General features: G+C 68.4%; 432 protein-coding genes, 5 tRNA genes and 4 pseudogenes (2 of these 441 only partly in view). 171 read left to right on the top strand and 270 right to left on the bottom strand.

Annotated elements, in window-relative coordinates:
• Together PARN5_RS0110740 and PARN5_RS0110735 are read left to right on the top strand one after the other, a co-directional pair.
• Positions 1-584, top strand: partial view of a methylated-DNA--[protein]-cysteine S-methyltransferase gene (locus tag PARN5_RS0110740; protein ID WP_026155339.1) — the 3' portion only. It extends 10 nt beyond the left edge of the window; 584 of the gene's 594 nt are visible here — the last part of the coding sequence; its start codon lies beyond the left edge, outside the window; it ends in the stop codon at positions 582-584.
• A gap of 153 nt (positions 585-737) precedes the next feature.
• Positions 738-1,418, top strand: a complete 681-nt coding sequence (locus tag PARN5_RS0110735) for an OmpA family protein (RefSeq protein ID WP_017999775.1) — start codon at positions 738-740, stop codon at positions 1,416-1,418.
• A gap of 178 nt (positions 1,419-1,596) precedes the next feature.
• Here PARN5_RS0110735 and PARN5_RS0110730 read toward each other — a convergent pair whose 3' ends face one another.
• The 5 genes from PARN5_RS0110730 to PARN5_RS0110710 form a co-directional block, all read right to left on the bottom strand.
• A complete protein-coding gene (locus tag PARN5_RS0110730) occupies positions 1,597-2,151 on the bottom strand; it encodes a F0F1 ATP synthase subunit B (protein ID WP_017999774.1) in 555 nt (184 codons plus the stop codon).
• The gene (locus tag PARN5_RS0110725; protein ID WP_017999773.1) at positions 2,148-2,810 is read right to left on the bottom strand and encodes a F0F1 ATP synthase subunit B'; all 663 of its coding nucleotides are present in this window, start codon (positions 2,808-2,810) and stop codon (positions 2,148-2,150) included. Before PARN5_RS0110725 ends, PARN5_RS0110730 begins: the two co-directional genes overlap by 4 nt.
• A 76-nt stretch (positions 2,811-2,886) precedes the next feature.
• On the bottom strand, positions 2,887-3,120 hold the full coding sequence (locus PARN5_RS0110720; RefSeq protein WP_010394077.1) for a F0F1 ATP synthase subunit C: 234 nt from the start codon (positions 3,118-3,120) through the stop codon (positions 2,887-2,889).
• A 63-nt stretch (positions 3,121-3,183) separates the two neighbouring features.
• Positions 3,184-3,924, bottom strand: coding sequence for a F0F1 ATP synthase subunit A (locus tag PARN5_RS0110715; protein WP_017999771.1), 741 nt, complete (start codon positions 3,922-3,924; stop codon positions 3,184-3,186).
• A 3-nt stretch (positions 3,925-3,927) separates the two neighbouring features.
• The gene (locus PARN5_RS0110710) at positions 3,928-4,269 is read right to left on the bottom strand and encodes an AtpZ/AtpI family protein (protein WP_017999770.1); all 342 of its coding nucleotides are present in this window, start codon (positions 4,267-4,269) and stop codon (positions 3,928-3,930) included.
• 187 nt (positions 4,270-4,456) lie between these two features.
• On the opposite strand from PARN5_RS0110710, the gene PARN5_RS0110705 reads away from it, so the two are divergent.
• Together PARN5_RS0110705 and PARN5_RS0110700 are read left to right on the top strand one after the other, a co-directional pair.
• Positions 4,457-4,807, top strand: coding sequence for a metalloregulator ArsR/SmtB family transcription factor (locus PARN5_RS0110705; protein ID WP_017999769.1), 351 nt, complete (start codon positions 4,457-4,459; stop codon positions 4,805-4,807).
• Between the two features lie 132 nt (positions 4,808-4,939).
• A complete protein-coding gene (locus PARN5_RS0110700) occupies positions 4,940-6,106 on the top strand; it encodes a Hint domain-containing protein (protein ID WP_157403966.1) in 1,167 nt (388 codons plus the stop codon).
• A gap of 48 nt (positions 6,107-6,154) precedes the next feature.
• On the opposite strand, the gene PARN5_RS0110695 is transcribed toward PARN5_RS0110700, so the two are convergent.
• Positions 6,155-7,753: a bifunctional metallophosphatase/5'-nucleotidase gene (locus tag PARN5_RS0110695; RefSeq protein ID WP_026155338.1), complete on the bottom strand. Its 1,599-nt coding sequence runs from the start codon at positions 7,751-7,753 to the stop codon at positions 6,155-6,157.
• Between the two features lie 134 nt (positions 7,754-7,887).
• Here PARN5_RS0110695 and PARN5_RS0110690 point away from each other — a divergent pair, with 134 nt between their 5' ends.
• Together PARN5_RS0110690 and PARN5_RS0110685 are read left to right on the top strand one after the other, a co-directional pair.
• Complete coding sequence (locus PARN5_RS0110690; protein WP_017999766.1) at positions 7,888-8,220, top strand: DUF952 domain-containing protein; 333 nt, start codon at positions 7,888-7,890, stop codon at positions 8,218-8,220.
• Positions 8,217-9,275 carry a quinone-dependent dihydroorotate dehydrogenase gene (locus PARN5_RS0110685; protein ID WP_017999765.1) on the top strand — a complete coding sequence of 353 codons (1,059 nt, stop codon included), beginning with the start codon at positions 8,217-8,219 and terminating at the stop codon, positions 9,273-9,275. The genes PARN5_RS0110690 and PARN5_RS0110685 overlap by 4 nt, the downstream gene beginning before the upstream one ends.
• Here PARN5_RS0110685 and cysE read toward each other — a convergent pair.
• The 22 genes from cysE to fabF all read right to left on the bottom strand — a co-directional run bounded on the left by cysE (position 9,272) and on the right by fabF (position 28,070).
• Entirely contained in the window at positions 9,272-10,111 is an 840-nt protein-coding gene (cysE, locus tag PARN5_RS0110680; RefSeq protein WP_017999764.1) for a serine O-acetyltransferase, read from the bottom strand. The two genes, PARN5_RS0110685 and cysE, sit on opposite strands and share 4 nt — an antisense overlap.
• A gap of 63 nt (positions 10,112-10,174) precedes the next feature.
• Positions 10,175-10,897, bottom strand: a complete 723-nt coding sequence (locus PARN5_RS0110675) for a DUF2793 domain-containing protein (RefSeq protein WP_017999763.1) — start codon at positions 10,895-10,897, stop codon at positions 10,175-10,177.
• Entirely contained in the window at positions 10,890-14,780 is a 3,891-nt protein-coding gene (locus PARN5_RS0110670; protein WP_017999762.1) for a glycoside hydrolase/phage tail family protein, read from the bottom strand. Before PARN5_RS0110670 ends, PARN5_RS0110675 begins: the two co-directional genes overlap by 8 nt.
• 18 nt (positions 14,781-14,798) lie before the next feature.
• Complete coding sequence (locus tag PARN5_RS0110665; protein WP_017999761.1) at positions 14,799-15,221, bottom strand: NlpC/P60 family protein; 423 nt, start codon at positions 15,219-15,221, stop codon at positions 14,799-14,801.
• Positions 15,218-16,039 (bottom strand): DUF2163 domain-containing protein, encoded by an 822-nt coding sequence (locus tag PARN5_RS21930; RefSeq protein WP_017999760.1) that lies wholly within the window; start codon positions 16,037-16,039, stop codon positions 15,218-15,220. The genes PARN5_RS0110665 and PARN5_RS21930 overlap by 4 nt, the downstream gene beginning before the upstream one ends.
• Entirely contained in the window at positions 16,036-16,668 is a 633-nt protein-coding gene (locus tag PARN5_RS0110655) for a DUF2460 domain-containing protein (RefSeq protein ID WP_017999759.1), read from the bottom strand. The genes PARN5_RS21930 and PARN5_RS0110655 overlap by 4 nt, the downstream gene beginning before the upstream one ends.
• 3 nt (positions 16,669-16,671) lie before the next feature.
• Entirely contained in the window at positions 16,672-17,277 is a 606-nt protein-coding gene (locus PARN5_RS0110650) for a phage tail protein (RefSeq protein WP_081614995.1), read from the bottom strand.
• An 87-nt stretch (positions 17,278-17,364) separates the two neighbouring features.
• Positions 17,365-17,577, bottom strand: coding sequence for a phage tail assembly chaperone (locus tag PARN5_RS0110645; RefSeq protein WP_017999757.1), 213 nt, complete (start codon positions 17,575-17,577; stop codon positions 17,365-17,367).
• Positions 17,574-17,891 (bottom strand): gene transfer agent family protein, encoded by a 318-nt coding sequence (locus PARN5_RS0110640; protein WP_017999756.1) that lies wholly within the window; start codon positions 17,889-17,891, stop codon positions 17,574-17,576. The genes PARN5_RS0110645 and PARN5_RS0110640 overlap by 4 nt, the downstream gene beginning before the upstream one ends.
• 1 nt (position 17,892) lies before the next feature.
• Positions 17,893-18,306, bottom strand: coding sequence for a phage major tail protein, TP901-1 family (locus tag PARN5_RS0110635; protein ID WP_017999755.1), 414 nt, complete (start codon positions 18,304-18,306; stop codon positions 17,893-17,895).
• A 12-nt stretch (positions 18,307-18,318) separates the two neighbouring features.
• Complete coding sequence (locus PARN5_RS0110630) at positions 18,319-18,738, bottom strand: DUF3168 domain-containing protein (RefSeq protein ID WP_017999754.1); 420 nt, start codon at positions 18,736-18,738, stop codon at positions 18,319-18,321.
• Entirely contained in the window at positions 18,735-19,085 is a 351-nt protein-coding gene (locus PARN5_RS0110625) for a head-tail adaptor protein (RefSeq protein WP_017999753.1), read from the bottom strand. Before PARN5_RS0110625 ends, PARN5_RS0110630 begins: the two co-directional genes overlap by 4 nt.
• Positions 19,082-19,696 (bottom strand): hypothetical protein, encoded by a 615-nt coding sequence (locus tag PARN5_RS0110620; protein ID WP_026155335.1) that lies wholly within the window; start codon positions 19,694-19,696, stop codon positions 19,082-19,084. The genes PARN5_RS0110625 and PARN5_RS0110620 overlap by 4 nt, the downstream gene beginning before the upstream one ends.
• 139 nt (positions 19,697-19,835) lie before the next feature.
• Entirely contained in the window at positions 19,836-21,002 is a 1,167-nt protein-coding gene (locus PARN5_RS0110615) for a phage major capsid protein (RefSeq protein WP_017999751.1), read from the bottom strand.
• 22 nt (positions 21,003-21,024) lie between these two features.
• Complete coding sequence (locus PARN5_RS0110610; protein ID WP_026155334.1) at positions 21,025-21,561, bottom strand: HK97 family phage prohead protease; 537 nt, start codon at positions 21,559-21,561, stop codon at positions 21,025-21,027.
• 1 nt (position 21,562) lies between these two features.
• Positions 21,563-21,796 carry a hypothetical protein gene (locus PARN5_RS0110605; protein ID WP_017999749.1) on the bottom strand — a complete coding sequence of 78 codons (234 nt, stop codon included), beginning with the start codon at positions 21,794-21,796 and terminating at the stop codon, positions 21,563-21,565.
• 1 nt (position 21,797) lies between these two features.
• Entirely contained in the window at positions 21,798-22,994 is a 1,197-nt protein-coding gene (locus PARN5_RS0110600) for a phage portal protein (protein ID WP_017999748.1), read from the bottom strand.
• Between the two features lie 146 nt (positions 22,995-23,140).
• Positions 23,141-24,481, bottom strand: a complete 1,341-nt coding sequence (locus tag PARN5_RS0110595) for a terminase family protein (protein ID WP_017999747.1) — start codon at positions 24,479-24,481, stop codon at positions 23,141-23,143.
• Entirely contained in the window at positions 24,432-24,824 is a 393-nt protein-coding gene (locus PARN5_RS0110590) for a hypothetical protein (protein WP_017999746.1), read from the bottom strand. Before PARN5_RS0110590 ends, PARN5_RS0110595 begins: the two co-directional genes overlap by 50 nt.
• A 271-nt stretch (positions 24,825-25,095) precedes the next feature.
• A complete protein-coding gene (locus PARN5_RS0110585; protein ID WP_017999745.1) occupies positions 25,096-25,563 on the bottom strand; it encodes a hypothetical protein in 468 nt (155 codons plus the stop codon).
• 69 nt (positions 25,564-25,632) lie between these two features.
• Positions 25,633-26,811 carry an endolytic transglycosylase MltG gene (mltG, locus tag PARN5_RS0110580; protein ID WP_017999744.1) on the bottom strand — a complete coding sequence of 393 codons (1,179 nt, stop codon included), beginning with the start codon at positions 26,809-26,811 and terminating at the stop codon, positions 25,633-25,635.
• On the bottom strand, positions 26,808-28,070 hold the full coding sequence (gene fabF / locus PARN5_RS0110575) for a beta-ketoacyl-ACP synthase II (protein ID WP_026155332.1): 1,263 nt from the start codon (positions 28,068-28,070) through the stop codon (positions 26,808-26,810). The genes mltG and fabF overlap by 4 nt, the downstream gene beginning before the upstream one ends.
• A gap of 163 nt (positions 28,071-28,233) precedes the next feature.
• On the opposite strand from fabF, the gene PARN5_RS0110570 reads away from it, so the two are divergent.
• From PARN5_RS0110570 to PARN5_RS0110545, 6 genes are all read left to right on the top strand, one after another.
• The gene (locus PARN5_RS0110570; protein ID WP_017999742.1) at positions 28,234-29,406 is read left to right on the top strand and encodes a toxic anion resistance protein; all 1,173 of its coding nucleotides are present in this window, start codon (positions 28,234-28,236) and stop codon (positions 29,404-29,406) included.
• Positions 29,403-30,422 carry a DUF2927 domain-containing protein gene (locus PARN5_RS0110565; RefSeq protein ID WP_017999741.1) on the top strand — a complete coding sequence of 340 codons (1,020 nt, stop codon included), beginning with the start codon at positions 29,403-29,405 and terminating at the stop codon, positions 30,420-30,422. Before PARN5_RS0110570 ends, PARN5_RS0110565 begins: the two co-directional genes overlap by 4 nt.
• Positions 30,423-30,497: 75 nt before the next feature.
• Positions 30,498-31,082 carry a hypothetical protein gene (locus tag PARN5_RS0110560; protein WP_017999740.1) on the top strand — a complete coding sequence of 195 codons (585 nt, stop codon included), beginning with the start codon at positions 30,498-30,500 and terminating at the stop codon, positions 31,080-31,082.
• 24 nt (positions 31,083-31,106) lie between these two features.
• Positions 31,107-32,237 carry an SPFH domain-containing protein gene (locus tag PARN5_RS0110555; RefSeq protein ID WP_017999739.1) on the top strand — a complete coding sequence of 377 codons (1,131 nt, stop codon included), beginning with the start codon at positions 31,107-31,109 and terminating at the stop codon, positions 32,235-32,237.
• 3 nt (positions 32,238-32,240) lie between these two features.
• Complete coding sequence (locus PARN5_RS0110550) at positions 32,241-33,524, top strand: zinc ribbon domain-containing protein (RefSeq protein WP_017999738.1); 1,284 nt, start codon at positions 32,241-32,243, stop codon at positions 33,522-33,524.
• 14 nt (positions 33,525-33,538) lie between these two features.
• A complete protein-coding gene (locus PARN5_RS0110545) occupies positions 33,539-34,459 on the top strand; it encodes a carbohydrate kinase (protein WP_017999737.1) in 921 nt (306 codons plus the stop codon).
• Positions 34,460-34,608: 149 nt separating this feature from the next.
• On the opposite strand, the gene hflX is transcribed toward PARN5_RS0110545, so the two are convergent.
• The 9 genes from hflX to dusB all read right to left on the bottom strand — a co-directional run bounded on the left by hflX (position 34,609) and on the right by dusB (position 46,947).
• Positions 34,609-35,916: a GTPase HflX gene (hflX, locus tag PARN5_RS0110540; RefSeq protein WP_017999736.1), complete on the bottom strand. Its 1,308-nt coding sequence runs from the start codon at positions 35,914-35,916 to the stop codon at positions 34,609-34,611.
• Positions 35,917-36,150, bottom strand: coding sequence for an RNA chaperone Hfq (gene hfq / locus PARN5_RS0110535; RefSeq protein ID WP_017999735.1), 234 nt, complete (start codon positions 36,148-36,150; stop codon positions 35,917-35,919).
• 76 nt (positions 36,151-36,226) lie between these two features.
• Positions 36,227-37,849 (bottom strand): potassium transporter TrkG, encoded by a 1,623-nt coding sequence (locus tag PARN5_RS0110530; RefSeq protein WP_017999734.1) that lies wholly within the window; start codon positions 37,847-37,849, stop codon positions 36,227-36,229.
• A 7-nt stretch (positions 37,850-37,856) separates the two neighbouring features.
• Positions 37,857-39,233, bottom strand: coding sequence for a Trk system potassium transporter TrkA (trkA, locus tag PARN5_RS0110525; RefSeq protein ID WP_017999733.1), 1,377 nt, complete (start codon positions 39,231-39,233; stop codon positions 37,857-37,859).
• 335 nt (positions 39,234-39,568) lie between these two features.
• A complete protein-coding gene (locus tag PARN5_RS0110520; RefSeq protein WP_017999732.1) occupies positions 39,569-40,957 on the bottom strand; it encodes a sigma-54 dependent transcriptional regulator in 1,389 nt (462 codons plus the stop codon).
• Entirely contained in the window at positions 40,954-43,212 is a 2,259-nt protein-coding gene (locus PARN5_RS0110515; RefSeq protein WP_026155331.1) for a PAS domain-containing sensor histidine kinase, read from the bottom strand. Before PARN5_RS0110515 ends, PARN5_RS0110520 begins: the two co-directional genes overlap by 4 nt.
• A gap of 82 nt (positions 43,213-43,294) precedes the next feature.
• Positions 43,295-44,755 (bottom strand): response regulator, encoded by a 1,461-nt coding sequence (locus tag PARN5_RS0110510; RefSeq protein WP_017999730.1) that lies wholly within the window; start codon positions 44,753-44,755, stop codon positions 43,295-43,297.
• Between the two features lie 9 nt (positions 44,756-44,764).
• Positions 44,765-45,922 carry an ATP-binding protein gene (locus PARN5_RS0110505; RefSeq protein ID WP_026155330.1) on the bottom strand — a complete coding sequence of 386 codons (1,158 nt, stop codon included), beginning with the start codon at positions 45,920-45,922 and terminating at the stop codon, positions 44,765-44,767.
• Positions 45,919-46,947: a tRNA dihydrouridine synthase DusB gene (gene dusB / locus PARN5_RS0110500; protein WP_017999728.1), complete on the bottom strand. Its 1,029-nt coding sequence runs from the start codon at positions 46,945-46,947 to the stop codon at positions 45,919-45,921. Before dusB ends, PARN5_RS0110505 begins: the two co-directional genes overlap by 4 nt.
• Positions 46,948-47,179: 232 nt before the next feature.
• On the opposite strand from dusB, the gene PARN5_RS0110495 reads away from it, so the two are divergent.
• From PARN5_RS0110495 to PARN5_RS0110480, 4 genes are all read left to right on the top strand, one after another.
• Positions 47,180-48,562 (top strand): L-serine ammonia-lyase, encoded by a 1,383-nt coding sequence (locus PARN5_RS0110495; protein ID WP_017999727.1) that lies wholly within the window; start codon positions 47,180-47,182, stop codon positions 48,560-48,562.
• A gap of 126 nt (positions 48,563-48,688) precedes the next feature.
• Complete coding sequence (locus PARN5_RS0110490; RefSeq protein WP_026155329.1) at positions 48,689-49,594, top strand: hypothetical protein; 906 nt, start codon at positions 48,689-48,691, stop codon at positions 49,592-49,594.
• A 95-nt stretch (positions 49,595-49,689) separates the two neighbouring features.
• Positions 49,690-51,891 carry a YjbH domain-containing protein gene (locus PARN5_RS0110485; protein ID WP_017999726.1) on the top strand — a complete coding sequence of 734 codons (2,202 nt, stop codon included), beginning with the start codon at positions 49,690-49,692 and terminating at the stop codon, positions 51,889-51,891.
• A complete protein-coding gene (locus tag PARN5_RS0110480) occupies positions 51,888-52,556 on the top strand; it encodes a YjbF family lipoprotein (protein WP_017999725.1) in 669 nt (222 codons plus the stop codon). Before PARN5_RS0110485 ends, PARN5_RS0110480 begins: the two co-directional genes overlap by 4 nt.
• A gap of 210 nt (positions 52,557-52,766) precedes the next feature.
• Here the strand turns inward: PARN5_RS0110480 and PARN5_RS0110475 are convergent, their stop codons facing one another.
• The 4 genes from PARN5_RS0110475 to PARN5_RS0110460 all read right to left on the bottom strand — a co-directional run bounded on the left by PARN5_RS0110475 (position 52,767) and on the right by PARN5_RS0110460 (position 55,238).
• Positions 52,767-52,976, bottom strand: coding sequence for a hypothetical protein (locus PARN5_RS0110475; protein ID WP_017999724.1), 210 nt, complete (start codon positions 52,974-52,976; stop codon positions 52,767-52,769).
• Between the two features lie 208 nt (positions 52,977-53,184).
• Complete coding sequence (locus tag PARN5_RS0110470) at positions 53,185-53,967, bottom strand: metal ABC transporter permease (RefSeq protein WP_017999723.1); 783 nt, start codon at positions 53,965-53,967, stop codon at positions 53,185-53,187.
• A 6-nt stretch (positions 53,968-53,973) separates the two neighbouring features.
• Positions 53,974-54,753 (bottom strand): metal ABC transporter ATP-binding protein, encoded by a 780-nt coding sequence (locus PARN5_RS0110465; protein WP_017999722.1) that lies wholly within the window; start codon positions 54,751-54,753, stop codon positions 53,974-53,976.
• The gene (locus tag PARN5_RS0110460) at positions 54,750-55,238 is read right to left on the bottom strand and encodes a Fur family transcriptional regulator (protein WP_017999721.1); all 489 of its coding nucleotides are present in this window, start codon (positions 55,236-55,238) and stop codon (positions 54,750-54,752) included. The genes PARN5_RS0110465 and PARN5_RS0110460 overlap by 4 nt, the downstream gene beginning before the upstream one ends.
• 81 nt (positions 55,239-55,319) lie before the next feature.
• Between PARN5_RS0110460 and PARN5_RS0110455 the strand changes: the two genes are divergently transcribed.
• Positions 55,320-56,261, top strand: coding sequence for a zinc ABC transporter substrate-binding protein (locus PARN5_RS0110455; RefSeq protein ID WP_017999720.1), 942 nt, complete (start codon positions 55,320-55,322; stop codon positions 56,259-56,261).
• A gap of 168 nt (positions 56,262-56,429) precedes the next feature.
• Positions 56,430-56,606 carry a hemin uptake protein HemP gene (locus PARN5_RS21925; protein WP_081614994.1) on the top strand — a complete coding sequence of 59 codons (177 nt, stop codon included), beginning with the start codon at positions 56,430-56,432 and terminating at the stop codon, positions 56,604-56,606.
• Between the two features lie 129 nt (positions 56,607-56,735).
• On the opposite strand, the gene PARN5_RS0110445 is transcribed toward PARN5_RS21925, so the two are convergent.
• A complete protein-coding gene (locus tag PARN5_RS0110445) occupies positions 56,736-58,256 on the bottom strand; it encodes a pseudouridine synthase (protein ID WP_026155328.1) in 1,521 nt (506 codons plus the stop codon).
• A 233-nt stretch (positions 58,257-58,489) separates the two neighbouring features.
• Here PARN5_RS0110445 and PARN5_RS0110440 point away from each other — a divergent pair, with 233 nt between their 5' ends.
• From PARN5_RS0110440 to sulP, 7 genes are all read left to right on the top strand, one after another.
• Positions 58,490-58,960 carry a nucleoside deaminase gene (locus PARN5_RS0110440; RefSeq protein ID WP_017999718.1) on the top strand — a complete coding sequence of 157 codons (471 nt, stop codon included), beginning with the start codon at positions 58,490-58,492 and terminating at the stop codon, positions 58,958-58,960.
• A gap of 76 nt (positions 58,961-59,036) precedes the next feature.
• Positions 59,037-62,471 (top strand): pyruvate carboxylase, encoded by a 3,435-nt coding sequence (locus PARN5_RS0110435; protein WP_017999717.1) that lies wholly within the window; start codon positions 59,037-59,039, stop codon positions 62,469-62,471.
• 180 nt (positions 62,472-62,651) lie between these two features.
• Entirely contained in the window at positions 62,652-63,524 is an 873-nt protein-coding gene (locus PARN5_RS0110430) for an MBL fold metallo-hydrolase (RefSeq protein ID WP_017999716.1), read from the top strand.
• Positions 63,525-63,536: 12 nt separating this feature from the next.
• Positions 63,537-63,740, top strand: coding sequence for a DUF2892 domain-containing protein (locus tag PARN5_RS0110425; RefSeq protein ID WP_017999715.1), 204 nt, complete (start codon positions 63,537-63,539; stop codon positions 63,738-63,740).
• Positions 63,737-64,156: a YeeE/YedE thiosulfate transporter family protein gene (locus tag PARN5_RS0110420; protein WP_017999714.1), complete on the top strand. Its 420-nt coding sequence runs from the start codon at positions 63,737-63,739 to the stop codon at positions 64,154-64,156. Before PARN5_RS0110425 ends, PARN5_RS0110420 begins: the two co-directional genes overlap by 4 nt.
• A complete protein-coding gene (locus PARN5_RS0110415) occupies positions 64,157-64,564 on the top strand; it encodes a DUF6691 family protein (protein ID WP_017999713.1) in 408 nt (135 codons plus the stop codon). It begins immediately after the preceding gene.
• Positions 64,561-66,282 (top strand): sulfate permease, encoded by a 1,722-nt coding sequence (sulP, locus tag PARN5_RS0110410; protein WP_017999712.1) that lies wholly within the window; start codon positions 64,561-64,563, stop codon positions 66,280-66,282. Before PARN5_RS0110415 ends, sulP begins: the two co-directional genes overlap by 4 nt.
• On the opposite strand, the gene PARN5_RS0110405 is transcribed toward sulP, so the two are convergent.
• Positions 66,261-66,599, bottom strand: a complete 339-nt coding sequence (locus PARN5_RS0110405; RefSeq protein ID WP_017999711.1) for a metalloregulator ArsR/SmtB family transcription factor — start codon at positions 66,597-66,599, stop codon at positions 66,261-66,263. The two genes, sulP and PARN5_RS0110405, sit on opposite strands and share 22 nt — an antisense overlap.
• A 105-nt stretch (positions 66,600-66,704) precedes the next feature.
• Here PARN5_RS0110405 and PARN5_RS0110400 point away from each other — a divergent pair, with 105 nt between their 5' ends.
• The 8 genes from PARN5_RS0110400 (at position 66,705) to PARN5_RS0110365 (ending at position 73,469) form a co-directional block, all read left to right on the top strand.
• Complete coding sequence (locus PARN5_RS0110400) at positions 66,705-67,679, top strand: glutathione S-transferase family protein (RefSeq protein WP_017999710.1); 975 nt, start codon at positions 66,705-66,707, stop codon at positions 67,677-67,679.
• Positions 67,680-67,847: 168 nt separating this feature from the next.
• Positions 67,848-68,693 carry an iron uptake transporter permease EfeU gene (efeU, locus tag PARN5_RS0110395; RefSeq protein WP_026155326.1) on the top strand — a complete coding sequence of 282 codons (846 nt, stop codon included), beginning with the start codon at positions 67,848-67,850 and terminating at the stop codon, positions 68,691-68,693.
• A complete protein-coding gene (gene efeO, locus PARN5_RS0110390) occupies positions 68,690-69,847 on the top strand; it encodes an iron uptake system protein EfeO (RefSeq protein WP_017999708.1) in 1,158 nt (385 codons plus the stop codon). Before efeU ends, efeO (PARN5_RS0110390) begins: the two co-directional genes overlap by 4 nt.
• Before the next feature lies 1 nt (position 69,848).
• Entirely contained in the window at positions 69,849-71,138 is a 1,290-nt protein-coding gene (gene efeB, locus PARN5_RS0110385; protein ID WP_017999707.1) for an iron uptake transporter deferrochelatase/peroxidase subunit, read from the top strand.
• A 40-nt stretch (positions 71,139-71,178) separates the two neighbouring features.
• Positions 71,179-72,003, top strand: coding sequence for an iron uptake system protein EfeO (gene efeO / locus PARN5_RS0110380; protein ID WP_017999706.1), 825 nt, complete (start codon positions 71,179-71,181; stop codon positions 72,001-72,003).
• 193 nt (positions 72,004-72,196) lie between these two features.
• Positions 72,197-72,272 (top strand) — tRNA-Ala (locus tag PARN5_RS0110375).
• A gap of 161 nt (positions 72,273-72,433) precedes the next feature.
• Positions 72,434-72,628, top strand: coding sequence for a DUF6538 domain-containing protein (locus PARN5_RS0110370; RefSeq protein WP_017999705.1), 195 nt, complete (start codon positions 72,434-72,436; stop codon positions 72,626-72,628).
• Positions 72,629-72,746: 118 nt separating this feature from the next.
• A complete protein-coding gene (locus PARN5_RS0110365; protein ID WP_017999704.1) occupies positions 72,747-73,469 on the top strand; it encodes a DUF72 domain-containing protein in 723 nt (240 codons plus the stop codon).
• A gap of 21 nt (positions 73,470-73,490) precedes the next feature.
• Here the strand turns inward: PARN5_RS0110365 and PARN5_RS0110360 are convergent, their stop codons facing one another.
• Positions 73,491-74,480: a TIGR03885 family FMN-dependent LLM class oxidoreductase gene (locus PARN5_RS0110360; RefSeq protein WP_017999703.1), complete on the bottom strand. Its 990-nt coding sequence runs from the start codon at positions 74,478-74,480 to the stop codon at positions 73,491-73,493.
• A complete protein-coding gene (locus PARN5_RS0110355) occupies positions 74,477-74,860 on the bottom strand; it encodes a sensory rhodopsin transducer (RefSeq protein ID WP_017999702.1) in 384 nt (127 codons plus the stop codon). The genes PARN5_RS0110360 and PARN5_RS0110355 overlap by 4 nt, the downstream gene beginning before the upstream one ends.
• Before the next feature lie 84 nt (positions 74,861-74,944).
• On the opposite strand from PARN5_RS0110355, the gene PARN5_RS0110350 reads away from it, so the two are divergent.
• The gene (locus tag PARN5_RS0110350) at positions 74,945-76,585 is read left to right on the top strand and encodes an alpha-amylase family protein (RefSeq protein WP_017999701.1); all 1,641 of its coding nucleotides are present in this window, start codon (positions 74,945-74,947) and stop codon (positions 76,583-76,585) included.
• A gap of 70 nt (positions 76,586-76,655) precedes the next feature.
• On the opposite strand, the gene PARN5_RS0110345 is transcribed toward PARN5_RS0110350, so the two are convergent.
• Together PARN5_RS0110345 and PARN5_RS0110335 are read right to left on the bottom strand one after the other, a co-directional pair.
• Entirely contained in the window at positions 76,656-77,879 is a 1,224-nt protein-coding gene (locus PARN5_RS0110345) for a GTP-binding protein (RefSeq protein ID WP_017999700.1), read from the bottom strand.
• Positions 77,880-78,067: 188 nt separating this feature from the next.
• Positions 78,068-78,430, bottom strand: a pseudogene (locus PARN5_RS0110335) (AMP-dependent synthetase); the annotation flags it as partial.
• 95 nt (positions 78,431-78,525) lie between these two features.
• Here PARN5_RS0110335 and PARN5_RS0110330 point away from each other — a divergent pair.
• Positions 78,526-80,010: an inorganic phosphate transporter gene (locus PARN5_RS0110330; protein WP_017999697.1), complete on the top strand. Its 1,485-nt coding sequence runs from the start codon at positions 78,526-78,528 to the stop codon at positions 80,008-80,010.
• A 686-nt stretch (positions 80,011-80,696) separates the two neighbouring features.
• Positions 80,697-81,404: a hypothetical protein gene (locus PARN5_RS23440; protein WP_081614951.1), complete on the top strand. Its 708-nt coding sequence runs from the start codon at positions 80,697-80,699 to the stop codon at positions 81,402-81,404.
• 52 nt (positions 81,405-81,456) lie between these two features.
• Here the strand turns inward: PARN5_RS23440 and PARN5_RS0110325 are convergent.
• The 5 genes from PARN5_RS0110325 to PARN5_RS0110305 form a co-directional block, all read right to left on the bottom strand.
• Positions 81,457-81,533, bottom strand: a tRNA-Met gene (locus PARN5_RS0110325).
• Positions 81,534-81,766: 233 nt separating this feature from the next.
• Positions 81,767-82,609 carry an ATP-binding protein gene (locus PARN5_RS0110320; protein WP_017999696.1) on the bottom strand — a complete coding sequence of 281 codons (843 nt, stop codon included), beginning with the start codon at positions 82,607-82,609 and terminating at the stop codon, positions 81,767-81,769.
• Complete coding sequence (gene tatC / locus PARN5_RS0110315) at positions 82,602-83,471, bottom strand: twin-arginine translocase subunit TatC (RefSeq protein ID WP_017999695.1); 870 nt, start codon at positions 83,469-83,471, stop codon at positions 82,602-82,604. The genes PARN5_RS0110320 and tatC overlap by 8 nt, the downstream gene beginning before the upstream one ends.
• 18 nt (positions 83,472-83,489) lie before the next feature.
• Positions 83,490-83,960 (bottom strand): Sec-independent protein translocase protein TatB, encoded by a 471-nt coding sequence (gene tatB / locus PARN5_RS0110310; protein WP_017999694.1) that lies wholly within the window; start codon positions 83,958-83,960, stop codon positions 83,490-83,492.
• 13 nt (positions 83,961-83,973) lie between these two features.
• A complete protein-coding gene (locus tag PARN5_RS0110305; protein WP_026155325.1) occupies positions 83,974-84,297 on the bottom strand; it encodes a twin-arginine translocase TatA/TatE family subunit in 324 nt (107 codons plus the stop codon).
• 160 nt (positions 84,298-84,457) lie between these two features.
• Between PARN5_RS0110305 and PARN5_RS0110300 the strand changes: the two genes are divergently transcribed.
• Positions 84,458-85,069, top strand: a complete 612-nt coding sequence (locus PARN5_RS0110300) for a MarC family protein (protein ID WP_017999692.1) — start codon at positions 84,458-84,460, stop codon at positions 85,067-85,069.
• Positions 85,069-85,644, top strand: coding sequence for a TIGR02281 family clan AA aspartic protease (locus PARN5_RS0110295; protein WP_017999691.1), 576 nt, complete (start codon positions 85,069-85,071; stop codon positions 85,642-85,644). Before PARN5_RS0110300 ends, PARN5_RS0110295 begins: the two co-directional genes overlap by 1 nt.
• Positions 85,645-85,792: 148 nt before the next feature.
• Here the strand turns inward: PARN5_RS0110295 and PARN5_RS0110290 are convergent, their stop codons facing one another.
• Together PARN5_RS0110290 and PARN5_RS0110285 are read right to left on the bottom strand one after the other, a co-directional pair.
• The gene (locus tag PARN5_RS0110290; protein WP_017999690.1) at positions 85,793-86,242 is read right to left on the bottom strand and encodes a DNA polymerase III subunit chi; all 450 of its coding nucleotides are present in this window, start codon (positions 86,240-86,242) and stop codon (positions 85,793-85,795) included.
• Positions 86,242-87,855: a leucyl aminopeptidase gene (locus PARN5_RS0110285; RefSeq protein WP_017999689.1), complete on the bottom strand. Its 1,614-nt coding sequence runs from the start codon at positions 87,853-87,855 to the stop codon at positions 86,242-86,244. Before PARN5_RS0110285 ends, PARN5_RS0110290 begins: the two co-directional genes overlap by 1 nt.
• Positions 87,856-87,997: 142 nt before the next feature.
• Between PARN5_RS0110285 and lptF the strand changes: the two genes are divergently transcribed.
• The 6 genes from lptF to rsmA all read left to right on the top strand — a co-directional run bounded on the left by lptF (position 87,998) and on the right by rsmA (position 95,897).
• The gene (gene lptF / locus PARN5_RS0110280) at positions 87,998-89,131 is read left to right on the top strand and encodes an LPS export ABC transporter permease LptF (protein ID WP_017999688.1); all 1,134 of its coding nucleotides are present in this window, start codon (positions 87,998-88,000) and stop codon (positions 89,129-89,131) included.
• Positions 89,128-90,249 (top strand): LPS export ABC transporter permease LptG, encoded by a 1,122-nt coding sequence (gene lptG, locus PARN5_RS0110275; protein WP_017999687.1) that lies wholly within the window; start codon positions 89,128-89,130, stop codon positions 90,247-90,249. Before lptF ends, lptG begins: the two co-directional genes overlap by 4 nt.
• A 41-nt stretch (positions 90,250-90,290) precedes the next feature.
• A complete protein-coding gene (lptD, locus tag PARN5_RS0110270; protein WP_017999686.1) occupies positions 90,291-92,672 on the top strand; it encodes an LPS assembly protein LptD in 2,382 nt (793 codons plus the stop codon).
• Between the two features lie 32 nt (positions 92,673-92,704).
• Positions 92,705-93,976 carry a peptidylprolyl isomerase gene (locus PARN5_RS0110265; protein WP_017999685.1) on the top strand — a complete coding sequence of 424 codons (1,272 nt, stop codon included), beginning with the start codon at positions 92,705-92,707 and terminating at the stop codon, positions 93,974-93,976.
• A 92-nt stretch (positions 93,977-94,068) separates the two neighbouring features.
• Positions 94,069-95,052 carry a 4-hydroxythreonine-4-phosphate dehydrogenase PdxA gene (gene pdxA / locus PARN5_RS0110260; RefSeq protein ID WP_017999684.1) on the top strand — a complete coding sequence of 328 codons (984 nt, stop codon included), beginning with the start codon at positions 94,069-94,071 and terminating at the stop codon, positions 95,050-95,052.
• Positions 95,049-95,897, top strand: coding sequence for a 16S rRNA (adenine(1518)-N(6)/adenine(1519)-N(6))-dimethyltransferase RsmA (gene rsmA, locus PARN5_RS0110255; RefSeq protein ID WP_017999683.1), 849 nt, complete (start codon positions 95,049-95,051; stop codon positions 95,895-95,897). Before pdxA ends, rsmA begins: the two co-directional genes overlap by 4 nt.
• Positions 95,898-95,900: 3 nt before the next feature.
• Here rsmA and PARN5_RS0110250 read toward each other — a convergent pair whose 3' ends face one another.
• The 3 genes from PARN5_RS0110250 to prfA form a co-directional block, all read right to left on the bottom strand.
• Complete coding sequence (locus PARN5_RS0110250) at positions 95,901-96,737, bottom strand: DUF4167 domain-containing protein (RefSeq protein WP_017999682.1); 837 nt, start codon at positions 96,735-96,737, stop codon at positions 95,901-95,903.
• Positions 96,738-96,980: 243 nt separating this feature from the next.
• On the bottom strand, positions 96,981-97,808 hold the full coding sequence (gene prmC / locus PARN5_RS0110245) for a peptide chain release factor N(5)-glutamine methyltransferase (protein ID WP_017999681.1): 828 nt from the start codon (positions 97,806-97,808) through the stop codon (positions 96,981-96,983).
• Positions 97,805-98,863: a peptide chain release factor 1 gene (gene prfA, locus PARN5_RS0110240; RefSeq protein ID WP_017999680.1), complete on the bottom strand. Its 1,059-nt coding sequence runs from the start codon at positions 98,861-98,863 to the stop codon at positions 97,805-97,807. The genes prmC and prfA overlap by 4 nt, the downstream gene beginning before the upstream one ends.
• 131 nt (positions 98,864-98,994) lie before the next feature.
• On the opposite strand from prfA, the gene PARN5_RS0110235 reads away from it, so the two are divergent.
• Positions 98,995-100,074: a cytochrome-c peroxidase gene (locus PARN5_RS0110235; RefSeq protein ID WP_017999679.1), complete on the top strand. Its 1,080-nt coding sequence runs from the start codon at positions 98,995-98,997 to the stop codon at positions 100,072-100,074.
• 72 nt (positions 100,075-100,146) lie between these two features.
• On the opposite strand, the gene PARN5_RS0110230 is transcribed toward PARN5_RS0110235, so the two are convergent.
• Positions 100,147-100,728: a YceI family protein gene (locus PARN5_RS0110230; protein ID WP_017999678.1), complete on the bottom strand. Its 582-nt coding sequence runs from the start codon at positions 100,726-100,728 to the stop codon at positions 100,147-100,149.
• Between the two features lie 301 nt (positions 100,729-101,029).
• On the opposite strand from PARN5_RS0110230, the gene rpsF reads away from it, so the two are divergent.
• The 4 genes from rpsF to PARN5_RS0110210 all read left to right on the top strand — a co-directional run bounded on the left by rpsF (position 101,030) and on the right by PARN5_RS0110210 (position 103,284).
• Positions 101,030-101,473 carry a 30S ribosomal protein S6 gene (gene rpsF, locus PARN5_RS0110225; RefSeq protein WP_017999677.1) on the top strand — a complete coding sequence of 148 codons (444 nt, stop codon included), beginning with the start codon at positions 101,030-101,032 and terminating at the stop codon, positions 101,471-101,473.
• 17 nt (positions 101,474-101,490) lie between these two features.
• On the top strand, positions 101,491-101,718 hold the full coding sequence (gene rpsR / locus PARN5_RS0110220) for a 30S ribosomal protein S18 (protein ID WP_011747229.1): 228 nt from the start codon (positions 101,491-101,493) through the stop codon (positions 101,716-101,718).
• A gap of 12 nt (positions 101,719-101,730) precedes the next feature.
• On the top strand, positions 101,731-102,315 hold the full coding sequence (gene rplI, locus PARN5_RS0110215; RefSeq protein WP_017999676.1) for a 50S ribosomal protein L9: 585 nt from the start codon (positions 101,731-101,733) through the stop codon (positions 102,313-102,315).
• A gap of 153 nt (positions 102,316-102,468) precedes the next feature.
• Positions 102,469-103,284, top strand: coding sequence for a hypothetical protein (locus PARN5_RS0110210; protein WP_017999675.1), 816 nt, complete (start codon positions 102,469-102,471; stop codon positions 103,282-103,284).
• Between the two features lie 114 nt (positions 103,285-103,398).
• Here the strand turns inward: PARN5_RS0110210 and tig are convergent, their stop codons facing one another.
• The 3 genes from tig to gltX all read right to left on the bottom strand — a co-directional run bounded on the left by tig (position 103,399) and on the right by gltX (position 107,443).
• Positions 103,399-104,733 (bottom strand): trigger factor, encoded by a 1,335-nt coding sequence (gene tig / locus PARN5_RS0110205; RefSeq protein ID WP_017999674.1) that lies wholly within the window; start codon positions 104,731-104,733, stop codon positions 103,399-103,401.
• A 220-nt stretch (positions 104,734-104,953) separates the two neighbouring features.
• Positions 104,954-105,532 (bottom strand): porin family protein, encoded by a 579-nt coding sequence (locus tag PARN5_RS0110200; RefSeq protein WP_017999673.1) that lies wholly within the window; start codon positions 105,530-105,532, stop codon positions 104,954-104,956.
• Positions 105,533-106,117: 585 nt separating this feature from the next.
• Positions 106,118-107,443 carry a glutamate--tRNA ligase gene (gene gltX / locus PARN5_RS0110195; RefSeq protein ID WP_017999672.1) on the bottom strand — a complete coding sequence of 442 codons (1,326 nt, stop codon included), beginning with the start codon at positions 107,441-107,443 and terminating at the stop codon, positions 106,118-106,120.
• A gap of 77 nt (positions 107,444-107,520) precedes the next feature.
• On the opposite strand from gltX, the gene PARN5_RS0110190 reads away from it, so the two are divergent.
• The 3 genes from PARN5_RS0110190 to PARN5_RS0110180 are packed head-to-tail and all read left to right on the top strand — an operon-like array spanning position 107,521 to position 109,876.
• Positions 107,521-107,928 (top strand): metallopeptidase family protein, encoded by a 408-nt coding sequence (locus PARN5_RS0110190; RefSeq protein WP_017999671.1) that lies wholly within the window; start codon positions 107,521-107,523, stop codon positions 107,926-107,928.
• The gene (locus PARN5_RS0110185) at positions 107,928-108,887 is read left to right on the top strand and encodes a 1-phosphofructokinase family hexose kinase (RefSeq protein ID WP_017999670.1); all 960 of its coding nucleotides are present in this window, start codon (positions 107,928-107,930) and stop codon (positions 108,885-108,887) included. Before PARN5_RS0110190 ends, PARN5_RS0110185 begins: the two co-directional genes overlap by 1 nt.
• Before the next feature lie 2 nt (positions 108,888-108,889).
• Positions 108,890-109,876, top strand: coding sequence for a glycosyltransferase (locus PARN5_RS0110180; protein WP_017999669.1), 987 nt, complete (start codon positions 108,890-108,892; stop codon positions 109,874-109,876).
• A 132-nt stretch (positions 109,877-110,008) separates the two neighbouring features.
• On the opposite strand, the gene rfbA is transcribed toward PARN5_RS0110180, so the two are convergent.
• The 4 genes from rfbA to rfbC are packed head-to-tail and all read right to left on the bottom strand — an operon-like array spanning position 110,009 to position 113,365.
• Positions 110,009-110,905 (bottom strand): glucose-1-phosphate thymidylyltransferase RfbA, encoded by an 897-nt coding sequence (gene rfbA / locus PARN5_RS0110175; protein WP_017999668.1) that lies wholly within the window; start codon positions 110,903-110,905, stop codon positions 110,009-110,011.
• Complete coding sequence (gene rfbD, locus PARN5_RS0110170) at positions 110,902-111,750, bottom strand: dTDP-4-dehydrorhamnose reductase (protein WP_017999667.1); 849 nt, start codon at positions 111,748-111,750, stop codon at positions 110,902-110,904. The genes rfbA and rfbD overlap by 4 nt, the downstream gene beginning before the upstream one ends.
• On the bottom strand, positions 111,750-112,787 hold the full coding sequence (rfbB, locus tag PARN5_RS0110165; RefSeq protein WP_017999666.1) for a dTDP-glucose 4,6-dehydratase: 1,038 nt from the start codon (positions 112,785-112,787) through the stop codon (positions 111,750-111,752). The genes rfbD and rfbB overlap by 1 nt, the downstream gene beginning before the upstream one ends.
• Positions 112,784-113,365, bottom strand: coding sequence for a dTDP-4-dehydrorhamnose 3,5-epimerase (rfbC, locus tag PARN5_RS0110160; protein ID WP_017999665.1), 582 nt, complete (start codon positions 113,363-113,365; stop codon positions 112,784-112,786). Before rfbC ends, rfbB begins: the two co-directional genes overlap by 4 nt.
• 252 nt (positions 113,366-113,617) lie before the next feature.
• Here rfbC and PARN5_RS22850 point away from each other — a divergent pair, with 252 nt between their 5' ends.
• Positions 113,618-116,716 carry a calcium-binding protein gene (locus PARN5_RS22850; protein ID WP_232419330.1) on the top strand — a complete coding sequence of 1,033 codons (3,099 nt, stop codon included), beginning with the start codon at positions 113,618-113,620 and terminating at the stop codon, positions 116,714-116,716.
• Here PARN5_RS22850 and PARN5_RS0110150 read toward each other — a convergent pair.
• The gene (locus tag PARN5_RS0110150; RefSeq protein ID WP_017999663.1) at positions 116,713-117,465 is read right to left on the bottom strand and encodes an ABC transporter permease; all 753 of its coding nucleotides are present in this window, start codon (positions 117,463-117,465) and stop codon (positions 116,713-116,715) included. The genes PARN5_RS22850 and PARN5_RS0110150 overlap by 4 nt on opposite strands.
• A gap of 147 nt (positions 117,466-117,612) precedes the next feature.
• Here PARN5_RS0110150 and PARN5_RS0110145 point away from each other — a divergent pair, with 147 nt between their 5' ends.
• A complete protein-coding gene (locus tag PARN5_RS0110145; protein ID WP_017999662.1) occupies positions 117,613-119,061 on the top strand; it encodes a hypothetical protein in 1,449 nt (482 codons plus the stop codon).
• Positions 119,062-119,064: 3 nt separating this feature from the next.
• Complete coding sequence (locus tag PARN5_RS0110140) at positions 119,065-119,742, top strand: ABC transporter ATP-binding protein (RefSeq protein WP_017999661.1); 678 nt, start codon at positions 119,065-119,067, stop codon at positions 119,740-119,742.
• On the opposite strand, the gene PARN5_RS0110135 is transcribed toward PARN5_RS0110140, so the two are convergent.
• Positions 119,739-121,115, bottom strand: a complete 1,377-nt coding sequence (locus PARN5_RS0110135; protein WP_017999660.1) for a phosphomannomutase/phosphoglucomutase — start codon at positions 121,113-121,115, stop codon at positions 119,739-119,741. The genes PARN5_RS0110140 and PARN5_RS0110135 overlap by 4 nt on opposite strands.
• A gap of 153 nt (positions 121,116-121,268) precedes the next feature.
• Here PARN5_RS0110135 and PARN5_RS0110130 point away from each other — a divergent pair, with 153 nt between their 5' ends.
• From PARN5_RS0110130 to PARN5_RS0110120, 3 genes are read left to right on the top strand one after another with little or no spacing between them, the layout of a single operon-like run.
• Complete coding sequence (locus PARN5_RS0110130; RefSeq protein WP_017999659.1) at positions 121,269-121,673, top strand: ketosteroid isomerase-related protein; 405 nt, start codon at positions 121,269-121,271, stop codon at positions 121,671-121,673.
• A complete protein-coding gene (locus PARN5_RS0110125) occupies positions 121,670-122,251 on the top strand; it encodes a GNAT family N-acetyltransferase (RefSeq protein WP_017999658.1) in 582 nt (193 codons plus the stop codon). The genes PARN5_RS0110130 and PARN5_RS0110125 overlap by 4 nt, the downstream gene beginning before the upstream one ends.
• Positions 122,248-123,114: a carbon-nitrogen hydrolase family protein gene (locus PARN5_RS0110120; protein ID WP_017999657.1), complete on the top strand. Its 867-nt coding sequence runs from the start codon at positions 122,248-122,250 to the stop codon at positions 123,112-123,114. The genes PARN5_RS0110125 and PARN5_RS0110120 overlap by 4 nt, the downstream gene beginning before the upstream one ends.
• A 105-nt stretch (positions 123,115-123,219) precedes the next feature.
• Here the strand turns inward: PARN5_RS0110120 and PARN5_RS23435 are convergent.
• Positions 123,220-123,976, bottom strand: a protein-coding gene (locus tag PARN5_RS23435; protein ID WP_085999846.1) for an IS5 family transposase whose coding sequence is annotated in 2 segments (ribosomal slippage) — positions 123,220-123,652 and positions 123,651-123,976 — 759 coding nt in all. Because the reading frame shifts where the segments join, the coding sequence is not laid out codon by codon here.
• A 255-nt stretch (positions 123,977-124,231) separates the two neighbouring features.
• Here PARN5_RS23435 and PARN5_RS24155 point away from each other — a divergent pair.
• The 4 genes and pseudogenes from PARN5_RS24155 (at position 124,232) to PARN5_RS0110090 (ending at position 126,301) form a co-directional block, all read left to right on the top strand.
• Positions 124,232-124,744: a hypothetical protein gene (locus PARN5_RS24155; RefSeq protein ID WP_157403963.1), complete on the top strand. Its 513-nt coding sequence runs from the start codon at positions 124,232-124,234 to the stop codon at positions 124,742-124,744.
• Between the two features lie 119 nt (positions 124,745-124,863).
• Positions 124,864-125,151, top strand: a pseudogene (locus tag PARN5_RS24850) (transposase); the annotation flags it as partial.
• Positions 125,049-125,651 (top strand): IS5 family transposase, encoded by a 603-nt coding sequence (locus PARN5_RS23430; RefSeq protein ID WP_232419300.1) that lies wholly within the window; start codon positions 125,049-125,051, stop codon positions 125,649-125,651. The pseudogene PARN5_RS24850 and the gene PARN5_RS23430, both read left to right, overlap by 103 nt.
• A gap of 164 nt (positions 125,652-125,815) precedes the next feature.
• Positions 125,816-126,301 (top strand): hypothetical protein, encoded by a 486-nt coding sequence (locus PARN5_RS0110090; RefSeq protein ID WP_051070984.1) that lies wholly within the window; start codon positions 125,816-125,818, stop codon positions 126,299-126,301.
• Between the two features lie 160 nt (positions 126,302-126,461).
• Here PARN5_RS0110090 and PARN5_RS21915 read toward each other — a convergent pair whose 3' ends face one another.
• On the bottom strand, positions 126,462-127,910 hold the full coding sequence (locus tag PARN5_RS21915; RefSeq protein WP_017999653.1) for a 2-isopropylmalate synthase: 1,449 nt from the start codon (positions 127,908-127,910) through the stop codon (positions 126,462-126,464).
• Positions 127,911-128,036: 126 nt separating this feature from the next.
• Here PARN5_RS21915 and PARN5_RS0110080 point away from each other — a divergent pair, with 126 nt between their 5' ends.
• Both PARN5_RS0110080 and PARN5_RS22845 read left to right on the top strand, forming a co-directional pair.
• A complete protein-coding gene (locus PARN5_RS0110080; RefSeq protein WP_017999652.1) occupies positions 128,037-129,707 on the top strand; it encodes an NAD+ synthase in 1,671 nt (556 codons plus the stop codon).
• Between the two features lie 280 nt (positions 129,708-129,987).
• Positions 129,988-131,121: a Hint domain-containing protein gene (locus PARN5_RS22845; RefSeq protein WP_017999651.1), complete on the top strand. Its 1,134-nt coding sequence runs from the start codon at positions 129,988-129,990 to the stop codon at positions 131,119-131,121.
• Between the two features lie 57 nt (positions 131,122-131,178).
• Here PARN5_RS22845 and pncB read toward each other — a convergent pair whose 3' ends face one another.
• Together pncB and pncA are read right to left on the bottom strand one after the other, a co-directional pair.
• A complete protein-coding gene (gene pncB, locus PARN5_RS0110070) occupies positions 131,179-132,486 on the bottom strand; it encodes a nicotinate phosphoribosyltransferase (protein WP_036744845.1) in 1,308 nt (435 codons plus the stop codon).
• Positions 132,486-133,082: a bifunctional nicotinamidase/pyrazinamidase gene (pncA, locus tag PARN5_RS0110065; protein ID WP_017999649.1), complete on the bottom strand. Its 597-nt coding sequence runs from the start codon at positions 133,080-133,082 to the stop codon at positions 132,486-132,488. Before pncA ends, pncB begins: the two co-directional genes overlap by 1 nt.
• A 97-nt stretch (positions 133,083-133,179) precedes the next feature.
• Here pncA and PARN5_RS0110060 point away from each other — a divergent pair, with 97 nt between their 5' ends.
• The 3 genes from PARN5_RS0110060 (at position 133,180) to PARN5_RS21905 (ending at position 136,233) form a co-directional block, all read left to right on the top strand.
• Positions 133,180-134,070: a rhodanese-related sulfurtransferase gene (locus PARN5_RS0110060; protein WP_017999648.1), complete on the top strand. Its 891-nt coding sequence runs from the start codon at positions 133,180-133,182 to the stop codon at positions 134,068-134,070.
• A gap of 265 nt (positions 134,071-134,335) precedes the next feature.
• On the top strand, positions 134,336-134,938 hold the full coding sequence (locus PARN5_RS0110055; protein WP_017999647.1) for a porin family protein: 603 nt from the start codon (positions 134,336-134,338) through the stop codon (positions 134,936-134,938).
• A gap of 146 nt (positions 134,939-135,084) precedes the next feature.
• Entirely contained in the window at positions 135,085-136,233 is a 1,149-nt protein-coding gene (locus tag PARN5_RS21905; protein ID WP_017999646.1) for a calcium-binding protein, read from the top strand.
• Positions 136,234-136,254: 21 nt separating this feature from the next.
• Here the strand turns inward: PARN5_RS21905 and PARN5_RS0110045 are convergent, their stop codons facing one another.
• The 4 genes from PARN5_RS0110045 to PARN5_RS0110030 form a co-directional block, all read right to left on the bottom strand.
• The gene (locus tag PARN5_RS0110045) at positions 136,255-138,537 is read right to left on the bottom strand and encodes an NADP-dependent malic enzyme (RefSeq protein ID WP_017999645.1); all 2,283 of its coding nucleotides are present in this window, start codon (positions 138,535-138,537) and stop codon (positions 136,255-136,257) included.
• Between the two features lie 80 nt (positions 138,538-138,617).
• Positions 138,618-139,979: an oligosaccharide flippase family protein gene (locus tag PARN5_RS0110040; protein WP_017999644.1), complete on the bottom strand. Its 1,362-nt coding sequence runs from the start codon at positions 139,977-139,979 to the stop codon at positions 138,618-138,620.
• Positions 139,979-141,463, bottom strand: coding sequence for an LPS biosynthesis protein (locus PARN5_RS0110035; RefSeq protein ID WP_017999643.1), 1,485 nt, complete (start codon positions 141,461-141,463; stop codon positions 139,979-139,981). Before PARN5_RS0110035 ends, PARN5_RS0110040 begins: the two co-directional genes overlap by 1 nt.
• Before the next feature lie 49 nt (positions 141,464-141,512).
• On the bottom strand, positions 141,513-142,196 hold the full coding sequence (locus tag PARN5_RS0110030; RefSeq protein WP_017999642.1) for a chromosome partitioning protein: 684 nt from the start codon (positions 142,194-142,196) through the stop codon (positions 141,513-141,515).
• 321 nt (positions 142,197-142,517) lie between these two features.
• Here PARN5_RS0110030 and PARN5_RS0110025 point away from each other — a divergent pair, with 321 nt between their 5' ends.
• Positions 142,518-143,345 carry a glycosyltransferase gene (locus PARN5_RS0110025; RefSeq protein ID WP_017999641.1) on the top strand — a complete coding sequence of 276 codons (828 nt, stop codon included), beginning with the start codon at positions 142,518-142,520 and terminating at the stop codon, positions 143,343-143,345.
• Here PARN5_RS0110025 and PARN5_RS0110020 read toward each other — a convergent pair.
• Entirely contained in the window at positions 143,342-144,109 is a 768-nt protein-coding gene (locus PARN5_RS0110020) for a hypothetical protein (protein ID WP_017999640.1), read from the bottom strand. The genes PARN5_RS0110025 and PARN5_RS0110020 overlap by 4 nt on opposite strands.
• A 419-nt stretch (positions 144,110-144,528) precedes the next feature.
• Between PARN5_RS0110020 and PARN5_RS0110015 the strand changes: the two genes are divergently transcribed.
• Entirely contained in the window at positions 144,529-145,116 is a 588-nt protein-coding gene (locus PARN5_RS0110015) for a sugar transferase (RefSeq protein WP_017999639.1), read from the top strand.
• Positions 145,117-145,122: 6 nt separating this feature from the next.
• Here the strand turns inward: PARN5_RS0110015 and PARN5_RS0110010 are convergent, their stop codons facing one another.
• Complete coding sequence (locus PARN5_RS0110010) at positions 145,123-145,401, bottom strand: hypothetical protein (protein WP_232419328.1); 279 nt, start codon at positions 145,399-145,401, stop codon at positions 145,123-145,125.
• Positions 145,402-145,509: 108 nt separating this feature from the next.
• On the opposite strand from PARN5_RS0110010, the gene PARN5_RS0110005 reads away from it, so the two are divergent.
• Positions 145,510-146,706 carry a glycosyltransferase gene (locus tag PARN5_RS0110005; protein WP_017999637.1) on the top strand — a complete coding sequence of 399 codons (1,197 nt, stop codon included), beginning with the start codon at positions 145,510-145,512 and terminating at the stop codon, positions 146,704-146,706.
• Here the strand turns inward: PARN5_RS0110005 and PARN5_RS0110000 are convergent.
• From PARN5_RS0110000 to PARN5_RS0109980, 5 genes are all read right to left on the bottom strand, one after another.
• The gene (locus tag PARN5_RS0110000; protein WP_017999636.1) at positions 146,687-147,310 is read right to left on the bottom strand and encodes a 4'-phosphopantetheinyl transferase; all 624 of its coding nucleotides are present in this window, start codon (positions 147,308-147,310) and stop codon (positions 146,687-146,689) included. The two genes, PARN5_RS0110005 and PARN5_RS0110000, sit on opposite strands and share 20 nt — an antisense overlap.
• A complete protein-coding gene (locus PARN5_RS0109995) occupies positions 147,307-151,941 on the bottom strand; it encodes a MupA/Atu3671 family FMN-dependent luciferase-like monooxygenase (RefSeq protein ID WP_017999635.1) in 4,635 nt (1,544 codons plus the stop codon). Before PARN5_RS0109995 ends, PARN5_RS0110000 begins: the two co-directional genes overlap by 4 nt.
• On the bottom strand, positions 151,938-152,921 hold the full coding sequence (locus tag PARN5_RS0109990) for a glycosyltransferase family 2 protein (RefSeq protein WP_017999634.1): 984 nt from the start codon (positions 152,919-152,921) through the stop codon (positions 151,938-151,940). The genes PARN5_RS0109995 and PARN5_RS0109990 overlap by 4 nt, the downstream gene beginning before the upstream one ends.
• Positions 152,922-152,923: 2 nt before the next feature.
• Entirely contained in the window at positions 152,924-159,211 is a 6,288-nt protein-coding gene (locus PARN5_RS0109985) for a type I polyketide synthase (RefSeq protein WP_017999633.1), read from the bottom strand.
• A 100-nt stretch (positions 159,212-159,311) separates the two neighbouring features.
• Positions 159,312-160,736: a hypothetical protein gene (locus tag PARN5_RS0109980; protein ID WP_026155321.1), complete on the bottom strand. Its 1,425-nt coding sequence runs from the start codon at positions 160,734-160,736 to the stop codon at positions 159,312-159,314.
• A gap of 121 nt (positions 160,737-160,857) precedes the next feature.
• Between PARN5_RS0109980 and PARN5_RS0109975 the strand changes: the two genes are divergently transcribed.
• Entirely contained in the window at positions 160,858-161,622 is a 765-nt protein-coding gene (locus PARN5_RS0109975; protein ID WP_017999631.1) for a WecB/TagA/CpsF family glycosyltransferase, read from the top strand.
• Between the two features lie 32 nt (positions 161,623-161,654).
• Here the strand turns inward: PARN5_RS0109975 and PARN5_RS0109970 are convergent, their stop codons facing one another.
• From PARN5_RS0109970 to PARN5_RS0109940, 7 genes are all read right to left on the bottom strand, one after another.
• Positions 161,655-163,313, bottom strand: a complete 1,659-nt coding sequence (locus PARN5_RS0109970) for a calcium-binding protein (RefSeq protein ID WP_017999630.1) — start codon at positions 163,311-163,313, stop codon at positions 161,655-161,657.
• 178 nt (positions 163,314-163,491) lie between these two features.
• A complete protein-coding gene (locus PARN5_RS0109965; protein ID WP_017999629.1) occupies positions 163,492-165,483 on the bottom strand; it encodes a Hint domain-containing protein in 1,992 nt (663 codons plus the stop codon).
• 147 nt (positions 165,484-165,630) lie between these two features.
• Positions 165,631-166,665: an ATP-binding cassette domain-containing protein gene (locus tag PARN5_RS0109960; RefSeq protein ID WP_017999628.1), complete on the bottom strand. Its 1,035-nt coding sequence runs from the start codon at positions 166,663-166,665 to the stop codon at positions 165,631-165,633.
• Positions 166,662-167,444, bottom strand: coding sequence for an ABC transporter permease (locus PARN5_RS0109955; RefSeq protein WP_017999627.1), 783 nt, complete (start codon positions 167,442-167,444; stop codon positions 166,662-166,664). Before PARN5_RS0109955 ends, PARN5_RS0109960 begins: the two co-directional genes overlap by 4 nt.
• Positions 167,441-168,289, bottom strand: a complete 849-nt coding sequence (locus PARN5_RS0109950) for an ABC transporter permease subunit (RefSeq protein WP_017999626.1) — start codon at positions 168,287-168,289, stop codon at positions 167,441-167,443. The genes PARN5_RS0109955 and PARN5_RS0109950 overlap by 4 nt, the downstream gene beginning before the upstream one ends.
• A gap of 191 nt (positions 168,290-168,480) precedes the next feature.
• Positions 168,481-169,587, bottom strand: coding sequence for an ABC transporter substrate-binding protein (locus tag PARN5_RS0109945; RefSeq protein ID WP_017999625.1), 1,107 nt, complete (start codon positions 169,585-169,587; stop codon positions 168,481-168,483).
• A gap of 140 nt (positions 169,588-169,727) precedes the next feature.
• Positions 169,728-170,567: a fumarylacetoacetate hydrolase family protein gene (locus tag PARN5_RS0109940; protein ID WP_017999624.1), complete on the bottom strand. Its 840-nt coding sequence runs from the start codon at positions 170,565-170,567 to the stop codon at positions 169,728-169,730.
• A 156-nt stretch (positions 170,568-170,723) separates the two neighbouring features.
• Here PARN5_RS0109940 and mutS point away from each other — a divergent pair, with 156 nt between their 5' ends.
• Entirely contained in the window at positions 170,724-173,351 is a 2,628-nt protein-coding gene (gene mutS / locus PARN5_RS0109935) for a DNA mismatch repair protein MutS (RefSeq protein ID WP_017999623.1), read from the top strand.
• Here mutS and PARN5_RS0109930 read toward each other — a convergent pair.
• The 7 genes from PARN5_RS0109930 to PARN5_RS0109900 form a co-directional block, all read right to left on the bottom strand.
• On the bottom strand, positions 173,315-174,700 hold the full coding sequence (locus tag PARN5_RS0109930) for a glycosyltransferase family 61 protein (RefSeq protein WP_017999622.1): 1,386 nt from the start codon (positions 174,698-174,700) through the stop codon (positions 173,315-173,317). The genes mutS and PARN5_RS0109930 overlap by 37 nt on opposite strands.
• 39 nt (positions 174,701-174,739) lie before the next feature.
• Positions 174,740-175,465, bottom strand: coding sequence for a peptidase (locus PARN5_RS0109925; RefSeq protein ID WP_017999621.1), 726 nt, complete (start codon positions 175,463-175,465; stop codon positions 174,740-174,742).
• A 66-nt stretch (positions 175,466-175,531) separates the two neighbouring features.
• Positions 175,532-176,344: a transglutaminase family protein gene (locus PARN5_RS0109920; RefSeq protein ID WP_017999620.1), complete on the bottom strand. Its 813-nt coding sequence runs from the start codon at positions 176,342-176,344 to the stop codon at positions 175,532-175,534.
• 8 nt (positions 176,345-176,352) lie between these two features.
• A complete protein-coding gene (locus tag PARN5_RS0109915) occupies positions 176,353-177,312 on the bottom strand; it encodes an alpha-E domain-containing protein (RefSeq protein WP_017999619.1) in 960 nt (319 codons plus the stop codon).
• Positions 177,313-177,324: 12 nt separating this feature from the next.
• Complete coding sequence (locus tag PARN5_RS0109910; RefSeq protein ID WP_017999618.1) at positions 177,325-178,737, bottom strand: circularly permuted type 2 ATP-grasp protein; 1,413 nt, start codon at positions 178,735-178,737, stop codon at positions 177,325-177,327.
• A gap of 234 nt (positions 178,738-178,971) precedes the next feature.
• A complete protein-coding gene (locus tag PARN5_RS0109905) occupies positions 178,972-181,329 on the bottom strand; it encodes a M10 family metallopeptidase (protein WP_017999617.1) in 2,358 nt (785 codons plus the stop codon).
• Positions 181,330-181,347: 18 nt separating this feature from the next.
• On the bottom strand, positions 181,348-181,701 hold the full coding sequence (locus tag PARN5_RS0109900) for a hypothetical protein (protein ID WP_017999616.1): 354 nt from the start codon (positions 181,699-181,701) through the stop codon (positions 181,348-181,350).
• A gap of 236 nt (positions 181,702-181,937) precedes the next feature.
• Between PARN5_RS0109900 and PARN5_RS0109895 the strand changes: the two genes are divergently transcribed.
• Both PARN5_RS0109895 and PARN5_RS0109890 read left to right on the top strand, forming a co-directional pair.
• Positions 181,938-182,276 (top strand): STAS domain-containing protein, encoded by a 339-nt coding sequence (locus PARN5_RS0109895; RefSeq protein WP_017999615.1) that lies wholly within the window; start codon positions 181,938-181,940, stop codon positions 182,274-182,276.
• Positions 182,273-182,830 carry an ATP-binding protein gene (locus tag PARN5_RS0109890; protein WP_017999614.1) on the top strand — a complete coding sequence of 186 codons (558 nt, stop codon included), beginning with the start codon at positions 182,273-182,275 and terminating at the stop codon, positions 182,828-182,830. The genes PARN5_RS0109895 and PARN5_RS0109890 overlap by 4 nt, the downstream gene beginning before the upstream one ends.
• An 18-nt stretch (positions 182,831-182,848) precedes the next feature.
• Here PARN5_RS0109890 and hspQ read toward each other — a convergent pair whose 3' ends face one another.
• The 6 genes from hspQ to PARN5_RS0109860 form a co-directional block, all read right to left on the bottom strand.
• Positions 182,849-183,181, bottom strand: a complete 333-nt coding sequence (hspQ, locus tag PARN5_RS0109885) for a heat shock protein HspQ (RefSeq protein ID WP_017999613.1) — start codon at positions 183,179-183,181, stop codon at positions 182,849-182,851.
• Positions 183,182-183,307: 126 nt separating this feature from the next.
• On the bottom strand, positions 183,308-183,769 hold the full coding sequence (locus PARN5_RS0109880) for a CreA family protein (RefSeq protein ID WP_017999612.1): 462 nt from the start codon (positions 183,767-183,769) through the stop codon (positions 183,308-183,310).
• 1,163 nt (positions 183,770-184,932) lie between these two features.
• Entirely contained in the window at positions 184,933-186,561 is a 1,629-nt protein-coding gene (locus tag PARN5_RS0109875; protein WP_026155318.1) for a Na/Pi cotransporter family protein, read from the bottom strand.
• Between the two features lie 144 nt (positions 186,562-186,705).
• Positions 186,706-187,434 (bottom strand): metallophosphoesterase, encoded by a 729-nt coding sequence (locus tag PARN5_RS0109870; RefSeq protein WP_017999610.1) that lies wholly within the window; start codon positions 187,432-187,434, stop codon positions 186,706-186,708.
• A 54-nt stretch (positions 187,435-187,488) separates the two neighbouring features.
• Positions 187,489-189,078 carry a phosphoglycerate dehydrogenase gene (serA, locus tag PARN5_RS0109865; RefSeq protein WP_017999609.1) on the bottom strand — a complete coding sequence of 530 codons (1,590 nt, stop codon included), beginning with the start codon at positions 189,076-189,078 and terminating at the stop codon, positions 187,489-187,491.
• A 112-nt stretch (positions 189,079-189,190) separates the two neighbouring features.
• Positions 189,191-190,345: a phosphoserine transaminase gene (locus tag PARN5_RS0109860; RefSeq protein ID WP_017999608.1), complete on the bottom strand. Its 1,155-nt coding sequence runs from the start codon at positions 190,343-190,345 to the stop codon at positions 189,191-189,193.
• A gap of 208 nt (positions 190,346-190,553) precedes the next feature.
• Between PARN5_RS0109860 and serB the strand changes: the two genes are divergently transcribed.
• The 3 genes from serB to PARN5_RS0109845 all read left to right on the top strand — a co-directional run bounded on the left by serB (position 190,554) and on the right by PARN5_RS0109845 (position 193,744).
• Positions 190,554-191,429, top strand: coding sequence for a phosphoserine phosphatase SerB (serB, locus tag PARN5_RS0109855; protein ID WP_017999607.1), 876 nt, complete (start codon positions 190,554-190,556; stop codon positions 191,427-191,429).
• A gap of 96 nt (positions 191,430-191,525) precedes the next feature.
• The gene (locus tag PARN5_RS0109850) at positions 191,526-192,218 is read left to right on the top strand and encodes a CDP-alcohol phosphatidyltransferase family protein (protein WP_017999606.1); all 693 of its coding nucleotides are present in this window, start codon (positions 191,526-191,528) and stop codon (positions 192,216-192,218) included.
• Positions 192,219-192,274: 56 nt separating this feature from the next.
• Positions 192,275-193,744, top strand: a complete 1,470-nt coding sequence (locus tag PARN5_RS0109845) for an ABC transporter substrate-binding protein (RefSeq protein WP_026155317.1) — start codon at positions 192,275-192,277, stop codon at positions 193,742-193,744.
• Between the two features lie 55 nt (positions 193,745-193,799).
• Here the strand turns inward: PARN5_RS0109845 and PARN5_RS0109840 are convergent, their stop codons facing one another.
• The 3 genes from PARN5_RS0109840 to PARN5_RS21900 all read right to left on the bottom strand — a co-directional run bounded on the left by PARN5_RS0109840 (position 193,800) and on the right by PARN5_RS21900 (position 196,205).
• Positions 193,800-194,717, bottom strand: coding sequence for a lytic transglycosylase domain-containing protein (locus PARN5_RS0109840; RefSeq protein WP_017999604.1), 918 nt, complete (start codon positions 194,715-194,717; stop codon positions 193,800-193,802).
• Positions 194,718-194,790: 73 nt separating this feature from the next.
• On the bottom strand, positions 194,791-195,342 hold the full coding sequence (locus tag PARN5_RS0109835; RefSeq protein ID WP_036744590.1) for a hypothetical protein: 552 nt from the start codon (positions 195,340-195,342) through the stop codon (positions 194,791-194,793).
• Positions 195,343-195,464: 122 nt separating this feature from the next.
• Positions 195,465-196,205, bottom strand: coding sequence for a L,D-transpeptidase (locus PARN5_RS21900; protein WP_017999602.1), 741 nt, complete (start codon positions 196,203-196,205; stop codon positions 195,465-195,467).
• A gap of 330 nt (positions 196,206-196,535) precedes the next feature.
• Here PARN5_RS21900 and PARN5_RS0109825 point away from each other — a divergent pair, with 330 nt between their 5' ends.
• Complete coding sequence (locus PARN5_RS0109825; RefSeq protein ID WP_017999601.1) at positions 196,536-196,796, top strand: GlsB/YeaQ/YmgE family stress response membrane protein; 261 nt, start codon at positions 196,536-196,538, stop codon at positions 196,794-196,796.
• Between the two features lie 57 nt (positions 196,797-196,853).
• On the opposite strand, the gene PARN5_RS0109820 is transcribed toward PARN5_RS0109825, so the two are convergent.
• Positions 196,854-198,155 (bottom strand): D-amino acid dehydrogenase, encoded by a 1,302-nt coding sequence (locus tag PARN5_RS0109820; RefSeq protein ID WP_017999600.1) that lies wholly within the window; start codon positions 198,153-198,155, stop codon positions 196,854-196,856.
• Between the two features lie 247 nt (positions 198,156-198,402).
• On the opposite strand from PARN5_RS0109820, the gene PARN5_RS0109815 reads away from it, so the two are divergent.
• From PARN5_RS0109815 to PARN5_RS24150, 5 genes are read left to right on the top strand one after another with little or no spacing between them, the layout of a single operon-like run.
• Positions 198,403-200,037: an MFS transporter gene (locus PARN5_RS0109815; protein ID WP_017999599.1), complete on the top strand. Its 1,635-nt coding sequence runs from the start codon at positions 198,403-198,405 to the stop codon at positions 200,035-200,037.
• A gap of 49 nt (positions 200,038-200,086) precedes the next feature.
• The gene (locus PARN5_RS0109810; protein WP_017999598.1) at positions 200,087-201,025 is read left to right on the top strand and encodes an ABC transporter permease; all 939 of its coding nucleotides are present in this window, start codon (positions 200,087-200,089) and stop codon (positions 201,023-201,025) included.
• Entirely contained in the window at positions 201,022-201,837 is an 816-nt protein-coding gene (locus PARN5_RS0109805) for an ABC transporter permease (protein WP_017999597.1), read from the top strand. Before PARN5_RS0109810 ends, PARN5_RS0109805 begins: the two co-directional genes overlap by 4 nt.
• Complete coding sequence (locus PARN5_RS0109800; RefSeq protein ID WP_017999596.1) at positions 201,834-203,456, top strand: dipeptide ABC transporter ATP-binding protein; 1,623 nt, start codon at positions 201,834-201,836, stop codon at positions 203,454-203,456. The genes PARN5_RS0109805 and PARN5_RS0109800 overlap by 4 nt, the downstream gene beginning before the upstream one ends.
• Before the next feature lie 32 nt (positions 203,457-203,488).
• Positions 203,489-203,662 (top strand): hypothetical protein, encoded by a 174-nt coding sequence (locus PARN5_RS24150; RefSeq protein ID WP_017999595.1) that lies wholly within the window; start codon positions 203,489-203,491, stop codon positions 203,660-203,662.
• 191 nt (positions 203,663-203,853) lie between these two features.
• Here PARN5_RS24150 and PARN5_RS0109790 read toward each other — a convergent pair whose 3' ends face one another.
• The gene (locus PARN5_RS0109790; RefSeq protein ID WP_017999594.1) at positions 203,854-204,810 is read right to left on the bottom strand and encodes an L-malyl-CoA/beta-methylmalyl-CoA lyase; all 957 of its coding nucleotides are present in this window, start codon (positions 204,808-204,810) and stop codon (positions 203,854-203,856) included.
• 177 nt (positions 204,811-204,987) lie between these two features.
• Between PARN5_RS0109790 and PARN5_RS0109785 the strand changes: the two genes are divergently transcribed.
• Positions 204,988-205,848 (top strand): D-amino-acid transaminase, encoded by an 861-nt coding sequence (locus PARN5_RS0109785; RefSeq protein WP_026155316.1) that lies wholly within the window; start codon positions 204,988-204,990, stop codon positions 205,846-205,848.
• 106 nt (positions 205,849-205,954) lie between these two features.
• On the opposite strand, the gene PARN5_RS0109780 is transcribed toward PARN5_RS0109785, so the two are convergent.
• The 32 genes from PARN5_RS0109780 to rpmC form a co-directional block, all read right to left on the bottom strand.
• A complete protein-coding gene (locus PARN5_RS0109780) occupies positions 205,955-206,794 on the bottom strand; it encodes a hypothetical protein (protein ID WP_017999592.1) in 840 nt (279 codons plus the stop codon).
• A gap of 147 nt (positions 206,795-206,941) precedes the next feature.
• Positions 206,942-207,706, bottom strand: a complete 765-nt coding sequence (locus PARN5_RS0109775; RefSeq protein WP_026155315.1) for an amino acid ABC transporter ATP-binding protein — start codon at positions 207,704-207,706, stop codon at positions 206,942-206,944.
• 9 nt (positions 207,707-207,715) lie between these two features.
• Entirely contained in the window at positions 207,716-209,167 is a 1,452-nt protein-coding gene (locus PARN5_RS0109770) for an amino acid ABC transporter permease (RefSeq protein WP_017999590.1), read from the bottom strand.
• A 1-nt stretch (position 209,168) separates the two neighbouring features.
• Positions 209,169-210,422, bottom strand: coding sequence for an ABC transporter permease subunit (locus PARN5_RS0109765; protein WP_036744589.1), 1,254 nt, complete (start codon positions 210,420-210,422; stop codon positions 209,169-209,171).
• A gap of 114 nt (positions 210,423-210,536) precedes the next feature.
• Positions 210,537-211,562 (bottom strand): amino acid ABC transporter substrate-binding protein, encoded by a 1,026-nt coding sequence (locus tag PARN5_RS0109760; RefSeq protein WP_017999588.1) that lies wholly within the window; start codon positions 211,560-211,562, stop codon positions 210,537-210,539.
• A 151-nt stretch (positions 211,563-211,713) separates the two neighbouring features.
• Complete coding sequence (locus PARN5_RS0109755; protein WP_017999587.1) at positions 211,714-212,424, bottom strand: ATP12 family protein; 711 nt, start codon at positions 212,422-212,424, stop codon at positions 211,714-211,716.
• A complete protein-coding gene (locus PARN5_RS0109750; RefSeq protein WP_017999586.1) occupies positions 212,421-213,092 on the bottom strand; it encodes an HAD-IA family hydrolase in 672 nt (223 codons plus the stop codon). The genes PARN5_RS0109755 and PARN5_RS0109750 overlap by 4 nt, the downstream gene beginning before the upstream one ends.
• On the bottom strand, positions 213,092-214,135 hold the full coding sequence (locus PARN5_RS0109745) for an RluA family pseudouridine synthase (RefSeq protein WP_017999585.1): 1,044 nt from the start codon (positions 214,133-214,135) through the stop codon (positions 213,092-213,094). Before PARN5_RS0109745 ends, PARN5_RS0109750 begins: the two co-directional genes overlap by 1 nt.
• Positions 214,132-214,506 (bottom strand): fluoride efflux transporter CrcB, encoded by a 375-nt coding sequence (crcB, locus tag PARN5_RS0109740; protein ID WP_017999584.1) that lies wholly within the window; start codon positions 214,504-214,506, stop codon positions 214,132-214,134. Before crcB ends, PARN5_RS0109745 begins: the two co-directional genes overlap by 4 nt.
• Complete coding sequence (locus PARN5_RS0109735; RefSeq protein WP_017999583.1) at positions 214,503-215,831, bottom strand: replication-associated recombination protein A; 1,329 nt, start codon at positions 215,829-215,831, stop codon at positions 214,503-214,505. Before PARN5_RS0109735 ends, crcB begins: the two co-directional genes overlap by 4 nt.
• Before the next feature lie 61 nt (positions 215,832-215,892).
• Positions 215,893-216,483 (bottom strand): acyl-homoserine-lactone synthase, encoded by a 591-nt coding sequence (locus PARN5_RS0109730; RefSeq protein WP_017999582.1) that lies wholly within the window; start codon positions 216,481-216,483, stop codon positions 215,893-215,895.
• 67 nt (positions 216,484-216,550) lie between these two features.
• Positions 216,551-217,162: an autoinducer binding domain-containing protein gene (locus PARN5_RS0109725; protein ID WP_017999581.1), complete on the bottom strand. Its 612-nt coding sequence runs from the start codon at positions 217,160-217,162 to the stop codon at positions 216,551-216,553.
• A 349-nt stretch (positions 217,163-217,511) separates the two neighbouring features.
• On the bottom strand, positions 217,512-217,934 hold the full coding sequence (gene rplQ, locus PARN5_RS0109720) for a 50S ribosomal protein L17 (RefSeq protein ID WP_017999580.1): 423 nt from the start codon (positions 217,932-217,934) through the stop codon (positions 217,512-217,514).
• A gap of 148 nt (positions 217,935-218,082) precedes the next feature.
• Positions 218,083-219,099 carry a DNA-directed RNA polymerase subunit alpha gene (locus PARN5_RS0109715; RefSeq protein ID WP_017999579.1) on the bottom strand — a complete coding sequence of 339 codons (1,017 nt, stop codon included), beginning with the start codon at positions 219,097-219,099 and terminating at the stop codon, positions 218,083-218,085.
• 121 nt (positions 219,100-219,220) lie between these two features.
• Entirely contained in the window at positions 219,221-219,610 is a 390-nt protein-coding gene (gene rpsK, locus PARN5_RS0109710) for a 30S ribosomal protein S11 (protein WP_011747123.1), read from the bottom strand.
• Between the two features lie 12 nt (positions 219,611-219,622).
• A complete protein-coding gene (gene rpsM / locus PARN5_RS0109705; RefSeq protein WP_017999578.1) occupies positions 219,623-219,991 on the bottom strand; it encodes a 30S ribosomal protein S13 in 369 nt (122 codons plus the stop codon).
• A gap of 153 nt (positions 219,992-220,144) precedes the next feature.
• On the bottom strand, positions 220,145-220,741 hold the full coding sequence (locus tag PARN5_RS0109700; protein ID WP_017999577.1) for an adenylate kinase: 597 nt from the start codon (positions 220,739-220,741) through the stop codon (positions 220,145-220,147).
• Positions 220,742-220,781: 40 nt separating this feature from the next.
• Entirely contained in the window at positions 220,782-222,155 is a 1,374-nt protein-coding gene (secY, locus tag PARN5_RS0109695) for a preprotein translocase subunit SecY (RefSeq protein WP_026155312.1), read from the bottom strand.
• A 105-nt stretch (positions 222,156-222,260) separates the two neighbouring features.
• On the bottom strand, positions 222,261-222,746 hold the full coding sequence (gene rplO / locus PARN5_RS0109690) for a 50S ribosomal protein L15 (RefSeq protein ID WP_017999575.1): 486 nt from the start codon (positions 222,744-222,746) through the stop codon (positions 222,261-222,263).
• A 146-nt stretch (positions 222,747-222,892) separates the two neighbouring features.
• Complete coding sequence (locus tag PARN5_RS0109685) at positions 222,893-223,261, bottom strand: PH domain-containing protein (RefSeq protein WP_017999574.1); 369 nt, start codon at positions 223,259-223,261, stop codon at positions 222,893-222,895.
• A 49-nt stretch (positions 223,262-223,310) separates the two neighbouring features.
• Positions 223,311-224,036, bottom strand: coding sequence for a hypothetical protein (locus PARN5_RS0109680; protein ID WP_017999573.1), 726 nt, complete (start codon positions 224,034-224,036; stop codon positions 223,311-223,313).
• 130 nt (positions 224,037-224,166) lie between these two features.
• A complete protein-coding gene (gene rpmD, locus PARN5_RS0109675) occupies positions 224,167-224,355 on the bottom strand; it encodes a 50S ribosomal protein L30 (RefSeq protein WP_017999572.1) in 189 nt (62 codons plus the stop codon).
• A 12-nt stretch (positions 224,356-224,367) separates the two neighbouring features.
• Entirely contained in the window at positions 224,368-224,934 is a 567-nt protein-coding gene (rpsE, locus tag PARN5_RS0109670; RefSeq protein WP_017999571.1) for a 30S ribosomal protein S5, read from the bottom strand.
• A 110-nt stretch (positions 224,935-225,044) separates the two neighbouring features.
• Positions 225,045-225,404 carry a 50S ribosomal protein L18 gene (rplR, locus tag PARN5_RS0109665; protein ID WP_017999570.1) on the bottom strand — a complete coding sequence of 120 codons (360 nt, stop codon included), beginning with the start codon at positions 225,402-225,404 and terminating at the stop codon, positions 225,045-225,047.
• Positions 225,405-225,416: 12 nt separating this feature from the next.
• Positions 225,417-225,950: a 50S ribosomal protein L6 gene (rplF, locus tag PARN5_RS0109660; protein WP_017999569.1), complete on the bottom strand. Its 534-nt coding sequence runs from the start codon at positions 225,948-225,950 to the stop codon at positions 225,417-225,419.
• An 11-nt stretch (positions 225,951-225,961) separates the two neighbouring features.
• On the bottom strand, positions 225,962-226,360 hold the full coding sequence (rpsH, locus tag PARN5_RS0109655; protein WP_017999568.1) for a 30S ribosomal protein S8: 399 nt from the start codon (positions 226,358-226,360) through the stop codon (positions 225,962-225,964).
• Positions 226,361-226,369: 9 nt separating this feature from the next.
• Entirely contained in the window at positions 226,370-226,675 is a 306-nt protein-coding gene (gene rpsN, locus PARN5_RS0109650; RefSeq protein WP_019351974.1) for a 30S ribosomal protein S14, read from the bottom strand.
• An 18-nt stretch (positions 226,676-226,693) separates the two neighbouring features.
• Positions 226,694-227,254 carry a 50S ribosomal protein L5 gene (rplE, locus tag PARN5_RS0109645; protein WP_017999566.1) on the bottom strand — a complete coding sequence of 187 codons (561 nt, stop codon included), beginning with the start codon at positions 227,252-227,254 and terminating at the stop codon, positions 226,694-226,696.
• Positions 227,254-227,559 carry a 50S ribosomal protein L24 gene (gene rplX, locus PARN5_RS0109640; RefSeq protein ID WP_017999565.1) on the bottom strand — a complete coding sequence of 102 codons (306 nt, stop codon included), beginning with the start codon at positions 227,557-227,559 and terminating at the stop codon, positions 227,254-227,256. Before rplX ends, rplE begins: the two co-directional genes overlap by 1 nt.
• Positions 227,559-227,927, bottom strand: coding sequence for a 50S ribosomal protein L14 (rplN, locus tag PARN5_RS0109635; protein WP_010400243.1), 369 nt, complete (start codon positions 227,925-227,927; stop codon positions 227,559-227,561). Before rplN ends, rplX begins: the two co-directional genes overlap by 1 nt.
• Before the next feature lie 62 nt (positions 227,928-227,989).
• Positions 227,990-228,238 (bottom strand): 30S ribosomal protein S17, encoded by a 249-nt coding sequence (gene rpsQ / locus PARN5_RS0109630; protein ID WP_017999564.1) that lies wholly within the window; start codon positions 228,236-228,238, stop codon positions 227,990-227,992.
• A gap of 12 nt (positions 228,239-228,250) precedes the next feature.
• Complete coding sequence (gene rpmC / locus PARN5_RS0109625; protein ID WP_017999563.1) at positions 228,251-228,457, bottom strand: 50S ribosomal protein L29; 207 nt, start codon at positions 228,455-228,457, stop codon at positions 228,251-228,253.
• A 208-nt stretch (positions 228,458-228,665) separates the two neighbouring features.
• On the opposite strand from rpmC, the gene PARN5_RS0109620 reads away from it, so the two are divergent.
• On the top strand, positions 228,666-229,517 hold the full coding sequence (locus PARN5_RS0109620) for a hypothetical protein (protein ID WP_017999562.1): 852 nt from the start codon (positions 228,666-228,668) through the stop codon (positions 229,515-229,517).
• Between the two features lie 64 nt (positions 229,518-229,581).
• Here the strand turns inward: PARN5_RS0109620 and rplP are convergent, their stop codons facing one another.
• From rplP to tuf (PARN5_RS0109445), 35 genes are all read right to left on the bottom strand, one after another.
• Positions 229,582-229,995, bottom strand: a complete 414-nt coding sequence (gene rplP, locus PARN5_RS0109615; protein WP_017999561.1) for a 50S ribosomal protein L16 — start codon at positions 229,993-229,995, stop codon at positions 229,582-229,584.
• 12 nt (positions 229,996-230,007) lie between these two features.
• On the bottom strand, positions 230,008-230,730 hold the full coding sequence (gene rpsC, locus PARN5_RS0109610) for a 30S ribosomal protein S3 (protein WP_017999560.1): 723 nt from the start codon (positions 230,728-230,730) through the stop codon (positions 230,008-230,010).
• Positions 230,730-231,125: a 50S ribosomal protein L22 gene (gene rplV, locus PARN5_RS0109605; RefSeq protein WP_017999559.1), complete on the bottom strand. Its 396-nt coding sequence runs from the start codon at positions 231,123-231,125 to the stop codon at positions 230,730-230,732. The genes rpsC and rplV overlap by 1 nt, the downstream gene beginning before the upstream one ends.
• 5 nt (positions 231,126-231,130) lie before the next feature.
• On the bottom strand, positions 231,131-231,409 hold the full coding sequence (gene rpsS, locus PARN5_RS0109600) for a 30S ribosomal protein S19 (protein ID WP_017999558.1): 279 nt from the start codon (positions 231,407-231,409) through the stop codon (positions 231,131-231,133).
• Between the two features lie 3 nt (positions 231,410-231,412).
• A complete protein-coding gene (rplB, locus tag PARN5_RS0109595) occupies positions 231,413-232,249 on the bottom strand; it encodes a 50S ribosomal protein L2 (RefSeq protein WP_026155311.1) in 837 nt (278 codons plus the stop codon).
• A 94-nt stretch (positions 232,250-232,343) separates the two neighbouring features.
• Positions 232,344-232,640 carry a 50S ribosomal protein L23 gene (locus PARN5_RS0109590; RefSeq protein WP_017999556.1) on the bottom strand — a complete coding sequence of 99 codons (297 nt, stop codon included), beginning with the start codon at positions 232,638-232,640 and terminating at the stop codon, positions 232,344-232,346.
• The gene (rplD, locus tag PARN5_RS0109585) at positions 232,637-233,257 is read right to left on the bottom strand and encodes a 50S ribosomal protein L4 (RefSeq protein ID WP_017999555.1); all 621 of its coding nucleotides are present in this window, start codon (positions 233,255-233,257) and stop codon (positions 232,637-232,639) included. The genes PARN5_RS0109590 and rplD overlap by 4 nt, the downstream gene beginning before the upstream one ends.
• Positions 233,254-234,117, bottom strand: coding sequence for a 50S ribosomal protein L3 (gene rplC / locus PARN5_RS0109580; RefSeq protein ID WP_017999554.1), 864 nt, complete (start codon positions 234,115-234,117; stop codon positions 233,254-233,256). Before rplC ends, rplD begins: the two co-directional genes overlap by 4 nt.
• Positions 234,118-234,127: 10 nt before the next feature.
• Positions 234,128-234,436 (bottom strand): 30S ribosomal protein S10, encoded by a 309-nt coding sequence (gene rpsJ, locus PARN5_RS0109575; RefSeq protein WP_010400227.1) that lies wholly within the window; start codon positions 234,434-234,436, stop codon positions 234,128-234,130.
• Positions 234,437-234,970: 534 nt separating this feature from the next.
• Entirely contained in the window at positions 234,971-236,146 is a 1,176-nt protein-coding gene (gene tuf, locus PARN5_RS0109570; RefSeq protein ID WP_017999553.1) for an elongation factor Tu, read from the bottom strand.
• A gap of 65 nt (positions 236,147-236,211) precedes the next feature.
• Positions 236,212-238,335 (bottom strand): elongation factor G, encoded by a 2,124-nt coding sequence (gene fusA, locus PARN5_RS0109565; RefSeq protein ID WP_017999552.1) that lies wholly within the window; start codon positions 238,333-238,335, stop codon positions 236,212-236,214.
• A gap of 12 nt (positions 238,336-238,347) precedes the next feature.
• On the bottom strand, positions 238,348-238,818 hold the full coding sequence (rpsG, locus tag PARN5_RS0109560) for a 30S ribosomal protein S7 (RefSeq protein WP_017999551.1): 471 nt from the start codon (positions 238,816-238,818) through the stop codon (positions 238,348-238,350).
• A gap of 12 nt (positions 238,819-238,830) precedes the next feature.
• Entirely contained in the window at positions 238,831-239,202 is a 372-nt protein-coding gene (gene rpsL, locus PARN5_RS0109555; protein WP_010399029.1) for a 30S ribosomal protein S12, read from the bottom strand.
• 269 nt (positions 239,203-239,471) lie between these two features.
• On the bottom strand, positions 239,472-240,320 hold the full coding sequence (locus tag PARN5_RS21895) for a putative rhamnosyl transferase (protein WP_017999550.1): 849 nt from the start codon (positions 240,318-240,320) through the stop codon (positions 239,472-239,474).
• Complete coding sequence (locus PARN5_RS0109545; RefSeq protein WP_017999549.1) at positions 240,320-241,267, bottom strand: DMT family transporter; 948 nt, start codon at positions 241,265-241,267, stop codon at positions 240,320-240,322. Before PARN5_RS0109545 ends, PARN5_RS21895 begins: the two co-directional genes overlap by 1 nt.
• A 36-nt stretch (positions 241,268-241,303) precedes the next feature.
• On the bottom strand, positions 241,304-241,909 hold the full coding sequence (locus tag PARN5_RS0109540; RefSeq protein WP_017999548.1) for an isoprenylcysteine carboxylmethyltransferase family protein: 606 nt from the start codon (positions 241,907-241,909) through the stop codon (positions 241,304-241,306).
• 88 nt (positions 241,910-241,997) lie between these two features.
• Positions 241,998-242,267, bottom strand: coding sequence for a hypothetical protein (locus tag PARN5_RS0109535; RefSeq protein WP_198289579.1), 270 nt, complete (start codon positions 242,265-242,267; stop codon positions 241,998-242,000).
• Between the two features lie 201 nt (positions 242,268-242,468).
• Positions 242,469-246,674 carry a DNA-directed RNA polymerase subunit beta' gene (rpoC, locus tag PARN5_RS0109530; protein ID WP_017999546.1) on the bottom strand — a complete coding sequence of 1,402 codons (4,206 nt, stop codon included), beginning with the start codon at positions 246,672-246,674 and terminating at the stop codon, positions 242,469-242,471.
• Positions 246,675-246,754: 80 nt separating this feature from the next.
• Positions 246,755-250,903, bottom strand: a complete 4,149-nt coding sequence (gene rpoB / locus PARN5_RS0109525; protein WP_017999545.1) for a DNA-directed RNA polymerase subunit beta — start codon at positions 250,901-250,903, stop codon at positions 246,755-246,757.
• Positions 250,904-251,169: 266 nt separating this feature from the next.
• A complete protein-coding gene (gene rplL / locus PARN5_RS0109520; protein ID WP_017999544.1) occupies positions 251,170-251,544 on the bottom strand; it encodes a 50S ribosomal protein L7/L12 in 375 nt (124 codons plus the stop codon).
• 67 nt (positions 251,545-251,611) lie between these two features.
• On the bottom strand, positions 251,612-252,127 hold the full coding sequence (rplJ, locus tag PARN5_RS0109515) for a 50S ribosomal protein L10 (RefSeq protein ID WP_026155310.1): 516 nt from the start codon (positions 252,125-252,127) through the stop codon (positions 251,612-251,614).
• A 246-nt stretch (positions 252,128-252,373) separates the two neighbouring features.
• Complete coding sequence (gene rplA / locus PARN5_RS0109510; RefSeq protein ID WP_017999542.1) at positions 252,374-253,072, bottom strand: 50S ribosomal protein L1; 699 nt, start codon at positions 253,070-253,072, stop codon at positions 252,374-252,376.
• A 5-nt stretch (positions 253,073-253,077) separates the two neighbouring features.
• Positions 253,078-253,530, bottom strand: a complete 453-nt coding sequence (gene rplK / locus PARN5_RS0109505; protein ID WP_017999541.1) for a 50S ribosomal protein L11 — start codon at positions 253,528-253,530, stop codon at positions 253,078-253,080.
• Positions 253,531-253,617: 87 nt separating this feature from the next.
• Positions 253,618-254,157 (bottom strand): transcription termination/antitermination protein NusG, encoded by a 540-nt coding sequence (gene nusG, locus PARN5_RS0109500; RefSeq protein ID WP_017999540.1) that lies wholly within the window; start codon positions 254,155-254,157, stop codon positions 253,618-253,620.
• 193 nt (positions 254,158-254,350) lie between these two features.
• Positions 254,351-254,545, bottom strand: a complete 195-nt coding sequence (secE, locus tag PARN5_RS0109495) for a preprotein translocase subunit SecE (protein ID WP_026155309.1) — start codon at positions 254,543-254,545, stop codon at positions 254,351-254,353.
• A gap of 52 nt (positions 254,546-254,597) precedes the next feature.
• Positions 254,598-255,497 (bottom strand): hypothetical protein, encoded by a 900-nt coding sequence (locus PARN5_RS0109490; protein ID WP_026155308.1) that lies wholly within the window; start codon positions 255,495-255,497, stop codon positions 254,598-254,600.
• 41 nt (positions 255,498-255,538) lie between these two features.
• Positions 255,539-255,614, bottom strand: a tRNA-Trp gene (locus PARN5_RS0109485).
• A 48-nt stretch (positions 255,615-255,662) separates the two neighbouring features.
• Entirely contained in the window at positions 255,663-257,519 is a 1,857-nt protein-coding gene (locus PARN5_RS0109480) for an ABC transporter ATP-binding protein (protein WP_017999538.1), read from the bottom strand.
• Positions 257,520-257,592: 73 nt separating this feature from the next.
• Positions 257,593-258,006 carry a GFA family protein gene (locus PARN5_RS0109475; protein ID WP_017999537.1) on the bottom strand — a complete coding sequence of 138 codons (414 nt, stop codon included), beginning with the start codon at positions 258,004-258,006 and terminating at the stop codon, positions 257,593-257,595.
• Positions 258,003-258,395 carry a VOC family protein gene (locus tag PARN5_RS0109470; RefSeq protein WP_017999536.1) on the bottom strand — a complete coding sequence of 131 codons (393 nt, stop codon included), beginning with the start codon at positions 258,393-258,395 and terminating at the stop codon, positions 258,003-258,005. The genes PARN5_RS0109475 and PARN5_RS0109470 overlap by 4 nt, the downstream gene beginning before the upstream one ends.
• A gap of 126 nt (positions 258,396-258,521) precedes the next feature.
• A complete protein-coding gene (locus tag PARN5_RS0109465; protein WP_017999535.1) occupies positions 258,522-260,096 on the bottom strand; it encodes a GMC family oxidoreductase in 1,575 nt (524 codons plus the stop codon).
• 13 nt (positions 260,097-260,109) lie between these two features.
• The gene (locus PARN5_RS0109460; RefSeq protein WP_017999534.1) at positions 260,110-260,631 is read right to left on the bottom strand and encodes a hypothetical protein; all 522 of its coding nucleotides are present in this window, start codon (positions 260,629-260,631) and stop codon (positions 260,110-260,112) included.
• A 49-nt stretch (positions 260,632-260,680) separates the two neighbouring features.
• Entirely contained in the window at positions 260,681-261,076 is a 396-nt protein-coding gene (locus PARN5_RS0109455) for a VOC family protein (RefSeq protein WP_017999533.1), read from the bottom strand.
• Between the two features lie 98 nt (positions 261,077-261,174).
• Entirely contained in the window at positions 261,175-261,468 is a 294-nt protein-coding gene (locus PARN5_RS21890; protein WP_036744834.1) for a ribbon-helix-helix domain-containing protein, read from the bottom strand.
• 1,890 nt (positions 261,469-263,358) lie between these two features.
• Entirely contained in the window at positions 263,359-264,534 is a 1,176-nt protein-coding gene (gene tuf / locus PARN5_RS0109445; RefSeq protein ID WP_017999553.1) for an elongation factor Tu, read from the bottom strand.
• Positions 264,535-264,753: 219 nt separating this feature from the next.
• Here tuf (PARN5_RS0109445) and PARN5_RS0109440 point away from each other — a divergent pair, with 219 nt between their 5' ends.
• Positions 264,754-265,680, top strand: coding sequence for a DUF533 domain-containing protein (locus PARN5_RS0109440; protein ID WP_017999530.1), 927 nt, complete (start codon positions 264,754-264,756; stop codon positions 265,678-265,680).
• Between the two features lie 36 nt (positions 265,681-265,716).
• On the opposite strand, the gene PARN5_RS0109435 is transcribed toward PARN5_RS0109440, so the two are convergent.
• Genes PARN5_RS0109435 through ssuD form a run of 6 tightly spaced genes read right to left on the bottom strand, consistent with a single transcriptional unit; the run spans position 265,717 to position 271,527 of the window.
• Positions 265,717-266,496 carry an ABC transporter ATP-binding protein gene (locus tag PARN5_RS0109435; RefSeq protein WP_017999529.1) on the bottom strand — a complete coding sequence of 260 codons (780 nt, stop codon included), beginning with the start codon at positions 266,494-266,496 and terminating at the stop codon, positions 265,717-265,719.
• Positions 266,483-267,301, bottom strand: coding sequence for an ABC transporter permease subunit (locus tag PARN5_RS0109430; protein ID WP_017999528.1), 819 nt, complete (start codon positions 267,299-267,301; stop codon positions 266,483-266,485). The genes PARN5_RS0109435 and PARN5_RS0109430 overlap by 14 nt, the downstream gene beginning before the upstream one ends.
• 1 nt (position 267,302) lies before the next feature.
• On the bottom strand, positions 267,303-268,286 hold the full coding sequence (locus PARN5_RS0109425) for an aliphatic sulfonate ABC transporter substrate-binding protein (protein WP_017999527.1): 984 nt from the start codon (positions 268,284-268,286) through the stop codon (positions 267,303-267,305).
• Between the two features lie 10 nt (positions 268,287-268,296).
• A complete protein-coding gene (locus PARN5_RS0109420) occupies positions 268,297-268,881 on the bottom strand; it encodes an NAD(P)H-dependent oxidoreductase (RefSeq protein WP_017999526.1) in 585 nt (194 codons plus the stop codon).
• A 29-nt stretch (positions 268,882-268,910) separates the two neighbouring features.
• On the bottom strand, positions 268,911-270,359 hold the full coding sequence (locus PARN5_RS21885; protein ID WP_017999525.1) for an FAD-dependent oxidoreductase: 1,449 nt from the start codon (positions 270,357-270,359) through the stop codon (positions 268,911-268,913).
• A 4-nt stretch (positions 270,360-270,363) separates the two neighbouring features.
• Positions 270,364-271,527, bottom strand: a complete 1,164-nt coding sequence (ssuD, locus tag PARN5_RS0109410; protein WP_346420636.1) for an FMNH2-dependent alkanesulfonate monooxygenase — start codon at positions 271,525-271,527, stop codon at positions 270,364-270,366.
• Positions 271,528-271,882: 355 nt separating this feature from the next.
• On the opposite strand from ssuD, the gene PARN5_RS24545 reads away from it, so the two are divergent.
• On the top strand, positions 271,883-272,425 hold the full coding sequence (locus tag PARN5_RS24545; protein WP_017999523.1) for a hypothetical protein: 543 nt from the start codon (positions 271,883-271,885) through the stop codon (positions 272,423-272,425).
• Between the two features lie 210 nt (positions 272,426-272,635).
• Here PARN5_RS24545 and PARN5_RS21875 read toward each other — a convergent pair.
• Positions 272,636-273,047, bottom strand: a pseudogene (locus PARN5_RS21875) (Lrp/AsnC family transcriptional regulator); the annotation flags it as partial.
• A gap of 133 nt (positions 273,048-273,180) precedes the next feature.
• On the opposite strand from PARN5_RS21875, the gene dinB reads away from it, so the two are divergent.
• Positions 273,181-274,269 (top strand): DNA polymerase IV, encoded by a 1,089-nt coding sequence (gene dinB, locus PARN5_RS0109395; RefSeq protein ID WP_017999522.1) that lies wholly within the window; start codon positions 273,181-273,183, stop codon positions 274,267-274,269.
• Here the strand turns inward: dinB and PARN5_RS0109390 are convergent.
• Positions 274,266-274,982, bottom strand: coding sequence for a folate-binding protein YgfZ (locus PARN5_RS0109390; RefSeq protein WP_017999521.1), 717 nt, complete (start codon positions 274,980-274,982; stop codon positions 274,266-274,268). The two genes, dinB and PARN5_RS0109390, sit on opposite strands and share 4 nt — an antisense overlap.
• On the bottom strand, positions 274,982-276,721 hold the full coding sequence (locus tag PARN5_RS0109385) for an ABC transporter ATP-binding protein (RefSeq protein WP_017999520.1): 1,740 nt from the start codon (positions 276,719-276,721) through the stop codon (positions 274,982-274,984). The genes PARN5_RS0109390 and PARN5_RS0109385 overlap by 1 nt, the downstream gene beginning before the upstream one ends.
• Before the next feature lie 217 nt (positions 276,722-276,938).
• On the opposite strand from PARN5_RS0109385, the gene PARN5_RS0109380 reads away from it, so the two are divergent.
• From PARN5_RS0109380 to PARN5_RS0109360, 5 genes are all read left to right on the top strand, one after another.
• Positions 276,939-278,111 carry an aminotransferase class V-fold PLP-dependent enzyme gene (locus PARN5_RS0109380; RefSeq protein ID WP_017999519.1) on the top strand — a complete coding sequence of 391 codons (1,173 nt, stop codon included), beginning with the start codon at positions 276,939-276,941 and terminating at the stop codon, positions 278,109-278,111.
• 66 nt (positions 278,112-278,177) lie between these two features.
• Positions 278,178-279,221 carry a siderophore-interacting protein gene (locus tag PARN5_RS0109375; protein ID WP_017999518.1) on the top strand — a complete coding sequence of 348 codons (1,044 nt, stop codon included), beginning with the start codon at positions 278,178-278,180 and terminating at the stop codon, positions 279,219-279,221.
• 152 nt (positions 279,222-279,373) lie between these two features.
• Positions 279,374-280,555 carry a tonB-system energizer ExbB gene (gene exbB, locus PARN5_RS25105; RefSeq protein WP_017999517.1) on the top strand — a complete coding sequence of 394 codons (1,182 nt, stop codon included), beginning with the start codon at positions 279,374-279,376 and terminating at the stop codon, positions 280,553-280,555.
• A 3-nt stretch (positions 280,556-280,558) separates the two neighbouring features.
• Positions 280,559-281,074, top strand: a complete 516-nt coding sequence (gene exbD, locus PARN5_RS0109365) for a TonB system transport protein ExbD (RefSeq protein WP_017999516.1) — start codon at positions 280,559-280,561, stop codon at positions 281,072-281,074.
• Positions 281,071-281,874: a TonB family protein gene (locus PARN5_RS0109360; protein WP_017999515.1), complete on the top strand. Its 804-nt coding sequence runs from the start codon at positions 281,071-281,073 to the stop codon at positions 281,872-281,874. Before exbD ends, PARN5_RS0109360 begins: the two co-directional genes overlap by 4 nt.
• A gap of 56 nt (positions 281,875-281,930) precedes the next feature.
• Here the strand turns inward: PARN5_RS0109360 and PARN5_RS21870 are convergent, their stop codons facing one another.
• Both PARN5_RS21870 and PARN5_RS0109350 read right to left on the bottom strand, forming a co-directional pair.
• Positions 281,931-282,854, bottom strand: a complete 924-nt coding sequence (locus PARN5_RS21870) for a hydrogen peroxide-inducible genes activator (RefSeq protein WP_017999514.1) — start codon at positions 282,852-282,854, stop codon at positions 281,931-281,933.
• 41 nt (positions 282,855-282,895) lie between these two features.
• Complete coding sequence (locus PARN5_RS0109350) at positions 282,896-284,173, bottom strand: hemolysin family protein (protein WP_017999513.1); 1,278 nt, start codon at positions 284,171-284,173, stop codon at positions 282,896-282,898.
• Positions 284,174-284,480: 307 nt separating this feature from the next.
• Here PARN5_RS0109350 and PARN5_RS0109345 point away from each other — a divergent pair, with 307 nt between their 5' ends.
• Entirely contained in the window at positions 284,481-285,635 is a 1,155-nt protein-coding gene (locus tag PARN5_RS0109345) for a patatin-like phospholipase family protein (RefSeq protein WP_017999512.1), read from the top strand.
• A 29-nt stretch (positions 285,636-285,664) separates the two neighbouring features.
• Here the strand turns inward: PARN5_RS0109345 and PARN5_RS0109340 are convergent, their stop codons facing one another.
• The 11 genes from PARN5_RS0109340 to hutI all read right to left on the bottom strand — a co-directional run bounded on the left by PARN5_RS0109340 (position 285,665) and on the right by hutI (position 297,495).
• Positions 285,665-286,765 carry an NADH:flavin oxidoreductase/NADH oxidase gene (locus tag PARN5_RS0109340; protein WP_017999511.1) on the bottom strand — a complete coding sequence of 367 codons (1,101 nt, stop codon included), beginning with the start codon at positions 286,763-286,765 and terminating at the stop codon, positions 285,665-285,667.
• Between the two features lie 159 nt (positions 286,766-286,924).
• The gene (locus tag PARN5_RS0109335) at positions 286,925-287,695 is read right to left on the bottom strand and encodes an amino acid ABC transporter ATP-binding protein (RefSeq protein WP_017999510.1); all 771 of its coding nucleotides are present in this window, start codon (positions 287,693-287,695) and stop codon (positions 286,925-286,927) included.
• A gap of 3 nt (positions 287,696-287,698) precedes the next feature.
• Positions 287,699-288,355: an amino acid ABC transporter permease gene (locus PARN5_RS0109330; protein ID WP_017999509.1), complete on the bottom strand. Its 657-nt coding sequence runs from the start codon at positions 288,353-288,355 to the stop codon at positions 287,699-287,701.
• The gene (locus PARN5_RS0109325; protein ID WP_017999508.1) at positions 288,355-289,002 is read right to left on the bottom strand and encodes an amino acid ABC transporter permease; all 648 of its coding nucleotides are present in this window, start codon (positions 289,000-289,002) and stop codon (positions 288,355-288,357) included. Before PARN5_RS0109325 ends, PARN5_RS0109330 begins: the two co-directional genes overlap by 1 nt.
• Before the next feature lie 118 nt (positions 289,003-289,120).
• Entirely contained in the window at positions 289,121-289,918 is a 798-nt protein-coding gene (locus PARN5_RS0109320; RefSeq protein ID WP_017999507.1) for a transporter substrate-binding domain-containing protein, read from the bottom strand.
• Positions 289,919-289,997: 79 nt separating this feature from the next.
• Positions 289,998-291,662, bottom strand: coding sequence for a urocanate hydratase (hutU, locus tag PARN5_RS0109315; protein ID WP_017999506.1), 1,665 nt, complete (start codon positions 291,660-291,662; stop codon positions 289,998-290,000).
• A 12-nt stretch (positions 291,663-291,674) separates the two neighbouring features.
• Positions 291,675-292,829, bottom strand: a complete 1,155-nt coding sequence (locus PARN5_RS0109310) for an acyl-CoA dehydrogenase family protein (protein WP_017999505.1) — start codon at positions 292,827-292,829, stop codon at positions 291,675-291,677.
• A complete protein-coding gene (locus tag PARN5_RS0109305) occupies positions 292,826-293,974 on the bottom strand; it encodes a CoA transferase (protein ID WP_017999504.1) in 1,149 nt (382 codons plus the stop codon). Before PARN5_RS0109305 ends, PARN5_RS0109310 begins: the two co-directional genes overlap by 4 nt.
• Positions 293,971-294,762: an N-formylglutamate deformylase gene (hutG, locus tag PARN5_RS0109300; RefSeq protein WP_017999503.1), complete on the bottom strand. Its 792-nt coding sequence runs from the start codon at positions 294,760-294,762 to the stop codon at positions 293,971-293,973. Before hutG ends, PARN5_RS0109305 begins: the two co-directional genes overlap by 4 nt.
• Positions 294,759-296,300 carry a histidine ammonia-lyase gene (gene hutH, locus PARN5_RS0109295; RefSeq protein ID WP_017999502.1) on the bottom strand — a complete coding sequence of 514 codons (1,542 nt, stop codon included), beginning with the start codon at positions 296,298-296,300 and terminating at the stop codon, positions 294,759-294,761. Before hutH ends, hutG begins: the two co-directional genes overlap by 4 nt.
• Complete coding sequence (hutI, locus tag PARN5_RS0109290) at positions 296,293-297,495, bottom strand: imidazolonepropionase (protein WP_017999501.1); 1,203 nt, start codon at positions 297,493-297,495, stop codon at positions 296,293-296,295. Before hutI ends, hutH begins: the two co-directional genes overlap by 8 nt.
• Before the next feature lie 97 nt (positions 297,496-297,592).
• On the opposite strand from hutI, the gene PARN5_RS0109285 reads away from it, so the two are divergent.
• The 4 genes from PARN5_RS0109285 (at position 297,593) to PARN5_RS0109270 (ending at position 301,545) form a co-directional block, all read left to right on the top strand.
• Entirely contained in the window at positions 297,593-298,951 is a 1,359-nt protein-coding gene (locus PARN5_RS0109285) for a formimidoylglutamate deiminase (RefSeq protein ID WP_017999500.1), read from the top strand.
• Positions 298,948-299,649, top strand: a complete 702-nt coding sequence (locus tag PARN5_RS0109280) for a UTRA domain-containing protein (protein WP_017999499.1) — start codon at positions 298,948-298,950, stop codon at positions 299,647-299,649. The genes PARN5_RS0109285 and PARN5_RS0109280 overlap by 4 nt, the downstream gene beginning before the upstream one ends.
• Positions 299,650-299,725: 76 nt before the next feature.
• Entirely contained in the window at positions 299,726-300,511 is a 786-nt protein-coding gene (locus tag PARN5_RS0109275; RefSeq protein ID WP_017999498.1) for an inositol monophosphatase family protein, read from the top strand.
• Positions 300,512-300,573: 62 nt separating this feature from the next.
• Complete coding sequence (locus PARN5_RS0109270) at positions 300,574-301,545, top strand: DMT family transporter (RefSeq protein WP_017999497.1); 972 nt, start codon at positions 300,574-300,576, stop codon at positions 301,543-301,545.
• On the opposite strand, the gene PARN5_RS0109265 is transcribed toward PARN5_RS0109270, so the two are convergent.
• Positions 301,499-303,643 (bottom strand): lytic transglycosylase domain-containing protein, encoded by a 2,145-nt coding sequence (locus PARN5_RS0109265; RefSeq protein ID WP_017999496.1) that lies wholly within the window; start codon positions 303,641-303,643, stop codon positions 301,499-301,501. The genes PARN5_RS0109270 and PARN5_RS0109265 overlap by 47 nt on opposite strands.
• Positions 303,644-303,747: 104 nt before the next feature.
• Here PARN5_RS0109265 and dapA point away from each other — a divergent pair, with 104 nt between their 5' ends.
• Complete coding sequence (gene dapA, locus PARN5_RS0109260) at positions 303,748-304,623, top strand: 4-hydroxy-tetrahydrodipicolinate synthase (RefSeq protein ID WP_017999495.1); 876 nt, start codon at positions 303,748-303,750, stop codon at positions 304,621-304,623.
• A 44-nt stretch (positions 304,624-304,667) separates the two neighbouring features.
• Here the strand turns inward: dapA and PARN5_RS21865 are convergent, their stop codons facing one another.
• Genes PARN5_RS21865 through PARN5_RS21860 form a run of 6 tightly spaced genes read right to left on the bottom strand, consistent with a single transcriptional unit; the run spans position 304,668 to position 310,471 of the window.
• Positions 304,668-305,030: a Na+/H+ antiporter subunit G gene (locus PARN5_RS21865; RefSeq protein WP_017999494.1), complete on the bottom strand. Its 363-nt coding sequence runs from the start codon at positions 305,028-305,030 to the stop codon at positions 304,668-304,670.
• A 12-nt stretch (positions 305,031-305,042) separates the two neighbouring features.
• On the bottom strand, positions 305,043-305,312 hold the full coding sequence (locus PARN5_RS0109250) for a K+/H+ antiporter subunit F (protein WP_017999493.1): 270 nt from the start codon (positions 305,310-305,312) through the stop codon (positions 305,043-305,045).
• Positions 305,309-305,800, bottom strand: coding sequence for a Na+/H+ antiporter subunit E (locus PARN5_RS0109245; RefSeq protein WP_017999492.1), 492 nt, complete (start codon positions 305,798-305,800; stop codon positions 305,309-305,311). Before PARN5_RS0109245 ends, PARN5_RS0109250 begins: the two co-directional genes overlap by 4 nt.
• A complete protein-coding gene (locus PARN5_RS0109240) occupies positions 305,797-307,314 on the bottom strand; it encodes a monovalent cation/H+ antiporter subunit D (RefSeq protein ID WP_017999491.1) in 1,518 nt (505 codons plus the stop codon). Before PARN5_RS0109240 ends, PARN5_RS0109245 begins: the two co-directional genes overlap by 4 nt.
• Positions 307,311-307,676, bottom strand: coding sequence for a Na+/H+ antiporter subunit C (locus PARN5_RS0109235; protein WP_017999490.1), 366 nt, complete (start codon positions 307,674-307,676; stop codon positions 307,311-307,313). Before PARN5_RS0109235 ends, PARN5_RS0109240 begins: the two co-directional genes overlap by 4 nt.
• Complete coding sequence (locus PARN5_RS21860; RefSeq protein WP_017999489.1) at positions 307,676-310,471, bottom strand: monovalent cation/H+ antiporter subunit A; 2,796 nt, start codon at positions 310,469-310,471, stop codon at positions 307,676-307,678. Before PARN5_RS21860 ends, PARN5_RS0109235 begins: the two co-directional genes overlap by 1 nt.
• A gap of 120 nt (positions 310,472-310,591) precedes the next feature.
• Between PARN5_RS21860 and ruvC the strand changes: the two genes are divergently transcribed.
• From ruvC to PARN5_RS0109205, 5 genes are read left to right on the top strand one after another with little or no spacing between them, the layout of a single operon-like run.
• Positions 310,592-311,086: a crossover junction endodeoxyribonuclease RuvC gene (gene ruvC / locus PARN5_RS0109225; protein WP_017999488.1), complete on the top strand. Its 495-nt coding sequence runs from the start codon at positions 310,592-310,594 to the stop codon at positions 311,084-311,086.
• 10 nt (positions 311,087-311,096) lie between these two features.
• Positions 311,097-311,768: a Holliday junction branch migration protein RuvA gene (ruvA, locus tag PARN5_RS0109220; RefSeq protein ID WP_017999487.1), complete on the top strand. Its 672-nt coding sequence runs from the start codon at positions 311,097-311,099 to the stop codon at positions 311,766-311,768.
• 5 nt (positions 311,769-311,773) lie between these two features.
• Entirely contained in the window at positions 311,774-312,679 is a 906-nt protein-coding gene (htpX, locus tag PARN5_RS0109215; RefSeq protein WP_026155305.1) for a zinc metalloprotease HtpX, read from the top strand.
• Positions 312,676-313,701: a Holliday junction branch migration DNA helicase RuvB gene (gene ruvB, locus PARN5_RS0109210; RefSeq protein ID WP_017999485.1), complete on the top strand. Its 1,026-nt coding sequence runs from the start codon at positions 312,676-312,678 to the stop codon at positions 313,699-313,701. Before htpX ends, ruvB begins: the two co-directional genes overlap by 4 nt.
• Entirely contained in the window at positions 313,694-314,104 is a 411-nt protein-coding gene (locus PARN5_RS0109205) for a PaaI family thioesterase (RefSeq protein WP_017999484.1), read from the top strand. The genes ruvB and PARN5_RS0109205 overlap by 8 nt, the downstream gene beginning before the upstream one ends.
• A gap of 163 nt (positions 314,105-314,267) precedes the next feature.
• On the opposite strand, the gene PARN5_RS0109200 is transcribed toward PARN5_RS0109205, so the two are convergent.
• The 9 genes from PARN5_RS0109200 to tolQ form a co-directional block, all read right to left on the bottom strand.
• The gene (locus PARN5_RS0109200) at positions 314,268-314,585 is read right to left on the bottom strand and encodes a chorismate mutase (RefSeq protein WP_017999483.1); all 318 of its coding nucleotides are present in this window, start codon (positions 314,583-314,585) and stop codon (positions 314,268-314,270) included.
• Between the two features lie 326 nt (positions 314,586-314,911).
• Positions 314,912-316,810 (bottom strand): ATP-dependent zinc metalloprotease FtsH, encoded by a 1,899-nt coding sequence (ftsH, locus tag PARN5_RS0109190; RefSeq protein WP_017999482.1) that lies wholly within the window; start codon positions 316,808-316,810, stop codon positions 314,912-314,914.
• A gap of 60 nt (positions 316,811-316,870) precedes the next feature.
• Positions 316,871-318,106: a tRNA lysidine(34) synthetase TilS gene (tilS, locus tag PARN5_RS0109185; protein ID WP_017999481.1), complete on the bottom strand. Its 1,236-nt coding sequence runs from the start codon at positions 318,104-318,106 to the stop codon at positions 316,871-316,873.
• Positions 318,096-319,010: a tetratricopeptide repeat protein gene (locus tag PARN5_RS0109180; RefSeq protein WP_017999480.1), complete on the bottom strand. Its 915-nt coding sequence runs from the start codon at positions 319,008-319,010 to the stop codon at positions 318,096-318,098. The genes tilS and PARN5_RS0109180 overlap by 11 nt, the downstream gene beginning before the upstream one ends.
• Positions 319,010-319,519: a peptidoglycan-associated lipoprotein Pal gene (gene pal, locus PARN5_RS0109175; protein ID WP_232419325.1), complete on the bottom strand. Its 510-nt coding sequence runs from the start codon at positions 319,517-319,519 to the stop codon at positions 319,010-319,012. Before pal ends, PARN5_RS0109180 begins: the two co-directional genes overlap by 1 nt.
• A gap of 21 nt (positions 319,520-319,540) precedes the next feature.
• Complete coding sequence (gene tolB, locus PARN5_RS0109170) at positions 319,541-320,839, bottom strand: Tol-Pal system beta propeller repeat protein TolB (RefSeq protein WP_017999478.1); 1,299 nt, start codon at positions 320,837-320,839, stop codon at positions 319,541-319,543.
• 88 nt (positions 320,840-320,927) lie between these two features.
• On the bottom strand, positions 320,928-322,469 hold the full coding sequence (locus PARN5_RS0109165) for a protein TolA (RefSeq protein ID WP_232419323.1): 1,542 nt from the start codon (positions 322,467-322,469) through the stop codon (positions 320,928-320,930).
• A complete protein-coding gene (locus tag PARN5_RS0109160; RefSeq protein WP_017999476.1) occupies positions 322,462-322,926 on the bottom strand; it encodes an ExbD/TolR family protein in 465 nt (154 codons plus the stop codon). Before PARN5_RS0109160 ends, PARN5_RS0109165 begins: the two co-directional genes overlap by 8 nt.
• Positions 322,927-323,622 (bottom strand): protein TolQ, encoded by a 696-nt coding sequence (tolQ, locus tag PARN5_RS0109155; RefSeq protein ID WP_017999475.1) that lies wholly within the window; start codon positions 323,620-323,622, stop codon positions 322,927-322,929.
• 294 nt (positions 323,623-323,916) lie between these two features.
• Here tolQ and PARN5_RS0109150 point away from each other — a divergent pair, with 294 nt between their 5' ends.
• Positions 323,917-324,357, top strand: coding sequence for a YbgC/FadM family acyl-CoA thioesterase (locus PARN5_RS0109150; RefSeq protein WP_017999474.1), 441 nt, complete (start codon positions 323,917-323,919; stop codon positions 324,355-324,357).
• Here PARN5_RS0109150 and PARN5_RS0109145 read toward each other — a convergent pair.
• The 4 genes and pseudogenes from PARN5_RS0109145 to PARN5_RS0109135 form a co-directional block, all read right to left on the bottom strand.
• Positions 324,354-324,980 (bottom strand): YdeI/OmpD-associated family protein, encoded by a 627-nt coding sequence (locus tag PARN5_RS0109145; protein ID WP_017999473.1) that lies wholly within the window; start codon positions 324,978-324,980, stop codon positions 324,354-324,356. The genes PARN5_RS0109150 and PARN5_RS0109145 overlap by 4 nt on opposite strands.
• A 123-nt stretch (positions 324,981-325,103) precedes the next feature.
• Positions 325,104-326,534, bottom strand: a complete 1,431-nt coding sequence (locus tag PARN5_RS0109140) for a Glu/Leu/Phe/Val dehydrogenase (protein ID WP_017999472.1) — start codon at positions 326,532-326,534, stop codon at positions 325,104-325,106.
• 375 nt (positions 326,535-326,909) lie between these two features.
• Entirely contained in the window at positions 326,910-327,149 is a 240-nt protein-coding gene (locus tag PARN5_RS24140; RefSeq protein ID WP_157403959.1) for a hypothetical protein, read from the bottom strand.
• A gap of 210 nt (positions 327,150-327,359) precedes the next feature.
• A pseudogene (locus PARN5_RS0109135) lies at positions 327,360-328,504 on the bottom strand (IS3 family transposase).
• Between the two features lie 168 nt (positions 328,505-328,672).
• On the opposite strand from PARN5_RS0109135, the gene PARN5_RS23425 reads away from it, so the two are divergent.
• From PARN5_RS23425 to PARN5_RS0109085, 9 genes are all read left to right on the top strand, one after another.
• Positions 328,673-329,454 (top strand): IS5 family transposase gene (locus PARN5_RS23425; protein ID WP_085999836.1). Its coding sequence is split into 2 segments (ribosomal slippage): positions 328,673-329,015 and positions 329,015-329,454, totalling 783 coding nucleotides; the frame shifts between segments, so codons are not numbered across the junction.
• Between the two features lie 56 nt (positions 329,455-329,510).
• Entirely contained in the window at positions 329,511-330,065 is a 555-nt protein-coding gene (locus PARN5_RS0109120; protein ID WP_017999471.1) for a NifU family protein, read from the top strand.
• Complete coding sequence (gene tsaB, locus PARN5_RS0109115; RefSeq protein ID WP_017999470.1) at positions 330,058-330,651, top strand: tRNA (adenosine(37)-N6)-threonylcarbamoyltransferase complex dimerization subunit type 1 TsaB; 594 nt, start codon at positions 330,058-330,060, stop codon at positions 330,649-330,651. Before PARN5_RS0109120 ends, tsaB begins: the two co-directional genes overlap by 8 nt.
• 6 nt (positions 330,652-330,657) lie before the next feature.
• Positions 330,658-331,083 (top strand): GNAT family N-acetyltransferase, encoded by a 426-nt coding sequence (locus PARN5_RS0109110; protein WP_157404023.1) that lies wholly within the window; start codon positions 330,658-330,660, stop codon positions 331,081-331,083.
• 79 nt (positions 331,084-331,162) lie between these two features.
• Positions 331,163-332,149, top strand: coding sequence for a BMP family ABC transporter substrate-binding protein (locus PARN5_RS0109105; RefSeq protein ID WP_017999468.1), 987 nt, complete (start codon positions 331,163-331,165; stop codon positions 332,147-332,149).
• Positions 332,149-333,702, top strand: coding sequence for an ABC transporter ATP-binding protein (locus PARN5_RS0109100; RefSeq protein WP_017999467.1), 1,554 nt, complete (start codon positions 332,149-332,151; stop codon positions 333,700-333,702). Before PARN5_RS0109105 ends, PARN5_RS0109100 begins: the two co-directional genes overlap by 1 nt.
• 64 nt (positions 333,703-333,766) lie before the next feature.
• The gene (locus tag PARN5_RS0109095; protein WP_026155302.1) at positions 333,767-334,858 is read left to right on the top strand and encodes an ABC transporter permease; all 1,092 of its coding nucleotides are present in this window, start codon (positions 333,767-333,769) and stop codon (positions 334,856-334,858) included.
• Complete coding sequence (locus PARN5_RS0109090) at positions 334,858-335,823, top strand: ABC transporter permease (RefSeq protein WP_017999465.1); 966 nt, start codon at positions 334,858-334,860, stop codon at positions 335,821-335,823. The genes PARN5_RS0109095 and PARN5_RS0109090 overlap by 1 nt, the downstream gene beginning before the upstream one ends.
• Positions 335,807-336,604: a purine-nucleoside phosphorylase gene (locus tag PARN5_RS0109085; protein WP_017999464.1), complete on the top strand. Its 798-nt coding sequence runs from the start codon at positions 335,807-335,809 to the stop codon at positions 336,602-336,604. Before PARN5_RS0109090 ends, PARN5_RS0109085 begins: the two co-directional genes overlap by 17 nt.
• 61 nt (positions 336,605-336,665) lie before the next feature.
• Here the strand turns inward: PARN5_RS0109085 and mnmH are convergent, their stop codons facing one another.
• A complete protein-coding gene (gene mnmH / locus PARN5_RS0109080) occupies positions 336,666-337,715 on the bottom strand; it encodes a tRNA 2-selenouridine(34) synthase MnmH (RefSeq protein ID WP_017999463.1) in 1,050 nt (349 codons plus the stop codon).
• Complete coding sequence (locus tag PARN5_RS0109075; RefSeq protein ID WP_017999462.1) at positions 337,716-338,300, bottom strand: L,D-transpeptidase; 585 nt, start codon at positions 338,298-338,300, stop codon at positions 337,716-337,718.
• Between the two features lie 134 nt (positions 338,301-338,434).
• Here PARN5_RS0109075 and PARN5_RS24540 point away from each other — a divergent pair, with 134 nt between their 5' ends.
• Genes PARN5_RS24540 through PARN5_RS0109060 form a run of 3 tightly spaced genes read left to right on the top strand, consistent with a single transcriptional unit; the run spans position 338,435 to position 341,802 of the window.
• Positions 338,435-338,677 (top strand): hypothetical protein, encoded by a 243-nt coding sequence (locus PARN5_RS24540; RefSeq protein WP_198289578.1) that lies wholly within the window; start codon positions 338,435-338,437, stop codon positions 338,675-338,677.
• A gap of 36 nt (positions 338,678-338,713) precedes the next feature.
• A complete protein-coding gene (locus PARN5_RS0109065) occupies positions 338,714-341,149 on the top strand; it encodes a heavy metal translocating P-type ATPase (RefSeq protein ID WP_017999460.1) in 2,436 nt (811 codons plus the stop codon).
• Positions 341,146-341,802, top strand: coding sequence for an arylesterase (locus PARN5_RS0109060; protein WP_017999459.1), 657 nt, complete (start codon positions 341,146-341,148; stop codon positions 341,800-341,802). Before PARN5_RS0109065 ends, PARN5_RS0109060 begins: the two co-directional genes overlap by 4 nt.
• Before the next feature lie 95 nt (positions 341,803-341,897).
• On the opposite strand, the gene rpmB is transcribed toward PARN5_RS0109060, so the two are convergent.
• From rpmB to meaB, 3 genes are all read right to left on the bottom strand, one after another.
• Positions 341,898-342,176, bottom strand: coding sequence for a 50S ribosomal protein L28 (rpmB, locus tag PARN5_RS0109055; RefSeq protein ID WP_017999458.1), 279 nt, complete (start codon positions 342,174-342,176; stop codon positions 341,898-341,900).
• 108 nt (positions 342,177-342,284) lie between these two features.
• Positions 342,285-342,899, bottom strand: coding sequence for a methylated-DNA--[protein]-cysteine S-methyltransferase (locus PARN5_RS21855; protein WP_017999457.1), 615 nt, complete (start codon positions 342,897-342,899; stop codon positions 342,285-342,287).
• Positions 342,883-343,872 carry a methylmalonyl Co-A mutase-associated GTPase MeaB gene (gene meaB / locus PARN5_RS0109045; RefSeq protein WP_017999456.1) on the bottom strand — a complete coding sequence of 330 codons (990 nt, stop codon included), beginning with the start codon at positions 343,870-343,872 and terminating at the stop codon, positions 342,883-342,885. The genes PARN5_RS21855 and meaB overlap by 17 nt, the downstream gene beginning before the upstream one ends.
• Positions 343,873-343,992: 120 nt before the next feature.
• Here meaB and PARN5_RS0109040 point away from each other — a divergent pair, with 120 nt between their 5' ends.
• The 3 genes from PARN5_RS0109040 to PARN5_RS0109030 all read left to right on the top strand — a co-directional run bounded on the left by PARN5_RS0109040 (position 343,993) and on the right by PARN5_RS0109030 (position 346,570).
• Positions 343,993-344,355, top strand: a complete 363-nt coding sequence (locus PARN5_RS0109040; protein ID WP_017999455.1) for a hypothetical protein — start codon at positions 343,993-343,995, stop codon at positions 344,353-344,355.
• Positions 344,356-344,418: 63 nt separating this feature from the next.
• The gene (serS, locus tag PARN5_RS0109035; protein WP_017999454.1) at positions 344,419-345,711 is read left to right on the top strand and encodes a serine--tRNA ligase; all 1,293 of its coding nucleotides are present in this window, start codon (positions 344,419-344,421) and stop codon (positions 345,709-345,711) included.
• A 10-nt stretch (positions 345,712-345,721) separates the two neighbouring features.
• Entirely contained in the window at positions 345,722-346,570 is an 849-nt protein-coding gene (locus PARN5_RS0109030; RefSeq protein WP_232419322.1) for a hypothetical protein, read from the top strand.
• Positions 346,571-346,596: 26 nt separating this feature from the next.
• On the opposite strand, the gene PARN5_RS23420 is transcribed toward PARN5_RS0109030, so the two are convergent.
• From PARN5_RS23420 to PARN5_RS0108970, 12 genes are all read right to left on the bottom strand, one after another.
• Positions 346,597-347,378, bottom strand: a protein-coding gene (locus tag PARN5_RS23420; RefSeq protein ID WP_085999836.1) for an IS5 family transposase whose coding sequence is annotated in 2 segments (ribosomal slippage) — positions 346,597-347,036 and positions 347,036-347,378 — 783 coding nt in all. Because the reading frame shifts where the segments join, the coding sequence is not laid out codon by codon here.
• A gap of 66 nt (positions 347,379-347,444) precedes the next feature.
• On the bottom strand, positions 347,445-348,920 hold the full coding sequence (gene der, locus PARN5_RS0109020) for a ribosome biogenesis GTPase Der (protein ID WP_017999452.1): 1,476 nt from the start codon (positions 348,918-348,920) through the stop codon (positions 347,445-347,447).
• A complete protein-coding gene (locus PARN5_RS0109015; protein WP_017999451.1) occupies positions 348,917-350,239 on the bottom strand; it encodes a PQQ-binding-like beta-propeller repeat protein in 1,323 nt (440 codons plus the stop codon). Before PARN5_RS0109015 ends, der begins: the two co-directional genes overlap by 4 nt.
• An 86-nt stretch (positions 350,240-350,325) precedes the next feature.
• Entirely contained in the window at positions 350,326-351,021 is a 696-nt protein-coding gene (locus PARN5_RS0109010; RefSeq protein ID WP_017999450.1) for a tetratricopeptide repeat protein, read from the bottom strand.
• A 41-nt stretch (positions 351,022-351,062) separates the two neighbouring features.
• Positions 351,063-351,974 carry an EamA family transporter RarD gene (rarD, locus tag PARN5_RS0109005; protein ID WP_017999449.1) on the bottom strand — a complete coding sequence of 304 codons (912 nt, stop codon included), beginning with the start codon at positions 351,972-351,974 and terminating at the stop codon, positions 351,063-351,065.
• Between the two features lie 191 nt (positions 351,975-352,165).
• Positions 352,166-352,765, bottom strand: coding sequence for a superoxide dismutase (locus PARN5_RS0109000; protein ID WP_017999448.1), 600 nt, complete (start codon positions 352,763-352,765; stop codon positions 352,166-352,168).
• 108 nt (positions 352,766-352,873) lie between these two features.
• A complete protein-coding gene (locus PARN5_RS0108995; RefSeq protein ID WP_017999447.1) occupies positions 352,874-353,311 on the bottom strand; it encodes a hypothetical protein in 438 nt (145 codons plus the stop codon).
• A gap of 61 nt (positions 353,312-353,372) precedes the next feature.
• Positions 353,373-353,891, bottom strand: a complete 519-nt coding sequence (locus tag PARN5_RS0108990; protein WP_017999446.1) for a sarcosine oxidase subunit gamma family protein — start codon at positions 353,889-353,891, stop codon at positions 353,373-353,375.
• Complete coding sequence (locus tag PARN5_RS0108985; RefSeq protein WP_017999445.1) at positions 353,884-356,814, bottom strand: sarcosine oxidase subunit alpha family protein; 2,931 nt, start codon at positions 356,812-356,814, stop codon at positions 353,884-353,886. The genes PARN5_RS0108990 and PARN5_RS0108985 overlap by 8 nt, the downstream gene beginning before the upstream one ends.
• Positions 356,811-357,176: a sarcosine oxidase subunit delta gene (locus PARN5_RS0108980; protein WP_017999444.1), complete on the bottom strand. Its 366-nt coding sequence runs from the start codon at positions 357,174-357,176 to the stop codon at positions 356,811-356,813. The genes PARN5_RS0108985 and PARN5_RS0108980 overlap by 4 nt, the downstream gene beginning before the upstream one ends.
• Positions 357,177-357,464: 288 nt before the next feature.
• A complete protein-coding gene (locus tag PARN5_RS0108975) occupies positions 357,465-357,731 on the bottom strand; it encodes a hypothetical protein (protein WP_017999443.1) in 267 nt (88 codons plus the stop codon).
• 154 nt (positions 357,732-357,885) lie between these two features.
• Positions 357,886-359,157, bottom strand: a complete 1,272-nt coding sequence (locus PARN5_RS0108970; RefSeq protein ID WP_017999442.1) for a sarcosine oxidase subunit beta family protein — start codon at positions 359,155-359,157, stop codon at positions 357,886-357,888.
• Between the two features lie 213 nt (positions 359,158-359,370).
• On the opposite strand from PARN5_RS0108970, the gene ccmI reads away from it, so the two are divergent.
• Genes ccmI through PARN5_RS0108955 form a run of 3 tightly spaced genes read left to right on the top strand, consistent with a single transcriptional unit; the run spans position 359,371 to position 361,243 of the window.
• Entirely contained in the window at positions 359,371-360,588 is a 1,218-nt protein-coding gene (gene ccmI, locus PARN5_RS0108965) for a c-type cytochrome biogenesis protein CcmI (RefSeq protein WP_017999441.1), read from the top strand.
• Positions 360,585-361,052 carry a Holliday junction resolvase RuvX gene (gene ruvX / locus PARN5_RS0108960; protein WP_017999440.1) on the top strand — a complete coding sequence of 156 codons (468 nt, stop codon included), beginning with the start codon at positions 360,585-360,587 and terminating at the stop codon, positions 361,050-361,052. Before ccmI ends, ruvX begins: the two co-directional genes overlap by 4 nt.
• A complete protein-coding gene (locus tag PARN5_RS0108955) occupies positions 361,049-361,243 on the top strand; it encodes a DUF1289 domain-containing protein (RefSeq protein ID WP_017999439.1) in 195 nt (64 codons plus the stop codon). The genes ruvX and PARN5_RS0108955 overlap by 4 nt, the downstream gene beginning before the upstream one ends.
• A 153-nt stretch (positions 361,244-361,396) precedes the next feature.
• On the opposite strand, the gene PARN5_RS0108950 is transcribed toward PARN5_RS0108955, so the two are convergent.
• Genes PARN5_RS0108950 through PARN5_RS0108940 form a run of 3 tightly spaced genes read right to left on the bottom strand, consistent with a single transcriptional unit; the run spans position 361,397 to position 363,864 of the window.
• A complete protein-coding gene (locus PARN5_RS0108950) occupies positions 361,397-361,747 on the bottom strand; it encodes a hypothetical protein (protein ID WP_017999438.1) in 351 nt (116 codons plus the stop codon).
• The gene (locus tag PARN5_RS0108945) at positions 361,744-362,652 is read right to left on the bottom strand and encodes a DnaJ C-terminal domain-containing protein (protein WP_017999437.1); all 909 of its coding nucleotides are present in this window, start codon (positions 362,650-362,652) and stop codon (positions 361,744-361,746) included. The genes PARN5_RS0108950 and PARN5_RS0108945 overlap by 4 nt, the downstream gene beginning before the upstream one ends.
• A gap of 18 nt (positions 362,653-362,670) precedes the next feature.
• Entirely contained in the window at positions 362,671-363,864 is a 1,194-nt protein-coding gene (locus PARN5_RS0108940; protein ID WP_017999436.1) for an ROK family transcriptional regulator, read from the bottom strand.
• 119 nt (positions 363,865-363,983) lie between these two features.
• Between PARN5_RS0108940 and PARN5_RS0108935 the strand changes: the two genes are divergently transcribed.
• The 4 genes from PARN5_RS0108935 (at position 363,984) to PARN5_RS0108920 (ending at position 367,602) form a co-directional block, all read left to right on the top strand.
• Complete coding sequence (locus PARN5_RS0108935) at positions 363,984-365,003, top strand: sugar ABC transporter substrate-binding protein (protein WP_017999435.1); 1,020 nt, start codon at positions 363,984-363,986, stop codon at positions 365,001-365,003.
• A 95-nt stretch (positions 365,004-365,098) separates the two neighbouring features.
• Entirely contained in the window at positions 365,099-366,172 is a 1,074-nt protein-coding gene (locus tag PARN5_RS0108930) for an ABC transporter permease (RefSeq protein WP_017999434.1), read from the top strand.
• Positions 366,169-366,951: an ATP-binding cassette domain-containing protein gene (locus PARN5_RS0108925; RefSeq protein ID WP_017999433.1), complete on the top strand. Its 783-nt coding sequence runs from the start codon at positions 366,169-366,171 to the stop codon at positions 366,949-366,951. The genes PARN5_RS0108930 and PARN5_RS0108925 overlap by 4 nt, the downstream gene beginning before the upstream one ends.
• A 60-nt stretch (positions 366,952-367,011) precedes the next feature.
• A complete protein-coding gene (locus tag PARN5_RS0108920; RefSeq protein ID WP_026155300.1) occupies positions 367,012-367,602 on the top strand; it encodes an AAA family ATPase in 591 nt (196 codons plus the stop codon).
• Here PARN5_RS0108920 and mog read toward each other — a convergent pair.
• The 3 genes from mog to PARN5_RS0108905 all read right to left on the bottom strand — a co-directional run bounded on the left by mog (position 367,599) and on the right by PARN5_RS0108905 (position 369,982).
• The gene (gene mog, locus PARN5_RS0108915) at positions 367,599-368,138 is read right to left on the bottom strand and encodes a molybdopterin adenylyltransferase (RefSeq protein ID WP_017999431.1); all 540 of its coding nucleotides are present in this window, start codon (positions 368,136-368,138) and stop codon (positions 367,599-367,601) included. The two genes, PARN5_RS0108920 and mog, sit on opposite strands and share 4 nt — an antisense overlap.
• Positions 368,139-368,179: 41 nt before the next feature.
• Positions 368,180-368,659 (bottom strand): VOC family protein, encoded by a 480-nt coding sequence (locus tag PARN5_RS0108910; RefSeq protein WP_017999430.1) that lies wholly within the window; start codon positions 368,657-368,659, stop codon positions 368,180-368,182.
• Between the two features lie 96 nt (positions 368,660-368,755).
• On the bottom strand, positions 368,756-369,982 hold the full coding sequence (locus tag PARN5_RS0108905) for an argininosuccinate synthase (RefSeq protein ID WP_017999429.1): 1,227 nt from the start codon (positions 369,980-369,982) through the stop codon (positions 368,756-368,758).
• Between the two features lie 146 nt (positions 369,983-370,128).
• On the opposite strand from PARN5_RS0108905, the gene PARN5_RS0108900 reads away from it, so the two are divergent.
• Both PARN5_RS0108900 and ilvA read left to right on the top strand, forming a co-directional pair.
• On the top strand, positions 370,129-370,848 hold the full coding sequence (locus tag PARN5_RS0108900) for a hypothetical protein (RefSeq protein ID WP_017999428.1): 720 nt from the start codon (positions 370,129-370,131) through the stop codon (positions 370,846-370,848).
• Positions 370,849-370,898: 50 nt separating this feature from the next.
• On the top strand, positions 370,899-372,140 hold the full coding sequence (ilvA, locus tag PARN5_RS0108895; protein WP_026155298.1) for a threonine ammonia-lyase IlvA: 1,242 nt from the start codon (positions 370,899-370,901) through the stop codon (positions 372,138-372,140).
• 21 nt (positions 372,141-372,161) lie between these two features.
• On the opposite strand, the gene PARN5_RS0108890 is transcribed toward ilvA, so the two are convergent.
• On the bottom strand, positions 372,162-372,515 hold the full coding sequence (locus tag PARN5_RS0108890; protein WP_017999426.1) for a hypothetical protein: 354 nt from the start codon (positions 372,513-372,515) through the stop codon (positions 372,162-372,164).
• A 117-nt stretch (positions 372,516-372,632) separates the two neighbouring features.
• Here PARN5_RS0108890 and PARN5_RS0108885 point away from each other — a divergent pair, with 117 nt between their 5' ends.
• Positions 372,633-373,913: a fused response regulator/phosphatase gene (locus tag PARN5_RS0108885; RefSeq protein ID WP_017999425.1), complete on the top strand. Its 1,281-nt coding sequence runs from the start codon at positions 372,633-372,635 to the stop codon at positions 373,911-373,913.
• Here PARN5_RS0108885 and PARN5_RS0108880 read toward each other — a convergent pair.
• Together PARN5_RS0108880 and PARN5_RS0108875 are read right to left on the bottom strand one after the other, a co-directional pair.
• Complete coding sequence (locus PARN5_RS0108880) at positions 373,898-374,359, bottom strand: NUDIX hydrolase (protein WP_026155297.1); 462 nt, start codon at positions 374,357-374,359, stop codon at positions 373,898-373,900. The genes PARN5_RS0108885 and PARN5_RS0108880 overlap by 16 nt on opposite strands.
• 172 nt (positions 374,360-374,531) lie before the next feature.
• Positions 374,532-374,616, bottom strand: a tRNA-Leu gene (locus PARN5_RS0108875).
• Positions 374,617-374,863: 247 nt separating this feature from the next.
• On the opposite strand from PARN5_RS0108875, the gene PARN5_RS0108870 reads away from it, so the two are divergent.
• From PARN5_RS0108870 to gltB, 6 genes are all read left to right on the top strand, one after another.
• Positions 374,864-376,453 (top strand): GMC family oxidoreductase, encoded by a 1,590-nt coding sequence (locus PARN5_RS0108870; RefSeq protein ID WP_017999423.1) that lies wholly within the window; start codon positions 374,864-374,866, stop codon positions 376,451-376,453.
• Positions 376,454-376,490: 37 nt separating this feature from the next.
• A complete protein-coding gene (locus tag PARN5_RS0108865) occupies positions 376,491-377,483 on the top strand; it encodes a complex I NDUFA9 subunit family protein (protein ID WP_017999422.1) in 993 nt (330 codons plus the stop codon).
• Positions 377,480-378,286, top strand: a complete 807-nt coding sequence (locus PARN5_RS0108860) for an undecaprenyl-diphosphate phosphatase (protein ID WP_026155296.1) — start codon at positions 377,480-377,482, stop codon at positions 378,284-378,286. The genes PARN5_RS0108865 and PARN5_RS0108860 overlap by 4 nt, the downstream gene beginning before the upstream one ends.
• A 150-nt stretch (positions 378,287-378,436) precedes the next feature.
• Complete coding sequence (locus tag PARN5_RS0108855) at positions 378,437-379,921, top strand: NAD(P)-dependent oxidoreductase (RefSeq protein ID WP_017999420.1); 1,485 nt, start codon at positions 378,437-378,439, stop codon at positions 379,919-379,921.
• Positions 379,922-380,031: 110 nt separating this feature from the next.
• Complete coding sequence (locus tag PARN5_RS21850; RefSeq protein ID WP_017999419.1) at positions 380,032-380,730, top strand: hypothetical protein; 699 nt, start codon at positions 380,032-380,034, stop codon at positions 380,728-380,730.
• Between the two features lie 14 nt (positions 380,731-380,744).
• Positions 380,745-385,277: a glutamate synthase large subunit gene (gltB, locus tag PARN5_RS0108845; protein ID WP_017999418.1), complete on the top strand. Its 4,533-nt coding sequence runs from the start codon at positions 380,745-380,747 to the stop codon at positions 385,275-385,277.
• Positions 385,278-385,450: 173 nt separating this feature from the next.
• Here the strand turns inward: gltB and PARN5_RS0108835 are convergent, their stop codons facing one another.
• Complete coding sequence (locus PARN5_RS0108835; protein WP_017999417.1) at positions 385,451-385,681, bottom strand: hypothetical protein; 231 nt, start codon at positions 385,679-385,681, stop codon at positions 385,451-385,453.
• 3 nt (positions 385,682-385,684) lie between these two features.
• On the opposite strand from PARN5_RS0108835, the gene PARN5_RS0108830 reads away from it, so the two are divergent.
• On the top strand, positions 385,685-386,041 hold the full coding sequence (locus tag PARN5_RS0108830; RefSeq protein WP_017999416.1) for a hypothetical protein: 357 nt from the start codon (positions 385,685-385,687) through the stop codon (positions 386,039-386,041).
• A gap of 233 nt (positions 386,042-386,274) precedes the next feature.
• Positions 386,275-387,174 carry a cation diffusion facilitator family transporter gene (locus PARN5_RS0108825; RefSeq protein ID WP_017999415.1) on the top strand — a complete coding sequence of 300 codons (900 nt, stop codon included), beginning with the start codon at positions 386,275-386,277 and terminating at the stop codon, positions 387,172-387,174.
• Here PARN5_RS0108825 and ugpC read toward each other — a convergent pair.
• The 5 genes from ugpC to PARN5_RS0108800 form a co-directional block, all read right to left on the bottom strand.
• Positions 387,171-388,163, bottom strand: coding sequence for a sn-glycerol-3-phosphate ABC transporter ATP-binding protein UgpC (ugpC, locus tag PARN5_RS0108820; RefSeq protein WP_017999414.1), 993 nt, complete (start codon positions 388,161-388,163; stop codon positions 387,171-387,173). The two genes, PARN5_RS0108825 and ugpC, sit on opposite strands and share 4 nt — an antisense overlap.
• A gap of 25 nt (positions 388,164-388,188) precedes the next feature.
• Positions 388,189-389,028, bottom strand: coding sequence for a carbohydrate ABC transporter permease (locus PARN5_RS0108815; RefSeq protein ID WP_017999413.1), 840 nt, complete (start codon positions 389,026-389,028; stop codon positions 388,189-388,191).
• 10 nt (positions 389,029-389,038) lie between these two features.
• A complete protein-coding gene (locus tag PARN5_RS0108810; protein ID WP_017999412.1) occupies positions 389,039-389,956 on the bottom strand; it encodes a sugar ABC transporter permease in 918 nt (305 codons plus the stop codon).
• A 153-nt stretch (positions 389,957-390,109) separates the two neighbouring features.
• Entirely contained in the window at positions 390,110-391,384 is a 1,275-nt protein-coding gene (locus PARN5_RS0108805; protein ID WP_017999411.1) for an ABC transporter substrate-binding protein, read from the bottom strand.
• The gene (locus PARN5_RS0108800) at positions 391,381-392,313 is read right to left on the bottom strand and encodes an N-acetylmuramic acid 6-phosphate etherase (RefSeq protein ID WP_017999410.1); all 933 of its coding nucleotides are present in this window, start codon (positions 392,311-392,313) and stop codon (positions 391,381-391,383) included. The genes PARN5_RS0108805 and PARN5_RS0108800 overlap by 4 nt, the downstream gene beginning before the upstream one ends.
• Before the next feature lie 153 nt (positions 392,314-392,466).
• Here PARN5_RS0108800 and PARN5_RS0108795 point away from each other — a divergent pair, with 153 nt between their 5' ends.
• From PARN5_RS0108795 to nagA, 4 genes are read left to right on the top strand one after another with little or no spacing between them, the layout of a single operon-like run.
• On the top strand, positions 392,467-393,300 hold the full coding sequence (locus PARN5_RS0108795; RefSeq protein ID WP_017999409.1) for a BadF/BadG/BcrA/BcrD ATPase family protein: 834 nt from the start codon (positions 392,467-392,469) through the stop codon (positions 393,298-393,300).
• Positions 393,300-394,070 (top strand): GntR family transcriptional regulator, encoded by a 771-nt coding sequence (locus PARN5_RS0108790; protein WP_017999408.1) that lies wholly within the window; start codon positions 393,300-393,302, stop codon positions 394,068-394,070. The genes PARN5_RS0108795 and PARN5_RS0108790 overlap by 1 nt, the downstream gene beginning before the upstream one ends.
• Entirely contained in the window at positions 394,067-395,092 is a 1,026-nt protein-coding gene (locus PARN5_RS0108785) for an SIS domain-containing protein (protein WP_017999407.1), read from the top strand. The genes PARN5_RS0108790 and PARN5_RS0108785 overlap by 4 nt, the downstream gene beginning before the upstream one ends.
• Entirely contained in the window at positions 395,089-396,201 is a 1,113-nt protein-coding gene (gene nagA, locus PARN5_RS0108780; RefSeq protein WP_017999406.1) for an N-acetylglucosamine-6-phosphate deacetylase, read from the top strand. The genes PARN5_RS0108785 and nagA overlap by 4 nt, the downstream gene beginning before the upstream one ends.
• Here nagA and PARN5_RS0108775 read toward each other — a convergent pair.
• Positions 396,198-396,587, bottom strand: a complete 390-nt coding sequence (locus PARN5_RS0108775) for a VOC family protein (RefSeq protein ID WP_017999405.1) — start codon at positions 396,585-396,587, stop codon at positions 396,198-396,200. The two genes, nagA and PARN5_RS0108775, sit on opposite strands and share 4 nt — an antisense overlap.
• 148 nt (positions 396,588-396,735) lie before the next feature.
• Here PARN5_RS0108775 and katG point away from each other — a divergent pair, with 148 nt between their 5' ends.
• Complete coding sequence (gene katG / locus PARN5_RS0108770) at positions 396,736-398,913, top strand: catalase/peroxidase HPI (protein ID WP_017999404.1); 2,178 nt, start codon at positions 396,736-396,738, stop codon at positions 398,911-398,913.
• Positions 398,914-398,977: 64 nt separating this feature from the next.
• Here katG and PARN5_RS0108765 read toward each other — a convergent pair whose 3' ends face one another.
• Entirely contained in the window at positions 398,978-399,970 is a 993-nt protein-coding gene (locus tag PARN5_RS0108765) for a type I glyceraldehyde-3-phosphate dehydrogenase (RefSeq protein ID WP_017999403.1), read from the bottom strand.
• A gap of 112 nt (positions 399,971-400,082) precedes the next feature.
• Positions 400,083-400,158 (bottom strand) — tRNA-Ile (locus PARN5_RS0108760).
• A gap of 162 nt (positions 400,159-400,320) precedes the next feature.
• Here PARN5_RS0108760 and choX point away from each other — a divergent pair.
• The 6 genes from choX (at position 400,321) to PARN5_RS0108730 (ending at position 405,451) form a co-directional block, all read left to right on the top strand.
• Positions 400,321-401,262, top strand: a complete 942-nt coding sequence (choX, locus tag PARN5_RS0108755) for a choline ABC transporter substrate-binding protein (protein WP_017999402.1) — start codon at positions 400,321-400,323, stop codon at positions 401,260-401,262.
• 110 nt (positions 401,263-401,372) lie between these two features.
• Positions 401,373-401,930: a DUF1269 domain-containing protein gene (locus PARN5_RS0108750; RefSeq protein WP_017999401.1), complete on the top strand. Its 558-nt coding sequence runs from the start codon at positions 401,373-401,375 to the stop codon at positions 401,928-401,930.
• Positions 401,931-401,970: 40 nt separating this feature from the next.
• The gene (gene mtgA, locus PARN5_RS0108745; protein WP_017999400.1) at positions 401,971-402,717 is read left to right on the top strand and encodes a monofunctional biosynthetic peptidoglycan transglycosylase; all 747 of its coding nucleotides are present in this window, start codon (positions 401,971-401,973) and stop codon (positions 402,715-402,717) included.
• Between the two features lie 76 nt (positions 402,718-402,793).
• On the top strand, positions 402,794-403,483 hold the full coding sequence (locus PARN5_RS0108740; RefSeq protein ID WP_017999399.1) for a glutathione S-transferase family protein: 690 nt from the start codon (positions 402,794-402,796) through the stop codon (positions 403,481-403,483).
• A complete protein-coding gene (gene queG / locus PARN5_RS0108735; RefSeq protein ID WP_017999398.1) occupies positions 403,464-404,522 on the top strand; it encodes a tRNA epoxyqueuosine(34) reductase QueG in 1,059 nt (352 codons plus the stop codon). The genes PARN5_RS0108740 and queG overlap by 20 nt, the downstream gene beginning before the upstream one ends.
• On the top strand, positions 404,519-405,451 hold the full coding sequence (locus tag PARN5_RS0108730; protein WP_017999397.1) for a DMT family transporter: 933 nt from the start codon (positions 404,519-404,521) through the stop codon (positions 405,449-405,451). The genes queG and PARN5_RS0108730 overlap by 4 nt, the downstream gene beginning before the upstream one ends.
• Positions 405,452-405,463: 12 nt before the next feature.
• On the opposite strand, the gene PARN5_RS0108725 is transcribed toward PARN5_RS0108730, so the two are convergent.
• From PARN5_RS0108725 to cysQ, 8 genes are all read right to left on the bottom strand, one after another.
• On the bottom strand, positions 405,464-406,858 hold the full coding sequence (locus PARN5_RS0108725; RefSeq protein ID WP_017999396.1) for a hypothetical protein: 1,395 nt from the start codon (positions 406,856-406,858) through the stop codon (positions 405,464-405,466).
• Entirely contained in the window at positions 406,855-408,543 is a 1,689-nt protein-coding gene (locus tag PARN5_RS0108720; protein ID WP_017999395.1) for a beta-1,6-N-acetylglucosaminyltransferase, read from the bottom strand. Before PARN5_RS0108720 ends, PARN5_RS0108725 begins: the two co-directional genes overlap by 4 nt.
• Complete coding sequence (locus PARN5_RS0108715; protein ID WP_017999394.1) at positions 408,540-409,568, bottom strand: glycosyltransferase family 2 protein; 1,029 nt, start codon at positions 409,566-409,568, stop codon at positions 408,540-408,542. The genes PARN5_RS0108720 and PARN5_RS0108715 overlap by 4 nt, the downstream gene beginning before the upstream one ends.
• Before the next feature lie 86 nt (positions 409,569-409,654).
• The gene (locus PARN5_RS0108710) at positions 409,655-410,698 is read right to left on the bottom strand and encodes a glycosyltransferase family 2 protein (RefSeq protein ID WP_017999393.1); all 1,044 of its coding nucleotides are present in this window, start codon (positions 410,696-410,698) and stop codon (positions 409,655-409,657) included.
• Positions 410,695-411,693, bottom strand: a complete 999-nt coding sequence (gene galE, locus PARN5_RS0108705; protein WP_017999392.1) for a UDP-glucose 4-epimerase GalE — start codon at positions 411,691-411,693, stop codon at positions 410,695-410,697. Before galE ends, PARN5_RS0108710 begins: the two co-directional genes overlap by 4 nt.
• 2 nt (positions 411,694-411,695) lie before the next feature.
• Positions 411,696-412,586: a UTP--glucose-1-phosphate uridylyltransferase gene (locus tag PARN5_RS0108700; RefSeq protein WP_017999391.1), complete on the bottom strand. Its 891-nt coding sequence runs from the start codon at positions 412,584-412,586 to the stop codon at positions 411,696-411,698.
• Between the two features lie 280 nt (positions 412,587-412,866).
• Positions 412,867-413,667, bottom strand: coding sequence for a manno-octulosonate cytidylyltransferase (locus PARN5_RS0108695; RefSeq protein ID WP_017999390.1), 801 nt, complete (start codon positions 413,665-413,667; stop codon positions 412,867-412,869).
• A gap of 4 nt (positions 413,668-413,671) precedes the next feature.
• Positions 413,672-414,469 carry a 3'(2'),5'-bisphosphate nucleotidase CysQ gene (gene cysQ / locus PARN5_RS0108690; RefSeq protein ID WP_017999389.1) on the bottom strand — a complete coding sequence of 266 codons (798 nt, stop codon included), beginning with the start codon at positions 414,467-414,469 and terminating at the stop codon, positions 413,672-413,674.
• A gap of 102 nt (positions 414,470-414,571) precedes the next feature.
• On the opposite strand from cysQ, the gene PARN5_RS0108685 reads away from it, so the two are divergent.
• The 11 genes from PARN5_RS0108685 to uvrC all read left to right on the top strand — a co-directional run bounded on the left by PARN5_RS0108685 (position 414,572) and on the right by uvrC (position 428,125).
• The gene (locus tag PARN5_RS0108685; RefSeq protein WP_232419321.1) at positions 414,572-415,435 is read left to right on the top strand and encodes an ABC transporter permease; all 864 of its coding nucleotides are present in this window, start codon (positions 414,572-414,574) and stop codon (positions 415,433-415,435) included.
• Positions 415,436-415,644: 209 nt separating this feature from the next.
• A complete protein-coding gene (dnaK, locus tag PARN5_RS0108680; protein WP_017999387.1) occupies positions 415,645-417,564 on the top strand; it encodes a molecular chaperone DnaK in 1,920 nt (639 codons plus the stop codon).
• 81 nt (positions 417,565-417,645) lie between these two features.
• Positions 417,646-418,803, top strand: coding sequence for a molecular chaperone DnaJ (dnaJ, locus tag PARN5_RS0108675; protein ID WP_026155293.1), 1,158 nt, complete (start codon positions 417,646-417,648; stop codon positions 418,801-418,803).
• A 117-nt stretch (positions 418,804-418,920) separates the two neighbouring features.
• Positions 418,921-419,706 carry a DNA repair protein RadC gene (gene radC, locus PARN5_RS0108670; protein ID WP_017999385.1) on the top strand — a complete coding sequence of 262 codons (786 nt, stop codon included), beginning with the start codon at positions 418,921-418,923 and terminating at the stop codon, positions 419,704-419,706.
• A 196-nt stretch (positions 419,707-419,902) separates the two neighbouring features.
• Complete coding sequence (petA, locus tag PARN5_RS0108665; RefSeq protein WP_026155292.1) at positions 419,903-420,472, top strand: ubiquinol-cytochrome c reductase iron-sulfur subunit; 570 nt, start codon at positions 419,903-419,905, stop codon at positions 420,470-420,472.
• A 10-nt stretch (positions 420,473-420,482) separates the two neighbouring features.
• Positions 420,483-421,805 (top strand): cytochrome b, encoded by a 1,323-nt coding sequence (petB, locus tag PARN5_RS0108660; RefSeq protein ID WP_017999383.1) that lies wholly within the window; start codon positions 420,483-420,485, stop codon positions 421,803-421,805.
• Between the two features lie 13 nt (positions 421,806-421,818).
• Positions 421,819-423,213, top strand: a complete 1,395-nt coding sequence (locus PARN5_RS25100) for a cytochrome c1 (protein ID WP_026155291.1) — start codon at positions 421,819-421,821, stop codon at positions 423,211-423,213.
• A gap of 145 nt (positions 423,214-423,358) precedes the next feature.
• Positions 423,359-424,228 (top strand): ribokinase, encoded by an 870-nt coding sequence (locus PARN5_RS0108650; RefSeq protein ID WP_017999381.1) that lies wholly within the window; start codon positions 423,359-423,361, stop codon positions 424,226-424,228.
• Positions 424,229-424,267: 39 nt separating this feature from the next.
• Positions 424,268-425,080: a S49 family peptidase gene (locus tag PARN5_RS0108645; RefSeq protein ID WP_026155290.1), complete on the top strand. Its 813-nt coding sequence runs from the start codon at positions 424,268-424,270 to the stop codon at positions 425,078-425,080.
• Between the two features lie 103 nt (positions 425,081-425,183).
• On the top strand, positions 425,184-425,954 hold the full coding sequence (locus PARN5_RS0108635) for an SDR family oxidoreductase (protein WP_017999378.1): 771 nt from the start codon (positions 425,184-425,186) through the stop codon (positions 425,952-425,954).
• Between the two features lie 299 nt (positions 425,955-426,253).
• Positions 426,254-428,125, top strand: a complete 1,872-nt coding sequence (gene uvrC, locus PARN5_RS0108630; protein ID WP_017999377.1) for an excinuclease ABC subunit UvrC — start codon at positions 426,254-426,256, stop codon at positions 428,123-428,125.
• A 3-nt stretch (positions 428,126-428,128) separates the two neighbouring features.
• Here uvrC and PARN5_RS0108625 read toward each other — a convergent pair whose 3' ends face one another.
• On the bottom strand, positions 428,129-428,533 hold the full coding sequence (locus PARN5_RS0108625) for a group II truncated hemoglobin (RefSeq protein WP_017999376.1): 405 nt from the start codon (positions 428,531-428,533) through the stop codon (positions 428,129-428,131).
• Positions 428,534-428,698: 165 nt separating this feature from the next.
• Between PARN5_RS0108625 and pgsA the strand changes: the two genes are divergently transcribed.
• From pgsA to PARN5_RS0108605, 4 genes are all read left to right on the top strand, one after another.
• The gene (gene pgsA / locus PARN5_RS0108620; protein ID WP_026155289.1) at positions 428,699-429,328 is read left to right on the top strand and encodes a CDP-diacylglycerol--glycerol-3-phosphate 3-phosphatidyltransferase; all 630 of its coding nucleotides are present in this window, start codon (positions 428,699-428,701) and stop codon (positions 429,326-429,328) included.
• The gene (gene moaD, locus PARN5_RS0108615) at positions 429,324-429,569 is read left to right on the top strand and encodes a molybdopterin converting factor subunit 1 (protein WP_026155288.1); all 246 of its coding nucleotides are present in this window, start codon (positions 429,324-429,326) and stop codon (positions 429,567-429,569) included. The genes pgsA and moaD overlap by 5 nt, the downstream gene beginning before the upstream one ends.
• A gap of 1 nt (position 429,570) precedes the next feature.
• On the top strand, positions 429,571-430,005 hold the full coding sequence (locus PARN5_RS0108610) for a molybdenum cofactor biosynthesis protein MoaE (RefSeq protein ID WP_017999373.1): 435 nt from the start codon (positions 429,571-429,573) through the stop codon (positions 430,003-430,005).
• Positions 430,006-430,080: 75 nt separating this feature from the next.
• A complete protein-coding gene (locus PARN5_RS0108605) occupies positions 430,081-431,037 on the top strand; it encodes an acetyl-CoA carboxylase carboxyltransferase subunit alpha (RefSeq protein ID WP_017999372.1) in 957 nt (318 codons plus the stop codon).
• A gap of 255 nt (positions 431,038-431,292) precedes the next feature.
• Here the strand turns inward: PARN5_RS0108605 and PARN5_RS0108600 are convergent, their stop codons facing one another.
• A complete protein-coding gene (locus tag PARN5_RS0108600; RefSeq protein WP_017999371.1) occupies positions 431,293-432,561 on the bottom strand; it encodes a 4-aminobutyrate--2-oxoglutarate transaminase in 1,269 nt (422 codons plus the stop codon).
• Between the two features lie 101 nt (positions 432,562-432,662).
• On the opposite strand from PARN5_RS0108600, the gene PARN5_RS0108595 reads away from it, so the two are divergent.
• Positions 432,663-433,382 (top strand): rhomboid family intramembrane serine protease, encoded by a 720-nt coding sequence (locus tag PARN5_RS0108595; protein ID WP_026155287.1) that lies wholly within the window; start codon positions 432,663-432,665, stop codon positions 433,380-433,382.
• On the opposite strand, the gene mnmD is transcribed toward PARN5_RS0108595, so the two are convergent.
• A complete protein-coding gene (gene mnmD, locus PARN5_RS0108590) occupies positions 433,379-434,032 on the bottom strand; it encodes a tRNA (5-methylaminomethyl-2-thiouridine)(34)-methyltransferase MnmD (RefSeq protein ID WP_017999369.1) in 654 nt (217 codons plus the stop codon). The genes PARN5_RS0108595 and mnmD overlap by 4 nt on opposite strands.
• A 46-nt stretch (positions 434,033-434,078) precedes the next feature.
• Here mnmD and PARN5_RS0108585 point away from each other — a divergent pair, with 46 nt between their 5' ends.
• The gene (locus PARN5_RS0108585) at positions 434,079-435,080 is read left to right on the top strand and encodes an FAD-dependent oxidoreductase (protein ID WP_017999368.1); all 1,002 of its coding nucleotides are present in this window, start codon (positions 434,079-434,081) and stop codon (positions 435,078-435,080) included.
• Here PARN5_RS0108585 and PARN5_RS0108580 read toward each other — a convergent pair.
• On the bottom strand, positions 435,064-435,570 hold the full coding sequence (locus tag PARN5_RS0108580) for an NnrU family protein (protein ID WP_017999367.1): 507 nt from the start codon (positions 435,568-435,570) through the stop codon (positions 435,064-435,066). The genes PARN5_RS0108585 and PARN5_RS0108580 overlap by 17 nt on opposite strands.
• A gap of 90 nt (positions 435,571-435,660) precedes the next feature.
• Between PARN5_RS0108580 and PARN5_RS0108575 the strand changes: the two genes are divergently transcribed.
• Positions 435,661-436,221 (top strand): DUF4202 domain-containing protein, encoded by a 561-nt coding sequence (locus tag PARN5_RS0108575; protein WP_026155286.1) that lies wholly within the window; start codon positions 435,661-435,663, stop codon positions 436,219-436,221.
• A complete protein-coding gene (locus tag PARN5_RS0108570) occupies positions 436,214-436,894 on the top strand; it encodes a CbiX/SirB N-terminal domain-containing protein (protein WP_017999365.1) in 681 nt (226 codons plus the stop codon). Before PARN5_RS0108575 ends, PARN5_RS0108570 begins: the two co-directional genes overlap by 8 nt.
• Positions 436,895-437,011: 117 nt before the next feature.
• Here PARN5_RS0108570 and PARN5_RS0108565 read toward each other — a convergent pair whose 3' ends face one another.
• The 6 genes from PARN5_RS0108565 to PARN5_RS0108540 are packed head-to-tail and all read right to left on the bottom strand — an operon-like array spanning position 437,012 to position 443,238.
• Positions 437,012-440,101, bottom strand: coding sequence for a valine--tRNA ligase (locus PARN5_RS0108565; RefSeq protein WP_017999364.1), 3,090 nt, complete (start codon positions 440,099-440,101; stop codon positions 437,012-437,014).
• Between the two features lie 60 nt (positions 440,102-440,161).
• Entirely contained in the window at positions 440,162-440,821 is a 660-nt protein-coding gene (locus PARN5_RS0108560) for a glutathione S-transferase family protein (RefSeq protein WP_017999363.1), read from the bottom strand.
• Positions 440,821-441,450: a glutathione S-transferase family protein gene (locus PARN5_RS0108555; RefSeq protein WP_017999362.1), complete on the bottom strand. Its 630-nt coding sequence runs from the start codon at positions 441,448-441,450 to the stop codon at positions 440,821-440,823. The genes PARN5_RS0108560 and PARN5_RS0108555 overlap by 1 nt, the downstream gene beginning before the upstream one ends.
• A gap of 3 nt (positions 441,451-441,453) precedes the next feature.
• On the bottom strand, positions 441,454-442,086 hold the full coding sequence (locus PARN5_RS0108550; RefSeq protein ID WP_017999361.1) for a YceI family protein: 633 nt from the start codon (positions 442,084-442,086) through the stop codon (positions 441,454-441,456).
• Positions 442,083-442,871, bottom strand: a complete 789-nt coding sequence (locus PARN5_RS0108545; RefSeq protein WP_017999360.1) for a VOC family protein — start codon at positions 442,869-442,871, stop codon at positions 442,083-442,085. Before PARN5_RS0108545 ends, PARN5_RS0108550 begins: the two co-directional genes overlap by 4 nt.
• 10 nt (positions 442,872-442,881) lie before the next feature.
• Positions 442,882-443,238 (bottom strand): DUF1428 domain-containing protein, encoded by a 357-nt coding sequence (locus tag PARN5_RS0108540; protein WP_017999359.1) that lies wholly within the window; start codon positions 443,236-443,238, stop codon positions 442,882-442,884.
• An 88-nt stretch (positions 443,239-443,326) separates the two neighbouring features.
• On the opposite strand from PARN5_RS0108540, the gene PARN5_RS0108535 reads away from it, so the two are divergent.
• Positions 443,327-443,971, top strand: coding sequence for a helix-turn-helix domain-containing protein (locus tag PARN5_RS0108535; RefSeq protein WP_017999358.1), 645 nt, complete (start codon positions 443,327-443,329; stop codon positions 443,969-443,971).
• Here the strand turns inward: PARN5_RS0108535 and PARN5_RS0108530 are convergent.
• A complete protein-coding gene (locus PARN5_RS0108530) occupies positions 443,968-444,450 on the bottom strand; it encodes a peroxiredoxin (protein ID WP_026155284.1) in 483 nt (160 codons plus the stop codon). The genes PARN5_RS0108535 and PARN5_RS0108530 overlap by 4 nt on opposite strands.
• A gap of 81 nt (positions 444,451-444,531) precedes the next feature.
• On the opposite strand from PARN5_RS0108530, the gene PARN5_RS0108525 reads away from it, so the two are divergent.
• Both PARN5_RS0108525 and rsmD read left to right on the top strand, forming a co-directional pair.
• Positions 444,532-445,713 (top strand): FAD/NAD(P)-binding oxidoreductase, encoded by a 1,182-nt coding sequence (locus tag PARN5_RS0108525; protein ID WP_017999356.1) that lies wholly within the window; start codon positions 444,532-444,534, stop codon positions 445,711-445,713.
• A protein-coding gene (gene rsmD / locus PARN5_RS0108520) for a 16S rRNA (guanine(966)-N(2))-methyltransferase RsmD (protein ID WP_017999355.1) crosses the window boundary here: on the top strand, positions 445,710-446,061 show its 5' portion. 215 nt of this gene lie beyond the right edge of the window; the window shows 352 of its 567 coding nt (coding positions 1-352); its start codon is at positions 445,710-445,712; its stop codon lies beyond the right edge, outside the window. The genes PARN5_RS0108525 and rsmD overlap by 4 nt, the downstream gene beginning before the upstream one ends.

Here is a 446,061-nt window from a genome sequence, read left to right as displayed (position 1 = left end):
CGTTGTTTTCCCCCGCCGCCCCCGCCAGCGGGTTGCGTATCGCCCTTGCCACCCGGCCCGTCGGGAATGCAGAGGTGCTGTGCCTGGGCCGCTTCGAGACGCCGCTCGGCACCGTGGTGGCGCTGGGTACCGGCGGCGCGCTTCGGGGTCTGGGCTTTGCCGGCGAGATGGCGCCCGAGGCGGTGCTGGCCGACCTGATGGCGCGCTGGCCCGGCGCCCGCGCGGTCGAGGCGCCCGAGGCGCTGGCCCCTGCCATCACCGCCCTGCTCTCGGACAGCGGCGAGATCACCGTCGCGCTTTCCGGCACCGACTTCCAGCTGGCGGTCTGGCGCGCGCTGGCCGAAGTGCCGGCTGGCCAGGTCATCAGCTATGCCGTGCTGGCCGAGCGCATCGGCCGGCCGCGGGCGCTGCGGGCGGTCGGCACGGCGGTGGGGCAGAACCCGGTCAGCTGGGCCATCCCCTGCCACCGCGTCACCCGCACCGACGGCAGCATCGGCGGCTATCACTGGGGCGAGGCGGTCAAGCGCGCCCTGCTGGCCCGCGAAGGCGCGAGCATCGCGCCGCGCGCCATCGCCGCATTGTGACGCCGGGGCGCCGGATTTCTTCGCCTTTCTGTAGCCTTGGCCGGGAACTCATGCCATGGTCGCGGTGTTTGGGCTCCCAGAGCCGGAGGCCATGCTCCGGACCAGTCGCAAGGACAGGCGGCGGTGGATCGCCCCGAAAAGAAAGGTAAACGAATGAAGACCCGTATTCCGTTGCTTCTCGCCTCGGCCGGCGCGATCGCCCTGACGGCCTGCGCGCCGACCGACCAATATGGCAGCACCGGCAGCACCACCGGCCAGGGCATGAATCGTGCCCAACAAGGCGCCATCGCCGGCGCCGTGGTCGGCGGCATCCTGGGCGCGACCCGCGACAGTGACAAGAACGGCCAGGGCAAGGACGCCATCAAGGGCGCCATCGTCGGCGCGGCGGTCGGCGGCGTCGGCGGCGCGATCCTCGACCAGCAGCAGAAGGCGCTGCAGCAGTCGCTGAACAACCCGAACATCCGCGTGGTGAACAACGGCAACCACCTGTCGGTGATCATGCCGGAATCGACGCTGTTTGCGACCGATTCGGCGGCGGTGGGCGCGCAGGGGCAGAACGACCTCTACACCATCGCGCGCAACCTGAACCAGTATCCGAACAGCACGATCCAGGTCGTCGGCCATACCGACAGCACCGGCTCGGCCGCCTACAACCAGGACCTTTCCGAGCGCCGGGCACGGTCGGTCGCCGGCATCCTGACCGCCGGCGGCGTGGCCTCGAACCGCGTCTCGACCGCGGGCCGCGGTGCCAGCCAGCCCATCGCCTCGAACGACACCGCCGCGGGCCGGGCGCAGAACCGCCGCGTCGAGATCCTGATCTTCCCCTCGCGCTGATCCGCAAGACGGCAGCCGCAGGGCGCGGGCCGGCAGCCATGCTGCCGGCCCTTTGCCTTTGCGCCCTCGATGGGCGGAAAGGCAAAGACCCCGGCAAAGAAAAAACCCCGCGACGTTGCCGCCGCGGGGTTCAAGATCACTGTCCGGCGGGAACGCTTGGCCGCGTCCCTCGTTCGTTTCAGTTCAGCCGGCGCGCCACGTCGTCGATGGCCTTGTCGATGCCGGCGGCGCGCTGTTCGGCGGTGGCCTGCTTGCCCAGGATCTCGGTCGCGGCCGAGATCGCGGTCTGGATCGCCCGGTCGCGCACGGCACGGACCGCATCGCCCTCGGCGCTGGCGATCTGCTCTTCGGCGGCCTTCAGACGACGCTCGATCGACAGCTGCAGCGCCTTCTTGGCTTTCTCGGCCTCCAGCACGGCCTCGCGCTTGGCATTGGCGACGATCTCGTCGGCCTGGGTCTTGACCTCGCGCTGGCGCCGCTCGTAGCTCGCATAGATCTCCTGCGCTTCCTCGCGCAGGCGGCGGGCTTCGGCCAGGTCGTTGCGGATGCCTTCGGCACGCTTGTCCAGCAGGCCGCCGACGATCTGCGGCACCCGGAAATAGACCAGGATGCCGACGAACAGCAGGAAGGCCAGCGTGACGATGAAGTCGGTGTTGCGCAGCGAGAAGAACGGGCCGGTGGCCGCCAGGGCCGGGCTCGCCATCAGGGCAAAGAGAACGCTCAGACGTTTCATTGCAGCGTCCCCTTCAGCCGCTGATCGACCGCCTCGCCGACCAGGTTCTGGTCCGCGGCGCCGCCGAAATTCTCAACCAGAGCGGCCGTCACCTCGCGGGCGACCGAGCGCGCATCCTCGACGGCCGAGGCGCGGATCTCGCCGATGCGCTTCTCGGACTCGGCCGAGCGGGCACCGATTTCCGCATCCGCATGGGCGATGGCGGCATCGAGTTCCTTCTGCATCTCGGCCTTGTTGGCGGCGATGATCTTCTGCGCCTCGGAGCGGGCGTCGGCCAGCGCCTTGTCATAGGCGGCCTCGGCTTCCTTGGCCTTCTGCTTGAATTCCTCGGCCGCCATCAGGTCGCCGGTGATCGCGCCCTGCCGGTCCGAGATGACCCCGCCGATGCGCGGCAGCGCGATGCGCGACAGGACCCAATAGATCACGGCCAGCACGACCAGCAGCCAGAAGATCTGGTTGCCGAAGGTCGTGAAATCCAGTTGCGGCATGCCGGGGGCGCTGGCGGCGTGGCCGGCCGCACCATGGGCAGCATCCGCAGCACCGGCAACGGCATGGGCCGCATCGGCGCCATGGCCCGCCGCTTCGGCGGATTCGGTGATGACCACCGTTTCGGTTTCTTCGACCACGACGGGCGCGGTCTGTTGCAACAGGCTGAACATATCCTACCCCATGCCGGTCGTTTCACAATCGGGTGGGCGCGTCACGCCCCCACCCAACCGCAAGGATGGCAAAGGATCAGACTGCGAACAGCAGCAGCAGCGCGACCAGGAACGAGAAGATCCCCAGGGCTTCGGCGAAGGCCATGCCGATGAACAGCGTGGCGGTCTGCGAAGCGGCGGCCGACGGGTTGCGCAGGGCGCCCGCCAGGTAGTTGCCGGCGACATTGCCCACCCCCATGGCCGCACCGGCCATGCCGACGCAAGCCAGACCGGCGCCGAGGTACTGTCCCAGTTGACCCAGATTTTCCATGTTCATGCTCCTTGAGGCTTTGGAAAGGGTTTTTCGATGTGGTCCCGACTGCGGGTCCGGCGCTCAGTGCGCCGGATGCAGGGCGTCCTTCAGATAGACGCAGGTCAGGATGGCGAAGACATAGGCCTGGATCAGCGCGACGAGCACCTCGAGGCCATACATGGCGGTGATGGCGACGACCGAGATCGGCGCGATGGCGGCGATGGCGGCGAAGGCGGCAAAGACCTTGATCACCGCGTGGCCGGCCATGATGTTGCCCGCAAGTCGGATCGAGTGGCTGACCGGGCGCACGAAATACGAGATCAGCTCGATCACCGCCAGGATGGGCCGCAGCGCCAACGGCGCCGAGCTGACCCAGAACAGGCCCAGGAAATGCGCGCCGTTCTTGACGAAGCCCAGGATGGTGACGCCCAGGAAGACCATGACCGCCAGCACCGCCGTTACCGCGATATGCGAGGTCGGCGAGAAGGATTTCGGCAGCAGCGCCAGGAAGTTCGCGAACAGGATGAAGCAGAACAGCGTCATCACATAGGGGAAGTATTTCAGCCCGTCCTTGCCGGTCACGTCCTCGACCATCTTGCGGACCATGCCGTAAAGCAGTTCGGCGATGGATTGCAGGCGGTTCGGCACGATGGCGCGGCCGCGGGTGCCGAAGACCAGAAGCGCGGTGATCGCCAGGGCGGCCAGCGCCATCCACAGCGTCGCGTTGCTCGGCGTGTACCAGTTCAGCTCGCCGCCGAACAGCGGCTTGACGACGAATTGATCCATCGGATGGAAGGTCAGGCCACCGGTTTCTTCTGCCATTTGTCACTCACCCTTGTCGTCGCCGGGCTGACCCGGTGTCTTGCCTATCTCATTGGCGGTCCGCATCATGGTCTTGATGCCGGCCGCAAGGCCCAGCAACACGAAGACCACCATGAAGACCGGCCGCAAGCCGGTCACATAGTCCAGCCCGAACCCGATCAGGAAGCCGATCCCCAGACCGGCCACCAGTTCCGTCACCATGCGCCAGGCCATGTTGGCCTGGCTGAAATGCTCTTCCCCGCGCGAAGGCGGCTCTTCCTTCGCCTTCTCACCCAGCCGGGTCTCCAGCGCGCGCAGCCGCTCCGCGTCCCGGGCCCGCGCGGCGTCATGGTCGTCCTCGGCCACGGCTCACACCCCCGTTATCGGTTGCGGCGGTGATAGGGGCTGATGCCCCCCGAGTCAAGCAATGCGGGTCCCGCTGCAATGCGTTGAAATTACAAGATTATGAGAATCGCGTCGGCACGGGAAATCCCGGACTTGCGGCCGGTGGTGCTTCCGGACCATATTCAACCGGACAGTTAAGCAAAGCCCGATGTCCGCGCCGCAACCCAGCCTCGACGCCATCTTCTCGGCCCTCGCCGACCCGACGCGGCGGGCGATCCTTGCCATGCTGCTGGAGGACGACATGGCGGTGACCGATGTCGCGGCGCCCTTCCAGGTCAGCCTGGCGGCGATTTCCAAGCATCTCGCCGTGCTCGCGGCGGCGGGGCTGATCCGGCAGGAACGGCGCGGCCGCATCATCTGGTGCAAGCTGGAACCCGACGGGCTGCGCAACGCCTCGGTCTGGATGCAGGGTTTCGGTCAGTTCGAGCCGGTGGATCTCGACGATTTCGAGCGTTTCCTGCGCCACGCCCTGCCGCTGGGCGATGAGCCTGAGGCCTAGTCAACTCGCGCAAAAGTTGCAAGATCGCCACATGCCGGCCTTGCCGTGCGGCGACAAATTAACCTTTTATTGATATTTGGCGCGCCGGATTCGTATCAAGCCTGACAACCTGTGATTGTTTCCGAGGCTGCCATGGAATACCGTATCGCGATGGCGACGTTCCCGAGCCAGGTTTACAACGACCCCGGCGCGACGGGGTCGGACAAATATCTGCCCTTCCTCAACCGTCGCGAGATCAGCTTCGCCGAGGCGAGGATGGGCGAGATCCGCATCGAGGACGACGATCCGCGCTTCGGCTATCTGTCGCGTGGCGGTTCGGGCAGTTTCTACGACGACCCCGGCAGCGACGACGGCCAGGCGCTGCTGGAGCCCGCCAGCTTCGGCCCCGACGGCGCGGCCGAGACGCTGCCGGCGGGTCAGCGGATCTCGTTCCAGGATGCCGCGATCCTGCGGGACGCGGCGGGGAACGAATTCTATGTCTGCTTCCCGACCTATGTGGATTACGACGTCTCGGGTTATCCGCTCGAGCTTGGCGGCCGCCACAGCGCCCTGATCCTGCCGAAGATGCGGCTGGATTCGGGTGGTCAACCCACCTGGCCGCAGTTCGATCCCGCGGCGGACTTCACCTATGTCGGCAGCTACAAGATCGGTGTCGGCCAGACCTCGGTCGCCTATGACCCGACGGTGCCGGCGGCGCCCTGTTTCACCTCCGGCACCCTGATCGAGACCCCCACCGGCGCAAAACCCATCGAGGACTTGCAGTCCGGAGATGCGGTTCTGACCCGCGATCACGGCGTGCAAGCGTTGCGCTGGATCGGCGGGACGGCGCTGGACGGCCGGCAACTGGACCTGCAGCCGAACCTGTGTCCCATTCTGATCCCGCGCGACGCGCTGGGTCCGAACCTGCCGGCGCGCGATCTGCTGGTCTCGCCGCAGCATCGCGTCCTGCTGCGCTCGGCCATCGCCGCGCGGATGTTCGGCGCCGACCAGGTGCTGGTCGCAGCCAAGCATCTGACCGCCTTGCCCGGTATCCGCGCGCTGCGGCCGGCTGCGGGCGTGCGCTACCTGCATCTGCTCTTCGACCGGCACGAGCTGGTTCGCTCGAACGGCATCTGGACGGAATCGCTGCTGACCGGACCGCAGGCGCTGCTCGCGCTTTCGGCCGCCGCACGGCGCGAAATCCGCGCCCTGCTTCCGACGCTGCCGCAAGACCCGGCCCGGCGCCTGACCACCGGCCGCCAGGGCCGCAAGCTGGTCGAGCGCCACCTGCGCCACGACCGCGCCTTCCTGCCGGCCTGAACCGGGCGCCAGAACGCAAAAAGGGCCGGGCAAAAGCCCGGCCCTTTCTCATTTCACGGTGATGCGCCCGTCCAGCTTCGGCGTGAAGCCCGGCCCCTGCCGCGCCAGGTAGTCCGCCAGCACATCCGCCAGATCGGGCCCGAAGTCATAGGCGTTGATCGCCTTCTCGGCAAAAACCTTGTAGCCGTCCCCGCCGCCGCGCATGTAGTTCTGCGACACCACGCCATAAGTCGCGTTCGGGTCGATCGGCACCCAGTTCGTGCCATCTTGGACCTGCACCTCGCTGATCCGGTGACCGGCCTCAGCCGCAGGATCGACGGTGTATTTCAGCCCCGCGACCTGCGCGAAGCGACCGGCACCCTCTTCCATCTGGCTCGCGCCGTTCTCCAGCGCCGCGATCACGTCCGTGCCCTTCAGCTGGAAGGTCGAAAGCGTGTTCTGGAACGGCAGCACCGACAGCACGTCGCCCATGGCAACCGGCCCAGCCTGGATCGAGGCCCGCAGCCCGCCGCCGTTCTGGATCGCGATGGCGATGCCCTGGTCCTTGACCCGCGCCAGCATCGCCTCGGCCACCACATTGCCCATCTCGCATTCCCTGGCGCGACAGGTCTCGCGGCTGCCGTCGATGGGCGCGGCGATCTCGGCCACGCGCTTGGCCTTCAGCTCCTCGATAGGCGCTGCCATCTCCTTGACCCGCGCCGCCAGCTTGGGATCCGGTGTGACCGAGGCATCCAGCAGGATCGGCTCGCCCTCGACCTTGACCAGCTTGCCGGCGTCGTCCCAGGTCAGCACCAGATGGCCCAGGTATTTGCCATAGGCATAGGCCGTCGCGACCGGCACCTCGACGCCGCCCTCGCCCTTGACCATGGTGGGATAAGGGCCTTCGGCGCCCTCCATGTCACCCAGCAGCGTATGGCTGTGCCCGCCGATCAGCGCGTCGATGCCGGCGACCTCGGCCGCGAACTGCTGATCGCGCTTATAGCCGGAATGGGTCAGCGCGATGATCTTGTTCACCCCGGCGTCGGTCAGCTCCTGCACCTCGGCCTTCAGGCTGTCCATGTCGTCCTTGAAGATGACCTTGTCGCCCGGCGCCGCGGTCTCGGGCGTGTCCATCGCCAGTGCCGAGACGATGCCGACCTTTTCGCCGCCGACATCCAGCGTCAGCGCGGCCCCGACCTTGCCCTTCAGCTCGGGCGATTGCGACAGGTCCAGGTTGCCCGAGACGACCGGGAACTTCACCCCTTCGGCCAGGATCTGCAGCCCGCCCGGCCCGTCGTCGAATTCGTGGTTGCCGACCGCCATGGCGTCATAGCCGATGGCGTTCATGAACTCGACCGTATCCTTGCCCTTGTAGGTCGTATAGAACAGGCTGCCCTGATACTGGTCGCCGGCGTCCAGCACGACGACATTCTGCCCGTCAGCTTTTAGCTGGTCGCGCAGCTCGGTGATCTTGGCACCCAGCCGGGCGACGCCGCCGAAACATTCGTTCTTGGCCTCGGCCTCGGCATCGCAGGTGTTGTCGTATTTGGTGATCGGCTCGATCCGGCTGTGAAAATCGTTGGTATGCAGAACGTGCAGCGTGAAATCCGCCTGCGCCGCACCCGAGGACAGCATCACTGCCACTGACACCAGGAGCCAACGTTTCATCTTAACCCTCTCGTCGCGAAATGTCTGGACGTGGGGAAGATTGGTCGAAGCCCCGGCAGGCGTCAACCAACGAAGCCGTATGTCGCCAAAGGTTCATGCTTGACGACGCAGCACCCGCGACGCATGAACCGGCCATGCTGGCCTACAAGATTTTCCGCGACTCCGAATACCAGGCATTCCTGCGCGATGGCCGCAGCGCCGGCGCGCCGGTCGATCTGGCCGATGGCTACATCCACCTGTCGACCGCGGCACAGCTGCCCGGCACGCTCGCCAAGCATTTCGCCGGCGAACAGGACCTGCATTTGCTCGCCGTCGAGACCGAAAGGCTCGAGCCCCTGCGCTGGGAGCCGTCGCGCGGCGGCGACCTCTTTCCGCATCTCTACCGCGACTTGCGGGCCGAGGACGTGCTCTGGTCCCGCCCCCTGCCGCTCGGCCCCGGCGGCCACGACATCGGAGACCTGGCATGACCCCTATCGAGCGGCTGGGTCTAGCCGCGCTGCATCGCCTCGACCCCGAACGCGCGCATGATCTCTCGATCGTCGTGCTGCAACGCGGGCTGGTGCCTCTGCCCGGCGCGCCCGTCACCTCGCCGCGCCTGCGGCTTCAGCTGGCCGGGCTCGAGTTGCCGAACCCGGTCGGCTTGGCCGCCGGCTACGACAAGAACGCCCGCGCCCTGCCCGCGCTGATGCGCGCCGGCTTCGGCTTCGTCGAGATCGGCGCCGCCACCCCGCGCCCGCAGCCCGGCAACCCCAAGCCGCGCCTGTTCCGCCTGACCCAGGACCGCGCCATCATCAACCGCTTCGGCTTCAACAACGAAGGCGCGCAAGCCATCGCCCAACGCCTGGCCCGGCGCCCCGCCGGCATCCCCGTCGGGTTGAACATTGGCGCGAACAAGGACAGCGCCGACCGCAGCGCCGATTTCGCCGAAGTCGTGCGCATCGCCGGCGCCCATGCCGATTTCCTGACCGTCAACGTCTCGTCCCCGAACACCGAAAGACTGCGCGACCTGCAAGGCCCGCAGGCACTGGCCGCGCTTCTGCAAGGCGTGCTAGCCGCGCGCGATGGTCTGCCGAACCGCCCGCCTGTCTTCATCAAGATCGCCCCGGACCTCGACGACGCAGGGCTGGCCGACATCGCCGCCGTGGCGCTGGCCGCGCCGGTCGATGCGATCATCGCGACCAACACCACCTTGTCGCGCGATGGCCTGACCTCGCCCCACGCGGGCGAAGCCGGCGGCCTTTCCGGCGCGCCGCTCTTCGACCGCGCGACCCGCGTGCTCGCCCGCCTCCACCGCGAAACGCAGGGCCGCGTGCCGCTGATCGGCGTCGGCGGCATCGGCTCGTCCGAGCAGGCCTGGCAAAAGCTCCGTGCCGGTGCCTCGGCGCTGCAGGTCTATTCCGCGCTGATCTACAAGGGGTTTTCGCTGGCCGCAGAAATCGCGCGCGACATCGACGCCCGACTCGCACGCGAAAACCTCACGCTGGCCGAATTGACCGGCAGCGGCAACGCCGACTGGCTCTAGAACAAATCCTCGTGGCCCAGCAGCTGGTTCATGCTGCTGGACGGCTCGGAACAGCCCGCATCGCCCACGATCCGCGCCGGCACACCGGCCACGGTCTTGCAGGGCGGCACCTCGCTCAGCACCACCGAGCCGGCGGCGATGCGCGAATGGTGCCCGACACGGATATTGCCCAGCACCTTGGCGCCGGCGCCGATCATCACGCCATTGCCGATCTTGGGATGGCGGTCGCCGTCTTCCTTGCCGGTGCCGCCCAGCGTCACCGAATGCAGCATGGACACGTCGTTGCCGACCACCGCCGTCTCGCCGATGACGATGGAATGGGCGTGGTCGATCATCACCCCGGTGCCGATCCTGGCCGCCGGGTGGATGTCGACGCCAAAGACCTCGGAACAGCGCATCTGCACGAAATAGGCCATGTCGCGCCGGCCCTGCTCCCACAGCCAATGGCCGATGCGATAGGCTTGCAGCGCCTGATAGCCCTTGAAGAACAGGATCGGCTGCATCAGCCGATGCGTGGCCGGGTCGCGTTCATAGACCGCCAGCAGGTCGCCCTGCGCCGAGGCCGACAGTTCCGGCGACCGCGCGAAGGCGTCGTCCGCGATCTCGCGCAGGATCTGCTCGCTCATCTCGCGCGAGGCCAGCTTCAGCGAAAAGCGATAGGCCAGCGCCGCCTCGAAGGTCGCGTGATGCAGCAGCCCGGCATGGATCAGCGCGCCCAGCAGCGGCTCGTCGCGCACGGCGATGCGCGCCTCGCGCTGGATGCGTCCCCAGACCGAATCGCGCGGAGCGTCGCGCATGTCGGAAAGCGGCTCGATCATGTCTTTTTGCAGGTTCATTCGGGGCCCGCCCGTCAGTTTCATCCTTCATTCTTAACTGAAACCGACGGGCGCGGAAAGCCGTCAGTCGGGCAACCGCAACTCCCACCAATGCAGGACCAGCCGCACCCGGCCGCCGGCGAACTGGCCGCCGGTCGCGGTCAGGCGCAAGGCGGTCGGCTGCCAGAACACGACCGGAGGTGACAAAAGCCCGCGCGCCCAGGACCCCTGCGTCTTGCCCAGGCTCTGCCCGAACTGGCGCAGGCTGTCGGCGGTGCCCTCGGTTCCCAGCGTCCACGAGGTCGCGCTGCCGGTGATGGCCTGCTGCACCCGCCCGGTGACGCCTATGACCAGCGCCCCCGCCGGGATCATCATCGAGCTCTCGGACCAGGCCCCGGCGCCCAGCGTCACGTCCTCGGACATCTGCCGGGCGATCATGCCCGAGCCATGCTGGCCCAGCGTCACCGCCCCCGGCACCCAGACGGCGCCGTCATGGATCGCCGCCACCCCCTGATCGGCGATCACCGCGCGCCGGCCATAGGCGGGCTGGACGAAGATCCAGCCGCCATTGGCGCCGATGGCGACCTTGCCGCCCTGCCCCTCCCAGGCGTTGACGGCGCCCTGCGGCACGCCCCAGCACAGCCCGTCCACCACCGTTTCGGGCGGCGTGATCCGGGTCAGGCTTTGCAGCACCAGGTCCAGCTGCCCGTCCAGGCGCATCAGCGCGTCATTCACCGTGACATGCTTCTGCGCCTGGGCCGGCAGCAGCAGCGGCAGGCCGCAATTCGCGGTCGTGTTCTCAGGCATCGATCATCCTCCTAGCAAACGGCCCAGCCCCGAACGTGTCGGAAAGCTGCGCCACCTCGACGGCGAAACCGCCCCCGGCCATGACCTGCGACCAGGCATTTTCCGGCACCGCCCAGCGCGGTTCCGAAACCACCGCCTGCGCCAGCACCTGCCCGTCCCGGACCAGCCGGGCCGAGTAACGCTCCTGCGCCTCGCCCAGCGGCACGTCGGGCCCGTCCCAGCCGTCGCCCTGCACCCGGGTGCGCCGGATCCAGGTCACGACCCGGCCGGAAACCTCCAGATGACAGGGCGACAGCGGCCGCAGCCCCGCGCCGCGGAAGGCGGCGGCGATATGGCGATAGCTCGCGTCGTCCGGGCTGCGCGCCGCCGGCCCGATCCGCCAGTGCCGCAGTTGGTTGCGCGCCGAGGGCGGCAGGTCCACCTGCTGCGCCGTCCCGTCCAGCAGCACCACCGTGCTGCCGGCGGGCCAGACCTCGGGCATGAAGGCATCCGTGCCCGCCTGCCCGCGCAGCCGGGTCGCGATCTCCCACACCCCGGCCGAGACCAGGCGCGCCTCGGCGAACTGCAGCAGCTCCCAACCCTCGGCCGAGCCGTCGCCGATGGCCATCAGATTGGCCCCCGACATCAACGCCTCGACGGACGCCGATTCCAGATTGCCGCCCTTGACCCGGACCCGCAGCGCCGGCCCGCGGTCCCAGACCCCCGGCCGGGCCGCCGACAGCGGCCCCAGGGTCACGCCCATGACCGAAGGCGCCGCCACCGTCAGGTTCAACCAATAGCCGCCCACCTGCTGGGTCGAGACCCAGACCGCCGCCGCGCCCGGCCAGGGCGTCGCCGTCACCGCCAGATGCGGCGCATGCGGCGCCTCGTCGCCACGCAGCAGCGGCAGGTCCAGAAACAGCGGCCAGACCGGAATCGGCGGCACAAAGGCCCGCGCCACCGTCTCGCCCTCGACCACCCGGGCCGGGCGATAGACCCCCGGCTCGACCCGCACGGCATCGACGGTGATCGCGCCGGCGCGCTCGACCCGGTCGATGCGCCAGCGCCGCGCCTCGACCCGAGGCTCGGCCAGCCGCACCACGTCGCCCGGGCCAAGATGGCCCAGCGACGGCGGCAGCGCGAAACGCACCGCATCCCGCGCCACCGCCGATTCCGACAGCCAGCGCTCGGCCATGGCCTGCCCCTCGCCCCGCGTCAGCGCCATCGCCAGCTCGCTGTCCGAGACCGCCAGGAACTCGGCCCCCGGCATCAGCGTTTCGGCCGTGCGCGCGGCGTAATCCGCCCCCGCCTCGACATGGGTCAGCCGGATGCGCCCGACCATCTCGGCCTCCGCCGCGCGCGAGACCTCGACGGCCTCGACCTCCTCGGCCAGCGCCATGTCGTCCGGGCCAAGCTCGGCATCGACTCCCGCGCCGCGCATGGCAAAGACCAGCACGCCGTCCCGCTCGACCGCATCGAAACCATGCGCCAGCATCAAGGGCTGCAAGGCCGCGCGCCCGCTCTCGGCCCCGGTCAGGGCATAGCCGCGCACCAGCCCGCGCAGGCCCTCGGTGTCGAATGCCCGCACCCCCGCCTCGCGGCAGATTTCGGCCACGACATCGGCCAGAGGCACGGCACCCGCGCGACCGTTCAGCCAATGCCCCCGCTCCCACGCCGGGCCGTCAGACCACAGGTCGGTGCGCGCCGGGAATGCCGGATAGGGCCGCGCGTCCCAGCACCAGACATGCGCGCGGGCCATGTCGATCATCCGCCCCGCCCCGCTCCGGCCAAAGGCCGCCCGCGGCGGATTGTTCGACGGATCGCCCCAGAACTCGGTCATGGCGCGCACATAGGCCGCCTGCATCGGATCGTCGCGCCGCCCGTCCGAGAACCAGGGCAGCATCGATTCCGAGCTCATCGCATCCAGGAACTTGTTGGGCTGGTTGGTGCCCTTGTCCAGCGCCGCGCACCCCATCTCGGTGAACCAGATCGGTTTTGACCGCGGCTGCCACGCCGTCGCCTGCGCCTGCCTGACGCCGCCGATGCGGTTGCGATGCTCGCTCAGCCACCAGTTGCGAATGTCCTTGTAGCGCCAGACCCAATGCTCGCCATGCGCGCCATCGACGATCGGCGTGCGCAGCTGCATGGTCCGGTCGACGTCGCGGGCGTAATACCAGTCGTAGCCCTCGCCGCCCGCGACATTAGCGCGCAGATAGTCCGGGTTGTCGATCCGCTTCCAACCGGCGTCCAGATGGTCCTCGCCCTCGCGCCAGTCGGACAGAGGCATGTAATTGTCGATGCCGATGAAGTCGATGTTCTCATCGGCCCACAGCGGATCCAGATGGAAATGCACGTCGCCATTGCCGGGATGATGGCCGAAGTATTCCGACCAGTCGGCGGCATAGCCGATCTTGACCGCCTCGCCCAGAATGCCCCGCACATCCGCCGCCAGCCGCCGCAACTGCTGCACAGCCGGAAAGCTGTTCCCCGCCCCCATGATCGTCGTCAGCCCGATCATTTCCGAGCCGATCAGGAAGGCGTCGATGCCACCCGCCGCCGCGCAAAGATGCGCGTAATGCAGGATGAAGCGGCGATAGGACCACTCCTCCGGCCCGTCGTAGCGGATGATCTCGCCATCGCGCAAAAAATGCTCCGCTTCGGCCGCACCGAAGAAGCGCGCGACCTCGGCCGCAGCCGCCGCCGTGCCGGCCGGACTGCCCTCGCGCCCAGCCGCAATGCTGGTGGTGATGCGCCCGCGCCAGGGCATGACCGGCTGATCTCCCGCACCGCTCCAGGGATCGGGACGGCCGTTGCCCGCCAGTTGCTCCATCAGGATGAACGGATAGAACACGGCCTTGCGCCCGCTTTCGGCGATGGCCCGCAGCGCCTGGATGACCGAGCCGTCCGCCGGCGTCCCGCCATAGATCGGCCGGTCGTTCACCCGCGCGACCTCGGCCGCACCGCTGCGCCCGACCCCGCCCGCGCGCCAGGCCATCTCGCGCCCGTCGCGCGACAGGTCCTCGACCTTGGGCCGGACCGTGCAGTCGCCGACCCGCAGGTCGTCGCCGAACCAGGACACCACCAGCGAGACCGAGCCGACATTCGGCAACTCGCGCCCCAGCACCCGCATCGAGGCCTGGAAATCCGTCGGCGCCAGAGCGGTGTTGTGGTTGATGACCTGGGTCTCGCCCAGGCCCTTGTCATAGCTGACCGCCTGGGTCGCCAGCGAATATTCGCCGGTGCCCGGAATCATCGCCACGGCCCGCACCTCGCGCGACAGCCCGCGGCCCTGCTTCGCAGCGCGCGTCACCTCGAAGGACAGCTGCGGCACGCGATTGCCCCATTTCTCCAGCGCCAGGTCCTCGAAGACGACATAGGCGATGCCGCGATAGGCCGGCGCCGCGTCGCCTTCCTGCGCAGCGATCACCGGATCAGGCAATTGCGCCTCGTCGCCCGGATAGACGCGCATGTTCAGATCATCGGCCGCAACCTCCTCGCCATCGGCCCAGACCCGGCCGATGCCCAGGATCGGCCCCTCGCAGATCGCCAGCGCGAAGCTCAGCCGATAGCTGATCGAGGTCACGCTGGGGCCCGTGCCCTTGCCGCCGCCCTGCTTGCGCCGCACCTCGACCAGCGGCCCGGCCCAGATCGCATGGCCCGGCACCCTCATCTGCCCCCACAGCCGCGGGATCGGCGTGCCCTCGCCCGCGGTCTGGATCCGCATCCGGTCCACGCGCCCGGTCTCGACCGCCTTCGAGCCCGAGCCCAGCAGGCGCTGGTCGATGACCCGGCCCAAGGTGGCGCCCACGGCCCGGCCGATGACGGCACCCGAAAGCCCCAGAACCGTGCCGCCAAAGCCGGCCCCCAGCGATGCCCCGACCGCCGACAGCAGAATCGTCGCCATTGCGCCCTCACCTTTCTCTTACAGCGGCGGAAACCGGAAACGCCCGGCGATCCGCGCCCGCCACGGCGCCGACAGCGGGCTTTCGACCACGCCATGCCGGTCATAGGCATGGACGAAGCTCGGCGCCGCGCCGGTTTCCGCCAGAATTCCCATATGTTTGGCAACCGCGCCGACCCTCATGCGAAAGATCAGCACGTCGCCCGGCTGCTCATCCGGGGCCGGCCGCAGCAACCGACCGGCCCCGCCCAGCAGCAACTCGATGCCCCCCGCCTCGCCCCAGTCGGGGGTATAGGCCGGCATCTTCTCGGGCTCGGGGCCGCAAAGCTCGCGCCAGACACCCCGCACCAGCCCCAGGCAATCCGTCCCGACCCCCTTGGCCGAGCATTGATGCACATAGGGCGTCCCGATCCAGGCCCGGGCGGCCTCGACTACCGCGCTCATCGGTTCACCTTGGGCGCGATCAGCCAGTCCTCGGGCGGCAAATGCGGAAAGCCGCGAAAGTTCGGATAGTTCAGGAACTTCATCCGGCAGGTCTCGCCCCGCTTGTCGCAACCCGCGATCAGCTTCACGCGGTCACCGACGCCGGGATGGATGCCAAGCCCGGTCCAAAGCTCGACCTCACGCCGCCCGCCGGCGGCCGCCAGGTCAACCTTGACCATGCCCGACAGATCCTGCGCGGCACCCGACAGCACCACCAGCCGCCCATGCTCGAACCAGCGCGTGTCCAGGCCCGAGACCCCGGACAGCACGAAACGCTGCCCATCCTCGGCCACCTGCACCACGCCCTCGGCAGAATAGCCCGCCCGCGTCAGGTCGAACCGGCACATGCCATCCCCCAGCTCGGCCGAGCAGCGCGGGTGATAGACCCGGCCCTGCCCGCGGTTCAGCGGCTCGGACAACCCGCGCAACTCGGCTCGAAAGGCCGCGCCGCTGCGCACCACCTCGCCCAGATGGCCGCGAAAGATCAGCCGCCGGTTGGCGGTATCGGCCCAATCCACCTCCCACAGCCGAACGTCGGCCGCGTCCCAGCGCCCGGCCATCAGGTCGGCCTCGGTGATCGCCGTGTCGGATAGCGCCCCGACCGCCTCGCTGTTGTCCACCGACAGGCCCGAGCTCTGCACCACCGCCCGCGCCGTCAGCCCGCTGTCGGGCCGAAAGGCGATGCCGTCGAAGGCCAGCGCCCGGTCGTGGTCGGTAAAGCCCAGCACCAGCCCGTCGCTGCGGGAAACCGCCCATGCCCGCGCAATCGTCTCGCTCATATCCGCACCTCGACCACCGGCACCTGCGGCAGATCCCCCGCCTGAAAGGACGAAACCGAGACCGCGATCCGGTCCGTGTCGAAGCGCACCGGCACGTCGAACTCGAACCCGGCCGTGACCACCGCCCCCGCATCCGGCGGCACCGCAAAACTGATCTCACCGCTGGCCAGATCGACCGTGTAATCCACGCCCTCGCGCTTCTCGACGGCCCCGACCCCGGCCAGCACCGATCCCTCGACCGGCTTCGCCACCGGCCGCCAATAGCGCGCCGGGCCCGAGGCATAGGCCTTGCGCAGCGCAAACACCCGCCGCACCCCGTCGCCCACGCCTAGGTCCTGGTCCAGATGGCTCGGCGCCACGCTGGGCGCGCAGGATTTGAAATCCGACCAATCCTTCCAGCGGAAACCGTGCATCTGCCCGGCCCGCGCCTCGAAGAACGCGATCAGCGCCGCCACATCGTCCAGCGAGCGCAGCCCCAGCCCGGCGTCATAGCGCCGGCGCGAATGCGCCCAGGGCGTGCGGCGTTCCTCGTGGCCGTTGGTCAGCGTCACGATCTCGGTGCGCCGTTCCGGCCCGCCGACCGAGCCGAAGGACAGGTTCGCCGGGAACCTGATCTCGTGAAAAGCCATGGATCACCCGTTCCTTTCGCCGCGCGCCAATAGCCGCCCCAGTTGCGAGGCGATCTGGCTCTGGCTGCGCTGGAACCCCGTCACGTCGGGGGTCGAGACATTGAAGGTCACGTTCACCGCCCGGCCGCCGCCCCCGGCCGCCGCGACGCCCAGCCGCCCGTCCGCACCGCGGCGCAAGGGCATGATCGCCTCGGCCCCGGCCTCGCCCATCAGCCCGGTCGCGCCGCGCATCGGGAAATAGGTCGGCTGGCTGACCACGCCGCCCTTGGCGAAAGGCAGCACCCGCCCCTGCGAGAACGCGCCCCCGTTGGCAAAGGGCAGGGCGCCCGAGACCATGCCGTTGACGCCCTGCGCGATCGCGCCTGCCAAGGCCTGCTCGATCGGCTTCATCGCCACGGAAAAAGCCGTGTCCGCCATGCTGCGCGCGATGCCCTTCAAGGCGTCGCTCAGCTTCAGCCCATCGAAGACCAGGCCCGAGAACGCCCGGCGCAGCCCGCTGCCGATGCCCTGGGTCAGTGTGCCGACCTCGCGCCCGGTATAGACCATCGACTCGCGCAGCCGGGCCAGCTCGGCCTCGAACTCCGCGGTCATGCGGCCGCTCTGGTCCATGCTCTTGCCCAGGTTGACCGGGCCGTCCTCGTCCAGCCGGTCGAATCCGTCCTTGTTCGCCACGGCGGCGCCTCCTTTCCAGATGTTTCAGCCTGCCGGCCGGTCGGGATAGCGCGCGACCAGCTCGGCCAGGCGGTTGCGGGTCATCGCCCCGCCCTTGCCCGGCTCGACGCCCAGCATCAGCGCCAGCTCGGCCGGGGTCAGCGCCCAGAACGCGGCCGGCGTCAGCCCCAGCCCGCCCAGCCGCGCCGGCCCGAGGCCCATGCGCAGCAGCCCGGGCCAGTCCAGCCCGGCGCTCATGTGCCCTCGATGCGGAACGCCCGCGCCAGCAGCGCCGCCGCGGCATGGGCCGCGCCGACCGGCCCGCCCTTGAACTCGGCCGCCATCAGCGCGTCCATGTCGCCCGCCCAGCCGCCGCCGCGCAATCCCGCGACCAGCACGGCCAGCACGTCCCGGCTGGAAAAGCGGCCGCTCTCGAACCGCTCGACCAGCGCGATCATGCTCTCGGCGCCCAACTCGGCCTCAAGCCCCGCCAGGGCGCCCAAGGTCAATTTGGCGACATGCGGCCGGCCGTCCAGCACGACCTCGACCTCGCCCGCCAGCGGATTGACCATCTCAGAACGCGACGAAGCTGATGACGCCCGCGCTGGCCATGGAAATCTCATAACTCGCCTCGCCATTGTAACTGCCCGCATATTCCAGAGAGGTGATCTGGAACGGCCCCTCGACCGCGCCGAAATCCGGGATCACCACCTGAAAGCGCGGCACTTCCCCGTCAAAGAACACCTGCCGCGCGCGTTCGTCCGTGGTCCCGTCCCGAAACACCCCCGAGCCCGAGATGCTGGCCGAGCGTACGCCCGCACCGCCCAGAAGCTCGCGCCAGCGGCCCTCGCTTTCCAGGCTCGTCACATCCACCGTCTCGGCGTTGAACCCCAGCCGGGTCGCGCGCAGGCCCGCGATGGTCTCGAACTGGCCGTCGCCGGTCATGTCCATCTTGATCAGCAGGTCGCGTCCGTTCTGCACCGCCATGTCCGTCTCTCCTCAACCCAGGTCAATGCGCGCGCGAAAGGTCAGGTCAACCCGCCGCCCCGCGCCGTTCTCGGCCCGCCGCGCGCGGGCGCGCAGGAACCACAGCCCCACCAGATGCCCGCGGGTCAGCGCGATCTCGGCCGCCTCCAGCGCGTCCGAGACCGCCACCGCCGCCGCCTTGATCGCGGCAAAGCCGCTCGACTCGTCCGACCCCGACAGGACCGAGACCACGAAATCGTGGCTCGCCCCCGCCGCCGTCATGTCGCCGGCGTCGCGCACCTCCTCGGGGCCCAGCGCGACATAGGTGCCGCTGGGCGCCGCGACCGGCATCGCGTCATAGATCGCGTCGCCGACCAGGTCGTGCAGCGGCGCGCTGCCGCGCAACGCCTCATAGACCGCCGCCTGAAGCGCGGCCGTCGCTGCATAGCTCATGCCAGGGACTCCTCTTTCGCGACGCAGACCAGCCAGCGGCCGGTGGCATCCGCCTCGGCCACCGCCTCGATGCGAAAGCGCCGCGCCGTGGCGCCCTCGCCCATGCGCAACCTCTGTTCCGGGCGCGGGCGCCGCGCGTCGCCGGCAGGCGCCGCCCTGACGGTGATCCGCCAGCTGACGACGCTCTGCGCCCCCACCTCGGCGAAACGCTCGGCCCCCGCGCCCGACCGCATCTCGGCCCAAAGCTGCCCGACATCCTGCCAGACCAGCCGGAACCCACCCATCCCGTCCGGCGCGCGCACCGGCGTCTCGACCACCAAGGGCACCGTCAGCCGCGGCGCCTTCATGCCCGGCCGCGCGGACCGCCGCGCCCTCCCAGCACCCGGACCGAGCGCCAGCGCTCGATCAGCGCGCTGACCCCGAAGGGCATCGCGCCCTGGCTGCCCTCGAAGCTGCGGTCCTCGTGATAGCGCGCGGCCAGCATCAGCACCGCCTGCGCCAGGTCCGCCGGCACCGAGTCCCACCATGCACCGAACCCGGCCGAGAAGGTCACCGTCACGAAACCGCCGCTCGGAACACGTGGCAGCCATGCGCCCTCCGGCAGCAGCATCGGCCGCTGCGTGTCCTGGACCAGTCGCCAGCCGCCCTCGACCGGCACGACAACGCCGGCCGCATCGGTGATCTCGACCCGCTCGACGCTGCCGACCGGCGCCAGCGGCAAGGGCTGGCCCGCCGGGTCGCGCCACTCTTCCAGCCGCAGCCGGAACTGCCGCGTCAGCAGCACCTTGCCGGTCCGCGCCTCGATGGTGGCGATGGCCGCGCGCAGGAAGCCCCCCAGCGCGGCGGTCTCGGCCGCGTCCACGGCCATGTCAAAGCCGGTTCCCAACCGCAGATGGTCGCGCAACCCTGCGACGGGCAGCGCCTCGATGGCGGGCGCCGTCAATTCCACAAGCATCATCTTCATCTCTCCCGTTCGCACGGAACCTGCATCCCAAGGGCGGAAAATGGGGGCCGCGCATGCCCGCCGTCGCGCGTGCGGACAGTTGCTTGGCCGGTTCGTCGGGCATCGCCCGCGCGGCCCCCGCTTCGGCCGTGGATCAGCCGAAGACCATCAGCTTGATGGCGCGGGCGTCGGTGACGCCGCCGCCGACGCGCTTGGTGGCATAGAACAGCACATGCGGCTTGGCCGAGAAGGGATCGCGCAGCACGCGCAGGTCCGGCCGCTCGACGATGGTATAGGCCGACTTGAAGTCACCGAAGGCGATCGAGAACGAGCCGCGCGCGATGTCGGGCATGTCCTCGCACAGCAGCACCGGATAGCCCAGCAGCTGCGGCGGCTGGCCCATGGCCAGGCTGTCGGCCCACAGGAAGCGGCCGTCGGTGTCGCGCATCTTGCGCACGGCGGCGGCGGTCTTCGAGTTCATCACGAAGCTCGCATTGGCGCGGTATTGCGCGCCCAGCGCATAGACCAGGTCGATCAGCGCATTGGCCGGGTTGGTGGCCGCGAAATCGCCATCCCCGCCCGAGGCGATGGTGCCGATCTGCACATTGGTCGCGCTGGCGTTGGCCGCCTTGGCATGGGTCAGGAAACCCTTGGGCTTGTTGACGCCGTCGCCGCTGATGAAGGCCGTGGCCTCGGCGCGGGCGAATTTCTCGGCGATGCGGCCGGCCAGCCAGCTTTCCACGTCGAAGGCCGCGTCGTCCAGCAGGCGCTGGCTGGCCTTGGGCATGGCCGACAGTTCATGCACCGGGATCACCACCCGCTGCACGGTCGAGGTGCCGGTCTCAGCCTGGGTGCCGGCCTCGGTCGACCAGCCGCTGGCGATGTCGCCCATGTCGACCAGCATCTCGAAATTGGCCGATTCCACCGTGACGACATTCGCCACCCGCCGCAGCGAGGCGGTGACGTTCAGCGCATCCTGCACCTGCAGGGCCACCGTCGGCGCCGCCAGGAAGCCGCCGTCCGAGCTCGAGGTCATCGCCTTGCCTTCCAGCGGCAGACCGCGCAGCGCACCGTCGTCGCCATGGCGGATATAGGCGTCGAAGGCCTTCTGATGCGGCGCGCCGGCATCGGCTTCGGCCGACAGAGGGGCGCGGGCGCGGGAAAGGGTCTTGCGGTCCAGCATGGTCATGCGTTGTTCCTGTGCTTCCAGTCGTTTCTGAATGTCGGTGCGGAAAGCCTTGAGTTCATTGACGAACCCCAGCATCTCGGCCCCCAGGTCGCCGGGCATGTCCGCCCCGGCCGCGGCTTTCACCTCGGTCATCGTCCCCTCCGTTTGGTGAAACTCACTCGGCGCGCAGCGCCTTGGTCGCGGCCCGAAAGGCCGCCGCCAGTTCCAATGCACCGTCGGACTTGCGCCCGACCTTGGCCTCGGCCAGCATCGGGAAGGTGACCAGCGACACCTCCCACAGCTCGACCTCGGAAAGCATCCGCCGGCCCTTGCCGTCGCGCTCGGCCGCGATGGTGCGATAGCCGATCGACAGCCCGTCGATGGCGCCGGCCGCGATCAGCGCGGCCGCCTCGCGGGCCTGCGCCACCTCGGGCAGCAGGCGCCCCTTGACCCACAGGCCCTTGTCGTCCTCGCGGATCTCGTCCCAGACGCCGATGGGCCGGGCGGGATCGTGCTGCCACAGCATCCGCACCTTGTCGCCCCGCGCCGCCAGCCGCTTCAGGCTGGCGGTATAGGCGCCCTTGACGACGATGTCGCCGCCCTGGTCGGCCAGGCCGAACAGGCTGGCATAGCCTTCCAGCTGCGCGCCGTCCGACACCAGTGAGGCGCCGGCCGCATACTTCAACTCCAAGCCGTAATCCTTTGAATTCACGTCACCCTCCTTTCGGCGTATAAGCCAGGATCGACTGCACGGCTTGGGTCAGGATCACGGCGACGACGCCATAGACCGTCATCCACAGCCGCCGCTCCAGCCCCTCGATCAGCCCCTCGATCCGCTCCAGCCGCCGCTCGACCTGGCCGAATTGCAGCGCCATGATCCGCTCCTGAGTGTCGAAACGCTGGTCGTGCCAGTCGAAGGGCTCCTTGACGAAGCGCGAGCCCTCCATCTCAGCCCTCCGCCAAGGGCGGCAGACCCAGGGCGGCGCGCTTCTCGGCCTCGGTCAGGAAGCTCGCCGCGTCGATGCGGCGCCAATGGCTGTCGCGCTCCTCGGCCAGTGCCGGAACCTGGTCCGGATCGGCCCGCAGGTCGATCTCGGCGCCCAGATGCTCGGACAGCCACCAGGCCACCGCACTCGCCACCCGCGCCACCAGGGGCAGCACGGTCAGCCGGTAAAACGCCCGATGCGCCTCGGCGTAATTGGCATAGGTCGCCTCGCCCGGAATACCGATCAGCATCGGCGGCACCCCGAAGGCCTGCGCGATCTCCCGCGCCGCCGCCAGCTTCGTCTCATGAAACTCCATGTCGCTGGGCGAGAACCCCATCGGCTTCCAGTCCAGCCCGCCCTCCAGCAGCATCGGCCGCCCGGCGTTCCGCGCGCCCTGGTGATGCATCTCCATCTCGGTCACCAGCCGGTCATACTGGTCGGGCGACAGGCTGCCCTGCCCGTCCGCCCCCTTGTAGACGATGGCGCCGCTCGGCCGCGCCGCATTGTCCAGCAGCGCCTTCGACCAGCCGGATGCGCTGTTGTGCACATCCACCGCCACCGCCGCCGCCTGCATCGGCGACAAGCCGTAATGATCGTCCAGCGGATGGAAGCTGCGGATATGGCAGATCGGATCCGGACTGCCCGCCATGTCGAAACGGTACTTGCGCCCGCCCACCGCATATTCATAGGCCGAGGGCCAGCCATCCTCGCCCGGCACCACCGCCATCCGGTCCGAGCGCAGCACATGCAGTTCGGCCGGCAGCCCCTTGGCACCCTCGCCCACGGCCTCCAGATAGCCGTTGCCGCTCAGCAGCACCTGCCCGAACAGCGCCTCGAACAGCTCGGCCCGGCCCTGCCCCGGATTGGGCCGGCGCAGCAGGTCCAGAACCGGATGCACGTCATAGCGCCGCTCGCGATCCTGACAGACCAGCGGCACGGCCGCGGCGGCCTCGGCGATCAGCCGCACGGCGCGGAACCCGACCGGATTGCCGACAAAGCCGGCATGGGTCAGGCTGACCGTGTCGCGCGGCGACCAGACCACCCGCCCCGAGCCTGCCGCCAGCGCCACCACCTTGCCCGCGGCGCTGGCCTTTCTCTCGACCTCGACGCCGGGCGATCTTGCGGGCGCAGCCGCTCGCCCGAACCAGGGAAATGCCATCGGTCCCTCCTGAATTTCCAATGAAAAAGGGCCGCGACCGCGACCCTTCGCAGGCCCCGAAAGGCCCTTCTCCGTTTCCCAAATACCCCGGGGGAACGTTTCGATGGCCCCATCGAGGGGCCAGCGAAACGTGGGGGCAGAGCCCCCTAGAGCCCCCGCACCGCCGGGCGCCGCCAGGCCGCACCGGGCTCGATCACCAGCTCATGAATGGCCCAGACCAGCGCATCCAGCCGGTCGGGCGAGCCCTTGCCGTCATAGCCCGCGACCGTCATGCGGCACATCTGGTCCTCCAGCGCGCCCAGGCCGCGCAGGTGATGCACCCGCCCCTGCTCGTAAAGCGCCGCCACCGGCTCGGCCCGCAGCCCCTTGCCGCGCCCGGCCCGCAAGGCCCGGAACGGCACCAGCGGATCGACCTGGCGGATCACGCTCTCGACCAGATCGCCGCCCTGGTTGACCTCGGCCACCAGCCGCTCGGCGCCATGGCGCTGCATCGCCGCGATGGCGGCCCGCGCCCAGTCCACCGGCCCGCCGCGGACCGAGGCATCTTCCAGCACATAGACCCGCCAATCGGTGATCGGCCCCGCGCTGACCACGCCCGCCACGACGATGCCGCATTCGTCCGAAGCCGCGCCCGAGGTCACCGCCGGATCAACCGCCACCACGATGCGCGACAGCTGCGGCGCCGTCTCGACCCGACAGCGCTCGACCATGCCCGTCGTCCACAGCGCCCCCTCGACATCCTCCAGCAGCAAGCCTTCCAACTCCTGCCGGCCCAGCCGCGTCCCGGCATAGCGCGCCTCGACCTCGGCCAGGAAGCTCTCGGCCAGATAGGCGCGGTTCGCCTCGGTCGGCGCATGGGTCGTGACCGTCGAGGCATTGCCCAGGATCCGCTTCAGCACCGCGACATTCTTCGGCGTGGTGGTGACGACCTGTTGCGGATGCTGCCCCAGCCGCAGCGCGAATTGCAGCATGTCCCAGCTGTCCTCGGCCTTCTTCCACTTCGCCAGCTCATCGACCCAAGCGGCGTCGAACTGCGGACCCCGCAGCGCCTCGGGCTCATGCGCCGAATAGACCTGCGCGGTCGCGCCATTCGGCCAGAGCAGCCGCCGCCGCCCGGCCTCCCAGACCGGACGCCGGTCGGGCGGCGAGCAGGCCAGGATGCCCGACTCGCCAAAGACCATCACGTCCCGCGCCTGGTCGAAGGTCTCGCTGACCAGCGCCACGCGCTGCGCCCGCCCCGGCGCGTCCGGCGTCGGCCCCTCGACCTGCGCGCGCACCCATTCGGACCCGGCCCGGGTCTTGCCCGCGCCGCGCCCGCCCATGATCACCCAGGTCTTCCAGTCGCCCTCGGGCGGCAGCTGATGCGGCAGCGCCCAGAACTCGAACAGCCACGGCAACGCGGCCAGGGCATTGTCGCTGAGCCCCCCCAGGAATTCGTCAACTTCCTCCGGCTCGGCGGAGGCAAGCCAGGCGGCGCCCGATTTCATCTCGTGCCGCGACAAGGTCGAGTGCGCCTGCACCGACCTGTCCGGCAGCATCCTTGCGAAGCTTGTCAACCTTGTTCCTTTCCTCCAGCACCATCTGGGTCGCGTCCCGCAGGGCGCGCACCAGCTTGCCGGATTCCTTCAAATCACCGGTCTCGCCCGCCGTGATCTTGCGGCGAAGCCGGTCCAGATCCGCCGCATAGGACCAAAACAGCCCGTCCGCGATCTCGACCACGCTCATGTCGGGCGCCCCGCCGGCGCCCGGGCTCATGTCAGGCGCCATGCCGGCGCCGGGCACGAAAGGCCCTTCCGGAGCCTCCGGCCCCGGATCGAAATTCATCGTCATTCGTGTGTCGCCCTGCCCTCGTGTGCCTGTCCGCACGAGCGAGACATGAAAAAAGCGGCCTCAGGTCGCCCGACCCGGCCGCTTGCCCATTTCTCCCAGCATGGATAAGTTCTACTTTAGGGCGTTCGGTGAGTCAACGCAAAACCAGGGGTTGATCAACCACCCGTTAATCCCCGTTGAAAAACAATGAACTAACCCGCGCAACACCAGCGCACGACCCGCGCAACAGCGGCCGAAAACCGGGCGGAATCGCTCGGGAATCGCCCCCGCATCAGCCGGATTTCTTCAGCGCCTCGGCCTTGGCGCGCGCCTCGGCGGCGGCGGCGACGGCGGTGCTGGCCTCGTCCTGCATCTGCTGGGCATAGCTTACCATGGTCGCGGCATAGGCTTCGGACCAGTCGGCATAATCCTCGGCCTGCATGGATTCGGCCTTGGCGCGCAGCTCCTCGGCCTTGGCGCGGGTCTTGGCGACCTGCTCGTCCCAGCCTTCCTGCATCTGGCCCCATTGCGAGCGGACATTCTCGCTCGCATCGTCCAGATAGCCCTGGATCTGCTTGTTCAGATCCTCCTGCCGGGTCTTGGCATTCTCCTGCCGGGTCTTGGCATTCTCCTGCCAGCGCCGGGCACTGGCCATCAGGCCGTCGCCCTTGGCCTCCATCTCCTCCTGCCATTTCTTGACCCGCGTCTCGAAGCCGCGGGCATTCTCGGCCAGGCCGGACAAAAGATCGGACAGTTTCATCGCACCATCTCCGTCACAGGGAATGACGCAGATGGTGCCCCGCGGCCGCGCGCTTGTCAAAGGCCGGGGTCAGTCGCCCTGGACCGGAGACATCGCCTGGCCGCGCTGCCGCTCGATCTCGCGCCAGCGCTTCACGTTCTGGTTGTGCTCCTCCAGCGTGCGGGCAAAGGCGTGCCCGCCCGAGCCATCGGCCACGAAGAACAGGTAATCCGTCGCCTCGGGATTCAGTGCCGCCTCGATCGAGGCCTTGCCGGGGTTGGCGATGGGCGTCGGCGGCAGGCCCTCGATCTGATAGGTGTTGTAGGGCGTGCGCCGGCGCAGCTCGGACCCGCGGATGCCGCGGTCCAGCACGCCCTCGCCCTTGGTGATGCCATAGATCACCGTGGGGTCGGTCTCCAGCCGCATGCCCTGCCGCATCCGGTTGACGAAGACGCTGGCCACCACGCGGCGCTCATCCGGCACCGCCGTCTCCTTCTCGACGATCGAGGCCATGATCAGCGCCTCCTCGGGCGTCTGATAGGGCAGCCCCTCGGCCCGCTTCTCCCAGGCCGCGGCCAGGCTCGCCGCTTGGCGCTTCTCCATCTCGGCGATCAGCGCGGCGCGGTCGGCGCCCTTCTGCACGTCATAGGTATCGGGGGCGAGGCTGCCCTCGGCCGGCAGCTTCGCCACCGTGCCATCCATGAAGCCGGCCTGCTTCAGCCCTTCGACCACCTGCCAGCTGGTCACGCCCTCGGCGACGCTGATGCGCAGCCGCGAATCCGCGCGGGCCTCGGCATCGGCCAGCACCTGCGGCGCGGGCTCGGTCGCCGGGTTGTATTTCGCCTGCTCGGCCATCAGCCCGGTCTCGCTGTCGATGTCGCGCAGGATGACCGAATTCTCGCGCACGCCGATGCGATAGACCACCTCGGTGCCGCAGGTCGAAGGCCCGCCGGCGGTGATGACCGCCACCACCTGCTCCATGCTGCTTTTCGGCGGCACCAGATAGCTGCCGAACTTCAGATCGCGCGATTTCCCGGCGTAATCCGCGCCCGCCCGAAAGATATAGGCGTTCGAGACCACGCCCTGATCGGCCAGCTGCTCGCTGACCGCGCTCAGGCTGGCGCCCGGCGCCACCCGCACGCAGGCGGCGGTGGCGCTGGGGCCCGGGGCCACGTATTGATGCTTGGCCCAAGCGATCGCCGCCGCGACCGCGATCAGGATCACGATCAGCAGCGTCAGGAAATTCGACGCGATATGGCGCCAGATCATTCCCGGACCCGCCCCATCACCAGGCTGGCGTTGGTGCCGCCGAAGCCGAAGCTGTTCGACAGCACGTAATCCACCTTGCGGCGCACGGCGGCATTGGCGGCCAGATCGACCGGAGTCTCGCGCGCCGGATTGTCCAGGTTGATCGTCGGCGGGCAGATCTGGTCACGCAGCGCCAGGATGCAGAAGATCGCCTCGACCGCGCCGGCCGCGCCCAGGAGGTGCCCGATGCTCGACTTGGTCGAGGACATCACCACATTGCCCGCCGCCTCGCCCAAGAGCCGCTCGACCGCGCCCAGCTCGATCACGTCGGCCATGGTCGAGGTGCCATGCGCATTGATGTAGTCGATATCGGCCGGCGACAGGTTCGCGCGCGCCAAGGCATTGGTCATGCTGCGGAAACCGCCGTCGCCATCCTCGCTGGGGGCGGTGATGTGATAGGCGTCGCCCGACATGCCATAGCCCAGGATCTCGGCATAGATCTTGGCGCCGCGGGCCTTGGCGTGCTCGTATTCCTCCAGCACGACGACGCCGGCGCCCTCGCCCATGACGAAGCCGTCGCGGTCCTCGTCCCAGGGGCGGCTGGCGGCCTTGGGGTCGTCCTCGCGCTTGGTCGACAGCGCCTTGCAGGCGTTGAAGCCGGCGATGCCGATCTCGCAGATCGGGCTTTCGGTGCCGCCCGCGACCATCACGTCGGCATCGCCCAGCATGATCAGCCGCGCCGCGTCGCCGATGGCATGGGCGCCGGTCGAGCAGGCGGTGACCACCGCATGGTTCGGCCCCTTGAAGCCGAAGCGGATCGAGACCTGGCCCGAGACCAAGTTGATCAGCGCGCCCGGAATGAAGAAGGGCGAGACCCGTTTCGCACCGCGTTCCTTGATCAGCACGGCGGTATCGGCAATCGACGACAGCCCGCCGATGCCCGAGCCGATCAGCACGCCGGTGCGCTCGCAATCGGCCTCGCTCATCGGCTCCCAGCCGGAATCGCGCACCGCCTGCGTCGCGGCGGCCATGCCGTACAGGATGAAATCGTCGACCTTGCGCCGGTCCTTGGGCTCCATCCACTCGTCGGGGTTGAAGGTGCCGCCCGTGCCGTCGCCGAAGGGAATCTCGCAGGCGTATTTCGTCTGCACGCCCGAGGTGTCGAAGCGGGTGATCGGTCCGGCGCCGGATTCTCCGGCCAGCAGCCGGGTCCAGGTCTCTTCGACTCCGCAGGCCAGCGGCGTGACCATCCCCAGTCCGGTGACGACAACTCTGCGCATGCAAGGGGCTCCTTCCCAAGGCTCAATCGCGCAGGTTCTACACGCGGCCCGCCGGCCACGCAACGCCAAGCCGGCGGCCTGGGCGGCGCTCTGTCGTTGAACTTGCCGCAAATCCGCCTATTCTGCACCCGCAGCACGCCCGCACAGAAAAGGACGAAGCCGGATGACCTCGCAGACGCAGGCCAATGCCCAAGCCGCCCTGGACGAGATCCAGACCGTGACCTCGGTGATCCTGCCCGAGCCCCCGGCCGCCGTGCCGCCGCTGGAACAGGCCGACCCGGCCGTGGCCGCGCAGATCCGCCAGCGCATGGACGAGATCGACATCCGGGACTCGGGCTCGATCGTGCATTTCGGCGCCCGCGCCCAGAACGAGCTGCAGGAAATCAGCCAGGCCATGCTGGCCGACGTCAAGAACAAGGACGTGGGCCCGGCCGGCGAGTCGCTGCGCGAGATCGTGACCACCATCCGCGGCTTTTCCGTCACCGAACTCGACGTGCGCCGCCAGCGCAGCTGGTGGGAAAAGCTGATGGGCCGCGCTGCGCCCTTCGCGAAATTCGTCGCCAATTACGAACAGGTGCAATCGCAGATCGACCGCATCACCGTCGAGCTGGACCAGCATCAGCACCGGCTGCTGAAGGACATCAAGTCGCTGGACCTGCTCTATGACCGCACGCTGAACTTCTATGACGAGCTCGCGCTCTATATCGCTGCGGGCGAGCACAAGCTGGCGCAGATCGACCGCGAGGACATTCCCGCCAAACAGGCCGCCGTCGAGGCCGCGCCCGAGCCCGACAAGGTCATGGCCGCGCAAGAGCTGCGCGACCTGCGCGCGGCCCGCGACGACCTTGAACGCCGGGTGCATGACCTGAAGCTGACGCGGCAGGTGACGATGCAGTCGCTGCCCTCGATCCGGCTGGTGCAGGAAAACGACAAGTCCCTGGTGACAAAGATCAATTCCACGCTGGTGAACACGGTGCCGCTGTGGGAAACGCAGCTGGCGCAGGCCGTCACCATCCAGCGCGGCGCCGAGGCCGCCCGCGCGGTCAAGGAGGCAAACGACCTGACCAACGACCTGCTGACCGCCAACGCGAAGAACCTGCGCCAGGCCAATGCTCAGATCCGCACCCAGCTGGAGCGCGGCGTCTTCGACATCGAGGCGGTGCGCACCGCCAATGCCGAGCTGATCTCGACCATCGAGGACAGCCTGCGCATCGCCGACGAGGGCCGCGCTCGCCGCGCCGCCGCCGAAGAGGATCTGCGCACGATGGAGAGCGAATTGCGCCAGACCCTCGCCTCGGCCAGCCCCCGCACCCCCAGCCCGACGCAAGCGCCGTGACCGGGCCGGCCCGCTCCTGCCTGGCGCTCGCGCTGCTGCTGGCGCTGGCCGCCTGCTCGGACCAACCGCCCGAGCCCGAGACCCCGCCGCCCGCGGTCGAGGTGCCGCCGCCCGAGCGTCCCGAACCGCCCCGCGCCGACCAGGCCGCCCTGCGCCGCGAGCGTGCCGAAACCGCCCGCGCCGCCGCCGCCCGCGCCGATGTGGCCGCCAATACCCCCGCCAGCCGCAACATGCGCGACTATCTGGCCGGCATCGAACAGGCGCTGATCGCGCGCGGCCGGCTGCGCACCGACGACGGCAGCGACATCGCCCTGACGCCCGAGAAGCTGGCCGAGGATTTCGTCGAGGTCGCCCTGCATGACGAATACCTGCGCCAGGGCGGCAAGCTGATCTCGCGCCCGACGCCCGCGCCGCTGCGCCGCTGGCAGCAGCCGGTGGCGATCCGGCTGGAGTTCGGCGACTCGGTCGCGCCGGTGCAGCGCAACCGCGACCGCGCCGAGATCGCCGATTTCGCCGCCCGGCTGCAACGGGTCAGCGGCCATCCGGTCGGGCTGACCGGCGCCGCGGGCAATTTCCAGGTGCTGATCCTCAGCGAGGACGAGCGCCGCGCCATCGGCCCCCGGCTGGCCAGCCTGGTGCCCGGCATCCCCGAGGGCGACATCGCCGCCCTGCGCGACCTGGTGCCGCAGAACTATTGCACGGTTTTCGCCTATTCCAGCGGCAGCTCGCCGGTCTATTCGCAGGCCGTGGCGCTGGTCCGGGCCGAGCTGCCGCCGCGCCTGCGCCGCTCCTGCATGCATGAGGAACTGGCGCAGGGCATGGGCCTTGCCAATGACAGCCCGCGTGCGCGGCCCTCGGTCTTCAACGACGACGAGGAATTCGCCTATCTGACCCGGCATGACGAGCTGTTGCTGAAGATCCTCTACGACCCGCGCCTGCGCCCCGGCATGTCCGAGGCCGAGGCCCGCCCCATCGTCTTGCAGATCGCCCGCGAGCTGCTGGGGACCGAGATTTGACGCGAAGCGCCGCCCTGCCGGCCCTGCTGCTGACCGCCCTGCCTTCTCGGCACCGGCCCAGCGGCGGCGGATGCGTTGCCGGGCGCGGTGCAATGGCTGATCGACCGCTCGGGCGACCCCGACCGCATCGGCCGCGACATCGGCCCCTATCCGCTGGACGGCAGCGGCATCGTGGCGCTGGACCCGCTGACCGGCTTTGCCACCAAGCCCGCGCCGACCCCGCCGGCGCCGGACGCGCGTTTCTACACCGTGCTGGCAGGCAAAAACGGTCATGATGTCGCTGCCATCGCGCTGGTCATGGCCGACAATGCGCCAGTCTGCGGCGAATCTCTGGGCGCGATCGGCGTCGATACCGGGCTCGCGTCGATTGTGACGGCAACAGGCAACCGGGCGCTGAACGGCTTGTTCGAACAGCTGGAAGCCCGCGGCAGCGACCTTTACGACGCTCTCTCCAGCCAGCTGCCGCTACGAGGCTTGCCCACTATCGTGACCCTGCCCGACGGCACCCAGGTACCAACCTCCAGAAGCGGCCACGGGGATGGCGGCTACGAGTTCTTCCGTCTCGACGATGTGCAGGGCCAGACGGTAGCCTATTTTCTGGATTTCCTCGGCGACAGCAAAGGGGAATGGATCGACCCGCCGCCCTGCGCTAACGTCTGAGAGCATCCCAAGGACGAGGCTCCCATGTCGCTCTTCAACATCCTCGGCGGCGAGTTCATCGAGATCATCGAATGGACCGACGACAGCCGCGACACCATGGTCTATCGCTTCCCGACCGTCGGCAAGGCAATCAAATACGGCGCCAAGCTGACCGTGCGCGAGGGCCAGGCCGCCGTCTTCATCCACGAAGGGCAGCTTGCCGACGTGTTCCAGCCCGGCCTCTACATGCTGGAAACGAACAACCTGCCGATCCTGACCCGGCTGCAGCACTGGGACCACGGCTTCCGCAGCCCCTTCAAGTCGGAAATCTATTTCGTCAACACCACCCGCTTCAACGACCTGAAATGGGGCACCAAGAACCCGGTCATCGCCCGCGATCCCGAATTCGGCCCGGTGCGCATCCGCGCCTTCGGCACCTATTCCATGCGCGTGACCGACCCCGGGCGCTTCATGACCGAGATCGTCGGCACCGACGGCGAATTCACCAAGGACGAGATCACCTTCCAGCTGCGCAACATCATCGTACAGGAATTCTCGCGCATGATCGCGGGCTCGGGCATCCCGGTGCTCGACATGGCGGCGAACACGGCGCAATTCGGCCAGTTGGTCGCCAAGGCGATCAGCCCGACGGTCGCCGAATACGGCCTGACCATCCCGGAATTCTATGTCGAGAACATCAGCCTGCCCGACGAGGTGGAAAGGATGCTCGACAAGCGCACCTCGATGGGCATCGTCGGCGACCTGAACCGCTTCGGCCAATACGCCGCCTCCGAGGCGATGCTGAACGCCTCGCAACAGCCGGGCGGCGCGGGTGCAGGGATGGGCGCGGGCATCGGCGCCGGGCTGGGCGTGGGGCTGGGCGCCGCCATGGCGCAGCGCGGTCCCTGGGGCGCCGTGCCCCAGCAGCAGGCCCCGCAGAGCCCGCCGCCGCTGCATCCCGAAACCGTCTGGCACATCGCCGTCGACGGCGCCGCGCAAGGCCCCTATGGCCGCGCCCATCTGGGCCGGCTGGCGCAGCAGGGCGGCTTTTCGCGCGAAACCCTGGTCTGGACCCCGGGCCAGGACGGCTGGAAACCGGCCGAGGATGTGGCCGAACTGGCCCAGCTCTTTACCATCGCCCCGCCCCCGCCGCCGCCCCCGGTGCCCAAGGGCTGACGCATGCCGACACCACCATCGGAATACCGCTATCCGTGCGAGAATTGCGGCGCGAGCCTGGAATTCTCGCCCGGCCAGCAAAGCCTGGTCTGCCCCTATTGCGGGCACGAGCAGCATATCGGCCCCGGCCCCGCCCGCGCCCCCGCCCGGCAGGCGGCGCAGGGGCCCTGGGGCGACCGGGTCATCCTGAACGACCCCTCGACCGGCCGCGCGCTGCAATGGGACAGCGGCCACAAGTCCGACCTGCGCGAGATCCCGCTGGAACAGGGGCTGCGCCTCGACGCAGGGTCCGACCTGGCCGAAACCGTCCGCACCCTCTCCTGCCCGAATTGCGGCGCCAAGGTCGAGATCACCTCGGACCAGCACGCCTCGACCTGCCCGTTCTGCGCCACGCCGGTCGTCACCGACACCGGCGCCACGAGGCAGCTGAAGCCGCAGGGCGTGCTGCCCTTCGTCATCACCGAGGCGCAGGCGAAATCGGCGCTCGACGACTGGATGAAAGACCTGTGGTTCGCGCCCTCGGGCCTGACCGCCTATGCCCGGCGCGGCAAAAGGATGAACGGGGTCTATTCGCCCTTCTGGACCTTCGACGCCGACACGCGCTCGCAATACAGCGGCGCGCGCGGCGACTGGTATTACGAAACCGTCTATGTCACGCAGACGGTCAACGGCCGCCAGCAGCGCGTGGCGCAACAGGTGCGCCGCACGCGCTGGACGCCGGTCTCGGGCCAGGTGGCGCGGAATTTCGACGACGTGCTGGTGCTGGCGGCCAGCGCCCTGCCGCGCCGCATCACCGATGCCCTGGCACCCTGGGACCTGTCGCATCTGGTGCCCTACAGCCCGGAATACCTCGCGGGCTTCCTGGCCGAGGGCTACACCATCCCGCTGGCCGCCGGCCATGACATCGCGCGCCAGGAAATGGCCGGCGTGATCGCCATGGACGTGCGCCGCGCCATCGGCGGCAACGAACAGCAGATCGCCAGCATCCAGACCCGCTACGCGGACGAGAGCTTCAAGCATATCCTGCTGCCGGTCTGGACCGCCGCCTATCGCTACAACGGCCAGAGCTACCGCTTCGTGGTCAACGGCCAGTCCGGCCGCGTGCAGGGCGAGCGGCCTTGGTCGGTGTGGAAAATCACGCTGGCCGTGCTGCTGGCCCTGGCGGTCGTCGCCGCCCTGCTGTGGCTGAACGAACGCGGCGGCTATGTGCGGATCGGGGCCGGCGCGCTCACGCCGGATATTTCCATCAGCGGCAGTTACCGCTATCAGTCGGACAACGGACCTTGAGGGAGGGGGGCGTCATGATCCTGTGCGCCGGTGAATCGCTGATCGACATGGTGCCCGAGGGCGCCCATTACCGGCCGCTGCCCGGCGGCGCGGTCTACAACACCGCCATCGCCCTGGGCCGCATCGGCGCGCCGACCGGCTACCTGTGGCCGATCTCGCGCGACGGCTTCGGCGAGATGCTGCTGCGCCCGCTGGCCGAGGCGCATGTCGACACCGGCCTCTGCCCGCGCAGCGACCGGCTGACCACCCTGGCCTTCGTCACCCTGACCGGGGGCGAGGCGCGCTATGCCTTCTACGACGAAGGCTCGGCCGGCCGGATGCTGGCGCCCGAAGACCTGCCCGAGATCCCCGAATCGGTCTCGGCCCTGTTCGTGGGCGGCATCAGCCTGGTGCCCGACCCCTGCGGCGCGGCGATCGAGGCGCTGGTCGAACGGCTGCACCCCCGCGTCCCGGTCATGCTCGACCCGAACATCCGCCCCTTCTTCATCAGCGACGAGACCGGCTATCGCGCCCGGCTGGAGCGCCTGCTGGCGCGGGCCGACCTGGTCAAGCTCTCGGGCGACGACCTGGAATGGCTGATGCCGGGCGCGCGCTTCGAGGAAGCCGCCGCCGCCATCCTCGCCAAGGGGGCGAAGGTGGTGCTGCAGACCGGCGGCTCGGCCGGGGCGCGGGCGCATTGGCAGGGCGCGCCGCTCGACGCCCCCGCCACGCGGGTCGAGGTCGCCGACACCATCGGCGCCGGCGACACCTTCAACGCGGGCGTGCTGGCGGCGCTGCACCAGTCGGGCGCGCTCAGCCGCGCGGGCATCGCCGCCCTGACCCCGGAAACCCTGCTGCGGGCGCTGACGCTCGGCACCCGCGCGGCGGCGATCACCGTCTCACGCCCCGGCGCCAACCCGCCCTGGCGGCACGAGCTGGACGCCCTGCCCGCCTGATGCTGCAACGGCCGCCCCGGGAAAGCGGCCGTGTGGCTTTTCTTCGTTGTTCAAATACCCATAGGACAGCGCCGCTGGAGCCGCCGCATGGGTATTTAAGCAACAAAGAAGACACCTGCGTTACGCATGACGGGCACCGATCCCGCGAATTACAGCGCCGCGAATTCCGCCTTCTGTCGCGCGGTCCAGCGCACCAGCAGGTGCACGCCGGTCTCCGTCATTTCCTCTGAAACGACAATGCCCTGGCGATGCAGCCAGGCGCGGCGGCGGCCGTCCTCGGCGGGCAGGCGCAGCTCGGCCTCCTCGGACGGTTCGTCCAGCGCCTCGGCCAGGCGCGCATCGACGGCGGCCAGCAGGTCCGCGATGCCCTCGCCCGACAGCGCCGAGATCGCCTGCACGCCCTCGGTGCGGGCGTCGGTGCGGCGCAGGGCGGCGCGGGTTTCGGGCGACAGCGCGTCGATCTTGTTCCAGACCTCGATCAGCGGCACGTCCTCCTCGACGCCCAGCGATTCGAGGATCTCGCCCACGTCGCCGGCCTGTTCCTCGGTTTCGGGATGCGAGATGTCGCGGACGTGCAGGATCAGGTCGGCGGCCAGCACCTCTTCCAGCGTGGCGCGGAAGGCGGCGACCAGCTCATGCGGCAGGTCGCTGATGAAGCCCACGGTGTCGGACAGGATCACCCGGCGGCCGCCCGGCAGCACCATCTGCCGCATGGTCGGGTCCAGCGTGGCGAAAAGCTGGTCCTGCGCCAGCACCTCGGCCCCGGTCAGCCGGTTGAACAGCGTGGACTTGCCGGCATTGGTGTAACCCACCAGCGCCACGATGGGATAGGGCACCTTGGCGCGGGCCTTGCGGTGCAGTTCGCGGGTCTTGACCACCCGCTCCAGCTGCCGGCGCAGCCGCACCATCTGTTCGTCGATGGCGCGGCGGTCGGCCTCGATCTGGGTCTCGCCGGGGCCGCCGACGAAGCCCAATCCGCCGCGCTGGCGTTCCAGGTGGGTCCAGGCCCGCACCAGCCGGGTGCGCTGATAGGCCAGCGCCGCCAATTCCACCTGCAGCACCCCCTCGCGGGTCTGCGCCCGGTCGGCGAAGATCTCCAGGATCAGCCCGGTGCGGTCCAGGATCTTGACGCCCCATTCCTTTTCCAGGTTGCGCTGCTGGACCGGCGTCACCGGCCCGTCGATCAGCACCAGCTCGGCGCCCTCGCCCTCCGCCGCCGCCTTCAGATGTTCGCCGATCTCTTCGCGCTTGCCCTTGGAAAACAGCATGCCGGCATCGGGGTTGCGCAGCCGCGCCACCTCGGCGCCCGTCACCTCGATCGCCGGCAGCGCATGGGCCAGGGCCACGGCCTCTTCCAGCGCCAGCTCGGGCGAGCGGCGGGTGCGTGCATTGCCCAGATCCGGATGGATCACATAGGCGCGGGTCGGCCGCTCTTGCGTTTCCGACAGCTCGGCCAATCAATCCTCGCCGTCGTAAAGGCTGATCGGCTGGCCGGGCATGATGGTCGAGATCGCATGCTTGTAGACAAGCTGCGACTGGCCGTCCCGGCGCAGCAGCACGCAGAAATTGTCGAACCAGGTGATGACGCCCTGCAGTTTCACACCATTGATAAGAAAAATCGTCACCGGAACCTTGCCCTTGCGGACATGATTCAGGAAAGCGTCCTGGAGGTTCTGTTTGTCGCCGGCCATTCGATGCACCTTGTTCTTATCGCTGGTTTTCAAGACTTAGGCGAGGCGCGGGGCGCTTGCAAGCCGGTGATCGGCGCTAACGGCGCCAGTATTCGGGCGAGAACAGCGCCAGGATCGCCAGCGTCTCGAGCCGCCCGACGATCATCGCCGCCGCCAGCACCGCCTTGGTCAGCCCGGGCAGGCCGGCCCAACCTTCCCAGGGCGCGCCCGCCATGCCGGCCGAGCCCTGGAAGGTCGGCGTCAGCGGGATTGCGCCGGCCAGCGGGCCGGTATTCGTCAGCGCCGCGATCGACAGGATCGTCGCCGTGTCGAATTCGATCTGCTGCAGCGAGATCAGCATGACCGTCACCGCGATGGAGCTGGCGAAGAGCATGAAGAAGATGAAGGCGAGATAGGCCCCCTCGCGCCGCAGCCGCCGCGCCATCAGCCCGCCGCCGCCGACGGAGCTGGGATGGACGATCTTTTCCAGCTCGCGCTCGGAGTGCCGCGCCAGGGCATAGACCCGCAGGAGCTTCACCCCGCCGGCCGTGGTGGCGACGCCGCCGCCCATCATGGCCAGCCCCGCCAGCATCAGCCCGGGCGAGGAAAGCCCCGACCAGTTGCGCGCGCCCTGCCATTCGACCGAATTCCAGCCGGTCGTGGTCAGGTAGCTGAGCCCGTTGAAGATGCCGCCCCAGGCGGCGGACAGCGCGCTGTCCAGCGTTTCCAGCACGCCCTTGGCACCCTGGGGCGAGACGCCGATGGCGCCGGCGAAATGGCGCAGGAACAGCATGGCCGAGACCATCAGCACCACCCCCGCCGCCATCTGCAGCTCGGGGTCGCCGCGCCAGCTGTCGCTGACGGTCAGCTCGCCGCCGCCGGGCCAGAAGCGGCGCGACAGCGCCGGGATCAGGAACAGGAAGATCACCATTTCCCCGGCGATGCCGCTGCCCTGCCCGGCCGGGCCGTTCACCGGGCTGATGCCGCTGGTCGAGAGCGTGCCCAGCGCCCGGGTCAGGGCGATGAGCCCGGTCTCGCCCAGCATCAGCAGCACCGTCCACATCAGCAGCGTCAGCCCGGCGTAAAGCGGAAACACCGCCCGGGCGGCGCGGATCACCCGATGCACCGGGTCGACCAGCTCGGTCTGGAAGGCGGGGGCCGAGAGATGCGTCACCACCGGCCGCGATTCGGTCGAGCGCGGCAGCCGCTCGAAGCGCTCGCTGCGGCCATAGGGCGAGGACAGGATCTCGAACCCGCCGACCCGCAGGGGCGCCAGCAGCGCCACGGCGGCGATCAGCATGAACAGCCCGCCCAGCCAGCCGACCAGCGCCCGCCACAGGTGCAGGGGCGGCGCCAGCAGGTCGGCGGCGTAAAGCGAGGCGCCGGTGGTGGTCAGGCAGGAGATCATCTCCCACCAGGCGTTGAAGAAGCCGGTGTCGGGCAGCGCCAGCGCAAAGGGCACCGCCAGCGCCGCCGGCAGCACCGCCATGGTGCCGAGCATGGCCAGAAGCACGCTGCGCGCCTGCGGCCCGGCCGGCCTTTCGGCGGTGGCCAGCCCCAGGATCGCCGACAAGAGCACGACCAGCCCGGCGCAGCCCAGGAAGATCGAGCCGATCTTGTGCTGGTCGGTGGCATGGGCGTAAAGCCCGGGCAGCACCATCGCCGCTCCGCCGATCCCGGTCAGGACCACCATCAAGGGCAGGCGCGTCAGCCACCCCATCGCGGCCTCAGAAGAAGTCGATCGAGACCTGAAGCAGGCGCTCGACCTCGGGGACGTCGGATGTCAGGGCAAAGATCACCACGATGTCGCCCTCTTCGATGCGCAGGTCGCCGGTGGGCTTGACCACGCGCTCGCCCTTCTGGACGGCGCCCATCAGCGCGCCCTCGGGGAATTCGATGTCGCGCAGGGCGCGCCCGGCGATGGGCGAGGTCGAAAGCACCTGCGCCTCGATCACCTCGGCCTCGGCATCGCCGATGGAATAGATGTCGCGCACGCGGCCATGGCGGATATGGCGCAGGATGGTCGAGACCGTGCTGGCGCGCGGGTTGATGAAGGCGTCGATGTCCAGGGGCTCCATCAACGACATCAAGGTCGGGTCGTTCACCAGCGAGATGGCGAGCTTCGCCCCCGCCTGCTTGGCGCGCACGGCGGCCAGGATATTGGTCTTGTCGTCATCGGTGATCGCCAGCACCGCGTCGGCGCGCGGCACGGCGGCCTCTTCCAGCAGTTCGGCCGAAAGCCCGTCGCCGTTCAGCACGATGGTGCGGTTCAGCGCATCGGCGGCATCCTCGGCCCGACCGCGCGAGCGCTCGATCAGCTTGACGCGCACCCGCTCGGGCCGGGCCTCCAGCGCCTGGGCCACGGCAAGGCCGACATTGCCGGCGCCGATGATGACGACGCTTTCCTGTCGCGCGGCGGGCTTGCCGAAGATTTCCAGCGTGCGCGGCACGTCCTCGGTGCGGGTGAAGACATAGACCTGGTCGCCGTCGAACAGCTGGTCGCCCGGCTCGGGCGCGAACAGCCGCCCGCCGCGCCGGACGCCGCTGACGATGGCGCTGAGGCTGGTGAACATCTCGTTCAGCTGCCGCAGCGGCGTGTTCAGCACCGGGCTGTCGGGGTCGAGCACGATGCCCAGCAGGTGCAGCCGGCCGTCGAGGAAGGTCTCGGCATCGAAGGTCGAGGGCGCCGACAGCCGCTGGATCGCCGCCCGCGCCACCTCGCGCTCGGGGCTGATGACCACGTCGATGGACAGGTGGTCGGTGCGATAGAGATCCGACCAGATCGCATCGAGATAGGCCGGGCTGCGCAGCCGCGCGATCTTTCTCGGCACCTGGAAGACGGAATGCGCCACCTGGCAGGTGACCATGTTCACCTCGTCCGAATGGGTGGCGGCGATGATGAGGTCGGCGTCGCGGGCGCCGGCGCGGTCCAGCACGTCGGGATGGCTGGCGAAGCCGGTCACGCCCTGGACGTCCAGCGCGTCGGTGGCGCGCCGGATCAGCTCGGCGTTGGTGTCGATGATGGTGACATCGTTGCGCTCGCCGGCGAGATGGCGGGCGATGTGCCAGCCGACCTGCCCCGCTCCGCAGATGATGATCTTCATTCCGGCCCCGGTTCATGCCCTTCGTGAAGCGCGATCCTAGCGCGGCGTTCCCGCGACGGATACTGGGAAAAGTGCGGCGAGGAATAGCAGGCAGGCCGAAGCTTCGCTGTCGCATGGGTATTTGAAAAACGGTGAAAGCGATTAGCCGTTTCTTAACCTTTGCACGCTAAGCCAGTCATGCGGTACAGGCTGGGGAGCCGATGACCGCAAACGGTGAAGCGCCCCGGATCGCCCTGGAATCCAAGCCTTGGCCTCCCGGCGGTCTGGGGCGCAACCTTTCTCATTCACCGTTTTCCAAATACCCATGCGACCGCGCAACCGGCGCAGGGCTGGGGTCACTTCCCCATCATCTCCTCCTCGACGCGCACGCCGCCGACCACGCCGAGCGATTTCAGCTTGCGATGCAGCGCCGAGCGTTCCATGCCGACGAATTGCGCCGTGCGGCTGATGTTGCCGCCGAAGCGGTTGATCTGTGCCAGCAGGTATTCCCGCTCGAAGAGCTCGCGCGCCTCGCGCAGCGCCAGGCTGGTGATCTGCGGGCCCAGCGCCAGGGCCTCGCCGGTGCTGGCGCCGCCGTTCTGGGTTTCCAGTTCCGAGGGCAGGATCGGGCCCGGGCCGTCGCCCAGGATCAGCACCCGCTCGATCACGTTGCGCAGCTGGCGGATGTTGCCCGGCCAGTTCATCGCCTGCAGCGCGGCGCAGGTTTCCTCGGGCAGGGCGCGCTGCGGCAGGCCCTGGGTCGCGTGGAAGACCTCGATGAAATGCCCGGCCAGCGTCGGGATGTCGTCGCGGCGCTCGGCCAGCGAGGGCACCGCCACCGGCACCACGTTCAGCCGGTCGTAGAGTTCCTGGCGGAAGCGGCCGGCGGCGATTTCCACCGCCAGGTCGCGGTTGGTCGAGGAGATCACCCGCAGGTCGACCCGCACCTTGTCCGTGCCGCCGGCGCGCTGGAATTGCTGTTCGGTCAGCACGCGCAGGATCTTGGGCTGGGTGCCCAGCGGCATGTCCGCCACCTCGTCGAAATAGATCACCCCGCCATGCGCCTGTTCCAGGAGCCCGGGCTCGATGCCGCGTTCCGAGGTTTCGCGGCCGAAGAGCACCTCTTCCATGTGGTCGGGCTCGATGGTGGCGCAGGGCACGGTGACGAAGGGTTCGCGGGCGCGCGGGCTGTGGGCGTGGATGTAGCGCGCGGCGCTTTCCTTGCCCGCCCCCGGCTCGCCGGTCAGCATGATGCGGCCGTTCGACTTCGACACCTTGTCGAGCTGTTCGCGCAGCCGCCGGAACGGCGCGGAATTGCCCAGCATCTCGGCCGCCCGCGCCTCGACCCGCTTCAGCGTCGCATTCTCGTGGCGCAGCCGCGAGGCCTCCATCGCGCGGCGGATCACCACCAGCAGCTGGTCGATGTTGAAGGGCTTCTCGATGAAGTCATAGGCGCCCTGCTTGATCGCCGCGACCGCGATCTCGATATTGCCATGGCCCGAGATGATGACCACCGGCACGTCCGGGTTGTTGCGCTTGACCTGTTTCAGGATGTCGATCCCGTCCATCTTGCTGTCCTTCAGCCAGATGTCGAGGATCATCAGCGCCGGCTCCGAGAGGTTCAGCTCGGCCACCGCCTGGTCGGAATTGGCGGCGAGGCGGGTCGCATAGCCCTCGTCGCGCAAGATGTCGGAAATCAGTTCGCGGATGTCCCGCTCGTCATCGACAATCAGAATATCGCTCATTTTGTTGTTTCCTGCTCGTGTTTCTGGCGTCGTGTGGACAGGCGCACCGGCTGGCGCTCGCGCGGCAGGCGGATTTCGGCCATGGCGCCCTGTCCGTCGGGGGCGTCGGTCAGGGACAGGCTGCCGCCATGTTCCTCGACGATCTTCTTGACGATGGGCAGCCCGAGGCCGGTGCCGCCGGGCTTCATCGTCACATAGGGCTCGAAGAGCCGGGTGCGGTCCTCGGGCAGGCCCGGGCCGTTGTCGGTGATGCGGATGGTCACCGCATCGGGCGCGGCCAGCATCTGGACCGCGACCCTGGGCTGCCAGCCCTCGGGCGGGGCGGGGCGCAGCTCGTCCAGCGCCTCGCCGGCGTTCTTCAGGAGGTTGGTGAAGACCTGCCCCATCATGCCCGCATCGGCATCGACGATCACCGGCTGCTCGGGAATGTCGGCGACCAGCGCGCCTTGCAGCGCGTCGCGCTGCATCAGCGCGCTGTCGCGCAGAAGCTTCGCGAGGTCGGTTTCCTTGCGGTCCGGCTCGGGCATCCGGGCGAAACGGCTGAATTCGTCGACGATGCGGCGCAGGTCGCCCGTCTGGCGGATGATGACACCGGTCAGCTGCTCCAGCGCCTCGGCATCGTCGCCGGCGACCGGGGCGAACTTGCGCTTCAGCCGCTCGGCCGAAAGCTGGATCGGGGTCAGCGGGTTCTTGATCTCATGCGCCACCCGCCGCGCCACGTCGCCCCAGGCCGCCATGCGCTGCGCCGAGACGAGGTCGGTCACGTCGTCCAGCGCCACGACATAGCCCTCAAGGCCGCCGGCCGCGCCGCGCCGGATCGCCATGCGCACCAGCAGGCTTTCGACGCGGCCCTCGCGGGTCAGGCGGATCTCGTCCTGCACCGATTCGGCGACGGAATGCTCCAGCCGCTGGAACAGCGGGGCGAATTCCGGCACCGCATCGGACAGCAGCCGGTCATGCGCCGCCGCCGGATCCAGCCCCAGCAGCCGCGCGGCCGAGCGGTTCAGGAAGTCGATCTCGCCCGCCGCGTCCAGGCCGATCACCCCGGCGGTGACCGAGGACAGCACCGAATCGAACAGCCGGCGCTGGTCGTCGGCGGTGCGATAGCTTTCGACCAGCTCCAGCCGCTGCTGCTTCAGTTGCCGGGTCATGCGGTTGAAGGCCTGGCCCAGGGTCTGGATCTCGTCCCCGGTGTCGGGCTCGGGGATCTGTAGGTCCAGGTTGCCCTCGCCCACCTGCTCGGATGCCTCGGCCAGCCGGCCGATCGGGCGCGACAGCCGGTCGGCGAACCACAGCCCCAGCCACATCGCCGCCGCCACCAGCAAAAGCGCGAAGCCCAGGTAGACCAGCGAGAATTCCAGCAGGATGCGGCCGCGTTCCTTTTCCAGCCGCTGGTAGTCGCCGACGGTCTGCCGGGTGTCGTCGAGCAGGCCCAGCAGCTTGCCGTCCACGTCGCGGGTGACGTAGAGATAGCGGTCGGCCAGCGGCGTCAGCGGCACCAGCGCGCGGAATTCGTTGTTCTTCCAGTCCTCGATCAGCACCAGCCCCTGGCTCGCGGCCTCGTCGAACTCGGCGGGCGTCGGCTGTTCGTACCAGAACTGATAGCTGCGCTCGCCGCGGGCGCGGATGGTGCCGCTGCCGTCGATGACATAGGCCTCGCGCAGCCCGCGCTGGATCTTGCTCTGATACTCCGTCAGCAGCAGCCGCAGGTCGCCGTCGTCCAGCAGCGGCTTGCGCCGCACCTCCTGCATCAGCGCGCCGGCCAGCAGCTTGGCGTCATTGGTCAGGTCGCGGCGGTGCTCTTCCTGATAGGCCTCGGCGGCGGAAAGCGAACTGGCCACCACCGATTGCACCTGCCCCGAGAACCAGCCCTCGAGCCCGATGTTCAGCGTCAGCCCGGCAAACAGCGCCACCAGCACCGTGGGCACCAGCGCGATGGTGGCAAAGACGCCGACCAGCCGCGTATGCAGCCGCGAGCCGGCGGCGGATTTGCGTCGTGCGGCAAAGATGCGCGCCATGCGCGCCACCACCAGCCCGGTCAGCACGATCAGGTAAAGCAGGTCCGCCAGCAGCACCAGCCGCAGCGCCGAGCCGCCCGGCTCGGCGGTCGAGAACGGGCCCATGACCGCGAAGGTCAGCGCCGCCAGCACCGGACCCAGCAGCGCCAGCCCCAACGTCGCGGCATTGCGATATAGCCGCAGACGCCGCAGCCGCGCGACGCGTTCCCATGTGCCTCTGGACAATGTGCCTGCCACCGTGCCCGCCTTCGCCTTCGCCGCTGTGTCGCGGCCTTGCTGTGGCCGTTCAGCGACTAGCGTGCGGCCATCTGTGGCCGTTTTACATCAGCTTGCGGCGCCTTGTCACTTCGATATTCAGGTCGGTGAGCTTCTTGCGCAACGTATTGCGATTTATCCCCAGAAGATCGGCGCATCTCAGCTGATTGCCGCCGGTGGCATCCAGCGCGATCTCCAGCAGCGGCTTTTCGATCTCGCGCAGGATGCGGTCGTAAAGCCCGGGCGGCGGCAGGTCGTCGCCATGCAGGTCGAAATAGCGTTGCAGATGCATCTCGACCGATTGCGCCAGCCGCATGGTCGCCGGCTCGGCCAGCATCGCGGGCGCGCCCGGCGCGGCGGGACCGTGGCCGGGCTGGCTCGGCGGCGGCGACGGCAGGATGGGCGCGGCCTGCGCCAGCGGCGCCGATTCGCTCAGTGCGGCGCGGGCCTCGGCCTCGGAGATTTCGTTGCCGGCGGCGGTCAGCGCCATGCGGCGCATCATGTTCTCCAGCTCGCGCACATTGCCCGGGAAGGCATAGGCGCGGATCAGCGCGGTCGCGCCTTCGGACAGCGTGCGCTGCGGCAGGCCCTGCGCGGCGGCCCGGGCCAGCAGGTGACGCGCCAGCGGAGGGATGTCGTCCACCCGCGCCCGCAGCGGCGGCACGGTGATCGTCACCCCGGCCAGCCGGTAATACAGGTCGGCGCGCAACCGGCCGGCCGCGACATCGGCCTGCGGGTCGGGCCCGGTGGTCGAGACCAGGCGCGGCATCTGGTTGCGGCCGGGACCGACTTCCCAGGCCTCGATCATGCCGATCAGCCGGGCCTGCGCGGCGCTGTCGAAGCCGGCCGGATCCTCGATCAGCAGCGTGCCGCCCTGGGCGCGGTCGCCGGCGCGGTGGATCGCCTCTTCGGAAAGGTCGGCCGAGGTCAGCACGACAAAGCCCGCCTCGCGCCGGTCCGACAGGTCGTGGAACGAGCGCGCGACCACGGTCTTGCCCACCCCGGCCTCGCCCGCGATCATCACCGGCAGGTCGGCGTTCAGCACCCGCGCCACCATGCGGAACAGGTTCTGCATCGCCGGCGCATGGCCGATCAGCGGCAGGGTCGGGTCGGCCGCGCTTTCCGGCACGGCCGCCGCCGGCGCCGGGTCCGACCTGCGCACCCGCCGCGACAGCGCCTGTCCGGCCCGCGTCATCAGGTCCGGCAGGTCGAAGGGCTTCGGCAGATAGTCGAAGGCCGCGGCCTCGGTCGCGCGGATCGCGGTCACGATGGTGTTCTGGGCCGAGATCACGATCACCGGCAGGTCGGGCCGCGCCTTGCGGATCGCCGGGATCATGTCGATGCCGTTGCCGTCGGGCATCATCACGTCGGTGATCACCAGGTCGCCCCGGCCCTCCTCGACCCAGCGTTGCAGCTGCGCCAGCGAGCCGGTGGCGTGGACCCGGCAGCCGGCGCGGGTCAGGGCCTGGGTCAGCACCGTGCGGATGGTGCGGTCGTCGTCGGCGATCAGAACGGTGCCGTCCATGGGGAAACCTCAGGCTTTGGGCAGGGAAAGGCGAAACACGGTGCGACCGGGGCGGGTATCCAGCGCGATCCAGGCGCCATGGTCGGTGATGATCTTGGAAACCAGCGCCAGCCCCAGGCCGGTGCCGTTCTCGCGCCCCGAGACGAAAGGCTCGAAGACCTCGGCGACGATGCTCTCGGGGATGCCGGGGCCGTCGTCCTCGATCTCGATCTGCAGCGGCAGGCTGCGGCCCTGCGGCTCGGCCTCGGTCGGCGCCAGGCGCAGCGTGCCGTCATAGAAGCTGCGGATGCGGATGGAGCCGCCCTGGCCGGCGCGCTGGATCGCCTCGGCGGCATTCTTGACCAGGTTCAGGCAGACCTGCACCAGCTGGTCGGCATCGATCAGCGCCGGCGGCAGCGAGGGATCGTATTCCGGCACGATGCGCAGCCCGCGGCCGAAGCCGACCGAGGCCGAGCGGCGCACCCGTTCCAGCACGTCATGCACGTTCACCGCCGCCAGCCGCGGCGCCGAGGTGTCGCCGAAGCGTTCCACCTGGTCCAGCAATTCGACGATGCGGCGCGATTCCGCCACGATCAGGTCGGCCAGGTCGCGGTCCTCGGCCGAAAGGTTCATGCCGATCAGCTGCGCGGCGCCGCGGATGCCGGCCAGCGGGTTCTTGATCTCATGCGCCAGCATCTCGGCCATGCCGATGGCCGAGCGCGCGGCCGAGCGCGCCGCCTGCCCGTTGCCCAGCCGGCCGCCGCCGTCCTGCGGCGCGATCAGCACGGCGATGCCGCCCGCCGGGCTGGGCGCGGCGCCGGCGTGGATGGTGCCGAAGCGGTCGGTATGCCCGCCCGAGCGGTCGCCGATCTCGAAGCGCACGCCGGCGCGGTTCAGCGCGTCATGGCCTTCGCGCACGCGCTCGAGGATCGAGCCCAGCGTCGGCACGATGCGCAGCCGCTTCAGGATCTCGGGCCCCTCCAGCGCCAGCCCCAGCGACGAGCGGCAGGACAGGTTCAGAAAGGCCTCGGCCAGGTCGTTCATCGCCGCGATGCGGCCCTGGGCGTCCAGGATGATCGCGGGCAGGGGCAGCGCCGCCCAGTTGGGGCCGACCTCGGCCGGGGTGAAGCCGGCGCCGGTCTCGACCTCGGGGTCGCGAGCCATGTCGGACCTGGGCCGGGCTGTCACGAGGGCACCTCGGTCGCAGGGGAAAACACCGGCGCCGCATCGCCGAAGCCGGCGCGGATCGCGGCCAGCGCCGCCTCGGGGCTGGGCGCGCGCAGAAGCTCGGCGCGGTTCGGGGCGCCGTTCGCCTCGGCATACCAGCCCAGGTGCTTGCGCGCGACGCGCAGGCCCAGTTCGCGCCCGTAAAGCGACAGGATGTCGTGGTAATGCTCGGCCACGGCCTCGGCCAGCGCGGCGCCTTGCGGCACCCGCGGCGCGGGCGTGTTCCACAATTCATGCGCGATCTGCGCCAGCTTCCAGGGCGCACCCTGGGCGCCGCGCCCGACCATGACCGCATCGGCGCCCGACTGGCGCAGCGCGGCGCGGGCGCTGGCCGCGTCCACCACGTCGCCATTGGCGACCAGCGGCGGCCGGCCCGGCAGGTTCGCCACGGCACGGATCGCCGCCCAGTCGGCGCGGCCGGTATAGAACTGCGCCCGCGTGCGGCCGTGCACGGTCAGCATGCGCACCCCGGCTCCGGCGGCGCGCGCCGCCAGTTCCGGCGCGTTCAGGCAATCCGCGTCCCAGCCCAGCCGCATCTTCAGCGTCACCGGCAGGTCGGGCACGGCGGCGACCACCGCCTCGACCAGCCCGAGCGCGTGATCGAGGTCGCGCATCAAGGCCGCCCCCGACAGCCCGCCGGTGACCTTCTTGGCCGGGCAACCCATGTTGATGTCGACGATGCGCGCGCCCATGCCGGCGACGATGCGGGCGGTCTCGGCCATGGCGCCGGCCTCGCGCCCGGCGATCTGGACGCTGACCGGCGCCGCGCCCTCGGTCAGGGCCTTGGCGCGCACCGCGGCGCGGGTGGACGGGCGCGGCGTCACCATCTCGGTCGAGGCGACCATCTCGCTGACCATCAACCCGGCCCCGCCGTGGCGCTGGACGGCGCGGCGAAAGGCCAGGTCGGTGATGCCCGCCATCGGCGCCAGGAAGACCGGGGCGCCAAGGGCGATATCGCCAAGAAGGATCGGTTCGGGTCGCGTCATGAAAGAACTCGTAGGCCGGGCGGTGGGAATGCGAAAGAAAACGGCTGCTGCCCGATCCATGGGCGGTCGCATGCCGGGGGGATTTGCCGTGATTTTATGCTTGATGCCGAAATAACGTGCAGGCGGCGACTCGTCAAATGTCGCGACGGTTCCTAAGTGCCGTCGCAGCCGCGCTGGCCGCAAGGGCGCGGCCCGGCTAGACTGGGGCGCTACTGACAACGGGAGCCGGCGCATGTTTCTTTCGGTCTTCGACATCTTCAAGATCGGGGTCGGCCCCTCGTCCTCGCATACCATGGGGCCGATGGTCGCCTGCGGCCGCTTCCTGGATGCGCTGCGGGCGCAGCCGTTCAAGGCGCATGGGCTGCGCGCCAGCCTGCACGGCAGCCTGGCCTTTACCGGCAAGGGCCATGCCACCGACCGCGCCACCATCCTGGGCCTGGCCGGTTTCCTGCCCGAGACCATGGATGCCGAGGCCGCCGAGGCCGCGCTGGAGGCGAACCGCCAAAGCCAGGTGCTGACGCCGCGCGACCTGGGCGAGCTGCGTTTCGACCCGGGCCGCGACCTGATCTTCGACTATGACCGCGCCCTGCCCGGCCATGCCAACGGCATGGTGCTGATGGCGACCGACGCCCAGAGCGACGTGATCTTCAGCGAGACCTATTACTCGATCGGCGGCGGCTTCGTGCTGACCGAGGCGGAGCTGGCCGCGCGCGGCGACGACACCCGCACGGATGCCTCGCCCAAGGTGCCCTATCCCTTCGCCCAGGCCGCCGAGATGCTGGAGATGGCCGCGAAATCCGGCAAGTCCATCGCCCAGATGAAGCGCGACAACGAGCGCGTGTTCCGCAACGACGCCGAGATCTCGGCCGGCATCCACCGGATCTGGCAGGTGATGCGCGACTGCATGGACCGGGGCCTGGAGGCGCGCGGCATCCTGCCCGGCGGGCTGTCGATCCGCCGCCGCGCCGCCGGCATCCACGAGGCCCTGAAGGCCGAGGCCGGCATGAACCTGACCGCGCCGCATGTCATCAACGACTGGATGTCGATGTATGCCATGGCGGTGAACGAGGAAAACGCCGCCGGCGGCCAAGTCGTCACCGCGCCGACGAATGGCGCGGCGGGCGTGGTGCCGGCGGTGATCCGCTATTGGCTGGACCATGTGCCCGGCGCCTCGGAACGCCAGCTTGACGATTTCCTGCTGACCGCCTCGGCGGTGGGCGGGCTGATCAAGCACAATGCCTCGATCTCGGGCGCGGAATGCGGCTGCCAGGCCGAGGTCGGCAGCGCCTCCGCCATGGCGGCGGCGGGGCTTTGCGCCGTGCTGGGCGGCAGCGTCGAGCAGGTGGAAAACGCCGCCGAGATCGCGCTGGAGCATCACCTGGGCATGACCTGCGACCCGGTCGCCGGCCTGGTGCAGGTGCCCTGCATCGAACGGAACGGCCTGGGCGCGATCAAGGCCGTCAGCGCCGCCAGCCTGGCGCTGCGCGGCGACGGCAAGCATTTCGTGCCGCTGGACGCCGCCATCGAGACCATGCGCCAGACCGGCCGCGACATGATGGACAAGTACAAGGAAACCTCGCTGGGCGGGCTGGCGGTCAACGTGCCGAACTGCTGACGGGCGCGGATCTTTGCTGAAATCCCTGCGCCGGCTGGCCGCAAGCCCTGTCGGCGCTTGCCCAATCCCGGGCCTTCCTGTAGCCAATAAGGCATAAGGAAAACCCATGGAACCGGGACAGAGCAGATGAAATTCCGTTCGGCTTTCGCCGTTCTCTCGATGACTGTTGCCTTGGCCGCTTGCGGAAACCTGCCTTGGCAGCAGGAAGACCGCGCCGCCGACACCCCCGCCCATTCCGGCCCGCCCGGCGTCTCGCCGCTGGAACAGCCGATCGAGACCGGGGCCGAGCAGAAGCCGGTCGCCACGGCCGAGGCCAGCACCATGGGCACCGCGATCTTCCGTGCCGCAGGCGCCGGCTGGACCGCCACCGCCGGCGACAACACCGCCGTCTATGAACGCCCCGGCGCCAAGTCGGTGGGCGTGACCGTGCGCCGCATGACCTATGCCAGAGGCGTCGAGTTCATCGGCAACATGAACGGTTCGGTCTTTGCGCTGAACATCCGCGCCGAAAGCTGCGAGGTCGGCGGACAGAAGACGCCCTTCACCGCGAACCTGCGCGTCGGCAGCCAGCGCCTGACCGGCTGCGCCGCACCGACCGACAGCCTGCCCAAGGCGCAGGTCAAGGCCTCTTCCGCCGCGCCGAAGCCGAAGTCGACGCCGAAGCCCGCCGCCCCGGCCGCGAAGCCGGCCGAGCCGAAGCCCGCGCCGACCACCGAACCGGCGACGCCGGAAACCCCGGCGACCACAACTCCGGCCACGACCACGCCAGAGACGGCGCCGACGACGACCACGACGACGCCCGCCACGCCGGCCCCGGCGACCGGGACGCCGGCGACCTCGACGACCACGACCGAGACTCCGGCCGAGGCGCCGACCAGCACCCCGGCTCCGGCCGAGACCGAGACCGCGCCCGCGGCCACCGAGACGCCGGCGGCGCCCTCGACCGACAGCGGCACGACCGACAGCGCCACCACGCCGGCGCCGATCCTGCCGGTGCCCCAGGCCACGGACTCGACCACGACCACCGAGTAAGCCCGACGATCCCGGCGCCGCGCGGACAGATCCCGCGCGGCGCCGGCCCCTCCGCCAGCACCAGGCTGCGCGCCATGACCTGAAAGGATCCGCCGATGCGCGCCCATTCGCTTCTTACCCGCCGCCTGCTGGCCACGACCGTGCCGGCCCTGCTGCTCTTGGGTCTTGCCGCCGGTCCGGCCCGGACCGATCCGATGATCGGCGAGGTGATGAACAGCTACGGCCTGGCCGGCGGCGTCGAGACGCCGACCGCCGAGATGCTGCCCGACGCCACGCTGGGCGGAACCGTGTCCTACAACAAGGCGGCACGGCGCCATAACGTGATCTTCCAGCTGCATCCGCGCATCACCACCGCGCTGCGCTATTCCCGGGTCGAGGGCATCAACGACCACAACGAACTGGGCCATCTCTGGGACCGCTCGTTCGATATCCGCTTCCAGGTGCTGGACGAGGCCGGCTGGCGCCCGGCCGTGGCCATCGGCCTGCAGGACTTCCTGGGCACCGGCATCTATTCCGGCGAATATATCGTCGCGACCAAGACCATCACCCCCCGGCTGCGCGCCAGCGTCGGCATCGGCTGGGGCACGCTGGGCGGCGATCCGCGCCTGATCGAGATCGGCGACACCGGCGGCAAGCCGCAGGTCGACGAATGGTTCCGCGGCAAGGCCCGGCCCTTCGGCTCGATCACCTGGCAGGCCACCGACAAGCTGCGGCTGGTGGCGGAATATTCCAACGACAAGTACCTGGTGCGCAACATCTTCCCGAACGGCCATGTCGAGGAGATCCCGCAGGGCGACGGCGAGCCGGGCAGCAAGCTGAACCTGGGCGCCTATTACACCTTCAGCCCCAGCTATCAGGTCGGGCTCTATACCATCGGCGGCGATATGTTCGGCGCCCAGTTCAGCTTTGCGCTGAACCCGCGCAACGCGCCCTTCCCCTCGGGGCTGGAAAAGGCGCCGGCGCCGGTCAAGCCGCGCCCCGCGCCCTCGGCCGATCCCGAGGGCTGGTCGGGCGCCTGGTCGGCCGACCCGACCGCGCAGCCGGCGATCCAGACCGCGCTGGCCGGGGCGCTGAAGGACGAGGGCCAGATCCTCGAATCCATGTCCCTGTCCGGCAACCGCGCCGAGGTCCGCATCCGCAACACCCGCTATATCCAGCAGTCCGAGGCCGTGGGCCGCACCGCCCGGCTGATGACCCGCGCCCTGCCGCCCTCGGTCGAGACGCTGGTCATCACCTCGAACACCGACGGCATGGCGACCTCGTCCGTGGTGCTGAAACGCTCGGATGTCGAGCGGCTGGAGAATACCGAGGCCGGCCGCATCGCCGATGCCTCGCAACTGGTCGATGCCGATCCGCGGCCGGGCGATCTGGTCACGACGCCGGGCCTGTTCCCGCGCTTCCGCTGGAACCTGGCGCCCTATCTGGACATCGGGCTGTTCGACCCGCAGGACCCGCTGCGCTATGAAACCGGCGCGCAGCTGAAGGCGAGCTATGAGTTCATGCCGGGCCTGATCGTCTCGGGCACCATCCGCCAGCGCGCCTTCGGCAGCATGGAACAGCGCGGGCCGGGCATTCCCGGCCAGCGCGGCGAGCATTACACGCCCGAGGAATATGTCTCGAACCCCGCCTATGAATATTACAACGGCGTGCCGCGGGTCCGTTCGGACACCCGCATGTATACCGGCAACGACAGCCCGACGATCCCCGAGCTGACGCTGGCCTGGTATGCCCAGCCGACCGAGGCGATCTATTCCCGCGTCACCGTGGGCCTGCTGGAGCGCGCCTATGGCGGCGTCTCGACCGAGGTGCTGTGGAAGCCGGCGGATTCCCCCCTGGCCTTCGGCGCCGAGGTGAACCGGGTGAAGAAGCGCGATTTCGAGGATGTCTTCGGCTTCCGCGACTATGAGGTCACCACCGGCCATGTCTCGGCCTATTACGAATTCGCCAATGGCTTCACCGCGCAGCTGGACGTCGGCAAGTACCTGGCCGGCGACAAGGGCGCGACCTTCACCCTGACCCGCGAATTCGCCAATGGCTGGCGCATCGGCGCCTTCGCCACCAAGACCGACCTCAGCGACGAGGAATTCGGCGAAGGTTCCTTCGACAAGGGGCTGACGATCTCGATCCCGGTGGCCTGGGCCATCGGCACGCCGACCCGCGACCGCGCCGGCAGCACGCTGCGTTCGCTGTCGCGCGACGGCGGCGCGCGGCTGAACGTCGACGGCCGGCTCTACGACAAGGTCCGGGACGCGCAATCGGTCAAACTCTATCAAGGCTGGGGGAGGTTCTGGCGATGATTTCGGCCCGCATGACCAAGGCGGCGCTGTCCGCGGCTCTGATCGCCGGCCTGGCCGCCTGCGGCAACGACGACAGCGGCAACCAGACCAATCCGGTGCTGATCGCCGCCAAGGCGGCCGGCAGCACCGCGGCCCGGATCCGCGGCGGCAAGGCCGAGGCGCCGGCCGAAGCCCCGCGCACACCCGAGCAGATGGCCGCCGAGGCGCTGCGGGTGAATCCTGCGCCGCTGGTCATGGTCGGCTTCGAATCGCTGGCCCGCACCCAGGTCATGGCGATGACCGGGCAGAACGGCGGTCTGCGCACCTATATGGCGCCCTCGAAAGAGGCGCTGATCATCCGCGACGGCATGGTGGTCGGCACGCGCGGCTTCGGCCACGACCTGTCGGTCGCCGAGCCGCAGACCGAGGCCCTGATCCGCGCCGGCCGGGCCGGCAGCGCGCCGCGCGTCATGCGCTATTTCAGCGGCGACGGGCTGGAGCGGCCGCTGAACTTCGACTGCGCGGTGGCGCCCGGCCCCAAGGCCGGCGTGGTGGTGGAAAGCTGCGAGGGCCATGGCGCGCGATTCCAGAACAATTACGCGCCGCAGGGCGGGCATCTGCCGGTGTCGCGGCAATGGCTGGGGCCGCAACTGGGCTATGTCACCATCCAAACCCTGCGGCCCTGACAAGGGCCGGGCGGCAGCGCAAAACCGGCCTCTTGGGGCCGGTTTTTTCATGGGCGCGGCCGTTGCGACGGTGGCACGGCCGCTGGGGTATTTGGAAAACAAAGAAGGTACGAGGCTGGGCCTTGCGATGGCGGGCCCGCGCAAAAAAGCAAAGGGGCCGGCACGAGGCCAGCCCCTGTACGCTTACGGAACCGAGGCCCCGTTGAGCGATTAGCTGTCGTCGTCGTCCGAAGCGACGGCGGCGATGACGCCCAGCAGCAGCAGGGCCGGGACGACGAGGCCAGCGTTCGACGAAGCGGGCTTCTCGTCGACGACGACCGGCTCAACTTCCACGACGGGGGCAACGTAACCGCCGGCCAGAGCCGACGAAGCCGTCAGGCCGAGGGCCAGGGCGAAGGTAGCGAATTTGGTCATGATCATGCTCCGTTCAGTACTTTGAAGGCTGCCGTTTCCGGCAACATCATTGGGACAGTCGCATAAACCCAAGGACTTGGAAAGCGGTCTTGATGGGAAGCTTCTGCGCGCCACAGGCAACTGTTGCATATTAGCCAACACCTCGCGCTCTAGGCGAGATGCCGCCGTCCCGCCGGCCGAAACCTGCCGGTCGCCGGGACGGGTCAGCATGGGGTCATTTCCGGCAAAGCACCAGAGTAAAAGCATAAATCAGCGCGGAAATCGCCACGATGGACGGGCCGGCCGGCGTATCGAGCCACAGGCTGGCCCAAAGCCCGCCCAGAACCGCGACCGCACCGATGGCGGTGGCGGAACCGGCCATCTGTTCGGGCGTTGCAGAGAATCCCCGTGCCGCCGCGGCCGGCACGATCAGCATGGCCGAGACCAGCAGCGCCCCTACGATCCGAATCGCGATCGCCACCACCAGCGCCAGCGCCAAGGACAGGATCAGCCGTTCGCGCGCGGGGTCGATGCCGGCGGCCATGGCCAGTTCCTCGTTCACCGAGGCCGTCACCAGCCGCTGCCAGCGCCAGGCCAGCAGCGCGATCACCGCCGCCGCCCCGCCCCAGATCCAGGCCAGGTCCGCCTTGCCCACCGCCAGGATGTCGCCGAAGAGAAAGGCATCGAGCCCGGTGCGCAGCGCAGGCACGAAGCTGACCGCGACCAGCCCCAGCGCCAGCGCGCTATGCGCCAGCACCCCCAGCACCGTATCCATGGACTGGCCCCGCCCGGTCAGATGCGCCACCGCCAGCGCCATGGCCAGCGCCACGCCCAGCGTGCCGAGATAGACCGGCAGCGCAAAGGCAAAGCTCAGCGCCACCCCCAGAATCGCCGCATGCGCGGTCGAATCGCCGAAATAGGCCATGCGGCGCCAGACCACGAAGGAGCCCAGCGCGCCGGTCGCCAGCACAAGGCCAAGCCCGGCCAGCACGGCGCGGGTCAGGAAATCGTCAAGCATGGGGCCTCAATGCTCATGGGCGCAGGCGGGACCGTGGACATGCCCGTGGTCGGGGCCCTCTGCGACGTGGTCGTGATCGTGGTCGTGGTGATGCTGATAGAGCGCCAGCGTGCCCTGCGCCTCGGCGCCGAAAAGCGCGCGATAGGCGGGCGCGGCGCTGACCGCCTGCGGCGTGCCCTCGCAGCAGACATGGCCGTTCAGGCAGACCACCCGGTCCGAGGCGCGCATCACCACCAGAAGATCGTGGCTGACCATCAGCACGGCGGCGCCGGTCTGGGCGCGGACCTCTTCGATCAGCTTGTAGAAGGCGACGATGCCGGGCTGGTCCAGCCCCTGCGTCGGCTCGTCCAGCACCAGCAGCTGCGGGTCGTTCAGCAGCGCCCGGGCCAGCAGCACGCGCTGGAACTGCCCGCCCGAAAGCTGGGTGATCTGGCGCGATTGCAGGCCCGGCACGCCGGTGCGGTCCAAGACCGCCGCCGCCTCGGCATCACCGACGCGGGTCGGCAGCGACAGGAAGCGGCGCACGGTCATCGGCATGGCGCGCTCGATGTTCACGCGCTGCGGCACATAGCCGATGCGCAGGCCCGGCGCACGCTCGACCCGGCCCGAATCCAGCGCCAGATGGCCCAGCAGCGCCCGGATCAGCGTCGACTTGCCCGAGCCGTTCGGGCCGACCACGGTGACGATCTCGGCCGGGGCGATGCGGAAATCGACATGGCTCAGCACCGGCAGGTCGGCGCCGGCATGGCTGACCGACAAGTCGGCGGCGCGGATCAGCGCCGTCACAGCCCGGCCTCGCGGCAGCGGGCGCAGAGGCCCAGCAGTTCGACCGTGCTGCGCTCGATCCCAAAGCCGGCGCTGGCGGCGAGATCGGTGAGCGCGGCGCGAAGCTGGGCCGAATCGGCCTCGGCCACCTGCTCGCAGCCGCGGCAGATCAGGAAGGCGGGCGAATGGTCGCGCTCGGCCGAGAGGCAGGCGGCATAGGCGTTCAGCCGCTGCACGCGATGGGCAAGCCCCTGTTCGACCAGGAAATCCAGCGCGCGATAGGCAACGGGGGGCTGCTTGCCGAAACCCTCGGCCGAGAGGCGTTCCAGCACCTCATAGGCCCCCATGGCGCGGTGCGATTCCAGCAGGATCTCCAATGCGCGGCGGCGCACCGGGGTCAGGCGCACGCCTTCGGCCCTAGTCTGGCTCTCGGCGCGGGCCAGGACGGCGGCGGCGCAATGCGCGTGGTCATGGTCGTGGAACGGGTCGGCGGGGTCGTCTTGCATGATGTGATACTATTACAATTTCTCTTGACGAGTTACGATATAACATAAATAACTCTGGCGTTTCCGCAAGAGAGCCCAGACATGACCCGACACGCCCTGCTTCTTTCCGTCGCCCTGACCGCCCCCCTGCCCGCCCTGGCCGAAGTCCCGCGCGTGCTGGCCGACACGCCGGTCACCGCCTCGCTGGTCCAGCAGGTCATGGGCGAGTTGGGCCGGCCCGAGGCACTGCTGGCGGCAGGCAGCGATCCGCACCACTATCAGTTGCGCCCGAGCCAGGCGCGCAGTCTTCAGGACGCCGACCTGCTGGTCTGGGTCGGCCCGGCGCTGACGCCCTGGCTGGAGCGGCCGGCCGCCGACCTGGCCGCCAAGGGCGCCGCGCTGGCGCTGCTGGAGCAGCCAGGGACGCAGCTGCGGGACTTCGCCGGTGGGGATGAGCATGGGCATGAGGACCATGCCGAGGATCACGGCCATGACCATGACGAGGAGGGCCACCATCACAGCGGGCTCGACCCGCATGCCTGGCTCGACCCCGACAATGCCGCGACCTGGGTGCAGAGCATCGCCGCCGCCCTGTCCCGGCGCGACCCTGAGCATGCCGAGACCTATGCCGCCAATGCCAGCAAGGCGGCGGCCGAGATCGCCGCGCTGGACGGCGCGCTGAAGGTGCAGCTGGCGCCTGTGCAGGGTATGCGATTCGTGGTCTTCCATGACGCCTATGGCTATTTCACCGATCATTACGGGCTGGAACCGGCGCTTGCGGTCAGCCTGGGAGATGCCTCGACCCCATCGGCGGCGCGGCTGAAGGCGATTCGCGACCAGATCGCCGCCGAGGGCGCCATCTGCGCCTTTCCCGAGGCGAATCACGATTCGCGGCTGATCGCCGCCGTGACCGAGGGCAGCAGCACCCGGGCCGGCGCCGCGCTGGACCCCGAGGGCAGCACGGCCGAGCCGGGCGCCGCGCTCTATGCCACGCTGCTGCGCGGCATGGCCGGGGCGCTGGCGGACTGCCTGGGACAGGACTGAAGTCCATTCCCGCCAAGAAGGAACGGGCGCCGCATCGGCGTCCGATTTTATTGGTCGCAAACAGCCGGTTACGGAATCCGCAAATTCCCGACTATTTTCCTTTGACATCTCTTAGCGAATTTGTCAGGTTACGCTTACCGCGACAGAAACCAACACGAGGACATGGACATGACCGCGACCCGCCCCGCCGAATTCACGCGTCCCGGCGTCATCGCCCTGCAGCGCCTGCCCGAACATGATGCCGAAGCCCTGACCGCGGGCGGCAACCAGGCGCTGATCGTCCTGGGCGACCAGGTCTATAACCTGCGCATCACCCGCGCCGGCAAGCTGATCCTCACCAAGTAAGCATCCCCAAGGCTGCGCCAGCACCGCAGCCGCGCACGCGCCCTGAGCGCGCGGCCGATGCCCGCGCCGCAGGGCCGGTGGAATTCCGGGCGGCGCGGTTTTCCGGCGCCACCCGCCATGCCGATACGGTCAGCCGCGTCTCGGCCCCTTTCCCTCGGGCCGCGCTCCCTTGCCGGGGGCGCGGCCGCTTTTTGCCGGGCCGCCCGGACGTTGGCCGGTTTTGGGGCCGGGTTTGCCGCCGGGCTTGGGGCCGCGCATCGGCTTGCCCTCGCCCCGCGGTTTGAAACCGCCCTCCGGACGCTCGCCGCGCGGCTTGAAGCCGCCTTCGGCCTTGTCGGTGCGGGGCTTGAAGCCCCGGCCGCCCTCGGCCGAGCGCGGGCCGGATTTGAAACCGGGCTTGCCGGGACGCTCGGGGCGATCCGAATCGTCGCGGCGGGCGAAGGGCTTGCGGTCGGCATCGCCGCGCTTGGCGAAGGGCTTTCGGTCACCGTCCTCACGCCGCGCGAAGGGCTTGCGGTCGCCCTCCTCGCGACGGGCATAGGGCTTGCGATCCCCGTCCTCGCGTTTGGCGAAGGGTTTCCGATCACCCTCCTCGCGGCGCACATAGGGTTTGCGCTCGCCATCCTCGCGCTCGGCGAAGGGCTTGCGATCCCCGTCGCCGCGCTTGACGAAGGGTTTCCGGTCACCCTCCTCGCGCCGCGCGAAGGGTTTCCGGTCACCTTCCTCGCGCCGGGCAAAAGGCTTGCGCTCGCCATCCTCGCGCTTGGCGAAGGGCTTGCGATCCCCGTCGTCCCGTCGCGCGAAAGGCTTGCGCGGCCGCTCGTCGCCCTCGCCGCGCGCGGCGCCGCGGTCGCGGAAGCTGCGCGGCTTCTCCTCGGTCTCGCCGGTCAGCAGCCCGCCCAGCTGGTCGCGCAGCACCTTGCGCTTGACCTCGCGCACCTCGTTCTCCTCGAGCCCGGTCAGCTTGAAGGGACCGTAGCCGATGCGGATCAGCCGGTTCACGATCAGCCCGACATGGGACATGGCGCGGCGGATCTCGCGGTTCCTGCCCTCGCGGATGCCGACGGTCAGCCAGGCATTGGCGCCCTGCTGGCTGTCCAGGCTGATCTCCATCGGCGCGAATTCCTCGCCCTCGATGGTAACGCCCCGGCGCAAAGGCGCGAAGGTCAGGTCGTTCGGCGTGCCGTTCACCCGCACGCGATAGCGCCGCAGCCAGCCGGTGGTCGGCAGTTCCAGCCGCCGCTTCAGCTCGCCGTCATTGGTCAGCAGCAGCAGCCCCTCGGAGTTCAGGTCCAGCCGGCCGACGGTCATCACCCGCGGCAGGTCGCGCGGCAGGGCGTCGAACACGGTCTGGCGGCCCTTCTCGTCGCTTTCGGTCGTGACCAGGCCCAGGGGCTTGTAATAGAGCCACAGCCGGGTTTCCTGCGGCGCCTCCAGCGGCTTGCCGTCGACGCGGATCTTGTCGGCGGGCGTCACGTCCAAGGCCGGGCTGTCGATCCTCGTGCCGTTCACGGTCACGCGGCCCTCGACGATCATGCGCTCGGCCTCGCGGCGGCTGGCGACGCCGGCGCGGGCCATCACCTTGGCGATGCGGTCGGATTGCGGATTGGCGGACGGATTCTGGGCGGTTTCGGGGCTGTCTTCGGTCATGGCGATCTCCTGCGCATCTCTGCGGTGGCAAAGATGGCAATCTACGGGCGCGGCGCACAAAAGGAAAGCGGGGAGTGGGGCTTTGCCCCCCTCGTCGCTGCGCTCCTCACCCCCCAGGATATTTGGGCAAGAAAGAAGCCGGGGCCGTGCGTGCCTTCCATGCCCGGCCCCGGCTTCTTTCTTGTATAAATATCCATTCTTGCGGGACGTGGCGCGGCGGGCCAGAAGGGGGCATGACATTCGCCTCCTGCATGCCCGCAGCTCTGGACGAAGCCCGCGCCGCAGCCCGGCGCGGCGAGGTGCCGGTCGGCGCGGTGCTGGTCGGCGCCGATGGAAAGGTGCTGGCACGGGCCGGCAACCGCACGCGCGAGCTTTGCGATCCGACCGCCCATGCCGAGATCCTGGCCATCCGCGCGGCCTGCGCCGCGCTGCGGTCGCAACGCCTGCCGGGCGCGCGGCTGTGGGTCACGCTGGAGCCCTGCCCGATGTGCGCCGCGGCGATTTCCGCCGCCCGCATCGCGGTGCTCTATTACGGTGCCGAGGATCCGCGCATGGGCGGGGTGCGCCACGGCGCCCGGGTCTTCGACCATCCGCAATGCCACCACCGGCCAGAGATCATTGACGGCATTTCGGCAGAAGAATCGCGCATTCTGCTGAGAAACTTCTTTATTGCGCGGCGATCTGACGACATGACCGGCAGATGACACTGCCGAAACAGAGTGCTTGCGCTGCGGCGCAGCATCTCTAATGTGCCCGCTCGGGCGAACACAGGGGGGCGATATGTTCCGCAAGATCTTGGTAGCGAACCGTGGCGAGATAGCGATCCGCGTGATGCGGGCGGCGAACGAGCTGGGCAAGAAGACGGTGGCGGTCTATGCCGAGGAGGACAAGCTGGGCCTGCACCGCTTCAAGGCGGACGAGGCTTATCGCATCGGCGAGGGGCTGGGCCCGGTCGCGGCCTATCTCTCGATCCCCGAGATCATCCGCGTCGCGAAGGAATCCGGCGCCGACGCCATCCATCCGGGCTATGGCCTGCTCAGCGAGAACCCCGATTTCGTCGATGCCTGCCAGGCCGCCGGCATCGCCTTCATCGGTCCCTCGGCCGACACCATGCGCGCGCTTGGCGACAAGGCCAGCGCGCGGCGCGTTGCCATCGAAGCCGGCGTGCCGGTCATCCCGGCCACCGAGGTGCTGGGCGAGGACATGGAAGCCATCAAGCAGGAAGCCGCGCAGATCGGCTATCCGCTGATGCTGAAAGCCTCCTGGGGCGGCGGCGGGCGCGGCATGCGGCCGATCATGGGGCCCGAGGAGCTGCCCGAGAAGGTGCGCGAGGGAAGGCGCGAGGCCGAGGCCGCCTTCGGCAATGGCGAGGGTTATCTGGAAAAGATGATCCTGCGCGCGCGCCATGTCGAGGTGCAGCTTCTGGGCGACAGCCACGGCGGGCTTTACCATCTCTATGAACGCGACTGCACCGTGCAGCGCCGCAACCAGAAGGTCGTCGAACGCGCGCCCGCGCCCTATCTGACCCCCGAGCAACGCGCCGAGGTCTGCGCGCTGGCGCTGAAGATCGGCCGCGCCGTCGGCTACCAGAACGCCGGCACCGTCGAATTCCTGATGGATATGGACAGCCAGCAGTTCTACTTCATCGAGGTGAACCCGCGCGTCCAGGTCGAGCATACCGTGACCGAGGAGGTCACCGGCATCGACATCGTGCAGAGCCAGATCCTGATCGCCGAGGGCGCGACGCTGGCGCAGGCCACCGGCGCCGCCAGCCAGCAGGACGTGCATCTGAACGGCCACGCCCTGCAATGCCGGGTCACGACCGAAGACCCGCTGAACAACTTCATCCCGGACTACGGCCGCATCACCGCCTATCGCTCGGCCACCGGCAACGGCATCCGGCTGGACGGCGGTACCGCCTATTCCGGCGGCGTCATCACCCGCTTCTATGATTCGCTGCTGGTCAAGGTCACCGCCCATGCCCAGACGCCGGAAAAGGCCATCGCGCGGATGGACCGGGCGCTGCGCGAGTTCCGGGTGCGCGGCGTGGCGACGAATATCGAATTCGTCATCAACCTGCTGAAACACCCGACCTTCCTTGACGACAGCTATACGACCAAGTTCATCGACACCACGCCGGACCTGTTCGCGTTCCGCAAGCGCCGCGACCGGGCGACGAAGCTTCTGGTCTATATCGCCGACATCACCGTCAACGGCCATCCCGAGACCGCTGGCCGGCCGCTGCCGCCGGCCGAGGCCCGCGCCCTGGTGCCGCCCGCGCCCAAGGCCGAGCCGGCGCCGGGCACGCGGCAATTGCTGGAAAGCCAGGGCCCGAAGGCCGTCGCCGACTGGATGCTGGCGCAAAAGCGGCTGCTGATCACCGACACCTCGATGCGCGACGGCCACCAGAGCCTGCTGGCCACGCGGATGCGCTCGATCGACATGATCCGGGTCGCGCCCTCTTACGCCGCGAACCTGCCGGGGCTGTTCTCGGTCGAATGCTGGGGCGGCGCGACCTTCGACGTCGCCTATCGCTTCCTGCAGGAATGCCCCTGGCAGCGGCTGCGCGACCTGCGCGCGCGCATGCCGAACCTGATGACGCAGATGCTGCTGCGGGCCTCGAACGGCGTCGGCTACACCAATTACCCCGACAATGTGGTGCAGGAATTCGTCCGGCAGGCGGCCAAGACCGGCGTCGACGTGTTCCGGGTCTTCGACAGCCTGAACTGGACCCCGAACATGCGCGTCGCCATGGATGCGGTGATCGAGTCGGGCAAGCTTTGCGAGGGCACGATCTGCTATACCGGCGACCTTTTGGACCCGGCCCGGTCGAAATACGACCTGCAATACTACCTGAAGATGGCGCGCGAACTCAGCGATGCCGGCGCGCATGTGCTGGGGCTGAAGGACATGGCGGGGCTCTTGAAGCCGGCCTCGGCCAGCATCCTGGTCAAGGCGCTGAAGGACGAGATCGGCCTGCCGGTGCATTTCCACACCCATGACACCGGCGGCATCAGCGGGGCGACGATCCTGGCCGCCAGCGCCGCCGGGGTCGATGCGGTCGACTGCGCCATGGACGCCTTCTCGGGCAATACCTCGCAGCCCTGCCTGGGTTCCATCGTCGAGGCGCTGCGCCATACCGAGCGCGACACCGGGCTCGACATCCGCGCCATCCGCGAGATCTCGAACTACTGGGAGGCGGTGCGCGAGCAATATGCCGCCTTCGAGAGTGGCTTGCAGGCCCCGGCCTCCGAGGTCTGGCTGCACGAGATGCCCGGGGGCCAGTTCACCAACCTCAAGGCGCAGGCGCGTTCGCTGGGCCTCGAGGAACGCTGGCACGAGGTCGCCCAGGCCTATGCCGACGCAAACCAGATGTTCGGCGACATCGTCAAGGTCACGCCCAGTTCCAAGGTGGTGGGCGACATGGCGCTGATGATGGTGGCGCAGGGGCTTTCGCGCGCCCAGGTCGAGGATCCCGCGGTCGAGGTCGCCTTCCCCGATTCGGTCGTCGACATGATGAAGGGCAACCTGGGCCAGCCGCCCGGGGGCTGGCCCGCGGCCTTGCAGAAGAAGGTGCTGAAGGGCGAGCCGCCGCTGACCACCCGCCCCGGCGCCTCGATGCCGCCGGTGGACCTGGAGGCGACCCGGGCCGAGGTCGAGACCCTGCTGGAAGGCAAGGCGGTCGATGACGAGGATCTGAACGGCTATCTGATGTATCCCAAGGTCTTCCTGGACTACATGGGCCGGCACCGGATGTACGGCCCGGTGCGCACCCTGCCGACGCGGACCTTCTTCTACGGCATGGAGCCGGGCGAGGAGATCGCGGCCGAGATCGACCCCGGCAAGACGCTGGAGATCCGCCTGCAGGCCATCGGCGAGACCGACGAGACCGGCGAGGTCAAGGTGTTCTTCGAACTGAACGGCCAGCCGCGGGTGATCCGGGTGCCGAACCGCCTGGTCAAGGCGCAGACCGCCGCCCGTCCCAAGGCCGACCCCGCGAACGAGGGCCATGTCGGCGCGCCGATGCCCGGCGTGGTCGCTTCGGTCGCGGTCGCGGTCGGCCAGAAGGTCAACCCCGGCGACATGCTCCTGACCATCGAGGCGATGAAGATGGAAACCGGCCTGCACGCCGACCGCGCCGGCGTCATCAAGGCCCTTCACGTCACCCCGGGACATGCCGTCGACGCAAAGGATCTCATGGTCGAAATCGAATAGCCGCCATTTCGGCGTCAGCAGAACGGGCCGGATGCCGCGCGCATCCGGCCCTTTTTCATGCGCGAACCCCGGCGGTGCGACGAAGCCGCGCAGGTGTCGCCGTCTCTTGCATACATTCGCATAATCGAATATATCACGGATGAAATTCCGCATCCCGCCCGCCAAGCACGAGGTTTTCCCATGAATGCGCATCCGGAAGTGACAGGGTTCTACGAGGCACGGACCGGCTCGGTGCAATATGTGGTGGCCGACCCCGCGACCGGGGATTGCGCGATCATCGACCCGGTTCTGGACTATGACGAGAAATCCGGCGCCACCGCCACCATCGAGGCGGATCGCATCCTGAACTTCGTCGCCGACAGGGGCTATCGGGTGCAGTGGATCCTGGACACCCATCCCCATGCCGACCATTTCTCGGCCGCCGACTATCTGCGCCGCAAGACCGGGGCGCCGGCCGCCATCGGCGAAAAGGTGGTCGAGGTGCAGAAGCTGTGGAACGGTTTCTACAACCGCGAGATGCCCGCCGACGGCAGCCAGTGGGACCGGCTGTTCGCCGAGGGCGACAGCTTCAGCGTCGGGACCATCCCGGCCCGGGTCATGTTCTCGCCCGGCCATACGCTGGCTTCGGTCACCTATGTCATCGGCGACGCGGCCTTCGTGCATGACACGCTGTTCATGCCCGACAGCGGCACGGCGCGGGCCGATTTCCCCGGCGGCAACGCGGCGGTGCTGTGGCGCTCGATCCAGGCCATCCTGGCCCTGCCGGACGACACCCGCATCTTCACCGGCCACGACTATTGTCCGGACGGGCGGCCGCCGCGCTGGGAATCGACCGTGGCCGAGCAGAAGCGCGAGAACCCGCATGTCGCCGGCATGGACGAGGCCGGCTTCGTCGCCACGCGCGAGGCGCGCGACAAGACCCTGCCGATGCCCAAGCTGATCCTGCACGCCTTGCAGGTGAACACCAATGCCGGCCGGCTGCCCGAGCCGGAAGCGAACGGCCGGCGCTATCTGAAAATCCCGCTCGACCTGCTCGATGCGGCCTGGGACTGAGGAGAGACGAGGATGAAGACGAATGTCGGCGGCATCGACCGCGCATTGCGCATCGCGCTTGGCGGGGCGCTGATCCTGCTGGGCCTACTCGCGGGGCTGACGGGGCTGGCGAAATGGGCGGCGCTGGTCGTCGGCGCCGTGCTGGTGCTGACCGCGCTGGCGCGGATCTGCCCGGCCTATGCGCTGTTCGGCATCAGCACCTGCGGGCGGCGGTGACGGATTTCACGCCCCTGCAATCGGCACTGGGGGGTGCGCTGATCGGGCTTGCTGCCGTCCTGCTGATGGCGGCGCTGGGACGGGTCGCCGGCATGACCGGCATCCTGTCCGGCGCGATCTTCGAGCGTGGGCGCGGCTGGCGGCTGGCCTTTCTGCTGGGCGCCGTGGCGGCGCCGGCGCTGATGCGGGCGGCGGGCGTCGAGATCGCCTTCGACAGCCCGGTGCCGCGACCCTGGCTGGTGGTCGGCGGCGTGCTGGTCGGGATCGGCGTCATTTATGGCGGCGGCTGCACCTCGGGGCACGGCGTCTGCGGCAATGCCCGGCTGTCGCCGCGCTCGCTGGTGGCGACCGGCTGCTTCATGGCGGCGGCCTTTGCCACCGTCTTCGTCATCCGCCACCTGGTCGGAGGGTTCTAGATGCCGATCCTCGTTGCCCTCCTGTCGGGGCTGGTCTTTGGCGCCGGCATCGCGATTGCCGGCATGATAAACCCGGCCAAGGTGCTGAATTTCTTCGACCTCGCCGGGGCCTGGGATCCGTCGCTGGCCTTTGTCATGGCCGGCGCGCTGCTGGTCACGTTCCTCGGCTACCGGCTGGCGCTGCGCCGCCCGCGCCCGGCTCTCGCGCCGGCCTTCCAGCTGCCGGCGCGGCGCGATCTCGACCGCGGGCTGGTCGGCGGCTCGATCCTGTTCGGCATCGGCTGGGGCATCGCCGGCTTCTGCCCCGGAGGCGCGATTCCCGCGCTGGGGCTGGGTCAGCCCGACGCGGTGATCTTCGTCGCGGCGATGCTGGCGGGCATTGCGCTGGCGCGGGTCCTGCGCGGATGAAGCTGCCGGCGCTGGAATGGGCGCGGGGCTATGACGGGGCCACGCTGTCCTCGGACCTGCTGGCGGCGGTGATCGTGACGATCATGCTGATCCCGCAGAGCCTGGCCTATGCCATGCTGGCGAACCTGCCGCCCGAGGTCGGGCTTTACGCCTCGATCCTGCCGCTGGTCGCCTATGCCGGATTCGGCACCTCGCGGGTGCTGGCGGTCGGGCCGGTGGCGGTGGTGTCGCTGATGACCGCCTCGGCCATCGGGCCGGTGGTGGCGCAGGGGCTGGCCGGTCCGCTGGTCGCGGCGGCGGCGCTGGCGCTGATCTCGGGCGCGATGCTGCTGGCGGCGGGGCTGTTCCGGCTGGGGTTCCTGGCGAATTTCCTCAGCCATCCGGTGATTTCCGGCTTCATCACCGCCTCGGGCATCCTGATCGCCGCCGGGCAGGTGAAGCATCTGCTGGGCATCCAGGCCGGCGGCACCACGCTGGTCGAGATCCTGCCCGCGCTGCTGGCCCATGCCCGCCAGGCGAATGCCTGGACGCTGGCGATCGGGCTCGGCGCGCTGGCCTTCCTTTACGCGGCGCGGCGTTGGGCGCGGCCGGGCCTGGCCGCGCTTGGCCTGCCGGCGCGGCTGGCCGACATGCTGGCGCGGTCGGCGCCGATTCTTGCCATCGCGGTCGCGGTCCTGCTGGTCAAGGCCTTCGACCTGGGCGCGCGCGGCGTGGCGTTGGTCGGCGCCATCCCGCAGGGCTTGCCGGCGCCCGCCCTGCCCGCCCTTTCGGCGGAACTGCTGGCCGCGCTGGCGCCGGCAGCGGCGCTGATCTCGGTCGTGGGCTTTGTCGAGTCGGTCTCGGTCGGGCAGACGCTGGCGGCGCGCAAGCGCCAGCGCATCGCCCCGGACCAGGAGCTGATCGGCCTTGGCGCCGCCAATATCGCCGCCGGCCTCAGCGGCGGCTATCCGGTGACCGGGGGCTTTGCCCGCTCGGTGGTGAACGACGATGCCGGCGCCCGGACCCCGGCGGCGGGGGTCTTCACCGCCATCGGCATCGCCGGCGCGGCGCTGTTCCTGACGCCGCTTCTGGCCGACCTGCCGCAGGCGGTGCTGGCCGCGACCATCATCCTGGCGGTGCTGTCGCTGGTCGACCTGCGCGCCATCGCCCGCACCCATGCCTATTCCCGCCGCGATTTCGCCGCCATGGCCGCGACCATCCTGGTCACGCTGCTGGTGGGGGTCGAGCAGGGCATCAGCGCCGGCGTCATCCTGTCGCTGGTCATGCAGCTTTACCGCAGCGCGCGGCCGCATATGGCGGTGGTGGGACAGGTGCCGGGGACCGAGCATTTCCGCAACATCGACCGCCACCGGGTCGAGACCTGCCCCGGCATCCTGTCGCTGCGCGTGGACGAAAGCCTGTATTTCGCCAATTCGCGCTTTCTCGAGGACCGCATCGCCGCGCTGGTGGCGGGCGATCCGCGCATCCGCCATGTCGTGCTGATGTGCCCCTCGGTCAGCGACATCGACGCCAGCGCCCTGGAAAGCCTGCAGGAGATCAACCGCCGGCTGGCCGAGGCCGGGGTCAAGTTCCACCTGTCGGAGGTCAAGGGGCCGGTCATGGACCGGCTGGGCCGCAGCGATTTCCTGCACCACCTGTCGGGCCGGGTGTTCCTGTCGCAGCACGAGGCGACCTGCGCCCTGCGCGGCGACTGTGCTCAGGCGCAGAAGCTCTCGTAAAGCACGGCCATCACCCGCCGCGCCGGTTCGCTTTCGATGCGATACCAGATCACCTGCCCGGCGCGCCGCCCGGCGATGATGCGGTCGCGGCGCAGAAGCGCCAGATGCTGCGAGACGGTGGAATCGCGGATGCCCAGGAAGGCCGCGAGCTGGCCCACCGATTTCTCGCCCGAGCTCAGCGCGCAAAGGATCATCAGCCGGTGCGGATTGCCCAGCATCTTCAGGAACTCGCCGGCCTCGGCCGCCGCCTGGCGCATGGCCTCGGGGTCGATGCCTTCCGGCAGCGGCGGGGTCGGGGGCAGGGTCTGGGTGGTCATGGCTTCATACCTACAATATTTCGAAGATATGGTCAAGCCACGCCCCGGTTGCCGATGCGGCGCGGCGGGCTATGCTGGGGCGGCAGGCAGCAAGCGAGGCGCGGCATGGGACAATTGGTGGACGGCACCTGGCACGACGAATGGTATGACACCGAAAGCACCGGCGGGCGGTTCCAGCGCAGCGTGACGGCCTGGCGCAACTGGATAACCCCGGACGGCAGGCCCGGCCCGACCGGCGAGGGCGGCTTTGCCGCCGAAAGCGGGCGCTATCACCTCTATGTGTCCTATGCCTGCCCCTGGGCGCATCGCGCGCTGATCTTTCGCGCGCTGAAGGGGCTCGCGCCGCATATCGACATCTCGGTCGTGCATCCCGACATGCTGTCCGAGGGCTGGACCTTCTCGGCCGATTTCGCCGGGGCGACCGGGGACCGGCTGTTCGGCCTGCCCTTCCTGCGCGACATCTACCTGAAGGCCGATCCCAAGGCCTCGGGCCGGGTGACGGTGCCGGTGCTGTGGGACAAGGCGCGGGGCACCATCGTCAGCAACGAAAGCGCCGAGATCATCCGCATGCTGAACGGCGCCTTCGACGCCCTGACCGGCAACCGCGACGACTATTGCCCGGCCGATCTGCTGCCCCGCATCGACGAGATGAATGCCCGCATCTATGACCGGGTGAACAACGGCGTCTACAAGGCCGGCTTCGCCACCTCGCAAGCCGCCTATGACGAGGCGGTGTTCCCGCTGTTCGAGACGCTGGACTGGCTGGACAACCACCTGGCCGAAAACCGCTATCTGTGCGGCGGCCGGGTGACCGAGGCGGATTGGCGGCTGTTCACCACCATGGTCCGGTTCGACCCGGTCTATCACACGCATTTCAAGTGCAATCGCAAATGGTTGCGGGAATATCCCAACCTCTGGGCCTGGACGCGCGAGCTGTATCAATGGCCCGGCGTTTCCGAGACGGTGCATTTCGACCATATCGTGCGGCATTACCATTACAGCCACGCCACGATAAACCCGCATCGCATCATCCCGATCAACCCGCTGATCGACTGGCAGCAGCCGCACGGACGGGGCTGAGGCACGGCGTCGCGGAACTTTCCTAGCGTTTCGCTCTGGATTGACTTTGGCGATTTCCGTCTTAATGACTCGGGAAAACCGGGCCATGTCGGTCCGGTCCATTGCCGCCAAGCCCGCCCGACTGGCCCTGCCAGTGGACCCGCTGCGTGACAAAGCTGGGAAAGGCCGATGCTCGCACCATTCCTCATCATGCTGCGCGAGGGGCTCGAGGCCGCGCTGATCGTCGGCATCATCGCCAGCTATCTGCGCCAGACCGGCCGCCGGCAATGGCTGCCGGCGATCTGGGTCGGCGTGTTCCTGGCCGTGGCGTTGTCGCTGTTCGCCGGCGCCGCGATCCAGCTGCTGGCCAGCGGTTTCCCGCAAAAGATGCAGGAGCTGTTCGAGGCGGTGATCGGCCTCGTCGCCGTCTGCGTGCTGGTCGCCATGGTGTTCTGGATGCGCCGCGCCGCCCGCAGCATCCGCGACGAGTTGCATGCCGGCATCGACGAGGCGCTGGCGCATCAGGGCAGCGCCGGCACCTGGGCGCTGATCGGCATGGTGTTCCTGGCCGTCGCGCGCGAGGGGCTGGAATCGGTCTTTTTCCTGCTGGCGATCTTCCAGCAAAGCCGGGACAGCGCGGCACCGATCGGCGCGGCGCTTGGCGTGCTGGTCGCCGTGGGCGCCGGCTGGGGGCTGTATGCCGGCGCGCTGCGGCTGGACCTGCGCCGTTTCTTCCGCTGGACCGGCATCTTCATCCTGCTGGTCGCGGCGGGTCTGCTGTCCGGCTCGGTCAAGGCGCTGCACGAGGCGGGGCTGTGGAACGGCCTGCAGGACCGGGTCTATGACCTGGGCCGCGTGCTGCCCGAATCCAGCCCGCTGGGCACGGTGCTGTCGGGCCTTCTGGGCTATCGCGAGGCGCCCACGGTCGGCGAGGCGCTGGTCTGGGCGATCTTCCTGGCGGTGACGCTGTATCTTTTCCTCAGGCCGCTGAACGGCGCCATGCCGGCCCGGCCGCAGACTGCGGGACGTAAATGAGTTCTCCGTCGAAAGGCCTTTCCCTGGCCATCCTGGGCGCGGCGGTGCTGGCCGTGGCCGGGGGCGCCGCCTTCTGGTATGCGACGCAAAGGAATGCCGGCAGCCAGACCGCCGCCGATCAACTGGTCACCGTCGGCGCCACCACCTGTCAGCCGAACGCCATCACCGTCGCCGGCGGCCGGCGCAGCTTCGAGATCGTGAACGCCTCGGACCGCCCCATCGAATGGGAGATCCTGGACGGCGTCATGGTCGTGGCCGAGCGCGAGAACATCGCCCCGGGCTTCCGCGCCACGCTGGAGGTGCAGCTGCAACCCGGCGAATACGCCATCACCTGCGGGCTGCTGTCGAACCCGCGCGGCACGCTCAGCGTCACCGCCTCGGACGAGGCCAGCGCCGCCGCCTCCGAGGTGACGCTGCGTAAGTTCCTGGGGCCGCTGTCGGAATACCGGGTGTTCCTGGTCATGCAGGGCAATGCCGCCGTGAAGGCCGCCGAGACCCTGCGCGCGGCCATCGCGGCCGGCGATGTCAAGGCCGCGCAAGCCGCCTGGCGCGAGGCGCGCCTGCCCTATCGCCGCATCGAGCCCCTGGCCTATCGCTTCTCGGATCTCGAGGACAGGATCGACCCGCGCGCCGCCTATCTGGAAAAGCGCGAGGACGATCCGGGCTTCACCGGCTATCACCGCCTGGAATACGGGCTTTTCGCGCAGAACAGCACCGAGGGGCTGCTGCCCGCCGCCGATGCGCTGCTGGCCGACCTGAAGGAGCTGGCGCAGCGGCTGAAACAGGCGCCACTGGACCCGGGCCTGCTGATCGAGCTGCCGGGCGCCAGCGCCTTGCAGATGGCCCAGGCCCAGGTGCCGCAGGGCGAAAACCTCTATGCCGGCAACGACCTGCAGGATTTCGCGGCCGGGATCGAGGGCATCGGCAAGCTGGCCGGCCTGCTGCGCCAGGTCGTGGCCGGCGTCGATCCGGCGCTGGACACGGTCATCGGCCAGGACCTGGACGCGGTCGACGCCCGGCTGGCCACGCTGCGCGACAAGGGCTTTGCCAGCTATGGCGACGTGCCCAAGCCCGAGCGCGAGGCGCTTTCCGCCGATCTGACCCGGCTCTCGGAATCGCTGGACCGGCTGCAAGCCGCCATCGGGATGAACTGACATGGACGACCACCGCACCCTGCGCCGCCGCGCTTTGCTGAAGGCGCTGGCCCTTGGCGCGGCGGCGGGGGCGCTGCCCGCCCTGCCCGCCCGCGCGCAACAACCCGAACAGGCCCGCAACGTCGATGCCGCGCCGCAAGGCCATGCGGAATCGGCCAGGCAAAGCGTGCCCTTCCACGGTCCGCACCAGGCCGGCATCACCACGCCGCGCCCGGCGAACGGCATCGTCGCCGCCTTCGACCTGGTGCTGGGCTCGCTCGACGATTTCGAGCGCATGTTGCGGCTGCTGACCCAGCGCGCAGAATTCCTGACCGCCGGCGGCCCGGTGCCGCAGCGCGACCCCAAGCTGCCGCCGGCCGATTCCGGCCTGCTGGGCCCGGTGATCTCGCCCGACAACCTGACCATCACCGTGGCCTTGGGCGATTCCCTGTTCCAGAACCAGCCCTGGCTGGCCGGCCTGAAACCGGCGCGGCTGCAACGCATGGTGCAGTTCCGCAACGACGCATTGGACCCGAGCCTGTGCCACGGCGATATGTCGATCCAGTTCTGCGCCAACCTGCAGGACACCTGCCTTTATGCGCTGCGCGACATTCTGAAGAACCTGTCGGAATTCGTGGTGCTGCGCTGGATGGTCGAGGGCTCGGTCCCGCCCGAATTGCCGGGGCCGGACGGCACCACCCCCAGCGCGCGCAATTTCCTGGGCTTCCGCGACGGCTCGGCCAATCCCGACGCCACCGACAAGGCGGCGATGGACCGCATCGTCTGGACCGGCGGCAAGGACGAGCCGCAATGGGCGCATGGCGGCAGTTACCAGGCCGTGCGCATCATCCGCAACCTGGTCGAACGCTGGGACCGCACCCCCCTGCGCGAGCAGGAGCGGATCTTCGGCCGGATGAAGCACAACGGCGCGCCTCTGGACGCGCCCGAGTCGGGCGAGCGCCATGTGCCGGATTATGCCGCCGATCCCGACGGCACCACCACGCCGCACAGCGCCCATATCCGGCTGGCCAATCCGCGCACGCCGGACAGCCAGAAGCACCTGATGCTGCGCCGGCCCTTCAACTATTCGCGCGGCGCGTTGAAGAACGGCCAGTTGGACCAGGGCCTGCTGTTCATCGCCTGGCAGGCCGACCTGCAGGCCGGCTTCATCGCCGTGCAGGAAAAGCTGAACGGCGAGCCGCTGGAAGAATACATCAAGCCGATCGGGGGCGGCTATTTCTTCGCCCTGCCCGGCGTGCAGCCGGGCGACTATCTCGGCTCGGCCCTTGTCACCGCAGCCAGGCGGAGCTGATCCGCCCAGCCGTCACCTTGCATCAACGGGAGTTCTGAACATGCTTGCAAGACAACTGAGGAGCACGGCGCTGGCGCTGGCCCTGATCGGCTGGGGCGGCGCGGCCCTTGCCGCCGACCCTTCGCTCGACCTGGTCGCGCCGCTGGCCGACTACAAGATCTATGTCGCGGAAAACACCGCGAAACTGGTCGAGGACACCAAGGCCTTCACCGAGGCCGTCAAGGCCGGCGATGTGGAAAAGGCCAAGTCGCTGTTTGCGCCCACCCGCATGAGCTATGAGCGGATCGAGCCGATCGCCGAGCTGTTCTCGGATCTCGACGTGTCGATCGACGCCCGCGCCGACGATTTCGAGAAGGCCGAGGCCGACGACGCCTTCAGCGGCTTCCACCGCATCGAGCACGGGCTGTGGGAAAAGGGCTCGACCGAGGGCCTCGAGGGCTATGCCGACAAGCTTCTGGCCGACGTGACCGACCTTAACGCCCGCATCAACGGCCTGACCTTCCCGCCCGAGGTGGTGGTGGGCGGCGCGGCCGTGCTGATGGAGGAAGTCGCCGCGACCAAGATCTCGGGCGAGGAAGACCGCTATTCGCACACCGACCTGTGGGATTTCGACGCGAACTTCGAGGGCTCGCAAAAGATCTATGAGCTTCTGCGCCCGCTGATCGCCGAGAAGGAGGCCGATTTCGTCGCCAAGGTCGACGGCAATTTCAAGGCGGTGGACGAGGTTCTGGTGAAATACCAGAAAGACGGCGGCTATGTCTCCTATGAGGAGCTGACCGACGCCGACCGCAACCTGCTCTCGACCAAGGTGAACACGCTGGCCGAGGACCTGTCGACGCTGCGCGGCAAGCTGGGCCTGGGCTGATCGCCCGGCGGGAGGCGCGCCCGCCGCGCCTCCATCGCCTGTGGGGGCGCCTGGAAAAGCGTTTCTTTTCAGTTGGAAGCGGGGATGTTCGGATTTTTTCCGGCGCGGGGTGTTTTTCCGCTTGCACCCCTTCGGCGGCCCTTCTATACGACCCCTCACACGGGCGACGGAGACGCCGCCCGAGACCTCCGGTGGGGCCATAGCTCAGTTGGTAGAGCGCTTGAATGGCATTCAAGAGGTCAGGGGTTCGACTCCCCTTGGCTCCACCAAATTCTCCCAAAGCGTTGAAATATAAATAGTTTCCAGCAGTGCTTGGGTGAATTCCGGCATGTGTCGCGGAAAGGTGTTACAGTGGAAAGGCCGATAGCCGTGCCCCGACACACCCGCTTGGCCCGCCGTGGGGCGGTCTGTTACCACCGCGCCACCCCCCATGGACATCAGGGACAGCTACCCCAAGACTGCCGAGGTGTTCTCGCTCAAGACCAAGGATCATGCCGAGGCCCTGGTCCGTCTGGCGGCTGTCGAGGTGGATCAACGCTTTGAAGCCCACCGCCGCATGATCGCCTTGGAACGGGCCAGCCTCGTTGACGAACTGAGCGCTCTTCAACGCCGATTGGCACTGTGAGGCGGCGCGATGCCGGGCCATGCCGATCCGATGGCGCTCGAGGCCGATGCCATGCTAGCTTGACCATCGTCCGCCAACCGACAACCCGGCCGCCGTTCGCCCGCAGGAAAAGCCGCCCATGTCCATCTTCGTCGGAGTCGCCGGCTGGTCGATCCCCTCCGCTTTTGCCGGACGGTTTCCCTCGGCGGGAACGCATCTTGAACGCTATGGCGCATGCTTCTCGGCCGTCGAGATCAACAGCAGCTTCTATCGGCCGCACCGGCGCACGACATACGAACGCTGGGCGGCGAGCGTGCCCTCCGGGTTCCGTTTCTCGGTCAAGCTGCCGAAGGCGATCACGCATGAGCACCGCCTGAAGGACTGCGAGGCGCTGATCGACCGCTTCGCCGAGGAATCGAGCGGCCTGGGGGACAAGCGCGGCCCGATCCTGGTGCAGCTTCCCCCAAGCCTCGCCTATCCCGGCGAAACCGCGGAACGCTTCCTTGATGCCTTGCAGGCCGCGATCAAGGGCGCCGTCGTGCTGGAGCCGAGGCATGCCAGCTGGTTCCGGCCGGAGGTCGACCACATGCTGGAGCAGCGGCGGGTGTCGCGGGTCGCGGCGGACCCCGCCAAGCCGGCCCTGGCCGCGCAACCCGGCGGCTGGCGCGGTCTGGCCTATTTCCGCCTGCATGGCTCGCCGCGGATCTACGAGTCGCTCTATGGACGGGATGCCGTCCAGGACCATGCGAAACGTGTCGCTGCGCTGGCCACGCATGGGCGCGATACCTGGACGATCTACGACAATACCACCCATGGCGCCGCCACGCAGAACGCTTTCGAGCTGATGGACGCTGTTCGGTGAGTCCTGGCGTTGCCGGGGCGCTCATCCCACCAGGCCAGCTGCCCGAGGCGACTTCAGCAGCGGCAAGACACTTTCGCCGAAGGTGTCGATGAATTCCTGCTGATTGCGGCCCACATTGTGCAGCAGCAGGCGATCCACCCCCAGCGCCGCGATCTGGTGCAGCCATTCGGCATGCCGCGAAGGATCGGATGACATCAGCACGCTGGAGGACAGATCCTCGGCGCGTAGGTGGCGGGCCGCATCGTCGAACATGGCGGGCGAGGACAGTTCGGCCGCCACCGATGGCGGCAGCGCATTCGTGCGCCATTGCTCCAAAGCGTTCCGTTCGGCCTTGGCGTCGCTTGCGGCATGGGAAAGATGCACCTGGACATGCACGGGCCGGCCGGCGCCGGCACCGTCGCGAAAGGCGTCGATGACCGCGCGCAATTTGTCATGCGGCATGGCGATGGTGGCCAGCCCATCCGCCCAGTCGCCGGCGCGCCGGGCCGTCTCGGGCGTCAGCGCGGCGGCAAACAAGGCGGGTGGACGCGCGGGCAAGGTGTAAAGCCGGGCCTCCTCGAGCCGATGGAAACCGTCGGAGGTGACGCTTTCGCCGCGAAACAGCGCCCTGATGATCGCAACGGCTTCCGTCAGCCGCGCGCTGCGTTCCTGCTTTCCCGGCCAGCCCGCGCCGAAGGGACGTTCGTTCAGCGCCTCGCCGCTGCCCAGGATGACAGTCAGCCTGTCGGGAAACATCTCGGCCAGGGTGGCGGCGGCCTGGGCGATCAGCAACGGGTGATAGCGCAGGCCGATGGGCGTGGTGACCACGCCGAAAGGCAGGCGGGTCGCCTGCATGGCCGCGCCGAGCCAGGACCAGGCGAAACCCGATTGCCCCTGGCGGGCGCCCCAGGGCGCCAGATGGTCCGAGGACATCGCGGCATCGAAACCCGCCGACTGCGCCCGCTGCACCAGATCCAGCAGTTCGGACGGGGCAAACTGCTCATGCGAGGCGTGGTATCCGATGCTCGTCATCCCGCCTGACCTTCGCCATAGGCAATGGTGGTCATCAGCGCGTTTTCGGCCTGCCGGCTGTCAAGGCGCGTATGCTGCACGACGATCGGCCGATCCGCGCGGATGACGCAGGCATAGGGCGTGTCGCGGGGAATTTCCTGTGGCGTATCAAGATCGTTGAAGCGCAGATGCAGCGTGCGGCGGGCCGGCACCTCGACAAGATAGGGGCCGACCGGCTCGCGGTCGGTGAAGTAGATCATCAGCTCGACCTGCGCCGGCTCATCGCCGCAATTCAGCAGGCAGGCCGCCTCGTGGCTGGTCAACTCGGGCGCCGGGCCATGGCTGGCCGAGGGAATATAGCCCTCGGCAATGGCCCAGATCCGCTTTCCGATCGCCTGCATACGGTCCTCCCGGGTTGCTGCACAAGGAACCGCGCTTGCCGCGCTATTGTTCCGTGACAGTTGCAGCGGGCAGAGGGGCGGACCATGCAGGAGCAATGGTGGAAGCACGCCATCATCTATGGCGTCGACGTGGAACGCTTTTGCGATTCCGACAAGGACGGGATCGGCGATTTTCCCGGCCTTTGCGCCAAGCTGCCCTATCTGGCCAGCCTGGGTTTCGACTGCATATGGCTGTTGCCCTTTTATCCCTCGACCGATCGCGACAACGGCTATGACATCACCGACTATTACCGGGTCGCCCGGAAATACGGCCAGCTGTCCCAGTTCCAGGAATTCATCCGTCGGGCCGGCGAACAGGGCATCAGGGTCGTCCTGGATCTTGTCGCCCATCACACGTCGGACGAGCATCCCTGGTTCCAGGCCGCGCGCCAGGCCAAGGATTCACCCTATCGCGACTATTACGTCTGGAGCGACCAGCCGCCGAAACCCGCGCCGGGCAAGGGGCAGATCTTTCCGGGCCGGCAGGACTCTGTCTGGACCTTCGACGAGACCGCCCGGGCCTATTACTACCACCGCTTCTACGATTTCCAGCCGGCGCTCAACCATCGCAATCCGGCCGTCCTGGACGCATTGAAGCGCGTCGCGGATTTCTGGCTCAGCTTCGGGATCGCCGGCTTCCGCATCGATGCCGCCTCGCATCTGATCGAGGATCCGCTTGATCCCTCGGGCAAGGGCGATCCGGCGCATCAGGTGCTGCGCGATCTTTACAGCCATATCACGCGGCGCAAGCCCGATGCGATGGTGCTGGGCGAAGTCGACGAAGAAGAGGCCAAGCTGGCCAGCTTCTTCGATGGCGAGCAGTTGAACATGATGTTCAACTTCTTCCTCAACAATTATCTGATGCTCGCCCTGGCGACCGAGACGGCCGCTCCCATCGCCGAGGCGCTGGCCCGCCTGCCCCCCAAGCCCGCAAACGGCCAATGGGCGAATTTCCTGCGCAACCTGGACGAGGCGGATCTTGAAAGGCTCGACCCGGACCAGAAGCTGCAGGTGCTTGACCGCTTCGCGCCGCGTGACGACATGCGCATCTTCGGGCGCGGCATCCGGCGGCGCTTGGCGCCCATGCTGGGGAATGCCGCGAAGCTGAAGATGGCCTACAGCCTGCTGTTCGCCCTGCCCGGCGTGCCGGTGGTCTGCTATGGCGACGAGATCGGCATGGGCGAGGATCTGGCGGCCGAGGGCCGCAATGCCGTCCGCGCACCGATGCAATGGACCGGCGGCCGCAATGGCGGCTTTTCGGCCGCGCGCAAGACGCGGCTGGTGCAGGCCATGGTCGAGGATGGGCCCTTCCGCCTGGAAAAGGTCAATGTCGCGGCGCAGGACGGCCAGGAAGGCTCGATCCTCGAGCATCTGCGCAAGCTGACGGCGATCCGGCACGGCTGCCTGCATATCGGTCAGCGCGAATGCCGGATCATCGACACGGGCCAGGATGCGGTTCTGGCCCTGGGCTGGCGCACGCCCGAGGAAGATATCCTGACATTGCACAACCTGTCGTCGAATAAGGTCGAGGCGCGGTTTGCGCTGCGCGGCCTGGGAACCGATAAGGCGCCGCAGCCCCTGCTTGGCGCGGCCTGCGACGCGCCCGAAGAGGATCACGTCTCGGTCAGCTTGGCGCCCTATGATTTCCGCTGGCTGCGCTGGAGGCCAGTGATGGCGCCCCCGTAAGGGGGAGCTGCCGTCGCACCAGCGCCTGGAAGCGGAGCGGCAGCAAGGGGGCTGACCTGGACAAACACGCTCAGGCGAGGCGACGCTGCCCCCATTGCGGAAAGGGGTCGGGCAGGCTTGCCCAGTCCTGCGGCGTGAATCCGTCGGCCATGACCAGGGCATCGTCCAGGGCACGGCCTATCGCCTCGGGGTCTAGGCCCGCGCCGATGAAGACCAGTTCCTGCCGCCGGTCGCCCCAGGGCTCCACCCAGGTCTTGGCCATCTCGGCAAGGCTGTCGGGATGGGTCGGCCAGCGTTCGCGCGGCACCGAGGCCCACCAGCCGCCCAGCGGCGCGACCGAGGAGACGATGCCGGCCAAGCTGAACTCCACCGCGCAGTCCGGGCGGGTCGCGATCCAGAAATGCCCCTTGGCCCGGATCACGCCGGCCAGGTCGCCCTTGAAGAAGGCGTGGATCTTGCGCGGATGGAACGGCCGCCGCGCCCGATAGACGAAGGAGGAGATGCCGTATTCCTCGGTCTCGGGCACATGGTCCGCGAAGCCGTAAAGCTCTTTCGCCCACATCGGATGCAGATGCGCGCGGTCGAAATCGAACAGGCCGGTGTCAAGGATCGCATCGGCGGCCACACGGCCGAAATCCGTCTCGATCAGCTTTGCGTCCGGGTTCAGCGCGCGCACGATCTTGCGCGCCCGGTCCAGCCGCTCGGGGCCGGCATCGGTGGCCTTGTTCAGAACCACCACATCGGCGAACTCGATCTGCTCGGTCAGCAGGTTGACCAGGGTCCGTTCATCCGCCTCGCCCAGGCTTTCGCCGCGCTCGGCGATGAAATCGCCGCTGGTGAAATCCTGGGTGAGGTTGATCGCATCGACGACCGTGACCATCGTGTCCAGCCGCGCAACATCCGACAGGCTGTCGCCGTTTTCATCCCGGAAATCGAAGGTCGCGGCCACCGGCAGGGGCTCGGCGATGCCGGTGGCCTCGATCAGCAGATAGTCGAAGCGCCCCTCCCCGGCCAGCTTGCGCACGCCGTGCAGCAGGTCGTCGCGCAAGGTGCAGCAGATGCAGCCATTGGTCATCTCGACCAGCTTTTCCTCGGCCCGGTTCAGTCCCGCCCCGTCGCGGATCAGGTCGGCGTCGATGTTCACCTCGGACATATCGTTGACGATGACCGCGACGCGGCGTCCCTCGCGGTTGTTCAGGACGTGGTTCAGCAGCGTGGTCTTGCCGGCGCCGAGGAAGCCGGACAGGACAGTCACGGGCAGGCGTTTGTCGCGGGATTGCTGGCTGGTCGGCATGGCGTCCTCATGAATGTAATATTATTACATTACCCAAATAGCCAGGATCACCGAGACCTGCAATGCCGTTTGTCTGATCAGGCCCTGATCCGCTCGGCAGATGACGAACAGAACGCGGTCCGTCATCCTGAAGCGGGTAAGCCCTTAGCATGTCTCCTCCCTGGATTATGCTGGATGCGGGCGCATTTGCGGGCGTAGGCCGCGGCCTCGATCACGTCGGGATGCGTGTAAAGCGCCTCGTCGATCTCGCGCGGGGCGATGTTCTCGCCGCCCTTGATGATCAGCTCCGTCAGGCGGCCGGTGACGAAGACGTAACCCTCCGCGTCCATCCGGCGCAGGTCGCCGGTGCGCAGCCAGCCGTCGGCGGTCAGCGCGGCGGCACTCGCGGCCGGGTCGCCCAGATAGCCGCGCATGACATTGGGCCCGCGCACGGCGATCTCGTCCTCGGCTCCGGGCGGCAGCGGGCGCCGGTCGGGCGACAGGATCGCCACCTGGTTGCCCACCGCCCGGCCCGGCGAGCCAGCTTTCCCGGCATGAAGCGGACAGGTGATCGCGCATGATCGGCGCACTGTGCGCCTTGTCGTCAGATCCATCTTGCCAGACGGCCGATTCCTCCATAGCACCCGGCGGAACAGAAAGGCGGAACATGTCTGACAAGGATCTCGAGCCCCGACACCTCGAAACGCTGGACCGCGATCTCGGCCGCTTCGCCAATCTCGAAGCGGCTGCCGCCTATGTCTCGCGGCCGCTGGTGGCGCCCGGCATCGCGCTCGTCTTCATCATCCTGGCCGGGCTGGCTGCGGGGATGCTGCTGGGGCAGAGCGGCGAGATGCTGGTCGTCGTCACCGCGGCCGTGTTCGGCGCCTATATGGCGCTGAACATCGGCGCCAATGACGTGGCCAACAACATGGGCCCCGCGGTCGGGGCGAACGCGCTCAGCATGGGCGGGGCCATCGTCATCGCCGTGATCTTCGAAAGCGCGGGCGCGTTGATCGCCGGCGCCGACGTGGTCTCGACCGTCGCCAAGGGCATCGTCGCGCCCGAGGCGCTGGATACGCCGGCCACCTTCGTCTGGGCGATGATGGCGGCGCTGCTGGCCTCGGCCCTGTGGGTGAACCTCGCGACATGGATCGGCGCGCCGGTCTCGACCACGCATGCCGTGGTCGGCGGGGTCGTGGGCGCGGGCATCGCCGGGGCCGGACTCGGCGCGGTCAACTGGGAACAGATGCTGGCGATCGCGGCAAGCTGGGTCATCTCGCCGGTGATGGGCGGCTTCGTGGCGGCCGCGTTCCTGTGGCTGATCAAGAGCCGCATCGTCTATCGCGAGGACAAGATCGCGGCGGCGCGGGTCTGGGTGCCGATCCTGGTCGGCATCATGGCGGGGGCCTTCACGGCCTATCTGGCGATGAAGGGGCTGAAGCAGCTGGTCGAGATCTCGATGCGCTCGGCGCTGCTGCTGGGCCTGCTGGCGGGGTTCTGCTCCTGGCTGCTGATGATCCCGGTCACCCGCCGCCAGTCCGAGGGGCTGGAGAATCGCAACAAGTCGCTGAAGGTGCTGTTCGGCATTCCCCTGGTCGCCTCGGCGGCGCTGCTCAGCTTTGCCCATGGGGCGAATGACGTCGCCAATGCCGTCGGCCCGCTGGCGGCCATCGTGCAGACCGTGACGACCGGAAACTTCAACGGCGACGTGGCCATCCCGCTGTGGGTCATGCTGATCGGCGCCTTCGGGATCTCTTTCGGGCTGAGCCTGTTCGGTCCCAAGCTGATCCGCATGGTCGGAAACGAGATCACCAAGCTCAACCCGATGCGGGCCTATTGCGTCGCGCTGTCGGCGGCGGTGACGGTCATCATCGCCAGTGCGCTGGGGCTGCCGGTCAGCTCGACCCATATCGCGATCGGCGCGATCTTCGGCGTGGGCTTCTTCCGCGAATGGGACGCCGAGCGGCGCCTGAAGCAGGCCCGGATGGCCGTGCCAAGGCCGGAGTCGATCCCGGCGGACGAGCGCCGCCGCCGCAAGCTGGTGCGCAGGCTGCATGTGCTGACCATCGGGGCGGCATGGGTCGTCACCGTTCCCGCCGCGGCGCTCTTGTCGGCGCTTCTGTTCCTGCTCCTGCGGCAGATCCCGGTCTGACCGGCCGGACGGCCGGTGTCGGGGCTGCGGCGTCAAGGCTCTCGGCCGATCCGCGCGACAGAGGCTTTCGCCGGCCACGGACGTCACCGACGACAAGGGCAACGGCTTCCCTGCCCGGAGGCCGGACTTGACCCCCGCCCGGCCGAGGCGCGACCAGTTCGACCGGGGCAATGCGGGGACGCGGATTGGACAGGGCGTAGCATAAGATCAACGGGGAAGGGGGCCGGGCCGCTCGTTCAGTCCCTGACTTCTGCAACGATGCCGGCTCGCCTCATCATCGAAGAATCGGCGTCTATGGACCGGCGGCACGATGAAGCGCGGCCCCCTATGGCGCTTTTGGTCCATGTAGGCATTGACGGCAGCCGCACGCGGACCTTTCAAGTGTCGTCGCGCAAGGCGTGCTGCCGATCTCACGCAGGCAATCGACACAGCCGCCGAGGATACCCCGCCCGAAGGGCAAGGACATAGTTTCCGGCCGGGATTGCAAACCCCGGACCTTGATGCGCGGGGCCTGCTGGCGCCGCCGCTCTAGGCCTTCCCGTTCGCGGTTGGAGGACTGCCCGTGCTTTGAGATTGGTCGGGGCGTCGTGGTTGGCACTGCCTCACCCGATAGCGCCGCGTCGTTCCACCCATGATCGGGCACGCCGATTCCTGCCCGCCAGCCGCCCCGCTGGCGGGCTTTTTGTTTGTTCCGCTACGAAACACCTGAGAAGGTAACAAACCGCCGCAAACTTTTTGCGCTAGGGGAACGCGCGCTTGAGCAAGCGGGCTGGCGCATCGAGCGCATCCAAGGCATCCAGGGCATCGGCAAGTCCAGCGTTCGTAGGATCGTGAAAGGGGCCGAACAGCACACGGTTTCCATTCGCACGACGCAAGACACATGGATTGCCTTCCCACGGAACGACGACGATAGCGGATGGGTCACACTGGACGATGTGGATTACGTCGTAACCGTCACCGTTGATGATAAGGACTGCCCGAAGCGCGGCTTGGTCTACATGGTGAACGGCGATAAAATGCGAGAACGTTTCGACCGCGCTTATCGTGCAAGGCTGGACGCGGGGCATAGCATTCCCCTTGGGCGCGGCGTTTGGGTTTCGATGTTCGTTGCCGAAGCCCCCGACGCGCCGTCTTCGATTGGTGGCGGCATTGCGCTTGGCAAGCAGCCCCTTCTTGGCGTGAAGTTAGGTGACGTGGACGACGAAGCGACCGCCGAACCCCTGGTTCAAGCTTCTACGCCGCACCATGAAGCGCCATTGACCATCGCAGAGGCGAAGCGACGTTTGGCGCAAACGCTTGGTGTTGACCCCGAGAAGGTCAAGATTGTGATTGAAGCATGGAGCCGTAGCAATGGGCCGATAACGGCCCGTCGGTCTTTCGTTCGACACGGGTAATTTGCGGGCAGATTGCGGCTGCGCCTAATTTACCAAAAAAATCAAAGATTTATGGTAGCGGAGGAGGGATTTGAACCCCCGACACAAGGATTATGATTCCTCTGCTCTAACCAGCTGAGCTACTCCGCCACGGAGTGCGAGGGATTTACGGCGTGCCGCCGGGGCCGTCAAGGGCCTCTCCCCGCATTTCGGCAAAGTTTTTCGCCCCCGCCCCGCGCCCCTCCTTCACCGTTTCCCAAATACCCGGAAACCCCGGGCAAGCGATCCGGCCCGGGCTTCTTTGCTCTGAAAATACCCAAGGAAACCGGTCGCGGCCGCGCCACGCCGGCAGCCGGCCCCACCAGGGCCAGGCCGATGAAAACTCAGACGGAAATGCCCTTGCGCCCGGCCAGGTCGGTGAAGAACTGCCAGGCCACCCGGCCCGAGCGCGAGCCGCGCGTCGCCTGCCATTCGATGGCCTCGGCGCGCAGCTCCTCCTCGCCGATCGACAGGCCATAGGCGTCGCAATAGCCGCGCACCATGGCCAGGTATTCGTCCTGCGAACAGGGGTGGAAGCCCAGCCACAGCCCGAAGCGATCCGACAGCGAGACCTTCTCCTCGACCGCCTCGCCGGGATGGATCGCGGTCGAGCGCTCGTTGTCGATCATGTCGCGCGGCATCAGGTGGCGCCGGTTCGAGGTGGCGTAGAGGATCACGTTCTCGGGCCGGCCCGAGATGCCGCCGTCCAGCACCGCCTTCAGCGATTTATACTGCGTGTCGTCATGGCTGAACGACAGGTCGTCCGAGAAGAGCACGAAGCGCCGATCGCGCGCCCGGCCCAGGATCGCCAGCAGCCGGCCGACCGAGCCCAGGTCCTCGCGCGCGATCTCGACCAGCACCAGCGGCAGGCCCTGGCGCACCGCCTCGGCATGCACGGCCTTGACCAGCGAGGACTTGCCCATGCCGCGCGAGCCCCAGAGCAGCGCGTTGTTCGCCGCGTGTCCGCGGGCGAATTGCAGCGTATTGGCCAGGAGCGTGTCGCGGGCGCGGTCGATGCCGATCAGCTGCACCAACTCGACCCGGCTGACCTCGGGTACCGGCAGCAGCCGGTCGGGGTCGGGCTGCCAGACATAGGCCGTGGCTTCGGTGAAGCTCGGCGCCGGCGCGGGCGGCGGCGCCATGCGCTCCAAGGCCTCGGCGATGCGGGTCATCAGGGTCTCAGACATCGGCCTGCTCTTCCAGTTCGCGTTTGCGTTCGATGCGGCGGACCAGGAAGATCGACACCTCGTAAAGCCCATAGATCACCGAGAACAGCACGATCTGGCTGATGACGTCGGGCGGCGTCACCATGGCGGCCAGCACCAGGATGACGATGATGGCATAGCGCCGCACGCTGCCCAGCCCCTCGGAACTGACCAGCCCGGCCTTGCCCATCAGCGTCAGCGCCACCGGCAACTGGAACGACAGGCCGAAGGCCAGGATGAACTTGGTGGTCAGGGTCAGGTATTCCTCGACCGAGCCCTGGAAGACGATGCCGGCCCAGGGCTCCTTGGCGGCGGCGGTCGCGCCGGCCGCCGCGGTGGCCGTGGCCGCGCCCGCCGGGTCGTCCGGCAGCGCCAGCGGCCCCTGCTGGAAGCCCAGGAAGAAGTCGAAGGCCCAGGGCAGGATGATGTAATAGGCGAAGGCCGCCCCGATCAGGAACATCACCGGCGAAGCGACCAGGAAGGGCAGCAGCGCGTTCTTTTCGCTGCGATAAAGCCCCGGCGCCACAAAGCGCCACAGCTGGTAGCCCACGACCGGGAAGGCCAGCACGAAACCGCCGAAGAAGGCGATGCGCATGGCGACGAAGAAGCCCTCCTGCATCTTCAGCAGGATCAGCCCGCAGGTCTGGCCGCGCTTTTCCAGCGCCGTGCAGACCGGCTGGGTCAGGAAGTCGAAGATCGGGTTCCAGACGAAATAGCAGACGATCATCGCCACGACGAAGGCCAGCACCGACCAGATCAGCCGGGTGCGCAATTCCTTGAGATGCTCGATCAGCGGAGCCGAGCTGTCGTCGATATCGTCCGGCTTGGCGGATTTCGTTGCCACGGCGCGGGGCCCTTCCTGTCAGTCTTGCTGGTCGCGGTCCGAGCGCCGCACGGCATGAAGCTGCCGCCGCCCCTCGACCGGCGCCCCGGGCGGCTCGGCCGCCACCATCCTGTGCGGCTCGGCCTCGGCCAAGGCCGGCGCGGGGGTGGGCGCCCCGGGATCGGGGACCGGCCCGGCCTGGCGCGCCTCGTCCCTGGGATTCAGCGGATCCCATTTCTCGAACCGCTCGGTGGCGCGCTCCAGCGCGTCCAGGCCCAGCGCCCGTTTCGAACCCAGCGCGTTCACGTCCTTCAGCGACTTGGCGGCGTCGTCCAGCCCCGAGGCCTTGGCGGCATCCTCCATGGCGGAACTGAATTCGCGCGCCATCGAGCGGGCGCGCGCGGTGATGCGGCCCAGCGTGTGGAACAGCTTGGGCAGGTCTTCGGGGCCGATGACGATCAGCGCGACCACGCCGATCAGCAGCAGCTCGCTCCAGCCGATGTCCAACATGCGCTTGCTGGCGTCAGAGCTTGGTCTGATCGGTCGGCGTCACGTCGCGCAGCGTGCTGTCGGCGGCAAGGCGGGCGCGCTCGGCATCCAGCCGCGCCCGTTCGGCGGCCAGCTCGGCCCGGGCGCGTTCGATGTCCTCGCCGGTCTTCAGCTCGACCTCCTTGACCTCGCCCTTCGCGGCGGCGTCGATCTCTTCGGCGCCGTCCTTGACGCCTTTCTTGAAGGCGGTGATGCCCTTGCCGACCTCGCCCATCAGGGACGAGACCTTGCCCCGGCCGAACAGGACCAGGACGACGATCGCGATCAGGAGCAGCGCCATGGGAGAAGGTGCGTGCATGTCTTTAACCTCCGTGGCAGGACCAGGAAGCCCCGCGTGTTCGTACCCACCCGATATAGGGGCGGATCGGCCGCCACGAAACCCCCAATTCCGTGATCCGGGCGCGCCAGGCGCGGCCCGGCTTCCCCCGGCGCGCAAAGCGGGCGATACTGGCCCCGCCATGGAAACGACCCAGATCATCAGCGCCTTCGTCACCCTGTTCGTGGTCATCGACCCGGTCGGGCTGGCGCCGCTCTTCATCGCGCTGACCCGCGGCATGTCGCCGCAACACCGCCGCCGCGTCGGCTGGCGGGCGCTGGCCATCGCGGCGGGGCTGCTGACGCTCTTCGGCCTGGCGGGCGAATCGATCCTGCGCGGCATCGGCATCTCGCTGCCCGCCTTCCGCATCTCGGGCGGGATCCTGCTGTTCCTGACCGCGCTCGACATGCTGTTCGAGCGCCGGACCGAGCGGCGCGAGGGCCAGGCCAGGGACGAGGACGACGACCCGTCGGTCTTTCCGCTGGCGACGCCGCTGGTCGCGGGGCCGGGGGCGCTCGCCACCATGATCCTGCTGGTCGGGCAGAACGAAAGCCCGGCCCATACGCTGGTCATCCACCTGGTCATGCTGGCGGTGCTGGGGATCGCGGCGGGTTTCTTCGCCATGGCCGGGCCGATCGCGCGCCTGCTGGGCCGGACCGGGACCATGGTGGTGACGCGGCTCTTCGGCATGTTGCTGGCGGCGCTGTCGATCCAGTTCGTGATCGACGGGCTCAAGGGGACGGGGCTGTTCTGATGGGCGAGGAATTCGGCCGCGCGGCCTATCTGGTGCTTCTGCTGATCGCGGTCGGCGGCTTCCTGCTGGTCGAGTTGCGCGCCCGCCCCGGCAAGATCCTGCGCCAGGCGGCGGCCTGGGGGCTGATCTTTCTCGGCGCCATCGCGCTTGCCGGTCTCTGGGGCGACATCCGCCAGGCGGTCGCGCCGCAGGCCCGCATGCTGGAGGGCGGCCGGATCGAGGTGCCGCTTGGCAATGACGGCCATTTCCACCTGACGGCGCAGGTGAACGGCACCCCGGTCCGCTTCGTCATCGACACCGGCGCCAGCAGCATCGCGCTCGGCCCGCGCGACGCGGCCCGCGTCGGCATCGACCCCGAGGCGCTGGCCTATGTCGGCCAGGCCCGCACCGCCAACGGCATCATCGAAACCGCCCCCGTGACCCTCGACAGCCTCGCCCTGGGCGAGATCCGCGACAGCCGCGTCCCGGCCATGGTGCTGCGCAGCGACCTCGACCAGTCGCTGATGGGCATGTCCTATCTTGCGCGCTTCGCCCGCGTCAGCATCGAGGGCAACCGCCTGATCCTGGAGCGCTGACCGGTTTCTTTCTTGTCCAAATATCCTGCGGGGGTCCGGGGGCGCAAAGCCCCCGGCGCGGCGATGAACAAAAGGGGGGCGCTGCCCCCAGCGCGTTCCGCGCTTCCCCCGGGATATTTGGACAAGAAAGAACGATCCCGGCCCGGATCTATTGCTTGCGTTCCCAGCGGCCGCCGGCCTCGGACCAGTATTCCGCCTCGACGCCCGCGGCCTTGAGTTCGCGCCATTGCGCCCGGGCCCGCTCCAGCGCCTCGGGGTCGGTGCCGTCGAAGACGATGCAGACCCGCTCGAGCCCGGCGCATTCGCCGCCCGCGACCCCGGCGCCGTCCAGCGCGATCAGGCAGCGCGGCGCATTGCCGGCCGCCTGGCCCTCGACGGTCAAGAGCACCGGCTGGCGCGCGTCATGCGGCCCGCCGGCCAGCCCATGCGGCAGGAAACCCTCGCCCAGCCACAGGCTCTCGTCCAGGCCCGCCTGACGGGCACGGTCCCTGCCCCGGACCTCGACCCGCCAGCCGGCCTGCAGGCTCTTGCCGATCAGCATCGGCAAGAGCTGCCCGGGCCCCGAGCGGGTGAGGTGATAGAACAGGGCCGCGCCCATCACTTCGTCTCGAAACGGTCGCGCACCAGCCGGTCCAGCGTCATCACGCCCCAGCCGCTGGCCCCCTTCGGCGCCAGGTCGGTGGCCGAGGGCGGCAGCGCCACGCCGGCGATGTCGAGATGCACCCAGGGCGTGCCCTTGGCGACGAAGCGATGCAGGAACTGCGCCGCGGTGATCGAGCCGGCCGCCCGGCCGCCGGTGTTCTTGATATCCGCCAGCCGCGAATCGATCAGCTTGTCATAGGCCGCGCCCAGGGGCAGGCGCCAGGCGCCCTCGCCCTCGGACCGGGCGGCGGCCAGCACCGCCTCGGCGAAGCTGTCGTCGTTCGAGAAGACCCCGGCGTTCTCATGGCCCAGCGCGATGATGACGGCGCCGGTCAGGGTCGCCAGATCGACGATGGCGGCCGGCTTGAAGCGGTCCTGCGCATACCAGAGCACGTCGGCCAGCACCAAGCGCCCCTCGGCATCGGTGTTGATGACCTCGATCGTGTCGCCCTTCATCGAGGCGACGATGTCGCCGGGGCGCTGGGCCTTGCCGTCGGGCATGTTCTCGACCAGGCCGACCAGGCCCACGACATTGGCGCGGGCGCGGCGCAGCGCCAGGGCGCGCATGACGCCCGCGACGACGCCGGCGCCGCCCATGTCCATGGTCATCTCTTCCATGCCGGCGGCCGGCTTGATGGAAATGCCGCCGGTATCGAAGACCACGCCCTTGCCGACCAGCGCCAGCGGCGCGGCATCCTCGGCGCCGCCGTTCCAGCGCATCACCACCACCTTGGACGGGCTTTCCGAGCCCTGCCCCACCGCGAGCAGCGCCCGCATGCCGAGCCTGGCGAGCTCGTCCTCGTCCAGCACCTCGACCTCGAGGCCCAGTTCGCGCATGGCGAGCAGGCGGTCGGCGAAATCGCTGGTGGTCAGGACGTTCGCCGGCTCGTTCACCAGATCGCGGGTGAAGAACACGCCCTCGGCCAGCGCCGCGCCCTCGGCGGCCGAGCGGGCCAGCGCCTCGGGATCCTTGTGCATGAAGGTGACCTTGCCGCGCGGCTTTTCGCCGGGCGCGGACTCGGTCACGGGCTCCGTCGCCCCGGCCGCATCCGAAAGCCGCGCGTCGCTTGCCGCGCCGGTATGGCTGGTCGAGGCGGCGGGCTCGGCCGGCGTCTCGGCTTCGGGCGGCTCGGCGTCGGTATCGCCGTTCCCGGTCTTTCTGGTCTTGTAGGCCGAGAAGTCATAGGCCCGCAGCGCCAGGCCCAGCGCCACCTCGGCGGCGCGGGCATGGCTGCCGGCCAGCACCAGCGCGTCGGACTTGCCCAGCTTGGCGCCGATGGCGGCCCCGGCCTTGCGCGCAGTCAGGGCATCCGCGCCCGAGGGCAGCGACACGAGCTGCAACGCCTCGGCCTGCATGCCGGCGGGAAAGGCCAGTTCCAGCGCCTTGCCGGGCTTCACCGCCTTCCAGGCGTCGGACTGGAGCGCGCGGGCCGCCGCCTCGCGCGCCGCGCGCGGCAGGCCGCCCGGCAGCCGCCCGGTCTGCGGCACCAGGATGGCGATGCGTCCCGGATGCGCGGCCAGCCCGGCCACCTCCGTCGCCGTGAAGGAAATTTCGACCGGGTGCGTCATGATCCTGCCTTTCGCGTTGATCCGATGGGCGGAAACTAGTCACCCGGCGCGCGCTTGACCAGAGCCGGGGCTTTCCCAATGTTCGCGCAGCGGCTAATCAAACGGGGTCCGAGCCCCGAGACCGCAGCCCGTGAAAGCCGCCATGCCCCGCATCGACCGCTATATCCTGACACAGTTCCTGACCCTGTTCGGGTTCTTTGCGCTGGTGCTGGTCTCGGTCTATTGGATCAACCGGGCGGTGTCGCTGTTCGAGCAGCTGATCTCGGACGGGCAGACCGCGCTGGTGGTGCTGGAGTTCACCGCGCTGACGCTGCCGCTGGTGATTTCGGTCGTGCTGCCGATCGCGGCCTTCGCGGCCAGCGCCTATGGCACCAACCGGCTGTCCTCGGAATCCGAGCTGGTGGCGATGCAAAGCGCGGGCATGTCGCCCTGGCGGCTGGCGCGGCCGGTGCTGGTCTTTGGTGTCACCGTCGGACTGATGGTGGCGCTGCTGGTCCATGCCATCGTGCCCTTGGCCCGCGCCCGGCTGACCGACCGCCAGGCCGAGATCGCGCAGAACGTCACCGCGCAATTCCTGCGCGCCGGCAGCTTCCAGTATCCGGTGCGCGGCGTGACGCTGTATATCAGCGAGATCGCGGCGGATGGCCGGCTGGTCTATTTCTTCCTGGAGGACGCCCGCAACCCGCGCGAGCAGGTGACCTATACCGCCGCCGAGGCGCTGGTGGTGCGAACCGAGGCCGGACCGCGGCTGGTGATGATGCAGGGCATGGTGCAGAACCTGCGCCGCACCGGCGAGACGCAGAACCTGTCGGTCACGCGCTTTTCCGAGCTGACCTATGACCTCGGCACGCTGATCGACCCGAACACCGCCCGCAAGCGCGACCTGCGCGCCTATTCGACGCTGCGGCTGCTCGACCCCGACGATGCCCTGCTGGCCGAGACCGGCGCCACCGTCGACAAGGCCCGGGCCGAGGCGCATGAGCGGCTGGCCAAGCCCTTTCAGGCGCCGGTCGCGGCCATGCTGGGCTTTGCCATGCTGCTGCTGGGCGGCTTCAGCCGCTTCGGGGTCTGGAAGCAGGTGCTGTGGGCGGTCGTGGCGCTGATCGTGGTGCAATTCCTGAGCACGGCGGCCGAGAACCAGGTGGCGGGCGACGCCTCGCGCTGGCCGCTGATCTATGTCTCGCCGCTGGTCGGGGCGGCGATCTGCGTCGCGGCGCTGTGGCTGGCCGCGCGGCCGCGGGGTGCGCGCGGCGCCGGCAGGGGGGCGCCCGCATGATCCTGTCGGCCTATGTCGCGCGGCGCTTCCTGCGCATGTTCCTGATGATCGCGCTGATCTTCGGCGCCATCCTGTTCCTGATCGACATCGTCGAGCAGATCCGCCGCTTTTCCGACGAGGCCATCGGCCTGTCGGGCGCCGCCGTGCTGTCGCTGCTGAACATCACCGCGAGCTTCTATTCGATCATGCCGCTGATGACGGTGCTGGCCGGGATCGCGCTGTTCCTGGGCCTGTCGCGCACCTCCGAACTGGTGGCGATCCGCGCCTCGGGGCGGTCGGGGCTGCGGGTGCTGGCGGCGCCCGCCATCGCCGCCGCGCTGGTGGGCATGCTGGCGGTGGCGGTGCTGAACCCGATGGTGGCCGCGACCTCGAAACGCTATGACGACGCGGTGGCGCGGATGAAGAGCGGCGGCGGCCAGACCATCAGCGTCGGCGCCAATGCGGTCTGGCTGCGCCAGGCGCTGCCGATGCGCGCGCCGGACGGGACCGAGACCATGGGCCAGGTGGTGATCCAGGCCAGCCGTGCCAGCCCGGACGCGACCACGCTTTACGACGCCACCTTCACCGTCTTTGCCGAGGGCACCGGCCCCAGCCGCCGCATCGACGCGGCCGAGGCGCGGCTGGGCGACGGCGCCTGGCAGCTGAGCCAGGTCAAGGAATGGCCGCTGAGCCAGCCCAACCCCGAGGCCATGGCCCGCACCGCCGCAGCCATGGAGCTGCCGACCGACCTGACCGCCGCCCGCATCCGCGACAGTTTCGGCAATCCCGAGGCGATCCCGATCTGGCAGCTGCCGACCTTCATCAAGGGGCTGGAGCGCGCGGGCTTTTCCGCCCAGCGCCACAAGGTCTGGTTCCAGATGGAACTGGCGCGGCCCCTGCTGATGGCGGCGATGGTGGCCATTGCGGCCGTCTTCGCCATGCGCCATATGCGCGGGCGCAAGATGGGGCTTCTGGTGCTGGCGGGTTTTGGCTGCGGCATCGGGCTGTTCTTCCTGCGCAACCTGGCGCAGGTGCTGGGCGACAATGGCGGGCTGCCGCCGGTTCTGGCCGGCTGGGCACCGCCGGTGGTGGCGCTGCTCTTCGCGCTCGGGGCACTTCTGCGGCTGGAGGACGGATGATGGCGCGCAAGCGGCGGGCTTATCGGCAAGGCGGAACGGGCATGGCGCGCGCGGCGCTGCTGGCGGCGTTGCTGCCCGGGCTGTTTCCGGGCGGGGCACTGGGACAAAGCCTGACGCCCGACGGCCAGACCTTGCCGCTTTACGGCCAGGACGGCGATTTCGTCCAGGGCGCGGCCGGCCCGGCGCTGGCGCCGACCGCCGGGGCGGATGACAACGCCCGCTTCGCCGACGGGACCGAGGCCTCGCGCGCGCCCGCGGTCGCGCAAGCGCCGGGTTCGGTGCGGATCGCGGGCAGCGGCGCGGCGCCCGAGGGCAGCCCGGCCACGCTGCTGGCCGATCAGGTCAGCCTGGGCGCCGACAAGAAGCTGGTCGCCTCGGGCGGGGTGGTGATCTGGTATCGCGGCAGCCGGCTGGTCGCCTCGCGCGTGATCTATGACAGCGACACCGGCGCCGCCACGATCGAGGGCCCGATCCACCTGACCCAGCCCGCCCGCACCGGCACGCCCGAGGAGACCATCCTGATCGCCGACAGCGCCCAGCTGGAGCCGAACCTGCAGGACGGCATCCTGCGGGGCGCCCGGCTGGTGCTGGCGCGCGAGATGCAGCTGGCCGCCCGCGAGTTGCGCCGCAGCGAGAATGGCGCCGTCACCCGGCTGGACAATGTGGTGGCCTCGAGCTGCCAGATCTGCGCCGAGGATCCGGTGCCGCTGTGGGAGATCCGCGCCCGCAGGGTTACCCATGACGCGCGCACGCGCCAGCTGCGCTTTGACCAGCCGCAGCTGCGCGCCTTTGGCGTGCCGGTGGCGGTGCTGCCCTGGCTGACCGCGCCCGACCCCACGGTCGAGCGCATGACCGGCTTTTTGCGGCCGCAGTTCCGCACCACCTCGGGCCTGGGTTTCGGCATCAAGCTGCCCTATTTCGTCACGCTGGGCGATCATGCCGACGTGACGCTGACGCCCTATGTCGCCGCCTCGCGCACCCGCACGCTGGAGCTGCGCTATCGCCAGGCTTTCACCAATGGCGCGATGGAATGGAACGGCGCCGTCAGCCGCGACGACCTCGAAAAGGGCGAGACCCGCGGCTATCTGTTCGGCGCCGCCCGCTTCGAGCTGCCGCGCGGCTATATGCTGGGCATGCAGATCCAGATGGCCAGCAACCGCGCCTATCTGCTGGATTACGACATTTCCGACGCCGACCGGCTGTGGAGCGGGCTGACGCTGGACCGCGTGCGCCGCGACCGCATGGTCATGGCGCGGATCGGCAATTACGAATCGCTGCGCGACGACGAGCCGGACGAGTTCACCCCCTCGGTCGTCGCCGATGCGCTGTGGAAGCGGCGCTGGAGCCCGGCCCGGATCGGCGGCATCGCCAGCCTGGAATGGTCGCTGCATGCGCATCGCCGCTCGTCGGGGCTCGACGTGGTCGGACGCGACATGGCGCGCGGCTCGGTCAGCCTCGACTGGCAGCGGACCGAGATCCTGCCCGGCGGCTTCCTGGGCAAGGTCGAGGGCGAGGTCGCCGCCGACGTCTATCGCATCAACCAGGACAGCGATTACGAGGATTGGGTCGCCCGCGCCGACCCGATGCTGGCGGCCGAGCTGCGCTGGCCGCTTGCGCGCCATGCCGGCGGCGTCACCCATGTCATCGAGCCGGTGGCGCAGCTGGTCTGGTCGCCCGAACGCACGCGCGAGGACGACGTGCCGAACGAGGACAGCCGGCTGATCGAATTCGACGAGGGCAACCTGTTTTCGCTGAACCGCTTTCCGGGCTGGGATGCGCGCGAGTCGGGCTTCCGCGCCAACCTGGGCGTCAGCTGGACCCGGATCGACCCGGCCGGCTGGTCGATCGGCCTGACCGCCGGCCGCGTCTTCCGCACGGGGCCGGACCCGGCCTTTGCCTATCGGGACGAGGGCGGCAACCCGGTCTTTACCGGGCCGCAGGGCAAGAAGCGCTCGGACTGGCTGCTGTCGGCGACCTACCAGGGCGCGAACGGGCTGGCGCTGGTGAACCGGGCGCTGTTCGACGACAGCCTCTCGATCAGCCGCAACGAGCTGCGGCTGGGCTGGCTGAAGCCGGGGCTTCAGGTCTCGGCCGGCTACCTGTGGCTCGATTCGGACGAAAGCGAGAACCGGGTGGACGACGTGTCGGAGCTGACCATGGCCGGCGGCTGGCAGATCCGCGACGGCTGGTGGGCCACGACCGAGACGCGCTATGATTTCACCGCCGACCGGGCGCAGAAGGCGCAGCTGGGACTGGAATATCGCAACGAATGCGTGACGGTGGAAATGTCGGTGCAGCGCCGCTTCACCTCGTCTGACGAGCTGCGGCCCGACACCAGCTTCGACCTGGGCATCCGGCTGGGCGGTTTCGGACAGCAGAAGGCCGGTCCGGGAACGGTGGCGCGTCGCGCCTGCCTGCGCTAATGTCCCGGCAAAACCATGCGGCGAGGGAGCTGATGCGGCGAATTCTTCTGGGGGCGGCGATGGCCGCGATGCTGGCGGCGGGGGGGATGGCCCCGGTCTTCGCGCAGTCCAACCCGTTCCAGCCTCTGGTCTATGTCAACGATTCGGCCGTGACGCGCTATGAGCTGGCGCAGCGCATGCGCTTCATGGAGCTGCTGCGGGCGCCGGACGCCGATGCGGTCGCGTCGCAAAAGGCGCTGGTCGACGACCGGCTGCGGATGTTCGCGGCCAAGCAGCTGGGCATCACCGCCAGCGATGAGCAGATCGACGCGGGCCTGGCGGAATTCGCCGGCCGTGCCAATCTGGGGGTCGAGGAATTCACCGCCGAGCTGGCCCGGGCCGGGGTCGAGCGGCAGACCTTCCGCGACTTCGTCACCGCCGGCGTGGTCTGGCGCGAGGTGGTGCGCCAGCGCGTCGTGCCGCAGGTCCGCGTCACCGATGCCGAGGTGGACCAGGAATTGCAGAAGGTGATCGAGACGCCGCGCGTGACCCATGTCGCGCTGTCCGAGCTGATCATCCCCGCCCCGCCCGGGCAGGAGGAGGCCGCCATGGCCCAGGCCGGGCGCATCGTCGCCGGCACCCGCTCCGAGGGCGATTTCGCCGCCTTTGCCCGGCAATATTCCGCGACGCCCTCGGCCGAGAACGGCGGCCGGCTGCCCTGGACGCCGCTGGCGAACCTGCCGCCGTCCCTGCAGCCGATCATCCTGGGGATGAAGCCGGGCCAGGTCGGCCAACCGCTGCGGGTCGAGGGCGCGGTGGTGCTGTTCTATCTGCGCGACACCCGCGGCACGCTGCGGCCCGGCGCGACGGCGCAGGTGCTGGATTTCGTGCGCTTCCGGCTGTCGAGCGCCGAGGAGGCGCGGCGCATCGCCGCCGTCTCGGACACATGCGCCGATCTGTTCGTGCATGCCCGCGGCCTGCCGGCCGAGCAGATCAGCCGCCAGACCCTGCCGCAGGGCCAGATCCCGACCGGCGAGGCGATCCGGCTGGCGGTGCTCGACGACAATGAAAGCACCGTGGTCTCCTATGGCGGCGCGGTGGAGCTGCTGATGCTGTGCAAGCGGCAGTCGGCCGCCCTGGCCGAGGCGCCCGAGACAGCGCCCGTGCCGGTCACCGCCGAGGGCGAGGCCCAGCCCGCCCCCGATCCGGACGCGCTGCCGGGACGCGAGGAGGTGCGCAACATGATCTTCAACCGCAAGGTGGGCCAGGCGGCCGAGAGCTATCTCGCCGAGCTGCGCTCGAATGCGATCATTCGCCGACCGTGACGCGGGTGGCCGGGGGCTCTGCCCCCCGCGCCTGACGCACCCCTCGACGGGGTGCGTCAGGCGCTCCCCCCGGGATATTTGGACAAGACAGAATGACCCAGCCGCGACCCATCATCCTGACCTGCGGCGAGCCGGCCGGCATCGGACCGGAACTGGCGCCCAAGGCGCTGGCGGCCGGGGTGCCCTTTGTCTTCCTGGGCGATCCGCGGCACCTGCCCGAAGGCACCGCCTGGGCCGAGGTTTCGGTGCCGGGCGAGGCGGTCGCGCCGGGCGTTCTGCCGGTGCTGCGGCATGATTTCGCGGCGCCGGCCGTGCCCGGGCGTCCCGATCCGGCCAATGCCGCGGGCGTGATCGCAGTCATCGACCGCGCCGTCGCTTTGGCGCAGAGCGGCGCCGCCGGCGGCATCTGCACCCTGCCGATCAACAAGGAGGCGCTGAAGCGAGGGGCCGATTTCCCCTTTCCCGGCCATACCGAATACCTGGCGCATCTGGCCGGTGGCGTGCCGGTGGTGATGATGCTGGCCTCGACCGGCGTCGAGCCGCCTTGCCGGGTGGTGCCGGCGACCATCCACATCGCGCTGTCCGAGGTGCCGCATGCGCTGACGCCGGCATTGCTGGAGCAGGCGGTGCGGATCACCGATGCCGGCTTGCGCCGCGATTTCGGCATGGCCGCGCCGCGGCTGGCGCTGGCCGGGCTGAACCCGCATGCCGGCGAGAACGGCGTCATGGGCAGCGAGGAGATGCGCTGGATCGCGCCGCTGGCCGCGCGGCTGCGGGCCGAGGGGTTCGACATTGCCGGCCCCCTGCCCGCCGATACCATGTTCCATCCGGCGGCGCGCGCGCGTTATGACGCGGCGATCTGCGCCTATCACGACCAGGCGCTGATCCCGATCAAGACGCTGGATTTCGCCGGCGGGGTGAATGTCACGCTGGGCCTGCCCTTCGTGCGCACCTCGCCCGACCATGGCACCGCCTTCGACATTGCCGGCCGGGGCATCGCCGATGCCGAAAGCGTCATCGCCGCGCTGCGCATGGCTTGGGACATGGCGGAACGCCGGGCCGGGGCGCAGGCATGAGCGCCATCGACGGGTTGCCGCCGCTGCGCGATGTCATCGCCCGCCACGAGTTGCGGGCGAAGAAGCAACTGGGCCAGAACTTCCTGCTGGACCTGAACCTGACCGCCAAGATCGCCCGCGCCGCCGGCGACCTTACCGGCTGCGACGTGATCGAGGTCGGCCCCGGTCCTGGCGGGCTGACCCGCGGGCTGCTGGCCGAGGGCGCCCGCCATGTGCTGGCCATCGAGAAGGACGCGCGCGCCCTGCCCGCCCTGGCCGAGATCGCCGCGGCCTATCCCGGCCGGTTGCAGGTCATCCATGGCGATGCGCTGGAAGTGGATCCGCTGGCGCATCTGACGCCGCCGATCCGGGTCGTGGCCAACCTGCCCTATAATGTCGGCACCGAGCTGCTGATCCGCTGGCTGACGCCGCCAGAATGGCCGCCGTTCTGGGAATCGCTGACGCTGATGTTCCAGAAGGAGGTGGCCGAGCGCATCGTGGCGAGGCCCGGCGGCAAGGCCTATGGCCGGCTGGCGGTGCTGGCGCAATGGCGCTCGGACGCGCGGATCGTCATGACCCTGCCGCCGGAGGCCTTCGTGCCCGCGCCCAAGGTGCATTCCTCGGTGGTGCATCTGACCGCCCTGCCCGAGCCGCGTTTTCCCGCCGATGCGGCGGTGCTGAACCGGGTGGTGGCGGCGGGCTTCAACCAGCGGCGCAAGATGCTGCGCGCCTCGCTGAAGGGCTTGCATCCGGCCATCGAGGAGCTGCTGGTCGCGGCGGGCATCGCGCCCACCGCGCGCGCCGAAGAGATCGGGCTGGAGCAGTTCTGCGCGCTGGCGCGGGGCCTGGCCGCCGCGCCGCGCTAGGGCCTATTCGCCGGAAGCCTTGTCGGTCTTTGCCGCGGGTTTCTTCTCGGCGCCCTCGGCCGGCTTGCGGCGGGTGCGCGGGGTGCGCGGCGCCGGGGTCGCGGCAGAGGCAGCCGCGGCGGCGGCCGGCTGGCGCGTGCGGCGACGCGGCGCCGGGGCGGCGGGCTCCTCGAGCGCCAGTTCCGGCGCGGGCTCGGCCGCAGCGGGGGCCGGCGCCGGGGGCTCGGCCGGGGCTGCGACGGGGGCTTCGGGCGCGATGGCGGCTTCCGGGGTCTCGACCGGGCCGGCGGCGTCCTCGTCCGAGGCGATCACCGGCGGCAGGCCGGCGGGCGCCTGGGCTTCGGCACGCGCGGCTTGCCGGTCGTCGCGGCTGCGCTCTTCGCGCCGCTCGTCGCGGTTGCGATCCTCGCGCCGGTCGTCGCGATGGCGTTCCTCGCGCGGCTGGTCGCGGCGGTCGTCGCGCCGCTCGTTCCGGTCCTGGCGATCCTGGCGCTCGTGGCGGTTGCCGTTCTGGCCGTTCTCGGACTGGGCCGAATGGCCGTTGCCGTCCTGGAAATCGTCGTCGCGGGCTTGATGCTGCTGGCGCTCGGCCTGCTCGCGCTGCGCCTCGCCCAGCATGCGGGTGTAATGCTCGGCATGCTGCAGGAAGCTCTGCTCGGCCACGCGGTCATTGGAGAGCTGGGCGTCGCGGGCCAGCGCCAGGTATTTCTCGATGATCTGCTGGGGCGTGCCGCGCACCTTGCCCTCGGGGCCCGAGGAATCGAAGACGCGGTTGACGATATTGCCCAGCGAGCGCTGGCGGTTCGACTTGTTACGCGAACGGGATTTGGATGATCTCATCAGCTTGTTGTCGTTTCGTCCGGATTTGTCCGGCTGAGGTTGGGGTCATCTCGGAAGCGAGTGTCCAGAACGGGAGCGGTGGAATTCCGTTTCCCGCTTTGCCAGGATTGTGCTGGGTTATCTGAGTATGGCTGACCCATGCGTGGGCAGCGCCCCCGTCACATCTGCGAATAAACACGCCGCATCGCCGCTTACAAGCGGAATCTGCATCGAATGGCGCAAAACGCGCGGATCCTTGCCGGGTCAGCCGGGCTTGCGGGCCATGACAACCCGGTCGCGGCCGTCAAGATCGGGCAGGATGCGCGGCTGTTCCAGCCCGGCCGCCGCCATCAGCGCCGCGACCGCCGCGCCTTGCGTCGGGCCGATCTCGACCATGAGCCGGCCGCCCGGATTCAGATGCGCGGGCGCCCCCGCGGCAATGGCGCGATAGGCCGAAAGCCCGTCGCCCTCGTCGGTCAGGGCGCCGCGCGGCTCCCAGTCGCGGACCTCGGGGGCAAGGCCGGCCATCTCGGCCAGCGCGATATAGGGCGGGTTCGAGACGATCAGGTCGAACTGGCCCGAGACCGCCGAAAACCAGTCGGACCCTATGAAATCGGCGCGCACGCCAAGCCGCGCGGCATTGCCCTGCGCCACCGCCAGCGCCGGGGCCGAGATATCGGTGCCGATGCCGCGCGCAGCCGGCCGCTCGGCCAGAAGCGAGATCAGGATGGCGCCCGTCCCGGTCCCCAGGTCGAGCACCGAGGCGAAGGGCTGGGCCAGCGCCGCCTCGACCAGGGTTTCGGTTTCCGGGCGCGGGTCCAGCGTGTCGGCGGTGACGTGGAAGTCATGCTTCCAGAAGGCACGGCGGCCGAGGATCTGGCTGACCGGCTGGCGCGCGGCGCGGGCGGCGACGGCTGCGTCGAAACGTCGCAGCGCCTGAGGCGGCAGCGGCGCGGCCAGGGCGGCGGCCAGATGGTGGCGCGGCAGGTCGAGCGCATGGGCCAGAAGCAGGCGCGAGTCGCCCGCCGCATCCGCGACACCCGCCTGCGAAAGCCGCTCGGCCGCCTGCCGCAGCGCCTCGGCGCCGATCACGTGTCGCCCTGCGCCGCCAGCCGGGCGGCCTGGTCATGCGCGGCCAGCGCATCCACCGTCTCGGACAGGTCGCCCTGCATGATGCGGTCCAGCGCGTAAAGCGTCAGGCCGATGCGGTGATCGGTCATCCGGCCCTGCGGGAAGTTGTAGGTGCGGATGCGTTCCGAGCGGTCGCCCGAGCCGACCTGCGACTTGCGGTCCGCCGCGCGCTCGGCATCGGCGCGCGAGCGTTCCATGTCATAGAGCCGGGCGCGCAGCACGGCCATGGCGTTGGCGCGGTTCTGGTGCTGGGATTTTTCGGAACTGGTCACCACGATGCCGGTCGGCAGGTGGGTGATGCGCACCGCCGAATCGGTGGTGTTGACGTGCTGGCCGCCGGCGCCGCTGGCGCGCATGGTGTCGATGCGGATGTCGCCGGCGGGGATGTCGATGTCGACCTCCTCGGCCTCGGGCAGCACGGCGACGGTCGCGGCCGAGGTATGGATGCGGCCGCCCGATTCGGTTTCCGGCACCCGCTGGACGCGGTGCACGCCGGATTCGTATTTCAGCCGGGCAAAGACGCCCTCGCCCTCGATCCGGGCCACGGCCTCGCGCACGCCGCCCAGGTCGGATTCGGCCAGTTCCAGCAGCTGGAACTGCCAGCCCTGCGATTCGGCAAAGCGGCGATACATGGCCAAGAGGTCGCCCGCGAAAAGCGCCGCCTCTTCGCCGCCGGTGCCGGGGCGGATCTCCAGGATCGCCGGCCGGGCGTCGGCGGCGTCGCGGGGCAGAAGCGCGATGCGCAGCGCATGTTCCAGCCCGGGCAGCAGGTCGCGCAACCGGCCCAGCTCATCGGTGGCCAGCTCGCGCATCTCGGGATCGGCCAGCATGGCCTGGGCCTCGGTGATGCCGTCCTGCGCGGCGCGCCATTCGGCGATCTGCGCCACCACCGGCTTCAGCTCGGCATATTCGCGGCTGATGCCGGCGATTTCCTCCGGCGCCGGGCCGGCATTCAACCGCGCCTCGAGATATTCGAAACGCGCGACGATCTGGGAAAGGCGGTCCTGCGGCAGCATGCCACGGGATTATCCCGTGATCCGGTGGGCGGCAAGGCGGAAGCGGGCGCGGGCGTGACCCAGATCAAGGCGCCGCGCCCGTCCTTGCGCGATCATGATGCTGCGCGCGAGGACCACAGAAGGAGACAAAGGTGAAACTCGTTCCCCTGCTGACAGCAACGGCGCTGACCCTGGCGGCCCTGCCCGCCCTGGCCCAGACCGCAGCCATCGACAGCGGCGCCCTGCGCGAGGAAGCGAAGGGCGTGTTCGAGGCAATCCCCGCCGAGCTGACCGCGATCAAGCAGACCGAGGAGGCCCCCGAGGGCATCCCGCTGACCACGGAAAAGATCGAGCTTGGCAAGACCCTGTTCTTTGACCCGCGCATGTCGCGCTCGGGTCTGATCTCGTGCCAGACCTGCCACAACGTCGGCCTGGGCGGCGTGGACGGGCTGCCGACCTCGGTCGGGCACGGCTGGCAGAAGGGGCCGCGGAACGCGCCCACCATGCTGAACGCCATCTTCAACGCCGCGCAGTTCTGGGACGGCCGCGCCCCCGACCTGGCCGAGCAGGCCAAGGGTCCGGTGCAGGCCAGCGTCGAGATGAGCAATACCCCCGACGAGGTGGTGCGCACGCTGAACTCGATGCCCGATTACGTCGAGGCGTTCCGCGCCGCCTTCCCCGATGAGCGCGAGCCGGTCAGCTTCGACAATTTCGCCGCCGCCATCGAACAGTTCGAGGCGACGCTGATCACCCCGAACAGCGCCTTCGACCGCTTCCTGAACGGCGACGATTCGGCCATGACCGAGCAGGAAAAGCGCGGGCTGCAGGCCTTCATGGATACCGGCTGCACCGCCTGCCACTTTGGCCGCAACATCGGCGGACAGGACTATTATCCGTTCGGCCTGGTCGCCAAGCCCGGCGCTGAGGTGCTGCCGGTGGGCGATACCGGCCGGTTCGAGGTCACCAAGACCGTCGACGACGAATATGTCTTCCGCGCCGCGCCGCTGCGCAACGTCGCGCTGACCGCGCCCTATTTCCATTCGGGCGTGGTCTGGGACCTGAAGGAGGCGGTGCAGATCATGTCCTCGTCGCAGCTGGGCACGGAACTCGCGCCCGAGCAGGTGGACGACATCGTGGCCTTCCTGCATGCGGTCACGGGCGACCAGCCGCAGATCGCCCATCCGGTGCTGCCGGTGCGGACCGACGCGACGCCGCTGCCGGCGCCGATGTAGGGCGCGCCTTGCAGCGCCAAAAGGAAAAGGGGCCGCACGGGCCCCTTTTCGCTGTTTCGGAACGGACAGGCCTTAATCGGCCTTGACCGCCTCGACGGTGATGTTGATCTCGACCTCGTCCTCGACGGCCGGGGCGAACTGGCCCAGGTTGAACTCGCTGCGCTTGATCTCGGTCTCGGCGTCGAAACCGGCGGATTCCTTGCCGCTCATCGGATGGGCGCCGAGCTTGTTCAGATCCACGTCCAGCACGATCTGCTTGGTCACGCCGTTCAGGGTGAAGTCGCCGGTGACCTTGGCCTCCTTGTCGCCGTCCGGCTCGACCTTGGTCGACTTGAAGGTCGCGACCGCGCCGCTCTTGTCGGTGTTAAGGAAGTCCTTGCCGAAGATATGCTGATCCAGTTCCGGCGCGATCATGTGCAGGCCCGACAGCGGGATGGTCGCCTCGACGCTGGAATTGGCCGGGTTCTCGGCATCCAGCATCAGCTTGCCGGTCACGCCGTTGACGAGGCCGGTGCTGTTGGAAAAGCCCAGGTGGCTGTATTCGAAGACCACCTGGCTGTGCGCGGGGTCAAAGTCGTATTGCACCGGCGCGGCCATCGCGGCGCCCGCGCTGAATAGGGCCAGGGCGGCGGCAGGGACGAAAACGGATTTCATGGGGTCAAGCTCCGACTGAATTGCTCATGGATGGTTCCCACAGGGAAGGTGCCAATGACAACAAAGGTTTCCTTGCATTTGCCTGACAATTTCGTGTTGGCGCGCCGCGTAGAGACAGTATCGCCGCAGCGGCGACGATGCCGGCCCGGACCCGGCCCGATGCGCCTTTCGCCTTGCATTCGCCGCCCGCGCCTGTATAAGGCCGCATCCTTCCGCAGACACGAAACCGGCGCAGCCTCTCGTGACGGGGCGCGGAAGGTGTTGTCCCGTCGTTGAAATGCGCCCTGAAAAAGGAACAGACATGCCGCTTTACGAGCATGTGCTGATCGCCCGCCAGGACCTGTCGAACGCGCAGGCCGAAGGGCTGATCGAACATTTTTCGACCGTGCTGGCCGACAACGGCGGCAAGGTGGTCGAGAACGAATACTGGGGCGTGCGCACCCTGGCCTACAAGATCAACAAGAACCGCAAGGGCCACTATGCCTTCCTGCGTTCGGACGCGCCCTCGGCCGCCGTGCAGGAGATGGAGCGTCTGGCCCGCCTGCATGACGACGTCATGCGCGTGCTGACCGTCCGCGTGGACGAGCACAAGGAAGGCCCCTCGATCCAGATGCAGAAGCGCGACGAGCGCGAGCGCGGGGATCGTGGCGACCGCGGGGACCGTGGCGAGCGCCGCGACCGCGACGGCGACCGGGGTGATCGCGGCGAGCGCCGCGAGCGTCGCGACCGCGACGACCGGAACTGAGGGAAAGGACGCATATCATGGCCAACAAACCCTTCTTCCGCCGCCGGAAGGTCTGCCCCTTCTCGGGCGACAACGCTCCCGCGATCGACTACAAGGACACCCGCCTGCTGCAGCGCTACATCAGCGAACGCGGCAAGATCGTGCCCTCGCGCATCACCGCCGTCTCGGCCAAGAAGCAGCGTGAACTGGCCCGCGCCATCAAGCGCGCCCGCTTCCTCGCCCTGCTTCCCTATGCCGTGAAGTAAGGAGAGACGAACATGCAAGTCATCCTGCTGGAACGTGTGGCCAAGCTGGGCCAGATGGGCGAAGTCGTGAAGGTCAAAGAGGGCTTCGCGCGCAACTACCTGCTGCCGCAGGGCAAGGCGCTGCGCGCCTCGGAAGCCAATATCGCGGCCTTCGAGGAGCGCAAGGCCGACCTGGCCGCCAAGAACGACGAGACCCGCGCCGATGCGCTGAAACTGGCCGAGAAACTCGACGGCCAGAGCTTCGTCATCATCCGCTCGGCTTCGGACGCCGGCGCGCTCTACGGCTCGGTCACCCCGCGTGACGCCGCCGATGCCGCCAATGCCGAAGGCTTCGCGGTCGAGCGCCGTCAGGTCGTGCTGACCGCCCCGATCAAGGAGCTGGGCCTGCACGAGGTCCGCGTGCACCTGCACCCGGAAGTCGACGTGACCATCAAGCTGAACGTCGCCCGTTCGGCCGAGGAAGCCGAGCTGCAAGCCACCGGCAAGTCGATCCAGGAACTGGCCGCGGAAGCCGATGCCGCCGCCGATTTCGAGATCGCCGAACTCTTCGACGAGATCGGCTCGGCCGGCCGCGACGAGGACGATGCCGCGAACTGATCGCAGGTCATCGCCGAAAGACAGGAAACGCGCCGCAACCCGGCGCGTTTTTTCATGGCCGTTCCGCGCCCGCCGCCGCGCGCAGGCCGGGACGGAACATTCGCCGGGCTGGCGGGTTTGATCCGCAAAGCGCCACCCGCGAAAGGATTCCCGATGCATCACGAGCCCGACTCCCCCCGCCCGATCCGCCGGACCGAGGCCGATGCGCCCGGCGACACCCGCTTCGGGCCGCGCCCGGTGCCGCCGGGACATCGCGGCCCGCATCCCGAACCCGAATCGCGTCGCATCCCGCCGCATGGTGCGGTCTCGCCCGATGGCAGCCGGCCCTGGCCGCAGCCCTCGCGCAGCGCCAAATGGCTGGTCTGGGGCGGCACGGCGCTGACCGCCGCCGCCCTGACCGCCGGCACGGTGCTCGCCGCGCGCCAGGTCATGCACGCCCTCTCGGAGCCCAGGCCGCACCGCGACTTGCCGCCCATGGCGCCGCGCATGGCCGCGATGCCGGATGCCGAGCGCGAAGCCCTACGCCGCCGCGCCAAGGCCCGCGAACATGCCGAGGATGCCCGTGCCGAGCAGCTACGCGCCGCCGCAGCCCAGGCCCGCCCGCGTCGCAAGCCCGCGCCCCGTGCCGGGCTGATGCAGGAGATCGAGGCCAATACCGCCAGCCTGACCAAGGGCGTGGACAATGTCATGCAGGCGCTGACCGCCGGCATGACCGGCTTTCGCACCGTGGCCGCCCAAGCCAGCGACATCATGCGCGAATTCGGCGACGCCGCCGCGCTGGTGCAGGACATCCTGGGCCGCAACCGCCCCACCGGATCCGACCGGCCGCGCCGCGATCCGTCGCGCCCCGACGACCGCCACGGCGCCCATATGCCCGACCTGCGCGACGACCCGCTGACTCACGATCCGCTCGACGGCCCCGATGCCGACACGCCGCAGGACCACGACCCGCGCATGCACAGGCTCTAGCGCCTTCACTGTTTTCCAAATACCCCGGCGACCGCGCCGCCACTCCGAAGGCGCGAGAAAAGCAAAAAGGCCGCCCCGAGAGGCGGCCTTTCCCATGCGGGCATCGGCTGAGGATCAGACCTGATCCAGCGCCTCGATGGCCTTTTCCAGTTCTTCCTTGCTGACGTCCTTGTCCGAGACCTTGGCGCCCTCGACGATGTGGTCGACGACCTTGTCCTCGAAGATCGGCGCGCGCAGCTGCTGCTGGGCCTGCGGGTTCTGCTGGATGAACTCGAAGAAGGCGCGCTCCTGCCCCGGATATTGCCGGGCCTGGCGCAGCACCGCCTGGGTCATCTCCTGGTCCGTGACGGTGATCTCGGCCTTCTGGCCGATCTCGGCCAGCAGAAGGCCCAGGCGCACGCGGCGCTCGGCCAGCGCCTTGTGCTCGTCCGTCGGCTCGATCTCGCCATGGTTATGGCCGTGATCGTCCGGGTGCTCCTCGTGGTAAAGCTGATGCGCGATCTGATGCGCCTCGGCCTCGACCAGCGATTCGGGCAGGTCGAACTTGACCAGCGCGTCCAGCTTGTCCAGCAGCGCGCGCTTCAGCACCTGGCGCGAGGCGCCCTTGTATTCGGCCTCCAGCCGCTCGCGGATCTGGGCCTTCAGCGCGTCGAGGCTCTCGGCGCCGAATTTCTTCGCCAGCTCGTCGTCCAGCTCGGCGGCTTTCGGGGCCTTCACGGCCTTCACCGTGGTCTCGAAGACCGCGTCCTTGCCGGCCAGGTTCGGAGCGCCGTATTCCTCGGGGAACTTGACCTCGACCTTGACCTCGTCGCCGGCCTTGGCGCCGACCAGCTGCTCCTCGAAGCCGGGGATGAAGCTGCCGGAGCCCAGCACCAGCGGGTAATCCTCGGCCGCGCCGCCCTCGAAGGCCTCGCCGTCGACCATGCCCTTGAAGTCGATCACGACCTGATCGCCGTCCTTGGCCTTCGAGCCCTTCTTGCGGTCCTCGAAGGACTGGGCGTTCTTGGCCAGGTTCTCCAGCGCCTCGTTCACCTGCTCGTCGCTGGCCGACACCACCAGGCGCTCCAGCTCGATGCCGGACAGGTCGGCTTCCGGGATCGCCGGCAGGGCCTCATAGGCCACCGTCACGACCACGTCGTCGCCTTCCTTCCAGGTCTCGCCGCCCACCATCTCGATCTTGGGCTGCACGGCCGGGCGGTCGCCGGATTTTTCCAGATGCGCGCGCAGGGCGCCGTCGATGGCCTCCTGCATGGCGTCGCCCATGATGCGCTGGCCGAACTGCTTCTTCAGCATCGCCATCGGCACCTTGCCCTTGCGGAAGCCCTTCATCTCGACTTCGGGCTGGGCCTCTTTCAGCTTCGCGTCCACCTGCGCCGCCAGATCGGCCGCCGGCAGGGTGAACTCATAGCCGCGCTTCAGCCCTTCGTTCTGGGTTTCCTTGACCTGCATTTGTCTTCCTTCATCCAACCATGCCGCGGGAGGAGGCCCCGCCCCCGGGACGGCAGCAAAGCCTGCGCCCGCGCCCCCGCCTGTTTCAGCGCGCTAGCTATGGGATTTCGCCGTCCATAGCAAGGAGGAAGGCAGAATCGGCGCCCCGTCGACAGGCTGCGCCGCCACGAAAAAAGCCTGCCGCGACGCGGCAGGCTTCGGATTCCGGCAGGGCGGCCGATCAGAAGCGGAACGAGGCGCGCAGTTGCACCGCATCGGCATCCAGATCCAAGCCGTCCACATCCGCCACATCGCGGAAGCTGTTGCGGCTGTATTCCACGCCCATCGAGAAGCGCGGCGTGAACAGGTATTCTGCGCCGATGCCATAGGTGAAGCCGGTCTCGGACAGGTCTTCCTCGGAATAGCGCGCCACGCCGAGGGTCAGATAGGGCTGGAACTTGCCCAGGTCGGCCCCGACGCGGCCGCGCAGACGCCACAGGTCGGCATGGCCGTCGCCGTCACCGGTCAGCCGGTTATAGTCCAGCTCGCCGCCCAGGACATATTTGCCCATGTCGCGCAGATAGCCCGCGTGCAGGCCCCAGGCGTCGAAATCGCCGATGTCGGCCGAATAGCCGGCATAAGAGGCGTCGGCATTGCCCTGGCCGTATTGCAGACCGGCATAGAAGCCGGTCCAGTCGATCTCGGCGGCGGTCTCGACGACGACGGCCGGGGTGGTCTCGACCACGGGGGCCTGGTAGCCGCCGGCGAAGGCAGCGGTGCCCGCCAGAGCGGCCAGGGCGGAAAAGATCGCGAGTTTCAATGCATTACTCCTTACTGAACGAGATTTCCGGATAGGCCTGGGGCGCGACGCGGTCAGCCTGCCATTATTGTCAGGTTGACGCCCGCACGCAGGGAGATTTCCGGCAAGTTCTTGAAAATAAATGTACTTCATTCTCTAAAATTGCCCCTGTTTTCGCGGCCTCCGGGGCGGGCGTGGCTGCTTGCCCCCGGCGTCCGCTGCAAGGCAGCCATGCGCGCCGCTCAACCAAACTAACTTATGGACAGGTTTCCTTTCAACCATAGGCAGAGCATACGGACATAACGCAGTCAGTGGTTGTTTGTTACCCGGTGTCGTTAATTGGTTGCGTGTTACCCCTGTTGGGCTTGACCGGATGAAGGGCCAGAAGGCCGCCATCCGGTCACCCTGCCCTCGGGCGCCAAGCCTGCGGCCGGACTGGCCGCGCCGCTTGCGCTGGACGAAATGCACAAATTCTGGCGCGATGCCGCCCGCGCGGCAGCGGCTCTTGTGCCCCGCTCAGCCCCCGCCATCCGGTCATCCCGGTATCGCGAAAAGGCAAAAGGCCGCCCGACGGGACGGCCAGTTCGCGGTGGCGGCAAGCCGGGTTCAGCCGCGCGCCCGCACCACCTGCAACAGCGGCATCACATCCGACATATCCGGGCCATGCGCCTGGCCGGTCAGCGCCTTCCTCAGCGGCATGAACAGGCCCTTGCCCTTGCGCCCGGTGGCCTCTTTCACGGCAGCGGTGAATTCGCCCCAGCTCGCATCGGTATAGGGCGGCGGCGGCAGCAGCGTCATGGCCTGGGCGATGAAGTCGGCGTCCTCGGCGTCGATCTGCGGCTCGGCACCCTTCGAGAAGATCTCCCACCAGCCGGCCAGGTCGTCCAGCCTGGTGATGTTCTGCGAGGCGACGCGCCAGAACCGCTCGGCCAGTTCGGCCGGCACGCCCAGCGCGGCGATGCGGTCCTTGACCTCGGAGAACGGCCGCGCCTGGTTCGCCTCGCGCGTCAGCGGCCACAGATCCTCGGCATCGAACTTGGTGGGCGAAGCGCCGAACTGCGACAGCTCGAAGCCGGCAGCCAGTTCGTCCAGCGACATCTTCAGCTCGACCGGCTGCGAGGAGCCCAGCCGCGCCATCAGCGACAACAGCGCCTCGGGCGCCACCCCCGACTCGCGCAGATCCTTGATCGCCAGCACGCCCAGGCGCTTGGACAGTTCCTCGCCCTGCGCGCCGGTCAGCAGGCTGTGATGGGCGAAGGCCGGCGGCGTGGCCCCCAGCGCGCGGATGATCTGGATCTGCGTCGCGGTATTGGTCACATGGTCGGCGCCGCGCACGATATGGGTCACGCCCATGTCGGCGTCATCGACCGAGCTTGCGAAGGTATAGAGCACCTGCCCGTCGGCGCGGATCAGCACCGGGTCCGAGACCGAGGCAGCGTCGATGGAAATCTCGCCCAGGATCCCGTCCGGCCATTCGATCCGCTCCTGGTCCAGCAGGAAGCGCCAATAGCCGTCGCGGCCCTCGGCCCGCAGGCGGTCCTTGTCGGCGTCCGAAAGGTTCAGCCCGGCGCGGTCATAGACCGGCGGCTTGCCCATGTTGAGCTGCTTCTTGCGCTTCAGGTCCAGCTCGGTCGGGGTCTCGAACACCTCATAGAGCCGACCCTCGCCGCGCAGCCCCTTTGCCGCCTCGGCATAGCGGTCCAGCCGGTCCGACTGCCGCTCGATCCGGTCCCAGGTCAGACCCAGCCATTCCAGGTCGCGCTGGATGCCGTCGGCATATTCCTGCTTCGACCGCTCGCGGTCGGTGTCGTCCAGGCGCAGGATGAATGTGCCGCCCGCCTTGCGCGCGATCAGGTAGTTCATCAGCGCCGTGCGTAGGTTGCCGACATGGATGTGGCCGGTGGGCGAAGGGGCGAAACGGGTGGTGGTCATGGAAGGTCTCCTGTCGGCTTCGCTCTTTCACAAACGGCGGTTTTTGTCCATATCAGGGCCAAAGACGAGGTTAGCCAATGCTTGACTGGAAGAACGCCGAAGCCCCCGACGCCGGTGCGATCGAGGAACTGGCACGCGAGGCCATCGCCGCCCTGCCCCCGGAATTCGCCGGCCCCGCGCGCGAGGTGGTGCTGCGGGTCGAGGAATTCGCCGGCGAGGAATTCCTGGACGAGCTGCAGATCGACGACCCGCTGGAGCTGACCGGGCTTTACGACGGCGTGCCGATGACCGAGAAATCCGCCAGCGAGCCGCAGCATTTCCCCGACACCGTCTGGCTGTTCCGCCGCGCCATCCTGGACGAATGGGCCAGCCGCGCCGACGTGACCTTGGGCCAGCTGGTCGCCCATGTCGTGGTCCACGAATTCGCCCATCACTTCGGCTGGTCCGACGACGACATCGCCGCCATCGACCGCTGGTGGGAATGATGAGCCAGGCGCCGATCCTGACCATCACCCTGAACCCGGCGCTGGACCTGACCACCTCGGCTCCGCGCGTGGTGCCGGACGGCAAGCTGCGCTGCACCGCGCCGCGCTTCGATCCGGGCGGCGGCGGCATCAACGTCAGCCGGGCGATCCGCGCCATGGGCGGCGAGAGCACGGCGCTGGTGGCGCTTGGCGGCGCGACCGGCGAGCGGCTGGCGGCGCTGCTGACCGAGGCGGGCGTGCCCCTGGTGACGCTGCCCGCCCCGGGCGAGACCCGGCAATCCCTGACCGTGGACGACCAGAGCCTGGGCCAGCAATACCGCTTCGTCATGCCCGGGCCGGAATGGTGCCCCGAGGATGTCGAGGCCGCCTTGCAGGCCGCCGTCGCGGCCGCCGCCCGCGATGCGCTGGTGGTGCTTTCGGGCTCTAACCCGCCAGGGGTGCCGGCGGGCTTTGCCGCGCAACTGGCCGAGCGGCTGCAGGGCTCGGGCGCGCGGCTGGTGGTCGATACCTCGGGCGAGGCGCTGGCCATGGCCGCCGCCGTGGTCGACCGCCGGGTCGAGGTCCTGCGCATGGACGATGCCGAGGCCGAGGGGCTGGCCGGCCATGCCCTGCCCTATCGCCTGGACACGGCGCGCTTCGCGGCCGGGCTGGTCGCCTCGGGCGCGGCGCATGCGGTGATCGTGGCGCGCGGCCGCGACGGCAATATCATCGCCACTCGCGACGGCCTCTGGCATGCCGAGGCGGCGCGCGTGCCCATCGTCAGCAAGGTCGGCGCCGGCGACAGCTTCCTCGCCGGCTTCGTGCTGGGCTATGCCCGCGGCTGGCCGGTGCCCGATGCCCTGGGCCTGGCCGCCGCCGCCGCATCGGCGACGGTGCAGACGCCGGCCACCGAGCTTTGCCGGGGCGAGGATGTCGAGCGGTTGTTCGCGGCCCGCGTCGTGACCGAGATGCGGCTGTAACCTTGCACCCCACCGATTCCCCTGCCGCGGTGGTCGCGGCCGTCGTCGTCACCTTCAACCGGCGGGCGGCGTTGCAGAAGACGCTGGCGCGGCTTCTGGCCGAGCCGCTGGACCATGTGCTGGTGATCGAGAACGGCTCGACCGACGGCACGCGCGCCTGGCTCGCGACGCTGGACGATCCGCGGCTGGCGGTGATCGAGATGGACCGCAACGGCGGCGGCGCCCTGGGGTTCGAGACCGGCATGCGCGAAGCGCAGGCACGTTTCGACCCCGACTGGCTGGTGCTGATGGACGACGACGCCCGCCCGCAGCCCGGCGCCATTGCCACCTTCCGCACGGGACTCGCCCGCGGGCGCTGGCCCGGGGCCGAGGCGCTGGCGGCGGCGGTGCGTTTCCCGGACGGCGGCATCTGCGAGATGAACCGGCCCTGGGTCAATCCCTTCGCCAGCCTGGCGGTGTTCCTGCGCGTGCTGGCCGGCGGCGGCCGCGCCGCCTTTCATATTCCCGACAGCGCCTATGCGCCCGGCACCGACCGGGCGCTGGACGGCACCTCCTTCGTCGGCTTCTTCATCTCGCGCGCGGGCGTCGCGCGGGCCGGCTATCCCGACGGTCGGCTGTTCATCTATGGCGACGACGTGCTTTACACGCTGGGCCTGACCCAGGCCGGCGGGCGGTTGCTCTTTGCCCCCGACCTGGGGTTCGAGCATGAATGCGCCACGCAGATCGCCGGCGCCATCCCGCGACCGTTCTGGAAGATCTATTACAACACCCGCAACCGCTGGCTGATCTATCGCCGCGCCGCGGGGCCGGTGCTGTTCCCGTTGCTGATGGCGCTGATGCTGCCGAAATGGCTCGCGACCGGCAGCGCGCTGCCGCAGGGCGAACGGCGGATCTGCCGCAAGCTGATCCGGCTGGCAATCCGCGACGCCTGGCGCGGCGATTTCAGCCGCAGTCATGCCGAGGTCATGCGGATCGCCGAAGGCGGCTGAGCCCCGCGCCGATCGGCCCGTCGGCATTTGGGTATTTGGGGAGCAAAGAAGGATGGCGTTCCCGCGCCGCTTCCCCATATTCTTTCTTGTGAAAATATCCTCGGGGGTCCGGGGGCAGACAGCCCCCGGCGCTCAGCCCGCCTCTCCCAGCACCCGCAGCAGATATTTGCCGTAAGCGTTCTTCGAGAACAGCTTGGCCCGCGCGCGCAGGTCGTCGGCCGAGATCCAGCCGGCCTCGAAGGCAATCTCCTCGGGGCAGCCGGTCTGGAGGCCTTGGCGCTGTTCCAGCGTGCGCACGAAATTGCCGGCATCGAGCAGGCTGGCGTGGGTGCCGGTGTCGAGCCAGGCAAAGCCGCGGCCCATGCGCTCGACCGTCAGGCTGCCCTCGTGCAGATAGGTTTCCAGAAGCGTGGTGATCTCGAGCTCGCCCCGGGCCGAGGGCTTGACCTCGCGCGCCCGCGCCGGCGCGGTGCCGTCGAGGAAATAAAGCCCGGTGACGGCGTAATCCGACGGCGGCACCTCGGGCTTTTCGATGATGGCGCTGGCCTTGCCGTCGGGGTCGAAGGCGACGACGCCATAGCGCTCGGGGTCGGCGACGCGATAGCCGAAGACGGTGCCGCCGCTCGGGCGGCTGTCGGCGGCGGCCAGCAGCACCGGCAGGCCGTGGCCGAAGAAGATGTTGTCGCCCAGCACCATGGCCGAGGGCGCGCCCGCCAGGAACGCCTCGGCCAGCAGATAGGCCTGCGCCAGCCCGTCGGGCGAAGGCTGCACCAGGTATTCGAAACGCAAGCCCCATTGGCTGCCGTCGCCCAGCAGGCGCTGGAACTGGAGCTGGTCCTCGGGCGTGGTGATGATGGCGATCTCGCGGATGCCGGCCAGCATCAGCACGGTGATCGGATAGAACACCATCGGCTTGTCATAGATCGGCAGCAACTGCTTCGACACGCCCATGGTGATCGGATAGAGCCGGGTGCCCGAGCCCCCGGCCAGGATGATGCCCTTGCGCGCGGGCGGAACGGTCTGGGTCATGCGGTCAGCTCCTGCAATACCTTGGCGAGACCGGCCGGCCAGTCGGGGCGACTGATGCCGAAGTCCCGCAGAATGGCGGCGCAATCCAGGCGGGAATTCGCCGGGCGTCGCGCCGGTGTCGGATAGTCCGAGGTGGGAATGTCGATGATGCGGCAGCCGAGACCCGCCCCGGCCATGATGGCGCGGGCGAAATCGGCCCAGGTCGTGTCGGGGGTGCCGGCGAAATGGTAAAGCCCGCCCTTGGCCGGGTCGGCGCGCATCGCCTGCAACATGGTCAGGCAGGTGCGCGCGATGGACTCGGCCGGGGTCGGGCCGCCGTGCTGGTCGGCGACGACGCGCAATTCGTGCCGCTCGCGCCCCAGCCGCAGCATGGTCCTGACGAAATTCGCGCCATGGGCGGAAAAGACCCAGGAGGTGCGCAGCACCGCCCATTGCCCGCCGGCGCTTGCGATGCCGCGCTCGCCGGCCAGTTTCGAGCCGCCATAGACGCCCAGCGGCCCGGTCGGATCGGTCTCGACCCAGGGCCGCGCGCCCGAGCCGTCGAAGACGTAATCGGTCGAGATGCTGAGAAAGGGCAGCCCCAGATCGGCGCAGGCGCGGGCCATGGCGGCGGGCGCCTTGGCATTGATGCGATGCGCAAGCTCGGGTTCGGATTCGGCGCGATCGACGGCGGTATGGGCGGCGGCGTTCAGCACCGCCGCGCAGCCCGAGGCCCGGATGGCGGCCGCGCAGGCCTCGGGGTCGGAGAGATCGGCCTCGGCGCGGGCCAGGAACCGCGCCTGCGGCGCCAGCCGCGCCAGTTCCTGCGCGACCTGGCCGCTTTGGCCAAAGACCAGCAGATCCATCACGCCGCGCCGAGCCTTTGGCCGACGCCCTGCCGGGTCAGCAGCGGGCGCCACCAGTCCTCGTTCGCCAGATACCATTCGACGGTGCGCGCGAGCCCTTCCTCGACCGTGACCGAGGGGCGCCAGCCCAGCTCGGTGCGGATCCGGGTCGGGTCGATGGCATAGCGCCGGTCGTGGCCGGGCCGGTCGGTGACGAAGCTGATCAGCCGCTCATGCGGGGCGGCATCGGGGCGCAGCCGGTCCATCTCGGCGCAGATCATGCGCACCAGGTCGATGTTTCTGGCCTCGTTCTCGCCACCGATATTGTAGCTTTCGCCCAAGGCGCCCTTTTCCAGCACCAGGAGCAGCGCGTCGGCGTGATCCTCGACATAGAGCCAGTCGCGGACATTGCCGCCGTCGCCATAGACCGGGATCGGCTTGCCGTGCAGCGCGTTCAGGATCACCACCGGCACCAGCTTCTCGGGGAAGTGGAAGGGCCCGTAATTGTTCGAGCAATTGGTCAGCACCACCGGCAGGCCATAGGTCTCGTGCCAGGCCCGGACCAGGTGATCCGAGGCGGCTTTCGAGGCCGAATAGGGGCTGCGCGGATCGTAGGGCGTTTCCTCGGTGAACTGCCCGGTCTCGCCCAGCGAACCGAAGACCTCGTCGGTCGAGATATGGTGGAAGCGGAAGCCCTCGGGCCGGCCTTGCCCCACCCAATGGGCGCGCGCGGCTTCCAGCAGGTTGTAGGTGCCGGTGACATTGGTCTCGATGAAGGCGCCCGGCCCGTCGATCGAGCGGTCGACATGGCTTTCTGCGGCCAGGTGCATGATGGCGTCGGGCTTGTGCGCGGCCAGCACCCGGTCCAGGCCCGCGCGGTCGCGGATGTCGACCTGTTCGAAGGCGTAATGCGGGTCGTCCGCGACCGAAGCGACGTTTTCCAGATTGGCGGCATAGGTCAGTGCGTCGAGGTTCACCACCGCATGCCCGCGCGCGACGGCCAGCCGCACCACGGCCGAACCGATGAACCCCGCCCCGCCGGTAACCAGAATCTTCATAGTCTCGCCTCGTAATCAAATGGGCCCGCATAGGTGAAGGGGCTGTCGAAATCGCGCAATGCCGGGGCCTCGGCGTCCTTTCCGGACAGGATCGGACGACCGGACAGGCCCCAGTCGATGCCGATTGTGTCCCAGGCGACCGCCCCATCGCAATCCGGCGCGTAATGATCGCTACATTTGTAGATGATTTCCGTGTCCGGTTCGCGCGTGACGAAGCCGTGCAGAAAGCCCGGCGGGATCCACAGCTGCAAGCCGTTCTGGAATGACAGCTCGTATCCGGTCCAGCGGCCATAGGTCGGGCTGCCCTTGCGGATGTCGACGGCGACGTCGAACAGCCGCCCGCGCCCGCAGCGCACCAGCTTGCCTTGGGCATGCGGCGGCGCCTGGAAATGCATTCCGCGCAGCGTGCCGCAAGCCGATGATAACGAATGGTTATCCTGAACGAATTCGGGCAGGTCCAGCCCGGCCTCGTGCAGCGTCCGCCGGTTCCAGCTTTCCGAGAAAAACCCCCGTTCATCGCCGAAACGCCGGGGAGCAAGGACCAGGACGCCCGGAAGCGAGGTCTTTTCGATCTGCATCTGTCTCTACCAGATAAGTTCTGCGCGGAAGGCCGCGCAGAGAAACCCGAGGCGGCCCCGAGGCGCCGCGCCCGCGCCAACCTAGTCCCGCGGCTGTTAAAATGCACGGGGAATAATGCGTGACTTGAAGGCGCGAATTATCGCTTTGTTAGGCGACCGGGAACTGTCCCGCACCACCGCCACCTGCCACAAGCGAAACCCGCTATGCGCTATCGACTGATCGCCACCTATACGGGTGCTGATGCACCATTCGTGAGCAATATCACGGATTTGCGGACCCATTCCGGGCCCGAGGGCCATGCGCTCTACAGCGTCACCCATGTGGGCGGCGGCATCGCGGCCTATCGCGTCACCTCGGCCGAGCAGCCGATCCAGGCCATGGGCAGCCAGGCCTATCCGGCGGCCGCGGGCTATGCCGGCAACCCGGCGGCGGCCATCCTGCAACTTGGGGGTGATTCCGTGCTGTTCGGCACCGGCTTGCGCAATGGCACCGGCCCGGCGATCCGGCTGGGCAACCAAGGCGATTTCCTGGAAAGCGCCGCCGCCGCGCCGGGCGGCAGCCCGCTGCCGCAGGACATGATCCAGCTCGGCCAGTTCAGCACGCCCTTGGGCAATTTCCTCTACAGCGCCCGCGACGGCCAGACCGCCTTCGACATCTGGCGCGTGGCCGACAACGGCGGCATCAGCCATGTCACCCGCGCGCAGCTGCCGGTCGGCGCCGGCGTACAGGGGACCGAGATCGACGCCATGCATGTCGCCACCCTGGGCGACCGCAGCTTCATCCTGGCCGCCTCGGGCATGGGCAATTACGTCTCGGTGCAGATGGTCCATGCCGACGGCAGCCTGGGCAGCGCGCAGATGCTGTGGTCGTGGAACGGGCTGGGCATGGATCAGCCCAGCCACCTGGGCACGGTGACGGTCGGCGGCGTGACCTATGTCGCCATCGCCGCCTCGCAAAGCTCGTCGCTGACCATGATGCGGCTGACCTATGACGGCCAGCTTCTGCCGGTCGACCATATCGTCGACGAACGCACGACCCGCTTCTCCGGCGCCACGGCGATGGAGACGCTGAACATGGACGGCCGCGCCTTCATCTTCCTGGGCGGCGGCGATGACGGCATCAGCGTCTTCACCCTGCTGCCCGACGGCAAGCTCCTGCATATCGCGACCCTGGCAGACACCGACGACCGGGCGCTGGCCGATGTCTCGGCCATCTCGGCGATGGAGATCGACGGCAAGATCGCGGTCTTCGTCTCGTCCCGGACCGAGCGCGGCATCAGCCAGTTCGTCTTCGAGCCGGGCGACATCGGCCTGACCCGGGTGGTCGGCACCGGCGTGCAGAGCGGCACCGACGGCAGCGACCTGATGCAGGCCAGCGCCGGCACGACCGAGATGCGGGGCGGTGCCGGCGACGACATCCTGATGTCGGGCACGGCCCCCGTCAGCATGACCGGCGGCGACGGCGCCGACACCTTCGCGGTGACCGAGGTCAACGGCCGCATCACCGTCACCGACTTCGAACTGGGCGTGGACCGGCTGGACCTGTCGGCGCTTGGCATGATCCGCAGCACCGACCAGCTGGTGTTTCGCCCGCAAGCCTTCGGCATCAAGATCTTCTATGGCAACTCGGTCATTTTCGTCATGACAAAAGACAACACCACGCTGCAAGCCGGCGCCTTCGACAATTCCCTGTTCCCGGTGACGCATTACGCCGCACCCAATATGCGCACCGTGGTGCATGGCACGACCCGGAACGACTCGCTCAATGCCTCGCGCAACGGGTCGAGCATTTTCGGCTATGCCGGAAACGACCTGATCCTGGGCGGGCTTGGCGCCGATGAGTTGAACGGGGGGCCCGGCAATGACACGCTTCGGGGCGGCGACCGGAACGACACGCTCTTCGGCATGGATGGCAACGACCAAGTCTATGGCGGCAACGGCAATGACAGGGTCTATGGCTGGAAGGGCAATGATACGCTTTACGGCGGGGCCGGAGATGATACGCTGGGCGGAGACGCCGGGAACGACGTCCTGTTCGGCGATGCCGGCAACGACCGACTGGTGGACCTGGGCGGCAACAACACACTGTGGGGCGGCGTCGGCAACGACTACCTGCAGATCGGCAACGCCGCCGGCCGGCTGAACGGCGACGATGGCAATGACACGCTGATTTCGGGCACTGGCAACGACCATCTCTTCGGCGGCACCGGCAACGACAGCATGATGGCCGGGGCAGGCATGGATACGCTGATCGGTGGCATGGGCAATGATTACATGGCCGGCGGGGCGGACAACGACAGTCTGGATGCTGGCCGGGGCAACGACACGCTCTTCGGCGGGCTGGGTCACGACATCCTGCGGGGACGCGAAGACAATGACCTGGTCTATGGTGGCGAAGGCCACGACACGATCTGGGGCGATTCCGGCAATGACGCGCTTTATGGTGACGGCGGGCACGACGCCATCTATGGCGGCATCGGCAACGATACCCTGTTCGGCGGCGAGGGCAACGATACGCTGATGGGCCAGGACGGCAGCGACTCTCTGGCCGGGGGGCTGGGGAGCGACACGCTTTATGGCGGCAATGGCACCGATACGCTGATGGGCGGCGAGGGCCACGACTTGCTGGATGGCGGCGCCGACAATGACGTGCTTTACGGCGGCAACGGCCATGACATGCTTCAGGGCGGCGACGGCAACGATTCACTCTATGGCGAGGGCGGCAACAACACCCTGCGGGGCGGGGCCGGTGACGATCTGCTCTGGGGCCAGGCCGCAAGCGACTATCTGTCGGGCGACGACGGCAATGACACACTCTATGGCTTTCGCGGCGCCGACACGCTGTTCGGCGGCCTGGGCGACGACCTGGTGAACGGCGGCGAGGGCGATGACGAGGCCAGCGGCGGCGAAGGCAACGACACGCTGCTGGGCGAGACCGGCAACGACATCCTGCGCGGCGAAGGCGGCAACGATTCGCTGGCCGGCGGCGGCGGGCACGACCTGCTGGACGGCGGCGAGGGCGACGACCGGCTGGAAGGCGGCGCCGGCTATGACACCCTGACCGGCGGCGCCGGGGCCGATGTCTTCGTCTTCACCAGCGCCGAGAATTTCGGCAGCGGCAGCGACACCATCACCGACTTCCAGACCGGGTTGGACCGCATCGACCTATCGGGGCTGAACCTGACCTTCATCGGCAGCGACGCCTTCTCGGGCGCGGGCCAGGTCAGGGCCGACCTGTCGCAGCCCGGCGCGGCCCGGCTGCTGGTCGATCTGAACGGCGACGGTGCCGCCGATCTCACGGTCGATCTGGGTGCCCTATCGAGCCTCGGCGCCTCGGACCTGCTGCTCTAGCGCTCCAGCAGGTCGCGGTGCCGGCGTTCGAGCAGCATCAGCCCCAGCAGCAGCAGCGTGACCGAGATGCCGATGACATATTCCGGGCTGATGTAGCTGCCCTGATAGGTCGGATAGATCCCCTGCCGCATCAGCCCGACGCAATGGATCAACGGATTGTACCACAGCAGGTTCTGCGCCTGGGGCGGCATCAGGTCGAAGGTGAAGAAGATGCCCGACATCAGGAACAAGGGCCGGGTCAGGATCTGCCAGATCCGCTCCCAGATCGGGAAGGCGGTCATCAGATAGCAGTTCAGCGTGCCGACTCCGACCGCCAGCAGCGTGACCAGCAGAAGCGATTCCAGCACCGGCGCCAGGTTCACCACCACCGGCAGCTGAAAGATGACGTAAATGCCGATGAAGACGATGGCGATCACCACGGTATGGGTCAGCGCGTTCAGCAGCACCCGCGCGATCATCGCGTCGATGAAGGTCACGCTGGGATAGGCCAGGAACGGCCGCGAGAAGCGGATCGAGCTCGCCACCTTGTTGGTGATGTCGTTGAACATCGCGAAGGGCAGGAAGCCGGTGGCATAGAACAGCGGAAAGTTGGTGCCCAGCCCCGGCCGGTTCAGCGCCAGGCTGAAGATCAGCGACAAGAGCGCCACGCCCAGCACCGGCTCGAGCACCGCCCAGACATAGCCGCCGGCGGATTTGCCATAGGTCGTCGCCATCTCGCGCAGCATCAGCGCCACGATGATGCGCATCATGCGAAAGCGCGGCCCGTTCCGGGACGGGCGCTGCGGCGGTCGAATCTCGCGGGTGATGTCGGACATGTGAACGCAAAAGCTGGTCTTGACGAGCCGCAATATGTAACAACTGCGCCGAAAAGGTAAACCAGCGAAAGCGCAACTGCGGTGAGCACCCCTTCGAACCCGGCCAGCGGCCCCTCCGGCGCCCCGGCCCAGCCAGCGGCGGACCGGCAGGCCCCCGCGCGGCCCGCAGCCAATCCCGCCGCGTCAGCGCAGGCCAACCGGCCGTTCCAGGGCCAGGGCGCCCCCGCCCAGCCGCAAACGCAGCCGCAGCCGGCGCCCGCCAAGCCGCAGGGCAATGCCCAGCCGCCGGCGGTGCGCCCGCAGCAGCAGGCCAAGCCGATCCCGGTGAAGCCCATGGGCCAACCCGTGGCCCGCCCGGCGCAGGGGCAGCCTCCGGCCCGGCCGGCAACGCCGGTCCGCCCCGCGGTCGCCATGGCCCAGCCGAAGCGGCGGCACTGGCTGATGCTCGCCTCGTTCCTGGCGCTGGTGGTGCTGCCGACCCTGCTCTGGGCCTGGTATCTTTGGGCCAGGGCCAGCGATCAATATGTCTCGTCCGTGGGCTTTTCGGTGCGCAAGGAGCAGATGGCGCCGTCGATCGACCTTCTGGGCGGGCTGACCTCGTTCACCGGCGGCAGCGGCAGCGCCTCGGATACCGACATCCTGTACGAATACATCCGCAGCCAGGACATGGTCGAGCAGATCGACGCGCAGCTGGACCTGCGCGCGCGCTTCTCGCGCGACTGGCCGCATGACTTCGTCTTCGCCTTCAACCCCGAGGGCCATGTCGAGGACCTGACCGAATACTGGCAGCGCCAGGTCAAGGTGCTCTACGACAGCTCGACCTCGCTCATCACCCTGAACGTCAGCGCCTTCAGCGCCGAGGACGCCCAGGCCATCGCCGCGGCGGTGTTCAAGCAGAGCTCGGACAAGATCAACCAGCTTTCCGCCGTCGCCCAGCAGGATGCGACGCGGCTGGCCAAGGCGGAACTGGACAAGACGCGCGACGAGTTGACCGCCACCCGCCAAGCCATGACCGCGTTCCGCATGAAGTCGCAGATCGTCGATCCCCAGGCCGATCTTGCCGGGCAGATGGGCGTGCTGAGCGGGCTTCAGGGCCAGTTGGCCGAGGCGCTGGTCGCGCATGACATGCTGCTGGAGAATGCCCAGCCTACCGACCACCGCGTCACCCAGTCGCAGCAGAAGATCGATGCGCTGCGGCGGCTGATCGACCAGGAGCGCGGCAAGTTCGGCGCCGAGGGCCAGGGTCCGGCCGGCGAAAGCTATGCCCAGCTGATGGCCGAATATGAAAAGCTGGCCGTGGACCGCGAATTCGCCGAGGGCGCCTATCGCACCGCCCGCATCGCCTATGAGACGGCGATGGCCGAGGCGCAGCGCCAGTCGCGTTACCTCGCCGCCCATATCGAGCCCAAGATCCCGCAAAGCTCGACCGAGCCGCAGCGGCTGTGGCTGCTGTTCATGGTCGCGGGCATGCTGCTGGCCGCCTGGTCGGTCCTGGTCCTGATCTATTACAGCATCCGCGACCGCGCCTGAGCCATGATCCGGCTGGAAAACCTGACCAAGGCCTATCGTCTGAAGGGACGCCGGACCGTGGTGGCCGACAATATCAGCGCGGTCTTTCCGACCGGCGCCTCGGTGGCGCTGCTGGGCCGCAACGGCGCCGGCAAGTCGACGCTGCTGCGCATGATCGCGGGCACCGTCTCGCCGACCTCGGGGCGGGTGCTGTCGGATGGCACGATCTCCTGGCCGGTCGGCTTCATGGGCAGCTTTCACGGCGAACTCAGCGGGGCGCAGAACGTGCGCTTCGTGGCCCGCATCTATGGCGTCGACAGCGACGAGCTGGTCGATTACGTCGCGGATTTCGCCGAACTGGGCCAGCATTATCACCAACCCTTCGCCAGCTATTCCTCGGGCATGCGGTCGCGGCTGGCGATGGGCACCAGCATGGGCATCCATTTCGACACCTATCTGGTCGACGAGGTGACCAGCGTCGGCGACGCCGATTTCCGGGTGAAGTCGCAGCGGGTGTTCAACGACCGCATGGCCAATTCCGGCGCCATCGTGGTCAGCCATTCCATGCCGATGATCCGCAATATGTGCACCATGGGCGCCGTGCTGGAACGCGGCACGCTGGAGGTCTACGAGGATCTCGAGGAGGCCATCGCCCGGCATGAGGCGATCCTGCGCGTGCCGCCGGCGGTGGCGGGGGACTAGCCCGCCAGCAGCGCCTCGATCTCGGCCCGTTTCGCGGCGACCAGCGCCGCGTCGCCGCGCGATTCGACGTTCAGCCGCACCACCGGCTCGGTGTTCGAGCTGCGCAGGTTGAAGCGCCAGTCGGCGAATTCCAGGCTGACCCCGTCGGTATCGTCGCGCCGCAGCGCCATTGGCGCGAAATGCCCGACCACGCGGGCGATGGCAGCGCCGGGATCGGCCAGGCGGAAGTTGATCTCGCCCGAGGACGGAAAGGCCCGCATCCGCTCGGCCAGCAGATCGCCCAGGCTGGTGCCCTTGCGGCTGACCAGTTCGACCACCAGCAGCCAGGGGATCATGCCGCTGTCGGCAAAGTGGAAATCGCGGAAATAGTGATGCGCCGACATCTCGCCGCCATAGATCGCACCCGACTCGCGCATGGCGCGCTTGACGAAGGCATGGCCGGTGCGGGCCTGCACCGCCTGCCCGCCTGCCCCCGCGATCATGTCGCGGCTGTTCAGCACCACGCGCGGATCGTGGACGATCTTCTCGCCCGGGTGCTTTTCCAGGAAAGCGGTCGCCAGCAGCCCGACGATATATTCGCCGGGGATGAAATTCCCCTTTTCGTCGAAGAAGAAGCAGCGGTCGAAATCGCCGTCCCAGGCCACGCCCAGGTCGGCGCCATGTTCGCGCACCGCATCCGCCGTCATCGGCTGGTTTTCCGGCAGCAGCGGGTTCGGAATGCCGTTCGGGAATGTCGGATCGGCGTCATGGTTGACGCGGACGAAGCGCAGCGGCGCGCCGCGGCGCTCCAGTTCCGCCGCGATGGCGTCGAAGGTCGGCCCCGCCGTGCCATTGCCGGCGTTGACCAGCACGGTCAGCGGCTTCAGCGCGGCAATGTCGATGAAATCGGCCATGGCGCGGGCATAGCTGTCGCGCGCCTCGGCAAAGTCGCGGGCCACGCCCGGCGCGGCCGGTTCGGCGAAATCGCCCGATTGCGCCAGCGCGGCGATGGCGGCGAAGTCGCCCTCGGGGTCCAGCGGCGCCGCGCCGCGCCCGACCAGCTTCATGCCGTTATAGTCGATCGGGTTGTGCGAGGCCGTCACCTCGATCCCGCCATCGGCGCCGAAATGGGCGGTGGCGAAATACATCTCCTCGGTGCCGGCCAGGCCCAGGTCGCGCACATTCGCCCCGCCCTCGTTCAGCCCGCGGATCAGCGCCGCCGCCAGTTCCGGCGAGGTCTCGCGCGTGTCGCGCCCGACGATCACCTCGCGCGCGCCCAGCACCTGCGCGAAGGCGCGGCCGATGCGCCAGGCCACGTCCGCGTCCAGTTCGGTCCCCAGCCGGCCGCGCACGTCATAGGCCTTGAAACAGTCGATCCGTCGCGCCTCAGCCATCTGCCATCCCCTTTTTGCCGCCCCTTGGCTACACCAGCCGCCCGGCGATGGGAATAATGCGTCAGCCTTGCAGAAGGGTTAACGCATCCGCCAAAGGGTGGAGGTGACCTGCGCCCTCGCCCGCGCTAGACCGGGAGAAACAAGGAGATTGTCATGGATACCAAGGCCCTGATCGCCGCCTATTACGACGCCTTCAATGCCGGCCGCACCGACGAGATGCTGGCCTATCTGCATGACGAGGTCGAGCATCACGTGAACGAGGGCGGCATCCGTCGCGGCAAGGCGGCTTTCGCCGAGTTCAACGCCCACATGACCCGCAGCTACAAGGAGCGGCTGACCGACATCGTGATCTTCGCCAATGAGGCCGGCGACCGCGCGGCGGCGGAATTCGTGGTGAACGGCACCTATCTGGCCACCGACGAGGGCCTGCCCGAGGCGAAGGGCCAGACCTACGTCCTGCCCGCCGGCACCTTCTTCACCGTCAAGGACGGCAAGATCGCCCGGGTGACGACCTATTACAACCTCGCCGACTGGACCCGGCAGGTGGTCGGGGAATGATCCGGACGCGCAGCCTGACCGGGGATGCCGTGGCCGCCGCGCTGGACGACCTGGCGCGGCTGCGCATCGCCGTGTTCCGCGACTGGCCCTATCTCTACGACGGCGACCTGGATTACGAGCGCGACTACCTGCAGGCCTATCAGTCGCCCGGCGCGGTGGTGGTCGCGGCCTATGACGGCCCCCGCATGATCGGCGCCGCGACCGGCGCGCCGATGGAGGATCACGCCGGCGATTTCGCCGCCGCCTTCGCCGCGCGCCCCGAGCCGCTGGAGCAGATCTTCTATTGCGCGGAATCGGTGCTTTTGCCCGAATATCGCGGCCACGGCCTCGGCCATGCCTTCTTCGACGACCGCGAGGCGCAGGCCCGCGCCCTGGGCCGCCGCTACAGCGCCTTTTGCCGCGTGATGCGCCCCGAGGATCACCCGCTGCATCCGCAGGACTATCGCCCGCTGGACGGCTTCTGGCGCAGGCGCGGTTACGCGCCGCTGCCGGGCGTGGTGGCCGAATTCGAATGGAAGGACATCGGCGAGGAGGCCCCGACCCGCAAGCCGCTGCAATTCTGGATGAAGACGCTGTGACCCGGACCGTCCGCATCGCCGCCGCCGCCTATCCTTTCGACTGGCTGGCGGACTTCGACGCCTATCGCGCCAAGATCTCGGCCTGGGTGCTGGATGCCGCCGATTGCGACCTGCTGGTCTTTCCCGAATACGGCGCCATGGAACTGGCCTCGCTGGGCGGCCGCGCGGTGGCCGGCGATCTCGAGGCTTCGCTGCACGAGGTCGCCCGGCACGAGGCCGCCCGCGACGCGCTGCACGCGGAACTGGCGGCGCAACACGGGCTGCATATCCTGGCGGCCTCGGGCCCGGTGTTCGAGGGGCCGCGGCCGGTGAACCGCGCCGTGCTGTTCGGCCCCGCCGGCCGCATCGGCCACCAGGACAAGCAGGTGATGACCCGCTTCGAGCGCGAGGAATGGGACGTGACCGGCGCCCCTGGCCTGCGAGTCTTCGACACGGCGGTCGGGCGGCTCGGTGTGCTGATCTGCTACGACAGCGAATTCCCGCTGCTGGGCCGGGCGCTGGCCGAGGCCGGGGTCGAGGTGATCCTGGTGCCCTCCTGCACCGATACGGTGGCGGGCTACAACCGCGTCCGCATCGGCGCCATGGCCCGCGCGCTGGAGAGCCAATGCGTGGTGGTGCAGGCGCCGACGGTGGGGGACGTCGACTGGAGCCCGGCGGTGGACGAAAACCGTGGCGCGGCGGCGATCTATGCGCCGCCGGACGGGCTGTGGCCGGAAAGCGGCGTGGTGGCCGAGGGGGCGATGGACGCGCCCGGCTGGGTCAAGGCGTCGGTCGATCTGGATCGGGTGGCGGCAAGCCGGCGGGATGGGCGCGTGCTGCCCTTTGCGCATTGGGGCGAGACGGTGGGGGTGCGGGTAAAATAGCGGATGGCGTCCGGCCGAACTCTCACCTTTACGCAGCGCACTCCAGATGCAACTCTCGCAGAGCGGTGCAAGGCTCACCTGCCAAAGAACACCTAGAGTCAGGACTCACAACCAGTAGATAACGGTTGCAGCGAGGGCGCAGGCCGAGAGAAACAGGATCGGGCAGCGGTCGTAGCGGGTGGCAATGCGCCGCCAGTCCTTGAGGCGGGCGAACATGTTCTCGATCTTGTGGCGCAAGCGGTAAAGGTCCGCGTCGTGCGGTATCGGAATCTTGCGACCGATGCGGGAGGGGATACACGGCGAAATGCCCATCTCGATCAGAGCGTTGCGGAACCAGTCGGCATCGTAGCCCCGGTCCCCGAGCAGCGCTCCGGCCTGTGGGATAGAGGACAAGAGCGCCCGCGCCCCGATATAGTCCGAGGTCTGGCCCGCCGACAGGAACATCCGGATCGGACGACCCTTCGCGTCGGCCAGGACGTGGAGCTTGGAGTTCAGGCCGCCCTTCGTCCGCCCGATCAGCCGTCCGCGCCCCCCTTTGAACCGCAAGGCTCGACGCCGTCCGATGGGCTTTCGCATGGGTCGCGTCGATCATCACGATCCCGGTCTCCTGCGCCTGGGCGGCCAGCTCGGTCATGATCGTGGCGAACACGCCCATCCGGCTCCACCGCTTCCAACGGTTGTAAAGCGTCTTCGGCGGGCCATAGGTCGCAGGCGCATGTTTCCACATCAAGCCATTGCGCTGGATGAAGATTATCCCGCTCAGCACGCGCCGGTCATCGACCCTCGGCTTCCCGCGCGACTTCGGAAAGAAGGGCCGCAGCCGCTCCATCTGCGTTTCCGTCAACCAGAACAGTTCGATCATGATCCCTCCCATAGTTGGGAGTTTGAATCACGCGGCGAGATAGCCCTCAAGCAGATTTATGGGTCCTGACTCTAGCTCACAGAGCGCATTTTCGTCGCTCTCGCACTGCTGTATCGCAAATAAAATTACAGAAAAAGTTGCGCCATGGAACTGTCGAGGATCCGCTTGATTGGTGAAACAACCGATAGTAACCTGCTCATTCTCAGGTAAAATGAAGGGATGGGTATGGACGGTGCGGCGACCTCGATAGCTCCGATGGCGAAGATCAGGCTTAAAGTCGGCTCCATGGAGCTTGAGTATGAAGGTGACCCTTCCTTCCTGACAGGAGGCATAGAGGCGCTTCTGATGACGATGGGCAGTTTAGTCTGCAAGATGCCGAACGAGCCTCTGCCAACAGAACTCGCAGTGGAGGTGCCGCCCACAATAGGCAGTGGAAGTGGGGTTACACCCACTGACAACAGGCAGTTCACAATTTCCACGAACACAATTGCAGCCAATCTACTGGCAAAATCAGGGTCTGACTTAGTGATTTGTGCAATGGCGCACTTGGAACTCGTGCAGGGGAAAATGTCGTCGGGTCGCGCCGAGATATTGGCAGAGATGAAGAATGCGAAGCAATATTACAAACAGTCGATGAGTAAAAATCTCAGCAAGAGCTTTGCTACGCTACTGGGTGCTAAGCGTATCAACGAGGGCGCGAAGGATTCCTATGCCCTGACGGCTAGTGAGCGTAAGCAGATCGAGGCTAAGCTTGCTGCAATCGGATGATCTTAAGCAATGGCTGCATAAAGACCTGAGCAAGCTCGACAAGGTTCTGCTCGTGCTAGGGCGTGTTGACAAAAGGGATTCACCGGGCGCGGTGATCGTGATTCAAGCTGGTATCTGCAATGGAGACCAGCGTGGCACGAAACCTGATGTCGAACGACGAGTGGGCGTTCTTTGAACGCTTCATCCTGGCTGTCCGTTCTCCGAACGGCCGCAAGCCCACGAACCATCGGCTTGTTCTGGATGGGATTTTCTGGATCGCCCGAACGGGGTCGCCCTGGCGCGACCTGCCGGAAGAGTTCGGCAAATGGTCGTCTGTCTATCGGCAGTTCCGGCGCTGGACGTTGGCGGGGCTGTGGGAACAGATCCTGGAGGCGCTGAACGAGAGCCGGATCGTGCCGGATGCGCTGCAGATGATCGACAGCACCGTGGTTCGCGCTCATCATCAGGCAGCGGGCGCAAAAGGGGGACTCCGCGCCAAGGTTTCGGCCGCTCGCGAGGTGGCTTCACGACCAAGATCCATCTGCGGGTCAATGCGGCAGGCCTGCCCATGAGAACCGAGATCACGGCCGGGCAGACATCGGACTACCTCGGCTTCGATCTGGTCATGGCTGACAACCTGCCCGAGCCAAGCGTTCTGCTCGCAGACCGCGGCTACGACTCCGACAACATCCGCAAGACCATGGAGGTGCGCGACGTGGTGCCGGTCATCCCCATGCGCAAAACCCGGAAGCTACGGGTCGCCGTTGACCGCAGGCTCTACCGCCTGCGCAATCTCGTTGAGCGGTGCTTCAACAAGCTCAACAATGCCCGTCGCGTCGCCACCCGCTACGACAAGACCGCCGAAAGCTTCCTGGGCTTCATCGACATCACGTCGATCCGCCTCTGGCTCCGCCATTTGTCAACATGACCTAGCCACACAGGAAAAGCCCGTAGCAGTTTCGAAGATCAACGAACTGGCAGAAGCGGCGGGCTTCCGTGCAATGCGCAAATGGAATGTCTCGGCGACTCTGGGTTCATCCAGAGGTAAGGCCATCCGGACCTCGGGGTTGGGAGCTGACAGATGCTGGCAGGATGCATCTTCGTAGTCTTGGGGTGGCTTCGGCCAGCCCGGCGGTAATGCAAGTTGCGGTAGATCTTCGCAATCACCTGACCAAGATCGACAACCAGCAGACGCGCGAGTTCGTGGAAGAGGCCATCAAGTGCCAAGAGGCAGAGTTGTTTCGGTCTGCCATTGTTATGTCATGGTTGGGCGCGATTGACGTGTTGCAGAGTTATGTTCACCGGCATCACCTCGCCATCTTCAATGCTGAAGCTCTGCGGGTTAACAGCAGATGGAAGCCTGCTGTAACGCAGGACGACATTGGAAAGATGGGCGAGAGCGACTTTCTAGACCGCATCGAAGCACTGTCGATTATTGGCAAGAACGTAAAAGCACAGCTTAAGTCCTGCCTCGACTTGCGGAACGGATGCGGCCACCCAAATACCTTGAAGGTCTCGGTGAACAAGTCCGCCGCACACATCGAAACGCTGCTACAGAACGTATTTGAGAAGTTCTGAGCAGAGTTTTCAGTGCTATAGCTACCATCAGAACAAGGCTCTCCTTAGGACATAACTGTGCTTGGCATTCTTTCACAATTGCCGCTCTGACGGCAGATTTGCTGCTGTTCCCCTTATGCGGGATCCCATGTGCAAAGGGCGACCTTGCCCCGGCAGCCCCCTACTCCCCCTCCCCCGGCTCGTCCGGCACCGCCCCCTCCGGCGTCTCCCCCTGCGCCGCCCCCTCGGTCGGGACCGCCAGCCGGTTGTCCTCCCATTCGCCCGAGGCGACTTCGCCCGTCGCATAGCGCATCACCCCCGCGCCCTGGCGTTTGCCCATGACGAAATGGCCGGTGTAGACGTCGCCATTGGCATAAGTGGCCACGCCCTCGCCGTCGATCTCGCCCTGCTTCCACAGGCCCTCGTAGCGGAAGCCGTCGGGGGCGATCAGCCGACCCTTGCCTTGGCGCAACCCGTCCACGAAGGAGCCGTCATAGGTGGTGCCATCGGCATAGGTCGCCTGGCCCTGGCCGTGGCGCTGGCCGTCGCGCCAGGCGCCGTTGTAGACATAGCCGTCCGGGTAGGTCATGCGGCCCTGCCCCTCGTTCCGGCCGCGCTTGAAGCCGCCCTCGTAGACCAGGCCGTTGGCGTATTTCGCCACGCCCTGGCCCTCGATCACCCCGGCCAGCCAGTCGCCGTCATAGGTGGCGCCGTCGGGATAGGTGATGAGCCCCCGCCCGTCCGGCATGTCGGCCTTCAGCGCACCCTCGTAGACCGAACCGTCCGGATAGGTGATGCGGCCCAGCCCCTCCATCCGGCCCTCGACCCAGTCGCCGGAATAGACATAGCCGTCGGTGCCGGTGAAGGTGCCCACGCCCCAGCGCTTGTCGGCGCGGAAATCGCCCTCGTAGCGGTCGCCGTTGGCGAAGGTGGCGATGCCCTTGCCTTCGCGCTTGCCATTGGCGAAGCGGCCCTCGTAGCTGTCGCCCGAGGGCTGGACCAGCTTGCCCTGCCCCGCCATCTGCCCGGCCGACCAGCCGCCGACATAGGACAGCCCGTCCGGCATGGTCAGCTTGCCCTGGCCGGAACGCTGGTCGGCTTTCATCTCGCCCTCATAGGCGGCGCCGTCGGGATAGGTGATCTTGCCGAAGCCTTCCTTGACGCCGGCCTTCCAGTCGCCCTCGTAGCGATAGCCGTTGGGCTGGGTCAGCACGCCCTTGCCGTCATGCAGCGCGTTGACAAAGCCGCCCTTGTAGATCGAGCCATTGGCGTAATGCGCCTCGCCCTGGCCGGTGATCTGGCCGTCCAGCCAGTCGCCCTCATAGGTGCCGCCGTCGGCATAGGTGATCTTGCCCTTGCCGTTGGGCTTGCCCTTGGCGAAGGCGCCTTCGTAGACCGAGCCGTTGGGGAACTTCGCCACGCCCTGGCCCAGGATCTCGCCCTCGACCCAGTCGCCGGTGTATTCATAGCCCGAGGGCAGGCGATAGGTGCCGCGGCCGTGCTGCTTGCCGTTGCGGAAGGTACCCTCGTAGACGCCGCCGTCGTCATATTGCTTGGTGATGACGGATTGGGCGGCGGCCATGCCGCTGCCGGCCAGGATCATCGCGCATGCGAAAATGGCTGCCTTCATGGACCTGCCTCCGCCTCTTGTTCGTTCTTTCGGCAAGGGTTTACCGCATGGGCCGGCCGGCGCAAAGCCGACTTTTCCTTTGCCGCGCCCTCGCCTATCACAGGGATCAAAGCCGAAGGACGCGCCATGACCGATACGTTCCGCATCACGCTTGCACAGCTGAACCCCACCGTCGGCGATCTGCCGGGCAATGCCGCCAAGGCCCGCGACGCCTGGCAGCAGGCGCGCGCGGCCGGGACCGACATGCTGGTGCTGCCCGAGATGTTCATCACCGGCTATCAGACCCAGGACCTGGTGCTGAAAGCCGCCTTCACCCAGCACGCCATGGCCGAGATCGAGGCGCTGGCCCGCGACTGCGCCGAGGGCCCCACCATCGGCATCGGCGGCCCCTATGCCGAGGGAGACCGGCTCTATAACGCCTATTGGGTCTTGCAGGGCGGCCGGGTCGCCGCCCGCGTGCTGAAGCACGAACTGCCGCACAAGCAGCTGTTCGACGAATGGCGGCTGTTCAACGTCGGGCCGATCTCGGGCCCCTACAGCGTGGGCGGCGTCCGCATCGGCAGCCCGATCTGCGAGGACGCCTGGTGGCCCGAAGTGTCCGAGACCCTGGCCGAGACCGGGGCCGAGATCCTGATCGTGCCGAACGGCAGCCCCTATCACCGGGGCAAGCTGGACCTGCGCATGGGCCACATGGTCGCCCGCGTGGTCGAGACCGACCTGCCGCTGGTCTATCTGAACTCGGTCGGCGGCCAGGACGACCAGCTTTATGACGGCGCGAGCTTCGTGCTGAACCCGGGCAGGACCGGCGGCGCCGACAAGGTCGTGCAACTGGCGCCCTTCGACGAGCGGCTGGTGCATGTCGACTTCACCCGCACGCCCGATGGCTGGCGCGCGGTGCCGGGACCGATGGAGCACCAGCCCGACGAATGGGAACAGGATTACCGCGCCATGACCGAGGGGCTGCGCGACTACATGCGCAAGTCCGGTTTCCGCAAGGTGGTGCTGGGCATGTCGGGCGGCATCGACTCGGCGCTGGTCGCGACCATCGCCTGCGACGCCGTCGGGCCGCAGAACGTGCGCTGCGTGATGCTGCCCAGCGAATACACCTCGCAGGCCAGCCTTGACGATGCCGCCGATGCCGCGACCCGGCTGGGCGCGCGGCTGGATACGGTGCAGATCGAGGGCGCCCGCAACGCGGTCGGCGCGGCGCTGGCGCATCTGATGGAGGGGACGAAACCCGACACCACCGAGGAAAACATCCAGTCCCGGTTGCGCGGCGTGATGCTGATGGCGATCTCGAACAAGTTCGGCGAGCTGCTGCTGACCACCGGCAACAAGTCCGAGGTGGCGGTGGGCTATGCCACGATCTATGGCGACATGGCCGGCGGCTACAACCCGATCAAGGATCTCTACAAGACCCGTGTCTTCGAGACCTGCCGCTGGCGCAACCGCAACCACCGCGACTGGATGAAAGGTCCGGCGGGCGAGGTGATTCCGCCGCAGATCATCACGAAGCCGCCCTCGGCCGAGCTGCGCCCGGACCAGAAGGACCAGGACAGCCTGCCGCCCTATGAGGTGCTGGACGCGATCCTGGAGGGGCTGGTCGAGAAGGACCTGGCGCTGAAGGACCTGGTCGCGCAGGGCTTCGACCCCGAGACGGTGAAGAAGGTCGAGACCCTGCTTTATGGCAGCGAATGGAAGCGCTACCAAGCGGCGCCCGGCCCGCGAATCTCGACCAAGGCCTTCTGGCTGGACCGGCGCTATCCGCTGGTCAACCGCTGGCGCGACCGGCTGTAGGGTCTTGGGTGACGCCACGTCATGCCGGCGCCGGCATGACGTGATTTCCGGCACTGCCCTGATGTTGCGATAAAAAATCTTGCCGATAGCTAAAATCCTGTCGATTTCGACAGGTGTTTAAACTTGCACGCATTCCCTAGCTATCCAGCCGTGCCCCGCGTTGCCTATCCTTGGGGCAGGACGTGATGCAGGACCGGATGTTCCGGGACGCGCATGACCGAATGGTTCACTGGTATCGACCCTCCCCGTCGGAGGGTCTGTTGATGATGAGGGTCTGCTTATGCCGACGACGACGACGATTCGCGTCATTTCCCTGGGCACGCATCGCGATCTGGACAGCAACGAACGCTATCTGGGCGCGGAACGGGCCGGCGAGCTGGTCGGAACCACCTTCGGCAGCGTGGACGAGCCGCTGGCGCGCAGCATCACCGCGGTGACGCTGAACGACGGCAACGGCAACCATTCGATCGGCTTCGACGGCCCGCACGGCAGCCCGCGGAACGAATACGTGCTGCATGACGGCGTGCGCTACAATCTCGACTCGGGCATCATCTATTCCGGCACCGTCACCTATATGGACGGCACGACCGCCAGCAACGTGCCGCTGCGCGTCCTGCAGGCGACCGACGGCACGCTGGCGCTGGTGCCGCCGCCCACCAACGCCTCGCAGGCCGAAATCCAGGGCGTCACCAGCAAGGCGATCCAGTCGATCACCCTGACCCGGGTCATCAACAGCAATTTCAACGGGCTCGACACATCGCGCTATGGGCTGCCCGACCCGACATTCGTCTGCTTCCGCAACGGCACGCTGATCCTGACCGCGCGCGGCAATGTCGCGGTCGAGGATCTGCGCGTCAGCGACATGGTGATGACCCGCGACCACGGGCCGCAGCCGCTGCGCTGGATCGGCTCGAAACAGGTGACGCCGGAGTTGCTGCAGCTGTTCCCGAACATGCGCCCGGTGCGGATCCGCGCAGGCGCGTTGGGGGCCGACCTGCCGACACGCGACCTCTACGTCTCGCAGCAGCACCGCGTCCTGGTCACCTCAAAGATCGCCGAACGGGTGCTGGGCGAGGCCGAGGTTCTGGTCGCCGCCAAGCACCTGACCGAGATCGACGGCATCGAGATCGACGACAGCGCCGAGGCGCTAAGCTATTTCCACCTGCTGTTCGACCGGCACGAGATCGTCTGCTCGGAAGGCGCGCAGACCGAGTCGCTGTTCACCGGCCCCGAGGCGCTGAAGGCCGTGTCACCCGAGGCGCGGGCCGAAATTCTGGCGCTGTTCCCCGAACTGCTGGCCGAGGGCCGGGCGCATGAACCTGCGCGCCGTCTCGGCTCTGGCCGCGAGGGGCGGCAACTCGCGAAGCGCCATTCCGCAAACGGACGCGAGCTGCAAGCGGCGCTGTCGCGCTGAAACTCCAGGCCCCGGGCCACCACATGCCGGGGCCTTTCCCTTCCGCGCCCGCCGCGTTCAGACCAGCACGTCCTGGCGCTGCTGCTGGCCGACGCCGAACACGCGCTTGTAGCGGGCGATTTCCTCGGCCGGGCCGGTGGCCTTCTCGGGGTTGTCCGACAGTTTCACCGTCGGCCGGCCATCCGCCGCCACCGCCTTGCAGACCAGCGAAAACGGCGCCAGCCCGTCGCCCGGCACCAGGCCACGGAAATCGTTGGTCAGCAAGGTGCCCCAGCCGAAGCTGACCTTCACCCGACCGCGGAAGCGCCGGAACAATTCGCGGATCTTGTCCACGTCCAGCCCGTCCGAGAAGATGATCAGCTTGTCGCGCGGATCCTCGCCCCGGTCCTGCCACCAGCGGATCGCCGTCTCGGCCCCCTCGGCCGGGTCGCCGCTGTCGACGCGGATGCCGGTCCAGCCCGCCAGCCAGTCCGGCGCATGCTCCAGGAAACCCCTGGTGCCATAGGTATCGGGTAGGATGATGCGCAGCATGCCGTCATGTTCCTCCTGCCAATCGGCGAGGACGCGATAGGGGGCCTGGCGCAACGCCTCGTCGGTATCGGCCAGCGCGGCATAGACCATGGGCAGTTCGTGGGCATTGGTGCCGATGGCCTCGATGTCGCGGCGCATGGCGATCAGGCAGTTCGAGGTGCCGATGAAGCGTTCGTCGCCCAACCCCTCGACCATGGCCTGCACGCACCAGTCCTGCCACAGGAAGCTGTGCCGCCGCCGGGTGCCGAAATCGGCGATGCGCAGCTCGGGGCCAAGCTCGCGCAGCTGCTCGATCTTTTCCCACAGCCGCGCCATGGCGCGGGCATAGAGCACCTGCAATTCAAAGCGCCCCATGTCCTTCAGCACCGCGCGCGAACGCAGCTCCATGATGATGGCCAGCGCCGGGATCTCCCACAGCATGACCTCGGGCCAGCGGCCTTCGAAGGTCAGCTCATACTGGCCGTCGCGCTTTTCCAGCTGATAGGCGGGCAGGCGCAGGTTCTCGAGGAACTCCATGAAGTCCGGGCGGAACATCTGGCGCTTGCCATAGAAGGTATTGCCACGCAGCCAGGTGCTTTCGCCGCGCGTCAGCGACAGCCCGCGGACATGGTCCAGCTGCTCGCGCAGCTCGCCCTCGTCGATCAACTCGGCCAGGCGGATGGACCTGGTGCGGTTGATCAGGCTGAAGGCGACATGCGTGTCGGGCCGGTTTCGGAAAACCGACTGGCACATCAGCAGCTTGTAGAAGTCGGTGTCGATCAGCGAGCGCACGATCGGGTCGATCTTCCACTTGTGGTTATAGACGCGGGTCGCGATGTCGACCGTCGGTATCATCATGCCAAAGTCACTCCCGCCTGGCGCATCCTCTCGCGGGCTGCCTCGCGCGAGCCGTCCAGGTCGATGGCGCGGGTGGCGTCCTCGATCACCGTGGCGCGAAAACCCAGCCGCGCCGCGTCCATGGCCGACCAGGCGACGCAGAAATCATGCGCCAGGCCGACGAAGGCCAGTTCGGTCAGGTCGCGCTCGCGCAGATAGCCGGCCAGGCCGGTCGCGGTGCGGTGATCGTTCTCGTAAAAGGCGGAATAGCTGTCGATCTGCGGCCGGAAGCCCTTGCGGATCACCAGATCGGCGCAATCGACGGCCAACGCCGGATGGAACCCCGCCCCCGGGCTGCCGATGACGCAATGCGCCGGCCACAGCACCTGCGGGCCATAGGGCATCTCGACCACGGAAAAGGCCGCCGCGCCGGGGTGGTTGTCGGCAAAGCTGGCATGGTCATGCGGGTGCCAGTCCTGGGTCAGCACCACGGCATCGTAATCCGCCATCAGGTCGTTGATCCCTGCCACGATCTCGTCGCCGCCGGCGACGGCCAGCCGGCCCCCCGGGCAGAAATCCAGCTGCATGTCGATGACGATCAAGGCCTTGGCCATGGCTTTGCTCCTGCTTTGACAAAAGTCGTAGGCGGGTGGGCCGGGGGCGTCAATGCCGCAGCTTGATCCGGGCCCCACGCGGCGCTAAGGCCAGGCCATGCTGATCGTCGCCGCGCTTTACCATTTCACCCGCTTCCCCGATCCGGCCGCGCTGAAGGCGCCGCTGGCGAAATGCGCCTGCGCGCATGGCGTCAAGGGCACGCTGCTGCTGGCACCCGAGGGCATCAACGGCACCATCGCCGGCACGCGCGACGGGATCGACGCCGTGCTGGCCCATATCCGCGCCCTGCCCGGCTGCGCCGCCCTGGAATGGAAGGAAAGCCCGGCCGAGACCATGCCCTTTGGCCGCATGAAGGTGCGGCTGAAGCGCGAGATCGTCACCATGGGCCAGCCCGAGGTCGACCCGACCGCCGCCGTCGGGCGCTATGTCGCAGCGTCGGACTGGAACGCGCTGATCAGCGCCCCGGACGTGGCGGTGATCGACACCCGCAACGATTACGAGGTCGAAATCGGCAGCTTTGCCGGCGCCGTCGATCCCGGCACCCGCAGCTTTCGCGACTTCCCGGAATGGTGGCGCCAGAACCGCGACCGCTTTGCCGGCAAGCGCATCGCCATGTTCTGCACCGGCGGCATCCGCTGCGAGAAATCGACCAATTTCCTGCTGGGCGAAGGCGTGCCCGAGGTGTTCCACCTGAAGGGCGGCATCCTGAAATACCTCGAGGAGGTGCCCGAGGCCGAGAGCCTGTGGCAGGGCGAATGCTTCGTCTTCGACAAGCGCGTCAGCATCACCCACGGCTTGCGGCCGGGGCGCCATGGCCTGTGCCACGCCTGCCGCCGGCCCTTGGCGCCCGAGGACCGCACCCGCCCGGAATACGAGGAAGGCGTCAGCTGCCACCGCTGCGCCAGCGAATATTCCGAGGCCGACCGCGCCCGATTCCGTGAACGGCAGCGCCAGGCAGCCCGTGGCGAATGTTTCGGCGAGCCATAGGGCCAGGCGTTCAGCAACATTCGTTTACACCCAGCAACGTGTTGAAAACAATAAAGTTACCCGCTTCACGCCCGCTCAAATCTGCTTGAGCGGCTAAGCCGTTCTTCCTGCGGCATTTCCCGCCGCCGCCCAAGGGGCGCCGGTCACCGGCTGACACTTGTCCGTGCTGCGGCGCCGCAAAAGCTTCCATCCGGCGGGGGTGGTGCTAGGCATGGGGGCCGAGGGATCTGGGCCAGACCGGCCCGTAAGAAATGGAGAACTCACAATGAAAGCAATTGGTTACGCAACCCTTGTCTCGCTGATCGCTGGCGGGGCCTATGCCGGGGGCTATGTCGCCCCGGTGGTCGAGCAGCCCGTGGTTGCCCCGGTCGAGACGATCGCGCCGGCCCCGGTCGGCAACTGGGACGGCTTCTATGCCGGTCTGCAATACGGCAAGGGCTCGGGCGATCTGGGCGACCGCGGCGCGCTGCCGGATTTCGGCGATTTCGACGCCTATGGTCTGCATGCCGGCTACCAGAAGGGCTTCAACAAATTCGTCCTGGGCGGCGAGCTGGACTACAACAAGGTCTCACCCGGCGAGAACTACAGCGACGGCGACATGACCCGGCTGCGGCTGCGCGCCGGCTATGATGCCGGCAAGTTCCTGCCCTATGTCACGCTGGGCGCCGCCAAGCTCGACACCGACGAATTCTCGGACACCGGCATGACCTATGGCCTGGGCGTCGACTACAAGGTCGCCGAGCATTTCACCGTCGGCGCGGAATACACCCGCAACGCCTTCAAGGACGTGCTGCAGGACAGCGCCGGCGTCGACGGCAATGACCTGGACATGGACCTGGTGCAGGTCCGGGCGTCCTACAAGTTCTGACGCCAGGGGGCGGGCGTGCCTTGCGGTGGCGCCCGCCCTGCCCGCTGCTGCCGGCGCATGACCGACAGCCGGCGCAATCGCAGGCTCGTTTTTGCAAATTGCCTTCGCTAGTTTCGGGATGAGACATTCATTCCGACAGGCATTTCATGACGATCTTCATTAACGGCACCGCTGGTAACGACCGGCTGCGGGCCGACAGCCGTTTTCCCTATCGCGAGACCATCGTCATCGACGGCCTGGCCGGCAATGACATATTGACCGGCAGTTTCCTGAACCCGAATGCGCTTTACGGCGGTGCCGGTCGCGACACGCTGGAGGGCGGCGCCGCGACCAATATGCTGGACGGCGGCCTGGGCGACGACGTGCTGCGCGCCTGGCAGGGCACCGCGAACGTGCTGCGCGGCGGCGCCGGCAACGACCTGCTGACCGGCGGCGACCAGGGCAGTCGCCTGGATGGCGGCAGCGGCAGGGACACCATGGCGGGTGGCACGGGCGGTGATGTCTATGTGGTGGACTCCGCGCTGGACCAGATCCGCGAAAGCTATGTGCCCCGCTATCCCGGCGACCCCAATCCGCCCGACCAGGTGCAAAGCTGGATCAGCTGGACGCTGGGCGCCAGGCTGGAAAACCTGGTGCTGCTGGGCAATGGCGACACGAACGGCACCGGCAATGGCCTGGCCAATCTGATCGTCGGCAATGGCGGCAGCAATCTGCTGTTCGGCGCGGCGGGGGCGGATACGCTGGAGGGCGGCCAGGGCCGTGACACGCTGGACGGCGGCGCCGGAGTCGACACGCTGCGGTTTTCCGGCGCCGGGCCGGTGCGGGTGAACCTGGGGCTGAGCGGGCCGCAGGCGACGGGCTACGGCCTCGACAGCATCCGCAATATCGAGAACCTGCTGACCGGCGCCGGCAACGACATCCTGACCGGCAACGCGCTGACCAATACCCTGACCGCCAGTGCGGGAAACGACCGCATCGCCGGCATGGGCGGCCATGACCGCCTGTTCGGCCAGGCCGGCGCCGACCGGCTGCGCGGCGGTCTGGGCAATGACACGCTGCATGGCGGCCCGGGCGCCGACAGCTTCGTCTTCGCCGCCGGCGACGGCGCCGACCGCATCCTGGACTTCGTCGACGGCCAGGACCGCATCGTCATCGAATCCGGGGCCGAGCGCTTTGCCGAGCTGCGCATCACCGACCTGGGCGCGGATGCGCGGATCAGCTTCGGCAATGTGGTGATCGTGCTGGCGAACATCGACCACCACCTGCTGACGGCGCAGGATTTCCTGTTCCTGTGAAGCCGGCCGGCCCCGTCCTGGCTATTTCACCTGGCCCAGCCGGCCGGCCGCGATGGCCGCCATGTTCAGGATGTCGTTCACGGTCGAGCCGGTCGAGCAGATCTGGATCGGCTCGGGCACGCCGGTCAGGATCGGGCCGACCACCGTGGCGCCGGCCATTTCCTGCAAGAGCTTCACCGAGATCGAGGCCGAGTGCCGCGCCGGCACCACCAGCACGTTCGCCGGCCCGGTCAGGCGCGAGAACGGGTATTTCGCCGCCTGCGACGGGTTCAGCGCCACGTCCACGGTCATCTCGCCCTCATATTCGAAATCGACCTTGCGGGCGTCCAGCACCTCGGTGGCATGCGCCATCTTCACCGCGCGCTCGCTGACCGGATAGCCGAAGTTCGAGAAGGACAGGAACGCCACGCGCGGCTCGATCCCCAGGCCGCGCGCGACATGGGCGCCGCGGGTGGCGATATCGGCCAGGTCCTCGGCCTCGGGCCATTCGTGGACCAGCGTGTCGCCGATCAGGATCACGCGACCGTTGTGCAGGACCGTGGTGATGCCCACCGCGCCCGCCGCCGGGGTCACGTCGAAGACCATGCCGATCTGCGCCAGCACATGCGCGTTCTTGCGCGTCGCGCCGGTCACCAGCCCGTCGCCATGGCCATGCGCCAGCATCAGCGCGGCAAAGACATGCCGGTCGCGGTTCGCGAGCTTGGCCGCATCCTCGCGGTCATAGCCCTTGCGCTGCAGCCGGGCATAGAGCGTCTCGTGATACTGGTCGAGATGGCGCGAATTGCCGGCGTTGACCACGGTGATCTCGCGCGCGGCGTCGCCCAGGCCGGCGGCGTCCAGCTTTTCCTTCACATCGGCCTCGCGCCCGACGACGATGGACTGGCCCATGCCGCCGCGTTGCCAGGCGATGGCGGCGCGCAGCACGCGCGGGTCGTCGCCCTCGGCAAAGATCATCCGGGCCTGGGCCTGGCGGGCGCGAGCGTGGATGCCTTGCAGGATCGCCGCGGTCGGGTCCATGCGCGCCTTCAGCGACTGGACATAGCCCTCCATGTCGATGATCGGGCGGCGGGCGACGCCGGTGTCCATGCCCGCCTTGGCGACCGCCGGGGGAATGACGTGGATCAGCCGCGGGTCGAAGGGCGTCGGGATGATGTAGTCGCGGCCGAATTGCAGCTTGCGGCCATAGGCCACGGCGACCTCGTCCGGCACGTCCTCGCGCGCGAGCTTCGCCAGGGCTTCGGCGCAGGCGATCTTCATCTCGTCGTTGATGGCGCGGGCGTGGATGTCCAGCGCGCCGCGGAACAGATAGGGAAAGCCCAGGACGTTGTTGACCTGGTTCGGGTAATCCGAGCGGCCGGTGGCGACGATGGCATCGGGACGCACGGCATGCGCCTCTTCCGGGGTGATCTCGGGATCGGGGTTCGCCATGGCGAAGATGACCGGGTTCTCGGCCATCGAGGCCACCATGTCCTGCGTCACCGCCCCCTTGGCCGAAACGCCCAGGAACACGTCGGCGCCCTTCATCGCGTCTTCCAGCGTGCGGGCCTCGGTCACGACCGCATGGGCCGATTTCCACTGGTTCATGCCCTCGGTGCGGCCCTGCCAGATCACGCCCTTGGTGTCGCACATGATGCAGTTCTCATGCCGCGCACCCATGGATTTCAGCAGTTCCAGGCAGGCGATGCCCGCCGCGCCGGCGCCGTTCAGGACGATGCGCACATCCTCGATCTTCTTGCCCGACAGTTCCAGCGCATTCAGCAGGCCCGCGGCGCAGATCACCGCCGTGCCGTGCTGGTCGTCGTGGAACACCGGGATGTCCATCAGTTCCTTCAGGCGCTGCTCGATGATGAAGCATTCCGGCGCCTTGATGTCCTCGAGGTTGATGCCGCCGAAGGTCGGACCCATCAGCCGCACGGCGTTGATGATCTCGTCCGGGTCTTCGGTGTCCAGCTCGATGTCGATGGCATTCACGTCGGCGAAGCGCTTGAACAGCACCGCCTTGCCCTCCATCACCGGCTTCGAGGCCAGTGCGCCGAGGTTCCCCAGCCCCAGGATCGCGGTGCCGTTCGAGATCACCGCGACCATGTTGCCCTTGACGGTATAGTCATAGGCGGTCTCGGGGCGTTCGGCGATGGCCTCGACCGGGACGGCGACGCCGGGGGAATAGGCAAGCGACAGGTCGCGCTGGGTCGCCATCGGGGTCGAGGCCACGATGTCGTATTTGCCCGGCCGGGGCTCCAGGTGATAGGCCAGAGCCTCTTCCCGCGTGATGCGGGACTTGCGCGGGGTGTTGTCGTCGCTCATCCGGTCCTCCTCGTGGCGTGGCCTATGCCATAGCGCCCGGGCCACGGCGACCGGAAGGGGTAAAATGCTTGAAGCTGACCCTAGGGATGCATGGCAGCCGCGATGACCTGCTCGTGCCCGGTCAGCGCCGCCGCAATCGCCGTCAGCGCGATCAGCGCCGCGATGGCGTCATGGCGCGGATCCCAGCAGCCGTGCCGGCGCGCAAGCCAGACCGTGACCGGATAGCACAGGATCTGCGACAGCCCCTGCCCGATCAGCAGCCCCGGCAGGCCATAGAACCAGGCCCCGGTCGCGACCAGCGTGAAATAGATCGCCGCCCGCAGCGACTGCATCACGAAGAAGCCGCGCGAATCCCCGGCGGCCAGCGCCGAGAATTCATAGCTGATCGGGATCACCTGCAGCATCTGGATACAGGCGATGGCGACCAGGATGCCGCCCGCCGCCGCATAGCGCGGATCGTAAAGCAGCCCGACCAGCGGCGGTCCGGCCCAGGCCAGCACCACCGCCGCGACCAACAGCAGCGCGGACAGGCCGGCGCGGGTGCGGGCCAGGATGCGCGCGTTCTCGCGGCTCTCGGCCGGCGGATGCTGGCGATACATCGGGATGAACAGCCGGCTGGCGATGGAATTGCCCAGCATCATCGGCACCGTCGCCAGGAACAGGCCGATGTTGTAGATGCCGAGCTGGTGCAGCGTCAGCACCCGGCCCAGGATGATGCGGTCGCCCTGGAACAGCAGGAAGCCGCAGATGGTGCTGAAGAAGATCCACTTGCCGAAATGCATCACCTCGGCGCGGGCCTCGGGCTCCAGCCGGAAGCGGTTGCGGTGGCCGGGCAGGAACAGGCGGAACATCAGGAGCTGCGCGAAGGCGCCCAGCACATTGCCCCAGACCAGCGCCCAGACCGAATTCAGGATCAGCGCCGCCGCGATGGTGATCAGGATGCCGATCAGCTGGTTGCCAAGCTCGATCACCGTCAGCCGGCCCAGCTGCAGGTGGCGGGCGGCGCTGTCGATGCGGGTGGGCAGGAAGCCGCCCACGATCATCGAGGTGGCCGCGACCGGGAACACCCAGCCGAACAGCGGCGCGTCGTAGAACAGCGACAGCGGCCAGGCCATCGCCATCGCGGCCAGGAAGATCAGGAAGCCGCGCAGGATCTTCAGCGTCCAGATCGTGTCCAGGAAATCCGGGTCGTCGCCGCGCTTGCTTTGCATGATCGACGGGCCGAAGCCCATGTCGCTGAACATGCTGAGCCCGATCAGGAAGCTGGTGACCAGCGCCATCAACCCGAAATCGTCCGGGCTGAGGATGCGGGTCAGGATCAGGTTCGAGCCCAGCCGCATGATCTGGCCCAGGCCGAAATTGGCCATGGACCAGGCGCTGCTGCCCAGGGCGCGCGAGGCCAGCGTCTTGCGCGCCGGTTCGGAGGTGGCGGCGTCGCTCATCAGCCCATCCCGTCGGTCGGCGTCGGCACGACGCCCGGCGAGGGCAGGCCGGGGATCTTGCCCAGCAGCCACAGCGCCACCAGCGCGCCCACCACCAGCAGCACGACCAGATAGACCTGCCGCAGCCGGCGGGCGTGCAGGTCTTCGGGCGACAGCCGATAGGGCAGCGCGATCACCGGCCGGGTGCCGGTCGCGCGGGCGAATTGCGTGGTGCGGCGCAGCACCGGGTTCAGCAGTTCAAGCACGAAGGCCACCATCATCGCCAGCGCGAAGCTGCCGCCGACGCCCATCACCGCGCTTTTCTTGCGGTTCGACAGCGCCGGATATTCCGGCGGCAGGGCGCGCTCCAGCAGCACGAAACGCTCGGTCTGGTCGTTTTCCATCAGCTGCTGCTGGGTCTCGACCTGCGCCAGCTGGCGCGAGATCTCGTTATAGCGGTCCTGCAGGCGGCGCTGCTCGCGCTGCATCGCCTCGAGCTCGCGCGTGACCTGCGGCACGCGGGCGCGGGCGCGGTCGATCTCGATGCGGCGGGCCTCGAAACCGGCCTTCTGCTGGTTCAGCTGCTGCAATTGCGCGTCGATCAGCTCGGCCTGGCGGCGCACCACGTCCGAGCCGCCCGAGCCGCCGCCGCTGTTCAGCCGCTGCAGGTTGTCCTCGAGCCGCTTGATCTCGGGGTGATCGGCGGCCAGCGTGCGCCGGGCCTGCGCCAGCTCGATCTCGGCCGAGCGGATCTGCTGCACCAGCGAGGCCGAGGGCCGGGCATCGGCGCCGGCGCCCGCCTCGAGCGACAGCCGCTCGCGTTGCAGGTCCATGATACTGCTGTTCAGCGTGGTTTCCATCTCGCTCAACTGGGCGAGCTCGGTCTGCAGGAAGGTCTGCGAGCTGGGCAGCGCGTCCTCGTTGCGGGCGCTGTATTCGACGACCTTGCGTTCCTGCGCCGAAAGCTGCTCGTTCAGCCGCGCCTCTTCGCCGCGCAGGTAGTCCTGCGATTCCAGGATGCGGGCCTTGCGGTTCTCGCGGTCGCGGTTGACGACGCTGTCGGCGAAGTCATTGGCGATGGCGGCGGCCATGTTGGCCGTCTCGGCCTGCGAGGTGATGACGATGGCGGCCAGCGCCAGCCGCGAATCGACCGAGACGCCGGGCGCGGTGATGCTTTCGATCCGGGTCGAGTTGCGCAGCGCCACCAGCTTTTCCGTCTCGCTGAGGCCGGGCGTGTCGGCGAAAAGCCCCAGCCGCTGGATCACGTCGCGCAGGTTGGCGCGCGCCATCAACCGCTGCTCGATCAGCTGCACCCGGCGCGAGGCGGGCAGCGAACTGTCGGCGCCCTGGTCCATCACCGCCGGCATGTCGAGCTGGATCACCGCCGAAGCCTGGTAGACCCGCGGCGAGGAGACGATCAGATAGAACGACACCAGCACGCCCAGGACCATGATCGTCATGACCAGCGGCAGCCGCCGCCAGACCATCGAGATCAGATCCTGCAAGGATTGAATCGGTCCCAAAATCCTGAACCCTTAAAGCAAACTCATGAAATCAATCTTCGGATTTGTTCAGCACCACGCCCATCACGGGCGGCATGCCGACCAGCAGCCGCTCGGCCTCGGTCATATGGGCGGCGGTGCCCTTGCGGCCGTCGGCGACCAGCAGCAGTGCATCGGCCAGCGGCAGCGCGGCCAGGGCCGCGTCCTCGCCCAAGAGCGGCGCGGTGTCCAGGATCGCGATCTCGCTCGGATGGCGCTCGTGCAGGCGCTGCATGGCCTGGACCAGCGTCTCGTCCTGCAACAGCTCGGCGGCGCCGGGCTCGGCGCGTTCGGGGGCCAGCACGGCCAGGTTCGGCGCCTCGTCCACCCGCGACAGCAGCATGTCGAGTTCGCCGCTGTCGCGCAGCACCGGGGCCAGGGCGCCGCAGCCCGGCACGCCCAGTTCCCGCGCCACGCTGGGCGTGCCGAGATCCAGGTCGAGCAACGCCACCTTGGTGTGGGGCTGGCGCGCCAGGGCCAGCGCCAGATGCACCGCGACATAGGTGCCGCCGGCGCCCGGCGTCACCGGCACCACGGCGAGCTTGCTCCAGCCGCGGCTGCGCATCTCTTGCAGGATGCGGGTGCGCAGCAGCGAAAAGCGCTGCGCGATGATGCGGGCATGTTTCGCGTCCGAGGCCGCCAGCGCCGCCTCGCGCCGGACGAACCGGCTCGAGACCTTGCCGCGCGTGTCGGACAAAGCCTCGTCTTCCGGCGACCTGTCCGGGCTGTTTCCTGTCGCGGGCTTCAAACCTGTGGCCCCTCTGCCTCTGGTGGAACGCGGCCGCTCCTGGCTGCGCCGCCTGCCGTGACTTTCATGGCAGCAACATGGTAGCGTCCGCGCCATGAGGGCCACAACCGAAAACACGCCGGATCACGACAATGCACCGCATTTCGCGGCCAAGCCTGACCTTTTGGACAGCCCGTGCCGCAGCGCGGCATCACCCCCGCCGCGCCGCGCCCGGCGCCAAAGCCGCCCCTGCCCCCGAATCAAGACGGCAGCAACCCTGGCACGAGCCCGATGACGCCCTGCACCATCATCCTGCCCGCCCATGACGAGGCGGATTACATCGACGCCTGCCTTGACCACCTGCTGGCCCAGGACCATGCCGGCCCGGTGGCCGTCGTGGTCGTGGCCAATGGCTGCGGCGACGACACCGCCGCCCGCGCCCGCGCCCGGGCGCCGCAATTCGCCGCGCGCGGCTGGTCGCTGCGGGTCGAGGAACTGGCCCAGGGCGGCAAGATCGGCGCGCTGAACCATGGCGACGCCTGCGCCGGGCCGGGGGTGCGGCTCTATCTGGACGCCGACATCCACATGGGGCCGCGGCTGCTGTCGGGCATCATGCGCGTCCTGGACGTGGCCGAGCCGCGCTATGCCGGCGGCCGGCTGGTGGTGGCGCCGGCGCGCAGCCCTGTGTCGCGCGCCTATGCGCGGTTCTGGCAGAAGCTGCCCTTCGTCGCCCAGGGCGTCACCGGCGCCGGGCTTTTCGCGGTGAATGCGGCCGGCCGGGCACGCTGGGGGGACTTCCCGCAGATCATCTCGGACGACACCTTCGCCCGGCTGCAATTCGCGGAATCCGAGCGGTTCCTGGTTGACGAGCCCTATCAATGGCCGCTGGTCGAGGGCTTTTCGCCGCTGGTCCGGGTGCGGCGGCGCCAGGACATGGGCGTGGCCGAGATCGCCCGGCGCTTTCCCGACCTGCCCGCCCGCCAAGGCCACGTCCGGCCCGGCCGCGGCGCGCTTTTGCGGCTGGCGGCCGCCGATCCGCTGGGCTTCGCCGCCTATGCCGCCGTCGCCCTGGCCGTGCGGCTGGGCCGCAACCGGCAGGGCTGGGCGCGCGGCCGCTAGTCGCGAAACGCCTGCACCGTCTCCCAGGCCAAGCGCTGCAGGACTTCGGCCTGGGCCCGCGGCACCTCGGGGTAAGGCCCGCCGCCGCCCGGGATCTGGTTGGTCAGGCCGACCGGGCTTTTGCCGGTCAGCGCGGCATAGTGGATCATGGCGATGTAATAGAAGCCGCCCGCCTCGGTCGGGTGGATGTCGTCGCGAAAGAAATCGCGGATCGAGCGCGCGCCCGGCACCTGTCCGGCCGTGATGGCGTCATGCAGCCGCACCATGCCCAGCCCGGCCGGGATCAGCCGCATCGGCTGGGCGCCCGCCGGCCGGTCGCGATTGACCTCGGCCAGGATCTGCTGCCATTTCGGCAGGTCCGCCAGGATGCGGTCGCGCCAAGGCCGGGTCGAGCCGGGCTCGATATAGTCCCAGGTCTGGTAAAGCCAGGGCTGCACCTCGGGATTGCCCTGCCGCGCCAGTTCCAGCCAGCGGGCGGCATAGCCGGCGCTGTCGTGATATTCCATCGCCGGCCCCAGCGGCACCCGCTCGGTCAGGACCAGCGTGTCGACGGGATGATTCGGCAGCCAGGCGCGCGCGTCGACGCCCTGGGCATGGCGCGACTCGGTCCATTGCAGCTGCAACGGGGCGCCGTTCAGGATCTGCATCTCGACCGGCCGGCCCAGCAATTGCTGCATCATCCCCGGCACGGTCGGGCTGACCAGGCTGTGGCCGATGTAAAGCGCCGAAACGCCTTCGAGCAGAAATTGAAATAAGCCGGGCATTATTCAACCGAAGGTTGCCATATTGGACTGGCCGAATATGGCATGAAGGAATTGAACGCACCATCATATTCAACCCACAGTTGCCGATGAAACGGTTTATCCGCGTTCCTGTTGTGAGGCGCTTAAAACCTCATGAAACGCTAAGGAAAGTTGACCCGAGGGAAGGCGGACGGGATCGGCGGGAAATCCGCCACAAGCTATTGAAAACAAACAAACCTATACTTTTCGTCAGTCGGCCGTTTCGTTCTAGTTTTATTAAAATGCAAGGCTATACTGCCGCTTGTAGTGATTAGGACGGGTTTATCATGCGGCACAGTGCAGATTTCCATATCGAGTCGATTGATTCGGTGCTGCAAGCCTCCCCCAACAGCGCAGCCATTGCAGAGCCCACAGGGATCAGTTCATTTTATGCACGCTTTTTGAAGCGCCCGCTGGACATCGTCGCGGTGCTGCTGGCGGCGCCGATCGTATTGCCGCTGGTGCTTCTGCTGGCGGTCGTGATCCTGTGGAACGGCGACAGGCCCTTCTACACGCAGCTACGCGTCGGCCGCTCGGGCCGCAGCTTCCGGCTGTGGAAGCTGCGCACCATGGTCGAGGACGCCGACCTGCGCCTGGCGGAATATCTGGCCGCGAACCCCGAGGCCAAGGCCGAGTGGGATTCGACCCAGAAGCTGAAGCAGGATCCGCGCATCACCAGGACCGGGCATTTCCTGCGCAAGACCTCGCTGGACGAGCTGCCGCAGCTGTGGAACGTGTTCCGCGGCGACATGAGCGTGGTCGGCCCGCGGCCGATGATGCTGGAACAGGCGCAGCTTTACCCCGGCGCGGATTACTATCACCTGCGGCCGGGCGTGACCGGGCTGTGGCAGATCTCGGATCGCAACGACAGCACCTTCGCCGCCCGCGCCACCTTCGACGCGCGCTATGCGGCCGATCTCAGCCTGACGGGCGATCTCGGCATCATCGCCAAGACCGTGGGCGTGGTTCTGCGCTGCACCGGATACTGAGACGGCTCAGCCCCGCCCGGGCTGCATGCCGTGATGATCGAGACATCTGGCGCGCCGCCATGCGACGAACAGCGTGGCGGCGGTTCCGCTGACCGAATACAGCAACAGCCCGCCCCAAAAGGACAGGTCCAGAGCCCATACCCCGACCGCCGTGCTGAACAACGCCACCGCGATGCCTATGGTCAGAATCCCGATCAGGGGTTTTCTCCACAAAATTCCATGCTCTCCTGCCACAATAGTGCCAAATAAAACCCGAATCGCCAGATAAACTTTGGTCTGGCCCAAGCTGACTACTGCATATCCGCTCATTCTTTACTAAAAATCAGCATAATCCAGCCGAAATGCCGCAAGATCCTCGCGGCGATATGATTTTTTTCTTGAAGGGACGGGCACTTGCGAATCGGCTATCTGGTCAACACCTACCCCCGTCCCTCGCACAGCTTCATCCGGCGCGAGATTGCCGCGCTCGAGGCTCTGGGGTTTGAGATTCACCGCATGGCGATGCGCGGCGATGCGCAGGCGCTGAGCGATCCGGCGGACCTCGCCGAACATCAGCGGACCGAGCGGGTGCTGGATGCCGGCGGCAAGCGGCTGCTGCTGGGCCTGGCACGGCAGGCGCCGGGCCAGTTGCGCGCGGCGTTGCGCCTGGCACGGCAGCGCGCCAAGGCCGGCGAATCCAGCCTGGCCCGGCAGATGATCTACATGGCCGAGGGCGCTTATGTCGCCGCCCGCGCCCGGGCGCTGGAGCTGCGCCATATCCATGCGCATTTCGGCACCAATTCGGCCCGCGTCGCCGCCTATGCCCGGATCTTCGGCGGCCCGCCCTTCAGCTTCACCGTGCATGGCCCCGAGGAATTCGACAATGTCCAGCCGCTGGACCTGGGCGGCAAGCTGGCGCTGGCGGATTTCTGCGTCACCGTCAGCAGTTACGGCCGCTCGCAGATGTATCGCTGGGCGGCCCCGGGCGACTGGCCCAAGGTGCGGGTGGTGCATTGCGGGCTGGACCTGACCCGCTGGGCCGAGCCCGTCCCCCTGCCCCCGGGCCCGTTCCACATGGTCGCCGTCGGCCGCTTTGCCGAGCAGAAGGGGTTCGGCCTGCTGATCCGCGCCTTCGCCCTGGCCTGGCGGCAGGATCCGGTGCTGCGGCTGTCTTTGGTCGGCGACGGCGAATTGCGCCGCCAGATCGAAGAGCTGATCGCCGCCGAGGGCATGGGCCAGGCCGTTACCCTGCTGGGCTGGCAGGACGAAGCCGGCGTGCGCGCCGCGATGAATGCCGCCCATGCGCTGGTCACGCCCAGCTTTGCCGAGGGCCTGCCCGTGGTCATCATGGAGGCGATGGCCTGCGCCCGCCCCGTCATCGCCACCTCTATCGCCGGCATCCCCGAACTGGTCCGCCCGGGACATGAGGGCTGGCTGGTTCCCGCCGGCGATGCCGAATCCCTGGCCGCCACCATGCTGGACGCCGCCGCGACCCCGGCCGAGCGCCTTGCGGCCATGGGCGCCTCGGCCCGGGCCCGGGTCTGTGCCCGGCACGACATCGCGGAATCGGCGCGGCTTCTGGCCCAGTGCTTCAGCCGTTCCACAGGCTGATCGCCAGCCAGCAGCCGGCCGCCCGGCCCCAGCGCCCGCCGATCAGCCGGTCGCCCAGGCAGCCGCGAAACCGCGCGCCGCGCAACACCAGCGGCACGTCGCGGAAATCCAGCATGCGGCCGGTCAGCGGGTATTGCGCCTTGAACATCGCCTCCTTGGCGCAAAAGGCCAGCAGCGGCGGCAGGCCGTCCGGCGCGCGCCAGGGCATCACCATCTCGCCCAGCCCCTCGGGCGGCGCGCGGTCGCAAGGCTCCAGGTCGATCCCCGGCCCCGGCGCCCCGGCGGGGGCCGCGACCGCGATGCAGTAATCGCCGCTATGCGACAGGCTGGCGCGGATGCCCGGCGGCAGGTCGGGCTGGCGATCCGGCCGCATGGCGATGGGCCGCGCGGCGGGCAGGTCGTGCCCGGCCGCGCGGATCGCCGCACGCAAGGCCATGCGGCCCAGCGCGAACTCGCGCCGGCGTTTCGGCACCGCGCGCGCCACGGCCTCGGCCTCGGCCGGCAGCAACGGCGCCGGATCTGTCGCCAGCGGCAGCACCGCGCAAGCATAGCCCTCGGGCATGAGGCTCAGCGCCAGCGCGCGCAGCGCCTCGGCCCCGCTCAACGCCCGCCGCGCAATTGCGCCCGCAGCGCCCGGCGCCGCGCCATGGCATCGTCGCCAGCCGCGGCCGCCGGCTCGGGCACGGCAACCGGCGCGGCGGCGGCCGCAGAAACCGGCGCCGCCGCGGCCTGGTTCGCCGGCGCCAGGCCCGCGACATGCTTGACGAAATCCGCCAGCACCGGGAAGCGGAAGATGTCCGTCACCCCCAATCGCGGCAGCGCCAGCCGGTCGCGCATGGTGCGATGCAGCTGGATCGCCAGCAGCGAATGCCCGCCCAGCGCAAAGAAATTGTCGCGCGGCCCGATCTGCTCGACCCCCAGGGTCTCGGCCCACAGCGCCTGCACGGCGGCGGCCAGATCCTCGCTCGGCGCGGCCGGGGCGGCGGCAGCCGCCGCGGCGGGGGTGGCCTCGATGGCCGCCCCCGGCGCCACCATCGGCGCGACAATCGCCCCCGGCACCGGCAGCTGCTTGCGGTCGATCTTGCGGTTCGGCGTCAGCGGCATCTTCTCCAGCCGGACGATGCGGCCGGGCACCATATGGGCCGGCAGATGCGCCAGCAGCGCCTCGCGCAGCGCCTTTTCCGACAGGCTGGCATCGCCAGTGACATAGCCGACCAGCCGCTTGTCGCCGGGCACGTCCTCGCGCACCAGCGCCACCGCCTCGCGCACGCCGGGCTGGTCGGCCAGCTGCGCCTCTATCTCGCCCAGTTCGATGCGGAAGCCGCGCAGCTTGATCTGGTGGTCGGCCCGGCCGATGTAGTCCAGCCCGCCATCCTCGCGCCAGCGCACCAGGTCGCCGGTGCGATACATGCGCGCGCCCCAGGGCGCGGCGCGATCCGCCGGCACGAAGGGATCGGGCCGGAACGCGCCCGCAGTCAGGTCCTCGCGCTGCCAATAGCCGCGCGTGACGCCATGGCCGCCGATCCACAGCTCGCCCTGCGCGCCCGGAGGCACCGGCACCTGATCGCCGTCCAGCACGTAAAGCTGCGTATTGGCAATCGGCCGGCCCAGGGTCACCTCGGCCGCATCGGTCAGGTCGGCCACCGTGGACCAGATCGTGGTCTCGGTCGGGCCGTACATATTCAGCACCCGCGCCCGCGTCGCCGCCTTGATCTCGGCCAGCAGCGAGGGCGGCAGCGCCTCGCCGCCGACCATCACGCATTTCAGCCCCGCCATCGCCGCCGCCACCTGCGGGTCCGAGACCAGGATGCGCGCCATGCTGGGCGTGCATTGCAGATGCGTCACCTTCCAGCGCCGGATCTGCGCCGCGATCGAGAAATCGCGCGGGTCCAGCGCCACATCGGCCGGATTGACCGCCGCCCGCAGCCGGGCCAGCATCGGGAAACCGGCCATGACCTGGTCCGGCGCGATGCCATAGTCGATCAGGCAGGCCACCTCGCCCACGCCGATGGTCTTCAGCTGCTCGACCCGGGCGATGGCATCCTCCATCGAACCGAACAGGCCCGAATCCTCGAAATAGCGCAGGAAGGCGAATTCCAGGATGCCGTCCAGCTCGTCCTCGCTGAGCGTGCCCAGGTCGATGGCCATCGGGTTGGTCATGCCCGCGGGCTTGCGGAAGGCCGGGAAATCCCAGGCATATTGCTTGACCAGCGCCGCCGCGCTGCGCAGGTAGTTCTTCATCGGCTCGCGGGCGATCTCGCGCGTGGTCTCGCGATCCTCGGCCAGGCAGGTGTGCAGCATCAGCGTGACGGTGAAATGCGCCGGGTCATGGCCGGCCTCGCGCAGCGCCGCGTGATAATCCTTGATCCGGGCCGCGACCGTGTCGATGCTCTGGCCCAGGAGGTGGGTCAGCACGTTCATGCCCAGCCGCCCGGCCTCGATCCAGGTTTCCGGGTTGCCGGCCACGGTCAGCCACAGCGGCAGTTCCTTCTGCACCGGGCGCGGCTGCGTCACCACGCCGAACGTGCCGCCGCCGGCGCGCGGGAAATCGACCTTTTCCCCGCGCCACAGCCGGCGCAGCTGCTCGACGCCCTGGATCAGCGCCGCCTTGTTGTTCGGCGGCGCGTTTTCCGGGCGCAGCACGAAATCGTCCGGCTGCCAGCCCGAGGCGATGGCCAGCCCGGCCCGGCCCGAGGTCAGGTTGTCGATCACCGCCCATTCCTCGGCCACGCGGGCCGGGTGGTGCAGCGGCAGCACGCAGCTGCCGGCGCGGACCGAGATGTTCCTGGTCACCGCCGCCACCGCCGCGCCGGAAACCGCCGGGTTCGGATAGGGGCCGCCAAAGGCGTGGAAATGCCGCTCGGGCGTATAGACGGCGACGAAACCGTTCTGGTCGGCGAAACGCGCACCCTCCAGCAGCAGCCGGTATTTCTGCGGCCCGGGCCCGTCGTCATTGCCCCAGTAGAACAGGCTGAAATCCATGCCGCCCTGCACCTCGGCGCGCGGATGCGCCGGCGCGCTGGACACGGCGAGCCGCGACTCTTCGCCCGCGATCACCAGTTTCAGGCCACGCGCCAGCGACCAGAAGATCTCCAGCACCGAGATGTCGAAGGACAGGCTGGTCACCGCCAGCCAGGCATCGCCCTCGGCATGCGGGATCACCGCATCCATGCCGGCGAAGAAATTGGCGACATTGCGATGCTCGACCATCACCCCCTTGGGCCGGCCGGTCGAGCCGGAGGTATAGATCAGATAGGCCAGGTTTTCCGGCCCGGCATGGTTGACCGGCGCCGCGACCAGGCCATGCGGCAGGTCCGAGGGGATGGCCACCACCTGCGCGCCATGCGCCGGCAGCTTTTCGGCAAGGCCGTCCTGGACCAGCACCACCCGGGCGCCCGAATCCTGGATATAAAGCTCGATGCGATCGGCGGGGTAATCCGGGTCCAAGGGCACATAGGCGCCGCCGGCCTTCCAGATCGCCAGCGCGCCGATCACCAGCTCGGGCGAGCGTTTCGCGAACAGCCCGACCGGCTGGTCGGGACCGACACCCATCGCCACCAGCTTTTCGGCCAGCGCATTGGCGGCGCGGTCCAGCTGGCCGCGGGTCAGGCTGTGATCCTCGAAGGCCAGCGCCACCGCATCCGGGTTCTCGCCGGCCTTCTCGGCGATCAGCTGGTGGATGCAGGCCAGCCGCACCTCGGCCTGGGTGGCGTTGCGGGCGACCAGCAGCGCCTCGCGCTCGGCGGCATCCATCAGGGGAATGTCGCGCAGCGCCGTCGTTCCGGGCAGCGCCAGCCCGGCATCCAGAACCCGGGCCAGCCTTTGCGCCTGCGCGGCCGAGACGCGGGCCGGATCGTGGTCCAGCCAGGCGCCGGCTTCGGTCAGGGTCACGGTCAGCGCCGCGCCCGCGACCGGGCCGCGCGCATCGAGGCTGATCGCCAGATCCGGCACCGCCACCTCGCGCAATTCCGGCGCGCGATGCAGCAGGTCGGCCAGGAAGAAGCCCCGCTTCGCCTGATCGGCGATCTGGCCCGAGATCGCGGCCCCAAGCTCGGCCAAGGTCTGCGCACCACCAAGCGCCACCGAAAGCGGCTGCCAGTCGGCGACGATCCCCGCCGCCTCGGGCTGGCCCTCGGGCCGCAGCGCCAGGTCGCATTCCGCCTGCCCCGCCAGCCGCGCCAGCAGCGAGGCGGCCAGCGCGATCCGCTCGGGCCCGGCGCCGGGCAGCAGCGCCACCCGGGCGCGCGCCTCCGAGCCCTCGCCCGGCAGCACCGCGGGGTTCATCGCCGCCAGCCGCTTGCGCCACCAGCCGTCATGCCGCGCCGCCTGCGCGCCCAGATCGGTCAGCCGCGCGCGCTCATCGGCGGCCAGCGCCGGGATCACCGCACCGATCGGCGGCAATGCACCGCGGAAGATCAGCCGCACGGCCGCATCGCCGGCCGCGATGGTGGCAATATCGCCGTGATGCGCCAGCACCGTGCCCGGCGCGGCCGTCGCCGGCTCGGTCCCGGCCGAGGCCTCCACCGCCAGCACCCGGCCATCCTCCAGCCGAACCTTGGCCTCGGTCAGCGGGTTCCAGTAGCCGCCATGGTCAAGCCCGCGCACCAGCGCGCAGATGCGCCCGGCGGGCTGGGCAAAGTCGATCAATCCCGCAGCCTCGGGGCGCTTGTCGCGGCCGACATAGCTGCGCTGCGACAGGTCCTGTTTCACCCGCTGCGGCCCCGCCCCTTCCAGCTGGGCCAGCACATCGGCGAAACTCTCGGCGCCGCGGGCAAAGCAGCGGGCATTCAGCGTCAGGGCGGTGTCGTCAGGGCGCAGGTCGAACAGGGTCTGGGACAGGATGTCGCCCTCGTCCACGCCGCCCTCGATCATGTGCCAGGTGATGCCGTGCTGCGGCTCCTGCCCGATGATCGCCCAGACCGGCGCGTTCAGACCGGCCAGCCGGGGCAGCGGGCCGTCATGGAAATTGATCGCGCCCCGCGTCCCGCGCGCCAGCATCTCGGGGCGCAGGATCGACAGGTTGGCGACGCTGAACAGCCAGTCCGCCACCGGCGCACCCGGCGGCACCGGCGCGTCCTGGTCCTCGACCGTCAAACCGGCCCCCATCGCCCAGTCGCGCAGGTCGGGATTGCGCGTCACCACCGCGATAATGCGATGGCCGCGCGCCAGCAGCGTCTCGGCCGCGTGGCGCATCAGAGATTCGTTACCCACCAGAATCGCGGAAAACTGCGTCATGGCTTACCCTTTTCAACATGCACGGGCTTTGGCTGCAAACGAAGCGCGTGGCGCGTCAGATGCGACAGATGACCCTTGGGCCCATCCGGCCTGCGCCCCGACAACAGACAGCGCAGGCGAAACACGCCCGCGCCCCCCAGATGCGCGATCGTGGCCCAAAGCGCGCCCGACCGCCCATGGTGTTTCTCGAAATAGCGGCGCCGGGAATCGTACCAGTAATCCGGCGCGCGCTTCCATTCCTTCATGCCGGTGCTGACCGAACCGATATGCAGCACCAGGCTTTCGACCACGTAATGGGTCTGCCAGCCCGCCAGCGCCGCGCGGCGGCACAGGTCGGTTTCCTCGTAGTAAAGGAAGAACCCTTCGTCGAAGAGGCCGATTCGGTCCAGCACGTCCATGCGGATCATCATCGACGCCCCGGCCGACCAGTCCACGCGACCCGATGTCTCGGGCTGCGGCAGCGCCACGATCTTGCGCCGCAGCAGGCGCGAGATCGGGCCGGTGCGGCTTTCCGATTCGAACTCGGCCGCTGCCGAGGGAAAGCGAAAGGCGGTGCTGTGCGGCACGTCGTCGGTGCCGCGCAGGCGCGAGCAGGCGATGCCGGCCTCGGGATGCGCGCCCAGGTAATCGACCAGCGCCCGGATCGCGCCCGGCTGCGCGATGGCATCCGAGTTCAGCAGATAGACCAGGTCCGGCCGCCGCCCGTCCGGCAATCCCTGGCGGATGCCGTGGTTGTTGCCGGCGCCATAGCCGCCGTTCCAGCCCGATTGCACCACCGCGACCCGGTCGGCCGGCCAGCCGCGCGCGGCGACGCCGGCCTGCAATGCCTCGAAACTGCCATCGCCGGAATCATTGTCGACGATGGTCACGCCGCCCTCCAGCCCCTGCATTTCCCGCATGGCGGATTCGGCGGCCTGCAAGGACATCTCTGGCGTGCGCCAGTTGAGCACGACGACCTGGACGCTGGGATTGCCGTTCATGGTCACTCTGCCGCCTTGACGCTGGAGGGCGCGGCATCGGCCTCGCGCAGGATCTCGCGCAGGACCGAGGCCATGCGCCGCACATTCGGCTCAAGCACCATGGAATCATGGTCGCCTGGCACCTCGATCACCCGCAACTGCGGCATGTAGGGCGTCCAGCCGTTGTCCTCGACGACATAATCGCGGCCCGAGTTGATCCAGCGCCCGCCGGTCACCTTCCAGCGTTTGTCCAAGGGCGGGCGGAACATCGCCACCGGCCCGTCCCATTCCGTCACCTGCATCCCCGGCAGCGCGGCCAGGAAGGCCGCCTCGATGGCCAGGTCGTGGAAGGCGCCCGTCGCCTCGGCCGAAACCTCGGCCTCGACCGCCTTGGCCTTGCTGCGGCGCTGGAATTCATAGGCCACGCGGTCGCGCAGCCATTTCCAGACGAAGCCGGGACCGCCCTCGCGCAATTCGCCCAGGCGGATCGCCAGCCGGTCCTTGCGGCTGACCGGCTCACGCAGCGGCAGGGGCGTGTCGAGCATGACCAGCATCGCCACCTCCTCGCCCGCCGCGCGCAGCTGCCGCGCCATCTCATAGGCGGTCAGCCCGCCACCCGAGAAACCGCCCAGCAGATAGGGGCCGTTCGGCTGCACCTGGCGGATCTCCGCGATATAGTCGCGCGCCGCCTCGGCAAAGCTCTCATGCGGCTTGTCGTCGCCCAGAAGCCCGCGCGCCTGCAGGCCATAGAAGCGGCGGTCGGCGCCGGTGCGCTGCGCCAGTTGCCGCAGGTTCATGATATTGCCGAACATGCCGGCGACGATAAAGAAGGGCGTGCCGTCGCCGCGCCCGCCCATGTCCACGACAAAGCGGAAGCGCGGTTTCTGCGACACCGGCAGCTTGGCCACGTTGTCGGGCGAAACCAGCTCGCGCGGGCCGGTGCGTTCCTCGACCAGCGCGGCCAGGCCGGCGATGGTCGGCGCCTCGAACAGGGTTGAGATCGGCAGGTCGACGCCGAATTTCTTGCGCAGCTGCCCGAACATGCGCACCGCGATCAGCGAATGCCCGCCCAGGTCGAAGAAGCTGTCCGCGGCGCCGACTTGGGCGATGCCCAGCAGTTCGGACCAGATCGCCGCCAGTTCGGCCTGGGTGCCGGGTGCCGGCGCGACGAAATCGCTGTCGAGGTCGGGACGCTCGAAGCCGCCCTCGCTGGGCGCGGCATCCTCGACCACGCCGGCCTCGAGGATCAGCGCGTTCAGGTCCAAGGACGAGACATAGACCTGCGCCAGCCCGGTCGAGATCGCCCGGCTCAGCATCGAGGGGCCGATGGCGGCCGGGATGCCCTGGCTGATATTGTGCTGCAAGCGCCGCTCGGCCGGCGACAGGCTGCGCGGGGCGGCCGCCCGCTGCGGCTGGGCCGAGAGCGCCGCCGACAGCTTCCTCAGCGCGAAGCCCTTGATTTCCGCGACAATCGCGCCGTCCGGCCCGGCCAGGCTGATGTCGAACTGCGCCATGCCCTGGGCATCGCTGTTCTCGCCCGCGTTGCGGATGCGGCTGGTGACCTGCGCCGGCAAGGGCGCGTAAAGCCGGATCGAGCGATAGCCCATCGGCACCCACAGGTGATCGGGCGACCAGCCCTTGATGAGCGCCATGGCCCAGCCGGTGGCGATGTCCAGCAGCGCCGGATGCGCCAGCCACTCGCCCGCCTCGCCGGCGAATTCCGGCGCCAGCGACAGCTCGGCCAGGCCCTCGCCCTCGGCGATGCGGAAGCGGCGCAGCACCTTCCAGCGCGGACCGAAAGCCATCTGCCGTTCCTGCGCCGAAGGCAGCGCCGCGCCCTGCCCGTCCTGGTCCCAGCCGCCCGCAACCGCCAGCGCCTCGGGCGCGGGCGCGGCCAGGCCCGCGACCAGCGCGGTGACGTTCGGATCGCCCTGCGGGTCGTCCAGGATGTCGATGCGCATGGCATCGCCCTCGGGCGTCACCCGCGTCGTCACCATGGCCTTGTCCGTCACCAGCAGCGGCCGGCGGAATTCCAGGTCGCGGATCACGATCGGCAGCGACAGGCCGGATTCCAGCGCCGCCTCGCAGACCAGCTCGATCCAGCCGGTGCCGGGCATCAGCGCCTGGCCCGCGGCGGTCTTGTGGCCGCCGATGATCCAGTCCTCGATCCGCAGCGTGCTGCGGAACTCGCGCCCGCCCGGAACCGGCAGGCTGTCATCGAGCAGCGGCCGGCCCTGCGGCACCGCGACGACCGAGGCCGTGTCCAGCCCCATCGCCCGCGCCGCCATGCCGGCATCGGCCCAGACGCCCCAGTTCACCGCCACCACGCGCCCCAGCGCCGGCGGCGCCGCGCGCGCCACCGCGTTCAGATATTCGTTGGCGGCGACGTAATCCGCCTGCCCCGCCGGCGCGATCACCGAGGAGGTCGAGGCAAACAGCACCGTCAGCTTGGCCGGGTTGTCGGCCAGCGCCAGGGTCAGCGCCCGGGTGCCCAAGAGCTTCGGCGCCAGCACGTCCCAGGCATCGTCGTCGGTCTTGGCGGCAATCAGGCCGTCGCGGATCACCCCCGCCGCATGCAGCACCACGTCGAGGCTGCCGAAGCGCGCCTTGGTCTCGGCCACGGCCCGGGCCATGTCCTCGGGGCTGGTCACATCGGCGCGGATCGCCAGCACCTCGGCTCCCAAGCCCTCCAGTTGGCGGACCGAGGCCAGCACGGCCGGGCTGTCCACCCGCCCGCGCGTGGTCAGCGCCAGCTTCGCGCCGCCGCGCCCGGCCAGCTCGCGGGCAATGGCCTGGCCGATGCCGCCGAAACCGCCGGTGATCAGGCAGGTCGCCCCCGCCGGCACGCCGGCCATGCCGTCATCGGCCAGCGCAACCTTTTCAAGGCCTTGCTCGAAGCGGCGCCCGTCGCGCCAAGCCGCAATGGCCGCGCCCGAGGGCGCCAGCGCCTCTTCCAGCAGGTTCGCGGCCAGCGCGTCCAGCGCCTTCGGCACCCGCACATCGACCAGCCGGGCGCGGATGTTCGGCATCTCATGCGGCATGACCCGGATCGGTCCCGCCGCCGTCGCCTTCTCGGGGCTGGGCGCCGGCTCGTCCGCGACGCGCAGCGCGTCGTTGCATACCGCGATCAGCTCCAGCCTGGCCTCGGGCAGTTCCGTGCCGATGGCCTGCGCCAGGTGCAAGAGCCCGAAGAAGCCGCGCTCCAGCTGGCTGTTGAGCAGGCTCGAGCCGGGGCGGAACTTCGCGCCTTGCGTCACCGACCACAGGTGCAGGATGCGCTCGGGCACCATGTCCTGCGCCGCCAGCGCCGCCAGCAGCATCTCATAGCCCTCGCGGTCGGATTCGACCGGCAGCAGGAAGCGGCCCTCGCCCCCGGACACGGTCTTGTCGGCGAAACTGTCGCCGATACGCACCTCGGCCACGCGCTGGCCGCGGGCGCGCAAGGCCGCCGCCACCCGCTCGCCCAGGCCCAGCTCGTCGACGAAGACCAGCCAGTTCTGCGCGCCCGTCGCCACCGGACCCTGCGGCCCGATCTCGATATTCGGCGAGGCGAGCTTCCAGGCCGGGCGCCAGCCCCATTCGGCGGGTTCCTCGATCCGGGCCAGCTCGTCGGCCACGTCCGAGGCCACGCTGGCGGAACGCTCGATGAAATAGCGCTTGCGCTGGAAGGCATAGCCCGGCAGCGACAGCCGCCGGCGCGGGGCCTCGCCCCAGATCTGGCCCCAGTCGATGGCGCCGCCGCAGGCCCAGAACCGGGCCAGCGCGGCCATGAAGAAGCTGTCATCCTCGGTCGCGTGGTCGCGGTGGCGCAACGTGGACACCACCTGATGCGCCGCGACGCCCGGGTTGGCCTTGGCCATCGCCTGCATGGCGCGGCCCGGCCCGACCTCCAGGAAGACCCGCCCCGGCACCTGCGCCAGATGCGCGATGCCATCGGCAAAGCGCACGGTGCCGCGCAGATGCGCGACCCAATAGTCGGGACTGGTGGCCTCGGCATCGCTCAGGGGCAGGCCCGAGCGGTTCGAGATGATCGGAATGCGCGGCGGGTGCAGCGGGATCGAGGCCAGATAGGCGCGGAATTCCGCCATCACCCCGTCGAGCAGCCGCGAATGCGCGGCGATGGAAATGGCGATGCGCTGGCATTCCACCTCGCGCGCCGCCATCTTCGCGGCGAATTCGTCCAGCTTCGCGTCCGGCCCCGAGACCACCGCCATCGACGGCCCGTTGACCGCCGCCAGGTCCAGCCCCAGCTCGGCCAGCTCGGCGGCGAAATCCTCGGGCTCCAGCGGCACCGACAGCATGCCGCCCGCCGGCACCCGGTCCATCAGCAAGCCGCGCAGCCGCACCAGCCCGATGCAATCCTGAAAGCTCATCACCCCGGCGATGCAGGCGGCGGTGTTCTCGCCCATGGAATGCCCGATCAGCGCCGCGGGCTGCACGCCCCAGCTGATCCACAGCTGCGCCAGCGCATATTCGGTAATCATCAGCAGCGGCAATTGCAGCGAGGGTTGCAGCAGCCGCCGGTCCGCCTCGGCCTCGGCGCCCGGCTCGGGCAGCCACAGCGCCCGCAGGTCCACGCCATGCGCGGCCGCCATATGGTCCAGCCCGCGATCCATCCATTCGCGGAAGGTCGGCTCGGTCTCATAGAGCCCGCGCGCCATGCCGGCATATTGCGCGCCGCCGCCGGGCAGCATGAACACCGCCTCGGCCGGGTCGCCGACCGGCTGGTGGTCGAAGACCAGCCGCGGGTCGGGATCGGCCAGCAGCGCCGCCGCCTGCGCGGCGGTTTCGGCAACCAGCACCCGGCGCCGGTCGAACTGCCGCCGGCCCTGCGTCAGGGTGAAGGACAGGTCGGCCAGGTTCACCTCCGGGTTCGCCGCCAGCCAGCCGGCCAGCGCCGCCGCATTGGCATCCAGCGCCGCCTTGCTGCGGCCCGAGACGGCGATGATCTGGAACGGCCAGTCCGATTCGCCCGAAGGCTGCGCCAGCGGCGGCTCCTGCACGATCACATGCGCATTGGTGCCGCCGACGCCCAGCGAGTTCACCCCGGCCCGGCGCGGCCCCGGCAGCGGCCAGTCCGAAAGCCGGTCGTTGACGCGGAACGGCCCGCCCTCGAAGTCGATGGCCGGGTTCGGCGCCTCATAGCCCAGGCTGGCCGGGATCTGGCCGTGATGCACCGCCAGGGCCGACTTGATCAGCCCCGCGCTGCCCGCCGCCGTATCCAGATGGCCGATATTGGTCTTGACCGAGCCGATATGGCAAGGCCCCTGCCGCGTGCCGTCCGAGACCCGCGCGTAGGCCTGGTTCAGCGCCGCGACCTCGATCGGGTCGCCCAGCGCCGTGCCGGTGCCGTGGCATTCGACATAGCCGATGCTGTCGGAACTGACGCCGGCCATGACCAGCGCCTCGGAAATCGCCTGCGCCTGGCCCTCGACGCTGGGGGCGAGATAGCCCGCCTTGGCGGCGCCGTCGTTGTTGATGGCCGAGCCCTTGATGATCGCCCAGATATGGTCGCCATCGGCAATCGCGTCCGCCGCCCGCCGCAGCGCCAGCACCGCCGCGCCGCTGCCGAAGACCGTGCCCTGCGCCCGGTGGTCGAAGGCGTGGCAATGGCCGTCCGGCGACAGGATCTCGTTTTCCTTGTAGAGATAGCCCAGCCCGTGCGGCAGCTCGATGGTGACGCCGCCGGCCAGCGCCATGTCGCATTCGCCCGAATTCAGCGACTGGCAGGCCATGTGGATCGCCACCAGCGAGGTCGAACAGGCCGTCTGCACATTGACCGAAGGCCCCTTCAGGTCGAAGACATGGCTGACGCGGGTCGACAGGAAATCCTTGTCGTTGCCGGTATGGCGCAGCAGGAAATGGCCGACGCCATCGACCAGGTCGCGGTTCGAGCACACGTTCCAGTAGTAATAGCTGCCCGCGCCGCAACCGGCCCAGACGCCGATATTGCCGGCGAAACGCTCGGGCACATGGGCGGCATCCTCCAGCGCGTGCCAGCAGGTCTCCAGGAACTTGCGGTGCTGCGGGTCCATGATCGCGGCTTCCTTGGGCGAGAGGCCAAAGAATTCCGCGTCGAATTCGTCGAACTGCCCCAGGATCGCGGCCGAGGGCACGTAATTCGGATCGGCCATGCGCGCCCGCGATTCCCCGCGCGCGATCAGCTCGGCCTCGGGCAGGCGCCGGATCGACTCGACGCCCCGACAGAGGTTGTCCCAGTATTCGGCCACGCCCGCCGCGCCCGGCAGTTGCGCGGCCATGCCGACGATGGCGATGTCACTGTCCTCAACGACGCTCTTGTCGAAGGCCATGGGATGCCTCTTTTCAACTCGTGGAAACCCCCTGCGGGGCCTAATGGCTTAACAACTGGCAGGCGTATTCGGCATAGCCAATTCGGGGCCGCGCACCAACCTATAAAACCGTTTGAATGCCTGCCTTTTTAGGCAGAATCCGTTCGTTCAGCGGCAGGTCGGCATCATCCGCGACACCCTGCCGCAGCCTGTGTGCATTGCCCAGCAGAGCGCCCGCCGTCAGCCAGGTCAAGGGCGTGATCGTGGCGTTCGGGATCAGGTCCAGCAGATTCATCGCCAGCATCAGGGACAGCGTGCCCAGCACGACCAGCTCGCGCTCGCGCGGCGGGTGGCGGCCGCCGGGCATGGCGCGCAGCATGGCGAAGATCGGCGTCAGCAGCAGCAGGAACTGCGCCAGATAGCCGAAGATGCCGCGCGCGCCGATCCAGATCACCCATTGCCCGTCCGGGACCGAGGCCAGCTTGCCGTTGTAGAGGTCGTAAAACAGCGGCCGCCCCCAGCCGCCCCAGCCGAAGACCGGCCGCTCCATGGCGCGCTCCAGCAGCGCCTCCTCGTTCATCAGGCGGAACTCCAGCGACCGGCCGCGCTCGGGCGAGATCGACATGGCCAGGTCCACGATGCCCTGCAGCGGCATCCACGAGGTCGTGCGCAGCGTCGGATAGGAAAAGGCGATGCCCGCGACCAGGGCCGCCGCCAGCACCATCAGCCGCGGCCGGGCAAAGGCCACCAGCGGCGCCGCCATCATGGTCTGCAGCAGCGCCCCGGCCGATTTGCACAGAAAGACGATGCAGCCCAGATAGGCGGCGATCAGCAGGTTGCGCCGGGTGCGGTCGTTGCGCCAGATCGCGATCGCCGACAGGAAGGCGGTCATGGTCATCAGCGCCACCCACAGCGGATGCTCCAGGAAGACGATGGGCCGATAGCCGCCATAGCGGATGGTCTGGATGAAATCGTGCTGGAAATAGCCATAGACCCAGACGTTGATCTGCGGGCTCATGCGCAGCTCGATCAGCATCGGGATGGTGTAGCACAGCACGCCCAGCACCAGGGCGCGGATCCAGAGCTCGGCCCCGCGCGCGTTCCAGAGCAGCTTGTAGCCCATCAGGAACGGCAGCAGCAGGATGAATTGCAGGATCAGGTCGGCCACGCCCTGGCTGACCGACATGGCGGGCCGGTAGTTGATGCCGTCGATCAGCGGGTCGGGATTGGTCAGCGCCGTCAGCACCGGCGCGGCAAAGTTCATCGCCAGCAGCACCGCCACCCAGGCGCCCATGGGCGGCGGCGGCGGTTCGTCCCGGGCACGGTCCTTGGTGACGAACCAGACCATGACGGCGGCGGCCATGGCCGGGATCATGTGCTTGTTCAGGCCCGGAAAGGCCGGCAGGTCGATCTCGACCAGCTGCGGCAGGATCAGGTAGCCGGCGAAGATCGACCAGATCAGCGCCAGCGCCCGCTCCTTGCGCGAGAACAGGATGCCGACCACCACCGGCCAGCTCAGCAGCACCATCAAGGCCAATACGGGCATGGCCTGCCTCCACCAGTCACGCGGCGGGCGCCGCTCTTTGCCAGGGGCCGGGAAGGGCGTTGCAATCGCCGCGCCCAGGCCACATCCTGCCGCAAATTCCGGCCGGACCCCGAGGCGCATCATGCAGTTCAGCTTTCCCGACGGCAATGCCGTCCGGATCAATTGTCACGATTCAGCGGCGCTGCTGGCGGCGGTGCGGCAGAAGCTGCGGGACGGCCAAGGCTTCGCCATCGCCACGATCAACGTCGATCACCTGCAAAGGCTGGCCGAGGACGGGCGTTTCCGCAGCGCCTATGCCGCGCATGACCTGGTCTGCGCCGACGGCAATCCCATCGTCTGGCTGTCGCGCATCGCCGGGCGGCCGGTGGCGCTGGCGCCGGGCTCGGACCTGGTGCTGCCGCTCGCGGCCGAGGCGGCACGGGCCGGCCTGCCGGTGGCGCTGATCGGCAGCAGCGACGAATCGCTGGCGCTGGCGGCCGAGGCCATGGCGCGCGCCGTGCCCGGGCTGCGGGTGGCGCTGACCCATGCGCCGGGCTTCCCCTTCGACCCGACGGGCGAGGAAGCCGGCCAGATCATCGCGCGCATCCGCGCCTCGGGCGCGCGGCTCTGCTTCCTGGCGCTCGGCGCGCCGCGGCAGGAGCTGTTCGCGATCCGCGCCCGTGATGCCCTGGGCAATGTCGGCTTCGCCTCGATCGGCGCGGGGCTGGATTTCCTGTCGGGCCACCAGCGCCGGGCGCCGGCCCTGCTGCGCAAGGCCAAGCTGGAATGGGCCTGGCGCATGCTGTCGAACCCGCGCCGGCTGTTCCTGCGTTATGCCAAGGGCTTCGCCATCCTGCCCGGCCATGTCCGACAGGCCGCCGCGCTGCGCCGCGCGCGGCGGGACTGACGGCGCCCCGCAAGGGGACGCCGCCAAGGGGATCAGGCCCAGTCGAAAAGCTGCGCCAGCAGGTGCTGGACGCCGGCATGGTCGCTGCTGTCGGCATGGGCCAGGCCGCGGTAGCTCTCCACCAGCGCCGAAAGATCGGCCGCGGCCCCGGCCGCATGTTCCTCGACCGCCGTCGCGGCGGGCGCGAAACGCCAGGCGAAGTGATCCACCGCGAGGTGATCGCCCGCAGCCTCGGTCGCGGTCGCGGTCAGGCTGCTCGCGACCGTGGCCGTCTTGGCCTGGGCGCCGTCCTCGGCCGACAGCGTCGCCGCGCTGGCCGTCTCGCTCGCCTGCGCGGAGCCGGCGGCCGGAATACCCAGCTTGACCAGCATCGCCCGGGTCAGCGTGCCGGCATTGACGCCCTCCAGCACCAGCCGCTCGCCATTCGGAAAGCTCAGCACGGCGCTGCTGCCCTGGGAGGACACCCGGACGTCGCCGACATCGATGCGGTTGCCGGCCGCGTCATGCAGCGCGCTGACGTTCAGCACGTCGCCGTTCGCGCCGCCGACCTGGAAGGCGCGGATGGTGTCCGAGCCGAAGCCGTCCTGCAGCATCAGCACGTCGCGGGCCGAATCGCGCGGCACGCCGGCGCCGTTCGCGGCCGTGATATCCTCGTACATCGAGATGAAGTCGTTGCCGCGACCGCCGTTGATGGTATCGGCGCCGTCGCCGCCCTCGATGGTGTCATTGCCGGCGCTGCCGGTGATGCGGTCGTCGCCCCAGCGGGTGTTGATCATGATCCCCTGCCGATTCGCGCCGATGGTGGCATTGGCGGCGGTGACGGTGTCGCGGCCCTCATGGGTCCAGAACTGCTCGAACTCGCTGAAGACCACGGTGCCATTGGCCTGCGGATAGCTGGCGCGGCCGGTGCTGGCGCTGGTGAAGACCACGTTCACGCCGACGCTGTTCTCGCCATTGCCCTTGGCCCAGAGGTTCAGCAGGTCGTGGCCGGCGCCGCCGACCAGCGTGTCATGGCCGATATTGTAGATCGGCCCCATGCTGCCGTTGTTGCCCCAGCGCACATTGTCGTCGCCGGCGCCGGCATGGCCGTAGTCGTTGCCCTGCGAGGGCATCAAGAGGTCGTTGCCGCCGCCGCCGAACACCCGGTCGTTGCCGGTGCCGGGGTCGATCACGTCGCTGCCGTTGGTGCCGCGGATGGTGTCGTTGCCGGCGCCCGAGTTCACCGTCAGCCCGTGCACAGGCATGTAGCTTGCACCGCTGCCGCGCTCGGCGTTCAGCCCGGCCCTGCTGCCGTCGATGGAATCATTGCCGGCGCCGGTCTGCAGCCGCTCGATGCCCGAGAAGTTCAGCCGGTTGCCCCAGGCGTCCAGCGCGAAGCCGTTCTCGCTGCTGTTGAAGGTGACGCGGAAGCCGCCGGCCCCGTTCAGATGCAGCCGGTCGCCGCCCGCCAGGTCGCCATAGATGTTGGAATCGTAATTCTCGCCGGCGCTGCCGCCGATATAGGTGTCGACGCTGCCGCGCGACAGCGCATCCTGGTCCCAGATCAGCACATCCGCCCCGGGCCCGCCGTGCAGATGATCGCTGCCCCGCCCGCCGTTCAGCGTGTCGCGGCCTTCGAAGCCCTGGATGGTGTCGCGCCCCGTCGTTCCGTTCAGGCGGTTGGCGCCTGTCGTTCCGTTAATCACAGCCATCGCTGTCCCCAATCTCGCTCACGTTGGGGATAGGCCAGAGAGGTTAAAATATGATGAACCGCCCGAATCGCCTATCCGGGGCGGATTAGAAAGAAAGCACCAAAACGCCGTTACCTGTCCTTTCGGGCAGGGCGCAGGGCTATACCGCCCTGCAATTTCCACCTGTGGTTGCGCGTTCCTAGCCGATCAGCGCCTTTCCGTTCCGAGCGTGCCGCTCTGCCAATTGCCTGGCCTTGCCCCCCGGCACCAGCGGCCGCGCGGCCGTGACCGGGCCGTCGCGCAACTCGGGGAACAGGGTCAGGATCTCTTCACGCGCCGCCGCGCCGACCGACTTCAGCGCCTCGGCGCCGGTGTAAAGCGACTCGGTCTCGGCGCCGTTCGACAGCAGGATCTCGTGCCGCTCGAACAGCAGGTGGACATATTCGACCGCTTCGGCCTCGACCTGCTCGATCCCCTCGATCGCCAGCAATTGCTTGGCCGCGACCAGAACCTCGGGCGCGCCGAACATGCGCTGCGCGATGGCCGAGCGCACCAGGACGCGGTGCTGGGGCGAGACCATCAGGTCGGCGCGCGGCAACCCGCGGCCCAGCGCGCCGGCGCGGATGCGGATCGGCCGCAGCTTCGGCGCCGCCGCCAGGTCCACGGCGTCCAGCGCCCGGGTGCCGATCCAGCGAATCGGCTGCAACCCATGGTCGCGCGTGACGACCAGGTCGCCCACCGCCAGTTGTTCAACCGCGATTTCGCCGCGATCCGTGGCGATCAGCGTGCCGCGGCAGAAGCAGGGAATGCCCAGTTCGTGCAGCCGCGCGCGGGTCAGGTCGGCGGGATCGACCTCATAGAGCACCAGGCTTTCGCCATTCGGAAAGGTCAGCAGCGCATGGGTGCCGCGCGGATCGACATAAGAGCCGACGGTGACGTCGCTCAGGTCGATCGGATTGCCGTCCGCGTCATGCAGCCCGCTGACGTCCAGCCGGTCCTGCGGAAAGTGGTCGACCCCGCCCCAGTCGTTCGGCTGGCTGTAGTCGCGGATGGTAAAGGCGCGCACGGTGTCGTTGCCGAAACCGTCGCGTAGCACCAGCAGGTCCGCGCCGTCGTCGTCCCAGGCATGACCCGCGTTCAGGTCGCCCGCCATCGAGATGCGGTCGTTCCCGGCCCCGGCGTCGATGGTGTCCGCGCCCCAGCCGCCCTCGATCTCGTCATTGCCGGCGCTGCCCAGGATCGAATCGTCGCCCCAGGCGGTATAGGTGCGGAACCCGTCCACCCCGGCGGCCGAGCCATCCACCGTGTCATTGCCCCCGCCGGTGATGACATTGTTGAACTCGTAGAAATCCAGGTGCCCGGTCGCGGCGCCGGTCGCATCCACCGTGCCGCTGGTCGAGGTGTTCAGCACCAGCCGCACGCCATTGCCGTCGGTGTCGTGCTGCCAGGCATTCAGCGTATTGGTCGAGCCGGGGTCGATGGTGCCGGTGCCATATTCGCCGTAATAGACGTCGTTGCCGATAGGCCCGTTGTAATTGCCGTCGCCCCAGCGGAAACCGTCGGTGCCGCCATTGCCATAGATGGTGTCGTCGCCGGTGCCGGTCTCGACCAGGTCATAGCCCGAGCCGCCATGGACGATGTCATTGCCGTCGCCGGTGCTGATGAAGTTCGCGCCATCGCCGGCATGGACGGTGTCGTCGCCGCCGCCGGTCTGGATGCGGATGCCCTGGCCATCGACCGGCGCGGCGCCGGTGGCATCGATGAAATCGGCACCATTCCCGGTCGAGACGCGCTCGATGCCGTCGAAGGACAGGGTATTGCCATAGGCATCCTCGGCCGCGCCCGAATTCGGGGTCGAGAAGGTGACGTCGAAGCCGCCCGCCCCGGCGCCGGCCGTGACCATGCTCAGCGTGTCGCCGCCGGACAGGGAATAGACGTCGGAGTTGTAGCCGTCCTCGCCGTCGCCGCCGTGATAGTCGTCATGCGCGCCGCTGCTGCCGGAATCGGCCGACCAGATCAGCTGATCCGCGCCGCTGCCGCCATCGACCACATCGCTGCCGGTGGCGCCGTCCAGCGTGTCACTGCCGGCGCCCCCCTCCAGCGTATCGTCACCCGCGTCGCCCGTGATCCAATCGCTATCAGCCGTGCCGACAAGGCTGTCGTTGCCGGCGGTGCCCGGAATCGTCACCATCTCAAATCTCCAGAACTCGTAATGCGCAGGCGCGGTTTTCCGCAAAGGAATCTCACCGAATCGGCGAATTCATGCCGATTTAAACCATGCGCACGGGCGCCGGGTCAGCTGTCCTTTTGGGCAGGTGACAGGAAAAATCGATCGCAATCAGCCGCCCAGCACCAGCCAGCCGCCCGGCGAGGCGGTCAGGTGCAGGCGCTGGCCCGGGCGCGGCAATTCGGCGCCCGGGGCGTTGAACCGGTCCAGCACCACCTCGCGCCCGGCGACCCGCGCCCGCAGCCGCTGCACCGAGCCCAGGAACTCGGCCCCGGTGATCTCGGCCGGGATGCCCGCCGCGGCGATCTGCAGGCTCTCGGGCCGGGCGGCCAGCGCGATGCGGCCGGCAGGCAGGGGCCGGTCCAGCGCGATCTCGTGGCCCTCGACGCGGACCAGGCCGGTGCCTGGGTCCAGCACCTCGGCCTCGAAGCGATTCAGCGTGCCGACGAAGCCGGCGACGAAATCGGTGGCGGGCTGGTTGTAGATCTGCGCGGGCGTGCCGGTCTGGTCGGCGATGCCCTTGTGCATGACCACGATGCGGTCCGAGATCGACAGCGCCTCCTCCTGGTCATGGGTCACGAAGATCGTGGTGATGCCCAGCTGCTGCTGGATCGCGCGGATCTGGTTGCGCAGGCTGACGCGGATCTTGGCATCCAGCGCCGACAGGGGCTCGTCCAACAGCAGCACCCGCGGCCGCGGCGCCAGGGCGCGGGCCAGCGCCACGCGCTGCTGCTGGCCGCCCGACAGCTGCCAGGGATAGCGCCCGCCCAGGTCCGGCAGGCCGATCAGCTCCAGCATCTCGGCCACGCGGCCCGCGCGCTCGGCCCGGGGCAGGCCCGCGACCTTCAGGCCGAAGCCCACGTTCTCGGCCACGGTCAGGTTCGGAAACAGCGCATAGGCCTGGAACACCATGCCGATCTTGCGCTGGTTCGGCCGCAGCCGGGTCACGTCCTGGCCGTCGATGGTGATGCGGCCGGCGCTCGGGGTCTCGAACCCCGCGACCATGCGCAGCACCGTGGTCTTGCCGCAGCCCGAGGGGCCCAGGAAGGACACGAACTCGCCCTTTTCCACCGACAGGTCGAAGTCATGCACCACCCTGGTCGGGCCAAAGGACTTTTGCAGGTGATCGAGGGTCAGGAAGGTCATTTCGCTTGCATCCCTGTGCCGAACAGGCGGGAGATCAGCTGCATCAGCCCCATGCAGCCCCAGGTGACGGCAAAGGCGATCACCGCCAGCGCCGCCGGCTCATAGGCGCGATTCGCGCCCAGAAGCTGCATATAGGGCCCGAAGGCCGGGCGGTTCAGCAGCGCCGCCATGGTGAATTCGCCGATGACGATGGCGAAGGACAGAAAGGCCCCCGACATCACCGCGCCCAGCACATTGGGCAGGATCAGCCGGCCGATGATGCGGGTCCAGCCGGCGCCCAGCGACTGCGCGGCCTCGGTCAGGCTGCGCACGTCCATGGTCGAAAGCCCGGTATCGACGGCGCGATACATATAGGGCAGCGCCAGCGTGGCATAGCCGCAGAGCAGCAGCAGGTTGGTGCCGGATGCCGTGCCGGTCAGCGGCAGGACCGAGCTGGTATTGTAAAGCCGGATATAGCCGAAGACCACGACGATGGCCGGGATCACCAGCGGCAGCAGGGTGATGAACTCGATCACCGGGCGCAGCCGCGGCAGGCGCAGCCGCACCCAATAGGCGGTCGGCACCACGATCAGCACCCCCAGCAGGATGGTCAGAGCCGCCATCACCACGGAATAGCCGAAGGTCTGCCGGAAGGCCGGGTCCGACAGCACCGACCGATAGGCGTCCAGCGAATATTCCCCGCGCCGCATCCGCAGCGAGAATTCGATGGTGCCGATCAGCGGCAGCAGGAAATACAGCGCGCCAAGGCTCAGCGCCGCCCAGGACCAGAGCCGCTTCATCGCATCCACCGCTCGGCCCGGGCGCGCATGACGACATAGGCGAGGTTCGCCAGGCCGGTGACGACGATCATGCCGAAGGCCATGGCATAGCCCAGATGCGGGTCTTGCAGCACGTCGCCGCGGATCTGCGCGAACAGCATGATCGGAACGATGGACAGCGACGAACCGGTCAGCGCATAGGCCGTCGCCACCGCCCCGAAGCTGTTGGCGAAGAGCAGCGCGAAGGTGCCCAGCAGCGAGGGGAACAGGATCGGCAGCGCCACCATGCGCCAGTATTGGAAGGTCGAGGCGCCCAGCACCTCGGCCGCCTCGCGCCATTCGCGCTTCAGCCCCTCCAGCGCCGGGGTGATGATCAGGATCATCAGCGGGATCTGGAAGAACAGATAGGTCAGCGTCAGGCCCCAGAAGCTGAGCAGGTTGAAGCCCATGGCATAGATGTTGATGCCGAACCATTGCCGCAGCAGCATGGTGACCAGCCCGACCCGGCCCAGCGTCGAGATGAAGGCAAAGGCCAGCGGCACGCCGGCGAAATTCGAGGCGACGCCGGAAAAGGTCATCAGCGGCGCCTTGATCCAGCCCGGCAAGCCGCCCATGACCACCGCCGCCGCCATGGCGAAACCGATCAGGCAGCCCAGCACCGCCGAGGCCAGCGACACCTTGATCGAGATCGCGAAGCTGTCGACGATGCGCGGCGAGGCGAGCCCGGCGAGATTCGCCAGCGTGAACCCGCCCTCGGGGTTCCGGAAGGCGCCGATGACGATGTTCATCGTCGGCAGGATCAGGAACAGCGCCGCGAAGGCGAAGAAGGGCACCACGCCCAGCCAGTTCCAGTTCGGTCGCGTCATGCCTGCTTCCCGCCGGCGCCCCGCGCGCCGTGACTGTTTCCCCCGGCGCGGCCGGTTGCCCTTGCGCCCCGCGCCCCGAAGATGCGGGCGGGGCTGTTCCTGCTGCGGGCCGCCGTTCCGCACGACGCCCCGCGCACAGGCGGTGTACGCCCGGTGCACGCCCGGTGTACACGCTTTTCGTTACTTTTCGGTTACTCCTTGACCGCGGCGCCGACGACCTTGTCCCAGCCCTCGGTCACGGCCTTCTTGTTGGCCTCCTGCTGCTCCAGCGTCGGGAAGATCGCCTTCTCGTAGGCGGCGGCCGGCGGCAGCGCGTCCAGCATCTCCTGCGGGATCTTGCCGGCCTTGGCCAGGTCGTTGAAGCGGATCGGGTGGCAATAGCCCTTCAGCCAGCCCAGCTGCCCCTCGTCGGAATACAGGTATTCCATCCACAGCTTGGCGGCATTCGGATGCGGCGCATAGGCCGAGATCGCCTGGACATAGACGCCCGCGACCACGCCGTCCTCGGGGATCACCACCTCGACCGGCGGGTTGCCGTTCAGCCCGTCGCGCCAGGACAAAAGGTTGTAGTCCCAGGCGGTTACGATGGGCGTGGCCCCTTGCGCGATGGTCGCAGACTTGCCGATCACCGGGACGAAATTGCCGGCCTTGTTCACCTCGGCCATCAGCTCCATGCCCTTCTGACCCGAAGCCTCGCCGGCCTCGCCGCCATTGGCGATCCCGGCCGCCATGACCGAGATGATCGCCTGGGCCGAGGCGCGCGGATCGCCGGCCAGCGCGAAGGCGTTGGCATAGTCCGGCTTGGTCAGGTCCTTCCAGCTTTTCGGCACCGTGTCGATCAGGTCCGAGTTCACGCCGAAGGCCATGACGCCGTAATAGTCGCCATACCAATAGCCTTCGGCGTCCTTGGCGTCCTCGGGGATCGAGTCCCAGGTCGCGACCTTGTAGGGCTGGATCAGCCCCTCGGCCTTGGCCTGCGGGCCGAAGGACAGGCCGACGTCGATCACGTCGGGCGCCTGCGGGCCCTTGTTGTCCTTGTTGGCGCGGATCGCCTCCAGCTCGTCGGCCGAGCCCGCGTCGGGGTTCAGCTCGTTGACCTTGATCTCGGGGTATTTCGCCTTGAAGCCCTCGATCACGCCGCCGTAGTTGCACCAGTCATGCGGCAGCGCGATGGTGGTCAGCATGCCCTCGGCCTTGGCGGCCGCTTCCAGCGCCGCCAGATCCTGCGCCGAGGCCGCACCCGAGGCCGCCAGCGCGACCAGGGCGGCAAGCCCCGCCGCACGCGATTGAATGGTCATATGATCTACTCCGTTCCAGTACACGCCCCATCGGCGGCTGGCTGCCACCTAGCGGCCCCGGATGACAGTGTTGCGACACAGCCCCCGGCAAAGCAAAGGTTTTTTCCGCCCCCTGCCCAAAGCGGCAGGCTGACGCGGGGTCAGGGCACCAGCGTCGCGCCGACCTTCATCGCGCGCCCGCCGATGCGGTATTCGGCCTCGACCCGGTGGCCGACATAGGCCGGATACAGCTTGCCCAGCGTGCCGAGCGAGATCACCGAGCCCGGCTTCAGCTCATAGCCGCCCTGCCGGACCAGCCACAGCACCACGTCCAGCGGATGGCCCATCAGCACCTCGCCCGAGGCACTGTCGATGCGCTTGCCGTCCAGCTTCAGCGTCGCGGTCAGCGCGCCCAGGTCCGCGACCGGATCGGCCAGGTCGGCCACGGCAATGCCGCGCCCCAGCACCCCGCGCCAGGGCGTCAGCCCATAGGCGGCCAGCAGCGGCGCGGTCGCCGTGACGCCGTCGCGCAGCGCCACGTCCGGCACCTCGATGAAGGGGCGCACGTCGCGCAGCGCCGCCGCCACCTCCTCGCGCGTGGTGGCCTGCATGATCGCGGCGCTGCCGACGGTCACCACCAGGTCGGCCTCGAAAAACGGCGTGCGGCTGCCCTTCAGGCTGAGCCGGGCGCCGTCGGGCAGCAGCATCGGCGCGAACAGCGCCCCGGCCATCGGCTCGGAGACGCCGAAATGCCTTTGCGCCGGCTTCGAGACCAGCCCGACCTTGACGCCGACCGGCGGCCCCATCTCGGCCTCGAGGATGCCACGGAAGGCGGCATAGGCGCAGGCCCCGTCCTCGACGCTGCGCACCAGGGGATCGGGCAGGCGCTGGCCGGCCAGCCAGCCCCGCGCCGCGTTCTGCATCAGCGAGACATCCGGGCAGGCCGCCGCCGCCGCCTGCGCGACGGTCAGCAGCAATGCGCCCAGAATCAGCGATCTCATGTCAAAGGCCCCGCAAGCGTATTTGCCGCGACGATGCCGTAACGCGGGCGCGCTGTCACCGGAATTTTTCACGCCCTGCCCGTATCTTGCGCCGATGCTGTTTGCATCGCCCGGCGCATCCCCTAGAACGACGGCAGCGCAGGCGAAAGGCAGAACATGAGCGATCAACCGACCCCGATGATGGCCCAGTATCTGGCGATCCGCGAGGCGAACCCCGGCGCGCTGCTGTTCTATCGCATGGGCGATTTCTACGAGATGTTCTTTCAGGACGCGCTGGCCGCCTCGGCCGCGCTGGACATCGCGCTGACCAAGCGCGGCACGCATCTGGGCGAACCGATCCCGATGTGCGGCGTGCCGGTCCATGCCGCCGAAAGCTATCTGCTGACGCTGATCCGCAAGGGCTTCCGCGTCGCCATCGCCGAGCAGCTGGAGGATCCGGCCGAGGCGAAGAAACGCGGCGCCAAGTCGGTCGTGGCCCGCGACGTGGTGCGGCTGGTGACGCCCGGCACGCTGACCGAGGAATCGCTGCTGGAGGCGCGGCGGCACAATTTCCTGGCCAGCTTCGCCAGCGTGCGCGACGATTGCGCGCTGGCCTGGGTCGATATTTCCACCGGCGAATTCCGCGTCATGCCCTGCCCGCCCGCGCGGCTGGCGCCGGAACTGGCCCGCCATGCCCCGCGCGAACTGCTGGCCGCCGAGGGCGCGCGCCTCGACGAGATCGCCCGCGAGGCCGGCTGCGCCCTGACCGAGCGTCCCGCCGGCAGTTTCGACAGCGCCGCCGCCGCCCGCCGGCTTTGCGCCCTGTTCCAGGTCGAGACGCTGGACGGCTTCGGCAGCTTCAGCCGGGCCGAGCTTGCCGCGATGGGCGCCATCGCCGACTATCTGGAGCTGACGCAAAAGGGCCGGATGCCGCTGATCCGCCCGCCGGTGCGCGAGGCGGCGGGCGGCGCCATGCAGATCGACGCCGCGACCCGGCGCAACCTGGAGCTGACGCAGGCGCTGTCGGGCGGGCGCGAGGGCTCGCTGCTGGCCGCCATCGACCGCACAGCGACCGCGGGCGGCGCGCGGCTGCTGGAGCGCCGCATCAGCGCGCCCTCGCGCGATCTGGCCGAAATCCACGCGCGGCAGGCGGCGGTGGCGCATCTGGCCGCGGACCCGCGCCTGACCGCCGATCTGCGCGAGGCGCTGGCCCGCGCCCCGGACATGGACCGGGCGCTGTCGCGGCTGGCACTGGACCGCGGCGGACCGCGCGACCTCGGCGCGATCCGCGCGGCGCTGACGCAGGGGGCGGCCATCGCCGCGCTGCTGGGCTGCGACGACATCGCCATGCTGACGGATGCCGCCCGCGACCTGACCGGGCATGACGAATTGATCGACCTTTTGGACGACGCGCTGGTGGCCGAGCCGCCGCTTCTGACCCGCGACGGCGGCTTCACCGCGCCGGGCTTTGAGCCCGAGCTGGACGAGACCCGCGCCTTGCGCGACGAAGGCCGCGGCGTCATCGCACGCATGCAGGCCGATTATATCGCGGAGACCGGCGTCACCAGCCTGAAGATCAAGCATAACAACGTGCTGGGCTATTTCATCGAGACCACCTCGACCCATGCCGAGAAGATGCTGGCCCCGCCGCTGAACGTCCGCTTCATCCACCGTCAGACCACCGCCAACCAGATCCGCTTTACCACCGTCGAGCTGTCGGAACTGGAGACCCGCATCCTGAACGCCCGCGACCGCGCGCTGGAGATCGAGCGCGAGATCTTCGCCCGCCTGACCCGCGCCGTGCTGGACCGCGCCGGCCCGCTGGGACAGGCGGCCCGCGCCCTGGCCGAGATCGACCTGACCGCCGCCTTCGCCGACCTCGCCAATGGCGAGGGCTGGGTGCGCCCCGAGGTCGATGCCTCGCGCGCCTTCGTCATCGAGGGCGGTCGCCACCCGGTGGTGGAACGCGCGCTGCGGCGCAAGGGCGAGGCCTTCGTCGCCAACGACTGCGCCCTGACCGAAGGGCCCACGCCGGCGATCTGGCTGCTGACCGGGCCGAACATGGCCGGGAAATCGACCTTTCTGCGCCAGAACGCGCTGATCGCCATCCTGGCCCAGGCCGGCGCCTTCGTCCCCGCGACCCGCGCCCATATCGGCCTGGTCAGCCAACTTTTCAGCCGCGTCGGCGCGGCGGACGACCTGGCGCGGGGACGGTCCACCTTCATGGTCGAGATGGTCGAGACCGCCGCGATCCTGAACCAGGCCGACGACCACGCGCTGGTGATCCTGGACGAGATCGGCCGCGGCACCGCGACCTGGGACGGGCTCAGCATCGCCTGGGCGGTGATGGAGCACCTGCATGGCAAGAACCGCTGCCGGGCGCTTTTCGCCACGCATTACCACGAGATGACCAGCCTCTCGGCCCGCCTCCCGGGCGTCGAGAACGCCACCGTCGCGGTGCGCGAATGGGAGGGCGAGGTGATCTTCCTGCACGAGGTCCGCAAGGGCGCCGCCGACCGCAGCTATGGCGTGCAGGTGGCGCGGCTTGCCGGCCTGCCCGATGCGGTGGTCGAACGCGCCCGCGACATCCTGCACCAGCTGGAAAGCGGCGAACGCGAAGGCGCCAAGCCCGCCGCGCTGCTCGATGACCTGCCCTTGTTCCGCGCCGCGCCGCCGCCCGCGCCCAAACCCCGCGCCTCGGCGGTCGAGGCCCGGCTGCGCGAGCTCAACCCCGACACGATCAGCGCCCGCGAAGCGCTGGACCTGGTCTATGAATTGCGCGGGCTGCTGGACGCGCCGGGCTGAGGCGCATCCTGCGCCAGCGCCTCGTCCACCAGATCGAGGATGCGGCGGGTGGCGTTGCGGCCGACATGCACGCCCAGCAACCCTTCCGAGACCGGCGGCACCCGCGCCAGGTCGGACAGCCCCGCGACATCGGCAAAGACCGTGTCGTAATGGCAGCGCGACACATGCGCTGCGGGCAGGAAATCGCCCCAGCGGTGCAGCTGCGTCTGGCGGGTGCCGATCTCGATCACCAGCGCGCCGGACTTGGCATAGACCATGTTCGCAAGCCCGGCACCATGCGGCGCAATCAGGATGTCCGCCGCCTGCATCTGGGCGATCTGTTCCAGCGGGCCAAGGTGCTCGAAGGCGACCACCTCGAAACCGCGGGCGGAAAGCTCGGCCAGCAGCGGCTTGTGCCCGGTGATGCCGCGCGCGCGGGCTTCGCCGCTTTCGTCGCGGCCCATCCAGACCAGGCGCGGCCGCTCCTCGACCAGCTTGGCGGGCACCTGGCGCAGGGCGTGTTCGCGCAGCAACCGCAGGCTGCTGTCATAGGAGGCCATGGCGATGTTCTTGCGACTGAGCGATTCCGAGCGCAACTGCTGGGCCCAGCGGGGATCGACCCCCGGCTCGGCGATGGCGGCGCGGATGCGCTCGTCGCCGGACTGATACAGATAGTGCCGGTGACTGTAATGCGCGCGCACCCGGTCATAGGACCGCCCGCTCGAGACGAAGGCCACCCGATCCGCAATGCCGGGAAACACCGCGGCGATGAAATCCGGGATGAAGCCCCGCACATTGTCCTGCGGCAGGTGGAGGTTGATGGGCTGGCCGCTGTCGTCATTGGCAAAGGCGGCCAGGCAGCCCAGGGTCTCGACGGTGAAATGGTAGTAGTTGAAGCCGTTCTTCAGCTCGATGGCGACGGGCAGGTCATCGGCCGGTTCCTTCCAGACCGGCAGAGTCTGATCGGCCGCACCGCGCGCGCGCCGGAAGGCGTCATGAAGCCGGGACTGGCGCCACTCGGCCTGGTTCTGCTGGTCGAAGCGGGTGCGCAGCCGGCCGCCGGCGGCGCCGTTCAGCCAAGCCCGCTCGCCGATCATGGCGAAGCCGTGCCGAAAGGTCGCGTCCTCCAGCAGCACGGGGGTGCAGTTGATCTCCATCACGCTGGCCAGCATCCGCCGCTGCTGGCGGTCGATGGCATTCTGCTGCGCGCGGCGCAGCTTCGGATTGTCGCTTTCGGCGAAAAGCCGGACCCGCGCGCCCTCGGCCGGACGCAGGATCCAGCCCGGGCGCGGCGGCAGATAGGACAGACCGGGATGCAGCCCCGGCATGTGGAACGTGGACATCGGGGGGCGGGCAAGATCGACCTTCATCTGCCTCTCCTCGGTCTTGGGTCCGCGGGGCAGCTGCGGTCAGATCGTGACCTTCACGAAACTGTCGCGCAGCGCCGCGGACCAGGCGGCGGACATGGCCATGAAGGCCGGGTCGCCCTCCAGGATGCGGCGGGTAAAGGAAACCGCGCACGCATCCTTGCGGATGACGGCCATGTCCAGCGGCATACCCACCGACAGATTGGACCGCAACGTCGAATCCATCGACAAGAGCACCGCCTTCTGCGCATCGGCAAGATTCGTCTCAGGCCGCACCACGCGGTCGAGGATCGGCTTGCCGTATTTGTGCTCGCCGATCTGCAGGAAAGGGGTGTCCTCGGTCGCCTCGATGAAATTGCCCTGCGGATAGACCAGGAACAGCCGCATCTCGCCGCCCCTGCGCTGGCCGGCGACGATCATGCTGGCGCTGGCCTGCTGGTTCAGGTCGCGGGTGCGGTCGGTGATCTCGCGCAGGGTGGCGTTCAGCGTATTGCCGACGATGGTCGCCACCCGCAGCATGCTGGGTGCGCGCATGATCGAGCTGTCCTCGCCGGCCTCGGGATGGTCGATGGCCTCGCGCAGGCGGGCGATGGTGGTCTGGGTCGCCGACAGGCTGCCGGCGGTCAGGATCACGATCACCCGCTCGCCCGGCTCCTCGAAGAAGAACATCTTGCGATAGGTCGAGATATTGTCCAGCCCGGCGTTCGTCCGGGTGTCGGACAGAAGCACCAGCCCCGCATTCAACTTCAAACCGACGCAATAGGTCATGACCGTCCACCAGCCTTTGCAGATCAGCCGCACATAGGGCCGCGGCGCGCGCGGCGCAAGAATCGGCTATTGCTCCTGGCTCATTTCCTCGACCTGCACGCGCACGTCCAGGCTCTCGCGGCCCGAGCCGAAGGTGGTGCCGCGCACCGGCGCCGCGTCGTCCGCGTCATAGCCCGAGCCCAGCCGGACATAGCGGTCGTCCGGGCAACAGGCATTGGCGGCATCGAAGCCGACCCAGCCCAGCGGGCCGACATGGATCTCGGCCCAGGCATGGGCGGCGTCATGCGGCGTGCCGTCGATGGTCGAATGCAGGTAGCCCGAGACATAACGCGCCGGCAGGCCGCGATGCCGGGCGCAGGCGATCAGGGCGTGGGCATGGTCCTGGCAGACGCCATGCCCCAGCGCCAGGGCCTCGGCGGCCGAGGTCAGCGCCTCGGTCACGCCGGGCAGATAGGCGATGGCCCCGGTCACGGCGGCCGAAAGCCGGTGCGCCAGGTCCAGCGCATCCTCGCCCGCGACGTCCTGCGCCAGCGCGCACAGCGCCGCGTCGGCGGCGGTCAGCGCGGTCGGGCGCAGATAGACCAGCGGGTTGATCGTCTCGCGATGGCCGCGCAGCACGCCCGCGGTATCGCGGGTCTCGACCAGGCCCGAGATCGAGACGGTGATTTCCTCGACCGGGCCGCGCACGGTCCAGGCCTCGATCCAGTCGCCGGCGCCATCGCGGAAGGCGGCGCCGCGCTGGCCGCGGCTGACCGCGATCTGCCAGTCGGTGACGCGCTGTCCCTCGTGGACCGAGGGCGTCAGCCGCAGGCTCTGCACCAGCGCCTGCGCCGGATGGTCGTAGCGATAGCCGGTCTCATGGGTGATCTTCAGTCGCATGACGCCCCCTACATCCGCCCGCTGAGGTAATCTTCGTGCACGGCGGTCGAGACGCCGGCCACCTCGTTGATGAACCAGGACAGGAATTCGTGCAGCCCCTCGTCGAAAATCGCCTCGATGTCGCGGGCGACCAGCGAGTCGAGCGTCTGCCGCGCCTTGGCCGAGGCGGTGGCCTGCACCGTCTCGCCATAGCGCTTGACCAGCCCGTCGAGATGCCAGACCGCCTCGTAGAGCGAGGTCAAGAGCGAACGCGGGCTTTCGCCGTTCAGGATCAGGAAATCGGCGACCTTGGCCGCCGTCACGTCGCCGCCGTAGGCCCAATGGAACGCCCGATGCGCCGAAAGCGCGCGCAGGATCACCTGCCACTGGTAATTGTCGAGCCCCGAGCCCACGAATTCCACTCGCGGCAGCAGCACGAAATATTTCACGTCCAGCAGGCGCGCGGTGGCATCGGCGCGTTCCAGCGAATAGCCCAGGTTGATGAAATGCCAGCCGTCGTTGCGCAACTGCGTCGCATTGATCGCACCGCGCACGGTCGAGCCGTGGCGGGTGGTGAAATCGGTCAGCATCGGCGTGTCGAGCTGGGCGCGCGGCCGGCGCGTCAGCGCCCGCAGTTCCTGATAGGCGGTGTTCAGCGCATCCCAGACCTGGCTGGTCAGGGCGGTGCGCACGATGCGGCCGCCCTCGCGCGCGCGCTCGATGCAGGAGGTGACCGAGGACGGGTTGTCCTGGTCGAAGAACAGCCAGGAGACGATGTTTTCCTGGTTGATCTGCTCGCCATAGCGTTCGGCAAAGGCCGCCTGCGCGCCCGAGGCCCGCAGCAGCGATTCCCATTCGTTGCGATAGCCCTCGGGCGTGTTCGGCAACAGCGTGATGCGTTCGCCCACGTCCAGAAGCCGGGCGGCGGTTTCGGCGCGTTCCAGGTGGCGGCCCATCCAGAACAGGTTGGCGGCGGTGCGGCTGAGCATGGCTGACCTTTCCTATTCCGACAGAACCCAGGTGTCCTTGACACCCCCGCCCTGCGACGAGTTCACCACCAGCGAGCCCTCGCGCAGCGCCACGCGCGTCAGCCCGCCCGGCACCAGCTCGACCCGGTCGCCGCAAAGGCAGAACGGCCGCAGGTCGACATGGCGCGGCGCGATGCCCTCATCGACGAAGGTCGGGCTGGTCGACAGCGCCAGCGTCGGCTGGGCGATGTAATTGCCGGGGTTCTTCTCGATCAGGCTGCGGAAACGGGCGATCTCCTCGGGACTGGCGCGGGGGCCGATCAGCATGCCATAGCCGCCCGAGCCATGCACCTCCTTGACCACCAGTTCCTTGAGATTGGCCATGACGTAGCGGTAATCCTCGTCCTTCCACAGCGCCCAGGTCTGGACGTTCTGCAGCAAGGGCTCCTCGCCCAGATAGAATCGGATCATCTCGGGGACATAGGTATAGACCGCCTTGTCGTCGGCCACCCCTGCCCCCGGCGCCGAGGCGATGGACACCCCGCCCGAGCGATAGACATCCATCAGCCCTGGCACGCCCAGCATGGAATCGCGGCGAAAGCACAAGGGGTCCAGGAAGGGGTCGTCGATGCGGCGATAGATCACGTCAACCCGCTTCGGCCCCTGCGTGGTGCGCATATAGACGAAGCCGCCATCGACGAACAGATCGCTGCCCTCGACCAGCTCGACCCCCATCAGGTTGGCAAGGAAACTGTGCTCGTAATAGGCGCTGTTGTAATGCCCGGGGGTCAGGATGACGATGGTGGGCGCGCCGTCGCATTTCGCCGGCGCCACGCTGGCCAGGGTGCGGCGCAGCAGCTCGGAATACTGGTCCACCGGCTCGATGCGGTTGTGGCGGAACAGCGCCGGGAACATGCGCATCATGATCTCGCGGTTTTCCAGCATGTAGCTGACGCCCGAGGGGGTGCGGCAATTGTCCTCGAGAACGAAGAACTCGTCGCGACCGGTGCGCACGATGTCGATGCCGACGATATGGGAAAAGACGCCGCGCGGCGGCACGAAGCCGACCACGGCCTTTTCATAGGCGGCGTTCTGATAGACCAGCCGGGCCGGGACGCGGCCGGCGCGGATGATCTCGCCCCGGCCATAGACGTCGCGCAGAAAGGCGTTCAGCGCCCGGGCGCGCTGCTTGATGCCACGTTCCAGCTTGCGCCATTCGCCTTGCAGGAACACGCGCGGCATCATGTCGAAGGGGATCAGCCGGTCCGGGTCGCCGCCCTCGCCATAGACGGCGAAGGTGATGCCGATGCGGCGGAACAGCGCCTCGGCCTCGGCCTGCTTCATCTGGCGGATCTCGGCCGGCATGGTCTCGATCCAGTCGGAGAGCATGGCATAGGGCGCCCGCACCCGCCCGGCCTCGACCATTTCATTGTAATACATCGTCATCGCTGCGACCCCTACCTCTGCCCCCGATCTTCGCATCCGGACGCGCCCTGTCCACGCCCGCCGGGTCGCGCTGCGTCGGATTTTCCGCTTTGGCGCGGCAAGGCAGCCCTTTTGCACAAAAGCAAGGCAGATGGGCCGGCAAGGGTTCCGCGTCCGGGTCAAAAACCGGCGACAGGCCACGAAAAAGGGCGCCGCAGCCGCGACGCCCCATGCCGGTTTTCCGGGCAAGCCGGATCAGATGACGATCAGGTCGTCGCGCAGGGCGTCGATGCTGCCAAACCCGTTCAGCGTCAGCACATTGCCGCCGCCAAAATCGAAGACGGTATTGCCGCCCAGCACGCGGGCATAGGACAGCACCTGCGCCGCCGTGCGCGCCCCGCCGCCCCACAGCGCATCGTCGATGCGCAGCGTGTCCACATTGTCCTGAAAGTCCAGGATCACGTCGCGCCCGGCGTGAAAGGCGAAGTGATCCGCCCCCAGCCCGCCGTTCAGCTGGTCATTGCCCACGCCGCCCACCAGCAGGTCGTTGCCGATGCCGCCGAACAGCGAGTCATTGCCCGCCCCGCCCAGCAGCGTATCGTTGCCGCCGGCCCCGAACAGCGCGTCATTGCCCAGAAGCCCGCTCAGCTGGTTGGCAAAGGCATTGCCGGTGATCCGGTTCGCCAGCCCGTTGCCGGTGCCGTTCTGCGCCCCGCCCGAGATCAGCTCCAGATTCTCGAGATTGGCGCCCAACGCCATGGAGACCAGCGCCCGCACCGTGTCGGTGCCCTGGCCGGCGGTCTCGCGGATCTGGTCACTGCCGTCGGTGACATAGATGTCATTGCCGCCGCCGCCGATCAGCAGATCGCGCCCCGCCCCGCCGTTCAGCACATCGGCACCGATGCCGCCCTCCAGCGTGTCATTGCCGCCCTGGCCCAGCAGCGTATCCGCGCCGTCCAGGCCCTGCAGCCGGTTCGCCGCCGCATTGCCGGTCAGCTGGTTCGCCAGCGCGTTGCCGGTGCCGTTCTGCGCCCCGGTCGAGGTCAGCACCAGATTCTCCAGATTGGCCCCCAGCACCGTCGAGAAAGGCGCATAGACCGTGTCGATGCCGGCGCCCGCCGCCTCGACCACGCGGTCCTGCGCTCTGTCGATGTAATAGGCGTCGTTGCCGATGCCGCCCTCCAGCAGGTCGGCGCCGCCGCCGCCGAACAGCCGGTCGTTGCCGGCATTGCCGCGCAGGGTGTCATTGCCGGCATTGCCATGGATCTCGTTGTTCGCGGCATTGCCGTTCACCACGTCATAGCCGCTTCCGGCGCGATAATTCTCGATCACCGTGCCCTGCGCGATCGAGATATTGCCGGTCAATCCATAGGCGCTGGAGATGCTGCCCTGCGACAGGTTGATGCGCTGGCCGCTGTCGTCGCCCGACAGGTCCAGCGTGTCGATGCCGCCCTGGTCGAAAACGGTGAAGGCGATGTCATCGCGGCTGCCGGCATTGCGCAGCATGGTGGCGATGCGGGCATAGGCCGCGCCGGCATTGGTCTGCTCGCCATAGGTGTTGTTGCCGGTGCGGATCGAGGTCGCGCCATAAAGCGTCTGCATCGCCAGGATGTCCGCGATCATCGCCGAGGTGATATAGGCATAGCTCGCATTGACCGAAGTGTTGTCGATCTGCGAGAAATAGGACATCACCGACGCCTGCCAGCTGTCGTTCAGATAGTGGTTGTCGACGCCATAGGTGGCATTGCCGTTGTAGTTGCCGGCATGGCCCAGGCCCAGCGCATGGCCGATCTCGTGGATATAGGTCTGGTAGCTGTAGGTGTTGAAGCCGGTGCCATAGGATTGCAACCAGTCCGTGCTGACATTGACGTGCGAACTGATGATGGTGCCGCCGCTGGTGACCGAGCTCGACCAGGCACTGTTCGGATCGTTGTCGTCGAAGCTGATGTGGATGGTGGCGCTTGGCCCCGGGTTGCGGTTGAAGCGGATGCCGGTCACCGATTCCCAGGCCGCAAGCGCGGCATCGGCCAGCACGCGGCCCGCCGGGGTCAGGCCGGACAGGTCCACGTTCAGCACGCCCCCCGGCCCCACGTCGAAGGCGCGGCGCGCGCCGCCGCCATCCTGCCAATAGCCGTCGGTCAGCTGCCGGGCGATCTCGGGCATGGTGAAGTTGCGCAGCGGCGCCGTGCGGGTCAGCGACAGACTGTAGGCGCCGCTATAGGCATCGGCATAGCTGCCGGCCTCGAGGTAATAGGTGCCGGCCTGGGTGATGTTCAGCACCAGCCGCGAATTCAGCCCGGTGCTGCCGCCGTCGTCGTCATAGGCGATCACCGCGCCGGCGCCGTTCATCACCTGAAGGTAGGGGTCGTAGACCCCGCCGCTGCCGCGCGAATCCAGCGAGATGACATAGGTGCCGGGTTGCAGCTGCACCCGCACCCAGTCCGCGTCCCCCCCGCCGAGCGAGCCGTTGAACGTGTCGCCGACCGCGATGGAATAGCCGGTCGCGGTCGAGGCGGGCGCATCACCGCCCTCGACCCGGATGGCGCGGGCGGCGTCATCCGCGGCGCTTCGGGTCCAGTCGCGGGTGAAGAAGCTGAAATTCGCATCGGGCATGGGGAAAATCCTTTGAAACTATTCGTCAGGGGGAAGCGTCCGGTCCAGCAGCAGCCGGGCCAGCTGTCTCAGCTGCCTGTCGGGGATTTCGGCGCGATCCATCACCGTCAGTTCAAGCTCGGGTCCGTCGCGCCGACCCGCGCCCTCGCCGATGCTCAGCCGGGCGCGCAGCAGATCGGGGCGGGGGCTATGGGCCTGCAAGGTCAGCGGCGGCGCAGGCGTGCCGGACCGGTCCAGTTCCTGCCGCAGCGCCGCGCACAGCCGGGCGGTCAGCGCATCGCCGGGCTCGGGACAGCTCAGGCCGGCCTGCGCGGCAGCGGCGCTCATGGCGCAGGCCGCCAGCAGGGCCGCGGGAAGAAGGGCAAAACGCATGGGGTCATCTCGTGCCGGTCCATGTCCGACCCTATCCCGCTTCGCCGCCCGCCTTCAATCTGCGACCCGGCTGCCCTTTGAGACAGGTCAAGGGCGGCAGGGACAGTAAACTGGTTAGAATTGCGCAGAAATTCCTGCCGGTGCAGGGGCGGGAAACCGCTGCGCCGCTTACCGGCTGGTAATATTTTCGCGCTAGTGATGAACCGAGGCCACAGTGACGGAGCCAGAGGATGCACATGACATTGCTGCCCCAGCAGGACGGGCTGACGATCCGCGTCGACGAAAAGCGCCTGGACGCCATGGTCGCAACCGCCTTCAAGGACCGCGTGCGCAGCATGATCGGCGCTTCTGGCCCGCCGGTGACGCTCGACCTGGGTGCGGTGGAGTTCATGGACAGCTCGGGCCTGGGCGCGGTGATCGCCATCTACAAGGCCATGCCGCCCGACCGGCCGCTGGTGCTGGCGCGGCTGACGCCGAATGTGGCGCGGGTCTTCCGGCTCACCCGCATGGACACTGTGCTGAACATCCGTCAGGATCCGGATGACGGCAGCCAGACGGAAAGCCCCGCGCCATGAGCCTGTCCCCTCCGCCGGCGGAAAAGCGGCTGCGCCAACCGCCGCCCGGGCGGCATCCGATGTTCCACCGCATCTTTCGCGCCGATCCGGAAACCGTGCGCGCGGCGCTGCTCTTCATGCGCGAAAGGTTCGACGGCAGCGCCGAGGACGAGGTGATCGCTAAGCTCGAGCTGGCGCTGGCCGAGGTGCTGAACAACATCTGCGAACACGGCACCCGGACCGAGGCGATGCGCCTGGGCGGCCGCCCACATGCGCCGCTGATCCATCTCTGCGTCGCGCGCCATGTCGGCGGCATCGCCTGCGCGGTCACCGACGACGGCCGGCCGCTGCCGCTGTCCTGCCTCGATCCGCGCGACCTGCCCTTTGTCGACCTGGCCCCCGGCGACACCGCCTCGATCCTCTTGCTGCCCGAAGGCGGGTTCGGCTGGTACCTGATCCAGGAACTGACCGCCTCGCTCAGCTATTTCCGCGAGGGGCACCGCAATTTCCTGGCCTTCATCGTCCCGGTGACCGAGGCGCTGCTGCCCTGCGCGCCGCCGGCCGCCGCCTCGTGAGCCCCTACGCGGCGGCGCTCAGTTCAGGCCGGCCTGCAGCGGATAATGGCCGTCGCGGAATTCGCCGAACATCTCGGTGACCTCGGGATGTTCCAGCGGCTCGCCCGACTGGTCCGGCATCAGGTTCTGCTCCGAGACATAGGCGACGTAATAGGTCGCCTCGGTCTCGGCATAAAGATGATAGAAGGGCTGGTTGCGCGACGGGCGCGATTCCTCGGGAATGGATTCGTACCATTCCTCGGTATTGGCGAATTCCGGGTCCACGTCGAAGATCACCCCGCGAAAGGGATGTTCGCGGTGGCGCACCACCTGGCCCAGACTGTATTTCGCCGATTTGGCCGGAATCCGCATCACATCATTCCCGTTTGGCGGGGCTCATACAGCCAGCCGGCGCCCCTGTCCACCTGCCGGGCGCGGATTGCGGCGCATGCGGCAGTTTCGCATGACCCGGGATGACGACGCAAATCCGCAAAAGGTCTAGCGCGCCGGCAGCGCCTCGCCCGGCTCCAGCGCCACGGTGGAAAGCGACATCTTCGCCGAGCCCTGCTTCACCTGGTCGGCATGGGCCAGATAGACCAGCACCTGGTTCTTCTCGTCATAGATCCGCTTGACGCGCAGCGACTTGAAGATCAGCGAACGCGAGGCGCTGAACACATCCTCGCCCTTGGGCCCGCGGCGGATGTCGCCGATCTTGATCGGCCCGGTGCGCGCGCATTCGATGGCCGAGTTCGACGGATCCTCGAACCAGTTGCCCTGGCTGAGCCGGTCGATCACCGAGCGGTCGAAATAGGCCAGGTGGCAGGTCACGCCCTGCACATCGGGATCGGCGATGGCCTCGATGATGATGTCGTTGCCGACCCAGTCGACCCCGACCTGGCCGACCACGTCGGCCATGGCCGGCGTGACGGCCAGCGCCGCCGCGGCGATCCATTTCAGCATCCTGACCTCCGACTGCCGTTGCCGCTTGCACCATGGCAAGCCGGCGGCGGACGCGCAAGACCGTGCCCCCGGACCTGACGTTCAGACCCGTCCGTTCCCGCGCGGATTGCTTCACGCGCGGTCGAGAGACTCGCGAAGTCCAGAATGCACCTCCGCTTTCCCCGTGTCCCAGCACGGAAAACCGCCCCATCTGTGGAGAAGGCGCGAGCGGCGCCGGTCTGCCGGCTCGGGCTTGGTCGGCCCCTCAATGCGCCCTGCCCGGATTCAGGGCCCTCGGCGCGATCCCGGGCCTTTTGCCCGAAGGCAATGTGGCTCTGCGCCAGCGATGAATGTCGCCAACCGGATTAAGTTCTCCGGCAGCGGGGTTTCAGCCTGGGCGCCGGACTGCAAGGCAGGCCAGATCGGATGAAGCAATCCGTTGATCGCCACTGCGCGGAACGGGCCAGCCTGAGCGTCAGGTCCGACCCGGGTGGGCCGGTCCGAAGAAGGCTTCGACCATCGTATTGTCATCGGCTTTCTTGGCCCCTGACCGAGATCGTGGATGACGCGCTTGCGAAGCAGCGCCTGGTCCTCGACAGAGTAGGATGCGACCCGCGGGGGATGCGGGATTGCGCGCTGCGAGGGCACGCCGCAAGCCTGCCACCACGAGATCGCTCCTCGATCGGTTAGTAGGACCCCGGCCCGAGCCATGGCGCCGTCTGGCTCTGGTCCCGCAGCAAAGGCCGAGCGCCCGGAGCGACCGCGAGAGCAAAGATCCCGCTGCTGTCCGGATGTGGAAAATACCCGCACGCCCTCCCCTGCTCTGGTCCGGGCAGCGCCGGGACTGCACCTGCAAGCTGACCGACTTTCGGCGGGACCAGGCTCATGGACCACGGGCCGAGTATCGGGCATCTACTGCTGGCCGAAAGCTGACCGACCTGCGGCGGGTCCGTCGACCTGCTGCACCACGAGAAGGAGCCGGGCGGTCCGAGGCGAATCCGGCTTGTCCCGGCGCTCACCGCCGCAATCGCAACGAACAGCCAAGGATAGCGCAGGCATGCGAGGGCAAATGGTCTTCCTGCCGCCTGGAGTGCGAAGCGATTCCCCCTATGGCCGGGAGAGGCGGTTTGCGCCCGGACCCATCGCGGTTCCAGCCCGCCGCAGGACGATGGCAGGCCCCCGCCTCACACCGTCTTCAGCCGGCTTTCGATCAGCAGGTCGGCCTCGTCCAGGATCGGATGCGCGACCGAGACGATATGCGCGTTCACCCGCTTCAGGTCGCGCAGGATGTCGAGATGCAGCGACGAGGTCTGCTGGCTATCCTCGCGCCCCTCGCGCAGCCGCATCAGGTGGCGCTGCGCCGACAGGCGCTCCAGCCGGCGGATCTCGACCTTTTCCTCCATCAGCTGCCGGGCTAGGTCGCGGTCGCGGGTCATGAACACGGTCTGCGCCACGCGCAGGTTCTCGATCGTCATCAGGAACAGCCCGTCGAGCTCGCGATAGCCCTCCTCGGAAAAGCGTAGCGCCAGGCCCGCCTTCTTGCGGATCTCGGGCGCAAGGCCCTTGTCGATGATGTCGCCGACATGCTCGAGGTTGATGACGTAGTCGAGGATGGTGATGGCCTGGCGCCGCTCATCCTCGCCCGCCTCGCGGCCCAGGCGCGACAGGAAGCCCTTCACCTCCTGCTGCATGCGGTCGACCCGGTCCTCGAGCACGCGGACCTCGGCCAAGGGCGCGTCGTCGCCACGCGCGAATGCGGTGCGGGCCTGCTGCAGCATGCGCTCGACCACGTCGCCGATGGCAAGCGCGGCGCGGCTGGCGCGGGCCAGGGCCACGGCGGGCGCATCCAGCGCCGAGCCGTCCAGAAGCTGCGCCTCGATCGGCGGGGTTTGCTCGGGCTCGGGCATCAGGATGGCGGTCAGCCGGGTCAGCAGCCCGGCAAAGGGCCAGATCGCCGCCGCCAGTGCCAGGTTGAAGGCCAGATGCGCCTCGACCGCCAGCCCGGTTTCGGGCAGCGGCAGCGCGGTCAGCAGCGCCGCCGCCTGGCCGGCGAGCGGCAGCGCCAGCAGGCAGCCGATGCCGCGCACGATCAGGTTGCCCAGGGCCACCCGCCGCGCCGCCACCCCCTGCCCCGCGGTCGCGAGCAGCGGCGGAATCGCCCCGCCCAGGTTCGCGCCCAGCACCAGCACCACCGTCAGCGCCGGCGCCATGCCCAGGGACAGCACCAGCATCACCACCGCCAGCGAGGACGAACAGACCACCGCCAGCCCGGCCGCGAAGGCCAGCGCCACCGGCCAGGCATCGCCCAGCATGGCCAGGAACGCGGCCATGGCCGCCGAATCGCGCAAGGGTTCGGTCGCCCCGGTCAGCAGCGACAGCGACAGCAGCATCAGCGCGATGCCGATCAGCGCCAGCCCGGCCCCCGACCATGTCCGCTGGTCGCGCCGGCGCAGGACATGGCCCAGCAGCAGCAGCGCCGGCACCAGCGCCTCGATCCCCGAGGCGACGATCCAGGCGGTCAGCGCCGTGCCAAGGTTGGCGCCCAGCAGCACGACCTGGGCCATCTTGGCCCGGATCATGCCGCGATCCACGAAAGAGGCCGTCATCAGCGCCGTCGCGGTCGAGCTTTGCAGCCCCAGCGTGGCAAGCAGCCCCGAGACGAAGGCCCGCAGCCCGGTCCCGGTGCCCCGCCCCAATGCCACCTTCAGCTTCATCCCGAAGGCGCGCAGCATGCCGTCGCGCACCAGCCCAAGGCCGAACAGCAACAGCGCCACGGCACCCGCCAGCTGAAGGATCACGGATAGGGACTGCACGGCGCCTCGCCTCCTGGCGTCGGCGAAGGGGCCGGCGCCTGAATGTCATGATAACGTCATATTTGGCCCCTGCCCGGCCTGCGTCAATGGATGCCCTTGATTTTAGGGATTTCACGCCTGCGCGATGGCCGCAGCGCCACAGGATCAGGCAGCGGCCAGGGGCGCGCGCCCGGTATCGGTCAGCAGGTGCAGGCCGGTCTCGTCGAAGACCACCACGCTCAGCGGCCCGCCATGGCCGGCGCCGGTGTCGATGGCCAGGCGATTGCCGAAATGCGTGACCCGCTCGACCACGGTATGGCCATGCACGACCAGCGGGCCGTGGTCGCGGGCGTCGTCAAGAAAGCCCTTGCGGATCCAGACCAGATCCTGCTCGGTCTGCCGCGCCAGGTCGACGCCCGGGCGGATGCCGGCATGGACGAACAGCGCCTGCGGGGTCAGGTGCCACAGCGGCAGCGCCTCGAGCCAGCGCAGATGCGCCTGCGGCACCCGGTCCAGCACCGCGGCGTGGGTGCCGGCGCGGTCGCCGAGCGTGATCCCATAGGAGGCCAGCGTCTGCGCCGCGCCCAGCGTCTCATGATCCAGCCAGTGCCGCCCCGAGGCCAGCCCGGCGTCGATCCAGTCCGGCTCGGTGGCAAAGCGCGGCAGGAAGCGGTCGTGATTGCCCTTCAGCACGATCCAGGGCCGGCCCTCGGCCTGGCCCTGCATCAGGTAGTCGATGACGCCGCGGGAATCGGGGCCGCGATCCACCAGATCGCCGACATGGACCAGCTGCGAGACGCCGCCCCGCGCCGCGTCGTCGCGGGCGATGCGCGCATGCGCCTGTTGCAGCAGGCTCAGCTGGCCGTGGATGTCCCCGATGGCATAGGTCCGCATGGCGCCTCCTGAAAGCCGAACCCCCGGGAACCATGCCCCGGGGGTTCGCAAGGTTCAAACCTCGAATTGCAGCGGCCGCACCTGCAGGAACTTGCCGGTGGCGCGCAGCGCCTCGACCGCCTCGGGCGCCATCGCCTCGTCCAGGTAGAGAATGGCAATGGCGTCGTCGCCGGCATGGGTCCGGCCCAGGGTGAAGTTGGCGATGTTCACGCCCAGGTCGCCCAGGGTCATGCCCAGCGCGCCGATCACGCCAGGCACGTCCTTGTTGCGGGTATAGAGCATATGCGCGCCGATCTCGGCATCGACGTTGATGCCGCGGATCTGGATGAAGCGCGGCTTGCCGTCGCTGAACACCGTGCCGGCGATCGAGCGTTCGCGGCGGTCGGTCACCATGGTCACCTTGATATAGCCGTCGAAGACGCCCGTCTTGGCCTGGGTCGTGGTCTGCAGCTGCACGCCGCGCTCGGCCGCCATCACGGGCGCCGAGACCATGTTCACATCCGGGTTCGTCGCCTTCATCACCCCGGCGATCACCGCGGCATTCAGCGCCTTCAGGTTCATCTCGGCGACCGAGCCGTCGTAGAGCACGTTGATCGCCTTGATCGGCTCATCGGTCATCTGGCCGATGAAGGTGCCCAGATGCCCGGCCAGCTTCAGCCACGGCCCCATGGTCGCGGCCTCCTCGGCGGTGACCGAGGGCATGTTCAGCGCGTTCTGCACCGCGCCGGTCAGCAGGTAATCCGACATCTGCTCGGCGACCTGCAGGGCCACGTTCTCCTGCGCCTCGGTGGTCGAGGCGCCCAGATGCGGCGTCACCACCACATTGGGCAGGCCGAAGAGCGGGCTTTCGGTCGCGGGCTCGACGGCAAAGACGTCCAGCGCCGCCCCGGCGACATGGCCCGACTTCAGCAGTTCGGCCAGCGCCGCCTCGTCGATCAGCCCGCCCCGCGCGGCGTTGACGATGCGCACGCCCTTCTTGGTCTTGGCCAGGTTCTCGCGCGACAGGATGTTCCTGGTCTTCTCGGTCAGCGGCACATGCAGGGTGATGAAATCGGCCTTGGCCAGCAGCTCGTCCAGCTCGACCTTCTTCACGCCCAGCTCCTTGGCCCGCTCCTCGGACAGGAAGGGGTCATAGGCCAAGACCTTCATCTTCAGTCCCAGCGCCCGGTCGATGACGATCGAGCCGATATTGCCCGCGCCGATGATGCCGAGCGTCTTGTTGAAGACCTCGACGCCCATGAAGCGGTTCTTCTCCCACTTGCCCTCATGGGTCGAAACGCTGGCCTCGGGCAGCTGCCGCGCCACCGCGAACATCAGCGCGATGGCATGTTCGGCCGTGGTCACCGAGTTGCCGAAGGGCGTGTTCATCACGATGACGCCCTTCTTCGAGGCGGCCGGGATATCGACATTGTCGACGCCGATGCCGGCGCGGCCGATCACCTTCAGCCTGGTGGCATTCTCCAGCAGCTTCGCCGTCACCTTGGTGGCCGAGCGAATGGCCAGCCCGTCATACTGACCGATCACCTCGGCCAGCTTCTCCTTGTCCTTGCCGAGATCCGGCAGGTAATCCACCTCGACGCCGCGATCGCGAAAGATCTGCACGGCGGTTTCCGACAGCTTGTCCGAAACAAGAACCTTGGGCATCTTCTCTATCCTCTTGGATATGCGGGAACAGCCGGGGCCCCGCCGGCCCCGCGCGATGTTTCTTTCTTGTCCAAATATCCCGGGGTCCGGGGCAGAGCCCCGGTCCGGCAGGTCAGGCCAGGGCGGCCTGCGCCTCGATCTCGGCCTCGAAGGCATACTCGATCCAGGGCATCAGCGCCGCCACATCCGAGGCCTCGACGGTCGAGCCGCACCAGATGCGCAGCCCGGGGGGTGCATCGCGATACGCGCCGGCGTCCAGCGCCACGCCTTCCTTCTCCAGCCGCTTGGCGACGGCCTTGGCGAAAGCCGCGCCGTCCTTGATGCGCGGATCGGTGAATTTCAGGCAGACCGAGGTGGTCGAGGCGGTGGCCGGATCCTCGGCCAGGTCGGCGATCCAGTCGCGGGTGGCGATGAAGTCGCGCACGGCCCTGGCATTGGCCTCGGCCCGCGCGATCAGCGCCTTGCGGCCGCCCAGGGCTTGCGCCCATTTCAGCGCCACCAGGTAATCCTCGACACACAGCATCGAGGGCGTGTTGATGGTCTCGCCCTTGAAGATGCCCTCGATCAGCTTGCCGCCCTTGGTCATGCGGAAGATCTTCGGCAGCGGCCAGGCGGGGGTATGGCTCTCCAGCCGCTCGACGGCGCGCGGGCTCAGGATCAGGATGCCATGCGCACCCTCGCCGCCCAGCACCTTCTGCCAGCTGAAGGTCACCACGTCGAGCTTGTCGAAGGGCAGCTCCATCGCGAAGGCGGCCGAGGTCGCGTCGCAGATGGTCAGCCCGGCGCGGTCGGCCGGAATGGCGTCGCCGTTCGGCACCCGCACGCCCGAGGTGGTGCCGTTCCAGGTGAAGACCACGTCATTGTCGAAATCGACCTCGGCGAAATCCACGATCTTGCCGTAATCGGCCTTGCGGACCACCGCATCCAGCTTCAGCTGCTTGACCACGTCGGTGACCCAGCCCTCGCCGAAGCTTTCCCAGGCCAGCATCTCGACCTTGCGCGCGCCCAAGAGCGACCACAGCGCCATCTCGACCGCGCCGGTGTCCGAGGCCGGCACGATGCCGATGCGGTAATCGGCCGGCACGTCCAGGACCGCGCGGGTCAACTCGATGGCTTCGGCCAGCTTGGCCTTGCCCACGGCGGCACGATGCGAACGGCCCAGCGGCGCATCGGCAAGCATGTCCAGCGAAAATTGGGGGATCTTGGCGCAGGGGCCCGAGGAAAAGCGCGGATTGACCGGACGCGCGGCCGGAGCAGTCATGCTCATTCTGAATAGCCTTCCAGCTAGATAGCGCCGCGTTGGGGCGGCGTGTCCCACGGAGGGCTCTACAGCCCGGCACGGATTCCCGCAAGAAGAAATTGCAAGCCCTGGATGCGACAGATCCATGGCACGAATCCGACCGATTGATCCGCCGCCGCGCTTTGGCTAGTGCTGCCCGGAACGACCGCCGAAACGAACCGCCGAAGGGGCAGCCATGTTCACCGTCACCGTCCTTGCCGCCCCCGATCGCGCCGACCTGACCGCGGCCATGGTCGATGCCCTGCGCAGCCGCTGGGACGCCGGCCACACGATCTGGCTCGATGACCGCATCGCCGCCGAATTCCCGGTCGAGGCGCCGCCGGCCGATTTCTGGGACGCCTGGGAAAGCCTTCAGGTACAGGGCTTCGACCTGGCCGTCCAGCCGACGCGCGGCCGGCGCAAGGCGGTGCTGCTCGCCGACATGGATTCGACCATGATCCAGCAGGAATGCATCGACGAGCTCGCGGATTTCGCCGGCGTCGGCGAACGCGTCGCCGCCATCACCGCCGCCGCGATGAACGGAGAGCTGAACTTCCACGAATCGCTGATCGCCCGCGTCGGCCTGCTGGCCGGCCTGCCCGAATCGGTCATCGGCGAGGTGCTGGACAGCCGCATCACCCTGGCCCCCGGCGGGCGCACCCTGGTCGCGACCATGCGGGCGCAGGGGGCCCACAGCGCGCTGGTCTCGGGCGGCTTCACCGTCTTCACCGGCCCGGTCTCGACCGCGCTCGGCTTCGACGAGCATCGCGCCAACACGCTGCTCGCCGAGGAAGGCGTGCTGACCGGCCATGTCAGCCTGCCGGTGCTGGGCCGCGAGGCCAAGGTCGAGGCACTGGAACAGATCACCGCCGCCCGCGGCCTGACCCCGGCCGATGCGCTGGCGGTGGGCGACGGCGCCAACGACCTCGGCATGCTGCAACTGGCGGGCATGGGCGTCGCGCTGCATGCCAAGCCCGTGGTCGCGGCGCAGGTCGACCTGCGCATCAACCACGGCGACCTGACGGCGCTTCTGTATCTGCAGGGCTACGCGGCCGAAGAATTCGTCCGCTGACCGCGCGCCGCCGTCCTGCACCACGCCCCGGGCGAAATGCGGCTCTGCAACCATCACGAACTTGCGATCATGACCGTTCGGTGACAGAAGCATAGGATGAATTCCCGCCTCAAAGCCCTGTCCGTGCATCTCTTGACCGCCACCGGCGCGGTCCTGTCGATGCTTGCCTTGCTGGCCGCGGCCAATGCGGAATGGTCGAAGATGTTCTTCTGGCTGGTGATCGCGCTGATCGTCGACGGCGTCGACGGCCCGCTGGCGCGCCGCTACCACGTCAAGAAGAACTGGCCGACCTATGACGGGGTGTTGATGGACCTGATCATCGACTACCTGACCTATGTCTTCATCCCGGCTTACGCGCTCTTCATGTCGGGCCTGCTGCCCGGCTGGACCGGCTGGATCGCCATCATCGCCATCACCTATGGCAGCGTGATCTATTTCGTCGATACCCGCATGAAGACCAAGGACAATTCCTTCGCCGGCTTTCCGGCCTGCTGGAACATGGTGGTGCTGGTGCTCTTCGCGCTCAAGCCGAACTTCTGGGTCATCCTGCTGATCGTGGTGGCGCTGGCGGTGACCATGTTCACCAACGTCAAGTTCATCCACCCGGTGCGGACCGAGCGCTGGCGGCTGATCTCGCTGCCGGTCTGCGCGGCCTGGGTCGGCTTCGCGGTCTGGGCGGTGCTGGTCGATTTCCACCCGCAAAGCGTGGCGCGCTGGGGGCTTCTCTTGACCTCGCTCTGGCTGATGTTCGCGGGCCTCGCGCAGCAGCTGACCGAGAAGCGGGCTTGATCGCCGGGCGTTTTGCCCGGAATGTGCGCCCCGGAAAACCGGCCGGAGGGGGAACGATGTTCGCAAGATTGATGCAGGCGGCGGCCGCGGCCGCGCTTCTCGCCACGCCGGCCATGGCCGCGCAGGACGCGATCACGCTGGCCATGGTGCTGGAGCCGCCGAATCTCGACCCGACCGGAGGCGCCGCCGCCGCCATCGACGAGGTGGTCTATGCGAACCTCTTCGAGGGCCTGACCCGCATCGGCCCCGATGGCAGCGTCAAGCCCGGCCTCGCCGAACGCTGGGAAACGGCGGACGGCAAGACCTATACCTTCCACCTGCGCCCGGGCGTCAGCTTTCACGACGGCAGCGGTTTCGACGCGCAGGACGTGATCTTTTCGCTGGACCGCGCCCGCGCGCCCGACAGCACCAACGCCCAGAAGGCCCTGTTCGAGGGCATCGAGACAGTCGAGGCGCTGGACCCGCAGACCGTCCGCATCACGCTGAAGGCCCCGGACGGCGGCTTTCCCTTCAAGCTGGCCTGGGGCGACGCGGTCATGGTGGACGAGGCGAATATCAAGGACATCGCCACCCATCCCGTCGGCACCGGCCCGTTTCAATTCGGTGAATGGAAACAGGGCGACCATATCCGGCTCGACGCCTTCGACGGCTATTGGGGCGCGAAGCCGGCGCTGAAGACCGCAACCTTCCGCTTCATCGGCGACCCGACGGCGGCCTTCGCGGCGATGATGGCTGGCGACGTGGACGCCTTCCCGATCTATCCCGCGCCCGAAACGCTGGCGCAGCTGCAAGCCGATCCGCGCTTCAAGGTGCTGGTCGGCACCACCGAGGGCGAGACCATCCTCGCCATGAACCACAAGACCGCGGCCCTCTCCGACAAGCGCGTGCGCGAGGCCATCGCCCATGCCGTCAACCGCCAGGAGCTGATCGACGGCGCCATGTTCGGCTATGGCACCCCGATCGGCACGCATTTCGCGCCGCACAACCCCGATTACCTCGACCTGACGGCGCAATCGCAATACGACCCCGCGCTGTCGAAGAAGCTGCTGGCCGAGGCCGGGGCGGAAAACCTGACCCTGCGCCTTGCGCTGCCGCCCACGCCCTATGCCCGCCGCGGCGGCGAGATCCTGGCGGCCGAGCTGCGCGCCGTCGGCATCCAGACCACGACCACCAACATGGAATGGGCGCAGTGGCTGGAACAGGTGTTCAAGAATGCCGATTACGACCTGACGATCATCAGCCATGTCGAGCCGATGGACATCGGCATCTACGGCCGCGAAGGCTATTACTTCAACTATGCCAACCCCGATTTCAACGCGGTGATGGCACAGCTCGACGCCGCCACCGACCCGGCGGAACGCGCGACGCTGCTGAAGCAGGCGCAGAAGATCATCGCCGAGGACTACGCCAACGCCTACCTGTTCCAGCTGGCGAAAACCGGCGTCGCCAAGGCCGAGATCGAGGGCCTGTGGGAAAACGCCCCGATGCCCGCCAACGACCTCACCGCGGTGCATTGGCGGGACTGAGCCCTTCACTGTTTCACAAATACCCGACAGCAACGGCGCCACCGGCGCCCGCGCTTCAGTTCTTCAGCACCAGGCAGCGCCCGCCGACGCCGCGCAACCGGTTGCAGAAGGCATAGGCCTCGGTCTTCGAGGAATAGCCGATCTGCGCGGTATAGACCTTCCTCGGCCCGCCCGAGATCTTGCGGCGCACGTAGCTGACCCGCTTGCCGCCCAGGATCGGCCGCAACTGCCGGTTCAAGCGCGAGACCTGGGCCGAGACCCCCGACTGGCTGGGGTGGGTGGCCACGATCACGCCCCAGGGCCAGGGATGCTCGGGCGTGTTGAACTCGCGCAGCTTGCGCTTGCCGGCCAGGTCGATGCAGGCCTCGCGGAAGCTGCGCTGCTTGTCCAGCCGGATGTCCAGCACCTTGGGCGGGCTTTCGCGCCAGCTTGCGGCGGTCAGGCCGGTGATGGCCTGGACATAATCCTGCGTCTCCCAGGGCAGGCTGCCGCCCTGGGCCAAGTAGCGCGCGGCGCGGTTCTCGCCGCCGTTATAGGCCACGGCGGCCATGCCGACGCTGCCGAAACCGTCGGTCAGCTTGCGCAGGTAGCGGGCGCTGGCCTCGATGGCCTTGGCCGGGTTGAACGGGTCGTCAAGCCCGACCATCTCGGCCGTGCCGGGCATGAACTGGGCGATGCCCATGGCGCCGACCGGGCTGATCGCGCCCGGCTCGAACAGGCTTTCCTTCCACAAAAGCCGGGCAAAGAAATGCGGGTCGAGCCCGTGCCGCCCCGCCGCCCGCTCGATCGCCATGCAGACATCGGGGACATAGGTCGCGACCGAAATGCAGAACGTGCCGTCATCGGTGCAGCGCAGCCGGTCCGAGACGCGCGGCGCCTTCAGCCCGTGCACCGCATCCACCGCCTCATAGGCCAGGGCGGGGCTCAGGACGGACAGCAGGAGGGCGACAAGGACCGGAACCAGACGGCGCATCGGAAACTCGAAACGAGGAAGGCTGCGCCCCAGATAGCAGGCAAGGCGCGGCTTGGGAACCGCGCCCGCGCGCTCATTCGGCCTTCTTGCCCTTGGCCTTGCCGGGCTTGCCGGAACCCTTGGCCCCAGTCCCTGCCCCCGTCCCTGCCCCGGCTTTGCCCGCGGCCTTGGCCCCGGCAGGTTTCGCGGGCGTATCTCCGCCCTGCCCGGCCAGTTTCGCGGCCTTGCGCGCGGCCTGCTTCTCGGCCTTGCGGGCGGCTTGGCGTTCGGATTTCTCCGCCTCCCTGACGCGCTTCTTCTCGGCCTGCTCGGCCTCCTTCAGCCGCTTCTTCTCGGCCTTGTCCGCCTTGTCGGCGCGCGCGGCCGCAGGGGCCGGCGCGGCAGCGGCGCCGGCCTCGGGGCCCGCATCCGCGCGGCGGCGCTTCTCGGCGGCGATGCGCTGCACCGCCTTGGCCAGCGTCTTGCGCATCGGCTCGTCGGCGGCGGCCTCTTTCATGGCGCGCAGCTCGCGCTGCAACCCGGTCAGCGCCGCCGGCTCCAGCAGGCGCAGCGTGGCGGCCTGGGTCTGGGTCACGATGGCGTCGAGATCCCGCGATGCGGCCGGACTCTGATCGGAAACGGTCATGGCATCCTCCTGAAACACGCCTTGCGCGCGGAACCTGCCACGCGGCGCTGCGGCTTGCCAGCGCGAAACGCCCCGGCCTTGCGGACCGGGGCGTCGGGTGGGACATCGCCGGCGACGGGCGGTTACTGCGCGGCTTCGGCGGTCTCGACCGCGCCGCCGGCCGGGGCCAGATAGCCGTTCGGCTGCTCGACCAGCGGCCCCTCCAGCGCCAGGCTTTCGGCGCGGGTGCGGACCTTGACCGGGGTGCCACTGGGGATCTCGTTGAACAGGTCCATGATGTCCTGGTTGAACAGCCGGATGCAGCCGGCCGAGGTGGCCTTGCCGATCGAGGACGGGTCCATGGTGCCGTGGATGCGATACATGGTGTCGCGGCCGCCGCGATAAAGATAGAGCGCGCGCGAGCCCAGCGGGTTGTCGACCCCGCCCGACAGGCCGCCCTTCAGCGGGCCGTAAAGCTCGGGCTGGGTGCGGACCATGTTGGCGGTGGGCGTCCAGCTGGGCCAGGCCTGCTTGCGGCCGATGGTGGCATTGCCCTGGAAGTTCTTGCCGGCCTGGCCGACTGCGACGCCATAGCGCATGGCCTGACCATTGCCCTGCACGTGATAGAGGAAACGCGCATAGGGATCGACGACGATGGTGCCGGCGGCCTCGGGACCGTTATAGGCGACCTGCTGGCGGCGGTTGCGGTCGGTCAGATAGGCGGGGCGGACGGCGTGGATCTCGATCGGCTGGCCGCTCGGGCCCTCGTCGGTGCGGGCGCCATAGGGGCCCATGTCGACGGGCGCGGAGGCCGGGGTCTGCGGAGTGGGCGCGCAGGCGGCAAGGCCAAGGCCCAGGGCCAGCATCAGCGGTGCAAGGCGCATCGGTATTTCCCTTCGTAACGAGCCCCGTCCCGGCAAGGGACGCGGCCGTGGCAGCGTGACATTGCGTCGCGGTCGCACCGGCACCGAGCAGCAGGCCAGACACGATCTTGACACGATTCGGATCGAACCATCAGCCTTCGCGGGCCGTCCGTCGTCAAGTGGCCGGCCTTTTCGCGGACGCAATCGTTACCGGACTGTTGCCAAATCGCGCGCCATCAGCGGGTTGCAGGCGGGTGGCGGAACCTGCGCGGCGCGATCGGCGTTTTCCCGCCAGACCGGCTTTCCGCCGCTGCGGCGCGAAACCGCAAGCCATGCAAAGGAAGCGTTCCCATGACCTTGACCGCTCTGCTCATCACCCTCATCATCGGCGCGATCGCCGGCTGGCTGGCCGGGCTGATCGTCAAGGGCCACGGCCAGGGCCTGCTGATGAACATCGTCGTCGGCATCGTCGGCGCGGTGATCGCCGGCTGGCTGTTTCCGATGCTGGGCATCGGCATGGCCGCCTCGGCCCCGATCCTGGGCACGATCATCTTCGCCACCATCGGCGCGGTGATCCTGCTGGCCGTGATCTCGCTGATCCAGCGCGCCTGACCTGCGGCAGAACGGAAGCAAAGGGGCCCGCGCGGGCCCCTTCTTCATGCGGCGGGATCAGGCATTCGCCGGTTGCAGCGCGCCCGTCGCGGCGGGTTTGCGGCCCTTCAGATAGCGGGCATAGCCCAGATCCTCGGACTGGATGTCCGGCCGGCGCCCCGAGATCAGGTCGGCCAGCACCCGGCTCGAACCCGCGGACATGGTCCAGCCCAGCGTGCCGTGGCCCGTGTTCAGGAACAGGTTCGGGATCGGGGTCGCGCCGACGATGGGCGTGCCGTCGGGCGTCATCGGCCGCAGCCCGGTCCAGAACTGCGCCTTGTCGGGATCGCCCGCGCCGACGAACATCTCGCCGACCGATTTCGCCAGCGTGGCGCGGCGGCGCGGGTTCAGGCTCAGGTCGTAGCCGGCGATCTCGGCCAGGCCGCCGACGCGGATGCGGTCGCCCAGACGGGTGATCGCGACCTTGTAGGTCTCGTCCATCACGGTCGAGACCGGGGCGCGGCTTTCGTCCTGGATGTCGATGGTCAGCGAATAGCCCTTGAGCGGATAGATCGGCAGCTTGATGCCCAAGGGACGCACCAGCAGCGGCGAATGCGGGCCCAGCGCCAGCACATAGCGGTCGGCCACCATGCGGCCCCGATCGGTGCGCACGGCGCTGATGCGTCCGCCCTCGGCCTCCAGCGCCTCGATGCCGACGCCCCAGCGGAAGGTCACGCCGGCCGCCGCGGCCATCTCGGCCAGGCGGTTGGTGAACTTGAAGCAGTCGCCGGTCTCGTCGCCCGGCAGGCGCAGCCCGCCGACGATGCGGTCGGCGGCACCGGCCAGCCCCGGCTCGGCCGCGATGCAGCCGGCGCGGTCCAGCAGCTCGAAGGGCACGCCGTCGGCCCGCAGCACCTCGATGTCCTTGCCGGCGCCGTCCAGCTGTTCCTGCTTGCGAAACACCTGCAGCGTGCCCTGGGTGCGCTCGTCGTAATGGATGCCGGTCTCGGCCCGCAGCTCGCCCAGGCAGTCGCGGCTGTATTCGGCGACGCGGACCATGCGGCTTTTGTTGACCGCATAGGCGGCCGAGGTGCAGTTGCCCAGCATCCGCGTCATCCACGAGAGGCGCTGCCAGTCCAGCCGCGGCTGGATCACCAGCGGCGCGTGGCGCTGGAACATCCATTTCAGCGCCTTCATCGGAATGCCGGGCGCCGCCCAGGGCGAGGAATAGCCGGGCGAGATCTCGCCCGCGTTGGCAAAGCTCGTCTCCAGCGCCGGGCCGGCCTGGCGGTCGATGACCGTGACCTCATGCCCGGCCTTGGCCAGATACCAGGCCGAGGTGACACCCAGAACGCCGGCCCCCAGAACGATGACTTTCATGTTCGCGCACCCTGTCGAAGAAGATTTCCGCAAAGATAGCAGCAGCGCCGGAAATGAAATCCCGAAGTTGCGTCGAAATGGCGCGGTCTGCGCAATGATCCAAGCGTCTGTGGCGATATTTCCGTAACTTCTTCGACACATCCTGGAAATGGCACAAGATATGGCGGTCCTTCACAGAATCGGCGGCGGCGATTGCGGCCCGCGCGAGGGCTGCCTAAGGTTGGAGCCAAGCGAACAGGTTACCCCGATGCCAGCGACTGCCCGCAAGAACCCCTTTGCCCCGTTCCGGCACCATGACTTCCGCCTGCTGTGGTCGGCGACGCTGATCTCGAACTTCGGCGCGCTGGTGCAGGCGGTCGGTGCGGCCTGGATGATGACGCAGCTGACCGACTCGGCCACGCTGATCGCGCTGGTGCAGGCCTCGAACACGCTGCCGATCATGCTGTTCGCGCTGCTGTCGGGGGCGCTGGCCGACATCCTGGACCGGCGCACGCTGCTTCTGGGCGCGCAGCTTTTCATGGCGGCGGTCTCGGTCCTGCTGGCGGTGCTGACCTGGCAGGGCTGGATGACGCCGCTGCTGCTCTTGTCGCTGACCTTCCTGATCGGGGTCGGCCAGGCGATCTACAACCCGCCCTGGCAGGCCAGCATGCAGGACCTGGTCCCGCGCGAGGACCTGCCGGCGGCGGTGTCGCTGAACTCGGTCGGCTTCAACCTGATGCGCAGCGTCGGGCCGGCGGTGGGCGGCATCATCACCGCGGCCTTCGGCGCCGCCGCCGCCTTCGCGGTGAACGCGGTCAGCTATATCCCGCTGCTGGGCGCGCTGACGCGCTGGCATCCGGTGACGCCGCCGCGCACCACCACGCCCGAGCCCTTCGTCGCCGCCGTCGGCGCCGGGCTGCGCTATGTCGCGCTGTCGCCGAACCTGGTCCGGGTGATGTCGCGCGGCGCGCTTTTCGGCTTTTCCGCCATCGTCATCATGGCGCTGCTGCCGCTGGTCGCCAAGCAGAACCCCTCGGGCGGCTCGCTGCTGTTCGGCCTCTTGCTTGGCTGCTTCGGTCTGGGGGCGATCTGCGGCGCGCTGATCAACCCGATGGTGCGCGAGCGGCTGAACAACGAAAACGTCGTGCGCCTGGCCTTCGCGGCCTTTGCCGGCGCGGCGCTGCTGCTGGGGCTGACCGAACAGACCTGGGTCCACGCGCTTGCCATGCTGCCCGCCGGCGCCAGCTGGGTCTTGGCGCTGTCGCTCTTCAACGTCACCGTGCAGCTGTCGACGCCGCGCTGGGTGGTGGCGCGCGGGCTGGCGCTCTATCAGACGGCGGTCTTTGGCGGCATGGCCGCGGGCAGCTGGATCTGGGGCTCGGTCGCGAACAATTACAGCGTGAACACCGCGCTGGTCGCCGCCTCGGTGCCGCTGATGCTGGGCGCCATCGCCGGATACTGGCTGCGCATCCCGGAATTCGCCACGCTGGACCTGGACCCGGTGAACCGCTTTCGCGAGCCCGAGCTGGCGCTGGACCTGCGCGGCCGGTCCGGCCCGATCATGGTGATGATCGACTATGAGATCGACCAGCTCGACGTGCCCGAGTTCCTGCGCCTGATGGCCCTGCGCCGCAATATCCGCCGCCGCGACGGCGCGCGCGGCTGGGCGCTGCTGCGCGACCTGGAACACCCCGAGCGCTGGACCGAAAGCTATCACATCGCCACCTGGGACGAATATGTCCGCCACAACCTGCGCCGCACCAAGGCCGATTTCCCGATCTATGAGGACCTGCACCGCCTGCACCGCGGCGCCGAACCGCCGCAGGTGCATCGCATGATCGAGCGCCACAGCATCAGCCTGGACGACGACGTGCCGTTGATCGGCAAGATCGAGGTTCCTTGAACCTTATAGCCACCTTTACCGCCGCCCGGCCGCGGATTAGCGTTTTGCCATGCTGCGCTATGTGACCAGACGCCTGATCTCGCTTGGCCTGAGCCTGCTCGTGGCCTCGGCGCTGATCTTTGCGGTGGTGGAACTGGTGCCGGGCGACCCGGCCAGCTTCATGCTGGGCACCGGCGCGCAGCCCGAAACCGTCGCGGCGCTGCGCGAGCAGCTGGGCCTGGACCTGCCGCTGCCGCTGCGCTACCTGCACTGGCTCGGCGGCGTCGTGACCGGCGACCTGGGCCACAGCTTCACCTACAAGACGCCGGTGGCGGGGATGATCCTCGACCGGATGCAGGTCTCGCTGCCCCTGGCGGTTCTGGCGCTGGTGCTGGCGGTGGCGGTGGCGCTGCCCATCGGCATGTTCGCGGCCGGGCGCCGGGGCCGGCCGGCCGAGACGGCGGTGATGGGCGCGACCCAGATCGGCATCGCGCTGCCGAATTTCTGGTTCGCCATGCTCTTGGTGCTGGTCTTTGCGGTGAACCTGCGCCTGCTGCCCGCCGGCGGCTTTCCGGGCTGGAGCCATCCCGGCGCGGCGCTGAAATCGCTGATCCTGCCCGCCGTCGCGCTGGCGCTGCCGCAGGCGGCGATCCTGGCGCGGGTGCTGCGCTCGGCCCTGGTCGAGACCCTGGGCCAGGACTATATCCGCACCGCCCGCGCCAAGGGGCTGACCGCCGGGCAGGCGCTGTCGCGCCACGCGCTGCGCAATGCGCTGATCCCGGTGCTGACCATCCTCGGCATGCAGTTCTCGTTCCTGCTGGCGGGGGCGATCATCATCGAGAACGTGTTCTACCTGCCCGGCCTGGGCCGGCTGATCTTCCAGGCCATCACCCAGCGCGACCTGATCGTGGTGCAGGGCGCGGTGCTGGTGCTGGTCGCCGCCGTGATCCTGGTCACCTTCCTCGTCGACCTCAGCTATGCGCTGGTCGACCCGAGGCTGCGCCGATGAGGTGGTCGCTGGCCTTCGGCGGCGCCCTCGCCGGGCTGGCGCTGGTCGCGGCGCTGCTGTCCTTCGTCTGGACGCCGGGCGACGTGACGCAGATCGCCATCGCGCAGAAGCTGCAGCCGCCCTCGGCCGCGCATTGGCTGGGCACCGACCATTTCGGCCGCGACATGCTGGCGATGATCATGGTCGGCGCGCGGACCTCGATCGCGGTGGCGCTGGTCGCCGTGGGCATCGGGATGGGCTTCGGCGTGCCGCTGGGCCTGCTCGCCGCCGCGCGCGCGGGCGGCTGGATCGACGAGGTGGTGATGCGCGGCAACGACCTGGTCTTTGCCTTTCCCAGCCTGGTCATCGCCATCCTGATCACCGCGGCGCTGGGGCCTTCGGCGCTGAACGCGATCATCGCCATCGGCATCTTCAATATCCCGGTCTTTGCCCGCGTGACGCGCGGCGCGGCGCTGCCGATCTGGACGCTGGACTATATCCGCGCCGCGCAGGTGGCCGGCAAGGGCCGGGCCCGCATCAGCACCCAGCACATCCTGCCCAATATCGCCAACCTGCTGATCGTGCAGGCGACGATCCAGTTCAGCCTGGGCATCCTGGCCGAGGCCGGGCTCAGCTATGTCGGCCTGGGCGCACAGCCCCCGACCCCCAGCTGGGGCCGGATGCTGGCCGAGGCGCAGACCATGATCTCGCTGGCGCCGCATGTCGCCATCGTGCCGGGCCTGGCCATCGTGCTGACGGTGCTGGGGCTGAACCTCTTGGGCGATGGCCTGCGCGATGCGCTGGACCCCAGGCTGCGCAGGACCGCGCCATGATCGAGCTGAGCCGCCTGACCCTGCGCATCGGCCGGCACGAGGTCCTGCAAGGCATCGACCTGGCGCTGCCGCCCGGGCAGGTCACCGGGCTGGCGGGCGAATCCGGCTCGGGCAAGTCCATGGCGGCGCTGGCGATCATGGGGCTGCTGCCGCAGGGCGCGCAGGCTGGCGGTCGCGTCGATCTGGACGGGCGCAACCTGCTGGACCTGCCGGAAAGCGCCCTGTGCCGGATCCGCGGCAACCGCCTCGGCATGGTGTTCCAGGAGCCGATGACGGCGCTGAACCCGCTGATGACCATCGGCGACCAGGTGGCCGAGGCGCTGCGCATCCACCAGTCCCTGCCGCGCGACCAGGCGCTGGCCCGCGCCCGCGACCGGCTGGACCGCGTCGGGCTGGAAGCGCCGCGCTTTCCGCTGACGCTTTATCCCCATGAGCTGTCGGGCGGGCAGCGCCAGCGCGTCGCCATTGCGCTGGCCATCAGCCAGCGCCCCGACCTGCTGATCGCGGACGAGCCGACCACGGCGCTGGACGTGACGACGCAGGCCCGCATCCTCGACCTGCTCAAGGGGCTGGTGCGGGACGAGGGCATGGCGCTGCTGCTGATCACCCACGACCTCGCGGTGCTGGCCGGCATCGCCGACCGCGTGGCGGTGATGCAGCGCGGCCAGATCGTCGAGCAGGGCCCGACCGAGGCGCTGTTCCGCGCGCCGGGCCACCCCTATACGCAGGCGCTCATCGCCGCCTCGACCCAGCAGGCGCGGCTGGTGCTGCCGCCCGCCCGGCCGCACCGCCTGCTGCAGGTCGAAGACGCGGTGCGCGACTATCCCCTGCCCCGCGCCGGGCTGATGGCGCCGCCGGGGCGCCTGCGGGCGGTGGACGGGGTCAGCTTCGACATCGCCGCCGGGGAATCGGTCGGGCTGGTCGGCGAATCCGGCTGCGGCAAGTCCACCCTGACGCGGGCCATCCTGGGCCTCGATCCCTTGCAGGGCGGCCGCATCCTGCTGGACGGCCAGCCGGTCCAGGCCGGCCGCGCCATGGCGCCCGCGCTGCGGGCCCGGATGCAGGTGGTGTTCCAGGACCCCTTCGGCAGCTTCGATCCGCGCTGGCGGGTCGAGCGGCTGGTCTCCGAGCCGTTCCACCTGACCGGCCTGCCGCGCGACTGGCGCGAACAGGTCGCCGAGGCGCTCTATGAGGTCGGCATCCCCGGCGACGCCATGCGCCGCCATATCCACGAATTCAGCGGCGGCCAGCGCCAGCGCATCGCCATTGCCCGCGCCCTGATCATCAAGCCGCGGCTGATCGTGCTGGACGAGGCGGTCAGCGCCTTGGACGTGCAGGTCCGGGCGCAGGTGCTGGACCTGCTGGCGCGGCTGCGGGTCAGCCACGGGCTTGCCTATCTGTTCATCAGCCACGACCTCGCGGTGGTGCGCCAGATCACCGACCGGGTGCTGATCATGCAGCAGGGCCGCATCGTCGAATCCGGCCCGACGCATCAGGTGCTGGACGCGCCGCAGCACGCCTATACGCAAGGCCTGCTGGCGGCAAGCCCGCGCATCCCGGCGGCATGGCAGGCTCACATTCCCGCCAGCCTCCTTGCGCTGCCCCCGCCCGGCCCATAACTGCTGCGGGCTTGTTCGAAACGAGACGCAAGATGGAACCCAAGGCCCCGATCCCCGCGCCCGTTGGCGACCGGAACGCATTCCCCGGCATTCCCGACACCGGGCTGCCGGCGATGCCCGAATCACCGATTCCCGATCTGGCGCCGCGCAACCGCACCCCGGATCCGACCCAGCGTCACGCCAGGCCCGAGCCGGCCGAGGGCTGAAGCCCGCCGCAGCCGGCCCCGCACCCGCCGGCGCCGAGCGCATGAATGTATTGAATCTTTATGACAATTTCATGACCCGGCAAGGCCGGTGCCCCGAATGACAACAGGCCCTGCCTGCGGCAGAGCCTGTTGCTCCTCCCCTGTCATGGCGACCAGCCTCCCCGCGTGGCCGCCCAGGTATTCCGTCGTGGTCAGGCGCTGATCAACTCTGCCTGCCGCACGATCACTTGTGCCTGACGGATCGACGCGATGTCAACCAGTCTGCCCTTGTAGACGGTGGCGCCGGCGCCGGTTTTCGTCGCCTCCTCCATCGCGGCCAGGATCTCGCGCGCCTCGGTGACGGCCTTGTCGCTGGGCGAAAAGACCTCGTTCGCCAGCGCCACCTGCTTGGGGTGGATGGCCCATTTCCCGACCATGCCCAGCGTGGCCGAGCGCCGCGCCTGCGCCCGGAAGCCCTCGTCGTCGCTGAAATCCCCGAAGGGGCCGTCGACCGGCAGCACGCCATGGGTGCGGCAGGCGGCGACGATGGCGGCCTGCGCCCAGTGCCAGGGATCCGACCAGTATTTCGCGCCCTCATGCGCCATGTAGTAGTTTTCCTGGGTGCCGCCGATGCCGGTCGTGGCCATGCCCATGCTGGCGGCGAAATCCGCGGCGCCCAGGCTCATCGCCTGCAGGCGCGGGCTGCTGGCCGCGATCTCCTCGACATGGGCGATGCCGGCGGCGGATTCGATGATCACCTCCAGGCTGATGCGTTTCGAGCGGCCCTTGGCGGCCTCGATGGCGGTGACCAGCGCATCCACGGCATAGACATCGGCGGCATTGCCGACCTTGGGGATCATGATCTGGTCCAGCCGCTCGCCCGCCTGTTCCAGCAGGTCCACGACGTCGCGATACCAATAGGGCGTGTCGAGCCCGTTGATGCGCACCGACAGCGTCTTGGTGCCCCAGTCGATGTCGCCGATGGCCTGGATGATGTTGCGGCGGGCCTGCGCCTTGTCATCCGGCGCCACCGAATCCTCGAGATCCAAGTTGATCACGTCGGCGGCCGAGCTGGCCATCTTCTGGAACAGCGCCTCGCGCGAGCCGGGGCCGAACAGCTGGCAGCGGTTCAGGCGGGCGGGGGCGGCGGGTTGCAAACGAAACGACATGGCTTGCCTTTCGGGTAAGGATATTTCAAAGGTGTCCCGCAAACCGATAGATAATTGCTGCGGCTGCATCAAGCCTGTTTTGCACCCGCGAAAGGCCCAAGGCCGCGCCGCCGATCTTGACGCCCCGCCGCTTTGGGCGCAGGACCGCGCCAGCAGCCGTTGCGAATGGAGAGAATGATGACCCGCACCGTCTATCTGAATGGCGAATACCTGCCGGAAACCGAGGCCCATGTGTCGATCTTCGACCGCGGCTTCGTGATGGGCGACGGCGTCTATGAGGTGACGAGCGTGCTGGGCGGCAAGCTGCTGGACTTTCCCGGCCACATGGCCCGGCTGACGCGCTCGCTGGGCGAACTGGGGATGGGCAATCCGCTGCCGGACGACGAATGGCTGGCGATCCACCGCAAGCTGGTCGAACTGAACGCCATCGACGAGGGCATGGTCTATCTGCAAGTCACGCGCGGCAATCCGGGCGACCGCGACTTCGCCTATCCGCCCGAGGATACGCCACAGACCGTGGTGCTGTTCACGCAGTCGAAGCCGGGCCTGGCCGACAACCCGCAGGCCCGCCGGGGCATCCGGGTGATCTCGATCCCCGACCTGCGCTGGGCGCGCCGCGACATCAAGACGGTGCAGCTGCTTTACCCCTCGATGGCCAAGATGGAGGCCAAGAATCGCGGCGTCGACGACGCCTGGTTCACCGAGGACGGTTTCGTGACCGAGGGCACCTCGAACAACACCTATATCGTCAAGGGCGGCAAGATCATCACCCGGCCGTTGTCGCAGGACATCCTGCACGGCATCACCCGCGCCTCGCTCTTGCGCTATGCCGCCGAGGCGCAGATGCAGATCGAGGAACGCCCCTTCACCATCGAGGAAGCGCAGGCGGCGGACGAGGCCTTCTTCACCTCGGCCTCGGCCTTCGTCCTGCCGGTGATCGAGGTCGACGGCGTCACGCTGGGCTCGGGCCAGCCCGGGCCGGTGGCGACACGGCTGCGCGAGCTGTACCTGGAGGAATCGCTGAAGTCGGCGATCTGAGGCGGCGGCGCGCCGGGGGCTGTCTGCCCCCGGACCCCCGAGGGTATTTGGGAAACGGAGAAGACCTGAAGAGAGCGCGGTCGGGGAACGACCGCGCCCTTTGGGTTCAGGTAGCGGTGGCGCCGACCACGTCGATCGTGCCCACCGCATCGACCAGCGTGTCGCGCAGCACCGCGACGGCATTGCCATCCAGCAGCACCTGCACGTCGTCGCCGTCCTGCTCGAGCGTATATTCGCCCTCGCCGGTGTAATCCTCGGCCAGGGTGATGGTGATGGTGTCGTCGGCGCTGTAGGTGATGACCGCCGCGCCGCCAGCCTCGGAACTGAGCATATAGCTGTCGTCGCCGTCGCCGCCGTCCACCAAGTCGTTGGCGCCGGCATGGATGGTGTCGTTGCCGTCGCCGCCCAGCAGCGTGTCGGGCGCGTCGGCATCGGAAGCGTCGGGCGACAGGATCAGGTCGTCGTCCTCCTCGCCATCGATCTGGACGGTGCCGCCATTGTCGGTGATGGTGTCGTCGCCCTCGCCGCCGGTGATCGCGTGATTGCCCAGGTTGGTGGTGATGCTGTCGTCGCCGTAACCGCCGTCGATGGTGTCGTTGCCGTCAGCCGCGCCGTCGTCCTCGGCGCCATAGAGGTCATCGCCATATCCCAGGTAGATCTCGTCGTCGCCGGCATCGGCGCTGACGCTGTCGTCGCCATAGCCGGTCCAGACCAGATCGTCGCCCTCGCCGGCATCGACGGAATCGTCGCCGTCATAGGACTGGATCGCATCGTCGCCGGCGGTGCCGGTGACGGTCTCGGCCTCGTCCGTGCCCTCGATCAACTCGCGGTCGCCATAGGGATCGCCCGGATCCTCGGGGGCATGGTCGTCGTCGTTGCTCGCCACCAGCGAGCCGATACCGACAAGGCCCAAAAGGCCGAGCATCAGGAAAATGGTCTGGTTCATCGTCGTTCTCCGAAGCGCTTGCCGGCACGATAGACCGGCCGCACCCCGGCCCGCAACCGGCGCCACGTGGTGTTTCTCTGTTGCGGAAATACCCCGCAGGGGGAGTCCGCCGCGCCAGCGGCGGGCGGGGGACGCGAAGTCCCCCCTTCAGTGCCCCAGGATCTGCGACAGGAACAGCTTGGTGCGCTCGCTCTGCGGGTTGTTGAAGAACTCGCGCGGCGTGTTCTGCTCGACGATCTGGCCCTGGTCCATGAAGATCACCCGATGCGCCACCGCCTGGGCGAAGCCCATCTCGTGGGTGACGCAGAGCATGGTCATGCCGTCCTCGGCCAGCTCGATCATGGTGTCGAGCACCTCCTTGATCATCTCGGGGTCCAGCGCCGAGGTCGGCTCGTCGAACAGCATGATCCGCGGCCGCATGCACAGCGCGCGGGCGATGGCCACGCGCTGCTGCTGGCCGCCCGACAGCTGGCCCGGATATTTCAGCGCCTGATCGGGAATCTTGACCTTGGTCAGGAAATGCATGGCCGTTTCCTCGGCCTCGCGCCGGGGGATCTTGCGCACCCAGATCGGCGCCAGCGTGCAGTTTTCCAGGATGGTCAGGTGCGGAAACAGGTTGAAATGCTGGAACACCATCCCGACCTCCGAGCGCACCTTGTCGATGTTCTTCAGGTCGTGCGTCAGCTCGGTGCCGTCGACGACGATCCTGCCCGACTGGTGCTCTTCCAGCCGGTTGATGCAGCGGATCAGCGTCGACTTGCCCGAGCCCGAGGGGCCGGCGATGACGATGCGCTCGCCCCGGCTGACGGTCAGGTCGATGTCGCGCAACACGTGGAAGGTGCCGTACCACTTGTTCAGCTTGCTGATCTCGATGGCCGGGGTGTCGGTCTGGCTCTGCAATGGCGTCTGCATGGGAAGGCCTCAGCGATGGTCGCGCTTCAGGCGGCGTTCGAGATACATCGAGTAACGCGACATGCCGAAGCAGAGGATGAAGAAGATTGAGCCGACGAAGATATAGGGCTCCCAATAGGCGCCCTTCCATTCGAAGCTCGCGCGGATGGTGTCGGCCATGGCCTTCAGGGGGTCGAACAGCCCGACGAAGACCACCAGGGTGGTGTCCTTGAACATGCCGATGAAGGTCGAGACGATCCCGGGAATCGAGATCTTCAGCGCCTGCGGCAGCACGATCAGCCGCTGCGCCTTCCAATAGTCCAGCCCCAGCGCGTCGGCGGCCTCGTATTGGCCCTTGGGCAGTGCGGCCAGACCGCCGCGGATCACCTCGGCCATATAGGCGGCGGCGAAGAGCGTCACCATGATGATGACCCGCAGGATGATGTCGAAATTCGTGCCCGGCGGCAGGAAGTAGTTGAGCAGCAAGGAGGCCACGAACAAGAGCGTGATCAGCGGCACGCCGCGGATGAACTCGATGAACATCACCGCCAGCAGCTTGATCACCGGCAGGTCCGAGCGCCGCGCCAGCGCCAGCACGATGCCCAGGGGCAGCGACAGGGCGATGCCGGCGACGCCGATGGTGATCGACAGCACGAAGCCGCCGAACTGGTCGGAACTGACCGGCTGCAAGCGCAGCGGCAGGATGCCGGCCAGCGCATCGGCGACCGGTCCGGCCAGGAACAGCCACCACAGCACCGCAACCACGGCGGCCGCGGCGACGGCGAAAAGCCCGAAGCGCGCCCCCGCCCGCCAGACCCCGAAGCCGATGCCGAAACCCGCCAGCACGGCGATCTCGCTCCACAGCGAACCGCCCCAGAGCAGCCAGACCGCCAGCAGCGGATAGACCAGGCTGGCCAGCAGCGCCCAGGCGGGCCGGGCCTCGATCAGCGCCACCCAGGCCAGCATCAGCAGCGCCATGCCAGCGAGCGCCGCCACGGGCGCGCCAAGCACCAAGGCGATGGCAAAGCTCAGCACGGTCGCCAGCGCCAGCACGATGCCCCGCGCGCGCCGGCTTTCGGCAAACAGCACCGGCGCCAGCGCCAGGAACAGCAGGCCGAAGGCCAGCACCGGCCGCCAATACAGCGCCGCCGGGTAGAAGCCGAAGACGAACTGGTTCCAGCGATGCTTGATCAGGGCGAAGCAGGCGCCCGAGGCGCCCTCACCCCAGGTCTCGGCGATGATCTTGCGGCAATCTGCCATGCCATTGGCGTTCCAGACCGAATGCGTGAGCCAGGGCCCGATGGTGCTGACCAGAAGCCACAGGATGCCGAGCCCGATCAGGGTCAGCACAATGTTGAGCGGCCCCGAGAACAGGTTCTCGCGCAGCCATTTGATCGCGCCGCGCTCGGTCACCGGCGGCGGCGCCGGCGGCAGCATGGTGTCGCGGACATAGGCGACGGTCTGGGCGTGGGTCTCGCTCATCTCACCGCTCCCTCAGCTTCACGCGACTGTTGAAGACGTTCATCCCGCCCGAGATCAGCAGGCTGAGAACCAGGTAGATGCCCATCATCAGCACCATGCATTCCATCTCGCGCCCGGTCTGGTTCAGCGTGGTGCCGCCCAGCGTGCCGCGCAGGTCCATGTAGCCGACCGCGATGGCCAGCGAGCTGTTCTTGGTCAGGTTCAGGTATTGCGAAATCAAGGGCGGGATGATGACCCGCAGCGCCTGCGGCAGGATCACCAGCGACATGGTGCGGCGCGGGCGCAGGCCCAGGGCAAAGGCGGCCTCGGACTGGCCGCGGCTGACGGCCAGGATGCCGGCGCGGACGATCTCGGCAATGAAGGCGCCGGTATAGAGCGTCAGCGCCAGCCACAGCACCACCAGGGCGTTGTCCATGTTGATGCCCTCGGCGAAGTTGAAGCCGCGCAAGACCGGCGGGATCAGGTGCAGGCCGAACCACCAGGTCAGCAGCAGCAGCGGCACCGCGAACATCGCCAGCGTGATCCACCAGGTCGTCGGGCGCTTGCCGGTCGCGTCCTGGATGCGCTGCGCCCGGGCCCGCAGCAGCCGGTTGCCGATGAAGGCCAGCACGATCACCGCGACATAGGCGACGAAGGCCCAGCCGATCCCCTCGCGCCCCAGGGCGATGGTGCCCGGCGGGTTGGTCATGCCCAGCGAGGGGATGGCGGTATAGCGGTTCGTCGGCGCGATGGTGTCGAACAGGATCATGCTCGCGGCCGGATTTTCGCCGCGATAGGCGTTGGGCGGCGGCATGACCTCGGTGAAGATCGCCAGGATCACCAGGATCCACAAGAGCAGCGGGATATTGCGGAACACCTCGACATAGACCGTCATCAGCCGCGCGATCAGCCAGTTCGAGGACAGCCGCAAGACCCCCACCACCACACCCACGATGGTCGCCGCGATGCAGCCCAGAGCCGAGACCAGCAGCGTGTTCAGCAGCCCCACCACCATGGCGCGGAAATGCGTGTCGTCGGAATTATAGGGAATCAGCTGCTGCGGAATGTCATAGCCCGCGCGGCGGAACAGGAAGTCGAAGCTCAGCGTCTTGCCCATGGCGGACAGGTTGCGCAGCGTGTTGTCGATCAGCCAGCTGGCCAGCAGCATCACCAGAATGAAGACGATCGCCTGCAAGGTCAGCGAGCGATAGCGCCGATCATAGATCAGCATCGACCATCGGAATGGTGGATTGTCCACCCCCGGATAGGAAACCATGTTGTAACCCCCTGTGCCGGACGGGATGCGGGCCTTGTGGCCTCTGTGCGCCGGCGTCGTTCATGCGGCGGGCGGAGGTCTTGCGCCCCCGCGCCGCCCGGTCTTCAACCGCGATCAGCGGAAGGGCATGGCATACATCAGCCCGCCCTGGGTCCATTGCGCGTTCAGGCCGCGCGCCAGGCCGATGGGGGTCTGCTCGCCGATGGTGGCGGCGAAGATCTCGCCATAGTTGCCGCTGGCCTTGATGGCGCGCTTGGCCCATTCGGCGTCCAGGCCGATCATCTTGCCCAACTCGTCGGTGGTGCCCAGCAGGCGCTGCACCTCGGGGTTGGTCGAGGATTTCGCCAGTTCCTCGATATTGGCCGAGGTGACGCCGTATTCCTCGGCCGCGATCAGCGCGAACAGCGTCCAGCGCGCGATGTCGCCCCAGTTGTTGTCGCCGTGGCGCACCGCCGGCCCCAGCGGTTCCTTCGAGATGATCTCGGGCAGGATGATGTGGTTTTCCGGGTCGGCGAAGCTGGCGCGCGTCGCCGCCAGGCCCGAGGCGTCGGTCGTATAGGCGTCGCAGGCGCCGGCCATGTATTGCTGCTCGCCCTCGGCGTTGCTGTCGATGTTGACCGGCTGATAGGTCATGTTGTTGGCCTTGAAGTAATCGGCCAGGTTCAGCTCGGTCGTGGTGCCGGTCTGGATGCAGATCGTCGCGCCCTCGAGTTCCTTGGCCGAGCTGACGCCCAGGTCCTTGCGCACCATGAAGCCCTGGCCGTCATAGTAGTTCACGCCGATGAAATCCAGTTTCAGGTCGGTGTCGCGCTGGAAGGTCCAGGTCGAGTTGCGCGCCAGCAGGTCCACCTCGCCCGAACTCAGCGCCGTGAAGCGGGTCTGGCCGGTGGTCGGGACGTATTTCACCTTGGCCGGGTCGCCCAGCACCGCGGCGGCCACGGCCTTGCAGAAGGCCACGTCGAAGCCCGACCAGTTGCCATTCGCATCGGGGGCGGCGAAACCGATCAGGCCGGTGTTGACGCCGCAGTTCAGCACGCCGCGCGACTTCACCTCTTTCAGCGTGTCGCCTTCGGCGGCCATGGCACCCGAGGCCGCAAGGGCCAGCGCCGTAACCGAGCCGAAGAGTGCAGTATATTTCATGAATTTCCCCTCTGTTGTTCCCGGGTCGGGCCACGGGTCCATCCGCAGACTGCCCGTGGCGAGCCCGTGTTGAAGGGGGCCAGGACTGCCCCCCTTACAGGCATTGTGCCGATGCAGGGCGAAGCGTCAAGAAAGAAGAAAAACGATCTCCTCAGCGCTGGCTGAGCTGCCAGAAACGCTCAGAATCGCGCATGGCGGACAGGCGGGCGGCGGCGGCCGCGTCGGCCTCCTCGTCGCGGCCCCAGCGTTGCGCCTGAAATTCCTCGTCAATTCGCGACAGGGCATGGGCGGTTTCGGCATCGATGCGGCCGCGGATCACCGCCAGCCCCAGGACCAGCGAGCCGGGCAGCGTCACCAGATCGTGCAGCGCGGTCAGCCCAAAGGCATCCAGGGCCGCGACTTCGGCATGCAGTTTCAGCAGCGCCGCCGGATCCTGCGGCACCGGGATGACGCCATGGGTGATGCGCAGGGGCGCGCGCAGTTCGGTCGCGGCCCAGTCGATCAGCGGATCCCAGCCTTCGGCCTGGGCGCGGGCCAGTTCCTCGGGCGCGTCGGCGCGATAGGACAGAAGATCGGTGCCGCCATATTCGGCCAGCATGGACGCCACGTCATGGAACTGCGGCGCCACCTTCTCGATGGCGGAATTCGCCGCGCGGGACAGCGGCATCCGGTTCGGGTCGATCACCGCGGCCTGGGCGTCCCATTCCGCGGCGACGGCGCGGGCCAGCGCCTCGGTCGGCAGGACCAGGGGCTTCTTGCCCGGGGTGCGCAGCGGGCGGTCGTCCAGCACCACCTCCCAGCCCGCGCCGGCCGGCCGCACCGAGGCGGTTTTCCAGAATCGCCGTGCCTTCCATTCGCTCATGGCTGCCCTCCTTCGGCCCAGTCCAGCAGCGCCAGCGTCAGGTTGGCATAGTCCGGCGCGATCAGCACCGCCCCCGCCGCCCGCAGGTCGGACGCTGAATGAAACCCCCAGCCGACGCCATAGCCCGCCACCCCGGCCGACTGTGCCATCGCCATGTCAAAGGTGCTGTCACCCACCATCACCGCGCGGCCCGGCGGCACGCCGGTTTCGGCCAGCGCGCTTTGCAGCATCGCCGGATGCGGCTTGGAGGGATGGCCGTCCGCCGTCTGCCGGGTCGCGAAACGATCCGTCAGCCCGTGCGCCGCAAGGATCGCCACCAGCCCCCGCATCGGCTTGCCGGTGGCGATGCCCAGCGTGACCCCCCGCAGCCCCGCCAGCGTGTCGAGGCAGTCCAGCGCGCCGGGATAGAGCTGCGGCAGATGCCCGGCTTCGCGCGAGGCGATGAAATGGCGGCGATAGCCCTCGACCACGCGGTCGCGCAGTTCGGGGACGGCGGCGGGCAGCAGGTGCGCCACCGCGACCGGCAGCGACAGGCCGACGATGGACAGGATCGTCGCCCGCTCCATCTGCGGCAGGCCGGCGGCGCGCAGCCCGGCGTTCATCGACTGGACGATCTCGTCCTGGCTGTCGATCAGCGTGCCGTCCACGTCAAAGACGACCAGCCGCATCACGCCTCCTCGAACGGGTCTTCGGGCACGTCGTTTTCCGACCAGCCGAGCGTGTCCCAGGTGCGCCGCATGTGCTCGGGCAAGGGCGCGGTGACGGTGACCAGCTTCTTGGTGATCGGATGCTCGAAGCGGATCATGCGCGCATGCAGGTGCAGCTTGCGGCTGATCTCGCCGCCCAGCTGGGCGCCCCAGCCGTCGCCCAGGTTCTCCTGCCCCGAGCCGCCGTATTTGCCGTCGCCGACGATGGGATGGCCGATCTCGGCCATATGCGCGCGCAGCTGGTGGGTGCGGCCGGTGACCGGCACCATGGCGGTCCAGGCGACCCGGCCGCCAAGCGCCGACAGCACGGCGTAATCGGTATGGGCGCGCTTGGCGCCCTCGGTCGTCGCCACCTCCGAAGGGTGGACGGCGACCATCTTCTCGCCCTCGCCCATGCGGCCGCGGCCCGGCGCCTTGACGAGGCCGTATTTGATCGAGCCCATGCGCGGATGCGGCACGCCCGCCACGGCAGCCCAATAGATCTTGCGGGTCAGCCGGTGCCGGAACGCCTCGGACAGCGCGCGGGCGATGCGGTCGGTGCGCGCCAGCAGCAGGACGCCCGAGGTGTCCTTGTCCAGCCGATGCACCAGCTTCGGCCGGTCCTTGTAGCCGAACATCAAGGCCTCGGTCAGCCCGTCCACATGGCGGTCGCCCTGGCCGCTGCCGCCCTGCGAGGGCAGGCCCGGCGGCTTGTTCAGCGCAATGATATGCTCGTCGCGCCACAGCACGCAGGACTGGATCATCTCGGCATCGGACGGCTTGACGCGCGGCTTCGCCGCCGGCGGCGGGGCGCTGCCGTCCGGGATCGGCGGGATGCGGATCTCTTGCCCCACCTCGATGCGGGTATTGGCCTTGACCCGGCCACCATCGACGCGCAGCTGGCCGGTGCGGCACATCTTTTCCACCGCGCCCTGCGTCAGCTGCGGGAACCGCTTCTTCAGCCAGCGGTCGATGCGCTGCTCGCCCTCGTCGGCGCCGATGCGGATGGTCTGCACGCCGCTCATGCGAAGATCCCCCGGCCAAGCGCCAGTCCCGCCGTCACCGCCGCCAGCGACAGCAGGACCGAGGCCGCGACATAGCCCAGGGCCAGCCCCGCAGCGCCGCGTTGCCACAAGGTCAGCGTGTCCAGCGAAAAGGCGGAGAAAGTGGTGAAGCCGCCCAGCACGCCGGTCAGCAGCAAGGGCGCCAGATGCTGCCCGCCCCGCAGCGCCAGGACCGAGGCCAAGAGCCCCATGGCAAAGCAGCCGAGGATGTTCACCGTCAGCGTACCGACCGGAAAGCCGGTGGTCAGCCGCGCGCCCAGGATATTGACGCCGTAACGCGCCATCGAGCCCAGGGCGCCGCCAAGCGCGACCTGGAGGAATGTGTGTTTCATGCTTTGCCCTCTGTCTGCCGCTTCTGCCGCAGGCTGGCGAACCATTCAACGCGCTTTTTCAGGTCGCGCTCGAATCCACGCTCGACCGGCAGATACAGCACCGGCCGCTTCATCCCCTCCGGGAAATAGTTCTGGCCCGAGAAGGCGTCCTCGGCGTCATGGTCATAGGCATAGCCGGCGCCATAGCCCTGGTCCTTCATCAGCCCGGTCGGCGCGTTCAGGATATGCGCCGGCGGCATCTGGCTGCCCGACTGGCGCGCGAGCGCCCGCGCGCCCTTGTAGGCGACATAGCCGGCGTTGGATTTCGGCGCGAGCGCCAGATAGATCACCGCCTGCGCCAGCGCGAGCTCGCCCTCGGGGCTGCCCAGCCGCTCGTAAAGCGCCCAGGCGTCCAGGCAATGACGCTGCGCGGCCGGGTCGGCCAGGCCGATGTCCTCGACCGCCATGCGGGTGATGCGGCGCGCGAGGTAACGCGGATCCTCGCCGCCCTCGAGCATGCGCGCGAACCAGTAGAGCGCGGCGTCGGGGTCGCTGCCGCGCACGGATTTGTGCAGGGCCGAGATCAGGTTGTAATGCTCGTCGCCCGACTTGTCGTATTTCGCCGCCCGCCGCATCAGCCGCTGCGACAGCTGGCCCGGGTCGAGCTTGCCGGTGATCTTCCAGGCCATGACCTGCTCGATCAGGTTCAGGGCGGCGCGGCCGTCGCCGTCCGCCATTTCCAGCAGCCGGTCGCGCGCCTCGGCGGTCAGCGGCAGGGGGCGGCCCAGTTCCTGCTCGGCGCGCTGCGCGAGACGTTCCAGATCGGCCAGGCTCAGCCGCTCCAGCACGATCACCTGGGCGCGCGACAGCAGCGCGGCGTTCAACTCGAAACTGGGGTTCTCGGTGGTGGCACCGACCAGGGTGATGGTGCCGTCCTCCATATGCGGCAGGAAACTGTCCTGCTGCGCCTTGTTGAAGCGGTGGATCTCGTCCACGAACAGCAGCGTGCCGCGGCCCTGGCTGCGGCGCAGCCGGGCGGCGTCGAAGACCTTGCGCAGTTCCGGCACGCCGGAAAAGATCGCCGAGATCTGCACGAAGGCCAGGTCGGTCTGCTGCGCCAGAAGCCGCGCGATGGTGGTCTTGCCGACCCCCGGCGGCCCCCAGAGGATCAGCGACGACAGGCTGCCGGCCGCCAACATGGCGCCCAGCGGTCCCTCGGGGCCAAGCACCTTGTCCTGGCCGATGACGTCGGAAAGCCGTGCCGGACGGATCCGGTCGGCCAAGGGGCGCGTCGCGTTGCGCGCAGGTTCGCCCTCGGCGGGCGCGGTGTCGAACAGGTCTGCCATGCGGGCGGTATGTTACGCCGCCCGCATCACCTGCGAAAGGCCCTCCTCCTGGCGGCGGGCATCAATGCATCTTGGTCGCCAGGTTGATCGAGACGCATTGGAAATAGCCGTCGTCGATCCAGATCACCGGGCCCATGGCCTGCGCGTCAAGGCCGCAGGGCTTGAGCCAGCGCGGCCAGGTCGAGGCGACCAGGCAGACGAGCCGCGTCGCCCCCAGCGCACGGGCCGAGTTGGTCATTTCCTGCACCAGGGCCAGTTGTACCCGACGACGGTCGCGCTGCGGGATGGTGTGGTCGACGAACAGCCGGCTGGCCTCCCAGGTGCCCGGCTCGACCGGCGCGGGGCCGTCGAGCAGGTTCTGCGGGATCGAGCCGCCCAAGAGGTCGAGCTGCGCGTCGCGGATCATGTAGGAATACATGCCGCAGCTGGCCGTGGTGGGGGTCAGCCGCACGCCGGCCATGACCCGGCCATGCTCGTGGATCGCGACCCAGCGGCTCATGGGCGTGTCGTACTGGTCGAACTCCATGTCGTCCGTCTGGGGCAGGTTCCAGCGCTTCTGGACGATGAAGCTCTGCTTGCGGGCGCGGAAGATGTTCGCGAAGAGTTCGCCGTGGTTGTGCAGGTTGGCGAAGGAAAGTGTGGTGGTCTGCATTGGTCTTCTCCTGGGGTTTGTGGTGGTGGTGGCCCCCAGGTGTAAACCGCAACGGTGGACGGACCGTTTATAGCAAGCGGTAGTCCTTGGCCCGTTGCAGCGCCTCGGCAGTCGTGCGCGCCATCAGTCTTTCACGCGCCGAAATGAGACGAGCCTTGAATGCGCTTTCCGTAATACCAAGTTTGGCAGCCGCCGCTGCATGACGATCCCCCTCTGCGATACACCGAAGGGCCTCTTGCTGAGCCTTCGTCAGGCTCTCCGGCGGCTCCGTGATCTCGTGAAGCCGGCGTAGCGTGGTCGAGATCGCTTCGATCTCGTCATCCGTGAATTCCCGTTTGTCATGGGCGAAGTCGGCGATGGTGCGCGACTTGATCGGGCCATGGGCGACCGCCAGCCCGTAGCGCAGCCCGTGATCCGCCGCATCCTGCAGGATGGAAAACGGGTCGGGAATCGGCAGCACGCTCCACCGGCAGGTGCCGGTGGTCGAGAAGCCCCAGGCGATGGTGGGGTCGCGGAGCGCATAGGCCCGCTCGGAATAGCGCTGCGCCCATTCCTTGTTATAGGTCTGGAACTGCATCAGCGGTGCAGCGAAACGAATGTGAAGCCCGATGAAATACCCCGCGGGAGCGAGCTTTTTCAGCTTGGCGAGTGCTGCATTGATTTCCGCGCGAGATGACATGACTTTTTGGACAGATTGCGTTTTCTCAGGGTTACCACGAAAAATGGCACGGTTCGCAATGTATTCAAGCAATACCGTGCTTGTACGCGACGTTTTTCGGGACGCCGCAGGGTCACCCTGTCGGCGCAACCATCCTTACCTGCACGGTGCGGCAAAAGGCAAGCGCCCGGCCGGAAGCGCAATTCCCGTTTGTTTTCTGCACCCGCATGATCAGCCAAAGGCTGACAGCCGTCCGCACCCATCCCGCCCCGGGTCGGAAAGTTTCGCTTTCCTGTGGCAAAAATGCCCGCAGCCATCGACTGGCTGCGGGCATGAACCTTCGGTTAACCCTAAGTAAGAGTTAATTTTCTTACGATTCGTCGGCGGCCGATTCGGCTTCCAGGCGGGCGTGGTCGGCGGCACCCTTGGCCGAGGGATCGCGATCGACCAGCTCGATGATCGCCATCGGGGCCATGTCGCCATAGCGGAAACCGGCCTTCAGGATGCGGACATAGCCGCCCTGGCGGTCCTTGTAGCGGGCGCCGAGAACCTCGAAAAGTTTCGCGACATGCTGGTCCTGCTTCAATTGCGCATCGGCCTGACGGCGGGCGTGCAGGTCGCCGCGTTTCGCCAGCGTGATCAGTTTTTCAACGATCGGGCGCAATTCCTTGGCTTTCGGCAGCGTGGTCTTGATCTGCTCGTGCTCGATCAGCGAGCCGGCCATATTGGCGAACAGCGCCTTGCGGTGTTCGTGGGTGCGGTTCAGGCGGCGGTAGCCACGGGCGTGACGCATGATGATCTCCTATGACGTCTTTTGCTTTGTCCGGCAGCCCATGCGTGCGGGCCGCTCTCCTTGGGGCGGGATTGCCCAGATTTCCGGGGGCGTGCATGGCGTACACCGCGCGTACACAGGCCGTATGACGCCCCCGGGGTCTTCCTTCTTAGAACTGGTCGTCGAAACGCTTGGCCAGGTCCTCGATGTTCTCCGGCGGCCAGTCCACGACATCCATGCCGAGGTGCAGGCCCATGCCCGAGAGCACTTCCTTGATCTCGTTCAGCGACTTGCGGCCGAAGTTCGGGGTGCGCAGCATCTCGGCTTCGGTCTTCTGGATCAGGTCGCCGATATAGACGATGTTGTCGTTCTTGAGGCAGTTCGCCGAACGCACCGACAGCTCCAGCTCGTCAACCTTCTTCAGCAGGCGCGGGTCGAATTCCAGCCCGTCCTCGGCATCCGAGCGGGTGGCGGTTTCCGGCTCGTCGAAGTTCACGAACACCGACAGCTGGTCCTGGATGATGCGCGCGGCATAGGCCACGGCGTCTTCCGGGGTCAGCGAACCGTCGGTCTCGACCTTCATCGTCAGCTTGTCATAGTCCAGCACCTGGCCCTCGCGGGTCGGCGTGACTTCGTAGCTGACGCGCTTGACCGGCGAGAAGATGGCGTCGATCGGGATCAGGCCGATGGGCGCGTCCTCGGGACGGTTCTTGTCGGCGGCGACATAGCCCTTGCCGTTCGCCACGGTCAGTTCCATGTGCAGCTCGGCGCCGTCGTCCAGGTGGCAGACGACGTGGTCGCGGTTCAGGATGGTGATGCCGGCGGTTTCCTGGATGTCGCCGGCCTTGACCTCGCCCGGGCCCTTGGCCGAGAGCGTCAGGCGCTTGGGCGCGTCCACGTCCATCTTCAGCGTCACGCCCTTGAGGTTCAGGACGATGTCGGTCACGTCCTCGCGCACGCCGGGGACGGACGAGAATTCATGCAGCACGTTGTCGATCTGCACCGAGGTGATGGCCGCGCCCTGCAGCGAGGACAGCAGCACGCGGCGCAGGGCGTTGCCCAGCGTCAGGCCGAAGCCGCGCTCGAGCGGTTCCGCCACCACGGTGGCGACGCGGGACGAATCGGCGCCCGGCTTGACTTCAAGCTGGGTGGGCTTGATGAGTTCGGCCCAGTTCTTGTGGATCATGCGTTTGCCTCCATACCAGTTCCCGACCCATGACCATTGGCCGGAAACGCCCGAGGTGAAATGCGAAAAGCGCGCCCCGCACGGGATAGCCCCGCGCGGAACGCGTCAAAATCCCGAAGGTTCAGACCCGGCGGCGTTTCGGCGGACGGCAGCCGTTATGCGCGATCGGGGTGACGTCGCGGATCGCGGTGATGTTGAAGCCGACGGCGGCCAGCGCGCGCAGCGCCGATTCGCGGCCCGAGCCGGGACCCTGGACTTCGACTTCCAGCGTGCGGACGCCGTGTTCCTGCGCCTTCTTGCCGGCGTCTTCGGCGGCCATCTGGGCGGCGTAGGGGGTCGATTTCCGCGAACCCTTGAAGCCCATGGTGCCGGCCGACGACCACGAGATCGCGTTGCCCTGCACGTCCGAGATCAGGATCTTGGTGTTGTTGAAGGACGAGTTCACATGCGCCACGCCGGTGGCGATGTTCTTGCGTTCCTTGCGCTTGATGCGGGTTTTATCGCGTGCCATGTCCGTTCCCCCTTATTTCTTCTTGCCGGCGATGGGCTTCGCCGGGCCCTTGCGGGTGCGGGCATTGGTGTGGGTGCGCTGGCCGCGAACCGGCAGGCCGCGACGGTGGCGCAGGCCACGATAGGAGCCCAGGTCCATCAGGCGCTTGATGTTCATCTGGGTTTCGCGGCGCAGGTCGCCTTCGACGGTATAGTTGGCGTCGATGTATTCGCGGATCTTCAGAACTTCGGCATCCGAGAGTTCGTTCACGCGGCGGGCCGGCTCGATGCCGACGGCGGTGACGATCTCATCGGCGAATTTCGGGCCGATCCCGTGGATATAGGTCAGTGCGATCGGGACGCGTTTCCCGGTCGGAATGTTGACGCCAGCAATACGAGCCACGCGTTTTCCTTTTCCTTGTTGCGGTTCCGTAGCACCGGAACCTTTTTTCACAACCAAAGACCCGAAAGCATCGCCTTCGGGCCTTCAACGGCCACCCCTCGCGAGGTGATTCTCATGCGAGATGCTGCGAATTAAGGGATTCGCGCGGGGGCGTCAACCCCGGCCCGCCTCCTTGTCGAGAATGGCGCCGATCTGGGCCGCCACTTCGTCCATGGCAGCCATGCCGTCGACATGGCGCAACTGGCCCTTGGCGTAGTAATAGCCCAGGAGCGGCGCGGTCTTCTTGTAATATTCGCGCAAGCGGTCGGCAAAGACCTCGGGCGTGTCGTCCGGCCGCACCGGCTGGCCGGCGGCGCGCATCTCGTCGGCGCGCTTGACGATGCGCGAGACCAAGGCCGCGTCATCCACGCGCAGCTCGATGGCGGCATCGATGCGCTGGTCCATCTCGGCCATCAGCGCCTGCAGCGAATCGGCCTGGGCCAGGGTGCGCGGGAAGCCGTCGAAGATGAAGCCCTTGCCGCCCTGCCCCAGCTTCTCGCGGATCAGGCCCACGACGATCTCATCCGTGACCAGCTCGCCCCGGTCCATGACCTCGGCCACGCGCTTGCCCATCTCGGTGCCCGAGCTGCGGGCCTCGCGCAGCATGTCGCCGGTGGACAGCTGCACCAGCCCGCGTTCCTGGATCAGACGCTGGGCCTGGGTGCCCTTGCCGGCGCCGGGCGGGCCCAGCAGAATGATGTTGATCGCCATGTAATCGTCCCTCTCCTACCCTTTTGGTGGGCTTAACCCCTCAGCGACGTGCCGGCGCCTTGCGCGGCTTGGCCGCGCCGGGCTTGCCGCGCTTGCCGCGCAGCTGCGATTTTTCGATCAAACCTTCGTATTGATGGGCGAGCAAGTGGCTTTGCACCTGGTTGATCGTATCCATCACGACACTGACCACGATCAGAACGGAAGTCCCACCAAAGTAGAAGGGGATCGCCAGCTGGTGCCGGATCACCTCGGGCAGCAGGCAGACCGCGGCCAGATAGGCCGAGCCGATGACCAGCACCCGGTTGACGACATAGGTCAGGTAATCCTCGGTCCGCTTGCCGGGGCGGATGCCCGGGATGAAGCCGCCCTGGTTCTTCAGGTTCTCGGCCACGTCATCGGGTTTGAAGCTGACGTTGAAGGTGTAGAAATAGGCGAAGAACACGATCATCGCGCAGAAGAACACCAGATACAGCGGCTGGCCGGGGCCGAAATAGGCCAGGATCGTCGACATCACCGGGCCGGTCTGGTTGCCCGAGAAGGTCGAGATGGTGATCGGCAGCAGCAAGAGCGAGCTGGCGAAGATCGCCGGGATCACACCGGCCGGGTTGACCTTGATCGGCAGGTGCGAGGACTGGCCGTCATAGATCTTCATCCCGACCTGGCGGCGCGGATACTGGATATGGATCTTGCGCAGGGCGCGTTCCATGAACACCACGAAGGCGATCACGGCCACCACCATCACGATCACCCCCAGGATCACCGGGGTCGAGACGGCGCCGGTGCGGCCCTGGGCCAGGAACTGCGCCAGATGGCCCGGGATCTCGGCCACGATGCCGACGAAGATGATCAGCGAGATGCCATTGCCGATGCCGCGGGCGGTGATCTGCTCGCCCAGCCACATCAGGAACATGGTGCCGCCGACCAGGGTGATGACCACCGAGGCGCGGAAGAACAGCCCCGGCTCATGCGCGAGGTTGCCGTGCTCCAGGCTGACCGCGAGGCCCCAGGCCTGGAACAGCGCCAGCGCCACGGTGCCGTAGCGGGTATACTGGTTGATCTTCTTGCGCCCGGTCTCGCCCTCTTTCTTCAGCTGCTCCAGCGCGGGCACCATCGAGGCCATCAGCTGCACGATGATCGAGGCCGAGATATAGGGCATGATCCCCAGCGCGAAGACGCCCATCCGCCCCAGCGCGCCGCCGGTGAACATCGAGAGGATGCCGCCGATGCCGGCCTGGGCCTGGTCCATGAAGTTGCGCAGGCTCGCGCCGTCGATGCCGGGCACCGGGATATAGGTGCCGAGGCGGTAGATGATGAGAAGACCAAGCGTGAACCAGATCCGCTGGCGCAGCTCGGTCGCCTTGCCGAGCGCGCCCCAGGACAGGTTCGCGGCCATCTGTTCTGCGGCTGACGCCATTGATGTGCCCCTTCATGGCAGCGCCGCCGGATCGTTTTCCGATCCCGCGGCGCTAAGGAAAACTTGGATAGCTATCTATTGGGCGCGGGCGGCCCCTTCAACAGCTTATTCGGCCGCGGCTTCTTCTTTCGCCGCGCGGGTGACGGTGATCTTGCCGCCGACCTTCTCGATCGCCTCGGCGGCGGCTTTCGACGCGCCGGCGACGGTCAGGGTCAGGGCGGATTTCAGCTCACCCTTGGCCAGCACGCGCACGCCGTCCAGCTTGCGGCGGATGACGCCGGCCGCGACCAGCGCGTCCTCGGTCACCTCGGCTTTCGCATCCAGCTTGCCGGCATCGACGAAGGCCTGCAGCTGGCCCAGGTTCACCACGGCGAAGTCCAGGCGATTCGGCTTGCTGAAGCCACGCTTCGGCAGGCGGCGATAGAGCGGCATCTGGCCGCCTTCATAGCCGTTCAGCGCCACGCCCGAACGCGAGGTCTGGCCCTTGATGCCGCGGCCGGCGGTCTTGCCCTTGCCCGAACCGGGGCCGCGCGCAACGCGTTTCTTCTTGCGGTTGGCGCCTTCGTTGTCGCGGATTTCATGCAGTTTCATATCGCTTCTCCTTGGCCGGAAGCGCCCCATGAAGCGTAAGGGGGCGGACACGGCGTTTCTTGCTTGTTGAGTCGTGGCCTCGATGGCCACCGGCGGCTTCTAGCGTTTACCCCCTCCGGGGTCAAGCGAAGCCGCTGGCTGGCCGGTCAAAGCGCATGCTCGGCGATGCAACGTGCGATCTTGCGCATGTCGACCCGACCCGAGAACTCGAACCGCACCTTTCCGACGCCTGAGAAGAATAGGTCGAGTTCGGCATCCAAGTCGAAAGTCCCAACCGTTTCGATCGAGAAGGCCTGGATCGCCCGATAGGGCATCGAGGTGAAGTCCTTCTTCTTTCCAGTGAGCCCCTGCACGTTGACCGCAATCACCCGGCGGCTGGTGAAGATCACGCCGTCGCGCATGGACTTGAAGCTGGCAAGCACGGTCTCGTCCGGCAGCAGGATATCCGCTGCGATAACGGCATAATCCGCGTTCTCGGACAACTTGAAAAAGGCTTTGTTGTTGAAGTCGATCATCTTACGTCTCCGTTTCGTTGCATTGTCCCTGCCGCAGCCGAAGCGGCTTCTAAAACTCCACCCACGTCCCCAGCTTCACCGCCCGCTCCCCTTCCCCGGTCAGCGGCTCGATCAGCCCCAGTTCCAGCTTGGCCGGCCCCCAGAGGTCGCGCACCACCGAGACCGCCAGCTTGCCGGAAAAGCCGGTGTCGTCGCGCTGCTCGAAGCGGAACTGGTTGATCAGCATCAGGTTTTCGCGCGCGTGCCAGCCCAGGGTCAGGTCCAGCTTATGCGTGGTCTCGGGGGTCAGATAGGTCGGATCCTCCCAGATCACATTGGGCTCCTCGGGGTAGTCGCGGGTGATCGCGGCGAGTTTCGAGCGGGTCTCGACCGCGAGCCAGCCGCCGCCGGGGATGCGGCGCAAGAGCGGGATGCTGTCGAAGCCCCTGCCCCAGGCCGTCACCACCTGGCCCATCGGGTGATGGCGGCCGTCGCGCTGGATCGCGCCAAGGCCCAGCGACACCGCCCAGCGGTTCGGCCCCTCGGCCCGGCCGAGCGCGCGCTGCCACCAGAGCAGCAGCGTGGTCTCGTCCCGGGTCCGGCCCAGTTCCAGCCCCAGCGTGTTGCGCGGGCTGAGCCCGTATTCGGCGTAAAGCCCGGTATGGCGGTTGTCGTCGCGGTCCTGCTCGGTCGAAAGCGCGGCGAAGAACCCGCCGGGATCGCGCGCCCAGGGGCCGGCCAGGGCGGCCGGGGCCAGCAGCCAGAGCGCCGCCAGACAGCAGATGATGCCGCGCATGTCTTGCCCTTTCGCCGGACTAGGAACGACGCCAGACTAGGCGCGGCGTGGTTAGCAAAAGGTTAACGCGGCAAAGAAAAACGCGCCCCGGATTGCTCCGGGGCGCGCTTCCAGGAAACAGGGGCTGAGATCAGCCGCGTTCCTCGATGATGACGGCCAGATGCGGGATCTTGGCGACCATGCCGCGCACGGCCGGGGTATCTTCCAGCTCGCGGGTGCGGTTCATCTTGTTCAGGCCCAGGCCCTTCAGCGTCTCGCGCTGGACGGCGGGGCGGCGGATCGGCGAGCCGATCTGCTTGACGACGATGGTTTTGGCCATTCTTGCCTCTCCTTACGCTTCGACAGCGGCGTCAGCCGGCTTGTCGTTCGAGGGCAGGATCTCGGCCACTTTCTTGCCACGACGCTGGGCGACGTTGCGGGGCGAGGCCTCTTTCTTGAGACCGTCGAGCGTGGCGCGGATCATATTGTAGGGGTTCTGCGAGCCCTGCGATTTCGCAACGACGTCCTGAACGCCCAGCATCTCGAACACGGCGCGCATCGGGCCGCCGGCGATGATGCCGGTCCCCGGAACGGCGGTGCGCATGATCACCTTGCCGGCGCCGTGACGGCCCTCGATGTCGTGGTGCAGGGTGCGGCCGTCGCGCAGCGGCACGCGAACCAGCGAGCGTTTCGCCTGTTCGGTGGCCTTGCGGATCGCCTCGGGCACCTCTTTGGCCTTGCCCTTGCCGAAGCCGACGCGGCCACGCTGGTCGCCGACGACCACCAGAGCGGCGAAGCCGAAGCGCTTGCCACCCTTGACGGTTTTCGACACACGGTTGATCGCGACCAGACGGTCGGCGAATTCCGGGGTTTCTTCGCGCTCTTCGCGGCGACCCCGACGGTTTTCACGTTCTGCCATGAGGCATTCCTTCACAGGTTGGCGACAAGCGCCGGTTCATGCAATCCAGGTGGGCGCCCACGCAGGAGCGCCCCCGGATCATCGGGGCGACGAGACCGCCGCCCACAGGATCAGAACTTCAGACCGCCTTCGCGGGCTGCGTCTGCCAAGGCCTTGATCTTGCCGTGGAACAGGAAACCGCCGCGGTCGAAGATGACTTCCTCGACACCGGCTTTCCTGGCCCGTTCGGCAATCGCGGCGCCGATTTTCGCGGCGGCCTCGACGTTGTTCTTGCCGACGACGCCCAGGTCCTTCTCGAGCGACGAGGCAGCGGCCAGGGTGACCCCCTTCGCGTCGTCGATCAGCTGGACGCTGATGTTCTTGGAAGAACGGTGGACGGAAAGCCGCGGACGCCCGTCCGAGATCTTCCGCAGTTTGTTCCGCACGCGCAGGCGGCGCTTCAGGAACAGCTCTCGTTTGTTCAGTGCCATTTCTCGCGCCCCTTACTTCTTCTTGCCTTCCTTGCGGAAGACGACCTCGCCCTTGTAGCGGATGCCCTTGCCCTTGTAGGGCTCGGGGCGGCGCCACTCGCGGATGTTCGCAGCGACCTGGCCGACCAGCTGCTGGTCGATGCCTTCCACCACGATCTCGGTCTGCTTCGGCGAGGTGATCGTCACACCGTCCGGCGTTTCGAAGTTCACGTCATGCGAATAGCCCAGAGCCAGTTTCAGGGTCTTGCCCTGCATGGTGGCGCGGTAGCCCACGCCCTGGATCTCGAGCTCTTTCTTGAAGCCTTCCGACACGCCGACGGTCAGGTTCTCGACCATCGAGCGGGTCATGCCCCACTGCTGGCGGGCGCGCTTCGAGGTGCCGCGCGGCGTCACCTTGACCGAACCCTCTTCCAGCGACAGGGTCACGTCATCGGTCGCGGTGAACGTGCGGGTGCCTTTCGGCCCCTTCACCTCGATCGTCTGGCCCTTGATCTCAGCGGTCACGCCTTTCGGGAGGGCGACCGGTTTCTTACCAATCCGAGACATCTCTGCCCTCCTTAGAACACGGTGCAGAGCACTTCGCCGCCGACGTTGGCGTTGCGCGCTGCTGCATCAGACATGACACCTTTCGGCGTCGAGACGATGGAAACGCCCAGGCCGTTGCGGACCTGCGGGATTTCCTTGGCGCCGGCATAGACGCGGCGACCGGGTTTCGACACGCGGGCCAGTTCGCGGATGACCGGAGTGCCTTCGTAATACTTCAGGCTGATTTCCAGTTCCTTGTGACCGGCTTCGGTCGTGGTTTCTTCATAGCCGCGGATGTAACCTTCGGCTTTCAGCACGTCCAGAACCCAAGCGCGCAGCTTGGAAGCCGGAGTGCGAACGGTCGATTTGCCGCGCATCTGAGCATTGCGGATGCGGGTCAGCATATCGCCGAGAGGATCGTTCATCGACATATTGCCCCCTTACCAGCTCGATTTGACCATGCCGGGGATCTGGCCGAACGAGCCGAGCTCGCGCAGCATGATCCGCGACAGTTTCAGTTTACGGTAATACGCATGCGGGCGGCCGGTCAGCTGGCAGCGGTTGTGCAGGCGCGTCGCCGAGGAGTTGCGCGGCAGTTCGGCCAGTTTCAGGCTGGCCTTGAAGCGCTCTTCCATCGGCAGGGACTGATCGTGGACGATCTCGTTCAGGGCGGCGCGCTTGGCGGCGTATTTCTGAACCAGACGCTCGCGCTTCTTCTCGCGCTCGACCATGGATTTCTTAGCCATATCTTCTTCCCTCCGCGATCAGCTGTTGAACGGCATGTTGAAATGCTTCAACAGCGACTTCGCTTCCGCGTCGGTCGGCGCGGTGGTGCAGATGATGATGTCCATCCCCAGAACTTCGTCGACCTTGTCGAAGTTGATCTCCGGGAAAACGATGTGCTCCTTGAGGCCCATGGCATAGTTGCCGCGGCCGTCGAAGGAGCTGCCCTTCACGCCGCGGAAGTCGCGGACGCGCGGCAGCGCGATGTTGATCAGGCGGTCCAGGAATTCATACATCCGGTCGCCGCGCAGGGTCACTTTCGCGCCCAGCGGCATTTCCTCGCGAACGCGGAAGCCGGCGATGGATTTCTTGGCATGGGTCACCACGGCCTTCTGGCCGGCGATGAGCGACAGCTCCTCGGCGCCCTGCTTGACCTTCTTGGTGTCCTTGACGGCCTCGCCGATGCCCATGTTCAGGACGATCTTGTCCAGGCGCGGGATCTGCATGTCGTTCTTGTAGCCGAACTCTTCCTTCAGGGCAGCGCGGATGCTGTCCTTGAAAAGCGACTTCAGACGCGGGGTATAGGTGGCTTGGTCCAGCATCAGATCACGTCTCCGGTGGTCTTGGCGAAACGGACCTTCTGGTCGCCTTCCACGCGGAAGCCGACGCGGGTCGCTTTGCCGTTCTTGTCCAGCAGCGCGAGGTTCGACAGGTCGATCGGCATGGCTTTCGCCACGCGGCCGCCCTGCGCGGTCTGCGTCTGACGCTGGTGACGGATGGCGATGTTGACGCCGTCGACCACGGCCTTGTTCTCTTTCGGGAACACCGCGGTGATCTCGCCCTGCTTGCCCTTGTCCTTGCCGGCCAGCACGACGACCTTGTCGCCCTTTTTCAGCTTGGCAGCCATCACAGCACCTCCGGCGCAAGCGAGATGATCTTCATGAAGTTCTTGGCGCGCAGCTCGCGCACGACCGGCCCGAAGATACGGGTGCCGACCGGTTCGCCCTGGTTGTTCAGGATGACGGCGGCGTTGCGGTCGAAACGGATCGAGGTGCCGTCCTCGCGCTTCACTTCTTTGGCGGTGCGCACGACGACGGCCTTGCGGACGTCACCTTTCTTCACGCGGCCGCGCGGGATGGCCTCCTTGACGGAGACGACGATGATGTCGCCCACCGACGCATAGCGACGGTGCGAACCACCCAGGACCTTGATGCACTGCACCCGGCGCGCGCCGGAGTTGTCAGCGACATCCAGATTGGTCTGCATCTGGATCATAGGGTTACTCCCGACCTTTGGGGACCGGCCTGACCGGCCCCAGGGTATCGATTAAACTGGTGTCAGGCTTGGGCTTCGGCAGCGTCAAGCAGGACGGTCCAGCGCTTGGTCTTCGAGATCGGCGCGCATTCGACGATGCGAACGGTGTCACCGACCTTGAACTGGTTTTCCGCGTCATGGGCGCGGTATTTCTTGGACGACCGCACGGTCTTGTGCAGCAGCGGGTGCTTGAAGCGGCGCTCGACCAGGACGGTGACGGTCTGTTCGTTCTTGTCGCTGACCACACGGCCTTGCAGGATGCGTTTGGGCATGGACCGGACTCCTCAGTTCGCCGCCGCGGCTTCCGCCGCTTTCTGGTTCAGAATGGTTTTCACACGGGCGAGGTCGCGACGGACGGCGCGCATGCGGGCGGTCGATTCGAGCTGGCCGGTGGCCTGCTGGAAGCGCAGGTTGAACGCTTCCTTCTTCAGCGACAGAAGCTGCTCGCGCAGCTGTTCCGGCGTCTTTTCTTTCAGTTCCTGCGCTTTCATGCGCCTGTTCCTTTCAACATCACCGGAGAGCCCCTGCATCCGCAGGGCCACCCTGATTCCGGTGGAGTTTCGTGATGAAGCCGTGCCTATAGGCGCGTTTCCCCGCAAAGACAAGGGAAAACTTGGGGTGTGAGGCGGCCGGGCGCCCCTTGCGGCGGCTCACGCGGCTGTTACCATCCGCAGGCATGTTGCACGAAAGGATATTGCGATGGAACCAGCCGGCCTGTTGATCGGCGGCATTCTGGCACTGGCGCTGGGGTTTGCCATTTTCGATGACGATGATGAGGACAGCCCCGCGCAGCCCACCCCCGAGCCTGAGCCCGAACCCGAGCCCGTGATGGACGACGAGGGCCGTGTCACCGGCACCGATGGCGATGACGAGATCGCCTATGACTACGGGGACGACCCCTACCCCAGCGGGATCGACGCCGGCGCGGGGGACGACAGCATCACCCTGACGGATGGCGTGGACACCAATGGCGAGGCCGGCGACGATGTCATCCTGATCGACACCGCCTATTCCTCGACGGTGGATGGCGGCCTCGGCGATGACCGGATCAGCATCGACCGGGCGATCAAGACGAATGTCCTTGGCGGCGACGGCAATGACACGATCAGCATCGGCGACCGCGCGGTCGAAGAGCCCAACGTGATCGACGCCGGCGCCGGCGATGATGTGGTGCAGATCGCCAAGAGCCCGTCGCTGAGCAGTGACTGGAACCACACCACCGACATTACCCTGGGCGAAGGCGCCGACAGCCTGCAGATCGACTTCACGACCGGCACCATGGACCCCGGCCAGGCCGGTGATGGCACCAGCGCCGAGGTCGCGGACTTCAACCCGGCCGAGGACGTCCTGACCATCACCATTCCCGAGGGCGAGGAGAATTTCCTTGGCTATGAGGTGATCGCGCGCAATGGCAATTCCGAGGTTTTGCTGACCTATCGCGGCATCGGTTCCGACTTGGAAGAGATGGAATATACCGCCGTGGTCCGGCTGCTGGGCGTGACCGAACTGCCGGCCTCGAGCCTGCAGGTCATCACGGGTCAGGCGGCCTGACGGAACGGAAAAGCCCCGCCATTCGCATGGCGGGGCTCTTTTTCTGCCTTGCGAGAACCGGGACTTACCAGTCTTCGCGGGCGACGATGCGGGTCAGCACCGGCAGCTTCTGCGCGCCCAGGCGCAGGGCTTCGCGGGCGATGACGTCGTTCACGCCGTCGATCTCGAACATGATCCGGCCGGGGTGGACGCGGGCCGCCCAGTAATCGACCGAGCCCTTGCCCTTACCCATCCGCACTTCGGTCGGCTTCGACGAAACCGGCACGTCCGGGAAGATCCGGATCCAGACCCGGCCCTGACGCTTCATGTGGCGGGTGATCGCGCGGCGGGCCGCCTCGATCTGGCGCGCGGTCACACGCTCGGGCTCGATGGCCTTCAGCGCGTAGGAGCCGAAGTTCAGGTTGAAGCCGCCCTTGGCCTCACCGTGGATGCGGCCCTTGAACTGTTTGCGGAACTTGGTCCGTTTCGGTTGCAGCATCTTCTTCTCTCCTTAGCGCGCGTCGCGGTCGCGATCACGGCGCGGACCACGCGGAGCCGGGCCGTCCTGCGCCTCGGTGGCGCGGCGGTCGCGGGCCTGCGGGTCGTGTTCCATGATCTCGCCCTTGAAGATCCAGACCTTCACGCCGATGATCCCGTAGGGGGTCGTGGCTTCCGACAGCGCATAGTCGATGTCGGCGCGCAGCGTGTGCAGCGGCACGCGGCCTTCGCGATACCATTCGGTGCGGGCGATTTCGGCGCCGCCGAGACGGCCCGCGACGTTCACCCGGATGCCCAGGGCACCCATGCGCATGGCGTTCTGCACGGCGCGCTTCATGGCACGGCGGAACGACACCCGGCGCTCGAGCTGCTGGGCGATCGACTCGGCCACCAACTGGGCGTCCAGCTCGGGCTTGCGGACCTCGACGATGTTGAGGTGCAGTTCCGAGGCGGTGAAATTCGCCAGCTTCTTGCGCAGGGTCTCGATATCGGCGCCTTTCTTGCCGATGATCACGCCCGGGCGCGCGGCATAGATCGTCACGCGGCATTTCTTGTGCGGACGCTCGATGATCACGCGGCTGACGCCGGCCTGCTTGGCTTCATCATGGATGAAGTCGCGGATCTTCAGGTCTTCCAGCAGCAGATTGCCGTAGTCCTTGTCGTCCGCATACCAGCGGCTGTCCCAGGTGCGGTTGACCTGAAGACGCATCCCGATGGGGTTGACTTTCTGACCCATTACGCGCGCTCCCCTGCTTCGACGGCCTCGACCTGACGAACCTTGATGGTGATTTCCGAGAACGGCTTCATGATCTTGCCGTAACGGCCACGGGCGCGCGGACGGCCGCGTTTCATGACCAGGTTCTTGCCGACCCAGGCCTCGGCGACGATCAGGTTGTCGACGTCCAGGTTGTGGTTGTTCTCGGCGTTGGCGATGGCCGATTGCAGGCACTTCTTCACGTCGCCGGCGATGCGCTTGTGCGAGAAGGTCAGGTCGGCCAGGGCCTTGTCCACCTTCTTGCCACGGATCAGCGCCGCGACGAGGTTCAGCTTCTGCGGCGAGGTGCGAAGCATCTTGGTCTTCGCAAACGCCTCGTTCTCCGCCACGCGGCGCGGATTCTGTTCCTTACCCATGGGGATTACTTCCTTTTCGCTTTCTTGTCGGCGGCGTGACCGTAATAGGTCCGGGTCGGCGAATATTCACCGAACTTCTGGCCGATCATCTCCTCGGTCACGGCGACCGGGATGTGCTTGTGACCGTTGTAGACGCCGAAGGTCAGGCCGACGAATTGCGGCAGGATGGTCGAACGACGCGACCAGATCTTGATGACGTCGGACTTGCCGGCTTCGCGGGCTTTCTCGGCCTTGCGAAGCACATAAGCGTCGACAAAGGGGCCCTTCCAGATAGAACGTGCCATGGATTAACGCCCCTTCTTCGCGTGACGCGACCGCAGGATATACTTGTCGGTCGATTTGTTCGAGCGGGTCTTGGTGCCCTTGGTGCCTTTGCCCCACGGGGTCACCGGGTGACGGCCACCCGAGGTCCGGCCTTCACCACCACCATGCGGGTGGTCGATCGGGTTCATGGCGACACCGCGCACGCTCGGGCGGATGCCCTTGTGACGGTTGCGGCCAGCCTTGCCGAGATTCTGGTTCGAGTGATCGGCGTTCGAAACCGCGCCGATGGTGGCCATGCATTCCTGGCGGACCAGGCGCAGCTCGCCCGAGGACAGGCGGATCTGGGCATAGCCGCCGTCGCGGCCGACGAACTGGGCATAGGTGCCAGCCGAGCGGGCGATCTGGCCGCCCTTGCCGGGCTTCAGCTCGACGTTGTGGACGATGGTGCCGATCGGCATGCCGCTGAAGGGCATGGCGTTGCCCGGCTTCACATCGACCTTGGCGCCGGCGATGACCTTGTCACCCACGGCCAGGCGCTGCGGGGCCAGGATATAGGCCTGCTCGCCGTCTTCGTATTTGATCAGCGCGATGAAGGCGGTGCGGTTGGGATCGTATTCGATCCGCTCGACCGTGGCCGAAACATCGAACTTGGTGCGTTTGAAATCGACGATGCGATAGAGACGCTTCGCGCCGCCGCCCTTGCGGCGCATCGTGATCCGTCCGGTGTTGTTCCGGCCGCCGTTCTTGGTCAAACCCTCAGTGAGGGATTTGACCGGGCGCCCTTTCCAAAGCTCCGAACGGTCGATCAGAACCAGCCCACGCTGGCCAGGCGTCGTCGGCTTATACGACTTGAGTGCCATGCTCTCTGTCTTCCGTTGCTTTGGACCGTAGCTGGTCCGTTTCAGTCAAAAATGGACGGCCCCGCTGCCGGGGCCGTCGATTCGCGGCTTCTTATCAAAGACCGGTCGAGACGTCGATGCTGTTGCCAGCTTCCAGCGTCACATAGGCCTTCTTCACGTCCGAGCGCACGCCGGGGCGGCCGCGGAAGCGCTTGACCTTGCCCTTGGTGATGGTCGTGTTCACGGCCTTCACCTTGACGTTGAACAGGGCCTCGACCGCCTGCTTGATCGCCGGCTTGTTCGAATCCTTGGCCACCTGGAAGACATAGGCGTTGGCGTCAGCCACCAGCGTCGCCTTCTCGGTGATCAGCGGCTTCACGATCACGTCGTAATGTTCGGGTTTCACGCTCATTTCAGGCGAGCCTCCAGAGCTTCGACACCGGCGCGCGTCAGCACGAGCGTGTCGCGACGCAGGATGTCATAGACGTTGGCACCGATCGAGGGCAGCACATCGACGCCTTCGAGGTTGCGGGCGGCGCGGGCGAAGTTCTCGTTCACTTCGGCACCGTCGATCACCAGCACGCGCTTCCAGCCGTTTTCCTTGACGGCCTTGGCGACGGCCGAGGTCTTGGCCTCAGTGATGTTCAGGCTGTCCACGATGACCAGCTCACCCGCCGCGACTTTCGCCGACAGCGCGTGCTTCAGGCCAAGCGCGCGGACCTTCTTCGGCAGATCGAAAGCGTGCGAGCGCGGGGTCGGGCCCTTGTAGACGCCACCGTGACGGAAGATCGGCGCCTTGCGGGAACCGTGGCGGGCGCCGCCGGTGCCTTTCTGGCGATAGATCTTCTTGGTCGAATAGCTGACATCCGACTTGCCCAGCACCGAATGGGTGCCGGCTTGGGCTTTCGCACGCTGCCAGCGCACCACGCGGTGCAGCAGGTCGGCGCGGGGCTCCAGGCCAAAGATGTCGTCGCTCAGATCGATGTCGCCGGCCTTGCCGGAATCGAGCGAGATCACATCGAGTTTCATTTGCTCTCTCCTTCGGGCGCGGCATCGTCAGCGGACTTCTCCGCCTCGATCGAGGCCTGGGCTTCGGCCAGAGCAGCCTCTTGCGCGGCGGCTTCGGCTTCAGCGGCGGCCTTGCGGGCGGCTTCTTCCTCGGCGGCAGCGGCGGCGGCGGCTTCTTCGGCCAGACGCGCAGCTTCCTTGGCCTTCGAGCGGGTCGCGGCGGGGAAGATCGTGGTTTCGGCCAGCGGCTTCTTCACGGCGTCCTTGATGGTGACCCAGCCACCTTTCGAGCCCGGAACCGAGCCCTTGACCATGATCAGGCCACGGTCGGCATCGGTGCGCACGACTTGCAGGTTCTGCGTGGTGACGCGAACGGCACCCAAGTGACCCGCCATCTTCTTGCCCTTGAACACCTTGCCGGGGTCCTGGCACTGGCCGGTCGAACCGTGCGAGCGGTGGCTGATCGACACGCCGTGCGAGGCGCGCAGACCGCCGAAATTGTGGCGCTTCATCGCACCGGCAAAGCCTTTACCGATCGAGGTGCCGGCGATGTCGACATATTGCCCGGCGAAGTAGTGGTCGGCGATGATCTCCTCGCCCACTTCCACCAGGTTTTCCTCGGCAACGCGGAATTCCGCGATCTTGCGTTTGGGCGCGACATTCGCCTTGGCGAAGTGACCGCGCAGCGCGGCGGTGGTGCGCTTGGCTTTCGCCTCGCCCGCGCCGAGCTGCAGCGCCACATAGCCGTCTTTCTCGGCGGTGCGCTGAGCGATGACCTGCACGTTATCGACGTGCAGAACGGTGACGGGAACCTGACGCCCGTCTTCCAGGAACAGCCGGGTCATGCCCAGCTTCTTGGCGATAACACCAGTCCGAAGCATGATGACCCCCTTAGACCTTGATCTCGACATCCACGCCGGCGGCGAGGTCGAGCTTCATCAGGGCGTCAACGGTCTGCGGGGTCGGGTCGACGATGTCGAGCAGACGCTTGTGGGTGCGGATTTCCCACTGGTCGCGCGATTTCTTGTCGATATGCGGGCCGCGCAGAACGGTGAATTTCTCGATCTTGTTCGGCAGCGGGATCGGACCACGGACCTGGGCGCCGGTGCGCTTGGCGGTGTTCACGATTTCCTGCGTGCTGGCATCCAGGACGCGATAGTCGAACGCCTTCAGCCGGATGCGGATATTCTGGCTTTGCATAGACTTCCCTCTTGCGGGGAGTTCCAGTCGAGAGGCTGACAGCGCACCATGCCCCGCCAGCGTCGGACCGTATAAAACAACAGCAGGCCGCCTTGGTGGCGGCCCTGCCTGACGGCCGCCGATTCTCGAGAAACCGGCAGCGATGCGGTCCTATGCAGGAAAACGCGGGGGGCGTCAAGCGGGCGGTTGGCCGGCCATGGCATTTCCCGGCGCCCTCCGTCCGCCGGAAACCGGCCCATTCGTCGACTGTGCCAAGTTGCCCTGCCTCAGGCTTCCGAAGGTCTCGTTACCGTTGGCCGCGGTGTCCTCTCCCCTTTCAGAGGCGCTTGCTCCCTCTTCGCCCCCCCCCTTCTTCTTTCTTGCTGAAATATCCCGGGGTCCGGGGCAGCGCCCCGGCAGCGGCGGCGCCAAAAGCAAAAGGCCCGCCCCGTCTCCAGGGCAGGCCCGTCTCGCCGCGATATCCCGCCGATCGCTCGGACCGGGATCACCGGGCGATGTCTCGACCGGGCGGGACCGGGGCCCCGCCCCGCAGCATCACTTGATGATCTTCGACACCACGCCGGCGCCGACCGTGCGGCCGCCTTCGCGGATGGCGAAGCGCAGCTTCTCTTCCATCGCGATCGGCGCGATCAGCTCGACCTCGAACTTCAGGTTGTCGCCCGGCATCACCATCTCGGTGCCCTCCGGCAGCTTCACCGTCCCGGTCACGTCCGTGGTCCGGAAGTAGAACTGCGGCCGGTAGTTCGCGAAGAACGGCGTGTGGCGGCCGCCCTCTTCCTTGGTCAGGATATAGGCCTCGGCCTCGAAGGTCGTGTGCGGCTTCACCGAGCCGGGCTTGCACAGCACCTGGCCGCGCTCGACGCCGTCACGGTCGACACCGCGCAGAAGCGCGCCGATGTTGTCGCCGGCTTCCCCGCGGTCCAGCAGCTTGCGGAACATCTCGACGCCGGTGCAGGTGGTCTTCTTGGTGTCGCGGATGCCGACGATCTCCAGTTCGTCGCCCACGTTCACCGCACCGCGCTCGACGCGGCCGGTCACCACGGTGCCGCGGCCCGAGATCGAGAACACGTCCTCGATCGGCATCAGGAACGGCTGGTCCACGGCGCGCTCGGGCGTCGGGATGTAGCTGTCCACCGCCGCGATCAGCTCGCGGATCGAGTTCTCGCCGATCTCCGGGTCACGGCCTTCCAGCGCCGCCAGCGCCGAGCCCTTGATGATCGGAATGTCGTCGCCGGGGTAGTCGTAGGACGACAGCAGCTCGCGCACTTCCATCTCGACCAGTTCCAGCAGTTCCGGGTCGTCGACCTGGTCGACCTTGTTCAGGTACACGACCATGTAGGGGATGCCGACCTGGCGGCCCAGCAGGATGTGCTCGCGCGTCTGCGGCATCGGGCCGTCGGCGGCGTTCACCACCAGGATGGCGCCGTCCATCTGCGCCGCGCCGGTGATCATGTTCTTCACGTAGTCGGCGTGGCCGGGGCAGTCCACATGCGCATAGTGGCGCGCGTCCGATTCGTATTCCACATGCGCGGTCGAGATCGTGATGCCGCGGGCACGCTCTTCCGGCGCACCGTCGATCTGGTCGTAGGCCTTGAATTCGCCGAAGTATTTCGTGATCGCAGCCGTCAGCGTCGTCTTGCCGTGGTCAACGTGGCCGATCGTCCCGATGTTGACGTGCGGTTTCGTCCGTTCAAACTTTGCCTTTGCCATGAGCAGGGCTCCCTAGTCTTTGTGTTTCACGAGGAAAGGCGGGGCGCGAAGCCCCGCCATCCCGATCAGGCGTATTTCTTCTGGATCTCGTCCGAGATGTTCTGCGGCACGGCCTCGTAATGGTCGAACAGCATGGTGAACACCGCGCGGCCCGAGGACATCGAGCGCAGGTTGTTGATGTAGCCGAACATATTGGCCAGCGGCACGAAGGCGTCGATGACGTTCGCGTTGCCGCGCGAGTCCTGGCCGCGGACCATGCCGCGACGGCTGGTCAGGTCGCCGATGATCGAACCGGTATATTCCTCCGGCGTCACGACTTCGACCTTCATGATCGGTTCCAGGAGCTTGGCGCCGGCTTTCTTCAGACCTTCACGCATGGCGGCACGCGCGGCGATCTCGAAGGCCAGGACCGAGGAGTCGACGTCGTGGAAGGCACCGTCGATCAGCGCCACCTTGAAGTCGATCACCGGGAAGCCGGCCAGCGGGCCCGAGTCCATGACGGACTTGATGCCTTTCTCGACGCCGGGGATGTATTCCTTCGGCACCGCACCACCGACGATCTTCGATTCGAACGAGTAGCCCTCGCCCGGCTCGGTCGGGGTGATGACCAGCTTGACGCGCGCGAACTGGCCGGTCCCGCCGGTCTGCTTCTTGTGCGTGTAGTCGATCTCGGCTTCGCGCGAGATGGTCTCGCGATAGGCCACCTGCGGCGCACCGATGTTCGCCTCGACCTTGAACTCGCGCTTCATGCGGTCCACCAGGATGTCGAGGTGAAGTTCGCCCATGCCCTTCATGATGGTCTGGCCCGACTCGATGTCGGTCTCGACGCGGAAGGACGGGTCTTCGGCGGCCAGGCGCGCCAGGGCCAGGCCCATCTTCTCCTGGTCGGCCTTCGACTTCGGCTCGACGGCGATCTCGATCACCGGCTCGGGGAAGGTCATGGTTTCCAGAACCACCGGCTTCGCCGGGTCGCACAGCGTGTCGCCCGTGGTGGTCTCCTTCAGACCGGCCAGCGCGATGATGTCGCCGGCAAAGGCTTCGTCAATTTCCTCGCGGTTGATGGCGTGCATCACCATCATCCGGCCGACGCGCTCGCGCTTGCCCTTGGTCGCGTTCAGCATCTGGTCGCCCTTCTTCAGCGCGCCCGAATAGATGCGCGTGAAGGTCAGCGAGCCGACGAAGGGGTCGTTCATGATCTTGAACGCCAGCGCCGAGAAGGGCTGCTCGTCCGAGGCGGAACGCTCGATGTTGCGGGTCTCGGTCTCGTCGCCCGGGGCGAAGCCCAGGTAGGCGGGAACGTCGGTCGGCGCCGGCAGGAAGTCGACCACGGCGTTCAGCAGCGGCTGCACGCCCTTGTTCTTGAAGGCCGAGCCGGCCATCATCGGGAAGAACGACAGCGACAGCGTGCCCTTGCGGATCAGGCTGCGCAGGGTCGCCTCGTCCGGCTCGTTGCCGTCCAGATAGGCTTCCATGGCCGCGTCATCCATCTCGACGGCGAGCTCGATCATCTTGCCGCGCCATTCCTCGGCCAGATCCTGAAGCTCGGCCCGGATCGGCTGACGGACCCAGCTCGCGCCGAGATCCTCACCCTTCCAGACCCATTCTTCCATCTTGATCAGGTCGATGATGCCTTCCAGCGTGTCCTCGGCGCCGATCGGCAGGGCGATCGGGCAGGGAGTGCCGCCGGTGCGGTCCTTGACCATGCGCACGCAGTTGAAATAGTCCGCGCCGATCTTGTCCATCTTGTTGACGAAGACGATGCGCGGAACCTTGTAGCGGTCAGCCTGACGCCACACGGTTTCGGTCTGCGGCTCGACGCCGGCGTTGCCGTCCAGCAGGCAGATCGCGCCGTCCAGAACCGCCAGCGAACGCTCGACCTCGATGGTGAAGTCGACGTGGCCGGGGGTGTCGATGATGTTGAAGCGGTTGCGCTGCGACTGGTCCTCGGTGAAGTCGGTGTCTTCGTGGCGCTGCCAGAAGGTCGTCGTCGCCGCCGAGGTGATGGTGATGCCGCGCTCGGCTTCCTGCTCCATCCAGTCCATCGTCGAGGCGCCGTCATGGGTCTCGCCGATCTTGTGGTTCTTGCCGGTGTAGAACAGGATGCGTTCGGTCATCGTGGTCTTGCCCGCATCGATGTGGGCCATGATCCCGAAGTTCCGATACCGCTCCAGCGGGTATTCGCGTGCCATGATAGCCTTCCCTTACCAGCGGTAGTGGCTGAACGCCTTGTTGGCGTCGGCCATTTTATGCGTGTCCTCACGCTTCTTCACGGCCGTGCCGCGGCCGTTGACCGCATCGGCCAGCTCGCCGGCCAGACGCTCTTCCATGGTGTGTTCGTTGCGGTTCTTCGCGGCGGTGATCAGCCAGCGGATGGCCAGAGCCTCGCGGCGGGTCGGACGCACTTCGACCGGAACCTGGTAGGTGGCACCGCCGACGCGGCGCGAGCGCACTTCGACCGAAGGCTTCACGTTGTCGAGGGCTTCGTGGAACACCTCGATGGGCTCGCGCTTCAGCTTGCCCTGGACACGGTCCAGCGCCGAATAGACGATGCGCTCGGCGACCGACTTCTTGCCGTCGATCATCAGGTTGTTCATGAATTTGGTCAGCACGCGATCGCCATATTTGGCGTCGGGCAGGACTTCGCGCTTCTCAGCGGCGTGACGACGAGACATATGCGGATCTCCTTACTTCGGACGCTTCGCGCCGTATTTCGAACGGCGTTGACGACGGTCTTTGACGCCCTGGGTATCCAGAACACCGCGCAGGATGTGGTAACGGACACCCGGAAGGTCTTTTACCCGGCCGCCGCGGATCAGCACGACGCTGTGTTCCTGCAGGTTGTGCTTTTCGCCCGGAATATAGGAGATGACCTCGAAACCATTGGTCAGGCGCACCTTGGCGACTTTCCGCATGGCCGAGTTCGGTTTCTTCGGCGTCGTGGTATAGACGCGCGTGCATACGCCCCGCTTCTGCGGGCAGGATTGCAGGTGCTGCGACTTCGAGCGCTGCACCTTGGGCTGCCGCGGTTTGCGGATCAGCTGTTGGATCGTCGGCATTCGGTTCCCCGTCTTGCTTTCGTCAATACTCGCAGCCTGCGGCTGCGCCACTTCTCGACAGCGAATCACGCGAATCGTGAAACGCCACGACCCATCCTGTCCCCGGACTGGGGGCGGGACGGGTAATTTCCAGAGGATCGGGGCAGTTCCGGCCCGGATCGTGACCGATGAAGGTTCTGGCCACCCGGACGGTCTTTTGCCGGGTGTGCGGCGTATATGGGGAATTCCGGGACGAGTCAACAGCGGCCCGGCCCTGGACCCCTGCCCGGTCAGACGCCCCAGCGCGGCCGGTCGGCGCCGGGCAGGCCGAAATCGCGCGCGGCGCGGTCCAGCACGCCCAGGTCGATGCGGAAGCGGTCGGCCAGCAGCCCGGCCCAGTCCCCGGTTTCGGCCTCCCAGGGATAGCCGGCGCCGATCGCGCCCGAGTCGTTGTCATGGTTCAGGAAGCGCACGAACATCGGCTTTCCGGGCAGCATCACCCCGGGCATCGACAGGCCGATCTTCCAATGCGGGAAATGCATCACGCTGCGCTGCGCATCGGGCGGCAGATAGACGGTCAGCGCCGCCACGGCGTTGTAGATCATCCGCGGCTCGACCGAGATGCCATCCTGCGTCGCCTTCAGCACCAGCCCGCGCGAGTAGTCGCAGGACAGCCGCCGCCGGCGTTCCCACAGCGGGCGCAGCGCGGTGAAATCCCGGCGCGCGTCGCGGATGTAGTCGACGGCCACGGCATCGTCGTCATCCTGGCGGAAATGCCCGACCACATCGGCGCCCGGCTCGATATGCGGGGCGACGGCGGCCAGGCAGGCCTCCAGGTGCTTCTCCATCGGCGGGATCAGCGCCAGCCGGGCCTGCGGCATGATCTCGACCAGCTCGCGCAGCCGCGACAGCCAGGGCTCGGGCAGGTCCGGACCGGTCATCAGCACCAGGGTGAAATCCGGGTCGGTCTGGGCCAGCAGCCCGGGCAGCACCAGGTTCTCGAACCAGAACCAGCGCCGCGCCAGCCGTTCGGGGTCGTAGAGGAAGGCGCGCCGCTGCTCCAGCGTCTCATGCGCCACCTGGAATCCCCGGCCGCCGAGATAGGAAAACCGGCACAGGCCCAGCATCTGCACACGCATCACGACATTCCCTTCACTTTCCGCTCGCGCAGGATGGTATAGATCCCCGCCCCGACCACCAACGCCGAGCCGGCCCAGGTCCACAGGTCCGGCCAGTCGCCGAACACCACGAGTCCCAGCATGATGGCCCAGACCAGCGAGGTATAGCGGAACGGCGCGACGACCGAAATCTCACCCACCCGCATGGTCGCGACGGCGGTGATATAGCCCACGGTCAGAAACAGGGCCGAGAGCAGCAGCAGGCCCAGTTCGGCCGCCGAAGGCTGGCGCCAGATCTCGGAGCCGGCCATGGCAAAGCCCGACAGCATCACCGTCGCCGCGGCATAGAAGGCCACGGTCGACGAGCCCACCCCGGCCGAGAAGGTGCGCGTGGCGAGGTCGCGCAGCACGATCAGCAGCATCGCCAGCAAGGCCAGCACCGACCAGATGTCGAAGGCGCCGGTGCCCGGCCGCAGGATCAGCACCACGCCGACAAAACCCACGCCGATGGCCAGCAGCCGCCGCCAGCCCAGCCGCTCGCCGAAACAGAGCGCGGCGGCCAGCGTCACCGCCAGCGGCAGCACCTGCATGATCGCCGACAGGTCGCCCAGGGCCATCTGCTGCAGCGCCATCAGGTAAAGCAGGGTCGAGACGATGTCCGCCGCCGAGCGCAGCACCAAGGGTCCCAGGTCGGCACGCGGCACCCGCAGCCGCAGCCCGCCCTGCATCCGCGCCACCACCAGCATCATCGCCAGCACCATGGCGCCCCGGATCGCCACGGATTCATAAAGCGGCAGGCTGCGGGTCACCGCCTTCATCACCGCATCGTTGCAGGTGAATGCCGCCATGCTGAGCATCATCAGCCCGATGGCACGCAGGTTGTCCGCCGGTCCATGCCGCGGGTCGGGGACAGGCGGGCGCAGGCCGGTGTCCGGCGCGCTGGCAGAGGGCAGGTCGGGGGTCAGCATGGCTCGGGCTGCGCGGCTTGGCGGATGAAGGTCGGGCTACCAGAGCGCCAGCAGCGACCAGCCGAGGCTCAGCTTCAACTGGTCCACCAACTCGACGATCGGAATGAAGCTCAGGAAGACCAGCGCGTCGAACAGGTTGCGGCGCAGCGTGGCCGTGTCGAACCGCGCCGTCCGCCCGGTGCGGAACAGCCGCGGGTCGGGCAGGAAGAACGGCGTGCGCGCGGCATAGGCGTCGTATTCCGCGCCGAAATGCTGCGACAGGAACCCGGCCTCGCGCCGCGCGGTGATCCACAGGATCAGCCCGACCGTGCCGCCGACCAGCAGCGCCAGGCTGACCGCGCCGAACATCAGCCCGATCCCCGTCGCCGCTACGGTCGAGAAGAAATACAGCGGATTGCGGGTCATCGAATAGGGCCCGTCCCGCATCACCCGCCGGTTCTTGGCGCCGCCGACATAGAGGATCGACCAGAACCGGCCGAGCACGCCCACCAGCAGCAGCAGGATGCCCAGGGATTCGATGGCCTCATGTCCGAACCCGTCGAGGCCCAGAACCGGGTTGATCACCAGGATGGCCGGCAGCAAGGCCAGGCCCGACAGCCGCAGGATGTTGATGCGGATCTTCTGATTGACTGCCGCGCGCATCAAGCCACCCTCGCAGAACGCCCGATTACCCTGGCCCCATCGTTATCCCCTCGCCGCGCTTTGCGCAATCGCGACTTGCCGCCCAGGATCAGGCCACCGCGCGCTGAAGCTGAAGGCCCAGGCGCTGCTGGATATAGTCCACGTCGCCGGTGCCGCCGGTCACTTCGAACCCCTCGTTCAGGAGCCGCTTCAGATACATCTTGTTATAGAGGAACATGAAGATCAGGCCCGAGAGGCCGAAGGTGATGAAGGCAATGACCAGCTGGATGACGGCGCCGACCCAGTCGCTGCGCAGCAGCGCCGGGATGAAGCCAAAGAACAGCGTGGTCCAGGAAATCCCGACCGGCGCCTCTCGCATCTGGCCGGTCCGGGGGTTTTTCAGATACAATTTCGCATAGGCCACGATAAACCACCAAATAAGACATAACTCGCCTTCCAATGGCGTCCGGTCCGGATGCTGTCAAGGTGGTTTTCGGTAATATTTTCATTGATTCCGGTTGGTTAACAAAAAGACCCGGCGTTGCTGCCGGGCCTTCTCGATTTCATTGCAAGGGCACGATCACTCGCCAGCCTGCTCCGCCGGGCTGTCCTCCGGCGCGATCAGCGCGGCGGTGGCTTCGGCCTCGGCGCGGCGGGCCTCGATCACCTCGTTGTCGCGCTCGGTCGCGATGCGCTTCACGCGGGCGGTGGCGCCGCCGGTGCCGGCCGGGATCAGCCGGCCGACGATGACGTTCTCCTTGAGGCCCACCAGCTTGTCGCGCTTGCCCTGCACGGCGGCTTCGGTCAGCACCCGCGTGGTTTCCTGGAACGAGGCGGCCGAGATGAAGCTGCGGGTCTGCAGCGACGCCTTGGTGATGCCCAGGAGCACCGGCTCGCCCACGGCCGGACGGCCGCCCTTGGCTTCGATCTTGGCGTTCTCTTCCTCGAATTCCTCGCGGTCGATGTGCTCGCCCTTCAGCAGCGTGGTGTCGCCCGAATCCAGGATCTCGATCTTCTGCAGCATCTGGCGAACGATCACCTCGATGTGCTTGTCGTTGATCTTCACGCCCTGCAGTCGATAAACGTCCTGCACCTCGTCGATGAGATAGTCGGCCAGGGCCTCGATCCCCATGATGCGCAGGATGTCATGCGGCGCCGGGTTGCCGTCCATGATGTAGTCGCCCTTCTGCACGAAGTCGCCTTCCTGCACCGGGATGTGCTTGCCTTTCGGCACCATGTATTCGACCGGAGCCAGCGTGTCGTCGGCAGGCTCGATGGCGATGCGGCGCTTGTTCTTGTAGTCCTTGCCGAAGCGCACATAGCCATCCAGCTCGGCGATGATCGCGTGATCCTTGGGACGACGGGCCTCGAACAGTTCCGCCACGCGGGGCAGACCCCCGGTGATGTCCTTGGTCTTGGCGCCCTCGCGCGGGATCCGCGCCACCACGTCGCCGGCCTTGATCTCCTGCCCGTCCTCGACCGACAGAATCGCGTCGACCGACATCGGATAGGTGACCGGGTTGCCGTTCTCGTTCCGCACCGGCTCGCCATCGGCATCGACGATGATGATCTCGGGCTTCAGCTCGTTGCCTTTCGGGGCCGAGCGCCAGTCCGTCACGATCTTCTGCGTCATGCCGGTCGCGTCGTCGGTCTCGTCGCGGACCGAGATCCCCGACAGCAGGTCGACATATTTCGCGACGCCGGCCTTCTCGGCGATGATCGGCAGGGTATAGGGGTCCCATTCGAACATCTTCTGGCCGCGGGCCACGGCATCGCCGTCGCGCACGAACAGTTTCGAGCCGTAGAACAGCTTGTGGCTGGCCAGGGTCTCGCCGGTGGCCGACCTGATGTGCAGCTGCATGTTGCGGCTCATCACGATCAGCTCGCCATTGGCGTTTTCCAGCGTGCTTTCGTTCTCGAACGCGATCGTGCCTTCCTGCGCCGCGGCGATGAAGGACTGCTGGCCACCCTGGGCGATGCCGCCGATGTGGAAGGTCCGCATCGTCAGCTGCGTGCCCGGCTCGCCGATCGACTGCGCCGCGATGATGCCCACGGCCTCGCCGATGTTCACCAGCGTGCCGCGCGCCAGGTCGCGACCATAGCAGAGCGCGCAGATGCCGTCTTCCGACTCGCAGGTCAGGGCCGAGCGGATGCGGACCGACTGCACGCCGGCCTGCTCGATCTCGTCCGCCTTGCGCTCGTCGATCAGCTCGTTCTTGCGAACGATCACGACATCCTCGCCCGGCACCAGCACGTCATCGGCCGCGACACGGCCCAGGACGCGCTCGCTCAGCGGGCTGACCACCTCGCCGTCGTTGACCGCCGCCGAGGCGGTGATCGCACGGTCGGTGCCGCAGTCATGCTCGCGGATGATGCAGTCCTGCGCCACGTCCACCAGACGGCGGGTCAGATAACCCGAGTTCGCCGTCTTCAACGCGGTGTCCGACAGGCCCTTCCGGGCACCGTGGGTCGAGTTGAAGTATTCAAGAACGGTCAGGCCTTCCTTGAAGTTCGAGATGATCGGCGTCTCGATGATCTCGCCGTTCGGCTTGGCCATCAGGCCGCGCATGCCGCCCAGCTGCTTCATCTGGCTGACCGAGCCCCGGGCGCCCGAGTGCGCCATCATGTAGACCGAGTTCGGCTCAAGCTCCGCGCCCTTCTCGTCCTTCTTGGTGGCCGAGATGGTCTTCATCATCGCGTCGGTGACCTTGTCGTTGCACTTCGACCAGGCGTCCACGACCTTGTTGTACTTCTCGCCCTGGGTGATCAGACCGTCGAGATATTGCTGCTCGAAGGACTTCACCTGGTCCTGGGTTTCCTCGACCAGTTCCCATTTCGTCGGCGGCACCACCATGTCGTCCTTGCCGAACGAGATGCCGGCGCGGAAGGCCTCGCGGAAGCCCAGGCCCATGATCTGGTCGCAGAAGATCACCGACTCTTTCTGACCGCAGTAGCGATAGACGGTGTCGATGACGTTCTGGATGTCCTTCTTGCGCAGCAGGCGGTTCACCAGCTCGAAGGGCGCCTTGGCGTTCTTCGGCAAGAGCGCGCCCAGGCGCAGACGGCCCGGCGTGGTCTCGAAACGCTTGATGACCTCGTTGCCGTTCTCGTCGATCTGCGGCAGGCGGGCGGTGATCTTGGCGTGCAGATGCACGGAACCCGAGGCCAGGGCGTGCTCGACCTCCTCCAGGTTCGCGAAGGCCATGCCTTCGCCCTTCATGCCCTCGCGCTCCATGGTCGTGTAGTAGAGACCCAGAACCATGTCCTGCGACGGCACGATGATCGGCGCGCCGTTGGCGGGCGACAGCACGTTGTTCGTGGACATCATCAGCACGCGCGCTTCCAGCTGCGCCTCAAGCGACAGCGGGACGTGAACGGCCATCTGGTCGCCGTCGAAGTCGGCGTTGAAGGCCGAGCAGACCAGCGGGTGCAGCTGGATCGCCTTGCCCTCGATCAGGATCGGCTCGAAGGCCTGAATGCCCAGGCGGTGCAGCGTCGGCGCGCGGTTCAGCAGCACCGGATGCTCGCGGATCACCTCGTCCAGGATGTCCCAGACTTCGGGACGTTCCTTCTCGACCAGCTTCTTGGCCTGCTTGACGGTGGAGGACAGCCCCTTCGCCTCGAGCCGCGAATAGATGAACGGCTTGAACAGCTCGAGCGCCATCTTCTTCGGCAAGCCGCATTGATGCAGCTTCAGCTCCGGCCCGGTCACGATCACCGAACGGCCCGAGAAGTCGACCCGTTTCCCCAGAAGGTTCTGGCGGAAGCGGCCCTGCTTGCCCTTCAGCATGTCCGAGAGCGATTTCAGCGGACGCTTGTTGTTGCCGGTGATGACGCGGCCGCGGCGGCCGTTGTCGAACAGCGCATCGACCGACTCTTGCAGCATCCGCTTTTCGTTGCGCACGATGATGTCGGGCGCGCGCAGCTCGATCAGCCGCTTCAGGCGGTTGTTGCGGTTGATGACCCGGCGATACAGGTCGTTCAGGTCCGAGGTCGCAAAGCGACCGCCGTCCAGCGGCACCAGCGGGCGCAGTTCCGGCGGGATGACCGGAATCACCGTCAGCACCATCCACTCGGGCCGGTTGCCCGACTCGAGGAACGATTCGACGATCTTCAGACGCTTGATGATCTTCTTCGGCTTCAGCTCGCCGGTCGCCTCCTTCAGCTCCTCGCGCAGCTGCTCGGCGGTGGCGGCCAGGTCGATGTTCGCCAGCATCTCGCGGATCGCCTCGGCGCCGATATTGGCGGTGAAGGCGTCGGCGCCATACTGGTCCTGCGCGTCGAGGAATTCCTCTTCGGTCAGCAGCTGGCCATAGCTCAGGTCGGTCAGACCCGGCTCGATGACGACATAGTTCTCGAAATAGAGGATGCGCTCAAGGTCGCGCAGCGTCATGTCCAGCATCAGGCCGATGCGCGAGGGCAGCGACTTGAGGAACCAGATATGTGCGACCGGGGCGGCCAGCTCGATATGGCCCATGCGCTCGCGCCGGACCTTTTGCAGCGTCACCTCGACGCCGCATTTCTCGCAGACCAGGCCGCGATATTTCATGCGCTTGTATTTGCCGCAGAGGCATTCGTAATCCTTGATCGGGCCAAAGATACGCGCGCAGAACAGACCGTCACGCTCGGGCTTGAACGTGCGGTAGTTGATGGTCTCGGGCTTCTTTACCTCGCCATAGGACCAGGCGAGAATTTCCTCGGGCGAGGCCAGCGAGATCTTGATTTCGTCGAACTGCCGCGGCGCAGCCAGCGGGTTCAGCGGATTGGTGGCAAGTTCCTGGTTCATTTTCAAATCCTAATGAGGGGCGCGGGGGAACGAGCGGCACGGCCGCAGGGTGCGCTGAAGCGCACCCCGGGGACCGATGCTCACTCGTCCTTCTCCGCATCCAGGAGTTCCATGTTGAGGCCCAGACCCCGGACCTCCTTGACCAGGACGTTGAACGATTCCGGCACGCCGGCCTCGAAATTGTCCTCGCCCTTGACGATGCTCTCATAGACCTTGGTCCGGCCGGCTACGTCGTCCGACTTGACCGTCAGCATCTCTTGCAGGGTATAGGCGGCGCCATAGGCTTCCAGCGCCCAGACCTCCATCTCACCCAGACGCTGACCGCCGAACTGCGCCTTGCCGCCCAGCGGCTGCTGAGTCACCAGCGAGTACGGGCCGGTCGAACGGGCGTGCATCTTGTCGTCGACAAGGTGGTGCAGCTTCAGGACGTATTTCATCCCGACGGTGACCTTGCGGGCGAACTGCTCGCCGGTGCGGCCGTCGAACACCACGGACTGACCCGAGGTGTCGAAACCGGCCCGCCGCAGCGCGTCGTTCACATCCGCTTCCTTGGCGCCGTCAAAGACCGGCGTCGCGATCGGAACGCCGCCGCGCACGGCGTTGGCATGCTCGACCAGCGTCTCGTCGTCCAGGCCCTCGAAGGTCTCGGCATAGAATTCGTCGCCATAGCCGATCTTCATCGCCTCGCGCACCGGGGCCAGATCGCCGTTGCGGCGATAGTCCTGCAGCGCCTCGTCGATCTTGATGCCCAGGCCGCGCGATGCCCAGCCCATGTGCGTCTCGAGGATCTGGCCGACGTTCATCCGCGACGGCACGCCCAGCGGGTTCAGCACCAGGTCGACCGGGGTGCCGTCGGCCAGGAAGGGCATGTCCTCGATGGGAACCACTTTGGACACCACGCCCTTGTTGCCGTGACGACCGGCCATCTTGTCGCCCGCCTGCAGCTTGCGCTTCACGGCGACGAAGACCTTGACCATCTTCATCACGCCCGGAGGCAGGTCGTCGCCCTGGCGCACCTTTTCGACCTTGTCGTCGAAACGGTTGTCCAGCGCGCGCTTCAGGCTGTCGAACTGCTGGTTCAGCGCCTCGACTTCCTTGGCCGTCTCCTCGTCGGCGACGGCAAGCTGCCACCACTGGCCACGGCTCAGCTGGCCCAGCACGTCCTCATCGACCAGGACGCCGGCGCGGACGCCTTTCGGCCCCTTGACGACTTCCTTGCCCATGATCAGCGATTTCAGGCGCGCATAGATATTGCGCTCCAGAATCGCCAGCTCGTCGTCGCGGTCGCGCGACAGGCGCTCGACTTCCTCGCGCTCGATCTGCAAGGCACGCTCGTCCTTGTCGACGCCGTGACGGTTGAACACCCGGACCTCGACGATGGTGCCATAGGCGCCCGGCGGCAGGCGCAGCGAGGTGTCGCGCACGTCGCTGGCCTTTTCGCCGAAGATGGCGCGCAGCAGCTTTTCTTCCGGCGTCATCGGCGATTCACCCTTCGGGGTGATCTTGCCGACCAGGATATCGCCCGGACCGACCTCGGCGCCGATATAGACGATGCCAGCCTCGTCGAGGTTGCGCAGCGCCTCTTCCCCGACGTTCGGGATGTCGCGGGTGATCTCCTCCGGGCCCAGCTTGGTGTCGCGGGCCGCCACCTCGTATTCGTCGATATGGATCGAGGTGAACACGTCGTCGCGGTGGATCCGCTCCGAGATCAGGATCGAGTCCTCGTAGTTGTAGCCGTTCCAGGGCATGAAGGCCACGACCACGTTGCGGCCGATCGCCAGTTCGCCCTGGTCGGTCGAGGGACCGTCGGCCACGACCTGGCCCTTGACCACGCGGTCGCCCACCTTGACCAGCGGACGCTGGTTGATGGTCGAGGACTGGTTCGAACGCTTGAACTTGCGCAGACGATAGATGTCCACGCCGGCGTCGCCCGCGCCCAGGTCCTCGGTCGCGCGGATAACGATCCGCTGCGCATCGACCTGGTCGATGATGCCGCCGCGGCGGGCCATGATGGCCGCCCCGGAATCGCGCGCCACGGTCGCTTCCATGCCGGTGCCGACGAAGGGCGCCTCGGCCCGCAGCAGCGGAACCGCCTGACGCTGCATGTTCGAGCCCATCAGCGCGCGGTTGGCGTCGTCGTTTTCCAGGAAGGGGATCAGCGCCGCCGCGACCGAAACCAGCTGTTTCGGCGACACGTCGATCAGGTCCACCGCCTCGACCGGGTTCAGCATGAAGTCGCCGGCCTGGCGGGTCGAGACCAGCTCGTCCACGAACTTGCCGCCCTCGTCCAGCGTGGCGTTGGCCTGGGCGATGGTGTGGCGCATCTCCTCGGTCGCGGACATATAGACCACGTCATCGGTGACCTTGCCCTCGATCACGCGGCGATACGGCGTCTCGATGAAACCGTATTTGTTCACGCGGGCAAAGGTGGCGAGGCTGTTGATCAGGCCGATGTTCTGGCCTTCCGGCGTCTCGATCGGGCACATCCGGCCGTAATGGGTCGGGTGCACGTCGCGCACCTCGAAGCCGGCACGCTCGCGGGTCAGACCGCCCGGGCCAAGCGCCGAAAGACGACGCTTGTGCGTCACCTCGGACAGCGGGTTGGTCTGGTCCATGAACTGCGACAGCTGCGAGCTGCCGAAGAACTCGCGCACCGCGGCCGCCGCGGGCTTGGCATTGATCAGGTCCTGCGGCATCACGGTGTCGATCTCGACGCCCGACATGCGCTCGCGGATCGCGCGCTCCATGCGCAAGAGGCCGATGCGATACTGGTTCTCCATCAGCTCGCCGACCGAGCGCACCCGGCGGTTGCCGAGGTGGTCGATGTCGTCGATCTCGCCCTTGCCGTCGCGCAGCTCCACCAGCCCGCGAATGCAGGCGATGATGTCTTCGTGGCGCAGGGTGCGCTGGGTGTCCGGCGCATCCAGGTCCAGGCGCATGTTCATCTTGACCCGGCCCACGGCCGAGAGGTCGTAGCGCTCGCTGTCGAAGAACAGGCTGTTGAACAGGGTCGAGGCGGCCTCAACGGTCGGCGGCTCGCCCGGGCGCATGACGCGATAGATGTCCATCAGCGCGCCTTCGCGGCCCAGGTTCTTGTCGGCCGCCATGGTGTTACGGATATAGGGGCCGACGTTGACGTGGTCGATGTCCAGGACCGGGATATCCTCGATACCGTTGTCCAGCAGCACCTTCAGCAAGCCGCCCGAGATCTCGCCGTCGCGGTCGTATTCGACGGTGATCTCGTCGCCGGCCTCGGCATAGATCAGGCCGGTCTGCTCGTTGATGATGTCTTTCGCCACGAAGCGGCCGATGATCTTGTCGAAGGGCAGCAGCAGGTTGATGTCGCCCTTTTCCGCCAGCTGCTTGACCAGGCGCGGCGTCACCTTGTCGCCGGCCTTGGTGATGACTTCGCCGGTCTCGGCGTTCACCAGGTCATAGGACGGACGGGTGCCGCGCACGCGCTCGGGGAAGAAGCGGGTGATCCAGCCCGATTCCTGGCCCTTGACGGCGCGCTGCAGCTTGTAATCCACGGTGTCGTAGAAGGCATCCATGATGCCTTCCTGATCCATGCCGAGCGCATAGAGCAGCGTCGTCACCGGCAGTTTCCGGCGACGGTCGATGCGCGCGAACACCAGGTCCTTGGCGTCGAATTCGAAGTCGAGCCAGGAACCGCGATAGGGGATGATGCGGCAGGCGAACAGCAGCTTGCCCGAGCTGTGGGTCTTGCCGCGGTCATGGTCGAAGAACACGCCGGGCGAGCGGTGCATCTGCGACACGACGACGCGCTCGGTGCCGTTCACGATGAAGGTGCCGTTCTGCGTCATCAGGGGCATGTCGCCCATGTAGACGTCCTGCTCCTTGATGTCCTTGACCGACTTGGCGCCGGTGGCCTCGTCGACATCGAACACGATCAGGCGCAGCGTCACCTTCAGCGGCGCGGCATAGGTCATGTCGCGGCTCTGGCACTCGTCCACGTCGTATTTCGGCTTCTCGAGCTCGTATTTCACGAACTCCAGCGTCGCGGTCTCGTTGAAGTCCTTGATCGGGAACACCGACTGGAACACGCCCTGGATGCCCTCGCCGTCCTGGTGGCCCTCGGCCTCGCCCGACCGCAGGAACAGGTCATAGGAGGATTTCTGAACCTCGATCAGGTTCGGCATCTCCAGAACTTCGCGGATATTGCCATAGTAACGCCGGATGCGTTTCTGGCCGACATAAGCTTGCGCCATAGAGGGTCTTACCTTTCGTCTTTCGCTTGCGGCGGTCGTCGGGGCCCGACCGGCGCGAGGCGGCGAATGAGGGGCGGGGTCCAATTCGTGCCGCGCGTCCCACCGCGCCGCTCCCGAACCCCGAACATGCCCTGAAGGAAGGTCTGGTCATGGCCTGCGGCCGAAAACCGTCCTTCAAGACAGGTTCGGCAGGGACCGGGGGAACCCCCGGACCCTGCCCTTTTCTTCCGAAATCAATCGGCGCGCACCATCCGGTGCAGGCCCGATTACTTCAGCTCGACCTTGGCGCCAGCCGCTTCGAGCTTTTTCTTCATTTCTTCGGCGTCGGCTTTCGAAGCGCCTTCTTTCACCTTGCCGCCGGCTTCGACCAGGTCCTTGGCTTCTTTCAGGCCCAGACCGGTGATGCCGCGCACTTCCTTGATCACGTTGATCTTGTTCGCGCCGGCGTCGACCAGGACGACGTCGAATTCGGTTTTCTCTTCGGCGGCTTCAGCCGGGCCAGCGGCCGGGCCGGCAACCATGACGGCGCCACCGGCGGCCGGCTCGATGCCGTATTCGTCTTTCAGGATGGTCTTCAGTTCCTGGGCTTCCAGCAGGGTCAGGCCCACGATTTCTTCGGCGAGTTTTTTCAGGTCAGCCATTTTTCCGTTCTTTCCATTAAGTGTTCCAACGTCGGGGTTTCAACCCCACGACGGGACGGGGATTGCCTCAGGCGGCCTCGCGCTCTTCCAGAGTCGAGAGGATGCCCGCGATGTTGGAAGCAGGTGCGCCGATCGCGCCCGCGATGTTCGCAGCAGGGGCACCGATGCAGGACACGATCGAAGCGATAAGCTCCTCGCGCGACGGCATCTGGGCCACGGCTTTCACACCGGCCGGGTCAAGCGCCGTGTCGCCCATCGCACCGCCCAGGATCACGAACTTGTCGTTCCCCTTGGCGTATTTGTCCGCGACCTTGGCAGCAGCCACGGGGTCGTCGGAAAAGGCGAGCACGGTCATGCCCGTCAGATAGTCGGCGATGCTGGCGCAAGGCTTTCCATCTAGGGCGATCTTGGCGAGCCTGTTCTTGGCAACGCGGACGGACCCGCCAGCTTCGCGCATCTGCGCGCGCAGGTCCTGCATTTCGGCAACCGTCATCCCCTCGTAGCGGGCAACCACCACGACGCCAGAGGCTTCAAAGATCTGGCCGAGTTCCTCGACCACCGCTTCTTTTTGCGCTCTATCCACGGTTTCACTCCAAGTTGGGGGTTTCCCCCCGGCTCTCACTTTCCAGCCGCCCGAACAGCGACCGGATGGGTCCGTGACGGTCCCAAGATCCCCCGAAGAAACCTTCGGAAAATGGTCTTGATCCCATCTCAGGAAGGATGATTAAGCGGGGCAAGCCCCGCACCCTCCGTCTCGGACAGGACGGGGCATCGCTGCCCCGCCATCCGCCGGCCCCCGTTGAAAGGACGCCGGCGGAATTCTTGCCGCTTACTGCGAAGCGGTCGAAGCCAGGTCCAGCGACACGCCCGGACCCATGGTCGAGCTGATCGAGACCTTCTTCACATAGGTGCCTTTCGCGCCCGAGGGCTTCGCGCGGTTCACCGCATCGACGAAGGCGCGGATGTTCTCGGCCAGCTTGGCGGCGTCGAACGAGGCCTTGCCGACGCCGGCGTGGACCACGCCCGCCTTCTCGGCCTTGAACTGGACCTCACCGCCCTTGGCCGCTTCCACGGCCGCTTTCACGTCCATGGTCACGGTGCCGACCTTGGGGTTCGGCATCAGGTTGCGCGGGCCCAGGATCTTGCCCAGACGGCCGACCAGCGGCATCATGTCCGGGGTGGCGATGCAGCGATCGAATTCGATCTTGCCCGACTGGATGGTCTCCAGCAGGTCTTCCGCACCGACGATCTCGGCGCCGGCGGCCTTGGCTTCGTCGGCCTTGGGGCCACGGGCGAAGACGGCGACGCGGACATGCTTGCCGGTGCCGTTGGGCAGGGTCACGACGCCGCGGACCATCTGGTCGGCGTGGCGCGGATCGACGCCCAGGTTCATCGCGATCTCGACGGTCTCGTCGAATTTCGCCTTGGTGTTGGCTTTCACCAGCGCAACGGCGTCTTCCACCGTCAGGTTGGCTTTGCCTTCGAAGGCGGCGCGGGCGGCGGCTTTGTTCTTGGAAATCTTAGCCATGATCTTCAGCCTTTCACCTCGATGCCGATGGAACGCGCCGAGCCGAGGATGATCTGCATCGCGGCTTCGACGTCGTTCGCGGACAGGTCCTTCATCTTGGCTTCGGCGATCTCGCGCACCTGCTTGGCGGTCACGGTGCCGGCGGTCGCACGACCGGGCTTTTCCGAACCCTTGGCGCGGTTGCGCTTGCCGACCGGCTTCAGGCCGGCGGCCTTTTTCAGCAGGAAGGACGCGGGCGGCGTCTTGGTCTCGAAGGTGAACGACTTGTCGGCGTAATAGGTGATCACGACCGGAACGGGCGAGCCCTGTTCCATTTCCTGCGTGCGGGCATTGAACGCCTTGCAGAATTCCATGATGTTGATGCCGCGCTGACCCAGGGCCGGGCCGACGGGCGGGGACGGGTTGGCCTGACCGGCCTTGATTTGCAGCTTCAGGCTGCCGACGACTTTCTTGGCCATCTGGCCCTCTCCTTATCATCACGCCCCGAACGGGGCCGACTTAGCGGTGCGGCCTTGCCCCAAGGGGCCCGGGCCTCCCGCGAACGATCACGCGGTCTTGGCGACCTGCGTGAATTCCAGCTCGACCGGCGTCGGCCGGCCGAAGATCGAGACGGTGACCTTGATGCGGCTCGAGACCTCATCCACCTCCTCGACCATGCCCGAGAAGCCCTCGAAGGGCCCGTCGGTCACATTCACCTTCTCGCCCACGTCGAAGCGGATCAGATTGCGCGGCGCCACCTCGGCCCCGCCCTCGCCGGTGCGATGCAGGATCGCGTTCACCTCGTCGTCGCGCATCGGCATCGGCTTGCCCTGGGCACCCAGGAAGCCGGTGACGCGGTTGATCGAGTTCACCAGGTGATAGGTCTTGTCCGACAGTTCCATGCGCACCAGCACATAGCCGGGCATGAAGCGGCGCTCGGACGTGACCTTCTTGCCACGGCGGATCTCGATCACTTCCTCGGTCGGGACCAGAACCTCGTCGATCTCGTCCTCGAGACCCTTCTCGGCGACGGCCTGGCGAATCGCCTCGGCGACCTTCTTTTCAAAGTTCGACAGGACGCTGACCGAATACCAACGCTTTGCCATGTCTCGATCGACCCCTGTTTCTTCCAAGCTGGCACGCCAACCCATTGAATTCCTTAACCAGCCCAGCCAAATCGCGCATCCGTGATGCTGGCTTCCGGCCAAATTGAAATCGGCGCGCACGACCGAATCGATGCACGCCGCGTCATGGGCAGGTCGGGCGGACATACCGCCCCCTGCCCGGCAATGCAAGCCCTCAGCTGCCGACGAAGTGGATCAGCCCCGACAGGCCGGTCTTGATCGCGAGGTCGACGAGGAAGAAGAAGACCGAGGCCAAGGTCGCCATGATGAAGACCATCACCGTGGTGGTGATGACTTCGCGCCGCGTGGGCCAGGTGATCTTGCCGACTTCGGCGCGGACCTGGCTGATGAACTGGACGGGGTTGGCCATGGGAATCCCTTCGGTCTTGCAGCGCGTCAGATAGACCGGGCGCGGCATGATTTCAAGCCGGGATCTGGACCGCGGCCGGCGGCTGCAGGAACTCGACCTTGCGCAACCGGCGCAGCGCCGCCACCTGGGCGGCATAGTTCTCGGCCGAGCGGGCGTAATCCTCGGCCGGCAGCGGCCGCAGCGGGCCGTGGCCGTCGGCGCGGCGAAAGCGGCGGCGGGCGCGGGCGGCCAGCTGGCGCAGGTCGGCTTCGGTTTCGACCATGGCCCGGCGCAGGAACCAGTCATAGCCGGCCTGGGTCAGCCCTTCGTTCGCGGGCGGCGGCTCGGGCACCGCCGGCGCCAGCCCCTCGGGCAGCAGCCGGCGCAGCAGTTCGGGGCGCAGCGCCGCGTAATCCTCATAGCGCCAGACCACCAGCCGGGCGACCTCGGGCATCGCCGCCAAGCGCCGGACCAGCCCCAGCCAGTCGACCTGGGCCGGATCGCGGCCGCGCAGCCAGGGCGCAAGCTCGATCTCGTTGCCCAGCAGCACCTGCAACGAAAAGGCCGAGACGTTGAAACCCGCCGGGTCGCGGATCGCCAGATACAGCTCGGCCTGGCTCTCTCCTGCCAGCGCCAGCACCTGCCGCAGCCGGCGCACCGCAAAGGGATAGAGCAGCCCGCGACGCGAGAACATGCGGCTGCGATGCGTGCCGCCCAGGATGTTCTCCTCGGAGATCAGCAGCGCGGCGCAGCCCTGGCGGCGCTCCTGCAGGGCGGCGCGGAAGGCGGGCTCCTCGGGGCAGCCGGCGCCGGCGGACAGGATCTGCGACAGATCCAGCGGCGCCGTGCGCAGCAGGGCCGGATCGGCATAGCACAGCCCGGCCGCGGCCAGCCGGTCGCCGGCCAGGCGCAGCGAATATTGCAGATGGGTCGAGGCGGTCTTGTGCGCCCCCAGATGAATGCTCAGGGCCATGAATTCGTCGGTGTGGCGCTCGGCATGTCGGGGATTGCGGCTGGCAGGGGTTGGGGGACTCGAACCCACGACCCTCGGTTTTGGAGACCGATGCTCTACCAACTGAGCTAAACCCCTAAGCCGCGCGTCTGATTACGGCAGGCGCGCGGCCGGTTCAAGAGGAAATCACTCGGCCTTCAGGAAACCGCCCGACTGCCGCGCCCAGAGCCCGGCATAGATGCCGCCCTGCGCCAGCAGCTGATCATGCGTGCCCTGCTCGACGATGCGGCCCTGCTCCATCACCACCAGCCGGTCCATGCGGGCGATGGTGGACAGCCGGTGCGCGATGGCGATCACCGTCTTGCCCTGCATCAGCATGTCGAGCTGGCCCTGGATCGCCGCCTCGACCTCGCTGTCCAGCGCGCTGGTCGCCTCGTCCAGCACCAGGATCGGCGCGTCCTTCAGCAGCACGCGGGCGATGGCGATGCGCTGGCGCTGGCCGCCCGAAAGCTTCACCCCACGCTCGCCGACATGGGCGTCGAGCCCCTGCCGGCCCTGCGAATCGGTCAGCGTGTCGATGAAGCCGGCCTCGGCCAGTGCGGCGGCGCGCCGGATCTCGGCCTCCGGGGCATCGGGGCGGCCATAAGCGATATTGTCGCGGATCGAGCGGTGCAGCAGCGAAGTGTCCTGCGTCACCACCCCGATGGCCGCGCGCAGGCTCTCCTGCGTGACCTGGGCAATGTCCTGCCCGTCGATCAGGATGCGCCCGGCCTCCAGATCGTGGAAGCGCAGCAGCAGGTTCACCAGCGTCGACTTGCCGGCGCCCGAGCGCCCGACCAGGCCGATGCGCTCGCCCGGGGCGATGTCCAGCGTCAGGTCGTCCAGCACCGCGCCGCGCAGCCCGTCGCGCGGCTCGGCCCGGTCGCCGGCGCCATAGCGGAAGGTGACATGGTCGAACTGCACCCGCCCCTCGGGCACCGCCAGCGGCCGGGCGCCGCGCATGTCCGTCACCATGCGCGGCAAGGACAGCGAGCCGATGCCGTCGCGCACCGTGCCGATATTCTCGAACAGCCCGGCGAATTCCCACATGATCCAATGCGACATATTGCCCAGCCGCAGCGCCAGCGGAATGGCCACCGCGACCGCGCCGACCTCGATCTTGCCGCCGACCCACAGCCACAGCCCCAGCGCCGTGACTGCGAAGGTCAGCCCCGAGTTCAGCGACGAAAGCAGGATGTTCTGGATCGAGGCCAGCCGCATCTGGCCATGCACGGTCTTCAGGAACCCGTCCATGCTGTCGCGCACATAGGCCTCTTCGCGCGAGCTGTGCGAGAACAGCTTCACGGTCGAGATATTGGTATAGCTGTCGACGACGCGGCCGGTCATCACCGCGCGGGCATCGGCCTGCGCCTCGGAAATCCGGCCGATGCGCGGGATCAGCCACCACAAGAGCAGCCCGTAAAGCAGGCCCCAGCCGGCAAAGGGCAGCGCCAGCCAGCCGTCGGTCGAGGCGGCCAGGATCAGCGCGCCGATGAAATAGACCCCGACATAGACCAGCACGTCCATGAACTTCATCGCCACCTCGCGCACCGCAAGCGCGGTCTGCATCAGCTTGGTGGCGATGCGGCCGGCGAATTCGTCCTGGAAATAGCTCATCGACTGCCGCAGCAGATAGCGATGCGCCTGCCAGCGGATGCGCTGCGGGAAATTCCCCATCAGCGTCTGGTGCATCAGCAGCGAGAACAGCACCTGCAGGACCGGCAGCGCCACGACCAGGATGGCGCCCATCAGGATCAGCCGCCCGCCCTCGGCCGCCCAGAAGCCGGCGCGGTCGGCGCCGGACAGCCGGTTCACCAGCTCGCCCAGATAGCCGAACAGCACCACCTCGGCGACCGCGATCAGCGCCGAGCAGCCGGCCATGCCCAGCATATAGCCCTCGGCCCCGCGCGAGAAATGCAGGATGAAGCGCCACAGCCCGCTGGGCGGCATGCGCGGCGGGTCGGCCGGATAGGGATCGAGCCGGCTTTCGAACCAGCTGAACATGGCGCACCTCGGGTGGTATGGCAGGGCCGACCAGAACTGATGGCAGACGGGCCGGCTGTCAAGCCATGGCGGGCTAAAGGTGCCGGGTCTCGGGCGCCGGGTTCCACCAATTGTCATGCGCGCCGTCCGCGTAATGGATCGGGGCGGCGATCAGCTCGGCCTCGGGCACATCCTCCAGCGCGCTGACGCAGACGGCGATGAAATGGCCGCCCATCTCGGGGATATTGCCCTCGGTCCACAGCCGCGTGCCGCAGCGCGAACAGAAGGTGTGGTGCATGTCCACGCCGTCCTCGTCATGGCGCGGGGTCTCGGCCAGCAGTTCGGCGCCGTGGGTGATGCGAAAGCCGGCCGGGTCGGGCAGCCGCATCTCCCAATAGCGCATCTTGCGGCAGAAGCGGCAGTTGCAGCGCATGGTGCCCTGCGCCAGGTCGCCCTCGGCCTCGAAGCGGACCGAGCCGCAGAAGCAGGCGCCGTGATAGGTGGTCATGGCGCGTCTCCGTGATGCACGGCCTCGATATTGTTGCCGTCGGGGTCCAGGACGAAAGCGCCGTAATAGCCGGGGTGGTATTCGGGCCGCGGCCCCGGGGCCCCGTTGTCGCGCCCGCCCGCCGCCATGGCGGCATGATAGAAGGCATCCACCGCCGCACGGTCCGGGGCGGCAAAGGCGACATGCGTGCCGCCATGGGCAGGCTTGCCCGAGCCGATCCAGAAATCCGGCTTGCCGCCCCGGCCATAGCCCAGATGCGCGCCATGGCCGCCGGTCATCGCCTCGGTCACCTCCATCTCGACGCCGATCCCCAGCACCGCCAGCGCCGCATCATAGAAGGCACGCGCGCGCGTCATGTCCGACACCGCAATTCCGATATGGTCGATCATGTCCAGTCTCCTTTCCCGAGGCAGGATGAAGGACAACTGCTGACAGGTCACGGCAGTTTCCGAGCGGCCTCACCTTTCCCGAAGGCCGCGAGGGGGCCGCCCCAAAGGCGCGGCCCCGGCAAGGCGTCAGATATTGCCGGCCGACATTTCCCGCGCCAGGTGGTCCGCCTGCCGGATCGCCAGCGCCACGATGGTCAGCGTCGGGTTTTCCGCCGCGCCGGTGGTGAACTGGCTGCCGTCCGAGACATAGAGATTGGCGATGTCGTGGCTTTGCCCGAACTTGTTCACCACGCCGTCCTCGGGCTTTTCCGACATGCGGTTGGTGCCCAGGTTGTGGGTCGAGGGATAGGGCGGCGTCGGCAGCGTGCGGGTCGCGCCGACATTCCTGTAGATCGCCTCGCCGACCTTGTAGGCGTGGTTGCGCATGGCGACGTCGTTCGGGTGGTCGCTGAAATTGACGTTCGCCACGGCCAGGCCGAACTTGTCCCTGGTCTCGGACAGGGTGACGCGGTTGTCGGCCTGCGGCATGTCCTCGCCCACGATCCACATGCCGGCCATGTTCTCATAGCTGTCCAGCGCCGTGGTGAATTCGCGCCCCCAGGCGCCGGGGTCCAGGAAGGCCGCCATGAAGGGCAGGCCCAGGCTCAGCGTCTCGAGCTCATAGCCGCCGACGAAGCCGCGCGAGGGGTCGTGGCGCGCCTCGTCGCGCACGATCCCGGCCATGGTGGTGCCGCGCCACATCCTGACCGGCTTTTCGAAGATGCCATAGACCGAGCCGGTGGTGTGGCGCATGTAGTTCCGCCCCACCTGCCCCGAGCTGTTGGCAAGCCCGTCCGGGAACATGCTGCTGGCCGAATTGAGCAGCAACCGCGGGCTTTCGAAGCTGTTGCCGGCGACGCAGACCAGCCGCGCCTTCTGCATCTGCAGATTGCCGTCCTTGTCGAAATATTCGACCCCGGTCACCCGGCCCTTGTCATTGTGCAGGATGCGGGCGACATGGGCGTGGTCGCGCACCTCGAGATTGCCGGTCGCCTCGCCGCGCGGAATGTCGGTATAGGCGGCGGACCACTTGGCGCCCCATTTGCAACCCTGGAAGCAGAAGCCGGTCTGCTGGCAGGACATGCGGTCGTCATAATCGACGCTGTTGATCGCCATGTTGCCGGTATGGACTTCCTTGTAGCCCAGCGCCTTGGCGCCCTTTTCCAGCACATGATAGTTGTTGTTCCCCGGCAGCCGCGGCCGCCCGCCGACGCCGGCAACGCCCAGCTTGGCCTCGGCCTTGTCATACCAGGGCGCCATCTCGGCCGCGTCGATCGGCCAGTCCAGCAGGTTCGCGCCCTCGACCTTGCCATAGGTCGACAGCGCCTTCCACTCGTGCTCCTGAAAGCGCAGGCTGGCGCCCGCCCAATGGATCGAGGTGCCGCCCACCGCCTTGACGATCCAGGCCGGCAGGCCGGAAAAGTCCTTGGCCACGCGCCAGTCGCCGCTGGTGGTGCGCGGGTCGGTCCAGGCCAGCTGGCCGAAGCTGTCCCATTCGTCGTTGATGTAATCCTCGGGCAGATAGCGCCCGCCCGCTTCCAGGGCCACGACCTTGACGCCCTTCTGCGCCAGTTCGTTGGCCAGCACCCCGCCGCCCGCTCCGGTGCCGACGATGACCACGACGCTGTCGTCGTTCAGATCGAATTTGCCTGCCTGTGCCATGATCGTTCCTCCCTCACAGCCAGTCGATGTCGTCGAAGCCGCGGTCGATGTAACCGCCGTGCGAGAAGGACTCGCCCTCATAGCCGAAGAGCGGCCAGATCTCCTTCTGGTTATAGAGCCCCGTCACCAGCCCGCCGCGCACCGTCTGGAAGAAGGGCGTGTCCGCGATGCTGCGCAGGATGGCGACGCGATCCGCCTCCCATCCGGCATCGAGATAGCTGGCGAAGCCCGCCTGCTTCGCCGCCTCGTTCAGCGCCGCGATGCCCTCGGCCACCATGGCCTTCTTGTCCTCGGCGTCATAGGACTTGACCGCGACGGCATAGAAACGGTCGCCCAGCCGGTCATGCGGATAGATGTCGCGCGCCATCTGCAACAGCGTTGCCATCTCGGTTTCGCCGATCGCGGTGACCTCGACCGCCCAGGCCGCATCCGGCGCAGCGATGAAGCCGGCGCCCACCACCGACAGCGCCCCGGCGGCCAGGGCCCGACCCAGAAGCTGGCGGCGGCTCAGGCCTTGCTTGCTCAGTTTCGTCATTCTCTCCTCCCGTTTGTTCCATCCGCACCCCTCCCAAGATGCGGTCGCGTCAGAGGTAGCGGCCTCCGCGCTGAAGCACTTCGATCTGGTATCCGTCCGGATCCGCGATGAAGAAGAAGCGGGCGATGACCGCGCCGCCCGGGGCGAAATCGACCAGCTTGCGCGGCGCAAAGCCCTCGGCCGTCAGCCGGGCATGCGTCGCGTCCAGATCGTCGACGGAAAAGGCGATATGGCCATAGCCGTCGCCCAGGTCATAGGGCGTGGTCCGGTCCTTGTTGATGGTCAGCTCCAGCTCGGTCTCGCTTTCGCCATTCGCCAGGTAGACCAGGGTGAAATCGGGAAAATCCAGCCGCTGCGCGACCTTCAGCCCGAAGACCCGGTCATAGAAATCGACCGAGCGCGCCTCGTCCAGGACACGGATCATGGAATGGATGTATTTCGCCACGCCTTCCCTCCTTCGTGGTTGCCTTGGCACCAGACTAGGGGCGGCGAAAGCGGGCCGGGTAGTAGCGGATTACTACAGCATGCGATTGCGGCGGAAAATCATTCCGCGGCGATGCGATGGGGGGACAGCGTCTGCTCCTCGCCCAGGTGGATGGTGCAGGCGCAGCGCAGCAGCGAGGTGAAGTTCCGGGCCTCGCCATGGCGTTCCAGCACCTCGGCATGCAGCTTGGAGATGAAGGCCGGGGTCGAGACGCCTTCGCGCGCGGCGATGTCGTCGAGGATGCGCCAGAAGGCCCGCTCGAGCCGGATCGAGGTCGATTGCCCGTTCAGCCGCAGCCGCCGCGTCACGGATTCATAGCGTTCCGGGTCTTGCCCGGCAAAGATCTGGCACATGGGCTTGATCGCATCGTCGTGGCTTTTGCGGAGTTTGGGCCAGAAGCCGGCGCCGGTCAACGGCGCAAGCCCCGGCAGTCGCCGGACCTGCCACATTGGACAGGGCTGGTGCAGGCCGGGGGGACCAAGTACTCGACGCCTGACAGACTGCTGAAAAGGTCTGTACGACAGGACAACGTGGGCGAGAAACCGGGAAATCCGCCTCGAATTGGCCGAAAATTCCTCATTTCCAGGCCGATTTTGCGAGAACGATTTCCGCCGCGCCGCCTTCAGAATCCTTTTTCAGCAGCCTGCTCTCACGCTCGCAGCCAACCCCTTGTTTCACGAAAGATATTCCGGCTTGGCCGGCTGCGCCGTGAGATGCGCGTGGCAGGAGGCGGAACCGGGACGACGGTCGAGCAAGCTCTCATGCGTGGGTCGATTACCGCATGACCGTGGTTTCGTCCTGCAGCTGCCCCGGTCCAAGGATCGGGCATCGACAGTGTCGGCCCCTGACAGCGCACGAGGTTCCCCCGCCGCGTTTCGTCTCCAACCCTACACATCGAAAAGGTCGAGGCGCTCTTTTCAGACGGCCTCGACGAGCGGCAACAGAGGCGGCATTATCACCGCTCTGGCGATCGCCCAGGCAAAACCCGACATCGCGCGCAATCGCCGTCACGACAACGACCTTCGGCTTTCCTGCTACAACCGGACGGCGGTATCGCTGGCACATCCTGAACTGCCCCAGGCGATGTCGCACCACCCAAGGCAGCGCCTCGAGCCGGGCCGGAAGCCTCACGCTGACCCGTGCCGGCATCCGACAACTCCAGGCGCCCTCGACAGGCGCGCGTCAGGCGAGACCGCGCCCGCCGCCCCGGCGCATACTGGCCCTGCTGGAAGGCCCCACCGTTGTCAGCCCAAGACCGGCCAACAGGCTGGCGCGGACTGTCGGAGCGGTGAAAGTCCCCGACCTCCGCCACGACCGTCACCGCGACGATGAACCCGACGCCGCGCATCGCCTGAACCGCCGCAACCACTGGACACGGAGCCCCGGTGCCAAACCTCACCGCCGCGCTCGCCACGCGCAAGGATGACAGAGATCGACGCCTGATGAACGCCCAGCCTGATGAACCTGCTCCTCTCCATGGGGTCTCTCCCCCATTCTCGAGGCTCGGCACTAGCCAATCTGGTGCAACCCTCGAACGGAGAACGCCGCGGGAGAGGCCGCCGACCCAGTCAGATCAGCCAGCGATCATGGGAGCTGAGGTGCTTCGCCGTTCTTCTCTTCCTGCCGCTCATGGCCGCCATCTGGCACCGACCCGCGCCACAGACGCCGGCCATTGTGGTCCAGCCGCCATTGCGTCGCGCCGGGATGTTCTGGAAATTCGCAGGAAAACCGGCGGAGAACCCCGGCTACCGCCGCCTGGCCTCCGGTCGCGCCGTCGAAATTTGCAATTCCTCCGCGCCTCTCTCCCGACTTGACGGACGCGCGCCTCTTACCAGACCCGCCACCGGCCGCGCCACGCGGCAACCGCCGCCTCATCTTCTCTGTTCCTGCCGTGGCACCAGCCAAGCGCTTTCCTTCGGCTCCCCATCTCGGGCCTTCATGTTCCGCTCCCGGGCTTCGCGGCGCCCGGAGAAAGCCCCGGGGAACCCTTTGCAGCCGAGAAGGGGCCGGCAGAGCCGCAGGGGGCGCCGGCTGCGCTGTCCGGCGCCCCCCGCCCCCTTCTTCTTTCTTGCTGAAATATCCCGGGGTCCGGGGCAGCGCCCCGGCAGCGGCGGCGCCAAAAGCAAAAGGCCCGCCCCGTCTCCAGGGCAGGCCCGTCTCGCCGCGATATCCCGCCGATCGCTCGGACCGGGATCACCGGGCGATGTCTCGACCGGGCGGGACCGGGGCCCCGCCCCGCAGCATCACTTGATGATCTTCGACACCACGCCGGCGCCGACCGTGCGGCCGCCTTCGCGGATGGCGAAGCGCAGCTTCTCTTCCATCGCGATCGGCGCGATCAGCTCGACCTCGAACTTCAGGTTGTCGCCCGGCATCACCATCTCGGTGCCCTCCGGCAGCTTCACCGTCCCGGTCACGTCCGTGGTCCGGAAGTAGAACTGCGGCCGGTAGTTCGCGAAGAACGGCGTGTGGCGGCCGCCCTCTTCCTTGGTCAGGATATAGGCCTCGGCCTCGAAGGTCGTGTGCGGCTTCACCGAGCCGGGCTTGCACAGCACCTGGCCGCGCTCGACGCCGTCACGGTCGACACCGCGCAGAAGCGCGCCGATGTTGTCGCCGGCTTCCCCGCGGTCCAGCAGCTTGCGGAACATCTCGACGCCGGTGCAGGTGGTCTTCTTGGTGTCGCGGATGCCGACGATCTCCAGTTCGTCGCCCACGTTCACCGCACCGCGCTCGACGCGGCCGGTCACCACGGTGCCGCGGCCCGAGATCGAGAACACGTCCTCGATCGGCATCAGGAACGGCTGGTCCACGGCGCGCTCGGGCGTCGGGATGTAGCTGTCCACCGCCGCGATCAGCTCGCGGATCGAGTTCTCGCCGATCTCCGGGTCACGGCCTTCCAGCGCCGCCAGCGCCGAGCCCTTGATGATCGGAATGTCGTCGCCGGGGTAGTCGTAGGACGACAGCAGCTCGCGCACTTCCATCTCGACCAGTTCCAGCAGTTCCGGGTCGTCGACCTGGTCGACCTTGTTCAGGTACACGACCATGTAGGGGATGCCGACCTGGCGGCCCAGCAGGATGTGCTCGCGCGTCTGCGGCATCGGGCCGTCGGCGGCGTTCACCACCAGGATGGCGCCGTCCATCTGCGCCGCGCCGGTGATCATGTTCTTCACGTAGTCGGCGTGGCCGGGGCAGTCCACATGCGCATAGTGGCGCGCGTCCGATTCGTATTCCACATGCGCGGTCGAGATCGTGATGCCGCGGGCACGCTCTTCCGGCGCACCGTCGATCTGGTCGTAGGCCTTGAATTCGCCGAAGTATTTCGTGATCGCAGCCGTCAGCGTCGTCTTGCCGTGGTCAACGTGGCCGATCGTCCCGATGTTGACGTGCGGTTTCGTCCGTTCAAACTTTGCCTTTGCCATCATGGCCTCCTATCGGGGGGCCACCCGCGCGACAGCCCCGTCGTGAAACATCCGCCGCGACTTATAATCGTGCCGGGGAAAAATCAAGGGCAGCCGGGCCTTTCGGGGCGCCCATCTTGCGGCGTGGCCTGGCGGAACCGAAACCGGGTGGCCGCGTTGCAGTTGCGGACAGAAGGGTGCCCGGTCCCGGGGCCCCAACCACGCTCCCGGAGGATAACGATGAGCCTGATGAAATCCCTCGCCCGCGTCGCGGCCGGCGTCATGCTGGCCAAGGGCATCGGCACCATGATGAAGAACGCCCAGAACCGGTCGCAGCAAGGCGGCAGGCAAGGCTCGGGCGGGTTGCTCGACGACCTGCTGGGCAGCAATACCGGACAGGGCGGCAGCCGCGGGGCGGGCTCGGGGGGCCTGGGCGGCATGCTGGGCCAGGTGCTGGGCGGGCGCGGCGGCGCCGGCTCGGGCAGCGTCTATGACGGGCCGAATTCGCCGCGGCAGGCCGGCACCTCGGGCGGCCTCGGCGGCATTCTCGACCAGCTGACCGGCGGGCGCGGCGCCGCGGGCAGCAGCTCGGGCGGGGGCCTGGGCGGCGTCCTGGGCGGTGCGGCGGCCGGTGGCCTTGGCGGCATCCTGGGCGACCTCTTGGGTCAGCGCGGCGCCGCGCAGGCGGGCACGCCCGCCAGCAGCGGGCTGGCGCAGAAGGATTCGCAGCCCCAGAACGATTCCAGCTTCGGCGATCTCTTCAACGAGGCGCTGGCGACCGGGGACGAGCCCGCGACCGCGCCGACGCCGGAACAGAACGCCTTGGCCGGGCTGATGCTGAAGGCGATGATCCAGGCCGCGAAATCGGATGGCGAGATCGACGAGGCCGAGAAGGCCAAGCTGATGGCCGAGTTCGGCGAGTTGGACGAGGAAGAGCGCGCCTTCATCCGCGAGCAGATGGCCGCGCCGGTCGATGCCGCCGCGCTGGCGCGCGAGGTGCCCGAGGGCGCCGGGCCGCAGGTCTATCTGATGTCGCTGATGGCGATCGAATTCGACAACCGCAAGGAGGCCGAATACCTGCACCAGCTGGCCGAGGGCCTGGGGCTCGACAAGCAGACCGTGAACGGCATCCACGAAAAGGTCGGTGTCATCAACCTCTACGCCTGAGCAGGAACGGGCCGCGCCTTGCAGCGCGGCCCGCAATCATGCGGCAAAGATCGCCTCCAGGATCTCGGCCTCGACGGCGGCCAGTTCGGCGCTGCCGCGCCTGGCGGGACCGACGCGCAGGATGCGGGTCTCGCTGAGAATGCCGCCCTGCCCCAGCACGATCACCCGGTCGGACAGCGCCACCGCCTCGGCCACGTCATGCGTCACCAGGATCGCGGTGAAGCCCGCGCGGTCGTGCATGTCGCGGATCAGGTTCTGCATGGTCAGCCGGGTCAGCGCATCGAGCGCGCCCAGCGGCTCGTCAAGCAGCAGAAGGCCCGGATGGCTGACCAGCGCCCGCGCCAGCGCCACGCGCTGACGCTGCCCGCCCGACAGCTGCGCCGGCCAGAACCCGGCCTTGTCGGCCAGCTGCACCGAATCCAGCGCCTCGGCCACGGCGCGGTCGTCGCGCCCGCGCCGCAGCCCCAGGGCGACGTTCTCGGCCACCGAGGCCCAGGGCAGCAGGCGCGGCTCCTGGAACATGATCCGCGCCCGCTCGCCGCCAGTCTCGGCCGGCAGCCCGTCCACGGCGACGCTGCCCGAGCTGGGCTGGTCCAGCCCGGCGACCAGCCGCAGCAGCGTGGACTTGCCGCAGCCGCTTTTGCCGACGATGGACAGGAACTCGCCCGGCCGCACCGTCAGGTCCAGGTTCGCCAGCACGCGCTGGCCGCCGAAGCTGCGGCCCAGGCCACGCAGCTGCACCTCGGCACCGGCCGTCCGGTCGCGCAGCATGGGCGGGATCGGGATGTCGCGGGGCAGGATGCTAGCGGCTTGCATAGGCGGGGCTCCATTTCAGGGCGCGGCGCTCCAGCGCGCGGGTCAGCGTGTCGGCCAGCTTGCCGAGTGCCGCGTAAAGCAGGATCGACAGCACGACGACGTCCAGCACCATGAATTCGCGCGCCTGCATCGCCATGTAGCCCAGGCCCGACGAGGCCGAGAGCGTTTCCGCCACGATCAGTGTCAGCCACATGATGCCGAGGCCATAGCGCAGCCCGACGAAGATCGAGGGCAGCGCGCCGGGCAGCACCACGCGGCGGAACAGGGTGCGACCGTTCATGCCATAGGCCCGGCCCATCTCGATCAACTGCGGATCGACGTTGCGGATGCCGTGCAGCGTGTTCAGGTAGATCGGGAAGAACACGCCGAGCGCCACCAGGAACAGCTTGGCCCCTTCGCCGATGCCGAACCACAGGATCACCAGCGGGATCAGCGCCAGGTGCGGAATGTTGCGGATCATCTGCAGCGTGGTGTCGGTCAGCGTCTCGGACAGGCGCGAGACGCCGTTCGCGACCCCCAGCGCAAAGCCGATGCCGCCGCCGATGACCAGCCCCGCCAGCGCCCGCGCCGCCGAGACGCCGAGATGGGTGAAAAGCTCGCCCGAGGCGGTCATGCGCGCGCCCGTGGCCAGGATGGTCGAGGGGCGCGGCAGCACCGTATCCGCGACCAGCCCGGTGGCGCCGGCAACCTCCCACAGCGCAAGGATCGCCGCCGGCACCGCATAGGGCAGCAGCGCCGCCGAGGAGAGCAGGCCCGGCCGCCAGCTGGCCAGGCGCTGCACGTTCAGGGTTTCGGCCAGGCTCATGTCACGCCCCCTGTCCCGCGGCCGGCGTCCAGACCACCGAGGCGATGTCCAGCTTCCGCGGGATGATGCCCAGCTTCAAAAACTCGTCGGCCAGGGCCTGTTCATAGGCGACATGCTTGGACTCGACGAATCCGACCAGCCCGAGGTCGCTGCCCTTGCGGGTCAGGAAGCGCTCGATGACCGGGGCCGGCAGGCCGGTTTCCTTCGAGAAGGTGGTGATGGTCGCCGGCAGGTCGGCCTGGCCCTTCTGGCCCACCGCCTGCACGGTCTTGACCAGCCGGCCGATCAGCTCGGGGTTCTCGCGGGCGTAATCGGCATTGGCGGAATAGAAGTTGTAGTCCGGCTCCAGCCCCTCGGTCGTGATCAGCACGCGGGTGTTGGGCCGCGCCTCGGCCGAGGCGAAATAGGGATCCCAGATCGTCCAGGCCCCGATGGCGCCGGCGTCGAAGGCGGCGATGGCATCGGGCGGCGCCAGGTCCTGCGGCTCGATGTCGTCCAGCGTCAAGCCGGCGGCGCGCAGCAGCTTGATGGTGGCGTAATGCGCCGAGCTGCCGCGTTTGAAGGCCACGGTCTGGCCTTTCAGATCCTCGACCTTCCGGATCGGCGAATCCCCGGGCACCAGGATGGCATGCCCCTCGCGCGAGCCCTGGCCCGCGCCGACGAAGACCAGGTTGCCACGCGCGGCATGGGCAAAGATCGGCGGCACGTTGCCGGTATAGCCGAAGTCCAGCGCATTGGCCGACAAGGCCTCGAGCAGCGGCGGGCCCGAGGTGAACTCGGACCAGCTGACGCTGATGCCCTGGTCGGCCAGCGCCTGCTCGAAGGCGCCCGAGCCCTTGACGAGACCCAGGAGCCCGCCCTTCTGCCAGCCGACGCGCAGGGTCCTGGCCGGGGCGGCGCGCAGCACGCCCGGGGCGGCCAGGGGCGCCAGCGCCGCGGCCAGGCCCAGTCCGATTGCGCCGCGGCGCGAGATGGTGATGGTCATGGTGATCCTCTCAGAATGCTTGCAGAAGGGGCGCGGCGTCGGCCGCCGGCTGGGGCAGGGAATAGGGGGCGAGGAAAGGCGCGAACTGGTTCACCGCCCGGCTGAGCCGCGCATGGGCGGCATCGTCGGCCAGCTTGCCGCCGACGAATTCGCGATCCGCGACATAGACGCCGGTGGCCAGCGGCTGCGCCTCGAAGAAACCGAAAAGCGGGCGCAGCTGGTGCTCGATCACCAGCGCGTGGCGGTCGCCGCCGCCGGTCGCGGCCAGCAGGACCGGCTTGCCGGCCAGCATGTCGGGGTCGAGCAGGTCGAAGACATGCTTGAACAGCCCCGCATAGCTGCCCTTGTGGACCGGGCTCGCGATGACCAGCGCATCGGCGCGGATCAGCTCGGTCACATGGGCCAACGCCTCGGGCTCCAGATCAGCCAGCCGGCGGGCATGGCCCAGCGACGGGCCCAGGTCGGCCAGGTCGAAGACATGGCCGATGGCACCGAAGCGGTCGGCCGTCAGGTCGACGGCGGCCTGCACCAGGGCGCGGCTGCGCGAGGGCGCGGAAAAGCTGCCGGCAAAGCCGGCGATGGTCAGGGTGGACATGAGGATCTCCTGTCGGTTGGTCCCTGGGATCAGGATGGATGGGCAGCCGGGGCCGGTTGGCCGGGGCTGCGCAGGATGGGGGTCAGCAGCGCGTGCCGGGCGATGCGGCGGGCAACCGCGCGGGCGTGGGCGGCGCATTCCGGGGCGCCGACCAGTTCGCCGACATGGCCGCGCGCCAGCGGACCTGCGACCAGAACCTGCTCGGCGGGGCGGCCCTGGGCCGACAGCGCCACGCAGGCATCGGTCACGGCCAGGCCCAGCCCCAGCGGGCAGGGCGCGATCAGCCCCAGCCGCTCGAGTGCGCCAAGCGCCGGGTTGGCGCCGATACATCGGTCCTGCGCCGGGCCGGTGGTGACGATGACGCGGTCGAAGCTCTGGCTCAGCGCCGAGGCGCCGCCGCGCGGACGCCAGTCGATGCGCAGCTCGCCCGCGGCGGCCTCTTCGGCGGCCAGAAGATGTCCGGCCAGGTAGCGCAGCCGGCCCGAGGCCGTCAGGCGCTCGACCACCGCCTCGGTCTGCGGCGGCAGGCGATAGCGGTGCACGTCCCACCAGGCCCGCAGGTGGCGCAGCAGCCGGCGGCGGCCGTCGTCGCCCAAGGCCTGCCAGATCGCCGGCCCCTGCTCGCGCAGGCGATAGAAGGTCGCATGCCAGCCCTGCCCGCGCGCCTGGTCGTCGACGATGGCGTGGCGCACCCGGCGCAGCAGCTCGGAGGCGCTGCGGATCGGCGGGTCGGTGAAATCGGCATCGCTGTCCTGGCCGACCGGCCCGTGCCCGCGCGAGCGCAGCCCATGCCGCGACAGGCAGGTGATCGGGCCGCGATGGCCCTGGCGTTCCAGCGTCGTCACCACATCGGCGGCGCTAAGCGCGGCGCCCAGGATCAGCACCCGCGCCTCGGCCGGGACTTGCGCCAGCCGCGCGGCATCGTTCGGATCGGCGATCAGCCCCGGCGCATCGGCGATGGCCGACAGCACGCGCGGCAGGGCCGGCGCCGGATGGCCGGTGGCCAGCACCAGCAGGTCGGCGTGGATGCGGCTGTCGTCCGACAGCATCAGCAGCAGCGAATCCTCGCCGTCGCGCTGGATGTCGCTGACCCGGGCCCGGACATGGCGCAGCGCGCCCGAGCGCAGATGCGGCGCCAGCCGCTCGGCCACGTAGCGGCCGAAAAGCGCGCGCTGCGGGAAGATGTCGCCATTCCCCGCCCGTGCCCGCGCATCCAGCACGTCGGGATTCTCGGCCAGCCATTCGGCGAAATCCGTCCGGTTCTCGGGGTCGAGCGACATGCGATGCGCCGGCACGTTGATGCGATGCGCCGGGTCGGTGGCGGAATAGGCCAGCCCTCGCCCCAGCTCGGCGCGCGGCTCGACCACGGTCAGGCGCAGCGGCAGGCGCATCCGCGCCAGTTGCCAGGCCAGCGCCGCGCCGGTGAAGCCGCCGCCGACGATGACCACGCGCAGGGCCGGGGAATGGGGCGCGTTCATCGCCTCAGCCTCCGGCAAGGGCCAGCTGCGGCCGCTGCGCCGCCGGGCGGTGGTCGTTGCCCACCGTCTCGCCGAAGGGCCCCAGATGCGCCGAGACCGGCTGCTGCGGCAGCGGATGGTCCAGGGGCAGGAGCGGCAGCACCCGCTCGCCGAAGCTGTAGGCCTCTTCCAGGTGCGGATAGCCCGACAGGATGAAGGTATCGATGCCGATGCGGCGGTATTCGTCGATGCGCTCGGCCACGGTCTCGGCATCGCCGACCAGCGCCGTGCCGGCCCCGCCGCGCACCAGACCGACCCCGGCCCAGAGGTTCGGGCTGATTTCCAGCTTGTCGCGCCGCCCGCCGTGCAGCGCCGCCATGCGCGCCTGGCCGACCGAATCCATGCGGGCGAAATTCGCCTGGGCGGTGGCGATGGTGGCGTCGTCCAGCCTGCTGATCAGCTGCTCGGCGGCCTGCCAGGCCTCGGCATTGGTGTCGCGCACGATGACATGCAGGCGGATGCCGAAGCTGACCTCGCGGCCCTCGGCCTCGGCCAGGCGGCGCACGCTTTCGATCTTGGCACGGACCTGCGCCGGAGGCTCGCCCCAGGTCAGGTATTTGTCGATCTGCCGCGCGGCGACCGCATTGGCGGCATCCGACGAGCCGCCGAAGAACAGCGGCGGGCCGTTTTCCTGCAGCGGGTGGAACAGCAGCTTGCCATCCTCGATCTGCAGGTGTTTTCCTTGGTGGTTCACCGTCTCGCCGGCCAGCAGGGCCTTGTAGACGGTCAGGAATTCCTCGGTCACCTCATAGCGTTCGGCATGGCTCAGGTGGATGCCGTCGCCGGCATTCTCGGCCGGGTCGCCGCCGGTCACGACATTGATCAGCAGCCGGCCGTTCGACAGCCGGTCCAGCGTCGCCGTCATCCGCGCCGCCAGCGTCGGCGACTGCAGCCCCGGCCGCACCGCGACCAGGAAGCGAAGCTTTTCGGTCTGCGAGGCCAGCGCGGCGGCGGTGACCCAGCTGTCCTCGCAGCTGCGGCCGGTGGGCAGCAGCACGCCGTAATAGCCAAGCGCATCAGCGGCCTGCGCGATCTGGCGCAGATAGGGCAGGTTCACCGCGCGGCCGCCCTCGGCCGTGCCCAGATAGCGGCTGTCGCCATGGGTGGGCAGAAACCACAGAACCCGGATCGTGTCGGGCGTTTCGATGCTCATGTGCCGGTCCTTTCGCAAATGGGGCCGCGCCGACGGGGCGGCGGCCTGTTTACGAGAATCAGAATACACATAAACACGATTGGGTATATAGTGATTAAATGCTCCCGCCGAGATTAGGGCGGGTTTCCGCGCCGCGCTGCCCGATCCGAAACCATTTCCCGCCCGGCGCGGCAGCAGCGGGCCGATGGCCCGCAAGGACGGCGGCGCGGCGGGTTTCTGTTCCGCCGCGCCGCTATCATGCCACCGGAGCCGCGCAAAACCACGTCTTGGTTTGTCTTGTATAGGCGAGGATCATCGTCGCCGGAGCCGACCAGTCCCGGAGGGTCAGCCGATGTCACGCCATGCCCGTTTCCGAATCAGCGGCTCGCCCCTGTGCCCGGCCGCGCAACGCGCCGGGCTGGCGCTGGCCCTGCGCGGCCGGGATTTCAGGCCCCTGCGCAGCCCCGGCAAGATCCGCCTGCTGATCGGGCAGGGATCCGGGCTGGTGCTGGCCATCGAAAGCCCGGTCGCCATGCTGGAGCTGATCGAGGATCTGCATTCCGGCCAGCCCCTGCACCCGGCCGAACCGGCGCTGCGTGCCCGCCACCGCCAGCTGATCGCGGCTACGGATGCGGCGCAGCAGGCGCTGGCGGCGGTGCTGGCGGCCCGCAACCTGCGCGATCTCGACCTCGCGGTCTTCCCGCTGCGCCAGCGCCTGCTGGGGATCGAGGCCGAATTGCAGGCGCTGCCTGAAGGCGGCGGCTCGAACCTCGACATCGCGCTGGCGCCGCTCGTATGGCGGCTGGCGGTGCTGGACCGCCGGCGCGGGCTGCACCTGGGCGACGGCTTGCCCGGCGCGGCGCGGCGGCTGGCGCTGCCGCTGGCCTGGCCCTAGACGCGCCGCGTCCTGAGCCTTGCCACCGGCCGGGCCTTCCTGGACGAACTGGCGGCGCAGGGCGCGGTCGTCGCCCTGGCCGTCGAGGATTGGGACCGATGTTTCGACGGCGCCCCGGGGCGCAAGGTGCTGCCGCTGCCTCCGAACCCGTCCCTGTCCGAGCCCGGACTGCAGCCCGGCCCGCCCTTCGTCCCGATTGGTAAAGATGAACGAGGTGACGTTCTTGATCGGCACCGCATCCGTCAGCCGCTTGTAGAAGCGGTCGAAGTCCGGCATGTCCGCCACCGCGACCCGCAGCATGTAGTCCATGCGCCCGGCCATGCGCCAGGTCTCCATGATCTCGGGCAGGGTGGTGACGACCCGGGTGAAGGCCGCGCGCCATTCCGGGGAATGGTCCGGCGCCTCGATCTCTCGACAAAGACCGTGATGCCCAGGCCCAGCTTGCCGGGATCGGCCAGCGCGACCCGGCGTGTCAACACGCCCCGCGCCTCGAGCTTCTGGATGCGCTTCCAGCACGGCGTCTGCGACAGACCGACCTTTCGGCGATCTGGGCAATGGGCAGGGTGGCGTCCTGCATCAGCTCCGCCACGATCTTGCGGTCTATCAGGTCCAGATCCAGCATGGTTTCGCTCGGTTTCCGGCAAGACTCGGGGTTTGTCGATCCGTTATTCCTCATATGGAAAGTTGGCGCCGGCGCCGGAATCGTTTACGCTTTGTTCCGAACCGCCTGCCATAGGAGCCCTTGCCGCGGCACGATGGATGAGATTTCGGCAATCCCGGCAGATCGCAAGGTGATCCATGTCGACATGGACGCCTTTTATGCCTCGGTCGAGCAGCGCGACGACCCGGCGCTCCGCGGCCGGCCGGTGGCGGTGGGCGGCTCGTCCCTGCGCGGCGTGGTGGCGGCGGCCAGCTATGAGGCGCGGGTCTTCGGCGTGCGCTCGGCCATGCCCTCGGTCACCGCGGCGCGGCTTTGCCCGGCGCTGGTCTTCGTCAAGCCGCGCTTCGAGGTCTATCGCGCCGTCAGCGCCCAGATCCGCGCCATCATGCTGGACTACACCCCGCTGGTCGAGCCGCTGTCGCTGGACGAGGCCTATCTGGACGTGACCGCGCAGCTGCGGCCCGGCCAGACCGCGACCCAGATCGCGCGCGAGATCCGCGCCCGCATCCGCGCGGCGACCGGCCTGACCGCCAGCGCCGGGGTCAGCTACAACAAGTTCCTGGCGAAACTCGCCTCGGACCAGAACAAGCCGGACGGGCTGTGCGTCATCACCCCGCGGCGCGGCCCGGAGTTCGTGCTGACCCTGCCGGTCGGCAAGTTCCACGGCGTGGGCCCGGCCACCGCGGCCAAGATGGAGGCGCTGGGCATCCGCACCGGCGCCGACCTGCGCGCGCAGGAGCTGGAATTCCTGACCCGGCGCTTCGGCAAGTCGGGGCAGTATTACTGGAACATCGCGCGCGGCATCGACCACCGGCAGGTCCGGCCCGACCGCATCCGCAAGTCGGTGGGCGCCGAGAACACCTTCTTTACCGACCTGATGACACTGGAGGAGGCCGCCGAGGCGCTGGCACCGCTGGCCGAGAAGGTCTGGCGCCATGTCGCGCGCCACGAACTGCACGGCCGCACCGTGACGCTGAAGGTCAAGTTCGCGGATTTCCAGATCAACACCCGCGCCCGCACCCTGCCCCGCCCGGTCGGCGGCGAGGCCGAGATGCTCTCCATCGCCTGCGAATTGGCGACGCTGGTCCTGCCCGACCGGCGCGGCGTGCGCCTGCTGGGCATCACGCTTTCGGGCTTCGACCATGCCGAACCCGAGGAACCCGAGCAGCTGCGGCTGTTCTAGGGCGTGATGCGCGCCGCGCCCGCGACCAGCCCCTCACTCATGCGGTCGAAGCGCATATGGGCGATGGCCCGGCCGCCGGACTGGGTGAACAGCGTGCCGGCCTCGCGCCCGTCCGGCATCAGGATCGGCGTGCCGACCGGGGCCGCGCCCGCGATGCCGACGGTCACGAGGCCCTTGCGCAGCTCGGTCTTGTGCTTCATCCGCGCCGTGACCTCCTGCCCGACATAGCAGCCCTTGCGGAAATCGACGCCATGCAGCCGCTCGAACCCGGCTTCCAGGATGAAGGTCTCGTTCGGGATCAGCTCGATCAGGCTTTCGGGGATGCAATGCGCGACCCGGATGGCGTCCCAGTCGCTGCCGTCGTCACCCTCGGCGCCATAAAGCCGCCAGCCCAGCGCCTCGTGGCGCGGGTCGGCCATGGCGCCCTCGGGCGGCGCGCCGGTGCCGCGCGCCACGGCCAGATCGGTCGGCTCGATCATCACCTGCGAGCGCAGCCGATACATCGCCAGCCGCTTCAGCAGGTCACCCGCCAACCGCTCGTCCACGTCGATCAGCAGCCGTTCGCCCTGCGGCACCACCAGGAAATCCGCCAGATACTTGCCCTGCGGCGTCAGCAGCGCCGCCCAGGCGGGCGCAGCGCCGACCTTGTTCGTCACCAGCCCTTGCAGGAAATCCACCCGATCCGGGCCCGAGACCGCCAGAATCCGCCGCATCACTTGTCTCCGAATTGCAGTTTGACCAGCGCGGCATAGGCACCGCCCTGGGCCATAAGCTGGTCATGGCTGCCCTGTTCCACAACCCGGCCGTGATCCACGACCACGATCTTGTCGGCCTGGCGCACGGTCGAAAGCCGGTGCGCGATGACCAGCGTGGTGCGCCCGGCCGACAGCTCGTCCAGCGCCTGCTGCACCAGCCGCTCGCTTTGCGCGTCCAAGGCGCTGGTCGCCTCGTCCAAGAGCAGGATCGGCGCATCGCGCAGCACGGCGCGGGCAATGGCGACGCGCTGGCGCTGGCCGCCCGACAGGGCCGAGCCCCGCGGCCCGGCCGGCGTGTCGAGGCCCATCGGCAAGGCATCGGTGAAATCCGCGACATGGGCGGCGACGATGGCGCGGCGCAGCGCCTCGTCATCGCGGGCATGGCCCAGCAGGATATTCTCGCGCAGCGTCTCGTCGAACAGCGCCGCCTCCTGCGCGACGGTGGAAAACTGGTCGCGCAGCACGCCCAGGTCGAACTCGCGCAGCGGCACGCCGCCCAGCGTGATCTCGCCCGAGGCCGGGTCGACCATCCGCGTCAGCAGGTTGAAGACCGTGGACTTGCCGGCCCCCGACGGCCCGACCAGCGCCGTGGTGCGGCCGGCCTCGGCGGTGAAGCTCAGCCCGTTCAGCACCGGATGGCCGTCATAGGCCATGTGCACGTCCCGAAGCCGGATCGTGGTGTCCGGCGGCGGCGCGCGCCGCGGTCCCGAAATGATCGAGGGCCGCATGTCCAGCACCTCATAGATCCGCTCCAGCGAGGCGGCGGCGGCCTGCCAGGTCCCGGTCAGCCCGCTGAGCCGGCGCAGCGGCTGGAAGGCCAGCGCCAGCGCGGTGAAGAAGGACATGAAGTCGCCGACCGTGCGTTCGCCCCGCGTGACCTCGGCCCCGCCAAGCGCCAGCACGCCGACGAAGCCGATGCCGGTCACCACATCGACCAGCGCCGGCACGGTGGCGCCGATGCCCGACATCTTGATCTCGGCCCGGCGGATGCGGCTGACGATCTGGTCGAAGCGGCCGGTCTGATAGGCCTCCATCCGGTTCAGCTTGACGGCGTTGATGCCGTGCAGCACCTCGTCCAGCCGGGTGGCGCGCTGGCTGGCGTTGACGCGGTTCTGCCGCACCTTGCGGCGGATATAGCGCTGCACCAGCACCGTGGGCACGATCAGCAGCGGCGCGCCGACCAGCGCCGTCGCCGTCCACCACGGGTCCACCGCCACCGCCACGCCGAACAGCGACACCAGCGACACCGCGTCCCGCCCGGCGCCGGAAATGAACGTGGTCCAGACGCCTTGCACCGCCTGGGTGTCGCCCTGCACCCGCTCGATCAGCGCGCCGGGCGGGTTCTTCTGGAAGAACCCACCGTCCAGCGTCATGATATGCGACAGCAGGTCGGTCTGCATCCGGGTCGAGACCGACAGCGAGACCGAGGTCATCAGGCTGCGGTTGATGACGAAGGTCGCGGCCCGCACCAGGAACAGCGCGAAGATCGAGCCGCCGACCCACCAGATCGCATCCGTATCGCCGCCGACGAAGACGCGGTCGAACAGCGGCTTCAGCATCCAGCTGAGCAGCCCCAGGGTCGAGCCCTCAAGGATCAGGAAGAACAGCGCCAGCAGGATGCGCAGCCAATAGCGGCTCAGGTAGTCGCGCCACATGCGGGCGAACAGGTTGGCCGTTTTCTGAAACTTGTCCGCCATCGCGTCCCCGGTCCTCGGTCGCGCCAAGGGATAAGGCGCAAGCCGCGCCGGGGCAAGCCGCCGCCGGTCCGCCCGGGCGCTGCCTTGCGCGTTTCACCGTTTCCCAAATACCCCGCCCACCGCGCAACCCGCGCCCGGCCGGCCGGTCCGCCGCCGCGCCGTTGACCTTGCGCAAGGCCCGCCCTACCGATGGCGCATCATCAGAAAGGCTTCCCGCATGAGCTTTGCCCAGGGCCGCGCCGTCCTTGCCATTCCCGGCCCCTCGCCGGTGCCGGACCGGGTGCTGCGCGCCATGCACCGCCCTTCGCCCGACATCTATGGCGAGGATCTGGCGGCCGAGAACCGCGCCATGGTCGCCGCGCTGAAGCGGCTGGCGGGCACCGAAGCGCATCTCGCGCCTTATATCGGCAATGGCCATGCCGGCTGGGAGGCGGCGAACGTCAACCTGTTTCACCGCGGCGACCGGGCGCTGGTGCTGACCTCGGGCCATTTCGGCCGCGCCTGGGCCGAGAATGCCGCCGCCGTCGGCATCGCGGTCGAGACGCTGGACTTCGGCCTGACCCCGCCCGACCCGCAGCGCCTGGCCGACCGGCTGGCGCAGGACCGCGCGCATGACATCAAGGCCGTGCTGGTCTGCCAGGTCGATACCGCCAGCTCCGCCCGCGCCGACATCCCCGCGCTGCGCGCCGCCATGGGCGGCCACCCGGCCTTCTTCGCCGTCGACGCCATCGCCTCGCTGGGCTGCGAGCCGATGCGGATGGACGAATGGGGCATCGACCTGCTGGTCTCGGCCAGCCAGAAGGGGCTGATGCTGCCGCCGGGCCTGGCCTTCGTCTGGTTCTCCGACCGGCTGGCCGCGCGCGGCCGCAGCGATCTAGCCACGCCCTATTGGGACTGGACCCCGCGCACGCAGGCCGAGCAGCTGTGGCAGTTCTGGGGCGGCACCCCGCCGGTCCAGCACATCTTCGGCGTGAACGAGGCGATGCGGATGCTCTTGGACGAAGAGACCCTGCCCGCCGCCTTGGCCCGGCACGAGGGGCTGGCCCGCGCCACGTGGACCGCGCTCGAGCGCTGGAACGCCGGCGGCCACGGCATCGGCCCGCTGATTGCCGACCCGGACGGCCGGGCGCGCTCGGTCACCGCGGCCATGCTGCCGCGCGCCGAGGCATTGCGGGCCTGGACCGCCGCCAAGGCCGGGGTGACGCTGGGCATCGGCCTCGGCGCCCCCGACCCCGAGAATGCGCTGCGCATCGCCCATATAGGCCATGCCAATGCGCATCAGCTGCTGGGCGTGCTGGCGGTGATCGAGGCCGGGCTGGGCGCGCTTGGCATCCCGCACGGTCCGGGCGCGGTCGAGGCCGCCGCCGCGGAACTCGCCCGATTGGCCTGAAACCGGGGGCTTGCGCGGCGCCCGCGCAGGCCCGACCCTGACGGCGAACCGCGAACGGACCCCGCCATGCGCACCACGCCCCTGCCCGAATTCCAGTCCGAGGCCCTGCTGCCCGGCCAGGATTTCGCCCCCATCGAGCAGCTGATCCGGGCCGAGGCCACCGAACATGGCCTGGACCTGCACACCGGCCACGGCCGCTCGATCTGGTGCCAGGTCGAGCAGGGCGAGTTCGGCGCCAGGAAGCGCGGCGACGGCGTGCTGGTCTTTGCCCGCGCCCATCGCGCCGACGCTCTGGCCGCGATGCAGCAGGCCATCGGCGAGCACCTGGCGCATCACCTGCCCGCGGCCGCGGCGGCGCTGCGCTGGCCCTCGGGCGCCGATGCCGGCCGGCCGCCGGCGAATTTCAGCTTAGCGCGGCTGGTGTCCTCGCACCGGATCAGCACGGATTTCTGGCGCGTGCGGCTGGAGGCGCCGGGGTTGCACCGCTTTGCCGGGGGCGATTCGCTGCATTTCCGCCTGGTGCTGCCGCAGCCCGGCGACGCGGCCCCGGAATGGCCGGTGCTGGGCGGCAATGGCCAGGTGGTCTGGCCGCGCGGCGCCAGGGCGCTGCACCGCCCGGTCTATACCACCCGCGCCATCGACCCCGACCGGGGCTGGCTGGATCTGGACATCTTCGACCATGCCGGCGGCCGCGCCTTCGCCTGGGCCCGCACCGCAACGGCCGGCGCGCGGGCCGGGCTGCTCGGCCCCAGCGGCGGCGGCATCCCGCAGGCGCCGCGCCTGCTGCTCGGCGGCGACGAGACCGCCTATCCGGCGCTGGCCCGCATCCTGGAAGCCCGCGCCGGCAGCGCCGAGGGCGACCTCTTCCTGCTCGGCGCCCGGGCGGACTATCCTTTCCCGCCCGCGCCCGGCATCCGGCGACACCACCTGCCGCAGGGCGCGGCGGCGCTGTGCGGGCGGCTGCGCGCCAGCCCGCCCGACCCGGGCTGCTTCCTGTGGATCGCCACGGCCCGCTCGGGAATCGATTCGCTGAAGGCGGTGATCTTGGGCGAATTGCACCACCATAGCGGGCAAACCCACCTCTCCGCCTATTGGAACGACAAAGATTAACGCTTTGTCGGGCGCAATAGTTGACAATTTTACCTTGCTGTTCGATACGAACGCCAAGCCGCGGCCAAAGGCGTCAAGGCGGCGCGTTTTCGCATGTGCCGAGCCCAAGCAAGAAGCGGACGGATCGAATGCCGGAAAGACTAAGGATCACCATGACCAACCTGACGCTGCCGCGCCATCGCGCGGGGACCGCCCTGGCCTTTGCCTGCCTGATGCTGGCCACGCCCATCGCCGCCCAGGACAGCACGGCGACCCAGCCGGCCCCGGCCGCGCCCGAGGTCCAGACCCAGCCCGCCCCGGCGACCGCGCCGTCGACGACCGCCCCGGAAGCCGGAACCCCGGCCGCCGAGATGCCGGCCACCCCGGCCCCGGCCACCACCCCCGCCGCAGAGCCGACCACGCCGGCCCCCGCGCCGGCGACGACGGAGCCGGCCGCGACCACCGCCACCCCCGCCCCTGCGGCCAGCACCCCCGCCCCGTCTGCCCCCGAGACCCCCGCAGCCGCCCCGGCCGAAACGCCGGCCGCCCAAGCCGCGGCGCCCCAGGCGCAGCCCGAACCGGCCGGCTCCAGCATCCTGCCGCAGGCGCTGCAAGACGCGCTCGAGCCGATGCTGAACCCAGCCCCGCGCGACCCGACCCTGCCGCATGACCTGTCGCCCTGGGGCATGTTCCTGGCCGCCGACTGGGTGGTGAAGGGCGTGATGATCGGCCTGGCATTCGCCTCGGTCATCACCTGGACCGTGCTGGTCGCCAAGATGCTGGAACTGGCCGGCGCCATGAAGCGCGCGCAATCCGGCATCCGCCGGATCGAGACCGCGACCAGCCTGCCCTCGGCCCTCAGCGCCGCCGGCCGCCGCCGCGACCCGGTCTCGCGCATGATCCGCGCCGCCGCGACCGAATACGACCGCTCGGCCCCGGCGCTGGACCAGGCCGGCGACAGCGGCGTCAAGGAGCGCGTCGAGTCGCATCTGGACCGCATCGAGGCCGTCGCCGGCCGCCGCATGAGCCGGGGCACCGGCGTCCTGGCGACGATCGGCTCGACCGCGCCCTTCGTCGGGCTGTTCGGCACCGTCTGGGGCATCATGAACAGCTTCATCGGCATCTCGCAGGCGCAGACCACCAACCTGGCCGTGGTGGCGCCGGGCATCGCCGAGGCGCTGCTGGCCACCGCCATCGGCCTGGTCGCGGCCATCCCGGCCGTGGTGATCTACAACGTCTTCGCCCGCGCCATCACCGGCTACCGGCTGCGGCTTGCCAATGCCTCGGCCGGGGTGCGCCGGCTGGTCAGCCGCGACCTCGATTTCCGTGGCGCCGTCGCGCGCTCGGAGGTCTGAGCCATGGCCGGCGGCATTCGCGAAACCCAGGGCGACGATCTGGTCGAGAACCACGAGATCAACGTCACCCCCTTCATCGACGTGATGCTGGTGCTGCTCATCATCTTCATGGTGGCGGCGCCGCTGGCGACGGTCGATGTGAACGTGGACCTGCCGGTGTCGAACGCGACTCCGGCGCAGCGTCCCGACCAGCCGGTCTATGTCACCGTCAAGCCCGACCTGACGCTGGCGATCGGCAATGAGGACGTGCCCGCCGGCGGGATGGCCGCCGCCCTAGGCGCGGCGACCGAGAACAACAAGGAAACCCGTATCTTCCTGCGTGCCGACAAGGAAGTGCAATATGGCGACCTGATGGGCGTCATGAACACGCTGCGCGAAACCGGCTATCTGAAGATCGCGCTGGTCGGGCTGGAAGCCGCGCCCGCGGCGCCCGGCACCGCGCCTGATGCGGCGGCGGCCCCTGCCCCGGCCGCGCCCGCCGCTGCCGCGCCCGCAACCGGAGGAGCACCCCGGCCATGACCACCAGATCCGCCATGGCGCTGCGCGACGGCGCGCTTTGGGGCGGGGCGGCCGTCCTGGTCCTGGCGGCGCATCTGGGCGGGGCGCTGTGGCTTTTGCACAGCGCCGAGGCGGCCGCGCCGCCGGGCCTGCCCGAGCCGGTCTTCGTCGAACTGGCCCCGCTGCCCGAGGCCGCCGCGCCGCCGGAAGAGGAAGAGATGCCCGAGCTGGCCGAGGCCGAACCGGAGCCCGAGCCCGAGATCGACCTGCCGCTGCCGGAGCTCGAGCAGATCCCGGACATGAACACGCTGTTCCCGCCGCCGCCCGACGCGGTGGTGCTGCAAAAGTCCGAGCGGCCCCGCGAGCGCCCCGAGAAGCCGGAGCCCGAGCCCGAGCCGAAGATCGTCGAAAAGAAGCCGGTGGAGAAAAAGCGCGAGGTCAAGGAGCGCGCGCCCGAAAAGCAGGAGGCCCGCAAGGCCACCACACAGGTGCGCGCGCCGAAATCCGACCGCACCGCCGCGCCCACCGCCGACGCCGGCGTCGCCAGTCCGCGCCAGATCGCCAGCTGGCAGTCCAAGGTGAACTCGGCCGTGTCGCGCCACATGAGACGCACCCGGATCAAGGGACAGGGCGCGATCGTGGTGAACCTGAACTTCACCGTGGATCCCAGCGGCCGGGTGGCGGGCGCCAGGCTGGCCAGCTCGACCGGGAATGCGGCGAATGACGCGGCGCTGAGCCGCCAGGTCGCGCGGATGCCGCGCCTGCCCGCGCATCCCTCGGGCAGGAGCATGACCCTGACCCTGCCGGTCAGGATCGACTAGCCGCGAACCGCCGGCCGCCTTGGCCGGCGGTTTCCATTGCAGCCGACCCCGCCGCGTCAGGTTGGGATCGCCGCCACGCCCAGCACCGGCGCAAGGCCGCGCACCACCTCGGCCAGGGCGCGGGCATCGGCCCCGGCCTCGGCATTGCGGCGCCAGACCACCGCCAGGTCGCGCGAGGGCGCCGGATCGGCAAAGGGCACGATCCGCAGCCGCCCGTCGCGGTTCTCATCCGCCAGCGCCAGTTGCGGGATCAGTGTCATGCCCATGCCGCTGGCCACCATCCGCATCAGCGTCGCCATCGAGGCCGCCTCGAGGTTCAGCTTGCGGCGCGGGTTGCGCAGCCCGCAGACCTCCAGCGCCTGGTCGCGCAGGCAATGCCCGTCGGCCAGCAAGAGCAGCCGCTCGGCCTGGATGCTTTCGGGCCGCGCCGGGCCGGACAGATAGGTGGTGTCATCCTCGGACAGGGCGATCAGGAAGCTGTCGCGCAGCACCGGCACGGCCTCGAGCCCGGCCTCGCCCACCGGCAGCGCCATGATGCCGGCGTCGAAACGGTGGCTGGCAATGCCGGCGGTCAGATCGTCGGTGACGACCTCGTGCAGCTCCAGTTCCAGCGCCGGATGCGCGGCCCGCAGCGCCGGCACCAGATGCGGGATCAGATAGGGCGCGACGGTCGGGATGATCGCCAGCCGCAGCCGCCCCGACAGCGCCGAGCGCCCGGCCCGCGCAGCCGCATCCAGCCGCTTGGCGGTATCGATCAGCTCCTGCGCCAGCGGCAGCAGCCGCTCGCCCAGCGCGGTCAGCCGCACCGGGCCGGCGCCGGCGCCACGCTCGAACAGCGCGCCGCCCAACCGGCCCTCGAGCTGGGCGATCTGGCTCGACAGGCCCGGCTGCGAGACATGCACCGTCTCGGCCGCGCGGCCGAAATTGCCCATCCGGGCCACGGCAAGGAAATAGGTGATCTGGCGCAGGGTGAAGTTCATAACCCCAGCCTATCACCAGCTGCCGCCATGACAATCCCGGCTTAGAGGGGCAGCCGGTCCACCAGCAGCTTGTCGATGCGGCGGCCGTCCAGGTCCACGACCTCGATGCGCCAGCCCTGCCAGTCCACGCGGTCGCCGGCCTGCGGCAATTGCCCGGCCAGCTCCAGCACCAGACCGGCGGCGGTGGAATAATCGTGGTCCTCGGGCAAGGGCACGCCCAGCCGGTCGGCGAATTCGTCGGCCGGCATCCAGCCGGCGACCAGCAGGCTGCCGTCGTCGCGCTCGACGATCTTGGGCTCGTCATCGTCCAGGCCGGCATATTCGCCGGTGATCGCCTCCAGCACGTCCATCGGCGTCACCACGCCCTCGAAATGGCCGTATTCGTCATAGACCAGCAGCATCTGCCCCGGTGCTGCGCGCAGCCGGGCGATGACCTCGGGCGCATCCATGGTCTCGGGGATGATCGGGGCGGGCTGCATGACCTCGCGCAGGTCGATGGCCTGGGCGCGGCTTTGCCACATCAGGTCGACGCTGGCCACGACGCCGATCAGGTTGTTCGGGTCGTCGTCGCCCACCGGCAGGCGGGTGCGGCGGCTGTCGTGGAACTTGCGCGCCATCTCCTGCCAGCTGTCGGCGACGTCGATCACCGGGATGTCGCGGCGCGGCGTCATCAGCCCGCGGGCCGAGCGGTCGGCAATGCGCATGACGCCGGCGATCATCTCGGTCTCGGCGCGGTGGATGACGCCCGCCGACTCGGCCTCGGAAATCATCAGCCGGATCTCCTCGTCGCTGATGCCCTGGCGGTCGTTGCCGGACTGGCCCAGCAAGGCCAGCACCAGCTTGCCGGAACGGTCCAAGAGCCAGACCAGCGGCGCCGCCACCCTGGAAATGGCGCGCATCAGCGGCGCGACGCGGGCCGCCATCTGTTCGGGCGCGCGCAGCGCGATCTGCTTCGGCACCAGTTCGCCCAGGATCAGCGACAGATAGGTGATAGCCACCACCACGCCGCCCATGCCCAAGGGCTGCGCGACCGAGGCCGGCACGCCCCAGCCCGGCAGCGCCGCCGCCAGCCGCGCGCCCAGCGTGGCGCCGGAAAAGGCGCCCGACAGCACGCCGACCAGGGTGATGCCGATCTGCACCGAGCTCAGGAACCGTCCCGGATCCTCGGCCAGGACAAGCGCGGTCTCCGCGCCCCGGTCGCCGCGCTCGGCCATCACCTTCAGCCGCGCCGGGCGGGCCGAGACGATGGCCAGCTCGGACATGGCCAGCAGGCCGTTCAGCAACGTCAGGACAAGGACAATCGCAATCTCAATCCACATGGGAGGGACTCGGGTGCTTTCGGGAATGGGCCGGGCCGAGAGCGCGGCAGAAGGCCGCCCGTCTCTCACAAGGATCGTCGATCATGCGCGTATCGGCGTCTGGCTCCGCTTGGGTCATGCGCCAATATAGACCGCCCGCGCCGCAGGGCAACGCTTGTCGCGGCTTTTTTGCCCGAAAGCCCCGGCCGGGCGCGGGTTTGCGCAAGTTGACGTTACGGCAAGATTTCCCCCCGGATTGCAGAGGCTTATGGAAATCCGCCTGCCGGCGTCCTAGCCTGCCAGCCCGAGATGCGTGTTGAATGGTGTCATGATGGTCGCAAGCCAAAGCCGAGAACCCGAGAAAATCGTCTTCGTCCTGCAGGGCGGCGGGGCGCTTGGCGCCTATCAGGCCGGCGCCTATGAGGCGCTGTGCAAGGCCGGGCAGGAGCCGGAATGGCTGGCCGGGATCTCGATCGGCTCGATCAACGCGGCGCTGATCGCCGGCAACCCGCCGAGCCGGCGGCTTCCGGCGCTGCGCCGCTTCTGGGAGGGCGTGACCAGCGCGCCCTGGCTGATGGGCACGCCGCTGGAGGGCGCGCTGCTGCCCGACCAGATGCGCGCCTTCTGCAACGAAAGCCGGGCGACGATGACCACCATGCTGGGCGCGCCGGGCTTCTTTCGCCCGCGCATGCCGGACCTGTTCTCGTTCCTGCCCGGGCTGATGCGCCAGACCAGCTGGTACGACACCGCGCCCCTGCGCGAGACGCTGCTGGAACTGGTGGACTTCGACCTGCTGAACGCTGCCGGCCCCCGGCTGACGGTCTGCGCCGTCGACGTGCAGACCGGCAATTTCACCAGCTTCGACAGCAGCGAGACCCGGATCACCGTCGATCACATCATGGCCTCGGGCGCGCTGCCGCCGGGCTTTCCCGCGGTCGAGATCGACGGCCGGCACTATTGGGATGGCGGGCTGGTGTCGAATTCGCCGCTGCAGGTGGTGCTGGAAAAGCCGCACCAGCGCCCGCTCTGCATCTATCAGGTCGACCTCTATCCCGCGCGCGACGGCTTGCCCCATACCATGGCCCATGTCGAGCAGCGCGAGCGCGAGATCCGCTTCTCCAGCCGCACCCGGCTCAACACCGACGAATTCCGCGCCCGCCATGCGCTGGCCCGCGCCGCGCGGCGGCTGCAAGCCCGGCTGCCGGCCGAGTTCCGCGACGATCCCGACCTGCAGCGGCTGATCGAGGCCGGACCTTCGCAGCCGGTCAGCCTGATGCACCTGATCCATCGGCACGCCGATTACGAAGGCACCTCCAAGGATTACGAATTCTCGCGCCTGTCCATGCTGGATCATTGGCGCGACGGGCTGGACGACGCGGAGCGCTCGCTGCGCCATCCGGCCTGGACCGGCCGCAAGCTGCCCGAGGACGGCATGCTGGTCTTCGACATGCACGACCCGCATCACGGCGACCTGGCGGGCTGAGCCCCCGGGCCGCCGCGCGCGGGATCGGGTCAGCCGCGCTGGAACAGCCCGCGCGCATGGCGCGGCGCGGCGGTCAGGTATTGCGGCGACACCGGCAGGCTGTCGCCCAGCTTCGCCGCCGCATGCCAAGGCCAGCGCGGATCGTAAAGCGCGACCCGGCCGATGGCGATCAGGTCGGCATCGCCGGTGCCCAGGATCGCCTCGGCCTGCTCGGGCTCGGTGATCAGACCCACGGCGATGACGGGCATCGAGACGGCCGCCTTGACCGCCCGCGCCAGCGGCACCTGGTAGTTCGGCCCGACCGGGATCGCCTGGCGCGGGTCGAGCCCGGCCGAGGAGACATGGATCGCGTCGCAGCCCCGCGCCTCGAGCGCCCTGGCAAGGGCGACGGTGCTCTCGACGTCCCAGCCGCCCTCGACCCAGTCGGTGCCCGAGACCCGGACCGTGACCGGAAAGCCCTCGGGCACGGCGGCGCGCACGGCCTCGAAGACCTCCAGCGGAAAGCGCATGCGGTTCTCCAGGCTGCCGCCGTATTCGTCGTCGCGCCGGTTCGACAGCGGCGACAGGAATTCGTGCAGCAGGTAGCCATGCGCGCAATGGATCTGGATCGCGTCGATGCCCAGCCGCAGGGCGCGGCGCGCGGCTTCGGCAAAGGCCTCGCGGATGCGGTCAAGCCCCGCCGCATCCAGCGCCTCGGGCGGATTGTCACCGGCGGCATAGGCCAGGCCCGAGGGCGCCAGTGTCTGCCAGCCGTCCACCGCATCCGGCGCGATCTGCGCCCCGCCGTCCCAGGGCCGCGCGGTCGAGGCCTTGCGCCCGGCATGGGCCAGCTGGATCGCGACCGGCATGTCCGACCAATCGCGGATGGCCCGCATGACCCGGCCCATCGCGGCCTCGGTCGCCGCATCGTAAAGCCCGACATCGGCATGGGAGATGCGCCCCTCGGGCGTGACGGCGGTCGCCTCGATGGTCAGGATGCCGGCGCCGGACTGCGCCAGGCTACCCAGGTGCTGCATATGCCAGTCGGTCATGCAGCCGTCCTTGGCGGAATACTGGCACATGGGCGCGATGACGATGCGGTTGCGAAGGCTGTGCCGACCCAAGGTGATCGGCTCGAATAGCTTGGACATGAGGCGCTCCTGCAAGTTGCCCCTGTCAGTTATGCCGCCCAGGCCCCAGCGCAAGCCCCACGGCCCCGGCTTTCTTTCTTGTGGAAATATCCCGGGGGACGCCTGGCCGGCCCCGTCGAGGGGCCGGCCAGGCGGGGGGCAGAGCCCCCGCGCGCCCCGTCAGAAGCTGTTGCGCTCGTGATAGGTGCGCAGGAAGTTCTGGATGCGCTGGTCCTTCGGCACCTGGAAGATGCCCTGCGGGCTGTCCACCGCCACCAGCTCGCCCTTTTCCATGAAGGCGACCTGGTCGGCGACATGGGCGGCGAAGCCCATCTCATGCGTGACCACGACCATGGTCATGCCCTCGGCGGCCAGCGCCTTCATCACGTTCAGCACCTCGCCCACCAGTTCGGGGTCCAAGGCCGAGGTCGGCTCGTCGAAGAGCATCAGCCGCGGCTCCATGGCGATGGCGCGGGCGATGGCGACGCGCTGCTGCTGGCCGCCCGACAGCCGCGCCGGGTGGTTGCCCATCTTGTCGGCCAGCCCGACCTTGGCCAGCGCCTCGGCGGCGCGCCGCTCGGCCTCGGGCCGCGCCAGGCCGCGCACGCGGATCAGCCCCTCGGCCACGTTCTGCTGCGCGGTCATATGCGGCCACAGGTTGAACTGCTGGAACACCATGCCGATGCCGCGCCGCATCTCGCGCAAGCGGCGGCCCGACATCTTGCGGCCCGGGCTCTCATAGCCGATCAGCTGGCCGTCGATGCGGATCTCGCCCGAGTCGTATTCCTCGAGGAAGTTGATGCAGCGCAGAAGCGTCGACTTGCCCGAGCCCGAGGGCCCGATCAGGCAGGTCACCTTGCCGGGCGGGATGGACAGGTCCACGTCCTTCAGCGCGTGGAAGGGGCCGTAGAACTTGTTGACCTTGCGGATCTCGACGGAGGATGCCTGCATCGTTCAGGTCCTTTCGATCAGATGTTGGGTGATGCGGCGCTCGAACCGGCGGCCGAGCCGGCTGATCGTCTCGACCAGCAACCAGAAGAACAGCGCCAGCACCAGGTTCGCCTCGACATAGCGGAAGGTCTCGGTCGACATGCGGCTGACCTGATACATCAGCTCGGGCACGGTGATGATGGACAGGATCACCGTCTCCTTGGTCAGGATGATCGAGAAATTGACCAGCGCCGGCAGCGAGGACACCAGGCCCAGCGGCAGCAGGATGCGGCGGATGATGGCGGGCTCGGCCATGCCGATGGCGCGGGCGGCCTCGATCTGGCCATGCGGCACGGCGCGGAAGCCCGAGCGGAAGATCTCGGCGAAATAGGGGCTGCCATAGATGGTCAGGCCCAGAAGGCCCGCCGGCAGCGCGTCCAGCCGCAGCCCGACCAGCGGGCCGCCGTAATAAAGCACGAAAAGCTGGACCAGGAACGGCGTGCCGCGGATCACCTCGATATAGACCTGGATCAGCCAGCGCACCGGGCGCGGCGCGTAACGCTGGACCAGCGCGATCACCAGCCCCAGCGCCATGCCGAAGATCGTGCCGAGAATCCAGCACAGCACGGTGATGCCGAAGCCGCGCAGCAGCATCGGTCCGTATTGTTCGATCAGGTCCATCACACGGCCGTCCTGTGTTCGAGGTAACGTCCCAGCGCCGCAAGGCACAGGTTGATCGCCAGATAGATGCAGGCCGCCGCGATATAGACTTCCAGCGGGCGGAAGGTGGTCGCGGCCTGGGCCTGGCTGGCGCGGGTGATCTCCAGGATGCCCACCACCGAGACCAGCGAGCTGGCCTTGACCAGCAGGATCAGCTCATTGACCAGCGCCGGCAGCGACAGGGTGAAGGCCTGCGGCAGGATCACCCGGATCCAGGTGTCGCGCGGGGTCATGCCGATGGCGGTCGCCGCCTCGGTCTGGCCGCGCGGCAGGGCGGCGATGGCGCCGCGCCAGATCTCGCTGATATAGGCGCTGGCGCAGACGCCGACGCAGATCACCGCGGCGGCGGTGGCCGGGATGTCGACCCCGATCACCGGCAGCGAGTAATAGAACACCAGAAGCTGCACCAGCAGCGGCACGCCGCGCAGGAAGCTGACCCAGAGCCCGCCGAAGGCGCGCAGCGCCGGATAGGGCGACAGCCGCGCTGCGCAGACCAGCGTGCCGATCACCAGCCCCAGGCCGATGCCCAGGACCGAGATCAGCAGCGTATAGCGCGCGGCCCAGAACAGCGGCTGGAAGCTTTCAAGAAAGACAGGGATCGAAAACATGCGCGCCTTCCTGACGATGGCGGGCGGGGACCATCCCCGTTGCCCGCGTCTTGCGTCCGGCGCGCGGCAGGGCGCCGGAAGGTCCGGGCGGGGCGCGCTGGCCCCGCGCCGGCGTGGCTCAGTTCGCCGGGACTTCGCGCGGCAGTTCGGTATAGCTGCCCAGCCATTTCTCCTGGATCGCCTTGACGCGGCCGTCGTCGGTCATCTTCAGCAGCGCGTCGTTGATCGCCTTGGCGAAGCTGTCGCTGTCGGCATCCTTGCGCAGCACCCAGGCGAAATAGGTCGGCTGGCCGAATTGCGCCGGCTCGAACAGCGCGAAGCTCTCGGGGCGGTTCTTGACCAGATAGGTCAGGTTCGGCAGCGAGCCCGCCACCGCGTCCAGCCGGCCGGCGACCAGGTCGGCATAGGCCTCGTCGGTGGTGCCGTATTCCTTGACGTCCACGCCGCCCAGGCTTTCGCCATAGGCTTGCAGCTGCTTGAACTGCGCGGTGCCCTGCTGGACGCCGACGGTCTTGCCCTTGATGTCCTCGGGCTTCTTCAGGTCGCTGTTCGCGGCCTTGACCAGCGAGACGGTGGCATCGGCAATCGGCAGGGTGAAGGTGTAACGCTCCAGCCGCTCGGGCGTGATGGTGACGGGCGCGATGACGATGTCGAATTTCTTGACTTCGAGGCCCGGCAGCTCGGCGGTCCAGGGGATGTCCTGATAGACCGGCTCGACGCCGATTTCCTTGCTGACCTCGTCGAACAGGTCCTTGGTCATGCCCTCATAGGTGCCGTTCGACAGCATGTCGAAGGGGGCATAATGCATGTCGGTCGCGGTGACGATCTTGCCCGCCGCCTTGATGTCGGCCAGCTGGTCGGCCTGCGCGGCGGTGCCCAGCGCGATCAGGCTGATGGCGGCGGCTTTCAGGCTCATGCGAAAACTCATGTCTTTCTCCGTTGTTGGACAGGTGACGGGCGCGGGGGCGGTGCGTTGCGCACCCGCGCCCCTTGGATCAGAGAATCCCGGGCAGATTCAACCCGTGCTCCCGCGCGCAGTCCAGCGCGATCTGATAGCCCGCGTCAGCATGGCGCATGACGCCGGTGGCCGGGTCGTTCCACAGCACGCGCGCCAGCCGCGCATCGGCATCCTCGCTGCCGTCGCAGCAGATCACCATGCCGGAATGCTGCGAGAATCCCATGCCGACGCCGCCGCCATGGTGCAGCGACACCCAGGTCGCGCCCGAGGCGGTATTCAAGAGCGCATTCAGCAGCGGCCAGTCGCTGACCGCGTCCGAGCCGTCCTGCATCGCCTCGGTCTCGCGGTTGGGCGAGGCGACCGAGCCCGAGTCGAGATGGTCGCGGCCGATGACGATGGGCGCCTTCAGCTCGCCGTTCCGCACCATCTCGTTGAAGGCGAGGCCCAGCTTGTGGCGGATGCCAAGGCCGACCCAGCAGATCCGCGCCGGCAGGCCCTGGAAGCTGATGCGCTCGCGCGCCATGTCCAGCCAGTTGTGCAGATGCGGGTCGTCGACCAGTTCCTTGACCTTCTGATCGGTCTTGTAGATGTCCTCGGGATCGCCCGACAGCGCCGCCCAGCGGAACGGGCCGATGCCCTTGCAGAACAGCGGCCGGATATAGGCCGGCACGAAGCCCGGAAAGGCGAAGGCGCGCTCGAAGCCCTCTTCCAGCGCCATCTGACGGATGTTGTTGCCGTAATCGACGGTCGGGATGCCCTGGTCGTGGAAGGCCACCATCGCCTCGACCTGCTTGCGCATGGAGGCGCGGGCGGCGCGTTCGACGGCCTTGGGGTCGGTCTCCTGCCGCGCACGCCATTCGGCCACGGTCCAGCCCAGCGGCAGATAGCCATGCACCGGATCATGGGCCGAGGTCTGGTCGGTCACGATGTCGGGACGCACGCCGCGGCGGACGAGTTCCGGGAACACGTCGGCGGCATTGCCGATCAGCGCCACGGATTTCGCCTCGCCGGCCTTGGTCCAGCGGTCGATCATCTCCAGCGCCTCGTCGAGGCTGTGAGTCTTTTCATCGACATAGCGGGTGCGCAGGCGGAAATCGGCGCGGGTCTCGTCGCATTCCACCGCCAGGCAGCAGGCGCCGGCCATGACCGCGGCCAGAGGCTGGGCGCCGCCCATGCCGCCAAGCCCGCCGGTCAGGATCCACTTGCCCTTCAGGTTGCCGCCGTAATGCTGGCGCCCGGCCTCGACGAAGGTCTCGTAGGTGCCCTGAACGATGCCCTGCGACCCGATATAGATCCACGAGCCGGCGGTCATCTGGCCGTACATGGCCAGACCCTTCTTATCCAGCTCGTTGAAATGGTCCCAGTTCGCCCAATGCGGCACCAGGTTCGAGTTGGCGATCAGCACCCGCGGCGCGTCCTTGTGGGTCTTGAACACGCCGACCGGCTTGCCGGATTGCACCAGCAGGGTCTCGTCGGTCTCCAGCTTCTTGAGGCTGTCCACGATCAGGTCGAAATCCTTCCAGGTGCGGGCGGCGCGGCCGATGCCGCCATAGACCACCAGCTCATGCGGGTTCTCGGCCACGTCGGGATGCAGGTTGTTCATCAGCATCCGCATGGGCGCCTCGGTCAGCCAGCTTTTCGCGGTGATCTCGGTGCCGGTGGGCGGGAAGATGTCGCGGGTATTGTGACGGGGATTGTCCATGTCTCTCTCCGTTCAGGCCAGCATGTTGCCGGAAATGATGATGCGTTGGATTTCCGAGGAGCCCTCGTAGATGCGCATGATGCGCAGGTCGCGGGCGATCCTCTCGATGGGGAAGTCGCGGGTGTAACCATAGCCGCCATGCAGTTGCAGCGCGGTATCGGCGATCCGGCCCGCCGCCTCGCTGGCGGCAAGCTTGGCCATGCTGGAGGCGAGCGAGAAGCGCCCGCCGTGGTCATGGGCGTGCTGGCGCTGGCGCGCGGCGTCCTGCGACAGCAGCAGCGCCTGCCGATAGGCGACGCCCATGTCGGCGATCATCCAGCGGATGCCCTGCCGGTCGGTCAGCCGCTCGCCGCCGATCACGCGGTCCTTGGCATAGGCGATGGCGGCATCCATGGCCGCTTTCGCCAGCCCCAGGCATTGCGCCGCGACCTCGATGCGGCCGTTGTCGAGCACCTGCATGGCGGTGCGGAAGCCCCTGCCCGCCTCGCCCAGCAGCGCCTCCTCGGGCAGCTGGCAGTCGAGGTTCAGGGTGAAGACATGCCCGCCCTTCAGCCCCATGGTCCTTTCCGGCGCGCCCGGCTCCAGCCCCGGCGTGCCCTTGGGCAGGATGAAGGCCGAGATGCCGCGATGGCCCTTGTCGGGGTCGGTCACCGCATAGACGGTGATGAAATCCGCCACGCCGCCGTTCGAGATGAAGCATTTCGTGCCCTTCAGGTGCCAGCCGGTTTCCGTGCGGCGGGCACGGGTCTTCATGTCGGCGGGGTCCGAGCCGGCGGTCGGCTCGGTCAGGGCGAAGGCCCCCAGCGCCTCGCCGGCGGCGGCTTTCGGCAGCCATTGCTGCTTTTGCGATTCAGACCCGCCGATCAGGATCGAGTCGGTCGCCAGGTAATGCGCCGTCAGCGCCGAGGCCGTGGAGCCGCAGGCCCCCGCCACGATGGCGACCGCCCGCAAAAGCGCCGGGGCCGAGATGCCCGAGCCGCCGCATGCCTCGGGCAGGTTCGCGCCCATCATGCCGGCCTCGCCCAGCAGGGCAAGCTGGTCATGGACGAAAGCCGAGGTCTCGTCCGTCTCGGCGGCCTTGGGCGCGATCCGCTCGGCGCAGATCCGCTCCAGCACGTCGCAGAACAGCCGTTCCTCTTCGGCCAGCATGGGCCAGTCGTCGCTCATGCGGTCTCCTCCAATCCGAATGCGCGCAGGATGGCGGCGCGGTCGCCGCCAAGCCGCGGGGCCGAGGTCTCGGCCACGGGTTTCTCTCCGTCGAAGCGCACCGGCTGGCCGATGGTCGGCGCCAGTCCCAGCACCGGATGCGGCAGGCGGCTGACCAGCCCGCGCGTCTGCGCATGCTCGTTGCCCGCCGCCTGGGCAATGTCCCAGATCGGCGCGGCGGGCAGGCCCGCGCCGGCCAGGGCGGCGACGGCTTCCTCGGTGGTCAGGTCGCGCGACCAGCTCTCGATCAGGCGCTTGAGGTCCGGCTCATGCGCGGTGCGGCTTTCGTCGCTGGCAAAGCGCGGGTCGTCCGCAGCCTCGGGCGCGCCGATCAGCGTGGCGAGCGCTGTGAACTGGCGAGGGTTCAGCACCGCGATCACCACCTGCCCGTCGCTGGTGGCAAAGCAGCCGAAGGGGGTGGAGAGCGGATGGCGGTTGCCCACCCGCTGCGGCAGCACCCCGGCATAGAGATGCAGCGCATGGCTGGTGGTCAGCATGGAAAACAGCGCGTCATACATGGCCACGTCCAGCGTGGCGCCCTGCCCGGTGGCGTTGCGATTGACCAGCGCTGCCATGATCGCCCAGCTGCCGAACAGGCCGGCGATCAGGTCGGCCATGCTTTCGCCGGTCTTCAGCGGCGCGCCGCCCTCCTCGCCCGTGCCGGCCATCAGCCCCGACATGGCCTGCACCACCAGGTCATAGGCCGGCAGGTCGCGGAACGGCCCGTCCTGGCCGAAGCCCGAGATCGAGCAATAGACCAGCCGCGGATTCGCCGCGCGCAGTTCCTCGGCACCCAGCCCCAGCCGGGCCGCAACGCCGGGGCGGAAGTTTTCCACCACCACGTCCACCTTTGCCGCGATGGCACGCGCCAGTGCCAGGTCGGCGGGGTTCTTCAGGTCCAGCACCAGGCTTTGCTTGCCGCGGTTGTTCAGCGTGAACAGCGCGCTTTCGCCGTCCTTGAACGGGCCGATATGGCGGTAGTCGTCGCCCGAGGGCGGCTCCAGCTTGATGATCTCGGCCCCCAGATCGGCCAGAAGCGCGGTGCAATAGGGCCCCGCCAGCACGCGGGACAGGTCCAGCACCTTGATGCCCGTAAGCGGCTTCATGCCCGCAGCTCCGGCGCCAGCGCGGCAAGGCGGGTCAGGATCTCCTTCAGCGGCACCCGCAGCGCCTCGGCCTTGGCCTCGTCATAGGCAAAGGGCGGGGCCTCGGTCGCCAGATGCGTCGCCTGCGCCAGTTCCATCTGGATCGCGTGGACGCCCTGCCCCGGCTGGCCGTAATGCCGCGTCGTCCAGCCGCCCTTGAAGCGGCCGTTCAGAACATGGGTCCGGCCCGTCGCGGCTGCGACCTCCTGCGTGGCGGCCTCGATGGCCGGCGCGCAGGACGCCCCGCTGTTGGTGCCGATGTTGAAATCCGGCAGCACGCCGTCGAACAGGAACGGGATCACCGAGCGGATCGAGTGGCAGTCATAAAGGATCGCCACCCCGTGCTTCGCCTTCACCCGCGCAATCTCGGCGGCCAGCGCGGCGTGATAGGGGGCGTGGAACTGCGCCTTGCGGGCGGCGATGTCCTCGGCGGTCGGCTCCACCTCCCAGATCGGCGCGCCGTCGAAATCGGTCAGCGGCACCAGGCCGGTGGTGTTCTGGCCGGGATAGAGGCTCGCGTCGTCGGGGCCGCGATTGGCGTCGATGACATAGCGGTGGAAGGTCGCCCGCACCGTGGTCGCGCCGGGCAGCAGCCCGTCATAGAGCCGGTGGATATGCCAGTCGGTATCGGCCAGCACCTGCCCGCGCGGGTTCAGCGCCGTGCGGATCTCGTCGGGCAGCCAGGTCCCGGTATGCGGCAGGCCCAAGATGACCGGGCCCGCGCCTTGGACGACCTCGACCGGGATCATGCCGTCACCTCGGCCAGCAGACCTGCGGGCACCGCCGCGACCAGGGTGCCGTCGTGGATCAGCCGCGCCGCCTCGGCCAGGTCGGGGGCCATGTAGCGGTCCTGGTCCAGCGCCGGGATCACCGCCCGCAGCGTGGCGATGACCTTTTGCAGCACGACCGAGGTCTTCAGCGGCGCGCGGAACTCGACGCCGGCGCTGGCGCAAAGCGCCTCGATGCCCAGGATCTGCGCCAGGTTCGCGTTCATGCGGCGAAGCCGGCGCGCGCCATGCGCGGCCATGGAGACGTGATCCTCCTGGTTCGCCGAAGTCGGCGTCGAGTCGGTCGAGCACGGCGTCGCCAGATGCTTGTTCTCGCTCATCAGCGCGGCCGAGGTCACTTCCGCGATCATCAGCCCCGAATTCAGCCCCGGATCGGGGGTCAGGAAGGGCGGCAGGTCATGGCTCAGCGCCGGATCGACCATCAGCGCGATGCGGCGCTGGGAAATCGCGCCGATCTCGGCAATGGCCAGCGCGATCTGGTCGGCGGCGAAGGCCACCGGCTCGGCATGGAAGTTCCCGCCCGAGACGATGCGGTCGGCGCCGACCAGCACCAGCGGGTTGTCGGTCGCGGCATTGGCCTCGATCTCCAGCGTGCGCGCGGCCTGGGTCAGCAGGTCGATGCAGGCGCCCGTCACCTGCGGCTGGCAGCGGATGCAATAGGGATCCTGGACGCGGGTATCGCCCTCGCGATGGCTCTCGCGGATCTCGGATCCCTCCATCAGCGCCCGGATGGTCCGCGCCGCGAGGATCTGGCCGCGATGGCCGCGCAGCGTGTGGATTTCGTCCAGGAAGGGCGCGGTCGAGCCCATGATCGCATCGGTCGACAGCGACGAGGTGACCAGCGCCGCCCGGGCCGAGGCGAAGGCGTCGAACAGCCCCGCCAGCGCGAAGGCGGTCGAGACCTGGGTGCCGTTGATCAGCGCCAGCCCCTCTTTCGCGGCCAGCACCACGGGCGCAAGGCCGGCGCTCGCCAGCGCCTCGGCCGAGGGCATCTCGCGGCCCTGATAGACCGCGCGGCCCTCACCCAGCATGGCGGCGGCCATATGCGCCAGCGGCGCCAGGTCGCCCGAGGCCCCGACCGAGCCCTGCGACGGGATCACCGGCAGCACGCCGCGCGCCAGCATCGCCTCGATCAGCGCGATGACCTCGGGACGCACGCCCGAGGCGCCGCGGCCCAGCGACAGAAGCTTCAGCACCAGGATCAGGCGCACGGTTTCCGGCTCGACCGGCTCGCCCACGCCGCAGCAATGCGACAGGATCAGGTTCCTTTGCAGCGTCGCGGTGTCCTTGGACGCGATCTTGATCGAGGCGAGCTTGCCGAAGCCGGTGTTCACACCATAGACCGGCACGTCGCCATTGGCCGCGGCCTCGATGCGGGCGGCGGATTCGGCGATGCCGGGACGGGCGCTGTCGGCCAGCCGCACGGCCAGCCCCTCGCGCCAGACGCGCTCGAGCTGCGCCAGGGTGGTTTCGCCGGGGATCAAGATCAGTTCAGACAAAGTCGCCTCCGAAGATGCGGGAGTGAAGCGGGTTGAAGCCGATGCGATAGGTCAGCTCCGCCGGATGGGTGACGTCCCAGATCGCCAGGTCGGCGCGCAGATCGGCGGCGATCACGCCCCGGTCGGTCAGGCCCAGGGCGCGGGCGGCGTTGCGGGTGACGCCGGCCAAGCATTCGCTGGGCGTCATGCGAAACAGCGTCGCGCCCATGTTCATCGTCAGCAGCAGCGAGGTCAGCGGCGAGGTGCCGGGATTGCAATCGGTCGCCAGCGCCATCGCCACCCCGGCATCGCGCAGCGCCTGGACGGGGGGCAGCCTGGTCTCGCGCAGCGTATAGAAGGCGCCGGGCAGCAGCACGGCAACGGTGCCCGAAGCCGCCATGGCATCGACCCCGTCCTGGCCCAGCCATTCCAGGTGGTCGGCCGAGATCGCGCCATGCTCGGCCGCCATGGCCGCGCCATGCAGGTCGGAAAGCTGCTCGGCATGCAGCTTCACCGGCAGGCCGAGGGTCTTGGCATGATCGAAGATCGCCGCCATTTCCTCGCGGGAAAAGGCGATGCCCTCGCAGAAACCGTCCACGGCGTCGGCCAGATCCTCGGCATGGGCGGCATCCATCCCGGCCAGCACCACGTCGCGGATATAGCCCTGGCGGTCGTCCTTGTATTCCGGCGGCAGGGCATGGGCAGCCAGCCAGGTGGTGCGGACCTGAACCGGGCGGCGCGCCTCGATCAGCCGGGCGACGCGCAGCATCTTCAACTCGTCGGCGACGGTCAGGCCATAGCCCGACTTGATCTCGATCGTGGTCACGCCCTCGGCGATCAGGTGGTCGACGCGGGTCAGCGCCGCTTTCACCAGCGCGGCCTCGTCCGCCGCGCGGGTGGCGCGGACGCTGGACAGGATGCCGCCGCCGGCGCGGGCGATCTCTTCATAGCTGGCGCCCTCCAGCCGCATCTCGAATTCGCGGGCGCGGTCGCCGCCAAAGACGATATGGGTGTGGCAGTCGATCAGCCCCGGCGTGACCAGCCGCCCCCCCAGATCCTGTCGCGTCGCGCCAGCATAGCGCGCCGGCAGATCGGATTCGGCGCCGACCCAGCTGATTCGCGCATCCTCGACGACAAGGGCGCCGCGGTCGATCAGCCCGTAACCCCCTGACGGATCAGCCATGGTCGCGATCTGGGCATTGCTGAAAACCTGCATCGGCCATTCGTCCCGGATTGATTTCTCGTTGCTTCTATGTCTAAACTTAATTCCGGTCTATGTCTAAACTTATTTTCGCACAGAAAAGGGCGGCGCAATGGAAAAGATCTGGGCAGAACGGGCCTTGCTGCCCGATGGCTGGGCGGAAAATGTCTGCGTGACGGTGGATCGGGGCCGAATCGCCGGCGTCGAGGCCGGCGTCACCGGCGGCGCGACCGTGCCGCTGCTGCTGCCGGCGCTGGCGAACCTGCACAGCCACGCCTTCCAGCGCGCCATGGCCGGGCTCAGCGAGGCCAAGGGGCCGGAGCCGCGCGACACCTTCTGGACCTGGCGCCAGATCATGTACCGCTTCCTTGACCACCTGACGCCCGAGGATGTCGAATCCATCGCGGCGCTGGTGCAGATGGAGATGCTGGAGGCCGGCTATGCCACCAATGTCGAGTTCCACTATCTGCACCACCGGCCCGGCGGCGGTCATTACGACAATCTCGCCGAGATGGCCGAACGCATCGCCGCCGCCGCCGCGCGCTCGGGCATCGGCCTGACGCTTCTGCCGGTGCATTACCAGTTCGGCGGCACCGACCGCCGGGCCTTGGCGCCGGGCCAGAACCGTTTCGGCACCACGCCCGAGGAATTCCTGCGGCTGGTCGAGGGCGCCGAGACCGCGCTGCGCGCCCTGCCCGCCGACGCCGGCGTCGGCATTGCGCCGCATAGCCTGCGCGCCGTCTCGCCCGAGGGGCTGGCGGAATGCGTGGGCCTGCGCCCCGACCGCCCCCTGCACATGCACCTGGCCGAGCAGGTGCCCGAGATCGAGGAGATCAGCGCCGCCTATGGCCGCCGCCCGGTCGAATGGCTGCTGGAGAACCACAGCCCCGACCGGCGCTGGACCCTGATCCACCTGACCCACATGACCGAGGACGAGACCCGCCGCCTGGCCGCCACCGGCGCCGTGGCGGGCCTGTGCCCGATCACCGAATCCAGCCTGGGCGACGGCATCTTCAACGGCACGATCTGGGCCGAGGCCGGCGGACGCTACGGCTTCGGCTCGGACAGCAACATCCGCATCTCGCTGGTCGAGGAGTTGCGCACGCTGGAATACAGCCAGCGCCTGCGCGACCGCGGTCGGGCGGTCCTGGCCACGCCGGAACGCTCGACCGGCCGGGTGCTGTATCAGGCGGGGCTTGACGGCGGCGCGACGGCGGCGGGGCGCGAGACCGGGGCGATTGCACCCGGCCTTTGGGCCGATCTGGTGGCCATCGACCGGGCCAATCCGGTGATGGCGGGCCGCAAGGGCGACGAGATGCTCGACAGCCTGGTCTTTGCCGGCCATGACGGGCTGGTCCGCGATGTCTGGGCCGCCGGCCGCCATGTCGTGCAAGGCGGCAGACATATGGACCATGACCGCATCATCGCCGATTATCTGGCAACCATCGCCCGGCTTCAGGACCGCATGTGACCGAGAAATCCGCCAGCAAGGCGCAAGCCATCACCAGCGAGGTGCGCCGCCGCATCGTCGACCGCGAATGGCGGCAGGGCGACCGCATCCCGGACGAGGCCGAACTGGCGGTCGAATTCGGCGTCGCCCGCGCCACGGTGAACAAGGCCCTGCAACTGCTGGCCGAAGAGGGGCTTCTGGACCGCAAGCGCCGGGCCGGCACCCATGTCACGGTGAACCCGGCCCGCAAGGCCACGCTGACCATCCCCATCGTGCGCGAGCAGATCGAGGGCGCGGGCATGGAATACAGCCACCGCGTCGTGGCGCAGAAGCTTTCGCCCCTGCCGGCCGAGGCCGCCGCCCGCATGGCCCTGCCCGAGGGCCGGGTGCTGATCCACCTGCGCACCGTGCATTACGGCGACGGCCGGCCCTTCCAGGTCGAGGATCGCTGGATCAACCCGGTCGCGGCGCCGGGCGCCGAGGCCATCGACTTCCAGCGCATCAACGCCAACGAGTGGCTGGTGCGCAATTTCCCCTGGTCGCGGGCCGACATGGCCTTTTCGGCCGAGAACGCCGATGCCCGCAACGCAAGGCTGCTGGAGACCCGGCAGGGCACCGCGCTTCTGATCCTGCAGCGCACCACCTTCAACGACCTGGGCGCGATCACCTCGGCCCGGCTGGCCTTTCACCCCGGCTATATGCTGATCGCCACGCCCTGACCTTCACGTCCGCCCGACCTTCACTTCCGCCTGGCCTTGCCCTAATAGAGGCGCCAATCCCGAAAAAGGAATCCCCATGGCCAGCGCCAATCTCAACATCATGATCAAGGCCGCGCGCAAGGCGGGCCGCAGCCTCGTCAAGGACTTCCGCGAGGTGGAAAACCTGCAGGTCTCGGTCAAGGGCGCCGGCGATTTCGTCAGCCGCGCCGACCGCGAGGCCGAACGCATCATCAAGGAAGAGCTGCGCAACGCCCGCCCGAACTATGGCTGGCTGGGCGAGGAGACCGGCGAGGAAGCCGGCGAGGACCCGACCCGGCGCTGGATCGTCGACCCGCTGGACGGCACCACCAACTTCCTGCACGGCCTGCCGCATTGGGCGGTCAGCATCGCGCTGGAGCACAAGGGCGAGATCGTCGCCTCGGTCGTCTTCGACGCCGCCAAGGACGAACTGTTCACCGCCGAGCGCGGCGACGGCGCCTTCCTGAACGACCGCCGCATCCGCGTCTCCGGCCGCCGGCAGATGATCGAGGCGATCTTTGCCACCGGCGTGCCCTTCGCCGGCCGGCCGATGCTGCCGGCGACGCTGCGCGACCTCGGCCGGCTGATGCCGCTGACCGCCGGCGTGCGGCGCTGGGGCGCGGCCTCGCTGGACCTGGCCTATGTCGCGGCCGGCCGCTTCGACGGCTATTGGGAACGCGGCAACCAGCCCTGGGACATCGCCGCCGGCATTCTGCTGGTGAAAGAGGCCGGCGGCCGGCTGGAGCCGATCCGGGGCGAGAACCCGCTCGAGACCGGCTCGGTCGTGACCGCGAACCCGCAGCTTTTCGGCGAATTCGCCGAGATCATCCGCCGCCCGGACTAAGCCGCCGGTTGACCTTTCCCCCGCCGGGGCGCATGGCGGGGGTCCAGCCTTGGAATCGCGCCATGCCAGACAATCCCCAGACCGGGCCCCGGACCGGCCCGCTGATGTCGCCGGCCTCGCAGCCCCCGGCCGTCCCGCCGCCGCTGGCCCGTCCCCGGGCCGACCGGCAGGGCACGGCGATCCTGATGATCTGCGGCTCGACCTTCATCTTCGCGGCGCAGGACGGCGTCTCGCGCCACCTCGCCGCGGTCTATTCGCCGATCTTCATCGTGATGCTGCGCTACTGGTTCTTCGCGCTCTTCGTGATCCTGCTCTGCGCGCGCAGCCAGGGCGGGCTGTCGCGGGTGATCCATTCGCGCCGGCCGCTGGCGCAGATCGCGCGCGGCGTGCTGCTGGTGGTCGAGGTCGTGGTGGTGATCGAGGCCTTCGTCCGGCTGGGCCTGATCAACACCCATGCGATCTTTGCCTGCTATCCGCTGCTGATCTCGGCGCTGTCGGGGCCGATCCTGGGCGAAAAGGTCGGCTGGCGCCGCTGGGCCGCCGTCGCGGTCGGCTTCATCGGCATCATGATCGTGCTGAACCCCGGCAGCGGCGCGCTGAGCCACGACGCCATCCTGCCCTTCGTGGGCGCGCTGATGTATGCCGTCTATGGGCTGCTGACGCGGCTGGTGGCGCGCGACGACAGCGCCATGGTCAGCTTCTTCTGGACCGGCATCGCCGGGGCCTTTGCCAGCACCCTGGTCGGGGTCTGGTATTGGCAGCCGATCGCCGGCCCCGACATTCCCTGGCTGCTGACGCTTTGCGTGACCAGCGTCATGGGGCATTTCCTGCTGATCAAGGCCTATGAACTGGCCGAGGCCTCGGCCTTGCAGCCGTTCTCCTATACGCAGCTCGTCTGGATCAGCATCTTCGGCGTGACCATCTTCGGCGAGACGCTGGCCCCGAACGTGGCCATCGGCGGCGGCATCGTGGTCTTTGCCGGCATGTTCACCTGGTGGCGTTCCCGCCAGCGCGAGCGGGCCGGGTCCCGCTGACCGCCGCCTCGACCAGCGGCGCCGGGCCCAGCACCTCGGCCAGCACCCCGCCCGAGCCATAGCCCACCAGCGTCCGCGCCGGCATCACCGGCCGGGCCGAGCCTGCCAGCCGGATCGGCGGCGGCGCCGGCGCCGGCATCGCGCCGCCCCCGGTCAGGTCCCAGCTCGGCACCAGCGGCACCGCCGCGCCCTTGATGCGGGCGCGATAGATGGGCAGCGCCTCGGCCACCCGCATGACATAGTTGCGGGTTTCGTCGAAGGGGATCATCTCGACCCAATCCACCGGATCGACCGCGCCGCGCAGGTCGCCGAAATCCCGAAGCCAGCGCGCCGAGCGCCCCGGCCCGGCATTGTAGCCCGCCGCGACCAGCGCCACCGAAGGCCCGAAGCGGTCGCGCAGGCCCGCCAGATAGGCCGCGCCCAGCCGGGCGTTATAGGCCGCGTCGCGGGTCAGCCGCGCCTGGTCGAAGGGCTCGCCCAGCTTCCTCGCCATGGACCGCGCCGTGTCGGGCATGACCTGCATCAGCCCCAGCGCGCCGGCATGCGAGGACACCGTGTGGTTGAACTCGCTTTCCCGCCGGGCGATGGCCATGACCAGTTCCGGCGGCAGGCCCAGGGCGGTATGTTCAAGCCCGGTCAGCGGGAAATAGGCCGCCGGATAGACCGTGCCCTTGGCGGCGGCGGCCTTGGCCAGGCGCAGCGCGTGCCAGGGCATGCGCAGCTCCAGCATCATCCGGGCCATGCGGCCGATATCCTCGGGCGCGGCGGTCTCGGCCAGGTGCAGGAAGAAGCGCTGGCCCTGGTCAGGCGCGCCGGCCGCGACCAACCAGACCCCGGCCTGCCAGACGCCATTGCCGCGCAGGGCCGAGCCGCGCCAGTCGGGCAGCGTCGTCTCGGACCGGCCGGGGATCGCCAGCGCCTCCTGCATGGGCAGGCCCAGCTTTTCGGCGGCAAGCTGGCCATACCAGGCCGATTGCCAGCCGGCGGCGGCGGCATAGGCGGCCTCGGCCCCGGCGCGGTCGCCCTTGGCCTCCAGCGCCCGGCCCTGCCAGTAATGCGCCCGCGACAGCGAGATCGGGCTGGCGACGGCCTGTTCCAGCGCACGGAAATGCGCCTGCGCCCGGTCATGCGCCCCGGCCCGCAGCGCGGCATAGCCGGCGAGCCATTCCAGGTCGGAAAATGCGTCGCTGCCCGGCGGCATGAAATGCCCGGCAGCCAGTTTCTCGGCCAGCGCCCAATCGCCCTGCCGCAGCGCCAGCCTGGCGTAATCGGCGCGCTTGCCGGCCCAGGCGGCGGGGTCGCGCAGCGCCTCGGCGCTGGTCGAGCGTTCCAGCATCAGGTCGCGCGCCAGTTCCGGCATCTTGGCCCAAACCCGCCAGCGGAAGCGGTCCAGCGCCAGGCCGGCATCGCCCCGCTGCGCCTCGGGCAGCGCCAGGATCAGGGCATCGACCCCCGCCTGACCCGATTGCAGCGCCAGCCGCGCCTTTCCCAGCGCCTGCGCGGGCGCCGAGGCCAGGGGCAGCGTCACCTGCGCCGCCTGCCATTCGCCCAGGTCCAGCAGCCGCATCAGCCGCGCATCATGCAGCCCGGCGACCGCGGCGCCATGGGCGGCAAGGAAAACCTCGGTCTCGGGCTTGGCCAGCGCCTGTTCGGTCCAGAAGCGCTGCGCCTCGGCCTTGGCGGCGGCCGGATCGGTCGCCTGCAGGGCCGCGATCAGCGCCATGGCGCCGTTCAGCGTGTCAGGCCGGCGCGGGCCGAACCAGGAGATCACCTCGGCCGGCGGCAGGTCGGCGCGCAAAAGCGCATCGCCGCGCTTGTAAAGCAGCGCCATGCCCGGCCAATCGGCGTGGCGGGCGGCGAAATCGCGATAGTCGGGCCAGCTACCCTGCCCGGCGCGCAGCCGCTGCCAGTCGACCAGATCGCGGGCGATGGGGCCGGATTGCGCGGCCTCGATCCCGGCGGCGGTCCAGTCGCGGGCGCCGGCGGCGGCCAGCGCGCGCGCCAGGTGGCCGGCATCCTCGGCCCCGGCCGGCATCGCAAAGCCCAGACCCAGCGCCAGCAGCGGTCCCAGAATCCTGTCGCGGAAAGGATACATCATGGCCTCATTTCTGCGGGACTCGGACGGGCCCTGCAACTCACATCCTTGGCAAGCCGCGCGCCGGGATGTAAGCCCCTGTGCATCACAAAGCTCAGGATACCCATATGTTCAAAGGCTCCCTGCCCGCGCTGGTCACGCCCTTCACCCCCGACGGGGAGCTGGATCTCCCGGCGCTGGAGAAGCTGGTGGACTGGCATATCGCGCAAGGCACCCATGGGCTGGTCCCGGTCGGCACCACCGGGGAAAGCCCGACGCTCAGCCACGAAGAGCACCGCCAGGTCATCGAGGAGGTCATCCGCATGGCGGCCGGCCGCCTGCCGGTGATCGCCGGCGCCGGCTCGAACTCGACCCGCGAAGGCATCGGGCTGGTGCAGCACGCGCAGGCGGCCGGCGCCGCCGCGGCGCTGGTGGTGACGCCCTATTACAACAAGCCGACGCAGGACGGGCTGATCGCGCATTTCACCGCGCTGCATGATGCCAGCGACATTCCGATCATCATCTACAACATCCCCGGCCGCTCGGTCATCGACATGACGCCCGAGACCATGGGCGAACTGGCGAAGCTGCCACGCATCATCGGCGTCAAGGACGCCACCGGCAAGCTGGAACGGGTGTCGATGCAGCGCGCCACCTGCGGCGCCGATTTCGTGCAGCTGTCGGGCGAGGACGCGACCGCGCTTGGCTTCAACGCCCATGGCGGCGTCGGCTGCATCTCGGTCACCGCGAACGTGGCGCCGAAGCTCTGCGCCGCGTTCCAGGAGGCGACGCTGGCCGGCGACTATGCCAAGGCGCTGGAATACCAGGACAGGCTGATGCCGCTGCATGTGGCGATCTTCCTGGAGCCGGGCGTCGCGGGGGCGAAATACGCCATGTCGCGGCTGGGCCTGTGCAGCGAGCAGGTGCGCCTGCCGCTGGTCGGGCTGACCGACGCGACCAAGGCCCGGATCGACGCGGCCATGGCGCATGCCGGGCTGATCTGAACCGGCTCGGAAGAGCGCAGGGGGCGGCTGCGGGCCGCCCTTTTTCATGCGCGGGGCTCGTCGTCCTCGGCATAGGTCGCCCAGACCTGCCCCGGCGCCGGCGGCGGCACATCCTCGGGGCGCCAGCCCAGGTGCATGTTCGCCTTGGCGATCATGTAGCCGGTGATCGGCGCGGTCAGGAACAGGAACAGCGCGATCAGAAGCTCGTGCCAGGTGAACTGCCCGGTCCGCGCCGGAAACCAGACCATCGAGGCGATCAGCACCGCCCCCACGCCCAGCGTCGCGGATTTCGTCGGCGCATGCAGCCGCGTCATCGGGTCGGGCAACCGCACCAGCCCCCAGGAGCCGACCAGCCCGAAGAAGCCGCCCACCACCAGCAGCACCGAAACGACGATCTCAGCCACCATGCCCGCCCCTTCCTATTCGATGATGTCGCCGCGCAGGACGAATTTCGCATAGGCCACGGTCGAGATGAAGCCGACCATGGCGAAAAGCAGCGCCGCCTCGAAATAGATGCCGGTGCCGCGGTCGATGCCGAAGATCGCCAGAAGCGCGATCATGTTCAGCGCCATCGTGTCCAGCGCCAGCACCCGGTCGGCCAGCCCGGGGGCGAAGACCACGCGATAAAGGCAGCAGACCAGCGCCAGCCCGAAGCAGCCATAGGCGAACCAGATCGCATAGAGGATCATTCGAAGATCTCCTTCAGCCGGGGCTCGTAGCGGGTCTTGATCTCGTCCCGCACGGCATCGGGGTCGGGGGCGTGCAGGCAATGCACCAAGAGCGCGCGGCCGTCCTGCGACAGGTCGCAGCTGACCGTGCCGGGGGTCAGGGTGATGGTGCCGGCCAGGGTGGCGATGGCCTCGGGGCGGCGCAGCGCCAGCGGCACGGCGATCCAGGCCGGGCGCAGCGCGCGGCGCGGCTTGAACAGCACGATCAGCGCCACGGTGACATTGGCCTTGACGATGTCCAGAAGCACCAGCGCCAGATAGGCCGGGATGCGCCACGGCCGGCGAAAGCCCTGGGTGCCCGGCCAATAGGGCGCGGTCAGCAGCGGCACGGCGATCCCGACCAGCACGGCGAAGACCAGCGAGCCCCAGGCCCAGCGGTTGACCAGCCCCAGCCAGACCAGCGCCAGCACCAAGGACAGCACGGGATGCGGGAACAGCCGGCGCCTCATTTCGTGCCCTCCTGCCCCGAGAGCACGGCCTCCAGATAGGCCGACTGGTCGTGCAGTTGCAGCGCCGTGTCATGGGCCAGGCGCATGGCCGGGCCGGCAAGGACGGTCAGCGCGACGATACCCGCCAGCAGCGCGGCGATGGCGGCGACCGCCAGCCCCTGCCCCGCCGGGGCGCGGGGTGCGGCGACAGGTCTGGCCTCATAGCCCTTCCAGAACAGCAGCGAGCCGGCGCAGGTCATGCCATAGATCGCGACCAGCGAGCCGAGCAGGATCACCGCCCAGACCCAGACCACCGCCGGCGTCTCGGCCGTGGCCTGCATCACCAAGAGCTTGCCGATGAAGCCCGACAGCGGCGGCATCCCGGTGACCGCGATGGCGGTGGCGAAGAACAGCACCGCGACCAGCCCGCTGCCGGGCATGGCCGGGCGCGGACGCAGCCACAGATCGCCCCGGCGCGCGCCGATCAGGTCCACGACCAGGAACAGCGCGCCCGCCGCCAGCGTCGAATGCACCAGGTAATAGACCGCCGCCGCCGTGGACTGCGGGTTCTGCTGCGCCACCGCGATCATCAGCGTCCCGACCGAGCCGATGGCCGCGAAGGCCGCCAGCCGCCCCAGGTGCCGGCTGCCCAGCACACCGATCTGCCCCAGCGCCAGGGTGAAGAGCGCAGCGGGCAGCAGCAGGTCCATGACCACGCTTTCGACCACCGTGTCCTGCGGAAAGACCAGCGTCATGAAACGCATGATGCCATAGGCGCCGACCTTGGTCATCACGGCGAACAGCGCCGCCACCGGCCCCGGCGCATTGGCATAGGTCGCGGGCAGCCAGAAATGCAGCGGAACCAGCGCGGCCTTGATGGCAAAGACCAGCACCAAAAGCACGGCACCCGTGCGCAGCAGCGCGGAATCGCCCGGCGGGATCGCCGCCACCCGCGCCGCCATGTCGGCCATGTTCAGCGTGCCGGTCACCGCGTAAAGCACCCCCAGCGCGGCCAGGAACAGCACCGAGCCCGCCAGGTTATAGGCGATATACTGCACGCCCGCGCGCAGCCGCATCTCGCCCCCGCCATGGACCATCAGCCCATAGCTGGCGATCAGCAGCACCTCGAAGAAGACGAACAGGTTGAAGGCGTCTCCGGTCAGGAAGGCGCCGCAGATCCCCATCAGCTGGAACTGCCACAGCGCGTGGAAATGCCAGCCGCGCCGGTCCCAGCCCGAGCCCACGGCGTAAAGCTGCACCGCCAGCGCCAGCACCGCGGTCAGCAGCAGAAGCAGCGCCGCCAGCCGGTCCAGCACCAGGACGATGCCGAAGGGCGCGGCCCAGTTGCCCAGGCGATAGACCCGGATCGTGTCGTCCGCGGCCAGCAGGTTCAGCCACAGCGCCAGCCCGACCAGCGCCGCGGTGCCCAGGACCGACAGGCCGCGCTGCCAGCGCAGGTGGCCGCGCAGGCCCAGGATGATGACGGCGCCCAGCACGGCGGGCAGCAGCACGGGGGCGATCAGCAGATGGCTCATGCGTCGCCCCTCTCGTCGCTTTCGGGCGGGCGGCGGTCGGCGCGGGGCATGTCGACGCGGTCGTCGCCTCCGGCCAGATAGGCGCCCAGCGCCATCATCACCGTCACCGCGGTCATCCCGAACGAGATCACGATGGCGGTCAGCACCAGCGCCTGCGGCAGCGGGTCGGTATAGGCGCCCGCGCCCTCGCGCAGCACCGGCGGGGCATCGACCACCAGCCGGCCGGTCGAGAACAGGAACAGGTTGATCGCATAGCTCAGCATGGTCGTGCCCAGCACCACGGCAAAGCTGCGCTTGCGCAGGATCAGATAGATCCCGGCGGCGGTCATCACGCCGATGGCGCTGGCAAGCAGGAATTCCATCAGCGCCCCCTGATCCCGGCCGCGCGCGCCACCCGCGACAGCGCCTCGAGCGCCAGCATCACCGCGCCCAGCACGCACAGGAACACCCCCAGATCGAAGCCCATGGCCGAGGCCAGTTCGAAGGGCTCGAGCCCCGGCAGCGCGACATAGCCATAGGTCGAGGTCAGGAAGGGCAGCCCCCAGGCCCAGGCGCCGATGCCGGTCAGCCCGGCCGCGATCACCCCGGCGCCGATCAGCGCGTGATAGGGGATGCGCTGGCGATGCTGCGCCCAGGCCAGGCCCGATGCCATGTATTGCGCGACCAGCGCGATGGCGACCACCAGCCCGGCGATGAAGCCTCCGCCCGGCGCATTATGGCCGCGCAGGAAGATATAGAGCCCCGCCACCAGCAGCAGCGGCAGGACCAGCCGCGTCGCCACCACCATCAGCAGCGGATGCGGATCGCCGGCGCGGCGCGCGGCGCGCCAGCCGTCCAGGTGCCAGCCGCCGGCGCCCTTCAGCAGGCTTTCGGTCAGCGCGAAGATGGTCAGCGCGGCGATGCCCAGCACGGTGATCTCGCCAAAGGTGTCATAGCCGCGGAAATCGACCAGGATCACGTTCACCACATTGTCGCCGCCGCCCAGCTTGTGGCTGTTCTCGACCATGTAGCCCGAGATCGGCGGCAGCGCGAAATCGCTGCGCATGATGGCATAGGCCAGCCCGCCGAAGCCCAGGCCCCCCAGCGTGGCGATGAAGGCGTCGATGCCGCGCTTGCGGTCGCGGCTGTCGATGGGCGTGCGCTTGGGCAGGAAGTTCAGCGCCAGCAGCAGCAGGATCACCGTGACCACCTCGACCGAGATCTGGGTCAGCGCCAGATCCGGGGCCGAAAGATAGACAAAGCTGGCCGAGACCATCAGCCCGACGATGCCCACCAGCACCAGCGCCAGCAGCCTCTGGCGGTGGAAGGCCACCATGCAGCCTGTCGCGACCAGCAGCGCCAGCCAGCCGAGCAGCGGCACCGCCTGCACCTCGAGCATGGGCCGGGTCGCGCCGCGCCAGTTTCCGGTCGAAAACGCCCAGAGCCCGCAGGCCAGCACCGTCAGGGTCAGCGCCGCGAAGGCCCGCGACATCGAGCCGTTGGTCAGCCGGTCGGTGACAAAGCCCGAAGCCGCCGCCGCCGCCCGCGTCACCGCGTCGAAACCGGCCTTGCCGTCCGGCCGCGCCACGCCGTCGCGGATCCCGATCAGGCGCCGGTTCAGCGCCAGCAGCAGGACGCCCGCCGCCACCGCCGTGCAGGACATCAGCAGCGCCGGGGTGACGCCATGCCACAGTGCGAAATGCGGATGCGCCTCGGCCCCGGTCGTCGCCTGGGCCGAGGCCTCGACCAGCCAGCCCGCCACGAGGTTGGGCATCAGCCCGATCAGCACCACCAGCACCGCCAGCAGCGCCGGCGGCAGCCACAGCCCCGGCCCCGGATCATGCGGGCGATGCGGGTAATCCTGCCGCTGAGGCCCCATGAATACCTGCCAGACCAGCCGCAGCGAATAGCAGACCGACAGCGCCGCCCCCAGCGTCGCCAAGGCCCCGATCAGCCAGGGATTGCCCTGCCAAGTGGCATGGCCGGCATTTTCCAGCATCAGTTCCTTGGACAGGAAGCCGTTCAGCGGCGGGATGCCGGCCATGGACAGCGCCGCGACGGTGGTGATGGCGAAGGTCAGCGGCATCAGCCGCCGCAAGCCGCCCAGCCGCGCGACCGAGCGGGTGCCGGTCTCGTGATCCACGATGCCGGCGGCCATGAACAGCGCCGCCTTGAAGGTGGCGTGGTTCACGATATGGAACACCGCCGCCAGCGCCGCCGCTTTGGTGCCGAAGCCCAGCAGCATGGTGATGAGGCCCAGGTGCGACACGGTGGAATAGGCCAGGAGCGATTTCAGGTCGTCGCGGAACATGGCGATCCAGGCGCCCAGCACCATGGTGACAAGGCCGGTGCCGGCGACCAGGTGGAACCACTCGGGCGTCCCCGACAGCACCGGCCAGAGCCGCGCCAGCAGGAAGATCCCGGCCTTCACCATGGTCGCCGAATGCAGATAGGCCGAGACCGGCGTCGGCGCCGCCATGGCATGCGGCAGCCAGAACTGGAACGGGAATTGCGCCGATTTGGTGAAGGCACCGAGCAGGATCAGCAGCAGCGCCGGCAGATACAGCGGGCTTTGCTGGATCGCCTCGCGCGCCAGCAGGATCTGCGAGATGTCGTAGCTGCCGGCGATCCGGCCCAGGATCAGCATCCCGGCGATCATGGCAAGCCCGCCCATGCCGGTCACGGTCAGCGCCATGCGCGCGCCCTGCCGCCCCTCGGGCAGGTGCTTCCAATAGCCGATCAGCAGGAATGACGACAGCGAGGTCAGTTCCCAGAACACCAGCAGCAGCAGGATGTTGTCCGACAGCACGATCCCCGTCATCGCGCCCTGGAACAGCATCAGGCAGCTGAAGAACACCGGCGCCGAATCGCGCGCCGCAAGGTAGAAGCGCGCATAGGCGATGATCAGCAGCCCGATGCCCAGGATCAGGATGCCGAACAGCAGCCCCAGCCCGTCCAGCCGGAAATTCGCATCGAGCCCAAGGCCGGGCAGCCAGGCGATGCGCGTTGCCACCGCCTCGCCGGCCAGAATCGCGGGGATATGCAGGCACAGGCCGATCAGCGCCGCCAGCGTGACCGCGCCGCAGGCCAGCGCGATGATCCCGCGCCCCTGGCGCGCAAGCAGCCCCGGCAGCAGGGCGCCCAGAAAGGGCAGGACGGCGATCAGTGCTGGCGACATGGTCCCTCGTTTCGCTTCCGGTCTATCTCTGGACCGGGGCGCGGATTGTCAACCGGGATGACAAAGCCGCTAGGCGATGTTCGCCTTTCGTGCTAGCCATGGCGAAAAAGGGAATGAGGCATGAAGATCATCGGCATAGACCCGGGCCTGCGCAACATGGGCTGGGGCGTGATCGCGGTGGACGGCCCGCGCCTGCGCCACCTGGGCAATGGCATCGTGCATTCCGAGGCGGGCGAGCTGGGTCCGCGGCTGGCGACGCTCTATCGCGGGCTCTGCGCGGTCATTGCCGAGCACCGCCCCGATGCCGCGGCGGTCGAGCAGACCTTCGTCAACAAGGATGCCACCGGCACGCTGAAACTGGGGCAGGCGCGCGGCATCGCCCTGCTGGCGCCGGCCGAAGCCGGGCTCGAGATCGGCGAATATGCCCCGAACGCGGTCAAGAAGACCGTGGTCGGTGTCGGCCATGCCGCCAAGGAGCAGATCCAGCACATGGTCCGCTTCATGCTGCCCGGCGTCGAATTCGCCGGGCCCGACGCGGCGGATGCGCTGGCCGTGGCGATCTGCCATGCCCACCACAGCCAGGGCCGGGCGCTGCGCATCAAGGTGCCCGCATGAGGAGGTTCGCATGATCGGGCGGATCGCCGGCATCATCCTGCACCGGGCCCAGGATCATGTCCTGATCGACGTGCGCGGCGTGGGCTATATCGTCCATGTCAGCGAACGCACCGCAGCCAGCCTGCCTCCGGCCGGGCAGGCGACCGCGCTTTATACCGAGCTGCTGGTGCGCGAGGATCTGCTGCAGCTCTTCGGCTTTCCGACGCTCCTGGAAAAGGAATGGCACCGCCTGCTGACCTCGGTGCAGGGGGTGGGCGCCAAGGTCGGCCTCGCGATCCTCGGCACGCTGGGCCCCGAGGGGCTGGCGCGGGCGCTGGCGCTTGGCGACTGGTCGGCGCTGCGCAAGGCGCCGGGCGTCGGTCCGAAACTGGCGCAGCGCGTGACCATGGAGCTGAAGGACAAGGCCCCCGCCGTCATGGCGATGGGCGGCAATCTGACCGTCGATCCCGGCCCCCTGCCCGAGCCCTCGGCCGAGGTGGTCGAGGCGCCCGCCGCCAAGGCCGCGCCCAAAGCGCCGTCCTCGGCCCAGGCGACGGCGGATGCGCTCTCGGCCTTGGGCAATCTGGGCTATGCTCCGTCCGAGGCCGCCTCGGCGGTGGCCGAGGCCGCGGCGCGGGAACCCCAGGCGGCCACGGCGGCTTTGATCCGCGCGGCCCTGCGGCTGCTGGCCCCCAAGGAGTGACGATCATGACCGGAAACCTGCGCACCTTCGTCCTGATGGCCGCCCTGACCGCGCTGGTCATGGGCATGGGCTATCTGCTGGGCGGCCAGGGCGGCGCGGTGATCGCGCTGGTGCTGGCCGGCGCCGGCAACCTGTTCGCCTGGTGGAACAGCGACAAGATGGTGCTGCGCCAGCAGGGCGCGCATCCGGTCACCCGCCAGCAGGCGCCGGAACTGGTCGATATGGTCGCGACGCTGGCGCAGCGCGCCGGCCTGCCGACGCCGGCGGTCTATGTGCTGGAGACCGAGCAGCCCAATGCCTTCGCCACCGGCCGCAATCCGCAGAATGCCGCCGTGGCGGTGACGCAGGGCATCATGCGCGTGCTGAGCCGCGACGAACTGGCGGGCGTGATCGCGCATGAGCTGGCGCATATCCGGCATCGCGACACGCTGACCATGACGGTGACCGCGACCATGGCGGGCGCCATCGCCATGCTGGGCAACATGCTGATGTTTTCCAGCATGTTCGGCGGGCGTGACGACAATCGCGGCGGCGGGTTGGCGGCAATCCTGGCGATGATCTTTGCCCCGATGGCGGCGGGGCTGGTGCAGATGGCGATCTCGCGCACCCGCGAATACGAGGCCGACCGTTCCGGCGCGCAGATCTGCGGCCAGCCGATGGCGCTGGCGGGCGCGCTGGCCAAGATCTCGCGCGCGGCAAGCCAGGTGGTGAACGTCCCGGCCGAGCGGAACCCGGCCTCGGCGGCGCTGTTCATCGTCAACCCGCTGCACGCGCTGCGCATGGACCGGCTGTTCGCCACCCACCCCCCGGTCGAGGAGCGCATCGCCCGGCTGCAGGCCATGGCCGGCGGCTTTGCCGCCTCGCGCGTGCCGGGCGTCTCGGGCGGCGCTGGCCCCTGGGGCGACCGATGAGCCAGCCCGACCCGATGCTGCGCCCCGACCCGATCGCGGGCGAGACCGAGGACCGCGCCCTGCGCCCGCAGATGCTGGCGGATTTCGTCGGCCAGGCCGAAGCGCGGGCCAATCTGCGCGTCTTCATCGAAAGCGCCCGCATGCGCGGCAAGGCGATGGACCACACGCTGTTCCACGGCCCCCCCGGCCTCGGCAAGACCACGCTGGCGCAGATCATGGCGCGCGAGCTGGGGGTGAACTTCAAGATGACCTCGGGCCCGGTGCTGGCGCGGGCGGGCGATCTCGCCGCGATCCTGACCAACCTGGAAGCGCGCGACGTGCTCTTCATCGACGAGATCCACCGCATGAACCCGGCGGTCGAGGAGATCCTCTATCCGGCGATGGAGGATTTCGAACTGGACCTGGTGATCGGCGAAGGCCCGGCGGCGCGCACGGTGCGGATCGAGCTGCAACCCTTTACCCTGGTCGGCGCCACCACCCGGCTGGGTCTTTTGACCACGCCGCTGCGCGACCGCTTCGGCATCCCGACCCGGTTGCAATTCTATACCATAGACGAGCTGGACCTGATCGTGACCCGGGGTGCGCGGCTGCTGGACATCCCCTCCGAGCCGGCCGGCACGCGCGAGATCGCCCGCCGCGCCCGCGGCACCCCGCGCATCGCCGGGCGCCTGCTGCGCCGGGTGATCGACTTTGCCTTGGTCGAGGGCGACGGCAGGCTGACGCGCGAGATCGCCGATTCGGCCCTGACCCGGCTGGGGGTGGACCATATCGGCCTCGACGCCGCCGACCGGCGCTATCTGACCCTGATGGCCGAGCATTACGGCGGCGGCCCGGTCGGGGTCGAGACGCTCTCGGCCGCGCTGTCGGAAAGCCGCGATGCCATCGAGGAGGTGATCGAGCCCTATCTGATGCAGCAGGGCCTGGTCGCCCGCACGCCGCGCGGCCGCATGCTGGCCCGGCTGGGCTGGCGCCACCTCGGCCTCGACGCGCCGCGCACGCAGGAAAGCCTGTTCGATGATTGATCCGACCGACCGCATCCGCGACAGTTTCGCCCGCCAGACCATGATGCAGACGCTGGGCGCCACCCTGCTGGAGGTGGCGCCAGGCAAGGTCAGCATCGCCGCGCCGATCCTGCCGACCGCGCTGCAACAGCATGGCGCCGGCCATGCCGGGCTGGCCTTCAGCATCGGCGATTCCGCCGCGGGCTATGCGGCACTGTCGCTGATGCCCGAGGGGTCCGAGGTGATGACGGTCGAGATGAAGATCAACCTGATGTCGCCCGCGCTCGGCGACCGGCTGCTGGCCGAGGGCCGGGTCATCCGTCCCGGCCGCCGCATCATGGTGGTCGCCGCCGATGTCTGGGCCGAAACCGCCGGCGGGCGCAAGCATGTCGCCATGCTGCAAGGCACGATGATCCCGGTCTAGGTCGCGGTGCTGGAACTGCCGCCGCCGGGGGCTTTGCGCCCCCGGACCCCCGCAGGATATTTACGCAAGAAAGAAATAATCCGCCCGCGAGACGGTTGGCTTCTTTCTTGCATAAATATCCTGGGGGAGCGCGGCACGCGCGGGGGCAAAGCCCCCATGGCGATCAGTTTTGCGGGCCGGCCGAGAGCACCCGGTCCTCCTGGGCGATGAAGTGCTCCATCATCAACCGCCACAGGGTTTCGGCAAGCTCGGGGTCCAGACCTGCGGGGCCGGCCAGCCGGCGGGCATTGGCGGCGACTTCCTCGACGCGGCTGTCGATGCGGGCCGGCAGCCCTTCGCGGGCCTTGATCCGCGCCGCCTCGTCGATCAGCGCCGAGCGCTCGGCCAGCAGCGCGATCAGCCGGGCGTCCAGAGCGTCGATGCGGGCGCGCAGATCATGCATCGCGGAGTCGGGCGGCAGGTGCGGGTCGAAGGTGCTCATGCCTTCCCATGCCCCGATGCGCGCGCCGTGACAAGCCGGGGCATCGGCGGAATGTGGCGCGGATGTCGCATATCATGGGCGAAATTTCGCCGATGGCGGAACATTCTGGCGTGAATGCGCATTTCGTTCTTAGCTGGGAGCGAGGTCATGCTCTCCGCATTACAGGGAAAGGATCTGAGGAATGACGGCCGCCAGCTTCGTGATCAATATCGGTTTCGGCCTGGGTCTGGCGCTGGGCGCGGTGGCGCTGCTGCTGCTCTAGCCCTCTCCTGACCGATCCCGCGGCAAGAAAGAACCCCCGGACCTGGTCCGGGGGTTTTCCTGTTTCAGCCCTGCGGTTGCGGCGCGGCCTCCGGCGCCGGTCCGGCGCTGCCGGCGCGCGGGATCGAGCTGACCGAGGGGATCGAGGAGCTGGGCGTATTGTCGTCGCCGCCCAGGGCCTCGCCGCGGATGACGCGGCCGATGTCCTCGCCGGTCAGGGTCTCGTATTCCAAGAGGCCCTTGGCGAGACGCTCGAATTCCTCCTGCTTCTCGTTCAGGATGCGCCAGGCCTCGCGATAGCCTTCCTCGATCAGGCCGTGGACCTCCTGCTCGATCAGCTCCTTGGTCGCGGCGGAGACCGAGAAGCCGCCGGTATTGCCCTGGTAGCCCTCATGCGCCTCGGCATAGTCGATATTGCCGACCTTGTCGGACATGCCCCAGCGCATCACCATGGCACGCGCCAGGGCCGAGGCCTGCTGGATGTCGCCCGCCGGGCCGTTCGAGACGCCTTCCTCGCCGTATTTCAGAATCTCGGCAGCCTTGCCGGCCATGGTCATGGCGAGTTTCTGCTTGGCCTCGTCCTTGTGGTAGTTCAGCCGGTCCATCTCGGGCAGCGAAACCACCATGCCGAGCGCGCCGCCGCGCGGGATGATCGTCGCCTTGTAGACCGGGTCGCATTTCGGCAGCGACAGGCCGACGATGGCGTGGCCGGCCTCGTGATAGGCGGTCTTTTCCTTCTGCTCGGGGGTCAGGACCATGCTGCGGCGCTCGACGCCCAGCATGACCTTGTCCTTGGCATTCTCGAAATCCTCCATGGCGACGAAGCGACGGCCGATGCGGGCGGCGGTCAGCGCGGCCTCGTTCACCAAGTTCATCAGGTCGGCGCCGGAAAAGCCCGGCGTGCCGCGCGCGATGATGCGCAGGTCGACGTCGGGGCCGACCGGCACCTTGCGGGCATGGACCGAGAGGATCTTTTCGCGGCCCTTGATGTCGGGATTCGGGACATAGATCTGGCGGTCGAAGCGGCCGGGACGCAGCAGCGCCGGGTCCAGCACGTCCTTGCGGTTGGTGGCGGCGATGATGATGACGCCTTCATTGGCGTCGAAGCCGTCCATCTCGACCAGCAGCTGGTTCAGGGTCTGCTCGCGTTCGTCATTGCCGCCGCCGATGCCGACGCCACGGGCGCGGCCGACCGCGTCGATCTCGTCGATGAAGACGATGCAGGGGGCGGATTTCTTGGCCTGCTCGAACATATCGCGCACCCGGCTGGCGCCGACGCCGACGAACATCTCGACGAAATCCGAGCCGGAGATGGTGAAGAAGGGCACGCCCGCCTCACCCGCGATGGCGCGGGCGAGCAGGGTCTTGCCGGTGCCGGGCGGGCCGACCAGCAGCGCGCCCTTGGGGATCTTGCCGCCCAGGCGGCTGAATTTCTGCGGGTTGCGCAGGAACTCGACAATCTCTTCCAGCTCTTCCTTGGCCTCGTCGATGCCGGCGACGTCGTCGAAGGTCACCCGGCCGTGCTTTTCCGTCAGCAACTTGGCGCGCGACTTGCCGAAGCCCATGGCCCCGCCTTTGCCGCCGCCCTGCATGCGATTCATGAAGAAGATCCACACGCCGATCAGCAGGATGAAGGGCAGCCAGACGCCCAGCAGCGACATGAAGCCCGATTGCTGCTGGCGCTCGACCTTGACCTCGACGCCCTTGTCGATCAGCCGGTCGGCGATTTCCTCGCCCTGCGGCCGGACGGTGGCATATTGCTTGCCGTCCTTGCCGAGAATGCCGATCGTCTCGCCGTCGATGGTGACGGAGGAAACCTCGTCCTTGTCCACCCGCTCGATGAACTCGGAATAGCTGATCTGGCGGCTGTTCATCTGGGAAGATCCGTCGCTGAACAGGTTGAACAGCGCCAGGATCATCAGAAACAGCACGACCCAGAAGGCGATATTGCGCGCGTTGCCCAAAGGCAGGTCCTCCGCGGGTAAACAGGCTTTCGAGTGAAAATAGGGATTCCCGCGTCAGGTTCAATGCACATAGAGCATGGCGCGGAATTCCGGCAGGCCGCGCAGGGGTGTCGCGGCAATGCCGGGGGCGGGTTGCAGCAGCGGCGCGGCCAGCAGGGCCTGATCCTGCCAGATGCCGGGGGTCGCGGCGGCTTCGTCGCGCGTCAGGCCCGAATCGCGCCAGCCGAGGCCGGAAAGCGGCGCATGGCCCAGCGCGCGGACCTGCTGGCCGGGTTGCAGGCCGGTGACGCGCCAGCGCCCGTCCCACAGCGCCGGATCGCCCTGCGCCGGGGCGGCGCGCAGGCTGGCGGCGGGCTCGCGGATCAGGTGCAGCCAGCCGGCGCGGGTCCGGGCGATGACGCCCTCCAGCGTGACCTGCCGGCCCTGCGCCAGCTCCGCCAGCGCGTGCTGCACCGGCGCGCGGCGCGGCGGATAGCCGGCGCCGCTGACAAAGCGCAACCCTGCGACAAGAAGTCGCCGGCGGATCTCGGCCGGGGCGGCCAGGAAGGCGGGCAGCGGCAGGTCCAGCCCGCCGGCGCGGGACCGCGCGCCCTGCGCCGCCTCGGCCGCGTAATGCGCCAGCGCGTCGCGGGCCATGCCGAGATTCTCCAGCGATTGCGCCAGTTGCGGCAGCGGCAGGTCCAGCCCGGCCATGGCCTTGCGCAGGCGGACGCGGTGGAAATCGTCGCGCTCGTTCGAGGGGTCGTCGATCCAGCCGATGCCGCGCGCCGCCAGCCAGTCGCGCAGTTCCGCGCGCGAGATCGCCAGCAGCGGCCGCAGCCACAGCGCGCCTTCGGCTTCGCGCCGGTCGGCCATCCCGCAAAGCCCGTCCAGCCCGGCGCCGCGCGCCAGCCGCATCAGCAACGTCTCGGCCTGGTCGTCCGGCGTATGGCCCAGAAGCACGGCGGAAAGCCCGTGCCGCCGCGCCCAATCGGCCAGCAGGCGCAGCCGGGCATCGCGCGCGGCGCCCATCAGGTTGCCGCCGCCCTCGCGGTGCCAAAGCAAGGTCTCATGCGGGATGCCAAGCGCCGCAGCGGCCTGACCGGCGCGGCGCGCCTCATCGGCGGAACCGGGGCGCAGGCCGTGATCGACCGTCGCCGCCATCAGCCGCGCCCGGCCCCAGCCCTGCGCCAGATGCATCAGCGCGGTGGAATCGCCGCCGCCCGACAGGGCGATGCCCAAGGTTGGCAAGGCGCCGGCCAGCCGGTCCAGCGCGGCATGGGCGCGGTGCTCGACCGTGCCCGGCTCAGCCGCCATCCGCCAGGTCCGCGGCCGCCTCGGGGTCCATGCCCTCGACCGCTTCGTCGGCGGCGCCCTCGATCAGCGCCTCGCAACCGGATTCGGCCATGCGCTTCCCGGCCTCGGCCGCCTGCGGCGCCGAGGGAAAGCGGCTGGTGATTTCCTGAAGATAATAGCAGCCTTCGGCCGGCCCGCCCTTGGCGGACATGGCCCGCGACAGGCCCAGAAGCGCATCCGCCGCCTGCGGCCCGTCCGGGTTGGCGGCGAAACTTTCCAGCCAAGCGATGCCGGCGCCGTCCAGGTCGCCGGCGGAATCCAGCGCCGCCCCGCGCAGGAACAGCGTCTCGGCGGTCAGCGGACCGCCGGCATGGGTCTTGGCGACGGCCGCGAAGAGGTCCGCAGCACGGCGAAAGTCACCTTGACCGAGCACCTCCCGGGCCCGGTCGAAATCGGCCTTTTCCGCCGCGGTGGCGGCCCCGGCCGAGGGGGTCCTGGCGGGCGCGAGCGCCCCCTGCTGGTCCGAGGACGGCAGCGGCGACGATCCGCCCTGCTCGCCCAGCGTCGGCGTGGTCAGGCTGCCCAAGTCGCAACCCTCCTCCATCTCGCACAGGCGGAACTCGATGTCGCCGATGCGGGTGGTGCCGTCCTTGACCACGCGGTCGATGCGGTTCTGCAACTGCTCGGTCTGGCCGGTCAGCTGTGCCAGCCGCGCCTCCATCGCATTCATGCGGTCGATGGCGCTGTCGCCGCCCGCCGCGGCAAAGCCCGCCGGTCCCGAGGCGACCAGTTGCCCCCGCAGCGATTGCAGGTCGGCCGAAAGCTGGTTCAGCTCGGCCCGGATGTCGGCCAGCGTCTGCGCGTCCTGCGCCGCCACCGGCAGCGCCGCCAGCGCGAAACCGGCCGCGAGAAGCAAGCGGCGCATCACATGCCCACCCCGGGGCTGACCACCGTCACGGCGCGGCGGTTCTTGGTGAAGCATTCCTCGGTCGAGCAGATCGCCAGCGGCCGTTCCTTGCCATAGCTGACGGTGCGGATGCGGCCCGGCTGCACGCCTTGCGAGATCAGATATTCCTGCACCGAATTCGCCCGCCGCGCGCCCAGCGCGAGGTTGTATTCGCGGGTGCCCTGTTCGTCCGCATGGCCCTCGATCAAGGCCGAGAAGCCGGCGTTCTGGTTCAGCCAGCCGGCCTGGTTGGCCAGCGTGGTGCGGGCCTCGGGCGTCAGCGTCGACTGGTCCAGCGGGAACAGCACCGTGTCGCCCACCGTCGCCTTGAAATGCTCTGCCGTGCCGGGCAGCGCCGCGGCGCCGACCCCGCCCGGGCCGCCGGCGCCGGCATAGGGGTCCTGCACCTGCATGTCCTGCGCCGGCCGGGCACAGGCCGCCAGCGCGAGAACGGCACCGAGTGCAGCAATCTTGATGAAAGTTTTCATTATCCTGTCCATCTTACGCGCTTAGGGCAGCAGCGGACCCCAATCGGGATCCGATGCCGCGCCACTGATCTCGACCGGGCGCATGTTGCGCCCCGTGATGTCCACCGAATGCAGCCGGGGCTGGCCATTGCCGCCCGGCGTCACGCGGGTGAACATCACCACGCGCCCATTGGGGGCCCAAGTCGGGCCCTCGTCAAGGAACGATTCTGTCAGCATTTTCTCTTCCGAGCCATCGGTGCGCATGACGCCGATGTGGAACTTGCCGCCGACCTGGCGGGTAAAGGCGATCATGTCGCCGCGCGGCGACCAGACCGGCGTGCCGTAGCGGCCGTCGCCGAAGCTGATCCGGCGCGGCTCGCCGCCGTTCGCGCCCATGACGTAAAGCTGCGGCGTGCCCGAGCGGTCGCTTTCGAAGACGATCTGCTTGCCGTCCGGGCTGTAGCTGGGCGAGGTCTCGATCGAGGGCGCGTTGGTCAGCGCCCGCTGCGCGCCCGAGGCCGCGTCCATCTGGTAGATGTCGGTATTGCCGCCCTGCTCCAGCGAATAGACGATCCAGCGCCCGTCGGGCGAGAAGCGGGGCGAGAAGCTCATCGAGCCATTGCCGCCGGCGGAAAGCTGGCGGGTGCCGAGGCTGTTCACGTCCATCAGCATGGCCTGCGGGAAGCCGGTGGCATAGCTGGTATAGAGCAGCCGCGAGCCGTCGGGCGAGAAGCGCGGCTTCAGCACCAGCGCGGAATCGTCGGTCAGCCATTTCACGTTGGCGCCGTCGTAATCCATGATGCCGATGCGCTTCCTGCGGGCGTCCTTGGGCCCGCTTTCCTGCACGAAGGCGACACGGCTGTCGAAATAGGGCCCCTCGCCGGTCAGGCGGGAATAGACCTGGTCGGCGGCCTTGTGCGCCGCGCGGCGCCAGTTGCCGGTCGCGGCGTCGAACTGCATGCCGTCGCCCAGCGGCTGGCCGGCAAAGACGTCGAACAGGCGGAACTTGACGATGACCTTGCCGCCCTCGACCCGGACGGCGCCGGTGATGAGCGCCTGGGCGTTGATCGCCTTCCAGTCCTCGTAGCTGACCGGCGCGTCGAAGCTTTCGGGCCGCGCGATATGGGCCGAGGCCGGGATCTCGCGGAAAAGACCCGTGCCAGTCAGGTCGGCGGCGATCAGGTTCTGCACCTGCTGGAGGTATTCTCCGGCGCCGCCCTCGTCATGGAATTGCGCGATGGCGAAGGGCATCGGCTCGATCACGCCGTCGGTGATCTCGATCCGCAGCGGCCCGTCCTGCGCCAGCACCGGCGCGGCAAGGCCAAGACCCGCAAGGGCCATCACGGAAGTCAGAAGAAATTTTCGCAACATGAATCGCCCTCGTAAGGTCTTGGTTGCAGGATAGAGTGTCGCGCCGGGGGATGCCATGTCACTTCACCCGCGCGCCGCCGCTGGCGTTGAAGTCGATGATGACATCCTTCCAGCGGTTGTATTTTTCCGGCGGCAGTTTGTAGCCGCCCTTTTCGCACATCAGGATCGCCCGGCGCGCGGCCTCATAGGCCTGTTTCGCCGCCGCGTCCGAGCCGCCGTCATGGCCGATCATCCGCAGCGAGCCCTTCTCGACCGTGCCGTCCGGCGCCATCGAGAATTGCACCGACACCGTGGTCCGGCTGGCCTCGGTCGAAAGCGAGCCGCGGTTCCAGCACTGCTCGACCGCGACGCGGAAGCCGTCCTTTTCGCCCTGGCTCAGCGGCGGGCCGCTGGCGGCGGCGCCACCGCCGCCCGAACCGGCCGAGCCCTCGTCCTTCTTCTGCGCCTCGGCCAGGGCCTTCTTGGCGGCCTCCGCGGCCTTGCGCTCGGCCTCGGCCTTTTCCTTGGCCTTCGCCGCGGCGGCGGCTTCGGCGGCGGCCTTGGCCGCGGCGGCTTTCTCGGCGGCGGCCTTTTCCTCGGCCGCCTTCCGGGCCTTGGCCTCGGCGGCCTTCTTCTCGGCAGCGGCTTTCTCGGCCTTCTCGGCAGCCTCCTGCTCGGCCGCCTTTTCGGCGGCGGCGCGGCGGGCGGCCTCAGCCTTGCGTTCCGCGGCCTTCTGCTCGGCGGCCTTTTCGGCAGCGGCGACCTTCTGCTCGGCGGCTTCTGCCTCGGCTTTCGCCTCGGCCTCGCGGCGGGCGCGTTCCCTGGCCTGGCTGGCCTTGCGGGCAGCATCGGCTTCGGCCTCGCGCGCCTCGGCTTCGCGGCGCTCATTCCTAGCGCGTTCCTCGGCGGCACGGCGGGCGGCGTCCTGCTGCGCCCTCTTGGCGGCAGCCTGTTCGGCGGCGGCTTCCTCGGCCTCGCGGGCCAGCAGCGCCTCGCGCTGGCGGGCGGCCTCGGCGCTTGCGCGGCGGGCCTGCACGGCCTCGGCCAGGCCCTCGGGACGGCCGCGCGGGCGCGACGATTCGACCGGCGCCTGGGCCGAGCGCTGCGGGATCGGCGCCGGCGATTGCGCGGGATTGCGCACCGGATCGGGGCGGTCGGCGGGCTGCGGCAGGGCGGCCAGCTCGACGGCATTGTCGGGCTGGGCCGGCTGCGGCGCGTCGGTCGCGGCGGCGACCGGCCGGGCCGTCACGCCTTGGAAATCCGACAGGTCCGGCCGCGCCTCGGGCCGGTCCGAGGGCGTTGCCAGATCGGCCGCCTGCCCGTCCGGGCTGGGCGGGCTCACGGCCTCGACTGCGCCGGGGCGGTTTTCGTCGGCGGGCGCGCGCGGCTGGGCCGGGGTGGTCGAGGCGGTGTCGCTGACCGGGCCATGGCCTGCGGCAGCGGCGGCCAGCGACTGGAATTCGGCATCGGTCATGGTCGCGACCTCGGCCATGCGCACGGCCTCCAGCGGCTGCGGCCGAAACAGCGCGCCGCCGACCAGCGCCGCGCCCAAGAGCGAGGCATGTGCCACGCCCGAGACCCAGTAGCCGATGCGATCCGCGCGCTCCATGGGTTCAGCCATTCCCGCCCGCATCCATGCGCGGCCCGCCGGCATCGGTGACCAGCACGATATTGTTGAAGCCGGCAGCGTTCAGCGCGCCCATGACCTGCATCACGCGGGCATAGGGAATGGCGCCGTCGGCGCGCAGATAGATCTTGTCGCTCTGCCGCTCCTCGGCCACGGCGCGCAGGCGCGTCACCAGCTCGTCCTCGGGCACCTCCGAGGTCATGACCAGGATCGGCCCCTCGGGCGTGATCGAGACCGCGAGCGGCTCCTCGGGCTCGGCCGGCACCGCCTGGGCGGCGGTCTTGGGCAGCTCCAGCGGCACGCCCACGGTCAGCAGCGGCGCCGCGACCATGAAGATGATGAGCAGCACCAGCATCACGTCCACGAAGGGCGTGACGTTGATTTCCGCCATCGGCTGGCTGCGGGCGCGGCCCCGGCCCTTGCGTCCGCGCTTGACGACCCCGGCGCCCATCTATTCGTCGTCCAGCTGGCGCGACAGGATGGTCGAGAACTCGTCCGCGAAGGATTCGTAATTCCCGGTGATGCGGTCGCTGTCGGCGCTGAGCTTGTTATAGAAGATCACCGCCGGAATCGCCGCGAGCAGACCCAGCGCGGTCGCCACCAGCGCCTCGGCGATCCCGGGCGCCACCACGGCCAGCGAGGTGTTCTGCGAGATGGCGATTTCCTCGAAGGCGGTCTTGATGCCCCAGACGGTGCCGAACAGCCCGATGAAGGGCGCGGTCGAGCCGACGGTGGCGAGGAAAGGCAGCCCGCCGGTCAGGCGGTCGTTCTCGCGGTTGATCGCCACGTTCATGGCGCGGTCGATGCGCGCGGTGGCGCCGGCGATCAGGTTGCCGTCGTCGCGGTGGCTGCGGCGCCATTCGGTCATGCCGGCGGAAAAGATCCGCTCGGCCGCGCCCGAGGGCGTGTCGCCGATGCGGTCATAAAGATCGTCCAGCGGCTGGCCGGACCAGAAGGCGCGGTCGAAACGGTCGGCGTCGCGCCGGGCGGCGGCATAGGTGATGAATTTCTGGATGATGATCGACCAGGCCCAGAACGAGGCCAGGATCAGGATCACCATGACGATCTGCACGGTCAGCGAGGCGCGTGCGAACAGCGCGATCAGCGAGAAATCGACCGGCTGCCCGGCTCCGGCGAGTTGTTCCATGGAATGTGGCCTGTCCTTTGGGCCGCTGCGGCGCGGCTTCTGCCTTGGGCAAGTAGCAGAAGCCCGCCTGCGGCAAAACCCTGCCGGTGTCAAATCTGCGTCAAGTGCCGCAGGGCCCGGACGCGCGGCCCCCGGCCGCATTGACCCGCGCGCGCGATCTGGCTAGCACGGCTTCCGGCGGCATCTTGCCAGCCCGCACGGATATTAGCGCAGAATTTACAGTTTCGCGGCATGAACCGGCATGGGGCCGCGACCGGCCCGCGCCACCATCGCCAACCGGAACGGAGGCCCGGCATGCAACCGACATCATCCCGTCCATCGGGCGGGGCGTTTTCGCAGACCTACCGCATCTATTACGCCGACACCGATGCCGGCGGCATCGTCTATCATTCCCGCTACCTGGAATTCGCCGAGCGCAGCCGGGCCGAGATGCTGCGCCAGATCGGGCACCCGCTGGTCGGCCCGGCGGGCGAGCAATTCGTGGCCCGGGCGGCGGCGCTGTCCTGGCAGAAGCCGGCGCGGCTCGACGACCTGATCACCTGCGAAACCTCGGTGATGCAGGCGCGCGGCGCCAGCATCCGCATCCGCCACGCCTTCTTCCGTGGGGACGAGGCGCTGGTCGAGATCCAGATCGACCTTGTCCACGTCAACAGCGCGATGCGGCCGACGCGGGTGCCCGACGCGCTGCGCGCGCGGCTGGCGCCGTTCCTGGAAAGCCCCGAACCCGGCGCCTAACGCTCGGTCGCGCCCTTGCCGGCGATGATGCGGTCGCGGAACTTCTCGATCCGCGCCACCCGGGTCGCGGATTGCCGGGCCTGGTTCAGGTTGAAGAAATAGCTTCTCTGCCGTCCCGGGGTCAGGGCGTGGAAGGCCTCGGCCAGTTCCGCGTCGGCATCCAGCGCCTCGGCCAGCTCGTCCGGCATCTCGATCCGGCTTTCCGGCTTCGGCGGCTTCGTCCCGGCCTCGGCGTGGTCCATCAATTGCCGCAGATAGGCCCGGATCACCGGCGCCAGCGCCGCGACCTGCGCCGGATCGGTGAAGCGGATCGTGCCCGGCGTGGCGCTGTTCGGCCCCTGCGGCTCGAGCACGCCCGCGGTGTCGCGAAGCAGGCCCGGATTCATGAAGCTCAGCCGGAAATCGCCCCGCAGCGCACCCAGGATCGCGATATTGCGCCCGGCATGCATATAGACCGGATGCGCCCATTTCACCGTCTCGGCCAGGCCCATCTCCTGGCAGAGCCGGCGCAATGCGACCAGCCCCTCGTTCCAGACCAGGGCCGAGCAATCCGGGGTCGCAAAGCGGGCACAGCGGCCGCAGCCCTTGGTGAAGAAATCCCCGACCTCGGTGATCATCGCCATGCGCCGTTCCTCCCTGCCCTGTCGTCCGCCGTGGATCCGCGCCAGGATCCGGGCGCCGTCACCCCATGGATCATTTCCACGCAGGGCGCGCCGCGTCCCGCACGGCGCGCGCAAGCCCGAACCCTACAGCCCCTTCGAGCGATAGGTGCTGGCCACGCGCTCGATGGCGACGATATAGGCAGCGACGCGCAGGTCGGTCACGTCGTTGCGGCTGTGCCACAGCTCGCGCATCGACTGATAGGCTGTCCGCATCGTGTCATCGAGCCCCGAGCGCACCAGCGCCAGTTCGTCCGAGCCGGTCAGGAACTTCTCCTTGAAGTTCGGCTTCAGCTCCCAGCCCAGGCCCCGGTCGGCCGAGAGCCGTTCCAGTTCCGCCACCAGCAGGCGCGAGCGCGCCTCTTCGGCCCGGCGCTGCATGCGGCCGAAGCGGATATGCGACAGGTTCTTGACCCATTCGAAATAGCTGACCGTCACGCCGCCCGCGTTGGCATACATATCGGGGATGATCAGCACGCCCTTGTTGCGCAGGATCTCGTCCGCGCCGAAGGTGACCGGGCCGTTCGCGGCCTCGATGATCAGCCGGGCCTTGATGCGGTCGGCATTGCCGAGGTGGATCACCCCCTCCATCGCCGCCGGGATCAGGATGTCGCAGGGATGCTCCAGCACCGAGGCGCCATCCTCGACATAGGCGGCATCAGGGAAGTTGCGCACGCCGCCGGTCTCGGCGATCCAGGTCTTCAGCGCCTCGATGTCGAGGCCGCGCTCGTCGATGACGGCGCCGTCGCGCTCGATCACCCCGACGACCTTGACGCCGTCCTCCTCGGACAGGAACTTGGCGGCGTGATAGCCGACGTTGCCGAGGCCCTGGACCACGGCGGTCTTGCCCGCGAGCGTGCCCTCCAGATTGGCCAGCGTCACGTCCTGCTTGTGGCGGAAGAACTCGTGCAGCGCGTATTGCACGCCGCGGCCCGTCGCCTCGACCCGGCCGCGGATGCCGCCCGAGTTCAGCGGCTTGCCGGTGACGCAGGCCTTGGCGTTGATGTCGGTGGTGTTCATGCGCGCATATTGGTCGACGATCCAGGCCATCTCGCGCTCGCCGGTGCCCATATCGGGGGCGGGCACGTTCTGGGCCGGGTTGATCAGGTCGCGCTTGATCAGCTCATAGGCGAAGCGGCGGGTGATCTGTTCCAGCTCATGCACCTCCCATTGCCGCGGATCGATGCAGAGCCCGCCCTTGGAGCCGCCAAAGGGGGTCTCCACCAGCGCGCATTTGTAGGTCATCAGCGCGGCCAGCGCCTCGACCTCGTCCTGGTGGACGGAAAGCGCATAGCGGATGCCGCCCTTGACCGGCTCCATATGTTCGGAATGGACCGAACGGTAGCCGGTGAAGGTCTCGATCTTGCCGCGCAGCCGGACGCCGAAGCGCACGGTATAGGTCGAGTTGCAGACCCGGATCTTTTCGGCAAGGCCCGGCGACAGATCCATGTGCCGCACGGCACGCTGGAACATCAGGTCGACGGATTCGCGGAAGCTGGGCTCGCGGTCTAGGGGCATATCGGGGGTTCTCCTGCGGCTGACGCCTGGGCGGTCCGTCCAGCATAGCGCCGGATCGGTGTTTGTGGTCAAGGATCTAGAGGCGGCGCTCCGGAAAGGCCAATGCCGATCGAGGCTTGGTCATTCCGTTTGCGCATAGATCAGGGCGATGACGTTCCGGCCGCGGGACCGAAGGTCCTCGTAGCAAGGTCGAGCGGGCCGGAAATCCCGTCCACAGCAAGGGTGCTTTCAGGATCCGTTCGGGGCGCGCGTATCGCCTGAATGAAGCGCTCCTGAAACGCCCATCCCTAGTCCGGCACTGGTCCGGCACCGGTCTCGCGCCAAGCTGGCCCCTATCAGCAAGTCGCTGCAACAGTCGCGCTGCGGGGACGGTTTTCAGATCCTCGAGCGGTTGTCAGCATCGCGTCCGCCGGCAGACGCTTCAGCTTGCCGCTCTCGTCCTCCAGCGCTCTCAAGCTCGACGAGCTCCTCGATGCATGGCAGCTTGGTTGGCAGGCTGCCGGTGGCGCGCTTCGGCGCGGTTTCATCACCCACTCTGTTGGCGCGTCTGCCCATGTCTGCCTCGATCTCGGCGGGCGCGATGGGCCGGTCATACAGGTTTTCGGCTAGCAGCATCGCAAGCGTGATAGCCGGGCCAGGCCGAACCGCAATCGCCGGCAGTTGCGCAAGGATAGACGGGTTCGGGCTTGGTCAGCGCATGAAAGGGCGCAAGACGGGTCATGCAATAGGACAATTCGGCGGCGCGATAGCGACTGTTGTTTCAGTCGGAGGCTATTCTTGTCAGCGTGAGCTACTCCCCATCTCTTGGACAGTTTCCGGGATGATTTAAGCTACTCTCTGCCCCTGCTGATCGGTTTCGATCTGGTTGAAGTAGACCACGGCGGGCGGCTGTCCGCCATGGGCGGCGTGGGGCCGCTGGTGGTTGTAGAAGGTGATCCATCGGCCAACGCCCGCCTTCGCCTGCGAGCCGGTCTCCCAGGCGTGCAGATAGACGCACTCATACTTCAGGGACCGCCAAAGGCGCTCGATGAAGATGTTGTCGAGACACCGGCCCTTGCCGTCCATCGAGATCCGGGTGCCGATCCGTTTCAGCCGGTCGGTCCAGGCGAAGGACGTGAACTGCGAGCCCTGATCGGTGTTCATGATCTCGGGCGGGCCGAAGCGGTGGACCGCCTCGTTCAGCGCCTCGACGCAGAAGTCGGCTTCGAGCGTGTTCGAGATGCGCCAGGCCAGCACCTTGCGGGTGAACCAGTCCATGATGGCGACCAGGTAGAGGAAGCCTCGTCGCATCGGCAGATAGGTGATGTCGGCACACCAGGCATGGTTGTGCCGATCGACCCGCAGGCCACCCAGCAGATAGGGGTAGGTCTTGTGCCCCTTCGCAGGCTTGCTGGTGTTGGGCTTCTGGTAGATCGGCATCAGACGCATGAGCCGCATCAGCCGCCGGATGCGCTTCATGTTCACTGGGTGCCCTTCGTTCTGCAGGTGCCAGGTCATCTGCTGGACGCCGTAGAAGGGGGTTTCCAGGAACTGACGGTCGATCAGCCGCATGAGCGCCAGGTTCATCTCGGTCTCGCCCTGCGGTGCGTAGTAGAACGACGACCGCGAGATCGACAGCAGACGGCATTGCGCCCCGACCGACAGCGTGGGGTGAGAGCGTTCGATCATCCCGCGCCTCACCTGCCGGTCCAGGGCTTGAGCTTTCGTGACAAAAAATCGTTGGCGACGGCCAGCTCTCCGATCTTGGCGTGCAGCGATCGCACCGTCTCCTCGTCGACCTCGGCCTTCTTCTTCCTGCCGCGTTCGAAGATGTCCGATGCCCCCTCGAGCAGCGCCTTCTTCCACTGGTGGATCATCGTCGGATGCACGCCGTATTCCGCGGCCAGCTCCGACACGGTGCGCTCGCCCTTCACGGCTTCCAGCGCCACGCGAGCCTTGAAGCCCGCGTCATGGTTCCTGCGTTTCGACATCGTCTGTTCTCCTCGTTCTTGGAGACCAGCAGACGGAAGATCAGAGCTTACGTCACTGTCCGATTTTCGGGGAGGTGCTCACTTTGCCATCGACGAACCTAGGTCGTGTTGACAAAAGGGATTCCTCTGGCAGTCGTCCTATGATTCAAGCTCATCTCTACGTGGGAGATGAACTTGGCACGCAACCTGATATCCGACGATGAGTGGACCTTCTTCGAGGGCTTCATTCGTGCCGTCCGGCACCCTAACGGGCGGAAACCTGCGGACCATCGTCTTGTTCTGAATGGTATATTCTGGATCGCAAGGACTGGTGCGCCATGGCGCGATCTGCCCGAAGAGTTTGGCAAGTGGTCCTCGGTCTACCGTCAGTTCCGCCGCTGGACTTTGGCGGGACTGTGGGAGGATATCCTGGATGCGCTGAACCACGCTGGGATCGCGCCAGACAAGCTCCAGATGGTTGATAGCACTGTGATCCGCGCCCATCATCATGCGGCGGGCGCAAAAGGGGGACTCCGAAAGAGGCTCTTGGCCGTTCGAGAGGCGGCTTCTCGACCAAGATCCATCTCCGCGTCAACGGCGCAGGCCTCCCGATGAGGACCGAGATCACGCCGGGGCAGGATTCCGACTACACCGGCTATGATATGGTGATGGCCGACAACCTGCCGCAACCAGCAGTTCTGGTCGCCGACAGGGGCTATGACTCTGATAAAATTCGGGAAGACATCGAGAGCCGCAACGCCCTGCCCATGATACCGATGCGAAGGAACCGAAGGGTGCGCAAGGCTGTCGACATGACCATCTACACCCTGCGCAACATGGTCGAGCGCTGCTTCAACAAGCTGAAAAATAGCCGCCGCCTTGCAACCCGCTACGACAAAACCGCCGAAAGCTTCCTTGGCTTCGTCGACGTCGCCTGCATCAGGCTCTGGCTCCGCCATTTGTCAACATGACCTAGCTTGACTCGAGGCCCCTTCGATCCCCATATCCCCGGCAAAGGAGCCCCGCCATGTTCATCCAGACTGAGACCACCCCGAATCCCGCCACGCTGAAGTTCCTGCCCGGCGAGACCGTGCTGGGCGATGGCACCGCCGATTTCCCCGAGGCCGGGGCCGCCGCCACCAGTCCGCTGGCCCGCCGCATCTTCGCGGTTCCGGGGGTGGCGGGCGTGTTCCTGGGCTCGGATTTCGTCACCGTGACCAAGTCGGACGAGGCGGTCTGGGACCATCTGAAACCCTCGGTCCTGGGCGCGATCATGGAGCATTACCAGTCCGGCGCTCCGGCGATCGAAGGCGCGGCCGCCAGCGCCCATAACGACCAGGATGGCCCCGACGCCGAGATCGTCAACCAGATCAAGGAATTGCTCGACACCCGCGTCCGCCCGGCGGTGGCGCAGGACGGCGGCGACATCACCTTCCACGGCTTCGACCGCGGCGTGGTCTATCTGCACATGCAGGGCGCCTGCGCCGGCTGCCCCTCGTCCACGCTGACGTTGAAGATGGGCATCGAGAACCTGCTGCGCCACTATATCCCCGAAGTGACCGAGGTCCGCCCCGTTGGCTGAGCCGCTGTCGCTGGGCTTCGACACATCGGCCGCGCATTGCGCGGCCGCTTTGCTGCAAGGCGACCGGCTGCTGGCCGAGACCCGCGAAGAGATGGCGCGCGGCCAGGCCGAACGGCTGATGCCGCTGCTGCAAGAGCTGCTGGCCGGGGCCGGCGCGACCTGGCGCGACCTGGCGGTGATCGGCTGCGGCACCGGGCCGGGGAATTTCACCGGCATCCGCATCGCGGTCGCGGCGGCGCGGGGGCTGGCGCTGTCGCTGGACATCCCTGCCGTGGGCGTGGGCCTGGCCGAGGCTGCGGCGCACGGCCTGCCCCGGCCCTGCCGCATCCTGCTGCCCGGGCGCGGCGACGAGGTGATCTGGCAGGATTTCGGTCCGGGCGAGGACAGCCGGCCCCGGCAATCCGCGCCCGACGACCTGCCGCCCGGCCCGCCGGTCCACACGCCGCTGATGCCGCTGGCCGAGGCCATCGCCCGCATTGCGCTTGCGCGCCGCGACACGCCCGGCCTGCCCCGCCCGGCACCGATCTATCTGCGCCCCGCCGAGGCCGCGCCCGCGCGCGACCGCGGCCCGGTCATGCTGGCCTGACCCATGATGGGCGCGGTGATCGACTCGGACGCTCTGGCGGCGCTGCATCTGCGCTGCTTCTTTGCCCATCCCCGGCCCTGGTCGGCGCCCGAGTTCGAGGACCTGCTGAGCAGCCCGCTGAATTTCCTGCTGACCCGGCCGCAGGGCTTCCTGCTGGGCCGCGCCGTCGCCGGCGAGGCCGAGCTGCTGACCCTGGCCGTCGCCCCCGAGGCGCGGCGGCAGGGGGTGGGCTCGGCCCTGCTGCGCGACTTTGCCGTTGCGTCACAAGCGCGCGGCGCGGCCGAGGCCTTTCTCGAGGTGGCCGAGGGCAATGCCGGCGCCATCGCGCTTTACGCCGGGCGCGGCTGGGAAAGCACCGGCCGGCGGCCGAATTACTATGCCCCCGGCATCGACGCGATCCTGATGCGCCGCCGCTTCGACCCCTGCGACTAACTGTTGACGGATTCCGGCCCTTGCGCCCTAATCCGGCTATCCCGGGCTGAATCGCCCGCAACAGCTTGAGGTTCGAACGATGTCCCTGATGAAAACCCTGCTGGCCGGCGCCAGCCTTGGCCTGCTGCCGCTGGCCGCGCTGGCCGATCCGGCGCTGATCTTCGACTTGGGCGGAAAGTTCGACAAATCCTTCAACGAGGCCGCCTATCAGGGTGCCGAGCGCTGGAAGTCCGAAACCGGCGGCAGCTACAAGGAACTCGAGATGCAGTCCGAGGCGATGCGCGAACAGGCGCTGCGCCGGCTGGCGCAATCGGGCGCCAATCCCATCGTCATGACCGGCTTCGCCTTCGGCGAGGTGCTGAACAAGGTCGCGCCCGACTATCCCGACACCAAATTCGCCATCATCGACATGGTGGTCGAGCAGCCGAACGTGCAATCCGTGGTCTTCACCGAGGAGCAGGGCTCGTATCTGGCGGGGGTGATGGCGGCGCAGGCCTCGAAATCGGGCACGGTGGGCTTCATCGGCGGCATGGACATCCCGCTGATCCACAAGTTCGAATGCGGCTATGCCCAGGGCTTCAAGGCGGCGAAGCCGGACGGCAAGATCATCATCAACTATACCGGCACCACGCCCGCGGCCTGGAACGACCCGGTCAAGGGCGGCGAACTGGTCAAGGCCCAGGTCAGCCAGGGCGCCGACGTGATCTATGCCGCGGCGGGCGGCACCGGCATCGGCGTCCTGCAGGCGGCGGCGGACGCCGGGATCCTGTCGATCGGCGTCGACAGCAACCAGAACCACCTGCACCCGGGCAAGGTGCTGACCTCGATGGTCAAGGGCGTGGACAATTCGGTCTACGAGGCCTTCAAGGCCGGGGCCGACCTGGAACCGGGCGTCAAGGTCATGGACCTGAAGTCGGGCGGGGTTTCGGTGGCCATCGACGACGACAACAAGCCGCTGGTCACCCCCGAGATGGCCGCCGCCGTCGAGGCCGCGAGCAAGGGCATCGAGGACGGCTCGGTCAAGGTGCATGACTACATGACCGACAACACCTGCCCGGTGAAGTGATGGCATCGGCCGGCGCCCCCGCGATCGAATTGCGGGGGATCTGCAAGGCCTTCGGGCCGGTGCAGGCCAACAAGGACATCGACCTGGTGGTGCCGCGCGGCACCATCCACGGCATCATCGGCGAGAACGGCGCCGGGAAATCGACGCTGATGTCGATCCTCTACGGCTTCTATCGCCCCGATGCCGGCGAGATCCTGGTCGGCGGCCGGCCCATCGCCATCGCCGACAGCCAGGCGGCGATCCGCGCCGGCATCGGCATGGTGTTCCAGCATTTCAAGCTGGTGCGGAACTTTACCGTGCTGGAAAACGTCATCCTCGGGGCCGAGGACGGCCGGCTCTTGCGCCCCTCGCTGGCGCGGGCGCGCGGCGAATTGCAGCGGCTGGCGCGGGAATACGAATTGCAGGTCGATCCCGACGCGCTGGTCGAGGATCTGTCCGTGGGCCACCAGCAGCGGGTCGAGATCCTGAAGGCGCTCTATCGCCAGGCCGACATCCTGATCCTGGACGAGCCCACGGGCGTCCTGACCCCGGCCGAGGCGGACCATCTGTTTCGCATCCTGCGGAGCTTGCGCGACGAGGGCAAGACCATCATCCTGATCACCCACAAGCTGCGCGAGATCATGGAGATCACCGACACTGTCTCGGCGATGCGGCGGGGCGAGATGGTGGCCTCGGTCAGGACCGCCGAGACCAGCCCGGCCGCGCTGGCCGAGCTGATGGTCGGCCGCAAGGTGCTGCTGCGTGTCGAAAAGGGCCCGGCGCAGCCCGGCGCGCCGGTGCTGGAGCTGCGCGGTCTGCGCATGGTCGATGCCCAGGGCGTCGAGCGGCTGCGCGGCATCGACCTGGAAATCCGCGCCGGCGAGATCCTGGGCATCGCCGGCGTCGCCGGCAACGGCCAGACGCAGCTGCTGGAGATCCTGGGCGGTTTCCCCGAGCCCGGCAGCCAGCTTTCCGGCGAGATCCGGCTGAACGGCAAGGTGCTGCCGCTGTCGGGTTCGAACGGCCGCGCCCGCCGCCGCGCCGGCATCGGCCATGTCCCCGAGGACCGCCAGGCCGAGGGGCTGATCATGGACTTCACCGCCTGGGAGAACGCGGCCTTCGGCTATCACGACGCGCCCGAATTCAACCGCGGCTGTCTGATGGACCAGGCCGCGATGCGGGCCGATGCGCAGGGCAAGATTCAGCGTTTCGACGTGCGCCCGCCCAATCCCGACCTGGCGGCCAAGAGCTTCTCGGGCGGGAACCAGCAGAAGATCGTCGTCGCGCGCGAGGTCGAGCGCAATCCCGACCTGCTGCTGATCGGCCAGCCGACGCGCGGCGTCGACATCGGCGCCATCGAGTTCATCCACAAGCGCATCGTGGCACTGCGCGACGCCGGCCGCGCGGTGCTGCTGGTCTCGGTCGAGCTGGACGAGATCATGGCGCTGTCGGACCGCATCGCGGTGATGTTCGACGGCCGGGTGATGGGCGAGCGGTGGCCCGGCGAGGCGACGACCGGCGATCTGGGCTGCCTAATGGCCGGGGTCGAGCCCAGCCCCGCGGGGGCCCGGTGATGCGCGGCGGCTGGCCTCCGGCGGGGGTATTTGCACAACAGAGAAAGCCGGGGGAGGCGGGCTGATGCAGCGAATGCCGAAATGGGCGGATGTGGTCCTGACGCCGCTGATCTCGCTGGCGCTGGCCTTTTCCATCTCGGCGCTGGTGATCCTGGCGATCGGCGAAAGCCCGGCCGAGGCGCTGAAGGTCATGGTCGAGGGCGCGCTGGGGTCCAGCTATGGCTGGGGCTTCACGCTGTATTATGCCACGAATTTCATCTTCACCGGCCTGGCGGTCATGGTCGCCTATCACGCCGGGCTGTTCAACATCGGCGGCGAGGGCCAGGCCGCGCTGGGAGGCTTGGGCGTCGCGCTGGTGCTGCTGTCGGTGCCCTGGCCGCATTGGGCGCTGGCGCTGCCGGCGGCGATGATCGGGGCGGCGGGTTTCGGCGCGCTCTGGGCGCTGGTGCCGGCCTGGTTGCAGGCGCGGCGCGGCAGCCATGTCGTCATCACCACCATCATGTTCAACTTCATCGCCGCGGCGCTGCTGAATTATGTGCTGGTCAACGTGCTGCGCCCGGCCGGCAGCATGGACCCGGCCTCGGCCAATTTCGCGCCGGCGACACATCTGCCGAAACTGTCGGACATGGCGGCGGCGCTGGGGCTGGGCTGGGGCGAGAACACCCCGGCCAATGTCAGTTTCTTCATCGCCATCGCCGCCTGCCTGCTGGTCTGGCTGCTGATCTGGCGCACGCGGCTGGGCTACGAGATCCGCGCCTTCGGCAAGTCCGAGCCGGCGGCGCTTTACGCCGGAATCTCGCCCGTGCGGATCACCCTGCTGGCCATGCTGATCTCCGGGGCGCTGGCGGGGCTGATGGCGGTCAACAACGTCATGGGCGAGGCCGAGCGGCTGGTCCTGAACGCCGTCGAGGGCGCCGGCTTCATCGGCATCGCCGTGGCGCTGATGGGGCGCAACCATCCCTTCGGCATCCTGCTGGCCGCGCTGCTGTTTGGGTTCCTCTACCAAGGCGGGGGCGAGCTGGCGCTGTGGACCACGATCCCGCGCGAACTGATCGTGGTGATCCAGGCGCTGGTGATCCTGTTCACCGGCGCGCTGGACAACATGGTGCGCCTGCCGCTCGAGCGGCTGTTCGCGCGCAGCCGCGGGGGGACGTGATGGATTTCGCGACGCTGATCCAGATCCTCGATTCCGCCGTGCGGCTGATGGTGCCGCTGCTGCTGGCCTGCCTGGCCGGGCTTTATTCGGAGCGCGCCGGGGTCTTCGACATCGGGCTCGAGGGCAAGATGCTGATAGCGGCCTTTTGCGCCGGCGCGGTGGCCTATGCGACCGGCAGCGCATGGCTGGGGCTGCTGGCCGGGATCGGCGGCGCGCTGGCGCTGGCGGCACTGCATGGGCTGGCCTCGATCACCTTCCGCGGCAACCAGCTGATCTCGGGCGTGGCGATCAACTTCCTCGCCTCGGGGCTGACGGTGCTCCTGGGGCAGAAGATCTTTGCGCTCGGCGGCCGCACGCCGTCACTGCAGGGCGCCGCGCGCTTCACCGAGATCACCCTGCCCCTTGCCGACGCCCTGCGGCCGCTGCCGGTGATCGGGCGCCTCTATGCCGAGCTGATCTCGGGCCATTCGGTGCTGGTCTACCTGGCCTTCGCCATGGTGCCGCTGACCTGGTGGATGCTCTATCGCACCCGCTTCGGGCTGCGGCTGCGCGCGGTGGGCGAGAACCCGGCCTCGGTCGATACCGCCGGCGTCTCGGTCACGCGGCTGCGCTACGGCGCCGTGCTGATCTGCGGCGTGCTGTGCGGCATCGCCGGGGCCTATCTCGCCACGGCGATCTCGGCCGGCTTCGTCAAGGAAATGACCGCCGGGCGCGGCTTCATCGCGCTGGCGGCGCTGATCTTCGCCAAATGGCGGCCCTGGCCGGCGCTCGGCGCCTGCTTCCTCTTCGGCCTGATGGAGGCGGTGGCGAACCGCTATCCGAACCTCGACCTGGGGCTGGTCACGGTGCCGTCGATGTTCATGAACGCCCTGCCCTATATCCTGACCGTCATCATCCTGGCCGGTTTCGTCGGCCGCGCCATCCCGCCGCGCGCGGGCGGAGAACCCTATGTCAAAGAGCGCTGAGCTTGCCCGACTGATCCGCGCCCGCGCCGGCGAGGAAGCGCCGGAATACGGGCTGGTGCTGGGCTCGGGCCTGGGCCATCTGGCGGCGGCGGTTCAGGGCACGGCCATCCCCTATTCCGACCTGCCGGGCTTTCCGCATGCCGGGGTCTCGGGCCATGTGCCGCAGCTGATGATCGGCCGGCTGGAGGGGCGGCGCGTCGCGGTCTTCGGCGGCCGGGCGCATTACTACGAATCCGGGCGCGCCGACGCCATGCGGCTGCCGCTCGAGGTGCTGCGGGCGCTCGGCTGCCGGCGCCTGATCCTGACCAATGCCGCGGGCTCGCTGCGCCCCGACCTGCCGCCCGGCGCGCTGATGCTGCTCTCGGACCATATCAACTTCGCCGGCACCAACCCGCTGATCGGCGAGCCGAGCGACGCCCGCTTCGTCCCCATGACCGCCGCCCACGACCCCGGCCTGCGCGCCGCCCTGCAAGCCGCCGCGGCCGCCGAGGGGATCCCCCTGCCCGAAGGCGTCTATTGCTGGTTCTCGGGGCCCAGCTTCGAAACCCCGGCCGAGATCCGCGCCGCCCGAACCCTGGGCGCCGATGCCGTCGGCATGTCCACCGTGCCGGAAATCATCCTGGCGCGCTTCCTCGGCCTCGACTGCGCCGCCATCTCGGTCATCACCAACATGGGCGCCGGGCTCTCGGACGAAGCGATCAGCCACGACCACACCAAGGCCATGGCACCCCTGGGCGCCGCCAAGCTGGAACGCATCCTGCGCCGCTTTCTCGGAACCTGAGCTTCTTTCTTGTGCAAATATCCCCGCCGGAGGCCGCTGACCGCGCCGGCAGGCGATCCCCTCACCGATCGAGCCCCGCCAGCGCCGCCTCGACCCGGGCCGTCGCCGCGTCCAGGTCGTCCAGCCGCTCCAACGCCACCACCCGGCCGCGACCATCGTCATGCCGGGCGCGGTGCTTGTCATAGCGCGGATCGTAATGCTCGCGCATCAGCCCCAGCGACAGGCCGGTCCAGTCCCGCGCCTCGACCAGGCGCAGCCAATCCGCGATGCGCTCGGCCGGATGCAGCGGGCGCAGGCTTTCGACGATGCGCGCCACCCGGGCGGGATCGGCGCAGGCATCGCCGTAGCTTCGGGCGGTATAGGCGGCGCGGGCCTCGACCGGCACCGCCAGCCGCAGGCGCGGCGCGGCGATGATCGCCTGCCAGATGCCGCGCGGCAGATTCACCGCGCCGATGCGCGAGCTTTCCGCCTCGACCAGCAGCGGGCGCGCCGGGTCCAGCGTCTCCAGCGCCATGGCGAGGCGGCTTTCGAACAGCTTCTGCGACGGCTGCCCGCCCGGCAGGGCGCCGAACAGGCTGCCGCGATGGTTGGCGAGCCCCTCCAGGTCCAGCACCTGGTGCCCGCGCGCCGCGAGGCGATGCAGGATCTCGGTCTTGGCGCTGCCGGTATTGCCGTCCAGCACCACGACCGGCGCCGCCACGGGCGCGGTCACCCGCGCCACCACCAGCGACCGCCAGGCCTTGTAGCCGCCCTCGATGCGGCCGACGCGCCAGCCGATCTGGCCCAGGATGGTGGCAAAGGCGCCCGAACGCTGCCCGCCGCGCCAGCAATAGACCAGGGGCCGCCAGCCGCCGCCGAAGCCGGAAAGCGGCCCGGCGATATGGCGCGCGGCATTGGCGGCGACCAGGGCACCGCCCAGCTTGCGGGCGTCGAACGGGGAAACCTGCTTGTAGATCGTGCCGACCTGCGCGCGCTCCTCGTCCGAGAGCACCGGCAGGTTGATCGCGCCCGGCAGGTGGTCCTCGGCGAATTCGAGGGGCGAGCGCGTGTCGATCACGGTGTCGAACCCGGCCAGCGCCGGATCCGACAGCGATGTCAGCCGAATGTCCAATCAGTAGACATAGACCGGGGTGCCGACCGGGACCTGCTCGTAAAGGTCCATCACCGCCTCGTTGCGCATGCGGATGCAGCCGTTCGAGACGGCGCGGCCGATCGAGTTCGGCTCGGTCGTGCCGTGGATGCGGATCGAGGTGTCGTTGCCCTTGGCGTCATACATATAAAGCGCCCGGGCCCCCAGCGGGTTGGTCGGGCCGCCCGGCATGCCGTCGGCCCATTTGCCGTATTGCGCGGGCTTGCGTTTGATCATCGCCGGCGTCGGGCGCCAGCTCGGCCATTCGGTCTTGCGGCCGACGGTGGCGCGGCCCTTCCAGACCAGCTCGTCCTTGCCGACGGCGACGCCGTAGCGGATCGCCCGGCCCGGTGCCACGACGTGATACAGGAAGAAGTCCTTCGAGACCACGACGATGCTGCCGACCTCGAAATCGTTGCGGATCGCCACTTCGGTCGGGGCATAGGGGTCGCGCTTCGGTTCGGCCTGGGCCTTGGCGGCGGCGGGCTGCGCCTTCTCCTGCGCGAAAAGCAGCGTGGGCGCGGCCACCAGCGGCAGCGCGGCCATCAGCATCTGTCTGCGGTTCATCTGTGCGTCCTGAATCCTTGGAATCCTTGCCCATCCGCGTAACCGCTCACGCGCGCGGGATCAACTCAAAGCGCCGTGACGCGGTTGAATCGCGCGGCAAACGTGCCTAGCTTGCATCGGGAAGGAGCCTGCCGATGTGCTGCGCCACGCGCCCCCAGCCCCGCAAAGCCACGCCTCGCCCCGCGCATCTATGCCGGGGCCGGGGCGGGCGCGGTTGCCGCTGCCATGCCGGCGTGCGCCGGCGGCTGGCCCGCCCGGTGCTGGCCGGCAACGGCCACCCGCTGCGCTGGCGTCCCGCACCCGAGGATCCGCCGCCGGGCATGGCGGCGCTGCATGACCCGCCGCAACGCCCGCAGGCCCCGCCCTGTCCCGTCTGAATCGCGACCAACCGCCATTCTGACAGGACAGGACCCATGACCAAACATCCGACCGATGCCGAGTTGACCGTCACCGGCATGAGCTGCGCCTCTTGCGTAGGGCGCGTCGAAAAGGCGCTGCGCGCCGTGCCCGGCCTTTCCGACCCGCAGGTGAACCTGGCCACCGGCCGGGCGCATTTCCGCACCGCGACGCCCGAGGCCCTGCCCGGTGCCGTCGAGGCGCTAGCCAGGGCCGGCTATCCGGCCGAACCGCTCCAGACCCGCCTGAACGTCCAGGGCATGACCTGCGCCTCGTGCTCGGGCCGGGTGGAAAAGGCGCTCTCGGCCCTGCCGGGCGTGAGTTCGGCGCAGGTGAACCTGGCGACCGGCAGCGCCACGGTGCTGCATTCCCCCGCCGTCACGCCGCAGGCATTGGCCGAGGCCGTGACCGCCAAGGGCTACCCGGCCGAGGTGCAGGCCGAGGCCGGCCATCACATGCACGACCATGGCGGCGACGCCGCGACGCTGAAGCGCAATTTCCTGATCGCGCTGGCGCTGACCCTGCCGGTCTTCGTGGCCGAGATGGGCGGCCATGCCTTCCCCGCCTTCCACCACTGGCTGCATATGGCGATCGGCCAGCAGACCCTGTGGGTGCTGGAATTCCTGCTGACCACGGCGGTGCTGGCCGGGCCGGGGCGGATGTTCTTCCGCATCGGCTTTCCCGCCCTGGCCCGCCGCGCGCCCGAGATGAACAGCCTGGTCGCGCTGGGGGCCTCGGCGGCATGGCTTTACTCGACCGTGGCGACCTTTGCCCCCGCGCTGCTGCCCGAGGATTCGCGGCATGTCTATTTCGAGGCCGCCGCGGTCATCGTCACCCTGATCCTGCTGGGCCGCTGGCTGGAGGCGCGGGCCAAGGGCCAGGCCGGCGACGCCATCCGCCGGCTGGTCGAGCTGGCCCCCGACACGGCGCTGGTCGAGCGTGACGGAGGGGCGCGCGAATTGCCGGTGGCCGCGCTGCGCCCCGGCGACATCGTCCAGCTGCGCCCCGGCGAGCGCGTCGCGGTGGACGGCGTGCTGACCGAGGGCAGCGGCCATATCGACGAATCCATGCTGACCGGCGAGCCGTTGCCGGTGCTCAAGACCCCGGGCGACCGGGTGACGGGGGGCACGGTCAACACCGGCGCGGCGCTCAGCTTCCGCGTCACCGCCACCGGCGCCGACACGGTGCTGTCGCGCATCATCCGCATGGTCGAGGACGCGCAGGCCGCCAAGCTGCCGGTGCAGGCGCTGGTCGACCGCATCACCGCGGTCTTCGTCCCGGTGGTCATGGGCCTTGCCGCGCTGACCTTCGTGCTGTGGATGGTCTTCGCGGGCACGCTGGGGCCGGCGCTGGTGGCGGCGATCTCGGTCCTGATCATCGCCTGCCCCTGCGCCATGGGGCTGGCAGTGCCGGTCTCGATCATGGTCGGCACCGGGCGCGGGGCCGAGCTGGGCGTGCTGTTCCGGCGCGGCGACGCGCTGCAACGGCTGGCCGAGGCCCGCGTGGTCGCCTTCGACAAGACCGGCACGCTGACGCAGGGCGCCCCCGCCCTGACCGAGATGGCGGTGGAGGGCATCGACCGCGCCGAGGCCCTGCGGCTGGCCGCCAGCGCCGAGGCGCGCTCGGAGCATCCGCTGGCCACCGCGATCCTGGCCGCCGCACGGCGCGAGGGCGTGACCCTGGCCCCGGCCAGCGCCGTGACCGCCAGCGTCGGGCGCGGGTTGTCGGCCGAGGTCGAGGGCCATGCCCTGCTGATCGGCAATGCCGCCGCGCTGACCGAGGCCGGCATTGCCGCCGCGCCCGCGCTGCTGGACCGCGCCGAGGGTTGGGCCGCGGATGGCGCGACGCCGGTGCATCTGGCGCTGGACGGGCGCCATGTCGCCGCCATGGCCATGGCCGATCCCGTCCGCCCCGAGGCGGCCGAGGCCATTGCCGAACTGCACGAGATGGGGCTGCGCACGGCGATGATCTCGGGCGACGTGCCGGCCACGGCCCAGGCGGTCGGCGGCCGGCTGGGCATCGACGACGTGACCGCCGGCGTCCTGCCCGAGGGCAAGCTGGCCGCGATCCGCGACATGGGGCATGACGGCGGCCGCGGCACGGTCTTTGTCGGCGACGGCATCAACGACGCCCCGGCGCTGGCGGCGGCCGAGACCGGCATCGCCATCGGCACCGGCACCGATGTCGCCATCGAATCGGCCGAGGTGGTGCTGGTCGGCGGCGATCCCCTGGGCGTACCCCGCTCCATCCGGCTGTCACGCGACGTCATGCGCAATATCCGGCAGAACCTTTTCTGGGCCTTCGGCTATAATGTGGCGCTGATTCCGGTGGCCATGGGGGCGCTGGTGCCCTTTGGCGGGCCGCAGATGTCGCCCATGCTGGGGGCGGGCGCCATGGCGCTGTCCTCGGTCTTCGTGGTCAGCAATGCGTTGCGATTGAGGAGAGCGGGATGAAACGGATAGCCCTGCTGTTCACCCTGGTTCTGGCCCTGGCAGCCGGGCCGCTGGCCGCGGCGCCGCTGCGCATCCTCGCCTTCGGCGACAGCCTGACCGAGGGGCTGGGCCTGCCGCGCGGCGAGGGGCTGGTGCCGCAGCTGCAAGCCTGGCTCAAGGCGCGCGGCCATGACGTGGTGCTGCTGAACGGCGGGCTTTCGGGCGATACCACCGCCGGCGGGCGGGTGCGGATCGGCTATTCTCTGGCCCGCCACAAGCCCGATGCGGTCATCGTCGAACTGGGCGGCAACGACCTCTTGATGGGCTTCACCCCCGGCATGGCCGAGAAGAACCTCGATTCGATCCTGCACCAGGCCGGGGCGGGCGACAAGCCGCTCTTGCTGGTCGGCATCGCCCTGCCGCAGCAGGACGAGCCGCTGCGCGACGACTGGGCCGCGATCTGGCCGCGCCTGGGCGCACGCCACGACGCGCTGGTGTTTCCGAACCTGTATCAGCCGCTCTACGACCAGCCGGGCGAGGCCTATATGTCGCTGCTGCAACAGGACGGCATGCATGCCTCGGCCAAGGGCGTGGCGCTGATCGTGCAATCGCTGGGGCCGAAGGTCGAGGAGCTGATCGCCCGCACCGAGGCCGAGCAGCAGGCCCGGAACTGAAGCCAGGGGCCAGGCATGCAAAAGCCCCGCCATGGGCGGGGCGCATCGCATCCGCGACCGGGCCTCGAATCGACAGGCCCGGCGGGATTCCGGGCTCAGGCTTCTTTCGCCAGTTCGCGCTTGATCTTCAGCGCGCGGTCCGACAGCTCGGCGTCCTTGGCTTTCGCCAGGAAGGCGTCCAGGCCGCCGCGGTGATCGACCGAGCGCAGCGCCGCGGCCGAGATGCGCAGCTGGTAGCTGCGGCCCAGCTTTTCGGACAGCAGCGAAACCTCGTTCAGGTTCGGCAGGAAGCGGCGACGGGTCTTGTTGTTGGCGTGGGAGACGTTGTTGCCGCTCATCGGGCCCTTGCCGGTCAGTTCGCAAACGCGCGACATGATCTGTTCCTTCGATTCGTTTGAGCGGTTGCCCGCAATATGAAAGGGCGCCGCGAGGCAGCGCCCGGAATTTCGTCTGCGCGGGAATAAGGCCAGTCAGGCCGCGCGTCAAGCCTTTTCGGCCGGGAAATCCCCGGCGAAAGCCGGCTGCGGCAGCAGCGGACCGCCGCTTTCATGCCGCAACAGCGCCTGCTTGCGCCACAGCCCGCCGCCATAGCCGGTCAAGGCCCCGTCGGCGCCCAGGATGCGATGGCAGGGAATCACCAGCGCCAGCCGGTTGGCGCCATTGGCCCGCGCCACCGCCCGCACCGCCCGGGGCTGGCCGATGCGCCGGGCCAGCGCGCCATAGCTGAGGGTGGTGCCGGCGGGAATGCGGCAAAGCTCCTGCCAGACCCGGCGCTGGAAGGGTGTGCCCCAGGCGGCCAGGGGCAGGTCGAAATCCCTGCGGGCGCCGTGGAACCAGGCGGCGAGCCGGGCTGTCGTCAGCTCGGTGACCGGGGTGCAGCCGGGGGCGATGCCGCCCGACTCGGCGGCAAGGCGCCGCAGCTCGGCGCCAAGTTCCGGGCGGTCGGCGAATTCCAGCAGGTGCAATGCGCCGCCGTCGGCGACCGCGACCATCGCGCCCAGCGGCGTGGCGAACCAATGCGCCGCAAGCCGGACGGTCCCGGGCGGCGGGCCGATGAGCCGGGCCAGCTCTGCCGCCGGATCAGCCGGGATGGCCAAGCGAATCGCCCGCGGTCGCCAGCCAGTCGAGCATCTGCGCCGCCGCCCGGTCGGGATCGTTGTCGCCCCGCGCCACGGCATCGCCGATGCGGCGCAGCCGGCCGCGCACCTCGGGACGGTCAAGCCGCGCCAGGAGGCCGGCGCGTAGCTCGGACAGGAACCAGTGCCGCGCCTGCTCGGCGCGGCGGGCGGCGAAATGGCCGTGCTCCCGGCGCCAGTCGGCAAGCTCGGTCATGTCGGCCCAGGCGCGCTCCAGCCCCTCGCCGGAATAGGCCGAGACCGGCAGCGCGCGCGGGAAGCCCGGCGGGTCGTAGGGGCGCTTGCGCAAGAGCCGCAGGGCGCCGGCGTAATCGGCGACGGTGCGCATCGCGGTATCGCGCAGCTCGCCATCGGCCTTGTTGACCAGGATGATGTCGGCGATCTCCATGATGCCGCGCTTGACGCCCTGGAGTTCGTCGCCGCCGGCCGGGGCAAGCAGCAGGATGAACAGGTCGGACATTTCCGCGACCAGGGTCTCGGATTGCCCGACGCCCACCGTCTCGATCAGCACCACGTCGAAGCCCGCGCCTTCGCACAGCCGCACCGTCTCGCGCGTGCGGCGGGCGACGCCGCCGAGTTCCGCGCGGGACGGCGAGGGGCGGATGAAGGCCAGCGGATCGCGGCTCAGCGTCTCCATCCGGGTCTTGTCGCCCAGGATCGAGCCGCCCGAGCGGGCCGAGCTGGGATCGACCGCCAGCACCGCGACCTTGAGCCCCTGCGCGGTCAGCAGCTTGCCGAAAGCCTCGATGAAGGTGGACTTGCCGACGCCCGGCGTGCCCGAAAGCCCGATGCGCAGCGCCTGGCGCGGCGGCAGTTCCGAAAGCAGCTGCACGGCGCGGGCGCGGTGTTCCGGGCGGGTGCTTTCGATCAGCGTGATCGCGCGCGACAGCGCCCGGCGATTGCCCTGCACCAGCGGTTCCGTCAACTCGTCCATGCCTGTCCCCTCCCCGGCTGTCGCTGGCGGGGCTGACTGCCCCGCACCCCGTGGATATTTGCACAAGAAAGAACTGTAAACGTGCTTGTCCCGCCGGAGGGGCGCGCCTAGCTTGCCGCCATGAGGCTGACGCGACGGATCATGCTGGCCGGGATGGCGGTTTTCGCGGCGGGGCCGGCCCTGGCCGCGCCGCCCTTGCGGCTCTTGATGGTGCGGCGCAGGGGCTGCGTCTATTGCGCGCAGTGGGACCGCGAGATCGCGCCGGTCTATGCCGAGCGCCCCGAGGGCAAGGCCGCGCCGCTGCTGGTGGTCGATCGCGACGGGCCTTATCCCGACGGGCTGGCGCTGGCCCGGCGGCCCTGGCTGACGCCGACCTTCATCCTGCTGAGTGGCGGTGCCGAGGTGGCACGCTTCGAGGGCTATCCCGGCGCCGAGAAGTTCTTTCCGGTGTTGCGGGACATGCTGGCGCAGGCGCGCGGCTGACGTCTTTCCCGAGGCGGCGCTTTGCGCTATCGCATGCGGCACAAGCCTGTCAGAGGGACGATCATGCACGACATCCGCGCCATCCGCGAAAACCCCGCCGCTTTCGACGCCGCCCTGGGCTTGCGCAACCTGGCCCCGGTGTCGCCGCAGATCCTGGCGCTGGATGCCGAGCGTCGCGCCCGCATCGCGGCCGCCGAGACCGCGCAGGCCGAGCAGAACAAGGCCAGCAAGGAGGCAGGCGCCGCCAAGGGCCGCGGCGACGAGGCCGAGTTCGAGCGGCTGCGCGCCCTGGTCGGCGCCAAGAAGGACGAGATCGCCGCCATGCAGGCCGAGGCCTCGGCGCTGGACGGGCAGCTGCGCGAGTTGCTGCTGACGATCCCGAACCTGCCCTTGGCCAGCGTGCCGCCGGGCAAGGACGAGGATGACAATGTCGAGATCCGCCGCTGGGGTGCGCCCCGCGCCTTCGACTTCGCCCCGCGCGAGCATTTCGAGATCGCGGGCGTCAAGCCCGGCATGGATTTCGAGACCGCCGCCAAGCTCTCCGGCTCGCGCTTCGTGGTGCTGAAGGGCGGCGTCGCCCGCATCCACCGCGCGCTGGCCCAGTTCATGCTGGACCTGCACAGCGGCGAGCATGGGCTGGAAGAGACCTGGGCGCCGGTGCTGGTGCTGTCCGAGATGATGGAGGGCACCGGGCAATTGCCGAAATTCGGCGAGGACAGCTATCAGACCCGCGAGGGCTGGTGGCTGATCCCGACATCGGAGGTGACGCTGACCAATACCGTGAACGGCGAGATCGTCGAGGCCGCCAGCCTGCCGCGGCGCATGGTGGCGCATAGCCAGTGCTTCCGCTCGGAAGCCGGCAGCGCCGGGCGCGACACATCGGGCATGCTGCGCCAGCATCAGTTCGAGAAGGTCGAGATGGTCTCGATCACCGATGCCGCCTCGGGCGTCGCGGAACATGCCCGCATGACCCGCTGCGCCGAGACGGTGCTGGAGCGGCTGGGCCTGCCCTATCGCACCATCGTGCTGTGTGGCGGCGACATGGGCTTCGGCGCCCGCATCACCCATGACCTGGAGGTCTGGCTGCCCGGCCAGGACCGTTATCGCGAGATTTCCAGCGTCAGCTATTGCGGCGATTTCCAGGCCCGGCGCATGAACGCCCGCTATCGCCCCGAAGGCGGCGGCAAGCCCGAGTTCGTGCATACGCTGAACGGCTCGGGCCTGGCCGTCGGGCGCACGCTGATCGCGGTGCTGGAGAACGGCCAAGAGGCCGACGGCTCGGTCCTGCTGCCCGAGGCGCTGCATCCCTATCTGGGCGGCAAGACCCGGCTGGGCGCGGACGGCGTGCTGGCCTGAAGCGCGGCGCGTGAATTCCCGTGCTGCGAAACCCGGTCCCGCCGGGCTGCGTTTCCTGCGCATGTCTCGCGCGGGCACCCAGTTCTTGACCGTGGCGGTGCTGGCCTTCGTCGCCAGCACCATGGCCTATGCGCTGATGCCGGGCAGGCCGGCAGCGGGCCCGCCCCCGGAAGCGCCGGGCGCGGACCTGGCCTGGCTGTTCCTGCATCCGCGCGACCCGGGCATGCTGGCGCTGCTGGCCACGGTCTGGGCGGCGCTGGGTTACCACCTGCTGCGGCTGTGGCTGGAGATCCGCCGCATCGCCCGCGCCGGTCGGCCGCCGGCGCCGGACCAAGCCGGGCCGCCGATGCCGCAGGAGGTGCTGCGCCAGCACGACCGCGACATGAGCCTGCCCGAACATGCGCCGCTGATCCTGGCCCTGCTGGTCGGCGCGGTCTGGCCCTGGTTGCTGGCGCTGGCCCCGGTCGCGGCCTTCCTGCTGTCGGCGGTGACGCTGGCCGGCAGCTTGGCCGCCGCGCTGCGCGGCATCCGGCAAGGCGCCGTGGTCAAGCGCAGCTCGACGCTGGGCTTCATCGCCGGCTGGGCGCTGCTGGTGTGCCTGACGGTCTTTGCCGGGCTCTTGGAGCAGCGGCTGGGCGTGCCGCAAAAGCTGGCGGTCGGCCTGGCGATGCTGATCGGTGCCGTGGCGGCGGTCAGCGTGCAACTGCGCATGCCGCGCCGCACCGGCTTCAGCGTAGCGCTGATCTGGGGGCTGATCGGCATCGCCGCCAGCACGGTCAGCACCGACGCCACCATCGCCACCGCCACCGTGGTCGCCATCGCCATCATCGCCGTGGCGCTGGTGCGGGCAACGACCTAGCGCGCCCCCTCGGGCGACGACCTAGGTCATGTTGACAAATGGCGGAGCCAGAGCCTGATGCAGGCGACGTCGACGAAGCCAAGGAAGCTTTCGGCGGTTTTGTCGTAGCGGGTTGCAAGGCGGCGGCTATTTTTCAGCTTGTTGAAGCAGCGCTCGACCATGTTGCGCAGGGTGTAGATGGTCATGTCGACAGCCTTGCGCACCCTTCGGTTCCTTCGCATCGGTATCATGGGCAGGGCGTTGCGGCTCTCGATGTCTTCCCGAATTTTATCAGAGTCATAGCCCCTGTCGGCGACCAGAACTGCTGGTTGCGGCAGGTTGTCGGCCATCACCATATCATAGCCGGTGTAGTCGGAATCCTGCCCCGGCGTGATCTCGGTCCTCATCGGGAGGCCTGCGCCGTTGACGCGGAGATGGATCTTGGTCGAGAAGCCGCCTCTCGAACGGCCAAGAGCCTCTTTCGGAGTCCCCCTTTTGCGCCCGCCGCATGATGATGGGCGCGGATCACAGTGCTATCAACCATCTGGAGCTTGTCTGGCGCGATCCCAGCGTGGTTCAGCGCATCCAGGATATCCTCCCACAGTCCCGCCAAAGTCCAGCGGCGGAACTGACGGTAGACCGAGGACCACTTGCCAAACTCTTCGGGCAGATCGCGCCATGGCGCACCAGTCCTTGCGATCCAGAATATACCATTCAGAACAAGACGATGGTCCGCAGGTTTCCGCCCGTTAGGGTGCCGGACGGCACGAATGAAGCCCTCGAAGAAGGTCCACTCATCGTCGGATATCAGGTTGCGTGCCAAGTTCATCTCCCACGTAGAGATGAGCTTGAATCATAGGACGACTGCCAGAGGAATCCCTTTTGTCAACACGACCTAGGCGCTTTTGGGTTTCTGCCGGGTCTTGTGCTTGGACAGCGCGCCCGACTGATTGATCTTGTTCGCCTTGTCCCTGTAGGGGTTCTTCGTCCCCTGGTCGCGGAAGGTCAGCCGGATCGGCGTGCCGGGCATGTCGAAATCCGCGCGCAAGCCATTGACCAGATAGCGCTGATAGCTGTCGGGCAGCTTGTCGACATGCGTCGCCATGACCACGAAGGCCGGCGGCCGGGTCTTGACCTGGGTCATGTAGCGCAGCCGGATGCGGCGGCCACCCGGCGCCGGCGGCGGATGCGCCTCGGTCATCGCGCCGAGCCACTGATTCAGCCGCGCGGTCGGAATGCGGCGGTTCCAGACCTCATGCGCCTTCAGGATCGCATTGTGCAGCCGGTCCAGCCCCTTGCCGGTGCGGGCCGAAACCGTCACCAAGGGCGCCCCCTTCAGCTGCGGCAAGAGCCGCTCGAAGGCCTCGCGCAGTTCGTTCAGCTTCTGCGGCTTGTCGTCCTCCAGATCCCACTTGTTCGCGGCGATGACCACGGCGCGACCCTCGGTCTCGGCGAAATCGGCGATGCGCAGGTCCTGCTGCTCGAAGGGGATGCCGACGTCCAGAAGCACCACCACCACCTCGGCAAAGCGCACGGCGCGCAAGCCGTCGGCGACGGAGAGCTTTTCCACCTTGTCGGTGACGCGCGCCTTCTTGCGCATCCCGGCGGTGTCGAAGATGCGGACCGGCGTGCCCATGAAATCGGCGCTGACGCTGATCGAATCGCGGGTGATGCCGGCCTCGGGGCCGGTCAGCAGCCGGTCCTCGCCCAGGATCTTGTTGATCAGCGTCGATTTGCCGGCATTCGGCCGGCCGATGACCGCGATCTGCAGGGGCTTCGCGGCCGAGGGACGCCAGCTTTCGTCGTCCTCCTCGTCGCCGTCCTCAGGCAGGTCGATGTCGGTTTCGGGCGCCTGCTGGACATTGGCGGCCTCGAATTGCTCGGCCAGCGGCAGGAGCGCCCGGTAGAGGTCGTCCATGCCCTCGCCATGCTCGGCCGAAAGCCGCAGCGGCTCGCCCAGGCCCAGGGCATAGGCCTCCAGCGCACCGGATTCGCCGGCCCGGCCCTCGGCCTTGTTGGCGGCCAGGATGACGTGCTTCGCCCGCTTGCGCAGGATGTCGGCGAAATATTCGTCGGCCGCCGTCACGCCGGCGCGGGCGTCGATGACGAACAGGCAGACGTCGGCCTCATCGACCGCGCGCTCGGTCAGGCGGCGCATGCGGCCTTGCAGGCTGTCGTCCTCGGCCATTTCCAGGCCGGCCGAATCGACCACGATGAAGCGCAGGTCGCCCAGGCGCCCCTGCCCCTCGCGCAGGTCGCGGGTCACGCCCGGCTGGTCGTCGACCAGGGCCAGGCGCTTGCCGACCAGGCGGTTGAACAGGGTGGACTTGCCGACATTCGGCCGCCCGACGATGGCGAGGGTGAAGCTCATCTATACGCGATCAACTGGCCGTCATGGGTGACGACGTAAAGGGTCTGGCCCGCCACGGCCGGCGCCGCCGCGGCACCGCCCGGGATCTGGGCATTGCCGATCAGCGCGCCCGAGGCGGGATCGAAGACGCGCAGATAGCCGTCCGAGCCGGCAAGGTAAAGCTTGTTCCCCGCCAGCACCGGCCCGTAGTGGTTCCAGACCTTCTGCTGCTTGCGGATCACGGCTTCGGTGAAATAGGGCAGCTTCTGCGCCCAGACCCGGCCGCCGTTCGCGGCATCCAGCCGGATCAGCTGCGCCTGGTCGTTGACCAGGAAGACCGAATTGTCGACCGCCAGCACCGGGCTCGAGGCACCCTCGCGCGCCTCCCATTTCATCGCGCCGCTGGCCAGGTCGAAGGCACCGACCCGGCCCGAGCTGGTGCCGGCATAGACCGTGCTGCCCGCGATCACCGGATCGCCGGTGACGTCGCGGAAATAGCCCACCGCGCGGCCCAGCCGCTGGCCGGCGACATTGGCGGTCCAGAGCTGGTTGCCGTTCCGGGCATCGACGCCCATGATCTCGCCGGTGGCATAGGGGAAGACCACGGTCGAGCCGGACACCGCAGGCGCCGAGACGCCCATGACCCCGGCCATGCCGTCATTGCCGAAGGCGCGCCACAGCACCTTGCCGTCATTGGCGCGCACCGCCCAGCTGGTGGCGTCGCGGCCACCGACATAGACCACGCCGTTCTGCACTGTGGGCGAGCCGCCGATCGGCGCCTCGACCCGCTGGCGCCAGGCGATGCCGCCGGTGCGGGCGTCCAGCGCCACCAACTCGCCATAGCCGGTGGTGGCAAAGACCCGGTTGCCCTCGAAGGCCAGGCCGCCGCCCGAGACGCTGCGGTCGCCTTCGCCGGCCGGGCGCAGGTCGACGCTCCAGACCCGGCCGCCGCCCGTGGTGGTGGCGGTGACGGTGGACTGGCTGTCGAGCGTGAAGACCAGGCCCGCCGCCACCACCGGATCGGCGGTGATGCGGTGGCGCTTGTCCGAGGCCTGGCCGATATTCACCGCGAAGACGCGGCTGGTGCCGGCGCCGATCGCCATATTGCCCGAGGCGTGGCTGGCGCTGCCGGCGCGCTGCGGCCAGTCGGCATTGCCGCGCACCGGCGGCAGCGACAGGGCGGCGGTGGTCGGCGCCGGCGCCCCCTCGGCCACCGGCCCGTCGGGCGACAGCACCGTGCGCGGGTCCAGCCGTTCGCCGGGCAGGATGGGGTCGCGCTGCTGGCAGGCCGAAAGGGCGGTCAGCCCGGCCAAAGCGGCGATCAGGGGCAGCCTCGTCATCGCTCTCTCCTCTTTCCGGGCCGGGCGCGGGATAGGGCGCGGGCCACGGGATCGGTTCTTGTCGTGCCGGCGCGGGCGGCGCCGGATCAGTTCGCGGCCGGGGCCGGCATGGGTTGCGGGCCGGGGCCCTCGGGGCGTTCGGGCTCGGCGCCCAGGGTGATCTTCATCTCGGACAGGCGGCGGCGCAAGGGCTCGGAAAGCCCGTCCTTCTGCTGGATCTGGGTGATCAGCGTCACCGCGTCCTCGGTCCGGCCGGCGCCGATCAGCGCCACGGCCTTCTGCTCCAGCGCCAGAAGCTCGAAGGGCGCGCCGGGTTTCGACAGATCGGCCAGGATGCGGTCGCGCTCTGCCGCGTCCATGGACGGGCCCGCCGCCATCACCGCCTTGAGCAGCGCCAGGTCGTGAAGCACCGGGTCGTCCTTGACCGCCGCGGCCGCGGCCTTGAGCCGCTCGGCGGCCTTCTGGTCCAGGCCGGCCTCGGCCTCGGCGCCGGCGGCCAGCATCTCGGCCAGCGCCTTGCGGCCCTGCCCGCCCTGCGGATCGACAGCGGCCAGCGCCGCGACCGGGTCGGACGCCTGTTGCGCGGCCAGCACGGCATCGCCCCAGGCCTCGGCCCGGGTCTCGTTCTGGCTGCGGGCATATTCGCGCCAGGCGGCGCCCGCGACGATGCCCAGGATGGCCAGCAGCGCGATCCAGCCGAAGCGACGGAACAGCATGAACAGCCGGTCGCGGCGCAGATCCTCGGTGACCTCGTCGATGAAGCTGTCGTTCTGATTGGCCATGTCGCCCCCGGTGGTTCTGTCGCGCTGTTCTATACGCGGTTTCACCCGTTTGCCAATGCCGCCGCGCGCCGCGCCTGCCGCCAGGCCGCGCCGGAATAGATCGCCAGCGCCGTCCAGATCATCGCGAAGGCGATCATGTGCCAGCGGGTGAAGCGCTCGCCGAAGAGCAGGACCGCGCAGAGGAATTGCAGCGTCGGGTTCAGATAGAACATCAGCCCGACCGTGATCAGCGCCACCCGCCGCGCGGCATAGGCAAAGAGCACCAGCGGCACCGCGGTGATGAGGCCCGACAGGACCAGCAGCGCCGTCACCCCGGCCGAGCCGCCGAAGGCCAGCGGATGCCGCCAGGCGGCGGGCAGCCAGCCCATCTGCTGCAGGGCGAGCCAGGCCAGCGCCAGGGGCGTCAGCAGCGCGACCTCGACCGCGACCGACATGACCGGGCCCAGCGGCAGGGATTTCTTGACCACGCCGTAAAGCCCCATGCTCAGCGCCAGTCCCAGGCTGATCCAGGGCGTGACGCCCAGGCCCAGGGTCAGGATCACCACAGCCGAAAGCGCGATGGCGACGGCCAGCCATTGCGCGGGGCCGAGGCGCTCGCCGAAGAACAGCAGGCCCAGGGCGACAGTGACCAGCGGGAAGATGTAATAGCCGAGCGAGCTTTGCACGACATGGCCGGCCTGGATCGCCCAGATGAACAGGCCCCAGTTCGACGAGACCAGCAGCGCCGCCGCCGCGGCGCGCGCGGCATGGGGGCCGGTCATGGCTTGCCACAGTTCCCGCAACCGGCCCTGCCCGGCCAGCAGCAGCAGGAAGAAGGCAAGCGACCAGATCGTGCGATGCGCCAGCACCTCGACCACCGGCACGTCTGACAGCTGGCGATAGAAGATCGGCGACAGCCCCCAGGTGACGCAGACCAGGATGATCGCCCAGAAGCCTTTCGTGCCTTCGCTCATGCTCTCGCTCCTTCGCCGCCGACCAGATGCGCCGGAATCGCGGCGGTGGCAAGCGGGGCCGGGGGCTCTGCCCCCACGCCCTTGGACCTCCTCGATGGAGGTCCAAGGGCGTTCCCCCGGGATATTTCGGCAAGAAAGAAACAAGGCCCGCCGGGTGAGGGCGGGCCTTGCGGTTCGTTCTGGCGAGCGGGTCAGAGGCGCGAGGCCACGTTTTCCCAGTTCACTAGGTTGTTCAGGAAGTTTTCCAGGTATTTCGGCCGCGCATTGCGGAAGTCGATATAATAGCTGTGCTCCCACACGTCGCAGCCCAGAAGCGCGGTCTGACCGAAGCAGAGCGGGTTCACGCCGTTCTCGGTCTTGGTGATCTTCAGCGAGCCGTCCTTGTCCTTGACGAGCCAGGCCCAGCCCGAGCCGAACTGGCCGACGCCGGCTTCCGAGAACTTCTTCTTGAAGTCGTCGACCGAGCCGAAGGATTCGGCGATGGCCTTTTCCAGCTCGCCCGGGATGGCGCCGGCATTCGGAGCCATCATTTCCCAGAACTGGCTGTGGTTCCAGTGCTGGCTGGCGTTGTTGAAGATGCCGTTCTGGGCTACGGCGCCCGACTGGTAGGTGCCGGTGACGATGTCCTCGAGGCTCTTGCCTTCCCATTCGGTGCCGGCCACCAGCTCGTTCAGCTTGTCGACATAGGCCTTGTGGTGCTTGTCGTGGTGATATTCCAGCGTCTCTTTCGACATGCCGCCGGCGGCAAGCGCGTCATGGGCATAGGGAAGGTCGGGAAGGGTGAAGGCCATTTTCGATTTCCTTTTCCAAGGGTTCCGGAGGATGTTCTGGCATGTCTGCCAGACGGGGAAAAGCCCTGTCGGCCGCTAAACGCCGATCATGCGCCGCGGGTTCCGGGATTACCGGCCGGGCGGCGAGCCGCAGACGCCGCGCCCGGTCATGACATTGTCGTAGCCCAGCGCCGTGACCGTGACCTCGGCCGCGCCGTCGCGTTTCGACACCGTCAGGCGGAAATCCAGCCGCTCGGTGCGCTGGCCGGACTGGTTCCTGACGCCGGCCAGCGCCCAGCCATAGCTGCGCGCCCGGGCGTCCTCGGCGACGATCCGGGCCTGGATCGGCCGGCCGACCTGGGCTTTCAGGATCGGGTCGAAGACCTCGATCCGGCCCTGCTGCGGGCCGGAGACCTGCCGGGTCAGCATGATGAAGTCGGGCACCCAGCCGGTGCCGCTTGCATCGGCGATCTGGCACATCATCACCCGCGGCGGCTCTTGCGCCAGCAGCGGCGCGGGCAGCAGGGTGGACAGGCAAAGCGCCGTCGGGCGCAGGATGGGACGCATGGAATCAACCCCTTGAGCGTGACCCCCATGCATACGCCCCGCCGGCGCCCTGGCAAGGGAATTAGCGCGGCTCCAGATAAGTGCCAGGCGCCGCGGCGCCGGTCAGGATGCCGCGCAGGTAATCCGCAACCGAGCGGAAGCCGACCAGGACATAGCCGGCCTGGTCGCGCCAGATGCCGCAGGCGACCTGGGCGGCGCGGGTGCGGCGCAGCCCGTCCTGGGGCATCGCCGCCAGATCGGTCGGGCAGAGCTTCATCAGCACCTGCGCGGCCTTCGGCCCGTCGATGCGGAACATTGCCCGCATGTCGCTGACGTCCAGCACCAGCGCGTGCTCGCCGGCCAGCGCCTCGGTCAGCGCCGCCAGCGCCTCGGCCGTCTCGGCGCGCGGCAGGACCAGCAGCAGCTCGTCGGGCGACATCCAGCCCATGAGGCGGCTGCCGTCGGTGGTGGTGCGGCCCTGGCCCGGCAGCGCCAGCCCCGCCGCGCCGGCGATGGCATCGCCCGCGCGGTCCAGGTCGGCGCGGATCTGGATCATGCCGCGATCCTGCACCTGAGAGATCTTTGCCAGTGCCTCAGCCATTCGCCCGGCTCCCTTCCTTGTCATAGAACACCGGATCGACGATCCGCGCCTTGTAGGTTTCCTGCCCCGCGACCGGGAATTCCAGCACCTCGCCCATGCGGTCGGGGCCGTTCAGCACGATGCCCATGGCGATCGGCTTCGACAGCGTCGGCGACATATAGGTCGAGGTCACCCGGCCCTGGGTCTTGCGCTGGCCGTTGGGATTGACGCCCTCGGCCACCGCCAGCGCGCCGTCGGGCAGCACCCGGCCGTCAAGACTTTCGAGGCCCACCAGCTTCCAGCGGCGCGGGTCGGTCATATGGCTGCGTTCCTGGGCGCGCTTGCCGATGTAGTCGGTCTTTTTCTTGCTGATCGCCCAGCCCAGGCCCAGGTCCTGCGGGATCACCGTGCCGTCGGTCTCGTCGCCGATCATGATGAAGCCCTTTTCGGCGCGCATGACATGCATCGCCTCGGTGCCATAGGGGGTGACGTCCAGGTCGCGCCCGGCCTCATGCAGCTTTTCCCACAGCTCGAGGCCGCGGTTCGCCGGCACCGCCACCTCGAAGGACAGTTCGCCCGAGAAGCTGATGCGGAAGACGCGCGCCGGGATGCCGGCGATCTCGCCCTCGGCCCATTGCATGAAGGGCAGCGCCTCGGCCGACAGGTCCATGCCGCCCAGGCGTTCCAGCAGCACGCGGGCCTTGGGGCCGACCACGGCGACCTGCGCCCATTGCTCGGTCACGTTGGCGGTATAGACCTTCCAGTCCCACCATTCGCATTGCAACCAGTCTTCCATATGCGCGTGCATGCGGTCGGCGCCGCCGGTGGTGGTGTGGACCAGCCAGGTGTCTTCGGACAGGCGCGCGGCGACGCCATCGTCCACGAGGAAGCCGTTCTCGTTGCAGATGAGGCCATAGCGGCACTTGCCGACCGGCAGGCTGGACATCATGCCGGTATACATCATGTCGAGGAATTTCCCGGCATCCGGGCCCTTGACGATGATCTTGCCCAGCGTCGAGGCATCGAGCGTGCCGACCGAGGCCCGCACCGCGCGGATCTCGCGCGCCACCGCGTCGCCGTGGCTTTCGCCGGCCTTCGGGTAGCAATAGGCGCGGCGCCAGTGGCCGACCGGCTCGAAGAAGGCGTTGTTGCGTTCGTGCCAGGCGTGCATCGGGGTCTTGCGCAGCGGCTGGAACACCTCGCCCCGCGCCTCGGCAGCGATGGTGCCAAGGGTCAGCGGCGTATAGGGCGGGCGGAAGGTCGTGGTGCCGGTCTGCGGGATCGGCTGCTTGAGCGCATTTGACAGCACCGCGAGGCCGTTGATGTTGCTGACCTTGCCCTGGTCGGTCGCCATGCCCAGCGTGGTATAGCGCTTGGTGTGCTCGACCGACTGGTAGCCCTCTTGCGCGGCCAGTTCCACGTCCGACACCTTCACGTCGTTCTGGAAGTCGAGCCACATCTTGAACTTCATCTTGCGGGTGGCGTTGGCTGGCATGACCCAGACTGGCAGGATGGCCTGCTCCGCGCCCGCGCCGGTCGCGTCGGCGACCAGCAGGTCGCCTGCGGCCGCGCCCACGGCCGAAGCCATCGCGCGGCCGTCGGCGCCGGTCGGCGGCCGGTTCGGATCGGGGGCGAACATCGCCTGCGCATCCGACCAGTTCAGCTTGCCGCCGCAATGGCTCCACAGGTGCACGACCGGGGACCAGCCGCCGGACATGGCGACGCAATCGGCGTCGATCACCTCGGTCACATCGCCCGAGCCGGCATGGGCGCACAGCTTGACGCCCTCGACCGCCTTGCCGCCCTTGATGCCGGCGACGGCGCTGCCGGTCAGCACGCGCACGCCGCGCGCCCGCACCGCCTCGGGCAGCGCGCCCGTGGCCGAGGTGCGCGCGTCGATCACCGCCGCGACCTGGAGGCCGGCGTCCAGCGCCACCAGCGCCGTGCGATAGGCGTCGTCGTTGTTCGTCACCACCACGATCTTGCGGCCCGGGGCCACGCCGTAGAGGTCGATGAAGTCGCGCACCGCCGAGGCCAGGATCACGCCCGGCACATCGTTGCCGGCAAAGCTCAGCGGCCGTTCCAGCGCGCCCGAGGCAACCACGACATGACCGGCGCGAATGCGCCACAGCCGCTGGCGCGGCAGGCCGGCGTTCGGGTCGTGGTCGGCAATCGCCTCGCGCGCCAGCAGATAGCCGTGGTCGTAAAGCCCGGTCGCCATGGTCGAGCGGCGCAGCGTGACATTCGGCAGCGCCCGCAACTCGGCCAGCAGCGCGTCGATGCGCGTCTGCCCATCCGCGTGGTCGGTGGGGGTGCGGCCGCCGAATTGCGGCGTCTGCTCGATCACCCAGACCGACTTGCCCTGCTTCGCGGCATCGCGCGCCGCCGTCAGGCCGGCGATGCCGCCGCCCACCACGACCACGTCGACATGGGCATAGGCCTGTTCATAGCGGTCCGGATCGGCCTCGGTCGGGGCCTTGCCGAGGCCGGCCGAGCGGCGGATGATCGGCTCGAACACGTGCTTCCAGAACGGGCGCGGGTGGATGAAGGTCTTGTAGTAGAAGCCGGCCGGCAGGAAGCGATACATCCAGTTGTTGATCGCGCCGACGTCAGCGTTCAGGCTGGGCCAGCAGTTCTGCGGCGTGGTGACCATGCCGCCGACCAGGGCCGTGGTGGTGGCGCGCTGGTTCGGCTCGAACCGGCCGCCCTCGCCCAGACCCAAGAGCGCGTTGGGCTCCTCGGCGCCCGAGGCGACGGGGCCGCGCGGGCGGTGATACTTGAAGCTGCGGCCCATCATGATCTGGCCGTTCGCCAGGATCGCCGAGGCCAGCGTGTCCCCGACAAGGCCGCGCATCTGGCGGCCGTCGAAGCGGAAGGGCAGTTGATAGGCGCGGTCGATCAGGCGTCCGCCGCGCGGCAGGCGGAAGGGTCCGGTCTGGGTCATGCTTTCGGGCTTTCGGCGGAGGTGTCAGCGGGGGTTTCGGTCCAGTCCGGCTGCCAGCCCGGACGGGCGGCCTGCACGGCGGCGACGATCTCGGGCGTCGGATGCGGGGTCTGGGCCTTGTAGGTGCCAAAGACCTGCAAGGTGTTGGTGTCGCGCGCGGCCAGGAACCACTTGCCGCAGCCATAGGCATGGCGCCAGCGTTCGAAATGCACGCCCTTGGGGTTCTTGCGGGCGAACAGGTAGGATTCGAATTCCGCATCGGACGAGCCGGGGCCGAAACGCTTCAGATGCGCCTCGCCACCCGGAGCGAGTTCGGTCTCCTCGGCGGCGATGCCGCAATAGGGGCAGGTCAGGGTCAGCATCGTTCACTCCTTGGACGGCAGGGCGCGCGCGGTCGCAAGCGCCCGGCCGGTCGGCCGGGAGCGCGGGGCAGCGTCGGTAAGCGGGAATAGGTCGGGGTGGCGCCGGGCGCGATAACGCCGGCAAGCAGCAAGGCCAAGCCGCCGGGCAAGGGCTGCCCAACGGCGTCAAATGCCCGTTCAAGGCCGGGGCAGCGCCGGGGCACCACCCGCAAAACAATGCAAGCCGAGGGGCGATGCGCCCCCCGGACCCGTGCAGTCGCGGCGCCCGAGGGCGCCGGAAAAGGCGCCTCAGTTCGCCGGCGTAGCAGGGGCCGCAGGCTCGGCCGGGGCCGGAGTAGCAGGCTCGGGCGTGGCCGGGGTGGCAGGCGTGCTGGGTTCGACCGAGACGGCACCGTCATCGGCCGGCGCAGGCTCGGTGCTGACGGCTGGCGGCGTCGCCGGTTCGGTGGTCGCTGCGGGCTCGGTGCCCGAGGACATGAACCAGTAGATGACGACCAGCACGACGACGATGACGCCGGCGATGATCCAGGTGTTGCTCTTGTTCTGTTCGGCCATGAAGAAAACTCCTTGGTCATGGTGACGTGCAAGCACAATTCGCCAAAGCCGCGATAGTTTCCCATGGGTTGCGCGATTTCTTCCGCCCCCGGGATTTGGGCGGAAACCGGCCGCTGCCGGCCGGGCGCAGGCAGGATGCCGCGCGGCGCTGCCATCAGTGCGCCACCCCCGCGGCGACGCTCTCGTCGATGAAGCGGCCCTCGATGAAGCGATTGAGGCCGAAATCGGCGGCCAGCGGGCCGGGCTGGCCCTTGGCGACCAGCTCGGCCATGGCCCAGCCCGAGCCGGGAATGGCCTTGAAGCCGCCGGTGCCCCAGCCGCAATTGACGAAGATATTGCCGACCGGCGTGGTGGACAGGATCGGCGAGCGGTCGCCGGTCATGTCGACGATGCCGCCCCATTGCCGCAGCATCTTCAGCCGCGACAGCATCGGGAAGGTCTCGATCAGCGCGCGGACGGTTTCCTCGACATGCTGCCACGAGCCGCGCTGGGTGTAGTTGTTGAAGCCGTCGGTGCCGCCGCCGATCACCATCTCGCCCTTGTCGGATTGCGACAGGTAGCCGTGCACGGTGTTGGCCATGATGACCAGGTCGCAGCAGGGCTTGATCGGCTCGGAAACCAGCGCCTGCAGCGCCAGCGATTCGATCGGCAGGCGGAAGCCGGCCATCTCAGCCATGACCGAGGAATGCCCGGCCACGACCAGCGCCAGCTTGTCGCATTCGATGCGGCCCTTGCCGGTGTTGACCGCGCGGACCGCGCCGTTCGCGGTCTCGATGCCGGTGACTTCGCAGTTCTGGATGATGTGCATCCCCATGGCCGAGCACGCCCGGGCATAGCCCCAGGCCACGGCGTCGTGGCGCGCGGTGCCGCCGCGCTCTTGATAAAGCGCGCCCAGCACCGGGTAACGCGGCCCGTCGATGTTGATGATGGGCAGCATCTCCTTGATGCGCTGGGGGGTGATGTATTCGGTCGCCACGCCCTGCAACTGGTTGGCATAGACGGTGCGTTTGTAGCCGCGGACCTCGTGTTCGGTCTGGGCCAGCATCAGAAGGCCGCGCGGGCTGAACATGATATTGTAGTTCAGATCCTGCGACAGGTTCTCGTAAAGCTTCAGCGCCTTGTCATAGATCGCCGCCGAAGGGTCCTGCAGGTAGTTCGAGCGGATGATGGTGGTGTTGCGGCCGGTGTTGCCGCCGCCCAGCCAGCCCTTCTCGATGATGGCGACATCGGTGATGCCGTAGTTCTTGCCCAGGTAATAGGCGGTGGCAAGGCCGTGGCCGCCGGCGCCGACGATGACGACCTGGTATTTCTTCTTCGGCTCCGGGCTTTGCCAGGCGCGTTTCCAGCCGCTGTGCAGCCGCATGGCCTCGCGGGCGATGGCAAAGACCGAATAGCGGCCGGTGCTGGAACTTGCGGATGCGGACATGGTTGGACCCCTTGCGACTCGACCCGTGCAGAGTGTCTTTCGGGGGCTTTTCGGGCAAGGCCGCTTGCGACGCGCCGCTCGCAGAATTGCGTCAGGGGCGTGCGCATATCTCCCGGCTGGCCCGCGCGCCTTGTCGCGCGCCTTGTCGCAGGGCTTTGACTTTCTCATGGCGCGCAAAGCCGCTATCACCGGATCAGCCACGAAGGGGAAGCCATGTTCTGGATCATCTGCGCCGCGCTGGCGGGCGTGGTCGCCATCGCCATCGCCGCGCCGCTGCTGCGCCGGCGCGGTGTCGCCGGGGACGAGCCGGCCGCCGCCTATGACCTGCGCGTCTATCGCGACCAGCTGCGCGAGGTGGACCGCGACCAGGAGCGCGGGGTGATCGACGCCGGCGATGCCGAGCGCCTGCGGGTCGAGATCGGCCGCAAGGTGCTGGCCGCCGACCGCGCCCTGCAAGCCTCGGGTGGCACGCGGCGCGGCGCGGGCGGAATCGCGGCGCTGGCGGTGCTGGTGGTGGTGCTGGCCGGCGCCTTCCCGCTTTACCAGCGGCTGGGCCAGCCCGAGCATCCCGACCAGCCCATCGCCCGCCGCATCGCCGAGGCGCAGGCCCGCTATGACGCCCGGCCGACCCAGGCCGAGGCCGAGGCCAAGGCCCCCGCTTCCACGGCGCCGGCGCTTTCGGCCGAGGACATGGCACTGATCGAGCGGCTGCGCCAGGCCGCCGGCCAGCGCCCCGACGACCTGCAAGGCCAGGAGCTGCTGGCGCGCTATGAACAGGCCCTGGGCAATCTTGCCGCCGCGAAGCAGGCGCAAAGCCGCGTGGTGGCGCTGAAGGGCGCCCGGGCCACGGCGCAGGATTACGCCGAGCTGGCCGAGCTGGCCGCCCGTGCCGCCGGCGGCATCATCACCGCCGAGGCCGAGGCGGCGATCAACCGCGCCGGCACGCTCGATCCCGCGAATCCGCTGGCGCGCTTCCTGGCCGGCTACCTCCAGGTCCAGAGCGGCCGGCCCGACCGCGCCTTCCCGATCTGGGCCGCGCTGCTGGCCGAGGGGCATCGCGCCGAGCCCTGGCATGCCTTCGTCCGCAGCAGCATCGGCGACCTGGCCTGGTTCGCCGGCCGGCCCGACTATGTCCCGCCCGAGGATGCCGCCCTGCCCGGCCCCGATGCCGACGCCATGGCCGCGGCCGAGGACATGACGCCCGAGCAGCGCCGCGCCATGGTCCAGGGCATGGTGCAGGGGCTGGAAAACCGGCTGGCGACCCAGGGCGGCACGCCCGAGGAATGGGCCCGCCTGATCGGCTCGCTGGCCGTGCTCGAGGAACGCGACCGCGCCGGCGCCATCCTGGCCGAGGCGCGCAGCCGCTTCGCGAGCACGCCCGAGGCGCTGGCCACGGTGAATGCGGCGGCCAAACAGGCGGGGCTGGAATGATCTGCGAAGCCATCGAGGATTTTGCCGCCGCCCTGCCCCGCGCCGGCGCCATTGCCGGGCTGGACCTGGGCACCAAGACCATCGGCGTCGCGGTCAGCGACGGGCTGCGCTCGGTCGCCTCGCCGATCACGGTGATCCGGCGCGAGAAATTCACCCTCGACGCGCAGGCGCTGCTGAAGATCGCGGCGGATCGCGGGCTGGTCGGGCTGGTGCTGGGCCTGCCGCGCAACATGGACGGCAGCGAGGGGCCGCGCGCGCAATCCACCCGCGCCTTCGCCCGCAACCTGGAGCGGCTGACGCCGCTGCCCATCGGCTTCTGGGACGAGCGCCTGTCGACCGTCGCGGCCGAGCGCGCGCTGCTGGAGGCCGACACCTCGCGCAAGCGCCGGGCCGAGGTCATCGACCAGGTCGCCGCCGGCTATATCCTGCAAGGCGCGCTGGACCGACTGCGGCATCTGGCATGAGCGTCTCCAGCCCCTGCATCAGGATCTGCCGGATCGACGCCGAAAGCCGGCTCTGCATCGGCTGCTGGCGCACCCTGGACGAGATCGCGGCCTGGGGCGGGATGACCGAGGCGCAAAGGCTGGCCGTGATGGCCAGCCTGGCCGCGCGCAAGGCGCGGTTCGGTTCCGGGCCGTCTGCGCCCCCGGCGTGAAGGACCACGGGAACGTCCGGAACGGTCCAGACCGTGCCGCCGGGCGCAAACGCCATGCCGGCCTGCACATGCCCGATGCGGCGCTTCAGGTCCTATTCCGCCCTCTTGTCGGCGTTGCCGCCCCGGATGACGGGCCTGCGGCAGCCCCGAGGATCAGCCCTGGCGGATCACCCGCACCTCGCGGATCGCGGCCTTGAGGCGCAGCCGGGTCTCGACCGGCTCGCGCGCCACGGCGTCCAGCATGGCCCGCATGTCGCCGCGCAGGCCATGCAGCTGGTCGACCAGCGACAGCACCATGGCCAGCGCCTCTTCGTCCAGGTGATAGCCCTCGGCCAGGTCCACCACCAGGCTGAGCCGCGCCAGGTCGAGGTCGCGAAACAGCGGCCCCTGCGCGGATTGCACCGGCGCCACTACGCCGGCGCGGATATAGCGCTCCAGCTGCTCGGCGCCCAGGTCGTCCACCAGGGCCAGGGTCTCGGTCAGGGTGTAATGGCGCTGGGTCATTTGCCCCTCCTGGGATCATAGGCGTGGTTTTCCCGCCAGCCGCGCATGAACTCGGCCAGTTCGTCGTCCACATGCGGCGGCATGACGATCTTCAGGACGACATGCTGGTCGCCGCGCTTGCCGCCCGAGCCCTTGATGCCGCGCCCCTTCAGCCGCAGCTTCTGGCCCGAATTCGCGCCGCGCGGGATGGTCAACATGACGGGGCCGTCGATGGTCTGCGCCTCGACCTTGCCGCCCAGCACCGCCTCGTCGATGGTGATCGGCAGCGTGGTTTCCACATCGTCACCGTCGCGGCGCCAATCGGGGTCGTCGGCGACGATCAGCGTCAGCAGCGCATCGCCCGGCTCGCCCTCGCCCATGCCCATGCCGCCCTTGCCGCGCAGGCGAATCACTTGGCCGTCATGCGCGCCCTCGGGGATCTTCACCTCCAGCACGCTGCCGTCGGGCATGGTGATCCGGGTCGAGCCGCCGCGGGCGGCGGTCATGAAATCGATCTCCAGCGTGAAGCGCTGGTCGGGGCCGCGCATGTCGAAACTCCTCGCCCCGCCGCCGCGCCGCGCCTGCGCCCGCTGGCCGAACAGGTCCGAGAACACGTCCGAGAAATCCTCGAAACCGTGGCTCTGGCGATAGGGGTTGTCGCCCTGCTCGGCATATTCGCGGTAGTAATGCCGCTGCGGCCGCTCCTGGCCCTGGGCGTCGATCTCGCCCTTGTCGAAGCGGGCGCGCTGCTCGGGATCCTTCAGCAGGTCATAGGCCGATGAGGCGGCCTTGAAGCGTTCATGCGCGGCGGGGTCGGGGTTCAGGTCCGGGTGATCGGTCTTGGCGATCTTGCGATAGGCCTTCTTGATCTCGTCCTGCGTGGCGGTCCTCGCCAGGCCCAGCGCCTTGTATGGATCGTCGGCCATGGCCGCGGCTTCCTTTCTTCACCTGTCATCCCCGGAACGCGGCTGCGCCCCTTCGGTTTCCTGCCCGAGCCGCGGCGGGCGCGGCGCCGCGAAGGTGCCACCGGGCATGAAGCCCGCGCCAAGCGGCAGCGCCGCCGCGCCCAGCGTGCGGGCCCGCCGCCCCAGGGTGCCGGCGCGCACCTCGGGCAAGGTGACGCCGTGGTGGCGCGTGCCGGCCAGCGCCTCTGCTGTCGCCGCGACAAGCGCGTCGCGCAGGGTGGCGGGCATGGCGCCGTCGATCACCACCAGCGGCAGGTCCAGCGCGGCCACCGTTCCCAGCGCCGCATGGGACAGCACCCGCGCCGATTCGTCCAGCCATTGCCGCTGGGTAGCCGGCGGCAGGTCCCAGGACTCGTCCTCCAGCGGCAGCTCGCGCCCCAGCCGCGATTCCAGCGTCGAGACCGAGGCCACGTCCAGCAATTGCTGGCCGCCCGGCACCGGGAACGAGCCCATGGCGCCGGCATTGCGCGACGGCCCCAGCCGCAGCCGGCCGTCCAGCACCACGCCGCCGCCGCCGAAATGCGCGAGGTAGAAATACAGGAAATCCTCGGGCAGGTCCGCGGTGCCGAACATCATCTCGGCCCCGCAGGCGCAGGAGCCGTCGTTCTCCAGCCAGACCGGCAGGTCCAGCGCCTGGGCCAGTTCCTCGCGCAGGTCGCGGCCGCGCCAGGGCGCCATCTCGCGCGCCCAGTCCCACAGGTAGAACGGGCTGGCGATGCCCATGCCCGACAGCCGCGCACGCTGCGCTTCGGTCAGCCCGGCCAGCAGCTCGGCACTGGCCGAGACCGCGAAATCGCGGATCGCATCGGGCTGCGGAAAGGCATGGGGCAGCGCGCGCATCTGCCTGATCTGGCCGGCGAAATCGACCAGCACCAGTTCGGCCACCCGGCGCCCGACCTTGAGGCCCAGGAACAGCGCTCCGTCCGGTGCCAGGGCCAGCGGCAAGAGCGGCTGGCCGACCTTGCCGCGCTGCCGCTCGCCCCCCGCGTCCAGCAGCCCGTCGGCGATCAATTCGCGGGTGATGTTGGTCACGGCCTGGGCGGAAAGCCCGGTGGCCTGGGCCAGGGCCGCGCGCGGCATCGGCCCGTTGCGGCGAATCAGCCACAGGATCAGCCGCTCGTTATGGCTGCGCAACCGTTGCGGCGTCGCCGCCGCAGGCATGGCATTCGTCATGGTCTCATCCTCCCCCGCATATAAATCAACGAAATTGATTTATTGACAAGCCCCCATCCGATAAGGCAGCCTTTAGTCGGAGGAGCGGACGGGAACCCGCCCAGAGGAGGAAAGACCAGATGACCAAGACGAAACTGCTGCGCGCGGTGCTGGCGGGCTCGGCCCTGACGATGATCGCCGGCATGGCACAGGCCGACAGCGCCTGCCTGATCACCAAGACCGACACCAACCCCTTCTTCGTGAAGATGAAGGAAGGCGCCGCGGCCAAGGCCCAGGAGCTGGGGCTGGAGCTGAAGTCCTATGCCGGCAAGATCGACGGCGACCACGAGGGCCAGGTGGCGGCGGTCGAGGCCTGCGTGGCCGACGGCGCCAAGGGCATCCTGATCACCGCCTCGGACACCAAGGCCATCGTCGATGCGGTCCAGGCCGCGCGCGACGCCGGCCTGCTGGTCATCGCGCTGGATACGCCGCTGGACCCGATCGACGCCGCCGACGCGACCTTCGCCACCGACAACTTCAAGGCGGGCGAGCTGATCGGGCAATGGGCCAAGGCGACCCTGGGCGACAAGGCGGCGGATGCCAGGATCGCCATGCTGGACCTGGCCATTTCGCAGCCTTCGGTCGACGTGCTGCGCGACCAGGGCTTCCTGCAGGGCTTCGGCGTCGAGCTGGGCGACCCGGCGAAATGGGGCGACGAGACCGACCCGCGCATCGTCGGCCACGAGGTCACCTCGGGTAACGAGGAAGGCGGGCTGACGGCGATGGAATCGCTTCTGGCCAAGGATCCCGACATCAACCTGGTCTATACGATCAACGAGCCCGCCGCCGCCGGCGCCTATGAGGCGCTGAAGGCCGTCGGCCGCGAAAAGGACGTGCTGATCGTCTCGGTCGATGGCGGTTGCCCGGGCGTGCAGAACGTCAAGGACGGCGTGATCGGCGCCACCTCGCAGCAATACCCGCTGGCCATGGCGGCCCTGGGCATCGAGGCCATCGCCGCCTTTGCCAAGGACGGCACCAAGCCGGCCGCGACCGAGGGCAAGGACTTCACCGACACCGGCGTGGCGCTGGTCACCGACAAGCCGGCCGAGGGCGTCGAGTCGATCGACAGCGCCAAGGGCGCCGAGCTGTGCTGGGGCTGATCGCCACCTGAATCGCCGGGTGGGGCGCGGTGCGTCCCGCCCACAGCAGGCAAGCGGCGCCGGCTGGCGCCTCGCAAGGGGGGGGAAGACCGTCCATGTCATCGGATGCAAAGACGGCCACCAGCTACGAGGAAGGCCTGAAGGGCGCCTCGGAAAAGGTTGCCGAATTCCAGGAACAGAAAAGCGCGCTGAAGCGCCTGCAGCACTGGCTGCACATGACGCCGTCGGCGGTGCCGATGATCGTGCTGGTGGTGGCGCTGGTCATCTTCGGCCTGTTGTCGCCGAACTTCTTCAAGGCGGTGACGCTGTCCACCATCCTGCAGCAGATCGCCATCGTCGGCATCCTGGGCTGCGCGCAGTCGCTGGTGGTGCTGACCGCCGGCATCGACCTGTCGGTCGGCGCCATCGCGGTGTTCTCCTCGGTGCTGATGGGGCAGTTCACCTTTCGCTACGGCATCCCGGCGCCGCTTTCCATCGCGCTGGGGCTGGCGGCGGGCACCGCCTTGGGCTTTGCCAACGGCTGGCTGGTCGCGCGCATCAAGCTGCCGCCCTTCATCGTGACGCTGGGCACCTGGCAGATCATCCTGGCGGCGAACTACATCTATTCCGCCAACGAGACCATCCGCTCGTCGGCCATCGCTGCCGAGGCCCCGGCGCTGCAATTCTGGGGCTATTCCATCCAGCCGGGCGGGGTGAAGATCCTTTACGCGGTGTTCCTGATGGTCGCGCTGGTCGCCATCCTGGCCTATGTGCTGCGCCATACCGCCTGGGGCCGCCATGTCTATGCCGTGGGCGACGACCCGGATGCGGCGGAGCTGGCGGGGGTGCGGACCAAGCGCATCCTGATCCAGGTCTATGCGCTGGCCGGCCTGTTCTGCGCCATCGCCGGCTGGGTGATGATCGGCCGCTTCGGCTCGGTCTCGCCCTCGGCCTCGACCGGGCAGCTGGGCAATATCCAGTCCATCACCGCGGTGGTGATCGGCGGCATCAGCCTGTTTGGCGGGCGCGGGTCCATCGTCGGCATGTTCTTCGGCGCGCTGATCGTCGGCGTGTTCGAGATGGGGCTGAAGATGGTCGGCACCGACCCGCAATGGACCTTCTTCCTGATTGGCATGCTCATCATCCTCGCCGTGGCGGTGGACCAATGGATCAGAAAGGCATCGGCATGACTGAAGAACCGCTTCTGAAGGCACGCGGCCTCGTCAAGCGCTATGGCAAGGTGACGGCGCTGAACAACTGCGACTTCGACCTGATGCCGGGCGAGATCCTGGCGGTGATCGGCGACAATGGCGCGGGGAAATCCAGCCTGATCAAGGCGCTGTCGGGCGCGGTGCAGCCCGACGAGGGCGAGATCACCCTGGACGGCAAGCCGGTGCGCTTCGCCAGCCCCTTGGAGGCGCGCGGCCATGGCATCGAATGCGTCTACCAGACGCTGGCCATGTCCCCTGCCCTGTCGATCGCCGACAATATGTTCATGGGCCGCGAACTGCGCAAGCCGGGGATCATGGGCAGCCTGTTCCGCCAGCTCGACCGTCCGGCGATGGAGAAATTCGCCCGCGAGAAGCTGACCGAGCTGGGGCTGATGACGATCCAGAACATCAACCAGGCGGTCGAGACCCTGTCGGGCGGCCAGCGCCAGGGCGTCGCCGTGGCCCGCGCCGCGGCCTTCGGCTCCAAGGTGGTGATCCTGGACGAGCCGACGGCGGCGCTGGGGGTCAAGGAAAGCCGCCGGGTGCTGGAGCTGATCCGCGACGTGCGCTCGCGCGGCATCCCGATCATCCTGATCAGCCACAACATGCCGCATGTGTTCGAGGTGGCGGATCGCATCCACATCCATCGGCTGGGCCGGCGGCTCTGCGTGATCCGGCCGCAGGATTATTCCATGTCGGATGCGGTGGCCTTCATGACCGGCGCCAAGGTGCCGGACGAAGTGGCCGAGGCCGCCTGAGCGTCGAGGGATGGGGGGCGCTGCCCCCCGTCCTGCGGACTCCCCCCGGGATATTTGGGCATGAAAGAAATACTCGATCAGGTGGCGCGGCTGGGCGCGGGCAGGCGGCTGGTGGCGATCGTGGGGGCGCCGGGGTCGGGGAAATCCACCCTGGCCGAGGGTCTGGTCGCCGCCGTGCCGGGGGCGGTGCTGGTGCCGATGGACGGGTTTCACCTGGACAACCGGCTGCTGGACCGGGACGGGCTGCGGGCGTGCAAGGGTGCGCCCGAGACCTTCGACGCCGAGGGTTTCGTCGCCCTGATCCGCCGGCTGAAGCAGGGCGGCGCGGTCGTCTATCCGGTCTTCGACCGCGACCGCGACCTGGCTGTCGCCGGCGCCGAGCGCGTCGAGGACCAGGCGAGGCTGGTGGTGGTCGAGGGCAATTACCTGCTCTTGGACCGCGCGCCTTGGCGTGAGCTGGCCGGGCTTTGGGATCTGTCGGTCATGCTGGACGTGCCTGCCGAGGAGCTGCGCCGCCGGCTGACCGCGCGCTGGCAGGGCCTGGGCCGGTCGCCGGCCGAGGTGCTGGCGCATCTGGAGAACGACCTTGCCAATGCCGAGACGGTGGCGGATCACTCGCTGCCCGCCGATCTGCGTCTGGCGAATGCCTAGGCCTTGGGACGAAAGGCCTTGATCCGGGCCGGGTCGGTGTCGATGAAGCCGGCGCCGATCAGGTCCAGGCAATAGGGCACGGCGGCAAAGACCGCGTCGAGGCAGGTGGCGATGGCCGAGGGCTTGCCGGGGATGGTGATCATCAGCGTGGCGCCGCGGATGCCGGCGGTCTGGCGCGACAGGATCGCGGTCGGCACCCCGCGCAGGCTGGCGCGGCGCATCTCCTCGCCGAAGCCGGGCAGTTCCTTTTCCATGACATCGGCCATGGCCTCGGGCGTCTGGTCGCGCGGCGCCGGGCCGGTGCCGCCGGTGATCAGGATCAGGTCGGTGCCCTGGTCGCACAGCATGCGCAGGGTCGCGGCCACGCTGTCGCGGCCGTCGGGGATGATGGTCCGGCCGATCTGCATCGGCGTGGTCACGGTGGCGCGCAGCCAAGCCTCGGCGCCCGGGCCGCCCTTGTCCTCGTATTCCCCACGCGAGGCGCGGTCCGAGACGGTGACGATGGCGATGCGGGCGGGGCGGGGCGTCTGGGTCATGGCCGCATCCTGACGCGGCCGCGCGGCAAAGAAAAGCGCCTTCAGCCGCGCCGGGCCGCGTCGATGGCCGCCACGTCGATCTTCTGCATCGTCATCATGGCGTCGAAGGCGCGCTTCGCCTCGTCGCCGCCCGCCGCCATCGCCTCGAGCAGCGTGCGCGGCGTGATCTGCCACGAGATGCCCCAGCGGTCCTTGCACCAGCCGCAGTCGCTTTCGCGCCCGCCGTTGCCGGTGATGGCGTTCCAGTAGCGGTCGGTCTCCGCCTGGTCCGCGGTCGCGACCTGGAACGAAAACGCTTCGTTGTGCTTGAAGGCCGGGCCGCCGTTCAACCCGACGCAGGGGATGCCGAGGACGGTGAACTCGACGGTCAGCACGTCGCCCGCCTTGCCCGAGGGATAATCGCCCGGAGCGTGGCGCACCGCCGTCACCGCGCTGTCGGGAAAGGTCTCGGCATAGAACCGCGCCGCCGCCTCGGCATCCTTGTCATACCACAGGCAGATGGTGTTTTTCGGAATCGTCATGGCTTTGCCCTCCGTTTGCGGGGGCAACGCACCGGAACGGCCGCGCGTTCCGCCAGGAAAAAGGGCCGCGGCGCGGGGCCACGGCCTGATCGGAGCCTATTTGAAGCGGGCGTTGCGGTTCGCCACCAGCTTCAGCCGCAGCGCGTTCAGCTTGATGAAACCCGCCGCGTCCTTCTGGTCATAGGCGCCGGCGTCCTCCTCGAAGGTCACATGCTTTTCGCTGTAGAGCGAATGATCCGACCAGCGGCCGACGCAGGCGACCGAGCCCTTGTAGAGTTTCAGCCGGACGGTGCCGCTGACATGCTCCTGCGACTTGTCGATCAGGGCCTGCAGCATCTCGCGTTCGGGGCTGAACCAGAAGCCGTTGTAGATCAGCTCGGCATAGCGCGGCATGATCGAGTCCTTGAGGTGGCCCGCGCCGCTGTCCAGGGTGATCTGCTCGATGCCGCGATGCGCCTCCAGCAGGATGGTGCCGCCGGGGGTTTCGTAGATGCCGCGCGACTTCATGCCGACGAAGCGGTTCTCGACGAAGTCCAGCCGGCCGATGCCGTGCTTGCGGCCGTATTCGTTCAGATCGGTCAGGATCGTCGCCGGCGACAGCGCCTGGCCGTTGATCGCGACCGCATCGCCCTGCTCGAAGGTGATCTCGATATATTCCGGCGTGTCCGGCGCATCCTCGGGATTGACGGTGCGCTGATAGACATAGTCGGGGGCTTCCTCGGCCGGGTTTTCCAGCGCCTTGCCCTCGGACGAGGTGTGCAGCAGGTTCGCGTCGACGCTGAAGGGCGCCTCGCCGCGCTTGTCCTTGGCGATCGGGATCTGGTTCGCCTCGGCGAATTCGATCAGCTTGGTGCGCGAGGTCAGGTCCCAGATCCGCCAGGGCGCGATCACCTTGATCGCCGGATCCAGCGCATAGGCGCTGAGTTCGAAGCGCACCTGGTCGTTGCCCTTGCCGGTGGCGCCATGGGCCACGGCATCGGCGCCGTGCTGATGCGCGAGCTCGACCAGCCGCTTCGAGATCAGCGGCCGCGCGATCGAGGTGCCGAGCAGATAGAGCCCTTCGTAGACCGCATTGGCGCGGAACATCGGGAAGACGAAGTCGCGCACGAATTCCTCGCGCAGGTCCTCGATGTGGATGTTTTCCGGCTTGATGCCCAGAAGTTCGGCCTTCTTGCGCGCCGGGTCCAGTTCTTCGCCCTGGCCGAGGTCGGCGGTGAAGGTGATGACCTCGCAGCCATATTCGGTCTGCAGCCATTTCAGGATGATCGAGGTGTCGAGCCCGCCCGAATAGGCAAGGACGACTTTCTTCGGCGCGTCGGACATGCGGTTAACCCTTCGTGGAATTTCGGCAGGGAATAGGACGTTTCCCGCCCTGTCACAAGGGGAAGGCCGTTCTTGGCGGGATGCCGGGCTGGCCATCGGTCCGCAGGGCTGGCAGAACACCCCGGAACCACCACAAGGGAAACGCCGTGCTGGCCAAAGCCGTCGCAATTCTTCGCCATTCATGGCGCCAGGTCACGGGCAACCTGCCCGCAACGCTGCGGCTGGGATTGCGGCGCGTGCTGCTGTCGGGGCTGCTGATCGCCTGTTCGCTGCTGGCCGCGCTGGCATTGCGGGACGCACTGGTGGGTTACGTCGGCATCATGCTGGCGCTCGCGCTGCTGGTGTCCGTGGCGGTGGACTGGCACCGCTATGTGCTGCTGCACGACACGGGCGAGCGGCGGCCATGGGACCTGGTGGCGGCCTATCTTGGCTGGACGCTGGTGATTTCGTTCCTGGGCGGCGTGGTAACCCTGCCGTTGCAGCTTGTGCTGATGGCGGCGACACCGCCCGGCGCGCATGGATTCTGGATCGGCCTGCTGTTGGGCCTCATCGCCGCCTGGATCGCCCTGCGCCTGTCGCCCAAGCTGGTCGCGGCGGCGCTTGGCCGGCCATTGGGCCTGCGCGACGCCTGGCGCAAGACGGGACAAGAGCCCGGAGTGGTGGAAACCATCACCGCCATGCTCTACGGCCTGCTGGTCATGCTGGAGCTTGGCGCTGCGATGGTCGAGACCCTGCCATCGACCGGAATCGCGCGATGGGTCGCCTTGGCGGTGCTGCTCCCGGCCTACCTGCTGCTGATGCTCTTCAACCTTTCGATCATTACCACCCTCTACGGCCATTATGTCGAGGGTCGGCACCTGCGCTGACTGCGCGAGAACCCTTGCGAATCCACACGTTTCGCGCCATGCGCGACACCATGGAAAACTTTGCCGCCTCTGTCCGCCAGGCAGGGATCGCGTTGCGCGACCTCTTCGAGCCGACCCCCTTGCAGAAGAACGACCACCTCTCGGCCCGCTACGGCGCCGAGATCTGGCTGAAACGCGAAGACCTGACGCCGGTGCGCAGCTACAAGCTGCGCGGCGCCTTCAACGCCATGCGCAAGATCGTGGCGCGGGGCGGGGCCAGCCATTTCGTCTGCGCCAGCGCCGGCAATCACGCGCAGGGCATGGCCTTCGCCTGCCGGCATTTCGGCGCGAAGGGCACCATCTTCATGCCGGTGACCACGCCGCAGCAGAAGATCGCCAAGACCCGGATCTTCGGCGGCGGCGCCGTCGAGATCGTGCTGACCGGCGATTATTTCGACCAGACCCTGACCGCCGCGCAGGAATTCGCGCGCCGGGACGGGGCCACCTTCCTGTCGCCCTTCGACGATCCCGACATCATCGAGGGCCAGGCGACCGTCGGGCTGGAGCTGCTGGACCAGCTGGGCCGGGCGCCCGACCTGGTCGTGCTGCCGGTGGGCGGCGGCGGGCTGGCGGCCGGCGTGACCAGTCTTCTGGCCCAGCTCGCCCCCCGGACCGAAATCGCCTTTGCCGAGCCCGAGGGCGGCGCCAGCCTGCGCGAGGCGCTGCTGACCGGCGCCCAGGTCACCCTGCCGGCGGTGGACAATTTCGTCGATGGCGCCGCCGTGGCGCGGATCGGCGACCTGCCCTTCGCAGCACTGAAACGCTTCTCGGCCGCGCAGGTCCACCCCGCGCCCGAGGATCGCATCTGCGTCACCATGCTCGACATGCTCAACATCGAGGGCATCGTGCTGGAACCCGCCGGCGCGCTGGCGGTAGACGTGTTGCGGGACATGCCGGACCTGGCCGGCAAGCGCGTGGTCTGCATCTGCTCGGGCGGCAATTTCGACTTCGAGCGCCTGCCCGAGGTCAAGGAACGCGCGCAGCGTTTCTCGGGGCTCAAACGCTATTTCATCCTGCGCATGCCGCAACGCCCCGGCGCGCTGCGCGACTTCCTGCAATTGCTCGGCCCCGAGGATGACATCGCCCGTTTCGAATATCTGAAGAAATCGGCGCGCAACTTCGGCTCGATCCTGATCGGCATCGAGACGACCCGGCCCGAGAACCTGGACAGCCTGCGCGCCCGGCTGGAGGCGGCGGGCATCGGCTATCGCGACATCACCCGCGACCCGGTGCTGGCGGAATTCCTGATCTGATCCTGGCCCGATCCTCCCCCTTCAGGCGCGGCGCATGCCGGTCTGGACGGGGCGGGCATCGGCCTCCAGCCCGCGCATCAGCGCCCGCTTCGATTCGGAATAGCTTTGCAGCAGGCCGGGGGTATCGACCTGCATCGGCCGCCCTTGCGCCGCGATACGCTCACCCTGGTCGCAGAGATTGCCGAAGTCGGAAAAGCCCAGGTTCCAGGCGCAGCCCTTCAGGAAATGCAGGTTGGTTTCCAGCCGCAGGGCATTGCGCCGCGACAGGCGCATGAGCACGCCCTCGACCTCGTCGAGAAACAGCTCCAGGATCAGCTGGAACTCGTCGTCCCCGACCTCGGCGCGCAGTTCGTTGATGCGGTTCCAATCCAGCATGGACAACCTTTGCAAGAATCATGCGGCCAGCATAGCAGCAATTTCATCTCTGGCGTGTTAATCGCGAAAATTGTCGGGATTAACGGAGTCTTCAACTCGGCGGGTTAGACCGGGGACATGATGATCCTCGACAGCCAGGCCGTGAAGTCCATTCCGCATAATTCGCGGCTGGTCCTGCTTGTCGACGACAGCCGGGCGCAACGGCGCACGCTGGCGGTGCAACTGATCCGCGCCGGCTATCACGTGGTCGAGGCCGCCAGCGGCGAAGAGGCGATGCGGATCTGCCTGGACCGGCGGCCGGACATCGTGATCTCGGACTGGATGATGCCGGGCCAGACCGGACTGGAATTCTGCCGTCAGTTCCGGGACATGCAATCCGACCGCTACGGCTATTTCATCCTGCTGACCTCGCGCAACGACAAGAAGGACATTGCCGAGGGGCTGCGCGCCGGAGCGGATGAATTCATGACCAAGCCGGTCTCGGGGGCGGAACTGCTGGCCCGGCTTTCCGCCAGCGAGCGCATCCTGCGCATGGAGGAAAGCTTGCGCAGCACCAATGCCCAGCTGCGCGACACGCTGGACCAGCTGCGCGAGACCCAGGCCGCCATCGACCGCGACCTGCGCGAGGCGCGGCGCCTGCAACAGGGGCTGGTCCGCGAAAGGCACGGCCATTTCGGCGATTTCGAGCTGTCGCTGCTGATGCGCCCGGCCGGCCAGATCGGCGGCGACCTGGTCGGCTTCTTTCCGATCAATGCCCGGCGCGTCGGCATGTTCGCGCTGGACGTGGCCGGCCACGGCGTGGCGGCGGCGCTGCTCAGCGCCCGGCTGGCGGCGCTGCTTTCGGGCGCCACCGACCACAATGTCGCGCTGCGCATCACCGAGCTTGGGCTCTACGACGCCCATCCCCCGGCCGAGATCCTGCGCCTGCTCAATGCGCTGATGATCCAGGAGTTGCGCACCGATTCCTATTTCACCATGGTCTATGCCGACCTGGATTTCCTCAGCGGCCGGCTGCGGCTGGTGCAGGCCGGCCATCCCCACCCGGTCCTGCAACGCGCCGACGGCAGCATGGAGCGGATCGGCGGCGGCGGCCTGCCGGTCGGCGTCTTCGACCATGCCGAATACGACGAGGTGCAGCTGTTCCTGCACCCCGGCGACCGGCTGTTCATCGCCTCGGACGGGCTGACCGAGGCCGAGAATGCCCGCGGCGTGCCGCTGGGCGACGAGGGGCTTCAGGCCATCCTGCGCACCAATGCCCTGCTGCGGGGCGACGCGCTGCTGGAATCGATCTGCTGGTCGGCCGCGAATTACGCCGGCGGCCAGCGCAGCGACGACATCTCGGCCGTGCTGATCGAGCGGCGCGGCCCTGTCGCACCGGTCGATCAGCGGCGTGCCTGACCCGCGGCGCCGCGCCGCAAGGCCGCCGTCACGAAGGCGCGCCCGCCGGGATCGGGCAACAGCCGCGCGACCTGGTCCAGCGGCACCCAATGCGCCTCATGCCCGGGCTCGCGGGGCGGACCGCGGCGCAGCACCGGCCGGGCGATCCAGACCGAGCATAGCTTCTCGGCCCAGAAATCGTAATCCGGCATGAAGCAGAACCGGCGATAGGCGCCCAGGCGCCGGCAGCCGCCGATGCTCCAGCCGGTCTCCTCGGCCACCTCGCGATGCAGGGCGCAAAGCGGCGATTCGCCGGGATCGATACCGCCGCCGGGCAGCTGGAACTCGGGCACCGGCGCGCGCTGGAACGTCAGCAGCGCCGCACCGCCGCGGATCAGCAGCGCATAGGCCCCCGGCCGCAACCGATAGTCCCGCGCCCCCGGAGGTGGTCCAAACCGTGGAATCATCGCCCTGCATCCTTTCGCCCCGGCCCGGCCGGCCTCGCGACAGCCCGCGTTCCCGCCCGGCTTCTTTGCTCTTCAAATACCCACGCGGCCGCGCCACCGGCGCGGGCCTGGCAATCAGCGCGGGCAGAAAACAAAAACCGCGCAAACCCAAAGGCTTGCGCGGTTTTTATTTTGGTGCCCAGGAGAGGACTCGAACCTCCACGCCTTGCGGCACACGGACCTGAACCGTGCGCGTCTACCAATTCCGCCACCTGGGCAGGTCGCGTAAGCCGGGTGATTAAGGCCAGCCGCGGGGGGTGTCAACGGGGGTTCGGAGAAAATCTTCGCGCCGCGCAAATCTTTTTTCACCCGCTCGGACAGGCGCCGCATCCGGGCCTTGCCGGGCCGGCCGCGCACCCTGTTCGGGCCTGTCCATTCGGCCAGCTTGCTGGGCAAATCCCGGCGGGATTAGAAGGGCTTCACGACTCGTATAATGTTGCCTGTGCCCCAGTCGAACGGACCATCATGGATGACCTCATAAGCCGCGAATGGGATGCCATCGTGATCGGCACCGGCGTGGGCGGCGGCACGGCCGGACGGCGCCTGGCCGAACAGGGGCTTTCCGTGCTCTACCTGGAAAAGGGCCCCGACCTGGGCGACGCCGCCCTGCCCGCCCTGGGGATCGAGACCCGCGACCCCGACGAACGGCTCGCCAACGGCGCCTGGCCCCGGCTGCTCGAGGCGGAGCTCGATGGCGCCTGGTGCGAGCTCGACGGCATGATCGGCGCCGGCGTCGGCGGCACCTCGGCCTATTACGCCGCGACCCTGGAACGGCCCGAGCGGCACGACCTGGACGACAGCGACGGCCATCCGCATCCCACCGGCGGCTGGCCCGTCGGCTATGACGAGATGCGGCCCTGGTTCGAACTGGCCGAGCGCTATTTCCACATCAACGGCGAGGTCGATCCGCTGGCCCCGAACGGTGCCGCGCTACTGGCGCCGGTGCTGCCGCTGCCGGCCTCGGATGCGGCGCTGATGCAGGATCTGCGCCGCGCCGGCATGCACCCCTATCGCACCCATATGGCGGCGCGCTTCCTGCCCGGCTGCGAGAACTGCTTCGGCCGGCGCTGCGCGCGGCGCTGCAAGATGGACGGCCGCACGGCCGGCGTGCTGCCGGCGCTGGAGACCGGGCGCGCCGCGCTGATCGACCGCTGCACCGTCACCCGGATCGAGGCCGATGCCGGCCGGGTCCAGGCCCTGACCTGCCAGCACCAAGGCCGGGAATTCACCCTGCGCGCCCGGCGCTACGTGCTGGCGGCGGGCGGGCTGGCCTCGCCGGCGCTGCTGCTCAACTCGGCGGCCGAGGCCTGGCCCGAGGGGCTTGGCAACCGCAGCGGGCTGGTCGGGCGCAACCTGATGTTCCACCTGTCCGAGATCATCGCGATCTGGGCCGGGCGCGGCCGGGACGAGGCGACGCGCTCGATCAGCCTGCGCGACCTGTATTTCATGGAGGGCCAGCGCTTCGGCACCGTGCAATCCATGGGGCTGAGCGCCGGTTTCGGCGAGATCCTGCATGCGCTGCATGGCCGCTTCGACCAGTCGCCGCTGCGCCGGCTGCGGGTGCTGCGCCACGGGCTGCGCATCCCGGCCACCATCGCCGCGCGGATGCTGGGCAATGCCAAGCTATTCGTCGGCGTGCTGGAGGATCTGCCCTATGCCGGGAACCGGGTGCTGCCCGATGCGGCCGATCCCGACCGGCTGCGCTTTCACTACGACATCTCGGACGAGCTGCGCGGCCGCCGCGCCGCCTTCCGCAAGGCGATGCGCCAGGCCTTCCGGCCGCATCGCGCCATGTTCATGGGCGCGGCGCCGCAGCTGAACTTCGCCCATCCCTGCGGCACGCTGCGCTTCGGCGACGACCCCGGCACCAGCGTCCTGGACCGCGACTGCCGGCTGCACGGGGTGGAAAACCTTTACGTGGCCGACAGTTCCTTCATGCCGACCTCGAACGGCGTCAATCCCAGCCTGACCATCGCCGCCAATGCGCTGCGGGTGGCGGATGCGGTCGCGGACGGGCTGCGGCCACGGCTTGCCGCTGGCGGCGGGCTTGGGTAATGAACGGACAAGCACGCCACGCATAGGAGCGAGAGCCATGTCCGCAACCAAGCTTGTCACCATCTATGGCGGGTCTGGCTTCCTGGGCCGGCAGATCGCCCGGGTCATGGCCCAGCAGGGCTGGCGCATCCGCGTCGCCGTGCGCCGCCCGAACCAGGCCGGCATCGTGCGCACCTATGGCGCCCCCGGCCAGGTCGAGCCGGTGCCCTGCAACGTCCGCGACGACCTGTCGGTTGCCGCCTGCATGACCGATGCCGATGCGGTCATCAACTGCGTCGGCATCCTGGTGCGCGAGGGCAAGAACACCTTCGACGCCATCCATGAAGAGGCCGCCGGCCGCATCGCCCGCATCGCCGCCCAGCAGGGCGTGAAGCATCTCGTGCATGTCTCGGCCCTGGGCGCCGACCCGGAGTCCTCCAGCCTCTATGCCGCCTCGAAGGGCCGGGGCGAGGCTGCCGTTCTGGCGCAGCGGCCGGATGCGGTGATCCTGCGGCCCTCGATCATCTTCGGCTCGGACGACAATTTCTACAACCGCATCGCGGCGATGACCCGGCTGGGGCCGTTCCTGCTGGTCCCGGGCGCGCGGACCGAGGTGCAGCCGGTCTATGTCATGGACGTGGCGCGGGCCGCGGCCCTGGCGGCCTCGGGCTTGGCGGCGCCGGGGATCTATGAGCTGGGCGGGCCGGACGTGCTGACCATGCGCGACGTGGCGCGCCAAGTGCTGACCGCCACCGGCCGGCGCCGCGCCATCATCGGCCTGCCGCATGTGCTGGCCGGCGTCATGGGCAGCGTGCTGGACGCGGGCCAGGTGGTGACGGGCGGGCTTTTGACCAACCGCATCCTGACCAGGGACCAGGCCCGCACGCTGCGGCTGCCGAACCGGGTCGCCGAGGGCACCAAGACCCTCGCCGACCTGGGCATCGAGCCGACCGCCGCCCCCGCCGTCATCGCCGAATACCTGTGGCGCTTCCGCCCCGCGGGGCAATATGACGCCATCACCGCGACCGCGAAGAACCTCCGCGACAACTGATGGATCACAACACGCTTGTCGCCGCCGCCCTTGGTCTGCTGGAGGGGCTGACCGAGTTCATCCCGGTTTCCTCGACAGGCCATGTCCTGCTGGCCGGGCATTTCCTGGGCTTCGACTCACCGGGCCGCGCCTTCGAGGTGCTGATCCAGCTGGGCGCGATCCTGGCGATCCTGGGGGTCTATGCCGGCAAGCTGTGGCGGATCTTTTCCAGCGCGCCGCATGATCCCAAGGCGCGCCGCTTCATCCTGGCGGTCCTGCTGGCCTTCCTGCCCGCCGTGGTGATCGGTGTGCTGGCGCACAAGGTCATCAAGGAGATCCTGTTCGAAACCCCGCTGCTGATCGCCAGCATGCTGATCCTGGGCGGGGTGGTGCTGCTGTTCGTGGACCGCATGGCGACCCGGCCGCGCTATCACGCGGCCGAGGATTTCCCGCTGCCGATGGCGGTGAAGATCGGTTTCATCCAGTGCCTGGCGATGATTCCCGGCGTCTCGCGTTCCGGGGCGACCATCGTCGGTGCCCTGCTTTTGGGCGCCGACAAGCGTTCTGCCGCGGAATTCAGCTTTTTCCTGTCCATGCCCACGATGCTGGGCGCCTTTGTCTATGACCTCTACAAGAACCGCGACATCCTGGACGCGGCGGCGGCGGGCAATATCGTCGTCGGCTTCGTCTGCGCCTTCCTGGCGGCCGTGGTCGTGGTGCGCGGGCTGCTGAATTACGTCTCGGCGCATGGCTATGCGTTCTTCGCCTGGTGGCGAATCGTGGTCGGCGCCTTGGTTCTGCTGGCTTTGCAGGCAGGTTGGTAAGATGCGCTGACCTATTTTTCGCACTCGCAGCAAGAAAATCTGCCGACGGGTGCCAGAAATCGTTAATTAGGTCAGCTTAGCTGACTTTTAATCGGCTGCGGCCTGTTTTATCAGGCTCTCATACTCCTCGCGATCGAAGGACGCGCAGCCATGGCCACGCAAAAGATGCTCAAATTCGTCACCATCGGGCGCGAGATGCCCGAAAAGCGTGACGCGGCGACCCGCTCGGAAGACTTCCACGAGATCTATCGCGAGTTTGCCGACGCCAAGGCCAAGGAACAGGCCAGCCGCTGCAGCCAATGCGGCGTGCCCTATTGCCAGAGCCATTGCCCGCTTCATAACAACATCCCGGACTGGTTGCGCCTGACCGCCGAGGGCCGCACGCAAGAGGCCTATTTCCGCAGCCAGGAAACCAACACATTCCCCGAGATCTGCGGCCGCATCTGCCCGCAGGACCGGCTGTGCGAAGGCAATTGCGTCATCGAGCAATCCGGCCACGGCACCGTCACCATCGGCGCCATCGAGAAATACATCACCGACACCGCCTGGGAGATGGGCTGGGTCCAGCCCGCCGCCCCGGTGGTGGAACGCCCTGAATCCATTGGCATCATCGGCGCCGGCCCGGGCGGGCTGGCCGCCGCCGACCGGCTGCGCCGCATGGGCTATCAGGTCACGGTCTATGACCGCCACGACCGCGCCGGCGGGCTGCTGATCTATGGCATCCCCGGCTTCAAGCTGGAGAAATCCGTGGTCGAGCGCCGCAACCAGCTGCTGCGCGACGGCGGCGTGGAATTCGTGCTGAACGCCAATGTCGGCGAGGACATCAGCTTCGACGCCATCCGCGGCAAGCATGACGCGGTGCTGATCGCGACCGGCGTCTACAAGACCCGCGACCTGGACATCGACAATGCCGAGGCCAGGGGCGTGGTGCGGGCGCTGGACTATCTGACCGCCTCGAACCGGGTCGATCTGGGCGACGAGATCCCCGACTACGAGGATGGCGAGCTGAATGCCCGCGGCAAGCGCGTCGTGGTGATCGGCGGCGGCGACACCGCCATGGACTGCGTGCGCACCGCCATCCGCCAGGGCGCGCAATCGGTCAAGTGCCTGTATCGCCGCGACCGCGCCAACATGCCGGGCAGCCAGCGCGAAGTGCAGAACGCCGAGGAAGAAGGCGTTGAATTCGTGTGGCTTTCCGCCCCCGGCTCGTTCAGCGGCCATGTCACCGGCGAGGCGATGGTCGCGCAAGAGGTCGATGTGGACGGGCTGCCCGCCATCGCCTCGGTCCGGGTGCAGCGGATGCGGCTGGGCGCGCCGGACGTCAGCGGCCGGCAGTCGCCGGAGCTGATCGAGGGCGCCGATTACGACGAGCCGGCCGACCTGGTGATCAAGGCGCTGGGTTTCGAGCCCGAGGAGCTGCCGCGGCTCTGGGGCGTCGAGGGGCTGGAGGTGACGCGCTGGGGCACGATCAAGGCCGATTACCAGACGCATCAGACCAGCCTGCCCGGCGTCTTTGCCGTGGGCGACATCGTGCGTGGCGCCAGCCTGGTGGTCTGGGCGATCCGCGACGGCCGCGAGGCCGCCGACAGCATCGCCGGCTTCCTGGCCGGCAGCGCCCGCGTCGCCGCCGAATAGGGGGTGTGACCATGATGCACGGGACGTACACGGACCGTACACCGCGCGTACACAGGCTGCGCGCGTTGCCCGTTGCGCGGGCCGGGCGGCTTGCGGCGGGAACGGCAGGCTTGCTGACCCTTTTCGCCCTGCCCGCAGCGGCGGCGAACTTCACCCCGCCGGAAGGTTGCCGGCTGGAGATCACGGTGCAGAACCGCGGCTGTTCGGTGTCGCAGCATTACCGCTGTTCGGGCGATGCGCCGGGCGACCAGTGGGTGACCTATTTCACCCGCGAGGGCGCCACCTACCAGTCGCGCATCGACAAGGAAACGCGCTGGATGGAAAGCACCGACCTGCGCAGCGGCCTGGTCGACGTGCTGGAGGAGGGCGCGGCGGACGACGCCTCATTCAGCACGCTGGCGGCGACCGGCAAGGACGATTTCGACTTCTGGACCCGCTCGAACAATGGCGAGCGGCTGCATCACGTCGGCGAGGACCGGCTGACCGGCGAGACGGTGCAGATCGATGGCGTGCCCCTGGAGGTGACGCAGTTCGAGCTGACCACCTATAGCGAAACGGGCGACGTGCTGATTACCCGCAAGGGCCAGCAGTTCATCAGCCGCGCCCAGGGCCGGTTCTATGGCGGGGTCGAGACCTCGGAGGACTGGACCGGCGCGCGCCAGGAAACCAACGACAGCCCGGTGACCTTCGCCTTTCCGGGACAACCCGGCTTTGGCGCGACCACGCCGGAATATGATTGCGACCTGCAGATGGTGAACGGCCGCGATGCCGACGCCGTGAGGCAGCTTTTGAAAGGGGCACGGACGTGAAGGACTGTGAAAACATGAGCTGGGAACAGCAGGAACAGGCCCGCCGCGACTGGATGGACCAACATTCGCTGTATCGCGCCGAGGACGAGCATTCCTCTTGCGGCGTCGGCCTGGTGGTGAACCTGGACGGCAAGGCCAGCCGCAAGGTGGTCGATGCCGGCATCAACGCGCTGAAGGCGATCTGGCACCGCGGCGCGGTCGATGCCGACGGCAAGACCGGCGACGGCGCCGGCATCCATGTGCAGATCCCGGTGCCGTTCTTCTATGACCAGGTGCGGCGCACCGGCCACGAGCCGGATCAGTCGAAGCTGATCGCGGTCGGCCAGTGCTTCCTGCCGCGCACGAATTTCGCCCAGCAGGAGCTTTGCCGGACCATCGTCGAATCCGAAGTGCTGCGCATGGGCCATTACATCTATGGCTGGCGGCATGTGCCGGTGAACACCGCGGTCTTGGGCGAAAAGGCCAATGCCACCCGCCCCGAGATCGAGCAGATCCTGATCCGCTGCGAAAAGGACATCGACCAGGAGCAGTTCGAGCGCGAGCTGTACATCATCCGCCGCCGCATCGAGAAGGCCGCCATCGCCGCGCAGATCGGCGGACTGTATCTGTGCACGCTGTCCTGCCGGTCGATCATCTACAAGGGCATGATGCTGGCCGAGCAGGTGGCCGAGTTCTATCCCGACCTGAAGGACGAGCGGTTCGAATCGGCCTTCGCCATCTATCACCAGCGCTATTCCACCAACACCTTCCCGCAATGGTGGCTGGCGCAACCCTTCCGCATGCTGGCCCATAACGGCGAGATCAACACGCTGAAGGGCAATTCGAACTGGATGCGCAGCCACGAGATCCGCATGGCCAGCCGCGCCTTCGGCGAGATGGCCGAGGATATCAAGCCGATCATCCCGGGCGGCTCGTCCGACTCGGCGGCGCTGGACGCGGTGTTCGAGGTCATGGTGCGTTCGGGCCGCTCGGCGCCGATGACCAAGACCATGCTGGTGCCGGAAGCCTGGTCCAAGGCCACCACCGACATGCCGCAGGCCTGGGCCGATATGTATGCCTATTGCAACTCGGTCATGGAGCCCTGGGACGGGCCGGCGGCGCTGGCGATGACCGACGGGCGCTGGGTCTGCGGCGGCCTGGACCGCAACGGGCTGCGGCCGCTGCGCTATGTCATCACCGGCGACGGGCTGCTGATCGCGGGGTCCGAGGCCGGCATGGTCCCGGTCGCCGAGGCCACGGTGCGCGAGAAGGGCGCGCTGGGTCCGGGCCAGATGATCGCCGTCGACATGGCCGAGGGCAAGCTCTACCACGACCGCGAGATCAAGGACTACCTGGCCTCGGCCCAGCCCTTCGGCGAGTGGATCGAGAAGGTGGTGCAGCTTTCGGAGGTGATGCGCGACCTGCCCGAGGAGCTGGTCTTTACCGGCGAGGAACTGCGCCGCCGCCAGATCGCCGCCGGCTATACGGTCGAGGAAATCGAATCGATGCTGGCGCCCATGGCCGAGGACGGCAAGGAGGCGCTGGCCTCGATGGGCGACGACACGCCGCCGGCGGTGCTGTCGGGCCAGTATCGGCCGCTGTCGCATTTCTTCCGGCAGAACTTCAGCCAGGTGACCAACCCGCCCATCGACAGCCTGCGCGAGACGCGGGTGATGAGCCTCAAGACCCGTTTCGGCAACCTCAAGAACGTGCTGGACGAATCCAGCGCGCAGACCGAGATCCTGCTGCTGGAAAGCCCCTTCGTCGCCAATGGCGAATTCGCCGAGATGATGAAGCTGTTCGGCGATGCGGTGACGCAGATCGACTGCACCTTCGCCGATGGCGCCGGCCCCGAGGCCATGGCCGAGGCCCTGGCCCGCATCCGCGCCGAGGCCGAGGATGCCGTGCGCTCGGGCGCCGGCCATCTGGTGCTGTCGGACGAGAAGATCGGTCCGAACCGCATCGGCCTGCCGATGATCCTGGCGACCAGCGCGGTGCACAGCTGGCTGACCCGCAAGGGGCTGCGGACCTTTTGCTCGGTCAACGTGCGCTCGGCGGAATGTATCGACCCGCATTATTTCGCGGTGCTGATCGGCTGCGGCGCGACCACGGTGAACCCCTATCTGGCGCAGGACACCATCGCCGAGCGGATCGAGCGCGGGCTGCTCTCGGGCTCGCTGATCGAGAACATGCGCAACTATCGCGACGCCATCGACGCCGGCCTGCTGAAGATCATGGCGAAGATGGGGATCTCGGTGCTCAGCTCCTATCGCGGGGGCTTGAACTTCGAGGCGGTGGGGCTGTCGCGCGCCATGGTGGCGGAATATTTCCCCGGCATGCAGTCGCGGATTTCCGGCATCGGTCTGCACGGCTTGCAGGCGAAGCTGGAGGACATCCACGCCAGGGGCTTCCATTCCGACACCACCGAGCTGCTGCCGGTCGGCGGCTTCTACAAGGCGCGGCGGTCAGGCGAAAAGCACGCCTGGGAAGCCAACACCATGAAGCTGTTGCAGATCGCCTGCGAAAAGGCGTCCTATGACGTGTGGAAGCAGTTCACCGCCACCATGCGGGCGAATCCGCCGATCCACCTGCGCGACCTTCTGGACATCAAGCCGCTGGGCAAGCCGGTGCCGCTGGAGGAGGTCGAAAGCATCACCTCGATCCGCAAGCGCTTCGTGACGCCGGGCATGTCGCTGGGCGCGCTGTCGCCCGAGGCGCATATGACGCTGAACATCGCCATGAACCGCATCGGCGCCAAGTCCGACTCGGGCGAGGGCGGCGAGGATCCGGCGCACAGCCACCCGCTGCCGAATGGCGACAACCCTTGCGCCAAGATCAAGCAGGTCGCCTCGGGCCGCTTCGGCGTCACCGCCGAATACCTGAACGCCTGCGAGGAACTGGAGATCAAGGTCGCGCAGGGCGCCAAGCCCGGCGAGGGCGGCCAGCTTCCGGGCATGAAGGTCACCGACCTGATCGCGCGGCTGCGGCATTCGACCAAGGGCGTGACGCTGATCTCGCCCCCGCCGCACCACGACATCTATTCGATCGAGGACCTGGCGCAGCTGATCTATGACCTGAAGCAGATCAACCCGCGCGCCAAGATCACCGTGAAGCTGGTGGCCTCCAGCGGCGTCGGCACCATCGCGGCGGGCGTGGCCAAGGCCAAGGCCGACGTGATCCTGATCTCGGGGCACAACGGCGGCACCGGGGCGTCGCCGGCGACCTCGATCAAGTTCGCCGGCCTGCCCTGGGAGATGGGGCTGACTGAGGCGCATCAGGTGCTGGCGATGAACCGGCTGCGCGACCGGGTGACGCTGCGCACCGACGGGGGCTTGCGCACCGGCCGCGACATCGTCATGGCGGCGATGATGGGGGCCGAGGAATACGGCGTCGGCACCGCGGCGCTGATCGCCATGGGCTGCATCATGGTGCGGCAATGCCAGTCGAACACCTGCCCGGTCGGCGTCTGCACCCAGGATGAAAAGCTGCGGGCGATGTTCACCGGCTCGGCCGACAAGGTGGTGAACCTGATCACCTTCTATGCGACCGAGGTGCGCGAGATCCTGGCGAGCATCGGCGCGCGCTCGCTCGACGAGATCATCGGCCGCGCCGACCTGCTGACCCAGGTCAGCCGGGGCGACAAGTCGCTGGACGATCTGGACCTGAACCCGCTGCTGATCACCGTCGATGGCAGCGAGAAGATCGTCTACGACCGCACCAAGCCGCGCAACGCCGTGCCGGACACGCTGGATGCCGAGATCATCCGCGACGCCAGCCGCTTCTTCTCGGACGGCGAGAAGATGCAGTTGAGCTATGCGGTCCGGAACACGCTGCGCACCATCGGCACGCGGACCAGTTCGATGATCGTGCAGACCTTCGGCATGCGCAACAACCTGCAGCCCGACCACCTGACCGTGCGGCTGACCGGCAGCGCGGGCCAGTCGCTGGGCGCCTTTGCCGCGCCGGGGCTGAAGATCGAGGTCTCGGGCGACGCCAACGACTATGTCGGCAAGGGGCTGTCGGGCGGCACCATCACCGTGCGCCCGCCGATGTCGAGCCCGCTGGTCGCAGCCGAGAACACCATCATCGGCAATACCGTGCTTTACGGCGCCACCGACGGCTACCTGTTCGCGGCCGGCCGCGCGGGCGAGCGTTTCGCGGTCCGGAACTCGGGCGCCAAGGTGGTGATCGAGGGCTGCGGCAGCAACGGCTGCGAATACATGACCGGCGGCGTCGCGGTGATCCTGGGCCGGATCGGTGCCAATTTCGGCGCCGGCATGACCGGGGGCATGGCCTATCTCTATGACCCCGAGGGGCTGGCGCGCGACTATGTCAATGCCGAGACGCTGATCCTGTGCCCGGTGACGCAAGCGCATTGGGAAGCCGAGCTGAAGGGCCTGATCGAGCGTCATGCGCGCGAGACCCGCTCGCGCCGGGCCGAGGACATCCTGCAGAACTGGGAGGAAGAAAAGCTGAACTTCCTGCAGGTCTGCCCGCGCGAGATGCTGCCGCATCTGACGCATCCCATCGCGGATGTCGAAGACCTGGCGGCGGTGCCGGCCGAGTAAGCGCGCCGGATCGAATGCGAACGGGGGCCCTTGCGGCCCCCGTTTCCTTGTGGCGGGCCCGAGCCCGATGACCCGCATCAGCGCCCCGCTGCTGGCGCCGGCCCTGCTGGGCTGGGATGCAGTCCACCGGCCGCCCTGCGCCGAGTAGAAGGCGCTGGTCGGCGGAATGGCGATCATGGCGCGGCTGGCGCGGGTCGCCCGCGGCGGCGCGACAGCTTGGCCAGATCCAGCGGCTCAACCTCGCGCGGGATCACGCCCATCCAGGTGCCGCGCCCGATGACGACGATGCGCATCCCCGGCGCCATTTTCGCGCGCAGTTCTTCGGGATAGCCGCAGAGCTTCTCGCCCCCCAGGAGCAGGATGGGATTGCTGCATTTGCGTTCGTAGCGCGGCAGGGCGTCCACGACATGCAGGTTGCCGACCTGTTGTCCGAAGGCCAGCGCGGCAATGCCGGGAATGGTCCGGTTGACCAGCAGCCCCCCGTCACGGCGCCCAGCAGCAGCCCGACCATGCAGGCCGCGATCCGCCTGGGCAAGGACAGATCCGGGGCGGGAAGCAGAAAGACCATCACGCCCCACAGGGCGGCAAAGCCAAGGCTCGCGGCCGCGCCGATGTGGAGTGTCCGCACGAACCAGGCCGGGGATGTCACCACGGGCACAAAGCCCGAGACGACGGCCATCACCAATGCCAGCAGCAGAAAGAGCACAAGCAGGCTCAATGCCTTTCCGGGTCTTGCAGGCGACTCGGCCATGGTTCTTCCGTGATGATCCGGGCGCGGCGCCGACGGGGCCAACCTAGCCAAAGGAGGCGCCAAGGCAAGCGTGGCCGGGACGGGCGAAATTCCTGTCGCCCCCGTTTGGGCGCCAAGAATAAGATTAATAAGAACAATTAGTTACACTTGCGTCTCATTCTCATGGCGGGCCCGATACAGGGTTTGACATGCGGCCTTGGCTGGCTAAAAGCCCCCCGAAGCGCCGATTCGGAAAGGACGCCCGCCATGTCAGCCCGCCTCTCGCCCACCGAGCGCATCGCGCTGGGCAGCATTCTCGTCGGCGTCCTGGTGCTGGGGCTCAAGGCGCTGGCCTGGTGGCTGACCGGCTCGGTCGCGCTGTTGTCGGACGCGCTGGAAAGCACGGTGAACGTGGCGACGGCGGTGGCGGCGCTGATCGCCATCCGCATCGCGCAGAAGCCCGCCGACAAGGACCACCCCTATGGCCATCACAAGGCCGAGTTCTTCAGCGCCGTGCTGGAGGGGGCGATGATCATCACCGCCGCCCTGCTGATCCTGCGCGAGGCCTGGCACGGCATCCAGAACCCGCGCCTGCTGGACGCGCCCGCCCTGGGGCTGGCAATCAACATGGCCGCCTCGATGGTCAATGCCTGGTGGTGCTGGGTGCTGATCTCGCGCGGGCGCAAGCTGCGCTCGCCGGCGCTGGAGGCGGACGGGCATCACCTGCTGACCGACGTGATCTCTTCGGCCGGCGTGGTGGTCGGGGTGGCGGCGGCGGTGGCGACCGGCTGGGCGGTGCTCGACCCAGGCCTGGCGGCGCTGGTGGCGCTGAACATCCTGTGGTCGGGCTGGAAGGTCATGGGCCGCTCGCTCTCGGGGCTGATGGACGAGGCGGTGTCCGAAGAGACGCTGGCCGCGATCCGCGCCACCATCTCGGACGCGGCGATCGGCGCGATCGAGGCGCATGACCTGCGCACCCGCCACGCCGGGCCGCGCACCTTCATCGACTTCCACCTGGTCGTCGACGGCCAGACCACGGTCGATGCCGCCCATGCGATCTGCGACCGCATCGAGCAGGCGCTGAAGGCCAGGCTGCCGGATGCGATGATCACCATCCACGTCGAGCCGCCGCACAAGGCCAAGCATTCCGGCGTGCTGGTGATCTAGCGCAGCCGCTGGCCCGCCGCGTCGAAGTGAAAGGCGCGGTCCGGATCGAAATCCAACCCCAGCGCCTCGTCCACGGCAAAGTCGCGCTCGCCGAACAGGCGCAGGGTCAAGAGGCCGTGGTCCTCGGCCTGGACATAGGCCAGGGTCTCGCCGCCCAGCTTCTCGACATGGCTGACGCGGCCCTGGATGCGGCTGCCGCCGGGCAGCAGGTGCTCGGGGCGGATGCCCAGCGTGTCGGAATTGAGGCCCAGCCGCGCGCCCTTCAGGAAGTTCATCTGCGGGCTGCCGATGAAGCCGGCGACGAAGGTATTGTCGGGGTCGTTATACAGATCCATCGGCCGGCCGACCTGCTCGACCCGGCCGGCGCGCAAGACGACGATCTTGTCGGCCAGGGTCATCGCCTCGACCTGGTCATGGGTGACATAGATCATCGTCGCGCCCAGCTCGCGGTGCAGCCGGGCGATCTCGATCCGGGTCTGCACCCGCAGCGCGGCATCGAGGTTCGAGAGCGGCTCGTCGAACAGGAACAGCTTCGGGCGCCGCACGATGGCACGGCCGATGGCGACGCGCTGGCGCTGGCCGCCCGAAAGCTCGGCCGGGCGCCGCGTCATCAGCGCGTCCAGCGCCAGCATGGCGGCGGCGCGGTCGGTGGCCTGGGCGATCTCGGCCCGGGGCGTGCCGGCCTGTTTCAGCGCAAGCCCCATGTTGTCGCGCACGGTCATGTGCGGGTAAAGCGCATAGCTCTGGAACACCATGGCGATCTCGCGCCTGGCGGGGGCCAGGTCGTTGATGCGGGCGCCGTCGATGGCGATCTCGCCCGCGCTGACATCCTCGAGCCCGGCGATCATGCGCAGCAGCGTGGACTTGCCGCAGCCCGAGGGGCCGACGAAGACGCAGAATTCGCCATCGGCGACCTCCAGGTCGACGCCCTTGATGACATCGGTGGCGCCGAAGGACTTGGTGACTTGGGTAAGGGTCAGGGCTCCCATCGGGATCTCCTTGCTGCAAGACGGATCATTTCACGGCGCCGGCGGTGATGCCGCGGATCAGCTGGCGCGAGAACACCAGGTAGAGCACCAGCACCGGCAGGATGGCGAGGCTCAGCGCCGCCAGCACCGCGTTCCAGTTGGTGACGAACTGGCCGATGAAGACCTGGCTGCCCAGGGTGATGGTCTTGGTCGCCTCGCTGGGGGCCAGGATCAGCGGGAACCACAGGTCGTTCCAGATCGGGATCATGGTGAAGACGGCGACGGTGGCCATGGCCGGCCGCACCAGCGGCAGCACCAGCCGGAAGAAGATGGTATATTCCGACAACCCGTCGATGCGCCCGGCGTTCTTCAGGTCGTCGGAAACCCCGCGCATGAACTCGGACAGGATGAACACCGCCAGCGGCAGCCCTTGCGCGGTATAGACCAGCACCAGCGCCACCAGCGTGTTCACCAGCCCCGAGGCGACCATCAGCTGCAGGATGGCGACGGTGCCCAGCCGGATCGGGATCATGATCCCCAAGGCCAGGTAAAGCCCCATCAGCATGTTGCCGCGAAAGCGGTATTCCGACAGCGCGAAGGCCGCCATGGCGCCGAACAGCAGCACGAAGAACAGGCTCGCCACGGTGACGATCAGCGAGTTCTGGAAATAGAGCAGGAAATCCCCCTGCGCCAGCACGGTGCGATAGCCGACCAGGTCGAAGCTGTCGCCCGTGGGCAGGGCCAGCGGACCCTGAAAGATCGCCCGGCGGTTCTTGAAGCTGTTGACCACGATCACGAAGACCGGAAACAGCGCGATCAGCGTATAGGCCAGCAGCACGGCATGGGCGGCGATGCTGCGGGCGGTGGAATGGCGCGCGTCACTCATGATCGTCCCCTCAGAACTGATAGCGGCGCATGCGGCGCTGGATGGCGAAGAGATAGAAGCAGACGCCCAGCAGGATGATGGCGAACATGGCGGTGGCGATGGTCGCGCCCATATGCGGATCGCCGATCTGCAACTGGAAGCCGAAGAAGGTCCGATAAAGGAACGTCCCCAGGATGTCGGTCGAGAAATTCGGCCCCGCCAGCGCGCCCTGCGTGACGTAGATCAGGTCGAAGGCGTTGAAATTGCCGACGAAGGTCAGGATCGAGATGATGCCGATCGAGGGCAGGATCAGCGGCAGCTTGATCTTCCAGAACTGCGCCCAGCCGGTGACGCCGTCGATCTCGGCCGCCTCGATCACCTCGTCGGGGATCGTCAGCAGCGCGGCATAGATCAGCATCATCGGAATGCCGACGAACTGCCAGACCGAGATCAGCGCCAGCGTGGTCAGCGCCGTGCCCTCGCGCCCCAGCCAGGGCGCGAACAGCGCCTTCAGCCCGACGGCGTCCAGCATCCCCGGCGCGATGCCCCAGATCGGCGACAGGATCAGCTTCCAGACGAAGCCGACGATGACGAAACTCAGGATGGTCGGGATGAAGATCGCCGTGCGATAAAACGCCGCCCCGCGCAGCCGCGGCGAGGACAGCAAGGCCGCCAGCGCCACGCCGACCGGGTTCTGCACCAGCATATGCACCAGGAAGAACCAGGCATTGTTGCCCAGCGCGTTCCAGAAGCTCGCCGACCAGCGCGGATCGCCCAGCAGGGTGGCGAAGTTCTGCAACCCGACAAAGACCCGCTGCCCGTCCGCGACATTGAACAGCGACAGGTTCAGCGTCCCGAACAGCGGCACGATCATGATGGCGGTATAGACCAGCACCGCGGGCGCAAGAAACACCGCGATATGCCAGCGGAATGCGCGCCGCTGTGCCATGGCACCCTCCTCTTCTCCGTTTGAAAAATACCCTCGGGGGGTGCGGGGGGCGGAAAGCCCCCCGCCGTCGCCGGGCCGAAAGGCCCGGCAAACCTCTCGCGTCGGGCCGCCAGGCCCGGCCACAATCCCCGGGTCGTCAGGCCCGGCGGCAGGTCATTTTTGCTGCGGCGCGTACCAGCTCGCCAGGCCCTGCTGCAGCCGCTCGGCGGCGGCCTCCGGCGTCTCGCTGCCGTTGATGACATTGGCCGAGGCGGTCCAGGTCTCGTTTTCCAGGTTCGGCGTGCCGCGCGACAGGATCTGGTAGGTCGAGCGGATGGTCGGCTCGCAGCTCTCGCGCCAGGAGACGAATTCCTTGGCCAGCGGATCGGCCATCTCGACCGGCGCCGCATTCAGCGAGAAGAAGCCCGGCAGCGCATTGGCGTAAAGCGTGGCGAATTCCGACGAGGCGACCCATTCCAGGAATTTCTTCGCCTCGTCCGGGTGCTTCGTCGCCGCGTTCATGCCCAGCGCGATGTCGGTATGGTCGCTGATATAGCATGTGTCGCCCTCGGCCGGGACCGGGGGCGGAAAGGCGCCCATCTCGAAGGCGCCGCCGATCTGCGGGCCGAAGACGCCGATCTCCCAGGACCCGGCCGGATAGATCGCGGCGCGGCCCAGGGTGAACAGGTTCTGGCTGTCGGGATAGGTCTGCGCCTCGAACCCGTCGCCCAGGTAGTCCTTCCATTTCGCCAGTTGGCGGAAGGGCGCGACCCAAGCCTCATCGGTCAGGCTCGAGGTGCCGGCGATCAGCGCCTTGCGGCCCTCCTCGCCCTTCCAGTAGTTCGGGCCGATGTTCTGATAGCCCATGGTGGCGGCTTCCCACTGGTCGGTGGTGCCCATCGCCATGGGGATATAGGTGCCGTCGGCCTTGATCTTCTCCAGCACGGCAAAGAACTCGGCCTCGGTCCTGGGCGGGGTCAGGCCCAGTTCCTCGAAGGCGGTCTTGTTGTAGATGAAGCCGTGGATCACCGAGGCCATCGGCACGCAGAAGGTCTTGGCCGCGTCATCGGTCTGCCAGGCCGATTTCGCCACGTCCGAGAAATTCGCCATGCCGGCCAGCCCGCTCAGATCGGCCAGCTTGCCCTTGTTGAACAGTTCCAGCGAGGCATCGAAGGGCCGGCAGGTGATCAGGTCGCCCGCCGAGCCGGCATCCAGCTTGGAATTCAGCACCGCATTGTATTCGGCCGGCGCCGAGGGCGCGAAATCGATCTTGATGCCGGGATTGGCGGCCTCGAAGGCGGGGATGATCTTTTCCTGCCAGATCGACAGGTCGTCGTTGCGCCAGCTTTCGACGGTCAGCGTCACATCCTGGGCCCAGGCGGTGCCGCCCAGCAGCGTGCTGGCCAGCAGCGCGCCTTTCAGGACGGTGGGGCGGATGGTCTTGGTCATGGTCTCTCTCCCGTGTTGGGGGTCTCGTCTGTCGCGGACCCGTCTTGCCATCGGATCAGCGGCGCCAGGTGGCCGCCGTTCTGGCGCAGCGCCGCCTCGGCCGCCGCGGGCGTCATGCCCCGGGCGACCAGGATCGCGGGCTTCACCGCGCCCGCGGTCGCGTCGAGCGCCGCCTCGGCCTCGTCCCGGCCGACCCGGGCCAGTGCCGCGACGATGCGGGCGGCGCGGTCGACCAGCTTGATGTTGTCGGCCACGACATTGACCATATAGCCGTCATGGACATGGCCCAGCCGGATGCCGACAAGCGAGGACAGCATGTTCAGCGCCACCTTCTGCGCCGTCGCCGCCCCCATCCGGGTCGAGCCCGAGACCACCTCGGCCCCGGTCGCGATCAGCACCGGGATATCCGCCAGCTCCAGCAGCGCCGAGCCCGGCACATTGGCAAGGCCCGCGACCGTCACCCCGCGTTCGCGCGCGGCCCGCGCGATACTCAGCGCATAGGGCGTCCGCCCCGAGGCCGAGAGGCACAGCAGCGTGTCCCCCGCCCCCAGCCCGGCGCGATCCAGATCGGCCAGCGCCAGCGCGGGATCGTCCTCGACGCTGCCCTTCATGTGCAAGAGCGCCGCGGCGCCGCCGGCGAACAGCATCGGCGTGCGCTCGGGCGCGATGCCGAAGGTGCCGGCCAGTTCCAGGCAATCGGCCAGCGCCATCAGCCCGGACGAGCCCGCACCGGCATAGCCGAGCCTGCCGCCCGCAGCCAGCGAAGCCGCCGCCGCATCGGCGGCGCGCGCCAGGGCCGGGATCGCGTCCCGCACCGCCTGCACCGCACCGGCCTGCGCATCCAGGAGCAGCGCCAGCGCCTCGGCCGCCGGCCGGGCGTGCAGTCCTGCGGATGATGGATGCCGTGCCTCGGTCGCCGATGCGGCCATGTGATTCCCCCTGTTCGCTCAATAATGCCAAAACAATACCAATTGTAAACCCCCTTGCTGGATCCAGCGATAAAAGCGCATTTTTACAGGGATTTTCAGTTTCCTCTTCCCATCTGGTATTGTTTTGGTATGGTGCAGCCAAAGGGAGTCGCCATGACGTATTTTCTGGGCATAGACGGGGGAGGCACCGGCTGCCGCGCCGCCATCGCGGATGCCTCGGGCCGGATCATCGGCCAGGGTGCCGGCGGCCCCGCCAATATCTCGATCGAGACCGAGGGCGCCTGCGCCAATATCCTGGCCGCCACCCGCGCCGCGCTGGATCAGGCCGGCCAGGGCCACCTGGACCAGCTGACGGCGGTGCTGGGCCTGGCCGGGGCCAATGTCACCGCCTCGGCCCGGCGCTTGCAGGCGATGCTGCCGTTCCGCCGCACGCGAATCGTCACCGATGCGGTGACGGCGGCGGTGGGGGCGCTGGGGACGGCCGACGGCATCGTCGCGGCGATGGGCACCGGCTCGGTCTTCGCGGTGCAGGCCGGCGGCACGATGCGGCAATATGGCGGGCGCGGCTTCCTTCTGGGCGACGAGGGCAGCGGCGCGGTGCTGGGCCGGGCGCTGCTGGCCGAGGCGCTGCGGGCCGAGGACGGATTCGCGCCGATGACGCCGCTGTTGCAGGCGGTGCTGGATGAGCTGGGCGGCATCGAGGGCGTGATCTCCTTCGGCCTGCGCGCCCGGCCGGCGGAATTCGGCTGTTTCGCGCCCCGCATCGTCGCCGGCACCGACCCGGCGGCCGAGCGCATCATGACCGCCGCCGTGGCCGAGATCGGCAGCATGATCGACAGGCTGCAGGCCGGGCGCGGGTTGCCGGTGGTGTTTCTGGGCGGGCTGGGCGCGCATTACGCCCGGCGGCTCTCCGGGCGCTGGCCGATGCGGGCGCCGCTGGGCTCGGGGCTGGACGGGGCGCTGCTGCTGGCCCGGCAGGAGGCGTGATGGGCGAGATCTTCAACGCCAGCGCCTTTGAGGAGACCGGCAGCGGCCCGCTTTACCTGCAATTGCAGCGGCTGATCGCCGATGCCATCGCCCAGGGCCGGTTGCAGCCCGGCGACAGCCTGCCGCCGGAACGCGAACTGGCGGCGATGACCGGCCTGTCGCGCGTCACCGTCAGGAAGGGCGTGGCGGAACTCGTCGCCTCGGGGCAGCTGGTGCAGAAACGCGGCTCGGGCACCTTCGTCGCGCCCAGGGTCGAGAAGCTGGAACAGGCGCTGTCGCTTCTGACCTCGTTCACCGAGGACATGGCCCGGCGCGGCCGCAGCGTCGAAAGCCGCTGGATCGCGCGCGGCCTGCACGCCCCCGCCCCCGAAGAGGTGATGGCGCTGGGGCTGGGCGTCGGCGAGAAGGTCGCGCGGCTGGAACGGGTGCGCAGCTCGGACGGGGTGCCGCTGGCCATCGAGCGCGCCTCGCTGCCGCAGGCGATCCTGCCCGACCCGGCGGGCGTCGATGCCTCGCTTTACGCGGTGCTGGAAGCGCGCGGCATGCGGCCGGTGCGGGCGGTGCAGCGCATCTCGGCCGCGAACCTGGGCGCCAAGGACGCGGAACTGCTGGGCGTGGTGCCCGGCGTCGCCGGGCTGCGCATCGAGCGCATCTCTTACCTGCCTTCGGGCCAGGTCGTCGAATTCACCCGATCGCTGTATCGCGGCGACGCCTATGATTTCGCCGTGGAACTCAAGCTAGCCCCCGAGGGCGAAAGGAGCTCAGGATGAGCCAGACCCACATGGCCCGCGAAGTGGCCGAGATCCCGGAAGCCGCCGCGCGCTTCCTGTCGCTGTCGCGCGACGCGGTGCTGGAGGCGGCCGATGCCGTGCGCCGCCGCGACCCCGACCTGGTCGTCACCGTCGCGCGCGGCTCCTCGGACCATGCCGCGACCTATATCAAATATGCGGTGGAGCTGCTGGCCGGGATCCCGGTCGCCTCGGTCGGACCCTCGATCGCCTCGATCTATCGCCGGCCGCTGCGGCTGGGGGGGACGGCCTGCCTGGGCATCTCGCAATCCGGCCGCAGCCCGGACGGGGTCGAGATGATGCGCAGCGCGGCGATGAGCGGGGCGCTGACCATCGCCGTGACCAATGATCCCGAAAGCCCGATGGCGCGGTCGTCGGTGCATTGCCTGCCCTTGCAGGCCGGCGAGGAAAGAAGCGTGGCCGCGACCAAGACCTTTGTCTGCTCGGTGCTGGCCTTGCTGTCGCTGCTGGCGGAATCGCGCGAGGACAACGCGCTGCGTGACGCCGTCGCCGCCCTGCCCGAGGCGCTGGGTCAGGCGGTGGCGCTGGACTGGTCGCCGATGTCGGCGCGGCTGGCGCGGGCCAGTTCCGCCTTCGTGCTGGGCCGCGGCCCGGGCTTTGCCATCGCCTGCGAGGCGGCGCTGAAGTTCAAGGAGACCTGCGGCATCCATGCCGAGGCCTATTCCGCCGCCGAGGTGCTGCACGGCCCGGCCGCCATCGTGCAGGCGAATTTCCCGGTCTTCGTGCTGGGGATGCCGGACGCCGCCCTGCCGCATGTGGTCTCGACCGCCGAGCGGCTGGTGGCGCAGGGCGCCGATGTCTTCATCACCGGCGCCGAGGTCGAGGGCGCCGTGACCCTGCCCCTGGTCGAGGGCCTGCATCCGCTGGTGGCGCCGCTGGTCGCCATCGCGGGCTTTTACGCCTTCATCGAGGAACTGGCGCGGCGGCGCGGCTTCGACCCCGACACGCCGCCGCATCTGCGCAAGGTGACGGAGACGGTATGATGCAGGTCCTGACCGGCGCGCGCATCTTCGACGGCGCCCGCTTCCTCGACGGCCATGCGCTGGTGATCGAGAATGGCGTGATCGCCGCGATCCTGCCCGAAGCCGAGGCGCCGGCGCAGGGCCGTCGCGCGGTGGCGGGCATCCTGGCCCCGGGTTTCCTGGACCTGCAGGTGAACGGCGGCGGCGGGGTGATGGTCGATGGCGCGACCGACCTGGCCGCGCTGAAGCATATCTGCGCCGCGCATCGCGGCCTGGGCACGGCGGGAATCCTGCCGACGCTGATCACCGACACGGCGCAGGCGACGGCGCAGGTCATCGCCGCCGGCATCGCCGCGACTGCGCAGGTGCCGGGCTTCCTGGGCCTGCATCTGGAAGGGCCGCATCTGGACCCGCGCCGCAAGGGCGCGCATGATCCGGGCCTGATCCGGCCGATGGATCAGGACGACCTGGCGCGGCTCTGCGAGGCGGCGCGCCGGCTGCCGGCGCTGATGGTGACGCTGGCGCCCGAGGCGGCGACGCCGCAGCAGATCGCGGCGCTGGCCGGCGCCGGCGCCGTGGTCAGCCTGGGCCACAGCGATTGCACCTATGACGAGGCGCAGGCGGCGCTGGCCGCAGGCGCGCGCTGCGTCACGCATCTGTTCAACGCCATGAGCCAGATCGGCCATCGTGCGCCCGGCCTGGCCGGGGCGGTGCTGTCGGGCGACGCCGGCGCCGGGCTGATCGCCGACGGCATCCATGTGCATCCGGCGGTGATGCGGCTGGCGCTGGCCGCGCGGCCCGCGGGCATCTTCCTGGTCAGCGATTGCATGGCCTTTGCCGGCACCGCGCTGACCGAGATGGAACTGGGCGGGCGGCAGGTGCTGCGCCGCGACGGGCGGCTGACGCTGGCCGACGGCACGCTGGCCGGCGCCGACCTGACCCTGCCGCAGGCCGTGGCCAAGCTGGTGCATGCGGTCGGCATCGCGCCGGAACGGGCGCTGGCCATGGCCACCTCGGTTCCGGCGGCGCTGATCGGCTTGCAGGACAGCCATGGCGCGCTGGCGCCGGGCCGGCGGGCCGAGATCGTGCTGCTGGACCGGGATTTCGCGCTGCGGGAAAGCTGGCTCTAGCCGGTCTCGTAAAGCTCCAGCGGCAGGCCGTCGGGATCCTTGAAGAAGGTGAAGCGGCGGCCGGTGTATTCATCGACCCGGACCGGCTCGACCGCGACGCCCTGCGCCTGAAGGTGCCGCAGGGCCGCATCCATGTCGGCGGTGGCGAAGGCCAGGTGGCGCAGCCCCCGCGCCTCGGGCGCCGAGGGGCGCGGCGGCGGCGCGGGAAAGGAAAACAGCTCGATCCGGCTGCCATCCGGCAGCGCCAGGTCCAGCTTCCAGGATTGCCGCGCGGCGCGGTGGTTTTCCGCCAGCACGGCAAGCCCCAGCACCCGCGTGTAGAAATCGCGCGAGACGGCATAATCCGAACAGATGATCGCCGCGTGATGGATGCCCGAAAGGATCATGCGCCGGATGCTAGCAGCCCGCGGGCGCGCCGGGCAATCATAATCTTAGATTATCATTTAGATTAATAAATATAAATTCCCATGATGCAAAAAGCTGCTAGAACGGGCGCAGGAAATACGCGCGAGCGTCTCGGCAAGGAGAGCCAGCATGGACGGAAACAACATCGCGATGACCGGGAAATGCCCGGTCATGCATGGCGGCAACACCGCTCTGGGCAGTTCGGTCACCGCCTGGTGGCCCAATGCGCTGAACCTGGACATCCTGCATCAGCATGACAGCAAGTCGAACCCGCTGGGCCCCGACTTCAACTATCGCGAAGAGCTGAAAAAGCTGGACGTCGATGCGCTGAAGGCCGACCTGCGGGCGCTGATGACCGACAGCCAGGACTGGTGGCCGGCCGATTACGGCAGCTATGTCGGCATGTTCGCCCGCACCGCCTGGCATGCGGCGGGGTCCTATCGCACCTCGGACGGCCGGGGCGGCGCCAATACCGGCAACCAGCGTTTCGCGCCGCTGAACAGCTGGCCCGACAACGTCAACACCGACAAGGGCCGCCGCCTGCTGTGGCCGATCAAGAAGAAATACGGCAACAAGATTAGCTGGGCCGACCTGATCGTGCTGGCCGGCACCGTCGCCTATGAGGTCGCGGGCCTCAAGACCTTCGGCTTCGCCTTCGGCCGCGAGGACATCTGGGCGCCCGAGAAGGACACCTATTGGGGCGAGGAAAAGGAATGGCTCGCGCCCAGCGACAACCGCTATGGCGATGTGGGCGATGCGAAAAGCCTGGTGAACCCGCTGGCCGCGGTGCAGATGGGCCTGATCTACGTCAACCCCGAGGGGGTGAACGGCCGCTCGGACCCGCAGGCCACCGCCAACATGATGCGCGAGACCTTTGCCCGCATGGGCATGAACGACGAGGAAACCGTGGCGCTGACCGCCGGCGGCCATACCGTCGGCAAATGCCACGGCAACGGCAATGCCGCCGACCTGAGCCCGGACCCGGAAACCGCCGGTCCCGAGTTCCAGGGCCTGGGCTGGATGAACACCAAGGGCCGCGGCATCGGCCGCAATACCGTCGTCTCGGGGCTGGAAGGCGCCTGGACCACGCACCCGACGCAATGGGACAACGGCTTCTTCCAGATGCTGTTCAAGCATGAATGGACGCTGACCCACAGCCCGGCCGGCGCCTCGCAATGGCAGCCGATCAGCATCGCCGAAGAGGACATGCCGGTCGATGTCGAGGACCCCTCGATCCGCCGCATGCCGATGATGACGGACGCCGACATGGCGCTGAAGGTCGATCCGGTCTATCGCGAGATCTCGCTGCGCTTCATGAACGATTTCGAGGCTTTCAGCGACGCCTTCGCCCGCGGCTGGTTCAAGCTGACCCACCGCGACATGGGGCCGAAATCGCGCTACCTGGGCCCCTGGGTGCCGGCCGAGGACCTGACCTGGCAGGACCCGATCCCCGCCGGCCGCAGCGACTATGACGTGGCGGCGGTCAAGGCGCGCATTGCGGCCTCGGGGCTGTCCACCGCCGACCTGGTGGCGACGGCCTGGGACAGCGCCCGGACCTATCGCGGCTCGGACATGCGCGGCGGCGCCAATGGCGCGCGCATCCGCCTGGCCCCGCAGAAGGACTGGGAAGGCAACGAGCCGCCGCGCCTGGCGCGTGTGCTTTCGGTGCTGGAGCCCATCGCGGCGGAAAGCGGCGCAAGCCTTGCCGACGTGATCGTGCTGGGCGGCAACCTGGGCGTCGAGCAGGCGGCACGGGCCGCGGGCTTCGACCTTGACCTGCCCTTCTCGCCCGGTCGCGGCGATGCCACGGCGGAGCAGACCGACGTGGAATCCTTCGACGTGCTGGAACCCCTGGCCGACGGGTTCCGCAACTGGCAGAAGCAGGATTACGTCGTCTCGCCCGAGGAGATGCTCCTGGACCGCGCCCAGCTCATGGGCCTGACCGCGCCCGAGATGACGGCGCTGGTCGGCGGGTTGCGGGTCATCGGCGCCAATTATGGCGGCAGCAAGCATGGCGTCTTCACCGACCGCGAGGGCGCGCTGACGAACGACTTCTTCGTCACCCTGACCGACATGGGCAATGCCTGGGTGCCGGCCAGCAAGGATCACTACGAGATCCGCGACCGCAAGACCGGCGAGGTCAAGCATACCGCGACCCGGGTCGATCTGGTCTTCGGCTCGAATGCGATCCTGCGCGCCTATGCCGAGGTCTATGCCCAGGACGACAATGCCGCGAAGTTCGTGCGCGACTTCGGGGCCGCCTGGACCAAGGTCATGAACGCCGACCGGTTCGACCTGAAACAGTGAAACGCGCGAAGGTAATGAGTATCGGGGCCGGTTCGCCGGCCCCTTTTTCATGCCTACGCTGCGGCTAGCGGCCCATCAGCCGGGCCATGTCCAGCATCCGCGTGGAAAAGCCCCATTCGTTGTCATACCAGCCGAAGACCCGCGTCAGCCCGCCCGCGACCGAGGTCTCGGGCCCGCACAGCACGATGGACTCGGGCCGGGCCCGCAGGTCGCAGGAGACCAGCGGCTTTTCGGTCCAGCCGAAGACCGGCGAGGTCCGGGCCGCCTCTTGCAGCAGCGCGTTCACCGTCGCGACCGCGGTGGGCTTCTCGCTGGCAAAGGTCAGGTCGATGCAGGAGACGCTGGCGGTCGGCACCCGGATGGCGCGGGCCGCGACCCGGCCGGCCAGATGCGGCAGCACCGTGCCGATCAGCCGCCCGGCGCTGGTCGTGGTCGGCACCATGGAGAGCGCCGCCGCCCGCGAGCGCGCCGCATCGCCGCGCGGCTTGTCCACCGTCGGCTGGCTGCCGGTATAGCAATGCACCGTGGTCATCTGCCCCGAGACGACGCCGAAGCCCTGATCCAGCACCCTGAGCAGCGGCGCCAGCGCATTGGTGGTGCAAGAGGCGTTCGAGACGATCTTCTGCCCGGCCAGCTTTTCGTGGTTGGCGCCGATCACGATGGTCACGTCGGCCTGATCCGAAGGCCCCGAGATCAGCACCCGGCCGGCGCCGGCCTGCAAGCCGCGCTCGACCACCGCGCGCGAGCCGGTCATGCCGGTGCATTCCAGCACGATGTCGACGCCCGACAGGTCCAGCTGCCGCAGGTCCGGCGCGGAATGGAACGGGATCGCGCGGCCATCGACGACCAGCGCCCCGTCCCGCGCCGCCACCGCGCCGCGCCACGGCCCGAAGACGCTGTCGTATTCGAAGAGATAGGCGCAATTCTCCAGCGGCTCGATGTCGTTGATCAGCACGAGGTCCAGGTCCTCGTAACCGCCCTGCGCCCAGATCCGCAGGATCGAGCGGCCGATGCGGCCAAATCCGTTCAGCGCCAGCCGCAGCTTTGCCTTGGTCACGTTCCCCTCCCCCGCGCGTCGCCGCGCTGTCCTGCCCGCATCCATGCCGGGACGGCGGGACGGGATCAAGGCCCCTCGCGCGCGGGGCGCGGGCGTTCGGGACAGGGATGGCTGGTAGGCCCGGAGGGACTTGAACCCCCAACCAAGGCGTTATGAGCGCCCTGCTCTGACCATTGAGCTACAGGCCCAGACCGCCGTCACCTTTGATCGACGCCGCGGCATTCGTCAAGGTCGCGATCCGTCGCCGGGCGGGCGCTGCGATAGTCTCTTGCGCGACGACCCGCCTTGTGGGCTGATACCCGGGCAATCGCGCGACATGCGCGCGACCCGAAACCCGGAGGCCCCGACCCATGCAAAGACCCCCCCTGCTTGCCCCGACCGCCCTGGCCCTTGCGCTGGTGGCCGCCCCCGCCTTCGCCGCCGATCCGCAGGCCTGCGCCACCGTGCATCTGTCGGACCCGGGCTGGACCGACATCACCGCCACCAACGGCGTGGCGAATGCGGTGCTGACCGGGCTGGGCTATACCCCGGACATCGCCACGCTCTCGGTGCCCATCGGCTATGAGGCGCTGAAGAAGGGCGAGACCGACGTCTTCCTGGGCAACTGGATGCCGGCGCAGCAGAAGTTCCGCGACGACCTGGAAGCCTCGGGCAAGACGCAGGAACTGGTGCAGAACCTCGAGGGCGCCAAGTTCACCCTGGCCGTGACCGACGCCGCCAAGGACCTGAACGTCAAGGATTTCGCCGATCTCGACGCGCATAAGGACGCCTTCCAGGGCAAGATCTACGGCATCGAGCCCGGCGCGCCGGCGAACCAGTCGATCCAGAAGATGATCGACGCCGACAAGTTCGGCCTGGGCGACTGGGAGCTGGTGGAATCGGGCGAACAGGCGATGCTGGCGCAGGTCGCGCGCAACGATGCCGCCAAGACGCCCTCGGTCTTCCTGGCCTGGGCGCCGCATCCGATGAACGTCAACTTCGCCATCACCTACCTGTCGGGCGGGGACGAGGAATTCGGCCCGGACTTCGGCGGCGCGACCGTGCATACCGTCGCGCGCAAGGACTGGGTCGCGCAATGCCCGAACGTGGCCAAGCTGTTCAGCCAGCTGACCTTTACCGTCGACATGGAAAACGTGCTGATGGGCAATATCCTGGATGACGGCGCCGATGCGGCCGAGGCCGCCAAGGCCTGGATCGCCGCCAACCCCGAGCCGGTGGCGAAATGGCTGGACGGCGTGACCACGCTGGACGGCAAGCCCGGCGCCGATGCGGTGATGGCCTCGGTCAAGTGACCGGCGCGGCCGGGGCGCGCCGCCGTCCCGGCCAGCGACACGGCGCCGCAGGAACCCGGCGCCGCGCCGCGGCGTTGGCCGGCGGACCCCTGTAGGAAAGGATTTCCGCCATGTCAGACCTGCTTGTCATCGCCTTCGACGACGAGGCCTCGGGCTTCGAGCTGCGCACCGAACTGGTGAAGATGCAGAAGGAATACCTGATCGAGCTCGAGGACGCCGTGGTCGTCACCCGCCCCACGGCCGAGGACATCAAGCTGCACCAGGCGATGAACCTGACCGCCGCCGGTGCGCTTGGCGGCGGCTTCTGGGGCACGCTGGTCGGGCTGCTGTTCCTGAACCCGCTGCTGGGCGCCGCGGTCGGCGCGGCCTCGGGCGCGCTGGCCGGCAAGCTGTCGGACATCGGCATCAACGACGATTTCATGCGCGAGCTGGGCCATTCCATCCCGCCCGGCGGCTCGGCCGTGTTCATCCTGGTGCGCAAGATGACCGCCGACAAGGTGCTGGCGCGGCTGGAAGGCTTCCACCTGAAGGGCCGGGTGCTGCAAAGCTCGCTGCCCGATGCCGAGGAGGAAAAGCTGCGCGAAGCCTTTGCCGGCGGCAAGCTGGGCGCCGCGCTGGGGGTGCCGCAGGCCGATGCGGCCCCCACCGCCCCGCCTGCCGGCGCCTGATCGCTTGACGCAGGGGCCATGGCCGTGACAGGACGCGGCCATGCCCCGCCGCAGCCAGACCATTGACGACCCGCAGGACATGCCGCCCGCCGTGCCCCGGCGCTGGCGGCCCTTGCGGCGCGCCGCGCTGTGGCTGTGGGGTTGGACGCGCTGGATCGGGCTTCGGCTGCTGGCGCTGATGTTCGTGCTGGTCTTCCTGTTTTCCTTCATCAACCCGCCGACGACCTGGACCATCATCCAGGGCCAGGGCGAATTTCCCGGCCGCGCCAGCCGGGCATGGGTCGATCTGGACGAGATGTCGCCCCACATGGTCCGCGCCGTGGTCGCGGCCGAGGACGCGAATTTCTGCGCGCATTGGGGCTTCGACATGGTCGAGATCCGCAAGGTCATCGCCTCGGGCTCCAGCCGGGGCGCCTCGACCATCACCCAGCAGACCGCCAAGAACGTGTTCCTGTGGCAGGGCCGCAGCTGGCCGCGCAAGGTGATGGAGACCGCCTATACGCCGATGCTGGAGGCGCTGTGGTCCAAGCGCCGCATCGTCGAGGTCTATCTGAACATCGCCGAATTCGGCCGCGGCGTCTTTGGCGTCCATGCGGCGGCCGAGTATTACTTCAAGACCACGCCCGACAAGCTGACGCTGGCGCAATCGGCGGCGCTGGCCTCGATCCTGCCCTCGCCCCGGACGCGCAACCCGCAGACCGGCTCGGCCCGGACGCGGTCCATCGTCAGCGGCGCGCAGACGATCCGGGCGGACGGGCGCGATTCCTGCCTGGTGCTTGGGCGCTGATCCGCGCATCGCGGTTGAAAACGCGCCCCCCGGGGCGTATCAACCCGAAGGCCCAGCCACGCACGGTTTTTCCCAGATGAACAATTCCTCGCCCAATTCCACGATCCGCCTCTATCACGTCGCGCTGTCACCTTATTGCCGCAAGGTGCGGCTGGTGCTGGCCGAGAAGCGGGTCGAGGTCGAGCTGGTCGAGGACCGCTTCTGGGAGCCGGGGTCCGAGATCCTGCGCCGCAACCCGGCCGGCAAGCTGCCGGTGCTGCGCATGGACGGCCGGCTGATGGCCGAAAGCCAGGCGATCTGCGAATACCTGGACGAAACCATCCCGCAGCCGGCGCTGATGCCCCATGCCGCCATCGAACGCTACGAGGTCCGCCGGCTCTGCGCCTGGTTCGACGACAAGTTCAACGCCGAGGTGACCAAGCCGGTGATGACCGAGCGGGTCTGGAAGAAGGTCATGCGCCTGGGCTATCCGGATTCGCGCACGGTCAAGGCCGGGCTGTCGGCGATCCGCTATCACCTCGACTACATGCGCAGCCTCCTGGAGCATCGCCGCTGGCTGGCCGGCGATGCGATGACGCTGGCGGATTTCGCCGCCGCGGCGCATCTCTCGTGCCTCGACTACATCTCGGACGTGGACTGGACCTATTCGACCGAGGTGCAGGAATGGTATGCCAAGATCAAGTCGCGGCCGGCCTTCCGCAGCCTCTTGGCCGACCACCTGCCGGGCGTCCACCCGGCACCGCATTATGCCCTGCTCGACTTCTAGGACCAGGATCTCCGACCCGGCCGAGATCCGGTCCCGGCTGCAGGAACAGGCCCGGGCCGAGGGTTTCAATGCCCTTGGCATCTGCGCCCCCGACGCGGCTCCGCAGCTGCCCGAGCGGCTGGCGGCCTTCCTGGCCGAGGGCCGCCATGGCCAGATGGAATGGATGGCCGAACGCAGCCATTGGCGCGCCTCGCCCGCCGCGCTGTGGCCCGCGGCGCGGTCCGTCATCATGCTGGCCGAGCTCTATACGCCCGAGCACGACCCGTTGGAGATCATCCACCACAAGGATCGCGGCGCGGTCAGCGTCTATGCCCAGGGCAAGGATTACCACGACCTGGTGAAGAAGCGGCTGAAGCGCCTGGGCGGCTGGCTGGTGCAGTTGACCGGGGCCGAGATCAAGGTCTTCGTCGACACCGCCCCGGTGATGGAAAAGCCGCTGGCGCAGGCGGCCGGGCTGGGCTGGCAGGGCAAGCACACCAACCTGCTGTCGCGGGACCTGGGAAGCTGGTTCTTCCTCGGCGCGATCTTCACCACGCTGGACCTGCCGAAGGACGCGGCCGAGCGCAGCCATTGCGGTTCCTGCCGGGCCTGCCTCGACGCCTGCCCCACGCGCGCCTTTCCGGCCCCCTATCAGCTGGATGCGCGGCGCTGCATCTCCTATCTGACCATCGAGCACAGGGGGCCGGTGGACCCCGAGCTGCGGCCCATGCTGGGCAATCGCATCTATGGCTGCGACGATTGCCTGGCCGCCTGTCCCTGGAACAAGTTCGCCCAGGCCGCGACCGAGCTGCGTTATCACGGACCGCATGGCGGCCCGGCGCTGGCCGAATTGGCGGCGCTGGACGACGCGGGCTTTCGCGAACGCTTCTCGGGCAGCCCGATCAAGCGCATCGGCCGCGACCGCATGGTCCGGAACGTGCTTTACGCCATCGGCAATTCGGGCCTTGCGCATCTGCGCCCCGTGGCCGATGGCTTGCTGAACGACCCTGATCCCGCCGTGGCCGATGCGGCACGCTGGGCCTGCGAGCGCCTGCCATGATCCCTCAAAGCCCGCTGCGCGGCATCATCCTGAAATGCCTCAGCGTCCTGGTGTTCACGCTGATGGGCACGCTGGTCAAGGCCACCTCCGAGGGGGGCTTGGGCGTGCCGCCGGGCCAGCAGGTGTTCTTTCGCTCGTTCTTCGCCATTCCGGTGATCCTGGGCTGGCTGGCCTGGCGGGGCGACCTGCGCACCGGGCTGCGCACCTTTCGCCCGATCGGGCATTTCTATCGCGGCATCATCGGCACCTGCGCCATGGTGCTGAGCTTCTGGGCGCTGGCGCTGCTGCCCTTTCCCGAGGCCACCACGCTGGGCTATGCCGCGCCGCTGATGACGGTGATCTTTGCCGCCATGTTCCTGGGCGAAGAGGTGCGGGCCTTTCGCCTGGGCATGGTGCTGCTGGGGCTGGTCGGGGTGGTGATCGTGCTGTCGCCCCGGCTGGGCCAGGGCGCCGGCGGCCTGCAGCAGAGCCTGGGCGCCATGGTGGCGCTGTCGGCGGCGGCCTGCACGGCGCTGGCGATGATCTTCGTGCGCAAGCTCGCGCAAGAGGAACAGACCTCGGCCATCGTGTTCTGGTTCTCGCTGACCTCGACCGTGCTGGGGCTCTTGACCCTGCCCTTCGGCTGGGTGGCGACGGACCTGCAAACCACGCTGACGCTGATCGCCATCGGCCTGCTGGGCGGCTTCGCGCAGATCCTGCTGACCTCGGCCTATCGTTTTGCCGATGCCTCGCTGATCGCGCCCTTCGAATATTGCTCGATGCTGCTGGCGCTGGCCATCGGCTGGTATGTCTTCGGCGAGGCGCCGACGCTGACCATGCTGGCCGGCGCCGCGCTGGTGATCCTGGCCGGCATCCTGATCATCTGGCGCGAGCGCCAGCTGGGGCTGGAGCGCAACCGCCAGCGCAAGGCGATGACGCCGCAGGGTTAGGGCGGGGCCGGCTCAGGGCTGGCCGCCGAAGCCGAAGGCGACGTAATCGCGCAGATAGGCCTTTTTCGCCGCGCCGCGCAGTTCCTGTTCGTTCAGGAAATCCGGGAAGGGCTCGGGGTCCGGCAGGTCGGCGGGCGCGCGGATGCCGGCGCTGGCCGCCAGCCAGTTGAGGTCGCGCGGCAGGTCGCTTTCGCGCAGCACCATGTCCGGGGCGCCGAAGCGGGCGAAACCGGCCAGCACCTCGGACTGGCTGGCCCAGCCGGGATAGCAGGGCAGCGTGGTCTGGGCATTCAGATTGCGGCGCAGGAAGTCGAGGAAGGCCGCGAAAAGCTCGGCCTTGCGGCTGTCGTCCATCGCGGCCAGTTCGGCATCGGGCGGCAGCGCGACGCGGTGGATGTCGCGCAGGATCTGGCGCAGCTCGGCATTCCTGCCGCGCAGCAGGCTGTCGAAGGCCGCCCAAGCGCGCAGCAGCGGATGGCGCAGCACGGTGAAGCTGCGGTGGCCGACATGCTGGCGCTTCCATTGCCGCAGGCTGTTCTGGTTGAAATCGCCCGAGACCTCGCCCATAGCGCGCAGCCAGCGCGTCACGCTGTCCGAAGGCCCGCCCTTCATCGGCATGAAGATCAGCCCCTTGCCCGCCTCGGCCCCCAGGAACGAGGGCACGGCCGGGCCCTTCCTCGGCTCGAAATTCGGGATCTTGCGCAGCATGAACGGGTCGAGCCGCGCCAGTTCCGCCTGCATCTCGTCGAAGTTCTCGACCTTCTCGGAAAGCTCGCGCGGGTTCTGCGGCACCTGGTCATTGGCCGGCTCGACCCGCTCGAGGTCGGTGCGGCCCAGCCAATGCAGCAGCCCGGTCATCACCTCGGCGTCGCGCAGATCCTCGTAGCCCAGCCAGAAGCCGGCCTGCCCCGTGACCTGCAACCGGTGCAGCACCTTCAGCTGGAACGCCTCGATCTCGCCCGTCACCTGGCGGAATTCCTCGGCATCGAAGCGGGCGGCGGCGGGGATTGGGGTCTCGGTCTCGTTCAGCTTCCACTGGTTGGTGGCGCGGGCAAGCGCGGTCGAGACATAGCTGTCCACGGGATTGCGGGTCAGCACGATCTTGGCGCAGGCCCGGTCCTCCATGATGGCGTCGAACACGCGCGGATCGTGGTCGTGGAAATAGCGGAAGCCCGGCAGGTGGTTCGGCTTGTCGAAGATCGCCGCCAGCAGCCGGTGCGGATCGGCGTCGCGCTCGGCCATGGTGATGCCCTTGAGCTCGGTCTTGTCGGGCCAGCCCATCATGTAGGGGTTGAAGGCCTCGCCGAAGCAGGTGACGCGCTTGAGCGCATTCAGCGTCGCCTCGAGCAGGTTCGAGCCGGTGCGCATCTCGGCGAAGATGACGAAGCTGCGGAAAGGCTGGGTCATGGCGCGGGTCTTTCTTGCGGCGGAACGGAGGGGGCGGTGTCGGAGGCGGGGAAATCGCCCATCAGCTGCGGGCGCAGCCCGGCATTGCGCAGGCGTTGCAGGAATCGGCCCATGCCGGCGATCTCGCGCATGGGCGGCAGGTCGGCGGCGGCCTCGGGGTCGGCACCAAGCGCGCGCAGGATGCCGCCCAGCACGGCGGCGGGGCGGGCGCAGAAATCGCCCAGGTCCCAGACCTGGGTCTGTGCCTTGAGCCAGACCGAGTGCAGCACCTCCATCTGCGCCAGTTCCGTGCGTTGCAGGATGGCGGCGACGCGGCGGATGTCGTCGAAGGGCATGTCGGAATGCAAAAGCGGCACCGCCCAGGCGCCGGTGATGACGAAGATGCGGGCATTCGGGTCGGTGGCGGTGAACCAGTTCATCTCTTGCCCGTCGCGCGGGCTGAACTGCCACAGCGGCATCCGGTCCGACATGCGGATCAGGTTGGCGACGAAGCCGCGCGGGTCGAGATCGCGCAGCGCCGCGCTGTCCGACAGCCCGCCCGGCCCGATCGGCGCCCGGCCGGCGAATTCGGCGCCATGCACGGCGAAAAGATGGCCGTGCACATCGGCGTCCACCCGTTCGGCCAGCCAGGATTCGAACTCGGGAAACAGGTCGGTGAAGCCCTGCAACACGGCATAGGGCGCCGAGGTCTTGCCGTTCTCGCGGTCCTTCAGCGGAAAGCGGCTTTGCATGTAAAGCCCGGGCCGGCCCAGGCTGCGGCGGGCGACGGCCTGGCCGATGACGCGGTCCAGCCGCTCGGGGCGCGGCTCGTCGGCCGCGGGGCGGGCCGGGTCGCCATGCGGGAAATGCGCATGCAGCCGCGCCGCGCCGCGCCAGATCTTGCGGGCGACGAAACAGCGCGACTGCTCCAGCATCTCCAGATGGTCGTCGTAGAAGATATAGGGCTTGCCCTGGCCGTCGAACTTGGCCAGCGTCAGCGACCGGCTTTCGATATTCTGCGAATGGCGGCGGGCCAGGGTCTGGAAATAGCTCTCGTCCGGGATCCAGACCTTGGCGAAATAGCGGTCGAACTCGGCCCGGCGCGGATCGGCCAGGATGGCGCGCAGCGTGGTCCGGGTCAGGCACCACCATTGCGAGCCCAGGTGCGGCACCAGCCCCTGCGGGATGCGGCGGCGAAAGCGCAACCGGCGCTGCAAGGCGACATAGCGGTCGAAGAGCTTTCTGCGGCGCCGGAACGAGAAGGGAAAGCGCAGGGTGAAGCGTTCCTCGTTCAGCCCGCCCACGGTCCAGCCGACATCGGCCGCCGTCACGCTTTCGATGAAGTCGCGGCGCGGATGCAGCGCCAGGAAGGCCACCAGGTCGGCGACCGGCCGCAAGGGCAGGCAGGAGCCCGAGACCACCAGCACATGGGTCACGTCCTCGAACCGGTCCAGCAGCAGCGCGGCGGCGTCCTGCGTGGCCTTGACCAGGCTGAACATGCCCCATTCGCAGGAATGGCGCGGGCTGAACACCACCTGCGGCAGGTTGGCCAGATCCTGCCGCATGGTTTCCACCCCGTCCGGCGGTGCCTTGGCATCGACATGGACCGCGACCGAGGCGCCGCCCTCGGCCCAGACCCGCGCCAGGCGCGCGGCGACGGGCAATTCGTCATGGCAGAGCATCACCACGCCCAGCCGCACGGTCATGCCCAGTTCCCCTTGGAGATCAGCCCCAGATCCTCGAGCTGGCGCCAGTCCTGCAACTCGCAGCTCTGCGCGCACCAGAAATCCGGGTCTTCCTGCAGGCCCGAGTGATAGGCCCGGTATTCCTGGCTGTCGGCGTAATGCTGGCGCCGGGTCAGCTCCTCGGCGGATTTCTGAACGAAGGTGGACAGGAACTTGGCATGCAGCAGGCAGCCCGAGGCCTTTTCGCCGCCGTCCTGGTCATAGACCAGGTTCAGCGCCCGCGGCAGCAGCATATGGGTCGAGCTCACATAGGCATAGCCACGTTCCCAGCGCACCAGCGGGATCTTGTTCAGCGCCGGGCCGTTCTGCGGATTGTCGGCAAAGAAGGCCCGGCCGCGCGGCCCGCCCTGGATCCACAGGTTGCCGTATTCGCTGTTCTTGCGGATGGTGTAATTCGCCGGGTCGAACCAGCGCGCGATCTCGAACGGGTCCTGGCCGGGGCGATAGGGTTCGGCCGCCAGCGAGCCCTTGGGATACATATCCAGGAGCATGGCCGAGAAGGACCGGATCTCGCCCGCGTCCAGCCAGTCGGTCAGCGCCTGCAAGGGCCGGGTGTCGTGATGCGGATAGACCAGGAATTCGTCGGGATCGACGGTCAGGCACCAATGCCCGCTGCCATGGCGGCGCAACAGGCAGTTCAGCCAGTCCATGCCGAAGCGCGATTCCTTGTAGCTGGCCTCGGTCCGCCACAGCGAGACGTCGGGCTGCTCGGCCAGCCATTCGGCGCTGCCGTCGGTGCTGGCATTGTCCACGACCAGGAAATGCCCGATGCCCAGCCGGCGGTAATGCGCAAAGAAATACGGCAGGCGCGGCAATTCGTTGCGCAGGGTCATGAAGACCAGGATCTCGCCCGCCCCGATGCGGCGGGTGCGGTCCATGACCGGGCGCAGCGCCCGCCCCCGGTTCGCCGCCCGGGCGACCAGCCATTGCCGCCGCGCCCTTCGGCGCAGCCGCTTCCAGATCGGCCAGCGCGTCAGCCGGGGCACCGCATACCATCCGCGGGTTGAATGTGACGGTCTTGCTTCATGTCAGGGGACATGCGTGGTTGCGCGGGGTTTCGCAAGCGGTTTCCTTACGGGTCTCCGGGCCAGCCCTCGCCCGCCATCAGACCCAGCGCGACCAGCTGCCGCCAGTCGCGATAGCGCACCGAGCCCGCGTACCACAGGTCGGGCGCATCGGTCAGTGCCCGGTGATAGCCGGCATAGGCGTCGGGATCGGCGAAATGCTGGCGCCGGGCCAGTTCCTCGGCCGAGCGGGCGGCGATGTCGGGCAGGAACTTGCTGTGCAGCAGTACGCCGCAAAGCCGCGCATCGCCCGGCCCGTCGTAGAGGTCGTTCAGCCGCGCCGGCAGCATGGAATGGGTCGAGTTCACATAGGCATAGCGCCAGTGCCAGCGGATCAGCGGCAGCTTGTTCAGCGTCGGCGCGCGTTTCGGCCGGTCGGCGAAGAACACCCGCTCGCGCACCCCGCCCTGCACCCAGCGGTTGCGGCGCGGTTGCATGACCTGGCAGCGATAGGGGCCGGGGTCGAACCAGGGCAGCCGCTCGGTCACGCTGCCGGACGCGGGCGCCTGGTCCAGCGGCCCTTGCGGATACAGGTCCAGCATCAGCGCGCCCATGCCGGCGATGCCCCGCGCATCCAGATGCGCGGTCAGCGCCCGCAGGTCGCGGCTGTCGCAATGCGGATAGACCAGCAGCTCGTCGGCATCGACGCTGAGGCACCAATGCCCGCGGCCGTGGCGCAGCAGCAGGGCCGAGAGCCAGTCCATGCCGAAGCGCGCCTCGCGATAGCTGCCCGGCGCGCTCCACAGCGAGACGTCGGGCTGGCTGCGCAGGTAGTCCGCGCCGCCATCGGTGCTGGCATTGTCCACCGCCAGGAAATGCGCGACGCCCAGGCGCCGGTAATGCGCCAGGAACTCGGGCAGGCGCTGCATCTCGTTCCTCAGCGTGACGAAGCCCAGGATGTCGCCGGGCCGGATAGCCGCCGTGCGGTCGGCGAGCGGCTGCAGGCTGCGGCCGGCCCGCATGGCGCGCAGGATCAGCTGGCGCCGCTTGGCGCGCATCCGCCAGGCCGACCAGCCGCGTCGCAGCGGACCGCGCCGGTCGCCGGCCTTCACCGGGTATAGCCGCCATTCTGATGCCAGCGCCAGGCATCCGCCACCATCTGCTGCATGGTCGAGCGCGCCGGGTTCCAGCCCAGGACCGAGATCGCCTTTTCCGAGCCCGAGACCAGCTTGACCGCATCGCCGCCGCGGCGCGGGCCATCGACCATCGGCACCGGGCGGTTGGTGACATGCTTGGCCTCGGCCACCACCTCGCGCACGGAAAAGCCGTTGCCGGTGCCCAGGCAAAAGACCTCGTGCCCGCCATCCGCGACCTTGCCGGCCAAGAGGTGGCGCAAGCCCAGCACATGCGCATCGACCAGGTCCATGACATGGACATAGTCGCGGATGCAGGTGCCGTCCGGCGTCGGATAGTCGGTGCCGTGGATGGTCAGCGCATCGCGCTTGCCGTCCACCGCGTCCAGGATCAGCGGGATCAGATGCGTCTCGGGCTGGTGGAACTCGCCCACCTCGCCCTCGGGATCGGCGCCCGCGACGTTGAAATAGCGGAAGATCACCGAGCGCAGCCCGTCCGAGGCGCCGAAATCCTTCAGCATGTCCTCGATCGCGCGCTTGCTGGCGCCATAGGCGTTCAGCGGCGCCTGGGCGGTCGTCTCGTCCAGCACCACGCCGTCATGGTCGCCATAGGTGGCGCAGGTCGAGGAAAACACGAAGTTGCGCACCCCCGCCGCCAGCGTCGCCTCGATCAGGTTCAGCGAGGCGCCGACATTGCCGCGCCAGTATTTGCCCGGCTCGCGCATGGCCTCGCCGACCTGGCTCAGCGCGGCGAAATGCATCACCGCGACCGGCTTGTGCGCGGTAAGGACCGCATCCAGCCGGGCGCGGTCCATCAGGTCGCCCTGCTCGAAGGGGCCGAACTTGACCGCGTCCTGCCAGCCCGTGCAGAGGTTGTCATAGGTGACCGGGGTGAAACCCGCGTCCCGCAGGGCCTTGCAGGCGTGCGAGCCGATATAGCCCGCGCCGCCCGTGACCAGCACCGTTTCCGTCATGCTTATTCGGCCGCCTTGTACATTGCGGTGATGTCCGACAGGTATTCGGCGAACTCGTGCTTCAGCTCGTCGCGCGCCAGGCCGAAGGCCACGGTGGCTTGCAGGAAGCCCGCCTTGCTGCCGCAGTCGAAGCGCTGGCCGCGGAAGCGCAGGCCGAACACGTCGCGGCCCTCCTCGATCTCGTCGGCGATGGCGTCGGTCAGCTGGATCTCGCCGCCGGCGCCCTGCTTGAGCTTGTTGAGGTTGTCCATGACGGTCGGCGCCAGGATGTAGCGGCCGATGACGGCCAGGTTCGAGGGCGGGTTCTCCTTGGGCTTCTCGACCATGCCCTTGGCGCGGACGATGGCGCCCATGTCCTCGGCCACGTCCAGGACGCCATAGGCCTTGGTCTTTTCGGCCGGGACCTCCATGGTCGCGACCATGGTGCCGCCGGTTTCCTTGTAGGCCTCGATCATCTGTTGCAGGCAGGGCGGCTCGCCCATGATGACGTCGTCGGTCAGGATGACCGCGACCGGCTCGTCGCCCAGCAGGCGGCGGGCGCACCAGACCGCATGGCCCAGGCCCAGGGCCTTGTGCTGGCGGACATAGGCGATGGCGCCCGAATCCATGTTGGTGCCGCGCAGGATGTCCAGAAGCTCGGTCTTGCCGGATTTCTTCAGGCTCGATTCCAGCTCATGCGCGTGGTCGAAGTAGTCCTCGAGCGCGCCCTTGCCGCGCGAGGTGACGAAGATGAATTCCTCGATTCCGGCCGCGCGCGCCTCGTCGATGGCGTATTGGATCAGCGGCCGGTCGACCAAGGTCATGATTTCCTTGGGAATGCTTTTCGTAGCCGGAAGGAAGCGGGTGCCCAGGCCAGCGACGGGAAAGATGGCCTTGGTGACTTTGCGGTTCATTGATCCGATCTCCTGATCTCTTGCGCCGACAGCCCGACGCTTATCCCTCTTTGCCGAGGCTTCCGCAACAAGTGCGTATACCCCGCCCAGGTTTCTGCAAACGACGAAAGTGATTCAATTTTTGGCGGCTGGCAGCGAGTTTCTGCCTATTGGCTGTGGAGTTCCAGCGGAATTCCTCTGATTTCAAATGGCGTCGTCCGGCGCGTTTGAATGCTGCCGCAGATTTGAACAACTTGAACAAATACAGAACTGTGCGTTACTCTACTTTAACGCGATTAGCCTAAGCAATACCCATCCGCTGCATCATTGCCTCGAGCTTGGGCACGTCGGATGGATTGTTGAGCTCCCAGAACTCGCGGCCGCGGGCCTCGACCTCGACGCAGAGGATGCGGCGGCCGCGTTCCAGGAAGCGCAGCTGCTCCAGCCCCTCCAGCGCCTCCAGCCGGCCTTCGTCCCAGCCCGGGTATTCGGCCAGCGCCGCCGGGCGATAGGCATAGACGCCGACATGGTGGAACACCGGCGTCGGGTCCGAGGGACCGAAATCCGCCGCGGCATAGGGGATGACTTCCTTGCTGAAATACAGCGCCCGGCGGTCGTGACCAAAGACGGCGGTGGTGCCGCCGACGCGCCCCGCCACCCGGTCGGCGATCAGCTCCGAGCGCATGGCGCCCGAGCAGCGCAGCACCGGCGTCGCCACATCGGCGCCCGGATCGGCGGCAAGGCCCGCGACCAGTTCCTCGACGAACCACGAAGGCGTCAGCGGCGCGTCGCCCTGCAGGTTGACCACGATGTCATGCGTCAGCCCCAGCGCCGCCACAGCCTCGGCGCAGCGCTCGGTGCCGTTGCGCGCGGCGGTCGAGGTCATCGCCACCTCGGCGCCGAATCCCGCGGCATGGTCGGCGATGCGGGCGTCGTCGGTGGCCACGATCACCCGGTCCACGCCGGCGACGGCCTGCGCCGCCTGCCAGCTGCGGCGGATCAGCGACAGCCCCTCGCCCGTGGCGCCGCGCAGCTCGACCAGCGGCTTGCCCGGATAGCGCGTCGAGGCGTGGCGGGCGGGGATCACGATGACGACCGACATGGGCTCAGTCCTTGACCAGCAGCACGCCGGGGGCGAAGGCGATGAAGAACGGGTTCTCGAAACCCGGCTTGCCATAGGTCAGCGGCGTATGGTCGTCGAAGCGCACCACCTCGCCGCCGGCGCCGCGCAGCACCGCGTCGCCCGCCGCCGTGTCCCATTCCATGGTCCGGCCCAGGCGCGGATACAGATCCGCCTCTCCGGTCGCGACCAGGCAGAATTTCAGCGACGACCCGGCCGAAGTCATGTCGCGCACGCCGTAGCGGTTGATATAGTCGTCCGTCGCCTGGTCGCGGTGCGATTTCGAGGCCACGACCATCAGCCCGCGGTTGTCGGGCATCGAGTTCACGCCGATGGCGACCGTCTCGCCCGGAGCCTCGCCGAAGGGGGCCTTTTCCTCGACCGAACCGCCCTGGGCGGTGGTGTAGAACAGCCGGCCCTTGGCCGGGGCATAGACCACGCCGAAACGCGGCACGCCGTTCTCCACATAGGCGATGTTCACGGTGAAATCGCCGCGGCGCTGCACGAATTCCTTGGTGCCGTCCAGCGGATCGACGATCAGGAAGGTCGACAGGTGCTGGCCATGCGTCGCGGCCTGCTCCTCGGTCACCAGCGCGATGTCGGGGAAGGCCGCCCGCAGCCCGGCCGAGATCAGCGCGTCGGCGGCCTCGTCGGCCTCGGTCACCGGCGAGGCGTCGGATTTGGCCCGCACCGCGAAATCCTCGGCGCCATAGATGCGCATGATCTCGTCCCCCGCCCGCAGGGCCAGGCGACGCATCTCGGCAATCAACTGATCGAATTGCATGTTTTTTCCCTTCCGTCCCGGAGCGTCCGGAATGCGGCGCCGATTGAATACGGCAGTCCGCTTCCTTATGATGCGGCGAACCGCGCAGGGCAAGCGCCCCGCATGTCGCAACGGAAAGATCCCGCCCAGAAAGTCCCGAAACGCATGTTCACCCAGCGCCGCAGTCGCAACATGATCGAGGCCGCGTTCATCACGCTGTCGCTGATCTATCACGTCACGGTCAACAACCTGCGCAAGGGCCAGCGCAATGCCGTGGTGGGGCTGGTGATGACGGTGGCCCAGGCCATGGCGATGATCGCCGGCTTCTGGCTGATGTTCGTCATCATCGGCGTGCGCAAATCGCCGATCCGCGGCGATTTCATCGTCTATCTGATGACCGGGGTCTTCATGTTCATGGCCCATTCCCAGGCCATCGGTGCGGTCGCGGGGGCCGGCAACCCCAGCAACCAGATGATGAAGCACGGGCCGATGAACACGGCGGTGATGATCTCGGCCGCGGCGCTGGCCTCGCTCTACAAGCAGACGTTTTCGGCCATCGTGGTGCTGTCGGCCTATCACTACCTGTTGCAGCCGATCGTGATCGACAATCCGCTGGCCTGCTATGCCATGCTGCTGATGGCCTGGTTCTCGGGCTGCTGCATCGGGCTGATCTTCCTGTCGATCCGGCCGTGGTGGCCGCAGGCGGCGCAGGTGCTGACGCAATTCTACCAGCGGCTGAACATGGTGTTTTCCGGCAAGATGTTCGTCGCCAACACCATGCCCAGCTTCATGCTGCATATGTTCGCCTGGAACCCGCTGTTCCACATCATCGACCAGACCCGGGGCTTTGCCTTCATCAACTATTCGCCGCGCAACTCGTCGCTGACCTATCCGATCTACACGACGCTGGCGCTTCTGATGGTCGGGCTGATGGCGGAATTCGTCACCCGCAAGGCGGTCTCGCTCAGCTGGTCGGCCGGGCGATGAGGCGGCTTGCCGCAGGCTGCGCGGCCGGGCGCAAACCGTTCGATTTTATGACAGGCTCTCTGTTGCAGCCCGTCGAACCCCTTCCTATATAGCCCTCCAGAACATCGAAGGGCCCGGATCGCCGTCCCCTTCGGTCCATCCAGGGATCGGGCTTCGGGGGCCGCTTTCGGACCCAAGGCCCAGAATATCGCCGCAAGAAAGGTTAATGTATGTCTAAAGTCATCGGCATCGACCTCGGGACCACCAACAGCTGCGTCGCCATCATGGACGGCAGCCAGCCGAAGGTCATCGAGAACTCGGAAGGCGCGCGCACGACGCCGTCGATCGTGGCCTTCACCGACAACGAACGCCTGGTCGGCCAGCCCGCAAAGCGGCAGGCGGTGACCAACCCCTCGAACACCATCTTCGCCGTCAAGCGCCTGATCGGCCGCCGCACCACCGACGCGGAAGTGGAAAAGGACAAGAAACTGGTGCCCTATGCCATCGTCGACGGTGGCAATGGCGACGCCTGGGTCGAGGTCCGGGACGAGAAATACTCGCCCAGCCAGATTTCCGCCGTCATCCTGCAGAAGATGAAGGAAACCGCCGAGTCCTATCTGGGCGAGCCGGTGACGCAGGCCGTCATCACCGTCCCGGCCTATTTCAACGACGCCCAGCGTCAGGCCACCAAGGACGCCGGCAAGATCGCGGGCCTGGAGGTCCTGCGCATCATCAACGAGCCGACCGCAGCCGCGCTGGCCTATGGCCTGGACAAGAAGGAATCGAAAACCATCGCGGTCTATGACCTTGGCGGCGGCACCTTCGACATCACCATCCTGGAGATCGACGACGGCCTCTTCGAGGTGAAGTCCACCAACGGCGACACCTTCCTGGGTGGCGAGGACTTCGACATGCGGATCGTGAACTACCTCGCCGAGGAGTTCAAGAAAGAGCATGGCGTCGATCTGACCAAGGACAAGATGGCGCTGCAGCGCCTGAAAGAAGCCGCCGAAAAGGCCAAGATCGAACTGTCCAGCTCGAGCCAGACCGAGATCAACCAGCCGTTCATCTCGATGGACAAGAACACCGGCACGCCGCTGCACATGGTCATGAAGCTGACCCGCGCCAAGCTGGAAAGCCTGGTCGGCGACCTGATCAAGCGCACCATGAAGCCCGTTCAGGACGCGCTGAAGGATGCCGGCATGTCGAAAGGCGACATCGACGAGATCGTGCTGGTCGGCGGCATGACCCGGATGCCGAAGGTGGTCGAGGAAGTGACCAGCTTCTTCGGCAAGGAGCCGCACAAGGGCGTGAACCCGGACGAGGTCGTGGCGCTTGGCGCCGCCATCCAGGCCGGCGTGCTGCAAGGCGACGTCAAGGATGTGGTGCTGCTGGACGTGACGCCGCTGTCCCTGGGCATCGAGACGCTGGGCGGCGTCTTCACCCGTCTGATCGACCGCAACACCACGATCCCGACCAAGAAGTCGCAGATCTTCTCGACCGCCGAGGACAACCAGAACGCCGTGACGATCCGGGTCTTCCAGGGCGAGCGCGAGATGGCCGCGGACAACAAGCTGCTGGGCCAGTTCAACCTGGAAAACATCCCGCCGGCGCCGCGTGGCATGCCGCAGATCGAGGTGACCTTCGACATCGACGCCAACGGCATCGTCTCGGTTTCCGCCAAGGACAAGGGCACCGGGAAAGAGCAGAAGATCACCATCCAGGCTTCGGGCGGTCTCTCGGACGACGAGATCGAGAAGATGGTCAAGGACGCCGAGGCCAATGCCGACGCCGACAAGAAGCGCAAGGAACTGGTCGAGGCCCGCAACCAGGCCGAAAGCCTGATCCACACCACCAGGAAGTCGCTGGAAGAGCATGGCGACAAGGTGGACGGCTCGACCGTCGAGGCCATCGAGCTGGCCGTCGGTGCGCTCGAGGATGCGCTGAAGTCCGAGGATGCCGGCAAGATCAAGGGCGGCATCCAGAACCTGATGGACGCCTCGATGAAGCTGGGCGAGGCCATTTACAAGGCCAGCCAGGCCGAAGGCGGCAGCGCCGAAGCGGGCGATGACGAGCGCGGCCCGCGCGACGTGGATGACGAGATTGTCGACGCCGATTTCGAGGATCTCGGCGAAGACAAGCGCAAGTAAGCGCGATGTGACCCAACCGGCCGGCCCGCTGCTTTCCCGCACGGGCCGGCCAATTCGTGAAAGAGCCCGGACGCGATGGATATGGCGAAACGCGATTACTACGAGGTGCTTGGCGTGCAGCGCGGCGCCTCGGCCGAGGAGATCAAGAAGGCCTACCGTTCCAAGGCGAAGCAGCTGCATCCCGACCGCAACAAGGATTGCAAGGTCTCGGAAGCGCAGTTCAAGGAAGTGAACGAGGCCTATGACTGCCTCAAGGACGACCAGAAGAAGGCCGCCTACGACCGCTTCGGCCATGCCGCCTTCGAAAACGGCGGCGGCGGCTTCGGGCGCGGCAACGGCCATGGCGATTTCGGTTCGGCCTTCGCGGATGTGTTCGAGGACCTGTTCGGCGACATGATGGGCCGCCGGCCCGGCGCCGGTGGCGGCCGCTCGCGCGCCAGCCGCGGCCAGGATCTGCGCTACAACCTGCGCGTCTCGCTGGACGAGGCCTATGCCGGGGCGCAGAAGACCATCACCGTGCCCGGCTCGGTCGCCTGCGGCGCCTGCAACGGCACCGGCGCCGAGGGCGCGGTCGAGCCCGCCACCTGCCCGACCTGTTCCGGCATGGGCAAGGTCCGCGCCACCCAGGGTTTCTTCACCGTCGAGCGCACCTGTCCGACCTGCAACGGCCAGGGCCAGATCGTCAAGAATCCCTGCCAGGAATGCCGCGGCGCCGGCCGGATCGAGAAAGAGCGCACGCTGTCGGTGAACATCCCCGCCGGGGTCGAGACCGGCACCCGCATCCGCCTGGCCGGCGAGGGCGAGGCCGGCATGCGCGGCGGTCCGGCGGGCGACCTTTACATCTTCATCGAGGTCAGGGAGCACCCGATCTTCCTGCGCGACGGCAAGATGCTGGCCTGCCAGGTGCCGGTCAGCATGGCCACCGCCGCGCTTGGCGGCGAGATCGAGGTGCCGACCATCGACGGCGGCCGCTCGCGCGTCAAGGTTCCGGCCGGCACGCAATCGGGCAAGCAGCTGCGCCTGCGCGGCAAGGGCATGCCGCCGCTGCGCCACGGCCCCGGCATGAACGGCGAATCGGGCGACATGCTGATCGAGCTGGTCGTCGAAACCCCGGTGAACCTGACCGCCCGCCAGCGCGAGCTGCTGCGCGAGTTCGAGGACATCAAGGCCGACAACAATCCGCAGACCCAGGGCTTTTTCCAGAAGATCAAGGGCTTCTGGGACGAGATGAAGGGCTGAACCGGCCGGGGCGGCGCCTGTGGCCGCCTTGGGATCCGGGTATTTGGAAAACAAAGAAGGCCGGGGGGACGCGCGCGTTAACCCGGCCTTTACTCTTGTCGTGGCAGGCTGCCGGCCATGGACAAGAATCGCGCCTTTCAGGAAGCCCCGCTGCCACTCTTCTCCTCGGCCCGGCCAGCCGGGGATGAGGCCGCCCCGCCCGCGCCGCCGCTGGCGCCTGGCGGGCGGGTGCCAAGCTATATCGCCGATCACCGCGCCCGGCTGCGCGACCGCTTCATGCAGGGCGGGGCCGAGGCGATGCCGGATTACGAATTGCTGGAGCTGCTGCTGTTCCGCGCCATCCCGCGCCAGGACGTGAAGCCCCTGGCCCGGCGGCTGCTGGACCGGTTCGGCGATTTCAACCGGGTGATCTCGGCCCCGCCGGTCCGGCTGTCCGAGGTGGCGGGCGTCGGTCCGGCCGTGGTGCAGGAGCTGAAGATCGTCGCGGCCGCGGCGCAGCGTCTGGCGCGGTCGCGGGTGATCCAGCGCCCGGTGCTGACCAGCTGGGACGCGCTTCTGGACTATTGCCACACCGCCATGGCCCATGGCGAGATCGAGCAGTTCCGCGTGCTCTACCTGGACCGCAAGAACGTGCTGATCGCGGATGAGGAGCAGGCGCGCGGCACCGTCGATCATGTCCCGGTCTATCCGCGCGAAATCATGCGCCGCGCGCTGGAACTGACCGCGAGCGCACTGATCCTGGTGCACAACCATCCCTCGGGCGACCCGACGCCCTCGCAGGCCGACATCGCCATGACCGGCCGCATCGTGGCCGCGGCCGAGGTGATGGGAATCGCCGTGCATGACCATCTCATCATCGGCAAGTCGCGCGAGCTGAGCTTTCGCAGCGAGGGCCTGCTTTAGCGCAAACGGTCCAGACGGCCGGCCGCGACGCGCAACCAAAATGCGACACCTGCGGTGTTTTGCGCCGGAACCAGCGCCCTACCCCGCTGGACTGACAGGAACTTGATCGCTAGAACCGCCTAGGCGAGGGCTGTGTTCGACACGGCCCCATGCGTCGTATAGCCCCGGTTTCGGGGCATAAATGGAGATCAGACCCGTGTCCCACGCAGACGAACACGCAGGTGACCACGGCACCCGGAGGGATTTCCTCTATTTCGCGACCGCCGGCGCCGGCGCCGTCGCGGCCGGGGCTGCCGCCTGGACCCTTGTCAACCAGATGAACCCCTCGGCGGATGTGCAGGCGCTTTCCTCGATTCAGGTCGATGTCAGCGGCGTCGAAACCGGCACCCAGCTGACGGTGAAATGGCTCGGCAAGCCCGTGTTCATCCGCCGCCGCACCGAGGACGAGATCCAGAAGGGCCGCGATGTGCCGCTGGGCGACCTGATCGACCAGAGCGCCGAGAACCCCAACAAGCCCAATGAGCCCGCCACCGACCAGAACCGCACCCTGGACGAGGCCGGCGAATGGCTGGTGATGATCGGCGTCTGCACCCATCTCGGCTGCGTGCCGATCGGCGATGGCGCGGGCGATTTCGGCGGCTGGTTCTGCCCCTGCCACGGGTCGCACTACGACACGGCCGGCCGCATCCGCAAAGGCCCGGCTCCACAGAACCTGCATATTCCCGTTGCCGAATTCGTCAACGAAACCACGATCAAGCTGGGCTGAGGAGGCGCACATGGCCGGAATTCCCCACGACCATTACGAGCCCGAGACGGGTTTCGAACGCTGGCTGCACCGCCGCCTTCCGGTGGTCAGCCTGGTCTACGACACCATCATGATCCCCACCCCGAAGAACCTGAACTGGTGGTGGATCTGGGGCATCGTGCTGGCCTTCTGCCTGGTGCTGCAGATCGCGACCGGCATCGTGCTGGTGATGCATTACACCCCGCATGTCGACCTGGCCTTCGCCAGCGTCGAGCACATCATGCGCGACGTGAACGGCGGCTACATGCTGCGCTATCTGCATGCGAACGGCGCATCGCTGTTCTTCTTTGCCGTCTATATCCATATCTTCCGCGGCCTCTATTACGGCAGCTACAAGGCCCCGCGCGAGGTGACCTGGATCGTCGGCATGCTGATCTATCTGATGATGATGGGCACCGCCTTCATGGGCTACGTGCTGCCCTGGGGCCAGATGTCCTTCTGGGGCGCGACCGTCATCACCGGCCTCTTCGGCGCCATTCCGGGCATCGGCGCGTCGATCCAGACCTGGCTGCTGGGCGGCCCGGCGGTCGATAACGCCACGCTGAACCGCTTCTTCTCGCTGCATTACCTGCTGCCCTTCGTGATCGCGGCGCTGGTGATCGTCCACATCTGGGCCTTCCACACCACCGGCAACAACAACCCGACCGGGGTCGAAGTCCGTCGCGGTTCCAAGGAAGAGGCGCAGAAGGACACCCTGCCCTTCTGGCCCTATTTCGTGATCAAGGACCTGCTGGCGCTGTCGGTGATCCTGGTGGTGTTCTTCGCGGTGGTGGGCTTCATGCCGAACTATCTCGGCCACCCCGACAACTACACCGAGGCGAACGCCCTGGCGACGCCCGCGCATATCGTGCCGGAATGGTATTTCCTGCCCTTCTACGCCATCCTGCGCGCCTTCACCGCCGATGTCTGGGCGGTGCAGCTGGTGAACTGGCTGTCCTTCGGCATCGTCGACGCCAAGTTCTTCGGCGTGCTGGCGATGTTCGGTGCCATCATCGTCATGGCGCTGGTGCCCTGGCTTGACACCTCGCGGGTGCGCTCGGGCCAGTACCGGCCGCTGTTCAAGTGGTGGTTCTGGATCCTGGCGGTGGATTTCGTCGTGCTGATGTGGGTCGGCGCCATGCCGGCCGAGGGGATCTATCCCTATATCGCGCTGGCGGGTGCGGCCTATTGGTTCGCCTATTTCCTGATCATCCTGCCGCTTCTGGGCATCATCGAGAAACCGCTGCCCATGCCTCAGACCATCGAGGACGACTTCAACGCCCATTACGGGCCCGAAACCCATCCTGCCGAGTAAGGAGAGGCATCCAATGACCCTGAGAAACGCATCGCTCACGGCTGTTGCGGCCCTGACGGTTGCCTTGGCAGGCGGGGCCGTGGCGCAGGACGCGACGACGGCGCCCGGCACCACCGCCCCCGCGGGCTCCAGCTACCAGACCACGCCGCAGGCCGCCCCGGCGGCCGAGGCCCCGGCCACCGGCTCCGAAACCGCGACCGAGGCTCCGGCCGAGGCCGAGGCAGGTTCTGACGACCAGCCGGCGGCGGCCCCCGCCGCGGAGGCTCCGGCCGCAGAGGAACCGGCTGCCGAGGCGCCGGCCGAAGACGCCGCGGCCACCGAGGCCCCTGCTGCTGAAGAGCCGGCTGCCGAGCAACCCGCGGCCGAGGCTCCGGCCGAAGCCGCGCCTGCCGCGGAAGCCCCGGCGGCCGAGCCCCCCGCAGAAGCTCCGGCCGAAGAGGCCGCCGAGCCCGCCGCGGAACCGGCGGCCGAAGCGCAGCCCGCCGACCAGGCGGAAAGCACCGAGGCTGCGGCTCCCGAGACCGCCGAGCCTGCGGCCCCGGCCGAGGAGGCCGCCCCCGCCGAAGCCGCGACCGAGGCTGAGCCGGCTGCCGAAGCCGCACCGGCCGAGGAACCCGCGGCCGCCGAGGGCGAGCATGCGGCCGAGCATGCCGCCGCCCCGGCCGAAGAGGCCGGCGCCAGCCATGCCGCGCCGCATATCGAGGACATCTCGTTCAGCTTCGAGGGCCCCTTCGGCAAATACGACCAGTTCCAGCTGCAACGCGGCCTGCAGGTCTATACCGAAGTCTGCGCCGCCTGCCACGGCCTGACCTATGTGCCGCTGCGCACGCTTGCCGACGAGGGCGGGCCCGCCCTGCCCGAGGACCAGGTCCGCGCCTATGCCGCGACCCTGTCCATCATGGACGAGGAAACCGGAGAGGAGCGCCCGCGCATCCCGACCGACCACTTCCCGACCGTGCATGGCGATGGCATGGGCCCCGACCTGTCGCTGATGGCCAAGTCGCGGGCCGGGTTCCACGGCCCCTATGGCACCGGCATCAGCCAGCTGTTCAACGGCATCGGCGGGCCGGAATACATCCACGCCATCCTGACCGGCTTCAACGGCGAGGAAAAGGAAGAGGCGGGCAGCACCTTCTATCACAACGCTGCCTTCTCGACCGGCTGGATCAAGATGCCGCCGCCGCTTTCGGACGGCCAGGTCACCTATGAGGACGGCACCGAGGCGACCGTGGACCAGATGTCGCGCGACGTGGCGGCCTTCCTGATGTGGACGGCCGAGCCGAAGATGATGGACCGCAAGCAGGTCGGCTTCGTCTCGGTCCTGTTCCTGGTCGTGCTGTCGGTGCTGCTGTATCTGACCAACAAGAAGCTGTGGTGGCCGATCAAGCATCCGCGCAAGCCGGAATGACCGCCGCTCCATGAACAGCAGACGCGCCCCCCGGGGCGCGTCTTGCGTTTCCGGGATGGACAAGGCGTCGTGCCAAGGCTGAAATGCCGCGGTGCGCCGCCGGCGTTGCAGGGGTATTTGGGAAACGGTGAATGAAGAGGCGCGGATGACGATCTACAATCTCGGCTCGATCAACATCGACCATGTCTATCGGCTGCCGGCCATGCCCCGCGCCGGAGAGACCATGCATGCCCTGTCCTATGCCCAGGGCCTGGGCGGCAAGGGCGCGAACCAGTCGGTCGCCGCCGCCCGCGCCGGGGCGCCGGTGGTGCATCTGGGCGCCATGGGCACGGCCGAGGATTGGGTGATCGCGCGGCTGGCCGCGGCCGGGGTCGATACATCGGGCATCGCCCGGCTGGCCGATACGGCTACCGGCCATGCCATCATCCTGGTCGATGCCTCGGGCGAGAATTCCATCGTCCTGCATGGCGGCGCCAATATGGCGCTGCCCGCCGACCTGCCCGAGCGCGCGGCCTTCGGCCCCGCCGACCTGCTCATGATGCAGAACGAGACCAGCCTCCAGGTCCAGACCGCCGCCCGCGCCCGCGCCGCCGGCGCCCGGGTGATCTATTCCGCCGCCCCCTTCGAGATCGGGGCGCTGCGGGCGGTGCTGCCGCATGTCTCGATCCTGGCGGTGAACGCGATCGAGGCCCGCGACACCTTTGCCGCCTTCGGCGAGGATCTGCCCATCGAGGGGCTGCTGATCACCCGTGGCGCCGAGGGGGCCGAGTTCCGCGACCTGCGCGCAGGCCAGACCTGGCACCAGCCGGCGTTTCGCGTCGAGGCGGTGGATACCACCGGCGCCGGCGACTGCTTTGCCGGCTGGTTCGCGGCCGGGCTGGCGCGGGGCGAGGATGCGCCGACCGCGCTGCGCCACGCCGCCGCCGCTGCCGCGGTGCAGGTCACGCGCGCCGGGGCCGGCGACGCCATGCCCGACCGCGCCGAGGTGATGGCCTTTCTGAAAGCGCAGGGCTGAGTGCTTGCCGCCGCCCCGCCGCATGCCTATCTGGAGCACATGAAAATTCCATTCCTGAACCGCCTCGTGAACCGCCCGGCCAGCGTCGCCGTGCTGCGCCTGCAGGGCGCCATCGGAATTGCCGGTCGCGGCGGCTCCGGCCTGTCCGATGCGGCGCTGGCACCGATGCTGGAACGCGCCTTCAAGCGCAGGAAGCCGGCCGCGGTGGCGCTGGCGGTGAACTCGCCCGGCGGCTCGCCGGTGCAGTCCAGCCTGATCGGCGCCCGCATCCGCCGGCTGGCGCAGGAAAACGATGTGCCGGTGCATGCCTTCGTCGAGGATGTGGCAGCCTCGGGCGGCTACTGGCTGGCCTCGGCCGCCGATTTCATCTGGGCCGACGACAGTTCGGTCCTGGGCTCGATCGGGGTGATCTCCTCGGGCTTCGGCTTTGCCGAGCTGATCCAGCGCCACGGCATCGAGCGGCGCGTGCATACCGCCGGGCGCTCGAAGTCGATGCTGGACCCGTTCCGGCCCGAGTCGCCCGAGGACGTGGCCCGGCTGGAACGGCTGCTGGCTCCGATCCACCAGGCCTTCAAGGAGCAGGTGATCGCCCGCCGCGGCAGCCGCCTGGCCGAGGACCGCGACCTGTTTACCGGCGAGATCTGGACCGGCCGCGAGGCGGTCGAACTGGGCCTGGCCGATGGCATCGCCCATCTGGTGCCCAAGATGCGCGCGCTTTACGGCGACAAGACCCGCTTCCTGACCTATGGCCAGCGTGTGCCGCTGCTGCGCCGCTTCGGCCTGTCGGCCGAGGCGCTGATCGGCGGCGTCGAGGAACGCGCCGCCTTTTCCCGCTTCGAGGTGCGCGGATGATCAAGACCGTCATCCTGTGCCTGCTGATCATCATCGCGCTGGCGCTGGTCGCCGGCCCGGGCGTGCGCCGGATCATCGCCAAAATCCTGGGGATTCCGCTGAAATGACCGCGCTGATTACCGGGGGCGCCCGCCGGCTGGGCAAGGCCATGGCGCTGTATCTGGCCGGCCGCGGCCACGACATCGCCGTACATTGCCACGCATCCGCCGCCGAGGCCGAGGCCACCGCGGCCGAGATCCGCGCGCTTGGCGTCCGCGCCAAGATCCTGCAGGCCGATCTTCTGGACCCCGAGGCCGCCGAAGCGCTGGTGCCGCGCGCCACCGCGGCCTTGGGACCGCTGACGGTGCTGGTGAACAATGCCTCGATCTTCGAATACGACAACCTGCAAAGCGCCAGCCGGCACAGTTGGGACCGGCACATGGGCTCGAACCTGCGCGCGCCCTTCCTGCTGACCCAGGCTTTTGCCGCCCAGGCGCCCGGGGCCGACCGCGGCGGCGACGAGCCGGTGGCGCGCGCGCTGGTGGTCAACATGATCGACCAGCGGGTGCTGAAACCGACGCCGGAGTTCATGACCTATTCGCTGGCCAAGGCGGGCCTGTGGTGGCTGACCCGGACCTCGGCCCAGGCCCTGGCGCCCGACATCCGCGTCAATGCCATCGGCCCCGGCCCGACCGTGCAGGGCACCCGGCAATCCGACAGCCATTTCAGCCGCCAGCGCGCCGCCACCATCCTGGAACGCGGCGCCGGGCCGGGCGATGTCTGCGCCGCGCTGGGATTCTTCCTCGACTCGCCCTCGGTCACCGGCCAGCTGATCTGCACCGACGGCGGCCAGCATCTGGCCTGGCGCACGCCCGATGTCCTTGGGGTTGAATAGCGCCGGGCCGTGCCCTTGCGGCAAGTTGTCCACCTTTGGCCGGGCATTCACCGATCCTTCACGATTCTGGCAAGAGATTCAGGGGATTGGCGAAAGGAGAAAAAATATACGACGAAAACAAGGCGTTACTTTACTGCCTGTTTTTTGTGCAGATCGAGGAATCCCCAACAAACGCTTGCGGATCGACCGCTGCTCCCAAGCTGATTCACAGAGTTATCCACAGATTCCGTGGACAGGATTCTGCTTGAACTTCCACGCCGGAACTTGCAGCGCGGCCCCAGAATCATTTCGTTAACAGCATGACCGATTCCACCCCAGACAAGCGGCCCGCCAAGACCGGCCACGCGCTGATCCAGGACTATCTGAAGACGCTCGACGGCTCGCCGGGGGTCTATCGCATGCTGGATGCGCAGGGGGCGGTGCTCTATGTCGGCAAGGCGCGCAACCTGCGCGCGCGGGTGTCGAACTATGCCCGCCCGGCCGGCCATTCGGGGCGCATCGCCCGGATGATCCGCGAAACCTGCTCGATGATGTTCCTGACCACGCGCACGGAAACCGAGGCGCTGCTTTTGGAACAGAACCTCATCAAGCAGCTGAAGCCACGCTACAACGTGCTTCTGCGCGACGACAAGTCCTTCCCGAACATCCTGGTCGCCAAGGCGCATCCCTTTGCCCAGATCAAGAAGCACCGCGGCGCCAAGTCGGAAAAGGGCGACTATTACGGCCCCTTCGCCAGCGCCGGGGCGGTGAACCGGACGCTGAACCAGCTGCAGCGGGTGTTCCTGCTGCGCAGCTGCACCGACGCGACATTCAGCAGCCGCACCCGGCCCTGCCTGCTATTCCAGATCAAGCGCTGCTCGGCGCCTTGCGTCGGCCGCATCGAACAGGCGGATTACGCCGCGCTGGTGCTGGACGCCGAACGCTTCCTGCAAGGCAAGTCCACCGCCGTGCAGGCCAACCTGGCGCGCGAGATGGCCGAGGCCGCCGAGGCGATGGAATACGAACGCGCCGCCGCGCTGCGCGACCGCATCAAGGCGCTGACCGCCGTGCAATCGGTGCAGGCGATCAACCCGCGCGGCGTGCCCGAGGCCGACGTGATCGCGCTGCATATGGAGGGCGGCCAGGCCTGCGTGCAGGTGTTCTTCATCCGCGGCAATCAGAGCTGGGGCAACCGCGACTTCTACCCCAAGCTCAACGGCGTCGAATCCGCCGATGAGGTGATGCAGGCGTTCCTGGCGCAATTCTACGACGGCAAGGTGCCGCCGCGCATGGTCCTGCTGTCGCATGGCATCGAGGATCCCGACCTGATGGCCGAGATCCTGACCGAGAAGGCCGGCCGCAAGGTCGCCCTGGGCGTGCCCCAGCGCGGCGAAAAGGCCGAGCTGGTGGAAAACGCCCTGCGCAACGCGCGCGAGAGCCTAGCCCGCCGCATGTCGGAAAGCGCCGCGCAGCAGCGGCTGCTGGAGGGTCTGGCCGAGGCCTTCGACCTGCCCGCCGTGCCGCAGCGCATCGAGGTCTATGACAACAGCCATATCCAGGGCAGCAATGCCGTCGGCGGCATGGTGGTCGCCGGCCCCGAAGGCTGGATCAAGAGCCAGTATCGCAAGTTCAACATCAAGGGCACCGAGATCACCCCCGGCGACGATTTCGGCATGATGCGCGAGGTGCTGACCCGCCGCTTCTCGCGCCTGCTGAAAGAGGATCCCGACCGCCAGACCGACGCCTGGCCCGACCTGCTGCTGATCGACGGCGGCGCCGGGCAGGTCTCGGCGGTGCATCAGATCATGGCCGACATGGGGGTCGAGGACATCCCCATGGTCGGCGTCGCCAAGGGCCTCGACCGCGACCACGGCAAGGAGGAATTCCACCGCTTCGGCCAGCGCCCCTTTGCCCTGCGCATGAACGATCCGGTGCTGTATTTCGTGCAGCGCCTGCGCGACGAGGCGCATCGCTGGGCCATCGGCACGCATCGCGCCAAGCGCGCCAAGGCGGTGATGGCGAATCCGCTGGACGAAATCGCCGGCGTCGGCGCCAGCCGCAAGCGCGCCCTGCTCCAGCATTTCGGCAGCGCCAAGGCGGTCAGCCGCGCCGGTCTTGCCGACCTGGTCGCGGTCGAGGGCATCAGCGAATCGCTGGCGCAGAAGATCGTGGATCACTTCCAGAAGGGCTGAGGCTCAGTCCCGGTTGCGCGAGGTCTCGGCCGCGACGGCGAAATGCCGCATCAGCTGCGCCGCCAAGTCCGGGGCGATACCGCGTTGCGCGATGGCCTTTTCCATGCAGGCCAGCCACAGGTCGCGCATCTCGGGGCCGATGGGGACATGCTTGTGGATCTCGCGCAGGCGGGAATGGCCGTGGCGCATGACGTAATGCTGCGGCCCGCCGAAGAAGCCGCAGAGGTAATTGAACTGCTCGGCCCGCGAATGCGCGACGCCCGAGCCTTGCAGATGCAGCTGGTGCAGCGGCTGCGCCGCCTCGTCCTGCTCGATGATGTCGTAAAACAGCTCGACCAGAGCCCGCACGCCCTCCTCGCCGCCCAGGCGGGTGAACAGCGAATCCTTCTTTTGTCCGGCGAAATACATGGGGCCCTCCGCAAGCCACGGCCGCAGCCTAGCAGGAAAATGCCCGATTCGCGGCAAAAATTGTGCTTTCCGGGAAATAATTATTCCCATCCAGAAATAGCGCAGGCGCGACCCGCCGCGTCTGGCCTCTTCCCCCCGGCCGCGCAAGCGCCTAGATTGCAGGCCATGCGCTGGACCCTGCCCAATATCCTGACCGTTCTGCGACTTGCGGCCGCGCCGCTGGTGCCGCTGATGTTCTTTTTCCTAAGCCGGCCCTTCGCGGATTTCGCGGCGCTGGCGCTGTTCCTGGTCGCCGCCGTGACCGACTGGTTCGACGGCTATCTGGCGCGCGCCTGGGGCCAGGAAAGCCGCTTCGGCGCCGCCATGGATCCGATCGCCGACAAGGCCATGGTCATCATCGCCGTGGTGGTCATCACCGGCTATTCCGGCATGAACCCCTGGCTGATCCTGCCCTCGACCGTGATCCTGTTCCGCGAGGTCTTCGTCTCGGGCCTGCGCGAATTCCTGGGCGACCAGTCGCGGATGCTGAAGGTCACCAGGCTGGCGAAATGGAAGACCACGGCGCAGATGGTCGCCATTGCCGTGCTGTTCCTGGGCACCGGGCTGAACTATTACGAGGTCGGACACCCGCCCCTGGTGGGCGAGACCAGTCTGCCCTGGTCGGACAGCTGGTCGGATCTCGCGACGCAGGCAGGGCTTTTGCTGATCTGGATCGCCGCCGTGCTGACCGCGATCACCGGCTGGGATTATTTCGACAAGGCACGGCCTTTCCTGAGGGATTCCGATGGCCATTGACGTGCTCTATTTCGCCTGGCTGCGCGAACGCATCGGCCAGCCGCGCGAGCGGATCGAGACCCGCGCCGCCACCGTGCGCGAGCTGGTGGCCGAGCTGGTGGCGCTGGACGAATGGCACGCCGCCGCGCTGTCGGACCTGGCGGCGGTGCGCGTCGCGCTGGACCAGGAACTGGCCGATCTCGACGCGCCGCTCGCCGGCGCGCGCGAGGTGGCCTTCTTTCCGCCGATGACCGGGGGCTGAGATGACCGCCCGGGTGCAAAGCGAGCCCTTCGACCTCGGCACCGAACTCTCGGGCTTCGGCACCGGCGCCGGCGCCATCGTGACCTTCTCGGGCCTGGTGCGCGACGAGGGCGGCCGGCTGGTCGCGCTGGAGATCGAGCATTATCCCGGCATGACCGAAAAGGCGCTGGCCGCCTATGGCGCCGAGGCGGCGCAGCGTTTCGGCCTGTCGGACTGGCGCGTGATCCACCGCCATGGCCGGTTGGCGGTGGGCGAGCCGATCATGATGGTCGCGACCGCCGCCCGCCACCGCCAGGCCGCCTTCGCGGCGGCGGAATACCTGATGGACTGGCTGAAGTCGCGCGCCCCGTTCTGGAAGCGCGAGATCGGCCCCGACGGTGCCGGCGCTTGGGTCGAGGCCCGGTCCGAGGACGAGGACGCGCTGTCGCGGTGGTGACGCGCAAGTTGCAATCCGGGCCCCGGACAAGCATATAGTCCCCGCAGATGGACCGATCACAGCGCGGAGCCCTGAATGACCTATCTCGAGTTCGAAAAGCCCCTCGCCGACCTGGAGGGCAAGGCCGAGGAGTTGCGGGTGCTGGCCCGCAAGGGCGAAGGCGTCGATCTCGAGAAAGAGGCCGCGGCGCTCGACAAGAAGGCCGGCGACATGCTGCGTGACCTCTATCGCCAGCTCGATCCCTGGCGCAAGACCCAGGTCGCCCGCCACCCCGAACGCCCGCATTGCCGCGACTATATCGAGCAGCTCTTCACCGAATACACGCCCTTGGCCGGCGACCGCGCCTTTGGCGAGGATCACGCCGTCATGGGCGGCCTCGCCCGCTTCCGTGACAAGCCCTGCGTGGTGATCGGCCATGAAAAGGGCAACGACACCAAGACCCGCATCACCCATAATTTCGGCATGGCCCGGCCCGAGGGCTATCGCAAGGCGATCCGGCTGATGGACATGGCCGACCGCTTCCGCCTGCCGGTCATCACCCTGGTCGACACGCCCGGCGCCTATCCCGGCAAGGGCGCCGAGGAACGCGGCCAGTCCGAGGCCATCGCGCGCTCGACCGAGAAATGCCTGCAGATCGGCGTGCCGCTGGTCTCGGTCATCATCGGCGAGGGCGGTTCGGGCGGCGCCGTGGCCTTCGCCACCGCGAACCGCATCGCCATGCTGGAACATTCGATCTATTCGGTGATCTCGCCCGAGGGCTGCGCCTCGATCCTGTGGAAGGATGCCGAGAAGATGCGCGAGGCCGCCACGGCGCTGAAGCTGACGGCGCAGGACCTGAAGAAACTGGGCGTGATCGACCAGATCATCGCCGAGCCGCTGGGCGGCGCCCAGCGCGCGCCCCAGGACGCCATGGCCGCGGTGGGCGACGCCATCGCCGCCATGCTGGCCGAGCTCGACGGCAAGAAGCCGGCCGAGCTGGTCAAGGACCGGCGGCAGAAGTTCCTGCAGATGGGCTCCAAGGCGCTGGCCTGACCCCGCCGCCCGGGCCGCGGGGGTATTTGAAAAACGGTGAAAGGCCGGGGCGATCCGCGCGTCCGGGCACTGTCCTGCAGCTTTCTCTGTTTCCGAAATACCCCGCCGACCGCTCTCATGCGCGCGGCCGCTTGGGTATTTGAGGAACGAAGAAGCCATGGCCTCTCGCCCCTTGGGCGCCGCCCCGGCCTGCTTTTTTTTCAAATACCCGGCCGGCCGCGACCGGGGGCGCGGCCGGTGCCGGTTGGCGCCGGATCAGCCGCGGGCGGCGCGGATCGAATCCTCGATGATGTCCAGCGCCTCGTCGAAGACCGCGTCGGGGATGGTCAGCGGCGCCAGGAAGCGGATCACGTTGCCATAGACGCCGCAGGTCAAGAGGATCAGGTTGCGCTTCAGCGCCTCCTCGCGCACCCGGTTGGTCAGTTCGGGGTTGGGCTTGTCGCTGCCGGTGATGTTGAACTCGACCGCGTTCATGAAGCCGGGGCCGCGAATGTCGACGATCTCGGGCACCGCCTCGGCCAGGCCGGCCAGGCGCTGCTTCAGTCGCTGGCCGAGCCGGGTGGCGCGGTCGCAAAGCTGCTCCTCCTCGATCACGTCCAGCACCGCATGGGCGGCCGCGACGGCCAGCGGATTGCCGGCATAGGTGCCGCCCAGGCCGCCGGGCTGCGGGCTGTCCATCACTTCGGCCCGGCCGGTGACGGCGCTGATCGGCAGCCCGCCGCCCAGGCCCTTGGCCATGGTGGTGAGATCGGCCGCGACGCCATGGTGCTCCATGGCGAACAGCTTGCCGGTGCGGGCAAAGCCGGTCTGCACCTCGTCCGCGATCAAGAGGATCGAATACTGGTCGCAGATCTGGCGCAGGCGCTGGATGAAGCCCGCCGGCGCCTCGTAGAAGCCGCCCTCGCCCTGCACCGGCTCGATGATGATCGCCGCGACCCGCGCCGGGTCGATGTCGGATTTGAACAGCCGGTCCAAGGCCGCCAGCGCGTCCTCGGCCGTCACGCCATGGGTGCTGTTCGGAAAGGGCAGGTGCCAGATGTCGTTCATCATCGGCCCGAACCCGGCCTTGTAGGGCTGGACCTTGCCGGTCAGCGACATGCCGAGGAAGGTGCGGCCGTGGAAGCCGCCGGAAAAGGCGATCACCCCGGCCCGGCCGGTATGGTGGCGGGCGATCTTGATGGCGTTTTCCACCGCCTCGGCGCCGGTGGTGTAGAAGGCGGTCTTCTTGGGCCCCTTGCCGGGAACCAGCGCGTTCAGCCGCTCGGCCAGGGCGACGTAATTCTCGTAGGGCACGACCTGGTGGCAGGTATGGGTGAAGCGGTCGAGCTGCTCCTTGACCGCCGCGATCACCTTCGGGTGGCGGTGGCCGGTGTTCACGACCGCGATGCCGGCGGCGAAGTCGATGTAGCGATTGCCGTCCTTGTCCCAGATCTCGGCGTTTTCGGCGCGCTCGGCATAGACCTGCGTGGTCATGCCGACGCCGCGCGAGATGGCGGCGTTCTTGCGGTCGGTCAGGCTGGTCATCGGCGCCTCCTCGGATGCGATTCGGGGGTGATGCTATACGCGGCCCGGCGATCCGAACAGGGCCGCTTGCGCGCGCCCATGCGATGCTTCAGGCTGCGGCCATGTTCCCGATCCGCGACCACAACCCCTCCGAGCGCACGCCGCATGTCACCTATGGGCTGATCGTCCTGAACCTCGCGCTGTTCCTGCTGACCATGCCCTGGGCGGGCGGCCAGGTCGGGCTCTGGGACCGGCTGGCGCTCTATCCGGTGGCGATCACGCATGGCGCATGGCTGTGGGGTCTGGTGACGCATATGTTCCTGCATGCCGGCATCATGCATATCGCCGGCAACATGCTGTTCCTGTGGGTCTTCGGCGACAATCTCGAGGACCAGATGGGCCCCCTGGGCTTTCTGGGCTTCTACCTGGCCTGCGGGCTGGCGGCGGCGGCGGGTCAGATCGCCGCGGATCCCGGCAGCGGCGTGCCCATGGTCGGGGCCTCGGGCGCCATCGCCGGGGTGATGGGCGGCTATCTCCTGATGTTCCCGCGCGCCCGGGTCGATGTCATCGCCATCATCATCGTCATCATCCGCCGCTTTACCATTCCCGCCTGGGTGCTGCTGCTGGCCTGGTTCGGCATCCAGCTGGTCTCGGGCGCCATCGGCACCGAGGACGGCGTCGCCTATGTCGCCCATGCCGGGGGCTTCCTCGCCGGCATCGTGCTGGCGCTACCGCTGTTCCTGCGCCGCGGCGGCCCCGCCTTCTGGCGCCGCACCCACGGCCGGCCGCCGCATGCGGCGCTGGAGTTTCCGCCCTCGCGCATCCCGCAGGTGCGCCGCTAGAGCCGGCCCCGGCTCATGTGGCGCTTGCCGGCAAAGCCCGGCGCGCGGCTGACCGCGAAGCCCGCCGCCGCCAGCGCCCGGCGGACATGGCCGGCGGCGGTATAGGTCGCGAATGTGCCGCCCGGCGCGGTATGGCGGGCGACCTCGGCCATCAGCGGCTCGCCCCAAAGCTCGGGGTTCTTCGCCGGCGAAAAGCCGTCGAGGAACCAGGCATCCGCCCGGCCCGGCCAGGCGGGCAGCGCGGCGCGCGCATCGCCGACGATGATCTCGGCGCTGACGGGGCCGACCTGGAAGCGCCGGGCGGGCCAGCCGGTGCGCAGGGCCTCGGCTAGCGGCGCCAGTTCGGGAAAGGCGGCATGGGCGCGGGCCAGTTCGTCCAGCGCCATCGGGAAGGCCTCGAAACTGGTGAAGCGGACCGGGACCGTCGCCACCTGCGCCAGCGCCAGCAGGTTCAGCCCGGTGCCGAAGCCCAGTTCGGCGACGTGAAAGCCGGGCACCAGCCGCGCCGGCAGGTCGTTTCCGGCCAGGAAGACATGCCGGGTTTCCTCGAGCCCGCCGTTCAGGCTGAAATACGGGTCGTCGAAGCGGGTCGAGACCGGGATGCCGCCCTCGCGCCATGCCAGCGCCGCGCTCTGGTCGGGATCGCTCATTCGCGCTAACTCCTGTTTTCCGGCAGATGCGGCAAGGGGCGGCGGGATGGCAAGCGAAATCACGGTGGCGGGCGCGGGGATCTATGGCCTCGCCTGCGCATGGGAGCTGGCGCGGCGCGGCCAGCCGGTGCGCGTGGTCGAGATCGCCCGCATCGGCGCCGGCGCCTCGGGCGGCACGGTGGGCGCGCTGGCCCCGCATGCGCCGGAAAACTGGAACGACAAGAAGCAGGTGCAGCTGGACGCGCTGGCCGGCGCCGAGACCTGGTGGGCCGAGGTGGCCCGGGCCGGCGGCGTGGATCCCGGCTATGCCCGCACCGGCCGCATCCAGCCCGTCGCCCCGGGGACCGAGGCGCGCATGGCCGAGCGCATCGCCGCTGCCCGCCGCCATTGGCCGGCCTGGGCAACGATGCAGATCACCGATGCGCCGCAGGGTCCGCTGGTGCCGCCGTCCGGGACCGGGCTGTGGCTGGTCGACCGGCTGACGGCGCGCATCAGCCCGCGCCGGGCCGGGGCGGCGCTGGCCGCCGCGATTCGCGCGCGCGGCGGCATCATCGAGGAAGGCGCCAGCACCGAGGGCCCGGCGATCTGGGCCACCGGCTGGACCGGGCTGGCGCCCTTCGGCGGCGGCGGCGTCAAGGGCCAGTCGGCGCTGCTGGCCTTCGCCGCCCCCGAGGCGCCGCAGGTCTTTGCCGAGGGGCTGCATATCGTGCCCCATGCCGACGGCACGGTGGCGGTCGGCTCGACCTCGGAACGCGACGTGACCGACCTTGGCACCGATGCGCAGCTTCAGGCGCTGATCGACAAGGCCCGGGCGCTGTGCCCGGCGCTGGCCGATGCGCCGGTGGTGGACCGCTGGGCCGGCATCCGGCCGCGCGCGCTGTCCCGGGCGCCGCTCCTGGGGCCATGGCCCGGCCGGCCGGGGCATTATGTCGCCAATGGCGGCTTCAAGATCGGCATCGCCATGGCGCCGGCCTGCGCGGCGATGCTCGCGGACCTGATCCTCGACGGGCAGGACCGCATCCCCGAGGGGTTCAGGGTGCCGGATTGACCCCGATGACCAGCGGGTGCAGGTGATAGAGCGCGATCCAGACCAGCGGCACCGCCGCCAGCCGCCACCACGCCAGCCGCCAGACCAGAAGCCGCCGCATCATCGCCAGCCCCAGCACCGCATAGCCCAGCAGGAGCCCGAACAGGATCACATGCGCCAGGTCGCCATTGGCCAGCAGATGCGCCCCGCCCCACAGCGAGAACCCCAGCATCAGCCCGCCCATGCCGCCGACCAGCGCCGCCAGCACCGCGACGGGCATGGCGATGTTCGCCAGCCAGCGCGTCCAGGGCCATTGCGGCCAGATCTCGACGAAGGGCGCCCGCCCCGCCGCCACGATCAGCCAGTAAAGCAGCGCCAGCGACAGCAGGCTGTAGCCCATGACATAGGCCCGCTTGCCAAAGCGCGCGACCAAGGGCCCGCGCAGACGCGCCGGGATGACATGCGAGCCCAGAAAAGCGGCGAGCGCCAGGGCGAATTCCAACCATTCCATGCCTTGACCCTAGCCCCGGCGCCAGGCCCCCGCAATCCGCATTGACCCGGGCACCGCCTGCGGCATGATGGCGCAAAAAGGATGCCGCCCATGACCCGCCTTCAGACCGCTTTCGACGCCATCGACCAGGCCAATGCCGCCGACCCGCATCTCCAGGACGGCGAGCCCCGCGAACTCCTCTATGGCCAGCGCATGACGGCCGAGCAGCGGGCGCTTTACCCCGACGCCTCCGAGCCCCTGCAGATCGCCTGCCGCGGCCAGCATGTCGAACGCTGGCTGCTGCCGCGCGACGCCTATCCGATGGACCGGCCCGGCTACCTGGCCTGGCGCACCGAACAGGGCCGGCGCCACGCCGCCCGCGTGGCCGGGATCATGCAGGCGGCGGGCTATGATCCCGAATCCATCGCCCAGGCCGAGAAGATGCTGACGAAACAGGGCATCAAGCGCGACCCCGAGGTGCAGGCGCTCGAGGACGTGGCCTGCTTCACCTTCATCCGCTGGTATCTCGGCCCCTTCGCCGAAACCCGCGACGCCGAGGAATTGCAGCGCATCGTCGAAAAGACCGCGCGCAAGATGTCGCCGCAGGCGCGCAGCATCGCGCTGACCGAATTCGCCATCCCCGAACCCTTCGCCGCCGCCTTCCGTGCCTAGGGCGCTCATCGTCGCCCACGGCCAGCCCGGCGACCCCGGCCCGCAGCAAGCCGCCATCGAGGCGCTGGCCGCCCGCATCCCGCTGCCCGGGGTGACCATCCGGGGCGCCACGCTGGCCATGCCCGGCGCGCTGGACGGGGCCGAGGACGACATGCTGGTCTATCCGCTGTTCATGGCGGCGGGCTGGTTCACCCGCAGCGAACTGCCGCGCCGCCTGGCCCGGGCCGGCGCCCCGAAGGCCCGCATCCTGCCGCCCTTCGGCGCCGACCCCGGCCTGCCCGCGCTCGCCCGCCGCCTGCTCTCGGCGGCAGCCGCCGCGCAAGGCTGGGCCTTGAACGAAACCCACATCCTGCTCGCCGCCCATGGCTCCGGCCGCTCGCGCGCCCCGGCCGAGGCGGCGCGCCAGATGGCCGCCGACCTCGCGCCCCTGACCGTCACCTGCGGCTTCATCGAGGAACCGCCCCGCCTCGCCGAGGCCGCCCGCGCCCTGCCCGCGCGCACGCTCTGCCTGCCGCTCTTCGCCACCAGCGCCGGGCACGTCACCGAGGACCTGCCCCAGGCGCTGGCCGAGGCCGGCTTCCGCGGCATCACCCTGCCCGCCATCGGCCTTGCCCCCGAAGTGCCGGAAATGATCGCCGCCAGCATCAGGGCCGCCCTTGCCGAGCGGCCCTGATCTTCTTTGCTCTGCAAATACCCACGGCAACCGCGCCACCGCCACCGCACCAGGCCCTGGGAAACCGCGGCTTTTCACCGTTTCCCAAATACCCCGGCGCCCGCGCGGCGGGGCGCCTCACATCGCCGCCAGCTGCCCCAGCGCCGCCCGGATCCGCGCCAGATCGTCCTCCAGCGCGGCCAGCTTCTCGCGCGTCTCCTCGATCACCTCCGGCTCGGCATTCTCGACGAATTTCGGATTGCCCAGCCGGCCGCGCAACCCGCCGGCATCCTTCTCGGCCTTGGCGGCGGCTTTCTCCAGCCGCGCCGTCTCGGCCGCGACATCGATCATCTCGCCCACCGGCAGGGCAAAGCTCGCCCCCAGCGCCGCGACCGCGATCATGCCCGGCCCCATCGCCCCGTCGCGCGGCGGGTTCACCCGCGCCAGCCGCTCGACCAGCGGGCCATTGGCGGCCAGCGCGGCGCGGGCGGCCGCGTCGGCCTCGGTCACGATCAGGTCGGGCCGCGCCCCGGCCGGCACGCCGATCTGCGCGCGGGCCGAGCGGATGTTCTCGATCACCGAAATCACCCAGTTCATCTGCCGATCGGCCTCGGCGTCGATCAGCTCAAGGCCGTAGTCCGGCCAGTCGCCATGCACCAGCGGTTTCGGCCGCGCGCCGGTCAGCGCCCAGAGCTCCTCGGTCACGAAGGGCATGATGGGGTGCAAGAGCAGATAGCACTGGTCCAGCACCCAGCCCATGGTGGCCTGGGTCTCCTCGCGATGCTCGCCATCGAACAGCGGCTTCGAGAACTCGACATACCAGTCGCAGACCTTGCCCCAGACAAAGGCGTAAAGCCCGGTCGCGGCGTCGTTGAAGCGGAACGCCGCCAGCGCCTCGTCGGTGGCCTGGCGGATGCGGGCGACCTCGCCGATGATCCAGCGGTTCACCACATGCGCGGGCGCCGGGCGGGGGCCGCCGCCGCGCACGCCGTTCATCTCGGCAAAGCGGCTGGCGTTCCAGATCTTGGTGACGAAGTTGCGGTTCGCCTCGACATGCTTCGGCCCCAGCTTGGGGTCGCGGCCCATCGCCGCCATGCTGGTCAGGGTAAAGCGCAGCGCGTCGGCGCCATATTGGTCGATCAGCACCAGGGGGTCGATGACGTTGCCTTTCGACTTCGACATCTTGGCGCCCTTTTCGTCGCGCACGAGGCCGTGGACATAGACGGTGCGGAACGGCACGTCGCCCACCACCGCCAGCTGCATCATCATCATCCGGGCGACCCAGAAGAAGATGATGTCGAAACCCGTGACCAGCACGTCGGTCGGGAAATACTTGCGCAGCTCGGGCGTGGGTTCGGGCCAGCCCAGCGTCCCGATCGGCCACAGGCCCGAGGAAAACCAGGTGTCCAGCACATCGGGATCGCGCCAGACCGGATAGACCAGCCTGGTCGGGTCCTGCGTCAGGTTATAGTCGGCCAGCCCCTGGGCAAAGGCATCGACCGCCGCCTCGCGGCTCTCGACCTCGATCACCCGGGCGATTTCCAGCGGCTGCGGCAGGTCGGCCAGCGCGTCGCGGAACTTCTGCGCCACATCGGCGAAATTCGCCGCGCATTGCAGCAGGTCGTCGCCATGGACCAGCCCCTCCTCCAGCAGCGCGAAGATCTCGACATCGTCCAGCGCGCCGTCGTGGTCATCATCGACCTGACCTTCCAGCCGCAGGTCCAGCCCATACCACACCGGGATCTGGTGCCCCCACCACAGCTGGCGCGAGATGGTCCAGGGCTCGATATTCTCGAGCCAGTTGAAATAGACCTTGCGGTGCTGCTCGGGCAGGATCTCGGTGCGGCCACCCTTCACCGCCTCCAGCGCCGGGCCGACGATCTTCGGGGTATCGACGAACCACTGGTCGGTCAGCATCGGCTCGATCACCACGCCCGAGCGGTCGCCGAAGGGCTGCATGATCGGCTTCGCCTCGACCAGGGGCCGGCGCTCCAGATGCTCGGCGCCGGTTTCCTTGTCGATTTCCTTGTGCAGATAGGTGACGGCCAGCCCCTCGTCGGTGATCGCCTCGATGACGCGCTTGCGGGCGTCATAGCGGTCCAGGCCGCGCAGTTCCTCGGGCACCAGGTTGACCGAGGACACGTCGCCCACATCCTCGCCCCGCGCCGCCCGCGTGGCGATCTCGGCGCTTTCCTCGTAGCTCAGCCCGTCCGCGCGCATGGCGCCCTTGCCGTCCATCAGCGCGTAAAGCGGGATGCCGTTGCGCATGGCGACGGCATAGTCGTTGAAGTCATGCGCGCCGGTGATCTTGACCGCGCCCGAGCCGAAATCCGGGTCCGGGTATTCATCGGTGATGATCGGGATCAGCCGGCGATGCTGTTTCGGCCCGACCGGGATCTCGACCAGCTTGCCGACGATGGGCGCATAGCGGGCGTCGTCCGGGTGCACCGCGACCGCGCCGTCGCCCAGCATGGTCTCGGGGCGGGTGGTGGCGATGCTGATATAGTCCCGCGTCTCGCGCAGGGTGACGTTGCCGTCGGCGTCGCGCTCGATGTATTCATAGGTTTCGCCGCCGGCCAGCGGATATTTGAAATGCCACATATGGCCGGGCACCTCGCGGTTCTCGACCTCCAGGTCGGAAATCGCGGTCTCGAAATGCGGATCCCAGTTCACCAGCCGCTTGCCGCGATAGATCAACCCCTTGTCGAACATCTCGACAAAGACCTTGATGACGGCGTCGTGAAAATTGCCCTCCTCGCCCGCAGGGGCGCCGGGGGCGCCGGACATGGTAAAGGCATTGCGCGACCAGTCGCAGCTGGCGCCCAGGCGTTTCAGCTGGTTGATGATGGTGTCGCCGGATTCCTGCTTCCAGGCCCAGACCTTCTGCAGGAAGGCCTCGCGCCCGATCTCGCGCCGGCCGGGCTCCTGGCGCTCGGCCATCCGGCGTTCCACCACCATCTGCGTCGCGATGCCGGCATGGTCCTGGCCGGGCTGCCACAGCGTGTCGAAGCCGCGCATCCGGTGCCAGCGCACCAGGATGTCCTGCAGCGTGTTGTTCAGCGCGTGGCCGATATGCAGGCTGCCCGTGACATTCGGCGGCGGGATCACGACCGAGAAGGTTTCCGCGCGCGAGGCATTGGCCCCCGCCGCGAAGGCATCGCTTGCCGCCCATTGCGCCGCGATCCGCGCCTCGGCGGAAGCGGCGTCGAAGTTCTTGTCCATGGCCATGTCGTCACCCCTTGAATTGCCCAAGGGGATAGCGAAACCACGGCCAAAGGCCAAGAGGCGCTAGAGAAACCGCGCCGCAATCCCGTCCTTGAACGGGAACCAGCCATAGAAGGGCCGCGCGCCCGCGATCACCCGCTGGATCGAGGGCCGCGCCACCAGCCGCTCGAAATAGGCGCCGAGATGCGGATGATCCGCGAAGGGATGGATGGCGCCGGCATAGAACAGCGCCGGAAACGCCGCGCAATCGGCCAGGCCGAAGCCGCCCGCGATCCAGTCGCGCCCGTCCAGGCGCCGGTCCAGCGCGGCATAGGCCAGGTCGAGCTTGGCCCGCGCAAAAGGCGCCACGCGCTCCTCGGCCCCTTCGGCCATGAAGATGCGGGCATCGACGATCTGCTGCATCATCTGCATGACCTGGAAATCCAGGAAGCGGTCCCATTGCCGCGCCGGCAGCGAGGCATCGGGGTCCGGGTCCAGCAGGCGTTGCGGCCCGGGATGGTGCCGGTCCAGCCATTCGATCATCAGCGAGCTTTGCGACAGGGTGAAGTCGCCCTCGCGCAGCGCCGGCATCCGGCCCATCGGCTCGACCGACTGCATCAGCGCCCGGTCGGCCTCATCGCCCAAGTTCACCTCGCAGAAGGTGAAATCCGCCCCCAGCTCGTAAAGCGCGATCAGCACCTTCTGGGTATAGGAGGACAGCGGGTGGCCATAAAGCGTCAGCATCACGCGGCCTTGTCGAAATGCGCCAGCTGCGCGTCAAGGGCGCGCCGGAATGCCGGACGGGCGGTCATGCGCCGCAGATAGTCCAGCAGCACCGGATGGCCGGACAGCTCGCCCAGGCTGTCCACGCTGCGCAGCACCTCGGCCAGGATGATGTCGGCAATGGTGAAGCGGCCGGCGGCGATGAAGTCGCGGTTCTCGAGCACCGGGGTCAGCTGCTCCAGCCGCGTGACCAGCCGCGGCAGGGCCAGTTCGGCCGCGCGCTCGTCGCGGTCGAAGATGCGGGCCAGCACCAGCGCCATCACCACCGGCTCCAGCGTGTTCAGCGCCGCGACCAGCCATTGCTGGGTCTCGGCCCGGCCCTGCGGGTCGGCGGGCAGCAGCGCCTCGTGCCGCTCGCCCAGATACAGCAGGATGGCGCCGCTTTCGAACAGCGACAGATCGCCGTCTTGCAGGATCGGCACCTGGCCAAAGGGCTGGCGGGCGAAATGCTGCGCGGTCTTTTCGCGCACGCTGGTGGTTTCGATGCGATAGGGCTGGCCGGCCTCTTCGCAGGCCCAGCGGACCCGCAAGTCGCGGACATGGCCGCGGGCGAAATCGGGCACCCAGTCATAGGTCGTGATCACATACATGGCTCAGTCGCTCCGGGCGAATTCGGCGTCGATCACCAAGGGAATCGGCGCGGTGAAAAAGGCGTTCATGCCATAGGCCTGCGGGTCGATCTGCGTTTCGGCATGGACGCCGATCAGGTTGCGGATCACCGGATTGCCATTCTCGTCCCCGGTAAAGCCCTTGCCGGCGCCGACCAGCTCGACCGCGAAGGTGGCCGGATGCGTGCGGCCCATCAGCGTCAGTTGCCCCGAGACCGCGCCCTTGGTGTCGCTTTCGGGGGCAAAGCGTTCCGACACGAAACGCGCCACCGGATTGGCGGCGGTGTTCAGGTATTCGGCGCCCTTCAGCACCTCGGCAAAGCCCTCGACCGGGGTCGAAATCGAGCCGACCTGCACCTCGGCCGTCAGCCGCATCGCCGCCGGGTCGTCGGGGTTCCAGCCCAGCTCGCCGGATACCGCGTCGAAGCGGAACACGCTGTAGGAAAAGCCCATATGCGGCACGCGGGCGATGACCGCGCTGTGATAGGGATCCAGCTTGTAGGTCCCGGCCTCGGCGGCGTGATAGTCCTTTTGCCCCTGCGGGATGTCCTGGGGCTGCACCTCTTGCGCCGCCACGGGGGCGGCGCAAAGGGCGCAAAGCAGCGCGACACGGATCATGGCGCGGCCTCGCGCGGGCCGACGATGGCGAAATGCGCGCCCTGCGGGTCGCGCGCCACGGCGATGACGGCGCCGCCCGGCACCTCATGCGGGCCGCTGACCAGCTCGCCGCCAGCGCCGGTGATGCGGGTCATCGCCGGTTCGACGCCATTGGTGCCGAAATAGGGCAGCCAGCAGGGCACGGGCGCATTGCCCAGGCCCATCATCCCGCCGATGTCGGTGCCGTTCCAGCGGAACAGCTGGTATTTGCCCATCTCGCCCATGTCCATGGCATCGCCCGCCGTCCAGCCGAACAGCTCGGCATAGAAGGCGAAGCCCGCCACCGGGTCGGTGGACATCAGCTCGATCCAGTTGCCGTGGCTCTCTTTCTTCTGGTCGAAGGCGCCGGTCTCGGCCGGGGGCTGCGGCTGCATCGGCAGCGGTTGCAGGATGCCGAAGACCGCGCCCTGCGGATCGGCCGCCACGGCGAAGCGGCCGGTGCCGGGGATGTCGGCCGGCGGCTTCATCACGGTGCCGCCCAGCAGCGCGATCTTTTCCGCCGCCGCGTCGCAATCGTCCACGTCGAGATAGATCAGCCAGTTCGGCGGGATGCCGTCATAACCGGGCGGGATCTCCATCAGCCCGGCCACCATGTCGCCGCCATGGCTGGCCAGCAGATAGGTGAAATCCGCCATGCCGGAATCGGCGACCGACCAGCCAAGGACCTTGCCATAGAAGTCGCTTGCGGCAGGAAGCCCGCCGCGCGCGGTGTCCAGTTCGAACCAGCAGGGTTTGCCGTGATACATCGCCGCCCCCTCAGGCCTTGTCGTCGAAGATGGGCTCGAAGCCGCCCCAGATCATCCGCATGCCGTCGAAGGGCATCTCGGGCGGGGCCTGCATCTCGGGGTCGGACATCATCTTTTCGAAACCCGCGTCGGCCGTGGCCTTGTCGGGCCATTCGATCCAGGAAAACACGATGGTCTCGTCCTCCTTGGCCTGGGTCGCCATGTAGAAGTCGGTGACCTTGCCATGGGGCACGTCGGCGCCCCAGGTCTCGACCATGCGCAGCGCGCCATAGCGCTTGAACATCGGCCAGGCCGAAGTCGCCATGTCGATGTATTTCTGCTTGTTCGCGGTCGGGACCGCCAAAAGGAAGCCGGAGTAATAGGTCATCTTTTCCTCCTCATCATTGGCGCGAAAAGCGCCGGTGAGTCGAAGGCTGGCACTTGCAGTAGCAAAAAGCAACTGTTAATATCAAAACATGAGCAAGACCGGCAAAACCCTGCGCTATGACGAAGGCTGTCTCGGCGCCCATGCGCTGAACCTGGTGGGCGACCGCTGGGCGCTTCTGGTGGTGCGCGAACTGATGTTCGCGCCCAAGCGCTTCCAGATGATCCGCGCCGGGCTGCCCGGCGTGACCGCCAGCGTGCTGACGCAGCGGCTGGGCCAGCTGGTGCAGGCCGGCGTGGTCAGCCATGACGAGGTGCTGGGGCTTTATGCGCTGACCGAGCAGGGCCGCGCGCTGCATCCGGTGCTGCGCGAACTGTGCCGCTGGGCGCTCATCATGCCGGGGCACGACCCGCGGCGGCATATCAGCATCTCGGCGCTGATGATCTCGATTTCCGCGACGGTGGATGCGGGGCGGGCGGCGGGATCGAACCTGCGCGCGGGCTTCCTGTCCGGGAAAGAGGGATTCGAGGTGATCCTGTCGCCCAAGGGCGCGCCCTTGGTCACGGCGATGCGCGCGCCGCAGGGCGATTTCCTGCTGGAGGGCAGCGGCAATGCGCTGGCCGCCGCGATCTATGGCCCGGGGCCGGTGACGATCGCCAGCGCCGGGCTGATCGGGCTGCACGGCGACAAGACCGCCGCGCAAGCCTTCACGGACCTGTTCAGCCTGAAGCCCTAGACCAGGCCCAAAAGCGATTCGCCCGAGGAGACGGCGCAGGCGCCGGGGGTTTCCTCGATCTCCAGCACCTCGACCGTGCCGTCACTCACCAGCATGGCATAGCGTTTCGAGCGGCCCTTGACCCAGCCGTCGGCCTGGATGTCCAGGCCCAGCGCCTTGGTGAAGCTGCCGTCGGCATCGGCCAGAACCTCGATGCCGGCGCCGGTCGCGCCGGTGTCCTTGGCCCAGTGCCCGGCCACGAAGGGGTCGTTCACGGTGATGCAGGCGATGCGCGAGACGCCCTTCTCGCGCAGCTTGTCGGCATTCTTCACGAAGCTCGGCATATGGGCGTTGGTGCAGGTCGGCGTATAGGCGCCCGGCACGGCAAAGATCGCGACGCGACCCTTGCGCAGGTCCGCGACCTCGACCGTCTCGGGGCCGTTCTCGCCCAGTTTCACCAGCGTGCCGTCGGGCAGGCTTGCCCCTTTTTCGATGGCCATGCGCGCTTCCTCCTTGTCGAATTGCATCGCGTCGGGCCGGACTATAGGCTGCGCGCCGCAGGCAAACCAGCGAGGAAAACCATGAACATCGTCATCCTTGGCGCCGGTCAGGCGGCCGCCTCGCTGGCGGCGAAGCTGCGGGCGCTGGGGCACGCCGGGCCGGTGACGGTGATCGGCGACGAGCCCGCGCCGCCCTATCAGCGCCCGCCGCTGTCCAAGGCCTATCTGCTGGGCCAGATGGATCTGGACCGGCTGACGCTGCGCGGGGCGGACTGGTGGGCCGAGCAGGGCATCGCGCTGAAGCTGGGCGAGCGCGCGGTGGCCATCGACCGGGCGCGGCGCGTGGTGGCGACGGATCGCGGCGAATATCCGTATGACGCGCTGGCGCTGACGCTGGGCGCCAGCCCGCGCCGGCTTCCCGCGGCGATGGGCGGCGCCCTGCCCGGCGTGCATGTGGTGCGCAATCTGGCCGACATTGCCGGGCTGCAACCGGCGCTGGTGGCGGGGCGGCGGCTGGTGGTGATCGGCGGCGGCTATATCGGGCTGGAGGCGGCCGCCGTCGCGCGCAAGCTGGGGCTCGAGGTCACGCTGGTCGAGGCCGCGCCGCGCATCCTGGGCCGGGTGGCGGCACCCGAGACCGCCGAGATGATCCGCGACCTGCATCGCGGCCATGGCGTCGAGATCATCGAGGGTGTGGGCATCACCCGCATCACCGGCGACGCGGCGGTCGAGGCGGTGGAACTGGCCGATGGCCGCCTGCTGCCCGCCGATCTGGTGATCTGCGGCATCGGCGTCGCGCCCGAAACCGCGCTGGCCGAGGCCGCCGGGCTGGCCGTCGACAATGGCATCGCCACCGATGCGCAGGGCCGGACCTCGGATCCGGCGATCTGGGCGGCCGGGGATTGCGCCAGCTTTCCCACCGCGGACGGCCGGCTGCGGCTGGAAAGCGTCGGCAATGCCATCGACATGGCCGAGGCGGTGGCCGCGAACATGCTGGGCGCGGGCGCGGATTACGTTCCGAAACCTTGGTTCTGGTCGGACCAGTTCGACGCGAAATTGCAGATCGCGGGGCTGAACCTGGGCTATGACCGTGTGGTGACGCGGCCCGGCTCGGTCTGGTATTACCGCAACCGCCGGCTGATCGCGGTCGATGCGCTGAACGACGCCCGCGCCTATATGATCGGCAAGCGGCTGATCGAGGCCGGCAAGTCGCCCGCGCCCGAGACCCTGGCCGAGGCCCCGGACCTGAAGGCGCTGCTGTGAGGATCGTCGGCGGCAATCTGCGCGGGCTGAAGCTGGCCGAAGTCGGCGCCGGCGACCCGGCGGCGCATCTGCGCCCGACGACCGACCGGGTGCGTGAGTCGATCTTCAACCTGCTCATCAACGGCACGCATGGCAACCCGATCCCCGGCGCGCGGGTGCTGGACCTGTTCGCCGGCACCGGCGCCCTGGGGCTGGAGGCGCTGTCGCGCGGCGCGGCGCGGGTGGCCTTCGTCGATGACGGCGTGGTGGCGCGCGGGCTCTTGCGCACGAATATCGAGAAGGCCCGCGCCATGGGCGTGACCGACGTCTGGCGCCGCGACGCGACCAGGCTGGGCGAGAATCGCGGGC

Source organism: Paracoccus sp. N5, from assembly GCF_000371965.1.
Taxonomy (GTDB): domain Bacteria; phylum Pseudomonadota; class Alphaproteobacteria; order Rhodobacterales; family Rhodobacteraceae; genus Paracoccus.
Note: the sequence above shows the minus strand (reverse complement) of the source record. Positions and strands in the feature narration are given on the sequence as shown.

Excerpts from the sequence above, each read along its gene's own strand:
- PARN5_RS0110735 (WP_017999775.1), top strand. The coding sequence starts at position 738 with ATGAAGACCCGTATTCCGTTGCTTCTCGCCTCGGCCGGCGCGATCGCC.
- PARN5_RS0110730 (WP_017999774.1), bottom strand. The coding sequence starts at position 2,151 with ATGAAACGTCTGAGCGTTCTCTTTGCCCTGATGGCGAGCCCGGCCCTG.
- PARN5_RS0110725 (WP_017999773.1), bottom strand. The coding sequence starts at position 2,810 with ATGTTCAGCCTGTTGCAACAGACCGCGCCCGTCGTGGTCGAAGAAACC.
- PARN5_RS0110720 (WP_010394077.1), bottom strand. The coding sequence starts at position 3,120 with ATGGAAAATCTGGGTCAACTGGGACAGTACCTCGGCGCCGGTCTGGCT.
- PARN5_RS0110715 (WP_017999771.1), bottom strand. The coding sequence starts at position 3,924 with ATGGCAGAAGAAACCGGTGGCCTGACCTTCCATCCGATGGATCAATTC.
- PARN5_RS0110705 (WP_017999769.1), top strand. The coding sequence starts at position 4,457 with ATGTCCGCGCCGCAACCCAGCCTCGACGCCATCTTCTCGGCCCTCGCC.
- PARN5_RS0110700 (WP_157403966.1), top strand. The coding sequence starts at position 4,940 with ATGGAATACCGTATCGCGATGGCGACGTTCCCGAGCCAGGTTTACAAC.
- PARN5_RS0110695 (WP_026155338.1), bottom strand. The coding sequence starts at position 7,753 with ATGAAACGTTGGCTCCTGGTGTCAGTGGCAGTGATGCTGTCCTCGGGT.
- PARN5_RS0110690 (WP_017999766.1), top strand. The coding sequence starts at position 7,888 with ATGCTGGCCTACAAGATTTTCCGCGACTCCGAATACCAGGCATTCCTG.
- PARN5_RS0110685 (WP_017999765.1), top strand. The coding sequence starts at position 8,217 with ATGACCCCTATCGAGCGGCTGGGTCTAGCCGCGCTGCATCGCCTCGAC.
- cysE (WP_017999764.1), bottom strand. The coding sequence starts at position 10,111 with ATGAACCTGCAAAAAGACATGATCGAGCCGCTTTCCGACATGCGCGAC.
- PARN5_RS0110675 (WP_017999763.1), bottom strand. The coding sequence starts at position 10,897 with ATGCCTGAGAACACGACCGCGAATTGCGGCCTGCCGCTGCTGCTGCCG.
- PARN5_RS0110670 (WP_017999762.1), bottom strand. The coding sequence starts at position 14,780 with ATGGCGACGATTCTGCTGTCGGCGGTCGGGGCATCGCTGGGGGCCGGC.
- PARN5_RS0110665 (WP_017999761.1), bottom strand. The coding sequence starts at position 15,221 with ATGAGCGCGGTAGTCGAGGCCGCCCGGGCCTGGATCGGGACGCCCTAT.
- PARN5_RS21930 (WP_017999760.1), bottom strand. The coding sequence starts at position 16,039 with ATGAGCGAGACGATTGCGCGGGCATGGGCGGTTTCCCGCAGCGACGGG.
- PARN5_RS0110655 (WP_017999759.1), bottom strand. The coding sequence starts at position 16,668 with ATGGCTTTTCACGAGATCAGGTTCCCGGCGAACCTGTCCTTCGGCTCG.
- PARN5_RS0110650 (WP_081614995.1), bottom strand. The coding sequence starts at position 17,277 with ATGGACCAGAGCGGCCGCATGACCGCGGAGTTCGAGGCCGAGCTGGCC.
- PARN5_RS0110645 (WP_017999757.1), bottom strand. The coding sequence starts at position 17,577 with ATGAGCGCCGGGCTGGACTGGCCCGGGCTGCTGCGCATGGGCCTCGGG.
- PARN5_RS0110640 (WP_017999756.1), bottom strand. The coding sequence starts at position 17,891 with ATGGTCAATCCGCTGGCGGGCGAGGTCGAGGTCGTGCTGGACGGCCGG.
- PARN5_RS0110635 (WP_017999755.1), bottom strand. The coding sequence starts at position 18,306 with ATGGCGGTGCAGAACGGACGCGACCTGCTGATCAAGATGGACATGACC.
- PARN5_RS0110630 (WP_017999754.1), bottom strand. The coding sequence starts at position 18,738 with ATGAGCTATGCAGCGACGGCCGCGCTTCAGGCGGCGGTCTATGAGGCG.
- PARN5_RS0110625 (WP_017999753.1), bottom strand. The coding sequence starts at position 19,085 with ATGAAGGCGCCGCGGCTGACGGTGCCCTTGGTGGTCGAGACGCCGGTG.
- PARN5_RS0110620 (WP_026155335.1), bottom strand. The coding sequence starts at position 19,696 with ATGATGCTTGTGGAATTGACGGCGCCCGCCATCGAGGCGCTGCCCGTC.
- PARN5_RS0110615 (WP_017999751.1), bottom strand. The coding sequence starts at position 21,002 with ATGACCGAGGTGAAAGCCGCGGCCGGGGCGGACATGCCCGGCGACCTG.
- PARN5_RS0110605 (WP_017999749.1), bottom strand. The coding sequence starts at position 21,796 with ATGGAGGGCTCGCGCTTCGTCAAGGAGCCCTTCGACTGGCACGACCAG.
- PARN5_RS0110600 (WP_017999748.1), bottom strand. The coding sequence starts at position 22,994 with ATGGCATTTCCCTGGTTCGGGCGAGCGGCTGCGCCCGCAAGATCGCCC.
- PARN5_RS0110595 (WP_017999747.1), bottom strand. The coding sequence starts at position 24,481 with ATGAAATCGGGCGCCGCCTGGCTTGCCTCCGCCGAGCCGGAGGAAGTT.
- PARN5_RS0110590 (WP_017999746.1), bottom strand. The coding sequence starts at position 24,824 with ATGACGATGAATTTCGATCCGGGGCCGGAGGCTCCGGAAGGGCCTTTC.
- PARN5_RS0110585 (WP_017999745.1), bottom strand. The coding sequence starts at position 25,563 with ATGAAACTGTCCGATCTTTTGTCCGGCCTGGCCGAGAATGCCCGCGGC.
- mltG (WP_017999744.1), bottom strand. The coding sequence starts at position 26,811 with ATGATCTGGCGCCATATCGCGTCGAATTTCCTGACGCTGCTGATCGTG.
- fabF (WP_026155332.1), bottom strand. The coding sequence starts at position 28,070 with ATGCGCAGAGTTGTCGTCACCGGACTGGGGATGGTCACGCCGCTGGCC.
- PARN5_RS0110570 (WP_017999742.1), top strand. The coding sequence starts at position 28,234 with ATGACCTCGCAGACGCAGGCCAATGCCCAAGCCGCCCTGGACGAGATC.
- PARN5_RS0110555 (WP_017999739.1), top strand. The coding sequence starts at position 31,107 with ATGTCGCTCTTCAACATCCTCGGCGGCGAGTTCATCGAGATCATCGAA.
- PARN5_RS0110550 (WP_017999738.1), top strand. The coding sequence starts at position 32,241 with ATGCCGACACCACCATCGGAATACCGCTATCCGTGCGAGAATTGCGGC.
- PARN5_RS0110545 (WP_017999737.1), top strand. The coding sequence starts at position 33,539 with ATGATCCTGTGCGCCGGTGAATCGCTGATCGACATGGTGCCCGAGGGC.
- hfq (WP_017999735.1), bottom strand. The coding sequence starts at position 36,150 with ATGGCCGGCGACAAACAGAACCTCCAGGACGCTTTCCTGAATCATGTC.
- PARN5_RS0110530 (WP_017999734.1), bottom strand. The coding sequence starts at position 37,849 with ATGGGGTGGCTGACGCGCCTGCCCTTGATGGTGGTCCTGACCGGGATC.
- trkA (WP_017999733.1), bottom strand. The coding sequence starts at position 39,233 with ATGAAGATCATCATCTGCGGAGCGGGGCAGGTCGGCTGGCACATCGCC.
- PARN5_RS0110520 (WP_017999732.1), bottom strand. The coding sequence starts at position 40,957 with ATGAGCGATATTCTGATTGTCGATGACGAGCGGGACATCCGCGAACTG.
- PARN5_RS0110510 (WP_017999730.1), bottom strand. The coding sequence starts at position 44,755 with ATGGACGGCACCGTTCTGATCGCCGACGACGACCGCACCATCCGCACG.
- dusB (WP_017999728.1), bottom strand. The coding sequence starts at position 46,947 with ATGACGCGACCCGAACCGATCCTTCTTGGCGATATCGCCCTTGGCGCC.
- PARN5_RS0110495 (WP_017999727.1), top strand. The coding sequence starts at position 47,180 with ATGTTTCTTTCGGTCTTCGACATCTTCAAGATCGGGGTCGGCCCCTCG.
- PARN5_RS0110490 (WP_026155329.1), top strand. The coding sequence starts at position 48,689 with ATGAAATTCCGTTCGGCTTTCGCCGTTCTCTCGATGACTGTTGCCTTG.
- PARN5_RS0110485 (WP_017999726.1), top strand. The coding sequence starts at position 49,690 with ATGCGCGCCCATTCGCTTCTTACCCGCCGCCTGCTGGCCACGACCGTG.
- PARN5_RS0110480 (WP_017999725.1), top strand. The coding sequence starts at position 51,888 with ATGATTTCGGCCCGCATGACCAAGGCGGCGCTGTCCGCGGCTCTGATC.
- PARN5_RS0110475 (WP_017999724.1), bottom strand. The coding sequence starts at position 52,976 with ATGATCATGACCAAATTCGCTACCTTCGCCCTGGCCCTCGGCCTGACG.
- PARN5_RS0110470 (WP_017999723.1), bottom strand. The coding sequence starts at position 53,967 with ATGCTTGACGATTTCCTGACCCGCGCCGTGCTGGCCGGGCTTGGCCTT.
- PARN5_RS0110460 (WP_017999721.1), bottom strand. The coding sequence starts at position 55,238 with ATGCAAGACGACCCCGCCGACCCGTTCCACGACCATGACCACGCGCAT.
- PARN5_RS0110455 (WP_017999720.1), top strand. The coding sequence starts at position 55,320 with ATGACCCGACACGCCCTGCTTCTTTCCGTCGCCCTGACCGCCCCCCTG.
- PARN5_RS21925 (WP_081614994.1), top strand. The coding sequence starts at position 56,430 with ATGACCGCGACCCGCCCCGCCGAATTCACGCGTCCCGGCGTCATCGCC.
- PARN5_RS0110445 (WP_026155328.1), bottom strand. The coding sequence starts at position 58,256 with ATGACCGAAGACAGCCCCGAAACCGCCCAGAATCCGTCCGCCAATCCG.
- PARN5_RS0110440 (WP_017999718.1), top strand. The coding sequence starts at position 58,490 with ATGACATTCGCCTCCTGCATGCCCGCAGCTCTGGACGAAGCCCGCGCC.
- PARN5_RS0110435 (WP_017999717.1), top strand. The coding sequence starts at position 59,037 with ATGTTCCGCAAGATCTTGGTAGCGAACCGTGGCGAGATAGCGATCCGC.
- PARN5_RS0110430 (WP_017999716.1), top strand. The coding sequence starts at position 62,652 with ATGAATGCGCATCCGGAAGTGACAGGGTTCTACGAGGCACGGACCGGC.
- PARN5_RS0110425 (WP_017999715.1), top strand. The coding sequence starts at position 63,537 with ATGAAGACGAATGTCGGCGGCATCGACCGCGCATTGCGCATCGCGCTT.
- PARN5_RS0110415 (WP_017999713.1), top strand. The coding sequence starts at position 64,157 with ATGCCGATCCTCGTTGCCCTCCTGTCGGGGCTGGTCTTTGGCGCCGGC.
- sulP (WP_017999712.1), top strand. The coding sequence starts at position 64,561 with ATGAAGCTGCCGGCGCTGGAATGGGCGCGGGGCTATGACGGGGCCACG.
- PARN5_RS0110405 (WP_017999711.1), bottom strand. The coding sequence starts at position 66,599 with ATGACCACCCAGACCCTGCCCCCGACCCCGCCGCTGCCGGAAGGCATC.
- PARN5_RS0110400 (WP_017999710.1), top strand. The coding sequence starts at position 66,705 with ATGGGACAATTGGTGGACGGCACCTGGCACGACGAATGGTATGACACC.
- efeU (WP_026155326.1), top strand. The coding sequence starts at position 67,848 with ATGCTCGCACCATTCCTCATCATGCTGCGCGAGGGGCTCGAGGCCGCG.
- efeO (WP_017999708.1), top strand. The coding sequence starts at position 68,690 with ATGAGTTCTCCGTCGAAAGGCCTTTCCCTGGCCATCCTGGGCGCGGCG.
- efeB (WP_017999707.1), top strand. The coding sequence starts at position 69,849 with ATGGACGACCACCGCACCCTGCGCCGCCGCGCTTTGCTGAAGGCGCTG.
- efeO (WP_017999706.1), top strand. The coding sequence starts at position 71,179 with ATGCTTGCAAGACAACTGAGGAGCACGGCGCTGGCGCTGGCCCTGATC.
- PARN5_RS0110370 (WP_017999705.1), top strand. The coding sequence starts at position 72,434 with ATGGACATCAGGGACAGCTACCCCAAGACTGCCGAGGTGTTCTCGCTC.
- PARN5_RS0110365 (WP_017999704.1), top strand. The coding sequence starts at position 72,747 with ATGTCCATCTTCGTCGGAGTCGCCGGCTGGTCGATCCCCTCCGCTTTT.
- PARN5_RS0110360 (WP_017999703.1), bottom strand. The coding sequence starts at position 74,480 with ATGACGAGCATCGGATACCACGCCTCGCATGAGCAGTTTGCCCCGTCC.
- PARN5_RS0110355 (WP_017999702.1), bottom strand. The coding sequence starts at position 74,860 with ATGCAGGCGATCGGAAAGCGGATCTGGGCCATTGCCGAGGGCTATATT.
- PARN5_RS0110350 (WP_017999701.1), top strand. The coding sequence starts at position 74,945 with ATGCAGGAGCAATGGTGGAAGCACGCCATCATCTATGGCGTCGACGTG.
- PARN5_RS0110345 (WP_017999700.1), bottom strand. The coding sequence starts at position 77,879 with ATGCCGACCAGCCAGCAATCCCGCGACAAACGCCTGCCCGTGACTGTC.
- PARN5_RS0110330 (WP_017999697.1), top strand. The coding sequence starts at position 78,526 with ATGTCTGACAAGGATCTCGAGCCCCGACACCTCGAAACGCTGGACCGC.
- PARN5_RS0110320 (WP_017999696.1), bottom strand. The coding sequence starts at position 82,609 with ATGTCTGAGACCCTGATGACCCGCATCGCCGAGGCCTTGGAGCGCATG.
- tatB (WP_017999694.1), bottom strand. The coding sequence starts at position 83,960 with ATGTTGGACATCGGCTGGAGCGAGCTGCTGCTGATCGGCGTGGTCGCG.
- PARN5_RS0110305 (WP_026155325.1), bottom strand. The coding sequence starts at position 84,297 with ATGCACGCACCTTCTCCCATGGCGCTGCTCCTGATCGCGATCGTCGTC.
- PARN5_RS0110300 (WP_017999692.1), top strand. The coding sequence starts at position 84,458 with ATGGAAACGACCCAGATCATCAGCGCCTTCGTCACCCTGTTCGTGGTC.
- PARN5_RS0110295 (WP_017999691.1), top strand. The coding sequence starts at position 85,069 with ATGGGCGAGGAATTCGGCCGCGCGGCCTATCTGGTGCTTCTGCTGATC.
- PARN5_RS0110290 (WP_017999690.1), bottom strand. The coding sequence starts at position 86,242 with ATGGGCGCGGCCCTGTTCTATCACCTCACCCGCTCGGGGCCCGGGCAG.
- PARN5_RS0110285 (WP_017999689.1), bottom strand. The coding sequence starts at position 87,855 with ATGACGCACCCGGTCGAAATTTCCTTCACGGCGACGGAGGTGGCCGGG.
- lptF (WP_017999688.1), top strand. The coding sequence starts at position 87,998 with ATGCCCCGCATCGACCGCTATATCCTGACACAGTTCCTGACCCTGTTC.
- lptG (WP_017999687.1), top strand. The coding sequence starts at position 89,128 with ATGATCCTGTCGGCCTATGTCGCGCGGCGCTTCCTGCGCATGTTCCTG.
- lptD (WP_017999686.1), top strand. The coding sequence starts at position 90,291 with ATGGCGCGCGCGGCGCTGCTGGCGGCGTTGCTGCCCGGGCTGTTTCCG.
- PARN5_RS0110265 (WP_017999685.1), top strand. The coding sequence starts at position 92,705 with ATGCGGCGAATTCTTCTGGGGGCGGCGATGGCCGCGATGCTGGCGGCG.
- pdxA (WP_017999684.1), top strand. The coding sequence starts at position 94,069 with ATGACCCAGCCGCGACCCATCATCCTGACCTGCGGCGAGCCGGCCGGC.
- rsmA (WP_017999683.1), top strand. The coding sequence starts at position 95,049 with ATGAGCGCCATCGACGGGTTGCCGCCGCTGCGCGATGTCATCGCCCGC.
- PARN5_RS0110250 (WP_017999682.1), bottom strand. The coding sequence starts at position 96,737 with ATGAGATCATCCAAATCCCGTTCGCGTAACAAGTCGAACCGCCAGCGC.
- prfA (WP_017999680.1), bottom strand. The coding sequence starts at position 98,863 with ATGCTGCCGCAGGACCGCCTTTCCCAGATCGTCGCGCGTTTCGAATAT.
- PARN5_RS0110230 (WP_017999678.1), bottom strand. The coding sequence starts at position 100,728 with ATGAAATCCGTTTTCGTCCCTGCCGCCGCCCTGGCCCTATTCAGCGCG.
- rpsF (WP_017999677.1), top strand. The coding sequence starts at position 101,030 with ATGCCGCTTTACGAGCATGTGCTGATCGCCCGCCAGGACCTGTCGAAC.
- rpsR (WP_011747229.1), top strand. The coding sequence starts at position 101,491 with ATGGCCAACAAACCCTTCTTCCGCCGCCGGAAGGTCTGCCCCTTCTCG.
- rplI (WP_017999676.1), top strand. The coding sequence starts at position 101,731 with ATGCAAGTCATCCTGCTGGAACGTGTGGCCAAGCTGGGCCAGATGGGC.
- PARN5_RS0110210 (WP_017999675.1), top strand. The coding sequence starts at position 102,469 with ATGCATCACGAGCCCGACTCCCCCCGCCCGATCCGCCGGACCGAGGCC.
- tig (WP_017999674.1), bottom strand. The coding sequence starts at position 104,733 with ATGCAGGTCAAGGAAACCCAGAACGAAGGGCTGAAGCGCGGCTATGAG.
- gltX (WP_017999672.1), bottom strand. The coding sequence starts at position 107,443 with ATGACCACCACCCGTTTCGCCCCTTCGCCCACCGGCCACATCCATGTC.
- PARN5_RS0110190 (WP_017999671.1), top strand. The coding sequence starts at position 107,521 with ATGCTTGACTGGAAGAACGCCGAAGCCCCCGACGCCGGTGCGATCGAG.
- PARN5_RS0110185 (WP_017999670.1), top strand. The coding sequence starts at position 107,928 with ATGAGCCAGGCGCCGATCCTGACCATCACCCTGAACCCGGCGCTGGAC.
- rfbA (WP_017999668.1), bottom strand. The coding sequence starts at position 110,905 with ATGACCCAGACCGTTCCGCCCGCGCGCAAGGGCATCATCCTGGCCGGG.
- rfbD (WP_017999667.1), bottom strand. The coding sequence starts at position 111,750 with ATGGATCTGCTGGTCTTTGGCCAAAGCGGCCAGGTCGCGCAGGAACTG.
- rfbB (WP_017999666.1), bottom strand. The coding sequence starts at position 112,787 with ATGAAGATTCTGGTTACCGGCGGGGCGGGGTTCATCGGTTCGGCCGTG.
- rfbC (WP_017999665.1), bottom strand. The coding sequence starts at position 113,365 with ATGCAGATCGAAAAGACCTCGCTTCCGGGCGTCCTGGTCCTTGCTCCC.
- PARN5_RS0110150 (WP_017999663.1), bottom strand. The coding sequence starts at position 117,465 with ATGATGCGCATCATCGTGGCGCTGATGCTGCGCGAGATGGCGACGACC.
- PARN5_RS0110140 (WP_017999661.1), top strand. The coding sequence starts at position 119,065 with ATGATCCGGCTGGAAAACCTGACCAAGGCCTATCGTCTGAAGGGACGC.
- PARN5_RS0110135 (WP_017999660.1), bottom strand. The coding sequence starts at position 121,115 with ATGGCTGAGGCGCGACGGATCGACTGTTTCAAGGCCTATGACGTGCGC.
- PARN5_RS0110130 (WP_017999659.1), top strand. The coding sequence starts at position 121,269 with ATGGATACCAAGGCCCTGATCGCCGCCTATTACGACGCCTTCAATGCC.
- PARN5_RS0110125 (WP_017999658.1), top strand. The coding sequence starts at position 121,670 with ATGATCCGGACGCGCAGCCTGACCGGGGATGCCGTGGCCGCCGCGCTG.
- PARN5_RS24155 (WP_157403963.1), top strand. The coding sequence starts at position 124,232 with ATGGCGAAGATCAGGCTTAAAGTCGGCTCCATGGAGCTTGAGTATGAA.
- PARN5_RS23430 (WP_232419300.1), top strand. The coding sequence starts at position 125,049 with ATGGTCGTCTGTCTATCGGCAGTTCCGGCGCTGGACGTTGGCGGGGCT.
- PARN5_RS0110090 (WP_051070984.1), top strand. The coding sequence starts at position 125,816 with ATGCATCTTCGTAGTCTTGGGGTGGCTTCGGCCAGCCCGGCGGTAATG.
- PARN5_RS21915 (WP_017999653.1), bottom strand. The coding sequence starts at position 127,910 with ATGAAGGCAGCCATTTTCGCATGCGCGATGATCCTGGCCGGCAGCGGC.
- PARN5_RS0110080 (WP_017999652.1), top strand. The coding sequence starts at position 128,037 with ATGACCGATACGTTCCGCATCACGCTTGCACAGCTGAACCCCACCGTC.
- PARN5_RS22845 (WP_017999651.1), top strand. The coding sequence starts at position 129,988 with ATGCCGACGACGACGACGATTCGCGTCATTTCCCTGGGCACGCATCGC.
- pncB (WP_036744845.1), bottom strand. The coding sequence starts at position 132,486 with ATGATACCGACGGTCGACATCGCGACCCGCGTCTATAACCACAAGTGG.
- pncA (WP_017999649.1), bottom strand. The coding sequence starts at position 133,082 with ATGGCCAAGGCCTTGATCGTCATCGACATGCAGCTGGATTTCTGCCCG.
- PARN5_RS0110060 (WP_017999648.1), top strand. The coding sequence starts at position 133,180 with ATGCTGATCGTCGCCGCGCTTTACCATTTCACCCGCTTCCCCGATCCG.
- PARN5_RS0110055 (WP_017999647.1), top strand. The coding sequence starts at position 134,336 with ATGAAAGCAATTGGTTACGCAACCCTTGTCTCGCTGATCGCTGGCGGG.
- PARN5_RS21905 (WP_017999646.1), top strand. The coding sequence starts at position 135,085 with ATGACGATCTTCATTAACGGCACCGCTGGTAACGACCGGCTGCGGGCC.
- PARN5_RS0110045 (WP_017999645.1), bottom strand. The coding sequence starts at position 138,537 with ATGAGCGACGACAACACCCCGCGCAAGTCCCGCATCACGCGGGAAGAG.
- PARN5_RS0110040 (WP_017999644.1), bottom strand. The coding sequence starts at position 139,979 with ATGAGCGACGCCGCCACCTCCGAACCGGCGCGCAAGACGCTGGCCTCG.
- PARN5_RS0110025 (WP_017999641.1), top strand. The coding sequence starts at position 142,518 with ATGACGCCCTGCACCATCATCCTGCCCGCCCATGACGAGGCGGATTAC.
- PARN5_RS0110020 (WP_017999640.1), bottom strand. The coding sequence starts at position 144,109 with ATGCCCGGCTTATTTCAATTTCTGCTCGAAGGCGTTTCGGCGCTTTAC.
- PARN5_RS0109995 (WP_017999635.1), bottom strand. The coding sequence starts at position 151,941 with ATGACGCAGTTTTCCGCGATTCTGGTGGGTAACGAATCTCTGATGCGC.
- PARN5_RS0109990 (WP_017999634.1), bottom strand. The coding sequence starts at position 152,921 with ATGAACGGCAATCCCAGCGTCCAGGTCGTCGTGCTCAACTGGCGCACG.
- PARN5_RS0109985 (WP_017999633.1), bottom strand. The coding sequence starts at position 159,211 with ATGGCCTTCGACAAGAGCGTCGTTGAGGACAGTGACATCGCCATCGTC.
- PARN5_RS0109980 (WP_026155321.1), bottom strand. The coding sequence starts at position 160,736 with ATGCCCGTATTGGCCTTGATGGTGCTGCTGAGCTGGCCGGTGGTGGTC.
- PARN5_RS0109975 (WP_017999631.1), top strand. The coding sequence starts at position 160,858 with ATGCAGTTCAGCTTTCCCGACGGCAATGCCGTCCGGATCAATTGTCAC.
- PARN5_RS0109970 (WP_017999630.1), bottom strand. The coding sequence starts at position 163,313 with ATGGCTGTGATTAACGGAACGACAGGCGCCAACCGCCTGAACGGAACG.
- PARN5_RS0109965 (WP_017999629.1), bottom strand. The coding sequence starts at position 165,483 with ATGGTGACGATTCCGGGCACCGCCGGCAACGACAGCCTTGTCGGCACG.
- PARN5_RS0109960 (WP_017999628.1), bottom strand. The coding sequence starts at position 166,665 with ATGACCTTCCTGACCCTCGATCACCTGCAAAAGTCCTTTGGCCCGACC.
- PARN5_RS0109955 (WP_017999627.1), bottom strand. The coding sequence starts at position 167,444 with ATGAAGCGGCTCTGGTCCTGGGCGGCGCTGAGCCTTGGCGCGCTGTAT.
- PARN5_RS0109950 (WP_017999626.1), bottom strand. The coding sequence starts at position 168,289 with ATGACGCGACCGAACTGGAACTGGCTGGGCGTGGTGCCCTTCTTCGCC.
- PARN5_RS0109945 (WP_017999625.1), bottom strand. The coding sequence starts at position 169,587 with ATGACCATTCAATCGCGTGCGGCGGGGCTTGCCGCCCTGGTCGCGCTG.
- PARN5_RS0109940 (WP_017999624.1), bottom strand. The coding sequence starts at position 170,567 with ATGAGATCGCTGATTCTGGGCGCATTGCTGCTGACCGTCGCGCAGGCG.
- mutS (WP_017999623.1), top strand. The coding sequence starts at position 170,724 with ATGAGCGATCAACCGACCCCGATGATGGCCCAGTATCTGGCGATCCGC.
- PARN5_RS0109930 (WP_017999622.1), bottom strand. The coding sequence starts at position 174,700 with ATGAAGGTCGATCTTGCCCGCCCCCCGATGTCCACGTTCCACATGCCG.
- PARN5_RS0109925 (WP_017999621.1), bottom strand. The coding sequence starts at position 175,465 with ATGACCTATTGCGTCGGTTTGAAGTTGAATGCGGGGCTGGTGCTTCTG.
- PARN5_RS0109920 (WP_017999620.1), bottom strand. The coding sequence starts at position 176,344 with ATGCGACTGAAGATCACCCATGAGACCGGCTATCGCTACGACCATCCG.
- PARN5_RS0109915 (WP_017999619.1), bottom strand. The coding sequence starts at position 177,312 with ATGCTCAGCCGCACCGCCGCCAACCTGTTCTGGATGGGCCGCCACCTG.
- PARN5_RS0109910 (WP_017999618.1), bottom strand. The coding sequence starts at position 178,737 with ATGACGATGTATTACAATGAAATGGTCGAGGCCGGGCGGGTGCGGGCG.
- PARN5_RS0109905 (WP_017999617.1), bottom strand. The coding sequence starts at position 181,329 with ATGCCCGATGCGAATTTCAGCTTCTTCACCCGCGACTGGACCCGAAGC.
- PARN5_RS0109900 (WP_017999616.1), bottom strand. The coding sequence starts at position 181,701 with ATGCGTTTTGCCCTTCTTCCCGCGGCCCTGCTGGCGGCCTGCGCCATG.
- PARN5_RS0109895 (WP_017999615.1), top strand. The coding sequence starts at position 181,938 with ATGACATTGCTGCCCCAGCAGGACGGGCTGACGATCCGCGTCGACGAA.
- PARN5_RS0109890 (WP_017999614.1), top strand. The coding sequence starts at position 182,273 with ATGAGCCTGTCCCCTCCGCCGGCGGAAAAGCGGCTGCGCCAACCGCCG.
- hspQ (WP_017999613.1), bottom strand. The coding sequence starts at position 183,181 with ATGCGGATTCCGGCCAAATCGGCGAAATACAGTCTGGGCCAGGTGGTG.
- PARN5_RS0109880 (WP_017999612.1), bottom strand. The coding sequence starts at position 183,769 with ATGCTGAAATGGATCGCCGCGGCGGCGCTGGCCGTCACGCCGGCCATG.
- PARN5_RS0109870 (WP_017999610.1), bottom strand. The coding sequence starts at position 187,434 with ATGCGGACCTATGCCATCGGGGACATCCACGGCCAGCTGAGCCTGCTG.
- serA (WP_017999609.1), bottom strand. The coding sequence starts at position 189,078 with ATGCCCAAGGTTCTTGTTTCGGACAAGCTGTCGGAAACCGCCGTGCAG.
- PARN5_RS0109860 (WP_017999608.1), bottom strand. The coding sequence starts at position 190,345 with ATGAGCATGACTGCTCCGGCCGCGCGTCCGGTCAATCCGCGCTTTTCC.
- serB (WP_017999607.1), top strand. The coding sequence starts at position 190,554 with ATGTTCACCGTCACCGTCCTTGCCGCCCCCGATCGCGCCGACCTGACC.
- PARN5_RS0109850 (WP_017999606.1), top strand. The coding sequence starts at position 191,526 with ATGAATTCCCGCCTCAAAGCCCTGTCCGTGCATCTCTTGACCGCCACC.
- PARN5_RS0109845 (WP_026155317.1), top strand. The coding sequence starts at position 192,275 with ATGTTCGCAAGATTGATGCAGGCGGCGGCCGCGGCCGCGCTTCTCGCC.
- PARN5_RS0109840 (WP_017999604.1), bottom strand. The coding sequence starts at position 194,717 with ATGCGCCGTCTGGTTCCGGTCCTTGTCGCCCTCCTGCTGTCCGTCCTG.
- PARN5_RS0109835 (WP_036744590.1), bottom strand. The coding sequence starts at position 195,342 with ATGACCGTTTCCGATCAGAGTCCGGCCGCATCGCGGGATCTCGACGCC.
- PARN5_RS21900 (WP_017999602.1), bottom strand. The coding sequence starts at position 196,205 with ATGCGCCTTGCACCGCTGATGCTGGCCCTGGGCCTTGGCCTTGCCGCC.
- PARN5_RS0109825 (WP_017999601.1), top strand. The coding sequence starts at position 196,536 with ATGACCTTGACCGCTCTGCTCATCACCCTCATCATCGGCGCGATCGCC.
- PARN5_RS0109820 (WP_017999600.1), bottom strand. The coding sequence starts at position 198,155 with ATGAAAGTCATCGTTCTGGGGGCCGGCGTTCTGGGTGTCACCTCGGCC.
- PARN5_RS0109815 (WP_017999599.1), top strand. The coding sequence starts at position 198,403 with ATGCCAGCGACTGCCCGCAAGAACCCCTTTGCCCCGTTCCGGCACCAT.
- PARN5_RS0109810 (WP_017999598.1), top strand. The coding sequence starts at position 200,087 with ATGCTGCGCTATGTGACCAGACGCCTGATCTCGCTTGGCCTGAGCCTG.
- PARN5_RS0109805 (WP_017999597.1), top strand. The coding sequence starts at position 201,022 with ATGAGGTGGTCGCTGGCCTTCGGCGGCGCCCTCGCCGGGCTGGCGCTG.
- PARN5_RS0109800 (WP_017999596.1), top strand. The coding sequence starts at position 201,834 with ATGATCGAGCTGAGCCGCCTGACCCTGCGCATCGGCCGGCACGAGGTC.
- PARN5_RS24150 (WP_017999595.1), top strand. The coding sequence starts at position 203,489 with ATGGAACCCAAGGCCCCGATCCCCGCGCCCGTTGGCGACCGGAACGCA.
- PARN5_RS0109790 (WP_017999594.1), bottom strand. The coding sequence starts at position 204,810 with ATGTCGTTTCGTTTGCAACCCGCCGCCCCCGCCCGCCTGAACCGCTGC.
- PARN5_RS0109785 (WP_026155316.1), top strand. The coding sequence starts at position 204,988 with ATGACCCGCACCGTCTATCTGAATGGCGAATACCTGCCGGAAACCGAG.
- PARN5_RS0109780 (WP_017999592.1), bottom strand. The coding sequence starts at position 206,794 with ATGAACCAGACCATTTTCCTGATGCTCGGCCTTTTGGGCCTTGTCGGT.
- PARN5_RS0109775 (WP_026155315.1), bottom strand. The coding sequence starts at position 207,706 with ATGCAGACGCCATTGCAGAGCCAGACCGACACCCCGGCCATCGAGATC.
- PARN5_RS0109770 (WP_017999590.1), bottom strand. The coding sequence starts at position 209,167 with ATGAGCGAGACCCACGCCCAGACCGTCGCCTATGTCCGCGACACCATG.
- PARN5_RS0109765 (WP_036744589.1), bottom strand. The coding sequence starts at position 210,422 with ATGGTTTCCTATCCGGGGGTGGACAATCCACCATTCCGATGGTCGATG.
- PARN5_RS0109760 (WP_017999588.1), bottom strand. The coding sequence starts at position 211,562 with ATGAAATATACTGCACTCTTCGGCTCGGTTACGGCGCTGGCCCTTGCG.
- PARN5_RS0109755 (WP_017999587.1), bottom strand. The coding sequence starts at position 212,424 with ATGAGCGAATGGAAGGCACGGCGATTCTGGAAAACCGCCTCGGTGCGG.
- PARN5_RS0109750 (WP_017999586.1), bottom strand. The coding sequence starts at position 213,092 with ATGCGGCTGGTCGTCTTTGACGTGGACGGCACGCTGATCGACAGCCAG.
- PARN5_RS0109745 (WP_017999585.1), bottom strand. The coding sequence starts at position 214,135 with ATGAGCGGCGTGCAGACCATCCGCATCGGCGCCGACGAGGGCGAGCAG.
- crcB (WP_017999584.1), bottom strand. The coding sequence starts at position 214,506 with ATGAAACACACATTCCTCCAGGTCGCGCTTGGCGGCGCCCTGGGCTCG.
- PARN5_RS0109735 (WP_017999583.1), bottom strand. The coding sequence starts at position 215,831 with ATGGCAGACCTGTTCGACACCGCGCCCGCCGAGGGCGAACCTGCGCGC.
- PARN5_RS0109730 (WP_017999582.1), bottom strand. The coding sequence starts at position 216,483 with ATGCAGACCACCACACTTTCCTTCGCCAACCTGCACAACCACGGCGAA.
- PARN5_RS0109725 (WP_017999581.1), bottom strand. The coding sequence starts at position 217,162 with ATGTCATCTCGCGCGGAAATCAATGCAGCACTCGCCAAGCTGAAAAAG.
- rplQ (WP_017999580.1), bottom strand. The coding sequence starts at position 217,934 with ATGCGTCACGCCCGTGGCTACCGCCGCCTGAACCGCACCCACGAACAC.
- PARN5_RS0109715 (WP_017999579.1), bottom strand. The coding sequence starts at position 219,099 with ATGATCCACAAGAACTGGGCCGAACTCATCAAGCCCACCCAGCTTGAA.
- rpsK (WP_011747123.1), bottom strand. The coding sequence starts at position 219,610 with ATGGCACGCGATAAAACCCGCATCAAGCGCAAGGAACGCAAGAACATC.
- PARN5_RS0109700 (WP_017999577.1), bottom strand. The coding sequence starts at position 220,741 with ATGGCGATCAACATCATTCTGCTGGGCCCGCCCGGCGCCGGCAAGGGC.
- secY (WP_026155312.1), bottom strand. The coding sequence starts at position 222,155 with ATGGCGTCAGCCGCAGAACAGATGGCCGCGAACCTGTCCTGGGGCGCG.
- rplO (WP_017999575.1), bottom strand. The coding sequence starts at position 222,746 with ATGAAACTGCATGAAATCCGCGACAACGAAGGCGCCAACCGCAAGAAG.
- PARN5_RS0109685 (WP_017999574.1), bottom strand. The coding sequence starts at position 223,261 with ATGATCGACTTCAACAACAAAGCCTTTTTCAAGTTGTCCGAGAACGCG.
- PARN5_RS0109680 (WP_017999573.1), bottom strand. The coding sequence starts at position 224,036 with ATGCGCGGCATCATCTGCTGTCTGGCGGCGCTCTGGCTGCTGGCCCCG.
- rpmD (WP_017999572.1), bottom strand. The coding sequence starts at position 224,355 with ATGGCCAAAACCATCGTCGTCAAGCAGATCGGCTCGCCGATCCGCCGC.
- rpsE (WP_017999571.1), bottom strand. The coding sequence starts at position 224,934 with ATGGCAGAACGTGAAAACCGTCGGGGTCGCCGCGAAGAGCGCGAAGAA.
- rplR (WP_017999570.1), bottom strand. The coding sequence starts at position 225,404 with ATGGCACTGAACAAACGAGAGCTGTTCCTGAAGCGCCGCCTGCGCGTG.
- rplF (WP_017999569.1), bottom strand. The coding sequence starts at position 225,950 with ATGTCTCGGATTGGTAAGAAACCGGTCGCCCTCCCGAAAGGCGTGACC.
- rpsH (WP_017999568.1), bottom strand. The coding sequence starts at position 226,360 with ATGTCGATGAACGATCCTCTCGGCGATATGCTGACCCGCATCCGCAAT.
- rpsN (WP_019351974.1), bottom strand. The coding sequence starts at position 226,675 with ATGGCTAAGAAATCCATGGTCGAGCGCGAGAAGAAGCGCGAGCGTCTG.
- rplE (WP_017999566.1), bottom strand. The coding sequence starts at position 227,254 with ATGCTGGACCAAGCCACCTATACCCCGCGTCTGAAGTCGCTTTTCAAG.
- rplX (WP_017999565.1), bottom strand. The coding sequence starts at position 227,559 with ATGGCTGCCAAGCTGAAAAAGGGCGACAAGGTCGTCGTGCTGGCCGGC.
- rplN (WP_010400243.1), bottom strand. The coding sequence starts at position 227,927 with ATGATCCAGATGCAGACCAATCTGGATGTCGCTGACAACTCCGGCGCG.
- rpsQ (WP_017999564.1), bottom strand. The coding sequence starts at position 228,238 with ATGCCCAAACGCATCCTGCAAGGCCGTGTGGTCAGCGACAAGAACGAA.
- rpmC (WP_017999563.1), bottom strand. The coding sequence starts at position 228,457 with ATGAAAGCGCAGGAACTGAAAGAAAAGACGCCGGAACAGCTGCGCGAG.
- PARN5_RS0109620 (WP_017999562.1), top strand. The coding sequence starts at position 228,666 with ATGGAACCAGCCGGCCTGTTGATCGGCGGCATTCTGGCACTGGCGCTG.
- rplP (WP_017999561.1), bottom strand. The coding sequence starts at position 229,995 with ATGCTGCAACCGAAACGGACCAAGTTCCGCAAACAGTTCAAGGGCCGC.
- rpsC (WP_017999560.1), bottom strand. The coding sequence starts at position 230,730 with ATGGGTCAGAAAGTCAACCCCATCGGGATGCGTCTTCAGGTCAACCGC.
- rplV (WP_017999559.1), bottom strand. The coding sequence starts at position 231,125 with ATGGGTAAGGAACAGAATCCGCGCCGCGTGGCGGAGAACGAGGCGTTT.
- rpsS (WP_017999558.1), bottom strand. The coding sequence starts at position 231,409 with ATGGCACGTTCTATCTGGAAGGGCCCCTTTGTCGACGCTTATGTGCTT.
- rplB (WP_026155311.1), bottom strand. The coding sequence starts at position 232,249 with ATGGCACTCAAGTCGTATAAGCCGACGACGCCTGGCCAGCGTGGGCTG.
- PARN5_RS0109590 (WP_017999556.1), bottom strand. The coding sequence starts at position 232,640 with ATGAGCGTGAAACCCGAACATTACGACGTGATCGTGAAGCCGCTGATC.
- rplD (WP_017999555.1), bottom strand. The coding sequence starts at position 233,257 with ATGAAACTCGATGTGATCTCGCTCGATTCCGGCAAGGCCGGCGACATC.
- rplC (WP_017999554.1), bottom strand. The coding sequence starts at position 234,117 with ATGCTTCGGACTGGTGTTATCGCCAAGAAGCTGGGCATGACCCGGCTG.
- rpsJ (WP_010400227.1), bottom strand. The coding sequence starts at position 234,436 with ATGCAAAGCCAGAATATCCGCATCCGGCTGAAGGCGTTCGACTATCGC.
- tuf (WP_017999553.1), bottom strand. The coding sequence starts at position 236,146 with ATGGCAAAGGCAAAGTTTGAACGGACGAAACCGCACGTCAACATCGGG.
- fusA (WP_017999552.1), bottom strand. The coding sequence starts at position 238,335 with ATGGCACGCGAATACCCGCTGGAGCGGTATCGGAACTTCGGGATCATG.
- rpsG (WP_017999551.1), bottom strand. The coding sequence starts at position 238,818 with ATGTCTCGTCGTCACGCCGCTGAGAAGCGCGAAGTCCTGCCCGACGCC.
- rpsL (WP_010399029.1), bottom strand. The coding sequence starts at position 239,202 with ATGCCGACGATCCAACAGCTGATCCGCAAACCGCGGCAGCCCAAGGTG.
- PARN5_RS21895 (WP_017999550.1), bottom strand. The coding sequence starts at position 240,320 with ATGCGTGTGCAGATGCTGGGCCTGTGCCGGTTTTCCTATCTCGGCGGC.
- PARN5_RS0109545 (WP_017999549.1), bottom strand. The coding sequence starts at position 241,267 with ATGCTGACCCCCGACCTGCCCTCTGCCAGCGCGCCGGACACCGGCCTG.
- PARN5_RS0109540 (WP_017999548.1), bottom strand. The coding sequence starts at position 241,909 with ATGCGCGCGGCAGTCAATCAGAAGATCCGCATCAACATCCTGCGGCTG.
- PARN5_RS0109535 (WP_198289579.1), bottom strand. The coding sequence starts at position 242,267 with ATGCGAGAGGCGCCGGTCGGGATTTCCTGGACCACGCTGTTCTTTGGC.
- rpoC (WP_017999546.1), bottom strand. The coding sequence starts at position 246,674 with ATGAACCAGGAACTTGCCACCAATCCGCTGAACCCGCTGGCTGCGCCG.
- rpoB (WP_017999545.1), bottom strand. The coding sequence starts at position 250,903 with ATGGCGCAAGCTTATGTCGGCCAGAAACGCATCCGGCGTTACTATGGC.
- rplL (WP_017999544.1), bottom strand. The coding sequence starts at position 251,544 with ATGGCTGACCTGAAAAAACTCGCCGAAGAAATCGTGGGCCTGACCCTG.
- rplA (WP_017999542.1), bottom strand. The coding sequence starts at position 253,072 with ATGGCTAAGATTTCCAAGAACAAAGCCGCCGCCCGCGCCGCCTTCGAA.
- rplK (WP_017999541.1), bottom strand. The coding sequence starts at position 253,530 with ATGGCCAAGAAAGTCGTCGGCAGCCTGAAGCTGCAAATCAAGGCCGGT.
- nusG (WP_017999540.1), bottom strand. The coding sequence starts at position 254,157 with ATGGCAAAGCGTTGGTATTCGGTCAGCGTCCTGTCGAACTTTGAAAAG.
- secE (WP_026155309.1), bottom strand. The coding sequence starts at position 254,545 with ATGGCCAACCCCGTCCAGTTCATCAGCCAGGTCCGCGCCGAAGTCGGC.
- PARN5_RS0109490 (WP_026155308.1), bottom strand. The coding sequence starts at position 255,497 with ATGGCCCTGAGCATTCATCTGGGGGCGCACAAGACCGCCTCGACCCAT.
- PARN5_RS0109480 (WP_017999538.1), bottom strand. The coding sequence starts at position 257,519 with ATGTTCAGCTGGTTCGAAAGCCGGCTCGATCCCTATCCGGCCGACCCG.
- PARN5_RS0109475 (WP_017999537.1), bottom strand. The coding sequence starts at position 258,006 with ATGACCACCTATCACGGCGCCTGCTTCTGCGGCTCGGTCCGCTTCGAG.
- PARN5_RS0109470 (WP_017999536.1), bottom strand. The coding sequence starts at position 258,395 with ATGATCGACCATATCGGAATTGCGGTGTCGGACATGACGCGCGCGCGT.
- PARN5_RS0109465 (WP_017999535.1), bottom strand. The coding sequence starts at position 260,096 with ATGGCACAGGCAGGCAAATTCGATCTGAACGACGACAGCGTCGTGGTC.
- PARN5_RS0109460 (WP_017999534.1), bottom strand. The coding sequence starts at position 260,631 with ATGACGAAACTGAGCAAGCAAGGCCTGAGCCGCCGCCAGCTTCTGGGT.
- PARN5_RS21890 (WP_036744834.1), bottom strand. The coding sequence starts at position 261,468 with ATGTGCCAGATCTTTGCCGGGCAAGACCCGGAACGCTATGAATCCGTG.
- tuf (WP_017999553.1), bottom strand. The coding sequence starts at position 264,534 with ATGGCAAAGGCAAAGTTTGAACGGACGAAACCGCACGTCAACATCGGG.
- PARN5_RS0109440 (WP_017999530.1), top strand. The coding sequence starts at position 264,754 with ATGAGCCTGATGAAATCCCTCGCCCGCGTCGCGGCCGGCGTCATGCTG.
- PARN5_RS0109435 (WP_017999529.1), bottom strand. The coding sequence starts at position 266,496 with ATGCAAGCCGCTAGCATCCTGCCCCGCGACATCCCGATCCCGCCCATG.
- PARN5_RS0109430 (WP_017999528.1), bottom strand. The coding sequence starts at position 267,301 with ATGAGCCTGGCCGAAACCCTGAACGTGCAGCGCCTGGCCAGCTGGCGG.
- PARN5_RS0109425 (WP_017999527.1), bottom strand. The coding sequence starts at position 268,286 with ATGACCATCACCATCTCGCGCCGCGGCGCAATCGGACTGGGCCTGGCC.
- PARN5_RS0109420 (WP_017999526.1), bottom strand. The coding sequence starts at position 268,881 with ATGTCCACCCTGACCATCGCCGGCTTTGCCGGCAGCTTTTCCGCGCCC.
- PARN5_RS21885 (WP_017999525.1), bottom strand. The coding sequence starts at position 270,359 with ATGAACGCGCCCCATTCCCCGGCCCTGCGCGTGGTCATCGTCGGCGGC.
- PARN5_RS24545 (WP_017999523.1), top strand. The coding sequence starts at position 271,883 with ATGTCACGCCATGCCCGTTTCCGAATCAGCGGCTCGCCCCTGTGCCCG.
- dinB (WP_017999522.1), top strand. The coding sequence starts at position 273,181 with ATGGATGAGATTTCGGCAATCCCGGCAGATCGCAAGGTGATCCATGTC.
- PARN5_RS0109390 (WP_017999521.1), bottom strand. The coding sequence starts at position 274,982 with ATGCGGCGGATTCTGGCGGTCTCGGGCCCGGATCGGGTGGATTTCCTG.
- PARN5_RS0109385 (WP_017999520.1), bottom strand. The coding sequence starts at position 276,721 with ATGGCGGACAAGTTTCAGAAAACGGCCAACCTGTTCGCCCGCATGTGG.
- PARN5_RS0109380 (WP_017999519.1), top strand. The coding sequence starts at position 276,939 with ATGAGCTTTGCCCAGGGCCGCGCCGTCCTTGCCATTCCCGGCCCCTCG.
- PARN5_RS0109375 (WP_017999518.1), top strand. The coding sequence starts at position 278,178 with ATGCGCACCACGCCCCTGCCCGAATTCCAGTCCGAGGCCCTGCTGCCC.
- exbB (WP_017999517.1), top strand. The coding sequence starts at position 279,374 with ATGACCAACCTGACGCTGCCGCGCCATCGCGCGGGGACCGCCCTGGCC.
- exbD (WP_017999516.1), top strand. The coding sequence starts at position 280,559 with ATGGCCGGCGGCATTCGCGAAACCCAGGGCGACGATCTGGTCGAGAAC.
- PARN5_RS0109360 (WP_017999515.1), top strand. The coding sequence starts at position 281,071 with ATGACCACCAGATCCGCCATGGCGCTGCGCGACGGCGCGCTTTGGGGC.
- PARN5_RS21870 (WP_017999514.1), bottom strand. The coding sequence starts at position 282,854 with ATGAACTTCACCCTGCGCCAGATCACCTATTTCCTTGCCGTGGCCCGG.
- PARN5_RS0109350 (WP_017999513.1), bottom strand. The coding sequence starts at position 284,173 with ATGTGGATTGAGATTGCGATTGTCCTTGTCCTGACGTTGCTGAACGGC.
- PARN5_RS0109345 (WP_017999512.1), top strand. The coding sequence starts at position 284,481 with ATGATGGTCGCAAGCCAAAGCCGAGAACCCGAGAAAATCGTCTTCGTC.
- PARN5_RS0109340 (WP_017999511.1), bottom strand. The coding sequence starts at position 286,765 with ATGTCCAAGCTATTCGAGCCGATCACCTTGGGTCGGCACAGCCTTCGC.
- PARN5_RS0109335 (WP_017999510.1), bottom strand. The coding sequence starts at position 287,695 with ATGCAGGCATCCTCCGTCGAGATCCGCAAGGTCAACAAGTTCTACGGC.
- PARN5_RS0109330 (WP_017999509.1), bottom strand. The coding sequence starts at position 288,355 with ATGGACCTGATCGAACAATACGGACCGATGCTGCTGCGCGGCTTCGGC.
- PARN5_RS0109325 (WP_017999508.1), bottom strand. The coding sequence starts at position 289,002 with ATGTTTTCGATCCCTGTCTTTCTTGAAAGCTTCCAGCCGCTGTTCTGG.
- PARN5_RS0109320 (WP_017999507.1), bottom strand. The coding sequence starts at position 289,918 with ATGAGCCTGAAAGCCGCCGCCATCAGCCTGATCGCGCTGGGCACCGCC.
- hutU (WP_017999506.1), bottom strand. The coding sequence starts at position 291,662 with ATGGACAATCCCCGTCACAATACCCGCGACATCTTCCCGCCCACCGGC.
- PARN5_RS0109310 (WP_017999505.1), bottom strand. The coding sequence starts at position 292,829 with ATGAGCGACGACTGGCCCATGCTGGCCGAAGAGGAACGGCTGTTCTGC.
- PARN5_RS0109305 (WP_017999504.1), bottom strand. The coding sequence starts at position 293,974 with ATGAAGCCGCTTACGGGCATCAAGGTGCTGGACCTGTCCCGCGTGCTG.
- hutG (WP_017999503.1), bottom strand. The coding sequence starts at position 294,762 with ATGATCCCGGTCGAGGTCGTCCAAGGCGCGGGCCCGGTCATCTTGGGC.
- hutI (WP_017999501.1), bottom strand. The coding sequence starts at position 297,495 with ATGCAGGTTTTCAGCAATGCCCAGATCGCGACCATGGCTGATCCGTCA.
- PARN5_RS0109285 (WP_017999500.1), top strand. The coding sequence starts at position 297,593 with ATGGAAAAGATCTGGGCAGAACGGGCCTTGCTGCCCGATGGCTGGGCG.
- PARN5_RS0109275 (WP_017999498.1), top strand. The coding sequence starts at position 299,726 with ATGGCCAGCGCCAATCTCAACATCATGATCAAGGCCGCGCGCAAGGCG.
- PARN5_RS0109270 (WP_017999497.1), top strand. The coding sequence starts at position 300,574 with ATGCCAGACAATCCCCAGACCGGGCCCCGGACCGGCCCGCTGATGTCG.
- PARN5_RS0109265 (WP_017999496.1), bottom strand. The coding sequence starts at position 303,643 with ATGATGTATCCTTTCCGCGACAGGATTCTGGGACCGCTGCTGGCGCTG.
- dapA (WP_017999495.1), top strand. The coding sequence starts at position 303,748 with ATGTTCAAAGGCTCCCTGCCCGCGCTGGTCACGCCCTTCACCCCCGAC.
- PARN5_RS21865 (WP_017999494.1), bottom strand. The coding sequence starts at position 305,030 with ATGGTGGCTGAGATCGTCGTTTCGGTGCTGCTGGTGGTGGGCGGCTTC.
- PARN5_RS0109250 (WP_017999493.1), bottom strand. The coding sequence starts at position 305,312 with ATGATCCTCTATGCGATCTGGTTCGCCTATGGCTGCTTCGGGCTGGCG.
- PARN5_RS0109245 (WP_017999492.1), bottom strand. The coding sequence starts at position 305,800 with ATGAGGCGCCGGCTGTTCCCGCATCCCGTGCTGTCCTTGGTGCTGGCG.
- PARN5_RS0109240 (WP_017999491.1), bottom strand. The coding sequence starts at position 307,314 with ATGAGCCATCTGCTGATCGCCCCCGTGCTGCTGCCCGCCGTGCTGGGC.
- PARN5_RS0109235 (WP_017999490.1), bottom strand. The coding sequence starts at position 307,676 with ATGGAATTCCTGCTTGCCAGCGCCATCGGCGTGATGACCGCCGCCGGG.
- PARN5_RS21860 (WP_017999489.1), bottom strand. The coding sequence starts at position 310,471 with ATGTCGCCAGCACTGATCGCCGTCCTGCCCTTTCTGGGCGCCCTGCTG.
- ruvC (WP_017999488.1), top strand. The coding sequence starts at position 310,592 with ATGAAGATCATCGGCATAGACCCGGGCCTGCGCAACATGGGCTGGGGC.
- ruvA (WP_017999487.1), top strand. The coding sequence starts at position 311,097 with ATGATCGGGCGGATCGCCGGCATCATCCTGCACCGGGCCCAGGATCAT.
- htpX (WP_026155305.1), top strand. The coding sequence starts at position 311,774 with ATGACCGGAAACCTGCGCACCTTCGTCCTGATGGCCGCCCTGACCGCG.
- ruvB (WP_017999485.1), top strand. The coding sequence starts at position 312,676 with ATGAGCCAGCCCGACCCGATGCTGCGCCCCGACCCGATCGCGGGCGAG.
- PARN5_RS0109205 (WP_017999484.1), top strand. The coding sequence starts at position 313,694 with ATGATTGATCCGACCGACCGCATCCGCGACAGTTTCGCCCGCCAGACC.
- PARN5_RS0109200 (WP_017999483.1), bottom strand. The coding sequence starts at position 314,585 with ATGAGCACCTTCGACCCGCACCTGCCGCCCGACTCCGCGATGCATGAT.
- tilS (WP_017999481.1), bottom strand. The coding sequence starts at position 318,106 with ATGGCGGCTGAGCCGGGCACGGTCGAGCACCGCGCCCATGCCGCGCTG.
- PARN5_RS0109180 (WP_017999480.1), bottom strand. The coding sequence starts at position 319,010 with ATGCGCCGCTTGCTTCTCGCGGCCGGTTTCGCGCTGGCGGCGCTGCCG.
- pal (WP_232419325.1), bottom strand. The coding sequence starts at position 319,519 with ATGAAAACTTTCATCAAGATTGCTGCACTCGGTGCCGTTCTCGCGCTG.
- tolB (WP_017999478.1), bottom strand. The coding sequence starts at position 320,839 with ATGGCCCTTGCGGGTCTTGGCCTTGCCGCGCCGGTGCTGGCGCAGGAC.
- PARN5_RS0109165 (WP_232419323.1), bottom strand. The coding sequence starts at position 322,469 with ATGGCTGAACCCATGGAGCGCGCGGATCGCATCGGCTACTGGGTCTCG.
- PARN5_RS0109160 (WP_017999476.1), bottom strand. The coding sequence starts at position 322,926 with ATGGGCGCCGGGGTCGTCAAGCGCGGACGCAAGGGCCGGGGCCGCGCC.
- tolQ (WP_017999475.1), bottom strand. The coding sequence starts at position 323,622 with ATGGAACAACTCGCCGGAGCCGGGCAGCCGGTCGATTTCTCGCTGATC.
- PARN5_RS0109150 (WP_017999474.1), top strand. The coding sequence starts at position 323,917 with ATGCAACCGACATCATCCCGTCCATCGGGCGGGGCGTTTTCGCAGACC.
- PARN5_RS0109145 (WP_017999473.1), bottom strand. The coding sequence starts at position 324,980 with ATGGCGATGATCACCGAGGTCGGGGATTTCTTCACCAAGGGCTGCGGC.
- PARN5_RS0109140 (WP_017999472.1), bottom strand. The coding sequence starts at position 326,534 with ATGCCCCTAGACCGCGAGCCCAGCTTCCGCGAATCCGTCGACCTGATG.
- PARN5_RS24140 (WP_157403959.1), bottom strand. The coding sequence starts at position 327,149 with ATGCTGCTAGCCGAAAACCTGTATGACCGGCCCATCGCGCCCGCCGAG.
- PARN5_RS0109120 (WP_017999471.1), top strand. The coding sequence starts at position 329,511 with ATGTTCATCCAGACTGAGACCACCCCGAATCCCGCCACGCTGAAGTTC.
- PARN5_RS0109110 (WP_157404023.1), top strand. The coding sequence starts at position 330,658 with ATGGGCGCGGTGATCGACTCGGACGCTCTGGCGGCGCTGCATCTGCGC.
- PARN5_RS0109105 (WP_017999468.1), top strand. The coding sequence starts at position 331,163 with ATGTCCCTGATGAAAACCCTGCTGGCCGGCGCCAGCCTTGGCCTGCTG.
- PARN5_RS0109100 (WP_017999467.1), top strand. The coding sequence starts at position 332,149 with ATGGCATCGGCCGGCGCCCCCGCGATCGAATTGCGGGGGATCTGCAAG.
- PARN5_RS0109095 (WP_026155302.1), top strand. The coding sequence starts at position 333,767 with ATGCAGCGAATGCCGAAATGGGCGGATGTGGTCCTGACGCCGCTGATC.
- PARN5_RS0109090 (WP_017999465.1), top strand. The coding sequence starts at position 334,858 with ATGGATTTCGCGACGCTGATCCAGATCCTCGATTCCGCCGTGCGGCTG.
- PARN5_RS0109085 (WP_017999464.1), top strand. The coding sequence starts at position 335,807 with ATGTCAAAGAGCGCTGAGCTTGCCCGACTGATCCGCGCCCGCGCCGGC.
- PARN5_RS0109075 (WP_017999462.1), bottom strand. The coding sequence starts at position 338,300 with ATGAACCGCAGACAGATGCTGATGGCCGCGCTGCCGCTGGTGGCCGCG.
- PARN5_RS24540 (WP_198289578.1), top strand. The coding sequence starts at position 338,435 with ATGTGCTGCGCCACGCGCCCCCAGCCCCGCAAAGCCACGCCTCGCCCC.
- PARN5_RS0109065 (WP_017999460.1), top strand. The coding sequence starts at position 338,714 with ATGACCAAACATCCGACCGATGCCGAGTTGACCGTCACCGGCATGAGC.
- PARN5_RS0109060 (WP_017999459.1), top strand. The coding sequence starts at position 341,146 with ATGAAACGGATAGCCCTGCTGTTCACCCTGGTTCTGGCCCTGGCAGCC.
- rpmB (WP_017999458.1), bottom strand. The coding sequence starts at position 342,176 with ATGTCGCGCGTTTGCGAACTGACCGGCAAGGGCCCGATGAGCGGCAAC.
- meaB (WP_017999456.1), bottom strand. The coding sequence starts at position 343,872 with ATGGACGAGTTGACGGAACCGCTGGTGCAGGGCAATCGCCGGGCGCTG.
- PARN5_RS0109040 (WP_017999455.1), top strand. The coding sequence starts at position 343,993 with ATGAGGCTGACGCGACGGATCATGCTGGCCGGGATGGCGGTTTTCGCG.
- serS (WP_017999454.1), top strand. The coding sequence starts at position 344,419 with ATGCACGACATCCGCGCCATCCGCGAAAACCCCGCCGCTTTCGACGCC.
- der (WP_017999452.1), bottom strand. The coding sequence starts at position 348,920 with ATGAGCTTCACCCTCGCCATCGTCGGGCGGCCGAATGTCGGCAAGTCC.
- PARN5_RS0109015 (WP_017999451.1), bottom strand. The coding sequence starts at position 350,239 with ATGACGAGGCTGCCCCTGATCGCCGCTTTGGCCGGGCTGACCGCCCTT.
- PARN5_RS0109010 (WP_017999450.1), bottom strand. The coding sequence starts at position 351,021 with ATGGCCAATCAGAACGACAGCTTCATCGACGAGGTCACCGAGGATCTG.
- rarD (WP_017999449.1), bottom strand. The coding sequence starts at position 351,974 with ATGAGCGAAGGCACGAAAGGCTTCTGGGCGATCATCCTGGTCTGCGTC.
- PARN5_RS0109000 (WP_017999448.1), bottom strand. The coding sequence starts at position 352,765 with ATGGCCTTCACCCTTCCCGACCTTCCCTATGCCCATGACGCGCTTGCC.
- PARN5_RS0108995 (WP_017999447.1), bottom strand. The coding sequence starts at position 353,311 with ATGCGTCCCATCCTGCGCCCGACGGCGCTTTGCCTGTCCACCCTGCTG.
- PARN5_RS0108990 (WP_017999446.1), bottom strand. The coding sequence starts at position 353,891 with ATGGCTGAGGCACTGGCAAAGATCTCTCAGGTGCAGGATCGCGGCATG.
- PARN5_RS0108985 (WP_017999445.1), bottom strand. The coding sequence starts at position 356,814 with ATGACCCAGACCGGACCCTTCCGCCTGCCGCGCGGCGGACGCCTGATC.
- PARN5_RS0108980 (WP_017999444.1), bottom strand. The coding sequence starts at position 357,176 with ATGCTGACCCTGACCTGCCCCTATTGCGGCATCGCCGCCGAGGAGACC.
- PARN5_RS0108975 (WP_017999443.1), bottom strand. The coding sequence starts at position 357,731 with ATGGCCGAACAGAACAAGAGCAACACCTGGATCATCGCCGGCGTCATC.
- PARN5_RS0108970 (WP_017999442.1), bottom strand. The coding sequence starts at position 359,157 with ATGTCCGCATCCGCAAGTTCCAGCACCGGCCGCTATTCGGTCTTTGCC.
- ccmI (WP_017999441.1), top strand. The coding sequence starts at position 359,371 with ATGTTCTGGATCATCTGCGCCGCGCTGGCGGGCGTGGTCGCCATCGCC.
- ruvX (WP_017999440.1), top strand. The coding sequence starts at position 360,585 with ATGATCTGCGAAGCCATCGAGGATTTTGCCGCCGCCCTGCCCCGCGCC.
- PARN5_RS0108955 (WP_017999439.1), top strand. The coding sequence starts at position 361,049 with ATGAGCGTCTCCAGCCCCTGCATCAGGATCTGCCGGATCGACGCCGAA.
- PARN5_RS0108950 (WP_017999438.1), bottom strand. The coding sequence starts at position 361,747 with ATGACCCAGCGCCATTACACCCTGACCGAGACCCTGGCCCTGGTGGAC.
- PARN5_RS0108945 (WP_017999437.1), bottom strand. The coding sequence starts at position 362,652 with ATGGCCGACGATCCATACAAGGCGCTGGGCCTGGCGAGGACCGCCACG.
- PARN5_RS0108940 (WP_017999436.1), bottom strand. The coding sequence starts at position 363,864 with ATGACGAATGCCATGCCTGCGGCGGCGACGCCGCAACGGTTGCGCAGC.
- PARN5_RS0108935 (WP_017999435.1), top strand. The coding sequence starts at position 363,984 with ATGACCAAGACGAAACTGCTGCGCGCGGTGCTGGCGGGCTCGGCCCTG.
- PARN5_RS0108930 (WP_017999434.1), top strand. The coding sequence starts at position 365,099 with ATGTCATCGGATGCAAAGACGGCCACCAGCTACGAGGAAGGCCTGAAG.
- PARN5_RS0108925 (WP_017999433.1), top strand. The coding sequence starts at position 366,169 with ATGACTGAAGAACCGCTTCTGAAGGCACGCGGCCTCGTCAAGCGCTAT.
- PARN5_RS0108920 (WP_026155300.1), top strand. The coding sequence starts at position 367,012 with ATGAAAGAAATACTCGATCAGGTGGCGCGGCTGGGCGCGGGCAGGCGG.
- mog (WP_017999431.1), bottom strand. The coding sequence starts at position 368,138 with ATGACCCAGACGCCCCGCCCCGCCCGCATCGCCATCGTCACCGTCTCG.
- PARN5_RS0108910 (WP_017999430.1), bottom strand. The coding sequence starts at position 368,659 with ATGACGATTCCGAAAAACACCATCTGCCTGTGGTATGACAAGGATGCC.
- PARN5_RS0108905 (WP_017999429.1), bottom strand. The coding sequence starts at position 369,982 with ATGTCCGACGCGCCGAAGAAAGTCGTCCTTGCCTATTCGGGCGGGCTC.
- ilvA (WP_026155298.1), top strand. The coding sequence starts at position 370,899 with ATGGAAAACTTTGCCGCCTCTGTCCGCCAGGCAGGGATCGCGTTGCGC.
- PARN5_RS0108890 (WP_017999426.1), bottom strand. The coding sequence starts at position 372,515 with ATGCTGGATTGGAACCGCATCAACGAACTGCGCGCCGAGGTCGGGGAC.
- PARN5_RS0108885 (WP_017999425.1), top strand. The coding sequence starts at position 372,633 with ATGATGATCCTCGACAGCCAGGCCGTGAAGTCCATTCCGCATAATTCG.
- PARN5_RS0108880 (WP_026155297.1), bottom strand. The coding sequence starts at position 374,359 with ATGATTCCACGGTTTGGACCACCTCCGGGGGCGCGGGACTATCGGTTG.
- PARN5_RS0108870 (WP_017999423.1), top strand. The coding sequence starts at position 374,864 with ATGGATGACCTCATAAGCCGCGAATGGGATGCCATCGTGATCGGCACC.
- PARN5_RS0108865 (WP_017999422.1), top strand. The coding sequence starts at position 376,491 with ATGTCCGCAACCAAGCTTGTCACCATCTATGGCGGGTCTGGCTTCCTG.
- PARN5_RS0108855 (WP_017999420.1), top strand. The coding sequence starts at position 378,437 with ATGGCCACGCAAAAGATGCTCAAATTCGTCACCATCGGGCGCGAGATG.
- gltB (WP_017999418.1), top strand. The coding sequence starts at position 380,745 with ATGAGCTGGGAACAGCAGGAACAGGCCCGCCGCGACTGGATGGACCAA.
- PARN5_RS0108830 (WP_017999416.1), top strand. The coding sequence starts at position 385,685 with ATGCAGGTTGCCGACCTGTTGTCCGAAGGCCAGCGCGGCAATGCCGGG.
- PARN5_RS0108825 (WP_017999415.1), top strand. The coding sequence starts at position 386,275 with ATGTCAGCCCGCCTCTCGCCCACCGAGCGCATCGCGCTGGGCAGCATT.
- ugpC (WP_017999414.1), bottom strand. The coding sequence starts at position 388,163 with ATGGGAGCCCTGACCCTTACCCAAGTCACCAAGTCCTTCGGCGCCACC.
- PARN5_RS0108815 (WP_017999413.1), bottom strand. The coding sequence starts at position 389,028 with ATGAGTGACGCGCGCCATTCCACCGCCCGCAGCATCGCCGCCCATGCC.
- PARN5_RS0108810 (WP_017999412.1), bottom strand. The coding sequence starts at position 389,956 with ATGGCACAGCGGCGCGCATTCCGCTGGCATATCGCGGTGTTTCTTGCG.
- PARN5_RS0108805 (WP_017999411.1), bottom strand. The coding sequence starts at position 391,384 with ATGACCAAGACCATCCGCCCCACCGTCCTGAAAGGCGCGCTGCTGGCC.
- PARN5_RS0108800 (WP_017999410.1), bottom strand. The coding sequence starts at position 392,313 with ATGGCCGCATCGGCGACCGAGGCACGGCATCCATCATCCGCAGGACTG.
- PARN5_RS0108795 (WP_017999409.1), top strand. The coding sequence starts at position 392,467 with ATGACGTATTTTCTGGGCATAGACGGGGGAGGCACCGGCTGCCGCGCC.
- PARN5_RS0108790 (WP_017999408.1), top strand. The coding sequence starts at position 393,300 with ATGGGCGAGATCTTCAACGCCAGCGCCTTTGAGGAGACCGGCAGCGGC.
- PARN5_RS0108785 (WP_017999407.1), top strand. The coding sequence starts at position 394,067 with ATGAGCCAGACCCACATGGCCCGCGAAGTGGCCGAGATCCCGGAAGCC.
- nagA (WP_017999406.1), top strand. The coding sequence starts at position 395,089 with ATGATGCAGGTCCTGACCGGCGCGCGCATCTTCGACGGCGCCCGCTTC.
- PARN5_RS0108775 (WP_017999405.1), bottom strand. The coding sequence starts at position 396,587 with ATGATCCTTTCGGGCATCCATCACGCGGCGATCATCTGTTCGGATTAT.
- katG (WP_017999404.1), top strand. The coding sequence starts at position 396,736 with ATGGACGGAAACAACATCGCGATGACCGGGAAATGCCCGGTCATGCAT.
- choX (WP_017999402.1), top strand. The coding sequence starts at position 400,321 with ATGCAAAGACCCCCCCTGCTTGCCCCGACCGCCCTGGCCCTTGCGCTG.
- PARN5_RS0108750 (WP_017999401.1), top strand. The coding sequence starts at position 401,373 with ATGTCAGACCTGCTTGTCATCGCCTTCGACGACGAGGCCTCGGGCTTC.
- mtgA (WP_017999400.1), top strand. The coding sequence starts at position 401,971 with ATGCCCCGCCGCAGCCAGACCATTGACGACCCGCAGGACATGCCGCCC.
- PARN5_RS0108740 (WP_017999399.1), top strand. The coding sequence starts at position 402,794 with ATGAACAATTCCTCGCCCAATTCCACGATCCGCCTCTATCACGTCGCG.
- queG (WP_017999398.1), top strand. The coding sequence starts at position 403,464 with ATGCCCTGCTCGACTTCTAGGACCAGGATCTCCGACCCGGCCGAGATC.
- PARN5_RS0108730 (WP_017999397.1), top strand. The coding sequence starts at position 404,519 with ATGATCCCTCAAAGCCCGCTGCGCGGCATCATCCTGAAATGCCTCAGC.
- PARN5_RS0108725 (WP_017999396.1), bottom strand. The coding sequence starts at position 406,858 with ATGACCCAGCCTTTCCGCAGCTTCGTCATCTTCGCCGAGATGCGCACC.
- PARN5_RS0108720 (WP_017999395.1), bottom strand. The coding sequence starts at position 408,543 with ATGACCGTGCGGCTGGGCGTGGTGATGCTCTGCCATGACGAATTGCCC.
- galE (WP_017999392.1), bottom strand. The coding sequence starts at position 411,693 with ATGACGGAAACGGTGCTGGTCACGGGCGGCGCGGGCTATATCGGCTCG.
- PARN5_RS0108700 (WP_017999391.1), bottom strand. The coding sequence starts at position 412,586 with ATGAACCGCAAAGTCACCAAGGCCATCTTTCCCGTCGCTGGCCTGGGC.
- PARN5_RS0108695 (WP_017999390.1), bottom strand. The coding sequence starts at position 413,667 with ATGTCGGTCGTCATCGTGATCCCCGCCCGCCACGCCTCGACGCGCTAT.
- cysQ (WP_017999389.1), bottom strand. The coding sequence starts at position 414,469 with ATGCAATTCGATCAGTTGATTGCCGAGATGCGTCGCCTGGCCCTGCGG.
- PARN5_RS0108685 (WP_232419321.1), top strand. The coding sequence starts at position 414,572 with ATGTCGCAACGGAAAGATCCCGCCCAGAAAGTCCCGAAACGCATGTTC.
- dnaK (WP_017999387.1), top strand. The coding sequence starts at position 415,645 with ATGTCTAAAGTCATCGGCATCGACCTCGGGACCACCAACAGCTGCGTC.
- dnaJ (WP_026155293.1), top strand. The coding sequence starts at position 417,646 with ATGGCGAAACGCGATTACTACGAGGTGCTTGGCGTGCAGCGCGGCGCC.
- radC (WP_017999385.1), top strand. The coding sequence starts at position 418,921 with ATGGACAAGAATCGCGCCTTTCAGGAAGCCCCGCTGCCACTCTTCTCC.
- petB (WP_017999383.1), top strand. The coding sequence starts at position 420,483 with ATGGCCGGAATTCCCCACGACCATTACGAGCCCGAGACGGGTTTCGAA.
- PARN5_RS25100 (WP_026155291.1), top strand. The coding sequence starts at position 421,819 with ATGACCCTGAGAAACGCATCGCTCACGGCTGTTGCGGCCCTGACGGTT.
- PARN5_RS0108650 (WP_017999381.1), top strand. The coding sequence starts at position 423,359 with ATGACGATCTACAATCTCGGCTCGATCAACATCGACCATGTCTATCGG.
- PARN5_RS0108645 (WP_026155290.1), top strand. The coding sequence starts at position 424,268 with ATGAAAATTCCATTCCTGAACCGCCTCGTGAACCGCCCGGCCAGCGTC.
- PARN5_RS0108635 (WP_017999378.1), top strand. The coding sequence starts at position 425,184 with ATGACCGCGCTGATTACCGGGGGCGCCCGCCGGCTGGGCAAGGCCATG.
- uvrC (WP_017999377.1), top strand. The coding sequence starts at position 426,254 with ATGACCGATTCCACCCCAGACAAGCGGCCCGCCAAGACCGGCCACGCG.
- PARN5_RS0108625 (WP_017999376.1), bottom strand. The coding sequence starts at position 428,533 with ATGTATTTCGCCGGACAAAAGAAGGATTCGCTGTTCACCCGCCTGGGC.
- pgsA (WP_026155289.1), top strand. The coding sequence starts at position 428,699 with ATGCGCTGGACCCTGCCCAATATCCTGACCGTTCTGCGACTTGCGGCC.
- PARN5_RS0108610 (WP_017999373.1), top strand. The coding sequence starts at position 429,571 with ATGACCGCCCGGGTGCAAAGCGAGCCCTTCGACCTCGGCACCGAACTC.
- PARN5_RS0108605 (WP_017999372.1), top strand. The coding sequence starts at position 430,081 with ATGACCTATCTCGAGTTCGAAAAGCCCCTCGCCGACCTGGAGGGCAAG.
- PARN5_RS0108600 (WP_017999371.1), bottom strand. The coding sequence starts at position 432,561 with ATGACCAGCCTGACCGACCGCAAGAACGCCGCCATCTCGCGCGGCGTC.
- PARN5_RS0108595 (WP_026155287.1), top strand. The coding sequence starts at position 432,663 with ATGTTCCCGATCCGCGACCACAACCCCTCCGAGCGCACGCCGCATGTC.
- mnmD (WP_017999369.1), bottom strand. The coding sequence starts at position 434,032 with ATGAGCGATCCCGACCAGAGCGCGGCGCTGGCATGGCGCGAGGGCGGC.
- PARN5_RS0108585 (WP_017999368.1), top strand. The coding sequence starts at position 434,079 with ATGGCAAGCGAAATCACGGTGGCGGGCGCGGGGATCTATGGCCTCGCC.
- PARN5_RS0108580 (WP_017999367.1), bottom strand. The coding sequence starts at position 435,570 with ATGGAATGGTTGGAATTCGCCCTGGCGCTCGCCGCTTTTCTGGGCTCG.
- PARN5_RS0108575 (WP_026155286.1), top strand. The coding sequence starts at position 435,661 with ATGACCCGCCTTCAGACCGCTTTCGACGCCATCGACCAGGCCAATGCC.
- PARN5_RS0108565 (WP_017999364.1), bottom strand. The coding sequence starts at position 440,101 with ATGGCCATGGACAAGAACTTCGACGCCGCTTCCGCCGAGGCGCGGATC.
- PARN5_RS0108560 (WP_017999363.1), bottom strand. The coding sequence starts at position 440,821 with ATGCTGACGCTTTATGGCCACCCGCTGTCCTCCTATACCCAGAAGGTG.
- PARN5_RS0108555 (WP_017999362.1), bottom strand. The coding sequence starts at position 441,450 with ATGTATGTGATCACGACCTATGACTGGGTGCCCGATTTCGCCCGCGGC.
- PARN5_RS0108550 (WP_017999361.1), bottom strand. The coding sequence starts at position 442,086 with ATGATCCGTGTCGCGCTGCTTTGCGCCCTTTGCGCCGCCCCCGTGGCG.
- PARN5_RS0108545 (WP_017999360.1), bottom strand. The coding sequence starts at position 442,871 with ATGTATCACGGCAAACCCTGCTGGTTCGAACTGGACACCGCGCGCGGC.
- PARN5_RS0108540 (WP_017999359.1), bottom strand. The coding sequence starts at position 443,238 with ATGACCTATTACTCCGGCTTCCTTTTGGCGGTCCCGACCGCGAACAAG.
- PARN5_RS0108535 (WP_017999358.1), top strand. The coding sequence starts at position 443,327 with ATGAGCAAGACCGGCAAAACCCTGCGCTATGACGAAGGCTGTCTCGGC.
- PARN5_RS0108530 (WP_026155284.1), bottom strand. The coding sequence starts at position 444,450 with ATGGCCATCGAAAAAGGGGCAAGCCTGCCCGACGGCACGCTGGTGAAA.
- PARN5_RS0108525 (WP_017999356.1), top strand. The coding sequence starts at position 444,532 with ATGAACATCGTCATCCTTGGCGCCGGTCAGGCGGCCGCCTCGCTGGCG.